The organism is Enterococcus sp. AAFC-DPL-5146, from assembly GCF_058216635.1.
In genome coordinates, this window is sequence record NZ_CM177103.1 from 460,854 (window position 1) to 922,226 (window position 461,373).

The 461,373-nt window shown below is 34.9% G+C and carries 422 protein-coding genes, 3 tRNA genes, 3 rRNA genes, 3 pseudogenes, 1 riboswitch and 2 other annotated features (2 of these 434 running past the window's edge); of the genes and pseudogenes, 344 read left to right on the forward strand and 87 right to left on the reverse strand.

Going from position 1 to position 461,373, the window contains the following annotated elements; all coding sequences use genetic code 11:
• The 10 genes from AC4BB2_RS02030 to AC4BB2_RS02075 form a co-directional block, all read left to right on the forward strand.
• Positions 1-951 carry the 3' portion of a WxLIP family cell surface protein gene (locus tag AC4BB2_RS02030; RefSeq protein ID WP_490473787.1) on the forward strand. The gene continues 153 nt to the left of window position 1, outside the view, so 951 of the gene's 1,104 nt are visible here — the last part of the coding sequence; the start codon falls outside the window, past its left edge; it ends in the stop codon at positions 949-951.
• A gap of 2 nt (positions 952-953) precedes the next feature.
• On the forward strand, positions 954-1,271 hold the full coding sequence (locus AC4BB2_RS02035; protein WP_490473788.1) for a hypothetical protein: 318 nt from the start codon (positions 954-956) through the stop codon (positions 1,269-1,271).
• Positions 1,272-1,280: 9 nt separating this feature from the next.
• On the forward strand, positions 1,281-1,505 hold the full coding sequence (locus tag AC4BB2_RS02040; RefSeq protein ID WP_490473789.1) for a hypothetical protein: 225 nt from the start codon (positions 1,281-1,283) through the stop codon (positions 1,503-1,505).
• Positions 1,506-1,594: 89 nt separating this feature from the next.
• Positions 1,595-2,335: a hypothetical protein gene (locus AC4BB2_RS02045; RefSeq protein WP_490473790.1), complete on the forward strand. Its 741-nt coding sequence runs from the start codon at positions 1,595-1,597 to the stop codon at positions 2,333-2,335.
• Positions 2,336-2,469: 134 nt separating this feature from the next.
• On the forward strand, positions 2,470-3,522 hold the full coding sequence (locus AC4BB2_RS02050; RefSeq protein ID WP_490473791.1) for a WxLIP family cell surface protein: 1,053 nt from the start codon (positions 2,470-2,472) through the stop codon (positions 3,520-3,522).
• A 227-nt stretch (positions 3,523-3,749) separates the two neighbouring features.
• A complete protein-coding gene (locus AC4BB2_RS02055; RefSeq protein WP_490473792.1) occupies positions 3,750-8,609 on the forward strand; it encodes a MucBP domain-containing protein in 4,860 nt (1,619 codons plus the stop codon).
• A 389-nt stretch (positions 8,610-8,998) separates the two neighbouring features.
• Positions 8,999-9,604, forward strand: a complete 606-nt coding sequence (locus AC4BB2_RS02060) for a nitroreductase family protein (protein ID WP_490473793.1) — start codon at positions 8,999-9,001, stop codon at positions 9,602-9,604.
• A gap of 43 nt (positions 9,605-9,647) precedes the next feature.
• Positions 9,648-10,739: a FecCD family ABC transporter permease gene (locus tag AC4BB2_RS02065; RefSeq protein WP_490473794.1), complete on the forward strand. Its 1,092-nt coding sequence runs from the start codon at positions 9,648-9,650 to the stop codon at positions 10,737-10,739.
• Positions 10,740-10,741: 2 nt separating this feature from the next.
• On the forward strand, positions 10,742-11,506 hold the full coding sequence (locus AC4BB2_RS02070; protein ID WP_490473795.1) for an ABC transporter ATP-binding protein: 765 nt from the start codon (positions 10,742-10,744) through the stop codon (positions 11,504-11,506).
• Positions 11,507-11,544: 38 nt separating this feature from the next.
• A complete protein-coding gene (locus AC4BB2_RS02075; protein ID WP_490473796.1) occupies positions 11,545-12,552 on the forward strand; it encodes an ABC transporter substrate-binding protein in 1,008 nt (335 codons plus the stop codon).
• A 133-nt stretch (positions 12,553-12,685) separates the two neighbouring features.
• Here the strand turns inward: AC4BB2_RS02075 and AC4BB2_RS02080 are convergent, their stop codons facing one another.
• On the reverse strand, positions 12,686-13,219 hold the full coding sequence (locus tag AC4BB2_RS02080) for a LysM peptidoglycan-binding domain-containing protein (protein ID WP_490473797.1): 534 nt from the start codon (positions 13,217-13,219) through the stop codon (positions 12,686-12,688).
• Positions 13,220-13,648: 429 nt separating this feature from the next.
• Between AC4BB2_RS02080 and AC4BB2_RS02085 the strand changes: the two genes are divergently transcribed.
• On the forward strand, positions 13,649-14,980 hold the full coding sequence (locus tag AC4BB2_RS02085; RefSeq protein WP_490473798.1) for a dihydrolipoyl dehydrogenase family protein: 1,332 nt from the start codon (positions 13,649-13,651) through the stop codon (positions 14,978-14,980).
• A gap of 275 nt (positions 14,981-15,255) precedes the next feature.
• On the forward strand, positions 15,256-16,500 hold the full coding sequence (locus tag AC4BB2_RS02090) for an MFS transporter (protein ID WP_490473799.1): 1,245 nt from the start codon (positions 15,256-15,258) through the stop codon (positions 16,498-16,500).
• Positions 16,501-16,644: 144 nt separating this feature from the next.
• Here the strand turns inward: AC4BB2_RS02090 and AC4BB2_RS02095 are convergent, their stop codons facing one another.
• From AC4BB2_RS02095 to AC4BB2_RS02105, 3 genes are read right to left on the reverse strand one after another with little or no spacing between them, the layout of a single operon-like run.
• On the reverse strand, positions 16,645-17,790 hold the full coding sequence (locus AC4BB2_RS02095; RefSeq protein ID WP_490473800.1) for an ArgE/DapE family deacylase: 1,146 nt from the start codon (positions 17,788-17,790) through the stop codon (positions 16,645-16,647).
• Entirely contained in the window at positions 17,783-19,201 is a 1,419-nt protein-coding gene (locus AC4BB2_RS02100; protein ID WP_490473801.1) for an MFS transporter, read from the reverse strand. The genes AC4BB2_RS02095 and AC4BB2_RS02100 overlap by 8 nt, the downstream gene beginning before the upstream one ends.
• A gap of 2 nt (positions 19,202-19,203) precedes the next feature.
• Entirely contained in the window at positions 19,204-20,400 is a 1,197-nt protein-coding gene (locus tag AC4BB2_RS02105; RefSeq protein ID WP_490473802.1) for a M20 family metallopeptidase, read from the reverse strand.
• Positions 20,401-20,588: 188 nt separating this feature from the next.
• Between AC4BB2_RS02105 and AC4BB2_RS02110 the strand changes: the two genes are divergently transcribed.
• Positions 20,589-22,925: a helix-turn-helix domain-containing protein gene (locus AC4BB2_RS02110; RefSeq protein ID WP_490473803.1), complete on the forward strand. Its 2,337-nt coding sequence runs from the start codon at positions 20,589-20,591 to the stop codon at positions 22,923-22,925.
• An 84-nt stretch (positions 22,926-23,009) separates the two neighbouring features.
• A complete protein-coding gene (locus AC4BB2_RS02115; protein ID WP_490473804.1) occupies positions 23,010-23,483 on the forward strand; it encodes a glutathione peroxidase in 474 nt (157 codons plus the stop codon).
• Positions 23,484-23,620: 137 nt separating this feature from the next.
• On the opposite strand, the gene AC4BB2_RS02120 is transcribed toward AC4BB2_RS02115, so the two are convergent.
• The gene (locus tag AC4BB2_RS02120; RefSeq protein ID WP_490473805.1) at positions 23,621-23,785 is read right to left on the reverse strand and encodes a type I toxin-antitoxin system Fst family toxin; all 165 of its coding nucleotides are present in this window, start codon (positions 23,783-23,785) and stop codon (positions 23,621-23,623) included.
• Between the two features lie 236 nt (positions 23,786-24,021).
• Between AC4BB2_RS02120 and kdpF the strand changes: the two genes are divergently transcribed.
• The 9 genes from kdpF (at position 24,022) to AC4BB2_RS02165 (ending at position 35,252) form a co-directional block, all read left to right on the forward strand.
• Positions 24,022-24,102, forward strand: coding sequence for a K(+)-transporting ATPase subunit F (kdpF, locus tag AC4BB2_RS02125; RefSeq protein WP_069635352.1), 81 nt, complete (start codon positions 24,022-24,024; stop codon positions 24,100-24,102).
• Positions 24,099-25,781 carry a potassium-transporting ATPase subunit KdpA gene (kdpA, locus tag AC4BB2_RS02130; RefSeq protein WP_490473806.1) on the forward strand — a complete coding sequence of 561 codons (1,683 nt, stop codon included), beginning with the start codon at positions 24,099-24,101 and terminating at the stop codon, positions 25,779-25,781. Before kdpF ends, kdpA begins: the two co-directional genes overlap by 4 nt.
• A 19-nt stretch (positions 25,782-25,800) precedes the next feature.
• Positions 25,801-27,861, forward strand: coding sequence for a potassium-transporting ATPase subunit KdpB (kdpB, locus tag AC4BB2_RS02135; RefSeq protein ID WP_490473807.1), 2,061 nt, complete (start codon positions 25,801-25,803; stop codon positions 27,859-27,861).
• A 133-nt stretch (positions 27,862-27,994) separates the two neighbouring features.
• Positions 27,995-28,525: a potassium-transporting ATPase subunit C gene (locus AC4BB2_RS02140; RefSeq protein ID WP_490473808.1), complete on the forward strand. Its 531-nt coding sequence runs from the start codon at positions 27,995-27,997 to the stop codon at positions 28,523-28,525.
• 44 nt (positions 28,526-28,569) lie between these two features.
• Positions 28,570-31,242 carry a DUF4118 domain-containing protein gene (locus AC4BB2_RS02145; RefSeq protein WP_490473809.1) on the forward strand — a complete coding sequence of 891 codons (2,673 nt, stop codon included), beginning with the start codon at positions 28,570-28,572 and terminating at the stop codon, positions 31,240-31,242.
• Positions 31,242-31,928, forward strand: a complete 687-nt coding sequence (locus tag AC4BB2_RS02150; protein ID WP_490473810.1) for a response regulator transcription factor — start codon at positions 31,242-31,244, stop codon at positions 31,926-31,928. Before AC4BB2_RS02145 ends, AC4BB2_RS02150 begins: the two co-directional genes overlap by 1 nt.
• Before the next feature lie 273 nt (positions 31,929-32,201).
• The gene (locus AC4BB2_RS02155) at positions 32,202-32,882 is read left to right on the forward strand and encodes an ABC transporter ATP-binding protein (protein WP_490473811.1); all 681 of its coding nucleotides are present in this window, start codon (positions 32,202-32,204) and stop codon (positions 32,880-32,882) included.
• Positions 32,883-34,166 (forward strand): ABC transporter permease, encoded by a 1,284-nt coding sequence (locus AC4BB2_RS02160; protein WP_490473812.1) that lies wholly within the window; start codon positions 32,883-32,885, stop codon positions 34,164-34,166. It abuts the gene before it with no gap.
• 144 nt (positions 34,167-34,310) lie between these two features.
• A complete protein-coding gene (locus tag AC4BB2_RS02165) occupies positions 34,311-35,252 on the forward strand; it encodes an NADP-dependent oxidoreductase (RefSeq protein WP_490473813.1) in 942 nt (313 codons plus the stop codon).
• Positions 35,253-35,298: 46 nt separating this feature from the next.
• On the opposite strand, the gene AC4BB2_RS02170 is transcribed toward AC4BB2_RS02165, so the two are convergent.
• Positions 35,299-35,610, reverse strand: coding sequence for an ArsR/SmtB family transcription factor (locus tag AC4BB2_RS02170; protein WP_490473814.1), 312 nt, complete (start codon positions 35,608-35,610; stop codon positions 35,299-35,301).
• 103 nt (positions 35,611-35,713) lie between these two features.
• Here AC4BB2_RS02170 and AC4BB2_RS02175 point away from each other — a divergent pair, with 103 nt between their 5' ends.
• From AC4BB2_RS02175 to AC4BB2_RS02205, 7 genes are all read left to right on the forward strand, one after another.
• Positions 35,714-36,352 carry a nitroreductase family protein gene (locus AC4BB2_RS02175; protein ID WP_490473815.1) on the forward strand — a complete coding sequence of 213 codons (639 nt, stop codon included), beginning with the start codon at positions 35,714-35,716 and terminating at the stop codon, positions 36,350-36,352.
• 11 nt (positions 36,353-36,363) lie between these two features.
• Positions 36,364-36,729, forward strand: a complete 366-nt coding sequence (locus AC4BB2_RS02180) for a DUF1304 domain-containing protein (RefSeq protein WP_490473816.1) — start codon at positions 36,364-36,366, stop codon at positions 36,727-36,729.
• A gap of 163 nt (positions 36,730-36,892) precedes the next feature.
• Positions 36,893-37,489, forward strand: a complete 597-nt coding sequence (locus AC4BB2_RS02185) for a nitroreductase family protein (protein WP_490473817.1) — start codon at positions 36,893-36,895, stop codon at positions 37,487-37,489.
• Positions 37,490-37,513: 24 nt separating this feature from the next.
• Positions 37,514-38,359, forward strand: a complete 846-nt coding sequence (locus AC4BB2_RS02190) for a VOC family protein (RefSeq protein ID WP_490473818.1) — start codon at positions 37,514-37,516, stop codon at positions 38,357-38,359.
• 132 nt (positions 38,360-38,491) lie between these two features.
• Positions 38,492-38,743 (forward strand): hypothetical protein, encoded by a 252-nt coding sequence (locus tag AC4BB2_RS02195; RefSeq protein WP_490473819.1) that lies wholly within the window; start codon positions 38,492-38,494, stop codon positions 38,741-38,743.
• 32 nt (positions 38,744-38,775) lie between these two features.
• Positions 38,776-38,982, forward strand: a complete 207-nt coding sequence (locus AC4BB2_RS02200; protein WP_490473820.1) for a hypothetical protein — start codon at positions 38,776-38,778, stop codon at positions 38,980-38,982.
• 48 nt (positions 38,983-39,030) lie between these two features.
• Positions 39,031-39,342, forward strand: coding sequence for a YosH family protein (locus AC4BB2_RS02205; protein ID WP_490473821.1), 312 nt, complete (start codon positions 39,031-39,033; stop codon positions 39,340-39,342).
• 176 nt (positions 39,343-39,518) lie between these two features.
• Here AC4BB2_RS02205 and AC4BB2_RS02210 read toward each other — a convergent pair whose 3' ends face one another.
• Entirely contained in the window at positions 39,519-40,025 is a 507-nt protein-coding gene (locus AC4BB2_RS02210) for a DUF6568 family protein (protein WP_490473822.1), read from the reverse strand.
• Positions 40,026-40,113: 88 nt separating this feature from the next.
• Here AC4BB2_RS02210 and AC4BB2_RS02215 point away from each other — a divergent pair, with 88 nt between their 5' ends.
• From AC4BB2_RS02215 to AC4BB2_RS02240, 6 genes are all read left to right on the forward strand, one after another.
• Positions 40,114-40,638 (forward strand): hypothetical protein, encoded by a 525-nt coding sequence (locus tag AC4BB2_RS02215; RefSeq protein ID WP_490473823.1) that lies wholly within the window; start codon positions 40,114-40,116, stop codon positions 40,636-40,638.
• A 634-nt stretch (positions 40,639-41,272) separates the two neighbouring features.
• Complete coding sequence (locus AC4BB2_RS02220) at positions 41,273-42,004, forward strand: hypothetical protein (protein ID WP_490473824.1); 732 nt, start codon at positions 41,273-41,275, stop codon at positions 42,002-42,004.
• A gap of 59 nt (positions 42,005-42,063) precedes the next feature.
• Positions 42,064-42,435, forward strand: coding sequence for a hypothetical protein (locus AC4BB2_RS02225; protein WP_490473825.1), 372 nt, complete (start codon positions 42,064-42,066; stop codon positions 42,433-42,435).
• 13 nt (positions 42,436-42,448) lie between these two features.
• On the forward strand, positions 42,449-42,631 hold the full coding sequence (locus AC4BB2_RS02230; protein ID WP_490473826.1) for a glycine zipper domain-containing protein: 183 nt from the start codon (positions 42,449-42,451) through the stop codon (positions 42,629-42,631).
• 597 nt (positions 42,632-43,228) lie between these two features.
• On the forward strand, positions 43,229-43,813 hold the full coding sequence (locus AC4BB2_RS02235; protein WP_490474657.1) for an ABC transporter ATP-binding protein: 585 nt from the start codon (positions 43,229-43,231) through the stop codon (positions 43,811-43,813).
• The gene (locus tag AC4BB2_RS02240) at positions 43,810-44,568 is read left to right on the forward strand and encodes an ABC transporter permease (protein ID WP_490473827.1); all 759 of its coding nucleotides are present in this window, start codon (positions 43,810-43,812) and stop codon (positions 44,566-44,568) included. The genes AC4BB2_RS02235 and AC4BB2_RS02240 overlap by 4 nt, the downstream gene beginning before the upstream one ends.
• Positions 44,569-44,619: 51 nt before the next feature.
• Here AC4BB2_RS02240 and AC4BB2_RS02245 read toward each other — a convergent pair whose 3' ends face one another.
• Both AC4BB2_RS02245 and AC4BB2_RS02250 read right to left on the reverse strand, forming a co-directional pair.
• On the reverse strand, positions 44,620-45,429 hold the full coding sequence (locus tag AC4BB2_RS02245) for a TPM domain-containing protein (protein WP_490473828.1): 810 nt from the start codon (positions 45,427-45,429) through the stop codon (positions 44,620-44,622).
• A 6-nt stretch (positions 45,430-45,435) separates the two neighbouring features.
• Complete coding sequence (locus AC4BB2_RS02250; RefSeq protein ID WP_490473829.1) at positions 45,436-46,035, reverse strand: LemA family protein; 600 nt, start codon at positions 46,033-46,035, stop codon at positions 45,436-45,438.
• Between the two features lie 271 nt (positions 46,036-46,306).
• Between AC4BB2_RS02250 and AC4BB2_RS02255 the strand changes: the two genes are divergently transcribed.
• Genes AC4BB2_RS02255 through AC4BB2_RS02275 form a run of 5 tightly spaced genes read left to right on the forward strand, consistent with a single transcriptional unit; the run spans position 46,307 to position 51,799 of the window.
• On the forward strand, positions 46,307-48,358 hold the full coding sequence (locus tag AC4BB2_RS02255) for a BglG family transcription antiterminator (protein ID WP_490473830.1): 2,052 nt from the start codon (positions 46,307-46,309) through the stop codon (positions 48,356-48,358).
• Complete coding sequence (locus AC4BB2_RS02260) at positions 48,352-48,636, forward strand: PTS sugar transporter subunit IIB (RefSeq protein ID WP_490474658.1); 285 nt, start codon at positions 48,352-48,354, stop codon at positions 48,634-48,636. Before AC4BB2_RS02255 ends, AC4BB2_RS02260 begins: the two co-directional genes overlap by 7 nt.
• 33 nt (positions 48,637-48,669) lie before the next feature.
• On the forward strand, positions 48,670-50,037 hold the full coding sequence (gene ulaA / locus AC4BB2_RS02265) for a PTS ascorbate transporter subunit IIC (protein WP_490473831.1): 1,368 nt from the start codon (positions 48,670-48,672) through the stop codon (positions 50,035-50,037).
• Positions 50,037-50,867 carry a transketolase gene (locus AC4BB2_RS02270; protein ID WP_490473832.1) on the forward strand — a complete coding sequence of 277 codons (831 nt, stop codon included), beginning with the start codon at positions 50,037-50,039 and terminating at the stop codon, positions 50,865-50,867. Before ulaA ends, AC4BB2_RS02270 begins: the two co-directional genes overlap by 1 nt.
• Positions 50,867-51,799, forward strand: a complete 933-nt coding sequence (locus tag AC4BB2_RS02275; RefSeq protein WP_490473833.1) for a transketolase family protein — start codon at positions 50,867-50,869, stop codon at positions 51,797-51,799. Before AC4BB2_RS02270 ends, AC4BB2_RS02275 begins: the two co-directional genes overlap by 1 nt.
• Before the next feature lie 93 nt (positions 51,800-51,892).
• Here the strand turns inward: AC4BB2_RS02275 and AC4BB2_RS02280 are convergent, their stop codons facing one another.
• Positions 51,893-52,093 (reverse strand): helix-turn-helix transcriptional regulator, encoded by a 201-nt coding sequence (locus AC4BB2_RS02280; RefSeq protein ID WP_034860008.1) that lies wholly within the window; start codon positions 52,091-52,093, stop codon positions 51,893-51,895.
• Positions 52,094-52,096: 3 nt separating this feature from the next.
• Positions 52,097-52,498 (reverse strand): hypothetical protein, encoded by a 402-nt coding sequence (locus AC4BB2_RS02285; RefSeq protein WP_490473834.1) that lies wholly within the window; start codon positions 52,496-52,498, stop codon positions 52,097-52,099.
• 156 nt (positions 52,499-52,654) lie between these two features.
• On the opposite strand from AC4BB2_RS02285, the gene AC4BB2_RS02290 reads away from it, so the two are divergent.
• From AC4BB2_RS02290 to AC4BB2_RS02325, 8 genes are all read left to right on the forward strand, one after another.
• Complete coding sequence (locus AC4BB2_RS02290) at positions 52,655-53,185, forward strand: DNA-3-methyladenine glycosylase I (protein ID WP_490473835.1); 531 nt, start codon at positions 52,655-52,657, stop codon at positions 53,183-53,185.
• A gap of 200 nt (positions 53,186-53,385) precedes the next feature.
• Positions 53,386-53,775, forward strand: coding sequence for a hypothetical protein (locus tag AC4BB2_RS02295; RefSeq protein WP_490473836.1), 390 nt, complete (start codon positions 53,386-53,388; stop codon positions 53,773-53,775).
• A 660-nt stretch (positions 53,776-54,435) separates the two neighbouring features.
• The gene (locus AC4BB2_RS02300; RefSeq protein WP_490473837.1) at positions 54,436-54,855 is read left to right on the forward strand and encodes a hypothetical protein; all 420 of its coding nucleotides are present in this window, start codon (positions 54,436-54,438) and stop codon (positions 54,853-54,855) included.
• The gene (locus AC4BB2_RS02305; RefSeq protein ID WP_490473838.1) at positions 54,842-56,098 is read left to right on the forward strand and encodes an alpha/beta hydrolase family protein; all 1,257 of its coding nucleotides are present in this window, start codon (positions 54,842-54,844) and stop codon (positions 56,096-56,098) included. Before AC4BB2_RS02300 ends, AC4BB2_RS02305 begins: the two co-directional genes overlap by 14 nt.
• A 21-nt stretch (positions 56,099-56,119) precedes the next feature.
• The gene (locus AC4BB2_RS02310; protein WP_490473839.1) at positions 56,120-56,428 is read left to right on the forward strand and encodes a hypothetical protein; all 309 of its coding nucleotides are present in this window, start codon (positions 56,120-56,122) and stop codon (positions 56,426-56,428) included.
• A 19-nt stretch (positions 56,429-56,447) separates the two neighbouring features.
• Positions 56,448-56,732 (forward strand): hypothetical protein, encoded by a 285-nt coding sequence (locus AC4BB2_RS02315; RefSeq protein WP_490473840.1) that lies wholly within the window; start codon positions 56,448-56,450, stop codon positions 56,730-56,732.
• A 111-nt stretch (positions 56,733-56,843) separates the two neighbouring features.
• Complete coding sequence (locus AC4BB2_RS02320; protein WP_490473841.1) at positions 56,844-57,116, forward strand: hypothetical protein; 273 nt, start codon at positions 56,844-56,846, stop codon at positions 57,114-57,116.
• Positions 57,097-57,414, forward strand: a complete 318-nt coding sequence (locus AC4BB2_RS02325; protein WP_490473842.1) for a hypothetical protein — start codon at positions 57,097-57,099, stop codon at positions 57,412-57,414. The genes AC4BB2_RS02320 and AC4BB2_RS02325 overlap by 20 nt, the downstream gene beginning before the upstream one ends.
• A 310-nt stretch (positions 57,415-57,724) precedes the next feature.
• Here AC4BB2_RS02325 and AC4BB2_RS02330 read toward each other — a convergent pair whose 3' ends face one another.
• Complete coding sequence (locus tag AC4BB2_RS02330; protein WP_490473843.1) at positions 57,725-58,459, reverse strand: MerR family DNA-binding transcriptional regulator; 735 nt, start codon at positions 58,457-58,459, stop codon at positions 57,725-57,727.
• Positions 58,460-59,316: 857 nt separating this feature from the next.
• Between AC4BB2_RS02330 and AC4BB2_RS02335 the strand changes: the two genes are divergently transcribed.
• The gene (locus AC4BB2_RS02335; RefSeq protein WP_490473844.1) at positions 59,317-61,539 is read left to right on the forward strand and encodes an ATP-binding cassette domain-containing protein; all 2,223 of its coding nucleotides are present in this window, start codon (positions 59,317-59,319) and stop codon (positions 61,537-61,539) included.
• A 62-nt stretch (positions 61,540-61,601) separates the two neighbouring features.
• Here the strand turns inward: AC4BB2_RS02335 and AC4BB2_RS02340 are convergent, their stop codons facing one another.
• A complete protein-coding gene (locus AC4BB2_RS02340) occupies positions 61,602-61,850 on the reverse strand; it encodes a hypothetical protein (protein WP_490473845.1) in 249 nt (82 codons plus the stop codon).
• Positions 61,851-62,850: 1,000 nt separating this feature from the next.
• Here AC4BB2_RS02340 and AC4BB2_RS02345 point away from each other — a divergent pair.
• The 3 genes from AC4BB2_RS02345 (at position 62,851) to AC4BB2_RS02355 (ending at position 66,647) form a co-directional block, all read left to right on the forward strand.
• Entirely contained in the window at positions 62,851-63,579 is a 729-nt protein-coding gene (locus tag AC4BB2_RS02345) for a hypothetical protein (RefSeq protein ID WP_490473846.1), read from the forward strand.
• Between the two features lie 863 nt (positions 63,580-64,442).
• Entirely contained in the window at positions 64,443-65,102 is a 660-nt protein-coding gene (locus tag AC4BB2_RS02350) for a hypothetical protein (protein WP_490473847.1), read from the forward strand.
• 15 nt (positions 65,103-65,117) lie between these two features.
• Entirely contained in the window at positions 65,118-66,647 is a 1,530-nt protein-coding gene (locus AC4BB2_RS02355) for a C47 family peptidase (RefSeq protein ID WP_490473848.1), read from the forward strand.
• Positions 66,648-66,770: 123 nt separating this feature from the next.
• On the opposite strand, the gene AC4BB2_RS02360 is transcribed toward AC4BB2_RS02355, so the two are convergent.
• From AC4BB2_RS02360 to AC4BB2_RS02380, 5 genes are all read right to left on the reverse strand, one after another.
• Entirely contained in the window at positions 66,771-68,201 is a 1,431-nt protein-coding gene (locus AC4BB2_RS02360) for a 6-phospho-beta-glucosidase (RefSeq protein ID WP_490473849.1), read from the reverse strand.
• Between the two features lie 141 nt (positions 68,202-68,342).
• Positions 68,343-69,674 (reverse strand): PTS sugar transporter subunit IIC, encoded by a 1,332-nt coding sequence (locus AC4BB2_RS02365; RefSeq protein ID WP_490473850.1) that lies wholly within the window; start codon positions 69,672-69,674, stop codon positions 68,343-68,345.
• Between the two features lie 241 nt (positions 69,675-69,915).
• Positions 69,916-70,335: an effector binding domain-containing protein gene (locus AC4BB2_RS02370; protein WP_490473851.1), complete on the reverse strand. Its 420-nt coding sequence runs from the start codon at positions 70,333-70,335 to the stop codon at positions 69,916-69,918.
• 121 nt (positions 70,336-70,456) lie between these two features.
• Entirely contained in the window at positions 70,457-71,230 is a 774-nt protein-coding gene (locus tag AC4BB2_RS02375) for a MurR/RpiR family transcriptional regulator (protein WP_490473852.1), read from the reverse strand.
• A 155-nt stretch (positions 71,231-71,385) separates the two neighbouring features.
• A complete protein-coding gene (locus tag AC4BB2_RS02380) occupies positions 71,386-72,891 on the reverse strand; it encodes an amino acid permease (RefSeq protein ID WP_490473853.1) in 1,506 nt (501 codons plus the stop codon).
• Positions 72,892-72,991: 100 nt separating this feature from the next.
• Between AC4BB2_RS02380 and AC4BB2_RS02385 the strand changes: the two genes are divergently transcribed.
• The 14 genes from AC4BB2_RS02385 (at position 72,992) to AC4BB2_RS02450 (ending at position 86,344) form a co-directional block, all read left to right on the forward strand.
• The gene (locus tag AC4BB2_RS02385; protein ID WP_490473854.1) at positions 72,992-73,420 is read left to right on the forward strand and encodes a GAF domain-containing protein; all 429 of its coding nucleotides are present in this window, start codon (positions 72,992-72,994) and stop codon (positions 73,418-73,420) included.
• Positions 73,421-73,443: 23 nt separating this feature from the next.
• Positions 73,444-74,448, forward strand: a complete 1,005-nt coding sequence (locus AC4BB2_RS02390) for a sensor histidine kinase (protein WP_490473855.1) — start codon at positions 73,444-73,446, stop codon at positions 74,446-74,448.
• On the forward strand, positions 74,445-75,092 hold the full coding sequence (locus tag AC4BB2_RS02395; RefSeq protein ID WP_490473856.1) for a response regulator transcription factor: 648 nt from the start codon (positions 74,445-74,447) through the stop codon (positions 75,090-75,092). Before AC4BB2_RS02390 ends, AC4BB2_RS02395 begins: the two co-directional genes overlap by 4 nt.
• A 10-nt stretch (positions 75,093-75,102) precedes the next feature.
• On the forward strand, positions 75,103-75,840 hold the full coding sequence (locus AC4BB2_RS02400; RefSeq protein ID WP_490473857.1) for a sirohydrochlorin chelatase: 738 nt from the start codon (positions 75,103-75,105) through the stop codon (positions 75,838-75,840).
• A complete protein-coding gene (locus tag AC4BB2_RS02405) occupies positions 75,828-76,322 on the forward strand; it encodes a precorrin-2 dehydrogenase/sirohydrochlorin ferrochelatase family protein (protein WP_490473858.1) in 495 nt (164 codons plus the stop codon). The genes AC4BB2_RS02400 and AC4BB2_RS02405 overlap by 13 nt, the downstream gene beginning before the upstream one ends.
• A 100-nt stretch (positions 76,323-76,422) precedes the next feature.
• A complete protein-coding gene (nirB, locus tag AC4BB2_RS02410) occupies positions 76,423-78,825 on the forward strand; it encodes a nitrite reductase large subunit NirB (RefSeq protein WP_490473859.1) in 2,403 nt (800 codons plus the stop codon).
• A 1-nt stretch (position 78,826) separates the two neighbouring features.
• The gene (nirD, locus tag AC4BB2_RS02415; RefSeq protein ID WP_490473860.1) at positions 78,827-79,132 is read left to right on the forward strand and encodes a nitrite reductase small subunit NirD; all 306 of its coding nucleotides are present in this window, start codon (positions 78,827-78,829) and stop codon (positions 79,130-79,132) included.
• Between the two features lie 2 nt (positions 79,133-79,134).
• Positions 79,135-80,115 carry a uroporphyrinogen-III C-methyltransferase gene (cobA, locus tag AC4BB2_RS02420; protein ID WP_490473861.1) on the forward strand — a complete coding sequence of 327 codons (981 nt, stop codon included), beginning with the start codon at positions 79,135-79,137 and terminating at the stop codon, positions 80,113-80,115.
• Positions 80,116-80,853: 738 nt separating this feature from the next.
• A complete protein-coding gene (locus AC4BB2_RS02425; RefSeq protein ID WP_490473862.1) occupies positions 80,854-81,639 on the forward strand; it encodes a formate/nitrite transporter family protein in 786 nt (261 codons plus the stop codon).
• 47 nt (positions 81,640-81,686) lie between these two features.
• Positions 81,687-82,595: a hydroxymethylbilane synthase gene (gene hemC / locus AC4BB2_RS02430; protein ID WP_490473863.1), complete on the forward strand. Its 909-nt coding sequence runs from the start codon at positions 81,687-81,689 to the stop codon at positions 82,593-82,595.
• Positions 82,592-83,287, forward strand: coding sequence for a uroporphyrinogen-III synthase (locus AC4BB2_RS02435; protein WP_490473864.1), 696 nt, complete (start codon positions 82,592-82,594; stop codon positions 83,285-83,287). Before hemC ends, AC4BB2_RS02435 begins: the two co-directional genes overlap by 4 nt.
• A 120-nt stretch (positions 83,288-83,407) precedes the next feature.
• Positions 83,408-83,941 carry a dihydrofolate reductase family protein gene (locus tag AC4BB2_RS02440; protein ID WP_490473865.1) on the forward strand — a complete coding sequence of 178 codons (534 nt, stop codon included), beginning with the start codon at positions 83,408-83,410 and terminating at the stop codon, positions 83,939-83,941.
• 330 nt (positions 83,942-84,271) lie between these two features.
• The gene (locus tag AC4BB2_RS02445) at positions 84,272-84,994 is read left to right on the forward strand and encodes a GntR family transcriptional regulator, LSA1692 subfamily (protein WP_490473866.1); all 723 of its coding nucleotides are present in this window, start codon (positions 84,272-84,274) and stop codon (positions 84,992-84,994) included.
• 30 nt (positions 84,995-85,024) lie between these two features.
• Positions 85,025-86,344, forward strand: coding sequence for a Sapep family Mn(2+)-dependent dipeptidase (locus AC4BB2_RS02450; RefSeq protein ID WP_490473867.1), 1,320 nt, complete (start codon positions 85,025-85,027; stop codon positions 86,342-86,344).
• A 69-nt stretch (positions 86,345-86,413) separates the two neighbouring features.
• On the opposite strand, the gene AC4BB2_RS02455 is transcribed toward AC4BB2_RS02450, so the two are convergent.
• Positions 86,414-87,028: a CPBP family glutamic-type intramembrane protease gene (locus AC4BB2_RS02455; protein ID WP_490473868.1), complete on the reverse strand. Its 615-nt coding sequence runs from the start codon at positions 87,026-87,028 to the stop codon at positions 86,414-86,416.
• A gap of 305 nt (positions 87,029-87,333) precedes the next feature.
• Between AC4BB2_RS02455 and AC4BB2_RS02460 the strand changes: the two genes are divergently transcribed.
• The 6 genes from AC4BB2_RS02460 to AC4BB2_RS02485 all read left to right on the forward strand — a co-directional run bounded on the left by AC4BB2_RS02460 (position 87,334) and on the right by AC4BB2_RS02485 (position 91,484).
• Positions 87,334-88,287, forward strand: a complete 954-nt coding sequence (locus tag AC4BB2_RS02460; protein WP_490473869.1) for a glycosylasparaginase — start codon at positions 87,334-87,336, stop codon at positions 88,285-88,287.
• A gap of 24 nt (positions 88,288-88,311) precedes the next feature.
• Positions 88,312-88,641 (forward strand): PTS sugar transporter subunit IIB, encoded by a 330-nt coding sequence (locus tag AC4BB2_RS02465; protein ID WP_490473870.1) that lies wholly within the window; start codon positions 88,312-88,314, stop codon positions 88,639-88,641.
• A gap of 21 nt (positions 88,642-88,662) precedes the next feature.
• Complete coding sequence (gene celB / locus AC4BB2_RS02470) at positions 88,663-90,021, forward strand: PTS cellobiose transporter subunit IIC (protein ID WP_490473871.1); 1,359 nt, start codon at positions 88,663-88,665, stop codon at positions 90,019-90,021.
• A gap of 15 nt (positions 90,022-90,036) precedes the next feature.
• Positions 90,037-90,555: a GrdB-related putative oxidoreductase gene (locus tag AC4BB2_RS02475; protein WP_490473872.1), complete on the forward strand. Its 519-nt coding sequence runs from the start codon at positions 90,037-90,039 to the stop codon at positions 90,553-90,555.
• A gap of 243 nt (positions 90,556-90,798) precedes the next feature.
• Entirely contained in the window at positions 90,799-91,245 is a 447-nt protein-coding gene (locus AC4BB2_RS02480; protein ID WP_490473873.1) for a CopY/TcrY family copper transport repressor, read from the forward strand.
• A 38-nt stretch (positions 91,246-91,283) separates the two neighbouring features.
• Complete coding sequence (locus AC4BB2_RS02485) at positions 91,284-91,484, forward strand: heavy-metal-associated domain-containing protein (RefSeq protein WP_490473874.1); 201 nt, start codon at positions 91,284-91,286, stop codon at positions 91,482-91,484.
• 63 nt (positions 91,485-91,547) lie between these two features.
• On the opposite strand, the gene AC4BB2_RS02490 is transcribed toward AC4BB2_RS02485, so the two are convergent.
• Entirely contained in the window at positions 91,548-92,048 is a 501-nt protein-coding gene (locus tag AC4BB2_RS02490; protein WP_490473875.1) for a GNAT family N-acetyltransferase, read from the reverse strand.
• Positions 92,049-92,213: 165 nt separating this feature from the next.
• Here AC4BB2_RS02490 and AC4BB2_RS02495 point away from each other — a divergent pair, with 165 nt between their 5' ends.
• The 7 genes from AC4BB2_RS02495 (at position 92,214) to dagF (ending at position 99,879) form a co-directional block, all read left to right on the forward strand.
• A complete protein-coding gene (locus AC4BB2_RS02495; protein WP_490473876.1) occupies positions 92,214-95,021 on the forward strand; it encodes a sigma 54-interacting transcriptional regulator in 2,808 nt (935 codons plus the stop codon).
• 366 nt (positions 95,022-95,387) lie between these two features.
• The gene (locus AC4BB2_RS02500) at positions 95,388-95,795 is read left to right on the forward strand and encodes a PTS sugar transporter subunit IIA (RefSeq protein ID WP_490473877.1); all 408 of its coding nucleotides are present in this window, start codon (positions 95,388-95,390) and stop codon (positions 95,793-95,795) included.
• A gap of 16 nt (positions 95,796-95,811) precedes the next feature.
• Positions 95,812-96,309, forward strand: coding sequence for a PTS sugar transporter subunit IIB (locus AC4BB2_RS02505; protein ID WP_490473878.1), 498 nt, complete (start codon positions 95,812-95,814; stop codon positions 96,307-96,309).
• Positions 96,310-96,327: 18 nt separating this feature from the next.
• Complete coding sequence (locus AC4BB2_RS02510) at positions 96,328-97,077, forward strand: PTS mannose/fructose/sorbose/N-acetylgalactosamine transporter subunit IIC (protein ID WP_490473879.1); 750 nt, start codon at positions 96,328-96,330, stop codon at positions 97,075-97,077.
• A complete protein-coding gene (locus AC4BB2_RS02515; protein WP_490473880.1) occupies positions 97,077-97,913 on the forward strand; it encodes a PTS system mannose/fructose/sorbose family transporter subunit IID in 837 nt (278 codons plus the stop codon). Before AC4BB2_RS02510 ends, AC4BB2_RS02515 begins: the two co-directional genes overlap by 1 nt.
• A gap of 101 nt (positions 97,914-98,014) precedes the next feature.
• Entirely contained in the window at positions 98,015-99,106 is a 1,092-nt protein-coding gene (locus tag AC4BB2_RS02520) for a DgaE family pyridoxal phosphate-dependent ammonia lyase (RefSeq protein ID WP_490473881.1), read from the forward strand.
• Between the two features lie 29 nt (positions 99,107-99,135).
• Positions 99,136-99,879: a 2-dehydro-3-deoxy-phosphogluconate aldolase gene (dagF, locus tag AC4BB2_RS02525; protein ID WP_490473048.1), complete on the forward strand. Its 744-nt coding sequence runs from the start codon at positions 99,136-99,138 to the stop codon at positions 99,877-99,879.
• Between the two features lie 167 nt (positions 99,880-100,046).
• Here the strand turns inward: dagF and AC4BB2_RS02530 are convergent, their stop codons facing one another.
• Complete coding sequence (locus tag AC4BB2_RS02530) at positions 100,047-101,429, reverse strand: hypothetical protein (RefSeq protein ID WP_490473882.1); 1,383 nt, start codon at positions 101,427-101,429, stop codon at positions 100,047-100,049.
• A gap of 14 nt (positions 101,430-101,443) precedes the next feature.
• A complete protein-coding gene (locus tag AC4BB2_RS02535) occupies positions 101,444-101,818 on the reverse strand; it encodes a GntR family transcriptional regulator (protein WP_490473883.1) in 375 nt (124 codons plus the stop codon).
• 143 nt (positions 101,819-101,961) lie between these two features.
• Here AC4BB2_RS02535 and AC4BB2_RS02540 point away from each other — a divergent pair, with 143 nt between their 5' ends.
• From AC4BB2_RS02540 to AC4BB2_RS02550, 3 genes are all read left to right on the forward strand, one after another.
• Entirely contained in the window at positions 101,962-103,290 is a 1,329-nt protein-coding gene (locus AC4BB2_RS02540) for a C1 family peptidase (protein WP_490473884.1), read from the forward strand.
• Between the two features lie 669 nt (positions 103,291-103,959).
• Positions 103,960-104,295, forward strand: coding sequence for a DMT family transporter (locus tag AC4BB2_RS02545; protein ID WP_490473885.1), 336 nt, complete (start codon positions 103,960-103,962; stop codon positions 104,293-104,295).
• Entirely contained in the window at positions 104,292-104,606 is a 315-nt protein-coding gene (locus tag AC4BB2_RS02550; RefSeq protein ID WP_490473886.1) for a DMT family transporter, read from the forward strand. The genes AC4BB2_RS02545 and AC4BB2_RS02550 overlap by 4 nt, the downstream gene beginning before the upstream one ends.
• Positions 104,607-104,706: 100 nt before the next feature.
• Here AC4BB2_RS02550 and AC4BB2_RS02555 read toward each other — a convergent pair whose 3' ends face one another.
• The 3 genes from AC4BB2_RS02555 to AC4BB2_RS02565 all read right to left on the reverse strand — a co-directional run bounded on the left by AC4BB2_RS02555 (position 104,707) and on the right by AC4BB2_RS02565 (position 107,435).
• Positions 104,707-105,756, reverse strand: a complete 1,050-nt coding sequence (locus tag AC4BB2_RS02555; protein ID WP_490473887.1) for a glycosyl hydrolase family 18 protein — start codon at positions 105,754-105,756, stop codon at positions 104,707-104,709.
• Between the two features lie 31 nt (positions 105,757-105,787).
• Positions 105,788-106,372, reverse strand: coding sequence for a lytic polysaccharide monooxygenase (locus AC4BB2_RS02560; protein ID WP_490473888.1), 585 nt, complete (start codon positions 106,370-106,372; stop codon positions 105,788-105,790).
• A 217-nt stretch (positions 106,373-106,589) separates the two neighbouring features.
• A complete protein-coding gene (locus AC4BB2_RS02565; RefSeq protein ID WP_490473889.1) occupies positions 106,590-107,435 on the reverse strand; it encodes a helix-turn-helix domain-containing protein in 846 nt (281 codons plus the stop codon).
• A 443-nt stretch (positions 107,436-107,878) separates the two neighbouring features.
• Between AC4BB2_RS02565 and AC4BB2_RS02570 the strand changes: the two genes are divergently transcribed.
• The 4 genes from AC4BB2_RS02570 to AC4BB2_RS02585 all read left to right on the forward strand — a co-directional run bounded on the left by AC4BB2_RS02570 (position 107,879) and on the right by AC4BB2_RS02585 (position 111,103).
• Positions 107,879-108,619 (forward strand): acyl-ACP thioesterase domain-containing protein, encoded by a 741-nt coding sequence (locus tag AC4BB2_RS02570; RefSeq protein ID WP_490473890.1) that lies wholly within the window; start codon positions 107,879-107,881, stop codon positions 108,617-108,619.
• A gap of 150 nt (positions 108,620-108,769) precedes the next feature.
• Positions 108,770-109,603: a DUF72 domain-containing protein gene (locus tag AC4BB2_RS02575; RefSeq protein ID WP_490473891.1), complete on the forward strand. Its 834-nt coding sequence runs from the start codon at positions 108,770-108,772 to the stop codon at positions 109,601-109,603.
• A 37-nt stretch (positions 109,604-109,640) separates the two neighbouring features.
• Positions 109,641-110,480, forward strand: a complete 840-nt coding sequence (locus tag AC4BB2_RS02580) for a Cof-type HAD-IIB family hydrolase (RefSeq protein WP_490473892.1) — start codon at positions 109,641-109,643, stop codon at positions 110,478-110,480.
• A gap of 101 nt (positions 110,481-110,581) precedes the next feature.
• A complete protein-coding gene (locus tag AC4BB2_RS02585) occupies positions 110,582-111,103 on the forward strand; it encodes a pyrophosphohydrolase domain-containing protein (RefSeq protein WP_490473893.1) in 522 nt (173 codons plus the stop codon).
• A gap of 65 nt (positions 111,104-111,168) precedes the next feature.
• Here AC4BB2_RS02585 and AC4BB2_RS02590 read toward each other — a convergent pair whose 3' ends face one another.
• The 3 genes from AC4BB2_RS02590 to AC4BB2_RS02600 form a co-directional block, all read right to left on the reverse strand.
• Positions 111,169-112,752: an ABC transporter gene (locus tag AC4BB2_RS02590; RefSeq protein WP_490473894.1), complete on the reverse strand. Its 1,584-nt coding sequence runs from the start codon at positions 112,750-112,752 to the stop codon at positions 111,169-111,171.
• A complete protein-coding gene (locus AC4BB2_RS02595; protein WP_490473895.1) occupies positions 112,745-113,509 on the reverse strand; it encodes an ABC transporter ATP-binding protein in 765 nt (254 codons plus the stop codon). Before AC4BB2_RS02595 ends, AC4BB2_RS02590 begins: the two co-directional genes overlap by 8 nt.
• 128 nt (positions 113,510-113,637) lie before the next feature.
• Entirely contained in the window at positions 113,638-114,990 is a 1,353-nt protein-coding gene (locus AC4BB2_RS02600; protein WP_490473896.1) for an aspartate kinase, read from the reverse strand.
• 195 nt (positions 114,991-115,185) lie between these two features.
• On the opposite strand from AC4BB2_RS02600, the gene AC4BB2_RS02605 reads away from it, so the two are divergent.
• The 10 genes and pseudogenes from AC4BB2_RS02605 to AC4BB2_RS02650 all read left to right on the forward strand — a co-directional run bounded on the left by AC4BB2_RS02605 (position 115,186) and on the right by AC4BB2_RS02650 (position 129,915).
• A complete protein-coding gene (locus AC4BB2_RS02605; RefSeq protein ID WP_490473897.1) occupies positions 115,186-115,851 on the forward strand; it encodes an HAD family hydrolase in 666 nt (221 codons plus the stop codon).
• Positions 115,852-116,080: 229 nt separating this feature from the next.
• Positions 116,081-117,802 carry a septation ring formation regulator EzrA gene (gene ezrA / locus AC4BB2_RS02610; protein WP_490473898.1) on the forward strand — a complete coding sequence of 574 codons (1,722 nt, stop codon included), beginning with the start codon at positions 116,081-116,083 and terminating at the stop codon, positions 117,800-117,802.
• 122 nt (positions 117,803-117,924) lie between these two features.
• On the forward strand, positions 117,925-119,076 hold the full coding sequence (locus AC4BB2_RS02615) for a cysteine desulfurase family protein (protein WP_490473899.1): 1,152 nt from the start codon (positions 117,925-117,927) through the stop codon (positions 119,074-119,076).
• An 87-nt stretch (positions 119,077-119,163) separates the two neighbouring features.
• Positions 119,164-119,313: pseudogene (locus AC4BB2_RS02620) on the forward strand (transposase); the annotation flags it as partial.
• Between the two features lie 129 nt (positions 119,314-119,442).
• Complete coding sequence (locus AC4BB2_RS02625) at positions 119,443-123,414, forward strand: MSCRAMM family protein (protein WP_490473900.1); 3,972 nt, start codon at positions 119,443-119,445, stop codon at positions 123,412-123,414.
• A gap of 225 nt (positions 123,415-123,639) precedes the next feature.
• Positions 123,640-124,845: a tRNA uracil 4-sulfurtransferase ThiI gene (gene thiI, locus AC4BB2_RS02630; protein WP_490473901.1), complete on the forward strand. Its 1,206-nt coding sequence runs from the start codon at positions 123,640-123,642 to the stop codon at positions 124,843-124,845.
• 160 nt (positions 124,846-125,005) lie between these two features.
• Complete coding sequence (locus tag AC4BB2_RS02635; protein ID WP_490473902.1) at positions 125,006-125,659, forward strand: redox-sensing transcriptional repressor Rex; 654 nt, start codon at positions 125,006-125,008, stop codon at positions 125,657-125,659.
• A 100-nt stretch (positions 125,660-125,759) separates the two neighbouring features.
• Complete coding sequence (gene tpx, locus AC4BB2_RS02640) at positions 125,760-126,251, forward strand: thiol peroxidase (protein ID WP_490473903.1); 492 nt, start codon at positions 125,760-125,762, stop codon at positions 126,249-126,251.
• Between the two features lie 51 nt (positions 126,252-126,302).
• Positions 126,303-126,521: a binding site (T-box leader), on the forward strand.
• An 82-nt stretch (positions 126,522-126,603) separates the two neighbouring features.
• Entirely contained in the window at positions 126,604-129,249 is a 2,646-nt protein-coding gene (locus tag AC4BB2_RS02645; RefSeq protein ID WP_490473904.1) for a valine--tRNA ligase, read from the forward strand.
• 378 nt (positions 129,250-129,627) lie between these two features.
• Positions 129,628-129,915 (forward strand): hypothetical protein, encoded by a 288-nt coding sequence (locus AC4BB2_RS02650; RefSeq protein WP_490473905.1) that lies wholly within the window; start codon positions 129,628-129,630, stop codon positions 129,913-129,915.
• Between the two features lie 64 nt (positions 129,916-129,979).
• Here the strand turns inward: AC4BB2_RS02650 and AC4BB2_RS02655 are convergent, their stop codons facing one another.
• A complete protein-coding gene (locus tag AC4BB2_RS02655) occupies positions 129,980-130,573 on the reverse strand; it encodes a TVP38/TMEM64 family protein (protein WP_490473906.1) in 594 nt (197 codons plus the stop codon).
• A gap of 21 nt (positions 130,574-130,594) precedes the next feature.
• Positions 130,595-133,162, reverse strand: a complete 2,568-nt coding sequence (locus AC4BB2_RS02660; RefSeq protein WP_490473907.1) for a YfhO family protein — start codon at positions 133,160-133,162, stop codon at positions 130,595-130,597.
• 366 nt (positions 133,163-133,528) lie between these two features.
• On the opposite strand from AC4BB2_RS02660, the gene AC4BB2_RS02665 reads away from it, so the two are divergent.
• The 4 genes from AC4BB2_RS02665 (at position 133,529) to AC4BB2_RS02680 (ending at position 136,690) form a co-directional block, all read left to right on the forward strand.
• Positions 133,529-134,848 carry a bifunctional folylpolyglutamate synthase/dihydrofolate synthase gene (locus AC4BB2_RS02665; protein ID WP_490473908.1) on the forward strand — a complete coding sequence of 440 codons (1,320 nt, stop codon included), beginning with the start codon at positions 133,529-133,531 and terminating at the stop codon, positions 134,846-134,848.
• Positions 134,849-134,924: 76 nt separating this feature from the next.
• Positions 134,925-135,587 carry an HAD family hydrolase gene (locus AC4BB2_RS02670; RefSeq protein ID WP_490473909.1) on the forward strand — a complete coding sequence of 221 codons (663 nt, stop codon included), beginning with the start codon at positions 134,925-134,927 and terminating at the stop codon, positions 135,585-135,587.
• Positions 135,588-135,673: 86 nt separating this feature from the next.
• A complete protein-coding gene (gene radC, locus AC4BB2_RS02675; RefSeq protein ID WP_490474659.1) occupies positions 135,674-136,342 on the forward strand; it encodes a RadC family protein in 669 nt (222 codons plus the stop codon).
• A gap of 147 nt (positions 136,343-136,489) precedes the next feature.
• Positions 136,490-136,690 carry a cold-shock protein gene (locus AC4BB2_RS02680; RefSeq protein WP_069636133.1) on the forward strand — a complete coding sequence of 67 codons (201 nt, stop codon included), beginning with the start codon at positions 136,490-136,492 and terminating at the stop codon, positions 136,688-136,690.
• Positions 136,691-137,183: 493 nt separating this feature from the next.
• Here the strand turns inward: AC4BB2_RS02680 and AC4BB2_RS02685 are convergent, their stop codons facing one another.
• Positions 137,184-137,333, reverse strand: coding sequence for a hypothetical protein (locus AC4BB2_RS02685; protein WP_490473910.1), 150 nt, complete (start codon positions 137,331-137,333; stop codon positions 137,184-137,186).
• Positions 137,334-137,507: 174 nt separating this feature from the next.
• On the opposite strand from AC4BB2_RS02685, the gene AC4BB2_RS02690 reads away from it, so the two are divergent.
• Positions 137,508-137,957, forward strand: a complete 450-nt coding sequence (locus tag AC4BB2_RS02690; RefSeq protein WP_490473911.1) for a universal stress protein — start codon at positions 137,508-137,510, stop codon at positions 137,955-137,957.
• A 56-nt stretch (positions 137,958-138,013) separates the two neighbouring features.
• Here AC4BB2_RS02690 and rnjA read toward each other — a convergent pair whose 3' ends face one another.
• From rnjA to AC4BB2_RS02705, 3 genes are all read right to left on the reverse strand, one after another.
• The gene (gene rnjA / locus AC4BB2_RS02695) at positions 138,014-139,684 is read right to left on the reverse strand and encodes a ribonuclease J1 (protein WP_490473912.1); all 1,671 of its coding nucleotides are present in this window, start codon (positions 139,682-139,684) and stop codon (positions 138,014-138,016) included.
• A 1-nt stretch (position 139,685) separates the two neighbouring features.
• Complete coding sequence (locus tag AC4BB2_RS02700) at positions 139,686-139,898, reverse strand: DNA-directed RNA polymerase subunit epsilon (protein ID WP_010770914.1); 213 nt, start codon at positions 139,896-139,898, stop codon at positions 139,686-139,688.
• Positions 139,899-140,189: 291 nt separating this feature from the next.
• Positions 140,190-140,579 (reverse strand): YbaN family protein, encoded by a 390-nt coding sequence (locus tag AC4BB2_RS02705; RefSeq protein ID WP_490473913.1) that lies wholly within the window; start codon positions 140,577-140,579, stop codon positions 140,190-140,192.
• A gap of 194 nt (positions 140,580-140,773) precedes the next feature.
• Here AC4BB2_RS02705 and AC4BB2_RS02710 point away from each other — a divergent pair, with 194 nt between their 5' ends.
• The 4 genes from AC4BB2_RS02710 to AC4BB2_RS02725 all read left to right on the forward strand — a co-directional run bounded on the left by AC4BB2_RS02710 (position 140,774) and on the right by AC4BB2_RS02725 (position 145,293).
• Positions 140,774-142,504 carry an ABC transporter ATP-binding protein gene (locus AC4BB2_RS02710; protein WP_490473914.1) on the forward strand — a complete coding sequence of 577 codons (1,731 nt, stop codon included), beginning with the start codon at positions 140,774-140,776 and terminating at the stop codon, positions 142,502-142,504.
• A complete protein-coding gene (efrB, locus tag AC4BB2_RS02715; RefSeq protein ID WP_490473915.1) occupies positions 142,501-144,267 on the forward strand; it encodes a multidrug efflux ABC transporter subunit EfrB in 1,767 nt (588 codons plus the stop codon). Before AC4BB2_RS02710 ends, efrB begins: the two co-directional genes overlap by 4 nt.
• 129 nt (positions 144,268-144,396) lie before the next feature.
• Positions 144,397-144,888, forward strand: a complete 492-nt coding sequence (locus AC4BB2_RS02720; protein ID WP_490473916.1) for a gamma carbonic anhydrase family protein — start codon at positions 144,397-144,399, stop codon at positions 144,886-144,888.
• A gap of 42 nt (positions 144,889-144,930) precedes the next feature.
• Positions 144,931-145,293 (forward strand): iron-sulfur cluster biosynthesis family protein, encoded by a 363-nt coding sequence (locus AC4BB2_RS02725; protein ID WP_490473917.1) that lies wholly within the window; start codon positions 144,931-144,933, stop codon positions 145,291-145,293.
• Between the two features lie 42 nt (positions 145,294-145,335).
• Here the strand turns inward: AC4BB2_RS02725 and AC4BB2_RS02730 are convergent, their stop codons facing one another.
• Positions 145,336-145,956: a flavin reductase family protein gene (locus AC4BB2_RS02730; protein ID WP_490473918.1), complete on the reverse strand. Its 621-nt coding sequence runs from the start codon at positions 145,954-145,956 to the stop codon at positions 145,336-145,338.
• A 23-nt stretch (positions 145,957-145,979) separates the two neighbouring features.
• Positions 145,980-146,951 (reverse strand): ring-cleaving dioxygenase, encoded by a 972-nt coding sequence (locus AC4BB2_RS02735; protein WP_490473919.1) that lies wholly within the window; start codon positions 146,949-146,951, stop codon positions 145,980-145,982.
• 170 nt (positions 146,952-147,121) lie between these two features.
• On the opposite strand from AC4BB2_RS02735, the gene AC4BB2_RS02740 reads away from it, so the two are divergent.
• The 9 genes from AC4BB2_RS02740 to AC4BB2_RS02780 all read left to right on the forward strand — a co-directional run bounded on the left by AC4BB2_RS02740 (position 147,122) and on the right by AC4BB2_RS02780 (position 154,986).
• The gene (locus AC4BB2_RS02740; protein ID WP_490473920.1) at positions 147,122-147,991 is read left to right on the forward strand and encodes an SPFH domain-containing protein; all 870 of its coding nucleotides are present in this window, start codon (positions 147,122-147,124) and stop codon (positions 147,989-147,991) included.
• A gap of 98 nt (positions 147,992-148,089) precedes the next feature.
• Complete coding sequence (locus tag AC4BB2_RS02745) at positions 148,090-148,749, forward strand: HAD family hydrolase (protein WP_490473921.1); 660 nt, start codon at positions 148,090-148,092, stop codon at positions 148,747-148,749.
• Between the two features lie 166 nt (positions 148,750-148,915).
• The gene (gene mltG, locus AC4BB2_RS02750) at positions 148,916-150,355 is read left to right on the forward strand and encodes an endolytic transglycosylase MltG (RefSeq protein ID WP_490473922.1); all 1,440 of its coding nucleotides are present in this window, start codon (positions 148,916-148,918) and stop codon (positions 150,353-150,355) included.
• Between the two features lie 248 nt (positions 150,356-150,603).
• Positions 150,604-151,077: a transcription elongation factor GreA gene (gene greA / locus AC4BB2_RS02755; RefSeq protein WP_490473923.1), complete on the forward strand. Its 474-nt coding sequence runs from the start codon at positions 150,604-150,606 to the stop codon at positions 151,075-151,077.
• Between the two features lie 172 nt (positions 151,078-151,249).
• A complete protein-coding gene (gene liaF, locus AC4BB2_RS02760; RefSeq protein ID WP_490473924.1) occupies positions 151,250-151,981 on the forward strand; it encodes a cell wall-active antibiotics response protein LiaF in 732 nt (243 codons plus the stop codon).
• A complete protein-coding gene (locus AC4BB2_RS02765; RefSeq protein ID WP_490473925.1) occupies positions 151,978-153,042 on the forward strand; it encodes a sensor histidine kinase in 1,065 nt (354 codons plus the stop codon). Before liaF ends, AC4BB2_RS02765 begins: the two co-directional genes overlap by 4 nt.
• Positions 153,043-153,085: 43 nt before the next feature.
• Positions 153,086-153,718 (forward strand): response regulator transcription factor, encoded by a 633-nt coding sequence (locus AC4BB2_RS02770; RefSeq protein WP_490473926.1) that lies wholly within the window; start codon positions 153,086-153,088, stop codon positions 153,716-153,718.
• A 182-nt stretch (positions 153,719-153,900) separates the two neighbouring features.
• On the forward strand, positions 153,901-154,566 hold the full coding sequence (locus tag AC4BB2_RS02775; protein ID WP_490473927.1) for a potassium channel family protein: 666 nt from the start codon (positions 153,901-153,903) through the stop codon (positions 154,564-154,566).
• A 108-nt stretch (positions 154,567-154,674) separates the two neighbouring features.
• Complete coding sequence (locus tag AC4BB2_RS02780; RefSeq protein ID WP_490473928.1) at positions 154,675-154,986, forward strand: HesB/YadR/YfhF family protein; 312 nt, start codon at positions 154,675-154,677, stop codon at positions 154,984-154,986.
• Positions 154,987-155,054: 68 nt separating this feature from the next.
• Here the strand turns inward: AC4BB2_RS02780 and AC4BB2_RS02785 are convergent, their stop codons facing one another.
• On the reverse strand, positions 155,055-156,545 hold the full coding sequence (locus AC4BB2_RS02785) for a helix-turn-helix domain-containing protein (RefSeq protein ID WP_490473929.1): 1,491 nt from the start codon (positions 156,543-156,545) through the stop codon (positions 155,055-155,057).
• 297 nt (positions 156,546-156,842) lie between these two features.
• On the opposite strand from AC4BB2_RS02785, the gene AC4BB2_RS02790 reads away from it, so the two are divergent.
• Positions 156,843-157,775 carry a glycosyltransferase family 2 protein gene (locus AC4BB2_RS02790; protein ID WP_490473930.1) on the forward strand — a complete coding sequence of 311 codons (933 nt, stop codon included), beginning with the start codon at positions 156,843-156,845 and terminating at the stop codon, positions 157,773-157,775.
• 65 nt (positions 157,776-157,840) lie between these two features.
• On the opposite strand, the gene AC4BB2_RS02795 is transcribed toward AC4BB2_RS02790, so the two are convergent.
• From AC4BB2_RS02795 to AC4BB2_RS02805, 3 genes are all read right to left on the reverse strand, one after another.
• On the reverse strand, positions 157,841-158,803 hold the full coding sequence (locus AC4BB2_RS02795; protein ID WP_490473931.1) for a phosphoglycerate dehydrogenase: 963 nt from the start codon (positions 158,801-158,803) through the stop codon (positions 157,841-157,843).
• A 94-nt stretch (positions 158,804-158,897) separates the two neighbouring features.
• On the reverse strand, positions 158,898-159,989 hold the full coding sequence (gene ispG / locus AC4BB2_RS02800) for a flavodoxin-dependent (E)-4-hydroxy-3-methylbut-2-enyl-diphosphate synthase (protein WP_490473932.1): 1,092 nt from the start codon (positions 159,987-159,989) through the stop codon (positions 158,898-158,900).
• Between the two features lie 142 nt (positions 159,990-160,131).
• Positions 160,132-160,944, reverse strand: a complete 813-nt coding sequence (locus AC4BB2_RS02805) for a DUF1189 domain-containing protein (protein ID WP_490473933.1) — start codon at positions 160,942-160,944, stop codon at positions 160,132-160,134.
• Positions 160,945-161,111: 167 nt separating this feature from the next.
• On the opposite strand from AC4BB2_RS02805, the gene AC4BB2_RS02810 reads away from it, so the two are divergent.
• From AC4BB2_RS02810 to AC4BB2_RS02905, 20 genes are all read left to right on the forward strand, one after another.
• Positions 161,112-161,720, forward strand: a complete 609-nt coding sequence (locus tag AC4BB2_RS02810; protein ID WP_490473934.1) for a superoxide dismutase — start codon at positions 161,112-161,114, stop codon at positions 161,718-161,720.
• Positions 161,721-161,850: 130 nt separating this feature from the next.
• Positions 161,851-162,822 carry a diaminopimelate epimerase gene (gene dapF / locus AC4BB2_RS02815; RefSeq protein WP_490473935.1) on the forward strand — a complete coding sequence of 324 codons (972 nt, stop codon included), beginning with the start codon at positions 161,851-161,853 and terminating at the stop codon, positions 162,820-162,822.
• 82 nt (positions 162,823-162,904) lie between these two features.
• Positions 162,905-163,711: a hypothetical protein gene (locus tag AC4BB2_RS02820; RefSeq protein ID WP_490473936.1), complete on the forward strand. Its 807-nt coding sequence runs from the start codon at positions 162,905-162,907 to the stop codon at positions 163,709-163,711.
• 151 nt (positions 163,712-163,862) lie between these two features.
• On the forward strand, positions 163,863-164,699 hold the full coding sequence (locus AC4BB2_RS02825) for a YveK family protein (RefSeq protein ID WP_490473937.1): 837 nt from the start codon (positions 163,863-163,865) through the stop codon (positions 164,697-164,699).
• An 11-nt stretch (positions 164,700-164,710) separates the two neighbouring features.
• Entirely contained in the window at positions 164,711-165,412 is a 702-nt protein-coding gene (locus tag AC4BB2_RS02830; RefSeq protein ID WP_490473938.1) for a CpsD/CapB family tyrosine-protein kinase, read from the forward strand.
• A 20-nt stretch (positions 165,413-165,432) separates the two neighbouring features.
• On the forward strand, positions 165,433-166,197 hold the full coding sequence (locus AC4BB2_RS02835) for a tyrosine-protein phosphatase (protein WP_490473939.1): 765 nt from the start codon (positions 165,433-165,435) through the stop codon (positions 166,195-166,197).
• A gap of 18 nt (positions 166,198-166,215) precedes the next feature.
• Complete coding sequence (locus AC4BB2_RS02840; protein ID WP_490473940.1) at positions 166,216-168,024, forward strand: polysaccharide biosynthesis protein; 1,809 nt, start codon at positions 166,216-166,218, stop codon at positions 168,022-168,024.
• Positions 168,025-168,037: 13 nt separating this feature from the next.
• Positions 168,038-168,682, forward strand: coding sequence for a sugar transferase (locus tag AC4BB2_RS02845; RefSeq protein ID WP_490473941.1), 645 nt, complete (start codon positions 168,038-168,040; stop codon positions 168,680-168,682).
• Positions 168,615-169,499 (forward strand): NAD-dependent epimerase/dehydratase family protein, encoded by an 885-nt coding sequence (locus AC4BB2_RS02850; protein WP_490474660.1) that lies wholly within the window; start codon positions 168,615-168,617, stop codon positions 169,497-169,499. The genes AC4BB2_RS02845 and AC4BB2_RS02850 overlap by 68 nt, the downstream gene beginning before the upstream one ends.
• Positions 169,500-169,516: 17 nt before the next feature.
• Positions 169,517-170,398, forward strand: coding sequence for a LicD family protein (locus AC4BB2_RS02855; protein WP_490473942.1), 882 nt, complete (start codon positions 169,517-169,519; stop codon positions 170,396-170,398).
• Between the two features lie 14 nt (positions 170,399-170,412).
• Positions 170,413-171,135 (forward strand): IspD/TarI family cytidylyltransferase, encoded by a 723-nt coding sequence (locus AC4BB2_RS02860; protein WP_490473943.1) that lies wholly within the window; start codon positions 170,413-170,415, stop codon positions 171,133-171,135.
• 17 nt (positions 171,136-171,152) lie between these two features.
• Positions 171,153-172,202, forward strand: coding sequence for an NAD-dependent epimerase/dehydratase family protein (locus tag AC4BB2_RS02865; RefSeq protein WP_490473944.1), 1,050 nt, complete (start codon positions 171,153-171,155; stop codon positions 172,200-172,202).
• Positions 172,203-172,205: 3 nt separating this feature from the next.
• Positions 172,206-173,420 (forward strand): CDP-glycerol glycerophosphotransferase family protein, encoded by a 1,215-nt coding sequence (locus tag AC4BB2_RS02870; RefSeq protein WP_490473945.1) that lies wholly within the window; start codon positions 172,206-172,208, stop codon positions 173,418-173,420.
• 19 nt (positions 173,421-173,439) lie between these two features.
• Positions 173,440-174,309 carry a glycosyltransferase gene (locus AC4BB2_RS02875; RefSeq protein ID WP_490473946.1) on the forward strand — a complete coding sequence of 290 codons (870 nt, stop codon included), beginning with the start codon at positions 173,440-173,442 and terminating at the stop codon, positions 174,307-174,309.
• An 11-nt stretch (positions 174,310-174,320) separates the two neighbouring features.
• Positions 174,321-175,670, forward strand: coding sequence for an O-antigen polymerase (locus AC4BB2_RS02880; protein ID WP_490473947.1), 1,350 nt, complete (start codon positions 174,321-174,323; stop codon positions 175,668-175,670).
• Positions 175,667-177,070: an MATE family efflux transporter gene (locus AC4BB2_RS02885; protein WP_490473948.1), complete on the forward strand. Its 1,404-nt coding sequence runs from the start codon at positions 175,667-175,669 to the stop codon at positions 177,068-177,070. Before AC4BB2_RS02880 ends, AC4BB2_RS02885 begins: the two co-directional genes overlap by 4 nt.
• Positions 177,071-177,337: 267 nt before the next feature.
• Positions 177,338-178,456 carry an LCP family glycopolymer transferase gene (locus tag AC4BB2_RS02890; RefSeq protein WP_490473949.1) on the forward strand — a complete coding sequence of 373 codons (1,119 nt, stop codon included), beginning with the start codon at positions 177,338-177,340 and terminating at the stop codon, positions 178,454-178,456.
• Positions 178,457-178,586: 130 nt separating this feature from the next.
• Positions 178,587-179,288 carry a glucosamine-6-phosphate deaminase gene (nagB, locus tag AC4BB2_RS02895; RefSeq protein ID WP_490473950.1) on the forward strand — a complete coding sequence of 234 codons (702 nt, stop codon included), beginning with the start codon at positions 178,587-178,589 and terminating at the stop codon, positions 179,286-179,288.
• Between the two features lie 107 nt (positions 179,289-179,395).
• Complete coding sequence (locus tag AC4BB2_RS02900) at positions 179,396-180,100, forward strand: MgtC/SapB family protein (protein WP_490473951.1); 705 nt, start codon at positions 179,396-179,398, stop codon at positions 180,098-180,100.
• A gap of 153 nt (positions 180,101-180,253) precedes the next feature.
• Positions 180,254-181,354 (forward strand): AI-2E family transporter, encoded by a 1,101-nt coding sequence (locus tag AC4BB2_RS02905; protein WP_490473952.1) that lies wholly within the window; start codon positions 180,254-180,256, stop codon positions 181,352-181,354.
• A gap of 89 nt (positions 181,355-181,443) precedes the next feature.
• Here the strand turns inward: AC4BB2_RS02905 and nrdF are convergent, their stop codons facing one another.
• The 4 genes from nrdF to nrdH all read right to left on the reverse strand — a co-directional run bounded on the left by nrdF (position 181,444) and on the right by nrdH (position 185,265).
• Complete coding sequence (nrdF, locus tag AC4BB2_RS02910) at positions 181,444-182,406, reverse strand: class 1b ribonucleoside-diphosphate reductase subunit beta (RefSeq protein WP_490473953.1); 963 nt, start codon at positions 182,404-182,406, stop codon at positions 181,444-181,446.
• 115 nt (positions 182,407-182,521) lie between these two features.
• Positions 182,522-184,681 carry a class 1b ribonucleoside-diphosphate reductase subunit alpha gene (gene nrdE, locus AC4BB2_RS02915; RefSeq protein ID WP_490473954.1) on the reverse strand — a complete coding sequence of 720 codons (2,160 nt, stop codon included), beginning with the start codon at positions 184,679-184,681 and terminating at the stop codon, positions 182,522-182,524.
• Positions 184,662-185,039 carry a class Ib ribonucleoside-diphosphate reductase assembly flavoprotein NrdI gene (gene nrdI, locus AC4BB2_RS02920; protein WP_490473955.1) on the reverse strand — a complete coding sequence of 126 codons (378 nt, stop codon included), beginning with the start codon at positions 185,037-185,039 and terminating at the stop codon, positions 184,662-184,664. The genes nrdE and nrdI overlap by 20 nt, the downstream gene beginning before the upstream one ends.
• Position 185,040: 1 nt before the next feature.
• Positions 185,041-185,265, reverse strand: coding sequence for a glutaredoxin-like protein NrdH (nrdH, locus tag AC4BB2_RS02925; protein ID WP_207121171.1), 225 nt, complete (start codon positions 185,263-185,265; stop codon positions 185,041-185,043).
• 551 nt (positions 185,266-185,816) lie between these two features.
• Between nrdH and AC4BB2_RS02930 the strand changes: the two genes are divergently transcribed.
• Together AC4BB2_RS02930 and AC4BB2_RS02935 are read left to right on the forward strand one after the other, a co-directional pair.
• Positions 185,817-185,889: transfer RNA gene (locus AC4BB2_RS02930), tRNA-Lys, on the forward strand.
• A gap of 173 nt (positions 185,890-186,062) precedes the next feature.
• Positions 186,063-186,923 (forward strand): hypothetical protein, encoded by an 861-nt coding sequence (locus tag AC4BB2_RS02935; protein WP_490473956.1) that lies wholly within the window; start codon positions 186,063-186,065, stop codon positions 186,921-186,923.
• A gap of 780 nt (positions 186,924-187,703) precedes the next feature.
• Here AC4BB2_RS02935 and AC4BB2_RS02940 read toward each other — a convergent pair.
• Positions 187,704-188,210, reverse strand: a complete 507-nt coding sequence (locus AC4BB2_RS02940; protein ID WP_490473957.1) for a phosphatidylglycerophosphatase A family protein — start codon at positions 188,208-188,210, stop codon at positions 187,704-187,706.
• 85 nt (positions 188,211-188,295) lie between these two features.
• Between AC4BB2_RS02940 and AC4BB2_RS02945 the strand changes: the two genes are divergently transcribed.
• Entirely contained in the window at positions 188,296-188,538 is a 243-nt protein-coding gene (locus tag AC4BB2_RS02945; protein WP_490473958.1) for a DUF1450 domain-containing protein, read from the forward strand.
• Positions 188,539-188,584: 46 nt separating this feature from the next.
• Here the strand turns inward: AC4BB2_RS02945 and AC4BB2_RS02950 are convergent, their stop codons facing one another.
• Positions 188,585-189,598: an NAD(P)/FAD-dependent oxidoreductase gene (locus tag AC4BB2_RS02950; protein ID WP_490473959.1), complete on the reverse strand. Its 1,014-nt coding sequence runs from the start codon at positions 189,596-189,598 to the stop codon at positions 188,585-188,587.
• Between the two features lie 228 nt (positions 189,599-189,826).
• On the opposite strand from AC4BB2_RS02950, the gene AC4BB2_RS02955 reads away from it, so the two are divergent.
• Positions 189,827-190,414 (forward strand): peptidylprolyl isomerase, encoded by a 588-nt coding sequence (locus AC4BB2_RS02955; RefSeq protein ID WP_490473960.1) that lies wholly within the window; start codon positions 189,827-189,829, stop codon positions 190,412-190,414.
• 66 nt (positions 190,415-190,480) lie between these two features.
• Here AC4BB2_RS02955 and AC4BB2_RS02960 read toward each other — a convergent pair whose 3' ends face one another.
• Positions 190,481-191,647 carry a MalY/PatB family protein gene (locus tag AC4BB2_RS02960; RefSeq protein WP_490473961.1) on the reverse strand — a complete coding sequence of 389 codons (1,167 nt, stop codon included), beginning with the start codon at positions 191,645-191,647 and terminating at the stop codon, positions 190,481-190,483.
• 201 nt (positions 191,648-191,848) lie between these two features.
• Here AC4BB2_RS02960 and AC4BB2_RS02965 point away from each other — a divergent pair, with 201 nt between their 5' ends.
• The 39 genes from AC4BB2_RS02965 (at position 191,849) to AC4BB2_RS03155 (ending at position 235,411) form a co-directional block, all read left to right on the forward strand.
• Positions 191,849-192,217: a CvfD/Ygs/GSP13 family RNA-binding post-transcriptional regulator gene (locus AC4BB2_RS02965; protein ID WP_490473962.1), complete on the forward strand. Its 369-nt coding sequence runs from the start codon at positions 191,849-191,851 to the stop codon at positions 192,215-192,217.
• Between the two features lie 73 nt (positions 192,218-192,290).
• On the forward strand, positions 192,291-192,653 hold the full coding sequence (locus tag AC4BB2_RS02970) for a hypothetical protein (RefSeq protein ID WP_490473963.1): 363 nt from the start codon (positions 192,291-192,293) through the stop codon (positions 192,651-192,653).
• A gap of 135 nt (positions 192,654-192,788) precedes the next feature.
• Positions 192,789-193,295: a GNAT family N-acetyltransferase gene (locus AC4BB2_RS02975; protein WP_490473964.1), complete on the forward strand. Its 507-nt coding sequence runs from the start codon at positions 192,789-192,791 to the stop codon at positions 193,293-193,295.
• A gap of 558 nt (positions 193,296-193,853) precedes the next feature.
• Positions 193,854-195,414 (forward strand): 16S ribosomal RNA (locus AC4BB2_RS02980).
• An 84-nt stretch (positions 195,415-195,498) separates the two neighbouring features.
• Positions 195,499-195,571, forward strand: a tRNA-Ala gene (locus AC4BB2_RS02985).
• Positions 195,572-195,759: 188 nt separating this feature from the next.
• Positions 195,760-198,671, forward strand: a 23S ribosomal RNA gene (locus AC4BB2_RS02990).
• 95 nt (positions 198,672-198,766) lie between these two features.
• A 5S ribosomal RNA gene (gene rrf / locus AC4BB2_RS02995) occupies positions 198,767-198,882 on the forward strand.
• The 16S, 23S and 5S rRNA genes sit together here with 2 tRNA genes alongside, the layout of an rRNA operon.
• 10 nt (positions 198,883-198,892) lie before the next feature.
• Positions 198,893-198,966, forward strand: a tRNA-Asn gene (locus tag AC4BB2_RS03000).
• Between the two features lie 286 nt (positions 198,967-199,252).
• Positions 199,253-200,299: an LTA glycolipid anchor biosynthesis glycosyltransferase, IagA/BgsA family gene (locus AC4BB2_RS03005; RefSeq protein ID WP_490473965.1), complete on the forward strand. Its 1,047-nt coding sequence runs from the start codon at positions 199,253-199,255 to the stop codon at positions 200,297-200,299.
• 20 nt (positions 200,300-200,319) lie between these two features.
• Complete coding sequence (locus AC4BB2_RS03010) at positions 200,320-201,543, forward strand: glycosyltransferase family 4 protein (protein ID WP_490473966.1); 1,224 nt, start codon at positions 200,320-200,322, stop codon at positions 201,541-201,543.
• A 76-nt stretch (positions 201,544-201,619) separates the two neighbouring features.
• The gene (locus tag AC4BB2_RS03015) at positions 201,620-202,510 is read left to right on the forward strand and encodes an NAD(P)-dependent oxidoreductase (protein WP_490473967.1); all 891 of its coding nucleotides are present in this window, start codon (positions 201,620-201,622) and stop codon (positions 202,508-202,510) included.
• 100 nt (positions 202,511-202,610) lie between these two features.
• Complete coding sequence (locus AC4BB2_RS03020) at positions 202,611-202,841, forward strand: YkuJ family protein (RefSeq protein ID WP_069635996.1); 231 nt, start codon at positions 202,611-202,613, stop codon at positions 202,839-202,841.
• A gap of 547 nt (positions 202,842-203,388) precedes the next feature.
• Positions 203,389-203,829, forward strand: a complete 441-nt coding sequence (gene fabT, locus AC4BB2_RS03025) for a fatty acid biosynthesis transcriptional regulator FabT (RefSeq protein WP_490473968.1) — start codon at positions 203,389-203,391, stop codon at positions 203,827-203,829.
• A gap of 15 nt (positions 203,830-203,844) precedes the next feature.
• Entirely contained in the window at positions 203,845-204,804 is a 960-nt protein-coding gene (locus AC4BB2_RS03030; protein ID WP_490473969.1) for a beta-ketoacyl-ACP synthase III, read from the forward strand.
• Between the two features lie 50 nt (positions 204,805-204,854).
• Complete coding sequence (locus AC4BB2_RS03035) at positions 204,855-205,079, forward strand: acyl carrier protein (protein ID WP_010760445.1); 225 nt, start codon at positions 204,855-204,857, stop codon at positions 205,077-205,079.
• Positions 205,080-205,265: 186 nt separating this feature from the next.
• Positions 205,266-206,222, forward strand: a complete 957-nt coding sequence (gene fabK, locus AC4BB2_RS03040) for an enoyl-[acyl-carrier-protein] reductase FabK (protein WP_490473970.1) — start codon at positions 205,266-205,268, stop codon at positions 206,220-206,222.
• 61 nt (positions 206,223-206,283) lie between these two features.
• Positions 206,284-207,213 carry an ACP S-malonyltransferase gene (gene fabD, locus AC4BB2_RS03045; RefSeq protein ID WP_490473971.1) on the forward strand — a complete coding sequence of 310 codons (930 nt, stop codon included), beginning with the start codon at positions 206,284-206,286 and terminating at the stop codon, positions 207,211-207,213.
• A 3-nt stretch (positions 207,214-207,216) separates the two neighbouring features.
• On the forward strand, positions 207,217-207,954 hold the full coding sequence (gene fabG / locus AC4BB2_RS03050) for a 3-oxoacyl-[acyl-carrier-protein] reductase (RefSeq protein ID WP_490473972.1): 738 nt from the start codon (positions 207,217-207,219) through the stop codon (positions 207,952-207,954).
• Positions 207,955-207,981: 27 nt separating this feature from the next.
• Positions 207,982-209,217, forward strand: a complete 1,236-nt coding sequence (gene fabF, locus AC4BB2_RS03055) for a beta-ketoacyl-ACP synthase II (RefSeq protein ID WP_490473973.1) — start codon at positions 207,982-207,984, stop codon at positions 209,215-209,217.
• Position 209,218: 1 nt separating this feature from the next.
• Positions 209,219-209,716 carry an acetyl-CoA carboxylase biotin carboxyl carrier protein gene (accB, locus tag AC4BB2_RS03060; protein ID WP_490473974.1) on the forward strand — a complete coding sequence of 166 codons (498 nt, stop codon included), beginning with the start codon at positions 209,219-209,221 and terminating at the stop codon, positions 209,714-209,716.
• Between the two features lie 2 nt (positions 209,717-209,718).
• Positions 209,719-210,138 (forward strand): 3-hydroxyacyl-ACP dehydratase FabZ, encoded by a 420-nt coding sequence (gene fabZ, locus AC4BB2_RS03065; protein ID WP_490473975.1) that lies wholly within the window; start codon positions 209,719-209,721, stop codon positions 210,136-210,138.
• A 7-nt stretch (positions 210,139-210,145) separates the two neighbouring features.
• Positions 210,146-211,516, forward strand: a complete 1,371-nt coding sequence (locus tag AC4BB2_RS03070) for an acetyl-CoA carboxylase biotin carboxylase subunit (protein ID WP_490473976.1) — start codon at positions 210,146-210,148, stop codon at positions 211,514-211,516.
• A 14-nt stretch (positions 211,517-211,530) separates the two neighbouring features.
• Positions 211,531-212,397: an acetyl-CoA carboxylase, carboxyltransferase subunit beta gene (gene accD, locus AC4BB2_RS03075; protein ID WP_490473977.1), complete on the forward strand. Its 867-nt coding sequence runs from the start codon at positions 211,531-211,533 to the stop codon at positions 212,395-212,397.
• A gap of 2 nt (positions 212,398-212,399) precedes the next feature.
• Positions 212,400-213,185: an acetyl-CoA carboxylase carboxyl transferase subunit alpha gene (locus tag AC4BB2_RS03080; RefSeq protein WP_490473978.1), complete on the forward strand. Its 786-nt coding sequence runs from the start codon at positions 212,400-212,402 to the stop codon at positions 213,183-213,185.
• Positions 213,186-213,509: 324 nt separating this feature from the next.
• The gene (locus AC4BB2_RS03085) at positions 213,510-213,950 is read left to right on the forward strand and encodes a hypothetical protein (protein ID WP_490473979.1); all 441 of its coding nucleotides are present in this window, start codon (positions 213,510-213,512) and stop codon (positions 213,948-213,950) included.
• A 374-nt stretch (positions 213,951-214,324) separates the two neighbouring features.
• On the forward strand, positions 214,325-214,852 hold the full coding sequence (locus AC4BB2_RS03090; RefSeq protein ID WP_490473980.1) for a YqeG family HAD IIIA-type phosphatase: 528 nt from the start codon (positions 214,325-214,327) through the stop codon (positions 214,850-214,852).
• A complete protein-coding gene (yqeH, locus tag AC4BB2_RS03095; protein ID WP_490473981.1) occupies positions 214,849-215,964 on the forward strand; it encodes a ribosome biogenesis GTPase YqeH in 1,116 nt (371 codons plus the stop codon). The genes AC4BB2_RS03090 and yqeH overlap by 4 nt, the downstream gene beginning before the upstream one ends.
• Positions 215,965-215,996: 32 nt before the next feature.
• Positions 215,997-216,308, forward strand: a complete 312-nt coding sequence (gene yhbY / locus AC4BB2_RS03100; protein ID WP_490473982.1) for a ribosome assembly RNA-binding protein YhbY — start codon at positions 215,997-215,999, stop codon at positions 216,306-216,308.
• A gap of 18 nt (positions 216,309-216,326) precedes the next feature.
• Positions 216,327-216,971, forward strand: coding sequence for a nicotinate-nucleotide adenylyltransferase (locus AC4BB2_RS03105; protein ID WP_490473983.1), 645 nt, complete (start codon positions 216,327-216,329; stop codon positions 216,969-216,971).
• Positions 216,955-217,566 carry a bis(5'-nucleosyl)-tetraphosphatase (symmetrical) YqeK gene (yqeK, locus tag AC4BB2_RS03110; RefSeq protein ID WP_490473984.1) on the forward strand — a complete coding sequence of 204 codons (612 nt, stop codon included), beginning with the start codon at positions 216,955-216,957 and terminating at the stop codon, positions 217,564-217,566. The genes AC4BB2_RS03105 and yqeK overlap by 17 nt, the downstream gene beginning before the upstream one ends.
• 7 nt (positions 217,567-217,573) lie before the next feature.
• Entirely contained in the window at positions 217,574-217,912 is a 339-nt protein-coding gene (gene rsfS, locus AC4BB2_RS03115; RefSeq protein WP_490474661.1) for a ribosome silencing factor, read from the forward strand.
• A gap of 1 nt (position 217,913) precedes the next feature.
• A complete protein-coding gene (locus AC4BB2_RS03120) occupies positions 217,914-218,651 on the forward strand; it encodes a class I SAM-dependent DNA methyltransferase (protein ID WP_490473985.1) in 738 nt (245 codons plus the stop codon).
• Between the two features lie 125 nt (positions 218,652-218,776).
• Complete coding sequence (locus AC4BB2_RS03125) at positions 218,777-219,946, forward strand: nucleotidyltransferase (RefSeq protein ID WP_490473986.1); 1,170 nt, start codon at positions 218,777-218,779, stop codon at positions 219,944-219,946.
• A gap of 93 nt (positions 219,947-220,039) precedes the next feature.
• The gene (locus AC4BB2_RS03130) at positions 220,040-220,759 is read left to right on the forward strand and encodes a YebC/PmpR family DNA-binding transcriptional regulator (protein ID WP_490473987.1); all 720 of its coding nucleotides are present in this window, start codon (positions 220,040-220,042) and stop codon (positions 220,757-220,759) included.
• A gap of 1,084 nt (positions 220,760-221,843) precedes the next feature.
• Complete coding sequence (locus AC4BB2_RS03135; protein WP_490473988.1) at positions 221,844-222,023, forward strand: hypothetical protein; 180 nt, start codon at positions 221,844-221,846, stop codon at positions 222,021-222,023.
• Between the two features lie 27 nt (positions 222,024-222,050).
• Positions 222,051-230,819 carry an isopeptide-forming domain-containing fimbrial protein gene (locus tag AC4BB2_RS03140; protein ID WP_490473989.1) on the forward strand — a complete coding sequence of 2,923 codons (8,769 nt, stop codon included), beginning with the start codon at positions 222,051-222,053 and terminating at the stop codon, positions 230,817-230,819.
• Positions 230,820-231,209: 390 nt separating this feature from the next.
• Complete coding sequence (locus AC4BB2_RS03145; RefSeq protein WP_490473990.1) at positions 231,210-233,393, forward strand: hypothetical protein; 2,184 nt, start codon at positions 231,210-231,212, stop codon at positions 233,391-233,393.
• A 60-nt stretch (positions 233,394-233,453) separates the two neighbouring features.
• On the forward strand, positions 233,454-234,191 hold the full coding sequence (locus AC4BB2_RS03150; protein ID WP_490473991.1) for a WxL domain-containing protein: 738 nt from the start codon (positions 233,454-233,456) through the stop codon (positions 234,189-234,191).
• Between the two features lie 128 nt (positions 234,192-234,319).
• Positions 234,320-235,411 (forward strand): WxLIP family cell surface protein, encoded by a 1,092-nt coding sequence (locus AC4BB2_RS03155; protein WP_490473992.1) that lies wholly within the window; start codon positions 234,320-234,322, stop codon positions 235,409-235,411.
• Between the two features lie 117 nt (positions 235,412-235,528).
• On the opposite strand, the gene AC4BB2_RS03160 is transcribed toward AC4BB2_RS03155, so the two are convergent.
• Positions 235,529-236,110 (reverse strand): YdcF family protein, encoded by a 582-nt coding sequence (locus AC4BB2_RS03160; protein ID WP_490473993.1) that lies wholly within the window; start codon positions 236,108-236,110, stop codon positions 235,529-235,531.
• 158 nt (positions 236,111-236,268) lie between these two features.
• Here AC4BB2_RS03160 and AC4BB2_RS03165 point away from each other — a divergent pair, with 158 nt between their 5' ends.
• The 12 genes from AC4BB2_RS03165 to AC4BB2_RS03220 all read left to right on the forward strand — a co-directional run bounded on the left by AC4BB2_RS03165 (position 236,269) and on the right by AC4BB2_RS03220 (position 251,516).
• Entirely contained in the window at positions 236,269-237,120 is an 852-nt protein-coding gene (locus AC4BB2_RS03165; RefSeq protein WP_490473994.1) for an aminoglycoside 6-adenylyltransferase, read from the forward strand.
• Positions 237,121-237,520: 400 nt separating this feature from the next.
• Positions 237,521-238,993 carry a L,D-transpeptidase gene (locus AC4BB2_RS03170; RefSeq protein WP_490473995.1) on the forward strand — a complete coding sequence of 491 codons (1,473 nt, stop codon included), beginning with the start codon at positions 237,521-237,523 and terminating at the stop codon, positions 238,991-238,993.
• Positions 238,994-239,069: 76 nt separating this feature from the next.
• Entirely contained in the window at positions 239,070-239,663 is a 594-nt protein-coding gene (locus AC4BB2_RS03175) for a class I SAM-dependent methyltransferase (protein WP_490473996.1), read from the forward strand.
• Between the two features lie 656 nt (positions 239,664-240,319).
• Entirely contained in the window at positions 240,320-242,257 is a 1,938-nt protein-coding gene (gene thrS, locus AC4BB2_RS03180; RefSeq protein ID WP_490473997.1) for a threonine--tRNA ligase, read from the forward strand.
• Between the two features lie 151 nt (positions 242,258-242,408).
• Positions 242,409-244,529: a peptidoglycan D,D-transpeptidase FtsI family protein gene (locus AC4BB2_RS03185; protein ID WP_490473998.1), complete on the forward strand. Its 2,121-nt coding sequence runs from the start codon at positions 242,409-242,411 to the stop codon at positions 244,527-244,529.
• Between the two features lie 127 nt (positions 244,530-244,656).
• Positions 244,657-244,806, forward strand: coding sequence for a 50S ribosomal protein L33 (rpmG, locus tag AC4BB2_RS03190; protein WP_002296119.1), 150 nt, complete (start codon positions 244,657-244,659; stop codon positions 244,804-244,806).
• A 242-nt stretch (positions 244,807-245,048) separates the two neighbouring features.
• The gene (locus AC4BB2_RS03195) at positions 245,049-245,174 is read left to right on the forward strand and encodes a hypothetical protein (protein ID WP_490473999.1); all 126 of its coding nucleotides are present in this window, start codon (positions 245,049-245,051) and stop codon (positions 245,172-245,174) included.
• Positions 245,175-245,208: 34 nt separating this feature from the next.
• Complete coding sequence (locus tag AC4BB2_RS03200) at positions 245,209-245,964, forward strand: alpha/beta fold hydrolase (protein WP_490474000.1); 756 nt, start codon at positions 245,209-245,211, stop codon at positions 245,962-245,964.
• 704 nt (positions 245,965-246,668) lie between these two features.
• On the forward strand, positions 246,669-249,167 hold the full coding sequence (locus tag AC4BB2_RS03205) for an adhesive domain-containing protein (RefSeq protein WP_490474001.1): 2,499 nt from the start codon (positions 246,669-246,671) through the stop codon (positions 249,165-249,167).
• A 35-nt stretch (positions 249,168-249,202) separates the two neighbouring features.
• On the forward strand, positions 249,203-249,808 hold the full coding sequence (locus tag AC4BB2_RS03210) for a WxL domain-containing protein (protein WP_490474002.1): 606 nt from the start codon (positions 249,203-249,205) through the stop codon (positions 249,806-249,808).
• A gap of 85 nt (positions 249,809-249,893) precedes the next feature.
• Positions 249,894-250,937: a WxLIP family cell surface protein gene (locus AC4BB2_RS03215; RefSeq protein ID WP_490474003.1), complete on the forward strand. Its 1,044-nt coding sequence runs from the start codon at positions 249,894-249,896 to the stop codon at positions 250,935-250,937.
• A 186-nt stretch (positions 250,938-251,123) separates the two neighbouring features.
• Entirely contained in the window at positions 251,124-251,516 is a 393-nt protein-coding gene (locus AC4BB2_RS03220; RefSeq protein WP_490474004.1) for a DUF4809 family protein, read from the forward strand.
• 52 nt (positions 251,517-251,568) lie between these two features.
• Here AC4BB2_RS03220 and AC4BB2_RS03225 read toward each other — a convergent pair whose 3' ends face one another.
• A complete protein-coding gene (locus AC4BB2_RS03225) occupies positions 251,569-252,066 on the reverse strand; it encodes a DUF4303 domain-containing protein (RefSeq protein ID WP_490474005.1) in 498 nt (165 codons plus the stop codon).
• A 283-nt stretch (positions 252,067-252,349) separates the two neighbouring features.
• Positions 252,350-252,518, forward strand: a riboswitch (M-box (ykoK) riboswitch).
• A 130-nt stretch (positions 252,519-252,648) separates the two neighbouring features.
• Here AC4BB2_RS03225 and AC4BB2_RS03230 point away from each other — a divergent pair.
• The 14 genes from AC4BB2_RS03230 (at position 252,649) to AC4BB2_RS03295 (ending at position 269,187) form a co-directional block, all read left to right on the forward strand.
• The gene (locus AC4BB2_RS03230; RefSeq protein WP_490474006.1) at positions 252,649-253,563 is read left to right on the forward strand and encodes an LCP family protein; all 915 of its coding nucleotides are present in this window, start codon (positions 252,649-252,651) and stop codon (positions 253,561-253,563) included.
• Positions 253,564-253,732: 169 nt separating this feature from the next.
• The gene (locus AC4BB2_RS03235) at positions 253,733-255,067 is read left to right on the forward strand and encodes an FAD-dependent oxidoreductase (protein ID WP_490474007.1); all 1,335 of its coding nucleotides are present in this window, start codon (positions 253,733-253,735) and stop codon (positions 255,065-255,067) included.
• Positions 255,057-256,541: an AcpB/EbpR/MafR family transcriptional regulator gene (locus AC4BB2_RS03240; RefSeq protein WP_490474008.1), complete on the forward strand. Its 1,485-nt coding sequence runs from the start codon at positions 255,057-255,059 to the stop codon at positions 256,539-256,541. The genes AC4BB2_RS03235 and AC4BB2_RS03240 overlap by 11 nt, the downstream gene beginning before the upstream one ends.
• A 223-nt stretch (positions 256,542-256,764) precedes the next feature.
• On the forward strand, positions 256,765-258,273 hold the full coding sequence (gene glpK / locus AC4BB2_RS03245; protein WP_490474009.1) for a glycerol kinase GlpK: 1,509 nt from the start codon (positions 256,765-256,767) through the stop codon (positions 258,271-258,273).
• An 18-nt stretch (positions 258,274-258,291) separates the two neighbouring features.
• Positions 258,292-260,127: a type 1 glycerol-3-phosphate oxidase gene (gene glpO / locus AC4BB2_RS03250; RefSeq protein WP_490474010.1), complete on the forward strand. Its 1,836-nt coding sequence runs from the start codon at positions 258,292-258,294 to the stop codon at positions 260,125-260,127.
• A gap of 1 nt (position 260,128) precedes the next feature.
• A complete protein-coding gene (locus tag AC4BB2_RS03255; protein ID WP_490474011.1) occupies positions 260,129-260,848 on the forward strand; it encodes an MIP/aquaporin family protein in 720 nt (239 codons plus the stop codon).
• Between the two features lie 428 nt (positions 260,849-261,276).
• Positions 261,277-263,004, forward strand: a complete 1,728-nt coding sequence (locus tag AC4BB2_RS03260; RefSeq protein WP_490474012.1) for a Na/Pi cotransporter family protein — start codon at positions 261,277-261,279, stop codon at positions 263,002-263,004.
• A 175-nt stretch (positions 263,005-263,179) separates the two neighbouring features.
• Complete coding sequence (locus AC4BB2_RS03265; RefSeq protein ID WP_490474013.1) at positions 263,180-264,112, forward strand: alpha/beta fold hydrolase; 933 nt, start codon at positions 263,180-263,182, stop codon at positions 264,110-264,112.
• 198 nt (positions 264,113-264,310) lie between these two features.
• Positions 264,311-264,850, forward strand: a complete 540-nt coding sequence (locus AC4BB2_RS03270) for a 5-formyltetrahydrofolate cyclo-ligase (protein WP_490474014.1) — start codon at positions 264,311-264,313, stop codon at positions 264,848-264,850.
• A 9-nt stretch (positions 264,851-264,859) separates the two neighbouring features.
• Positions 264,860-265,570 (forward strand): rhomboid family intramembrane serine protease, encoded by a 711-nt coding sequence (locus tag AC4BB2_RS03275; protein ID WP_490474015.1) that lies wholly within the window; start codon positions 264,860-264,862, stop codon positions 265,568-265,570.
• Positions 265,571-265,586: 16 nt separating this feature from the next.
• Entirely contained in the window at positions 265,587-265,805 is a 219-nt protein-coding gene (locus tag AC4BB2_RS03280) for a YqgQ family protein (protein ID WP_490474016.1), read from the forward strand.
• The gene (locus AC4BB2_RS03285) at positions 265,806-266,777 is read left to right on the forward strand and encodes an ROK family glucokinase (RefSeq protein ID WP_490474017.1); all 972 of its coding nucleotides are present in this window, start codon (positions 265,806-265,808) and stop codon (positions 266,775-266,777) included.
• Between the two features lie 15 nt (positions 266,778-266,792).
• The gene (locus AC4BB2_RS03290; RefSeq protein ID WP_490474018.1) at positions 266,793-267,191 is read left to right on the forward strand and encodes a rhodanese-like domain-containing protein; all 399 of its coding nucleotides are present in this window, start codon (positions 266,793-266,795) and stop codon (positions 267,189-267,191) included.
• Positions 267,192-267,339: 148 nt separating this feature from the next.
• Positions 267,340-269,187, forward strand: coding sequence for an FAD/NAD(P)-binding protein (locus AC4BB2_RS03295; RefSeq protein WP_490474019.1), 1,848 nt, complete (start codon positions 267,340-267,342; stop codon positions 269,185-269,187).
• 191 nt (positions 269,188-269,378) lie between these two features.
• On the opposite strand, the gene AC4BB2_RS03300 is transcribed toward AC4BB2_RS03295, so the two are convergent.
• A complete protein-coding gene (locus tag AC4BB2_RS03300) occupies positions 269,379-269,546 on the reverse strand; it encodes a DUF3042 family protein (protein WP_490474020.1) in 168 nt (55 codons plus the stop codon).
• A gap of 392 nt (positions 269,547-269,938) precedes the next feature.
• On the opposite strand from AC4BB2_RS03300, the pseudogene AC4BB2_RS03305 reads away from it, so the two are divergent.
• Both AC4BB2_RS03305 and AC4BB2_RS03310 read left to right on the forward strand, forming a co-directional pair.
• Positions 269,939-270,334 (forward strand): annotated as a pseudogene (locus AC4BB2_RS03305) (UDP-glucose 4-epimerase GalE); the annotation flags it as partial.
• 11 nt (positions 270,335-270,345) lie between these two features.
• On the forward strand, positions 270,346-271,797 hold the full coding sequence (locus tag AC4BB2_RS03310; protein WP_490474021.1) for a UDP-glucose--hexose-1-phosphate uridylyltransferase: 1,452 nt from the start codon (positions 270,346-270,348) through the stop codon (positions 271,795-271,797).
• A 116-nt stretch (positions 271,798-271,913) separates the two neighbouring features.
• Here the strand turns inward: AC4BB2_RS03310 and AC4BB2_RS03315 are convergent, their stop codons facing one another.
• Complete coding sequence (locus AC4BB2_RS03315) at positions 271,914-272,921, reverse strand: immunoglobulin-like domain-containing protein (RefSeq protein ID WP_490474022.1); 1,008 nt, start codon at positions 272,919-272,921, stop codon at positions 271,914-271,916.
• A gap of 242 nt (positions 272,922-273,163) precedes the next feature.
• On the opposite strand from AC4BB2_RS03315, the gene AC4BB2_RS03320 reads away from it, so the two are divergent.
• The 4 genes from AC4BB2_RS03320 (at position 273,164) to AC4BB2_RS03335 (ending at position 277,270) form a co-directional block, all read left to right on the forward strand.
• Positions 273,164-274,657 carry an AcpB/EbpR/MafR family transcriptional regulator gene (locus tag AC4BB2_RS03320; protein WP_490474023.1) on the forward strand — a complete coding sequence of 498 codons (1,494 nt, stop codon included), beginning with the start codon at positions 273,164-273,166 and terminating at the stop codon, positions 274,655-274,657.
• A gap of 119 nt (positions 274,658-274,776) precedes the next feature.
• Positions 274,777-275,055 carry a YiaA/YiaB family inner membrane protein gene (locus AC4BB2_RS03325; protein ID WP_490474024.1) on the forward strand — a complete coding sequence of 93 codons (279 nt, stop codon included), beginning with the start codon at positions 274,777-274,779 and terminating at the stop codon, positions 275,053-275,055.
• Positions 275,056-275,191: 136 nt separating this feature from the next.
• Positions 275,192-276,940, forward strand: a complete 1,749-nt coding sequence (gene dnaX / locus AC4BB2_RS03330; protein WP_490474025.1) for a DNA polymerase III subunit gamma/tau — start codon at positions 275,192-275,194, stop codon at positions 276,938-276,940.
• A 15-nt stretch (positions 276,941-276,955) separates the two neighbouring features.
• Positions 276,956-277,270, forward strand: a complete 315-nt coding sequence (locus AC4BB2_RS03335) for a YbaB/EbfC family nucleoid-associated protein (RefSeq protein ID WP_490474026.1) — start codon at positions 276,956-276,958, stop codon at positions 277,268-277,270.
• A gap of 206 nt (positions 277,271-277,476) precedes the next feature.
• On the opposite strand, the gene AC4BB2_RS03340 is transcribed toward AC4BB2_RS03335, so the two are convergent.
• Entirely contained in the window at positions 277,477-278,616 is a 1,140-nt protein-coding gene (locus AC4BB2_RS03340) for an LPXTG cell wall anchor domain-containing protein (protein WP_490474027.1), read from the reverse strand.
• Between the two features lie 525 nt (positions 278,617-279,141).
• Between AC4BB2_RS03340 and recR the strand changes: the two genes are divergently transcribed.
• The gene (gene recR / locus AC4BB2_RS03345) at positions 279,142-279,738 is read left to right on the forward strand and encodes a recombination mediator RecR (RefSeq protein ID WP_069636060.1); all 597 of its coding nucleotides are present in this window, start codon (positions 279,142-279,144) and stop codon (positions 279,736-279,738) included.
• 49 nt (positions 279,739-279,787) lie between these two features.
• On the opposite strand, the gene AC4BB2_RS03350 is transcribed toward recR, so the two are convergent.
• The gene (locus tag AC4BB2_RS03350) at positions 279,788-280,453 is read right to left on the reverse strand and encodes an O-methyltransferase (RefSeq protein WP_490474028.1); all 666 of its coding nucleotides are present in this window, start codon (positions 280,451-280,453) and stop codon (positions 279,788-279,790) included.
• 211 nt (positions 280,454-280,664) lie between these two features.
• Here AC4BB2_RS03350 and tmk point away from each other — a divergent pair, with 211 nt between their 5' ends.
• The 10 genes from tmk to AC4BB2_RS03400 all read left to right on the forward strand — a co-directional run bounded on the left by tmk (position 280,665) and on the right by AC4BB2_RS03400 (position 289,437).
• The gene (gene tmk / locus AC4BB2_RS03355; protein ID WP_490474029.1) at positions 280,665-281,309 is read left to right on the forward strand and encodes a dTMP kinase; all 645 of its coding nucleotides are present in this window, start codon (positions 280,665-280,667) and stop codon (positions 281,307-281,309) included.
• A gap of 14 nt (positions 281,310-281,323) precedes the next feature.
• Positions 281,324-281,653: a cyclic di-AMP receptor DarA gene (gene darA, locus AC4BB2_RS03360; protein WP_490474030.1), complete on the forward strand. Its 330-nt coding sequence runs from the start codon at positions 281,324-281,326 to the stop codon at positions 281,651-281,653.
• 1 nt (position 281,654) lies between these two features.
• Positions 281,655-282,605, forward strand: a complete 951-nt coding sequence (gene holB, locus AC4BB2_RS03365; RefSeq protein ID WP_490474031.1) for a DNA polymerase III subunit delta' — start codon at positions 281,655-281,657, stop codon at positions 282,603-282,605.
• 14 nt (positions 282,606-282,619) lie between these two features.
• Positions 282,620-283,459 carry a PSP1 domain-containing protein gene (locus AC4BB2_RS03370; protein ID WP_490474032.1) on the forward strand — a complete coding sequence of 280 codons (840 nt, stop codon included), beginning with the start codon at positions 282,620-282,622 and terminating at the stop codon, positions 283,457-283,459.
• Positions 283,452-283,799 carry a DNA replication initiation control protein YabA gene (locus tag AC4BB2_RS03375; RefSeq protein ID WP_010773302.1) on the forward strand — a complete coding sequence of 116 codons (348 nt, stop codon included), beginning with the start codon at positions 283,452-283,454 and terminating at the stop codon, positions 283,797-283,799. Before AC4BB2_RS03370 ends, AC4BB2_RS03375 begins: the two co-directional genes overlap by 8 nt.
• A gap of 97 nt (positions 283,800-283,896) precedes the next feature.
• Entirely contained in the window at positions 283,897-284,763 is an 867-nt protein-coding gene (gene rsmI, locus AC4BB2_RS03380; RefSeq protein WP_490474033.1) for a 16S rRNA (cytidine(1402)-2'-O)-methyltransferase, read from the forward strand.
• Positions 284,764-285,003: 240 nt separating this feature from the next.
• Positions 285,004-286,221 (forward strand): ammonium transporter, encoded by a 1,218-nt coding sequence (locus AC4BB2_RS03385; RefSeq protein WP_490474034.1) that lies wholly within the window; start codon positions 285,004-285,006, stop codon positions 286,219-286,221.
• Between the two features lie 11 nt (positions 286,222-286,232).
• On the forward strand, positions 286,233-286,574 hold the full coding sequence (locus tag AC4BB2_RS03390; protein ID WP_490474035.1) for a P-II family nitrogen regulator: 342 nt from the start codon (positions 286,233-286,235) through the stop codon (positions 286,572-286,574).
• A 198-nt stretch (positions 286,575-286,772) separates the two neighbouring features.
• On the forward strand, positions 286,773-287,906 hold the full coding sequence (dinB, locus tag AC4BB2_RS03395) for a DNA polymerase IV (RefSeq protein WP_490474036.1): 1,134 nt from the start codon (positions 286,773-286,775) through the stop codon (positions 287,904-287,906).
• A 112-nt stretch (positions 287,907-288,018) separates the two neighbouring features.
• Entirely contained in the window at positions 288,019-289,437 is a 1,419-nt protein-coding gene (locus tag AC4BB2_RS03400; RefSeq protein WP_490474037.1) for a cryptochrome/photolyase family protein, read from the forward strand.
• A 61-nt stretch (positions 289,438-289,498) separates the two neighbouring features.
• Here AC4BB2_RS03400 and nrdG read toward each other — a convergent pair whose 3' ends face one another.
• A complete protein-coding gene (gene nrdG, locus AC4BB2_RS03405) occupies positions 289,499-290,101 on the reverse strand; it encodes an anaerobic ribonucleoside-triphosphate reductase activating protein (protein WP_490474038.1) in 603 nt (200 codons plus the stop codon).
• A gap of 234 nt (positions 290,102-290,335) precedes the next feature.
• Here nrdG and AC4BB2_RS03410 point away from each other — a divergent pair, with 234 nt between their 5' ends.
• A complete protein-coding gene (locus AC4BB2_RS03410; protein WP_490474039.1) occupies positions 290,336-291,451 on the forward strand; it encodes an internalin N-terminal domain-containing protein in 1,116 nt (371 codons plus the stop codon).
• 74 nt (positions 291,452-291,525) lie between these two features.
• Here AC4BB2_RS03410 and nrdD read toward each other — a convergent pair whose 3' ends face one another.
• Entirely contained in the window at positions 291,526-293,718 is a 2,193-nt protein-coding gene (nrdD, locus tag AC4BB2_RS03415; protein ID WP_490474040.1) for an anaerobic ribonucleoside-triphosphate reductase, read from the reverse strand.
• A gap of 307 nt (positions 293,719-294,025) precedes the next feature.
• Between nrdD and AC4BB2_RS03420 the strand changes: the two genes are divergently transcribed.
• The 19 genes from AC4BB2_RS03420 to AC4BB2_RS03510 all read left to right on the forward strand — a co-directional run bounded on the left by AC4BB2_RS03420 (position 294,026) and on the right by AC4BB2_RS03510 (position 314,205).
• On the forward strand, positions 294,026-294,793 hold the full coding sequence (locus tag AC4BB2_RS03420; RefSeq protein ID WP_490474041.1) for an ABC transporter ATP-binding protein: 768 nt from the start codon (positions 294,026-294,028) through the stop codon (positions 294,791-294,793).
• Positions 294,783-296,867 (forward strand): ABC transporter permease, encoded by a 2,085-nt coding sequence (locus tag AC4BB2_RS03425; RefSeq protein ID WP_490474042.1) that lies wholly within the window; start codon positions 294,783-294,785, stop codon positions 296,865-296,867. Before AC4BB2_RS03420 ends, AC4BB2_RS03425 begins: the two co-directional genes overlap by 11 nt.
• A gap of 368 nt (positions 296,868-297,235) precedes the next feature.
• Entirely contained in the window at positions 297,236-297,385 is a 150-nt protein-coding gene (locus tag AC4BB2_RS03430; protein ID WP_490474043.1) for a teichoic acid D-Ala incorporation-associated protein DltX, read from the forward strand.
• A gap of 14 nt (positions 297,386-297,399) precedes the next feature.
• The gene (gene dltA, locus AC4BB2_RS03435; RefSeq protein WP_490474044.1) at positions 297,400-298,914 is read left to right on the forward strand and encodes a D-alanine--poly(phosphoribitol) ligase subunit DltA; all 1,515 of its coding nucleotides are present in this window, start codon (positions 297,400-297,402) and stop codon (positions 298,912-298,914) included.
• A complete protein-coding gene (gene dltB / locus AC4BB2_RS03440) occupies positions 298,911-300,116 on the forward strand; it encodes a D-alanyl-lipoteichoic acid biosynthesis protein DltB (protein ID WP_490474045.1) in 1,206 nt (401 codons plus the stop codon). The genes dltA and dltB overlap by 4 nt, the downstream gene beginning before the upstream one ends.
• Positions 300,117-300,161: 45 nt before the next feature.
• Entirely contained in the window at positions 300,162-300,398 is a 237-nt protein-coding gene (gene dltC / locus AC4BB2_RS03445) for a D-alanine--poly(phosphoribitol) ligase subunit DltC (protein ID WP_490474046.1), read from the forward strand.
• A 5-nt stretch (positions 300,399-300,403) separates the two neighbouring features.
• Positions 300,404-301,669, forward strand: a complete 1,266-nt coding sequence (gene dltD, locus AC4BB2_RS03450; protein ID WP_490474662.1) for a D-alanyl-lipoteichoic acid biosynthesis protein DltD — start codon at positions 300,404-300,406, stop codon at positions 301,667-301,669.
• Between the two features lie 222 nt (positions 301,670-301,891).
• Complete coding sequence (locus AC4BB2_RS03455) at positions 301,892-302,974, forward strand: M42 family metallopeptidase (RefSeq protein ID WP_490474047.1); 1,083 nt, start codon at positions 301,892-301,894, stop codon at positions 302,972-302,974.
• Between the two features lie 19 nt (positions 302,975-302,993).
• On the forward strand, positions 302,994-303,791 hold the full coding sequence (locus AC4BB2_RS03460) for a DUF975 family protein (protein ID WP_490474048.1): 798 nt from the start codon (positions 302,994-302,996) through the stop codon (positions 303,789-303,791).
• A gap of 185 nt (positions 303,792-303,976) precedes the next feature.
• Positions 303,977-304,717 (forward strand): MBL fold metallo-hydrolase, encoded by a 741-nt coding sequence (locus AC4BB2_RS03465; RefSeq protein WP_490474049.1) that lies wholly within the window; start codon positions 303,977-303,979, stop codon positions 304,715-304,717.
• A gap of 13 nt (positions 304,718-304,730) precedes the next feature.
• The gene (lplA, locus tag AC4BB2_RS03470) at positions 304,731-305,735 is read left to right on the forward strand and encodes a lipoate--protein ligase (protein ID WP_490474050.1); all 1,005 of its coding nucleotides are present in this window, start codon (positions 304,731-304,733) and stop codon (positions 305,733-305,735) included.
• Between the two features lie 213 nt (positions 305,736-305,948).
• Positions 305,949-306,284 carry a PadR family transcriptional regulator gene (locus tag AC4BB2_RS03475; protein ID WP_490474051.1) on the forward strand — a complete coding sequence of 112 codons (336 nt, stop codon included), beginning with the start codon at positions 305,949-305,951 and terminating at the stop codon, positions 306,282-306,284.
• A complete protein-coding gene (locus AC4BB2_RS03480) occupies positions 306,274-306,636 on the forward strand; it encodes a DUF1048 domain-containing protein (RefSeq protein ID WP_490474052.1) in 363 nt (120 codons plus the stop codon). The genes AC4BB2_RS03475 and AC4BB2_RS03480 overlap by 11 nt, the downstream gene beginning before the upstream one ends.
• 123 nt (positions 306,637-306,759) lie before the next feature.
• Complete coding sequence (locus AC4BB2_RS03485; protein ID WP_490474053.1) at positions 306,760-307,437, forward strand: O-methyltransferase; 678 nt, start codon at positions 306,760-306,762, stop codon at positions 307,435-307,437.
• Positions 307,438-307,719: 282 nt separating this feature from the next.
• On the forward strand, positions 307,720-309,489 hold the full coding sequence (locus AC4BB2_RS03490; RefSeq protein ID WP_490474054.1) for an AAA family ATPase: 1,770 nt from the start codon (positions 307,720-307,722) through the stop codon (positions 309,487-309,489).
• Positions 309,482-310,645, forward strand: a complete 1,164-nt coding sequence (locus tag AC4BB2_RS03495; protein WP_490474055.1) for a hypothetical protein — start codon at positions 309,482-309,484, stop codon at positions 310,643-310,645. The genes AC4BB2_RS03490 and AC4BB2_RS03495 overlap by 8 nt, the downstream gene beginning before the upstream one ends.
• Before the next feature lie 115 nt (positions 310,646-310,760).
• Positions 310,761-311,606 (forward strand): alpha/beta hydrolase, encoded by an 846-nt coding sequence (locus AC4BB2_RS03500; RefSeq protein ID WP_490474056.1) that lies wholly within the window; start codon positions 310,761-310,763, stop codon positions 311,604-311,606.
• Positions 311,607-311,856: 250 nt separating this feature from the next.
• The gene (gene ahpC, locus AC4BB2_RS03505) at positions 311,857-312,420 is read left to right on the forward strand and encodes an alkyl hydroperoxide reductase subunit C (protein WP_490474057.1); all 564 of its coding nucleotides are present in this window, start codon (positions 311,857-311,859) and stop codon (positions 312,418-312,420) included.
• 96 nt (positions 312,421-312,516) lie between these two features.
• A complete protein-coding gene (locus AC4BB2_RS03510; protein ID WP_490474058.1) occupies positions 312,517-314,205 on the forward strand; it encodes an FAD-dependent oxidoreductase in 1,689 nt (562 codons plus the stop codon).
• 61 nt (positions 314,206-314,266) lie between these two features.
• Here the strand turns inward: AC4BB2_RS03510 and AC4BB2_RS03515 are convergent, their stop codons facing one another.
• The 3 genes from AC4BB2_RS03515 to AC4BB2_RS03525 all read right to left on the reverse strand — a co-directional run bounded on the left by AC4BB2_RS03515 (position 314,267) and on the right by AC4BB2_RS03525 (position 316,067).
• Complete coding sequence (locus tag AC4BB2_RS03515; protein WP_490474059.1) at positions 314,267-314,800, reverse strand: 3'-5' exonuclease; 534 nt, start codon at positions 314,798-314,800, stop codon at positions 314,267-314,269.
• Between the two features lie 123 nt (positions 314,801-314,923).
• On the reverse strand, positions 314,924-315,682 hold the full coding sequence (locus AC4BB2_RS03520; protein ID WP_490474060.1) for an exodeoxyribonuclease III: 759 nt from the start codon (positions 315,680-315,682) through the stop codon (positions 314,924-314,926).
• Positions 315,683-315,773: 91 nt separating this feature from the next.
• Entirely contained in the window at positions 315,774-316,067 is a 294-nt protein-coding gene (locus AC4BB2_RS03525; RefSeq protein WP_490474061.1) for a hypothetical protein, read from the reverse strand.
• Between the two features lie 245 nt (positions 316,068-316,312).
• On the opposite strand from AC4BB2_RS03525, the pseudogene AC4BB2_RS03530 reads away from it, so the two are divergent.
• The 7 genes and pseudogenes from AC4BB2_RS03530 to murB form a co-directional block, all read left to right on the forward strand.
• Positions 316,313-316,519, forward strand: a pseudogene (locus AC4BB2_RS03530) (TIGR04197 family type VII secretion effector); the annotation flags it as partial.
• Positions 316,520-316,559: 40 nt separating this feature from the next.
• Positions 316,560-316,910, forward strand: coding sequence for a hypothetical protein (locus tag AC4BB2_RS03535; RefSeq protein WP_490474062.1), 351 nt, complete (start codon positions 316,560-316,562; stop codon positions 316,908-316,910).
• Positions 316,903-318,384, forward strand: a complete 1,482-nt coding sequence (locus AC4BB2_RS03540; protein ID WP_490474063.1) for a polymorphic toxin type 30 domain-containing protein — start codon at positions 316,903-316,905, stop codon at positions 318,382-318,384. The genes AC4BB2_RS03535 and AC4BB2_RS03540 overlap by 8 nt, the downstream gene beginning before the upstream one ends.
• A 17-nt stretch (positions 318,385-318,401) precedes the next feature.
• On the forward strand, positions 318,402-318,824 hold the full coding sequence (locus AC4BB2_RS03545; RefSeq protein WP_490474064.1) for a hypothetical protein: 423 nt from the start codon (positions 318,402-318,404) through the stop codon (positions 318,822-318,824).
• Positions 318,825-318,966: 142 nt separating this feature from the next.
• Positions 318,967-319,272, forward strand: a complete 306-nt coding sequence (locus AC4BB2_RS03550; protein ID WP_490474065.1) for a hypothetical protein — start codon at positions 318,967-318,969, stop codon at positions 319,270-319,272.
• Between the two features lie 34 nt (positions 319,273-319,306).
• Positions 319,307-320,221: a Gfo/Idh/MocA family protein gene (locus AC4BB2_RS03555; protein ID WP_490474066.1), complete on the forward strand. Its 915-nt coding sequence runs from the start codon at positions 319,307-319,309 to the stop codon at positions 320,219-320,221.
• Positions 320,222-320,292: 71 nt separating this feature from the next.
• The gene (gene murB / locus AC4BB2_RS03560; RefSeq protein ID WP_490474067.1) at positions 320,293-321,195 is read left to right on the forward strand and encodes a UDP-N-acetylmuramate dehydrogenase; all 903 of its coding nucleotides are present in this window, start codon (positions 320,293-320,295) and stop codon (positions 321,193-321,195) included.
• Between the two features lie 148 nt (positions 321,196-321,343).
• Here murB and cbpA read toward each other — a convergent pair whose 3' ends face one another.
• Positions 321,344-321,988: a cyclic di-AMP binding protein CbpA gene (gene cbpA, locus AC4BB2_RS03565; RefSeq protein ID WP_490474068.1), complete on the reverse strand. Its 645-nt coding sequence runs from the start codon at positions 321,986-321,988 to the stop codon at positions 321,344-321,346.
• Positions 321,989-322,136: 148 nt separating this feature from the next.
• Here cbpA and rpmG (AC4BB2_RS03570) point away from each other — a divergent pair, with 148 nt between their 5' ends.
• The 4 genes from rpmG (AC4BB2_RS03570) to AC4BB2_RS03585 all read left to right on the forward strand — a co-directional run bounded on the left by rpmG (AC4BB2_RS03570) (position 322,137) and on the right by AC4BB2_RS03585 (position 324,183).
• Entirely contained in the window at positions 322,137-322,289 is a 153-nt protein-coding gene (rpmG, locus tag AC4BB2_RS03570; RefSeq protein ID WP_069633969.1) for a 50S ribosomal protein L33, read from the forward strand.
• Between the two features lie 17 nt (positions 322,290-322,306).
• On the forward strand, positions 322,307-322,477 hold the full coding sequence (secE, locus tag AC4BB2_RS03575; RefSeq protein ID WP_069633968.1) for a preprotein translocase subunit SecE: 171 nt from the start codon (positions 322,307-322,309) through the stop codon (positions 322,475-322,477).
• A gap of 172 nt (positions 322,478-322,649) precedes the next feature.
• Positions 322,650-323,192, forward strand: a complete 543-nt coding sequence (gene nusG / locus AC4BB2_RS03580) for a transcription termination/antitermination protein NusG (RefSeq protein ID WP_490474069.1) — start codon at positions 322,650-322,652, stop codon at positions 323,190-323,192.
• A gap of 130 nt (positions 323,193-323,322) precedes the next feature.
• Complete coding sequence (locus AC4BB2_RS03585; RefSeq protein ID WP_490474070.1) at positions 323,323-324,183, forward strand: alpha/beta fold hydrolase; 861 nt, start codon at positions 323,323-323,325, stop codon at positions 324,181-324,183.
• A 71-nt stretch (positions 324,184-324,254) separates the two neighbouring features.
• On the opposite strand, the gene sdaAA is transcribed toward AC4BB2_RS03585, so the two are convergent.
• Positions 324,255-325,142, reverse strand: a complete 888-nt coding sequence (gene sdaAA, locus AC4BB2_RS03590) for an L-serine ammonia-lyase, iron-sulfur-dependent, subunit alpha (protein WP_490474071.1) — start codon at positions 325,140-325,142, stop codon at positions 324,255-324,257.
• 24 nt (positions 325,143-325,166) lie between these two features.
• Positions 325,167-325,835 carry an L-serine ammonia-lyase, iron-sulfur-dependent subunit beta gene (sdaAB, locus tag AC4BB2_RS03595; protein ID WP_490474072.1) on the reverse strand — a complete coding sequence of 223 codons (669 nt, stop codon included), beginning with the start codon at positions 325,833-325,835 and terminating at the stop codon, positions 325,167-325,169.
• Positions 325,836-326,134: 299 nt separating this feature from the next.
• Here sdaAB and rplK point away from each other — a divergent pair, with 299 nt between their 5' ends.
• From rplK to AC4BB2_RS03640, 9 genes are all read left to right on the forward strand, one after another.
• Positions 326,135-326,557, forward strand: a complete 423-nt coding sequence (gene rplK / locus AC4BB2_RS03600; protein ID WP_490474073.1) for a 50S ribosomal protein L11 — start codon at positions 326,135-326,137, stop codon at positions 326,555-326,557.
• Positions 326,558-326,668: 111 nt separating this feature from the next.
• Positions 326,669-327,358, forward strand: coding sequence for a 50S ribosomal protein L1 (gene rplA, locus AC4BB2_RS03605; protein WP_069654330.1), 690 nt, complete (start codon positions 326,669-326,671; stop codon positions 327,356-327,358).
• Between the two features lie 65 nt (positions 327,359-327,423).
• Positions 327,424-327,551: a sequence feature (ribosomal protein L10 leader region), on the forward strand.
• A 43-nt stretch (positions 327,552-327,594) separates the two neighbouring features.
• Positions 327,595-328,092, forward strand: coding sequence for a 50S ribosomal protein L10 (gene rplJ / locus AC4BB2_RS03610; protein WP_490474074.1), 498 nt, complete (start codon positions 327,595-327,597; stop codon positions 328,090-328,092).
• Positions 328,093-328,153: 61 nt separating this feature from the next.
• Positions 328,154-328,519 (forward strand): 50S ribosomal protein L7/L12, encoded by a 366-nt coding sequence (gene rplL / locus AC4BB2_RS03615; RefSeq protein ID WP_069633962.1) that lies wholly within the window; start codon positions 328,154-328,156, stop codon positions 328,517-328,519.
• A gap of 269 nt (positions 328,520-328,788) precedes the next feature.
• On the forward strand, positions 328,789-329,259 hold the full coding sequence (locus AC4BB2_RS03620) for a hypothetical protein (RefSeq protein WP_490474075.1): 471 nt from the start codon (positions 328,789-328,791) through the stop codon (positions 329,257-329,259).
• A gap of 69 nt (positions 329,260-329,328) precedes the next feature.
• Entirely contained in the window at positions 329,329-329,823 is a 495-nt protein-coding gene (locus tag AC4BB2_RS03625; protein WP_490474076.1) for a hypothetical protein, read from the forward strand.
• 221 nt (positions 329,824-330,044) lie between these two features.
• The gene (locus tag AC4BB2_RS03630) at positions 330,045-330,524 is read left to right on the forward strand and encodes a hypothetical protein (RefSeq protein WP_490474077.1); all 480 of its coding nucleotides are present in this window, start codon (positions 330,045-330,047) and stop codon (positions 330,522-330,524) included.
• 229 nt (positions 330,525-330,753) lie between these two features.
• Positions 330,754-330,996, forward strand: coding sequence for a GlsB/YeaQ/YmgE family stress response membrane protein (locus AC4BB2_RS03635; protein ID WP_010765775.1), 243 nt, complete (start codon positions 330,754-330,756; stop codon positions 330,994-330,996).
• A 454-nt stretch (positions 330,997-331,450) separates the two neighbouring features.
• The gene (locus AC4BB2_RS03640) at positions 331,451-334,348 is read left to right on the forward strand and encodes a hypothetical protein (RefSeq protein WP_490474078.1); all 2,898 of its coding nucleotides are present in this window, start codon (positions 331,451-331,453) and stop codon (positions 334,346-334,348) included.
• Positions 334,349-334,501: 153 nt separating this feature from the next.
• Here the strand turns inward: AC4BB2_RS03640 and rlmD (AC4BB2_RS03645) are convergent, their stop codons facing one another.
• A complete protein-coding gene (gene rlmD, locus AC4BB2_RS03645) occupies positions 334,502-335,872 on the reverse strand; it encodes a 23S rRNA (uracil(1939)-C(5))-methyltransferase RlmD (protein WP_490474079.1) in 1,371 nt (456 codons plus the stop codon).
• Between the two features lie 137 nt (positions 335,873-336,009).
• Here rlmD (AC4BB2_RS03645) and recX point away from each other — a divergent pair, with 137 nt between their 5' ends.
• From recX to bph, 3 genes are all read left to right on the forward strand, one after another.
• Positions 336,010-336,810: a recombination regulator RecX gene (gene recX / locus AC4BB2_RS03650; protein WP_490474080.1), complete on the forward strand. Its 801-nt coding sequence runs from the start codon at positions 336,010-336,012 to the stop codon at positions 336,808-336,810.
• Positions 336,800-337,975, forward strand: coding sequence for an A/G-specific adenine glycosylase (mutY, locus tag AC4BB2_RS03655; RefSeq protein WP_490474081.1), 1,176 nt, complete (start codon positions 336,800-336,802; stop codon positions 337,973-337,975). Before recX ends, mutY begins: the two co-directional genes overlap by 11 nt.
• 470 nt (positions 337,976-338,445) lie before the next feature.
• Positions 338,446-338,979 (forward strand): biofilm phosphatase Bph, encoded by a 534-nt coding sequence (gene bph, locus AC4BB2_RS03660; protein WP_490474082.1) that lies wholly within the window; start codon positions 338,446-338,448, stop codon positions 338,977-338,979.
• A 68-nt stretch (positions 338,980-339,047) separates the two neighbouring features.
• On the opposite strand, the gene AC4BB2_RS03665 is transcribed toward bph, so the two are convergent.
• Positions 339,048-339,482, reverse strand: coding sequence for a GNAT family N-acetyltransferase (locus AC4BB2_RS03665; RefSeq protein ID WP_490474083.1), 435 nt, complete (start codon positions 339,480-339,482; stop codon positions 339,048-339,050).
• Between the two features lie 164 nt (positions 339,483-339,646).
• Here AC4BB2_RS03665 and AC4BB2_RS03670 point away from each other — a divergent pair, with 164 nt between their 5' ends.
• From AC4BB2_RS03670 to AC4BB2_RS03680, 3 genes are all read left to right on the forward strand, one after another.
• Positions 339,647-339,835: a hypothetical protein gene (locus tag AC4BB2_RS03670; protein WP_490474084.1), complete on the forward strand. Its 189-nt coding sequence runs from the start codon at positions 339,647-339,649 to the stop codon at positions 339,833-339,835.
• A gap of 211 nt (positions 339,836-340,046) precedes the next feature.
• The gene (locus tag AC4BB2_RS03675; RefSeq protein ID WP_490474085.1) at positions 340,047-341,183 is read left to right on the forward strand and encodes an AI-2E family transporter; all 1,137 of its coding nucleotides are present in this window, start codon (positions 340,047-340,049) and stop codon (positions 341,181-341,183) included.
• Positions 341,184-341,349: 166 nt separating this feature from the next.
• Positions 341,350-342,726, forward strand: coding sequence for a hemolysin family protein (locus AC4BB2_RS03680; RefSeq protein ID WP_490474086.1), 1,377 nt, complete (start codon positions 341,350-341,352; stop codon positions 342,724-342,726).
• Positions 342,727-342,789: 63 nt separating this feature from the next.
• On the opposite strand, the gene AC4BB2_RS03685 is transcribed toward AC4BB2_RS03680, so the two are convergent.
• The gene (locus tag AC4BB2_RS03685) at positions 342,790-344,274 is read right to left on the reverse strand and encodes a helix-turn-helix domain-containing protein (RefSeq protein ID WP_490474087.1); all 1,485 of its coding nucleotides are present in this window, start codon (positions 344,272-344,274) and stop codon (positions 342,790-342,792) included.
• Positions 344,275-344,799: 525 nt separating this feature from the next.
• Here AC4BB2_RS03685 and AC4BB2_RS03690 point away from each other — a divergent pair.
• Together AC4BB2_RS03690 and AC4BB2_RS03695 are read left to right on the forward strand one after the other, a co-directional pair.
• Entirely contained in the window at positions 344,800-346,377 is a 1,578-nt protein-coding gene (locus AC4BB2_RS03690) for a peptide chain release factor 3 (protein WP_490474088.1), read from the forward strand.
• Positions 346,378-346,588: 211 nt separating this feature from the next.
• Positions 346,589-347,758, forward strand: a complete 1,170-nt coding sequence (locus AC4BB2_RS03695; protein WP_490474089.1) for an MFS transporter — start codon at positions 346,589-346,591, stop codon at positions 347,756-347,758.
• A 110-nt stretch (positions 347,759-347,868) separates the two neighbouring features.
• Here AC4BB2_RS03695 and AC4BB2_RS03700 read toward each other — a convergent pair whose 3' ends face one another.
• Both AC4BB2_RS03700 and AC4BB2_RS03705 read right to left on the reverse strand, forming a co-directional pair.
• Positions 347,869-348,183, reverse strand: coding sequence for a DUF1827 family protein (locus AC4BB2_RS03700; protein WP_490474090.1), 315 nt, complete (start codon positions 348,181-348,183; stop codon positions 347,869-347,871).
• A gap of 205 nt (positions 348,184-348,388) precedes the next feature.
• A complete protein-coding gene (locus AC4BB2_RS03705) occupies positions 348,389-350,641 on the reverse strand; it encodes an ATP-dependent Clp protease ATP-binding subunit (RefSeq protein WP_490474091.1) in 2,253 nt (750 codons plus the stop codon).
• Between the two features lie 330 nt (positions 350,642-350,971).
• On the opposite strand from AC4BB2_RS03705, the gene ykzS reads away from it, so the two are divergent.
• The 3 genes from ykzS (at position 350,972) to ptsP (ending at position 353,330) form a co-directional block, all read left to right on the forward strand.
• Entirely contained in the window at positions 350,972-351,163 is a 192-nt protein-coding gene (gene ykzS, locus AC4BB2_RS03710) for a protein YkzS (RefSeq protein ID WP_490474092.1), read from the forward strand.
• Positions 351,164-351,336: 173 nt separating this feature from the next.
• Entirely contained in the window at positions 351,337-351,603 is a 267-nt protein-coding gene (locus AC4BB2_RS03715) for a phosphocarrier protein HPr (protein WP_010773230.1), read from the forward strand.
• A complete protein-coding gene (gene ptsP / locus AC4BB2_RS03720) occupies positions 351,603-353,330 on the forward strand; it encodes a phosphoenolpyruvate--protein phosphotransferase (RefSeq protein WP_490474093.1) in 1,728 nt (575 codons plus the stop codon). The genes AC4BB2_RS03715 and ptsP overlap by 1 nt, the downstream gene beginning before the upstream one ends.
• A 141-nt stretch (positions 353,331-353,471) precedes the next feature.
• Here ptsP and AC4BB2_RS03725 read toward each other — a convergent pair whose 3' ends face one another.
• Positions 353,472-354,623: an alpha/beta hydrolase gene (locus AC4BB2_RS03725; RefSeq protein ID WP_490474094.1), complete on the reverse strand. Its 1,152-nt coding sequence runs from the start codon at positions 354,621-354,623 to the stop codon at positions 353,472-353,474.
• A gap of 455 nt (positions 354,624-355,078) precedes the next feature.
• On the opposite strand from AC4BB2_RS03725, the gene AC4BB2_RS03730 reads away from it, so the two are divergent.
• The 10 genes from AC4BB2_RS03730 to AC4BB2_RS03775 all read left to right on the forward strand — a co-directional run bounded on the left by AC4BB2_RS03730 (position 355,079) and on the right by AC4BB2_RS03775 (position 367,407).
• Positions 355,079-356,047 carry a DUF1002 domain-containing protein gene (locus AC4BB2_RS03730; protein ID WP_490474095.1) on the forward strand — a complete coding sequence of 323 codons (969 nt, stop codon included), beginning with the start codon at positions 355,079-355,081 and terminating at the stop codon, positions 356,045-356,047.
• A 234-nt stretch (positions 356,048-356,281) separates the two neighbouring features.
• Positions 356,282-356,692: a hypothetical protein gene (locus AC4BB2_RS03735; protein WP_490474096.1), complete on the forward strand. Its 411-nt coding sequence runs from the start codon at positions 356,282-356,284 to the stop codon at positions 356,690-356,692.
• Complete coding sequence (locus AC4BB2_RS03740) at positions 356,689-357,933, forward strand: alpha/beta hydrolase family protein (RefSeq protein WP_490474097.1); 1,245 nt, start codon at positions 356,689-356,691, stop codon at positions 357,931-357,933. The genes AC4BB2_RS03735 and AC4BB2_RS03740 overlap by 4 nt, the downstream gene beginning before the upstream one ends.
• A 14-nt stretch (positions 357,934-357,947) precedes the next feature.
• Complete coding sequence (locus tag AC4BB2_RS03745) at positions 357,948-358,262, forward strand: hypothetical protein (protein ID WP_490474098.1); 315 nt, start codon at positions 357,948-357,950, stop codon at positions 358,260-358,262.
• Between the two features lies 1 nt (position 358,263).
• Positions 358,264-358,527 carry a hypothetical protein gene (locus AC4BB2_RS03750; protein ID WP_490474099.1) on the forward strand — a complete coding sequence of 88 codons (264 nt, stop codon included), beginning with the start codon at positions 358,264-358,266 and terminating at the stop codon, positions 358,525-358,527.
• 63 nt (positions 358,528-358,590) lie between these two features.
• A complete protein-coding gene (locus tag AC4BB2_RS03755) occupies positions 358,591-358,797 on the forward strand; it encodes an AbrB/MazE/SpoVT family DNA-binding domain-containing protein (RefSeq protein WP_490474100.1) in 207 nt (68 codons plus the stop codon).
• 128 nt (positions 358,798-358,925) lie between these two features.
• The gene (locus tag AC4BB2_RS03760; RefSeq protein ID WP_490474101.1) at positions 358,926-360,569 is read left to right on the forward strand and encodes a type I restriction-modification system subunit M; all 1,644 of its coding nucleotides are present in this window, start codon (positions 358,926-358,928) and stop codon (positions 360,567-360,569) included.
• Positions 360,562-361,746: a restriction endonuclease subunit S gene (locus tag AC4BB2_RS03765; RefSeq protein WP_490474102.1), complete on the forward strand. Its 1,185-nt coding sequence runs from the start codon at positions 360,562-360,564 to the stop codon at positions 361,744-361,746. The genes AC4BB2_RS03760 and AC4BB2_RS03765 overlap by 8 nt, the downstream gene beginning before the upstream one ends.
• A gap of 27 nt (positions 361,747-361,773) precedes the next feature.
• Complete coding sequence (locus AC4BB2_RS03770) at positions 361,774-364,839, forward strand: type I restriction endonuclease subunit R, EcoR124 family (RefSeq protein WP_490474103.1); 3,066 nt, start codon at positions 361,774-361,776, stop codon at positions 364,837-364,839.
• A 147-nt stretch (positions 364,840-364,986) separates the two neighbouring features.
• A complete protein-coding gene (locus AC4BB2_RS03775) occupies positions 364,987-367,407 on the forward strand; it encodes an AbiH family protein (protein ID WP_490474104.1) in 2,421 nt (806 codons plus the stop codon).
• A gap of 5 nt (positions 367,408-367,412) precedes the next feature.
• Here the strand turns inward: AC4BB2_RS03775 and AC4BB2_RS03780 are convergent, their stop codons facing one another.
• Positions 367,413-367,709, reverse strand: a complete 297-nt coding sequence (locus AC4BB2_RS03780; protein ID WP_490474105.1) for a hypothetical protein — start codon at positions 367,707-367,709, stop codon at positions 367,413-367,415.
• A 983-nt stretch (positions 367,710-368,692) separates the two neighbouring features.
• Between AC4BB2_RS03780 and AC4BB2_RS03785 the strand changes: the two genes are divergently transcribed.
• From AC4BB2_RS03785 to tig, 4 genes are all read left to right on the forward strand, one after another.
• Positions 368,693-369,514 carry a toll/interleukin-1 receptor domain-containing protein gene (locus tag AC4BB2_RS03785; protein ID WP_490474106.1) on the forward strand — a complete coding sequence of 274 codons (822 nt, stop codon included), beginning with the start codon at positions 368,693-368,695 and terminating at the stop codon, positions 369,512-369,514.
• A gap of 25 nt (positions 369,515-369,539) precedes the next feature.
• Entirely contained in the window at positions 369,540-370,892 is a 1,353-nt protein-coding gene (locus AC4BB2_RS03790; protein ID WP_490474107.1) for a deoxyguanosinetriphosphate triphosphohydrolase, read from the forward strand.
• Between the two features lie 41 nt (positions 370,893-370,933).
• Positions 370,934-371,068 (forward strand): hypothetical protein, encoded by a 135-nt coding sequence (locus AC4BB2_RS03795; RefSeq protein WP_490474108.1) that lies wholly within the window; start codon positions 370,934-370,936, stop codon positions 371,066-371,068.
• A 224-nt stretch (positions 371,069-371,292) separates the two neighbouring features.
• Positions 371,293-372,576, forward strand: coding sequence for a trigger factor (gene tig / locus AC4BB2_RS03800; RefSeq protein WP_490474109.1), 1,284 nt, complete (start codon positions 371,293-371,295; stop codon positions 372,574-372,576).
• Positions 372,577-372,675: 99 nt separating this feature from the next.
• Here the strand turns inward: tig and AC4BB2_RS03805 are convergent, their stop codons facing one another.
• Complete coding sequence (locus tag AC4BB2_RS03805) at positions 372,676-373,539, reverse strand: alpha/beta hydrolase (RefSeq protein ID WP_490474110.1); 864 nt, start codon at positions 373,537-373,539, stop codon at positions 372,676-372,678.
• A gap of 197 nt (positions 373,540-373,736) precedes the next feature.
• Here AC4BB2_RS03805 and allC point away from each other — a divergent pair, with 197 nt between their 5' ends.
• The 8 genes from allC (at position 373,737) to arcC (ending at position 383,071) form a co-directional block, all read left to right on the forward strand.
• Positions 373,737-374,963 (forward strand): allantoate deiminase, encoded by a 1,227-nt coding sequence (allC, locus tag AC4BB2_RS03810; RefSeq protein WP_490474111.1) that lies wholly within the window; start codon positions 373,737-373,739, stop codon positions 374,961-374,963.
• Between the two features lie 21 nt (positions 374,964-374,984).
• Positions 374,985-375,770, forward strand: a complete 786-nt coding sequence (gene allE / locus AC4BB2_RS03815; RefSeq protein ID WP_490474112.1) for a (S)-ureidoglycine aminohydrolase — start codon at positions 374,985-374,987, stop codon at positions 375,768-375,770.
• A 23-nt stretch (positions 375,771-375,793) separates the two neighbouring features.
• Positions 375,794-376,861 (forward strand): ureidoglycolate dehydrogenase, encoded by a 1,068-nt coding sequence (gene allD / locus AC4BB2_RS03820; RefSeq protein ID WP_490474113.1) that lies wholly within the window; start codon positions 375,794-375,796, stop codon positions 376,859-376,861.
• 237 nt (positions 376,862-377,098) lie between these two features.
• Positions 377,099-378,148: an ureidoglycolate dehydrogenase gene (gene allD / locus AC4BB2_RS03825; RefSeq protein WP_490474114.1), complete on the forward strand. Its 1,050-nt coding sequence runs from the start codon at positions 377,099-377,101 to the stop codon at positions 378,146-378,148.
• 72 nt (positions 378,149-378,220) lie between these two features.
• Positions 378,221-379,978, forward strand: coding sequence for an acyl-CoA synthetase FdrA (gene fdrA, locus AC4BB2_RS03830; RefSeq protein WP_490474115.1), 1,758 nt, complete (start codon positions 378,221-378,223; stop codon positions 379,976-379,978).
• Positions 379,979-379,993: 15 nt separating this feature from the next.
• Positions 379,994-381,262 (forward strand): YlbE family protein, encoded by a 1,269-nt coding sequence (locus AC4BB2_RS03835; RefSeq protein ID WP_490474116.1) that lies wholly within the window; start codon positions 379,994-379,996, stop codon positions 381,260-381,262.
• A 33-nt stretch (positions 381,263-381,295) separates the two neighbouring features.
• Complete coding sequence (locus AC4BB2_RS03840; RefSeq protein WP_490474663.1) at positions 381,296-382,120, forward strand: oxamate carbamoyltransferase subunit AllH family protein; 825 nt, start codon at positions 381,296-381,298, stop codon at positions 382,118-382,120.
• A 12-nt stretch (positions 382,121-382,132) separates the two neighbouring features.
• On the forward strand, positions 382,133-383,071 hold the full coding sequence (arcC, locus tag AC4BB2_RS03845; RefSeq protein WP_490474117.1) for a carbamate kinase: 939 nt from the start codon (positions 382,133-382,135) through the stop codon (positions 383,069-383,071).
• 59 nt (positions 383,072-383,130) lie between these two features.
• Here arcC and AC4BB2_RS03850 read toward each other — a convergent pair whose 3' ends face one another.
• A complete protein-coding gene (locus AC4BB2_RS03850) occupies positions 383,131-384,768 on the reverse strand; it encodes a PucR family transcriptional regulator (protein ID WP_490474118.1) in 1,638 nt (545 codons plus the stop codon).
• Between the two features lie 487 nt (positions 384,769-385,255).
• Here AC4BB2_RS03850 and AC4BB2_RS03855 point away from each other — a divergent pair, with 487 nt between their 5' ends.
• The 6 genes from AC4BB2_RS03855 (at position 385,256) to AC4BB2_RS03880 (ending at position 394,077) form a co-directional block, all read left to right on the forward strand.
• Positions 385,256-386,464 (forward strand): pyridoxal-phosphate-dependent aminotransferase family protein, encoded by a 1,209-nt coding sequence (locus AC4BB2_RS03855; RefSeq protein WP_490474119.1) that lies wholly within the window; start codon positions 385,256-385,258, stop codon positions 386,462-386,464.
• Positions 386,465-386,678: 214 nt separating this feature from the next.
• Positions 386,679-387,953 (forward strand): MFS transporter, encoded by a 1,275-nt coding sequence (locus tag AC4BB2_RS03860; RefSeq protein WP_490474120.1) that lies wholly within the window; start codon positions 386,679-386,681, stop codon positions 387,951-387,953.
• A 170-nt stretch (positions 387,954-388,123) separates the two neighbouring features.
• Positions 388,124-389,584: an allantoin permease gene (gene allW, locus AC4BB2_RS03865; RefSeq protein ID WP_490474121.1), complete on the forward strand. Its 1,461-nt coding sequence runs from the start codon at positions 388,124-388,126 to the stop codon at positions 389,582-389,584.
• Between the two features lie 176 nt (positions 389,585-389,760).
• Complete coding sequence (gene allB / locus AC4BB2_RS03870) at positions 389,761-391,128, forward strand: allantoinase AllB (protein WP_490474122.1); 1,368 nt, start codon at positions 389,761-389,763, stop codon at positions 391,126-391,128.
• A gap of 170 nt (positions 391,129-391,298) precedes the next feature.
• The gene (locus AC4BB2_RS03875) at positions 391,299-392,543 is read left to right on the forward strand and encodes an MFS transporter (protein ID WP_490474123.1); all 1,245 of its coding nucleotides are present in this window, start codon (positions 391,299-391,301) and stop codon (positions 392,541-392,543) included.
• 202 nt (positions 392,544-392,745) lie between these two features.
• Complete coding sequence (locus AC4BB2_RS03880) at positions 392,746-394,077, forward strand: hypothetical protein (protein ID WP_490474124.1); 1,332 nt, start codon at positions 392,746-392,748, stop codon at positions 394,075-394,077.
• 54 nt (positions 394,078-394,131) lie between these two features.
• Here the strand turns inward: AC4BB2_RS03880 and AC4BB2_RS03885 are convergent, their stop codons facing one another.
• The 4 genes from AC4BB2_RS03885 to AC4BB2_RS03900 form a co-directional block, all read right to left on the reverse strand.
• Positions 394,132-394,911, reverse strand: coding sequence for an SDR family NAD(P)-dependent oxidoreductase (locus AC4BB2_RS03885; protein WP_490474125.1), 780 nt, complete (start codon positions 394,909-394,911; stop codon positions 394,132-394,134).
• 217 nt (positions 394,912-395,128) lie between these two features.
• On the reverse strand, positions 395,129-397,051 hold the full coding sequence (locus AC4BB2_RS03890; protein WP_490474126.1) for a PTS fructose transporter subunit IIABC: 1,923 nt from the start codon (positions 397,049-397,051) through the stop codon (positions 395,129-395,131).
• 410 nt (positions 397,052-397,461) lie between these two features.
• Positions 397,462-398,376 (reverse strand): 1-phosphofructokinase, encoded by a 915-nt coding sequence (gene pfkB / locus AC4BB2_RS03895; protein ID WP_490474127.1) that lies wholly within the window; start codon positions 398,374-398,376, stop codon positions 397,462-397,464.
• The gene (locus AC4BB2_RS03900; protein ID WP_490474128.1) at positions 398,373-399,125 is read right to left on the reverse strand and encodes a DeoR/GlpR family DNA-binding transcription regulator; all 753 of its coding nucleotides are present in this window, start codon (positions 399,123-399,125) and stop codon (positions 398,373-398,375) included. The genes pfkB and AC4BB2_RS03900 overlap by 4 nt, the downstream gene beginning before the upstream one ends.
• A gap of 184 nt (positions 399,126-399,309) precedes the next feature.
• Here AC4BB2_RS03900 and AC4BB2_RS03905 point away from each other — a divergent pair, with 184 nt between their 5' ends.
• From AC4BB2_RS03905 to AC4BB2_RS03965, 13 genes are all read left to right on the forward strand, one after another.
• Positions 399,310-400,788: an alpha-amylase gene (locus tag AC4BB2_RS03905; protein WP_490474129.1), complete on the forward strand. Its 1,479-nt coding sequence runs from the start codon at positions 399,310-399,312 to the stop codon at positions 400,786-400,788.
• Positions 400,789-401,328: 540 nt separating this feature from the next.
• Positions 401,329-403,569 (forward strand): DNA helicase PcrA, encoded by a 2,241-nt coding sequence (gene pcrA / locus AC4BB2_RS03910; RefSeq protein ID WP_490474130.1) that lies wholly within the window; start codon positions 401,329-401,331, stop codon positions 403,567-403,569.
• Between the two features lie 99 nt (positions 403,570-403,668).
• Positions 403,669-405,714 carry an NAD-dependent DNA ligase LigA gene (ligA, locus tag AC4BB2_RS03915; RefSeq protein ID WP_490474131.1) on the forward strand — a complete coding sequence of 682 codons (2,046 nt, stop codon included), beginning with the start codon at positions 403,669-403,671 and terminating at the stop codon, positions 405,712-405,714.
• Positions 405,715-405,967: 253 nt separating this feature from the next.
• The gene (gene gatC, locus AC4BB2_RS03920) at positions 405,968-406,273 is read left to right on the forward strand and encodes an Asp-tRNA(Asn)/Glu-tRNA(Gln) amidotransferase subunit GatC (protein ID WP_490474132.1); all 306 of its coding nucleotides are present in this window, start codon (positions 405,968-405,970) and stop codon (positions 406,271-406,273) included.
• Positions 406,273-407,742 carry an Asp-tRNA(Asn)/Glu-tRNA(Gln) amidotransferase subunit GatA gene (gene gatA / locus AC4BB2_RS03925; protein WP_490474133.1) on the forward strand — a complete coding sequence of 490 codons (1,470 nt, stop codon included), beginning with the start codon at positions 406,273-406,275 and terminating at the stop codon, positions 407,740-407,742. The genes gatC and gatA overlap by 1 nt, the downstream gene beginning before the upstream one ends.
• Positions 407,742-409,172 (forward strand): Asp-tRNA(Asn)/Glu-tRNA(Gln) amidotransferase subunit GatB, encoded by a 1,431-nt coding sequence (gene gatB, locus AC4BB2_RS03930; RefSeq protein WP_490474134.1) that lies wholly within the window; start codon positions 407,742-407,744, stop codon positions 409,170-409,172. The genes gatA and gatB overlap by 1 nt, the downstream gene beginning before the upstream one ends.
• Before the next feature lie 17 nt (positions 409,173-409,189).
• On the forward strand, positions 409,190-410,269 hold the full coding sequence (locus tag AC4BB2_RS03935; RefSeq protein ID WP_490474135.1) for a diacylglycerol kinase: 1,080 nt from the start codon (positions 409,190-409,192) through the stop codon (positions 410,267-410,269).
• 134 nt (positions 410,270-410,403) lie between these two features.
• Entirely contained in the window at positions 410,404-411,774 is a 1,371-nt protein-coding gene (gene rlmD / locus AC4BB2_RS03940) for a 23S rRNA (uracil(1939)-C(5))-methyltransferase RlmD (protein WP_490474136.1), read from the forward strand.
• Positions 411,775-411,776: 2 nt separating this feature from the next.
• Positions 411,777-411,908 carry a hypothetical protein gene (locus tag AC4BB2_RS03945; protein ID WP_490474137.1) on the forward strand — a complete coding sequence of 44 codons (132 nt, stop codon included), beginning with the start codon at positions 411,777-411,779 and terminating at the stop codon, positions 411,906-411,908.
• Positions 411,909-412,122: 214 nt separating this feature from the next.
• On the forward strand, positions 412,123-413,505 hold the full coding sequence (locus AC4BB2_RS03950) for an ABC transporter permease (RefSeq protein WP_490474138.1): 1,383 nt from the start codon (positions 412,123-412,125) through the stop codon (positions 413,503-413,505).
• Positions 413,506-413,522: 17 nt separating this feature from the next.
• The gene (locus tag AC4BB2_RS03955) at positions 413,523-414,188 is read left to right on the forward strand and encodes an ABC transporter ATP-binding protein (protein WP_490474139.1); all 666 of its coding nucleotides are present in this window, start codon (positions 413,523-413,525) and stop codon (positions 414,186-414,188) included.
• A gap of 127 nt (positions 414,189-414,315) precedes the next feature.
• A complete protein-coding gene (locus AC4BB2_RS03960; protein ID WP_490474140.1) occupies positions 414,316-415,017 on the forward strand; it encodes a response regulator transcription factor in 702 nt (233 codons plus the stop codon).
• Positions 415,017-416,144 carry a sensor histidine kinase gene (locus AC4BB2_RS03965; RefSeq protein WP_490474141.1) on the forward strand — a complete coding sequence of 376 codons (1,128 nt, stop codon included), beginning with the start codon at positions 415,017-415,019 and terminating at the stop codon, positions 416,142-416,144. Before AC4BB2_RS03960 ends, AC4BB2_RS03965 begins: the two co-directional genes overlap by 1 nt.
• Before the next feature lie 64 nt (positions 416,145-416,208).
• On the opposite strand, the gene AC4BB2_RS03970 is transcribed toward AC4BB2_RS03965, so the two are convergent.
• The 3 genes from AC4BB2_RS03970 to AC4BB2_RS03980 all read right to left on the reverse strand — a co-directional run bounded on the left by AC4BB2_RS03970 (position 416,209) and on the right by AC4BB2_RS03980 (position 419,013).
• Entirely contained in the window at positions 416,209-416,580 is a 372-nt protein-coding gene (locus AC4BB2_RS03970; RefSeq protein WP_490474142.1) for a MerR family transcriptional regulator, read from the reverse strand.
• A 1,417-nt stretch (positions 416,581-417,997) separates the two neighbouring features.
• Positions 417,998-418,369, reverse strand: coding sequence for an iron chaperone (locus AC4BB2_RS03975; RefSeq protein ID WP_490474143.1), 372 nt, complete (start codon positions 418,367-418,369; stop codon positions 417,998-418,000).
• A 95-nt stretch (positions 418,370-418,464) separates the two neighbouring features.
• A complete protein-coding gene (locus AC4BB2_RS03980; protein ID WP_490474144.1) occupies positions 418,465-419,013 on the reverse strand; it encodes a cysteine hydrolase family protein in 549 nt (182 codons plus the stop codon).
• Positions 419,014-419,130: 117 nt separating this feature from the next.
• Between AC4BB2_RS03980 and AC4BB2_RS03985 the strand changes: the two genes are divergently transcribed.
• The 4 genes from AC4BB2_RS03985 (at position 419,131) to AC4BB2_RS04000 (ending at position 421,868) form a co-directional block, all read left to right on the forward strand.
• Positions 419,131-419,526 carry an Lrp/AsnC family transcriptional regulator gene (locus tag AC4BB2_RS03985; protein WP_490474145.1) on the forward strand — a complete coding sequence of 132 codons (396 nt, stop codon included), beginning with the start codon at positions 419,131-419,133 and terminating at the stop codon, positions 419,524-419,526.
• 22 nt (positions 419,527-419,548) lie between these two features.
• Positions 419,549-420,097 carry a DUF1697 domain-containing protein gene (locus AC4BB2_RS03990; protein ID WP_490474146.1) on the forward strand — a complete coding sequence of 183 codons (549 nt, stop codon included), beginning with the start codon at positions 419,549-419,551 and terminating at the stop codon, positions 420,095-420,097.
• Positions 420,098-420,296: 199 nt separating this feature from the next.
• Entirely contained in the window at positions 420,297-420,770 is a 474-nt protein-coding gene (locus AC4BB2_RS03995; protein WP_490474147.1) for a hypothetical protein, read from the forward strand.
• Between the two features lie 15 nt (positions 420,771-420,785).
• On the forward strand, positions 420,786-421,868 hold the full coding sequence (locus AC4BB2_RS04000; RefSeq protein ID WP_490474148.1) for an endonuclease/exonuclease/phosphatase family protein: 1,083 nt from the start codon (positions 420,786-420,788) through the stop codon (positions 421,866-421,868).
• 48 nt (positions 421,869-421,916) lie between these two features.
• On the opposite strand, the gene AC4BB2_RS04005 is transcribed toward AC4BB2_RS04000, so the two are convergent.
• The 5 genes from AC4BB2_RS04005 to AC4BB2_RS04025 all read right to left on the reverse strand — a co-directional run bounded on the left by AC4BB2_RS04005 (position 421,917) and on the right by AC4BB2_RS04025 (position 427,759).
• Entirely contained in the window at positions 421,917-424,253 is a 2,337-nt protein-coding gene (locus AC4BB2_RS04005; RefSeq protein ID WP_490474149.1) for a glycoside hydrolase, read from the reverse strand.
• Between the two features lie 205 nt (positions 424,254-424,458).
• Positions 424,459-425,853, reverse strand: coding sequence for a sensor histidine kinase (locus AC4BB2_RS04010; RefSeq protein ID WP_490474150.1), 1,395 nt, complete (start codon positions 425,851-425,853; stop codon positions 424,459-424,461).
• On the reverse strand, positions 425,837-426,481 hold the full coding sequence (locus AC4BB2_RS04015; RefSeq protein ID WP_490474151.1) for a response regulator transcription factor: 645 nt from the start codon (positions 426,479-426,481) through the stop codon (positions 425,837-425,839). Before AC4BB2_RS04015 ends, AC4BB2_RS04010 begins: the two co-directional genes overlap by 17 nt.
• A 15-nt stretch (positions 426,482-426,496) precedes the next feature.
• Positions 426,497-427,123 carry a hypothetical protein gene (locus tag AC4BB2_RS04020; RefSeq protein ID WP_490474152.1) on the reverse strand — a complete coding sequence of 209 codons (627 nt, stop codon included), beginning with the start codon at positions 427,121-427,123 and terminating at the stop codon, positions 426,497-426,499.
• A 66-nt stretch (positions 427,124-427,189) separates the two neighbouring features.
• Entirely contained in the window at positions 427,190-427,759 is a 570-nt protein-coding gene (locus tag AC4BB2_RS04025; protein WP_490474153.1) for a glycoside hydrolase family 73 protein, read from the reverse strand.
• Positions 427,760-428,076: 317 nt separating this feature from the next.
• Here AC4BB2_RS04025 and AC4BB2_RS04030 point away from each other — a divergent pair, with 317 nt between their 5' ends.
• The 18 genes from AC4BB2_RS04030 to trhO all read left to right on the forward strand — a co-directional run bounded on the left by AC4BB2_RS04030 (position 428,077) and on the right by trhO (position 444,508).
• Positions 428,077-428,391 carry a rhodanese-like domain-containing protein gene (locus AC4BB2_RS04030; RefSeq protein WP_490474154.1) on the forward strand — a complete coding sequence of 105 codons (315 nt, stop codon included), beginning with the start codon at positions 428,077-428,079 and terminating at the stop codon, positions 428,389-428,391.
• Complete coding sequence (locus AC4BB2_RS04035) at positions 428,391-430,043, forward strand: FAD-dependent oxidoreductase (RefSeq protein ID WP_490474155.1); 1,653 nt, start codon at positions 428,391-428,393, stop codon at positions 430,041-430,043. The genes AC4BB2_RS04030 and AC4BB2_RS04035 overlap by 1 nt, the downstream gene beginning before the upstream one ends.
• Positions 430,043-430,348: a rhodanese-like domain-containing protein gene (locus AC4BB2_RS04040; protein WP_490474156.1), complete on the forward strand. Its 306-nt coding sequence runs from the start codon at positions 430,043-430,045 to the stop codon at positions 430,346-430,348. The genes AC4BB2_RS04035 and AC4BB2_RS04040 overlap by 1 nt, the downstream gene beginning before the upstream one ends.
• Entirely contained in the window at positions 430,338-430,592 is a 255-nt protein-coding gene (locus AC4BB2_RS04045; RefSeq protein WP_490474157.1) for a metal-sensitive transcriptional regulator, read from the forward strand. The genes AC4BB2_RS04040 and AC4BB2_RS04045 overlap by 11 nt, the downstream gene beginning before the upstream one ends.
• 509 nt (positions 430,593-431,101) lie before the next feature.
• The gene (locus AC4BB2_RS04050) at positions 431,102-431,533 is read left to right on the forward strand and encodes a hypothetical protein (protein WP_490474158.1); all 432 of its coding nucleotides are present in this window, start codon (positions 431,102-431,104) and stop codon (positions 431,531-431,533) included.
• Between the two features lie 725 nt (positions 431,534-432,258).
• Positions 432,259-432,921 carry a hypothetical protein gene (locus tag AC4BB2_RS04055; RefSeq protein WP_490474159.1) on the forward strand — a complete coding sequence of 221 codons (663 nt, stop codon included), beginning with the start codon at positions 432,259-432,261 and terminating at the stop codon, positions 432,919-432,921.
• 20 nt (positions 432,922-432,941) lie between these two features.
• The gene (locus tag AC4BB2_RS04060) at positions 432,942-434,039 is read left to right on the forward strand and encodes a WxLIP family cell surface protein (protein WP_490474160.1); all 1,098 of its coding nucleotides are present in this window, start codon (positions 432,942-432,944) and stop codon (positions 434,037-434,039) included.
• 52 nt (positions 434,040-434,091) lie between these two features.
• Complete coding sequence (locus AC4BB2_RS04065) at positions 434,092-434,364, forward strand: hypothetical protein (RefSeq protein ID WP_490474161.1); 273 nt, start codon at positions 434,092-434,094, stop codon at positions 434,362-434,364.
• 306 nt (positions 434,365-434,670) lie between these two features.
• Positions 434,671-435,375 carry a WxL domain-containing protein gene (locus tag AC4BB2_RS04070; protein WP_490474162.1) on the forward strand — a complete coding sequence of 235 codons (705 nt, stop codon included), beginning with the start codon at positions 434,671-434,673 and terminating at the stop codon, positions 435,373-435,375.
• Positions 435,376-435,481: 106 nt separating this feature from the next.
• Positions 435,482-436,015, forward strand: coding sequence for a hypothetical protein (locus AC4BB2_RS04075; RefSeq protein WP_490474163.1), 534 nt, complete (start codon positions 435,482-435,484; stop codon positions 436,013-436,015).
• Between the two features lie 22 nt (positions 436,016-436,037).
• Positions 436,038-436,559, forward strand: coding sequence for a hypothetical protein (locus AC4BB2_RS04080; RefSeq protein WP_490474164.1), 522 nt, complete (start codon positions 436,038-436,040; stop codon positions 436,557-436,559).
• 2 nt (positions 436,560-436,561) lie between these two features.
• Positions 436,562-438,526 carry a hypothetical protein gene (locus AC4BB2_RS04085; protein ID WP_490474165.1) on the forward strand — a complete coding sequence of 655 codons (1,965 nt, stop codon included), beginning with the start codon at positions 436,562-436,564 and terminating at the stop codon, positions 438,524-438,526.
• A gap of 312 nt (positions 438,527-438,838) precedes the next feature.
• A complete protein-coding gene (locus AC4BB2_RS04090) occupies positions 438,839-439,108 on the forward strand; it encodes an ACT domain-containing protein (RefSeq protein ID WP_490474166.1) in 270 nt (89 codons plus the stop codon).
• A gap of 24 nt (positions 439,109-439,132) precedes the next feature.
• A complete protein-coding gene (locus AC4BB2_RS04095) occupies positions 439,133-440,476 on the forward strand; it encodes a PFL family protein (RefSeq protein ID WP_490474167.1) in 1,344 nt (447 codons plus the stop codon).
• A gap of 136 nt (positions 440,477-440,612) precedes the next feature.
• Positions 440,613-440,999 (forward strand): DUF1149 family protein, encoded by a 387-nt coding sequence (locus AC4BB2_RS04100; RefSeq protein ID WP_490474168.1) that lies wholly within the window; start codon positions 440,613-440,615, stop codon positions 440,997-440,999.
• Between the two features lie 342 nt (positions 441,000-441,341).
• A complete protein-coding gene (locus AC4BB2_RS04105; protein ID WP_490474169.1) occupies positions 441,342-442,733 on the forward strand; it encodes an L-cystine transporter in 1,392 nt (463 codons plus the stop codon).
• A 182-nt stretch (positions 442,734-442,915) separates the two neighbouring features.
• Positions 442,916-443,287 carry a VOC family protein gene (locus AC4BB2_RS04110; RefSeq protein ID WP_490474170.1) on the forward strand — a complete coding sequence of 124 codons (372 nt, stop codon included), beginning with the start codon at positions 442,916-442,918 and terminating at the stop codon, positions 443,285-443,287.
• A 279-nt stretch (positions 443,288-443,566) separates the two neighbouring features.
• Complete coding sequence (gene trhO / locus AC4BB2_RS04115; protein ID WP_490474171.1) at positions 443,567-444,508, forward strand: oxygen-dependent tRNA uridine(34) hydroxylase TrhO; 942 nt, start codon at positions 443,567-443,569, stop codon at positions 444,506-444,508.
• Between the two features lie 63 nt (positions 444,509-444,571).
• On the opposite strand, the gene AC4BB2_RS04120 is transcribed toward trhO, so the two are convergent.
• Both AC4BB2_RS04120 and AC4BB2_RS04125 read right to left on the reverse strand, forming a co-directional pair.
• Complete coding sequence (locus tag AC4BB2_RS04120) at positions 444,572-445,309, reverse strand: amino acid ABC transporter ATP-binding protein (RefSeq protein WP_069633878.1); 738 nt, start codon at positions 445,307-445,309, stop codon at positions 444,572-444,574.
• Between the two features lies 1 nt (position 445,310).
• Positions 445,311-447,464 carry an amino acid ABC transporter substrate-binding protein/permease gene (locus AC4BB2_RS04125; protein ID WP_490474172.1) on the reverse strand — a complete coding sequence of 718 codons (2,154 nt, stop codon included), beginning with the start codon at positions 447,462-447,464 and terminating at the stop codon, positions 445,311-445,313.
• A 668-nt stretch (positions 447,465-448,132) separates the two neighbouring features.
• Between AC4BB2_RS04125 and AC4BB2_RS04130 the strand changes: the two genes are divergently transcribed.
• The 8 genes from AC4BB2_RS04130 (at position 448,133) to whiA (ending at position 458,808) form a co-directional block, all read left to right on the forward strand.
• Positions 448,133-449,062: an alpha/beta fold hydrolase gene (locus tag AC4BB2_RS04130; RefSeq protein WP_490474173.1), complete on the forward strand. Its 930-nt coding sequence runs from the start codon at positions 448,133-448,135 to the stop codon at positions 449,060-449,062.
• The gene (locus tag AC4BB2_RS04135; protein WP_490474174.1) at positions 449,062-449,619 is read left to right on the forward strand and encodes a YdeI/OmpD-associated family protein; all 558 of its coding nucleotides are present in this window, start codon (positions 449,062-449,064) and stop codon (positions 449,617-449,619) included. Before AC4BB2_RS04130 ends, AC4BB2_RS04135 begins: the two co-directional genes overlap by 1 nt.
• A 541-nt stretch (positions 449,620-450,160) precedes the next feature.
• The gene (uvrB, locus tag AC4BB2_RS04140) at positions 450,161-452,155 is read left to right on the forward strand and encodes an excinuclease ABC subunit UvrB (protein ID WP_490474175.1); all 1,995 of its coding nucleotides are present in this window, start codon (positions 450,161-450,163) and stop codon (positions 452,153-452,155) included.
• Between the two features lie 54 nt (positions 452,156-452,209).
• The gene (uvrA, locus tag AC4BB2_RS04145) at positions 452,210-455,026 is read left to right on the forward strand and encodes an excinuclease ABC subunit UvrA (RefSeq protein WP_490474176.1); all 2,817 of its coding nucleotides are present in this window, start codon (positions 452,210-452,212) and stop codon (positions 455,024-455,026) included.
• A 439-nt stretch (positions 455,027-455,465) separates the two neighbouring features.
• Positions 455,466-455,672, forward strand: coding sequence for a hypothetical protein (locus tag AC4BB2_RS04150; RefSeq protein WP_490474177.1), 207 nt, complete (start codon positions 455,466-455,468; stop codon positions 455,670-455,672).
• Between the two features lie 302 nt (positions 455,673-455,974).
• Positions 455,975-456,859, forward strand: coding sequence for an RNase adapter RapZ (gene rapZ, locus AC4BB2_RS04155; RefSeq protein WP_490474178.1), 885 nt, complete (start codon positions 455,975-455,977; stop codon positions 456,857-456,859).
• The gene (locus AC4BB2_RS04160) at positions 456,856-457,848 is read left to right on the forward strand and encodes a gluconeogenesis factor YvcK family protein (protein WP_490474179.1); all 993 of its coding nucleotides are present in this window, start codon (positions 456,856-456,858) and stop codon (positions 457,846-457,848) included. The genes rapZ and AC4BB2_RS04160 overlap by 4 nt, the downstream gene beginning before the upstream one ends.
• Positions 457,849-457,872: 24 nt before the next feature.
• Positions 457,873-458,808 carry a DNA-binding protein WhiA gene (whiA, locus tag AC4BB2_RS04165; RefSeq protein WP_490474180.1) on the forward strand — a complete coding sequence of 312 codons (936 nt, stop codon included), beginning with the start codon at positions 457,873-457,875 and terminating at the stop codon, positions 458,806-458,808.
• A 133-nt stretch (positions 458,809-458,941) separates the two neighbouring features.
• On the opposite strand, the gene AC4BB2_RS04170 is transcribed toward whiA, so the two are convergent.
• The 3 genes from AC4BB2_RS04170 to clpP all read right to left on the reverse strand — a co-directional run.
• The gene (locus tag AC4BB2_RS04170; protein WP_490474181.1) at positions 458,942-460,426 is read right to left on the reverse strand and encodes a glucosyltransferase domain-containing protein; all 1,485 of its coding nucleotides are present in this window, start codon (positions 460,424-460,426) and stop codon (positions 458,942-458,944) included.
• A gap of 188 nt (positions 460,427-460,614) precedes the next feature.
• Complete coding sequence (locus AC4BB2_RS04175) at positions 460,615-461,136, reverse strand: DsbA family protein (RefSeq protein WP_490474182.1); 522 nt, start codon at positions 461,134-461,136, stop codon at positions 460,615-460,617.
• A 92-nt stretch (positions 461,137-461,228) separates the two neighbouring features.
• Positions 461,229-461,373, reverse strand: partial view of an ATP-dependent Clp endopeptidase proteolytic subunit ClpP gene (gene clpP / locus AC4BB2_RS04180; RefSeq protein WP_490474183.1) — the end only. 452 nt of this gene lie beyond the right edge of the window; the window shows 145 of its 597 coding nt (coding positions 453-597); its start codon lies beyond the right edge, outside the window; it ends in the stop codon at positions 461,229-461,231.

The following is a 461,373-nucleotide window of genomic DNA, read 5'->3' on the forward strand; positions in this document are numbered from 1 at the left end:
TATTTTTATGTGAAAACAACACCTGGAGAAGCACAAATGTTGGAAGTAAGGATCAAAAGCACGAAAAAAGAGAGCGTGCGGATCAAGATTTATGGAACCAATGCGATCACAGGAGACGGAGGAACGATCGAATACAGCGATGACAAAACGTATTACGATTCGACCTTAAAAGAGCCAGTAACATCGATGCTCAAATTCCCAACACCAGAAATTACAGTTGGAAACTACGAAGAGAAAACGGTGAAAATCCAATTGACACCGTCAAAAGAAAAGTATGATGGAGTAAAAATGGGGGCGGTCGTCTTCGCTTTAGATCAAGACGAAAAAGCAAAAAGTGGTGTCTCAACAGAATTTTCATATCGAGTAGGCTTGATCACTTCACAATCAGGAGATGAATTCAATAATGCTCAAACGTTAAATTTAAACTCCGTGAAGGCTTCAATCAAACGCGGGAAAAAAATGGTTTTAGCGAACTTACAGAATCCTGAACCTAAAGTTTTAGAAAATTTAAGCATCGTCGGTACTATGACGAAAAAAGGCACCGATGAAGTTGTTAAAAGAAAATCTGTAGAAAACTATAGCATGGCACCAAATAGTTCGTTTGATTTTGAAATGGATTGGGGCATTGCCAATCTGCCATCTGGAACTTATACCTTGAAATTGGATGCATCAAATGATTATCAAGAATGGCAACTTAGTAAAGAATTCACGATTACAAACCAACAAGCAAAAAAAATGAATGAGGAAAGTGCGTTTAAGATTATTACCCCAACTTGGATCAAAGGGACGGCCATTTTCTTACTAGTAGTTACCATATTGATCATGGTAACGATTCTTTTAAGACGAAAAAAATGGGCACAACAGTGGAAAAAAATCAGAATTGCCAAACGAAAAAAACAAGGAAGCAAAAAGAAAAAACGGAAAAAAATCAACAGAAAAGAGGGGGAATAATGATGAAGAAGCCTTACTTTATTTGGTCGATACTTATTGCGATGTGCGTATTTGGCGTCTTGTTTAGCCAAGTACCACATGCTTTAGCCGAGCAAGAAAAAACAGAAACAGGTATTTCCTTCAACCAATTTGTTGAACCGGATAAACCCAAACCACCGATCTATGAGACGAAACCACCAGTTTTTCCAGAAACGGATGGTGCATTGCCACATTTAGGACAAATGATGACGTCTTTTATTCTATTACTGTTAGGTGTCGCTTGTTTGATCGTATTTTTAGGTGTCATTAGTTTACGTAAGGTATATAGCATACATGTATAGGAGTGTAAGATGAAAGATTATTTATGGATTTATATATTGGGAGGTATTGCCTCCGCGTCTTTGATTTTTTTTCTGGTAACACTTTCCAGAGATGTATTTTTAGCAAGGAAACTAAAGAAAAAAAAGCTTGATTTAGCAGTGAATTTTACTTTATTAGTGGTGTCTGTCACAAGTTTAACACTGATTATTTATTTATTCGTTTTACTAAAAGACCAAATCAAACTGATTGGTTAGATCAGTGAGAACAAGCATTACTCTGTGAACAATTTATAACAATAACTGTCGCCAATTTTATTTACGCTAAATAGAAGGGTGATTAAATTTTGAAAAAAATACTATTTACAACATTACTTGCATCATCAGCATTGCTGATTTTTGCAAAACCTGCGAATGCAGAAGAAGTCGGAAATGAGCAAACAGACTTGGGGATTCGTTTTGATACTGATGGACCGAATAAACCTGGACCTGGACCATTTAAAGATAACTTAGCATTGGTTTGGACACCATCTAAATTTGATTTTGGTAGTCAATCAGCAACAGCGAATATTGCTACATACAGCAATACTGTAGCCGGAGATCAATATGTTGTCGTAAATGACGACAGACAAGGGACTGAAACTGGCGGTGAAGGCGGCGAAGGCGGTAAAGGAACAAGAGCTGTAACAACTTCTGCTTGGAAAGTTAGCGCAACATTGTCTAAATTAGTGTCTAAAGATAGCTCTGCTACAGAATTGCCATCTAAATTAACATTTACTTTAGGCGATCCACAATCGTACGATATTGGTGAAGTTGATCCAGATACAAATGACTTCTTACCAAATCCGATTGAAGGAAACTTAGGCACTCTTGCGGATCCTAACAATATCGTTGTAGGTAAAAATGTAACATTAGAAGCTGGCAATACAACTGCAACAAACATCATTGCTAAAACGCAAGCAGATGCTGTTAAAGGCGGTTTTGCTACAAAATTATCAGATACTAAACTAACGGTTACTACAGGTACAGGAGCTGCCGGTAAAGCATTTAAAGGTAGCGTAAACTGGAGCCTTGACAACACATACTAAGAAATAACTTGGCTGTGTGTTGCTGCAAATAAGTAGGTAAGTTGGTTGACAGTTATTGTTATAAGTTGTTCACAGAATAGATAGGCACTAAATATAATCAAGTATTTAATATATATGGAAAGAGGGATCAGCAGATGAAAAAGCAGCGTATCAGCGTATTATTAGTATTGTTTTGCCTAGCATTATTCTTTGATCCCATTAAAGGTTTGGCTAAACAAGATTCAACGAATTTAATCGGTGGACTATCGTACGAAGTTTTATACCCAGAGAATCAGAAAAATAAGAACCTAGGTTACTTTGATCTCCAAATGAAACCGGGACAAGAACAAAAAGTTTCTCTCAAATTATACAATTCACTACCAAAAGAGTTAACCGTGGAAGTTCGGTTAAACACTGCAAAAACCAACAGCATTGGGAAAGTGGAATATGGACCAAACGAGCTAAAAGAAGACACGTCTTTGACAAATGAGTTTATCAACATCGTCAAAGGGCCAAAAAAAGTAGTGATTCCTTCAAAAGGGAGTAAGCAGGTCGACTTAATGATTTCTTTACCTAAAGAGATGCCCGCAGGTTTAATAGCAGGTGGGATTCAATTGCAACCTATGGCTGATAGCAAAACGAAGGACCAAAGTAAAAAAGATGTTGTAGTAAATGAATTTGCCTTTTTAGTCGGAATGTTATTAAGAGTCGGCGATACCGACAGCATAAAACCTGAGCTAAAACTAAATAAAACATACATAGCATTTAAAGAGAGTAAAAGCCATTTTTTCGTCAATATTTCCAATATCCGTCCTGTCTATGTTGAAGGGATGGAGGTAGTCATTCAAGTAAGAAAAGCCAATAAACAGAAAGTGTTGTTTGAGTACCAAAAAAAGGGGATGAGAATGGCACCAAATTCGATGATCGATCTGCCTGTTGATTTAGCAGATAAAGGGATAACCGCAGGGGATTATTCGGCTCAGATTGATGTCACATCAAAAACTGGTGGCAATTGGTCTTGGACAGAAGATTTTAAGATCAATGCGTTAGAAGCGAGTGGTCTTAATAAGCAATTGGTAGAAAATAAAACAAGCAACAATCTGATTTTTTTAGTATTTTTTTTGATTTTATATGTGGGCGTACTTGTCTTTATTTTGAGTTATAAAGCAATAAAACGTAAAAGAGTTAAAGATGGATTGAATAAATAATCATTTTTCAAAAGAAAAATCATAAAGAAGCAACAGCTTAAAATAGACAGGAACAAATCAATTCTAACACTCTTCTTCGGCATCGCCTCTACTCAGCCACGTAAAATACCCCAATCAATGATCTAGTTTGAGTGGTTGAACTAAATAGGTGATAGCGATACAAAGGAGGTGTTGCGATAAGAGTGTAACTGAAAGACGGTCAAAAATAATAAAGAAAGGAGAAGAAAATGGAAAACAAAAAAAAGAGTCCCTCTAAAATGAAAATACTTTGGACGATTATCGGGATAAGCGTATTTAGCATTTTTTCTGTCACCGTTTTGTTCGCCGCAACGAATCCTATATTAGCTAAACCTGAAACGAGCGTGAAAAAAGTAACGAAGCAGACGATCCACAAAGGTTCAGATGCAAGCAACGTTAAATCAGCAACAGTGAAAACACCACAAAATTATGCAGCAAGAGCGCTAGACCCAGTCGAAAATGAGGAAGGGTTGAAAGCAACACCTAAAGTGTTGACGATGAGACAAAATGAAGCTTTTCCAGACCTTAACAGCGAAGCGGGTCTAACGAAACTCTTTTCAGAAAGAATCATTCCGTATCCAGAATATGGTGCGGTGTATGAATATGTGAACGCGGATGGAACACCCGCAAATCCTAGTAGTGAGTTAGCAGGGTTTCAAACAATTTATGTAGAGATTACTGAAAACTATAATCTGACGAGCATTCGTGTTCCTATACCAGTAACGGTTACTGGTTTAGGTACTTCATTTTTATTAGACAGTAAGATTGCCCTTCAAACAGATAATGTAAATGGCAAAATTATTTTGTATCCAAACGAAACAGCGAATAAAACGCCAGAACAGCTACAACAATTAGTAAAAACAAAATCCAACGTCCGCTCTTGGAAAGTGGAAGATGGGTCATCTGTTCCAGTTTATGTGATCAAAACAACGATTGTGACAACTTCTGTAGGAATATATAAGGCTGAATTTGAAATTACTGTAGGGACGGGTGAAGAAGAGCAAAAAGCGTCTGTTCAAAAAGATGTCGTAGTGTTTGGTGCTGATCCACAAGCGTCTGTTTCTGTAGCACAAAATGCAACACTGAATTTAGGAACGAACCCAACCAATTTATTTAAAAAATTTCAAACAGTGAACTATACAACGTCGACGAATGCGTCCTATCAATTTGTTGATGAAAACGGTGAAGGACTGGAAAATTTTGATACAGGAACAGTTGGTTTTCATTGGGCTTATGTTAAGATGACTGAAAATACAAATGAATCTATAACAACGATTATCAAAATTCCAATCAATGTGACAAGCGAAGACACTACAGCTTTATTAACGAATAAAGTTATGGTGAAATCTGACGCAAGAGTGATACTTTATCCCAATGAAACAAAAGGGAAAAGCAAAGAAGAACTGATTACGCTGATCCAATCTAGAGCTCATTTAAGTGCTTGGAATATGAGTACAGGGACTGCTGTGCCTGTATCATTTATAGACACGACAACGCTCAATGATTCTGTAGGCTCATATACTGGTACGATCAAAGTAGAGTTGGACGGAGTTTCAGCGACTACAACACGAAATGTTACCGTGTTTGGTGCTAATCCGCAAGCGTTTGCCTCTGTAGCGCAAAATGCCACATTATCTTTAGGCATCAATCCAACCAATCTATTTACCAAATTCCAAACAGTAAATAATGCGACCTCAACAAATGCGCTTTATCAATTTGTTAGTGAAAGTGGCGAAGTAATAGATAAGTTCGATACGTCGACAGTTGGATTTCACTGGGCTTATATAAAAATGACCGAGAAATCCGATGCAAATGTATCGACGATCATCAAAGTGCCAATCAATGTGACAAGTGGCGATACTACAGCGCTATTAAGCAATAAAGTTATGGTAAAATCCGATGCAAAGATTCTTTTTTACCCAAATGAAATAAAAGGGAAAAGTAAAGAAGAGCTGATTGAGATGATTCAATCCAGAGCTCATTTAAGTGCTTGGAACATGAGTACAGGGGTAGCCGTTCCAGTATCCTTTACTGATACGACAGCAGTCAATAATTCAATTGGCTCATACACTGGAACAATCAAAGTAGAACTAGACGGTACATCCGCGACCACAACACGAAATGTCACGATTTTTGGTGCAGATGTGAAATTTCCTTATTATTTTAAAGTAGATCAAAAACAAGACATGGAAATGGGCACGGATGCTGTTAATATTTTTTCAAAATACCAGTCTTTAGATGACGCAGCAGCTGCTAGTTCCACCTATGAATGGGTTAAAAATCCAGCAGGTGATCCGACTGTACCAGTCAACAAGTTTGATACGAACAAAACGGGATTTCACTGGGGCTATATAAAAATGACGGATAAAAAGGATACGACTGTGTCAACCATTATTCCGGTCCCTATTACAGTCACTTTGGACAATCAAACAGTCATTGTAGGATCAAAAGCAGGGATGAGTTTTAATTATCTGCCGGTTTTGAATGCAAGTGAGATCAAAGGAAAGACCGTTCCGCAAATCATTCAAATACTCACTAAAAAATTAGCGCCTAAAGCTTGGGATCTGACGACAGGACAAGACCTAGATGCACGAATCACTAAATCAATTATTATTAATTCCAGTCGAGGATCCAAAGAAGTGACCATTACAATAACGTCAGGTGAGCAGCTGTTGACTTATACGTTTAATGTTTTGGTTCTTCCAGACCAGGTATTTGGAAATAGTACGATTGAAGGGTGGAACAACATTCCTTTAAATTCTGCTGATGGCGTTATTACAAATCCATTAAATGGTTCCAAAATGGGCTTTCCGGGAAGAGGGATTTCTGTATCAATATATAGAAACGAATTAGGTTTTGTTATCAAAGATAGTGCTGGAAGAGGCTATGTTTATAGTGCTGGTGAAAGTAAAGTAACGGATATCCCGGGAGTGAATAAGAATGTTTTATATGGACCGGCATGGGATAGAGACTATGGAATCGGCCGTGACAAAATTGTTCCTAAAATAACGTCTAAATACTTTTTACGAAAAGGCAACGAGCTAAAGCAAATTCTAATAGATGAACCGAATCAGATATATTATGTATATGACCTTTCTCTGAATCGGAATTTAAATTTTACTGTCCAGTTAGATATGTATAATCTTTCTAATACAACAAAGAATTTTTCTATGTTAGAAAGTGTCGATACGGATTATTATACAGATTCAGTTCCAATCTATGCATTAGGGAATAATAGCGGCTTTTATATGCAGCCTTCGGCGGATAAGAGATTTACCATAAAGTTAAAAGATTCTAGAGGAAATTGGTTGTCAGATTACACCAAATATATAGCGGGTGCTTATGGTAGTATTGGTGTTTCTGGAGCGTTTAATTACTTCGGAAACGATTATATGGGAACTGGTTCTGAAAGCCAAAATTACAGCGCAGGCCAAGTTATCGCGTCCAGTGTCGATTCGGGCTACCAATTAGGTGCACCATGGAAAGATATTTCCCCAGATGAAGCATTGAACACAGGTTACGAGATTTTTGCCGGTGATGAGCTTCCCTATATGCAAATAAAAGCTGACCCAGAAGTCTTCAACATTTATTCAGATTATGTAGATGATTTTAATACTAGTTATAAGCTAAGCGAAATCCCTACAGAGACGGATAATGGGACTGTTTATGTAACCTACCCTACAGGTGTTGAAGTTACAATGCCCTTTATCTCAAATAGTCAAAAAGAATTTAATAGTCCATTGACGATTCCAAGATCAGGATTACCTGAGAAGCTAAATGAAGAACCAGGTACAATCAAAAACTATGACACTTCTTTATTAGCTATTAATGATTCAGAAGGTCCTTATAAAGGATTGCCCTCACAAGATTATTCGGTGAAAATCAATGTCTATAATCTTGGGGCAAAACCGATTCCCCAAATCATCAAAAAAGGAACCGTCTTTAATAAAAAAGCTTCTGAAGTGATTCAGGATGCAGTTATCTTACCTGGACATACGGCTTCATACGAATATGAAGGCGATATGCCGGATACTTCGGTCACAGGGGTAACCAGCGTAATGGTACGAATGACCGATGCAAATCAACCAGATAAGACGACGATGATCAAAGTGCCAGTCCAAGTGATCGATGAAACACCGCCATCTGGAGGGCTCTATATTATAGCGAACGATTTCAAAAGCAGACCAGAACCATTTCAAGATCTAACTGAAAGTGAAATCAATCAATTGATTCTTAAAAAATCAGAAGCGATTGCTTGGGACGTTGCGACAGGTTCAAGTAAAGATATCACGCTTTCAGTAGAGTCAACGACAGTCCCTCTAAATCCTGAACAAGGAAGCTATAAAGCAACATTAAAAGCGGTCAGAGGAACAGAGACGGTCAAGAAAACGATCACCATAGACATTCAAAGTAATCAAAAAGTGAATGTGGAATTTGTTGATGAAACGGGAGCTGCTTTACATGATAAAATTACGTTCGATAAAGTAATCGGAACAACGATCGATTTGACGGAAGAAAAAGACGTCCAAAAAGTACTTGAATCCATTCAGGCTGAGAACTATCAATTAGTGAAAAAGCCAGACAATGAAACGAAGATTCCTGTTACAAGTGAAGAAAGTACCGTTCAATATCAATTTAAAGGAATGCTGTTTGTGCAATCTTCCCCAACTTTCTTGAATTTCGGGCGTAAGACTTTAGGGATTCCATTTATAAAAGTAGAGAAAGCAAAATATGACAAACCATTGATCGTTTGGGATAATCGCAAAAATGGCGGTGCTTGGAATTTAACGGCGATGTTAAAGAAACCATTGACTAGCCAAGATGATCCAAGCAAAATTCTGCCTGCCGCTATTCGTTACAAGGTAAGTGATACTGAAACAGTCATCTTATCTGAAAATACAACACAGCCAATAGCAAAGAGAACGCATGAAACCAAAGGACAGTATAATGTAAGTAATGAGTGGGATAAGAATGAATCCGGCTTGTTGTTAGAAGTTCCTTCTGGAGAAGTGTTGCAAGCAGGTGGCTATCGAGCGACGATTTTATGGCAAGTTGAGCAAACACCTTAAATGAGAGTAAATGAAAAAGTTTTCTAAATTAAAAATCTTTCTTCAATAAATAGTCATCAGATATAAAAATAACAATAAATAATCAGTACACAAACCATATCACTCGTCATATTCAAAGAAGTTCTATAAAATTTGCGTAAAATCAAATAAGTATAAAAAGGAGCTGGAAATCAGCTTCTTTTTTTTGTTAAAAAACTGTCGTAGTTCATCTAATTCGAGTGACAAGCTGGATTTTATTTTACATATATATCTAAATAGACTTGCAAAAAAAATAGTGGAATGGTACTCTTAATTTCTAATTGAGAATGATTTTCATTGTCAATGGATGTGAAGTTTTATTCTACAGCTCTATCAAGTATAAAATGATAAAAGAATAGGAGAAAAAAATGATGGACATTGATTCAATTGAACAAGTCATTAGAGCGCGCCGAACGATTCGGACATTATCGAATCAAGCGATCTCTATGGAAGTTATAGATGAACTATTAACAAGTTCCAGTTATGCCCCCTATCATTCGAAAGAAGAGCCGTGGGAAGTTATTATCGTCAAGACGACGCAAGACCGTCAGTTATTCGTAGAAAAAATCATGGCAAGCTATGACCGATTAGACACATGGGCACGTTACGATCAGCAAAATCTAGAAACAGCTAAAAAAAGAACCCGTGATTATTTTCTGGATGTTCCTTTAACGTTGATTGTCACAGCGCCTAAGCATGAAAGTGAAAAATTGAACTTGGAAGCAATTGGCTCCGTTTCTGCGTTTATCCAAAACTTTCAATTAGTTGCTTGGACAAAACAAATTGGTGTTACTTGGCGTACGATTCCAGTAATATTTGATGAAATATTCAAAGAGGCTGTTGGAGTGGCAACGGATCGACAAATTATTGGGCTACTTGATATCAGCGGAATAGATGAAAAAATGAAAATTCCGACAAGTCGTAGAAAACCGTTGGAACATTGGACAGCTCAACTGTCTGATAAATTGAAAAAATGAGTGAAAGTAATGAGTAGTTCAGATACACAGGAGGCGTATTTTTTTGCAGGCAATCAAGGCAAGTGATGTAAGAACCAAAACTAAAAGTCAGCATGTTTTTCCGTTGATTCTTTTATTATTAGTGGTGCTTATCTTCTTTTCAATCGTTTACTCTTTGATCAATGGGCAAGCGAATATTTCGGTGGAAAATGTATTTCAGATTCTCTTAACTAAAATATCTGGTGGTAGATTGGGATCTCTTGATGAAATCACTAGTAATTCAGCGGTCAATATTATTTGGTTCGTTCGAACGCCAAGAGTAATCTTAGCTGTTTTTGTAGGGATGGGTTTGGCAATAACTGGTGCTGTGATGCAGGCAGTTGTTCAAAATCCTTTAGCTGATCCTTATATTTTAGGGATTTCTTCGGGGGCTTCACTTGGTGCAACCTTTGCGATTTTGGTTGGGTTTGGTACAGGGAGTATTTTTTCTCAATTTGGGTTGGCTTTTGGTGCGTTTGTTGGTGCGATGGCAGCGGCGTTTGGTGTATTGATATTATCGGGGATCGGTGGTCGGATGACGTCGGTTAAATTGGTTTTATCAGGTTCAGTGATCGGTGCTCTTTGCAGTTCGATTTCGAGCTTTATTGTGTATCTTGCCAATAATGCGGAAGGGATGAAGACTGTGACATTTTGGGCGATGGGGAGCTTGGCTTCTGCTAGTTGGAATAAGCTGGCCGTTTTATCGATCACTGTTATTGTGATCACAGGCTTCTTCTTATTTCAACATCGTATCTTGAATGTGATGCTGTTAGGCGATGAAGCGGCTGTGACGTTAGGTGTTCCTTTGAGTAAATATCGCCAATTGTATTTACTTTTGGCTGCTCTTTTAACAGGTGTGATTGTGGCCTATTCTGGCATGATCGGTTTTGTGGGATTGATCATTCCGCATATCGTTCGTGGATTGATTGGGTCAGATCATAAACGTTTGTTACCAATCGTGGCTTTGTCAGGTTCACTTTTTATGATTTGGGCTGATTTGCTTTCAAGAGTCCTAATTCCAAGTGTTGAACTGCCGATAGGGATTATCACATCTGTGATCGGTGCACCGTTATTTATCTATATTATTGTCAAAAAAGGCTACAATTTCGGAGGCTAACAATGGAATTAACTGTAAAAGACTTAGAAATCATGATCGGACAAGAATCGATTGTTAAAAGTATCTCTTTTCAAACACAAAAGAAACAATTTGTGGGGATCATCGGAGCCAATGGCTGTGGAAAATCAACGATGCTCAAAGGGATCTATAAAGGAATCAAACCACAAGCTGGTCGTGTATTTTTAGATGAGTTGGACCTTTTAGCTGTTTCTGAAAAGAAAGTGGCTCAAAAGTTAGGTGTAGTAAATCAATTTAATGAACTGAATTTTGATCTAAGCGTTTTTCAAATGGTTTTATTAGGCCGAACACCTCATAAGAAGTTATTAGAATCAGATACACAAGAAGATATTGAGATTGTAATGGATGCATTGGCTAAGACGAATTTGACTAGCTATTCTGATCGAAGTTTTTTGTCATTATCTGGTGGCGAAAAACAACGGGTGATCTTAGCTCGAACGATTGCGCAACAACCTAGTTATATGATTTTGGATGAGCCAACCAATCATTTGGACATCCGTTATCAACTTGAAATATTGAACTGTGTAAAAAATCTTGGAATCGGTGTTTTAGCGGCCCTTCATGATTTAGAGCTAGCTGCACATTATTGTGATTATATTTATGCGATGAAAGCAGGGGAAATCATCGCTGAAGGGAAACCAGAAGAGTTATTTACAGAAAAAATAATTGAAGAAATTTATGGTGTGAAGTGTACGATTTATCAAAATCCAGTGACGCATCATTTGGGTTTTTCCTATTCGTTAGATTAGTCACTAGATTTAAACTTATATGTAAAGGAAGCGAAAAAATGAAAAAAGCACTTATTATTAGTTTATTGGGTTTAACAATTTTAACAGGCTGTAGCCAAAAAAATCAAAAAACAGTTGAAACAAATCAGAATGGCACTTATCCAGTAACCATCCAAAATTTTTCTAAAGCAGAAGGGGCACAAAACTGGCAAAAGAAAAATCAGACATTTGCTCAATCCCCTAAAAAAGTTTTGGCCAATACACGACCTGCGGCAGAACTATTGTTACACTTAGGTTTAAAAGACAAAATTGTTGGCGTAGGTGCTGTTTTTGGTGCTCCTGATAAATCAGTAGAGAAAGAATTTGATCAGTTGAACCATTTATCAGATGACTATATCGGGAAAGAAACGGCACTTAGTGTTGATCCTGATCTGATATATGGAAGAGGAGGACTGTTTGATAATCAAGACTGGGGCGTTGGCACAGTTGATACATTGAATGAAATGGGGATAAAAACTTTTGTATTAAACTCTTCAATAACAGGGGGAACGTTTGATTCTATATACAATGACATCGATAATTTAGGCAAAGTGTTTGATGTTGCAGATAAAGCGACTGCTTTTAAAGCAGAACTGAAAAAACGTCAAGAAGCAGTGAATAAAAAATTAGCTCCAATCAAAAATAATCAAACCTTTGCTTATCTCCATACAACCGATCCAGAGGAACTATACGTTTATCCAGCGAACAATGAAACGTTTTTCAATGATATTTTCAAAATGGTAAAATTGGACAACGTGTTTAAAGATGAAAAAGGCGACGTCAGCATAGAAAAATTGATTGAAACAGATCCTGACGTTTTGATCGTCGCTGATTGGGAGACTTATAAAAACGGGATTTCTGGAGAAAAAATGATTGATGCAGTGTTACAAAATCCAAAACTTTCAAGTATGAAAGCTGTTAAAAATAAGCAAGTCTATGCAGTTGATTACAATTATATGTTTGGTTATGGCTATCAATCGTTAGACGGAATTGAAAAATTGGCGGATGAAATGCACGCAGAAAAATAGACGAGACGAAGAACACACTGAGAATCAGAGAATAAACTTACCTATTTGATAAGTTTATTCTCTGATCACAGTGTGTTTTTATAAATAACAGGTGTGATTAGCTAGGTAAGACGATATAAAGGGAATTATTCGCTTATTTTAATGTTAGCACTTGTCCAATATAAACGGTCGAATCAGTTAAATTATTTTTTGTCATTAACTCTTGAAGAGACAATTTATTTTTTTCAGCGATTACAGAAAGCGTATCTCCAGATTGCACGGTATAAGTAGTTGCTGAAGGGGCTGATACGGATTCTGTCGAATGCTCAGTTTGTTTTTCAGCATCTTCAGAAGAAGGTGTTGTTTGAGCAGGTTCGTTTGAAGGCTCAATTTCTTTGCTAGACTCTGTTGTTTTGTTTATAGGCGCAGAACTTTCTTTAGTAGGAACATTACGCTCTGTCGTTTCAGAATCTGTCGATTGTTTGCTAGTTCCTTGTTCTAATAGACTTACTTTTCTTTCTATACTATCCAATTGTCTTTCCTGTTTTGAACTTGCTTGTACATTCAAAAAGGCTAATACACTTAATGCGAGTATATTTATGAATAATAATAAAATAACAATTGATAAAGCGATTCTTGATGTTTTTACAGGTCGTTGGTGATTTCGTCGTGAGTATTCTTCTTCCAAAATGTTTTCCTCCTTTTTTTAAAATATATAAGATAAATACTATTAAACAAAGCAATGTTAGTATATCACAATACTATGCTTCTAACCAAGAACAAAATAATTGTTGATTAAATCAGCTATTATTTTGTTTGAGAAAAAACAAAATAAAAAAACAACTAAAGTGAAAAAAAGTTTTTTTAAGCATCAATATAAAAGTATTTAAGTATTTTTGGATGAGTATTATTGATAATAAATTTATTTTTCATTATTTTTTGTGTAAAAAAAATTCTTATGCTACTTGAGAAATTTATATTGGCGGAGTCAAGTATGTAGTTAAAAACCTATCCTATGCGTCATTTTTAAACCTTTGTTATAATAAAAACGTACTGTGTGCATTAGATCCATTATTGAGAAAGCTTAAATAAGTTGAAAATAAAGGAGGATGTTACAATGGAAAGTTTTGATGTAATCATTATCGGCAGTGGTCCTGGAGGTATGGCGGCCGCTTATGATCTAGTGGCGAAAGGTAAACGAATTGCTGTAGTAGAAGCTGATCTTTGGGGTGGAACTTGCCCAAATCGAGGCTGTGACCCTAAAAAAGTTCTCTATGGAGCAGTTGAAGCTAGAGATAATATGATTCAATTGGAAAAACGTGGTTTTGATAAGGTACCTGAAATCAATTGGCCTGATTTAATGGCATTTAAAGAAACCTTTACCCAACCTGTACCGATTGAACAAAAAGAGGGACTAACAAATGCTGGTATCTATACAATTACTGGAAAAGCTGTATTTAAAGATAGACAGACGATTACAGTAGATAATAAGGATTATCAGTCAGACAAATTTATTATAGCAACAGGACAGCGACCAGCCATTCTCGACATCCCTGGAAAAGAAAACTTTAGTACAAGCACTGATTTTCTCAACATGGAAACTTTACCTGAAAAGATTGCTTTTGTCGGTGGTGGATATATTTCTCTTGAACTGGCGAATATTGCAAACAGTTGCGGCAGTGAGGTTCATTTACTTCATCATAATGAACGACCATTAAAGGGATTCGATGAAGAGTTAACAAACGATCTTATCGAAAACCTTAAAGCTCGCGGTGTTCATTTTCATTTTAACGAATCAGCTAAATCAATCACGAGACACAGCAAACAGTTTGAAGTAGCCTTGACTAGTAAAGGAACATTGATGGTGGATCGAGTATTTTGTGCGACAGGGCGGATACCTAACGTTGAAGGTTTAAATTTAGAGGATATAGGTGTCGATTATACTCATAAAGGAATTGTCGTAAATGAGTACTTGCAAACCACTGTAGAAAATATTTACGCATTAGGAGATTGTCTGCAAAAAAACAAACCTAAATTAACGCCTATTTCTAGTTTTGAAGGGAGTTATCTTGCAAAACTTTTTACGGAGAATAAGCAAGAGAAAATTCAATACCCTGCATTGCCAACGATTATTTTTAGCTCGCCAAAACTTGCTCAAGTTGGTTTAACTGACAAAGAAACAGCAGAAAATCAAAAGTATGAAGTAAAAGATCTAGATTTATCTCAATGGTTTACCTACAAACACATCAATGAGCCTTTAGTGAAAGCCAAGCTAATTAGTGAAAAAGCAACAGGACTATTAGTGGGAGCAACAGTTTTAGGTAACGAAGCGGATCAATTAATCAATTTGTTTACCTTGATGCTTAATCAAAAAGTAACGCCTGAAACAGTCAATGAAATGGTTATGCTTTATCCAACTGTCTCAAGTGATTTGAGTTATCTATATTAAAAATAGACTGTAAGCGATGGATTCTAGAGTCGTTTACAGTTTTTTTATTGCTTTATACTATAGGAAAAGTAACTATTGACTTGCTGTCAGGTGTAAGTAATAATAGGATAATTACTTTAAAAACTATAAAGTACTGTCTTACAAATGATACAATCGATAAATAGTATTTATCAATTATATGAAAATAAAGCATTAGAAATTATGAACATTTCTTTTTAAACTATAGATAGTGAAAAACTGAGCAAAGTTAATTTAAAACAGCTAGGAGAATTACGATGGAAATGAAGAAAAAAAACTATACCCCGTTAATCGGCTCACTGTATACAAATTTTATTTTTCAAGGCATGGCAGCAATTATCTTATCTCAAAATCTTCATGCCTTAATGGATAACTGGCAAGCGACTGTTCAGCAAGTGACATTAGTTATTAGCGGCATTGGTTTAGGTCGGGTGTTAATTTTGTATTTTGCTGGTTATTTTTCTGATAAATTTGGACGTAAGAAGACAGTGCAGTTGGGAATCATTAGTTATTTGATCTTTTTCATTGGTATTTTGATTAGTCAAAATTATATACAAGGAATCTTTTTTGCTTTATTTGCTGGATTTAGTAATGCTTTTTTAGATACAAGTACGTATCCGACTTTGATGGAAGCTTATCCAGATGAAAAGGATAATAGCTCACTTAGTGTGTTGAACAAAGCGTTTATTTCTTTAGGGCAGTTTATTTTACCGCTACTTACTCGATTTATGTTAAATCATGGGATTTATTATGGGTTGGTTTTCATTGGCTGTGCATTGGGACTGTTCCTTAATTTACTGTATATTTCTAAACTGGGATTTCCAGAAAGAGCAGAAGTAGATGAGAGAGTATCGCAAATAGTGAAAGAAGAAGTAAACGTCAAGGGAAAACAACCGCTATTTAAAATAGAAGGATTAGCATTGTTAGTGTTTAGTTTTACTTGTGTGTCTACGTTCAATATTTTTATTTTATGGGTACCATCTTTTGCAGAGTCTTTAAATCTTATGAATCATTCGAATAGCTTGGTGTTGGTCAGCGCATATAGTATTGGTTCGTTTGCATCAGTATTTTTAACGTCATTGATCGTAAAACGAGGCGTTGCGCCAACGTTATTAATTGTATGGTGCACGTTGATTTCATTGTTCTTGCTGATTGGAATGACGTTGTTTCCAAGTGTACCGATGTTTTTGCTTGGCTCAATCGGCATCGGTGTTTTTGCAGCAGGAGGAATCTGGCAATTGGGATTAGCAGTGTTGTTGGAGTTGTTTTCAAAAGGCAAAGGACGGATTACTAGTTATTATTCGATTGCAACATCTGTTTCCGTAATGATCGTACCTTATATTACAGGACAACTGGAAAAAATCAATGTTTCGCTGATTTTTGGGTTGAATATTGTATTGACAGCTATTGGTGTTGTTGCAGCAGTGATCATTCGATACCGTTATAAAAAAGTAATGAGTGAGTGGGAAGAAAGTGTTGAGTTAAAACAACTTATTCAGTGATTAAGAGCAAAATAAAAAAAGAAGAGACTGAGAAATAACTCTACGAGTCATATCTCAGTCTCAAGGAATCCCGATAAACGGTGAGGACAGAAGCAAATATTTTTCGGATGTAAACACTTCTGTCCAAACGCTTATCTTTTTTTGTTATTTCAAAAATTCTTTTGCAATGTTTTCATTGATTGTGATCATTTGGTAAAAGTCGTTAATGTTCACGAATTCATTAGGTTGATGCGCATATTTTGTTTCACCAGGACCTAGAATCAAAATAGGGAATTCTTTTTTTACACGTCCAAATTGAGAACCATCTGTATAACCAGTCATACCGAATGTATTCGCTGTTTCGCTTGTAACTTCTGAAACAACTTTTTGTGTTAATACAGTGAAAGGATCGTCAAGTTCAGTTTTCATAGAAGGTAAATCATTGATGAACTCAATCTCTGCTTTAAAATCTGGAACGGTTTCTGTTAATTTAGCTAGCATCTCTTTGAATTGTTGTTTTAACTCTGAATGATCTTGAGCTTTGATTGTGCGAATGTCGATCTCTACTGTACATTTATCAGGAACAACGTTGGTTCCGTTACCGCCGTTGATAATATCTAGGCTGGAAGTTGAGGCGCCGACTAATTCATCTACAGATTGAGAGAAATCAAAGGTTTCTTTAAAAGCATTCAAAACTAAAAGCATATGTTCGATCGCATTTACTCCTTGATCTGGCATTGAGCCATGAGCTGTTTTCCCGTAAGTTGTGATACGAGGCCATAAAGCACCTTTGTGAGCCACGCCGATCTCAACATTTGTAGGTTCACCAATCACTAATGCATCTAAATCATCTGCATAGCCTTTATCAACTAATTGACCAGAGCCGATAGCGCTAGTTTCTTCTCCCACAGTCGCTAAAAGTTTGATGGTTCCTTTAAAGTTTGCGCCTGCTTCTTTTAAACGAATCATCGCAACAACTGCTGCAATCAAGCCTGATTTCATATCACAGGTTCCACGTCCATATAATAAACCGTCTTTTTCAATTGCGGCAAAGGGATCTTCATCCCAAGGAATTTCACCCACAGGAACCACATCCATATGTCCAGAAAAACCTAGCACAGGACCTGCTTCATTGCCTTTTAGAGTCGCAACTAATTGATTACGTCCCTCACTATATTCCACTTGCTCACAAGGAATAGCATATTTTTCAAAAAGCACTTGTAGTTTATCTGCAACTACTTTTTCTTTCCCTAAAATACTTTTAATTTGAACGACTTCTTTTAATAATTGTAATGCTTCTTGATTATTCATGAATGCTCTCTCCTTCTACTTGTTTTTCTTTTGGAATAATAAATACGATTGCCCCTAAGGCTAAAACACAGAAAAGAATATTTGTCAGTAAACCAAATGTTGCGCCTTGTGTATAATTACCACTAGCACTAAAGCCATTGTAAACTGCAGCAGAAATTGCTACTCCTAATGCTCCGCCAAGAGAGCTAGCCATTTTATAAATACCGGAAGCTACTCCTGCTTTTTCATTTGGTACACTGGAAATCGCTGTGTCTGTAGATGGTGTCGCATAAATACCAAGTCCCATTCCGAATAAACTATAGCCAATAAAAACTAATACGAAATAGGCAGTGCCTGTAACCATCGTTAACGCCATCAAACCAACACCCGTTCCAGAAAGAATCGTTCCCCACAACATTGGTTTTTTCGCTCCGATTGTTTGTAATAACTTTTCACCAATTCGAATCGTAATCAAAACCAGACACAAGTAACCAATCGATAACATTCCTGTTTTAGCAGAAGAAAGACCACGTCCTTGTTGAACGTAAGTATTGATAACGATCAACGTGCCGGCCACAGCATTCAATAAGAAATTAGAAATCGTTGCACCAAGATAACCGCGGTTTTCAAATAAAGAAAACTCAACAAAACTATTGTCCATAGCTTGTTCCACTTTATAAAAAGCAATCAACCCTAAGACAACGACTACGGCTAAAATCAGTACGACTGGACTTGTCCAACCTAATTCAGATCCTTTAGAAACAACAATATTTAAAGCAACCATTGAAACGATAAATAAAAGTAACCCAATTGAGTCGAATTTACTATTGCTATTACTTTCGACCTTACTTTCAGGTGTACCAAAAATCAATAACGCACTACCAATCGAAATAATAATCGAAAAAATAAAGACATATCGCCAACCTAAAGAACTAGCAATAGCTCCACCAAAGAACGAACATAATCCAGAACCGCCCCAAGAACCAATCGACCAATAACTTAGCGCTCGTTGACGATCTTTACCTTCATAATATGTTTTGACTAAGGCCATTGTTGCAGGCATGATACAAGCAGCTGATAATCCTTGTAAAATCCGACCACCGATAAATAAAATAGGTCCGTGTGCAAAGACTAAAGCAGCTGAACCGATAACACTTAAAATAAGACCAATATACGTTAATTTCATTCTGCCTAGTTTATCTGCCAATCCACCGGCTACCACGATGAAAATACCAGAGAATAAACCAGTCATGGAGATTCCTATGTTTAAAACGCCAGAAGAAACACCTAAGTCACTTTGTACGGCTGGCGCCATATTTAGTAAAGATTGGGCAAACAGCCAATAAGTCAAAACGCTTAACACGATTCCTATCAGTAATTTGTTTGTCCCTTTATATGTTACAGCCTCTGCTGTATGTGTTGTTGCTTTCATGATTAAACTCCTTCAGATAAATAATGTAAAACAGCTGCACCCATTGATTTTGCAGCAATCAATAAACAATCTTCGTCAATATAAAATTTTGGATGATGATGTGGATACATCGGTGTTCCTTCTTTATGAGCACCAACGAAAAAGAAACAGCTTGGTCGTTCTTTTGCATAATAAGCAAAATCTTCAGACGGAGTTTGTGGTCCGGCTTCGATTAATTGCTTCACTTCTGGAATTTTAGCTTCGTTCAATGCTTTAACAACCATTTCAGTGGTTTTAGCATCATTGACACAAACTGGGTAATCATTGGCGTAATCAAGTTCGTAACTGATGCCGAATGTTTGGCAGATACCATCTAGAATTTGTTTGAATTCTTTTTCCACAATTGCTCGTGTTTCTTCTTTCATGATCCGTACATCGCCTTCTAGCGTAACAGAATCTTTAATGACATTAGCGGAACCTTTGCCGTCAAATGAACCGATTGTGACTGTTGCAGTATCAAATGGATTGATTCTACGACTGACGATTGTTTGGACAGCAGTGACAAATTGAGAAGCCGCTACGATCGTATCATTCGCATCTTGTGGTGTTGAACCATGTCCGCCTTTTCCTTGCATCACGACTTTAAATGTTGCCCGACCAGTATGAACAGGTCCTGAATGATAAAGAACATCGCCAAGAGGCATCAAACTCATCACGTGAATGCCCAAAACATGATCCACACCGTCTAAACAACCAGCTTCGATCATTCCTTTAGCGCCACCTGGTGGTACTTCTTCGGCAGGTTGGTGGATTACACGAATTGTGCCTGCTAATTGATCTTTTAATTCAATCAGTGAATCAGCTAGAATCATCATATAGGCTGTGTGCCCATCATGTCCGCAAGCATGCATGACATTTGGTGTTTTTGAAGCAAAGGGTAACCCAGTATCTTCTTGGATCGGCAACGCATCAAAATCTGCTCGAATCGCTAAGAATGGTCCTTTTTTACCACCATGAATATCGACTAAAATACCATGACCACCGCCCACCTTTGTTTGAACAGTACAGTCTTTGCCAGCGTAAAAATCAGCGATGTATTTTGCTGTTTCTGTCTCATGAAAAGATAATTCTGGATTTTCATGAAAATGTCGGCGAATCTTGATTAGTTCAGCTTCTTTTTGTTGAAGCAATGTGAATAGTTGTGAACTTAAATCGTCCATTTGATTTTCTCCTTTCAAATACACTTCATATTCTATGCTTAATTAATAAATTCACAATGCTAGGAATTTCCAAATTTCAGAAATCCCTTTTAGAAAAGCTATTCCGGAAAATAAAAGACAGTTAAAAGAACGATATTTTCTTGTTTAGGTGTTATAATGAAAAAGAAATAAATAAACGAGGTGAAATAATGATTGTAAATGAAAATTATCACATCAATTATCAACAACTTCTGACAGAACAAGATGTGCTTTATAAAGAAACGACTATTTTGATGGTCTTAAAGGGAAGCATGTTTATTACTATAGAAGAAACAACTAATCGAGTAAGTGCAGGGGAATTATTTGTCATCAATACAGGAGATCGGGTGCTCTTGAGTGGCGATTTAGAACAAAGTTGTACTTATTTGGAATTGGGGATCAATAGTGTTTTCTTTGCGGCTCAATTTCCTGCTTTTTTCTATACGCGCTTTGACTGTACACCAATTCAAAAAGAACATGGAAAAATGCCTGCGATCGCAGCATTAAGAAGACAAGTTGCGGAGTTGTGTTTAACTGAATTTAGCGATGATCCTTCAAAAAGACTCAAGATCACTTTATTTTTAACTCAGATTATATTGTCTTTAGTTCATCATTTTCAAAAAGAAGAGGTCACAGAGTACCATCCTTCAGACAATCAAAAATTAAGAGAGATTTTGGACTACATAGAAGAACATTACCACGAAGGGGTCTTATTATCGAACGCAGCAGAATATTTTTTTATGTCCGAATCCTCTTTATCGAAGTTTTTTAAGAAGGAAACCGGAGATTACTTTTCTCATTATGTGCGGACGATTTGTGTGAAACACAGTTTGTCAGAATTGCTGTATACGAAAAAAAGTATCGAGCAAATTGCCTTAGATAGCGGGTTTAGCAATAGTAAAACGTATCGCCAACACTTTAAAAAAATCTTTAACGATTCGCCAACCAGTTACCGTTCATCTCACTTAGAACAGACGAAGGTGCCACAAAAAATCGAACAAGTCGTTCAAACAACAGAGCTTCAAATCAAAGAAATCTTGGTCCCGTTATACAGTTATATTCAAACGGGTTTGGATGAAGCTCATCCTTCAGAATTATCGCTAAAAACCAAACAGCTCCATATTACAACGGAACAATCTGAAGCCGATTATCTAAAAAAAGATGTGATCATTCATGTCGGTTCGTGGGAAGCGTTAGCTTCTAAGAAAATTCAAAGTGAAATATTGGACATAAAAAAACAGATTGGGATCAAGTATATTAGTATCCAATCGCTATTTACACAAATTCCTTTAACGGTTCAGATTCATCAAGAAGCTGGGATGAATTCGTTTCCCGCATTTGAACAGTGGGACTATATCTTGACGTTTTTAGAAGACGCTCAGCTGGAGCTTTTTTTCCAGTTGTCTCTTGTAGAATTTAACCAGCTAAGTGTTAGAGTGAAAGATATCTATCGTAAATTTTTTCGACATATTCAAAATAAATTTGGTACAAAAATGACTGAGCACTGGAAAATCAATTGTCTATTTAAAGGGCAAAATCTTGCCGACTATTATCCTGATTTTCTAGAAGTGAAAAAAAGCTTATTTGAGCTCTCTTCTAAAATAGAAGTAGGCGCAGAAATTCCTTTACCTGACCCATTCTTTGAGCAAAATGACTCAGAACAAACGCGATTTTTTTGCGAGAAGATCGCAGCAAAGTGTGATTTTTTATCATTTTCTGCTGAGCCTAATTATGTGTTTCAAAATTTAGATAGCACCTTTCCGGATTTGAAAAATTACCATCAATATGTGCTGAATAAAACCCTCCATATCAAGCATGTTTTAAAAGAATACGAAATCAAGCTACCACTTTATCTTACGGAATGGAACACATTGACTGGGATGACAAGAAATAGTAATGGAACCTTCTTTAGAGGCGCGATTATCTTAAAAGATCTTTTGATGCTGGATACGCTAGTATCTGGATTCGGTTTTTGGCTGAACATCGAGTTGTATGAGAAACAAACACAAGAACGTCCATTAAAAAATGATGGGTTGGAATTGTTTCATTTTTACAGTGGGAGAAGACCTGTTTATTTTTGTTTGTGGCTGGCTAGAAGGTTGGAGGGCAAAGTTCTGGCGCAAGGCGAAGAATATCTGCTGACCTATACTGATGGGAAGTATCAGCTGCTATTGTTTAATACGAATTATTTTGATCCACATCTTTCTTCAGAAGAGGCGTTTCTAGAAAGCCAGGCCGTAACGTTTGAGATCGAATTAGCAGCGATTAAATCAGCTCATTATCAGATCAAGCAAATTGACTTCAATCGTCATAATGGCGCGTTATTTTATACCTATGAAGAATTCCGCAATGCCGAAGCACTCGATATAGAGACACAAGAATATGTTGTAGATAGTACTCGACCGAAGATCAAAGTCTTCGATACCCAAATCGATGATACGTTTAATTATTATGTGACACTAGATACAAATGGTATCGTACTGTTGGAATTGACACCTATTTTATGATTGATCAAAGGTCGTTTCCTTGACGAAAATCCCTCTGCTAGCTAGTATTTAATTAAGACAGGTAATTGGAGAGGAAGAAGTAAAATGAGTATCTATGATTATCAAGTAAAAACGACAAAGGATGAGACCGTTTCGTTGGAAGATTATCGAGGTAAAGTACTCCTAATCGTGAATACAGCGACAGGCTGCGGTTTTACACCCCAATATGAAGGACTAGAAGAGTTATATAAAAAATACCGTGAACAAGGGTTAGAAATCTTAGATTTTCCTTGTAATCAATTTGGCCACCAAGCACCTGGTACGAATCAAGAAATTAGTGATTTTTGCCAATTGACCTATCAAACAACATTTCAAACATTTGGAAAAATCGATGTAAATGGTGAAAATGCTGATCCGTTGTATGATTATTTAAAAGGTGAAAAAGGTGGACTTTTAGGTGGCGCAATCAAGTGGAACTTTACTAAATTTTTAGTGGATCGTGACGGCAATGTGATCAAACGCTTTGCACCAACTGTTGAACCAGAAAAAATTGCTGGAGATATTGAAAAATTATTGTAAGAAATACTTTTTTTGTTCTTGATACCGATAATCATCTCATGGTATAATGATTGGGCTAAGTAAGAACATAAAGAGTAAGCCCCTGGAGAATTGGACTCTCTAGGGGCTTTTTGTGGCTAATGTCACCATATCTACTGTTACTTCTTGTACTTATTATTCAGCCAATACTCAAATAACAAGAGTAGGATCCCAACAAGAAGCGGACAGATTAATGCTACGAACATAAAGAGGACACCTCCATTCAGTCGCAAGACTGTTAAATAGGCGACAAAATAAAATACGCTGTATGTAGGGGAATCCATCAATTTAATTACTCGAAATAGTAAATGATTTTATGGTTAACGGTAAGATTGAAGGTAATCTAGGAGAATCAATGATAGTGAAGCTGTCCGGGAGTAGTATTTTTGGAGGGCTTTTTTATGATAAACTGACCTTTTTTCATGTATAAAGATTGTATAAAGAACGAAGCTTAACTTTAACACTATCTTTATATCAAATTTGATATCATACTCCTATCAAATGAAGGAGAGGAATTTTGATGACGATTATTTCTGGAATTATTGCAGCATTACTGCTAATTTATTTATTCTATGAACTATTTTGGGGGGATCAACAGTGAGCGCTATTTTTATTCAACAATCCATCTTTTTTATTGTATTAATCGGTTTAGCGATTCCGCTAGGCTTTTATATTCATAAAGTAATGACTGGTCAAAAAACAATTTTGACAAGAATCTTCAATCCACTTGAAGAAAAAATTTATCGATTTTTAGGCACACCAGCTGAAAAAGAAATGAATGCCAAACAATATACCTTTAGCGTATTATTTTTTAGTTTCTTTTCGCTGATTGTGTTAATGGCAATGATGATGGGGCAACAGTTTTTACCGCTAAATCCGGAAAAACTTCCAGGAACTAGTTTTTCACTAGCCTTTAACACAGCTGCAAGTTTTGTGACCAATACTAACTGGCAAGCTTATGCTGGGGAAAATACAGTATCAATCTTTACTCAAGCTTTTGGTTTGACCGTACAGAACTTTGTGTCAGCGGCAGTGGGAATTGCTGTGCTTTTTGTTTTGTTAAGAGGATTTACCAATCGGACATCCAAATATATTGGTAATTTCTGGCAAGATTTAACAAAGATTACGTTATATATCTTATTGCCTCTTTCGTTTATTGTATCTTTGATCTTGATTTCTCAAGGTGTAGTTCAAACATTTGCTGGTTCAGTTGAAACCACAAGTTTAGAACTAGGACAAAAAATCTTTTTACCTTTAGGAACGGTTGCCAGCCAAGTGGCGATTAAGCAATTAGGAACTAACGGCGGCGGTTTTTATGGTGGAAACTCTACGTATCCATTTGAAAACCCTAATTTAATTAGCAACTTTGTTGAAAATATTTCGATTCTATTGATTCCAGCAGCTTTGATTGTTGCATTTGGATTATTCGTTAAAGACTGGAAACAAGGCAGAACGATCATGATTGTTTCCCTTGGATTTTTAGTCGCTGCAATGATTGGTGTGACTTTAAGTGAATATTACGGACCTGAATTTAGTCATGTGCTTGGTCAAATGAACTTAGAAGGAAAAGAAACTCGTTTTGGTATTGGTTGGTCCAGTCTTTGGGCAGTGAGTACGACGGCTGCGTCCAATGGTTCCATCAATGCGATGTTGGATAGTTTTATGCCTCTTGGGGGACTAATTCCAATGTTCTTAATGCAATTAGGCGAAATTATTTTTGGTGGGACAGGTAGCGGTTTGTATGGGATGATTGCGTTCATCTTATTAGCAATTTTTATTGCTGGTTTACTAGTTGGACGGACACCAGAATATCTAGGGAAAAAAATCGAACCTTTCGATATGAAAATGGTCTGTTTAGTTATTTTAACGCCGCTTCTTTTAACGTTGCTTGGAACGATGCTCTTTATTTTAAATCCACAGGCAATGAGTTGGTTAACAAATTCAGGACCACATGCCTTTTCTGAAGTCCTTTATGGTTTTTCTTCATTAGCCAACAATAATGGTAGTGCTTTTGCAGGATTGACGGCAGATACTACGTTTTTAAATATTTTAGGCGGCATGATCATGATTCTCTCTCGCTTTATTCCCATGTTTGCAATTATTTATCTTGCATCTAACTTAGGGAAAAAGAAAATCGTTGCAACAGGATCAGGTACACTATCAACGACGAATGCGACATTTGTTACAATGCTGATCATTGTTATTTTAGTCATTGGAGCATTAAGCTTCTTACCAGCAATGGCACTGGGACCAATTGCAGAGCATTTCATTACAAAATAAGAAAAAGAAGGGGATTCTTTTGAAAAATACGCAAAACAAGCGCAGTGTTTATACGGATGCATTTAAATCGTCTTTTAAAAAGCTTGCGCCAAACATTCAAGTAAAAAATCCAGTGATGCTGGTGGTATATTTAGGAGCGATCTTAACAACGATCCTTTATGTTTTAACATTTTTTGGATATGCAGATGCTAACCCATTCTTTATCTTAGCAATCGCCATTATCCTATGGTTGACTATCTTATTTGCTAACTTTGCTGAGGCAATTGCCGAAGGGCGTGGGAAAGCACAAGCGGAAAGTTTGAAGCAAGCAAAAAAAGACGTTACCGCGCATAAAGTTCGTTCTTTAGAAGATGTGAAGACGAAGCAATTTATTCAAATTAAATCTTCAGAATTAAAAAAAGGTGACCTTGTTTATGTAGCAGTCAACGAACAAATTCCGATGGATGGTGATGTTGTGGATGGCGCTGCTTCTGTAGATGAAAGTGCCATCACAGGTGAATCTGCTCCAGTGATTCGTGAATCTGGTGGTGACCGCAGTGCTGTAACTGGTGGAACCACAGTTGTTTCAGATTATCTAGTAATCAAAGTCACTGCTGAAAATGGCGAATCTTTCTTAGATAAAATGATTTCTATGGTAGAAGGAACTGAACGTAAGAAAACACCAAATGAAATCGGACTACAGATTATTTTGATCATGTTAACCATCATTTTCTTAGTCGTTTCAGCAACATTATTACCATTCACTAAATTTTCAAGTGAATTAGTAGGCACAGGTTCAGCCTTATCATTAACCGTTATCGTTGCTTTATTGGTTTGTTTAGCTCCAACTACGATTGGTGCATTAGTTTCCTCTATTGGGATTGCTGGAATGAGCCGTTTGAATAAAGAAAATGTGATTGCCATGAGTGGTCGTGCGATTGAAGCAGCTGGTGATGTTGATATTTTGTTATTGGATAAAACAGGAACCATAACATTAGGAAATCGCCGTGCCAGTGAATTTATTCCAGTCACAGGAGTGAAAGAATACGACTTAGCAGACTCAGCCCAACTTTCTTCATTAGCAGATGAAACAGCAGAAGGACGCAGTATCGTTATTCTAGCAAAAGAAAAATTTGATATTCGTGGTCGTGAATTAAATGATGTTGAAGTAGAATTCATCGAATTTACAGCTAAAACTCGTATGAGCGGTATCAATTACCAAGGCGATGAAATCCGTAAAGGTGCTGCTGATACCGTGAAGAAATATGTGGAAGAAAAAGGCAGTGTCTATCCAGAAGAATGTGACATGATCGTCCAACGAGTAGCTAACGAAGGTGGAACACCACTTGTAGTAGTTAAGAATAATCAAGTTTTAGGTGTAATCTACTTAAAAGACATCGTAAAAAATGGAGTTAAAGAAAAATTTGACGATATGCGTAAAATGGGAATTAAAACCATTATGATTACTGGGGATAACCCAATGACGGCAGCAGCAATTGCAGCAGAAGCAGGAGTAGATGATTTCTTAGCAGAAGCAACGCCAGAAAATAAAATGAGCTTGATTCGTGACTACCAAGAAAAAGGACACCTTGTTGCAATGACTGGAGATGGCACCAATGATGCACCAGCTTTAGCGCAAGCAGATGTGGCAGTAGCGATGAATACAGGAACTCAAGCTGCTAAAGAAGCAGGGAATATGATCGATTTAGATTCTAGTCCTACAAAATTAATCAGCATTGTTAAAATCGGTAAACAATTATTGATGACTCGTGGTGCGTTAACAACCTTTAGTATTGCTAACGATATTGCGAAATACTTTGCGATTATCCCAGTACTATTTTTCAGTATTTATCCTGCATTGGATGCATTGAATATTATGAGATTAACTAGCCCAACTACAGCGATATTATCAGCGATAATCTATAATGCGTTTATTATTGTAGCGTTAATTCCATTAGCTTTAAAAGGTGTTTCATATAAAGAAAAACCGGCTAGTCAGATTTTACGTCATAACTTATTAGTTTATGGTTTAGGTGGTGTGGTGGCACCATTTATCGCCATCAAGTTGATTGATATTTTCTTGACACTTATTTTATATTAATTTCTTTACAGGCTAACTCCGACTGAAAAAAGACAAAAATTGAATGTGACTAAAAGCAACACAGTCAATTTTTCCTATTTTTCAGTCAGAACTAAACGAGCCCATTACACTTTTAAAGTAGGAGAGAAAAACAGTGAAAAAAATAATGATTGCATCATTAAAAAGTATTTTGATATTCACTATACTGTGCGGTGTAGTTTATACAGTTGTTGTTACAGCTGTTGGACAACTCGCCTTCTCAGCGCAAGCAAACGGTAGCTTGGTTGAGAAGCAAGAAGCGGGAAAAACTGTAGTGATTGGTTCTAAATTGATTGGTCAAACATTTGAAGGGGAAAAGTATCTTCATGGACGACCTAGTGAAGTAAGTCAATTATCACCTGTTTCAAAAGAACAGAAAAAACGCGTTGAACAGCGAGTAGAAAAAATCAATTCAACCGATATCCCGATTGATTTAGTAACAGCTTCAGCTAGTGGTGTCGATCCTGAAATTTCAGTGGAATCAGCTCTTTTTCAAAGCGAGCGAATTGCTACAGCTAGAAATATGAAAAAAGATGACGTCCATGCTATAATCAAACAAAACATTACTGGTATGAAAATCGGCGGAATCACTTCACAACGTGTGAATGTTTTAGGCGTCAATCAAATGCTGGATAAGTCTGAATAAACGGTGGGATAAGAAGAAGTTCTGTCCCAACCTACGAATAAAGGATGGCACAAAAAGTGGAAGAGGAACGTTTAGATCCAGAACAACTTTTAGCAAAATGGAAGAAGAACGAACAAAGCCTGAGGTCTGGTAGACTGAAGGTTTTCTTCGGTTATGCGGCAGGCGTAGGAAAAACCTATGCAATGTTAAAAGAAGCCCATGAACAACAAGAAGATGGGAAAAATGTGCTGATTGGCTATGTAGAACCACATGCACGTCCAGAAACACAAGCACTGGTAAGCGGGCTACCTGCTTTACCTACGAAGAAATATGAATACAAAGGAATTCAGATCAATGAATTCGATGTAGACGCTGCTTTAAAAGAAAAGCCAGATATTATTTTAGTGGATGAATTGGCTCATACTAATGCTATCGGGGCTAGAAATAGAAAAAGATACCAAGATATTGAAGAACTGTTGAAGGCCGGTATTGATGTTTATACAACCGTTAATGTTCAGCATATCGAAAGCTTGAATGATGTAGTTGAGCAAGTGACAGGTGTTCATATTTCAGAGACTGTCCCGGATACATTTTTTGAAACCAGTGCATTAAAAGTGGTAGATATTGAAACAGAAGAATTGCTGGATCGGCTGAAACAAGGGAAAATTTATCACTCAGAAAATGCTATAAAAGCGATGGCTAACTTTTTTACTTCTGATAATTTAACCTTGTTAAGAGGTTTGGCGATTCGTAAAGCTTCCGATCACATCAATACAACGAATCAACAAGAAACACAAAAAAGTACCGGTATCCACTCAAAATTATTAACAGTCATTGACGAAAAAAATCCAGATATGACTAAAAAATGTCTACGCTGGACGGCTCGTTTAGCCCAAGCTTTGGGAACTGAATGGATTGCTTTAGAAATTTTGGAAGATACATCTGAACATGCTGAATCTGAAAACTCCAAATTAGCAACTAAACTTGGCGGTGAAGTTGTTACTTTAGAAAGTGATAATCAACGAGAAACGATCGTTCAGTATGTAAAAATGCGAGGGGTCACCGACTTAGTAATGGGAAAAATCATTAATCGTTCCCGTTTTCTGCGATTGTATCGACCAGATTTAGAAGATGAATTAGTTGCGTTTATCCCTGATGTAGATATTCATTTAGTTCCTTATCAGTCTACTAAATATTTGTTGAACAATTATGCAACAAAGAAAAAGAATCTACGAAGTATTTTTACTTGGAAAGATTTTTACATGACCATCGGCTTACTGGTCATTGCCACCTTATTTTCAGAATTAGGTTCTTATTTTAACATTGGCGATCAAAACCTGATTTTGATCTTTATTCTTTTCGTTTTGCTAGTAGCTCGTGTGACAACAGGATACCTTTGGGCGGCATTAGCATCAATCGCAAGTGTCTTGATGTTTAACTGGTTCTTTGTGGAGCCTCTTTATTCATTAACCGTCTATAAGCAAGGCTATCCAGTAACCTTGATTTTTATGTTGCTAGTAGCATTATTAGTCAGCAACTTGATGATGCAGATCAAAAAACAAGCATTTTATGCGATGAAACGAGAACATCAATTAGAAATCCTATATGAATTAAACAAAAAATATCTAGTTACCCATGATCAAAAAGAAATCTTAGCGACAACAGCCGAGTATTTATCCAATATGTTAGACCGAGAAGTTGTCCTATATGGCGAAGAAGAATTAAAAAATCCATCTGGGGCACCGATCAAAGGTCCTCTAAGAAGTTTAGAAGAGCTAGCGGTTGCCAACTGGGTTTTTGTTAATCAAAAAGATGCAGGTTTTGGAACAGATACGTTAATGGGAGCAAAAGCACTTTACTTGCCAGTATTATCAAACGGCACAACCTTAGCTGTAATCGGTATTGAAAAAAGTAAAGAAAATCCTATTACAGATGAGATTATCAGCTTTTTAGAATTAATCTCAACTCAACTTGCTTTAGCTATCGAGCAAAATAATTTAACCTCTGAACGGCAGCAAATCTTATTTGAAAATGAGAAAGAACGGATGCGGGGCAATTTATTACGTGCTATTTCTCATGATTTACGTACACCGTTAACGGGCATTTCAGGCTCTGTTGAAGCGATTTTAGCAGATCATGAAACCGTCAAATTACCAGAAGAAACCAAAAGGAAGTTACTTGTTGGAATCAAAGAAGATGCAGACTGGCTGATTCGAATGGTAGAAAATTTATTATCCATCACTCGGATCAACGAGGAAACCATGAAAGTCGCTAAAAGCAAAGAAGCAGTTGAAGAAGTCGTTTCGACAGCCATTCAACGAATCAGAAAAAGCTATCCAGATAGCGAAATCAACGTAACTTTGCCGGATGAATTTATTATGGTTCCAATGGATTCGATTTTAATTGAACAAGTTTTATTCAACTTAATGGAAAATGCAATTCGTCATTCCAATAGTCAGACGCCGATTTCTGTGATAGTTTTTGCTACGGCCAAAGAAGTAACATTTGAGGTTGCTGACGAGGGTAAGGGATTAACCGCAGAACAGCTTAAGCTTTTATTTAGTGGAATGACTAAACAAAGTACACCTGTTGATTCTAAAAGTGGCATGGGCATCGGTTTGTCTATTGTAAAAACGATTATTATGGCTCATGATGGTACACTTTATGCAGGAAATAGACCTCAAGGCGGAGCGATTTTCACCTTCACCTTACCGTTGGAAAGAAAGGAGCAAAAGTGATGGCGACGATTTTGATTATTGAAGATGATGATGTAATCGCAGAATTTATGGGTGCTGTATTAGAAAAAGAAAAGCACACAATTCACTTAGCTCACTCGGCTTTAGAAGGTTTATCCACATTCCGTATGTGGCCAGTGGATCTGATCTTACTTGATTTAGGTTTACCAGATCAAGACGGAATCGAAGTGTTGAAAAAAATTCGTGAAACATCTCCTGTGCCGATCATTATTATTTCAGCCCGTGATCATGAAAACAATAAAGTTGAAGCTCTGGATTTAGGTGCTGACGACTATATTACGAAGCCTTTTGGTACACCTGAATTACTTGCTAGAATTAGAACGTCTTTAAGACATGCAACAAGCGGGAATGAGTCGAAAACAGAAGTGAAAAAAATCATCAATGGTGATTTATGCATTGATATTGAGCATCATACAGTTAGCAAGCAAGGGACAGTGATCCATTTGACGCCAAATGAATATAAGATTATTCAAGTTCTTGGCGAAAATATTGGAAAGGTCCTGACTCATACGTATATTTCCCAAAAGGTTTGGGGACCTTACAGTAATGAAAGCCAGACCTTGAGAGTGAATATGTCAAACATCCGCAAAAAAATCGAAGATAATCCAGTTGAACCCGAATATATTTTGACCGAAATCGGTATTGGTTATCGGATGTTGGAAAAATAGATTTAGTAGTTCTAGTCAACACGAGTGAGTGGGAAATAAGCCCTTGCGTTGTTATTCAAAAAAGAGAAAAACAATACATATTAGCGCTGGCAGCTAATACGTATTGTTTTTTTATCAAACTTAAGTCCCAAAAATATAGGTCCTAAGTACCATGACAATAGTCGTGAATTACCTCAAAATGATAAGAGAAGTAGAAAGGAGTAAGGATGAAAATAGGGTGAACAAACTGTGGGAATAGTTGTCTAATAAATAACGAATCAATGGAGGGGTAAAATGGCTGTCATCGAAGCAAGAAATATAAAGAAAAGTTACGGTCGTAATGAGTCAAAATTTGACGCATTAAAAGGTGTAAATTTAAAAATAGAAGAAGGAGAATCCGTTGCGATTATTGGGAAAAGCGGATCAGGGAAATCCACATTTATGCATATTTTAGCTTTGCTGGATCAACCAACTTCAGGAGAGATTTTACTAAACAATCAAAATGTAACGAGCATCAGTAAAAAAGAACTGGATAAAACTAGAAACAAACAATTCGGTTTTGTATTCCAGCAATTTTTCATGAATCCTAAAGATACGGTTTTAAATAACGTCATGTTACCTTTAAAAATCGGTGGTATTTCAAATGGTAAACGAAAAGAAATGGCACTTGAAGCACTTAAAGCTGTTGAATTGGACGACAAGATTAATAATAAAGCAAACAACTTATCTGGCGGTCAAAAACAGCGAGTATGTATTGCTCGTGCGCTAGTAAATAATCCTAAAATTATTTTTGCAGATGAACCAACAGGAAATTTAGATTCAACAACAGGTGATAAAATCGAACAGTTGCTATTTGATTTAAACAAAGAAAAAGGGATTACATTGATTATTGTAACTCATGATCCAGAGCTTGCAGCACGTTGTGATCGACAAATTCATGTTCGCGATGGACTAATTGTTGGAGGAGATGAGTAGATGAAATTTAGTGATATTTTAAAATCAGCCAGTTCAAATTTGATGCGTAATAAAGGGCGGACCATTTTGACGATCGTCGCAATCTTTATCGGTGCATTCACTATTTCTCTAACCACTGGTGTCAACATCGGTGTTAATGATTACATTGATAAACAAGTAGGCAGTGTAGGCGGCCAAAATCAAATCATGATTCAACCAAAAATTAGTGAAAGTACTGGTGAGGACAATGAACCCTCTAAGTACGATGAGACAAAGAAAACAAGTTCAATGCAGCAACAGGAAACCTTAGATAGTAAAGATCTTGATAAAATCAAAGATATCAAAGGGATTAAAAATGCAGAAGCCATGAAATCTGTATCAACAACATATATTTCAGGTGAAAATAACGAAAAATACGTATTTTCAGCAATGCCGATGTTAGAAGATCTGAATGTAGATCTTGAAGCTGGTAAAACTGTTGACCAAAAAAGTTCTGAGTTTCAAATCAATTTAGCACCGGAATACGTGAAGTCTTTAGGTTATAAATCCAGTGAAAAAGCGATTGGTAAAACAGTAAAAATTGCAGCAAGTTCTTCAGCTACAGGAGAAGAAAAAGTAATCGAAGCTAAAATAGTCGGAGTCCGCAATACTAGTTTAATCCAAGGCGGAATGTCTCTGTTGAATCGTTCTCTTGTTGATGAAATCTCAAAAATCAACGAAGAAGGTTTACCAGTAGCTATGACAGGGCAATATGGCTTAATCATGGGTGAAATGAATAAAGATGTGTCAAAAACAGAGATCGCAGATGTAAAAGAACGTTTGGATAAAGCTGGTTATATGGGACAAACAGTTGAAGACCAAATCGGTATGATCCGTGACGTAATCAACGCTATCACAGGTGTTTTAACGATGTTTGGCGCAATTGCTTTATTAGCAGCAAGTTTCGGTATCATCAATACATTGTACATGTCTGTTCAAGAACGTACGAGAGAAATTGGCTTGATGAAAGCGATGGGGCTTAGCAGTGGAAAAGTCTTTACGATTTTTAGTGTAGAAGCAGCTTTGATCGGATTTTTAGGTTCTCTTCTAGGTATTTTAGGAGCAGTCGGGGCAGGTGCTTTGATTAATCAAGTAGCAGCTGATTCATTCTTGAAATCACTGACAGGATTTACTTTGATTCAATTTTCACCAACTTCATCTGCTGTGATTATTCTTGTAATCATGGGAATTGCTTTCCTAGCTGGAACTTTGCCAGCACGAAGAGCAGCGAAGCTAGATCCAATTGAATCATTGCGATATGAATAAAATTTAAAAATGGCTAGAGTTTGGGACGTCACTCGTAGAGTGATGTCCCAAACTCTATTTTTTATAAGCATATTTTTTACCTAAACGAAAAAGAAGGAGTATACTGAACTCACATTTTATTCAATAAGCGGAGGACTAATAAATATGAGAGCAGTAGTAATCAATCAATACGGCAGTAAAGAAGAACTAACGGAACAAGAGGTCACTTTACCTGAATTAAAAGAAAACCAAGTACTGGTAAAAGAATATGCAACATCAATCAATCCAATCGACTGGAAATTGAGAGAAGGCTATTTAAAACAAATGTTTGACTGGCCGTTTCCGATTATTTTAGGCTGGGATGTTGCAGGTATCATCACAGAAATCGGCAGTAAGGTGACAGATTGGAAAGTGGGAGATAAAGTATTTGCCCGTCCGGAAACGACACGTTTTGGCACCTATGCAGAGGAAACGATTGTTGATGAAAACTTATTAGCGAGAATTCCTGAAAATGTGACATTTGAACAAGCAGCAGCCGTTCCATTAGCTGGATTGACAGCCTTACAAGCACTTTTTGACCATGGCAAACTTCAAAAAGGCGAAAAAGTGTTGATTCATGCGGGAGCTGGTGGCGTGGGAACCTACGCAATCCAATTAGCTAAACAAGCAGGTGCATATGTCATTACAACAGCCAGTGAAAAAAATCATGAGTTACTAGAAAAACTTGGAGCCGATGAAATTATCGATTATCATACAATCAATTTTGATGAAGTACTAACAGATATTGATTTAGTATTTGATACAATGGGTGGAGATATTCAAAAAGCAAGCTTTTCCGTGCTAAAACCAAATACAGGACGTTTGATTTCAATCGTTGGTATTGCAGATGAAACATTAGCAAAAGAAAAAAATATCCAAGCAGAAAGTATTTGGCTTCAAACGAATGGAAAACAATTACAAGAAATTGCTGATCTAATGGCATCTGGTAAAGTAATCTCAGTAATTGGCGAAGTATTTCCATTTTCTAGACAAGGAATCTATGATGCACATGCATTGAGCGAAACCCATCATGCAGTAGGGAAAATTGTCATTTCAATGAAAGATTAAATAGATAAATAACCTGTCATCAACGGTTTGAAGTGTTGATGACAGGTTATTTATTTGTTCCTTGCGCCCGAAAAAGAATCAGTTCTAATAATCCCGGTAATTCTTGCTGGATGTAATCTTGATTTAAAATATACGTTTTAGTGGTGCCAGTTTTGATTTCTTGAATAAGCTGAGCATCCTTAAGCAATTTTATATGGTGAGATAAAGTGGATTTTACAATATTATATTTTTCTGAAGTAATCCGCTTTTCACCATCAAGTAACAAGCAAGTAAGAATATTTAAACGAATCGGATCACTGACTGCTTGAAGCGCGTGTAGGACAGGATCATTGCAGATATCAGTTAATTTATTTTTCATAAACAGATTATAACATAAACGTTCTACTTTACATATTTCTTTGAGAGTGATATATTCTTAATGTTCGAAGAAAATCGAACAAAAGAAGAAAATGGAGGATATTATGAACAACACATATAAAGAAACGAATTTTGAAACAATCATGAAAGGCAGAAGATCGATTCGTAATTACGATCCAAGCGTTAAAATTAGCCGCGAAGAAATGGAGCAAATCATTAATGATACTGTCAAAGCACCGTCTTCTGTGAATATGCAGCCGTGGCGTTTTGCTGTTGTTGCAAGTGATGAAGGGAAAGAAGCGATTGCACCTCTTGTTCATTTTAATAAAGTCCAAAATGAAACATCAGCTGCAATGATTGTGATTTTTGGTGATTTAAATAGTTTTGAACATGCAGAAAGAATCTATGGCACAGCAGTTGAACAAAACCTAATGCCTCAAGAAGTTAAAGAACGTCAATTAGAGATGTTAAGTCCATTATTTGAACAAATGTCGACAGAAGATAAAAAAGAAATGGCGATTATTGATGGCGCCTTAGCAGCGATGAACTTAATGTTGGTTGCTCGTGCATACGGTTATGATACAAATCCTATTGGTGGTTTTGACCGCGAAAAAATTGCAGAAGTATTGGACATGGATAAAGAGCGTTACTATCCAGTAATGATTGTTTCAATCGGTAAAGCTAATGAAGAAGGCTATCCTTCGTATCGTTTACCAGCAGCAGATATTACAACTTGGAAATAGGAGGAACAACTATGCATATCATTCCCTTAGTTTTAGCTGTAATTGTTGCACTTGAACATTATTATATTTTGTATTTAGAAATGTTTCAGACAACATCTCCTGCAGCGCAACGTTCATTCGGATTGGATAAAGAGTTTTTAGAAGATCAACGAGTTCAAACGCTATTTAAAAATCAAGGATTGTATAACGGCTTTTTAGCTACAGGGATTTTATGGGGCGCATTTTTCGCTTCAAATAGTTGGAGTGTAGTGACATTTTTTATCTTATGTGTGATCGTTGCTGCTATTTATGGCGGAGTAACTTCGTCCAAATCAATTCTATTAAAACAAGGGCTCCCTGCAATTATTACATTAATAACACTTTTGATATTTAGATAACTATAGGAAAGTTTGAGGTAAGAATCCCATTATCTCAAGCTTTTTTCATTGTTTAGAAAAAAACTTATAAAAAGTAAGTCAAATCTCTTTACTTACTTTTAGTAAGGGGTTATACTGTGTAAGTAATCTAAAAACTATTTGAAAACGAAAAGGAGCAATTATAATGACAGAATTTATTCAAGCATTAAAAAAACGCCGTTCAATCTACGCTTTAGGAGATAATTTAACTCAATCAAAAGAAGAAATCACAGCTTTAGTTAAAGAAGTTGTTAGAGAAAGTCCATCATCATTTAACTCACAAACACAACGTGTTGTTTTCTTATTTGGTGATGCACATAAAAAATTATGGTCAATGACAGAAGAAGCATTAAAACCTTTGACACCAGCAGAAGCATTCCCTAATACACAAGCAAAATTACAAAGCTTTGCAGCAGGATACGGAACATTGCTTTTCTTTGAAGATATGGATATCGTAAAAAATCTACAAGAACAATTTGAATTATATGCAGATAACTTCCCAGTTTGGTCAGAACAAGCAAGTGGTTTAACACAAGCAAACGTTTGGACTGCATTAGCTCAAGAAAATATTGGTGCAAACTTACAACATTACAATCCAGTAATTGATGAAGCTGTAGCAAAAGAATGGTCAATCCCAAGTCAATGGAAATTAAGAGCACAACTTGTATTTGGTTCAATCGAAGCTCCAGCTGGCGAAAAAGAATACATGGAAGATAGTGCACGTTTCCTAGAATTTAACTAATTAAACGTGTGGGAGGCGAAAAGCATGGTGACTAAATTACCGCAAGAAACGATTGTAAAACAAGTAAAATTGAAAGTACAAAACCTGGAAGTAATGACAGATTTTTATACGAAGATGATTGGACTTGTCTTACTGAAAAAAGAAGGAAATACAACTTTCTTAGGTACACAAGAATCTTCTGAACCTATTTTGATTTTAGAAGAACTTGTTGATCCTGTGGTAAAAAATAATACAACAGGCTTGTATCACACAGCTTTTCTCCTGCCTTCTCGTAAGGATTTAGGTAATAGTTTACTCTGGCTAGTGCAAAACAATGTTGAAATTGGAGCTGCTGACCATGGATACAGCGAAGCAATTTATCTAACGGATCCAGAAGGCAATGGAATCGAAATCTATCGTGATAAACCAATGAGCGAGTGGGATATTCGTACCGATGGACAAATCATCGGTGTTACCGAAGAGCTAGATGGTGACGGAGTGGTTGCAGAAGCTGATGGTCAATGGTTAGGTATGGCGCCAGGTTCAAAAATTGGTCATGTACATTTACAAGTGGCAGATTTAGATGAAACAGAGAAGTTTTATGAACAGCTTGGTTTCTCTCTAAAATCAACTTTTGGCAGACGCGCAAAATTCTTGGCTGCAGGTGAATATCATCATCATATCGGGACAAATACTTGGAATGGTGAACATGTACCACTAATTAGTGAAAATCAGTTAGGTTTGGCTTGGTATACGTTTCAGTTGCCGTCCAGAGAAGCGTTTGAGTTGTTTACGAAACAACTGGCTGAAACGGCTCTTGATTATGTAAGTGAAACTGAACAAGTAACTATTAAAGATCCAAATGGGATGGAAATCAAATTTGGGTATTAACTTAAAAAAGGTCAACTTCTTAATTTGAAGTTGGCTTTTTTTGTTGGGATTTTGATGGTTGATTGATTTTGAGATGGGGATGGAAAATGTGAGCCTAAACGTCGGTTTTTGAGAAAGGAAGGAGAACAAAAGATGAGTAGAACATCGGTTACTAATAGTCTGAGTGACTTGGTTAGAAAAAAACTATCAAATAATTGTACTTTTTGGGCGGAAGAAGTTGAGTTAGATTTTGGTAAAGCAAGAATTGATTTTATAGGATTTCAACCTTTCAATGTTGGTCAAAACGGAATGTGTCCAGCTGCTATTGATAAAGGTATATTCAGCTTTTATGAAGTAAAGTCTTTTAGGCTGATTTTAACTCAGGATATGGGAAAACGTTTTTAGGTGATGAAAACTATCTGGTTTGTGAACGAGATTTGGCGGAGAAATTATATGAAAAAGGAATTTTGCCTAATGGTGTTAAAGTAATCGTTCCTAACAAGCCGAGAAATGCTTTAGTTGTAGCATTTGACAATTCAAATAGCTTTGGAAATTTGTCAAGGCGAATCAAATCGTCAAGCGAACTACTATGGAATATGATAACCGCTAGAAGGAGCAATAAAATTGAAGTATTCAGTGAATAATTTTAGTCTTATTAACGTTTTTTTGGCAAAAAGAAGGAGGAAAGAAGAATGAAATTTTTTAAATTTGAAGATCCATTTGTATTAATTGTTGCTAAAAGTAGCAATGCCACATTTGAAGTTTATGATGATGAAATAGGTGATGCTGAAGAGCTAACCAAACAGCCTGAAGTGATCCATAGGGAAGAAGCCATGCTAGTTTTATCAAAATCAACTGGTGAAGGTGAATATCGTAACAAATTTACAGGTATGGAGGAAGCTACAACGATTATAGAGCAAGCTATTGCAGATATTGATAACGTACAGATTGGAACAGAATTTAATCTAAGGCATGTTTTGGCACAAAGTGCTACTTTGTGTTAAACAATATTTTTTAAGAAAGGATAGGTTAATCCTATTTATTTTATCCTTTTTATGTAAATTTTAAGTATAGTCAAAAGTGATCTTATGCAGTTGCAGAAAGATCACTTTTTTTTGTAAATTATACGTATAAATAATTTGAGAGCTGAAAAAAGCAAGTTAAATCGTTGTTATCAAGGTTAAAATTGATTAGTAGAAAGAAATTCAGATAAATTTCCTGTGTTCATATTAAAGTTTGAATGCCTTCCATTTTCAATCTTTATAAGCCCTGGAACTTGCTCTATACCATATTTATCTCTAACATTTTTAATAGTTTTGTCAATGTCAGTATCTTCAGTGTCAATATAGTATACAGGGATTTTGGTATTCACTTCTTTTTTTAAAGTGGCGACAAAAGTTCTACAATAGGGACAAGTTACTCTTCCAAAATAGATAAATATTTCTTCGTTATCATGTTGAGTAACAATATTTTCTAATTGAGTTGGAGTAATCAGGATCAGATTTTCAGTATTTTTTTTATAAAGTTTTTCAATTTCAGTATTTACGTGAATACGTGTATTACTAGTTTCTTGATTTAAAGTGTTCTTAGTCTTAGAATTAGAATTGTTACATGCTATGCAAGTTAGAGATAAAATAATAGACATAAAGATTAATGAAACTATTTTAATGATTATATTTTTTTTCATTTAGCTCATTCCTTTCTAATGTAAAGGGTTTACATTTCTGTCAACTAATTATATAATATATCATACAATATGAAAAGGAGAGATTTTTATGAAAAAAACATTTGTCTTTTTAGCTAGTTTTGTTATGTTGTGTTCGTCTTTAAGTTTTTTAACTCCGGTTTATGTTAATGCACAGGCACAAGATGAAGTAGTATCAGATCAGGTTCAGGATGAAAGAGAATTTATCGAAGTTGTATCAGGAAATATTAAGCGTACTACGGATGCACAAGGTGAAATAAAAATAGAAATTTTAGATGCCGAAAATTTAGATGCCGAGTTAAAAGCGATCAATGCACCTATTAGCGCTAGTGAACTTCAGAATGTAATTAATAAGTTTAATAGCTATATTGCAGAAGATAATGCTGTATTCAATCAAACAAAAAATGATGTTTTACAAGAATTGCCTAACCCAAGACTGAGAATTTCATGTGGAGATGTTATGGGAGCAATTGGCTTGATTCATTCAGGTGCATACTCTGCGGCAGCCTATCTATTAGGTGTCACTGGTCCAGCAGCTGTAGTGATTCCGTTACTTGTCTCTACAGCGTACTATTTAGGATCATTATTATGTTAACGTTACAAAATTAATTATTATGAGAGGTGAAAATTATGGTGTTCGTGAAAAAAGATAAGCAGTATTTCTTTATCAATCTGATAGTAAGCTTATTATTTGTATTAACAGTTTTTAGAAGAACGACGAACGTATATGTGCCGATTGTTTTCTACCTACTCGTTAATTTGACTTGTTTCTTTAATGAATATTTCTTATTAAAATATAGTAAGAAAAAAGCAAATACTTCCTCTGAAAAAATATTGGTATGGATTCCAATCATACAAGTAGTGTATACACTATTCTTGTTTATCGTTTTTAAAATATTTATCATGAAATAGAATGGGATTGTACTTATCGAGGTACAATTAGCGGATATATTTAATTAGTAACAAAAAGCAACTTTACAAGAGGATTTATATTCTGTAGAGTTGTTTTTTTATATTTTTAAAAAGTAAAATCTGACATAAGCACGTTGAGTCAGATTTTTTAAGTTTAAATGCGTATAGAAACGATTATATTTATGAACAGAATTTTTTAAAAAAATTCGTTCTAAAAAATGCGAAAGTATAGTGAAAAAATCGAGTGGTATTTTTATCTACTACAAAAGATTTAAACGGACAGAATTTATTAAGTTTTTAACGTAAAGGAGTGTATAATGGAAAAATATGTTAACTACCTTTCAAAGAAAAATAGTTATACTTTTAACGAAAATAAGATATCGAAATGGCAAGAGAAAAAACTAAACATAGCTAGTGAATTTAGAGATTTATTCCCTGAATTTACATTGATGTTAGAATCTGCAACGCTATTAGAACTCTTTACGAAAGTTAGAAAAAAAGAAATAAATTATTGGATATTATGCTGGGAAATAAATGGTCATATCTTTGAAATAGTTTGTTTACCACCTAAAAAAGAAAGCTTTATTGAAATGGAGTCATATACAATATTTATAGGTATGTTAGGAGGTATTTTAGAGTTTTACTATGACTATCAATTGACTATAGGCGAAAGTGAGTTTTATTGGCAAAATAAAACTAAGATATTAGGTTTTGATGAGTTAGATAGTAAGGAGTATTTAAAAGATATACTGTATGAGCTAGAGCAGTATGAAAAGGAAGATTTTGGGGTGAATGCTGAATATATTGATTTAGAGGCATTATTTATTGTAGATTTGGAGGCTAATGGTGATGTCACTCTGTGTGATAGAAATACAGAAAAAATCTACCTTTTCGCTCATGATAACTCAAGTGATTATACTCAACAATGTCAAGGTTATCCTGAATATACTTTTTATACACTTAACAAGTGTAGAACTCTAGTCGAGTGGATTGAAACACTGGGTGCTCAATGGTTGAACTTGATCAATTTTGAAAATCAGTCTTCTTAAAAGGATAAGCGGCAGCGTGTGTGATCCAAAAAGAATCAATAACTGAATGAAGTGGAAAAATGGAACAAGATGGTTTAAAGAAAAGAGCGGAAATAATAACTAAGATTTTTCGAGATAAAAAAGATACAGAAGACAGCCCTTTGTTGTTTACTGAATTGATAGATAATGAATTTTTTGACAATAAACTAAATTTTGAAGACTCTTTACAGGTTGTTTCATTTGTTATAGATTTTATCAAAAATCAAAAGCCACGTACTAAACATGAAAAAATGACAGCTATAACTGAACGATCCAATGAGTATCAACGAGACGTCTATTTATCAGATGATTTAACACTGCATAATGGGTATGTAAAATCAATGCTTTCAGACGTTTGCCGAAGCGAAGGCGTAGATTTAAGTGACTTTATAAGCTATCTCGAAAAGGATTAGATAGGAGAAACAGATGAAAAAAGAAAAAAGTGATTCTATAGCTATAGGTATGTGCTTAGGTGTAGCTTTTGGTTTGCTTTTTGATAACTTGACTTTAGGAATAGCACTAGGAGCAGCATTGGGAGCTACGGGGACTTTTGACAGTAAGAAGAAATCAAAGAAAAAAGACCATAAAAATGGTGAATCCGAACAGTGAAAATTCCTACAGCTAAAAATCATTCGGTTTTTAGTATCAACGTGTGGGTAACTGGTACTTTTTTTGGTTATAAAAAAGGATAAAAAGTGAAGGAGAAAATGATGAATCAAGCAATGAAGTTAGACAATATCCTAGAGTTTGTAAAAGATACAGGTACTGAATCAATTGAGGATAAAAATTTTATCTTTAAGTGGTATTGATGTCTAAATGGCAAATGGTTAATTTGAAATACCTGAAAGGAAAAAACTTTTTCTGGAAATAACTTCCCAAAAACAATAGAAAAAGAAAGAATCAGTACAGGATAAATAGTATGATTGAAACATTTTCAGTTATCTTTATTCTACTATTACCTTTTCTAAGTTACATAAATTTAAAGGAAGAATCTAAAAATGAAAACAAACGAACTTAATATTTTTAGAAGATATTATTTGTTATTAGCAGTATTCTTTTGGTATCAATATCTCTTCCAGTTTTGATTTATTTGTATATTAAACGCTAAAAAATACTTTCCAAAAAAATAGCTAAAGGACTGAGGAAACCTTGTTAAAAACAGAATCCATTTCTTTCAAACATGAAAAACAATCAATCATAACTGATATGACAATATCTTTTGAAAAAGGCAGTCATACCACAATTACCGGACCTTCAGGTAGTGGGAAAAGTACATTACTTAAGTTGTTAGCTTCTTTACTAACACCAACAAAAGGCAAAATTCTTTTTAATAACCAAGATATTACACAATTAGCACCGGAAAATTACCGCATGCAAGTATCCTATTGTTTCCAACAACCAGCCTTATTTGGTGAAACAGTTCGCGATAATTTTATGTTCCCATATGAAGTACGTAAGAAGGAATTTCAAGAAAATTATGTACTAGAATTATTAAAAGAAGTAAAATTACCTGAGAGTTATCTAGATAAAAAAATCATTGAGTTATCCGGTGGAGAAAAACAGCGTGTGGCATTGATCCGCAATGTAATTTTTTTACCAAAAGTATTACTTTTAGACGAAGTGACAGCTGGTTTAGATGAAGAAAGTAAGCAAATAGTCAATCAATGGCTGTTGCAATTGAATCAAGATAAAAATGTCACGTTGATTCGTGTGACTCATGATGCACAAGAAATTGCTCAGTCAACAATGGTTAAAACGATTGTAGCAGGCCGATTGGAGGAAGAAAAATGAACTTATCAGTGAACGATCTTTCGCTATTATTTGCTGGAATGCTTGTTATTGTTGCATTGGGAATTAGTTATAAAGAAAAATTAGGATTTACTAAAGATATTATTATCAGCGTATGTCGTGCCATTGTTCAATTGATTATAGTCGGTTATTTACTTAAGTATATTTTTCAAGTCGATAATAAAATATTGACCGTGGTAATGGCTGCAATCATCGTCGTTAATGCGGCGTTAAATGCTAAAAAACGTAGTAATCATTTGCAAAATGGTTTTTGGATTTCTTTTGTTGCGATTGCTTGCAGTACAGGGGTGACGATTGGTGTATTAGTTCTTTCTGGTGCAATTCGGTTTATTCCTTCGCAAATTATTCCCATCAGCGGGATGATCGCCAGTAATTCCATGGTGGCGATTGGATTGTGTTATCGAAACATGGATAGTTTATTTCATGACCAAAGACAGGCTGTTCTTGAAAAATTGGCACTAGGTGCTGATATCAAGTTGGCTTCACGGTCAATTGTTCGAGCAAGTATCCGAACAGGGATGGCGCCAACAATTGATTCTGCTAAAACAGTAGGTATTGTAAGTTTACCTGGAATGATGTCAGGGTTGATTTTTGCAGGGGTTGATCCAGTACATGCGATCAAATATCAAATTATGGTGACATTCATGTTATTGTCTGCCACAAGCATTGGCTCAGTGATTGCGACATATCTTGCTTATAAGAGTTATTATAATGAGCGGAAACAATTGGTTATATAAACAAGTAAAAACGATTGGACTTCTCTTCTAGAGAAAAATCCAATCGTTTTTTTAAATACTAGCGCCTCCGCCTCCAGAAGAGCCACCTCCGCCAGAGAAGCCGCCGCCTCCACCAAAACTTCCGCCACCGCTTGAAGAGCCACCGCCAAAACCGCTGCCTCCCCAATACCAAGGACCGCTGCCGCGACCACCACGACCGCCGCCTCTAAATAGTATAAAAGGAAGAATAACAAAAATCACAACGAAGATGCCAAAAATATCTTCACCACCTGAACTCCCACCAGATGAAACATCTTCTAATTCGTCATCTGACAATGCGTTCTTATCTGTCGGATAGTCATAATGTTTATCAATCAAGGTGGTTACTGCATTAAATGTATATTGCAGTCCTTTATTAATTGCCTCTTCATTACTTGATTTCAAGTCATCTTTGGCTTGTTGCAAAATATTCCCTGCAATACTATCAGTAATGACATCTTCCAAACCGTAACCAACTTCGATCCGGACATTTCGTTCACCGTCATTTACTGCGTAAAGAATCAAAATACCATTATTTTCTTTTGGATTTCCGATTTTCCATTTCTTAAAAAGATCGGGAGCATAACTGTCGATACTGTCACCATCGGTTGAATCAATTACACCTAAAACAACTTGTGGAGCTTCTGATTTCCCTTTATATATTTCCCCTTTTTTATCAACTAACTGTTTAGTCGTTTCATCAAGAATGCCTGGTTGATCTAAATAAAAATGATCTGGCGCTGTTGGTAACGCATCAGCAAATACGGTTGTGTGGAAGCTGACGAAAAAGGCGACAAGGAAAAATAAACTACTAGCTAATAACCCTCGTCTAAAAATTTTCATCTTTTATCACTTCCCGCCAGATGAACTAGTTGAATTGTCAAAATTCACAGAAGGGACAGTACTGGCTGTTGGATCAGCTTTAAAGTAGTCCTTTTTACCTAAGCCCATCATATTTGCAAAAATATTTTTAGGGAATGAAACCACTTGTTCATTGTATTCTCTTACAACATCATTGTAACGTTTACGTTCAACAGAAATGCGGTTTTCAGTACCTTCTAATTGTGTCATCAATGTTTGTACATTATCGTTTGATTTCAGGTCTGGATAATTTTCGTTGATGACGTTAATCAACGTACCGACTGATTGATCTAATTCTTGGCTAGCTTTGATTTTTTCTGAATCATTATTGGCAGAACCGTATGCTTCACGAGCTTTGGCAATGTCACCAAAGACTTTTTGTTCCTGTTGCATACTGCCTTTAACACTGTTGACTAAGTTAGGAACGAGATCGGCTCTACGCTGCATCACATTTTCCACTTGACTCCATTGTGACTCGACAGATTGTTCTTTCTTTGCTAATCCGTTGTATTGACTGACTCCGAATACGCCTAATAAAACAATGACGATCAAAGCAATCAAACCAACTTTTGTTGTGTTGTTTTTCATAAATTTCTCCTCCTAAAATGTAAAAGCTTAATGAGTTTCTTAAACTGAATGTAACAATATTGTAATGCTTATGAAATGTTTCGGCATCCATCTTAAGCCCTATTTTTGATGACTTAATTATAATGAACTTTGTGAGATAAGAGAAAGAAAGAGACTTAATGGGGAGGTTAATAGTTAAGTCCAATCATTTTAAAAAGGTAAAATGAAATTAGACCCAACGTTTCTTTTTTTTACAGCGCTTACATTATATAGTGAATACAGGAGGAACAAAATGATTGATTACCGAATGAGTTATCTTATTAACAGGCCGCACGGAGTGGGTTACTCCATTCAAGAAATCAATGAAATCACAGGATTGACCCCAGAAGAGATTATCGATCAGTTAGGAAAGATTAACGAATGTTTAATGGAATTTTCCTATGAACAGATTTATTGGGAAAAAGATAAAATTTATTTTTCAAAACAATTAGCGGATAAATGGCTGGAAATTCAGCTTGGTAAGCAGGAAACGGAAATCTATTATTCAGAACCAGAAAGGCAAGCGTTGCTGTATCTTTTGACTTTGATTGCAGAGGAAGATTTATCCGTCTATTTTTATCAAGATTTTCTTCAAGTGAGTAAGAATACGATTTTGGCGGATATAAAAAAATTACGTCAAGATTTATCACAGAGACAAATAAAGTTAGAGTATTCCCGAAAAAAAGGCTTTTACTTATTTGGTAATGAGGAGCAGATTCGCCTTCAAGCACATCAAATGATTGCTAAAATGATGCAATCAATTTCAGGGAAATGGGGACTAAAAAAAGGGTTGATGAATTATTCCAAAACAGTTGAAGCCGATGTTCGTTACTCCTTTTTTGAAGCGATCAAAGCAAGTGAGTTAGTAATCGTTCCAAGTAGGATTGAAGAAACTGTTTATTTTATGGCATACATGTTGTATCGGACAAAAGGACATTCTTTGACGGTTGATAGACAAAGGGAAATTGTCTTGGTAGAGTTGAATGCCTTTCAAGCAAGTCAGTTGTTTTTGGAGAAATTTCCAATGGTTATGAATTTGAAAGATGAGCAGTTATATTTCACCTTGGTTTTTATGACAATCATTCAAGGAGAAATAAGAGATACAGCGTTGGAATTTTTGCTGGAATGTGCCAGTCAAATTATTCATGAAATGGAAAGATTGGCAGCGATTGAATTTAGAGCGTATCGGAAGTTATTGTTAGATCTTTTTTATCATTTAGTACCTGCTTTTTTTAGGATTAAGTATAATTTTTTTCTATCTAATGTACTCATCGAAGAAATCAAAGAACAATATGGTGAAATATTCACGTTAACAAAAACGGCATTGCACCCTTTAGAAATATTGGTGGGTAAATCAATTCCTGATGAAGAAATCGGTTATTTTACGATTTTATTTGGTGGAGAGATTGGTAATCAAAGAGCATTAAACCGTGTGATTCGATACAAAGCATTAGTTTTATGTCCTAGTGGAATCAGTTCATCTTTAATCATGCAGTCGGAGTTAAAAGAATTATTTCCAACGATTGATTTTAGTTTAACTACGACAGTCAATCAATTAGAAAGTATTTCAGCATCTGAATATGATGTAATTTTTTCTAGTGTGCCGTTAAATGCACAAAAGAAAACGTATCTTGTTAATCCCATTATGACACAACTGGAGAAGAATAATTTGATGCGCTGTGTGCAAGAAGATCTGCTAATTCCTGGGATTGTTGTCCCTTCTATAGATGAAATTATTGAGACATTATTACCTTATATCGAATTAAAAAAAGACGTTACAAAAGAGAAGATTTATCGTATTTTAAATCGAAAAATGATCAAAAAATTAAAAGAGAAAGAAGATGAGAAGCCAATGCTATCAGAGTTATTGACCTATGACATGATCCGATTAACAGATAAAAAGCTTAAGTGGCAAGAGGCAATTACTTACGCCGCTGAACCGCTTAGAGAAGAAGGGAGAATCACTGATGCTTATATTGAAGCCATGATCCAAAAGGTCAAAGACTATGGTGCTTTTATCCATATCGGAAAAGGAATTGCTTTACCTCATGCCAGACCAGAAGATGGGGTCAAAGAACTAGGCATGTCGCTGCTGAAAGTAGAAGAACCTGTTTTACTTTTAGATGATCCCAAACATGAAATCACTATTTTTATCTGTTTGGCAGCTGTAGATAATGAAATGCATTTAAAAGCGTTGGCTAGTTTAACGAAAATTTTATCCAACAAAGAGAATTTAGAAAAACTATTAGCAGCAAAAGACAAAGAAACAATTATTGAGTTATTAAAGGAAGGAGAATCATTATGAAAATAGCAGCGGTTTGCGGATCTGGATTAGGGTCTAGTTTTATGGTGGAAATGAATATCAATAGTGTGTTGAACGAGTTTGGGGTAACTGGTGTGGAAGTGTCTCATTATGACATGGGGAGTGCAACGCCGGATTTAGCAGATGTCTTTTTTGTTGCAGGAGACTTGGCGGATAGTGCACAGCATTTAGGGAATGTGGTGGTTTTAAATAGCATCATTGATATGGATGAATTGCGTGAAAAAGTGAAGGATGTCTGTGAAAACGAAGGATTGTTATAACGTGAAGTAGAAGATGAAAGTGGGGAAAGTTAAATGAATGGTGTATTAAACATATTAATCGATATTGCAAGTACTCCGGCAATTCTGGTTGCACTGATTGCAGTTCTTGGATTAGGGTTACAGAGAAAGCCGATTTCAGATGTTGTCCGTGGTGGGATTAAAACTTTTGTTGGTTTTTTAGTGGTAACTGCAGGTGCTGGTGTAATCGAAGGATCACTCGCACCATTTGGGGAGATGTTTCAACATGCATTTAATATGCAAGGAGTGGTACCTAATAATGAAGCAATCGTTGCCTTGGCTTTGACAAAATATGGCACGTATACAGCACTTATTATGTTAGCGGGAATGGCGTTTAATATTTTGATCGCCCGCATTACGAAATTTAAATATATTTACTTAACAGGTCACGCAACGCTTTATATGGCTTGTATGATTGCTGTAATCATGAGTGTCACGAAAATGAGTGCGGTGCCGTTAGTTTTAGTTGGTGGTTTGGCATTAGGTCTGGCAAATACAATTTTCCCGGCGATTGCACAGCCGTTTACCAAACAAATTACTAAAAATGATTCAGTGGCGTTGGGGCATACTGGAAACTTTGGTTATGCGCTTAGTGGTTTTATCGGAAAATATGTGGGGGATAAAAAGAAATCAACGGAAGATATCAATTTTCCAAAAGGACTATCTTTTCTGCGTGATTCGACAGTTAGTATTACGTTGACAATGGGGATTGTTTATACGATCGTGGCCTTGTTTGCAGGGAATGACTTTATTTCTAAAAATCTTAGTAATGGAACCAATTATATCATTTATGCGTTACAACAAGCAGGGATGTTTGCGGCAGGTGTGTTTGTGATCTTGGCGGGTGTTCGTTTGATTTTAGCTGAAATTGTACCGGCATTTAAAGGGATTTCTGAAAAATTAGTGCCAAATTCGATTCCAGCTTTAGATTGTCCGATTGTTTTTCCTTATGCACCAAATGCTGTTTTGATTGGCTTTTTAACTAGTTTTGTTGGTGGGATCGTTAGTTTATTTATTATGATTGCAACAGGTACGACCGTGATTATTCCAGGTGTGGTGCCGCATTTCTTCTGTGGTGCGACGGCTGGCGTTTTCGGAAATGCTACAGGTGGCGTTCGAGGTGCCGTGGTGGGTTCGTTTATTCATGGGGTGATTATTAGTTTTATGCCGATTTTACTGATGCCAGTTATGGGTGATTTAGGCTTCCAAGGGTCAACGTTCTCTGATACAGATTATGGTGTGACGGGGATATTCCTTGGTAAGCTAGCGGATATGGGCGGTCAAATTGCTGTTGTTGTTGGCGTTTTAGCGGTATTGGCATTACTGATTGGATTAACTATTTTTGGTAAGAAGAAAGCTTCTGAAACGAAGGAGGCGGCATAATGGATACACAGAAATTTGCGGATCAGATTCGTTATTATACGATGAGAGAATTAGATAATTTAGGTTTTGGGCATTTTGGTGGTAGTTTATCTATTGTTGAAACGTTGGCTGTTTTGTATGGAAAAGTCTTGAATGTTTCGCCAGAGAGAAAAGATGATTCAGACCGTGATTATTTTGTCTTATCTAAAGGACATGCTGGACCTGCGCTATATGCTACATTGTTTTTAAAAGGGTATTTTGACGAAGCATTCCTTTTTAGTTTAAATCAAAATGGGACAAATCTTCCTTCTCATCCAGATCGGATTAAAACACCAGGTGTGGATATGACAACAGGGTCTTTAGGTCAAGGAATCTCAGCGGCAACAGGGATTGCAAAAGGCAATCAGTTGTTAGGCAAAAGTAATTATACTTATGCAATCGTTGGTGACGGGGAATTAAATGAAGGACAATGCTGGGAGGCGTTTCAGTTTGCGGCTCATCAAAAGTTGGATCATTTGATTGTATTGATTGATGATAATAAAAAACAATTAGATGGTTATACAACAGATATTTGCGATCCGTTTGATTTTGTCGAAAAAATGCAGGCCTTTGGGTTTAATAGTTGGCGTGTGGATGGCAGTGATGTTGATGCAATTGAAGTTGCGTTGAATCAAGCGAAACAAATGATCGGTAAACCAACAGCGCTTGTTTTAGATACAGTAAAAGGACAAGGGGTTCCTTACTTTGAAGCATTAGTGGACAATCATCATGTTCGTCCAGATGAAGCAGGAAAAATAGCCATCAAAGAAGCGATTGACGTGTTGGCTGAAAAGATCGAGGTGAATCAATAATGAAAGACTTAGAAATGCGACAAGTCTATACAAAAATAATTTTAGCGTTAGCAGAAAAAGATCCAAAAGTTGTAGCATTAGAAGCGGATCTAGCAAGCTCGATGGGGACGAGTAAGTTAAAGGAACAACTAGGCAAGCGCTACATTAATGTGGGAATCATGGAAGCCGAAGAAATGGGAGCAGCTGCTGGTCTTGCTGTCACTGGTTTTGTCCCGTTTATCCATACCTTTGCGCCATTTGCAACGAGGCGTTCCTTTGATCAAGTCTTTCTATCTCTTGGTTATGCCAAGAATCATGCGGTAATTGTAGGAACTGATCCAGGTGTTACTGCTGAAATGAACGGCGGCACACATATGCCGTTTGAAGATATTGCATTGATGCGGGTCATTCCGGGAAACCATATTTATGAAGTGTCAGATCCATACCAATTTAAAGCGATTTTAGAATATGCCCATACGGCACAAGGACTATTCTATATTCGAACCATTCGCAAACAAGCGAAGTCACTTTATACTGGTAAGGAAGATTTTTCTAAAGGGTATTGTAGGCTTAAAAAAGGAACAGCAGGTACGATTTTTGCAAGCGGAATTATGGTGGAAGAAGCTCTTCAGGCAGCGGAGGATTTAGAGAAACAAGGTATCTCAGTTCAAGTGATTGATTTGTTTAGAATCAAGCCGATGAATGAAGAAATAGTGATTGAAGCAGCTAAACTAGGACCAATTGTAACCGCAGAAAACCATAATGTTATTGGCGGATTGGGTAGTGCTGTAGCGGAAATAGTAGCTGAAAATCATCCTGTGAAAATGAAACGAATCGGTGTCAAAGAACAATTCGGTCAAGTTGGTAAATCAGAATATTTAAAGGGAGTTTATGGATTAAAAGCTATTGATATTTCAAAAGTGATGGTGGATTTATTGGATCATGTATATTGAAGGAACAAAGAAATTAGGAAGTAACACTAAAAAGTCGTGCAAATTTTACGAGACTTTTTTAGTGTTACTAATATAGTAAATTTAAGGTATTCGTTATTTTAATTTGAATAATGTTTCAACAGTTACATCAAATACACGTGCTATTTCTAGCGCTAGCTCTAAGGAGGGATTGTATCTATTGTTTTCTAAATGAAGGATAGTTTCCCGACGAACACCAACTTTTTCTGCAAGTTCTCTTTGGGTCAGACCTTTTTCTTCTCTGTATTGTTTTAAAGTCGTTTCTATTTTACCCATGAGTTATTTACCTGATATTTCTAATGATCTAAAAGTTGAACCATGAAGTATTAAAATCACAGCGAGCATAAATGAAATTATAGCGGGTGAAAGTTTAAGACCCATCGGGATAAAATAAGTGGCTATACCTCCTGCTAGTAAAAATAGTAAAATGAAGAAAAAGGTTATATTACTGGATTTATAAAAATTATTTAAGGCACGTTCATCAAGCTTTTCTGTATTAGTAAGGATAGTTACGACCATTATTATTAACAAGACAAGAATCATTAAACCTATTGCTAGATATTTTGTAATTTCTGGAGTTGTTGGAGGTGTAATGAATAGAATTCCTATGCTGTAGAAAATCATTCCGCTCAAGAGTTCGATTGTATAGATTTTTCCAGTTAGATTCATTTTAGTTTTCATAAGTAGTACATCCTTTCTGGTGATATATTTATAACTTGGTTATAAATATATCACCAGTTGTTTTAATAGTCAATAGAATCTTTTTAGTTATAGTTAGACGATCGTATTTCGTTTTTTATGTTATGATAAGCAAAAAGTTATGTGTAGGAGAAAAATATGAAAAAGAACCAACCATCAAAATTCGACTGGTACCACAAGCAATGGGGCAAACCCACACATGATGATCGTTTACTTTTTATTTTACTAACTGTAGGAACGTTTCAAGCTGGTTTAAGTTGGAAAGCAGTAGCTGGTAAATTAGAGGCATTTTTGAGAAACTTTCATAATATGGAGATTCAGAAAGTTGCGGCTATGATGCCGGACGATGTGGAAAAAATCATGCAAGATCCTGAAATGATTCGTAACCCAAGAAAAATCAACGCAACGATTCAAAATGCTCAAGCGATTTTAGCGGTGCAAGAAGAATACGGAAGTTTCGCTGAGTATATGTGGGATTTTGTTGGTGGTGTTCCACGTTTGAATGTCTATGAAGAATCGTATGAAGTGCCAAATGTCACGCCGTTATCTAAAAATGTGGCAAAGGATATGAAAAAACATGGTTTTACTTTTGTTGGTCCAGTGGTCACGTATATGTTTATGAAAGCTAGTGGGATGATTCAAGATGAAGTGTTGAATCGAGAGTTATGATAACTTGTGGACGCCCAGTCGGTCGCGGCTCATAATTCGCAGAAAATTATCCGACAATTAATTGTAATGAGTGGGTGACTTGAGTTATTTAAGATTATGATAATTGGTAAATTAAGTAACTTTATTTAGGAAGTTTTGCCAGATGATGGTCACTTTTATGTTAAAATAATATTACTATCTATCTGTTGAAGGAGGAAATAATGAATAAACGAATTGCTATAATTGTTGGAATTATTACTATAGTGCTTATTGGATTTGGCGGGAAATTGTATATGGATAAAAAAGCAGAAAAAACACATGACGAACAAATATTACAAGCACAAAAAAGTATAGCATTATTTGTTGTACAAAATTACTCAGGTGCAAAATCAATAAAATTTTCTGAATTTAAGTATAATTCAGAAACTGAATCTTGGCATGTTTCTGCTAAAGTTAATCAGGATAATTTAATAACCTTTTCTCTAGAGCAAATAGATAAAGTAAATGTTGATTCTATAGGTACAAGAATAAATCCTGCTACTTTTAAGTTAGAGAAAGTAGAAAATAGGAACAAAACATTAGACGACATTGATATCTTAAAGGAGAGTTAATATGATTAGTGATCAAGATTATAAGATATTAGCAGATGAAGTTTATGAGGTTGATAAGATCAACCATGGTTAAAAGGAGATATTTTAAGTAATCCTAAATTATCAACAGATTATGAAGTGTTAAAAGTAGAAGATAACACAAAAAACGGAATGCAAGCAATGGCCGTTGCCCCAATAGTTAACGGAAAGGCAGGCACCTCTATTGATATGGAAAAAGACAAAAAGATGGCTGACCGAATTAGTGGCGCTTACTATAAATAACAAATTTATCCGTCAAGAGGTTTATTTTCTATCAGAAATATAGGTCTTTTTTTAATATTTTGATAAAAATAAAAAGCTTATTGTGATAAAATTAAAGATGCTTTATAAAAAGTTCGGGATATTCTAAAAAAATACAATCTGAAAAAGATAAGATTCAAGGTAACTGGAAAGCGGGTGAGTTTAACAGCTTGAACGATCAATTTACTGCTTTTAAACCAAAAGTAAGTGAGTTTTCTGAACTATTAGAACAGATCAACAAATGATTCAACGAAGTTGCAAACAATGTGGAAGAAGCAAATCAAAATAGTTTTTCTGTGATTGGTCGCGGACTATAAGAAATTTAGAGAGATGAAGTGCTTTTTATCAGATATGGCGCTACTGTAGATTGGAGAAAAATAAATGATTAAAAAAAACAAAGTAGTAGTATTTATTTTTGTCATTTTAATTGTATTAGGCATAGGATTTGGAGGGAAATTGTATATGGATAAAAAAGCAGAAGAAACACTTGATGATCAAATATTAAAAACGGAAAAAAATTTAGCTTTGTATTTAGTACATGAGTATGAAGGAATAAAAACTATATCATTTGATGGTGTGTCATTTTTTGAAGGACCAGGAAGTTGGTCGTTCAGTGTCTATTTTAATGGTGATAAGGAGAACTATTTATCATTGTCTTTTTATAATTTAGAAAAACCAACTGAAGATTTAACTGAAGTATATGATGAAAAAAATGAGTTTATAAAGAAAAAAAGAGATTCGAACAGAACTTTGAATGATGTAAAAATTAATTATAAGAGGTTGCAGAATGATAAAGGATAAGGATTATAAAGTTTTAGCCGATGAGGTTTATAAAGTTGATAAAGGTAAAGTAGAACATCCTAGAAGAGAAGGAGAAATTATAAGTAACTCGAATTTAGATAGAGATTATAAAATTCTGAAAGTAGAAGATAACACAAAAAACGGAATGCAAGCAATGGCCGTTGCTCCAATAGTTAACGGAAAAGCAGACACCTCACAAGTAGTAATTGCCTACGCAGGAACGAATGCATCTGATGATTTAGATATAGCGACAGATATACAAACCGTTGGTGCAGGAAGTGAGAAACTGAAATCGTTTGATTGGTTTGGAGCACCTGAAATGGTGGACGCTCAATCTGTCACAGCCCAGCAATTCGCAGAGTCTATTAGAAATCAGTATCCTTTTGCGACAATTACAACGACAGGACATTCTTTAGGAGAAAGTTTAGCTTTTTATATTGCCGCAGAAAACAAATGGCTTAACGTAGGGTTCAATGGTCCTTATGCAGGAAGCATGATGTCAAAAGATGGAAAAAAATGGGCAAAAGACAATCCAGGCATGTTTTATAACTATCGAAATAGGAACGATGCTGTCGGAGGAATTCGAGTTACTGGTCGAGAGTTTGCCATTATTATTGATATGGAAAAAGACAAAAAGATGGCTGATCGATTTGGTGGCGCTTACCATAGTCTTGCTATGTGGGAATTTGACAAGAAAACGGGTAGATTGTTAATTCCTGATAATGAGTTCAATGTAAAAGCAATTAAAAAAAGAGCTGAGAATGATAAACAGCAGTTACTAGGTGTTCTTAGTGGCACCAAAGCATGGATGAAGTTCTTGCGGAATAAGTTAAAGAAAAGTGGTGGCGGTTTATCAGCCAATGAAGCTATTTTCTTAGACAGCGTTGAAGCACTCCTTGTGTTAAATGCACAAATGAGTACGGTCAATGGGACTTTTTTAGAGGCAGAAAGCTTCCTTCGTCGGAAAACAGAAAAAGCAGAACAAGCTTGGCAAAACTCCTTGAAAGCAGGAATAACATTAGGTCATGATTTGAGCGAACCAGAAGTACTGGACGCACTCGAATCTATAGGTGTCAGTAAATCAATCATTTGCGACCAACCTAAAGAAAGAAATGAATCGAAAATTGCTGAATACAGAGAAATCGCAAGTAGCTGTGATACGCTCAAAACAGAAATTCATGGAAGTATTGAAAAACTATTATCTGTGGATCAACAATTAGCGAAACAATTTCAACCAGACTAACTGTAAAGGAATGCGTTAAGAATGGATAAAGAAGAAGAATTAAAGCTAGAGTATATGAAAGAAGTACGAATATATGAGGAAAAAGAAGATCAGTTAGCTTGGAACAAAAGAAAAATAGTTCAAGAAATAGACGACTATGTCAAAGAAACTGAGTATTGGGCTGGAAAACTTCCTTATGGTCGTGAAGCTCTATCTGAAGCGTATCATCATTTCCAAAATGAATCATTGGAGTTAGAGGATCGATTTCATCAAGAAAGAAAAAAAATAATGAACGAGATGGAAGAGTTAGAAGAGAACTATAGAAAAGAATTACGTAATTTAGAGAATTAAAAGGAGGATTTTAGAGGACATGGTAGAGCTATTCACAGATGAAATTCTTGATGAAGCTGGATTAAAGGAGCTTAGAAAAGCGAGACAAAAAAATAATATTCGTTCTTTCGTAGGGACTGCCGCGCTCATGGACCACGCATCAAGAGAACAAGAAGTAAAATCAATTATTGACACGTACATAAATGAATTGAAAAGTTCTTTAGAGAGTTTATCAAGTAATTTAGGCAGCTCTCTAAAAGGACAAGCAGGAAAAAAAGTAAAAGAAGCAATAAAACAGCAGGCCTCAAAAATTCAATCAATATAGAGCTAGAACAATTGCTTTTTTTTCGACTGTTGAACACTTCTAACCTGTTGGATTTTGGTATAATTTTTTATGGTGCTGACTAAACAATTAAATTAAAAAAGAGGTGTTTTTATGGACGAAAAAGAACTTGAACGTGAAAGGGAACGACAAAAAGAGCTTGTTCGAAAAATCGGCGAGGAAGCTGTAGCAAAGCAGCAACAAATACATGCGACTGTTGAAAAAAATACTAGTGAAATAATGGCTCGCATGCTTGAAACCATTCAAGATACACAGAGATTAGTAGAGAAGTGGGAACAACCGGCAAAGAAACCCGACCTTCATCTAGTACCACCCCTTTCCTCAGAAACACCAAAAGAGGTACCTCATGACAGAAAAACGACCTAAAATAAACGTAGAAATGAATCCCGCACAGTACTATCCATATGTTCGTGAAGAATTAAAAAAAGAACTAGAAGGACAGTTTCCTAATAATCCAGAAGCTGTCGCAGAACATTTAAGTTTTGCAGATAATCTTCACACACTAGAACAAGAAATGGAAAAAATCATGACATCTGTTGACGAACGAATGATTGCGGCAGAAAATAATGCATTGACTTTTTTAGAAGCTTCACCCGAACGTATTCCTCTTCATATCAAGCGTTTAGCTACTTTCTGTGAACAGTGGAAACATGAAAATAGCTGAACAGTCAAGTTGAAAAGAAAGACTACATTCTATTCTCCTTGGCTTGTCTTTTCGAGAGTATGGGACGGGAGCATTTATTCAGAAAGGAGTTGCATCAGCACTCATCATTTATCTAGATTCCATGTGAGTGGGATATGACTCGTAGAGTTATGTCCCACTCATTTTTTTACTTAGAATCCTACATATCCTTTGGAAAGTACAGAAAAGGCTATTCAATTTATAGAAATGATTTCTTTTTATGACACGAGTAACCGCAGTAGCTAGGAACAAAGTAACATAATCTACTTTGTTCTTAGCTACTTATTGTATTTTAATAAAAATCAGTGCTAGGAAAATCTTCAAAAAAATCTGGCTGTAAAAATTGAATCAGCGCATAAATATACTTGTTGGCAATCATTTGACGTTTAAGAAGTTCATTCAAAGCACGTAAGGATTGTTCTGCTAATTCAATCATTCGCTTAGGTGAATCTGCTTGAAATTGCGCCAATATTTCTCGGACTTCATTTAATGACCAAGTAGAGGCTCGAATCAAACGAATAAATAATAACTGCTGTAAGGCATGCTCATCAAACATTCGATAGTTACTGTCACTATCCCGTGGGACTTCAAGGAGTCGTTCTTTGGTCCAGTGGCGAATCGTAGTTTCAGGAATCGCTAAACGTTCAGCTGTTTCACCGATCGTCAGCCAACCTCGAGTGGGTAGCAGCGTGATTTCTTGCCATTCCTCTTCGTGGAGGAGGGCTAAGGTTTGATCAGATATATTTTTTCGTTGATTTAGTTTAACTTGTTCTTCATTCAATAACCAAAAAGCAGCTGTAAAGTTATGGCTTTGGATAGCGGCCATGATGTCATTTGTAGCGTGATAGCCATAAGTGAGCGTAGTTGTTCGAATCGCACGAAAGTAATGCAAACTTTCTTCCGTATAAAGTCGATAACCACTGCTGCTTCGCTCAGGTGAGGGGATGAGTTGCTTTTTTTCATAATGCCGTAATAAACTGGTACTGATATTCAATTCTCTGGCAATATCAATGGGTCGAATACTCATGGGATATTCCTCCGGATAACAATGTTTTTGATTATTATAAGCTATTTAACAAACTTTGTAATCTATAACCTTAGAAATTGCACAAATGTGCTACGATAGGGTTAGTCTGTTGGTATCTAGCTGCACAGGCTAACCTTTCGGGAAAAAGATAAAAATAGAATGAGACGAAAAGCACCTCAGTCGATTTTTCCTATTTTCCAGTCAAGGTTGAACGAGCCTGTTCCGCTTTTATTGGTATCTAGCTGCACAGGCTAACCTTTCGGGAAAAAGATAAAAATAGAATGAGACAGAAAGCGTCTCAGTCGATTTTTTTATTTTCCAGTCAAGGTTGAACGAGCCTGTTCCGCTTTTATTGGTATCTAGCTATACAGGCTAATCTTTCGGGAAAAAGATAAAAATAGAATGAGACGAAAAGCGCCTCAGTCGATTTTTCCTATTTTCCAGTCAAGGTTGAACGAGCCTGTTCCGCTTTTATTGGTATCTAGCTATACAGGCTAATCTTTCGGGAAAAAGATAAAAATAGAATGAGACGAAAAGCACCTCAGTCGATTTTTCCTATTTTCCAGTCAAGGTTGAACGAGCCTGTTCTGCTTTTAATTGGTATCTAGCTGCACAGGCTAACCTTTCGGGAAAAAGATAAAAATAGAATGAGACGAAAAGCGCCTCAGTCGATTTTTCCTATTTTCCAGTCAGATCTGGATGAGCCTGTTATGCTTTTAACTGTTATCTAGCTGCACAAATCAATCCTTAGGAAAATAGATAAATTGTCAGTGAAATGAAGGGCATTTCAATGCCAATTTCCTAATTTTCTACAGGATTAACCGATTTGTTCCGCTTTTATTTTAAGGAGGATTTTTATGACAGAATATGTAACAATCAATGGGGCACGAGAAAATAATTTAAAAAATGTCTCAGTAAAAATACCGAAACGAAAAATAACTGTTTTTACAGGTGTTTCGGGTTCAGGAAAATCCTCGATTGTATTTGAAACGATCGCCAATGAATCGCAACGACAATTAAATGAAACCTTTAGTGCGTTCATACAAAATTTTCTACCGAAATATCAGCACCCAGATGTGGACAGTATTGAAAATTTATCGACTTCAGTGGTTATTAATCAAAAGCGTTTAGGTGGCAATTCTCGTTCAACATTAGGAACGATCACAGATATCAATCCTTTGCTGCGCGTGCTTTTTTCAAGATTTGGGAAGCCTAGTATTGGAACAGCCAATTATTTTTCCTTTAATGATCAAGCTGGCATGTGTCCAGAGTGTCAAGGAATTGGGCGAACACTGAGAATCAATGAAGATAAATTTCTAGATCCTTCACAGTCTTTAAACAGTGGAGCGATCCAGTTTTCTGCGTTTAAAAATACAGAATGGCATATGAAAGGCTATTTAGATTCAGGCTTATTTGACAACGATAAGAAAATTTCAGAGTATACAGAGCAAGAATTGGATACACTGCTTTATGGAAAAGATATTAAAGTTAAAATCGAGGATGTTAATTTCACATATGAAGGGTTATTTGCAAAGTTCAATCGCCTCTATTTGCAAAAAGAAGGCGAAATATCACCAAGAACCCAGAAACTGATTAATGAATATACCCATGAAGCAACTTGTCCGCTTTGCCAAGGAAAACGTTTGTCACAAGCTTCGTTAGCTGTAACAGTCGGTGACTATTCAATTGCAGATTTTACTTCTATCGAATTGACTAAAATGCTGGATGTCTTAGAAACGATCAAAATCCCAAATGCTACGCCGATCATTAAAAATCTGAAAGAAAAAATCAGTCACTTAGTTGAAATTGGGTTAGGCTATTTAAGTTTAGATCGAGAAACCGCAACATTATCTGGCGGTGAGTCTCAACGGGTCAAGATGGTCAAGCATTTAAATAATAGTCTGGTGGATTTGATTTACATATTTGATGAACCAAGCATCGGACTGCATCCTAGAGATGTTCACCGTCTAAATGAATTGTTGTTCAAACTAAGAGATAAAGGCAATACTGTGATTGTGATCGAACATGATCCAGATGTGATTAAAATTGCCGACCATGTGATTGAAGTTGGTCCTCAGGCAGGAAAACATGGTGGAAATATTATGTTTGAAGGAACGTATAAGGACTTACTCGAGTCAGACACGCTAACAGGAAACTGCTTGAAAAATCAAACAGAGTTGAAAAAACAGGTTAGACCAGCAGTCGATTTTTATCAAGGGCGTCTTTCAAGTAAGCATAACTTAAAAAAGACAGCTTTACGTATCCCTAAAAAGACCTTAACAATGATTACAGGTGTGGCAGGATCAGGGAAAAGTACTTTGGTCAAAGAATCTTTCTTATCAGAATTTCCTGAAACGATTGTGATCGATCAAGCTGCTGCTCAAACAAATTCACGTTCAAATCCAGCAACGTATATTGGGATCATGGACAACATCAGAAAGCTATTTGGAAAAGCCAACGATGTTTCGCCTTCATTATTTAGCTATAATTCCAAAGGTGGCTGTGAAAATTGTAAAGGGCAAGGATTCATCGAGACAAATTTAGCGTTTATGGAAGCGATAAAAAGCGAATGTGATGTGTGCCATGGCAAACGCTATAAACAAGAAGTGTTAGATTATCAGTTCCAAGGAAAAAACATCACAGAAGTATTAGCATTGACAGTTGAAGAGGCATTGGCATTCTTCAAAGAGCCAGCAATTTTGAAAAAAATACAAGCAATGGAACAAGTTGGTTTGAGCTATTTAACCTTAGGACAACCGATGAATACCTTATCTGGCGGGGAATGTCAGCGGATGAAATTAGCCAGTGAGTTTTACAAAAAAGGCAGTATTTATGTTTTAGATGAACCATCAACGGGACTTCATTTATCGGATATCGAACACTTGACGGAAATCATGAATCATTTGGTAGATCAAGGCAATACAGTTATTGTGATCGAGCATCATGTTGATTTGATCAAGCAGGGGGATTGGATCGTTGATATTGGCCCTGATGGGGGTAATCAAGGTGGGGAAATTGTTTTTGAAGGAAAGCCAGAAGAAATAAAAAATAGTCATTCGATTACAGGACAGTTTATTTAGCGATAATTAAAAAGTCGGAGAGAAATATCTCTTCGACTTTTTCTATTTCTATAAATCATTCGTTATTTTCTGTTTGTAAATTTATTCAAATATTCATCTGTTTCGGTTATTAAAGTATCAAAATTTTGATAAACGACTTCAAACATTTCAGCACAAGCTTTCATTTCTTGCGGATTTCTTCTTACTTTACCTTCAAGAAAGTGAGTCATAAAATGTAAGGTCTCATGCCACTCTTTCAATTCATACAAATAAGTTTTTACATCCAAGATATTTTGATAAGTGATTGTTTTTGATTCCTGTGATTTTCTCATGTCAACATTCTCCTAGTCTAAATTTGATTAAAATCCCAACTAGATAGGTAAATAAAAAACGATCAGAACCAAGCCTCATCGTTTTCAATAGACACACCCACAGAACACTTGTCTACGCAATTCAAAAGAATTTCTCACATAAGGTAGAAATCTACACTGAAATTGGGTACAATAAAACAAGCTGGTACTTTGGTATTGGCTATCGGCAACTTGTATTGGCAGTGGATGCTGTCTTTACAGGGCCTCGCGATTTTGGTTCCCGCCAAAATGTGAGGTGCCGTTTTTTATTTTCTATCAGGTCGTTGTTACGTTAAATGGTATCACGTCCTTGTTTTAGAAATGATAGGATAGAAACAAAAAAAGATATCGGGAAAATTTCCCAATACCTGTTCATCAATAGTATGAACTAACCTTACTATTTCACTTCTCATCAAACAAAATACGACAAAAAAGAAGCAGTCAAATATACTTGATTTTTGTACAATGAAAGAAGCTAGTTGTAATGCTAGCGACTATTGGCGACTTGTTTGGGCAGTGGATGCTGACTTTACAAGGCCTTCAAGTATGAGGTTCCCGCCAGATACTTGAGGTGCCAATGGTTATTTATATGTGATGTAGCTTTGTGAACTTTTCTTAGTTCATAAAGCTTTTTTTCGTTATTATCCTATATCAATAAGTATAAAGAATTTAACATTAATGGTCAATACGAACAAGGGAGAAAATAGTTGATTTTATAGTAAATTTTTCGGTTCTCTATTGTGGGGATGCGTGCTAGTTGATTATGAAGCAAAAATTTGAGTAAAGCTCCCAACTAAAAATTTATAATTCTAAACCTGTAAACAACGGTTATTGGGGACGGATAATTTTTATGATTTCTGAACAAATAAACGAACTGGACAAAAGGTTAATATAATTAATTTTTATGTTTACTTATTATTTCAATTGTGATATTCTGATTTACAGAAAGCGTTTTCTAAAATACTTTATGAGGAGTTGTATTATGAAAAAAATTATTTTAATTACATTAGCACTTTTGGTATCTACGAGTATGCTATCTCCACTTATTACTTCGGCAGAGTCTAATAAACCTACTCAAGTGAGTATACAATTATCTAAAAATGATGCAGAGAAAAATCGTGAAATTGAAAAATTTTCTGATATGCAGGATAAAATCACAGCTGTATTAACGATTGAAGATGGAAAATATGTATATGATGAAAGAGAAGTAAAAGCTATTGTTAGCGAATTTGATTTTGAAGAACTTGCTGTAAAAACTGGGATAGAGTTTACAAATGAGTCATTTTTTAAAGATGCTATAGAGAATATAGAAAATACAAAATTTGAAAATCAAATCCAAGCTCGAAATGCGAATAGATACAACAGGAATTATTATGAAGAAGGTTGGAACTACGGTAGGATGTGGATGGATACAGCTAAGACCAATTGGAAAATTAAAGATTTACAGGATGGAGCTGATTATATCGCTGCAGGTGGATTAGTAATTGATTTATTTTCAGGAGCTGCTGGATTAGCAGGGTTTTTGAGTGGTCCTGGAGCTGGAGCTCTTATGTTAGGCGCTACTGTTGCAGGTGGTGGGGTAGTTCTATACTTTCAAAATATGGCACGTAATTTAGAATATAAAAATAATGGTACAGGGACTGTACTAGAGGTAAATAAATTTATTGCTGTATATTCTTGTTGGTCACAAAATGAATATAAGGGCAAATAACAAAAACAGGGCTGTTAATTTAAATGTATAAGACAATAATAGTTGTTCTTTCTTCTTTTTAATAGCTCTTTAGAAGAACAAATAATAATTTAAGAAAGGTTTTTGCGATAATGGATAAGTTACTTCAACAAAAAAAGTACCTAGCTACAAGTATTTTGTTACTTGTTATGACATTATATTGCTTTTCAAATATTTTGTTTTCAACATTAAACGCTAAAAGTATTATTCTAAAGTATCTTGTTCTTTTCCTTTGTTTTATATTTAGCATAGTATGTACCTTTATATTGAATATAACAATTAACAAATATTTTCTACTCTTTTTTTTATTTCCATTATTAGTACTTATGTCAGATTATTTGGCTAACAAAATATCATTATTTAATTGTACTATTTTAGTGTTAATCTGTTTTATATGTATATTGAAAATTCTATATAAACCAATAACTAAATAAGCTACATGGAATGAAAATAAAAATTATTGATTCCATTTTAGAAGTTGGTTGTCGATGGCCTTTTGCTTGCTTTAGTTTGTGTAAAACTAAAGCATAGGAATGACCACAAGACCTTTTAGTGCATCATTTGCTGCTACTGTTAGATTTGGGGTATTTTAGTATGTTGCTTTAAACTTAGGTAGAATCAAAAATGGGACAGAGATTATTAAACTAAAAAATAAAATATCTGTCTTATTTGGTACAGGAGTGATATTAGTAGCACAGTATCTTTGTGCTACTAATATTTATGGTAAATCATTTATTATACTAGTGATTAATAAAATATAATTAACAATTACTATTTTATTACTGTTAAACTATTTAATTTGTATATTGAAAATTTCACTAAAATAAATACGGGAGGTACAAGGAATGAAAAATAAAAAATTATTGCTTCCACTTTTCATTTTTACAATTACCTTATTTTTGAACATTAATATCCAATCGGTAAGTGCGGAATTTGTTCCACCTGAGGTAGAAATGTCTATTATTAACGACTACAGTAGTTCGTCTAGTAAAACATTTACTATGCAACCAACACCACTTTCAGTAATCGATGTATTAAACTTTATTGAAAAATCAACAAGTAGACAACCAAAGCAATTACTGAAGTATGTTTATCCAACATACAGTGATACGCAATTAAATTCTGTTACGGCAAATCTAGAACAGTCAAATAAATATTTACTTAGTCAAGGGTATAAAACTAAAATCGCTAATGGGGTGTTGGATACTAGTTATTTGAAAGAAGAACTTTCAAATAATCGTCCAGTCATTGCTTTTTTAACTGCGAATGGAAATTATTGGATTGAGCAAGAAACAGCTGTAATTATTTTTGGGTATCAAAAAATTACTTTTCCTGGTAGACCTCCTCAAATACTTTACATGTATAAGAGTTTAATTCATGGAAATGGTGTGATTTTTAGCGGAGGTGAAAATGAAATTCAATTACTATTAAATGAGAGTTCCATTGACCCTTCCGCAAATGTAACCTTCAAATGGGTCTCTACATTATATGGATTTAATAAATAAGGAGGAGGGGAAAACATGAAACGAACAAAACGTTTTTTATTAGGATCATTTTTAGCTGTTATCTTTATGTTGACCGTAGTTACAACCAAAGTAGATGCGGCTTCTTTGTACGTGAAATCAACAGATGTCCCAAATGAAACGACTGTTCTAGCAACGCAAAATTGGCAAGAGTATTTAAATAAAATGATGCTGGCAGATAATGGAAGCAGTACAAACTATTATCTAGGTCAACCTTTTACAATTAGTTATCCTAAAAGTACGACCTTTAATTATCCAATTATAGCGAAAGAAAACAAGCAAATAGCTTATCTTTTACAAGTTGATTCTTCAGATAGTCAAAATCCAGATAGTTTTATTTTATCAAAGGCGTTAGCAAAGAAACTTGAAGAATTAAGTTTGACGATTCCATTTGATGGCAATCAAGCAATAACGTTAGTTGGACTTAACCAAAATATTTTTTATGGGTATCAAGGAATCCAGAATCCGTTACTAACAATTAATGATACAGATGTTCCAGATATATCTTCTGATTCGCAAATATCTGTTAACGTTGATATAACTGAACCAACTGCACAACCTAATTTACGGATGGCAAGAGCTTCAGTAGAATTTGAAACGAATATATTACCTTGGACAGTTTATGAAACTCAAACCGATCAACCTTGGTGTCAAAATTATACTATGGCAGCAACTATTAATCATCAAGCCGGGAAACAAGTTACGTCTGCTAGCGATATCATTCATAAATCGTATCCAAATGCAACGGAATCACAGCTTATGGATATAAATTGGATTACTAAACAAAGCCTAAATGATATTATTAACTATGTAAATAAAGCATATAACTATTCGATTAAATTCGAGGGTAACAAACTCCCGTTCTCGATGATAAAAAAAGAGATTGAAAATAAAGCACCAATTATTACTGATTTAAAATCAAGTACTGCGTACGGTCATTCTATCGTTCTTATGGGCTATACTGCGCCTAAAAATGGAGATATAACTTCATACCCTCCTTATTATTTTTATTGGAATCCTTGGTGGGAAGATACTTTTATTGTATCAAGCAATTCGAAATATATGACACTAGGACAATCAAATTACGAGTGGTATCGAACGTTATATAATTTTAGAAGAGGAAAGTACCAAGAGAAAATTAGTACAGTCGTTACTTTACAATCGTTTGCATCTCAATACCAAACTGGAGAAAATATTCCTACAAACCTAAGAAGCAAAGAGTACAGTATTAAAGATGTGAAAGAAGTCAAACAGTCCAATTCAAAATTAGCTTACTACCTTGATGGTTTAAACAAATGGGTACTAGAACAAGATGTGAAATTATATGCGACTCCTTTATTGAATAAAAATGTATTATTGTTATCCAAAGCTACACATGCCCAAACGGGTGAATTTCTTGATTCTTCTTTAAGGAATAAAAGATACTCGGCAATACAAGTTAAACCTGTGAGACAATCTAATTCAAAATTGGCTTATTATTTAAATGGGTTAAACAGATGGATTTTAGAACAAGATCTTTCCCAATGATAAAAAAACGAGCAGAATGTGTCTTGTCTGCCCGTTTTTTATTTTGGTTCTTTGTCAACTAACATTTGTAAAAAAAAGCCAAAGAATCAAGTTGATTTTTATGAACTTACTAATCTAAAATTCTTACAACTCTTCACCATTACTCTCAATCACTTGCTGATACCAATCAAATGATTTCTTCTTAGAACGCTTCAACGTCCCTTGCCCTTCATTATCTTTATCTACATAGATAAAACCATACCGTTTCTTCATCTCACCAGTCCCCGCAGAAACCAAATCAATAAAGCCCCAAGGCGTATATCCAATCAATGGAATACCGTCAAATTCAACAGCTTCTTTCATCATCTCAATATGAGCTTTCAAATAATCAATCCGATATTGGTCATTGATCGTGCCATCTGGTTCAATTTCATCGATCGCACCAAAGCCATTTTCCACAATAAACAAAGGCAATTCATAGCGCTCATTAAACCAGTTCATCGCATAACGCAAACCAAGTGGATCGATTTGCCAACCCCAATCAGACGCTTCTACATAAGGATTTTTAACTAAATCTTTCGACTCATCGTAATCAAAAGCGGGCCCCTTATCATGATCTTTAATAGCAAATGACATATAATAACTAAAGCCGATATAATCCACGCAACCATGGGCTAAATCAGTCAAATCCTGTTCCGAAATATCCAAATCAAACCCTTTACGAGCTAAATAGTTTTCCATAAAGCTTGGATAATGCCCTCTCACATGAACATCTGTAAACCAGTAACGTTTTTGCATCGCACTGACCGACATCATCATATCTTTGGGATCACATGAATATGGATAAATGGGGCACATCGCGATCATACAACCAATTTGGAAATCCGGGTTGATCTCATGCCCGATTTTAACAGCTTGTGCGCTAGCTACTAACTCATAATGAGCCGCTTGATACATGATTTTTTCACGATCTTCGCCTTCTTGGTATTTGATCCCAGAGTTGGTAAACGGCGCAAAGTCTTCCGCGTAATTCGCTTGATTATTGATTTCATTGAAAGTCATCCAATAAGTGACTTTATCTTTATAACGTTCAAAACAAACACGAGCAAACTTCGCAAAGAAATCGATCATTTTACGATTTCGCCAGCCGCCATATTCAGTGACTAAATGATAAGGCATTTCAAAATGAGACAAGGTAATTACAGGTTCGATCCCATATTTTAAACATTCATCGAATAAATCATCGTAAAACTGCAAACCTTCTTCATTTGGTTCAGCTTCATCCCCATTTGGGAAAATCCGTGTCCAGGCAATCGATGTCCGGAAACAATTTAACCCAAGATCAGCGAATAATTTCACATCTTCTTTGTAATGATGATAAAAATCGATGGCTTCATGGTTAGGGTAATTTTCGCCTTCTAACACGCCGTCTGTGATTCGTCTAGGCACGCCATGAGCGCCAACGGTCATAACATCAGCAACGCTGGTACCTTTACCACCTTGATCCCAACCACCTTCTAATTGATGAGCCGCAACAGCGCCGCCCCAAAGGAAATTTTCTCTTAAAATTGACATATGATCTACTCCTTTTACTTACAAATTTATTCGTTTCTGTTTCTAATTCATGTTTGAACATTAAAATCACCACACAGCTGGGAGGAATTACTTGAACGGATCAGCTGTGCAGTGATGTTTAAGTCAATTTAGAACGGATGTTTAAGCTTCAGCTTCAATTTCTTCTAATACTTCTTCTGTAACAGGTTGATTTGTTTCTTGAGCAATGTTGATGGCATCCATTTTTCTAGCAAATGGTAGGTAAATAAAGAATCCTAACGTTAAAACAAATGCTTGTAGTAACGCTGCTTGCCAACCGCCAACTAATAATCCAGAAATAATCGGAGGTGTTGTCCAAGGTACTTGAACCGCTGTGAATAATGGGACTAAACCAGTATACAAAGCGAAGTAAGTAATAACAGATGACACGACAGGCGTTAAAATAAATGGAATCGCCATGATCGGGTTCATTACGATTGGTGTCGCAAATGTGATTGGTTCGTTAATGTTGAACACGGCAGGTCCGATTGACAAACGACCTAGTTGTTTGAATTGAGCAGATTTTGCAAAGAACACCATATAAACCACTAATCCAAGCGTCATACCAGCACCTGTTACGGTTAAAAATTGATCTAGAAATTGTTGTGTTACGATATGACCACCGTTTGCAACAGTCAATTCTTTACCAGCTTTTAAAATATCAGTATTTTCTAAAGAGTTGGCTTGTAAAATCGGACCCATAATACCACTGACGATTGTTGAACCATGAACGCCGAAGAACCAGAATAAAGGAACCAAGAAACCAAGGACTAAAGCACCGCCCAAGGAATCAGTCACACCTTGAAGTGGAGATTGTAAGACATCATAAATGAAATCAAAGAATGTTGTTTTAAAGACTTTATCAAAGAAAATATAGACAAACATCGCGCCAGTGATCAAAGCCGCAGCAGGAATCAAGGCAGTGAATGAGTTTGCTACGTTTTCAGGAACAGCTTCAGGTAATTTGATCCGAATGTCATGACGTAAGAACCAGCTGTATACCCAACCAACGATCAAACCAACGATAATTGCTGTGATCATTCCCTTACCAGCAGTCCAGTCTTTATTGATAACATTACCAATAGTCACACCGCTATCTAAATCAGTCACATCTGGAGACATAAATAAAATAAAGACAACAAGTGAGATCATACCGGCAGGTAGACCTTCAAAGCCTTCAGTTTTTACATAAGAATAAGCAATCCCGATTACCGCAAAAACTGACATGATGGCAAAAGATGCCCCATAAGCCTGATTGAAGTAAACGACTAAACCGCTGTCAGTAATCCATTTGGCTACTGACTCTATTGGTAAATTGGCCAATAATAGAAAAATCGAACCCACGATTGTAAACGGCATTGTGTACAACATACCATTTCTTAACGCTGTAATCGCTTTAGTATTAACGAACTTTAAAACGGGTGGTAGAACTTTTTCATTGATCCATTCATTCATTCTAAACCTCTCCTTTGGTTAACTAAAGTAACGGAAAATAATTGCGTGTAGTAGTATTTCAATAGAGCGGCCGCTCGAATTTAAAAGTATTGAATACGTTTACATGTATACTATAAAAGAAATGTTGTATATTTAAAATAGTTTGAGCGTGTTCAGAAACATGTACCATGTAAAAAAACAAATCAATTAAAAATACGACCTAGAAATAAATCAAAAAGCAATTTACTTCTAGGCCGTACGTTTATTTACTAACTGCAGGTAGTTTTAGGGTGATTTTTTTATTTTCAAAATCAAGAAGTTGAATATTGTTTGTTCCACCAATCCCATATTCAGGAGATTGATAAAGTTCGCCATAACTTGCGCCGATAAAGTTATCGATATCTGCTAATGTTTCAAAATGGCCTGTAAAGACAGCGTAATCGCCGGTTTGTACCGTAAAAGTTCGATTCCCTTCACTATCTTCAACAAAATATTTGTACGTACCATTACTTTCATCTGAGTCATTGATGATGATCGCTTGGACACTTTTTTTATCAGTAGGCAAAATTTCTAGTTTTTGGTTATTCACTTCAGCAAAATCTTCTGGTGTTCTTGGGATAGCAAATTTGTACTGTTTTCCTGTGATTACTTCGTTGTCCAAATGCTCGATGTTAAAAGACATGAACTGTCACACTCCTCTTTAATAATAGGTTAGATGTACGCTAATTTAGTTATTTCTGGCTCCGAAAATCTGGTACATTATCTCAGAAACCATATCAACTCTTAAGCGTTTTGTTAAAATTTTAGTCGGATAGGTTATTTTTTTTATCCGCTTTTTCAGCATACTCTTTACTTGCTTGGTGGGCAAGCAGTTCAATTAGGGCAATGACTGGGATTTGTGTAGTGATATTAATATATGGATCAGTGTAAATTGATCGTTCATCAGGCATATAATAAGAAATATTGTAATCAGCTAAACGAGCGATTGTTGAATGTTCATCATTGGTAATACTTAATATCTTAGCGCTGGATCGTCTAAAATCAGTTACCTGTTTGATCACTTCAGTGGTTTCTCCTGAAACAGATAGAACGATCGCTAACGTATTTTCAAATCCTCTTTGAGGAATGGGTGTAAACGGATCACGAATACTGTATGCATTGAGACCCATGTTTGCAAAATAGCGACTGCCATATGCGCCTAAAATCCCACTTGTGCCAATACCTGAAAAAACGATATGGCGAGCAGAAACAATCATCTTGATGGCAGGTGTCAATGTTTCGTAATACGTTTGCTGGTTCAGTCGTTTTAAAAAAGAATCAACATGCATAGTGGCAGCGTAGTATTGCTCAAAAGAATGTTCTTGTTGTTCTTCTTTTTTGATAGCATATTTTAATTCAGAAAAACCATCAAATCCCATTTTGGTACAAAAACGTAAAATCGTTGATGTGGACACGTGACAATTTGTAGAAAGCTGACGAATCGTTAACTTTGGAATATTGTTCATATGTTCTAATATATAGTGATAAACAAGCATTTCCAGCTCATTTAACGACTGGACTTTTTCTAAATCAAACAAAAAGATCCCTCCTGCACAAAGATAGTAGCTTCTTCATTTTTTACATAAGAAACAAAAAAAGTATACAACTTATATTGTACAGGAAACGTTGCTATTTCGCTTGTTATTACTATTTTTATCTATATAAATAAAACAGCTGAGGGAAACAAATTCTCTCAACTGTTTTGCGTAATTTCTTTTCTTCTATGGAAACGTTGATAAAGTAAAGAAGCGATCAGTGTAAATAGCAAAGGCCCAATCAACAACGTTAAACTTTGACGTAAATTACCTTGTGAAAGAGGCTGATACAGCTGAAATCCAATCGCTAAAGCGATACAGACAACAACACTGCTGCTAATGAATGTTGCGCTGATGTTTGATTGAATCAGAACAGCTGTCGGATTGTCTGTTAATTGTTTTTTCTTAAATGCAGGATAAGCAAGGGCAACTAACAAATAAGGGATCGCTCTTGATATATTCGTCATTAGAGTTAGCTGATTATATAACAAAACAACATATTGACTGCCAAGGCTAATGCCTAAAATAAACAAGCTGATCAGACCACCTTGAATCAGTAAAGCATAAATCGGCATGTCATGTTTATTTTTTTGTTTCAATCGAGGGTGCCAGTAATGTTTAGGTGTCCCTTCCACCAGTGTTCGAATGGGAAGATAAAAAATAGTAGATAATAAACTGATATAAGAAAGCAACAGAGTCAAAGCAGTAAAACGAGTAAATAGTTGAGCTAGAAATTGAGAGTGAGGGGATGAAAAGGAAAGCGTGTGACCTAAAGCATAGCCCAAATTCTCCATTAATTCGTACATCAAATTCCCTAAATGAACGGTATTATTGGCCTTTAAACTGTTTGAATTTATCCCGCCGCTCCATAAAAGGATGCCTAAAAAATAACAAAGAACAACTAAAAAACTGCTGTAGATCAATAATCTAGGGAACTGCTTTTTTTGTTTGCCTGTCTTATCAACTAAGCTTGCAATCGTATCTAACCCACCAAACGCCGTAATGGCAAAAATCAGAAAAGATAACTGTTCGATCAACGTCTTTCCAGATGAGGAATCGGTTTGAATCCCTTTGAAACTAGTGGCAAGATTCGGTAGAATATCAGCACGATTAGTAATCCATAAGAACAAATTACCACCAAGGCTTGCACTAATCAAAATAGTCATCATAATTCCGCTTAAATATAAAGAAGAAGCAATCCCTTTAAATCCTCTACTAACAAAGAACAACGTTACGATAACGGCTAAAATAGACAAAAGGCCAATTAGAATAGAAGTCGATAAATAGGGAATAGAACTGTTTTTTTTAGTTAAATCTTCACCGAAAAGTAAAATAGATGAAGGAATCCAAATCTTCATAAACAAGCTGATCATCCAAATAAAATAACTGCAATACCATAAAAAAGCGGCAATAAAAGCAATTTTTTCAGACAGGTGACCAGCTAGCCATTGATACAATCCGCCAATATGATTTTTATAAACGCCTGTAAATTCTGCTATAATAATAGCGTAGGGAATAAAATAGAACAATGCGGCTCCGACAAAATACGGGAACGCCTTGATACCCATTAAGAAAAAAGCCGTCGTCATACTAGAAAAAGAAAAAACAGTCATGGTAATGATCATAACTAAATGCTTGGGACTAAAAGTAGTAGTAGTTTTCATAAAAAATCCTTCTAAAATAAGATGATGTTGGCTTAAGAATAAGAGAAGATTTAGTAGAAAACAAGCTTTTTATCAAAAATTAGGGAATAGGAGTAGTCAAATGACGGATCAAATTCAGCAAAGAATCGATCAAATAAAAGAGGAACTTCAAGTCGATTTTGTAGCTTTAGCACTATCCACAGTCAATGAAGTGACAAAAGTTCGAGTGATTCGCTGGAATTATGTGGCTGGAAACACCAATCAACATTATCAACGTATTCGGTTGCAGGTGGGTAAAGGAATTGGCGGTATCGTTTGGCGAACTGGGAGAGCTTACCAAGCGTCAGATTTACAAAAGCAACCGGAAAAATTAGTTGAACTACCGATTACACGGATGGAGAAATTAGCAACCATTGCAGCCTTTCCTGCATTAGAAGGTGGAGAGGTAAAAGGTGTTCTTTTAGTCGGTTATCGACAAGAGACACTTATTACAGAGGATTTTTTGGCAGTTGCAAAAGACAAAACAGATGAACTTCTTGTTTATTTATAGGGGAAAAAATGGAAAATCTTATAATGGAAAAATTATTTGAAGAAGCAAAAGATGCTTTGTTTTTGATTGAAGAAAACAAATGCATCAAGAAAAATAATGCGGCATCTGAATTAGCAACAGATTACCTTTTTACTTTAGAAAAAGTTCTAGAAATTGCTAGAGGAGAAGGATGTATGCTTCATTCTACGATGGAAAAGTGTTTAGATTGTGAAGTGAGAGCCGACTGGGATCAAGCCGCCTTTCCTTTGATTTTAGAAGATCCAAAAGGTAGACAAGAGCAATTCAGCGGCAGTTATACGGTGATCGATCAACAAAATTCCTTGTTGAGTATTCGTCGTCTAGCCCTTCAAGATCGTCTGCAGCAAGTGATCCAAAATAAACGCTTGATCGAATACGTCAATCAAGCACATGAAAATGAGCGTCGAGCACTTTCACAAGAACTGCATGATGGACTAGCGCAAAGCATCTATAGTTTGATGTTGGAAACCAGACAGTTAAAATGGAACGAAGAATCAGAAGACTTATCGACTAAATTACAAAAAATCGACGAAGATTTTGTTGCATTACTTGGTGAGGTGAAACAACTTGCGATTGATTTACGTCCGACCGCTTTAGATGATTTAGGGTTGGTCCCAGCAATCGAAACGCTATTATACCGTTTGACAGAAACAACTGGAGTGGTGATTCATTTTATTCCGATGATCGAAAATAAACGTTTTCCTGACAGTGTAGAAACAATCACCTATCGAGTATTACAAGAAAGTGTGATGAATAGTGTAAAGCATGCGTCTGTGGATGAATTGTGGGTAACATTAAGTGAACAAGCCGCGCGCTTAATACTCACTGTTCGGGATCACGGCAAAGGCTTTGATCTCCAACAAATGAATGAACATAGCCAAGGTTTAGGACTTTTAAATATGCAGGAAAGAGCAGAATCGATCGGTGGGCATCTAATTGTACATTCAGAAAAAGCAGAAGGAACGACAGTAACATTGCAGTTGCCTATTCAATGGGAGGGAGTAAAATGAACATCATAATAGCAGATGACCATGCAGTAGTTAGAAGTGGTCTCCGTTTATTGCTGGAAAGCCAAAAGGAGATCACAGTTGTAGGCGATGCGGCAGATGGCACGGAAGCTTTTCTGCTCATTGAAAAATATCCAGTGGATGTAGTTTTGATGGACATGCGGATGCCTCCTGGAGAAAATGGCTTACAAACAACGCGTCGTATTAAAGAACATTTTCCTGACGTAAAAACGATTATTTTAAGTATGCATGATGAAGAAGAATATGTCCGTACAGCTTTAGAATATGGTGCAAAAGGCTATATTCTTAAGAGTTCACAGGATATTGTGTTATTGGAAGCAATTAAGCAAGTGGCCGCTGGCAATATTACAATCGATCCCCTATTTGGTCCGTATAATAAAGACCATTGGCTAAAAAAAGCCGATAAAGAGGAGAAAGATGAAAAATACGAGCGCCTGTCAAAAAGAGAGCGTGAAGTTTTGCCTCTAGTTTCTTTAGGCTACAGCAACAAAGAAATTGCGGAACGTTTATTTATATCCGTTAAAACAGTTGAAGTACACAAATCTCATGTAATGAAAAAATTAGAATTTGAAACATTTAGCGAATTGTTGCAATATAGTATGAAACATCAATTAATCGACTTATGAGGTGAGTAAAATGATTGGTATTCTGTATGTGTTTCACGGTAGTCAAAAAAACGAAAAAAATCAGGCGGCGAGGGCTTTTATTCAACAACTAGAAAAAAGACTGGATCCCAGTTTGTACCAAGCAACGGCATTTCTAGAAAATCATCCAGATACGATTCCAAGTGTTGCTGAACACATGATCAAAAACGGTGCAACGAAAGTGATAGTTGTTCCTGTATTATTATTTGCAGCGAAGCACGCTTTAGTTGATATCCCAGCTGAACTTGAACAAGTCAAAAGCAACCACCCAGAAATTGAATTTATCCAAACAGAAACATTCGGTAGTAAAAAAGGTAGCCGCCAAGTATTGTTGGAACGATTCCAAGAAGTAGCCGCTTCTTATCCTGACGAGCAATTAGTGGGGATTTTAGTGGCTCATGGAACAAAACAAACGGATGTACCACAAAACGTTTTAACTGAAATTGCAAAAGAAATTCAACAACAAGTGGGCTTCTCAATTATTCCCACAAGTTTAAAAGGGCAAGAAGATTATTTGTCAGATATCAAAAAGCAAGTATCGGAACATCAAAAAATAGTGATCGTGCCGTTCTTTTTATTCGATGGACATTTGATTACAATCATGAAAAATAAATTAGCCGAAGTCTTCCCAACAACAGAGTTTATCATTACTCGGACACTGGAATTTGACCCACGAATCTTAACAGACTTAGAAGAAATTGTGAATGAGGCTATCCAATGTATCCAGTAATGCTTGATTTAACGGGAAAGAAAATCGTCATTGTCGGCGGTGGGAAAATCGCACTACGGAAAACGCTCGGACTTTTAAAAGGGAAAGGTCAAGTAACCGTCGTTGCACCAGATTTTTTACCTGAATTCACTGAGTTAGATGGAGTCGAACGAATTACAGCTACCTATGAAGCTGAATATATTCAAGAAGCACAACTTATTTTTGCCTGTACGGATTCTAAAATAGTTAACCAAAAAATCGTCAATGATGCTACTAAGTATCAATGGGTCAATGATTGTAGCCAAAAAGAGAATAGTGATTTTTATAATATGAGTACGATCGAGCAAGAAGATTACTTGATTGCACTTTCATCTTATGGAAAAAATCCTGCTGCGACTAAGGAAAAGAAATTAGCGTTAATGAATCTATTGAGTAACGATTCCACATTAGGAGAAGATCAAAAGAAAAATCATACGATTGTTGAAAAAGGCTGTGACTATTAGGTAATTCCCTAATAGTCACAGCCTTTCTTTCTTGCTATTCTAAAAAAGACAAAGAATCAATAGGATTGCTCAAAAAATCACAAAGGAGAGTTTACATAAAATGAAAGAAAAGCTTGTTTTAATTGGTAATGGAATGGCTGGTGTTCGTACGATTGAAGAAATCTTAGATCGTGATCCTGAACGCTATCAAATCACGATTATCGGAGAAGAAAAATACCCAAATTACAACCGAATCATGTTGAGTAATGTCTTACAAAAGAAAATGACCGTTTCAGAAATCATCACGAACCCACTAGAATGGTATGAAGAAAATCAAATTGAACTAATTAATCACGATCCAGCAGAAAAAATGGATACAGAAAATAAAAAAATCACTACAAAATCAGGTAAAGAAATCTCCTACGATAAATGTATTCTAGCAACAGGTTCCAGAGCATTTATCTTACCCTTTGAAGGCTTTCAATTAGAAGGTGTTGTTGGTTTTAGAACGATTGATGATACAGAAAATATGCTTGAAACGGCTCAAAAATACCAAAAAGCAGTAGTGATCGGCGGTGGTTTACTTGGTTTAGAAGCAGCAAAAGGCTTGCTTGATCAAGGGATGGACGTAACGGTTGTTCACTTAGAAAAATGGCTAATGGAAACGCAATTGGATGAAAAAGCAGGGAAAATGCTGCAGGCGGATTTAGAAAAACAAGGATTAAAATTCTTGATGGAAAAAGCAACACAAAAAATTCTTGGAAAAACCCGCGTAACAGGTTTAGCTTTTAGTGATGGCACGACAATTGAGACAGATCTGGTCGTGATGTCGATCGGAATACGCTCAGAAACTAAGTTGGCAAAAGCCGCAAATATCGAAGTGAACCGTGGCATTGTTGTTGATGACTTTATGAAAACCAACGTTCCAGATGTTTTTGCAGTGGGCGAATGTGCAGAACATGATGGGAATGTTTATGGTTTGGTTGCGCCACTATTTGAACAAGGAAAAATTCTGGCAGATGTTTTGACGGAAAAAGAAACCAAACCTTATCAAGGCAGTACCACATTTACTTCTTTAAAAGTGTCGGGCTGTGATTTATATTCAGCTGGAAACATCAAAGAGACAGAGGGTATCAACAGTATCGAAGCTTTTGATGGAATCAATTACACCTATAAAAAAATCTTTGTTAGAGACAATCAAGTGATTGGTGTTGTCCTTTACGGTGACACGAGTGAAGGGAATCGCTATTATAATATTTTGAAAAAAAATGAAAGTATTGAAGAGTATACACCAGTTTCTTTACTTCATATGGTTGGTGAAGAAGCTAGTGCTGATGTCAGTGAATGGCCAGATGATGAAGTGATTTGTGGCTGTAATGGAATCGACAAAGCGACGATCATGACTGCCATCAACGAAAAAGAATTGACCTCTGTGGCTGATGTAACCAAACACACAAAAGCAGGTGGTTCTTGTGGGAAATGTAAATCAGTGATCGGCGATGTTTTAGCGTATACCTTAGGCGGTGAAGTGGTTTCTGCGCCAACAGGAATTTGTGCGTGTACTGATTTAACGAGGGATCAAATCGTAACGCAAATCTATGCGAAAAAGCTAACCTCCTCAGAAGAAGTGTATCGTGAATTAAACTTTAGTAATTCAGAAGGCTGTCCTAAATGCCGTCCAGCTGTCAATTTCTATCTAAATGTTGCTTGGCCTAAAGAACACACGGATGAAAAAGAATCCCGCTATGTCAATGAACGCTTATATGCGAATATCCAAAATGATGGGACGTTTTCGGTGATTCCAAGAATGCGCGGTGGGAAAACAAATCCGCAGCAGTTGCTACTGATTGCTAAAGTTGCCGAAAAATATGATGTACCAATGGTCAAAGTGACAGGGAGTCAACGTATCGGGTTATACGGAGTGAAAAAAGAAGACTTGCCTAAAATCTGGGAAGAACTAGACATGAAATCAGCAGGTGCGTATGCTAAAGCCGTTCGTTCTGTCAAAACATGTGTTGGTGCGAACTTCTGCCGTTTTGGTACACAAGATTCAATGGGACTTGGTATTAAATTAGAACAGCGTTACGAATTTATCGATACACCGCATAAATTCAAAATGGGTGTTTCTGCTTGTCCAAGAAGTTGTGTGGAAAGTGGTGTGAAGGATTTCGGAATCATCGGTGTAGAAAATGGGTTCCAAATTTATATTGGCGGAAATGGCGGAACGGAAGTGAAAGAAGCTGTTTTATTAACAACCGTTGAAACAGAACAAGAAGTCATCGAGATTTGCGGTGCAATGTTGCAATACTACCGTGAGACAGGGATTTACGCTGAACGGACTGCGCCATGGATCGAACGTATGGGGTTTGATGTCGTGAAGGAAGTTTTATTAGATCCAGAAAAACGCCGCGTGTTATTGACGGCGTTAGATGAAGCTGTTGCTGGGCGTCGAGGAAATCCGTGGAATGAAGTGTTAGAAGATAATAAAACACGCCAAGAATTATACACAGTGGGGAGAGTCTAAAATGGAAAAAATTTTTGTTGGGCAATTAGATGAGTTAGCGCCGAGAATGGGCAAAGAAGTTATCATTGGAAAACAGAAAATCGCTGTTTTCCGTTTGAGTGATAATCGTGTCAAAGCGATTGAAAATGTTTGTCCGCATAAACAAGGCCCATTAGCTGAAGGAACTGTTTCAGGTGAATATGTTTTTTGTCCGTTGCATGATTATAAAATCAATTTGAATGATGGACAAGTTCAAGAGCCAGATGAAGGTTGTGTTCGTGCATATGAAACAATCGTCGAAGATGACCGCGTTTATGTCATGGTGTAGCAATGGGAAAAGTCTATTTTGTTGGTGCTGGTTCAGGGGATCCAGAACTATTGACACTAAAAGGAAAAAGAGTGCTGGAATCAGCTGATGTCATTATTTATGATCGGCTGGTTCATCCAGTTTTATTATATTTAGCGAAAGATTCAGCGCGTTTTATTTATAGTGGGAAATATCCAAAAAATCATGTGTTAAAGCAAAAGAACATCAACCAATTATTATTAGAGGAAGGGCAAAAAGAACAAATCGTTGTCCGTTTAAAAGGCGGAGATCCTGGTATTTTTGGTCGTGTAGGAGAAGAGATCGCAACACTTCAACAGGGACAGATCCCCTACGAAATTGTGCCAGGGGTCACCGCTGCATCAGCTGCTAGCAGTTACAGCGGTATTCCACTAACGCATCGTGAGCATAGTAGTAAAGTTACTTTGGCAACTGCTCATCGCCAAGTAGGTGAAACAATCGATTTTAAAGGGTTGACGGAAAAGGGCACGATGTGTTTATACATGGGAATAGAACAAGCTGCTAGTACTCAAAAAATACTATTGGAGCAAGGTGTTTCAAAAGAACTACCCGTTGTAATCGTTGAATGGGCAAGCATAGGTCGCCAACGAACAATCACAGCCATGATTCAAACAATGGTCGAAGTAATCGAAGAACATAACATTCAAAATCCTTCGTTGATCATTCTTGGTGAAGTTGCAACGTGTCGTAAGGGGACTGATTGGTTTGAACAATTGCCTTTGTTTGGACATAAAATTTTATTGATTGATACAGAAAAAATCAAGTTTGAAACGATTCTGACTTATACTCAGCAAGGAGCAGATGTTTATGCGATCCAAGTTGGCAAAGATCGTGATCAGCGTTTTGATGAGGTGCATCAGCAATATCTAAGTGATCACTATTTTGATGAGGTAGTGTATTTGAATTCAGAATTGACGACGATGTATAAAAAACAAGAGGATGTTTTGAATAAGCGATTTATCTAGCTTCATGGGCTAATCCTTCGGAAAAAAGATAAATTATAAATAAGGCAAAGAACGCCTTAGTCATAATTTCCTATTTTTCTGTCAGGATTGAACGAGCCCATTCAGCTTTTAAATCTATCTAGCTTCGTGGGCTAGTCTCTCGGAAAAAAGATAAAAATTAAATGTGACAAAGAGCATCACAGTTAATTTTTCCTATTTTTCTGTCGAGACTGAACGAGCCCATTACGCTTTTAAATCTATCTAGCTTCATGGGCTAGTCTCTCGGGAAAAAGATAAATTATGAATAAGGCAAAGAACGCCTCAGTCATAATTTCCTATTTTTCTGTCAGGATTAAACGAGCCCATTCAGCTTTTAAATCTATCTAGCTTCGTGGGCTAGTCTCTCGGAAAAAAGATAAAAATTAAATGTGACAAAGAGCATCACAGTTAATTTTTCCTATTTTTCTGTCGAGACTAAACGAGCCCATTACGCTTTTAAGTCTATCTAGCTTCGTGGGCTAATCCTTCGGAAAAAAGATAAATTATGAATAAGGCAAAGAACGCCTCAGTCATAATTTCCTATTTTTCTGTCAGGATTGAACGAGCCCATTCAGCTTTTAAGTCTATCTAGCTTCGTGGGCTAGTCTCTCGGAAAAAAGATAAAAATTAAATGTGATAAAGAGCATCACAGTCAATTTTTCCTATTTTTCTGTCGAGACTAAACGAGCCCACTACGCTTTTAAATTAAGGAGGTAAAATATGGACTCACTTCAACCACCAGAAATAGTCGATGTTACAATTGAAAAGGGGATTCAAAAAGCTCGGGCTAGTTTTTTGACCTTAGCAGTATTAGGATTTTTAGCAGGTGTTTTTATAGCTGTTGCAGGGATTGCCATGATTCGGGCAATGGGGACGATGCCTAAAGAATGGGGATCACTTGTTAATGTGATCGGTGCGGCAGTCTTTCCATTTGGATTGATTTGTTTGTTATTAGCTGGTGGAGAACTAGTTACTGGTAATATGATGGTTGTTTCTATGGCATTGTTTGCTAGAAAAATCAGTGGGAGGCAATGGCTGAGAAATATTGTGATCGTGACACTTTTTAATTTGATCGGTTCTTTATTTGTTGCCTATTTCTTTGGTTATTTAAGCGGCGCGTTACAAGGTGATTTTGCTGAACGTGCGATTCAGGTTTCCCTTGGTAGAACCAAAGATACTTTTTTACAAGGCTTTCTTTCAGGGATTGCGTGTAATTTCTTAGTTAGCACAGCTGTTTATTTAAATTTTGCAGCGAAGGATTTTATTGGTAAAATCGTCGGGATTTTCTTGCCGATCATGGGATTTGTGATTTGCGGGTTTCAACACGTAGTAGCGAATATGTTTTTGATTCCGATGGGGATTCTTTTAGGAGGCAACACGTGGTCTGCTTTTGGGCAAAACATGGTTAGTGTGTATCTGGGAAATATCATTGGCGGGGGCTTTTTTGTAGCAGGACTTTATTTCTTGGCCTATAAAGTGGGCACTGGTCAGTTGTCAAAAAAATAAAATCTAGTATGATTAGAAGATAAGAAAAGAAAAAGGAAGTAACGTGAATGAAAACCGTCCGTGTCGGCACCAGAAATAGTCCTTTAGCAATGAAACAAACAACAATTGTTTTAAATTTACTGAAAGAAGTTCACGGTGATTTTTCAATTGAAATCGTACCGATGACCACTAAAGGGGATCAGATGCTTTCCGTTAGTTTATCAAAAATTGGTGGAAAGGGTTTGTTTATCAATGAAGTGGAACAGGCTTTATTAGCAGGTTCAATCGATTTTGCCGTACATAGTCTAAAAGATATGCCAGCTAAAGTCGCAGACGGATTGACATTGGCTGCGATACCGGAGAGAAGTGATCCGGCTGATTGCCTGATTTTCAGAGAAGTGACTGCTCTAGAAGCCTTGCCGATTGGTGCAAGGATTGGAACCAGCAGTTTACGTCGGGAATTTCATATGAAAAACTTGCGAGAGGATCTTCAAGTTGAATCAATTCGTGGAAATGTCGGCACTCGTTTGAAACGGATGGAAGAACAAGGGTTAGATGGGATTGTTCTGGCAGTTGCTGGATTAAAGCGGTTGAATTGGTTTGATGCGCCTACTCATCCTTATGTTGTTTTGACAAGCGAGCAATGCATTCCTGCAGTAGGTCAAGGTGCTTTAGCTGTGGAGTGCCGTAGTCAAGATCAGGAGATGAATGAATTTCTAAAACCAATCGATCATTTATTGACAAGAAAACTGGTTACAGAAGAACGTGCTTTTTTGGCGATGTTAAATGGAAATTGTGATATCCCAATTGGTGCGTTTGCCTGTCAAGAGCAAGGAAAGTATCGTTTTTCTGGATTTTTAGGGGATAAAGAATTACAGCAATCGTTCACAGAAACAGTGATTGTTCAAGATTTAGAAGGTATCGGCGAGAAAATAGCCAAAAACTTACTAAACGTAATGAGTCAGGAAACGCTATGAAAAAAGTTCTTTTAACTCGCTTAAGAGAAGACAATCATGACGATCGTTTGTATTTTCAAAGAAAAGGTTTTGAGTCAATTGAGATTCCTTTACTGGCGTTAAAAAAGCGGGAATTAGGGCAGGCATTTGAAACAATGTTAGCAAAAAGTGAATGGGTATTTTTAACAAGCCAGCATGCCGCTGAATTCTTTTTTCAGCAAGTAAAGACAGATAAACGATATATTACGTTGGAAACAAAAAAATTTGCCGTTATTGGAGAAAAAACAGCAGCCATTCTTTTAAGAAATGGGATAAAAGTTGATTTTCTCTCACCTAATCCAACGAAAGCAAGCTTGTTTAAAACTTGGGCTAAAACGTACCCAACTGCAACAACTATTTTTTATCCTAAAAGTAATTTAGCAGATAATACTGGAGAGGCGGACTTAGTACAAACAGGTCACTGTTTATTCACACCGATTCTTTATGATAATTTTTTATTGGAAGAAAGTAGACGACAATTAAAAAATAATTTACTAGATAAAAAAATCGAAGCAGTTTATCTAGCGAGTCCTTCCTTATGGGAGCGATTTTTAGCTATCTTCATTGAGACTGGTTTAAATGAAATGCCAAAATTATATTGTCTTGGCGAAACCACCAAGCAGGCAATTACAAGTAATGGATATGAAGTAATGATTAAAGAAAAGGATAGCTAAAAAGAGTAAGTTCTTTTTAGCTATCCTTTTATAGTGACAAAGTAGTTGACGAAAAGGATAAAACTAGTACAATGAATAGTTCAGAGTATCTATCTTTCTAAAGCTTGAGGAGGTTTTTTTATGAGTAGAGAAGTAATTTTATACATTGCTGCAAGTGTTGATGGTTATATCGCAGAAACAGATGGTAGTATTGACTTTTTAGGCGGTGGAATTGAATTAGTCGAAGAGGATACTAGCTATCAAGAATTGATGAAAAAAATCGATACGGTTGTGATGGGACGTACAACATATGACCAAGTGGTAAATGAGTTAGCACCGGATCAATATCCTTATGAGGAGCAATCATCGTATATTATCACTAGTCACCCAGAGGAAAATACTGAAAAATTGTTCTTTACCAGTCAAGGTCCTGTGGAATTGATTCAAGAACTAAAAAAACAAGACGGAGCAGCAATTTGGGTTGTTGGCGGCGCAAGTATTATCGCTCCACTAGTCGAAGCAAAGTTGATCGATACGTATATTCTTACAACAATACCGACAATTTTAGGTAAAGGAATCCGTTTATTTAACGAATTCAATGGACCTGTAAATTTAAAAGTAGATCAAGTGTATGTGAAAAATGATATGGTGTATACAACGTATTCAAATAAATAAGTGAAAGTAGTGTGAATCGGTTTTATTCGGTTTGCACTTCTTTTTTTGGTATATACAAAAAAGTATATACTTAGTATAATGAAGAAAAATAGATGGGAAAGGAGATTTTTACAACCAAGAAGTTAGTGGTGTACAAACTATTGATAGCGCTAGCATATGCATTATTATTATCGTTGTGGTAGACGATGTGAAAGGCGCATTTGTCAGTATTGCAACCGGCGTTTCAATAAATACTGTTTTTTTATGAATAGTAAATTCTTGTGATGATAGTTCTTGAAACAACTTTCGATTATAATTAAGCTAAGGATAAGATTAGATAGGAGAATAAAAATGGCGAAAAAACAAAGTGTCTTTCAGGAAGTAGCGAAACAAATCCAAGAAAAAATCGATAAAGGTCTTTACATTAGTTCACAACGTCTACCTTCTGAGTATGATTTAGCTAAGGAGTTTGGTGTTAGTCGTTTAACGGTGAGAAAAGCCATCGATGAGCTTATTTCTAGAAATATTTTAGTAAAACAAAAAGGAAAAGGAACCTATGTAATGACCCAGCAAAAAATCCAAAGTGGACGTGCTGGACTACAAGGGTTTACAGAAGCTGCTAAAACTTATGGAAAAACATCAAAAACGGAAGTAATTAGTTTTAAACCAGCGATTGATATACCAGATGAAGTGGCAACAGCCTTGCAACTAGAGGATCAAGAAGACGTTTATCACCTAGTTCGTTTACGCTCATATGACAATGAACCAATGACAGTAGAAGATTTATTTATCCGCTCGATTTATTTGCCGGAAGTCACAGAAAAACAATTAGAAGGATCCCTTTTTACATTGATCGAAAAACAAATTGAGATTGCTTATTCTCATCAAGAAGTCGAAGCTATATTGGTGACAAAAGAACTGAGTCCCTTGCTAAAAGTTGAAGCAGGTGAGCCGCTGTTGATGGTTCATTCAATCACTTATTCTGTTACTGCCACACCGATTTTATACGATACATCATATTATCGTGCGGATCGTTACACCTTTAAAAACACACTCCATCGCACGACAACTTAGCATTAAAACTAAAAAAGTCAGGTGAAGAAAATGGAAACAATCAGAACGCGTATTCAAGAAGCAATCCAAAAAAATCAACACCATTTTTTAAATGATTTAAATAAAATTATGGAAGTACCTAGTGTGAAAGGACAAGCTGAAGTGGGGGCACCTTTCGGGAAAGAACCAAGGCGAGCCTTAGAAACGACGTTGTCTTTAGCTGAAAGTTATGGGTTTAAAACGAGAGTGGTTCAAGATGCAGTTGGTTTTGCGCAATATGGGAATGAAAAGGAATATATCGGGGTTGTTGGACATTTGGATGTGGTTGCGGCAGGTAAAGGCTGGGATTTTCCGCCATTTCATTTAAGTGAAAAAAATGGTCGTTTGTTCGGTAGAGGGGTTTTAGACAATAAAGGCCCCGCTTTCGCTTGTTTGTATGGATTGAAATTATTGAAAGAATTAGACGTTTCTTTGGAAAAAACGATTCGGATTATTTTTGGAACGGATGAAGAAAGTGGTTCCGCTGATCTACCTTATTATTTGGCAGAAGAACAGCCACCGACGTTTGGTTTTACACCCGACTGTAAGTATCCAGTCGTTTATGGTGAGCGGGGAATCGTTAATATTGAACTAATCACTCCGTTCTCTGAAGCCGATTTATCCACCTTTGGTTCAATTGAAGGCGACCAAGCCAAAGATCATGTCCCCGACGAATTAACCGTTGAACTAGAGTCTGGAAAACGAATTGAAGTGACAGGAAAGCGCGCACCAACGAATGCACCAGAATTAGGTGAAAATGCGATTACCTTATTAGCTGAAAAACTGATGAATGAAGCAAGTTTAGCAGAACCACTTAAAAAATATTTTAATTGGGTTTTTGATAGTTTACATGAGTTACATTTCGGGCAAGGATTTAATTTGGCATTGGCTGATGAGGATTCAGGTAAGTTAATACTCACACCATATGAATTGCATAAGAAAGCAGAGGGAATCTCACTATCCATTGCGATTCGCTATCCTGTCACCTTCCAAGAAGAAGAGATCATTGAGCGCGTCAAAGCTATAGTAGTGGAAAATACGGAAGTCGTCATCGTAAGAAGCATGAAAGGAACCAACTTTCCAAAAGATGACCCGAATGTTCTAGCTTTAGCGGATGTTTATGAAAAAGTTACTGGACTTGATGGAACACCTGTTACAACGACTGGTGCAACTTATGCTAGAACAATGCCGAACATCGTTGCTTTCGGGCCTTCATTTCCAGGGCAAAAAGGAATCGCTCATAATAAAAATGAATACATGGATTTAAACGATTTACTGCTCAATCTTGAAATTTATACTTTAGCACTTTACACACTAGCCGAAAAAAAATAAACGCTATAAAAAAGTATCCAACCTCCTTTAAAACGATAGGAAGCTGGATACTTTTGTTTTATAGATTGATTACATGACAGATAAAGCAAGCAAATCAATCAGTACGTGAGCAATCCAAGATCCCCAAATACTCTTACCCATTTTTAAGTAAGCGATATTCAAAATTAAACGGGCAACACCTTGTAAAAGTAAGACATGTGCTACTGTAGAGAACCAAGAGCCATCCCAATAAGCAGGAATGTGCATCAGACCAAAAACAAGTGCGCTTAGTAACGTACTGACAATAAGAGAAAGACCTTTACTTTGCGCTGCTTCTAGTATACCAATTCCTAATAATTCTTCACCCATCAACATAAAAGGCAACATGAGAATAATCGCGCCTAAATGACCAGAAGCAGGATTTGCTGCCCAGTTGAAGCCTAAAGTTTTTGAAAGCAATCCAATAAGTAATCCAATAACAAAATAACTGAGGACAGCCACAGGTATTACCCACAACTTACGTGGTGCACGAAATGCAGATTTACTCTCTTTTCCAAACGCTAACATCCAAGCAAGCGCACCGCCAACAAAAAGACCCCACCAAGCCCAAGAAAAAGTCATCAATGCCCAAAATCCGATAATCATCAATAAGGCTCCGCCAAAAAGTTTTATAGATGAGCTGTGTAATGTTTCTTCTGTATTCATATAAATTCCTCCTACTACATTTCAATACCTATATTTCTTAAATCAAAAAGAATAAACAGTTGAAGCTGCTTTTATTAAGTATACTTTCCATAAGAAATTTAGGGAAAAGATGTGCTTACTAAACCAACAATTCCTTTTGATTCCACGGTTTATCTGGATTCCATAAGACTAGGATATAACTCGCAGAGTTAGGCCTCAGTTTCTTATTTTTTGAATGACGAATTTCAGTATATACTAAAATGTATATATCGTGTATAATGCAAGTATCAAATATTGAAAACGCTATTTTGAAGGAGGGGATACAATTGTCATGGGGAATAATCGCTACTTGGCGAATGGCACACGACGGTGTCGTCCAAGCGAGTGAATCACTGAAAAACAATGGTCAAGCAAAAGATGCAATTGAAGCAACTATTCAAACTGTTGAGGATTATCCGTACTATAAATCTGTTGGGTTCGGTGGGTTGCCCAATGCTGAAGGTATCTTAGAAATGGATGCTGCTTTTATGGATGGTGATACATTTAAAATTGGTGCTGTTGCTGGAATCACAGATACGAAAAATCCAATCTCTGTTGCTAGAAAATTAAGTGATGAAAAATTTAACAGTTTTAGAGTTGGGGATGGTGCAACAAAATATGCTATGCTCAATGGATTTGAGCGGAAAAACATGTTGACCCAAAGAGCTCATCGAATCTGGGAAAAACGAGTAGAAGAAATCGCTAAAAGTAATTTAAGTCCATATGATGGACATGATACGATCGGCGCAATTTCTCTTGATACAAAAGGCAGTATGGCGGCAGGAACTTCTAGTTCTGGTTTGTTTATGAAAAAGCCAGGACGCGTAGGCGATTCGCCATTATCTGGTTCAGGTTTTTATGTGGATAGTGAAATTGGCGGAGCATCAGCTACAGGATTAGGGGAAGATTTGATGAAAGGATGTTTGGCTTATGAAATTGTTCGTCTGATGGGCGAGGGGAAGACACCACAAGAAGCTTGCGATCAAGCAGTTTATACATTTCATGATAAGTTGACCAAACGTTATGGCAAAGCTGGAGCATTCTCTTTAGTTGCGATGAATAATGCAGGGCAATGGGGGGTTGCTACCAATGTCGAGTTTACTTTTAGCGTAGCAAATGATCGAGAAAAGCCAGCAATTTATCTAGCCAATATGGGTGAAAATCATCAAACGATTATTGAACCAATCACACAAGAGTGGCTGGAAGCCTATGAAAAACGAATCAAAGCACCTGTTGATTAATAAAACAATGAAGGAGAGATGATCATGAGTAAAAAAAAGATTTATTTATTTTGTGATGCAGGGATGTCTACAAGTATTATGGTCAATAAAATGATGGAAGTGGTGACCAAACATCAAATGCCGCTAGAAATTACTGCATTTCCAGTTGCTAGAGCGCAAGAAGTAGTCGATCAGGAAAAACCAGTTGCCATTTTGTTAGGTCCTCAAGTCCGCTTTTTACTAGAAAAAACGAAAGAGCAATTTGCTCCACAAGGCATTCCAGTGGCTGCGATTACACCTGAAATTTATGGCATGATGGATGGAGAAAAAGCGTTAAAAGAAGCGTTAAAATTAATTAAATCGAGTAAAAAATAACGAAGATGGGAGCGTCTCTATATGAAAAAATTTTTGGATTGGTTGGAACGCATTTTGACACCAATGGCTAAAGTCATTGGAGAAAACAAATATCTTGTTGCGATTCGTGACGGTTTTTTATTATCCACTCCTTTACTAATCGTAGGATCGATTTTTCTTTTGATTGCAAACTTTCCACTACCTCAATGGGATCAGTGGATGTCAGGAATTTTAGGAACAGATTGGGCGGAGCATATGGCAGTTCCTGCTAATGCAAGTTTTGATGTGATGACGATTTTGGCGGTTGTTGGAATTGCTTACAGTTTGGGGCGTCAATTTAAAGTCGATGCGATGCAAGCGGGGATTATTTCACTGGTGTCATTTTTCATCGTAACACCTTATTACACTGAGTATACACCGGAAGGAACAGAGCAATTATTTGAAGTGGCAAGTTTACCATTAAAATGGATGGGGTCTAACGGATTATTTTTAGGAATGATCGTAGCGTTGATTTCCACACGAATTTTTGTTTGGGTCTTAAGTAAAGGCTGGACGATCAAAATGCCTGATGGTGTGCCGCCAACTGTAGTGAAATCCTTTGAGGCTTTGATTCCAAGTTTTATTGTGGTCATGATTTTCTTTGTTGCAGATTGGTTGGTCAGTTTAACTTCCTATGGGAACTTGCAAGCAATTATTTTTGACTTTTTACAAACGCCATTATTAGCATTAGGCAATACACTTGGAGCGATGATCATTGCGTATGTTTTCTTACATTTTTTCTGGTTCTTTGGTATCAACGGAAGCAGTGTTGTTGGAGCAGTCTTTAATCCTGTTTTAAGAGCATTGTCTGTTGAAAATTTAGATGCGTACAAACATGGTCAAGAAATCCCTAATATTATTACAGGACAGTTTCAAGATATGTTCGCTACATTTGGCGGTGCTGGTTCAACTCTTTCATTGATCGTAGTAATGGTTATTTTCTGTAAAAGCCAACGCATCAAAAAATTATCACAGCTATCTTTAGTACCTGGGATTTTTGGAATTAATGAACCGATTATATTTGGTTTGCCGATTGTATTGAATCCATTGATTTTAATTCCTTTTGCGTTGGTGCCGACGATTAATATTATCATTGCTTATTTTGCAATGAATTGGGGATTAGTTCCTTTGACAAATGGTATTCAGTTGCCATGGACCACACCCATTATATTCTCAGGATTTTTGGTGAGTGGCTGGCAAGGAGCTGTTTTACAAGGTTTATTGTTTATTTTGGGCATGTTCATTTATTATCCATTTATCAAAGTGATGGACGATCAATATTTACGTGAAGAGGCACAGGCGATAGAAACGCAGGAAGAAGAAGAGATCAATTTCGATGATTTTGATTTTGATGATATTTAGAAAGAAGGTTCTTTGATGAAAAGAATTATACTTGTATTAAATCATGTACAGGCTGGAATGGGCAGTGATGAAAATGCACATTTAGCCCCTGGCGGTAAGAAGTCAGCGATGGGACCAGGTCAAACGTTAAGTCCATTCTTTGAAGATAATGATGCACAAATCGTGGCAACTCTGTATTGTGGCGATCAGTACTATTTAGAAAATCCAGAAGAAGTGACAAAAAAATTTGTAGGATTTGCTAAAAAATTTGAAGCAGATGCCGTTCTTTGCGGTCCTGCTATGCAGTATCCTAACTTTGGAGAAATGGCAGCTAAATTAGCGATTTCTTTTAATCAATATGAAATTCCTGCTGTTGCAGCGATGGCGGTTGAAAACTCCGCAACAGAGCTTTATATGAATCAGGTTCCGATTGTTAAAATGCCGAAAAAAGGTGGTATTGGTTTGAACGATTCATTTAAAAATATGGCACTGTTAACGGCGAAAAAAGCACATGGAGAAAACACCGAAGCACTAGAAAAAGCGATTTGTTTTTGATAAATTGGACGTATCAAACCCTTCAAAATAAATCAATTTTTAACTAAATAACGCTCATAAGTAAGGAAAAGACGTAAAAAAGAGCCGCTTTTTACGTCTTTTTTGCATATATAGGGGAGTATAGAAAATGGGAGAGAAAATTTTCCTTTTGACAAATATAAAAAAAAGAGCTAATATTAACTTATCAAATGACTACGTATGTAGTTTTTCTTGTTTGTAAAAATCTTGAAAAGGAGACCTTTTATGACAGAAAAGAAAAAAGCATTAAACATCACTGATGCAGAATGGGAAGTCATGCGTGTTGCTTGGGCGACTAAGGAAACAACGAGTAAAGAAGTGACTGAAATCCTTAATGAAAAGACCGAGTGGAAAAGTACTACAGTGAAGACATTACTGAGCCGCTTAGTTGATAAAGAAATGCTTGGAACAACTCGTAATGGAAACAAATTTACCTATTTTCCTTTAGTAGAAGAACGAAAAAGTATCGAAGCTCTTTCAGAAGAAATGCTAGAAAAAGTTTGTAGTAAAAAAGTCGGAAGGGTTCTTGAGTCAATCATTAATAATAGCCTACTAAGCTTTGATGATATTACTCAACTGGAAAACTTGCTGAAAGAAAAACGAAAAACTGCTGTTAAAGTCGTGCCCTGTAATTGCACACCAGGACAATGTCAGTGTCATTTAGTTAGTTAAATCAATAACAATAAAATAATCACGAGGAGTGTTAATCTATGGAAAAAACAGTAACAATCAATGGAATGAAATGTGATGGCTGCGTAACTATCGTTAAAGAAAATTTTGAAGCGATTGATGGTGTTCAAACAGCAACGGTAAATCTAGAAAACAAGTCTGCGTTAGTAAATAGTAATCGAGAAATATCAAACGATGAGTTACAAAAATCGTTAGCTGAAACAAAATTTACGGTAGCATAAGTTGGGTAAATAAAAAATGGAGGAGCACACTGAATAGTTTTCAGGTGCATCCTCTATTTTTTGTTATCTAAAAAACGGAGCTTTGGGTTTTTCTTCTTTACGAAAAACCATCAAATAGTTCATAAGCAGAACACCGTTGCGATAGTTGATTTTTTGTTCTAATAGCTCAAATCCAAGAGATTCAAAAAATGGTTTTGCTGTGATTGATGAATATACAGTAATTTCTTTTGCTCCTGATTTAAATGCATGATCGATCAATTCTTTTGCTAGCATTTTCCCAACGCCATAGCCTATCCAATCTTTATCTACATATAAGTAATCAAGCTCTCCTGAATCAGAAATATTCCCAAAACCAAGGATTTTAGTTCGGTTTTGTGCAACAATTGTATACGTAGATTCAAATGTTGCATGCCATTTGTCATAATCAGGCGTAAGTTGTACCCACTGTTTGATTTGTTCTTGTGTATAGTCCTTTTTATTGATTGATTGAACCGTTCCATTAAATAAAGCAACAATGTCTTCTACGTCAGATTTTTGATAGTTTCTTAAATTAAATCCAGTCATTTTTTTTGTCCACTCCCATTCATTAAGAATAGTTTAATCACATAGAAGAGATATGTCAAAATATAATTCCTAATATCTGCTTTTTTAGTAAAAACAATGACCTCTGTTAACTTATGAAACTATCAAGTATAATAGTTTTTTAGTAAACAAACGAGGTGATTATGTATGCAGCGGATTGAAAAAGTAAAAAATATTCTCGCTGAGCGAACGAAAGATCAATTAATTGTTAAAGAAATGAAAGGGGTTACAGCTCTAGAAGTCAGTGAATTATTATCTTTAGCGAGAAATACTGTCAGTGAAGATTTGAATAAATTATTGACTAAGCAAGAAGCAATCAGAGTCAAAAGTCGACCTGTTCTTTTTTTCAGTAAGCAGGAATTAGAAAAAAACTATGATTGTTCCTTCAATGATCATGTATCCTTTAAATCATTGGAAGAATTGATAACCTTTTTAAATGAGCCAAAGTTATCTGCAGTAAGTAAATTAGAAGAATTTTCTGAAATTATTGGTTATAACGGCAGTTTAAAAGATAGTATCGAAAAATTAAAAGCAGCTGTTCTTTATCCGCCCGATGGATTGAATGTTTTGCTAGGAGGCGAATCTGGTGTAGGAAAGACAATGTTGGCAGAAGCACTGCATCAATATTATGAATCATTTATTGAAGAAGAAATACCATTTATTTATTTTAATTGTTCTGAATATTTTAACAATCCAGAATTGTTGACAACTCATCTTTTTGGTTATAAAAAAGGAAGTTTCACTGGCGCAATTGACGACAAAGCTGGGTTAGTCGAATATGCTGATCAAGGATTTTTATTTTTAGATGAAGTTCATCGGTTACCAAGTGAAGGTCAGGAAAAATTGTTTACATTGTTGGATAAAGGCTATTTTTCCAGAATGGGTGAAGCCGATATTAAAAGAGAAGTTAAAGTTCGTTTCATTTTTGCAACAACAGAAGACTTTTCTCAAACATTTTTAAAAACTTTTTTACGCAGAATTCCAGTGTCTTTGTTATTGCCATCAATAAAAGAGAAGCCGATTAAAGAAAAAATCGAACTGGTTATCAAATTTTTTCAAAACGAAAGTCGCAAAATCAAAAAAGATATTACTGTTACCTACCAAGTAATTGAACAATTAGTTTTTAAAGCCTATGCAGGGAATGTAGGTGAAATGAAATCCGAAATCCAATTTATCTGCGCACAAGGATACTTAAAACAAATTGAAAAGCAATCCAATGAATTGGTTATCAATCAAACATTGTTGCTAAATGAAGAACCTTTAGAAAAGGATGCGAAAGATCAAATTGCATTAAAAGAGTTATTAGATGGAAAAAATTTGAAAATCAAATCGGATAATCAATCGTCTGCCAGTCATTATTTTATGAAAAGAGACAAAATCAATGATGCTTTTTATGATTTTCTATTAAAAGAATTTTCCAATTTGAAAAACAGTAATATTCCCCAAAAAGAAGTTGCATCTATTTTGCAGAAAAAAATCGATCAATTATTTGATATGCGTTTGTTTGAACCAATGACGAAAAATCAAGGGATACACACAATTGATGAAACCTTCGAACAACGAATCATTGAGTTGACAAATTATATTTCTGAGCTTACTGGTTTTATGATACAAAAAAATCTGATAGATGTTTTGTCTAATCATATTTATTCTACGTTATTGTTTATGGAAATTCCTAATGATGATTTCTATTTATATTCAAGCCAACTGATGCTTGGTCGACTTGAAAATTATGATATCTCCCAAAAGATCGTAGAAAAAGTTTCAACTCTTTTTTCAGTGGAACTACCTAAAACGGAAATCACTTATTTTGGCTTGCTTTTAAGAAAGCTAAAGCAAGCGGATAGTATGTATCAACGCAATGATGAATGCGGCGTGATCGTGGTGGCTCATGGATCAACGACTGCCACTAGCATGGCAGAGTATTCTAATGTCTTATTTTCAAGCAATCTGTTAAAAGCTGTTAATATGCCAATTCATCAAACCGTCGAAGAAACCTTAGAGAAGGTCAAGAATATTATTAAAATCAATAAATATAAACGCTTGATTTTATTAGTAGATATTGGATCGTTGGTTTATTTTGGAAATCTTATCAGTGAAGAATTCGGTATCGACGTTCTCCTTATCAAAAATATCAATTTACTATCTTTACTAGAAGTGTCTAGAGAGGTAATTTATGAATCTACCGACTTTGATTATTTACTTCCGGTATTGAATGAAAAAGGGCACCTTTCATCTGTTTGCAAAAAAGGTCATTTTTTTGACTCGAAAGTACTTATTGTTTCTTGTATGACAGGATTAGGAACAGCATTAAAAATTGAAAAATTGATTATTGACGTTTTTCAAGAAGAGGTGTTGCAAAATATTCGGATCTTAACACTAGATAATAGTGAGATACAAGATATTGAACGCATTCACCAACATATTCGAGCAGATGAAAAACTAGTTGGGATTGTTGGAACGTTTCAAACAGAAGTTCCAGATATTCCTTTCATTCCTTTAGAAGAATTATTTTCGGAAAAAGGGGTAGAACGCCTACTATTATTATTTGGGTATGATATGACAGATAAAAAGAATCGAATCTTAAAGGAAAAAATCGCTAAACGCTATATTCATGGTTTATCTTTAAAAGCAATTATCAATCATATTACGGTATTGAATCCACAACGGTTATCTATAGAAGTGAGTCAAATATACGATGATCTTTGCCGACAATTAAATATAACTGGTGATGAGAAAATCATGTTACGCTTTTTGATCCATACCTGTTGTACAGTAGAACGTTTAGTGATAAACAATGAATACAGCACATCAGATTATAATGTGTCGTACAAAGACATTCCGAATGAAGCATCTGTCATAAAAATGGCCTTCAGACCTTTGGAAGTGTCGTACAATGTCCAATTTTCACCGTTAGAAATAAAATATATTTATGAATTACTGTATGGTAATTGAACCTAGAAGGGAAGCTCGAAACACCGTTAAAGATAAGGTGTTTCGGGCTTTTTTTATTGAAGAATCCTCTCTTATATTAACCTACGCAATTATTGGATAAATTCATTTAATTTTCCATTTTGACTCAGTTTTATTTTGTGACAGATTATTGGCATGGGACTTGCTTTATAGTTAATCGAAAGAAAAAATAAAAAAAGGAGAGTTGGATAGAAGTAGTGAAGAATGGTTGCTAGCTAGTTTTGTAGGCTAGTCTCTTAGAAAAAAGATAACTGATGAATGAGGGAACAGCACCTCAGGCATCATTTCCTATTTTTAAGTCGAATCTGAAAGAGCCCGTTATACTTTTATATTAAGGAGATGAGAAAAATGTCAAAGGAACCGATTATTTTACTGACCCATGGTGGTTGGGGAACAGGACTGTTAAAAAGTATCAAAATGATTGTTGGGGAAACAGAAAATATTTACGAGGTAGTTTTACAGCCGGAAGATAATTTACAAGAGTATATCCAACGTGTCGAAAGTCAATTAAAGTCTGTTACATGGAGTGATAAATTGTTGATTTTAACAGATATCAAAGGTGGTACAACAAGTAATGTAGCATTAAGACTTTCAAGAGATTACGATATTCTAGCCATTTCAGGATTGAATACGGCCATGCTTTTAGATGCAGTCATGAAACAAGCCGCACCATTCACTGAACAAGCAGGAGCAGAAATTTTACAAGCATCATTAGACAACTGTCAGATATTACAACTACCAACAAACAATAATTAGATAGGGGAGTATTAACATGGCAAAAATCGTATTAACAAGAGTAGATAGTCGTTTGATTCACGGACAAGTAGTTACAAAATGGTTACAACAATCAGGAGCCGATGAAATTTTTGTTGTTAGTGATGAATTGGAAAAAGATGAGTTTTTACAAAGTATCTATGTAATGGCAGCACCTCCAGGAGTTGAAGTCAAAATCTATGGCGTAGAATCGGCTAAAAAATATTGGGCAGAAGATGCTGCTGGAAGTAATGCCAAAGTACTTTTCTTAGTACCGGATCTACCTACATTAGAAGCGATGGTTAACGCAAATGTAATCGAAAATGATATTCAGATTGGCGGTTTAGGTGGTGGAGCAGAACGTAAAAATGTACTGAAAAATATCAATCTGTCTGAAAATGATGTAACAGTTCTAAATGGTTTTCTAGAAAAAGGGTTAAACGTCTTCTTTCAAGCAATTCCAGAAGATAATCCAATGGCAATAGAAAAATTGATTGAAAAATATAATTCATTATAAAAAAAGGAAGTGACAAAAATGGGTGTATTAGGTGTTTCGATTACGATGGGCTTGTATTACTGGTTTGCCCGCTTACGCTTTGGTTACACGTTTTCTGGAATGTTGTCTCAGCCATTATGTGCAGCGATGGTTGCTGGACTTGCTACAGGGAAAATCGCTGAAGCCATGACGATTGGTGCTGGAATCCAGTTAGTTTATTTAGGTGTAACCTCAACACCAGGTGGGAATGTGCCAAGTGATCCTGCATTAGCTTCCGCAATTGCTATTCCAATTGCTTTAGGTGTCGGTATGAATGCAGAAGCAGCAATTGCTTTAGCTGTTCCCTTTGGAGTCTTAGGTGTATTTATGGATCAAATCAGAAGAACAGTCAATGCAACATTTGTTCATATGGCAGATAACTATGCAGAAAATTTAAATTACCAAGGCATTTACCGTGCAGCATTTTTATATCCAGCCCTTGTTGGTTTCTTATTACGATTTCCACTGGTTTTTGCTGGGAACTTCTTTGGTCAATCAGTGGTAACGACACTTTTAAATATTATTCCGGAAAAATTGATGCATGGTTTTGAAGTGATGGGTGGTTTACTGCCGGCATTAGGATTTGCTTTAACAATTATGGTTATCGGTAAGAAAACGTTGATTCCTTATTTCTTAATTGGTTTCGTAGCTGTTATGTATTTTGGAGCAGAAGTAATGGCAGTTGCTGTCATTGGTACATGTGTGGCTTTCTTAGTGAGAAATAATGCACTGAAAGAGGGGGAAGCATAGTGGAAAATACAACAGATACAAATAAGAAAAAATTAACGAAAAAAGAAATTAGTAAAACGTTTTGGATTTACCAACTTGGTTGCGAATTATCTAATTCTTATGAGCGACTGCAAAGTTTGATTTTTTGCGCCTCAATGATTCCAGCTGTTAAAAAATTATATGCCGATAATGAAGACGAGCAACGTGAAGCACTGAAACGCCATCTAGCTTTCTTTAATACAGAAGGAACAATTGGTGCGTCGATTCAAGGGATTTCTTTGGCAATGGAAGAAGAACGTGCTAACGGTGCAGATATTGGTGATTCAGCAATTACTTCGATTAAAACAGGTTTGATGGGACCATTAGCTGGTATTGGAGATTCTATTGTTTGGGCTGCGATTATGCCATTGATTATTTCAATTTTCATTCCGATTGCTAAAAACGGCAGCATCATGGGAGGATTAGGCCCTTTAGTGATTTATACCGTTTTAACCATGTATATTAGTTGGGGATTGATTAACAAGTCATACACCTTAGGTCGAAATTCGATTATGGCGCTGTTAAAAGATGGTAAAATCAAGCAAGTAATTTATGGTGCTAATGTTCTTGGAATGATGATGATGGGCGCTTTATCTGCAAGCTACGTGAATATTGCAAGTCCGATGAAATTCCATGTTTCTGGTGGTGCAACGATTGTCGTTCAAGATATCTTAGATCAAATCATGCGAGGGATTTTACCGTTAACAGCCGTATTCTTGATTTATTTCTATATGGTCAAAAAAGGACCTAGATATGGAATAATTATTGGAACTATTGTGGCTGTTAGTATCATTGGTTCATTCTTAGGACTTTTATAAAAATGAAAAAGAGGTTGAGATAAATGAAAATCTCATCCTCTTTCTTCAACTTTACAACTGACTGTATAATGTTATAATGTTTAAAAAGAGGTGAAGGAATAATGGATAGTTATGAAAAATTCAACCTAAAAGAAGTCATCAATGCCTCAGGAAGAATGACGATTTTAGGTGTATCGAAAGTTTCTGAAAATGTCTTAGCCGCACAAAAATTCGGTGGGGAACATTTCTTTGAAATGAGCGAGCTAAGCAAGCAAACAGGCGCCTACTTAGCCAATCTATTAAAGGTGGAAGAGGCTCAAGTCGTTTCTTCTGCTTCTGCCGGCATCGCGCAAAGTGTCGCAGCCTTAATCGGTGAAGGATCCACTTATCACGCCTATCATCCATATACAGAAAAAATCACGAAACGTGAAATCATCCTGCCAAAAGGGCATAATGTAGATTACGGTACACCTGTTGAAGTGATGGTGGAACAAGGCGGCGGACAAGTTGTAGAAGCTGGTTACGCTAATATGTGTTCGCCAGAACACATTGAAATGATGATTACGGATCAAACAGCCGCTATTCTGTATATCAAAAGCCACCATACCGTTCAAAAAAGTATGTTAAGCGTGGAAGAAGCCGCAACGATTGCCAAAAAGTATAACGTTCCGTTGATTGTTGATGCCGCAGCGGAAGAAGAGTTATTTAAATACATCGAAGCAGGCGCTGATTTGGTCATTTACAGCGGAGCTAAAGCAATCGAAGGCCCAAGTGCGGGACTGGTAATTGGTAAAAAAGCCTACATCGAATGGATTCGCCTTCAAGGCAAAGGGATCGGTCGTGCTATGAAGATCGGAAAAGACAACATTCTAGGCTTTACTCAAGCAGTAGAAGATTATGTGAAAAATGGCAGTGAATCAGGAGAGTCCATGAAAGAACGACTAGCCCCATTTATCACAAATCTAAACCAAATCCAAAATATTGAAGCCAAAGTCGTTCAAGATGGCGCCGGAAGAGATATTTACCGAGGAAGTATCAAAGTTAATGGCTCAAAATCAGCGAAAGAAGTGATTAAAGAACTGAAAGCGGAGAGTCCAGCAATTTACACTAGAGAATACCAAGCCAACAATGGGATCATTGAATTTGATATCCGTTCCGTAAACGAAGCAGAAATGAAGAAAATCGTGACACGCTTAACTGCGATCATGAATTAAAAAAAAGAGAAAATAGGAGTGAACCAATCATGTCATTAACACCAAATTATTTAGAAAACCGTATCTGTTTAAATGTTTTAGCCAACTCAGTAGAAAATGCGAAAGACTGTTATGAAGCCGCAGAAGGCCATATCGTACTAGGCGTTCTTTCGAAAAACTATCCAACGGATGAAGCCGCAATCGAAGCGATGAAAAAATACGCCGCTGAAACCAACAATGCCTTATCCGTTGGGCTAGGAGCCGGAGATCCCAATCAAAGCCAAATGGTATCAAGAATCTCAAAAGAATTACAACCGCAACATGTGAACCAAGTCTTCACAGGTGTAGGGACTTCTCGCGCGTTATTAGGACAAAATGACACCATTGTAAACGGATTAGTTTCACCAACAGGAAAAGTAGGCATCGTAAACATCGCAACTGGACCACTAAGCTCACAAACACCAGCAGGAGAAGTGACGATTGAAACAGCAATTCGTTTATTGCAAGATATGGGAGGCAGTTCGATCAAGTTTTTCCCAATGAAAGGCTTAGCTCATATCGAAGAATACAAAGCAGTGGCAAAGGCTTGTGCCAAATATGATTTCTACCTAGAACCAACAGGAGGCATTGATCTAGAAAACTTTGAAGAAATCGTGCAAATCGCAGTGGATGCCGGGGTGAAGAAAATCATTCCACACGTCTACAGCTCAATTATCGATTCAACAACAGGAGATACCAGACCAGAAGATGTGAAAACGTTGCTTGGGATGATGAAAAATACATTGAAAAAATAAAAGCTGAATGAGCTGGTTCAGCACGGACAGAAAAATAGGAAAACTTGACTGTGGCGCTTTCTGCCGCAATCAAGTTTTGTCTTTTTTCCGAAGTACAAGCTCGTGAAGCTAGAGAAAAATAAAGAAAATAAGTTAGGAAAAGCTCAATCACTTTTCCTAACTTATTTTTATTTACTAAGAACCTCTTTGATTTCCTGATAGTACTTTTTAGTTAATCGATTATCTTTATTTGTATAAAAGTAGGTTTTGTCTTTAGTTCTTATTTCCAAAATCGGTTTTCTATTTTCAAATACAAGCAGATAGGCAGGCTCACTATTGACTTGAAATTCTCCTGTTAAATAATTCTCTGTCGCTGTACCGTATACTTTAACTCTATCTTTAGGCAATTTATCTACCAGTTCAGCAGATTCAATCTCGTTCCAATCGATTTTCCTAGGTTGAGTTAACGGCGCAGATAGAGAAATACCATTGCTGGAAGTCGATAATTGAAATGGATTTGCTGAAAAATCACCAATCAATAAAGGAACACTGGCTGCAACCAATGCGATTAAAACCGAAATTCCCGTGATCCCCATGATTATTTTACCAGAAAGCAGGCCTAAATTTATTGTAATATTCATTCCTACACGATCAGGGATAAAAATTCGTTTATCATTTGGGTTTATATAAATTGCATATTTCCAAAATTGATCTTCATCGCTATAACGATATTCTTTTGCCATTGAAATCAGCTGATCTTGTTTTTTTCTAGCCGAGAATAAATAGTAAAATGTAAAAACCACAAATCCAAGAATAATTACGGCATAAACAATTGAGAACACCATCATCTTTTCATAAGGAATCGTAACCGTAATAGCAGGCATAAAGGCTAAGGAACTCATAACTAATCCTAAAGCAGCCATTAGAACGGACCAGTGATGACGCATTTGGTCATTTACTTTTTGATTGATGGTATTATCGCTTGTTAATGGTTTGACTGGAAAACGGGCGATAAAATAATAGAAAAGTAAAAACATGCTAGTTGTTAGAATCGAAACAACGCATAATATCCAAGTACCATTAGCCAAACCAAGTGTTTTAAGAGAATAAATACAACCTGAAAGAGTAAGCAAAATACTTGGTAAAAACCACCAAATAGAGATCAATTTACGGTTTTTATTTGCAACCAGTGTGGTATCTACTAAAATCGGACTTGTAGGCAACAACCAATTATTCTTTACTTTTACTGCGGTCATTTTACGAATATACACGATTTCTAGATAATGAAACGTGCCAATAAAAATAATAAATATCGCCAGAAAATAAATAAGAGTCAAAGAATCATAGGGAATCGCTAAAATCGGTAAAGCGATAATAATAAAGGAAGAGGCCAATTGAAGCAATCTTTTTTTATAGGTTATCCTTACTTTCAGAACTTGTTTGTCTTGAAGTTTGTCTTTGGGTAAAGTCGTTTCTAAAACAACATTTTTATGTGGATTGGCAGGTATTCTTCCTGAAAATGCCATTAAAAAACCAATACCAATTAATAATAAATATAGAAAAAAATTCATTTTCAACACCCCTTTTACTGTTCAAATTTTTTATAAATCAGTCTGACTTTTTCTTGTACTTCTCTTTCTGAAAGTTGATGAATGGAGGCTTCAGCTAATAATAGTTCCAAGTCTTTTGTAAATTTTTCTTGAAATATTGGATTTAGTTCTTGTTCTTCAGCCACTGTTGTCCCATTACGGCGATCGGTTAAAATATAACCATCTTGTTTCAATAATGTATAGGCTTTTGAAACAGTCATCATATTCACCCCAATTTCATCTGCCATTTGTCGAACAGAAGGGAGAATTTCGGCAGGTTTTAGTTTTTTTTCAGCAATTCCAAGAATAAGTTGATTGCAAATCTGTTGATAAATAGGTATTTGACTCTGACTATCTATTTCTAATAACATGAGATCACCTCTTTTGTGCTTTGTATTATATATATTAATACAGGTGATGCAAAATAGCGAATTATATTTGCTAAAAGCTTGAGGGATTGAAAATTCAGGCATATAATGGAAAAGAAATGTTATGAGCGAAAGGATGAATAAATATGTCAATAATTGAACCAACAGTTACCAAAAAATTTCACGATACATTTATGGGAAACAACAAACAAAACGCCCTACAACGAAGCGTTGTCAAAAATGGAATTACGGCATCTGGGCAAAATCAAAGTGCTGAAGTAAACAATGTTCCTGTATTTTCAGTGGATATCACGACTGGAAAAGTAGCCAACCAAAAACAAAGCGGACGTTGTTGGATGTTTGCAGCCTTGAACACATTTAGACACAAAATGATCAACAGCTTTAATTTAAAAGACTTCGAACTTTCTCAAAACTATACATTTTTTTGGGATAAATATGAAAAATCAAACTATTTCTATGAGAATATTATTGCAACAGCTAGTGAAGAATTAGATAGTAGAAAAGTGGCATTCTTACTAGCGACACCTCAACAAGATGGTGGACAATGGGATATGATTGTTTCTATTTTCCAAAAATATGGCGTTGTACCGAAAACAGCTATGCCAGAAAGTAGCAACAGCTCCAATTCTAGAGATTTAAACAATTACTTAAATAAAAAATTAAGAAAAGACGCAACGATTTTACGTGAGTTAGTCGTTAGCGGAAAAACATCTGAAGAAATTCAAACAGCGAAAGAAACAATGCTAGGCGAAATCTATAACTTTTTAGCGATTTCTTTAGGCACACCACCTGAAACATTCGATTTTGAGTATCGTGATGAGGAAAAAAATTACCACTTAGATCAAAACTTAACACCACAAACGTTTTATGAAAAATATGTTGGTGTGGATCTTAATGACTACGTAAGTGTGATTAATGCACCAACAAAAGACAAACCGTATAATCGAACATACACTGTAGAAATGTTAGGCAATGTTGTGGGTGGAAAAGAAGTGAAGTATATCAATGTAGATATGACAACATTCAAAAAATTAGCCATAGCTCAGATGGAACAAGGTGAATCTGTTTGGTTTGGTTGTGATGTTGGTCAATCTTCTACAAGAGACAGCGGGATTATGTCCTTAGACGCATATGATATGAATGATTTATTCGATATCGATTTTACGATGACGAAAGCACAACGTTTAGATTTTGGTGAAAGTTTAATGACACATGCGATGGTTTTAACAGGAGTAGATTTGATTGATGGAGAGTCAACCAAATGGAAAGTAGAAAATAGCTGGGGTGAAAAAGTCGGCGATAAAGGATTTTTTGTGATGAGTGATGCTTGGATGGATGAGTATACGTATCAAATAGTTGTTCGTAAAGAGTTTTTATCATCAGAATTACAAGAAGTGTGGAAACAAGAGCCAACAGTTTTAGCTCCTTGGGATCCAATGGGTGCGTTGGCTTAGAAAAAAACATTATACTACTTGTTTAATAACGTTTATTTTTCTATCTTTTATAAGATGGATGATTTTTACCTGAAGTATATGGTTGTTTTCAAAAAGATTTAGCTCTATTATAATTTGTGTGAAAAAAGAAAGACGCTGACATTACTACCGCCTAAAGTAAGTAATATCAACGTTAACCGATTCACTTGGAATCTTTTTTTGATAAAGTAAGTGTATCATATGTTGATTAGATTTACAAAATCATGATGCGTAAATTTCAGAAATTATTTGGTCAAAATAATCTTTAGTACATAATAAAATAATTTTAATCAAAAATAATGAGAAAAATTAATAGTAAAAAGAGTGAATTGTGAGATATTTAGATTGCTATAAAGTAGTGAATAATCTGATATAGAAGAAGTAATTTTTTTATTAAATTTTATTTAATAAAAAATTTTCTTCTCCTATTGAAAAATAGTTGATTATGGAGTAAGATAAAAATAGCTTATGTAACAAAATAAAATTAAATAAAATAACTTTTGATAGGCAACGCCGGTTGCGTATCTTTATAAGTGTGAATCAACAATTCTTAGGCCGTAGATAGAATTGTTGATTGACACTTTTTTATTTGTTTTGTAACTAGCTTCAAGGGCTAGCACGCTGAGCTTTTAAATTTAAGGAGGATTTTATATGAACAAGGATTGGATAAAATTAATGATTGGTGCATTTTTCGAAGTATTATGGGTTATTGGTATGAAACATAGTACGACTTGGTGGGAAATTTTACTCACAATTATATTTATTTTCATCAGTTTTTACGCTTTGATTCAATCAGGAGAGACGCTACCTGTAGGGACGGCATATGCAGTATTTGTTGGTCTAGGTACAGCAGGGACAGTGATTACAGGGATATTATTCTTTGGCGAAGAATTTAAAATTTCTAAAATCTTATTGATTGCGGTCTTGTTGATTGGCGTTATGGGACTAAAATTTGTGACTGGTGAGAAAGGAGCGAAACAAAAATGAGTTGGTTATTTTTAATTATTGCAGGTGTTTTTGAAATGTTAGGGGTCGGATCAATTAATCGTTTCAATACAAACAAAGATAAAAAATCTTTATTTTTGTTATTTCTTACCTTTGGAAGTAGTTTCATTTTCCTTTATTTAGCAATGAAGGTTTTGCCTATGGGCGTATCTTATGCCATTTGGACCGGTATTGGTGCCGCTGGAGGAGCTATTTTAGGGATGATTTTTTATGGAGAATCTAAAGATTGGCGTAGAATCGTTTTTATTGGAGTAATTTTAGCGTCAGTGATTGGATTGAAACTAATCGGGTAAGACTTAATAATACGTGTAGAAGCGTTATTGATAATCAGCAGGGGATAATAAATGAAAGAAGAGCTGAAATCTTTTAAGATTTCGGCTCTTCTTTCATTATTTATTGTAGAATACGTACATATCTAGTTGCAAATTCATTATTGTAAGAGACACCGCCTGCGTTTGTACCGACATCCCAATTAGCAGACCAAGTCATCAAACCTTTGATTGGATTTCCATCTTTAGCTAACTGATCAAGCGCTTTATAGACAGCGCTTGGATCAATCACATAGCCGCTGCCGGCACCATCAACATTAGCTGGAAGTCCAAGCACTAATTTGTCATTTGGAATCTTCAAGAATGTCCGTGAGCCGTGAATCATTGAATCAGACATATAATAGAGAAACTCATACTTCATAGCATCATTACTTTGAGGGATCCATTTATTGATTTCATCTACCCATACACCATCTCCACCTTGATTATATAATTGCGGTGCAATGTAATCATAATAACCCGCTAAAGAAGTAATGTACTTTTCATATGCACCCCCTGGTTTTAAATAAGGAAATTCAGGAGCCATGGTAATGATGAAATTCTTCCCTTGTGCTTTGTAATAGTCTTTGACCTTTTTTAAAGCAGAAGGAATAACTGTTTGATTATCTCCGGCTGTAATGGCAGACTGTTCTAAGTCAATATCAAGTCCGTCAAATCCATAGGTTTCCACTTGACGAATGATTTCATCAGCAAAGGCTTGTTCATCGCCTTTTTGTAATTGAATATGAGCGTCAGCTCCGCCTAAAGCAAGTAGAACAGCTCGCCCTTGACCATTTAGTAAAGCAACATCTTGGCGGAAAGCGGCATCTGTTTTGTTATATGGAGCAAATGTAGGTATTCGACTCACACCGTCACTTTTCATAAATGACACGGGAACAACATTATAGGCTTTATTAACTTCAGACAATGAAACGTTTGCTGATGTTCCCTGTTTATATCCGTCTTTTCCTTTAGATTCCCAGTTATGCCAATAACCGACAAGAACTTTTTTATTGGCTACACTGACCATCTCACTAGCAGAATCAGCCGCTTCAACAGTTGAAGTTGCAAGGAAAGCTCCGGCAATCACGCCAGAAAGTAATAAAAAGCTAGGAATCAATTGTTTGATTTTCATATATACTGCTCCTTTGAGTTTAAGTTATATGTTATTTTACGTTGACGTCGATTGCTTGATAAAAAGCATTTGTTGTATCGTAAACATTCCAAACAGCGTAAATCACATGATAACCTTTGCGGTCACTTGGAACAGTAATTGTATGACTGACTGATGCTTCAGGAATTGTCGCTTTGTCATCTACTCGACCAATTAAATCAAAATTCTTGATATCTAGTGGTTGATTTGGATTCCAGCCTTGTTTTGTCATATAGTAATCCCATGTTGATGTTCTGTGGCGAGCTGTCAATGTCCAGTTGAGTAAAAGTGGGCCGGTTGTAATATCAGATTTATACCAACGATCTGCTGTCTGAACATCTAATGGGTCAAATCCACTGACACCAGCACTAGCTAATTTTCCTGGAATAAATGTATTTTTAGTTGTTTCGATACTTTGAGGTTCCCACTCTGCACGACCAACGTTTTTATTTATTTTTCCACCTTGGCTACTGCCAAAGTACGCACGACTCCCTGGCGATGAAACATATCCGTGAGCATGTGTAATAGTTGATGAAATCGATAAACCTCCTACTAGTAAACCAAGTGTAAGTACTGTTTTCAGCATTACTTTTTTCATTGTGATTCCTCCTAAAGTATTTTTTTGTAGCGCTTACAACCGTAATGTAACATGCTGTTTTACATTATTCAAATGATATGCAACTATTTTTTAAATAATAATTTTAGAGGGAAGAGTCTGCTAATAAAGATGATTTTTATTCTGCCAAAAGAAGCCATTAATTAGGAAGAGGTGGGTTGGGTTCTCCTAATCAATGACTGCTATAAAAAAATTAATGTTAACGAACCAGTGATTTCTCATCTTTGGCAATCACTTTTAATAAGCTATGATTATTATTAAAGGTTGCAAAAACTTTGGCACTGTTAAAATCAGGTACTGTTAGGTTTGGTGATTTCATAAAATCATTGAAGGCTGCTTCATAGGCTAAAAGATCCAACATATATAATGATTGATAAGATCTATTTAAAGCCATTCCTTCTGAAGCTAAATCAAATGCTGTTGCATAATTTTTAATCAACGAATAAAATTTAGCTGTATTAAAGAAGATTTTGGTCGCTTCAATAGGCATTTTAATAGTCATTTTTTTCAACATATCAATTGATTTTTCATAATAAACTTGTGCTTTATCTAATTCATTGGCCATTTCATAAACAATCCCTAAACTATTGACAGAAAGAATAGCATAAATAGAATTTGAATCTCCAAGTTCATCAGCACGATAAAAGTAAAATAGACTATCTGTTGTATTGTTGAAACCAAGTAAGTTAGTAATTCCCATAAAATAGAACCAGCGAACTTCCAACTCTTTATTTTGGAAGTCAGCAACATCAATTGTGCTTTCTTTCAAAATTGAATGAGCTTCTTTGTGCTTAAATGTATTACATAATTCTTCCACGTGGTTCAATAAAGAAGTTAACTTTTTTTCATCGTTATCATCTAATACACTTTCAAGACTGAGGTTTAATCTTTTGCAAATGGCATCAAGGATCTCAAGGCTATCGCAGACGTTTTTATTCTCGATATTACTAACAGTTCCCTGCGTACAAATTCCGGCGGCTAAAGTGACTTGCGACAATTTTTTTTGTTTTCTTGCTAAACGTATGATGTCTCCTTTGATTTTCATATATTTCCCCTCTATTTTTAAGCGTTATAGTTCTAGTTTTATATAATAGTATGGTATTATCGTTTTAGAATCAACTAATTTTTTGGAGGGATAACGATGGAAACGCTTTTAAATCTATTGAATGAAGTGATTGTCTACGGTAATACTGGGCACGTATAGTGTGAAAAAATTAGTGAATAGAGTTTTTTTTTTAACAAATAGGTGGAGCGGGAAAACTTTTCAAAACCAGAGTTATTTACTCTTTGGACTTGAAAAGTTTTTTTATTATATATGAAAAATGCTAATTTAGATAAGAAAAATATGTAAAAAAAACATTTACATATAAAAAATAGCAATCATATCCTGATTTGTAATAGTATAAAAATGGCTTATTTTTTTCTCATCAATTTAGCATGTTATGGTATAATTTAAACAGTTATGCAAGTCAAAAAGGAGGAGATCCCGTGGCAAAAAAATTTACAACCCCTTACGAAGTAGCCTATTATGATGGCGATATTACCAGAAAAATGACGATTCCATCTATGTTGGCAGTAGTCATTAAAACTTCAGAAGAACAGAGTGATGACTTAGATAGAGGGGCTGATTTTGTTGCTTCGTTTGGTCTGGGCTGGGTCATTACCAATTATGAAATTCATATTACTCGTTTACCCAAGGTTGGAGAAAATATCGCTATAACGACCCAAGCAATGGCTTATAATAAATACTTCTGTTATCGGAACTTTTGGATTCATGACGAACAAGGTAATGAATGTGTATTAATCAAGGCTACATTTGTCTTAATGGATAGAGAGAATCGAAAAATGAGTAGCGTATTGCCTGAAATTATTGAGCCATATGAAAGTGAAAAAATCAATAAAATTTATCGTGGGGAAAAAATCGAAAAAGTTGAAAATGGTGAATTTTTACCGTATCGCGTACGTTATTTTGATATTGACGGAAACCAACATGTCAACAACGCTATCTACTTTAACTGGCTACTGGATGTTTTAGGTTATGATTTTTTAAGCACAAATGAGCCGACATTTATCAATGTAAAATTCGATAAAGAGGTTGAATATGGTCAAGTAGTAGAAAGTCACTATGATATGCTCGACACTGCAGAAGGCAAAGTAACACGTCATGAAATTCGAATTGATGGCCAAATCTATTGTGAAGCAAATATGAAATGGAAAAAAAGCGAGTAACTAATTCGTTTAAAATAGCTTTTATTTTAAGATCGAGACAACTTTTTGTTTTGTCTTGATCTTTTTTATTATAAAATAAAAGTAGAAACTGTCAGTCAAATGCTCCATACATAGATAGTAGTTGGATAAAAATAGAAAGGAAAATATGTGATGATTCGATTAGGTTTAACTTCATTTAACGAGCATGATAAATTAACCGGAAAAAAGCGTTCGACATTATATGAATACGCTGGATATTTACCTCTAGTTGAGATGGACACAGCCTATTACGGGATTCCAAGACAAGATTCTGTGAGAGAATGGGTGAAGGCGGTTCCAGATGGGTTTCGCTTTGTTATGAAGGTTTATAGCGGCATTAGTTGTCAAGGTGAATGGCAGCAGTATTATCAAAACGAGGAAGAAATGGTTGAGGCATTTTTGACCAGCATGCTGCCAATGATCGAAAGTGGCAAACTTTTTACGTTTCTAGTTCAATTTTCTGGAACATTTAGTTGTACAAAAGAAAATGTTCAGTACTTGGAAAAGATTCGCCAGTGGTTTACAGGAGTTCCTGTTGCGATAGAATTGCGAAATGGTTCTTGGTATACAGAAAAATATATCAAGCAAACATTATCATTTATGAAAAACAACGAGTTTGCACTGGTTGTTGTTGATGAACCACAAATCCCAACCAATCCAGTTCCGTTTTTCCCATTTGCAACAAATGACCAATTTACGTTATTCAGATTTCATGGACGAAATGCTGCAGGTTGGATGGCAAATGATAAGGATTGGCGTAAAAAAAGAACCCTCTACCGCTATAATTCAGAAGAAATTGCGGATCTAAGTGAAGCAGTCGAGAAATTAGCTCGTGAAACAAATGAAGTTGGCGTGATCTTTAATAATAACTCCGGGGGTGATGCAGCAGGCAATCTATTGGAAATGAAAGCTGCATTAAACATAGAATATGAGAATTTGAATCCAAAACAAATGGGTTTATTTTAAACATAAAAATAGTAGGTTAAACAAGGAAAGGAATACTATGATAAAAGCAATTTTCTTCGATATCGACGGTACATTGGTGAATAACAATGCTAAGGCTTTGGAATCAACGAAACAAGCAATCGCCAAAGCCCAAGCAAAAGGAATCATCTGCGGTATAGCAACGGGTCGAGGACCAGTTCACTTAAATCAGCAAATTGATGAGATGAATTTTGATGTTTTTGTTACCTACAATGGTCAATTAGTTTATACCAAAGAAACAACGATTAGAAGTGAAGCTTTCGCTGAGGAAACACTGAATAGAATTGTTTCTTTTTCTGATCGTTATCACCGTCAAATTATGTTTGGCAGTAGACGAAGTCTAGAAGGTAGTTCATTAATGCGCTTTGGACAAAACAAATGGGCGAAAAAAATAGTCCGTTTTTTACCGAAACATTTTCCTACAAACATTACCAAAAATTTGATTAGTCGATTTTCTATTCATAGGAAAGAACAACGATATCGTGAACTTGATATTTTAAAAGAGCCGATTTATCAATGTGTACTTTTAAGTCCTACATCAGAGACTGCGTTTTTAAAAGAAAGATTACCAGATTGTCATTTGACACGTTCAAATCCATATACTGTGGATATTATTCCAATAGGTGGGTCAAAGCTTGTAGGCATTCAAAAATGTGCAGATTATTTTGATATTTCTTTACAAGAAGTGATGGCTTTTGGTGATAGTTGGAATGATTTAGAAATGTTAAGCGGTGTTGGTATTGGTGTAGCAATGGGCAATGCGGAGGAAGAAATCAAAAAAGCGGCGAAGTACGTGACGAAAAATAGTGGAGAAGATGGGATTTATCATGCGTTGATGCACTATGGTGTTATTAACTAGTTTCAACCATCGGATTGTGTCAAAAATTGCATGCACATATATTTCTATTTTTCAGTCAAGACGAAAGAGCCTATTTAGCTTTTAAATTTAGGAGGAATCCAATGAAAATTGATAATCCATTTGAAAAAACAGAAGCATTTCACAAGCAATTCGACAACAGGAAACCTCAAATTCCAACACGATTTTCAGCTAAACAAGCAGCTGATCGAGCTGGATTTAAAGCAGAAGAATTAGTAGAATTTTTATATGGAGCAGCGAATAATGATCCAGCTACATTTAAAGAATTAGTAACGCAATTAAAAGAATCTGTTGATCAAGCTGAAGAAAAGGTTCTTAAGAAGCAAAAAGAAGTAACTGATCCTTTGGTTGACCAAGTAGATGCCTTAATTGATTTATTGTATTTTACTTATGGTTCATTTTCTTTATTAGGTGTGGATCCTACAGAAATTTTTTCTATTGTCCATGAAGCAAACATGGGAAAACTCTTTCCAGATGGAACCCCACATTATCATCCAGTGACTCATAAAGTCTTGAAACCAGATAATTGGGAAGCCGATTTTGCACCAGAAACAAAGATTAAAGCAGAGTTGGAACGTCAAAAAAAAGCTGCTGAAACGAATTGAAAATATTAAAAAAGAGCTAACGAGAAATTAACCTCTCATTAGCTCTTTTAAATGCTCTGATATAACTAGTCAAATGACATCCAAAAATTTTTTTGATAATAACGAATCCACACCACACTAATAATCACTATTGTTGATAAAACACTTAAATTAAGTGGCCAAAACGGTAAGTTAATTGCAGCAAAACCATATAACATCAAAACAATCACACTGACAAAAATCGTACCTAACATTGTAACCACCAGTCCCAAGTTTCCTGCACCTCTATTAAAGAGCTGATTGATGTTTGTCCAATCCAATAAAATAAAGCGATAATCTCTAGAAAAAAAACGTATACAAAGCAAATAACTTCCTAAAAGAGACCCAATCAATAAAGTAATAATAAACAAGATTGGAAGATGTAAAAGCAACCCACCAGCTAATGAGATACTTCCAGTTAAAATAAATTGAATTGTAAAGCCGACTAAAAATTTTTGTTTCATATACATATGCATTGAAATAGGAAGTGAGCGTACAAAATTAAAATTTTCCTGATCCAAAGAAATTAGATTACTGATAAATGACGTTTGATTGACTGTCATAAAAGCCAACGCAATACCACTTAAAAAGACCAAACCGATAAAGCGAATGTCTAAGGTGCTTAAGTTCAATGAACCGCTAAATGCAAAAGTCACGATAAAAATCAAAGGCATCAATAAAGAGCCTGACAATACTTGCATAATTAAATTAGGTTCTTTTAGTAATTGTTTATTGTACTCTATAAAAAGTTGTTTTATATTTTGGTTGGGTTTATGTTTCCTACGATTTGAATCCTTAGCAGAAGAAGCATCCGCTAGTTGATTATAAAGTTTAGGTAAAATAAATATTTTGATGGCGCTTAACAATCCCAAAAATAACAAAAGCAAGCCAAGAAAACTGATTAGACCACCAACTGAAAAAGGTGTTGATATAATACGAAAAATCGGCAATAACACATAAATTGGATTCCGGTCAATATCTCCTGCTTCGATACTAGAACTTTCAATATTCATAAACATAATGCCAACAATTGCAATGGTCATTGAAATTCCTAACAGTAAACTTGTAACAACTTTTTTATGTTTTTTGAAAAAATTAGTTCGAGTCAATCCAAAAACAATTAAACAACAAATGGAAAAGACTATTGCTAACATTAAAACAAATAATACTATTGATAAAACAATCGTAATTGGTAGAAAAACTCCCGAACGCCAACCAGTCAACAAGAAAACGACGAGCATTGGAAAAACAAAAGGCGTGACAGTTAGTGCAACAACTAGGATTTTTGCTGAAAAAATAGTACTTTGACGAAAAGGTAAAGGTAAATATGCAGTCAAATCCTGACTTTCAAAAAAAACGTTATAAATGACAGAGATTCCCTGCGAAAAAGCTAAAATACTAAATAACGTCACATAATAAGTAAAATAGCCTGGCATCTTACTAAAATCGATAATAAACATAGTCAAACCATAAATAAATAAAAATAGACCACCAGAAAGTAAATATTGATTGATTAATGATCGTGTCAAAGCTTTGCCGCTTTTGCCTTTTTTTCGTGCTCGATCAGTTACTTGCGGATTAGCATAACGCAAATTTACTCGTGTCAGCTCAAGCAGTTGTTCTTTATTCATAAGAATCACCTTCAACTTGCGCTAATACTTGCGAATCTGATTGACGTCCAGTCATTTTTAAATAAATGGATTCTAAAGATTCATTTGGAGACTGTGCTAATAATTCATCAACAGAGCCATTATAGATTAGCTCTCCTTTTTTCAAAATAGCTAACTCATCACATAATTGTTGTGCGGTATCTAGCGCATGAGTGGAAAAAATAACCGTTTTCCCTTTGGCTGCATGAGTTTTCATCATTTCTTTTAGATCAAATGCAGCTTGTGGATCTAATCCTTGTAGCGGTTCATCCAAAATCCAGATATCAGGATCAGGCAATAATGCACCGATAATAATTGTTTTTTGGCGCATCCCATGAGAAAAGCTAGCTAACGTTTCATCTTGATGACTAAGCATATCAAATACAGAAGCCAGGTCATTCAAACGCGTTTGTTTTTGTTGGGCATCAAGTTCATAAGCAGCCCCTATTAAATCCCAATATTCACCTGCTGTTAACTGCAGAAAAATGTCTGGTGTATCTGGAACGTAAGCAATTTTTTTCTTGATAGCCTGACGATTTTTTGATAATTCTAAACCATCAACTGTGATTGAACCGCTAGATGGCTGAATAATGCTTACCAAACTCTTGATTGTCGTCGACTTCCCAGCACCGTTATGTCCAAGAAAACCAAAAATCCCTCCTTGTTTGATTGTTAAATTTAACTCTTTTAATGCTTGTTTTGTGCCATAATTTTTACTAACCTGTACCAACTCAATCATATTTTCCCCACCTTTTCATAATGTATATTACTTATATTGTACTCTAGTCATTTCAAGAAGAAAATGCTTTCTACTAAAAAACGCAGCAAATCCCTATAATGAGAATTACTGCGCTTTTACATTATTGACTATCCTTCAAAAAAAGTCTGATACAATGCCTGAATCGCTTTTTTCTCCTGATCTTCACGAATGCCGAACATAATACTAACCTCAGAAGAGCCTTGGTTAATCATTTCTAAGTTGATTTTGTTGAGAGCTAAAGCAGCTGTACTATCTGCCATGACCCCGATTCGTTGGCGCATACCTTCACCAACCACCATAAGCATTGACAAGCCATGTGTGATCCGCAGTTCATCTGGTTCAAGTTCACGTTCTAGTCGTTGCATCAATTTTTCTTCAATATCAATTGTTAATTGACGTTCTCTTAAAATAATCGAAATATCATCAATTCCAGAAGGCATATGCTCATAACTTAGGCCTAATTCCTCAAGAATTTGTAATAAACGACGGCCAAATCCCAACTCTCTATTCATTAAATATTTACTGATATAAATACTGGCAAACCCTTGATCGCTAGCGATTCCAACCACTGGATCATGTGCGATTGTTCTGGAAGTTGTAATCAATGTTCCAGGATGCTCTGGATTATTGGTATTTTTGATAACGACTGGAATACTTGCTCGATAAGCTGGCATCAAGGCTTCATCATGAAGTACAGCAAATCCGGCATAAGCTAGCTCACGCATTTCACGGTAAGTTAGCTCTTTAATTGTTTTTGGTTCTTGAACGATTCCAGGATGAGCAACAAAAATACCGTCAACATCGGTGAAATTTTCATAGATATCCGCTTGTACTCCTGCTGCAACGATTGATCCTGTGATATCTGATCCACCTCTGGAAAATGTACAAATCTCGCCTGATTCTGTGAAACCAAAAAAACCAGGGATCACTAAAATCTCTTCTGTATCTTTAAATTGATTGATTTTACTAGAAGATGACGGTAAAATACGAGCATTGCCAGGTTCATCTGAAACAATAATGCCAAGATCTAAAGGATTTTTATAACAGGCATTTAGTCCACGTTGCTGGAAAAAAGATGCAACTAGTTTAGCGTTGTTATCCTCACCACTAGCTAAAAAAGCATCCAAAAGATGGGGATTATCTTCTTTTGGTAAGGTTGCTAACTGTTGAATTGCCGATTGAATATCATTCAACACGTCTTTACTGATACCAAGTTCATCTAAAATCGCTTCATAACGATCAACAATCTTTTCGATGAGTTCATTGGTATGTTCATTATTTAAATAAGCATTATAGTAAGCAATCAGTAAATCAGTTACTTTAATATCTTCTGAAGAACGTTTGCCAGGAGCTGAAACAACCACGAACTTTCGTGAAACGTCTTCTTTTACGATTTGTAAAACTTTCTCTAATTGTGTAGCAGAGGCTAGAGAGCTGCCTCCAAATTTTATGACTTTCACTTTTTTCACTCCTAATTTTAATAGATTTTTCATTATAATAGTAAAAGAATACCGAAATATTGTATGAAAAGCAATAACCAAATAGACAAATAATCTTTAATTTTCGTTATTTCACAACAAATTTCTTCATTTTTTTTAAAACTTTTGTTAGACTAGTAAAGTTGAGTAAGAACAGGTAAAAAAAGGAGCACCAAAATGATGCAAAAATATAAAGGCATTATTTTCGATATGGATGGCGTGCTAGTCGATAGTGAAGAGTTTTATTATCAACGCAGAAAAGCTTTTCTTAAAGAATATGACCTATCTATTGAACATATTCCAATCCCATTATTTGTTGGAGCGGATATGCGAAGTTTATGGGAGACGATTTTTGAAGTTAATGATACAATCTATAGTGAAGCATTCTTAAGTGAGAAGTATCATCAATATAAAATCGAACATCCAATTGATTATAGTGACGCAATTGATCCAAATGCGAAAAGAGTTCTGCAATTCCTTAAAAGAAAAGGCTACAAAATAGGTTTGGCATCATCATCAATGATGGACGCGATTCAAGAAGTGCTAAATGTCGGTCAACTAACCAGTTATTTTGATGTGATTGTAAGTGGCTCACAATTTAAAAAAAGCAAACCAGCACCGGAAATTTATGAGTATGCTGCACAAGAATTAGGTCTTGAAGCTAAGGAGTGCTTAGCAATCGAAGATTCTGAAAAAGGAATCCAATCTGCTCATGATGCAGGCATAACTGTATGGGCATTGGAAGATAGGCACTTTGGAATGAACCAGCAATTAGCCGATGCGCGGTTAGAGACATTAAGTGATGTGTGCAAAAAGTTGCAAGAGTTAGAGGAAATCGGTTAAACTAACTAATGATTGGGATGGATTTGTTCCAATGTTACAAAGTCAAAACATTTCGCGGAAAATTACAAATTGTTAGTGCTTGATGGCATGATTTGTGATATAATTTTCTGTAGGTGTTTTTAAGGAAATTTAAGTAGATAAGAGAATATTGTGACAGCAGATAGAAGGTTTTTCGTTATATATCGGCTGTTGCATATCATATATGGACTAATAAACGGAGGAACCATGAATGAAGAATAATCTGATCATTATCGTAGTTTTAGCTATAATAATCATCGCAGCTGTCTTGTATCTAGTTGGTTATTTTATGAGAAAGAAAAATCAAATGAAACTCGATGATCTCGAAAAGAGGAAAGAAGAACTATTCGACTTGCCGGTGATCGAAGAGGTCGACGATGTCAAAAAAATGCACATGGTCGGGCAAAGTCAGAATACATTTAGAGAATGGAATCAGCGTTGGACCGAGATTTCTACTCGCTCTTTTGCAGAGTTAGAAAGTCAGATTTTTGAAGTTGAAAACTTAAATGAAACCTTCCGTTTTATGAAAGCAAAAAAAGCAGTTGCTGAGGCTGATCAGACAATGTCTGAAATGGAATCAGAAGTTGAAATCATTCGTAATGGTTTAAAAGAACTGCGTGAAAGTGAAGAACGTAATTCATTAGAAGTGCAAAAGGCATTAGATGTTTATGAAGAAATCAGTAAATTACTTCATGATGAAAAAGCAGAATTCGGTTCAGCTTATCCTGAATTGCAAAAGCAAATCAAAAATATCGAAATTGAATTTACTCAGTTTGTGACATTGAATACCTCTGGGGATCCAATTGAAGCTCGTGAAGTATTGGAAAATGCTGAACGTCACACATATGAATTAGACGATGTGATGAAACGTATCCCACCGCTTTATGATGAATTGAACCGTACATTCCCAGATCAATTGAAAGAGATTGAAGAAGGATATAAACGTTTGCTTGCAGATCATTATGTCTTTCCTGAAAAGAACTTTGAAGATGAATTGAGACGTGTACAAAAACGTGTGAAAAATTCAACAGTCGATTTAGAGAAGACCGAAGTAGATGCGGTAGAAGTTGCGAATCGTGATACAGCTAATGCAATCGATGCGTTATACGAAATCATGGAACGTGAAATCAATGCGAAGAAATATGTCCGTACAAATCACAAAGTTGTAGGTGACTATATCGCTCATGCATTGAAAAATAATAGACAATTGATGATCGAATTAGATCATACGTCACAAAGTTATACCTTGAATCATAATGAGTTAGGCCGTTCAAGAGGTTTCCAAACAGAAATCGAAGAACTAATCCGCCGCTATGAAGATTTTGAACCAAAATTAAAAGAACATACTATTCCATTTTCAGAAGTTCAAGCATTCTTTAAAGACTGCTATAAAATATTAGATGACATCGAGAACCAACAAGTTGAAATCGATGATTCATTAAAAGAATTACGTAAAGGTGAAAAAGTAGCTCAAGAAAAAGTGGATCAATATGATTTCCGTTTACGCAATATCAAGCGACATGTTGAAAAACAACGATTACCTGGATTGCCTGCTGATTACTTAGAATTCTTTTTTGTAGCAACAGATCGTATTGAAGAATTAAGCAAAGCATTAAATAGAATTCGAATCAATATGGAAGAGATTAAAAAACTATCTGATCTTTGTAACGAAGATTTAGACTTACTAGATAAGAAAACCAACGATTTAGTAAACTCTGCAGCATTAACAGAACAAATGATGCAATATGCAAATCGTTACCGTCACACTCACGAAGCAATTCGTATGGCGATGGAAAAGAGTTTAGAACTATTTTCAAAAGAATACAGATATCAAGATGCTTTGGATGAGATTGGAACAGCACTTGAACGAGTAGAGCCAGGGGCATTTAGAAGAATCGAAGACTTTTACTTCAATAATCTTGATGCAATTTAACTAATCAAGGGCGAGACAATTGTCTCGCTCTTTTTATTTGAGTTATTCTGAGTGATTGGTTGATCCATAAAAATAGAAAGTATATAAATAGGAAAGAATTTCAAAAGAAGAAGGTTTTTAAGATGATATATTTTGATAACAGTGCAACAACACCGATTTATCCTCAAGCTTTAGATGCATATGTAAAAACGAGTCAGCGGATTATTGGAAATCCATCAAGTTTACACAATTTGGGAATCCAAGCAAACCGTCTGTTAGAACAAGCACGCAAACAAATTGCTGATTTAACTCAAGTTGAGCCAAGTGAAATTTATTTTACTAGTGGTGGAACAGAAGGTGATAACTGGGTATTAAAAGGGACAGCCTTAGAAAAAAAAGAATTTGGCCGTCACATCATTATCTCCAGTATTGAGCATCCCGCTGTTTCAGAAACGGCAAGACAGTTAGAAGAAAATGGATTTGAACTATCAATCGCGCCCGTTGATGGACGTGGATTCGTATTAGTTGAGGAATTAGTTAAATTGATCCGAAAAGATACGATTCTTGTTTCAATCATGGCTGTTAATAATGAAGTAGGATCGATTCAACCGATTCAAGCAATCAGCGACTGTTTAGCAGAGTATCCGAAAATCCATTTTCATGTAGACGCTGTACAGGCAATTAGTAAAGTTCCTCAAGAACAATGGTTAACACCACGTGTAGATTTTGCTACGTTTTCTGCTCACAAATTTCATGGACCTAGAGGCGTTGGATTTATCTATTGGAAACAAGGACGTAAATTAGCGCCATTATTAAATGGTGGGGGACAAGAAAATAGTCAACGAAGTGGGACAGAAAATATTCCAGCAATCGTTTCAATGGCTAAAGCACTACGCTTATATACAGATAAGAAAAGCGAAAAACCAGAACATACTGGCATGATTCGCCGATATTTAATCGAAGCGTTGCAAGAATATACAAATGTTACGATATTTTCAAAGGAAACAGCTGATTTTGCTCCTCATATTTTATGTTTTGCGTTAAAAGGAGTTCGCGGGGAAGTTCTAGTTCATGCATTGGAAGAAAAGCAAATTTATACATCAACAACCAGTGCTTGTTCCAGTCGGAAAAAATTAGCAAGCAGTACGTTACATGCAATGAAGGTGCCGGATTCCTTAGCAACATCAGCTATTCGTGTCAGCTTAGATGAAAGCAATACAATTGCTGAAGCAGAACAGTTTATGATTATCTTTAACCAGCTATATAAAAAATTCTCGGTTCTAATAGGAAATTAAATGTAAAAAAGAGTGAGTTAGCATTTGCTAACTCACTCTTTTTTCTATGTTCTAAAAACCAACTGCACAACTGGTAGTTTCATAGAACTAGTAAGTATTTCATCAAAATTAAGTGTTTCGCAATGTGTTAGTTATTTAAAAGGAAAAAGTAGTCCAAAGATATTTCGTAGGTATACAAGCTTCAAATATCATTGTGGAAACAGAAAGTTGTGGTGTTGCGGCTGTTATCTGGACACAGAAAAAAACATATAAATGGGTATTTTTATTATTAATATAATATTTATATCGTTATTAAATTTATAATATATATAAATTATATTACTTTGTGATATAATTAAGTTAAAATAAGGTGAAGGAGATATATATATGCAAAAGAAAATGATTAAGTTTTTGGTATTGTTACTTGTGTTGGTTCAGGTGATAGATGTTGTTGGAATGTTTAGGCATTTATCTGTCGCTTATGCCCAGGAAACAACAGAACAAAATATAACGGCTCCTGTGATGGAAAGTACACAAGGGTCAACTGCGGACTTAAAAAACAGTTCAAGCGATCAAACAAAATCTGTTGTTGAAGATTCTCATGTAAGTACGGACACTGAGGAGAGTATAGAGAACGTAAAAGAAATTCAGGAAGCAAATGTTGCTGATGAAGTAGTATTTAAAGAGCAAGAATATGAAATGAAAACAGATTTTTTCCCTCAACAAAACAACACTGATGGTACGCCAAAATTGGATTATTTGGTTGGAGAAGAAATTACACTATATTCACATATAATGATTTCAGGAGGTAATTTTCAAAGTGATCTGCTTAGATTCAGAATTACTTTATCTAAACAATATTTTAAAAAGTACGGAGTCGTTTCAGGTGGAGTGAATATAGAAAAAAGTGAACTTTCAGAAGATGATGAAAATTTCTACCTAGACATTTATTTAAAAGGAATAAAAACAGGTACTGAGATTTCAATCCCCTTTAAAGTGAAATTTGAAACGGATAGACTATATCATGGTACAAAGGTACCAGTCACACAACAACTATCTAATGAAGATGGAGAAACACTATCAGAAAATTCACTTGAATTAGAGGCTGCTACATTAGGTAGAAGTATACTATTTGCTTACAATTATAGGTCTGTTTCCCTGCCTAAAAAATATGTTACTGAGGATAACTTAGTACATTCAGATTATATTGAAGAGGTGAGTTATAGTCTTCAATCTGAACATAGAAATAGTACTGGGATGGCAATATGTGATTCACTCGTTGAAATTAAATTGACAGAGAATACGATCTTTAACTTGTCTGATAATGATTCTAAGTGGAGTTATAACGCGGAAAAACACTCAATAAGTCGAAAGATAACTAAAAGTGAAGTACCCAAATCACATAAGTTTAAGGTTCGATACAAAAACGTTTCATTAAATACAAGTGATTATCCAGTTGTATTTAAAGCAACTACGAATTTATTAAATAGCGAAGGTGAAATCGAATCTAGAGTCATCCCGAGGCAAGCGAATGGATATCGTCAGTTTGTAGAATACGTAGAACCACCAGGGATTAGTACTCAAAAGTCAATGAGTTGGTCGACTTCAAATGCTATGTACTATCTTGATGAAAATAAAGATGTGCTATTTAACGGTATTATATATGCTAACTATAACAAAACAGAAGGAAGTACATTTTTAAAAAAAATTGAAGATGTCCCACTGAAAGTAAATGGCTCAGTTCCGTTTAGTATTACTTCTGCTCAAATTTTTGTTCTTGGAGGTATAGAGGTTAAAGGCAAGGCGAGGTTAATTGGTGCATATTCTAAAGATGGACAAGAACAAAAAGTAGTACTGTCTGAGAATGCAATGGAAAAGGTTGATCTTCAAAATAATAAAACTGTCTATGACTATTTTTATGTAGAGTTTGATAATCCTGTTGAATTGACCAAATCAAGTCAGCGAGTTGAACTTAGATTTACAGCTAAAAGGACTTCGGATTACTGGGAGTATTTGGCAAATCCTTCAATAAATTTACATTATATTTATAATAAAGGGATTGCTCATTTTGATGATACTGTGGCTGAATATGGGGCGTACATTGCAACCATGAAAGTTAATCATAATTTTGGTTTACTCCAATATCAAACGAGAGACAAAGTTTTCATTGATGAGGTTTTTGATTTAACATTTTTTAGTTCTATTGAAAAACCAACAGATAAAAAGCTATTGAATCCGAAATTTTACATGATTTTACCTAAAGGGGCTGAAGTAAAGAATATAGCCGATCAATTACAAACGACAGAAAATATTTCGTACACAGTTGAGGAGAATTTTTCTGGAACAAGAAAAACAGCAATCATTATCACTCCTAAAAAGGAATGGACATTGTCAGATGTTGGAAAAATATTTGGCAATTATGGTCTAAAATTTTCACTTAGTTTTAATGAGAGCACAAGTTTTGGAGACCAGACTATTGATTGTTATTTTACCTATGAAAATAATGGTTCTACGGGAATTGCGATGAAAGAATATAGTAATTCTAATAGTTATAAACTAGATAGAAAAGATTCTTATAAGTTAATCAGTGAAGCAACTGAGGAAAAAGAGTTGTTAAACTATAAAGTACCAATCACTATTATTCCACCGCTTAGTCTACATGTGGATACAGCAGCTGCTATCGATAATCAAGAAGGTTTTGTCAATGGCAGAACAGAGCATATTGATCAAGGAGCGACATTTAAACAACAGATATCTATAGGAAATTACAGTAGTAAGGACATTAATCAATTAGTCGGAGTAAATGTTCTTCCTCATGTTGGAGACTTAAGCACAGTAGTGGGAGCAGATGGTTCCTATCATCCAAGAGGTTCAGAGCTAGGTTATTCATTGGAAGGTCCTGTAGAAGGCGAAGAAGGCTATATCGTTTACTATTCCTATGACAAGCCTTCCAGTAACATGACGGAAAATTCCGAGAATAAAACTTGGATAACCAGTGATGTTGATTATAGTAAGGTAACGATGATTAAAGTTGTTTTAGACAAGGATAATGGAGCAATTTTAAAGAGAAATGAAACAGCTACATTTACATTCACTGCCAAGGTTCCAGTTGATTCTACAATTAAGAATAGTCAAAAAATTGTAAACTCCTTCACTGTTTCAAAAGATGGTAAAAACTGGATTGAGTCTCGGGTTTCGGAAATTCCAGTAACAGCTTATCAAGTTCAAGGGTTGGTTTACCAAGATACGAATAAAAATAGTTTGAAAGATCCAGGTGAATCAGCACTTAAAGAGTATGAGGTAGAGTTGCTGAACAAAGAGTCACTGATTAAAGGCTCAGCAGTTGCAGTAACAACAACTAATAATGAAGGGAAATATGAATTTGCTAATGTAACTGCTAGAGGGGAATATACAGTACGAATTAAAACAAAAGATGGAGATGTTATTTCTGAGCATTTACAAAGTACTAGTGATGTGGCTGCTACAGATGTAAAACCAGATCAGTTAAACGCTGGGGTTGCTGATGTATTGTTAGCGCCAGATACTGCGTCCCATACAATTAATATGGGAATTTACCAAAGTCAACCAATTATTGCAGGTTCAGTAGAATTAACAAAAATTGACAGTGTCACTAAAAAGGTTTTATCAGGAGCTAAATTTCAGCTAGCAACAGCTGATGGCAGTATTCTTGAAAAAGAATTGATTACAAATATAGATGGGAAAATAATCATAGAAAATTTACCATTAGGAAAGTATCAATTTTTAGAAACGCTTGCACCAGCTGGTTATGAATTGGATAGTACGCCAGTGAACTTTGAGCTTGTTGATGGAACAATTGTAAAAGTAGCAAAGGAAAATACACGAACTATCGTTCCAGAAAGCACTCTAGGTTCAGTAGAATTAACTAAAATCGATAGTATAACTAAACAAATTTTGCAAGGAGCCGAATTCCGATTAGAGACAGCCGATGGGATTATCGTTCATAAAGATCTGATTACAAATTCAGCAGGAAAAATAGCTATAAAAGATCTACCACTCGGAAGGTATCAATTTATAGAAACAAAAGCACCTGATGGATACAAGCTAGATGAAATCCCTGTTTCTTTTGAAATCAGTAATTCTTCAAGAATTGCTCAAGTCACAAAAGAAAATGTCAGAAGCACAGATCTGAGCTTACAGTCACAAATAACTAAAAGAAACAGAGTAAGTGATAACAAGACTGGACGATTACCGAAAACCGGAAATCAAGAACTAATGGAACTTGTCCACGCAGGATACTTGATGTTATTATCGTTTCTTATTATGCTATTTTTAAAAGAAAAACGTATGCGCAACGATAAAAATAATCTGAACTACTAATTTATATAAGGAGTGCGAAGAAAACGTACAAATAGTTTTCTTCGCACTCCATTTGTGTAAAATAGACGTTAATGAAAATTCTTAATTAAAGGTTTAAAAAAGTTAAATACTATGTTATATTGATTCACGTTAATAGTTATTGTAGACGATTTGGAAATAAGTTTACCTTATGTAGTAGGAAAAATAACATCATTGAAAGTCTTTATAGAGAAGGATTGAAAAATTGTGAAATATACAGAAATTATGGTTCGTTACGGCGAACTTTCAACTAAAGGAAAAAATAGAAAAATATTTATTTCCCAACTAGCACAAAATGTTAAACGAACACTGGGAGAATTTCCAGCAGTAAAAATTCACGCTGATCGTGATCGTATGCATTTATTGCTAAATGGAGAAGACAGCGAGCAAATCATGCCGAAATTGGAAAAAGTATTTGGTATTCAAAACTTTTCTCCAAGTATTCGTGTTGAAAAAACAATGTCGGCTATTCGTGAAATGGTCCAAATAATCATTAAGGATGTTTACCAACCTGGTCAAACTTTTAAAATCACCTCTAAACGTTCTGATCATGACTTTGAATTGGATTCAAATGAATTGAACCGAGAACTTGGCGGAGCAGTGTTTGAAGTTTTTCCTGATATTTCCGTTCAAATGAAAAAACCAGATATTGATATTCGTATAGAAATCCGTAAAGAAGGCGCCTACCTTTCTTATGAAACGATTCGTGGTGCAGGAGGATTACCTGTTGGAACAGGTGGACGTGGTATGTTGATGCTTTCTGGCGGAATTGATTCGCCTGTGGCAGGCTACTTGTCTATGAAACGAGGAGTCGAAGTTGAAGCTGTTCATTTTGCCAGTCCCCCATACACAAGTGAGCAATCACTGCAAAAAGCCAAAGATTTAGCAGCAAAAATTGCGCCTTATGCAGGTAGTATTCAATTCATTGAAGTACCATTTACGGAGATCCAAGAAGAAATCAAACGAGTTGTACCAGAAGGCTATCTAATGACAGTGACTCGTCGTCTGATGTTACGTTTGACAGATGCTATCCGAGAACAAAGAAAAGGTCTAGTAATTATCAACGGAGAATCACTAGGTCAAGTAGCATCCCAAACATTACAAAGTATGGTGGCAATCAATGAGGTCACTACCACACCAATCATTCGTCCTGTCGTGTCAATGGATAAAGGTGAAATCATTGAAATCGCAGAAAAAATTGATACCTTCGAATTAGCGATTCAACCATTTGAAGATTGCTGTACGATTTTTGCTCCGCCTCAACCAAAGACCAGACCGAAACTAGACAAAGCGCAAGCTTATGAAGCACGTTTAGATGTGGAAGGACTAATGGCTCGATCGATGGCTGGTTTGAAAGTTAGTGAAATAACTGGAACAATAGAACAAGACGAAGAATTTTCTGATTTACTATAGATGCTGAAAGAACAGATGTGATACAGCTATCGCATCTGTTCTTTTTATTTGACTGTTTTCTTCTGATATCTACTATTTCTTTCACAAACAAGTTGCTACTAGACCCAGAGAATGATAAACTAGATGTATATGTGAAATAAGTAACAAGGAGGGGTGGAAAATGAAGGAATTACATAAAGATAAAACCATGCCAAAAGCAACTGCTAAACGACTGCCGCTGTACTTACGCTATTTAAAAATGTTAGGAGATTCTGGTGTAACAAGAATCAAGTCAAAGGAATTTAGTGAAGTAATCCAAGTACCATCGGCAACAATACGTCGTGATTTTTCCCAATTAGGCGAGTTGGGGCGCAGTGGTTACGGCTATGATGTACCTTATTTAATTGATGTTTTTAGCCATATTTTAAATACACAAGAAGAAAAACGAATTGCTTTGATTGGTTGCGGCAATTTAGGAAAAGCACTAGTCAAAAATAATTTTCGAAGAAATGAAAACTTGAATATTGTTTGCGCATTTGATGCAGAAGAAAAGCTTGTCGGACTTTCAATTGATGATATCATCATACAACCAATGGAAAATTTGGCTGAAGAAATCCAAAAAACAGGTGTGACAGTTGCGATATCGACGGTACCAAGTCAATTTGCACAAGAAGCAATTGATAAAATCGTAGATGCAGGGATTACAGCAATTTTGAATTTTGCCCCAGATCGTGTAACTGTGCCTCATAATGTAAATGTTCAGTATATTGATTTGACGACAGAACTACAGACGTTGATTTACTTTGACGAGACCTTCCCAAATAAAAAAACATAGAAAGCAAGAACTTTGTCTTCTGTGGTTCCATCCTCTATACTAATAGAGACAGAGAAATGAAACTTAGGTAGTTTTATAAGTATAGAGGAGGAAAAAAAAGATGAAAGTAACCAGAAAAGGTGAAGAAGTAGAAATCGTCGGTGTACAACCGAAAGTAGGAGAGGCTGCACCAGCTTTTTCATTGAAAAATTTAAATGATGAGACAGTTAACTTATCTGAATTTATAGGTAAACCTGTTTTAATCAGTGTAGTGCCGGATATCGATACTAGAATTTGTTCGCTACAAACAAAACGTTTCAACGAAGAAGCAGCTAATGTTGATGGCGTAAAATTTATGACAATTTCCAATAACACAAAAGAAGAACAAGCGAATTGGTGTGCAGCAGAAGGCGTTGATATGGAAATTCTCCATGATACCGAGGGAACATTTGGTGAAGCATATGGTTTATTTATTCCAGAAATGGGACGTTTAGCTCGTGGGATTTTTGTGATAGATAAAGAAGGTAAGATTATTTACGAAGCGATTTCTACAGAAATTGCAGAAGAACCTGATTATACTACTGCGTTAGAAAAAGTAAAGACAGCCCGCTAATTTTTTCAAATTCAAATTGACTTATTTTGGACTTCAATGTAAAATAATGGAACAAAGACCGTGAACAAGAAGAGTACTACTGGCATCGTTATAGAGAGGAAATCACTTGGTGGAAGATTTTCACATAACCAGTAAGAAGGTAGCTTGGGAGTCAATGATTTGAAATTAGTAGAATGATTCGAGTAGTGATCGTTACCTCACCAATGAAGTGGTGTTTGGATAATCAAGCACAATTTAGGTGGTACCGCGTACAGAATTTACGCCCTAAAATACGAAAGTATTTTAGGGCTTTTTGCATGCTCATTACAGATTAAGAAGGAATGCTAAACGAATATAGAAAGAAGGAATCTACATGTCAGAAGAAAAAAATCTACCGACAAAATACCAACCCACAGAAGTAGAACAAGGACGTTATCAAAAATGGCTAGATCAAGATTTATTTAAACCAAACGGCGATAAAGAAGCAAAACCATACTCAATCGTGATTCCACCGCCAAACGTTACAGGAAAACTACACTTAGGTCATGCGTGGGATACAACCTTACAAGATATGATTATCCGCCAAAAAAGAATGCAAGGGTTTGATACGCTGTGGTTGCCTGGGATGGATCACGCAGGTATTGCAACACAAGCAAAAGTAGAAGAAAAATTAGCAGAACAAGATATTTCTCGTTATGATTTAGGTCGTGAAAAATTTGTAGAACAAGTCTGGGATTGGAAAGAAGAATACGCTTCTCATATCCGTGAACAATGGGCAAAAATGGGCTTGTCTCTAGATTACAGCCGTGAACGTTTTACTTTAGATGACGGCTTATCTCAAGCAGTTCGAAAAGTCTTTGTTTCTTTATACGAAAAAAATCTAATTTATCGTGGCGAATATATCATCAACTGGGATCCTAAAGCGAAAACTGCCTTATCTGATATAGAAGTTATCCACAAAGATATCGAAGGTGCTTTTTACCATATGAGTTATCCACTGACAGATGGAACAGGAGTGGTTGAAATTGCCACAACTCGTCCTGAAACAATGCTGGGAGATACAGCGATTGCTGTTCATCCTGATGATGAACGTTATCAAGCGTTGATTGGTAAAACAGTTAGATTACCATTAGTAGATAAAGAAATCCCAATTATTGCCGATGAGTATGTAGATATGGAATTTGGAACAGGTGTGGTGAAAATTACTCCAGCCCATGATCCAAATGACTTTGAAGTTGGTAACCGTCACGATTTACCTCGCGTAAACGTAATGAATGAAGATGGTTCTATGAACGATTTAGCTGGCAAGTATGCAGGTATGGATCGTTTTGCTGCACGTAAATTGATCGTATCTGATCTTAAAGAAATGGGTCGTTTGATTAAAATCGAAACAATGAACCACAGCGTTGGACATTCAGAGCGGACAGGTGTTGTAGTTGAACCTCGTTTATCTACACAATGGTTCGTAAAAATGGCGCCATTAGCTGAAAAAGCAATCAAAAATCAAGAGACAGATGATGCAGTAGAATTTTATCCACCACGTTTTAACCAAACGTTCTTACGTTGGATGGAAAATGTTCATGACTGGGTAATCTCACGTCAATTATGGTGGGGTCATCAAATTCCAGCTTGGTACCACAAAGAAACTGGCGAAATGTATGTTGGTATGGATGCACCAACAGATGCTGAAAATTGGACACAAGATTCTGATGTATTAGATACATGGTTCAGTTCAGCGTTATGGCCATTTTCAACAATGGGTTGGCCAGATGAAGAAGCAGCTGATTATCAACGCTATTTCCCGACAAGCACATTAGTGACAGGTTACGATATTATCTTCTTCTGGGTTAGCCGTATGATGTTCCAAAGTTTAGAGTTTACTGAAAAAGCGCCATTTAAAAATGTCTTGATGCATGGTCTAATCAGAGCAGAAGACGGACGTAAAATGAGTAAATCACTAGGTAACGGAATCGATCCAATGGAAGTCATTGATAAATATGGAGCAGATGCTTTACGTTGGTTTATGTCAAATGGCTCAACACCAGGTCAAGATATGCGTTTCAGCTATGAAAAAATGGATGCTTCTTGGAACTTTATCAATAAAATTTGGAATGCCAGCCGTTTTGTAATCATGAACGTTGAAGGCATGTCTTATGAAAATATTGACTTTAGTGGTGAAAAAACCGTAGCAGATCGATGGATATTAACGCGTCTAAATGAAACAGTTGCTCGTGTTACTGATTTATTTGACCGTTTTGAATTTGGTGAAGCTGGTCGTCAGTTATACAATTTCATCTGGGATGATTTCTGTGACTGGTATATTGAGATGAGTAAAGAAATTCTTTACGGCGAAAATGAAGGGGCAAAACAAACAACACGTAGTATTTTAGTGTATACATTAGACCAAATTTTACGCCTATTACACCCAATCATGCCATTTGTGACAGAAGAAATCTGGGAAAACATTCCTCACGAAGGCGTCTCTCTTGTTGTGGCTGACTACCCAGTCGTTCACGAAGAGTTTTCAGATGAAACAGCTGCTCGTGGTATGGAAGTCTTAAAAGAAGTGATTCGTGCAGTGCGTAATATCCGTGCAGAAGTGAATACACCATTATCTAAACCAATTACATTGTTGATTAAAACAAACGATACAGCAATTGATAAATTCTTGATCGAAAACACAAATTATATCGAACGTTTTTGTAATCCAGAAGAGTTGACAATCGCAAGTGATATCATTGCGCCAGAATTAGCGATGTCAGCTGTTTTAACAGGAGCAGAGTTATACTTGCCGCTAGCAGGTTTAATCAACGTTGAAGAAGAAATTGCCCGTTTAGAGAAAGAATTAGACAAATGGACGCAAGAAGTTAAACGTGTACAAGGAAAATTAGCAAACGAACGCTTTGTTTCTAACGCACCAGATGATGTTGTAGAAGCTGAAAAAGCAAAAGAGAAAGATTATTTAGAAAAACAAGTGGTTGTGAAAGAACGAATTGCACAACTTCGTACAGTGAATTAAGAATAAAAAAAATGAGAGACACGATATTGGGTGATGTTGCCTGATATCGTTTTTTCTATTCTACAAATCTAGAAAAAGGAGATTCAAGTTCAAGGTAGCAACAACTGTTTTACAGTTCTTGTACTTTTCATCATCAAATTACTAGTTTCTTTATGATTCAAAGCAACTTTTTCTCACTAATCACTCCGATAGCGTTTTTTGTTTTACTTTGAAAAGAAAGTGGTATGAACATCACGAGGCTTAGAAAAATCATACACAAGTCGTTTATATCGCTGGTTTATTACTTGCCAAAGTCAATGCGTAGATAAATGAGTTACGGACATGGAGCGTTGAATAATGCTGTTCAACGCTTCAAACTTAAAAGGAGGAAAACGGATAATGAAAAAAGAAGATCAGACGTTAAAGGTGATTCCCTATCAGGACATTACAGATTTACAGCATACATTGGACCGCCTGCAGTCTTGGGAGGAGCCATTGGCAATACTAGATCATTTTTTCCAGTTTCGCAAAGGTCCAATCAATAAGAAAAAGGTTGTGAAGGAATACTATGCTTGCGGACATTTGTTCCACGCATTTTTTGAGGAATTTATTCGGTTGATGGAGATCGAGGAAAAGAAGGTGCTAAAGTTAGATCGGGAGGAGAAAATAAAGGGGTCTCTTACTTAGACGAAAACAAGTACGATTTCGATGACAGTCATCAAAATCGTACTTGCTTTTCTTTTAAGTGGGTTTAACTAATCAAAAAACGATTAAACAAGAACAATAACGCATAGCCATAAGTAGCGACAGACCAGAATTTAAAGATAATCAAGATTTTCATGTATTCTTTAAATGGAAGATCCGCTAAACCAGCAACCAAACAAGCTAAATCATCTGGTGCAAAAGGAACCAGCAACGTAAAAATCATTATTTTTTTGACTCCAGATTCAGGTCGATCCAACATCTTTTCAAACTGTAAATAGCGTTTTTTTGATAAAATCAATCGAACGAACGGTTTGCCGTAATAACGAGCAAGCCAGTAAACAATGATCTCTCCGATAATCAATCCAATGTAACTATAAATCAATCCTTGAATGCTTCCAAACATCAACATCCCAACCACCGTCGAGATTCCACCAGGTAAAATAGGCACGATTACTTGGATCAATTGTAACAAAATAAAAATTAATACGGCATACTCGCCAAATTGTTTGATAAAAGTTTGTAACGTCTGAACAGAATGAAAAATGCCTTTGGAATAACCGTAAATGACTAAGCCGGTAAAACCAATAATTCCTAAAATTGGCAATACATAAATAATTCTTTTAAGAATATTTTTTCCCATGCAGATAAATTCCTCTCACACTTACTTGATGTTTCGCTGTAAAATTCGTTTAAATATCTGATAAAATAATACGCCCAAAAGGACAGAAATGCTAATTAAAATACCTATAAAGAAATTCCTTTGGTGATAATTCAGGATAATTTCATGTTTTCCGGTAGTAAGTTCCAGACCTGTGAAATTCCCTAAGATTCGTTTAGCTTTGATTTTTTTGCCATCAACAGTGATTTGCCAATTTTTATCATATGGAATGGCTAAATAGAGTAAGGACTTTTTTGCATCCGTTACTGTGATTTCTCCAGTTAGTGTACCTGATACTTCTTCTTTTAGCTGGATTGCTTTTGATTGTTGTGCAGTAACGAGTGAAGAAAAAGCTTCTTGTTGCAGTGTTTTTACTTCGATCGACTCGTCTTCAAGTTCGCTTTCTGATTCCAAATCTAATTGCACGACTGCGTCTTTTTTGAAATAGCCAAGATTAAATAGTTGATTCGTTGCAATATAAACAGCAGGTTGAATCTTCTTGCCGTTGACTTTAAATGAAGTAATCTTCTCCCAATCAATGTCTGGTGCATAAAGATAGACCTCACCATTAGCTGCTGTTTTTGTTTTAAGGGTATAGTTGTTATCAGGGTGAGTTGTCCAATCTATTTTTTTTGCTTCTTTGAAATAGTCATCTGGATTCTCTTGAATCTGTTGTAAAATCATTTCTTGATTTTTTAATGGCTGATTTTTGGTTAATTCAATAGTACCAAACGTTTGAGGAACTAAAAAGCCCATACCAATTGCTTCAAAATTTTCATAAACGTTTGTTGAAGGAGCTGTTGACCTGTTTTTTTGATGTGATTTATTTTCTGGAGTCAGTTGATAATTCACATTTAAAAGCAAATTAATTACTTTAGATTCATCTACATAGGAAATTCTACGGTCATTTTTTTGATACAAACCTAAAGCGGTCAATGTATCTTGGGTCTTGGCATCTAAGGTAGAAGTATAGCTGGAAACCCCAGCATAACCGTATAAAATCGGATTATTGTAGCCATTATTTTTTTCATTATAACCAGCAACATCAGAATCGATTGTTTGTTTTATGCGGAATAAATTCGGGTTTTCGTTTTGTAATCCTGAGATGATCGTCTCTTGAATTTGATAGGTTTGCGCAAATTTTTCTTGATTACCAAAAGGAATATCTTTAAAGCTGATCCAAAAATTAAAAACCAATTCAGTACAAACCACCAAGAAAAGTAAGCTGTAAATACCCCAATGTTGTAGACCACGAGTTTTTTGACTTAAGAAGACGAGACCATAAATCAACCAAATACTTAAGAGGCTGAGGATGAAATAATAATCTGATAACAGAAAGATATGTTCTTTTGAAAATTTTAAAGCGATATATCCCACAATCAATAGCCCAGAAAAAATACTCGGCGCAATAATACTAAGCGTAGCTCCTTGTTTCAACTTAAGAAAGGCTTCATAAGCAAACTTTATCATCAAAAAGCTAAAGATAAACGTATTTCTATAGGGAAATCCTGCAGGACTTTGGAACATATGCCAAATTGTGTTCATTAATTCCAGCCAAAAACTTAAGAAAATAAATCCAATTAAAAAGGCAGCGGCTTTCTTTTCCTTTTTAGAAATAGCAGGGAGCTGGAAATAGGCAATAAAAAGCAAGACCATCAAAATACCAGAAAAAACAGTGGGTAAATGCTCTAAACGCCATTCAAAATTTACACTGCCAATTCCAAATTGAGATAGAAAGTTTAAGCCGAAATTTGGTGTAGGTAAAAATGTTTCCCAGTCAAAGCTTGTTTTTTTCGTCGCTAACATGCCTTCTATTGCCGGAATTAAAATAAAGCTCGTGCTAATCCCTGTCAAAAAAGAAGTAACAAAAAATAGTCGGCCGTCTTTAATAAATTGTTTAAAGGATTTCTTTTTTGATGCATCTGTTTTTTTTGAATACCAATATAAGCTGTAACATACAGCGAAAATGCAAAGCATATATCCCATATAATAATTAGTCACTATAGAAAGAAACAACACGACCGAGTAAAGCACATATTTTTTATGATCCCATAGCCGTTGAATTCCCAATACTAATAAAGGAAGGGAAACCAACGCATCCAACCACATAAAATTCAAAGAATAAACAGTCACAAAGCCGCATAAGCTATAAGATGTTGAAAAAAGTAATGTGGAAAAGCTAGATTGTTGATAGGTTTTTTGAAGATAATAAAACATTGAAGTACCCATAAGAGAAATTTTTAGCGTGATAATCAGCAAAATCGCAATAGGCAGTTGTTCATAAGAAAACAACAACACTAAAAAATTGAAAGGACTTAATAAATAGTACGCACTTAATGGTAAAATCGTTCCTCCAAGGGCATCGGAAAATGAATAGAGAGAATATGTTTCACCTTGGAAAAATTGTTTAAATGAACTTAAAAATGGCATATACTGTGTGCCTAAATCGCTGACTAAGAGATTGTTATTCCCTAACGGGGCTAAACCTAAAATGAACCAGAGTATCATCAACAATAGAAAAGGTAATAAAAAACTACCGCCAATCAATACTCTTTTTTTTATTTTTGTCATATTTTATACTGCTCCTGTATTTAAAGAATGTGTAACGGGTTTAAGAGAATCCTATGCAATTAAATAAACCACCTGTAATAATAGTTATTTTATTGATAAAAAGAACGATGAAAGTCAATTTCTTCTAAGGTTCTAGTCTATCACGGGACTTGGTAAAGATGCAAAAAAATCTGTTTTTACTTTATACATATAGACTTATTTATTTTATCATAACTAATTTCATTTAAAAGAAGGGAACCATATTTTTACTCTTTTTTATGAAAGCCTCTTTTTTTTGCCGTGAAATAATCATTTATACAATTAAAGTCTTTAATTAGTGAAAAGCATTCCCGCTTTAGATATAATAGGTAGTGAGGAGTTGATAAGATGTCATTAACGATAGAAGAAGCAATTGAGTGGATTCACAGTAGATTGCCATTTGGCTCTAGACCAGGACTTGATCGGGTGGAAGAATTATTAAAACGAGTCGATAATCCAGAAGATAAGGTACCGACGATTCACATTGCTGGTACGAATGGTAAAGGCTCAACAGTCACGTATTTAAGATGTATGTTGGAAGAATTAGGATTAAAGGTAGGGACATTTACCTCTCCATATATTGAGCAATTCAATGAACGAATTGCAATCAATGGTCATGGAATTTCAGACAATCATATCATCCAGTATGTAGAAAAATACCAAGATCTAATTAAAGAGATGGATCAGCAACCTGAAAGTGCTGGTATCACTGAATTTGAAACATTGACGGTTATGGCCTTGGACTATTTTCTAGATGAACAAGTTGATGTAGCTATCGTTGAAGTTGGACTTGGAGGACTATTAGACAGCACGAATGTAGTCAAACCGCTATTGACAGCTATTACAACAATTGGCAAAGACCATACTGAAATCTTAGGCGACACGCTTGAGAAGATTGCCTTCCAAAAAGCGGGCATCATTAAAGAAGCAATTCCTGTTGTAACTGGAAATATTGAAGAAGAAGCATTTGTGGTGATTGATGAGATTGCTAAAGAAAAACATAGCAGGGTTTATCGTTACGAAAAGGACTATAAAGCTGAATACTTACATCCAGATAAACAGTGGGGAGAAGTCTTTCATTTTTATGGAGAATCTGGGAAACTGCCCAATGTAAAAGTCCCTTTATTAGGACGTCATCAAGTGGAAAATGCAGCAGTTGCTATCCAGTTATTTTATCTGTATTGTCACATGCAGCAAATCCAATTTAAAGATCGCGATGTTTATCAAGGATTAGCTCAAGCACAATGGCCGGCACGAATGGAAAAAATCAGTGACGAACCGCTGATTATTTTAGACGGTGCCCACAACGATCATGCAGTGCGCCGTTTAGCTGAAAATTTAAAAAAGGAATTTCCAAACCGAGAAATCCATATTTTGTTTTCAGCATTGGCAACCAAAAATATTGATCAAATGATTGGGCTACTGAGAAAAGTACCGAACGTTCATTTGTATTTAACGACGTTTGAGTATCCTAAAGCAATCGAATTAAAAAAAATGGCTCATTTTGAAGATGAGAAAACCGAGATTGTTTCGTTATGGCAATTTGGTTTAGGCGAAATTTTAGAAAAAATGTCAGGGGACGATCTGATGTTAGTTACAGGTTCTCTTTATTTTGTTTCCCAAGTACGTGAATTATTGTTAAATATAGGATCTAGCGAGGTAGACTAGTCCAACTATACTATCTAGCTCTTTGGAAAAAAGATAAAAACTGAGCGAGCCCACTATGCTTTAAATTCAGGAGGAAATGATGAAGAAAATTGATGGAATAATTTTTGATATGGATGGTTTATTGTTTGATACAGAACTGATCTATTATCAATCGACACAAAAAATTGCGGATGCAATGAACTTCCCTTACAGTAAAGAGCTTTATTTACAATTTTTAGGTGTTTCTGATGAAGAGGTGCAAGAAAATTATCATAGGATCTACAAAGATTTTGGAAAAGAAAGAGTTGAGGAGTTCATTCAGCGTTCATATGAAGACACGTATAAAGTCTTTGAATCAGGTGAAGTGCCTCTGAAAGAAGGCGTTCTTGAATTACTAGATTTTCTTGATCAACAAGAGATTCCAAGAATTGTTGCTTCAAGTAATGTCCGCCCAGCAATTGAATTACTATTAGAAGGTGCGGGGATCAAGGAGCGCTTTTCTGGAATCGTTTCAGCAGAAGATGTGACGCGAGCAAAACCAGATCCAGAAATATTCAAAAAAGCACTAGCTAATCTTGGAACAAAAGCAGAAAATACCTTGATCTTTGAAGACTCATTTCATGGGGTTAGCGCAGCAGATGCCGCGGGAATTCCTGTAATCATGGTACCAGATCTATTAGCGCCAACAAATGAAATTAAAGAAAAGACATTAGAGATTTTTGACAGTTTGACACAGGCTCCAGCTTATTTAGAAAAATAATTTTAGCACTCCTTTGCGTATCTTTTAATAGAAGAGCATAAAGGAGTGATTTTTTGCTAAAAGAGGAAAAACTATTTATTAGAGAAATGCCTGAAAACTGTTTGCCACGAGAGCGGCTAGAAGAAGTAGGTGAAAAAGTTTTATCTAATCAAGAACTGTTAGCGATTTTGTTACGAACAGGCTCAAAAAACGTAAATGTCATGAATGTTGCTTCTATGTTTTTGAACCATTTTAATCATCTATATGAGTTGAAAAATGCAACACTCACCGAAATGATGGAGATCAAAGGAATAGGACGAATCAAAGCAATCGAACTTAGAGCTGCAATCGAGTTTGGTTACCGCATTCAGCAAAGTACTCAGATGAAGTTAGGAAAGGTTTCTTCCAGTTACCAGATTGCTCAAAATTTAATGTACGAATTACAAGATTTTCAACAAGAACATTTAGTTTGTTTATACTTGAATACGAAAAATGAAGTCATCAAACAAGAAACAGTTTTTAAAGGTACGTTGAATCAATCTGTTGCCCATCCGAGAGAAGTCTTTCGCAGTGCTGTAAAGTATTCTGCAGCACGTTTGATTCTCGCTCATAATCATCCATCTGGCAACCCAACGCCATCGGAGAGTGATATCCATTTTACCCAAAGAATGCAAGAATGTGGGAAGATGATGGGGATCGAATTGCTTGATCATATTATCATCGGAGAACAAGTTTACATCAGTATGAGAGAAGAAAATTTTTTTACTTTAGACTAGCTTGAATTCTTGCAAAAATAAGGGTTCACATGTACAATGTAAGGGTAATCTTGTTTGGGACAATATAGAAGTTTTAATTTTAAAACCCTCTATCGTACACGGGCAATGTTACAATATTTAGTGCTTAAGCACGAGGAGGAACAAAGAATGGAACAAGGAACAGTAAAATGGTTTAACGCAGAAAAAGGATTCGGATTTATCTCTCGCGAAGATGGTAGCGATGTATTCGTACATTTCTCAGCTATTCAAGGAGACGGATTCAAAACTTTAGAAGAAGGTCAATCAGTAAGCTTCGATGTTGAAGATTCAGATCGTGGACCTCAAGCAGTAAACGTAGAAAAAAACTAATTTATCCATTCCAAAACACCTAGCATTTTGCTAGGTGTTTTTTTGCATGCTATTCTTACATTTTTGTTACTATCTTTTTTTCAGTTAAGATGTAAACTACTCTTAAGAGGTGATAAACATGTTGAATTTTTCGTTAGTTATTTTCTTTATAGCCATAGCTTTTATTGGATTAGCAGGTGCTCTCTATCGCTGGCGTGCATTTACCAATAAAAAAGCGTGGAACGGTATGGTAGTCCCATTAGCTCTGGTAGGTTTAGGCCTATTAGTAATAGGCCTAATAATGATTTATTTTAATTATCCCAAATAACTTTTAATGACAGTTTCTGTCTAAATTTCTAAAGATAGCTAAATACGGGGGAAAATAAAATTGGATAGTAGGCGTATTTATATATTTAAAAATCAAGGCAACAAAAAAGGCATCCGTGATTGTACATTCACTAGATGCCTTTAAATCGTATTAGAACTTGAATCGCTCATTTAGGTTGATAACTCCTTAAATAGATTTTTTCAATTCTTTTACTGCTTGTGTAATCGTGATACCATAAGCGATATTTGCTTGGTTATTTGCATCGATAGCCATAAACAAATTTCTCTGTGTATCAAGTGCTACACGGTATTTTAATACTTTATTACCAAATGTCATAATAATTCTCCTCTCTTGATTCTTATGAAAGGCAACGATATCTGATAACGAAATTCCAAGATTACTATAACATGGCTTTATAAAAGTGTAAAGCACAAAGTTTTTAATACATCAGTATTTTTGTAGAAAGCCCTTCCAAGTAGTATAATGGAGAAAAGAAGGAGGTTTTTTATTATGGGAGAATCGTATAAAAATATTTTAGTGGCTGTAGATGGTTCTGATCAGTCAGAAAAAGCATTTCAAGAAGCAATTAAAATTGCCAAACGTAACAATGCTGCGTTACATGTTTTGTATGTAATTGAAGAAATGGCTAATTACTTTGGTGAATTAACAATGTCAATGGGAACAGTAATGGAAGAACTTCGCACAAAGGAAGAAGCAGAAATGAAAAATCGTGAGTCAAAAGCTCTTGACGCTGGAGTATCTCAAGTTTTCACATACGTTATGTATGGCTATCCTAAAACATTGATTGCTGACTTTACAGAGTCAAAAGAGCCAATCGATCTAATTGTCATTGGCAGAACTGGTTTGAACGGATTTGAAAGATTGATGGTCGGTTCAACGACATCTTATGTTGTAAATCATACACAAGCAAACGTTTTGGTTGTTAATAAAGTAGTATAGACATCAAAAAGCAGCTGATGGATTTTTATCCATCAACTGCTTTTTTACTTATAAACTCATGAAGTCATAATCATTGGTAAAATCATTGGATGACGTTCAGTTTTTTCAAATAAGAAAGGTTGTAATGCGGCTGTTATCGCATCACATAATTTAGCTTCTGTACAATTATCATCTCGTAAAGCCTCACGTATCGCATTGAATAACAAACGTTGACCTTCATGAATCATCTCACCAGATTCTCTCATATAGACAAAACCACGAGATAAAATATCTGGACCTGCTAAAATTTCTTTATTTTTAATATCCACAGTGGCTACTGCTAAAACTAGACCTTCTTCTGAAAGAATACGACGATCGCGTAAGACAACATTACCAATATCACCAACACCATTTCCGTCTACATAAACATCATTTGCATTAAAGTGTCCAGCAATGTGAGCTTCATCAGCTGTTAAAGCTAGAACATCCCCATTTTCCATGATGAAACAATTTTCTTCAGGAACCCCGACGTCTTGAGCGAGTGATGCATGGATTTTCAACATTCTAAATTCACCGTGAACGGGAACAAAATATTTAGGTTTCATCAAGCGCAACATTAATTTTTGTTCTTCTTGACCACCATGACCAGAAGTGTGAATGTTATTGATCTTACCGTGAATAACTTCAGCACCTGCTTCTGAAAGCAGATTAATCAAACGGTTGACGCTTGTTGTATTTCCAGGAATCGGTGAACTTGAAAAGATAACTGTATCACCTGGTTGTACTGAAATCTGACGATGAGTACCATTGGCAATACGGCTTAACGCAGCCATTGGTTCACCTTGGGAACCTGTACATAAGATCATTGTTTCATTTGCAGGTAGTTGATTTAGTTCAGAAGCATCTACGAATGTGCCTTTAGGTACATTGATATAGCCAAGTCTTTCACCATTTACAATGGCATTTTCCATGCTGCGTCCGAATACAGCAATTTTACGTCCAGTTTTAACGGCAGCATCGGCTGCTTGTTGTAGACGGAAAATATTTGAAGCAAAACTGGCAAAAATGATTCGTCCGTCGATTTTTTCGAAAATCTTTAAGATAGAAGAACCAATTGTTTTTTCTGATTTTGTAAAAGTTGGAATTTCTGCATTGGTACTATCGGAAAGGAGACATAAAACGCCTTCTTCACCTAATCTTGCCATGCGATGTAAGTTAGCTGGTTCACCAACTGGTGTAAAGTCAAATTTAAAATCCCCAGTTGCCACGATATTACCTGATGGTGTCTTAACAACGACCCCTAAGGCATCAGGAATACTATGTGTTGTTCGGAAAAAGCTAACCGCTGTTTTACGGAAACGGATGACTGTATCCTCATTGATTTCATGTAGCTCAGCATCTCGCAGTAAGCCGTGTTCATCTAATTTATTGGTGATTAAAGCCAATGCTAGAGGTCCTGCGTAAATTGGGATGTTAGCCTGACGTAATAGAAAAGGTACACCACCAATGTGGTCTTCGTGACCATGAGTGATAACTAAGGCTTTTACTTTGTGCAGATTTTGAACGATATAACTATAATCTGGAATAACATAGTCAATCCCAAGCAAATCATCTTCTGGAAATTTGATTCCAGCATCAATAATGATAATCTCGTCTTGAAATTGAACCCCATAAGTGTTTTTTCCAATCTCGCCCAAACCGCCTATAGCAAAAACGCCAGTTTCGTTGTTTTTAATATTTACCTTCATATTAAAACTCCGTTAAAGAGAATTCCGCGTGCTCTTGTTCGTAAGCTAAATGATTTTCATCAAGCGCTTGAATGTATTCAATATTATATGGGGTATTTTCTTCTACTTGTTGGCGAACGATTACATCATTTTCAGCCTCAACATAAATAGACTTTGTATCTTCTCTTTTCGGGTTTCTTGTTTTTGTTTCTTGGTAATAAACTTTATAAATCATCGTTTTTTCTCCTTTATCTGCCAAAGCAGTTGGTTATTTATTTTTAATAAATTCTTACTGTAATTTTGAACACAACAAAATGAGGTGATTGAACACCTAAAAAACAATTGTCATCAAAAACATCGGTTAATGATGAAATAGAGCCTCGACTTTGCTCCACTGTCCTTGTTTTATGGAAAATCAACTATTTTCAACCGTCCCTTGTGTTGTGCGGTACAACAATTAAACGTATTTTATCATAAATCAGCAAATAAGTATAGAAACAGACTTATTACTTTAAAGAAAAGCTTATTATTCATTTGGTTCATCTGAAGTAGAGGATTTCTTTTGATTAAAATACAAATTTAGACCAATGAAATGCACCAGATAAACAATAACCAAGGTCGTTGTCATAAACGAATTACGTACAATCAAACAAGGAATAGCAAAAACAACAAATAATGTTACAAACAATTTTACTCGACCTAGAGGTGTGATTTTCTTTTCCACAATAGACTCTTGAATGTATTTTTGATAGTAAGTTGATTCAATAAACCTTGTATACAAATAATCAGAGCTGCGCATCCAGAAAAATGCGGTTAAAAGATAAAAAATTGTTGTAGGTAAAATGGGTAGAAAAATACCGATAGTTCCTAGTCCAAATGTAAGACAACCTAAAGCAATATAAAGTATTTTTTTCATTGATTTTCTTCCGTCACTTTCATCATATATTTAACGTGAAAATTAAAGTAACTATCATTATAACATAGTAAAAAGGTTCAGTTCATCCTTCTATTTAAGACGGTCAAACTCTCACTCAAATATAATTTACCTGACTATTGATTTTGTGCTATAGTGGGAGTACTGAATTAAAAATTAGTATAGGAGATGATTGATTGAAATTGATGTGGCGTTACACAATGAGATATAAGAAATTGTTGTTTCTGGACTTCATTTGTGTATTTGGATTTATATTGATAGAACTAGGCTTACCGACGATTCTTGCAAAAATGATTGATGTTGGGATTAAAAACAATGACTATGATTATGTAAAACAGCAGGGAATCGTAATGATTGTAATCACTGTTATAGGTGTGATAATGAATATCATGTTGGGATATTTCGGCGCACGAATGACAACAAATATTGTACGGGACATTCGAGATGATCTATTTGAAAAGGTACAGACTTTTTCTCATCGTGAATATGAAACAATAGGCGTATCTTCATTGATTACAAGAACAACGAATGATGCGTATCAAATTATGTTGTTTATGGGGAATATCTTACGAATAGGATTCATGACACCCATGATGTTTTTTGTCAGTTTATATATGGTTATGCGTACGAGTCCATCATTAGGTTGGTTTGTTTTAGGTTCATTGCCGTTTCTTTTAATAGCGGTTGTGCTGATTGCCAAAATATCTGAGCCGTTATCAAACAAACAACAAAAAAATCTGGATGGAATCAATGGGATTTTAAGAGAAAATCTTTCGGGCTTGAGAGTGATTCGCGCATTTGTTAACGAAAAGTTTGAAGAGAGCCGTTTTAGCAAAGTGAACGAAGAGTATACAAAAAGTTCTAAGAGCCTGTTTCGTTTGATGGCTGCAGCGCAACCAGGATTTTTCTTCCTATTTAATATCGTGATGGTGTTGATTATTTGGAATGGTGCCCTTCAAATTGATCAAGGGAGTTTACTTGTTGGAGATCTGATTGCCTTTATTGAATATATCTTTCATGCACTATTTTCATTTATGTTATTTGCAAGTGTGTTCATGATGTATCCTCGTGCAGCAGTTTCAGCACGTCGGATTCAAGAAGCGTTTGATATGGAACCAGTGATTCGTGAAAATGAACAAGGCGTAACAGAGACAAAAACAAAAGGTTACTTAGAGTTTAAGAATGTAACATTTGCTTATCCTGGTCATTCAGAAAGTCCTGTGATTCGTAATGTTAGTTTTACAGCTTCGCCAGGAGAAACAGTTGCATTTATTGGTAGTACTGGGAGTGGTAAATCTACCTTGATCCAGTTGATCCCACGTTTTTATGATGTGTCAGAAGGAGAAGTATTACTTGATGGCATTGATGTTCGGGACTATAAATTAAGTACATTACGTAATAAAATCGGTTATATCCCGCAAAAAGCACTGTTATTTACCGGAACAATTGCAGAAAATATGCGCTATGGTAAGGAAGACGCAACATTAGAAGAAATGGAATTAGCTGCAGATATTGCGCAGGCAACTGAGTTTATTTCACAAAAACCTGACGGGTATGATGAACTGCTTTCAGAAGGCGGAACAAACTTTTCAGGCGGTCAAAAACAACGTCTAGCGATTGCTAGAGCTGTGATTCGTCGTCCTGAGGTCTATATTTTTGATGATAGTTTTTCAGCCCTAGATTATCAAACAGATGCTAATTTAAGAGCACGCTTGAAAAAAGAGACAACAGAATCAACTGTTTTGATTGTCGCTCAACGTGTTGGGACTATCATGCATGCAGACAAGATCGTTGTATTAAATGAAGGAGATGTCGTTGGCATCGGTACCCACCGTGAATTACTTGAGAATTGTCCTATCTATTATGATATTGCAGCTTCTCAATTGTCAGAGGAGGAATTAGCATGAAAAACGCACTTTCTTCTATCCGACGCTTAGGTAGATATATTCGACCTTACAAAGGTACATTTATATTAGTTATCATCTTTACCATTTTGACGGTAGCCTTTAATGCGGCATTGCCTTATGTATCTGGTTTGCCAATTACTGAGATTAGTAAAAACATTGCGGCTGGAGATGGGTTAAACTACTCATACATCATCCAATGTTTGATTTGGATATTGATTGTTGGCCTAGGTTATTGTGCGGCCCAATTTTTATCAGGTTATTTGATGGCAGCAGTTGTTCAACACTCTATGCGAGATTTACGTCGAGATATTGATGAGAAAATCAATCGTCTACCTGTTTCTTATTTTGATAAAAATCAACAAGGAAATATCTTGTCTCGTGTGACAAATGATGTGGATGCTGTTAGTAATGCTATGCAGCAAAGTTTCATCAATATTGTTTCGGCTATTCTTGGGATTGTTATGGCCGTTGTAATGATGTTTTATATTAACTGGTTGATGGCGCTGATTTCGATTGTGATGATACCTTTATCACTATTTATTTCAAAAACAATCGTGGGCATCTCACAAAAATATTTCCAAGGAATGCAAAATGCGCTTGGTGATTTAAATGGATATGTTCAAGAAAATATGACTGGTTTTAGTGTTTTGAAGTTGTATGGACGTGAAAAAGAAACGTTAGAAGGCTTTAAAAAAGTCAATCATAACCTCAATAATTTTGGTTTTAAAGCAGCCTTTATTTCTGGATTGATGCTTCCACTCGTACAGATGACAGCTTATAGTGCGTACATTGGTATGGCAGTTTTAGGTAGTTACTATGTGATTACTGGTGTTATCGTAGTTGGACAATTACAAGCATTTATTCAATACATTTGGCAGATTAGTCAGCCGATGGGAAATATTACTCAGTTGTCAGCAGCTTTACAAAGTGCCTCGGCTGCAACAACACGTGTCTTTGAAATCTTAGATGAACCAGAAGAAGAATTAAACGAACACAATATTCCGTTACCACAAAAAATTCATGGTTCAGTTCAGTTTGAAAATGTCAGCTTTAGTTATGATCCTGCCAAACCATTAATCAAAAACTTGAACTTTGAAGTAAAAGCAGGTCAGACGGTTGCTATTGTTGGTCCAACAGGGGCTGGGAAAACAACGTTGATTAACTTATTGATGCGTTTTTATGATGTTAATGAAGGAGCTATCAAAGTCGACGGTATCGATACGAAGAAAATGGATCGAAGTGATGTACGTTCAGTCTTTGGTATGGTCTTGCAAGATGCTTGGCTATATGAGGGGACAATTGCTGACAACATTCGCTTTGGTAAATTAGATGCGACTGATTATGAAGTAGTTGATGCTGCAAAAACAGCTAACGTTGACCACTTTATTCGGACAATGCCTGATGGGTACGAGATGGAAATCAATTCAGAAGGAGACAACGTTTCTCTTGGACAAAAACAATTACTGACCATTGCTAGAGCAGTAATTTCTGATCCAAGAATCTTGATATTGGATGAAGCTACCAGCTCTGTTGATACCCGTTTAGAAGCATTGATTCAAAAAGCGATGGATCGAGTAATGGAAGGGCGCACTAGCTTTGTGATTGCTCATCGTTTGTCAACTATTCGTGAAGCAGATTTGATTCTTGTAATGAACCAAGGTGAAATTATTGAAAAAGGAACACATAATGAGCTATTAGAGCAGGGTGGTTTCTATGAAAAATTATACAACAGCCAATTTGCTGAAGATGGCGACTACGATTAATAGATAGAAAGAAAAGATACCAATTTAGGTATCTTTTCTTTTTTTGAAGAATTTCTAAAAAGAAAGCGTATCTATCCGAGTATGTTCTCAAGTTTGATATACTTATAGATAATAGAAGAGGTGAAACAAATGACAAAAGATTATTTTATTGCTCCAAGCGCAGATGTTTACGGTAATGTGACACTGGCTAAAGATACAAGTATTTGGTTTCAGTCTGTACTGAGAGGAGATAATAATTCAATCACTATCAATGCAGGCAGTAACATCCAAGATGGTACTGTAATCCATGTCGATCAGGATGCACCTGTCATTATTGGTGAAAATGTAACAATCGGCCATCAGTGTATGCTTCATGGTTGCACAGTAGAAGATGGCGCTTTGGTGGGTATGGGTTCAACGATTTTAAATCATGCAATAATTGGGAAAAATAGTTTGATCGGTGCGGGTTCTTTAGTCACTGAAGGGACAGAAATTCCACCCAATGTTCTAGCCTTTGGACGACCAGCTAGAGTGATTCGTCCGTTAACCAGAGAAGAAATTCGTAAAAACAAAGAAAATGCAGAGCATTATATTGAGCGATCAAAAGAATTTACAGCGGGGAATTATCCACGTTTAGATTAAATAGAAGGTTTATTAAGCGAGAGAAGAAAGGGGAAACGGGCGATGTATGTAACGGTTAGTGATGAAGCTCAGGTCAAATTGACACCATATATTGAAAGCGAAGCAGTGATTATATTGGATTTGGATGACGGTGTGGGAAAGTATTCCAAAATGGGTGTTTGCTCACTGGATACTAGTTTCCGTTTATTGATATTAAACCAATTACAAGATAAATCTGATTTTGATTTAACAGTAGATTCAACTATTGGAGCAATCTATATCAAGGACTATTCTAAAAGATATTTAGATGAAGAGATGTCATTAGAAGTTGATCCCCGATTACAAGTATTCAAGTTGAAAGGTCCAAGCGGTGTCTTAGATGGGAATGTACCTATTGTGGATTTAAGACTAGAAAAAAACGAATAAAGCATAAAAAACGAGAAGGATTACTACTCCTTCTCGTTTTTTTTATTCAGGTCTTTTTAAATTAAATAAGTTATCGATATGCGCATAAGTGTTACCAGCTAATCGAGCAATCGGTTTGAATACTTCTGGTAAAATATACTCATTTTCTTTATCAAAAACAGCTTCATCGAAATAAAAATCTGTTATCTCCACAATAAATAAATCAGTAATAATTTGGTTTTCATGGTCTTTAACTGGGACATATTGATGAAGGCGCCCTTCCATTCTAATCGGTGCGGCATCGATTCCTGGAACAGCGACAGAGCTACTTGCAGTTGTTCCGATTTGATTAAGGGTGATCTCACTTTGATCAGGATCTAAAGAAGCCGCTGTTTGATTCATAGATTCAACAACCTGATCATTGACCAAGTGGATCACAAGTTCCTTAGTGTCTAAAATATTTCTAGCCGTATCTTTTATTTCGCCATTCCGCCTGAGAATAGACAATGTTACTAATGGAATATCAGCTGCGGCAGCATTGAAAAAACTAAAAGGCGCAGCATTTACAACCTGCTTATCTTTATCCAACGTTGTCACCCAAGCAATAGGACGAGGAATGATACTGCCAGATAGAAACTTATAAGCCTGTTTCGATGATAAATATTTTGTAGGATAATGCAGCATTAAACTTCTCCAATCCTTAGTTATTAACGTGGTTTATTTGCATCAGAAGTATCAAAAGGTCGAACAAACTCTTCGATTTCTTTTCGTTTGCCTTCTAAAAATGGCGGCAAAGAAATTTTCTCTCCAGCATTTTCATAGGTTTCATCTTCTAAGAAACCTGGTCCGTCAGTTGCTAATTCAAATAAAATATGCGGAGCAGCTCTGAAATATTCAGATTTAAAATAAAAACGTTCAACAAAACCAGAACTAGGGAATTGTAATTGATTGATTTTATCAATCCAAAAGCGTAATGCTTCTTGATCTGCTACACGAAGTGCTAGATGATGAACATTACCAAAACCTTCTTGAGCTTCTGGAATATCGTCACGATGTTCAACAATAATACTTGCTCCATTACCGCCTTCACCAATTTCAAACAAATGGAAACTTCCTTGCGCATCTACTAAGTGGAATCCTAAAACTTCAATTAAAACACGTTGCATATGTTCAAAATTTGATACTGTTACAAAGACTGGACCTAATCCAACCAATGCATGTTCAGCAGGAACATTTGCGTTTTTCCAAGGAATTCCACTAGGCACACCTTGATTGTTTTCATCTGAGATCAATTGATATCTTTGGTTATCAAAATCTTCAAATTCTATATATTTTTTACCAAAACGTTCTTGGATCTCGCCGTGATCAATGTTATGTTCATTGAAGCGCTCAATCCAGTAATCCAAAGAGGCATCGCTTTTAACTCGAAATGACGTACGAGAAATTGAATTTGTTCCTTTAGTGCCTTTAGGTATACCTGGGAAATCGAAAAATGTCATGTCAGTTCCTGCTGATCCAAGATCATCGGTAAAATAAAGATGATAGGTTTCAATGTCATCTTGATTGACTGTTTTTTTAATTAAACGTAACCCTAAAACATCTGTAAAAAGACGATAAATTTTTTCTGCACTTGATGTTATTGCTGTAACGTGGTGAATTCCTCTAATTTGTGTATCCATAATATAAACCCTCCAAATTGATAATTATTTAATAGTTAACTTACTAAAAGTAAGTATAAACTGAAACAACTAAATATGCAACTACTTTGTTTTTTTCTTAACTATTGATAGAAGGAATAAAGAATAGTAAGATAAGGATACTAAGTTGGTGAAGAAAGTAGGAGAAATAAATGGAAGAGAAAAAAACGTTTCATGTTAACGGCTATATCGCTTTAGTCGTGTTGGTTATCTTGATTGTTATTGGCGGATACAGCTTTTATTTTGGAGTGACAGATGAAAGTTTTGTAATGATCACGATTAGTTTGATTTTATGGGTGATTTCAGCTTTGTTTTTAAGCTCATTAACAATCGTTAGCCCAAATCAAGCGAAAGCAATTTTATTTTTTGGCCAATATTTAGGTACAATCAAGGATAATGGTCTTTTTATAACAACGCCTTTGACTCAAAAAATCAATGTTTCATTGAAGGTCCGTAACTTTAACAGCTCATTACTCAAAGTGAATGATTCAGACGGAAATCCGGTTGAAATTTCTGCAGTTGTTGTCTTTAAAGTCGTTGATACTGCTAAAGCTTTGTTTGATGTCGATCGCTATCAAGATTTTATAGAAATCCAAAGTGAAACAGCTATTCGTCATATTGCGACACAATATCCATATGATACCTTTAATGAAGATGATCTAACTTTACGAGGAAATACAACCGAAGTTTCAGAAGAAATGGCAAAAGAACTACAAGAACGTTTAGCCGTTGCTGGAGTTGAAGTCATCGAAACTCGTTTAAATCATTTAGCCTATGCAACCGAAATTGCTAGTGCAATGCTACAAAGACAACAAGCTAAAGCGATTCTTTCTGCAAGACAAATCATTGTTGAAGGTGCAGTATCCATGACACAAATGGCTTTGGAACAAATTGAAGATGGACAGGAAATCAACTTCACCGATGATCGCAAAGTTCAATTAATCAACAACCTTCTGGTATCAATCATTACTGATAAAGGAACACAGCCAGTAATCAATACAGGAGACGTTCACGAACGATAGAAATAAATAAAAAAGACAGAAGCTCGAGATTACCGACTTCTGTCTTTAATTTTAGTATAAATACCGAACTTAATCGGACAAAAGAAAGTGAGCTTCTTATGCAGTATAAAACGATTTTATTTGATTTAGACGGAACAATCACTGATTCAGGTGAAGGAATCATTCATTCAGTGAGTTATGCGTTAAAAAAAATGAATTTAAATAGACCAAAACAAACAGATTTGTATTCTTTTATTGGCCCGCCCTTGAATGAATCATTTAAAAAATTGTATCATTTAGATGCGCAGTCAATAGAACAAGCTGTAGGATATTACCGTGACTATTATCAGGAAAAAGGGATGTATGAAAATCATGTATACCAAGGTATTCCTAAATTGCTGAATACTTTAAAAAAAGCTGGTTGCCACTTGTATATTGCGACCTCTAAGCCGGAAATCTATGCAAAACAAATCCTAGATCACTTTGATTTAGTCAATTATTTTGAAGGTATCTATGGTGCTAGTTTAGATGGAGGGCGCTCAAAAAAAGGTGATGTTATTAACTATGCATTAAAAGAAGCTAAAATCACCAATTTAAAAGAGACAGTCATGATTGGTGACCGCAGCCACGATATAATAGGAGCCAGAGAAAATAACTTAAGCAGTATTGGCGTATTATATGGTTTTGGAGATGCTGCTGAACTAAAAGCAGCAGGAGCCTCTTTTGTTGTTACAACACCCGAGGAACTAGAAAAAAGAATAACTAATAGTTCATTGTGAGGAAGAAACTGACTTTTTCAGACTGTTTATTCAGATTTTCTATGATATTGCTAGAATCAAATCTTACAAGTTAGTTACTTTTCTCTAAAAAAGTTTAAATTTAAAAAGCTTTCATGTATAATGGTTAAAGTTAAAGAAGAGATATAGAAAGTAAGGAGGATTTGTTTTGGCAGACGATAACCAAAATAAACAAGATCATTCCACATCTTCATTTAAAGATCAGGTCTTGCGTTCTTTGCGTGGAGAAGACATTGGAAATGATAGTTCAGCTTCCTCTGAACACAACGCTCAGAACTCATCACAGCAAAATGAAGAAGCATATAATAGAATAGACAGTTCACTATACAATAATCAAAACGAGTCAGTAAAACCCGATGAGACGGAATCAGTTGGATCACGTAGCTCAGAGCATCATTCAAGACGAGCAGAGCAACCGAATCCAAATGAGCTAGAGGAATTCAAAAATTCGTTGAAACCTGATAAAGAAAATGAGGATAAACGGACAAGAAAAAGAGAAGATCGAATTGTTAGCCGAATTGTTGTAATTGTTGCATCCGTATTATTATTAGTGATTGCAATTTTTGGCTTTACTTTTTATAAGTATGTCAACACAGGATTACAGCCGCTAGACAAAAAAGATACTAAATTAGTTCAAGTGCATATTCCAGAAGATTCATCTAATAAGAAAATCTCCAACATTTTAGAAGAAAGTAAAGTTATCAAAAGTGGTATGGTCTTCAACTACTATGCAAAATTTAAAAATTTGACTGATTTTCAGGCCGGCTATTATCAAATGTCGCCAAACATGACATTAGACGAAATTGGTGCACTTTTGAGAGAAGGCGGTACAGCAGAACCAACTCAGATTGCAGATGGAAAAGTAACGATTCCAGAAGGGTTTGATATTGACAAGATCGGTGATGCAGTTGAAAAGAATACTGATTTTAAGAAAAAACAATTTATCGAATTGATGAAGAACCAAGAATTTTTCGATACAATGAAACAAAAATATCCAGAACTATTAGCAAGTGCTGCTGAGGCGAAAGATGTTCGCTATCGCTTAGAAGGATACTTATTCCCAGCAACATATGACTATTACAAAGAGCTGACATTAGAAGATCTTGTAGATAAAATGGTTGCTAAAACCAATAGTGTGATTGAACCGTTTATTCCAATGGTTCATTCTAAAGGAATGACGATTCAACAAGTATTGACATTGGCTTCATTAGTTGAAAAAGAAGGTGTGAAAGAAGAAGATCGTAAGAAAATTGCTCAAGTCTTCTTTAATCGAATTGCAGCAAACATGCCTTTACAGTCAGATATTTCCATCCTGTATGCTTTAGGTGAGCATAAAGAAATAGTATCTTACTCTGATTTAGAAGTAGATTCACCTTATAACCTATATAAAAACACGGGTTATGGGCCAGGACCTTTAGATAGTCCTAGTGAACAAGCAATTAACGCAGTTTTGAATCCCATAGCAAATAATTACCTATATTTTGTTGCTGATATCTCAACTGGAGATGTTTATTTTGCTGAGACGTATGAACAGCATCAAGAATTTGTGGATAAATATGTAAATAAAGAAACTGAAAAAAGTGAATAAAGATTAAGTTTGCGTACTATATTACGAGCCAACCTATTTGATGGGCGGCTCGTTTCGCTTTATTTTTCTCTAGAGTATTGAATATAAAAGATACCTCGATTCTATTAACTTTTTATCAGAATTATAAAAATTGAGGGAATATTATTTACAATTTGCTTAAAGCATGGTACTCTTTTCTGGATTGAAAGCGGAATTTTTCAACGAAAATAAAATAAGACATTGTAGTAAGTTAAGAAGGAGAAAATAACATGGTAGAAAAAGTATTTCCTATGACACTTGAAGGAAAAGAAAAATTAGAACAAGAGTTAGAACAATTAAAAACAGTTAAACGAAAAGAAATCGTTGAACGTATAAAAATTGCGAGAAGTTTTGGTGATCTGTCAGAAAACTCTGAATATGAATCAGCTAAAGATGAGCAAGCTTTTGTAGAAGGCCGAATCACAATATTAGAAAATATGCTTCGTTTTGCGCAAATCATTGATAATGGCGGTGTAGACTCAGATGAAGTTTCCCTTGGGAAAACAGTAACGTTTATTGAATTACCTGACGGTGAAGAAGAAGAATATACAATTGTTGGAAGTGCAGAAGCAGATCCGTTTTCTGGTAAAATCTCAAATGATTCACCTATTGCTCAAGCATTAATCGGCAAACGTTTAGATGATCAAGTGGCTATTGCTACTCCTGGTGGAGACATGCAAGTGAAAATCACAAAAGTCAGCTAATTAATAGCAGCTAAATTTTTTTAACTGAAGAATTTTACGAGGATAGGACGCTATGTCCCATCCTCGTTTTGCTGAAAAATTAGGGCTAAAGTCCTATAGTAAAATGGGCCCTCAGCAACTAATATTAATATGGGAAACAAGGTATACTAATTTCATAGGAAGGGGGATTATTATGAATAACCCATGGCGTTTTTTTATTGTAGTAGAAGCATTACTTTTTATTTTGGCATTATGGCAAATTTTACATAACCCAGGTCTGGTAGTTTTATTAGTATTAGGTATCTTAAGTCTTGTTTATGCAATGAAAAAAGTTCATCGTAGTCATTTCAATAATTTTCAATTAGTATTGGGAGTTATCTTGATTTTAATTGGAGTAATGAACAGTCCTGCATTTTGGTTAATGTTAGTATTTGGTGTTTTATTTATTGGTTTAAAAGGAGTAGAAATTGCTGGTGTTGATATTACTCAGCGAGCTCCTTGGAGAAAAAAACAAATGATTATGGTGGAAACAACAAATGTTGAACCAAAAAGTGGGCGACGATTCAAACGTCCCTGGTTTGCAAATGAACGTATTGGTAGTAACGTCTACGAGTGGGACGATATTAATATCGACATTCTTTCAGGTGATACTATTGTTGATTTAGGTAACACCTTATTACCTAAAGATGACAATACTATTATTATCCGTAAAGGATTTGGTCGTACAAGAATTTTAGTTCCTTTAGGAGTTGCTGTGACATTGGAACATTCAACTTTCTATGGAAATGTTAACTTTGAAGAAGAAAAATATCATCTGAAAAATGAATCATTAAAAATTTATAGCAATGATTTTGATACAAATAATCGTCGTTTAAAAATTATCACTAATGCATTAGTGGGTGATGTAGAGGTGATTCGTGTATGATGGGTAAGATTTCTCGACAGATGCTTTCTTTATATGCTGCTTGCAGCACGTTTATTGTTGTTTTACTTACCCTATTCTCATACTTTCATTCGATTAAGCAGAAAAATTGGATGTTGGAATTAATTCAAAGGAAGGTATTTTACATTCCTTTGATTTTTCATCTGATTTTGATCTCTCTTTTGGTAGGATTATCTACTTTTTTACTCGTATCAATTGTACAAAAAGCACAATATGGTAGAATTGAAGAAAAACTACGCTTGCTTGCGAGAGGAAGCTATGAAAATACTAGCATAACTAAGGCTGTACCCCATGCTAGCAATGATCAGTATATTAATGAAGTGGATCAAGATATCCTGAAAATCAGAACCAAATTACTAGATATGTCTAAGGAACTACAATTATTGAATAGTCGTCCACAAATAATGGATGGAGAAACCAAAGAAGAAATTTTAGAAGCAGAGCGTCATAGACTTGCTCGAGAGCTCCATGATTCTGTCAGTCAGCAATTGTTTGCAGCAATGATGATGATGTCTGCTTTAAATGAACAAGCCCAACGAAGTGAAACACCAGAGCTGTTTCGTCAACAATTAGTGACGGTAACCGACATCATTAATGCTTCACAATCAGAGATGCGTGCCCTATTATTACATTTACGTCCAGTAAGTTTAGAAGGAAAAAGCTTACGTAAAGGAATCGAACAATTATTAAAAGAACTACAAACAAAAATCAAAATTGAGCTAACTTGGGATGTTGAAGATGTTCATTTGAATAATAGTATTGAGGATCACCTATTTAGAATTGTTCAAGAATTACTATCTAATACATTGCGTCATGCTAAAGCAAAAGAACTTGAAGTCTATCTGCATCAAGTGGATAAAAATGTTTTACTGCGTTTAGTGGATGATGGTGTTGGTTTTGATATGAATGAAAACGATAATAAAGCAGGCAGTTATGGGTTGAAAAATATTCGTGAGCGTGTAGCTGGTATGGGTGGTATTGTTAAGATAATCAGTTTCAAAGGTCAAGGAACAAGTGTTGAGATTCAAGTTCCTGTAGTCTAGCTTCATGAGCTCGTTTAGCTTTATATTTAAGGAGGAAATACAAGTGATCAAAGTAATGTTAGTGGATGACCATGAAATGGTAAGGCTAGGAGTATCCTCTTATTTATCAATTCAAGAAGATATTGAAGTGATTGGAGAAGCGGAAAATGGTCGAATTGGGTATGAAAAAGCATTAGAATTACGACCAGATGTGATTTTGATGGATCTAGTTATGGACGAAATGGATGGCATCGAATCAACAAAAGCGATTTTAAAAGATTGGCCGCAAGCACGAATCATTATTGTCACTAGTTTTATTGATGATGAAAAGGTTTATCCAGCAATTGAAGCAGGAGCTGCAGGATATCTTTTGAAAACCTCAACCGCTCATGAGATTGCCAATGCAATTCGGGCTATTTCAAGAGGTGAACGTGTACTAGAGCCAGAAGTGACGACTAAAATGATGGAACGTCTCACAAAAAAACAAGAACCTGTTCTTCACGAAGACTTAACAAACAGAGAGCACGAGATTTTGATGCTGATTGCTAAAGGACGTAGTAATCAAGAAATTGCAGATGAATTGTTTATTACGCTAAAAACAGTTAAAACCCACGTTTCAAATATCTTGGCTAAATTAGATGTAGAAGACCGCACACAAGCTACTATTTATGCGTTTCAACATGGTTTAGCAAAATAAAAATAGAATTTTAATCCCTACTTTAAAGTGAATTAGCCTGACTTATTCACTTTTTTTGTTTTAAAAAAATGAGAAGAAGATAAATTATCACAATAGGTTAAAGATTTCTCAACCGCTGTTTCTGTTCAATTGTTAGTGTGTTTGTTATACTTAAATCAAATATAATGCTAGGAGAAATAAAAATGAAGCAAAATTATGCAATTATTGGCTTAGGAAGATTTGGCGGCAGCATTTGTCAAACCTTGATAGAATCTGGTCAAGAAGTATTAGCTATTGATAGTAACGAAGATCGAGTAAATGAATATATGAATATAGCAACACACGCGGTTGTGGCAAATGCTCAAGATGAGACAACACTACGTTCTTTAGGAATTCGCAATTTTGATCATGTAGTTGTTGCCATAGGTGAGGATATCCAAGCAAGTATTTTAGTTACCTTAATGGTTAAAGAAATGGGCGTACCAAACGTTTTAGCCAAAGCCGTAAATGAATATCATGCAAGAGTGTTGGAAAAAATTGGTGCTGATTTAGTTGTTCATCCAGAACGTGATATGGGAATTAGAGTGGCACATAAATTAGTTTCTAAAAATATTTTAGATTATATTGAACTATCAAATGAAGTCTCGTTAGCAGAAATTCATGTATCTAACCCCAAGTTTTATGGTAAAACATTAGCTGAATTAAATTTTCGTCAACGTTTTGGTTTGACAGTAGTTGCTATCCGTCGTTCAAAATCTGAAGTTATTACATCTCCAGCGGCACAAGAGATGGTTAGAGAGAACGACAATTTATTAGTAGTTGGTGAAACGGATGATGTTGATTTATTAGATGAAAAAATGAATGAATAGCCCTAAGCAATTTATTCTCTGAAAACCAGACTCTGTGCTAAAATGACAAGTGTGATATCTAGCTATGTAGGCTAGTCTGGCATGCTTTATACTGGGAGGAAACTGAAGATGAAATTAACAATTACACCACGTGCACAACAATGGTTCAAAGAAGAAGTAGGAGTCACCTCTGATAGTGGTATTCGCTTTTATGGGAAAATCTATGGAAAAACGGATGTACATGAAGGTTTTTCAATTGCTATGTCAGTAGAAGCACCTGAGCAACCGTTAGTTAAAGAAGTAATTGATGGGATTACTTACTTTATTGAAGAAACCGATGATTGGTTTTTCAAAGGCTATGACTTACTAGTGGATTACGATGAAGAAAAAGATGAACCCAAATATGTATTCTCTGGAAACAAGGAAGATTTAAAGCAATAAATCGAATAGAAGATAGATATAAAAAAAGAAAGAAACAAAAGCGCGTTTAACTTTTGTTTCTTTCTTTTTTATAAAATAATTAAAGAAGACGATTTTTCTGTATACCTTTTATGTAACAGATCAATAAGGCTAACTTGATAATCTAAAGCAGGTGATAATGGAATGATTTTGAAATTTCCATCCTGCTTGATTTTATCTGATAATAACAGTTTAGATGTAGCTATGTAAAAATCGTAATTCTCATTGGAAGAGGAAGTAACAAATGAGACAGAAATAAACGAAATTTGTTCTAAAAAATCAAAGAGTGATTGAAGAAAAATAGCATTAGGCGATAAAATGATTCCCACATTCAACTGATATTTTTTATTACTCCGCTCATAAAAAGGAAGTAATAAAAAGGAACAAGTATAAACTAAATCTTCCAAACAATTGCTTATCCAAGCAAATTCAGGTTTTGAAATAATCTCTCGTAAAAAAGTTCTAACCTTTTCAGAAAGATGTTCATATAAGGGATTTTGCTCTTTGATGTAGCTATCCATAAAATTAATAGCTAATGGGAATGAATCATCTAACACCGAGTGATTCAAGAAGGTTGTAAAAAGATTGATATTTAGTAAATCTTTTTCACCAGTAGATAACTTTTTTTCTGAGAATAAAGGAAGATAAAATGTTTCAAATCTTTCAATCAAATCGCCTAAAGGCTGTTGAGTACTGTTCATATATTCTTGTACAAAGCTAATTCTTGGATCATCAGCATAAAAGTAAACACTCCAATAAAACATCATAAACGAAAGGAACGTAGATTCCCTCTCTATGTATTCTTGAGATAATTTTGAGTGTTCTAGTTCTCTAACAAATTTAGCATTAGTTTTAGGGAAAATTAACGATTTAAACGGAGGTTCCATAATAAAATGCTTTTTTTTGATTCGTAATTTTGAGATAGTTGTTAATAAGTACCATTCTCTGGGTTCAGTATAAGTCATCCACTGATGATCTTCTTGATCGAACAAGTCAATTCCTCTTTTTGTTTCATTCAAAGCTAAAAAAAGGTCTTCTCCGTATGATGCTATCCAAAAGAAATTTAAATAAACAATTCGAATTAAGTTTTCTTTTCCAGTAAGTCGAAGTTGTGAACAGTTCAGCTGAATATCAAAAGTCTTTAAGTAATTGACTAGTGGTTGAAGTTTCCTATTGATAGAGGCACGGCTGATGAAATGGTCCATACAAAAATGTTCTATTGTGTAATTTCTTTCTAGAATCGTTGCCAGTAAAAATTTGTAAGGTAAACTTTTTCGGAATAAAAATTGGAGATAAGGAATATCGCGTAATTTCGCGGTATCAATTTGTACTTTTCCCTGGTCATTTAATAACTCAAAACCTTGTTTTTCTTTAAGGTCTTCATGGATTTCAGCGAATAAAGAGTTCAAACGAGCATAGGAAAAATCTGTGAATTGTTCGAAATAGTGAATGCTATATGTACCATCAGTAGCTGTCAATAATTGATTAAAAGCGCTGATTTTACGTTGAGCAACATCATCTAATAATATGTCTTCTAGCATATTTAGTCTCCTTTCGATGATAAATGTATCATAAAAAAATAATCGCTCTTCCTATAATAGCTATTTGATTAAGTTATTTCAATTTTAAAACAAATAGATAAGTATTATTTAAGTATTTGTTAACAATGATTGTATGTTTTGTTAAAATTTTTCTTATCATTAATTTTATAAAGAAATTTTATTTATTTATATGAAATCATTTTACGGAGTAATATAAAAATTATGCGTAATTTCTTTATTATTATGTAATAGATGTATGCTATAATTAAAAAAGAATATTTTTTTGGAGGAAATTTTATGTTATCGATTATTGTCCCTTGTTACAATGAAGAGGAGTCAATTCCGTTGTTTTTTGAAGAAGTGGAAAAAGTAAGTACAAAAATTCAACACGATATTGAATATATATTTATTAATGATGGATCGAAAGACCATACGTTGGATGCGTTAAGAAAACTATATAAAGAACATCCTGAAAAAGTTCGTTATCTTTCTTTTTCTAGAAATTTTGGAAAAGAAGCTGGCTTGTACGCAGGTCTCAAAGAAGCACGCGGCAGCTTAGTAACAGTTATGGATGTTGATTTACAAGATCCTCCTGAACTATTACCGAAAATGATCAAAATGCTTGAAGAAAATAAAGAGCTGGATTGTATTGGGACAAGACGCGGCGACCGTGAAGGGGAGCCGGCTATCCGTAGTTTCTTTGCTAAGATGTTTTATCGATTAGTGAATCGGATTGGTGAAACCGAAATGGTTGATGGTGCCAGAGATTTTCGTCTGATGACACGTCAAATGGTTGATGGAATCTTAGAATTAACAGAGTATAATAGATTCTCAAAAGGAATTTTCAGTTGGGTTGGATTTAATACTGAATATCTTTCTTATGAAAATCGCGAACGAGTAGCGGGTGCTACCTCATGGTCTTTTTGGAGTTTATTGAGTTACTCGATTGATGGGATTGTTAATTTCTCGGAAATGCCACTAAATTTGGCGTCATATGTTGGTGCATTTTCATGTATAGGCTCAGTTTTGACAATGTTTGTTATCTTCTTTAGAACAATCATCAAAGGTGATCCTACAAGTGGTTGGCCATCCATGGTTTGTATTGTTTTATTTGTGGGTGGACTACAGCTTCTGTGCCTAGGAATCATTGGGAAATATATTGGTAAAATCTTTTTGGAGACGAAAAAACGTCCGATTTATCTAGTAAAAGAAACAGAAAAAGATAGATAACGATAAAAAATACAGCTTTGAAACTTTTTATTGAGTTTCAAAGCTGTATTTTTCATTAGCCTAGATTAATAGCCTTGACGTAAGGCTATTTTATTTTTTGATAAAGTTTGATCTATCATAAATTGTTTAAGATTTTCCATAAATATATTGAACAATAGCGTCTTGAATTCAGGGGTCAAACCTGAAATGTGAGGAGTAATCAAAACATTATCCATTGTCCATAAAGGGCTATCTTCAGGTAAAGGCTCCTCTTCAAAAACATCTAAAGCAGCGAAACTTATCTGTCCATTGTGTATTGCTTGGATCAAGTCGTGAGTGTTAACGGAAGGACCTCTCCCGACATTAACAAAAACAGTTCCAGCTTTCATTGCAATAAACAATTGCTCATTGTACATTTGATAAGTATTATCGGTCAAAGGTAGGATATTGACAACGATATCCATTTCATTAACGATACGGCTCATATTTTTGTGTGAATAGCATTCGATAAAACCTTCTGTTGCGTGACCAGACGTATTTACTCCGTAGGTTTGGATACCCAAACCTCTTGCAAAGATAGCAAGTTGTTGCCCAATATGTCCAGTTCCAACAATCAGCATCTTCTGTGTGGACAATTGGCGGTAAGAAATATTATTTCTTGTCCATTTCTGATTTTCTTGATTAATAATACTAGTACGGATTCCTCGAAATTCAGACAATAACACACCCAAAACATGTTCTGAAATAGAAATACCGTGAATTCCGCTAGCGTTGGATAACAAAATTCCTTTTTCCCCAAAACGGTTTAAATCATACATATCAACACCAGCAGAAACCGACTGAACCCATTTTAACCGACTTGAGTCTGATGCTAATAAACGTTGACCTAATTCATCATTCCAGCCTAACATGATTTCAATATCGTCTTCAATTATCTGAGATGATTCTCGTGTAGAATCAATAATAATGTAACCAAGAGCAGCTTGTCTGATTGATTCAACTTGTTCTTCTTTCATTTCTTCATAAAGGTAGATTATTGGTTTTCCCATATTGATCCCTCCTTGCTCATCTATTGTAACAAAAAAGATCGTCAAACAAAAAAAGATTGAACTATTGATAGCTCCAATCCTTATGTCTATTTACTTAGATTTTTTCACCACGAGCGTATGCTGCAGCAAGAATATCAACTTCTTTTTTCAATTCATCAACCATAATCTCTTCTGGGACAGTACGGATAATTTTTCCTTTTTTAAACAGCATGCCTTTGCCATTACCACCAGCAATACCAATGTCAGCTTCTCTTGCTTCACCAGGACCATTAACGGCACAACCTAAAACAGCGACCTTGATTGGGGCTTTAATTTTTTCTATATACGCTTCGATTTCATTAGCAATTGGAATTAGATCAATCTCGATACGTCCGCAAGTTGGACAAGAAATCAATGTAGCAGCATTACTCGCTAGTCCAAAAGCTTTTAGTACTTCTTTTGCTACTTTGATTTCTTCTACAGGATCAGCTGACAGTGAAACTCGACATGTATTTCCAATGCCTCGGGAAAGTAATGCGCCAAGACCGGCAGCAGACTTCATACCACCAGAAAATTTTGTTCCGGCTTCGGTGATTCCTAGATGCAGAGGATAATCAAATGTTTGTGCAGCTAAAGTATATGCTTCAATTGCTAAATTCACATCGCTGGCTTTTAATGAAACAATAATATCGTAAAATTCTAAATCTTCAAGAATTTTAATATGCTCTACAGCGCTAGCAACCATAGCTTCAGCAGTTGGATAACCGTATTGCTGCAAGAATTTTTTTTCTAATGAGCCGGCATTGACACCGATTCGGATTGGAATTCCTTTTTCTTTACATGCTGTAACGACTTTTTCCACACGGTCTTTGCGTCCAATATTACCTGGATTAATCCGAATTTTATCAACGCCTTGCTCGATTGCTTTTAGCGCTAAGCGATAGTCGAAATGAATATCAGCAACTAAAGGAATCGAAATCTGCTTTTTAATAGACCCTAATGCAGCAGCAGCTTCTTCATCCGGCACAGCAACGCGAACGATTTGGCAACCAGCTTCTTCTAAGCGTTTGATTTGAGCAACAGTTCCTTCAACATCATGTGTTTTGGTTGTACACATACTTTGAATAAATAATTCATCATTTCCGCCAATGGTTAAGTCACCGACTTTAACTTGACGTGTATTTTTACGATGGGTTAATTCTCCCATAATGATTCTCTCCTTATTCTTGTACTGTTTATTTTGCTGACCGGTTTGCAACAAGTATAATTCATGATTTATCTTAACACATAATAATAAACATGAGAATGTAAGAAATGTTTAAGATTCAATCAAGAAAGTTATGGCACCTTTAAACTAAAGGCGGTTCTTGTCGTTCTTCCTTGCGAATAGCAAAGAAAAAAATTAACAAAGAAACAAAAACAATCAAAAAACTATCATCAAAAGAACGATTGATAAAATGTAGAAAACTACTGATAATCACTGGTAATGTAGTGCAATACGTTGCAATTTTTAAACAATCCAAGAATCGAAGCTTATACATCCGAAGTTTACTATAGAGATTTGCACCAATTGCAATTAAAAATAAATTAATGATTAAATTAATGAACGTTGGATACAATGTAAAAATAAAAACGATTAATTTAACCCAAAAAGGAATACTAGCTTCATCTAGCGCTTGTTTTAAATCTTGACTGTTTAAACCATCCAATGTGCCTTTAGAATAAGGTACGTCAAATTGATTAGTGCCTAACAATGAGTCAGCAGCTCCCGAATCAGGTAAAGCAACAACAAATTTATCTTGTAAAAAACCTAAACTAATAGCATTCCCAACTGAATCAGCGGCAACATCATTGAGTGTTCGCTTTCCTTCTGGGTCAAAAGTGAAAATAATCGAGTTTGTTTGATAAATAAAGCCTGGCGCATTTGTTGAGGTTTGAAGTTTTCCATCTATAACTTTAAAATCCGGCAACTTTTCGGCAATTTTTTGTCCGTCATCTGTAATATCATGAAGAATATCAAACACTTGTTTTGTTATTGGCAGTGTAAGAATAATACTTAAAAAAATAACATATAAGATAACTTTCCAAAACGGCATTTTCTTAGCCTGATAGAGATCAGAAAACTGAAATAGTGACTGTTTAAAAAGTGAAAATGTGTTCATAAGTTCTCTCCTGACTTGAAATTGATTATACACGTCATTTTAAATGAGATAGCCTAGAAAAACAAGTTTAGCAAAAGAATTGTAAGCAATTACTTTGAAGGTTGCCATAAAATCTGTTATGCTATAATTGTATGAAACGTTACACTCAATTAATGGAGGGATTTTTTATGACTTACACTGTACCAGATTTACCATATGCTTATGATGCATTAGAACCTTATATTGATGTAGAAACCATGCATCTACACCACGACAAACACCACAACACTTATGTGACGAACTTAAATGCAGCAATTGAAAAACATCCTGAACTTGGAACTAAATCAGTTGAAGACTTAATTGCTGATATGAATAGCATTCCTGAAGATATTCGTACAGCTGTACGTAATAACGGTGGCGGACATGCTAATCACTCATTCTTCTGGGAAATTTTGGCACCAAATGCAGGTGGCGTACCAACAGGGGATATCAAAGACGCTATCGATGCAACATTTGGCAGTTTCGATAAATTAAAAGAAGAATTCAAAACAGCAGCAACTGGACGTTTTGGTTCAGGTTGGGCATGGTTAGTTTTAAATAACGGAAAATTAGAAATTACTTCAACACCAAATCAAGATTCACCTTTAATGGATGGAAAAACACCTGTTTTAGGTTTAGATGTTTGGGAACATGCTTACTATCTAAAATACAAAAATGTTCGTCCAGATTACATTGAAGCATTTTGGAATCTTGTAAACTGGGATGAAGTAAATAAACGCTTTGCAGCTGCTAAATAAGCGAGGAAAATGAAAATTTTATAACTTTTTTTGAGGAAAACAGTAAATTACACTGTTTTCCTCTTTTTGTTTGTGGCATACTAATAGTATAGGACAGAAAAACAAGTAGAAAAGTAAAGGGGGGTTAACAATGAACATAACTATCCAAAAAGTCCATGGTTCAGAAAATGATTTCTTTTTAATAGACGAAACTCAATTAGAACGCCCTTTTATAGATCAAGAAATCGATAAGTTACGTATTTGTTTGTGTGATAGAGAACAAGGTTTTCTTGGAGGGGCTGATGGTCTTTTACTTGTTGAAGGAGCTAAAGGTGAATCATTGGCTAAGATGCGTGTGATCAATAGCGATGGTAGCGAAGCAAGTATGTGTGGTAATGGGTTACGCACAGTTGCAAGGTATCTAGCTGAGAAATATGCTAAAAAGTCCTTTTCTGTAGAGACGATGTTTGCTGATTTAAAAGTACAGCAAGCAGATGCTATTGCTGAAAATGTAGCGACTTATCAAGTAGAAATTTCACCTGTGCATTTTGAAACAAACGCAATTCCAATGAACAGTAAAAAAAATAGGATTATGGATGAAATCATTCCTGAACTGTCTAGTACGTTGAAATTTTCAGCAGTAGCTGTTCCTAATCCTCATTTAATTACTTTTGTTGACCATGAAACGCTTATGAGTGAAGAGTTTGAGCGGATTGCAACTTATGTCAATGAAGAAAATCCAATTTTTCCAGATGGGGTCAATGTGAGTTTTGTCGAAATTTTAGGGGAAAGTCAGCTATTTGTGCGTACATTTGAACGTGGTGTCGGCTTCACCAATGCTTGCGGCACAGCGATGTGTGCGAGCAGTTTAATGTATGCTTTATTATATAACGGTGAGTTTGGGGAAACAATCACTGTCAAAAATACCGGAGGGATGGTGCGAACCATTGTACACAAAGAAAGTGGGGATGATTATTGGATGGAGTTGATTGGTAATGCGACAATTACTCATCGATTGACAGGGACCCTATCTGACTTTGTTGAAGGTCGATTTGATAAGCTTATTATTGAAGAGACAACTGAACAAGCAGATTATATTGCTTTTTTAGATACTATCAAATAATAACTGATTGGTTCACCATGAACTTGTTGTATAAAGAATAGGTTGGTTAAAAAATGTAGGTATGTTTAAAAGGAGTGAAAAAGTGATAAAAAGTTGGTTGGTAGATCGTAATAAAATCAAAATAATTATTTATTTAATTGTCATTAGTTGCTCAATTGGTATTTGTCTTTTTGGATTAAGATTAAATACGAGACAGCAGCACCAACAAAAAGTTGAATATGCTGAAGAGACAATAAAAAATGAAGCTCTGAAAATCAAGCAGTTAAATGCTCAGGTTCGAAAACTATATCAAAATGATCAGGAAGAATTTTTAATAGATTCATTAGAAGATTCTTCAATAATGGAAGTTGAAGTACATATAGAAGCTTTGAAGACTAAAGCAGAAGATTTTGGTTTGAAAAGTAAAGATTTTTCTACGGATACTTCTGCAGTTACTCAAAGTAAACAAGAATTAGTTAATAAGATAAGAGAAATAAAAAATAAAAGCAATATTCAAAATCAGATCATTGCTTTACTTGTTAATACACCAGCAGATTGGGGAACAAATGCTGATGCAGTCATTATCAATGAAAAAGCAACTGAAAAAAAAATTGCGGAGATACGAGATGAAGTTTCTGGAGATGCAGGTGTATGGCACAATGCAATCACAGCTATATTGAACGAAATGGATACTCAGGTGAAGCAATATAATGAGCTAAAGCAATCGATTGATCGGATGATTGATGGAGAAAAATTGACGAGCGATGCAACAGTTGAACATTTTATTCTCAGTTTCAATGAGCTCGATTCAATTAAAAGTCCTATTTTGAGAAAAGAATTAGCTGACAAGTTGGAGCTGGTTGATAAACAGCTAGAAAGTGGTTCAGTTGGTACAGTGTCAAGTGAATAACTAGTTGTTCAGGTGTTTTTTATGAAAAAAATTGTCTTATATATTGTGTGTTAATTGATCGTTATATGTGCACTCATATTTTAGAAATAGTCTTGCACTTGTTTTAGCTGGAGTTTATATTTATTTGTATGTAGTTAAATTGGAGGAAAAAATGGAAGAGACAATCAGTTTACAAGAATTAATTGGAGTATTAAAGAAACGTGTTGGTTTAATTATTGTGAGTATGTTTTTAGGTTTAGGGATTGCTGGAATATTGACTTACTTTGTGATTACCCCTAAGTATAGTTCGCAAGCACAACTGATTGTGCGGTTGCCACAAAATGAAACAACCAATGTCAATGACATCAACGGAAATCTACAAATGATTAATACCTACAAGGACTTAATCAAAAGCGACATTGTAATGAGCGAAGTGCAGAAAAAAATGCAGACCGAGTATGAAAATGATCTTTCCGTAGAGGAGTTAGGTGCAAGTGTTTCTGTGAATCAGTCACAAAATTCACAAATGTTTTCGATTGTTTCGAAAGTGACGGACCCAATTCTTGCTCAAAATATCGCTAACCAGACAGCTTTAGTTTTCCAAGAGAAAGCTAAAGATATGCTGAATGTAGATAAAATAACGATTATATCAGCAGCTACTGCCAATGTTAGACCAGTTTCGCCAAACGATAAATTGAATTTAGTAATCGGATTGGCTTTGGGTGTGATGTGCGGAATAGCAGCAGCCTTTATTTTAGAATTATTTGATAAAACGATTAAAGATGACCGTTTTGTTGCAGAGGAACTTGGGTTTACTATTTTAGGTGTGGTACCTAATATGACAGCAAAAGAACTGAGTGCAAAAGTCATTAGAACACCGTCCACTTCACCAGTAATCGAACCAAGAATGTCCAAAAATGTAAGTACAGAAACAACAAAAAATATCTCACAAGAAAAAGCTGAGTCAGATGAGTCTACGCCGGCACGTAGAAGTCGTCCGCGAGTATAAAGGAGTAAAAAATGACAAATAAAATGAGACAACAAAAGAAACAAACAACAAGAGCAGTCAGTTTGATTACTTTAGCGGACAAATCTTCACCGATTTCAGAACAGTATCGAACGATTCGAACCAATATTCAATATGCCATGGTAGATCGAGATCTAAAGACATTAGTCATTACATCTTCTGGACCAAGTGAAGGAAAGTCTACTACTTCGGCTAATTTAGCTGTCGTTTTTGCTAATTCTGGTAAACGTGTATTGTTGGTTGATGCAGATATGCGCAAACCAACAGTCGCAAAAACGTTTTCGCTAGACAATATTCGTGGGCTTAGTACTTTGCTGGGTAGTCGTGAAACCGTACTGCATCAAGTGGTTCAATCATCTGGAGTAGATAATTTGTTCTTAATGACCAGTGGACCTAAACCGCCAAATCCGTCTGAATTATTGGATTCTAGAAGAATGGGAGAATTATTGCAAGAACTTAAACAGCAATATGACTTGATTATCTTTGATATGCCACCAGTCGTGGCTGTGACAGATGCACAAATTGTTTCTTCAAAAACAGACGGGACGATTTTAGTTGTTCGGGAAAATGTCTCAAAAAAAGACTCCCTTTTAAAAGCAAAAAACTTATTAGATATGGTGGATGCAAACATTCTGGGTGTTGTGTATAATGGCTCTAAAAACATATCAGATCAAGGTTATTACTACGGTTCATAGCAGTTAGGAAGGAAAAAACAATGATTGATTTACATTGCCATATATTACCTGGAATCGATGACGGAGCACAAACAATTGATGACTCCCTTGAAATGGCCAGAATGGCTGTCAAGCAAGGTATTACCCATATTTTATGTACGCCTCATCACAACAATGGTAAATATGATAATCCTGCAGGAAAAGTGATCTCTTGTGTAGCAGCACTTCAAGAAGAGTTGGATCAACGGCAGATTCCACTTACGTTATTTGAAAGTCAAGAGGTACGTATCGGGGGTGATCTGTCAGAACAGATAAGAAACAATGATATTTTATTTGCGGATCTTAATAATCGCTATCTCTTGATTGAGTTTCCAACTAATGAGATTCCAGCGTACGCAAAACAATTATTTATTGAATTGTTAGAGGCAGGTCACATTCCAATCATTGTTCATCCAGAAAGAAATAGTAGGTTTATTGAAGATCCAAATGAGTTAGTACCCTTTTTAGAAATGGGTGTGCTGACACAATTAACAGCTCCTAGTTACGTTGGTATTTTTGGAAACAAAATTGAAAAAACAGCAAAACAGATGGTTGCTCATAATATGGTATATATGATGGCATCTGATGCTCACAATGTTGGTAAACGTGGTTTTTTTATGAAAAAAGCATATGAAGCGATTGCTAAAGATATGGGGGAGGAACACGTTTTAGAGATGCAACAAATGGCTAGGGATATCTTAAATGGAGATGATATTCAAAGGCCAGATTTTAAGGAGATTAAAAAGAAAAAATTCGGCTTGTTTTAGAAAGAGTGGGTTAAAGGGATGACAAGAAGAACAAAGGTGTTGGTACTACTGTTGGTAGATTCGCTAATTATGTTATTAGCAAATATTTTTTCGTATTTTTATTTATTACCATACGTTGAAATTACATATGCTTTTTTGATTAAGGCTTGTATTATGCAGTTAGTTCTATATATTTTTTGGGGTTTTATTTTAAAGGTTTTTACTCGAATCAATCGCTATACAAATATTAGCGAGATGAGTGCTATTTTTTGTGCAACGAGCATGGCAACGTTGATTAGTTTTATATTTTTGTCTATGACAGATGCTTTTTATAGTCGACATTTTATTTTATTAACTTATTTGGTAGTTACTTTTTTCATTATTGTCAGTCGTTTAGGTTGGCGTTTGATTATAGAATATCGAAATAAAAAGACTACATTAAATGTTGATGCAAAGAAAACGTTAATAATTGGTGCGGGCGAAGCTGGTAGAATATTATTAAATAGTTTAGTTAACTCTACAACTAGTAGAGACATTGAGGTTGTTGGTTTTATTGATGATGCTGAGGATAAGTTACATACCTATCTTTCTGGTGTTCGTGTTCTAGGAACAATCAATCAAATTCGAAAGATTGTTGAAAATTATGAAGTAGAGATGATTACTATCGCTATTCCTTCTTTGCTCCCAAATGAGTTACAAAGAATACTAGAATTAATTACGCCATTAGGGCTACCAATTAATTCTATGCCGGCTTTGGAAGAAGTTGCCTCAGGTAATATTACAATTTCTAGATTGAAAAAAATCGATGTTGTTGATTTATTAGGTCGTGAAGAAGTTCAATTAGATATGATTCAATTGGCTGACCAATTAACTGATAAAGTAATATTAGTTACTGGTGCAGGTGGCTCAATTGGCTCAGAAATTTGTCGTCAAATAATGAAATTTGCGCCAAAAAGATTATTGCTTTTAGGGCATGGGGAGAATTCGATTTATCATATTGAAAAAGAACTAAGCCGTCTTTTTTGTGCACAAAATACTGATGTTATTCCTATCATTGCAGATATTCAAGATAGAAAAAGAATTTTTGGAATTATCGAACAATATCAGCCTGATACTATTTATCATGCAGCAGCACATAAACATGTTCCTCTAATGGAGATTAATCCAATAGAAGCAGTTAAAAATAATGTTTTTGGTACAAAAAATGTGGCTGAAGCTGCAAAACAGTTTAATGTAAAGAATTTTGTGATGATTTCTACTGATAAAGCTGTAAATCCACCAAATGTTATGGGAGCGACTAAACGTATAGCAGAAATGATTGTTACTGGTTTAAACGAATCTGGGAAGACCAAGTTTTGTGCTGTTCGTTTTGGAAATGTACTAGGTAGCCGAGGAAGTGTGATTCCTTTCTTTGAAGAACAAATCAAAGCAGGCGGACCGGTTACTGTAACAGATTTTCGGATGACTAGATATTTTATGACAATTCCTGAAGCAAGTAGGTTGGTTATACAAGCAGGAGCATTAGCGAATGGTGGAGAAATTTTTATTTTGGATATGGGTGAACCTGTAAAAATATATGATTTGGCTAAGAATATGATCCAGCTAAGTGGATATCAAGATGATCAAATTGAAATTGTAGAAACAGGCATTCGACCTGGAGAAAAGTTGTTTGAAGAGTTGTTGGTAAGTAAAGAAAAAAATTCTAAACAAGTATTTGATAAGATATTTATTGGTAATATCAATGGTTTTGATATAGAAACGATTGAGTCATTTATTACTAATTTGTTGTTTGATGATAAATCACTAGCGGATAAATTAGTGAATTTTGCTAATGACTCGAGTAAATAAAAGGGGAAAAATAGTGTATAAACAATATGTTAAACGAATAATAGATATTATATTATCAACAGGGGGACTAATTGTCTTATCACCTTTGTTTTTAGCCATTGCTATTGCTATAAAGATTGATTCAAAAGGGAATGTATTTTTTAAACAGAAAAGAGTAGGAGTAAATAAAAGTTATTTTACTATATATAAGTTCCGGACAATGAGGATAGATACACCTGATGAAATGCCAACACATTTATTGGATAATCCTAGTTATTATATAACAAAGGTTGGGAAGGTTTTAAGAAAGACGAGTTTGGATGAATTACCCCAAATTATCAATATTTTAAAAGGTGATATGGCAGTGATTGGACCTAGACCAGCACTTTGGAATCAGTACGACTTAATTGAAGAGAGAGAGAAATATGGAGCAAATGGAATTCGTCCTGGACTTACTGGTTGGGCTCAGATTAATGGTAGGGATGAATTAGAGGTGTGTGTAAAGGCAAATCTTGATGGCGAATATGTAAAAAAAATATCATTGTTAATGGATTTCCAATGCTTTTTTTGTACATTTTTATCTGTATTTAAAGCGGAAGGAGTTGTTGAAGGTGGTACAGGATTTCACAATAAAAGTAGAGAGCGTAATAAAAAGAGTGCTGATAACGGGAGCAAATAGTTATATTGGAAGGAATTTAGTAAACTATTCTTCAAGTCATATATGTTTTGAATGCATAAGTGTAAGAACAAATGCCTGGAAATCAATAGATTTTTCTCAGTTTGACTGTATTATACATTTAGCCTCAATTGTGCATAAAAATAAAAAAATAGATGAGAAAACTATCTTTGAAGTTAATACTAATTTAGCCATTGAAATTGCTAAAAAAGCTATAGAAGACAAAGTACCTCATTTTATATTATTTAGTAGTATTGCAGTCTATGGAGATAATGATCTACGTAATAATTTTATTACTAAGAATACTGAATTAAATCCTAGTTCTTTATATGGCAAAAGCAAAATGTGTGCAGAGATAGCAATAAAAAACTTATCTTCGAAGTCTTTTAAAGTAGCTATAATCAGACCTCCAATGGTTTATGGAAAAAGTTCACCAGGGAATTTTTCACTATTGGAAAAACTGGCGCTTTATTGGGGAGTTTTTCCGAAAATTAGTAATAGACGAAGTATGATTTATATTGAGAATCTTTGTCATTTAATTTACATAATTATATTTAATGGGTTAGACGGAATTTATCATCCTCAAAATAAGGAATATGTTGATACAAACGATTTAATTAGCTCAATTAGAAATGAACATAGAAAAAATAGTTTTTTTATTTTAGGAAAATTGAGTAGATTTATTTTCCCATTCTGTTCTTTAACTATTATAAGAAAAGTGTATGGAGATTTAATGATTGATAAATCGTTAAGTAATTTTGAATTAGACTATAATCGGGTTTCCTTTCAAAGGAGTATTGAAGTTACTCAAAAAAAATAAATATGGGGTAAATAGAAATGGAATTTTTTTCGTTTGATGATATAAACAACGATGAACTGCGTGCTCTGCAGCTAAAGGAATTTGAAATATTAAGTTATTTAAAGCGAATATGTTTAGAAAATAAACTGAACTTTTTTTTAGCAGGAGGAACTTTAATAGGAGCTAAAAGGGGTGCTGGTTTTATACCTTGGGATGATGATATTGATTGTTTTATGCTTAGAGAAGATTATGAAAATTTGACTGAAAAATGGAATGAAATTGCTGATACTAATTCATACACATTATGTAGAACAAATAAAGACGAAAATTATCATCATACAGCAATGTCTATAAAGGCTAACGATACTACATTTATAAATAGTCATAGTAAAGATGCTGATATTAACCATGGCGTATCAATTGATATAATTCCAATTGATGCTGTACCTAAGTATAAGTTTGGGAGAGTAAAACAGATAGTCAGCGCCTTTATTTTCTCGGTTTATAATGCACAAAGACTACCTAATAATAAAGGAACGATCTTAAAGTTATTAACGGGCATAGCACTAGCAGTTGTCCCAAATAAAAAATTAAGATATTTAATATGGAGTAAAGCTGAAAAAGAAATGAGTAAATGGACTATGAAAGATAGTGATTATTTAGTTGAGCTAGTAACAGGCCCAAAAGCTATATTTCGATTATTAGATAAAAAGTGGTTTATGGATGTTATCATGGTACCATTTGAAACAGAATTGATGCCGATAGCTATCGGGAATGAGGAGTATCTGTCGTTAATTTTTGGTGATTACATGGCTTTACCACCTGAAAAAGAAAGATTTCCTAAACACGATATTATATATGTAAATCTTGATGAGCCATACAAAAAGTTTGAAGGAGTATACTACAACACAAAAAAATAATGGAGGGGAAAAATATGAATGTTGGTTTAATATTTGCTGGAGGAGTAGGTTCTCGTATGAAAAGTGATTCCACCCCAAAGCAATTTTTAGAGTTGGATGGAAAGCCTATAATTATATATACTTTAGAAATTTTTGAAAATAATAAAAACATTGATAAAATTGTCGTTGTTTGCAAGGAAGAATGGATAGAATATTTAAAAAGTTTGCTATTCAAATTCGATATAAAAAAAGTAATAAGTGTTATTTCTGGTGGGAAAACTGCTCAAGAATCTCAGTACAAAGGTCTCTTAGAAATTGAAAAAAAAATAACAAAATTGAAGGATTGTATTATTTTAATTCATGACGGTGTAAGACCTATTATTAATGACGAAGTTATTAATAATAATATTGATTCTGTGAAAAATTATGGTGCTACTGTAACAGTTAGTCCAGCTATAGAAACTGTAGTCTATATTGATGATAATGGGAAAATAAATGATGTTCTAGATAGATCTAATTGTAGAATGGCAAAAGCTCCTCAAAGCTTTTGGTTTGAAGAAATAATGTCATCACATAAAAAAGCCCTAGATGATAATAAAAAAGCTTTCATTGATTCTGCATCTTTAATGCAATACTATGGATTTTCGCTGTCGACTGTGGAAGGAAAGCCAGAGAATATAAAAATAACAACGCCTTCTGATTATTTTATGTTTAAAGCGTTGATTGAAGCAGAAAATAATGAAAAGATTTTTGGTTAGAAAGGTAAGATAATAGAATGGATTCAATATTTCACCAAGATTTAGTTGATTCAATATCTACTTCGAGTAAGGAGCTAGAATTTTTTTCTGAAAAAACTTTTTTTATTTCAGGTATTACAGGATTGGTAGGATACCAATTTGCAATGACTATTATTTATATGAATAAATATTTGGGTACAAAGTGTAAAATAATTGGTTTAGCTAGAAATCAAAAAAAATTTGAGAACTTATATAAACAGTATGAAGGCTTAGGCATTGAAGGGATTTTTCAAGATATTGTTGAACCAGTAAGATGTAATCAAAAAATAGATTATTTTCTCCATGCCGCAGCCAATACAAAATCGTCATCTATAGTTGAAAATCCTACTAAAACACTCTTCGATATGATAGATGGTACCAAAAATTTATTAGCATTAGCGAGTAAGAATAAAGAGTCTAAAACAATATATTTATCTTCTATGGAAGTTTATGGTAAATTCGAGAATTATACCGTTGTTAATGAAAAGGATCTTGGGTACCTAGATTTAACTAATATTCGCAATGTATATCCTGAAGGAAAAAGAGCTTGTGAATTACTTTGTTTATCTTATTTTAAAGAGTTTGGACTAGAAATTATGATTGCAAGGCTTGCTCAAACGTTTGGTTCAGGTATAGATTTAAATGATAGTCGTTTCTTTTCTCAAGTAGCAAAAAGTGTAATAAATAAAGAAGATATTATTTTAAATACAGAAGGGAATTCAATAGCTAATTATTGTAATTCAAGAGATGTAGTTGCAGCATTATTATTGCTTTTTAAGTCTGGAAAAAGTCCAAATATTTATAATGTATCTAATCCAGATTCAACTGATATAATAAGAAATGTTGCAAGTATGGTATGCAGAGAAATAGCTCGAGACCAGATAACCTTGAAATTTCAGATATCAAAAGAACAAAATTCAAAATATGCAGAAGATAGCAAAATTAAATTAGATATAGAAAAAATGCTTAACTTGGGATGGGAGCCAAAAGTTTCATTACAAGAATCCTTTGAAAAATTGATTTGTAGTATGGCTGAGAGGATGGAATAGATTGTGAATTTCAAAAAATTGATTCAGCAAATCTTAAAAGTTAAGAGAAGAGATATTTTTCCATTAAGTAAGCTTATTTTGACTTATATACCAGGTAAACTGTATAGGCTTATTAATCCTGATGTTTGGGTGATTTCAGAATATGAGAATGATGCAAGAGATAATGGTTACTGGCTGTTTAAGTATATAAGAGAGGAATATCCAGATAAAAAAGTTTTTTATCCAATAAACTATGATTGTAGTGACTTTAGCAAAATCAAAAATCTAGGAAACTATATTAAGTTTGGAGGAATAAAACACTATATTCTTTTTTGGGGATGTTCAAAATTTATAGGAACAACCAAATATTATGGGTTTCCATATGGTAGAATTTGTGAAGATTTAGTACAGTGGAATATCCATGATTTTAAAAATGTATTTTTGAATCATGGTTTTGCTAGAGGCTATTCTTCAATAGTAGATGCTGAAAATACAAACTATGATATGATCATATCAATGTCTGAAAAAGAAAAGGAAATTTTAATCCAAGAAAATTTTCAATCAAGTGAAAAGATTAAAGTAGTAGGGTTTTGTCGATATGATAGTTTAAAGAATATCAAAACAAATAAAAAAAAGATTTTAATTATGCCTACATGGAGGAATTGGTTAGATTTTAGATTAGAAAAAGATGATAAAAAAAAAGAAGAAATAACCAAAAAGTTTTTGGATTCAAAATATTATAAGTGTTTTTTCAGTCTATTAAATAATAAATCATTGCTTGAGTTTCTTGAAGAAAATGATATTGAGTTTATTTTTTATTTGCATAGCTATGCACAAGTATACAGTGAATATTTTTATTCTAGTAGTAGTAGATTATTGATTGCTTCTAAGGAAAGTTATTTTGTGCAAGATTTGTTAAAAGAATCTGATTTATTAATCACTGATTATTCTAGCGTGACATATGATTTTTGTTATATGAAGAAACCAATGATTTATTATCAGTTTGATAAAGATGAATTCGAAAAAAAACAATATGCTGAAAGTGAATACTTCACCTATGAAGAGGACGGTTTTGGTCCTGTTATTGAAACAGAAGAAAAATTAATAAATATAATAAAAGAAATGTATAATAAAAATTTTGAACTTGAAGAGAAATATGATATCCGTATAAATGATTTTTTTGAATATTGTGATGATGAAAATTGCGGACGGAATTATTTGGAAATCTTGAATTTGTGAAATTACTAAAAGGAGCTATATGGAAAAAATATGTGCGGGGATTGTAACTTACAATCCAGAAATAAAACTGCTAAAAAAAAATATTGAGTTAATAACAAAGCAAGTGGAAAAAATATATATTTTTGATAATGGAAGTTCAAACATTCAATTTATAAAAGAGATTGATGATAATCTTGAAATTATATCATCTACAAAAAATGTTGGTATAGCAAAAGCTCTAAATATTATCATGCAACGAGCACTCGACGAGAAATATGATTGGGTATTATCTATGGATCAGGATACATTACTGGGTAAAAACGTTATAGAAAAATATTCTGAATATTTGAATGATGAATCACTAGGAATCTTAACCCTAAAAGTTATTAGAAAATCAACGGAACAACACATTATTTATGAGACACGTTCAAATAATTTAGTTGACATGGTTGATAGATGTCCAACCTCGGGAATGTTGTTAAAAACTTCTTTGTGGGAATTAGCAGGCAAATATGATGAGTGGATGTTTATTGATTATGTTGATTATGATATGTGTCAGAAGATATTGCTTTTAAATAAAAAAATTCTACGGGTCAATGAAGTCTACATGATACAAAATTTAGGTGATGTTAAAGAAAGTTCATTTGTGGGTAAAATCTTTTCCGAAAGTAAATTCTTAACTTTAAATAGATGGGCAATAACATTCAATCATAGTGTTAGTAGAAATTATTATTTTGTTAGGAACTCAGTTTATTTCATAAGGAAATATAAAAAAAGTATTAAAGTTAAACATGAAATTAGAAGTATATTGGTTTGGGAATTAAAAAAATTATTATTTGAAAAAAATAAATTGTCTCAGTTTCTAGCAATTATTAATGGGATAAAAGATGGAATAATGGCCAAAATTTAGGAGGTTTTGCTTTGTACTACTTAATTTTATTAATAATTATGTTGAGTTTTTTAGGAGTTGTGGCATACCTACTTAATAACAAAGATGTTGTTTCTGCTTGGATAATTGGGATAGGTATGTTTTGTTTTTCTTTAGTAATATATTTATTGAATATAGATAAATGGAATATTGAAATAGTACCTATTACCATAATTGTTGTTTTTATTGCCTTTATATTTTGGGGACTGGGGGATATTTTAGCAAAGAGTATGTATAAATTGTTAAATAATCCCAGTTTAAAAACAATTGAATCAACTAAATTTAAAGCTATACATATTCGTAAGTCAGTCTCATTGTTTTTTAGTCTATTAATGTTTTTAACGTTAGTGTACTACTTCAAATATATTTATCAGATTTCTCTGGTTGCTGGAAATACTGGTGGATATAATGATATGTTTAAATATGCTAGATTTGCTGTTATTAATACTAAATATAATATAGACATGCCATTTATTTTATCACATTCATTATTAATATCTAAATGTACAGCATATATTTATATTTTTGTATTATGCTATAATAAACTTTATTTTAATCTTGTGAGTTTTTCAACATTCTTGCCTATTGTGATATATATTATCCAAATTTCAATATCAACAGCTAGAATAGATTTTATTAGGTTGATGACATATGGATTGATGCTTGTTTTTATATTATGGAAAAAGAATAATTCTTGGAGTAATAGGCTAGACTGGAAAATAGTTTTTTATGGTATCACAGGTATAATGCTTTTCTTATTAATATTTCGCTTATTAGGTTTCTTAACTGCAAAAACAGATTCTAGAGAATTGTGGGACGATATTTCGATTTATATAGGTAGTTCAATTGTAGGATTAAATCAATATCTGGATTCTCCCCCTAGTAATAACGAATTTTTTGGAAAAGAGACATTATATAATATATACAAAATTTTAAGGAAAGTTAATTTGGTTTCTATACCCGAATATAATACACCGTTGGAATTTATATATTTTAATGGGAATAGAACTAATATTTATACTAGTTTTCGACGATATATCCAAGATTTTAATTATATGGGACTTTATTTCATCCTCGTTTGTCAAGGTTTTTTCTATAGTTTTTGGATTGAAAAAATTAAACGAAAAAAAGTTAGCGGATTTTATATAATATTACTGTGTAGTATATTTTATCCAGTTGTAGAAATTTCCTTGGATGAGCAATTTATAAGCAATATTTTTAGTCTGTCAACTTTATACCAGTCAATTTATTTGGCAGTGTTATATTATTTTATTATAGGAAAAGAAGTTTGTTTTTCTTCTTACAAAATAGATTTCTATGAAGCGAGAGGTAAAAATTTTTGAATCGAATATTGATGAATTTTTCATATACCTTTTTCTCAAATATAATTTCTACTTTAATTTCCATGTTGGTAACATTAATAGTGCCTAAATTAATTGGGATAGAATCATACGGCTACTTTCAATTATATATTCTATGTATTACTTTTTTAGGGATATTCCATCTTGGTTGGGTAGATGGGATGTATTTAAAATTAGGTGGTAAAAGTTATGATTCGTTAGATTCTAAATTATTTTCAGGTCAATTTAGAATATTTGTGTTGGCAGAGTTCATTGTATCTGTTTTTTCGTGTATTCTATTTATTGTTACTTGTGAAAATAAGGATAAAATGATGGTTTTATTAGCTGCAAGTATTTGTTTGTTATTGTATAATTCCAATATATTTATCCAATTTATACTGTTAGCGACTAATCAAATAAAACAGTATGCTACCATCATAATACTAGATAGGATACTTTATCTAGTATTTGTTATGATATTTTTATTTAGTAAAGAGGGTTCTTACAAAGGACTTATAATAGCAGACTTACTTTCCAGAAGTATCAGTTTGATATATGCAATATTGCAAAATAAAAAAATATTAGTATCAGGATCGTATAAATTATCTGTCAACCTTATTGAAATTAAAGAAAATATTTTAATTGGCTATAAAGTAACCTTTGGTGGAATAGCAGGAATATTTATTACTGGAATGATTAGATTTATGATGGAAGCAAAATGGGGAATAGTTTTTTTCGGGAAAATATCATTGGCTCTTACATTATCAAATTTAATGATGGTTTTTGTTAATGCAGTATCTATGGTTGTATTTCCAGTATTAAAAAAAGTACAAGAAGAGGATTTGAGTTTTTTTTATAGAAAAATGAGAGATATACTTATGTTAAGTGTTTTTACGTCAATGCTTTTTTATTATCCAGCTAAGTATATTTTATCTATTTGGTTACCAGCATATTCTGAAAGCTTACATTACATGTCATTAATGTTTCCTATAATAGTCTTTAATAGTAAAACAGCTATGTTGATAAATACATATTTAAAGGTAATTAGAAAGGAAAGCATTATTTTAATATCAAATCTTTTATCCTTAGTTATAAGTCTAGTCTTGGGGTATATAACAATTTTCATTATTTCCAGTCCAAATTTAGCAGTTTTGTCAATAGTAGCTTCTCTAGCATGTAGATCAATTATTGCTGAAAAGAAATTATGTGATTATTTAAATATTGACATAGGCAAGGATACGTTTTTGGAGATAGCTGTAACTATTTCTTTTATGATAATAAATTGGCATGTTGAATCTGTTCTGTCTGTTTTATTTTATGGTCTGGTGTTGTTAACCTACTTCGTTTTGAAAAGTCAGGATATAAACTCAACTTTTCGTTTTATTGCTAAAAAAGTTAAATAAAGTTAATTTGAATATATATAAAATGATAAAGAAAGAGTGAGAGTGTGCTATTTAAATAATGTGAGCAAAAAAAATAGTTTAAGATAGTTTAGCTTAACTAGCTATTAAAATTTATTGGAATCAATTACAATCATCTTTATTTATCCACTATTATTTTACAAATACATTAAGATATCATTCCAATTCCTCAAATATGTTGCGACACGTTTCAAACTATGAGAAAATAGACATCATGAATTATTCTTGCAAAAAATGAGGAAGTGTCTTATGAAACTATGGAAAAAAGCAATACTGACCGGGTTAGGATTAGTTCTTGTTTCGGTTGCAGGTTTTTGTGCATATGGAATTAAAATGTACTCTGATGCATCATACACAGTTAAAGGAGTATATGAATCTATTGATCGGACATCTAAAAGAAGAGACCAAGTGGTGAATATCGACGCTCAAGAGCCCTTTTCTGTTTTATTGATGGGAATTGATACTGGAGATTTAGGTCGTACGGAACAAGGACGATCTGATACAACGATGGTTGTTACTGTTAATCCTAAAGAAAAAAAATCTACAATGATCAGTTTGGATAGAGATATTCTGACAGAGATTGTTGGAAATGGTACAGAAGATAAGTTAAATCATGCATACGCATTTGGTGGGGCTAAGATGGCCATCGATACAGTCTCGGAGTTGTTAGATATTCCAATAGATAATTATGTATCCATCAATATGAAGGGCATGAAAGATTTAATTGATGCTGTTGGAGGAATCGAAGTTAATAATACTCTAGGTGAGTTCACACTAGATGGTATTGTTGTTCCTGCTGGGAAAACTAAATTGAATGGTGAAACTGGACTAGCATACGCTCGTATGCGTAAGGAAGATCCAGAAGGCGATATCGGTCGTCAACGTCGTCAAAGAGAAGTTGTTGAAAAAATCGTCAATAAAGTCATCAGTTTAGATGGTGTGACAAAATATAGAAAAATTTTAGATGCTGTAAAAGATAATGTTAAAACAGATTTGACTTGGGATAATATGGTAGACATTCAAAAGAAATATATGCCTGCTTTTAAAGATATTGATTCATTACAATTAGATGGTGAAGGTACAGAAATCAATAGTATCTATTATCAGCTAGTGGATCCAACGAAATTATATGAAGTACAAACCGAGTTACGTGCTCAATTAGGCCTTGCTAAGAATGAAGAGATGCAGGCAAAAGATAATAGTAACTATAACAACTATGTTGGTAATGGTGGAACTTCTGGCGATACTACTAGCTATGGTTACGATCAAAATGCTTATGCTGATCCTAACACAAATACTAATGGTTCTGCTTACAACAATCAAAATGCGGTAGCGGACGAAAGTCCCTATCAAACTAACGGCTATTAAATATGGACTTCTATTCTTGATGATGAGAATAGAAGTTTTTTTAGTTTCTGCTCAGTTTAGACTAGAAATCTGTTTTATAGGGTGTTATAATTGGACTATACCAAATCTAGACATAAGGGAGCAATTTTTAATGGAAATTATTAAAGTAGCAAACGCTGAAGAAGGCGGAAAAAAAGCATTTGAATTGATTAAAGAAGGTATGAATAATGGAGCAAAAGTTTTAGGTCTTGCTACAGGAAGCACACCAGAAACATTATATAAAGAAATGACTGCAAGTGATTTAGATTTTACAGATATGACGTCAGTAAACTTGGATGAATATGTTGGTTTAGGTGGCAATGATGACCAAAGTTACCGTTATTTTATGAACGATCAATTATTCAATAAAAAACCATTCAAAAACACATATGTGCCAAATGGAAAAGCAGAAGATTTAGCTGCTGAATGTAAGCACTATGAAAGCATTATCGACAGCAACCCAATTGATATTCAAATTCTAGGTATTGGGCAAAATGGACATATTGGTTTTAATGAGCCAGGTACTCCTTTAGATAGCCTAACTCATGTAGTTGAATTAACAGAATCTACAATAAACGCTAACAAACGTAATTTTGAAAAAGTAGAAGATGTACCAACAAGAGCTGTTTCTATGGGGATTGGTTCAATCATGAAAGGTAAAAAAATGATTTTAATGGCTTATGGTGAAGCAAAAGCAGATGCGATCAAAGGAATGATCAATGGACCTGTTTCTGTTGAGTTACCAGCGAGTGCTTTACAAAATCATTCAGATGTTGTTGTTATCCTTGATGAAGCAGCAGCAAGTAAATTATAAGAATTGTCATGAACCTGTCTTTTTAAAGATGGGTTTTTTTATATTGTCTCCGTCATTCTTAATTAGTGCTATAATAAAATAGAAAAGTAACAGGAGGAGAGAGTAGAATGAATATAGATTTAACAATTCCTGAGATTATTGTACGCTTGTGCTTGGCAATGCTGATTGGTGGAGTAATCGGTTTTGAACGGCAATATAAAAATCGCCCAGCCGGTATGCGGACACATATTCTTGTTTGTATGGGGGCTACAATTATCGCTTTGATCCAGGTTGAAATAGCTGCTAACGCTTTGCGGGATGCGATAAATCATCCAGAATTAACTGGTGTGATTCGATCTGATCAAGCACGTTTGATTGCTCAAGTAGTCAGTGGGATAGGATTTTTAGGTGCAGGTACGATCATTGTAACGAAGCAATCAGTAACAGGATTGACGACTGCTGCTTCATTATGGGCTGTCGCAGGATTAGGAATTGCGATTGGTATGGGGTATTATGCAATTGCCATCACTAGTTTCATTGGTGTTTTCGTTGCTCTAACGGTAGTGAGAAAAGTTATTCATGTACCGACAACAAAGAAATTAGAAATTCGCTACATACACAAGCAAGAAACAAAAGAGTTTATCAATCAGTATTTTGAAGAACATAAAATAGAAATTGAGGACGTAAACTTTAATGTAATACTAGTTGATGATACACAAATTTATACGAATATTTATACCATTGATTTGCCTAGAGGAATGACTTATGCTGAAGTGATAGAAGATTTATCGATTTACAAAAATATTACTAAACTACGCTTAGTTAGTATTTAAACCAGTTATGATATTAACAAGAAGTAGCTTATTAAAATAGCCGCTAAACGCTAATATAAACTCGTTCATAAAATAACAGCTTAGTTGAAAAAATCATTTTTTTATACTAAAAAAGAATGGTAGAATGAAAGTATCATATATTGGAGGTTTTGCATGGGATCTTTATTTAAACAATCAAAATTGTTATTTTGGACAGTAGAAATTGTATTGACGATTATCGGTGTCTTCTTTTTATTAAAGATGCCTAATATCTTTAGCCCAATCTTAGGAATGGTGTCAGCTGTTTTTATGCCGTTATTGATTGCGGGCTTTTTATACTATATGTTTGATCCAATCGTAGTTTTTCTGGAAAAACGTGGTTTACCTAGAATTGCGGGTTTTTTACTTTCTTTTGCCTGCTTGATTGTTTTAATTGCGTTGGTAGCTATGAATGTCGTTCCACAATTGGTGAATCAGTCCTTGGAGTTAAGTCAATCGCTTCCTAGTTATGCGGAAGAAATGAATCAATGGTTGAAAGATTTAGGTAATTTAGAAGAATTGAAGGGTTTTAATATTCAGGAACAATTAGACAAAATGAACCTTACAATTAGCAATATCTTGAATTTCGCGATTGTGGGTGTAACTAGCAGTCTTTCCAAAATTATGGGTGTTTTGATGAGATTCTTTATTTTACTTTTCACAGTGCCGTTTATCTTATTTTTCATGTTTAAAGATGGACACAAATTTTTAGATGCACTGTCTCATTTTTTTCCAAAGAGTATTCGCGGCGAGTTACGTCAAACGGTCAAAGAAATGAATCAAACCTTATCAGCGTACATTAGTAGTACAGTGTTAGATGCGTTAATTATTGGTATATTAAGTTTTATAGCTATGACTATTTTTAAACAACCCTATGGTTTATTGTTAGCTGTCTTTTGTGGTTTGACGAATATTATTCCTTATGTTGGTCCTTTCATTGGTGCAGTCCCAGCAGTTTTAGTTGGACTATTTATTTCGCCATGGCAGGCACTTTATATGGCAATATCTATTTTAGTTATTCAACAATTGGATGGTAATTTGATCAAACCTTTATTAATGGGAAAATCTTTAAACATTCATCCACTAACGATTATCTTAGTATTGATTGCTGCAGGTAGCGTTGGGGGGATTATCGGTATGCTGATCTGTATTCCTGTCTATGCAGTGATAAAAACTTTGGTTGTGAACATTCGTAAAATGTATATAATACGTAAAGAAGATAAAACGATAATTTAGTAAAAAAGTTTCTGTTTATTCAAAAAGCAGCAATGAATTTGATGTAATTATCAAATTCATTGCTGCTTTTTGTTTTCCAATTGAGGTGATTACTCCATACCAATCAAATAATCGTCATCTTTCATTGCCTCAACAGTTCCTAATAAGTAACCATTACCAACTTGAGAGAAGAAATCATGATTACTTGTACCAGTAGAGATACCATTCATAACGATTGGATTAACGTCATTTGCTGTATCAGCAAATAATGGATCCATACCTAGATTCATCAAAGCCTTGTTGGCATTGTAACGTAAGAATGTTTTCACTTCTTCTGTCCAACCTAATTCATCATATAATTCTTCGGTGTAACGTTCTTCATTTTCGTATAACTCATAAAGAAGATTATACATCCAGTCTTTCATTTCATTTTGCTCTTCTTCAGATAGTTCATTAAAGCCTAATTGGAATTTGTAGCCGATATAGGTGCCATGAACAGATTCATCACGAATGATTAATTTAATGATTTCAGCAACGTTGGCTAGTTTGTTATTCCCTAAATAGTAAAGAGGAGTATAAAAACCAGAGTAGAATAAGAATGTTTCTAAGAAAACGCTAGCGACTTTCTTTTCTAATGGTGTACCATTTTTATAGATTTCATTGATTTTTTCGGCTTTTCTTTGTAGATAAACATTTGTATTCGTCCATTCAAAAATTTCATCGATCTCTTTTTTAGTATTCAATGTACTAAAGATTGAAGAATAACTTTTCGCGTGAACAGATTCCATAAATTGAATATTATTTAAAACGGCTTCTTCATGTGGTGTCCGAACGTCATTTCTTAACTGTTCCATACCACTTTCAGATTGAACAGTATCCAATAATGTCAATCCGCCAAAAACATAACCTACAGTTGTTTTTTCCAAGTCTGATAGAGTTCTCCAGTCATCTAAATCATTAGATAAAGGGATACGAGTATCTAACCAAAATTGTTCAGTTAGTTTTTCCCAAGTTGATTTATCGATTACATCTTCAATTGCGTTCCAATTGATTGCTTCATAATAAGTTGCCATGTATTTTCCTCCTCATTACCTTTACGTTAAAATACAGTAAATCATAGAACAAGGCGACCTAAGGACGCCTTGTTTTTTAGAGTTCATTTAAATTTCTGTAGAGCTAAACACGTCGTTAAATAACGCAACTTTCACATTGGTTGCTGCCGATTTCTTCTGCATCATCAGTGAATGTTCTTACGTAATAAATTGATTTTACCCCTTTATGGAAAGCATAGTGACGTAAAATATTTAAATCACGAGTTGTTTGTTTTGGTGAATCTTTCCATTCATAAATGCCCATCGGAATTTCTGAACGCATGAATAAAGTTAAACTCATACCTTGATCCACATGTTGTTGTGCTGTCGCATAAACATCAATGACTTTACGCATGTCCATATCATAAGCAGATGTGTAATATGGAATTGTGTCATTTGCTAGATGAGGAGCAGGGTAATAAATTTTACCAATTTTCTTTTCTTGACGTTCTTCAATCATACGAGTGATAGGGTGAATACTAGCACTTGTATCATTGATATAAGAAATAGAGCCATTAGGTGCTACTGCAAGACGATTTTGGTGATATAAGCCATCTTTTTTCACTGCATCACGTAAGTTTGACCAGTCCTCGGCACTTGGTATAAAGATATCTTTGAAGATTTCTTTGACCTTATCTGATTGAGGAGTGAAATCACCGTCAATATATTTATCAAAATATGAACCATTGGCATAATCTGATTTTTCGAAATTGTGGAATGTTTCATTGTATTGTTTAGCGATGTTATTGCTTTCTACTAAAGTCCAATAATTTAATAAAGTAAAGTATACGTTTGTAAAATCTAGAGAATCTTTAGAGCCGTATGTCATATGGTTTTTAGCAAAGAAGGTATGAAGACCCATTGCACCAAGACCAATTGTATGACTTAATCTATTACCATTTTGAATAGAAGGAACTACATCAATATCAGAAGCGTCAGTAACAAATGTTAACGCACGAGTCATTGCACGAACAGATTTACCAAAATCAGGACTATCCATCAAATTGACGATATTTGTAGAACCTAAGTTACAGCTAATATCTGTACCAAGTGTTTCGTATTCTTGTTTTCCGTTTAAAACAGAAGGTGTTTGAACTTGTAATATTTCTGAACATAGGTTACTCATGATGATTTTTCCATAAGCTGGATTGCTTCTATTAGCTGTATCAATATTAATAATGTATGGGTAGCCAGACTCTTGTTGTAATTTAGAAATTTCATTTTCTAAATCACGAGCTTTGATTTTACGTTTACGAATTTTTGGATTAGCTACTAGATTATCATATTCTTTTGTAATATCAATGTATGAGAAAGGAACACCGTATTCACGCTCCACACTATATGGGCTGAATAAATACATATCTTCGTTATTGCGAGCCAATTCATAAAATTTATCAGGAACAACGATTCCTAAAGATAATGTCTTCACACGAACTTTTTCATCCGCATTTTCTTTTTTAGTTGAAAGAAACATTTCGATATCTGGATGGAAAACGTTTAGATAAACAACTCCAGCACCTTGACGTTGACCCAATTGATTTGAATAACTAAAGCTATCTTCGAATAATTTCATAACTGGAACGACACCGCTAGCAGCACCTTCATATCCTTTGATTGGTGCTCCCGCTTCCCGTAAGTTAGCTAATGTGATACCTACACCGCCACCAATTCTTGATAACTGTAAAGCTGAGTTGATTGAACGGCCGATGCTGTTCATATCATCTGTGACTTGAATCAAGAAACAAGAAACAAGTTCACCACGACGTTTACGTCCTGCATTTAAGAATGAAGGAGTTGCCGGTTGGTAGCGTTGGTGGATCATTTCATCTGCTAAAACTAAAGCTAATTCTTCATTGCCATCAGCGAAGTATAAAGCGTTGAAAGCAACTCGATCGTCATAACTTTCTAGGTATTCAGTTCCTGCATTATTTTTCAACGCATATTGTGAATAAAACTTATAAGCTGCCATAAATGATTTGAATTCAAAGTTTTGTTCATCTAAAAATGTATATAGTTTTTCAATGAAAGCCATAGAATATTTTTGAATAAATGCTGTTTCTAGATAATCATTGTCGATTAGATAGTTGATTTTTTCTTCTACTGTATTGAAGGTTCTTGTATTAGGAATGACATTTTCTTTGAAAAATGCTTCCAATGCTTCTTTATCTTTATGCAAAGGAATTTGTCCATCAACGGGACGGTTGATCTCGTTATTTAACTTAAAATAGCTAACATCTTTAATTTCTTTTAGACTCAAGTTCATTCACTACTTTCTTAAAGGATTCTACGTCTTCGTTCGTACCGCTAAACTCAAAAGCAAAAAGCATCGGAACTTTGTAATCACGTGCTATGTCTTTGGCTGTATACACAAATAATTCTGCAAAATTAAGGTTGCCGCCTCCAGCAACACCTTTTAATTGTTCACGATTGCTTTTATAATCAAGAAAATCATTCACCACTTCGGTTATTTCTTGATCGTAAGTAGGAACGACTAGGATAAATGGTTCATTTATCTCAAAAAAAGGATTCGCAGGCTCAATTTCGTAAGCTGGCAAATCCAATTTTTTAATGAAGCGTCTAGTTTGTCCGGTAACTGTAAAATAGACAATTTTCATTTTAGCTAGCCAATTGTTTTAATTGATCAGGACGGAAACCTACAACTGTTGCAGCGTCAGAAGTAATAACTGGAACACTTTGGAATCCTTGTTCTTTTAACCAGTCAATCGCATCTGGTTGGATGTCGATATTTACTTCTTCAAATGCTATATTATTCTCGCTTAAAAAACGTTTTGCCATCTTACATTGGATACAATTATTTTTAGAAAAGATTTTTACGTTCATTTTTAATTCCCCCTCAATTAGTTTACTTCACTAGTATAAATCTCTCAGGGAAAAAGTCAACACTTAGGCACTACATATTGTGGTCGTTTTTTTGTTGAATACCATGTTTTGTGTTTTTGAAAGAAATATGAAAGCATGTATTCTCTAGATTTGAGAGACTATTATTGTAAAATTCGTGTTTAAAAAAGAAATTTATTAAATTTTGAGTTGGAATTTTTAATCTGGAAAACACAAGATATAGTGGTGTAATATTTAAGGAGACACTAACAGAATGTATACAATTTTGATCGTTAATTATTTTCTTACTATAGGTAAAAGAACGGATTTATGAATTAGAAAGGAACATTCCTATCATTGATTATGTGAATAGAATTTTTTTGAAAGTTTTGTCTGATTGTCATGCTAGACATTCCGTAAAGAAATGACAAAAAGAGTAGGGCGTACTGATGACAACGAGATAAATATAGTTGCTATTTATTTTTGTTGTACCATATGTTTCCTCTTGAATAAACCACTTTCGAGTGCTACAATATTTAAGTACTAAACAATTTGGGTCGTTAGCTCAGTTGGTAGAGCAGCTGACTCTTAATCAGCGGGTCATGGGTTCGAGCCCCTTACGACCCATTGGGTGCCAAACCCACGAGAATGGTATTCTATCGGCGTCTTCGGACGTTTCGAAGATGGAATATGCGTTCTCTTTTTTTGTTCCATTAGTAACTAAAAAAATAGAATCATATGAAGTGAGTATTCTGTTATTTGATGATAAACTAAAAGAACCATCTAGGAGGGGGAAAAATATGAAAAAGAAGATCATTTTTTCATTTATATTACTTGCAGGACTATCGCTTAGCGCTTGTGGGGGCAAAGGCAAAACAGTTGAAAGTTCAGTTCCGCCAAAAAGTAGTCAAACAAGTACATCAACTAGCAAAACTACAACGAAGCAAAGTACCACCGAGCAAAGTTCAACAAAATCTTCATCTGAAACAAAAACAAGTGAAAGTCAATCTACTGTAAAATCAGATACAGACTCGCCAGCAAAACAAGCGGAGGTCGTTTTAAGTCAGCTTAATACGGCATTTCCAAACGATCGTTTACCTCAAGCGATATTGACAAGTCAAACAGCTAAATATTTAACAGCAGCAACGACGAGAACTGTCGATCAAAATAACTTTAGAATTTTGTACTATGCAGAAGATCGTCCGATTTCTGTTAATGATATTTCTGTTAATGATTTACAACCAATCTCCTCATTTGAGAAAAAAACGTATGAGTCAAATGAAGCGGCTACCAATGCAGTGGGACAAATCATCGATAATGGTGGTAGCAAGATTGATCTGGGGTATGGAATCACAGGATATCAGCAAGGTGCCGCAGGTTCAACTTACCTATCGTGGCAAGAAGGCAACTGGAGTTTAGTTGTCAGAGCTTCAAATATAGGAGGTGAAATAGCTGAGCCGCTAGCTAAACAAGTCGTTACTTATTTAGAAACAGCCATGCTGCCAGCTCCTCAAAATGTTGGACAGATTTCTTTAACAGCTAGTACAAGTGATAGTTATCAAACCAACTCAGTGGTTTGGCAAAAAGGAACGATCGTTTACACAATTCAGCATTTTGATGCGTTACAAGCAGTTAAAATGACTGTATCAACAAATCAATGATTACTTAGCTAGATGTTAGCGACGGGGAATATTAGTTTATTAATAAGATTCACTAATAACAAAAAAATAATAAACTAATGGTTCTATCTGTTATTTTTATAAAGAAATAAAGAAGAACAATTGATTTTTAATGAAAAAATAAAGCGGAATCAGCATTGACGAAACATTCACTCATCTTGTACAATGAGTACATGATAGAAGTGAAATAATAAAATAAAAAAAGGCACTTCATAGTTTGGCGGCCACCAAACTACGAAGCCCTGATAAGTCAGCAGACACTGACCAATCAAGTTGCCCTCGTCAATGCAAATGCACTGACATGATTCATTGTACTCAATTTTTAGGAAAATATCTACCCCTAAAAATACTCAAGATGATGAACATGCTAGCGTTTACTTATTGAACGATACAACGGTATTGGAAGGAATTCTGATACCGTTTTTTTATTTTTTCCTTCTATCTTTATCCTTGTTCTTGTACCTAGATAAAGGAGTTAGGTATGAGTTAACAGTTTTGGGTATATGGGATAAAGCTTTACCACTATAGGTGCTTGATCTGTCTTTTGGGGAAGAAAATCAACGATTGAAAAATAGGTTCACTTAAATTTAGAAGGAACTTTTTATTACCTATAGTGGTAGCTTTATACCTAAGTATAATGGATGTCATATACTTTGAACTTATTATAATATAAGATTTACTATAGAAGCAATTGAAAAGCCTATGAAAAATAAACAAAAAATACTTTTTAAGAATCCTAAATTTTGTATCAGCAAGAAATATCTATTGTGTAATCATACTTTTATCTGGTTGTGAGTGAGCTAAACGACTAGCAGCAGCTGCTGCTATGGCACCAACAATATCATCTAAAAATGTATGAACATGTGGTCCTTCATGAGAATTTAACTTGGTTAAAATTCCTGGTTTCACTTTATCGATATATCCGTAATTAGTAAAACCAATCGAACCATACACGTTAACAATCGAAAGAGCCAAAATTTCATCAATCCCATAAAGACCTTCATCTTCTTCTAAAATTTCTTGCAGAGGATGCAATAATTTCTTTTCTTCAGCCAAAATATCTAGCTGAATCCCAGTGATGATTGCGTTATGCACTTCCCGTTTCGATAAGACACTATCAATATTTTCAATACATGTTGCTAAATCAAGATCTTCAATATAAGGCTTTTGTAAAAATAAAACTAATTCTGCCAAATCTTCCATCTCAACACCACGATCTTTTAATAATTGTCGTGCTTTACTTTCTAATGTTTCTCCATTTATAACCAAAATAAAAACCTCCAATGCATCATTATTAAAATTAGAATACATCAATGGTATACTATCTTAAGAGAAAAATGCAAGGAGAAGATAGATGAATCCACTTATAGAATGTTGTGAACAAAATTTAGCTAATGGCGGAGAACTGTTGCTTAGTGACCCATTTATTGAAGAAAATGGAGATGTAATCACTTATTCTTGCATGAATGAATGTGTTCTTTGTGCCCAAACGTACTTTGTTCTTTTTGAAGGAGAACGGATTATAGGTGATACACCAGAAGAATTGGTTGAGAATATAAAGAAAGCAATTTTACTTTGGCAAGAAGAAATGGGATAGCAAAAAAATTGGAAGTTGTCTATTATATGACAGCTTCCAATTTTTATTAAAGCATTTTAGCTTCTTTTCCTTCAAACAAACTAGTACTGTGCATTGGTTGAGTTCTAGTGTCAGGTTTGATAAAGTGCAGCGCATTATTAACGGCTGTTGGAGCTTCACCAAATCCTGTTGCAATTAATTTTACTTTTCCATCATAGTTACAAATATCACCAACAGCATAAACGCCTGGAATATTTGTAGACATATCTGAATTTACTTCAATTGCATTTCGACTAACATCTAAACCCCAGTCTTTTAAATGGCTCAAAGATGAAGTGAAGCCGTAATTAATAATCAAAGAATCCAGATCAAGCTTTTCAAAATTATCAGCTTTTGTTTCTTTCAACTGAATGCCTTTGAATGAATCATCTTCGACTAATAGTTGATCAATGACGTAAGGCGTGTAAATAGCAACTTCAGAGTTCTTTAAATTATCTACGCTATGCTCATGTCCACGAAACTCAGGACGACGGTGAATGATAGAAACTTCTTCTGCGATTGGTTCCAACATTAACGCCCAATCAATGGCAGAATCACCACCTCCGGCTATGGCAACTTTTTTACCAGAAAACTTGCTCATATCCGTTACATAATAATGGACATGGTTTCCTTCAAGCTCTGCTGCGCCATCAATAGTTAAGCGTCTAGGTTGGAATGAACCATTTCCAATAGCGAATATAACTGCTTTAGAGTAGTGGACACCTTTTGATGTTTCAATACGAAGGTAACCATCCTCTTGAACTAAATTTCTGACTTCTTCTTCTAAACAAGTCTCATGAGCAAATGGAGCGATTTGTTTTTCTAGATTTTCAATGAGTTCACTAGCTTTGATTGCGGGAAAGCCGGGAACATCATAAATATATTTTTCAGGGTAAAGCGTGGATAGTTGTCCACCAAGTTGAGGCAGACTATCAATAATTTTAGTTTTAGCTTTACGAATCCCTGCATAAAAAGCAGCGAAAAGACCAACAGGCCCTGCGCCAACGATGGTTAGATCATAAATGTTTTTTGAATCGGACATCAAAATTTCCTCCAGTTTCTATAATAAAAAAGTTTTCATCTGTATCAAATGAAATCTAAAAAATGCAGTATATCGTTTTTCACAAAATATCACTTGTAACAGAAAAAAGCAAGTGGAAGTTTGTGAAAAATAAGGTTCTTTTAAGAGATTGTCAAAGATAATGGAATTTTCAAGTGAAGTTCGATATGATATTATAAGTAAGTAAAAATTAACTAGGAGGAAATAACTATGTCAGAGTTTCCACAATTAGATTTAGCAAATGTTAAAGGCCCTAAAGCTGTAATAAAAACAAACCGCGGAGATATTACTGTTCAGCTTTTCCCAGAACAAGCACCTAAAACAGTTGAAAACTTCGTTCAATTAGCAAAGAAAGGCTATTATGATGGTGTGATTTTTCACCGTGTAATCCCTGATTTCATGATTCAAGGTGGAGATCCCACTGGAACAGGCATGGGTGGCGAAAGTATTTACGGCGAAAAATTTGAAGATGAATTCTCCAAAGACGTTTTTAACTTACGCGGTGCCTTATCAATGGCAAACGCAGGGCCAAATACAAATGGCAGTCAATTCTTCATTGTTAATAACCAAAATGTTCCAGCAAACATGATGGGACAATTAGAAGGTGCTGGTTTTCCTACAGAAGTAATTGAAGCATATAAAAAGGGCGGAACACCTTGGTTAGATTTCCGTCATACTGTTTTTGGTCATGTAGTGGAAGGTATGGATGTGGTTGACGAAATTGGAGGCGTTCAAAGAGATTCACAAGATCGTCCAGCATTTGATGTAGTGATTGATAAAGTAGAAATCAGTGAATAAGAGCTAAGTAGCTTAATAAAAAAAGTGAAGCAGAAACTGTAACGGTTTCTACTTCACTTTTTTATTTTATTCAAAAGAATGTTTGATTCTACGTAAACCTTCTATTAATGTTTCTTTTGGACAAGCAACATTTAAACGCATATGTTGTGTTCCTTGTGGCCCAAAGCTAATTCCGGGATTTAAGACGACGTTTCCTTTATGAATCAATTGTTTTTGCAATTGAGCATCGCTCAGACCGTAAGCTGAAAAATCTAACCAAATCAAGTAAGTTCCTTCTGGGCGCATCATTTTGACTAGAGGAAGCTCGTTTTTTAAAAATTCATTTACAGTATTGATGTTTTTAGTTAAATAATCTAGTAGCTCCTCTAACCAAGCGTCACCATTTTCATAAGCAGCTTCAGTCCCGACATAGCCAAATATATTGATTTCATTTTGAAAATTTTGTTCTTGTGCTTCAATGAATTTTTTTCGTAAATCAGAGTTTTCAATAAAAATCATTGAGTTTTTGATACCAGCTAAATTGAATGTTTTTGTTGCAGCTGTCAAAGTAATCGAAAAATCCTTAAATGTTGGATGGACATTAGCGAACGTTGTAAATGCATGAGGCGCAAAAATCAAATCTTGGTGAATCTCATCGCTAATGACCAGTACATCGTATTTAGCACATAATTTACCAAAAGCTTCTAACTCACTTCTTGTCCAGACACGTCCACCAGGATTGTGAGGATTACACAGAATAAAGAGACGTACATTTTCAGCAACGATTTGTTTTTCCATTTCGTCTAGGTTCATTACAAAATGATCTTGTTCTACTAGTAACGGACTACGAACGAGCTTTCGCTTGTTTTGTTCGACAACTTTAGCAAATGGAGGATAAACTGGATCATGGATCAAGACGCCATCACCTGGATTAGTATATGCTTGGATTGCTATAGAGAGACTTGGAACGACTCCGCTGTTGAAAAGAATCGCTTCTTTATCAATCGAATAATCATGGCGACGTTTCTGCCAACTCTGAATGGCTTCATACAATGAAGCAGGCGCAGGAGAGTAACCGAGGATACCTTGATCCACAGTTTTCTTTAATGCTTCTAAAACAGGTGGGTTTGCTTTAAAATCCATATCAGCTATCCATAATGGTAAAAGATCTTCTTCTCCGTATGTCTCTTTAATGGAATCCCACTTAGAACAATTTGAATTGCGTCGATTATATACTGTGTCAAATTCTGTCATTCAATCCATCCTTTCTATAATCAAAAGCATTTTTTCGTTAAATAAGATTTAAGTATAGTATAATAGACTTTAAACAAAATATGAACAAAAAGAATTAATAATACAATAGTAGAAATAAAGTCATGCACTTTTGAATAGAAAGTGATATTATTTTAAATGATAAAATCATTTTGATTGGATTAACGAAAAGAGGATAACATTATGGAATATAAAATAGGGATGATTCTTAGCGGAACAATTACAGGGTTGCAACCATATGGGGCTTTTGTTTCATTAAGCGATACACTTCAAGGGTTAATTCATGTTTCAGAAGTGCAAGCTGGTTATACCAAGAATATTCACAGCTTATTGGCAGTGGGACAAAAAGTAAAAGTTCAGGTTATTGATATTGATGAGTATTCTCAGAAAATCAGTTTATCATTAAGAACTTTAGAACCCCAAGCACAGCAGTTGAACCATCGACGGAAAAAATATTTTACCAATAAAAATAAAAAAATTGGCTTTGATACTTTAGAAAAAGAGCTTCCGGTATGGACTGATGAAGCAATGGAAAAACTACTTGCGAAATAATTCTGTTTTTTTTCAGAAAATATGGTACAATTCTTCTAGTTTCTGAAAACAAAAATTAATTGAGGTGGATGTTTTGTCTAACAAAAAAGTCGCTGGTACTATTATGCTGAATCTAAATGATGGTTCAAAAAAGTTTCTTGTTCATCCAGTTGGTAATTCGATGGAGTTTGTCACAACAAAAGTTTCTGAAGATATGACAGGTTTAGCAAGTATGTTGCAGCTTTTCAAAGAAGAGATTCAACTAGATGTTACTTCAATTAGTTTAGTCGAGTTAACAAATGCACATACAGATGCTGAAAATATGCCTTTATTTGTTTTTGAAATGAACGAAGATCATATTGTTTCTGAAATAAATGACAATTATGTCTGGGAGAAACCAACAGAATTAAAAAATTTATTAGCTTCTTATGAAATCGAAGGAGTACCGATGTTTTAATATCAAGATACATAACATAAGAAGGAGTAGTAATACAGACTCTTTATCTCGGATTTAAAGGCATAGCAAAACTAACTATTAGTTTTGCTATGCTTTCTTTTTTACAGCAAGAACTTATATTAGGAGGAAATCAATATGGAATTAAGACGGGTAGCAGCGACTGAAACTCAAGTTGTTATGTCAATATTAAAAGAAACAGCTGAATGGTTGAAAGAAGTAGGCAGTAACCAGTGGTCAGAAGTTTTGCAAGGGGAAGACAAACATGAATTAGCTAAAGCGGTGGAAAGAGGGAAAGTATTTTTCTTCTATAATAATGATAAACAGTTAGTCGGAATGGTCGCAGCGTGGGAAACACCAACAGCATGGGACAAGTTACTTTGGGAAAAATATGGACTTCATCAAAAGTCGTACTATATCCATCGTGTAATCATCCGTCCTATATATAGAAGAAAAGGATATGGGGAAGAATTACTTAGTGCATTAAAAGTAAAGTTTAAAGAGGAGGTAAATGAGTTACGTTTAGATTGTTTAGCTAGTAATCATAAGCTAGTGCAGTTTTATAAAGAAAATAAATTTACTAATATAGGAAGCTCAACGGATTCTAGCGGAATGAAATTCGAACTATTTTCATATTGTTTTTAAAATCAATCGGAATTTATAAGGTTTTGAATGGAATTTACAATGGGAAATCTTAGATAACACTTAAAGACGAAAGTCGTATTATTTACAATAGGAATCAAGAAAAAACTTTTTAATTTTTTTTAAAATAATGGTTGACCAAAGCGCTGAAACTTGGTATATTATATCTTGTCGCAAGGCACTGATGAAAAACGCCAAACGACAAAAATAGAATAACATTTCGAGTTTTAAAAAAACTTGAAAAATCAGGAAGAAAGTTGTTGACAAATAACAAACAACCTGATAAACTAATGAAGTTGTCAAGAAAGACTCGACAACAACAAGCAGAAAAAAACTTTGAAACTTTTGAAAAAAAGTGTTGACATCAAATCGTCGATTTGATATGATATAAAAGTTGCTGCGAGGTAACAAAGTAGACCTTTGAAAACTGAACAAAGTAAGACGAACCAAATGTGTAGGTTGTTTTTACAACGGTAAAAACAAACAACAATTTTTAACAAAAGCGAAGCAATATGCTAGCAACCAAATGAGCTTAACAATCTTCGGATTGTGTTCAACTTTTATTATGAGAGTTTGATCCTGGCTCAGGACGAACGCTGGCGGCGTGCCTAATACATGCAAGTCGAACGCTTCTTTTCTACCGAGTGCTTGCACTCATTTGAAAAGAGGAGTGGCGGACGGGTGAGTAACACGTGGGTAACCTACCCATCAGAGGGGGATAACACTTGGAAACAGGTGCTAATACCGCATAATAGTCGACACCGCATGGTGTTGATTTGAAAGACGCTTTCGGGTGTCACTGATGGATGGACCCGCGGTGCATTAGCTAGTTGGTGAGGTAACGGCTCACCAAGGCCATGATGCATAGCCGACCTGAGAGGGTGATCGGCCACACTGGGACTGAGACACGGCCCAGACTCCTACGGGAGGCAGCAGTAGGGAATCTTCGGCAATGGACGAAAGTCTGACCGAGCAACGCCGCGTGAGTGAAGAAGGTTTTCGGATCGTAAAACTCTGTTGTTAGAGAAGAACAAGTAGGAGAGTAACTGCTCTTACCTTGACGGTATCTAACCAGAAAGCCACGGCTAACTACGTGCCAGCAGCCGCGGTAATACGTAGGTGGCAAGCGTTGTCCGGATTTATTGGGCGTAAAGCGAGCGCAGGCGGTTTCTTAAGTCTGATGTGAAAGCCCCCGGCTCAACCGGGGAGGGTCATTGGAAACTGGGAGACTTGAGTGCAGAAGAGGAGAGTGGAATTCCATGTGTAGCGGTGAAATGCGTAGATATATGGAGGAACACCAGTGGCGAAGGCGACTCTCTGGTCTGTAACTGACGCTGAGGCTCGAAAGCGTGGGGAGCAAACAGGATTAGATACCCTGGTAGTCCACGCCGTAAACGATGAGTGCTAAGTGTTGGAGGGTTTCCGCCCTTCAGTGCTGCAGCTAACGCATTAAGCACTCCGCCTGGGGAGTACGACCGCAAGGTTGAAACTCAAAGGAATTGACGGGGGCCCGCACAAGCGGTGGAGCATGTGGTTTAATTCGAAGCAACGCGAAGAACCTTACCAGGTCTTGACATCCTTTGACCACTCTAGAGATAGAGCTTTCCCTTCGGGGACAAAGTGACAGGTGGTGCATGGTTGTCGTCAGCTCGTGTCGTGAGATGTTGGGTTAAGTCCCGCAACGAGCGCAACCCTTATTGTTAGTTGCCATCATTCAGTTGGGCACTCTAGCGAGACTGCCGGTGACAAACCGGAGGAAGGTGGGGATGACGTCAAATCATCATGCCCCTTATGACCTGGGCTACACACGTGCTACAATGGGAAGTACAACGAGTCGCTAGGCCGCGAGGTCATGCAAATCTCTTAAAGCTTCTCTCAGTTCGGATTGTAGGCTGCAACTCGCCTACATGAAGCCGGAATCGCTAGTAATCGCGGATCAGCACGCCGCGGTGAATACGTTCCCGGGCCTTGTACACACCGCCCGTCACACCACGAAAGTTTGTAACACCCGAAGTCGGTGAGGTAACCCTTGTGGAGCCAGCCGCCTAAGGTGGGATAGATGATTGGGGTGAAGTCGTAACAAGGTAGCCGTATCGGAAGGTGCGGCTGGATCACCTCCTTTCTAAGGAATATTACGGAAACTTACACATTCGTCGATACTTTGTTCAGTTTTGAGAGGTTTACTCTCAATTTTAATACGTAATACGGGGCCTTAGCTCAGCTGGGAGAGCGCCTGCTTTGCACGCAGGAGGTCAGCGGTTCGATCCCGCTAGGCTCCATTAGTAACCATTGGTTACTAAAATATTGTTCATTGAAAACTGGATATTGAAGTAAAAAAGTAATCAAAACAAACCGAGAACACCGCGTTGAATGAGTTTTTTAATTAAAATTGTTCGAAGCTTATTTTATTGGTGACGCCTCTATCGCTAGAGAAACGAACCAAACAAAACCGATCGTAAGATCGTAAGGTTAAGTGAATAAGGGCGCACGGTGGATGCCTTGGCATTAGGAGCCGATGAAGGACGGGACTAACACCGATATGCTTTGGGGAGCTGTAAGTGAGCTATGATCCAGAGATTTCCGAATGGGGAAACCCAGCATCTTTTATAGGATGTTACTTTCCAGTGAATACATAGCTGGTTAGAGGTAGACGCAGAGAACTGAAACATCTAAGTACCTGCAGGAAGAGAAAGAAAATTCGATTCCCTGAGTAGCGGCGAGCGAAACGGGAAGAGCCCAAACCAACAAGCTTGCTTGTTGGGGTTGTAGGACTCCGTTGTGGTAGTCTGTCAAGATAGTCGAAGGACTTGGAAAGGTCCGCTAAAGAGGGTAATAGCCCCGTAGACGAAATGTTGGCAACACCTAGGAGGATCCTGAGTACGGCGGAACACGAGAAATTCCGTCGGAATCCGCGGGGACCATCCCGCAAGGCTAAATACTCCCTAATGACCGATAGTGAACCAGTACCGTGAGGGAAAGGTGAAAAGCACCCCGGAAGGGGAGTGAAATAGATCCTGAAACCGTGTGCCTACAACAAGTCAAAGCCCGTTAATGGGTGATGGCGTGCCTTTTGTAGAATGAACCGGCGAGTTACGATTGCATGCGAGGTTAAGTTGAAGAGACGGAGCCGCAGCGAAAGCGAGTCTGAATAGGGCGAATGAGTATGTAGTCGTAGACCCGAAACCATGTGATCTACCCATGGCCAGGTTGAAGGTGTGGTAAAACGCACTGGAGGACCGAACCCACGTACGTTGAAAAGTGCGGGGATGAGCTGTGGGTAGCGGAGAAATTCCAAACGAACTTGGAGATAGCTGGTTCTCTCCGAAATAGCTTTAGGGCTAGCCTCGGAATTAAGAATGATGGAGGTAGAGCACTGTTTGGACTAGGGGCCCATCTCGGGTTACCGAATTCAGATAAACTCCGAATGCCATTCATTTATATCCGGGAGTCAGACTGCGAGTGATAAGATCCGTAGTCGAAAGGGAAACAGCCCAGACCACCAGCTAAGGTCCCAAAATAACTATTAAGTGGAAAAGGATGTGGGGTTGCACAGACAACTAGGATGTTGGCTCAGAAGCAGCCACCATTTAAAGAGTGCGTAATAGCTCACTAGTCGAGTGACCCTGCGCCGAAAATGTACCGGGGCTAAATAGTTTACCGAAGCTGTGGATTACACCTCTGGTGTAATGGTAGGAGAGCGTTCTAAGGGCGTTGAAGGTCGATCGTGAGGACGGCTGGAGCGCTTAGAAGTGAGAATGCCGGTATGAGTAGCGAAAGACGGGTGAGAATCCCGTCCACCGTATGACTAAGGTTTCCTGGGGAAGGCTCGTCCGCCCAGGGTTAGTCGGGACCTAAGCCGAGGCCGATAGGCGTAGGCGATGGACAACAGGTTGATATTCCTGTACCAGTTGTTTTTGTTTGAGCAATGGAGGGACGCAGGAGGCTAAGGAATGCATGCGACTGGAAGTGCATGTCCAAGCAGTAAGTCTTGAGTAGAGTCAAATGCTTTACTCTGTACGGACAAGCTGTGATGGGGAGGGAAATAATAGTACCGAAGTTCCTGATGTCACACTGTCAAGAAAAGCTTCTAGTGAGAAAACAACTGCCCGTACCGTAAACCGACACAGGTAGTCGAGGAGAGTATCCTAAGGTGAGCGAGCGAACTCTCGTTAAGGAACTCGGCAAAATGACCCCGTAACTTCGGGAGAAGGGGTGCTGACTTCGGTCAGCCGCAGTGAATAGGCCCAAGCGACTGTTTATCAAAAACACAGGTCTCTGCAAAATCGAAAGATGACGTATAGGGGCTGACGCCTGCCCGGTGCTGGAAGGTTAAGAGGATGGGTTAGCTTCGGCGAAGCTCAGAATTGAAGCCCCAGTAAACGGCGGCCGTAACTATAACGGTCCTAAGGTAGCGAAATTCCTTGTCGGGTAAGTTCCGACCCGCACGAAAGGCGTAACGATTTGGGCACTGTCTCAACGAGAGACTCGGTGAAATTTTAGTACCTGTGAAGATGCAGGTTACCCGCGACAGGACGGAAAGACCCCATGGAGCTTTACTGTAGCTTGATATTGAGTGTTTGTACCACATGTACAGGATAGGTAGGAGCCGATGAACCCGGAACGCTAGTTTCGGTGGAGGCGCTGGTGGGATACTACCCTTGTGTTATGAACCCTCTAACCCGCACCGCTTATCGCGGTGGGAGACAGTGTCAGGTGGGCAGTTTGACTGGGGCGGTCGCCTCCTAAAAGGTAACGGAGGCGCCCAAAGGTTCCCTCAGAATGGTTGGAAATCATTCGCAGAGTGTAAAGGCAGAAGGGAGCTTGACTGCGAGACTTACAAGTCGAGCAGGGACGAAAGTCGGGCTTAGTGATCCGGTGGTTCCGCATGGAAGGGCCATCGCTCAACGGATAAAAGCTACCCTGGGGATAACAGGCTTATCTCCCCCAAGAGTCCACATCGACGGGGAGGTTTGGCACCTCGATGTCGGCTCGTCGCATCCTGGGGCTGTAGTCGGTCCCAAGGGTTGGGCTGTTCGCCCATTAAAGCGGCACGCGAGCTGGGTTCAGAACGTCGTGAGACAGTTCGGTCCCTATCCGTCGCGGGCGTTGGAAATTTGAGAGGAGCTGTCCTTAGTACGAGAGGACCGGGATGGACTTACCGCTGGTGTACCAGTTGTTCTGCCAAGGGCATTGCTGGGTAGCTATGTAGGGAAGGGATAAACGCTGAAAGCATCTAAGTGTGAAGCCCACCTCAAGATGAGATTTCCCATTTCTTTAAGAAAGTAAGACCCCTGAGAGATGATCAGGTAGATAGGTTGGAAGTGGAAGTGCAGTGATGTACGGAGCGGACCAATACTAATCGGTCGAGGACTTAACCAAAGAAACGAAATAAAAAAGTTTTTCGGAAGCTTTGATTACTACTTCAATCCAGTTTTGAGTGAATAATCACTCAACTTAATAGTAACAACACCCAGTGTGGTGGCGATAGCGAGAAGGATACACCTGTTCCCATGCCGAACACAGAAGTTAAGCTTCTTAGCGCCGATTGTAGTGAAGGGTTTCCCTTTGTGAGAGTAGGACGTCGCCACGCTAGTTGTTATTCCGGCATAGCTCAGTTGGTAGTAGCGCATGACTGTTAATCATGATGTCGTAGGTTCGAGTCCTACTGCCGGAGTAAAAGAACGAAGACTAAATAAGTTTTCGTTCTTTTTTTATTTTATAAGTAATAAAAACTTTATTATTTGATAGAATGGATAAAAGATGGAATAATAGTGTAAGTGCCAAAATTAATTATTTCTATCTAACAATTTTGTCATGTAAAGAATCTATTTTATGGAATAATGGCTTTCCTGGGCTATTTTTTGATATAATATTTGTAAGTTTATTAAACTAGGTCTTTAGATTGAGTATGGATTCTTTAACCTATGTTATAATAACTTAAAGAAGTTAGGAGGGTCTACGTGAAGGTTTTATTATATTTTGAAGGTGAAAAAATATTAGCGAAGTCTGGAATAGGACGAGCATTAGACCATCAGAAGCGGGCACTCTTTGAAGTTGGAATTGAGTATACACTAGATGCTAATTGTACAGATTATGATATTTTACATATTAATACTTATGGAATAAACAGCCATAATATGGTCAATAAAGCAAGAAGAATGGGAAAAAAAGTTATTTATCACGCACATTCAACAGAGGAAGATTTTAGAAATTCATTTATTGGATCAAATCAAATTTCTCCTTTAGTGAAGAAGTATTTAGTTAGCTTATATTCTAAAGCTGATTATTTAATTACGCCTACTCCATATTCAAAAGGTCTATTAGAAGGTTATGGTATAAAAGTTCCAATTGCTTCAATTTCAAATGGAATTGATTTGGAGAGATTTGAACATTCAGAAAAAAAAGAAAAATCATTTAGAGAATATTTTAAGATAAAAGAAAATCAAAAAATAATCGTTTGTGTAGGCTTATATTTTGAAAGAAAAGGAATCATTGATTTTGTTGAACTTGCAAAAAAATTTCCGGAATATCGTTTTATTTGGTTTGGTCATACACCCATGTATTCAATTCCTAGAGCGATTCGGACGATTGTTAAGGAAGATCATCCTATAAATGTGGAATTTCCTGGTTATATTAAAGGAGATATTATTGAAGGAGCCTATTCAGCAGCGGATCTCTTTTTCTTTCCTTCTTATGAAGAAACAGAAGGGATTGTAATACTAGAAGCTTTGGCTAGTAAACAACAAGTTTTGGTTAGAGATATTCCAGTATATAAAGGTTGGCTTGAAGATAAAGTAAATTGTTATATGGGGAAAACAAATGAAGAATTTACTTATTTAATCGAATCGCTTGTTGAAAAGAAACTTCCAAATACCCGACAAGCAGGTTATGAGGTTGCAAAAGCAAAAAGCATTGAAAGAATTGGACATGAGCTCAAAGAGGTTTATGATAAGGTTTTGAGCGGTGGAGCTAGTGAACAAAATGAACGGGTATATCAGGAAAATTAGAAATGATGGAGGGGAACATCGTGAAATTTGGTTTCTTTACAGATACATATTTCCCCCAAGTGAGTGGGGTTGCAACATCTATTAAAACACTTAAAGAAGAATTAGAACAAAAAGGGCATCAAGTATATATCTTTACAACAACTGATCCAAATGCAAAAGAATTTGAAGAAGATGTTATTCGGATGCCAAGTGTTCCTTTTGTATCATTTAAAGATAGGCGAATTGTGGTACGGGGGATGTGGTATGCTTATTTAATTGCGAAAGAATTGGAATTAGATTTGATTCATACCCATACAGAATTTGGAGCAGGATTATTAGGTAAAATGGTAGGGAAAAAACTTAAAATTCCTGTTATCCATACATATCATACGATGTATGAGGATTATTTGCATTATATTGCAAAGGGGAAAGTTTTACGTCCTACACATGTGAAATATTTTTCTCGTTTTTTTGCAAATCATACAACTGGAGTTGTTTGTCCTAGCGAACGAGTAATTGAGAAATTAAAAGAATATGGTGTAACAGCACCGATGAGAATTATTCCTACTGGAATCGATATTAAAAAATTTGAAAGACCTGATATTACAGATGAGATGAAAAAAAATCTACGTCAAGAATTAGGTTTAACAGATGATAATGTGATGTTGTTATCATTAAGTCGGATTTCATACGAAAAGAATATTCAAGCAATTATTAATGGATTACCGACTATTATTGAACGCTTTCCAAATGCCCGTCTTGTCATTGTAGGGGATGGACCCTATGTTGAAAAACTTCGTTGTTTAGGGGCAGAATTAGGTATAGGTGATAATATTCAATTTATTGGTGAAGTTCCTAATGATCAAGTGGCTATTTACTATAAGGCTGCTGATTACTTTGTTAGTGCTTCTACTTCTGAAACGCAGGGCTTAACTTATACTGAAGCAATGGCTTCTGGTGTTCCTTGTGTTATTGAAGGAAATGCTTATTTAAATAATTTATTTGATCATGAAAGTTTGGGACGAACATTTAAAACAGATTCTGATTTTGCGCCAACATTCATTGATTATGTTGAATCAGGAATTAAACCAGATGAAACTATTTTAAAAGAGAAGCTTTATGAAATATCCGCGACTCGTTTTGGAAATGTCATGTTAGAGTTTTATCAAGATATGATCAAATACTATGATCAACTCACTATAGAAAAAGAGGCAGCAGCTTCTATTGAACGTATCAAAGTCAAGCTCACTTCCTTAAGAAAATAAATGTAAAACTTCTACTCTTGGTTTATACTAAGAACAGAAGTTTTTTCATTTCAGAAAAAGTAGGAGGGTTATAGCTATGCCGAAAATTGGATTCATTGGAACAGGTGTTATGGGTGCTGCAATCATTAAAAATATGATGAAACAAGGATTGAATGTGAACGTCTATAATCGAACAAAGGCTAAAACAGATGAACTAGTAAAAGAAGGTGCTGTATGGAAAGATACACCAGCTCAAATCACGAAAAACAGTGATGTTATTTTTACAATGGTCGGCTTTCCAAATGATGTAGAGGCAATCTATTTTGGTGAGAATGGAATTTTCACAGAAGATATTACGGATAAAATAATTGTTGATTTAACTACAAGTACGCCCACATTGGCTGAAAAAATAGCTATAAAAGCAAAAGAATTAGGTGGGGGTGCATTAGATGCCCCTGTATCCGGAGGCGACTTAGGAGCTAAAAATGGGACATTGACGATTATGATTGGTGGTGAAGAAGGGGATTATGAACAAGTTCTGCCTATTTTTAAGACATTTGGAAAAACATTTACATTGCATGGATCAGCTGGTAAAGGGCAGCATACTAAACTTGCGAACCAAATCATGATTGCCAGTACTATGACTGGAATGACTGAGATGATGGTTTACGGGAATAAAGCTGGATTAGATTTGAACAAAGTCATTGAAACCTTGTCTGGCGGAAGTGCTGCTAACTGGTCATTAAGCAACTACAGCCCAAGGATTTTAAAAGAAGATTATTCTCCTGGCTTCTTTGTAAAACATTTTATAAAAGATTTAAAAATTGCGTTAGATGAGGCTGAGAAAATGGAGCTTAATATACCATCCACTAAATTAGCTGCAGAACTCTATGAAAAGCTTGCTAATAAGGGCTTTGAGAACGATGGGACTCAAGCGCTGATCAAACTATGGTGGAAAGATGGAGAACAGCCAACTGTAAAAAATTAAAGAACAGCAAAAAAATTAAAAAAAATGACGAAATATCATGCAAGAAAGGCAATGTTTTGATACAATGGTACAGAACTAGTTTGTAAAGGGAGGCCCAATTATGAAACATTCACAACTTGTGGCGATTATTAAGAGACTTGAAGCAATGACTGAAGCAACAGATAACGAAATTCAAGTTCGTCGTTTTGAACGCGAAGGTGTAGAAAAATGCATCGTAAACTATGATAAATCAACTGAAACATTTGAATTGACAGAATCAGATTCTCAACAAAGCTATCAATTTGATAACATTGATATTGTAGCAATGGAAATTTATGATTTAATTCAATAATTAGAAAATTTCAGTAAGTAGTTAACTAAATCAATGACAATAATCAAAACTCCTGTGGCGTACAATTTTGTACGCCACAGGAGTTTTTTGTTAGAAACATATTTTCTATGCTAATGAAAGAAGTATCAGGTTAACACTGGTCTTCACTTTGATCTTTAGAGTCCTCTCCTAATGAGCTAAACTAAAACGAATGTTCATTCTTTTCTAGTATTAGAGCAAATTATTATTACGAAATTATCAATTAGTAGCGATCCTAAAGTGATAATTTCACTTTTTTTATATAGTTAGCATCGGTAAAATACTTTGATGTTCAAACTAAAAACAGATGATAGTAAACCTAATATAAACTGTTGGATGTTTCTTGATAGAATAGAGTAAAATCAACATGTATTCAGTTTTTTTATTAAAATAAAGCAGTCAATAGTGTTCGCTTTTTTCTTTAACAAAAATTAAAAATTAAATATTTTACTTGCAATCTTTTTTCATATGCGATATAGTTTGGACATCAAATGATTTGATAATCAAAGTATATGGATGGTGCACATACATGGAACCTAATTTAGAAACAGTCAACGATTATCTTGTCAGTGTCTTCAATGATATTTTGACAATTGAAGAATCTGAATTAAAGAAATCACAATTTAATGACTTATCCATTACTGAAATGCACACAATTGAAGCAATTGGGATGTATAAAAAAAAGACTTCTTCTGAAGTTGCCAAAGAATTGTCAATCACTGTAGGGACACTAACAGTAGCAATCAACAATCTTGTAAAAAAAGCATATGTTGAGCGTATACGAAGTGAAGATGATCGTCGAGTAGTTAAATTGGGATTGACCAAAAAAGGAAAATTACTTTTTCGTGTCCACCAGCATTTTCATCGAGAAATGGTTAAAAGAATTTTAACCGGAATGGATAAAGTAGAAGAACAAGCTTTATTAAAAGCACTGAAAAATCTTCATGATTTTTTAAAGGAGTATAAATAAAAAGTGAGGACCAAGATGAACCAATATGCAAAGATAACTTGTACGAGCAGATATGTCCCTGAAAATGCAGTATCGAACCAGCAACTATCAACAATGATGGATACTTCAGATGAATGGATTTCTAGTCGAACAGGTATCAGATCGAGAAATATTGTCACCAATGAAAATACTTCGGATTTATGCATCAAAGTTGCTGAAAAGTTGTTGGAAAAATCAGGTATAAACGCAGAAGATCTAGATTTTATCCTTGTAGCAACGATGACACCAGATTATGGAACACCTTCAGTTGCCTGTCTTGTACAAGGCAGTATTTCAGCTACTAATGCTTTTGCTTTTGATATTAGTGCAGCTTGTACTGGTTTTGTTTATGCATTGAGTATGGGTGAGAAAATGATTCGTACTGGAAAAAAATTTGGTATGGTCATTGGTGGTGAGACACTTTCCAAAGTTCTTGATTGGAGTGACCGCAGTACAGCCGTATTATTTGGTGATGGAGCTGCCGGGGTCTTACTGGAAGCCAGCGATGAAGAACATTTTATAAAAGAAAAATTGCAGGCGGATGGTCAAAGAGCTAGATCACTAACTTCTGGTTATTTAGAAAATAAAAATCCTTTTTATACTGGAACATCAGAAAGTTCTGTTTATCTACAAATGGTTGGCAGAGATATTTATGATTTTTCATTGAATGATGTGACAAATAATATTCGAGAAATTGTAGAAGATGATGTGGATTATTTATTATTGCATCAAGCAAATAAGCGGATTATTGAAAAAATAGCGAAAAAGCTCAAAGTTCCAAGAGAAAAATTTTTAACAAATATGGAACATAACGGCAACACATCGGCTGCAAGTATCCCGTTATTATTGGATGAGTCAGTAGAAAATGGAGTACTTCAATTAGGCTCCAAACAAAAAATTGTGTTAACAGGCTATGGCGGCGGTTTAACGTGGGGGTCAATACTCTTAACGCTGTAAGAACTGTAACTATATAAATTAAAAAAGAAAATTATTGGAGGAATATACACATGGTATTCGAAAAAATTCAAGCAATTATTGTAGAAGAATTAGGTAAAGAACCTGAGGAAGTAAAATTAACAACAAACATTCAAGAAGAGTTAGATGCAGATAGCTTAGATTTATTCCAAATCATCAATGAAATCGAAGATGCTTTTGATATTAAAATCGAATCTGAAGATGGTATCACTACAGTCCAAGACTTAGTGACATATGTTGAAAAACAAAAAGCGTAATAATTAAAACGATTAGGTAAAATATAAAGTTGGATGAGCAAGGCTCTATGCGATTCTCAACGATTGCTGAAGGGTCTGGCTTTTTCACACCTTTCATTGGAATTAGAAAGGCTGGTACTAAACTTATAGAGTTTTGTTCCAGCTCTTTTTTAATTAATTATTCTATTTATTTGAAGGATGTCATTTATGCAATCAAAAATATGCACATTATTGGGAATTGAGTACCCTATTTTTCAAGGCGGAATGGCTTGGATTGCAGATGCTTCTTTAGCTGGAGCAGTCTCAGAAGCTGGTGGTCTTGGAATTATTGCTGGCGGCAATGCGCCACGAGAAGTTGTTCAGGCTGAAATAAAAAAAATCAAAGAAATCACAGATAAGCCATTTGGGGTCAATATTATGCTATTGTCGCCATTTGCACAAGATATCGTTGATTTAGTTTGCGAAGAAAATGTTCCAATTGTCACAACTGGAGCAGGGAATCCAAGTAAACATATGGCTAGATTTAAAGAACATAATATTAAAGTGATTCCAGTGATACCTTCTATTGCATTAGGCACCCGTATGGAAAAAATAGGGGCAGATGCTGTAATTGTTGAAGGAATGGAAGCTGGAGGACATATCGGTAAGCTAACGACCATGAGTATTGTACCACAAGCGGTAGATGCACTTTCAATTCCGGTGATTGCTGCAGGTGGTATTGGTGATGGTAGAGGAATGGCTGCTGCATTGATGTTAGGAGCAGATGCTATTCAAGTTGGTACACGATTTTTAGTTGCAAAAGAATGTACAGTACATCAAAACTACAAAGCTAGAATTATTCAAGCAAGAGATATTGATACGACTGTTACATGTCAGCATTTTGGGCATCCTGTACGAGCAATCAAAAATAAATTGACCAAAGAATACGATAGGTTAGAACAAGTCGAAATGAGAAATGATGTACCTGATCTTGAAAAATTTGATAAATTAGGACAAGGTGCATTGCGCAAAGCTGTAGTTGAAGGTGATGTAAATCATGGATCTATTATGGCAGGCCAAATAGCGGGACTTATAAAAAAAGAAGAAACAGCAAAAGAAATTATTGAATCTTATATTATTGAAACAAAAGAAATTATGGCAGCCAGATGTAGTCAGTGGGTATAGGGGAAATTTTATACTTATAGGCTTATAAATATATTCAGCTTTTAAAGTAAGGAGTAAAGAAATGAAGACAGCTTTTGTATTTAGTGGACAAGGTGCTCAGTACTTTGGTATGGGCAAAGAATTATTTGATCAAGAGGAAATTGTTCGAGAGACTTTTCAAGAAGCCAGTGATGTTTTAGGCTATGATGTGGCTGAGCTTTGTTTTACTGAAAACGACCGATTAAATGAAACGATGTACACACAACCGGCTATTTTAACAGTTAGCATTGCATTTTATCGCCTTTTACAACAAAAAGGTTATCACCCAGATGTAGTAGCTGGGCTTAGTTTAGGAGAATACAGTGCACTTGTCGCTAGTGGCGCGATTTCATTCGAAAAAGCTATTCAGTTAGTTACTAAAAGAGGTAAATTCATGGCTGAAGCTGCACCAACAGGAACAGGAAAAATGGTTGCAGTGATGAATGCTGAACGTTCCTTAATTGAGAATTGTTGTAAAGAAGCGAGTGTACTTGGAATTGTTTCACCTGCAAACTATAACACACCACAGCAAATTGTGATTGGCGGAGAAACACCTGCAGTTGATAAAGCGGTAGAGCTATTAACAGAGGCTGGTGTGAAGCGAATGATTCCATTAAATGTCAGTGGTCCTTTCCATACGGAATTGTTAAAGCCTGCTTCTGAAAAATTATCAGCTGAACTAGAGAAAATAAATTTTACAGAAATGACGATTCCTGTAATTAGTAACACGACAGCACAAGTAATGGAACAAGCAGAAATCAAGGAGCTTTTAGAAAAACAAGTGATGTCTGCGGTTCGTTTTGCTGATAGTATTGAAACAATCAAAAAAATGGATGTTGATGTAATTATAGAAGTTGGCCCAGGTAAAACATTGACTGGTTTTATTAAGAAGATCGATAAAGAAATCAAAACAGCTCGTGTGGAAGATGAAAAAACATTATCCGAAACTGAAGCATTGTTAAATGGGAGGTAAAGAATGGATTTAAAAGGAAAAAACGTATTTGTCACGGGAAGCACACGAGGAATAGGGAAAGCTGTTGCATTAGCTTTTGCTAAAGCAGGAGCTAATATTGCTCTAAACGGACGTAGTGAAATTACTGCTGAACAAATCGCGGAAATAGAATCTTTCGGTGTAAAATGTATTGGTGTATCTGGAGATATTTCCAGTTTTGATTCTGCTGAAGATATGATTAAGTCAGTCGTTGAAGGTTTAGGCTCAATTGATGTCTTAGTGAACAATGCTGGAATTACCAATGATAAGTTGTTATTGAGAATGACAGAAGAAGATTTTACTCGCTGTATTCAAATCAATTTAACTGGAACATTCAATATGACACAACATGCAATCAAACGAATGATGAAACAACGTAGTGGAAGCATTATCAATATGTCTAGTGTTGTTGGTTTGATGGGGAATATCGGTCAAGCCAATTATGCTGCAAGTAAAGCTGGAGTCATTGGTTTAACAAAATCTGTGGCAAGAGAAGTTGCTGCACGAGGAATCACATGTAACGCCATTGCACCAGGATTTATTGAAACTGAAATGACAGATGTTTTATCAGATAAAGTGAAAGAACAAATGAGCCAACAAATTCCATTACAAAGATTTGGTCAAGTGGATGACGTTGCCGACGCAGCTATCTTTTTGGCAAAAAGTCCATATATTACAGGACAAGTCTTAAATGTAGATGGCGGTTTAGTAATGCAAGGCTAATCAACAAGCTTGAAAGGAGCAACAGGAATGAATCGCGTAGTTATTACTGGTTATGGTGTAGCATCTCCAATTGGGAATGATGCAGAAACATTTTTAGAAAGTTTACAAACAGGAAAAAATGGGATTGAATCAATTACTAAGTTTGATGCAAGTGAGACAGGTATCACACTTGCTGCGGAAGTAAAGGATTTTCCTTTTGATAAGTACTTTGTAAAAAAAGATGCCAAACGAATGGATTTATTTTCTCTTTTTGGCATTTATGCAGCACTAGAAGCCATGGAGATGAGTCACTTAGATATAGAACAAATCGACGTTGATCGGTTTGGTGTTATGGTTGGTTCTGGTATTGGTGGACTCGAAACAATTCAAGATCAAGTAATTCGGATGCATGAAAAAGGACCTCAAAGAGTGGCTCCTTTATTTATACCTATGGCAATTGGTAATATGGCAGCTGGAAATATTGCTTTACGTGTGGGCGCAAGAGGGATTTGTTCTGCGACAGTAACAGCCTGTGCTACAGCGAATAATTCAATCGGCGAAGCATTTAGAAATATTAAGCATGGTTATTCAGATGTGTTACTAGCTGGGGGAACAGAGGCTTCGGTTACTGAAATAGGTATAGCAGGCTTTGCTTCTTTGACAGCCGTTACATCAGCTAAAAATCCAAACAGAGGATCAATTCCTTTTGACAAAGACCGTAGCGGATTTGTCATGGGAGAAGGAGCTGGTATTCTAGTTTTGGAATCTTTAGAGCATGCTCAAAAAAGAGGTGCTAAGATTTTAGGAGAAATCGTTGGTTATGGTTCTAATTGTGATGCTTATCATATGACATCACCGAGACCTGATGGAAGTGGAGCCGCTAAAGCCATGAAACTAGCCATTGAAGAAGCCGAAATTGATCCATCTAAAGTAGGATATATTAATGCACATGGGACAAGCACACCATCCAATGATGTTGCAGAGACTAAAGCCATTCAAACGGCTTTAGGAGAAGCTGCTAAAGATGTTCGTGTAAGTAGTACGAAAAGTATGACTGGACACGCACTAGGAGCAACTGGTGGAATCGAAGCAATTGCTACATTAAATGCTTTACAACACCAATTTATTCCACCAACTATCAATATTGAACAGCTTGATGAAGCAATTGAAATAGATATTGTCACAAATAAAAGTCAAAAACATGAATTTGATTATGCGTTAACAAATTCTTTCGGCTTTGGTGGTCATAACGCAGTACTTTGTTTAAAACGCTGGGAGGATTAAGATGAATATCAATGAAGTGAAGGATTTATTAACACAATTCGATCAATCAACACTAACAGAATTTGACCTTAAAGAAGGTTCGTTTGGTCTTTATATGAACAAAAATAAAGTAACACAAAAAACAATAGCCAATGAATCAAAACAAACAGCGGATAAGATTGTAACCGTCCAAGAATCACCAAAAGAAACGGTTCAAACTGCTACTGATAAAAACACGGTAAATGATACTGCAAAAGTTGAAACAAAACCAGAAAATACAGAAGAGATTATTTCTCCAATCGTCGGTGTTGTTTATTTAAAACCAGCACCTGATAAAGAAGACTTTAAACAAGTTGGCGACTCAGTGAAAAAAGGAGATGTTGTTTGTATTGTTGAAGCGATGAAACTGATGAATGAAATTACTTCAACTGTCGACGGTGTCATCACTGAAATATTGATACAAAATGAAGATGTTGTTGAATATAATCAACCGCTATTCCGTGTATCAAAAGGAGTGTAAAGATGAATATTCAAGAAATTAAAGAAATTATTCCTCATCGTTATCCTTTTTTATTGCTAGATACAGTAGAAGAGATCGTTGTTGGAGAAAAAGTTATCGCAAAGAAAAACGTTACGATTAATGAACCTTTTTTTCAAGGACACTTTCCAGGAGAACCTGTCATGCCTGGTGTTTTAATCCTTGAAGCTTTGGCTCAAGCAGGAGCGGTAGCATTATTATCTATGCCTGATTTTAAAGGTAAAACAGCTTATTTTGGTGGAATTGATAAAGCTAAATTTAGACAAAAAGTTGTTCCAGGTGATACTTTGATGTTAGAAGTAGAAATTATGAAAGTAAAATCAATAGCCGGTATCGGCAGAGGAACTGCAACTGTGAATGGGAAAAAAGTAGCGGAAGCAGAATTGACCTTTATGATTGGATAGGTGAGCTATGTTTTCAAAAGTTTTAATTGCAAATAGAGGAGAAATCGCAGTTCGGATTATTCGAGCATGTCGTGAATTAGGTGTGCAGACCGTTGCGGTATATTCCGAAGCAGATAAAGAAGCATTACACACACAGCTTGCAGATGAGGCTATTTGTATTGGGCCGGCGAAAGCTGCAGATTCATATTTAAATGTACAGAGTGTACTAAGTGCAGCAATCGTAACCAATGCTGAAGCGATCCATCCTGGTTTTGGATTTTTATCAGAAAATAGCCAATTTGCTGCAATGTGTGAAGAGTGTAATATCACATTCATTGGCCCAAAAGCTGCAACGATTGATGCTATGGGAAATAAAATTAATGCTCGTGAGTTGATGCAAACAGCGAATGTGCCGGTTATTCCAGGAAGTACTGGTGTCATTGGAACGGTTGAAGAAGCATTGGCAATCGCTGATACAATCGGTTATCCAGTTATGTTAAAAGCAGCAGCTGGCGGTGGCGGTAAAGGAATCCGTAAAGTATTGAGCAAAGATGAATTGCCTCAACATTTTACCTCAGCTCAACAAGAGGCAAAAGCAGCATTTGGTAATGATGATATGTATTTAGAAAAAATTATCTACCCAGCACGTCATATTGAAGTACAGATTTTAGGTGATCAGTATGGTCATGTAATTCACTTAGGTGAGCGAGATTGTTCACTGCAAAGAAATAATCAAAAAGTTCTTGAAGAATCTCCATCAATTGCTATTACCCCAGAGAAACGTCAGTTATTAGGGGAGACAGCAGTACGTGCAGCTAAAGCTGTTAATTATGAAAATGCTGGAACGATCGAATTTTTAATGGATCAATCAGGCGAATTTTATTTCATGGAAATGAATACTCGAATTCAAGTAGAACATCCTGTTACAGAAATGGTGACAGGGATTGATCTTGTAAAAGCACAGTTAAAGATTGCTTCAGGAGAAGAGCTTGCTTATACGCAGGAGGATATCACGATTACAGGACATTCAATCGAATGTCGGATCAATGCAGAGAATCCTGCATTTAATTTTGCCCCTTCGCCAGGTAAAATCAATAACCTACTGCTTCCAAGTGGAGGTATGGGACTAAGAGTGGATAGCGGAATGTATTCAGGCTATACGATCCCACCTTACTATGATTCTATGATAGCCAAAGTAATTGTTCATGGAAATGACCGTATGGACGCATTAATGAAGATGCAGCGGGCGTTAAATGAAATCGTGACTGATGGAATTGTCACGAATGCAGAATTTCAGTTGGATTTGATTACGCATGAAAATGTCCTAGCTGGCGATTATGATACAAGTTTTCTACAAGAAACGTTTTTACCAAATTGGGAACCAGATAGCGATAATTAAAAAGGAGCAGGAGTATGGCTTTATTTAAAAAGAAAAACTACATTCGAATTAATCCGAATCGCTCAGGCGACCAATCTTCTGTAAAAAAACCTGCTGTTCCTGATAACATGTGGGCAAAATGTCCTTGTTGCAAACGTACACTTTATACAAAAGATATGGGGGCAGAAAAAGTTTGTCCGTATTGTGGTTATAGTTTTAGAGTTGGTGCTTGGGAACGCCTCGCACTGACGGTGGACGAGAAGAGTTTTGAAGAATGGGATACAGATATAGTTACGAAAGATCCATTAGATTTTCCAGATTATCTGGATAAAATCGCTAAAATGCAAGAAAAAACAGAATTGCATGAAGCCGTGTTGACTGGAAAAGCTAAAATTAATGGTCAAGATATCGGTATTGGTGTGATGGATGCTAACTTTATTATGGGGAGTATGGGAACGGTTGTTGGTGAGAAAATCACTCGTTTATTTGAGCGAGCAACAGAACAGCACTTGCCTGTGATTATTTTTACTGCATCAGGAGGAGCTAGAATGCAGGAAGGGATTTTTTCTCTAATGCAGATGGCTAAAATCTCTGGTGCGCTTAAACGTCATAGTAAAGCTGGTTTGCTTTATGTAACAGTATTAACTGATCCAACAACTGGTGGTGTTACTGCAAGTTTTGCAATGGATGGTGATGTTATTTTAGCAGAACCGCAAAGTTTGATTGGTTTTGCTGGACGTCGAGTGATTGAACAAACGATTCGCCAAGAATTACCAGATGATTTCCAAAAAGCTGAGTTTTTACTGGATCATGGTTTTGTGGATAAAATTGTTCCTAGAAATCAGTTACGGGAAACACTTAGTAAATTAGTAAAGATTCATACTATGAAAGGGTGGGAATAGATATGGAAAAAACAGCCAATGATATTGTCACTCTCGCTAGGGCACAGGATCGATATACTACTTTGGAATATATAGATGCTATATTTGATAATTTTATGGAGTTTCATGGGGATCGTTATTTTGGGGATGATTTAGCGATTGTTGGCGGTATTGCAACGTTAGAAGATAAACCTGTGACTGTTGTAGGTATTCAAAAAGGGCGTAACTTGCCTGAAAATATTGAACGTAATTTTGGAGCTCCTCATCCTGAAGGGTATCGTAAAGCCTTACGTTTGATGAAGCAGGCGGAAAAATTTGGTCGTCCAGTTATTACATTTATCAATACAGCAGGTGCTTATTGCGGGATTGAAGCGGAAGAACGCGGTGAGGGAGAAGCAATTGCTAGAAATCTGCTGGAAATGTCTGACTTACGTGTACCGATTATTGCAATTATTATTGGTGAAGGCGGAAGCGGTGGTGCATTAGCACTTGCAGTAGCAGATGAAGTTTGGATGTTGGAGCATACTATTTATGCTGTGCTCTCACCAGAAGGATTTGCCTCGATATTGTGGAAAGATGGTAGTCGTGCAAAAGAAGCCGCTGAATTAATGAAAATAACTGCAACAGAATTAAAAGAGCTGACGATTATTGATCGGGTAATTCCAGAAGAAATGAATGGCGAAGTTTTAGAACAACCTAAAATCAATCGAATGATTCAAAAAGCACTTGTCAGTCAGTTGTCTGAACTCTCAAAGTTGGACACTGAAAAGTTATTAGACGAACGTTATCAGAGATTCCGAAAATTTTAAAGCTAGTTAAAATAAATATAGAATAAATGGAAATAGAGAACAGGCAGAGCTTTGCTTCGTTCCTATTTTTTTTCCTAAATAAAATAAAGAATTAAGTAGAACTATGGAAATCTTTATATATTTATAAAGATAATAAAAAAGATATGTCCAAAAATACAACAAAACTAAAGTGAGAAAAGTTATAAATTTCATACATTTCTGAACGTTTAAACTACTGTTACAAAGAGTTCATAGCTCTTTTTTTTTAGAGTATATTTGTTACTATAGGTAGTGAGTTTGGTGCGATTATCCAAACTTTAATAAATTAATTGGAGGAAGTAAGATATGAAAAAAATGGCTATTTTAGGAAGTTTAATGGGAGTATTATTGTTTGGTGCTGTTAGCGAATCGACATCTGCGGAAGCGACAACTGTAAAACAATCAACGAAAAGTGAAGTAGTTTTTCCTGAGTCTGATATTTCTGGATTTAAGAAAGAAGACATTCAGCAGACTCATGCATTGAAAAACTATAAAGGTGATTTAATAATTTTGACTTCCATCAATCCAAATGGAAAGTATGAATTGAGGATTGGTGAAGTAGATTTAAATGGTACGGGAGTTCACAACGTACAGCCAGTAACACTAAATAAGATTGCCCCTGAACTTTTCTTGATTAATGTATCAAAAACATTAGATGAAAGTGCTTTTATCATGTTTTATGTAGAAAAATCAAATCCTAATGTTGCAGTGGATTATTTCTTTGTTAATGGAAGTGATATTAAATAGTTAAAGAAAATCGTAAATTTAATTGATTTTTATACTTAAAGATGACTGTCGTAAGAAAGTTGGGCTGTATAGTTTTTTAGCAGGATTGATTAAAACTATCTGACTATTGTTAAACCTTTAAGTCTCCAAATTTACGATCAATATTACTATAATTTTAAATAAGAAAATAGAGGAGAAGGTTATCAATAGATGATTTTCTTCTCTATTTTTGTCTTTTTTTAAGTTCTTAATTCAGCGGAAAAAGTCTTTAGTCCTGATTATAAGTGCTAAACAAATAAATAGATGAAATTTTATCAAAAATAGCGTATAATCAAGAAGCAAATAATACATTGGAGGACTTTTTAGTGCTCCTATTTTGTTAGTAAGGAGAAAACATGTTTTTAAAATTTAAACCAACTTGGATGGTGGATGCAATTTATAAAATTACACCTACCCAATTAAAAAAATTAGGAATCAAAGCTGTGTTGACCGATTTGGACAATACCTTGATTGCTTGGGATAATCCAGATGGGACCGAGGAATTATTGACATGGATTTTGGAGATGAAAAACGCCGGAATCCCAGTTATAGTCGTTTCAAATAATAAATCTAGCCGTATTAAACGTGCAGTAGAAAAATTTGATTTAGAGTATGTGTCTAGAGCTTTAAAACCATCAACTAGAGGCTTTAGAGAAGCTGAAAAGAAACTAAATATGAAACCAGAAGAATTGGTAATGGTGGGAGATCAGATCATGACCGACATTCGTGGAGCGAATGCTGCTGGAATCAGAAATATTTTAGTTCGTCCAATTATCGATACAGATGGATGGAACACAAGAATTAATCGTTTTTTTGAACGGAAAATTATGAAACATTTAGCGAAGAAGCATCCAGATATGATATGGAAAGGCGGACTAGAATGAGTGAGAATGAAGTAATTCATTGTATAGGCTGTGGCGCGGTTATTCAAACGGAGCAACCCAATGAGCTAGGCTATACACCAAAAGCTGCTTTTGAAAGAGGTATGGAGACAGGAGAAGTTTATTGCCAACGCTGTTTTCGTTTAAGACATTACAATGATATTCAAGACGTCCATTTAACAGATGATGATTTTTTACGTTTATTGAATGAACTAGGTCGTGAGGATGCTTTAATCGTAAATGTTATTGATATTTTTGATTTTAATGGGTCACTGATTCCTGGTCTACATCGTTTTATTGGGGATAATCCTGTTTTAATGGTGGGAAATAAAGTCGATATTCTGCCGAAATCATTAAAGAAACCAAAAATGATTCAGTGGATGAGAGAGCGTGCTCATGAAGAAGGTTTGCGCCCAGTTGATGTTTTGCTGACAAGTGCTAAGAAGCCTCAGGAAATGGAAAACTTACTTGAGACAATTGAAAAATATCGTGAAGGTAAGGATGTTTATGTTGTTGGAGTGACAAATGTTGGTAAATCAACATTAATCAATCAAATCATTAAACAGACAGCTGGTGTTCAAGATGTTATTACAACCTCTCAGTTTCCAGGAACGACACTTGATAAAATAGAAATTCCATTAGATGACGGTCATTTCTTGATTGATACGCCTGGTATTATTCATCGTCACCAGATGGCCCATTATCTTGGTAAAAAAGACTTGAAGATTATTGCACCGCAAAAGGAAATTAAACCAAAAGTTTATCAGTTGAATCCAGAACAAACGCTGTTTTTAGGTGGTTTAGCTCGTTTTGATTTTATTCAAGGAGAACGTAGTTCGTTTATTGCCTATGTTTCAAATGATTTATCTATTCATCGGACCAAATTAGCGACAGCAGATGCATTTTATGAAAAACATGTTGGTGGTTTATTACAACCGCCTCGTCCAGATGAAGTAGCAGAGTTTCCAGAATTAGTTCGGTTTGAATTTTCAATCAAAGAAAAAACGGACATTGTGTTTGCAGGACTTGGATGGATCACTATAACTGAGCCTTGTGTAGTTGCTGGTTGGGCACCTAAAGGCGTGGATGTATTAAGAAGGAAAGCCTTGATTTAATTACAAGTGAGAATAGAGAGAAGGAAAAATTAGTGGATTTAAGAGGAAAACAAAAGCGTTTTTTACGTAGTCAAGCTCACCATTTACAACCGATTTTTCAAATTGGTAAAGGCGGCTTAAACTCTGCCATGATCGTACAGATCAATGAAGCATTGGAAAAACGTGAATTAATCAAAGTTACTTTACTACAAAATACCGATGAAATTGCTGAAGACGTAGCTAGTGCGTTGAAAACAGATATCCATTGTGATATTGTTCAAATTATCGGTCGTGTATTAGTTTTATTCAAACCATCATCTAACGAAAAGTATCAAAAAATCTCTAAAGAAGTTAAAGCAATTTAAAACTTGGAGGTAAGGAAAATGGGGACAAATACGAATGCAGCACTAAAAGCAGAAGTAATTGTAGAAGAAGCAGAGCTTTTTCAAAAGCGTAAACAGGTAGGAATTTTAGGCGGGAATTTTAATCCGGTTCATTTGGCTCATTTAGTGATTGCCGACCAGGTACAGCAGCAACTTGGCTTGGACAAAGTCTATTTGATGCCTACTTATTTGCCGCCTCATGTAGATGAAAAAAAAACCATCAATAGTAAAGATCGTTTAGCAATGCTTGAATTAGCAATTGCAGGTAATCGGAATTTAGCTGTGGAACCAATTGAATTATTCCGTAAAGGTAAAAGTTATACGTACGATACGATGAAAGCACTAACTCAAAATAATCCAGATACAGATTATTATTTTATCATCGGCGGAGACATGGTAGAATACTTACCAAAGTGGTACAAAGTCGATGAGTTACTTACTTTAACCAATTTTGTTGGTATTCGTCGTCCAAATTACGGAACGGTTACACCTTATCCAATTATTTGGGTAGATGTTCCGCAAATGGACATTAGTTCAACGTTAATTCGGGAAAAAACAAAAAATGGTTGTTCTACTCGCTATTTACTGCCTGATAGTGTGATACACTATATAGAAGAAAAGGGGCTGTATGTGGATGGACTTTAGCGGAAAATATACATCGTTTAAACGAGAAGAATTGATGCAGGAAGTCCAGATGCATATGAGTGAACGACGATTTGTCCATGTGCTAGGTGTAGAAGAAACGGCGATAGCACTTGCTGCGAGATATGGTGCATCAGAAGAAAAAGCAAGCATTGCGGCATTGACCCATGATTATGCTAAAGAGCGGCCTGATGAAGAATTTGAGTTCATCATCAAGCGAGATGGCTATGATCCGGACTTACTGAATTATGGTAATGCAATTTGGCATGGTCTTGTTGGTGCCAGTATGGTTCAAAGAGAACTTGGCATAGAAGATGAAGAAATTTTAGAAGCGATTCGTCTGCATACCACTGGTGCTGCAAAAATGAGTTTGCTTGATAAAATTATTTATGTTGCTGATTATATCGAACCAGGTAGAAATTTTCCAGGAGTCAAAGAAGCACGAGAACTTGCATTAGTTGATTTAGATGAAGCAGTTGCATACGAAACAAAACATACACTGCAACATTTGATTGAGCAAGAACAAAAAATTTATCCCAAAACAATTGAGACATATAATTATTGGGTAATTAAGAAAAGAGGAAACGATCATAGATAGTCAACAGATTTTAGAAATTGCTGTAAAAGCAGCGGATTCCAAACGAGCAGAAGAAATTGTCGCTTTAGATGTGCATGAAATATCACTTTTAGCAGATTACTTTATGATTTGCCAAGCAACTAGTGAACGTCAAATCAATGCCATCGTGGAAGAAATTATTGAAAAAGAAGAAGAAGCAAACGTAGAAGTGAAACGCATTGAAGGAAAAGACGCAGGCAAATGGGTATTGATCGATTTAGGTGATATCATTGTCCACGTATTCCAGTCATCTGAGCGTTCATTCTACAACTTAGAAAAACTTTGGTCAGATGCTCCAATGGTCGATTTACATGCCTGGGTCGAGTAATATGGCTTACGAAACATTTGCTTTTGTTTATGATGAAGTAATGGATGATAGTTTGTATGATCAATGGCTAAAATTTTCAAAACGTCATTTACCAGAAGGGAAAAAAGATGTTTTAGAAATGGCTTGTGGTACTGGCGCTTTAGCTGTAAATTTTGCAAAAGCGGGATTTACTGTTACAGCTTTAGATTTATCAGAAGAAATGCTGATGATGGCTAGCAAGCGAGCGGCTGAAGAGGATGTTCATGTTCAATTTGTCCAAGGAAATATGATGGATTTGTCTGAAATGGGACAATATCATGCGATTACTTGTTTTTCTGATTCACTTTGTTATATGGCAAATCGTCAGGAAGTGCAGCAAGTATTTGATGATGTTTATCAAGCACTAGAAGATGACGGTGTTTTTATCTTTGATGTTCATTCAATCTATCAAATAGACAAAGTATTTCCAGAGTATAGTTATCATTATCAAACAGAAGAATTTGCTTTTTTGTGGGATAGCTATCCTGGTGAAAAAGAGCATAGTATTGAGCATTTTTTGACTTTTTTTGTGAAGGAACAGGAAAGTGATGAAGTATTTATTCGTCAAGATGAATTACATCAAGAACGAACTTATACAATGGAAAACTATTTAATGATGCTTGAAAGTGCTGGTTTTATGGATGTAAAAGTTTATGCAGATTTTACGGATGAAGCCCCTACTGAAAAAAGTAATCGCTGGTTTTTCGTTTGTAAAAAATAGTAAAAAAAAGTGAGTGGAGCGAAACTATTTAGAGTTTATGCCACTCATTTTTATTTTGTTTTGATAATAAAATAAAAATGGTATGATAGATGATAATAGAAATGTTTCAGACAAGGAGAATATATATGAAAAGCTGCGGCATTATTGTCGAATATAATCCTTTCCATAATGGACATCAATATCACGCTAAAATGGCTCGTGAAATGAGTGGAGCAGATGTTGTAATTGCTGTAATGAGCGGGAATTTTTTGCAAAGAGGAGAGCCAGCAATTATTGATAAATGGATACGTGCTAAGGAAGCTTTGAATCATGGGGTAGATTTGGTGATTGAACTACCATTTGCCTATGCGGTTCAATCCGCTGATTATTTTGCTAAAGGCGGAATCAAGTTGCTTCATGCAATGCAATGTGATTCATTATGTTTTGGCACCGATAATCAAGGGGGTATGTCCTATGAAAAATTCGGTTCTTACGTTAAGGAAAATCAGCCAGAAATTAATCAAGCTTATCAGAAAATCAAAAACAATGGAATGAGTTATCCACAGCAAATGACTGAAGTTTTTCGTCAAATATATCCAGAAACTACTTTAGATTTTTCTTCGCCAAACCATATTCTAGGGTTGAGTTACGCTAAAGAGAATGCTATCTATGATAAACCAATGACAATATATCCTTTAAAAAGAGAGCAAGCAGGTTATCATGATCTAAAAATACATAAAGAATTCGCTAGTGCTACTGCAATAAGGAAAGCTGTTTTTTCAGGGAAAATGGATCAAACTAAACAGGTGCTACCTGAACAAGTGACTGCAGATTTAATGAATTCACCAACAGTATCATGGGAAGACTATTGGCCCTTATTAAAATATAAATTAATCAGTAGTTCAATAACTGAGTTGCAGGAGATTTATCAAATGAAAGAAGGCATCGAATATCGTCTACAAGAAGCTGCCAAAATATCAGACTCTTTCCTAACATTTATGGAACAAGCGAAAACAAAACGGTATACTTGGACACGTCTGCAGCGACTGGCAACTTATATTTTAAATAATGTGAAACAAGAAGAAATAGAGAAATTTTGGAATCACAGTCATCTACAAATTTTGGGTTTTACTGAACAAGGACAACAGTTTTTACGAGAGAAGAAAAAGTCGATTGAACTCCCGCTGATCACAAAAATATCGAAGAGCATAAATACTCAATTAGCCTTAGATATTCGCAGCAATCAAATCTATCAGTTAGGAAATAAAGATATTTTAGAACAAAGTTTTGGGCGATTTCCGATTCGAGTACCTTAAAAGCAAAAAACACTTAACAAAAATGCATTTGCCAAGTATAATGAGAAAGGCACTATAAACAAAAATAATAATGAATGAAAGCGAAGTGAGAATATGGGTCGTAAGTGGGCAAATATTAAAGAGAAAAAAGCTGCCAAAGACGCAAATAACAGCCGAGTTTATGCAAAATTTGGAATTGAAATTTACGTAGCAGCGAAATCGGGTGATCCTGACCCTCAAGCAAATCAAAAATTAAGATTTGTTATCGAGCGCGCAAAAACATATAATGTACCAAAACATATCATTGATCGAGCGATTGAAAAAGCAAAAGGTTCTGGCGATGAACAATATTCAGAACTACGTTATGAAGGATTTGGACCAAATGGATCAATGGTAATTGTTGATGCATTGACTAATAACGTAAACCGTACAGCTTCTGATGTTCGTGCTGCTTTTGGTAAAAATGGTGGGAACATGGGAGTTAGTGGAGCGGTAGCTTATATGTTCGATCATACAGGGGTTATCGGTTTTGCTGGCGATGATGCAGATGATACTCTTGAATATTTAATGGAAAAAGACATTGATGTTCGTGATGTTACTGAAGAAGAGGGACAAATCATTGTTTATACAGAACCCGAAGACTTACATGCAGTTCAAGAAGCGCTGAAAGAAAAAGGCATTGAAGAATTTTCAGTAGCCGAGTTAGAAATGATTGCTCAAAATGACGTTGAGTTAGACGGCGAAGATTTAGAGAAATTTGAAAAAATGATCGATGTTTTAGAAGAGCTTGATGATGTTCAAAAAGTGTATCATAACGTTGATTTAGGTGAATAAGTAAGTTTGAGAACCCTTTATGTTAAGGGTTCTTTTTTTATCTATAAAACCTTCCGATTCGGTTATTAATTAAGCACATATTTGCGCCTATAGTCCTATTGATAACACATTTTATTATTTGTACTTGAGAGAAAAATAGAACCATAGATTCAAAAGTTCTTCGAGGTTGATATAAATATCTAAAAGTAATATAATTATTATAGGTTATTTTTTTAATAATTATAAAATAATTACATTATGCTAAGCGAATATTTGGAGTAGAAGTATCGATAACTTAGAAGGTAGTAACAGTTATTTGTAAGAGAATCAGGAGTGATTGAATAGGATGGCTATTTAGATTTAATATAGACTAATTAAGTGTGGGAATAAAAAAACCCTTCATACACACACTATATGAAGGGAAACACAATATGAAAAAACTAAGAACAAATGTATAATAGCATTTTTTTTGTAAATTCTCAAATATTTCGGTTTATATATAAAATTTTGAGAATTTCAATCGGACAGTTACGAATAAGAAAGTGGTTAAGGGATGAATAACTTAAAAGATTCCGATTTTATGTTTCTGTTTCTATAGATTAATTTTATTCGTTTGTTATCTATAATGTATAATATATTTTACTTTTTTTTGTCTAGATGATCATTTGGTCATTGTATTGTTATCATAGTAGGAAGTATCTATTTATCAGTATAAAAGTTCAGCTTCATTGGATAGTTATTTATATAAAGGGTTGTTGTTATTAAAATGAAGAAGAGTGAGTAAATAAAAAGAACGGTAGAGCGTTATTCTTGTATTGATTTACTATTAGAACTTTATTCTTATCTGTATGATATTATTTTTTTTCAATTTTTTTATAAAAAGTGTAAAAAAGTGAAAAATATATTCGGTTGATATAGTGTAAAATGATATTCGTGCGAATAGGTCTATTTTCGAAAATACATTCATTGTGTGGCTCAAAGCTAGAAGTAATTACATATATTAGATAATGAGTGTTAGTTTGAGAATGTGCATTTTATTTGCCAAGTACATTTATTTGTCTTGCTTTTTTGTTAAGCAATAAGTTTGTAGGAGGTGTTTGGGTGAATGAATAAGCAACTTTTTTTTAAACAAGTAGGAGTGGCAATTCTTCTGTTTATGTTAGTGGTTGTGTTGGGTGCATGCCAAAGTAAAAAAAATAAGTCAGAGGAAGTAACAACAATAGAAACTACGATTGAGACGAAATCTAATGCAGCTACGATTATCGTCGAAGATTCGTCAAATTAAAAGTAGCAGGAAAGAAGGATATATGAGTTGGAGCAAAAACAAAATTATAAATTAATAGAAAAAATAGCAACTTGGTTTATGTTACTAATTTTAGTATCTCAAGTGATTACTTCTGGTTTATTTGGAGTGATCGCACACGCTGAATCGTCAGTCGGTGATTTACAATTAATAGATGAACAAGGTGCACCAGTTAATAACCTTACTTTGGAAAAAGGTGAAGTAAAAGTTATTGGTGTAAAAACAACGAATAAAGAGGATAGTTCTGTTCAGGTAAATCTTGGAGGCTTACATTTAAAACAAGATCAAACCAATGAAAAAAATTCAGGCAATCCAGTTTCTATCGCTTATAGTGAAGAAGCATCGAATGTAATTGCCAATTGGCAGACAAACACACCTGCTGTGACACAAGAGAAGTCGGCAGAAGAAGAGGCAACTACAGAAAACAGCCAGATCAAACCGATAATTGAAGATCCAGTAACTCAGTTTGTAAATAATCAAGCATGGTTAGTAGTAGAAGGAACTGAAGCAGGAACTTATCAAGTTCAGGCAAGTTCATCTAGATCAATTGGTGTTGGGATGTCGGAGCCGCTTGTGGTTACGGTGAAAGAAAAAGAGTTGGAATCTGATGACGGAATAACTGAAGAATTAACAGGAAACAAACTAGTAAAAGAACGTAAGGAATTAGAAAAAAACACAGCATCTTCACGTAGAAATACTAAAGCTGTTTCTAATGTAACCTCTCAAGTATGGGATTTAAGTACAAATAATTGGGTAACAAGTAACAAAATTACTGATTTCAGACAATATAATTATGGAATAAAATATAATATTCAGTTGACGGTTAATGAGGAAGAAGCGAAAGATGAAATACTGATTAATCCAAATATGATTAATCCTACAAATAATGTTGGGTGGGCTAAGGTAATTGAATCTTCTGTCTCTGGGAAGGATTCTGAAGGTTCTCCTGCCAATGTTGAATGGGATGAATGGAGTGGTGTAGTTTTAACACCTAACGGGACAGGTACCTATCAAGTATCTTTTGTTGTAGAATTCTCAGAGGATATAGATGCTTTTAAAGGGTTGGAGGTTGAAGGTTCATTTAATGAGTTTACGTTAACATTGGATAGTGGAAATCAAATACAAGAAGTTAAAACTAAGGCTGTTTTTCCTCAACCATATTATCTCATTTTTAAAGACAGTAAGAATCCATCTTCACCAATTATTCAAAAAAAGATTCAATTTAAGCTAATTCGTAAATCGGATGGAACTACTCAGACATATACTACAGAGGGAGACACGGGAAATCCTGATAGATCGTTCGGTACTTGGATTAATATTATTGATGGCGATTATGATGTTGAGGTTGAGAAAATAGAAGATGATATGTACCTTCCCAAAATGGATGCCGTAGTGGGATCTATAAATAAATTTACTCCAAATTGGACTGGCTTACTAATAACAATTAACTTAGTAAGGGTAGAACCTGCAATCAAAACTAAAATAAGTTTTGATAAGGAAAATGATAACTATTATTACGACATCGTAAAATCAACGCAAGAAATATCTAACGACATTGAAAAAAATGGAACTGATCCTATTCGATTTGTTTTTCGTTCCGAAAATACTGGAACAAATATGTTACCTCAAGGTGATGTGAAAATATATAGGGTTTCTAATGGTTCTGAAATAGATGTTGTAACAGTTCCTTGGAATCAGGTCTGGAAGCCCGGAAAAGATATTAGTGGCGCAGATATTTATAAATTATCATACGAGTATGAATTATCCAGTCCGTTACTAAATGGTGAGAAAATATTTATGGAGACTGACTGGAAATTACTTGAAAAAGATCCTGAAAAGGCGATAATTACTAGTAATTATCAACTTAGTGTAACGATTCGAGGTTTTGATAAGAATAATGTTGGATCCAATCAAGATGGAATTACAGCAACGACAAATGCTTATGCACGAACGGTCATTGAGTCAGGAGCTAAGAAAGAGGTATTCAAAGAAGGAAAAGATATTGATGGACAAACTTTAGTTGTTGGAGATACGATTACTTATAGAATGACGTTGCAGGCTGTTTCTGGTGAAGAAACTGCTCAATTGAAAGTCGGACAATGGTTTGAAGATCAACTGCCGGAAGGATTCAGTTGGAATCAAAATGATCTCATTGTGACAATGACTACATCCACTGGAAAAAAAGTACTCAGGAAGTCCAATTATAGTCTGAGTAGTTCTGGATTATTAAGTATTGATATGAATAAAATAACGTTTACTCCAAATAATCTACTTTACATTTCCAGAGATAATCCAGAGGCTAGTAAACTAAGTTTTGAAATTACAGGTAAAGTAATCAATTTAGCTAGTGGTATACTTGAAAATCAAGCAACATTTAACACACAAAGAAGAACAGATGATTTTAAAGTAAACAGTTGGGAACAAGATCCCCCTACGAAAACAAATAAAGTATCTAATACAGTCGAACCTGAAGTGAAACTAGAAAAACACGTTTATGCTGAAGATCCACGCATAAAAGCCAATCAAGAAGACGCAAAAGTATTATACGCAGATAAATCATTCTTCTATTCAATCGATGCAAATTTAACACCAGAATCTGGTGCTATGTATAATGGTGTGATTGAAGATACCATACCAGAAAAATTAGCGATTCAAGGGACCTATCTTGTAATCAATGACGAAAAGGTCGATATACCTGAAGAGGCTCTTGAAGTTGTCGGTCAAAATATCAAGCTTGATTTTTCTAAAATTCCTGAACTAAATCCAATGATAAACACTCAGAAAGTACGGTTAATTATTGAAGTTAAGGCTGATACTTCTCTAGTGAATACTGGTATAGATACAATAAATGAAGCAGATATCAAAGGAACAGATAAACAAGGATCAGCCCCGACTGATGATAATGCTCAAGTAGGTGTACGTTTCGTTTATCCACCAGGGGATTTATCAATTGAAAAAAGTGTCGGAACAACAGTAAATAACGAGTTTGTACCGCTAAAAGATAAAAGTCCAGTAAAAGTTGGAGATAGAATCACATATAAATTGGTTGTAGAAAATACTAAAGAAGTTGGAACCATTGTCAGAGCTGTCCATGCTAAAGACGATGTACCAAAGGGTTTAGAAATAGTATCTGATTCAATCAAGGTAAAAGTCATTAAAGGCACTCAGGAAGAGTTAAGTACAGGAACTAATCTAGGCAGTGGGCAAAGTATCGATGTATTAATTGGTGATTTGATGGGGAAAGAAAAAGCTGAGGTTACATTCGACGTAATTGTAACGAAAGATGCTTCCGGAGAGTTAAAAAATATCGCCTCTGCATCTGGAAAAATCGACGAAGTCCCAAATGGTCCAGACATTGATAAAGATGCAGATCAAAATCCATCTACAGAGTTAGGAATTGTACCAAATCCTAAGTTGACGAAAACAGTTAGTCAGAAAAAAGCATACAAAGGTCAAAGACTTACGTATACAATTGTTGCGACTAATGAAAATGGTGCAGCAATCATCAATGGGAAAATCAGTGATGCTCTTCCGGATGAAGTAACTTATGTTTCTGGTACAACAGCGGTTGACAAAGAAGCAATCGATGATACGTTGTTTGGTTGGGCAAATGATAAACGTTCCTTTGAATACAGTGGACTAACTATCGACGCTAAAAAAACAATTACCATTACATTTGATGTAGAAGTAATAACAGATGAAATAAAAACAACTATTTTAAATACAGCCAAACTTAATGGTGACTATCAAGTTAATAAAGATAACACAGAAGCGATTAAAGAATTACCAGCTTCAGACGACTTTGAAACTGTTCGACAAAATGGGGAGTTAACAATTAAAAAAGAAGTTTCTCAAAATTCAGTGGATCAGCATAACAAAGTAGTAAAAGTCGGCGATATTATTGAATATAAGCTCATTGTTGAAAATACTACAAAAAATCCTTCAATCATTCACAATGTTGAGGTGACAGATACGATTCCTGTAGGGTTAGTCTATCAAGATAAGTCGTTGAAAGTTAATGGGAAAGAGCCCGCTGAAGGAAGTAAAGTGGAGAAGAATTCATTGTTGGTAATTATCGGTGATATTACCGAAGAAACAAAACCAATAGAAATTACTTTTAATGTCAAAGTAACAAACGAAGCTTTAGCAGTTACTAAAAATATGGCAATGGGGTTAGGAGAAACATTGGAAGATCCAACTGATCCTAATTCAGAGATAATTCCACAGACGCCTATCTCAAATGAAGTTATTGTACACAAACAACCTGATCCGCTCATTAAAAAAGAAATTCTGGATCCATCGAATGGAAAAGTGTTCAATGGTGACGAAATCACTTATCAAATCAGCATCGCTAATGGAACCATAAAAAATAAAGAGACCCTTGGCGATTTGATTAATGCTAACGTGACAGATGAATTAGACGCTGATCTTAAATATGTTCCTGAATCAACAACTGTTGGGGGAACTAAAATTTCCGATGCTGGGGTATGGACCAATAATAAGAACTTCTCGTATACATTTGATGAAGTCATACCAGCTGGTGAATCAAGAGTGATTACATTCAGAGTAACAGTAAGCGAACAAGCAAAAGGGAAAATCAATAATAGCGCCACAGTTATCGGATCAGACCAAGACAAAAACGAACTACCAAAAGTTGATGACAACATTGATGTTTCTGTATATCCTAAACCAGGAAAACTGGGAATCGATAAATTAGTTTTTGACAAAGATAATAAGGATATAAAAGACGGAATTGTCACTAAAGATAGTATTGTCACATATCAACTAGTTATTAAAAATACGGTAGCTGGTACTTCTGAAGTACTCAATGCAACAATCGAAGATAAAATACCAGTAGGATTAGAGTATCAAAAAGATAGTTTACGTGTTGTAGAAAAACCAGCCACTGTTACAGTCAAGGAATTAACAGTATCCAATTCACCTGATACAGTGAAAGCTGTTGTAGATAAGCTGTCAGGCGAAGAAAAAGTTATTATAGAGTTTAAAGCAAAAGTAACTGCAGAATCTGGATCTGAAATTACAAACAAAGGAGTTGCTAACGGACAAGTAACACAAACTCCAGGTGGCGAACCAACTAACTTGGATCCAGTTGATAATACCGTGATTGTCCACAAGGCACCAGATCCAAAAATCACGAAAAAAGTAATCGAACCTGCAAGCAAAGAAGTAATCAACGGTAGTCAAGTAACATATGAATTAGTGATTACAAATGGCGATACAAACACAGGAGAATTATTGAATGGTAAAGTAACAGACGTATTGCCAGACGGATTGAAATATGTTTCAGGGACGACTAAAATCAATGGTCAAAAAGCTACACCAGAACAAGAAAATAGTTGGTCAGCAGATCATAAAACCTTTGAATATAACCTGCCATCACCTTATCAAGGCGGAACTGAAACCAAAATTACCTTTACCGTTGAGGTAACAACAGGTGACAAACCAGAAGATATCGGCAAAAAAATTACTAATGAGGCAAGTGTCACTGGTGAGGATAAAGAAGGAAAAACTTATACACCAGATAAAGGCACCGATGTAATTACGCCGATTCGCAAAGATGGGAAGCTATCCATAAAAAAATCTGTTTTCAAAGATGACAAGAATATTCATGATAAAGTGGTTGCCGTCAATGACATTATCGAATATAAGCTCGTTGTAGAAAATACAGAAAAACTACCATCAGAAGTCCATAAAGTAATAGTGACTGACAACATCCCTGTTGGCTTAGAATATCAAAGTGGGACGTTAGAAATCAAAGGTGCAGATGCTTCGGCTAAAGGACAAGTTACAGGTAATGTTTTAACGGCAGAGTTAAATACGTTAACAGAAGGTCAAACGGTAACAATCAGTTTCAAAGTAAAAGTAACAGAAAAAGCTAAAGGTGTAATAGATAATGTTGCGTTAGCTACAGGGAACGTTACACCAGTTGACGGTAGTTCATCAGTTGAGGTTAAAAGTGATGATGATGTAACAGTTAATAGAACGCCAGATCCAAAAATTGAAAAATCAATTGTTACTCCAACGAATAACATTGTAACAAAAGGGGATCAAATAAAATATCGTCTAGTCGTAACAAACGGAGATAAGAATACAGGGGTATTGAAAAATGGAACAGTTACGGATACATTAGTATCCGGACTAAAACACGTAGCAAATACCACTACAATGAATGGTCAATTGGTTGATGAGTCTAGTTGGACAGCAGAAACCTTAACGGTCGATTTACCAACTTCTTATGAAGGTGGAAGCGACGCAATAACTATTGAATTTATAGCTGTTGTACAGACGGATGAGTTAGGAAGCATTTCAAATACAGCTAAAGTTTCTGGGCAAGATATTACTGATACAGGTAATTATGATGCTTCAGATGATGTGGATATTAAAGTAGTTCCAAAAGCAGGAGAGTTAAATTTAAAGAAAACTGTTGCTAAGGATGATAAAGATGTTCATGATAAAATCATCCGTGTAGGAGATATTGTCACGTATACGGTTGTTGTTGAAAACCCAGTAACTGATCCTTCCGCAGTCAGAGAAGTAATCCTTAAAGACGTGATCCCAGAAGGATTAGACTATCAACCAACAACGCTAAAAGTAAATAACGAGCTAAAATCAGATAGTCATATAACGGGTCAAAATTTAACAATCAATCTTGGTACATTGAAAGAAAAAGAGAAAGTAACGGTAACTTTTGATGTAAAAGTAACAGCGGCAGCAAAAGGTAAAATTACAAATATTGCCACTGTATCAGGTACAGTGACACCTCCTGGACAAGAGGACTTAACGTTACCAGAGCTTACAGAAAAAGTAGAAAATAGTAAAATTCCAGAACCAAATATTCAAAAAACAGTAATTAATGGTTCTAACAAAGAAGTAACTGATCCAAAAGTCATTAAAGGACAAGAAGTCACGTACCAACTAGTTGTTACTAATGGAACGGAAACAACAGGTATTTTATACGATGGAGTTGTGACAGATACCTTAGATTCAGACTTAGAGTATGTTGCTGGAACAACCAAGGTAAATGGTGAAAAAGTAACAGATGAAGTTGCTGGATGGTCAGGAAATGAATTAAATTATCACTTACCAAAAGAATTCGCTGGTGGAGAGAAACTTATCATTACATTTACTGTTAAAGTAACAAGGTCTGAATTAGGTTCAATTACTAATACTGGCTATATAACAGGGAAAGATAGTGAAAAATCTCCAGATACTGATTATGATCGTTCTGATCCAGTCGATATTGAAGTGATTCGTGGAACGGCTGATCCAACAATTTCAAAAGAAGTTTGGTCAGAAGATGAGAGTCAAGAACTGAATAATCAAGTGGTTAAACCAGGAAGTACCATTCAATACAAATTAATTGTTGAAAACAAAAATCAAGAACCATCAGAAATCAGGAATACAATCGTTACAGATATTATTCCAGCAGGTTTGACCTATGTAAAAGGAACATTGACATTGGACAATACACTTGTCAGTGATGGGAATATTGTTGGACAACAGCTAACTCTTGATGTAGGAACTCTTATAGAGGGACAGAAAAAGGTTGTTAGTTTCAATGTGATTGTCACTGATGACGCTAAAGGTGTTAGTAAAAATATTGCATATGTCGCTGGAAAAACAACAGATACGACAGGCTCAGACAAAGAAATACCAAAAATCCCTTCAAACCCAGTAAACATTCATAAACCAGCCGACCCAGAGATTAAAAAATCAATTGTAGGTGCGACAGAAGTGACTGTTGGTAGTGATATCGTTTATCAACTTGAAGTAAGTAATGGTACAACTGAAAACGGAGCATTTTTAGAAGGAGTAGTATCAGATGAACTTCCAGAAGGGTTAGTTTACAAAGCTAAAACAACTAAAGTAGACAAAAAACCAGTAAATGATGAACAGATTTGGAATGGGAATACCTTAAGCTACCATTTGTCTTCGGAATTCAAAGGTGGAGAACTAACAATTATTGAATTTACTGCTACGGTAAATAAATTAGGAGCGATCAATAACACGGCGTTTGTAAGAGGAACAGATTTTAGTAAATCTTCTTATGATGAACAAGGGACGGCACTTGTCTCGGTCGTGGCAAAACCAGACCCTTCAATTGAAAAAAGTGTTAAGAAGCTGAACGATAAAGATTTTACTTCAGTATCTGACACAATCGAAGTCAAAGCAAATGATCATTTAATTTATAGGTTAGTTGTGAAAAACGGAACGACAGATTCTGGCACTTTATTTAATGCAAAAGTAGAGGATAAATTACCAGCAGGTTTAACCTATGTGCCGAATTCAACAACGATTAATGGTAATACAGTATCATCCGATTCTGAACATTGGAAAGATAATACTTTCACCTATGTTCAATCAAGTATGGCACCGGGAGAAGTTTGGGACATTCAATTTGAAGTGAAAGTAAACGAAATAACGAGTGCTCAACAGATAAAAAATATTGCAACACTTAGCGGAAAAGATATAGGAACAAAGGAATATAATGGTCAGTCTGATGTTTCTGTAGTAGTTAAAGTTGACTCACCGATTGAAGATCCAAGTAATGATTCAATAGAAGAGCTTATAGATACACCTATTGGACAAATGCTGCCAAATACGTCAACCAAATCTAAATCTAAAAGTGCTGCAAGGAGCTTTCCTAACACAGGGGAACTTAAAGATCAGCTCTCTTGGTTAGGGTATATGTTGATTATTAATTTATCTATACTTTATCTTTTTAAAAGAAAAGAGAAAAATGATCGAGTGTTGTAAGGTGAATTATTTTATTAGATAAAAAATATTATAGGAAAAACACACAATTCTCAAATTGGATTGTGTGTTTTCTTTTATTTGTAATTGAATCATTAAGTACATTACTATCCAATTGGTATAGAATATATATGGAAAAGAAATAGCTAAAAAACAGACTTATTTTAGGTTCAATAGTAAAAGGTTTATTTTGAAAATATTTTGTAAAATCAAATGACAGCTATCAATTTTTTTTGCTTTATAAAACGATTGCAAATATTTTACTTTATTATAACCACAGTATAGAATTGATGTAACAATACACAGAAATACACCTTTTTTAGTTTGTAATATTTTTTAAATTATATATATTTATTATTTTGGAATAAGTGTTGGATATAGGGGGGATCATAGTTGAAGGGAAAATGGCTGTTTGTATGTTTAGTAGTATTAATGATAAGTGTACTTAAGATTGATGACTATCAAGCTTTTGCAGAAGAGGAGATAGTGGAGCAACAAGCTGTGACTATGGATGTTCCTCAGCCACGTTTGGTTACTGCTGGAACAGGTACACTCAGTGGAACTTATGCAACTGGAGGTTCTGGACAATCTATTATTACAATGACGTATACGTATGCGCCAGCATTAGATCTCTCCTTAGGCGGGAAGCCAATGATTGTACTTCAATTACCCGCAGAAATAGCGAATCAAATTAATGGCAGTACAGCAAAACAACAAACGTTTTTATCTTTACTTAACGGGACAGTAACACTTCCCAACGGGCTGATTGGAAATAAATCCTATGATATTCATGATACTGCTCATGAAATTATACTAGCATATAGTAGTGCATATAATTCAGTGTATGTAACCTTTCCTTCAAATTTCGCAAGTTTGTTAGGACTTAGCCGCTGGGCAGTTACTTTCAATTTTGATGTCTCGGCATTGTATTTGAATGGAATAACGATTCCGCCAGCAAGTAATGGTCTGAACTATCCTATCAAAGGAACATTTGGTTCATCAACGGATGGATTGAATATTATAAACTTGGTTTTGGGTAATGTTTCCCAGTCTGGTTTCATTAATATGCCTTCAATGTCTATTGGTACGGGGGTACCCAATGTCACCGCTCCAGTTATAAACAGCCCATTACTAAATTTACAGACAACTGTGAGTGGGACAATTCAGCAAACACAAAATAGTAGTTATAATTATAGTGTTCAATTAACGATAACTCATTCTGATGGGACGCCGTCACCTATCGTTGTTAGCGGGATACCAGTTGATAGCTCTGGCAACTTTAGTACAGTTTTAGCATCGGCTTTGCAGTATGGTGATACTGTTTCAGCACTTGTTATCGCTCAGTCGAAGACCACTAGTAATTATATTCAAAGTCTGCCTTCTATATCGCAATCAGTCAATTGGCCCATACAAGCAGTAACATCTATTTCAGCGATGGGAGGAGCCACTCAGCTTTCAGGAACAGCAGCGCAAACCAATGCTGGAACATACCAAGTAACGCTACAAGTAAATGGAGGAACAATATATACAACGCCTTTAAATGCAAATGGTAGTTTCCAGTTTTCAAATTTGCCGATGTTTACAGGAGGAGAAACAGTTACTTTACTCGTTCAGGGATTAAGTAATCGAACTGGATCTGTTTTGGTAACGAGTAACAGCTATACCAGAATGATTCCTTATTTAACACCGAATATTTCTGTTGTAGCAACAATTGAGAGGCTGAATGCTCAAGGAAATTGGGAGGCAGCACCTTCTGTTGTTACTGGGCAAACTATTCGATATACATTGACAACAACCTTAACTAACCAACCGACAACTTGGGGAAATCAGTCATTAAAAGCATACATTCCAAATGGTTTGACACAGTTAAGTGGGGTAACTTTGATTCGAAAATCAAGTTCAGGGACACAAACCCCTGTCCTTGGAACACAACTTTTAACAGATTCTAATACAAATACGCAATATTGGTATTATCAAAATACACTTTCCACAAATAATTTTACGCAACCTAACACTAGTTTTAGTCTGCAATATACAGGTGTGGTTGCTCAAAATATGACTGGTCAGTCATTAGCTTTTTCTAATGTAATTGGAGGGACTGATGGTGGAGGGACAGCTATTACGCCACAAAATAGTTCAAGTTCAGTGCCAGTTGGAGATGGGACCTTACACTTTGTTCAATCGCCTAACAAAATCTCATTTAAAAATATTTTGGTACCAGCGCAGACCACAACGTATAGTCCTAGTGGAGTAGATACATCTTTGATTATTGCTGATGGCCGTGTCAGCAAAAGTCAATGGCATTTATATGTTAGAGAAAACCAAGCAATGCAATCCACCACTACAAATAAAAAGATTGATCAAGCGTTTGTTTATCGAATAAATGGACAAGATAATACGATTAACACATTTGCCTCACAAGTCTATACCTATACTTCTCCCGATAACAACAATGTAGTTATTTCATGGAATCAGCAAAACGGTGTATTTTTAAAACTTAGTCCTAGTGTGAATATTAATGTAAACGAATCTTACACAGCACAATTACAGTGGATTTTATCGGATGCTCCATTATAACTTAGCTTTAGCTTCTAAAAAAATGAGAAGTTAAAATAAAAAAAGAAAGAAGGAAGTAAAATGAAGAAGATTTTAGGTTCTTTATCTGCAGCAACTGTAATTATTGCATTTGTTTTTGTTGGCGGAACTATTGGGGAAGCTGTTAGCGTGGGCTCTTTGAACTCTAATGCTGACATCACATTTTCTCAAGATACAACAATAACATCACCAGTCAATCCGCTTGATCCCACTGAGCCAGTTTCACCTAATCCAGATGATCCTCATCAACAAGGAACAGGTGGAGCCTTGAGTTTGGATTATATATCTAATTTTCACTTTGGGACTAAAGTGATTCAAACCGATGATGTGACATACTATGCTCAAATGGACCAAGTTAAAAATTCACTTTCAACATTGATTAGCGTCCCTAACTATGTACAAGTAACAGATAAACGTGGGTTAAACCTTGGCTGGAAACTAACAGTGAAGCAAAATGGTCAGTTTCAAACAGCTGATACAACACCTTCTGTGTTAACTAATGCTCAGATGAGTTTTGTAGCGGCAACACCAAATTCTACTGAATTGATCTCACTTGCACCAACAACTCTACCTGTGACTTTAGATCCTACAGGAACAGCTTCTTCACCTGTAGCTACAGCTCTTGTGTCTACAGGGATGGGGACATGGACACTAGCTTTTGGATCAGGAGCTGGGGCTGCTCAAGGTGTTCAATTGACTGTACCAAATGCAACTACAAAAGTAGCAAATAATCAATACAAAACTACGCTTACGTGGACTTTGAATGATAGTCCATTATAAAAGATAAGCAGATTGAACTTTTTATTTAATAACAAGTAATTATAATTTATTGACTGGAAAGAGCCTAATTTAATAGTGCTCTTTTCAGTGTAAATAGGATAAAAATGAGTTGAAAAGGGGGTTGAAGGATGAAAAAGAGTATACCTAAAATATTATTAGCCATTATTTTTTTAATGTTATCATTGGTTACAGGATTAGTTACTGAGGCGAGTGAGATTGACTTTACTGTCAAAGCTATTTTACCAGAGAATCAACGTAGTAAGGAAATCAGCTATTTTGATTTAAGGGTAGTTCCTGATAAGACGCAAGTACTAAGTGTGGAATTAGTGAATGATACGGAAGAAGATATCACAGTCTATGCTTCAGCAAATTCAGCAATCACAAACGATAATGGAGTTGTTGATTACTCCTATAAAGATACAAAAAAAGATTCTTCAGCTACGTTTACATTTAGTGAAATTGCATCGATTCCTAAAGATATCAGCTTACCTAAAAAATCAAAAAAAATAGTTGAATGTGTAATAAATGTTCCGAAAGTTAGTTTTGATGGGTATGTTTTAGGTGGACTTTATTTTGAGCAAAAAGAAGATGATAAAGCAAAAGAAAAAAGTCAGGGAGCTTTAGCTGTAGGTAATCGCTTTTCGTATGTTGTTGGAGTTTTACTAAGCGAAACGGATAAAGAAGTTAGACCTGAATTAGCATTAAATGAAGTAAAAGCAACACAAATAAATGGAAATAATGCTGTTATTATGAATATCCAAAATAAAAGAGCAGCGATGATCAAAAAATTACAAATGGATGCCAAACTATACTATGAAAATGAAACAAAGCCGCGTTATGAAAATCATCAAGAATCGTTGACGATGGCACCAAATACGAATTTTAATTACAAAATAAACTTAAAAGACCAACCTTTTGTCGCAGGTAATTATACGGTTAAGATCAAAGCAAATGATGGTTTTAGAGACTGGACATGGGAAAGGAAATTTAAAATAAAAGAAAAAGAGGCGGAAAAATACAATGCAACGGCAGTCAATTTGCCACCAGAGCAAAAAAATCAATGGCCTTGGCTCTTGATTATTGGCATAGGATTGGTAATTATAGCTGTGATTATAGGCATTATTTTCTATTTTAAACGAAAAATAAACAAAGAGAAGAAGGAACAACAAGAAAAATACGAAGAATTAAAAAAAAGTATTGATCAGTCGGAAAAAGAATAACGTATATCAGGAAAAGTGCTTATTTAAGGTTGAAGGGAAGAGCAAAACGAATTTTAAGTTTTGTTCCTCCCTGATTTTTAATGTTCAATACTATTTTATAAATCCCAATTAAAGGATTCAGTGATCAAAAAGTAACCCATAACCTAAAGCGGCTATTTCTCTAACATAGGCTTTAAAGGTAGCGGAAGATTTAGAAACAGCGGGAAGGCCGCTAACACTATTGATTCCTAAACGCTTTGCTAATAACGTTGAGCGATACATATGAAAATCACTTGTGACGATTACAGTATTACCTAGATCTTGTTTTTTTAATGCATTTTGAATATTTTCTTTAGTTCGAGTAGAGGTATCTTCTATCAAAAGTTGTTTTTCTGAAATACCATTTACCCTTAAGTATTCAGCCATCACATTTGCTTCAGTATCTGGTTCGTCAGAGCCTTGACCACCGCAAACAACAGCAATTGCCTTGGGATGTTCTTTTAGATAAGGAATAGCAGTATCCAGTCGTTCTTTCAAAACAGTACTAGGATAAGCGTTGTCTGTTGAAGTCCCTTTTACTTGTGCACCTAAGATAAGCACGGTATCAGGTGTAGCTGTTGGCTGGTCTTTTGTTCCGCTTAAAATAAAGAAAAGAACAAGACCTGCGTAAATAATTCCTAAACCCATAACAATAAACATAATTCGTTTCACCCATTTCATAACACCACAACCTTTCTTGTCTAGTGTAGTAAACAATCAGGATAAATAGTGTGTAAATGTCATTTTTTAAAGTTTTTTTAACGTTTTTAAGAGAAAGTACAAATAATGTTCTAACTTACCTTATAATTTATAGAAAGTAAAAAAACTGGAGGTGCAATTTGAGAACAGAGCAGGAAATGTTTCAGTTGATTTTAGAGATAGCTAGAAATGATTCTAGAGTATTGGCTGTTGGGATGAATGGGTCAAGGGTAAATAAAAAAGTGCCAAAGGATTTTTTTCAAGATTATGATATTGTTTATATTGTGGAGTCTGTTGACGCATTTATTAAGGATCAGTCATGGATCGATAGATTTGGGACTCGATTAATTATGCAGACACCTGAAAGTATGACATTGTTTCCTCCGACAAGTAATGGGAGATTTACTTATTTAATGTTATTTGATGACGGCAATCGAATTGACTTAACGCTATGTCCAAAAGAGCAGGCGGATAACTGGAACGAAGGCGACCGTTTAGCAGAAGTTTTGTTAGATAAAGAGCAGTTATTGTCTGCAACGCTTGAGGCTACAGATCAAGATTATTGGGTCAAACAGCCTACTCAGGCAGAGTTTTCAGATTGTTGCAATGAATTTTGGTGGGTCAGTACATATGTTGTTAAAGGATTGTGTCGCAAGGAGTTGTTTTATGCAGCGGATCATTTATATGAAAACTGTCGAAAAGAACTTTTACGCTTGTTGTCTTGGCAAGTAGGAGCAGACAATAGCTACCAAATCAGTGTGGGAAAAAATGACAAATATTTACCCTATTTTATAGGGAAGGCAGAATACGAAAATATTTTAAAAACAATGGACCTATCCAGCATTACTTCAACGTGGTCAGCTTTAATTTTATTGCAGGAACAATTTGATCACTATGCCCAAGTATTTTCGCAAAAGAATCATTTTTTATATGATCAACAGACAGCTAAAAAAGTTATGATATATACTACAAATCAAAAGTTAAAACATTAAAATAATCAAATCTGTGTTCTATTTTAAAATTAATTGTAAATAAATAATAATTTAGTCCAATATATTGTCAAATAGTCTTTTTTCCTATGCCTAATGTGTGGTAGAATGGTAGGTATATTGTATCGAAACATTGATAGCCACAACTTCCTGTACATCAGAAAAAAGTCGAATCTAGCATTTATACATAAAAACATGAATTTTTTCTCATATGTAAGCAAATTAATTGAAGATTGAGGGGAATTTAACTAAACTAACTTTAATTGTAGTGACCAAAATAGGCTCTGATAAAGAACAGGTCGAGGAGAAAAGGAAGAATTATAATAACTCCCTTAGTTTCTAGCACAGGAAAAAGTATTGAATCAACGTAGATATATAAATCTTAAAAAAGGAAGATCGCTTAATGGAAAATGAAGAATCAGTTAGTCGCTCGGCAAAAAACACACGAGTACCCCAAAATAATAATCAACCAAATAAGAAAAAGAAAAGATGGTTAGTCCCAGTCGTTGGTTTATTGATTTGTTTATCATTAGTATTTACTGGCGGCCTAGTCTATTTTCAATCTCATTTCTTTATAACAGCTAAGGCAAATGGCGTTGATATTAGCTTATTGAACGTAAAAGATGCGAAAAATAAGCTAGAAGAGCTGAATAAAGCTGAAAATGTCGTTATTAAAGTGAATGATAAAGAAGAAAAAATCGAGTTACCTGAAAAATATGAAATCACAGAAGACCATTTGAAACAAAGTATTGGTGATCGTTCAATCAAGTTGCCGATTAATGAAGATTATAAAGCAGAGTTAAAAAATAAATTAAATGCCCTCACTTTTGAAGCTGGAACACCAAGCCAAGATGCTCGTATCGAAAAAGTTGATGGAAACTATCAAATTGTTCCGGAGCAAATGGGAACAGCAGTTGATAAAGAAGCATTGATGAATCAAGTTTTAAAAGATGTTGACGCAAATAAAGGCGGCTACGTTTACGATGTAAAAGAATTTTATCAAAAGCCAGCAGTGACTAAAGAAGACAAAGGTCTGCAAGAAAAGTTAACGCTGTTGTCGAAAAAAGAAAATAAAGCAATCACATTGGATATCAATGGTGAAAAGCTAACGGTAACAAAAGAAGAATTGCAATCATTTATGGATACAGCTGGTAATGTTGATCCAAATAAAGTTTATGCTTGGGTAGAACAAACCAACCAAAAATATGGTTCAATTTACAAACCAATTATTTTTAAAAATGTACACGGTGTGACAACGAAGTATAAAAATAACGGCAGCTATGGCTGGGATATCAATATGCCGCAAACAAGAGATTTACTCGTTCAAGCAATCAATAGTGATAAAGATAGTGAGACGATTACTGTTCCAATCGATGGTGATGTGACTCAATCATCTACAGTCGATAAAGATTATGTAGAAATTGATTTAAATGATCAAAAAATGTATTTCTTTAAAGGCGGAGTAAAAGTAGTCGAAACAGATGTTATTACAGGTCGCTACAATAAAGGAACGGCAACGGTTCCTGGTTTCCATACAATTTTGTATAAGGATACAGATACGAAATTAGAAGGTGAAATGTTGGACGGTTCAAAATATAGTGTGCCAGTAAAATATTGGATGCCATTGAAGAGTTTTGGTGGTGTGGTTACACAAATCGGAATACATGATGCTGACTATAAAGCAGAATACTTTGGAAACAAAGAAGCTTATAAAACAAACTTTGGAAGTAATGGTTGTATCAATACTCCAGGAGCAGCTGTTGCTCAAATCTTTAACGGTGCTTATGCAGGAATGCCGGTAATTGTTTACGGACATATCTATGACGATGCACCTGGCGAATTCGATAAACCAGTTGATTATGGTGAACCAGCTTAAAGTAAAAATAAAAAAGAAGTCCAGATGGGCTTCTTTTTTTTATCAGATAAGAATATATAAAAGGAGAAAAAATAAAATGAATATTTTTGATCAAATCGCACCACGTTATGATTCACGCAAACAATTGAAACTCGCAGAAATTATTACAAAAGAAATTAAGCAAGGATTAGGTGATACTGCAGGTGAAATCGGATTGGATTATGGTTGTGGGACGGGATTGATCGGATTAGAACTTCTGGATGAATTTGCTGAAATAATATTTGTCGACCCGTCTAAAGAAATGATTCGAATTGTTGACCAAAAAATCGAACAAATGAAAATTACTAATACAAAAACTATCGTTGGTTGTTTTTATGAAGGGCATTCAATAGATACAAAAGCTGATACAATCATTGTTTCTTTAGTTTTATTACATGTACCAGATACGAAAACGCTTCTGAAATTTCTATATGATGCATTGAATCCAAATGGGCAAATTCTAATCGTTGATTTTGATAAAAATGAAAAGGTCCATCATGAAAAAGTCCATAATGGTTTTTTACAGGAGGAACTTAAAAAACAATTTGCACAGGTTGGTTTTAAAGATGTAACGAGTAGGACTTTTTATCATGGAGATCAATTATTTATGAATCAGGATGCATCCATGTTTATTTTAAATGCTGAAAAATAAAAGCTTTTAATCCATTGCTTCATGCTAGAATAGAATGGAAAAAGTAATCATTTTTAAATAATGCTTGCTTTTTATTTAGAGAAGTGTTTAAATTAATTCATAAATGATTGATGAGAAAGACAACTGAACTTGCAAGCAGTCTTATAGAGAGGAAAATCTCGGCTGAAAATTTTCCAGACCTGCACGAGGAATGACCACTTTTTCAAACCTTTGTTGAAACAAAGGCGGCCGTACCGTTAACACGCTTGAGGAACATAGTTATTTACTGTGTTTAAAAATAGGTGGAACCACGAACTTTTCGTCCTAGTATCTGATGAATATCAGATGCTGGGACTTTTTGCTGTGAATCACTGCGACTGGCTTGCCAGAGCAGATGATGAACAGTACTTGGCGAGCGTAGTCGAGCGAAGTATCCGTACTAGAGAATCGCCACCAAGCCAAAACCAAAAAAGTGTGAAGATTCTCTAATTTCAATGGTAAAAGTCGTTGAAGAGAAATCCGACTGGCTTGCCAGAGCAGATGATGAACAGTACTTGGCGAGCGTAGTCGAGCGAAGTATCCGTACTAGAGAATCACCATCAAGCCAAAACGGAAAATTAAAAAAAGTGAACGAAGAAATCTTTTCAATCATAAACTTACTTAAGGAGGAAATAAAAATGTCAATTAAAATCACCTTTCCAGATGGTGCAGTCAAAGAATTTGAGGCTGGCTCATCAACATTAGACATCGCTAAAAGCATCAGCAATAGTTTAGCTAAGAAAGCATTAGCAGGTAAATTAAACGGAACATTAATAGATTTAGATCGTCCAATTGAAGAAGATGGTAACATCGAAATCGTAACACCAGATCATGAGGATGCATTAGGTATTTTGCGCCATTCGGCTGCCCACTTAATGGCAAATGCTTTACGCCGTTTATTCCCGAATATAAAATTTGGAGTAGGTCCAGCTATTGATTCAGGTTTTTATTACGATACTGATAATGGCGAAAATCCTGTAACAGCAGAAGATTTACCAGCAATCGAAGCTGAAATGATGAAAATTGTAAAAGAAAATAATCCGATCGTTCGCAAAGTGGTTTCTAAAAGTGAAGCACTAGAATTATTTGCAGATGATCCTTATAAAGTAGAATTGATTTCAGAGCTACCAGAGGATGAAGTGATTACAGTTTATGATCAAGGAGACTTTGTTGATTTGTGCCGTGGGGTCCATGTTCCGTCAACGGGTCGTATCCAAGTGTTCCAATTATTATCAGTAGCAGGGGCTTATTGGAGAGGAAATTCTAACAATCAAATGATGCAGCGAATTTATGGAACTGCCTTTTTTGATAAGAAAGATTTGAAAGAATTTATCAAGATGCGGGAAGAAGCCAAAGAGCGTGACCATCGTAAATTAGGGAAAGAGCTTGATTTATTCATGTTAAATCCGGATGTTGGTTCAGGATTACCGTTTTGGTTACCAAAAGGAGCGACAATTCGTCGTACAATTGAACGTTATATTACAGATAAAGAAATCAGTCTAGGTTATCAACATGTGTATACACCAATTATGGCGAATGTTGAATTTTATAAGAGATCTGGTCACTGGGATCATTATCATGAAGATATGTTCCCGCCAATGGATATGGGAGATGGCGAAATGCTAGTGCTTCGTCCAATGAACTGTCCACATCACATGATGGTTTATAAAAATGATATCCACAGCTATCGTGAATTACCAATTAGAATCGCTGAACTTGGCATGATGCACCGTTATGAAAAATCAGGCGCGTTATCTGGATTACAGCGTGTGCGTGAAATGACATTGAATGATGGACATACATTCGTTCGTCCAGATCAAATCAAAGAAGAATTCCTACGCACACTGAAATTAATGGTAGAAGTTTACGCTGATTTTGATATAACTGATTATCGTTTCCGTTTAAGTCTAAGAGATCCAAACAACAAAGAGAAATACTTTGATGATGATGCAATGTGGGAACGTTCTGAAACAATGATCAAAGAAGCGGCAGAAGAAGCTGGTATTGATTACTTTGAAGCAACAGGTGAAGCAGCCTTTTACGGACCAAAATTAGACGTTCAAGTAAAAACTGCTTTAGGAATGGAAGAAACGTTATCAACAATCCAAATTGATGCTTTATTACCAGAACGTTTTGATTTAACTTATGTAGGTGAGGATGGAGAAAATACACATCGTCCATTGGTTATCCACAGAGGAATTGTTTCAACGATGGAACGTTTTGTGGCTTACTTGACTGAAGTTTACAAAGGCGCTTTCCCAACTTGGTTAGCACCAATCCAAGCAACAATTATTCCAGTATCCGTTGAAGCTCATTCAGATTATGCGTATGAAGTGAAAAAACGTCTGCAAGAACAAGGTTTGCGTATTGAAGTAGATGATCGCAATGAAAAAATGGGATACAAGATCCGTGCCTCTCAAACACAAAAAATTCCTTACCAAATTGTTGTAGGAGATAAAGAGATGGATGAAGCAACAGTTAATATCCGTCGTTATGGTAGCAAAGAAACAGATGTCATTGATTTGAACATCTTTGTAGAAAGTATGGTAGCTGACGTATCAAATTATAGTAGATAGTCATAGAAAATGGACAAGGCAATGTGGCTTTGTCCATTTTTTTGAATAAAAATTAAATATTTTCTTAGTAAGAGGATTACCTCTATTTTTTTTTGCATTTTTTCGTTACAATAGAGGAGCGAGACTTTTCTCATATGGAGGATAACGATAAATGAAAAAAATGAGCTTTTTAGATAAATTAAAAAAAGATAATGAAGAACCAATGACACAACAAAGCAAAAAATCCCACATTCCATTTCGATTGAACTTATTGTTTTTTGTGATTTTCGGTTTATTTGTGGCTTTGATTGTACGGCTAGGTTATTTACAGATTGCCGAAGGACAGCAATATACACAAAAAGTAGACGAGAATTCGACGCTGAAAATCAAAAGTAGCGCGCCTAGGGGACAAATTTATGATGCCAAAGGAAATCTACTAGTTGGGAACAAAGCCAATTTAGCGATTACTTATACCCGTGGGAAAAAGGTTCAGGCAAAAGACCTAATACCGATTGCATACAGAGTGAGTGAATTGATTAATGTACCGGCAGATGAATTAACAGAGCGGGACAAAAAAGACTTCTGGCTAGCAAAGCCTGAAAATTTAAAAGCTGCGCAAAAGAGATTGACTGATGCAGACAAAGTAGATAAAAAAGGTAATGCTATTACAGACCAAGGGACTTTGTATAGCTTGACTGTAGAAAAAGTAACACCAGAAGAAATCAATTTTGATGAGCAGACGATGCAAGCTGCAACGGTCTTTAAGCGAATGAACTCTGTACAAGAGTTGAATACAGCCTTTATCAAAAATGAAGGGGTAACGCAAGATGAAATTGCGGTAATTGGTGAACATTCATCAGAAATCGCAGGTGTTTCTACTGGTATGGACTGGGATAGAGATTACCCAAATGATTCGGATATTCGGAGTATTTTAGGTCAAGTTTCTTCTGAAAAATCTGGTTTACCAGCAGAAGAAGTTGATGAATATTTAGCGAAAGGCTATGATTTAAATGACCGTGTAGGAACTAGTTATTTAGAAAAACAATATGAAGATGTTCTTCAAGGTCATAAAGCAATATCAGAAGTAACGTTAGATAGTAATGGGAAAATCGTCACCAAGAAACCTGTATCAGAAGGTAAAAAAGGTGAAAACTTAAAATTAACGATTGATTTAGAATTTCAAAAGAAAATTGAAGAAGTCGTACGGGCACAGTATCAACAGCTCCTAGCAACTGGCAATGCAACGTACTCTGATGGTGCATATGTCGTTGTCATGAATCCTAAAACGGGTGCTGTAATGGCTATGGTGGCTCTGGATCGTGATCCGGCAACAAATGAGTTAACATCCAATCCACTAGCTACAATCAATAAGGCCTTTGAACCGGGATCAGTAGTCAAAGGAGCAACGATTTCAGCTGGCTATGAACAAGGTGTGATTTCTGGAAATGATGTATTGATTGATGAACCATTACAAATTTATGGAAGTAAACAAAAATCTTCGGTATTTAATAAGATTCTAGGAAATCAAATTCCTCTGAGCGCAGAACAAGCACTAGAATATTCTTCAAATGCTTATATGATGCAACTAGTATTAAAAATGATGAAAACAGAATACCAATATAATATGAAGCTTCCTTACCAAACGGGTGATCCAACCTTATTTGAAGTGTTGCGTAAAACATTTGGTGAATATGGGATGGGCGTTCCTACAGGAATAGATTTACCGGGAGAATCAACTGGTTTATCTAATAAAGCTTTTGATGATCCTGATTTTGCCCCAATGCCAGGACACTTACTTGATTTATCTTTTGGTCAGTATGATACCTATACAGCAATGCAATTGGCGCAATATGTTTCAACTGTAGCCAATGGAGGAACTCGTGTGGCTCCTCGTTTAGTTGAGGGGATTTATAACAACAAGTCTGACGGCTCATTGGGTGATTTGAAAGAGGAATTAAAACCAAAAGATCTCAATAAAGTTGATATTACTCCAGAACAAATGAACATTATTCAACAGGGTTTTTATGATGTTGTTCATGGAACAGGAGTCTTTACGACGGGACGTGATATGCAAGGAGCAAAACTTGATATCTCTGCCAAAACCGGTACAGCGGAAACCAACGTGGGTGAACATATCACTGTTAACAGTAATGTTGTGGCGTATGCACCAGTAAAAGATCCGGAGGTTGCAGTAAGTGTGGTTTTACCTCACCTAACAAGCGAAATTACTAGACCGAACCAATCTATGGTTACGGCAATTGTCAATGCCTATGTGGATTATAAACAACAATAAGATTTGTAAAGTAGTTTTCCTTTACAAATTTCATCAAAAGGGTAGAAATTCCTGAATAAACATGATATGATATTTGAGGCTAAGAAATATCTTAGAAATTCGAATTTAGATATAGGAGGGAAAACACATGCGCGTAAACATTACTTTAGAATGTACTTCTTGTAAAGAACGTAACTACCTAACAAGCAAAAATAAACGTAACAATCCTGATCGTTTGGAAAAGCAAAAATATTGCCCACGTGAAAGAAAAGTTACTTTACACCGTGAAACAAAATAAGCTTTTAAATTATAGCGCTAGACCCTTGTCGTATAAGGGTTTAGTGTTTTTTTATTCTCAAAAAGTTAAAGTGAATCCGTTTTTGACTTCGTTAATAAAAAATAGTTTGTTGTATGAAATTTAAATAGATAAAATATGTTTAAAGGATTATTGTTTTTATTCGCTAATGGTTCATAATATAGATATACTGTGATTTAAGAAGTGAGTCATTATGAGCTCTATTTATCAGGAGAAGTACATTTATGAATCTCAAAACCAAAGGAATCCATAAAGACTCTACTAGTTACTTAGCAAATGCAACGGATTACCAACTGCATAAATTTTCTAAAGCTTCATTTAAAACCTATTTTGTTTTAAGCATGAATTGATTTTATTTGTCAGTATTGTTAAGGAGAGAATGAAATGAAAATCAGTATTCGCCATCGGTATATTAAAAAAATTCCAGTATTGGAAGTTGTTTCAGAGGAAAATAAAAATAATTCTTTGCCATTAGTCATTTACTACCATGGTTGGCAATCAGCTAAAGAGTTATCCTTGACTCAAGCTAGAAAATTAGCGAAAAAAGGGATGCGCGTGATTTTGCCAGATGCTATGAATCATGGGGAACGTAAAACAGGACCGATTTCTCCTATCCCTTCAGTCACATTTTGGGCTAGTATTCAATACAATATTATTGAATTTACGCAGTTAGTGCGTCATTTTGGGAAACAAGGACTAATAACAGAGGGAAAAATTGGGGTTGGCGGTGTTTCAATGGGAGGAATCACCACATGTGCGTTGTTGACACAACATCCGGAAATCAAAGCTGCTGTTTGTATGATGGGAACGCCAATGCCATTGCGCTATATTGAGCGAGTCATGGAACGATCAGCTGAAATGGATTTTTATGTCCCCAAAGATTTGCCGCTGTTACTTAGTTGGGTAGAAAAGTATGATCTTTCAAAGGCGCCAGAAAAGTTAGCGCAGCGTCCAGTTTTATTTTGGCACGGAACGAAAGACTCTAAAATTCCTTACGAAGATATGGCAGATTTTTTTCAGGAAATTGAAGGTAAGCCTTATGCTGAAAGTAGCCAGTTTATCACAGGTGTTGATGAGGAGCATCTGGTTAAAGGTGAGATGATGGATGTTGTGGCTGAATTTTTTGGAAACGAGTTATAGATGATATTAATAAGAGTTTGGGGGAATAATCAATTTTTTATGATTATTCCCCCAAACTCTTTGTTAATTATTAATGATTTAGAATGCATTATGGACCTGTATCTAAATTAAATGTATTCCGTAAAAATTGATGTAATACACTGTTTTTTTATTAAACGTCCTTGTACCGTTTTTAACAAATGTATTAGATATAAAGAAATGAGGAATATTAAACTTTGTATATAAAGTTATAGTTATTTTTAGTCGTTAAAAATTCTTTTTTAGAGAAATAAATAAAGTCAGGTTTATCTATTTCAAATATAGGAGTTTAGATAAAGTACTGTTTTTTAAAGTGAATACTGCTGTATTTATGACTAGGTATTCCAAATAAAAAAACAATCGTTATAAATCTGTCTTTTTTTCCCTTATAAACTGTTGTAATTTTAATAGTTCAACTATGTTTATATCTTAATTTTATAATCCAATTATTTGAAAAAATATTATATAAATAGTATTCTTTACAATGCAATCACGTATTGTTTAATAATCAGGTTGTTAAGCTTGGATAGTCAAGCTTAAAGTTATATAACTAGCTATACGAACTAACCGTTCAGAAAAAGGATACAATCTGTCTGTGGTAAAAATGTAGAATGTCTATTTTCTTATTTTACTGTCAACATTGGGCAAGTAAGTTCGTTCAGCTTTTAAATTTTAAGGAGGAAATCATGAAACGTTTTAACAGCTCTAAAATTAAGTTAGCAGGTGCATTGGTATTATTAACTGCTGCTCTGACGCCAAGTTCACTTGTATTTTTTGGGGATAATACAAGTTATGAAGTGAAGGCCGATGAGTTGACAAGTACGACAAATTTAGCGGATGTGAGTATTTTAAAGGACACGCAACTTTCATCAAAGAATGGGACAATTGTTAATGATGGAGTCAAACTGAACAAAAATGAAGACTCAACCTATGATTTAGAACTTTCTTTTGAGGGAACAGGGCTTGCAGATGTTGGTTTAGCATCGCCTAAAGTGATTGTTTTTGCAATTCCAGAAGAGTTACGTGGAAAGATTGATGGGCCAATACTAATTAATGCTAATGCAAAATTGTTGCCGATTGTTCCTAGCGACGTTCCGGGAGTGAAAGATCTAATTTTAAATGTTGGCACTTTAGTGACTAAACTACTTGGTTTAGCGAAACCTTTAGGCTTACAACTTGATTCACTGGAAAATGCGTTTAAAGGTCTTAATTCTCTTCAAGAATTAGGGAGTTATCACGCAACAGTTGAGGGGAAATTATCAGCAGATGGTAAATATGTGATGGTAGATTTCACTGATGGATTAGGACAATATGTTCGCTCAACATATGCCAATTTATTCAATCCATTGAAAGAAGCAGTTGACGGTTTAAAATTTACTGGACTTTTAGCAATATTAAACCCAGTTTTAAATTTATTAAAACCTGTTGTTAATTCGTTACTTAATCTTGTTTCAGATATAGCTAACGGAACATCGGATGTGCTGACAAAAGCGCTACAAGCGAATGTTTTAGGGAAAGTTGATTTTGATTTTTCTACGAAAGTTTCTAATGTAACAGCTGAGAAAGCGAAAGTTACTGCAATGGCCGTAAATAAGCCGATTATTGATTTAGAATTACTTAACACGATTCATGCGAATGGGAATGCAATCAATCTTTATTTCGATAAAGTAGAAGAAGATCCCCTAGCTAATTATCCAGTAACAAAACCTGTAATTGAAGATATCGTGGAAGGTGCCACAAGTCTTAACGGAAGAGTAAGTCTTACACAGCCCGTTCCCGATGGTGCGATATTTAAAGCCAAAGTTGAGTTGCCGGATGGAACGAGTTTAACTGAGGATGTTAATCCCGACGGTACATTTACGATTCCTTTTGGTAAGTACCAGCCTCAAGGCAATGATCAACTGAAAATAGTGATTGAAGCAAGCGTAGGGAAATATACCAAAGTTAGTGATCCAGAGATTAAACAGGTTATTACGGATCCATTTATTCATTACACTGTAGCAAAACCTGTTGTCGCAGATATTGTAGAGGGTATGACAAGTCTTAACGGCACTGTAAACCTTATACAACCAGTACCTAACGGAGTCACTTTTTCAGCAAAAGTCCAGTTACCTGATGGCTCAAACCTAACTGGGTCTGTGGATGAAGATGGTCATTTTACGATTCCTTTTGGTACCTATCAACCTCAAGGTAATGATCAGTTAAAGGTAGTGATTGAAGCCAGTGACGGTAAACGAACAAAAGCTAGTGACCCAGAAATTAAACAAGTCATTGAAGATCCATTTATTCACTACACAGTGACGAAGCCTATTGTCGGAGATATTTTAGAAGGAATGCCTAGTTTAAATGGTAGTGTTTCAATCAATCAACCGGTTCCTATGGGTGTGACTTTTACTGCGAAAGTTGAATTACCTGATGGTACGAATATAACAGGATTAGTTAATTCAGATGGTAGCTTTACAATTCCTTTTGGTAAATATCAACCGCAGGGCAATGATCAATTAAAAGTAGTAATTGAAGCCAGTGATGGTAAACGAACGAAGGTCAGTGAACCAGAAATCAAACAAGTGATTGTTGATCCTTTGAAAAATTATCAAGTTCCGAAACCTTTAGTCAATGCTGTGAATGAAGGAAGTAAAGTTGTTACAGGTTCTATTAGCTTAGCTAATGTTCCAGCAGGTACTAATTTATTTGTACAACTTCAATTTCCTGATGGGACATTGAGAAAAGTGGCAGTGGGAAATGACGGTACTTTTTCAATTCCTGTGTCAGACAAAAACTTAAAAGAAGGAAACCCGCTGAGGCTGACTACTATTGCAGAACATGTGCAATCTTTTAATGGTAAAAATAGTGAAAGTGTCGTTTTTGCAGTTGGTAAGTTGCCATCTTTAGAAGGATATGCCGTTCCAACACCAATTGTAGCACCTATTTTCGTAGGGGATAAAGCGATATCCGGAACGCTTAAACTTAACAATGCACCAGAAGGGACACAATTTAAGGTCAGAGTTCGATTCCCAGGAAATGTTTATGAAGAAGTCCCTGTTAATGCAGATGGTACGTTTTCATTAGATATTTCAGGTCGTCAATTGACACAGGGGACATCGATTACCTTTAACACAGTAGCAACACTTGGCATGGAAACAGCCTCAAGTGGCAGAATCATTGTTTCTGTAGGTGCCAAATAATTATAGGATTTACCAATCAAGAGAGGGTGTATAAAATGAAGAATGCAACATTTGTTACTACGAGTTCCGCAATGTTACTATTATCTGTTGTTTTTGGCACATTATTTATCGGACAATCAGCAGAAGCTGCTCCTGATGTTACTAAGTCAACAAATTTGGATGTTACTTTTACGCCAGGTGCCTTAACCTTACAGGCTGTTTCTACGATCAGCTATTCTTCACAGACAATTTCGGTAGATGATGCTTCTTATATTCCAACAAACCCTGAGGCAATCAATGTTGTAGTTTCAGATGCTCGTGGAACTAACGCTGGCTGGAAATTGAGCGGGAAATTAAATAGCTTTAAAGATTCCACCACGGCAGCTTCATTGCCAAATGCTAGTATGAACTTTAAAAATACACAAGCACAAACTAACAGTGATGCAGATGCCCCCACACCTGTAAATACAGTTAATTTAACCAGTGGCGCATCAACTGCGACCCCCTTTGCATCAGCCGCATCTGGAGCTGGGGCAGGAACATGGACCTTTACTTGGCCAGATGCTGAAAGTAAAGGCGTGACCTTAAATGTACCGGCTGCTATGGCAACGCTAGGTAAACATACTTCTACGATCGATTGGACATTGGCTGATGCGCCATAAATAGAAATGTGATTTAAAGAGAGTGGAATGAGAACTATTATATTCCACTCTTTTTTATGTGAGTATATTGAAAGGAGTGACTTAAATGAGTGGTTGTTTTAGGCCAAACATTCGTTTTATATTTGTTTCGATTGGACTTATTTTTTTATTTAGCTTATGGGATATAACGTCAGTTTCAGCGCAAGAAAAAAGTGAAGAAACAAATAGTTTTTATGTACAAGCAGTCATTCCGACTAATCAAGTGGATATCAATAAATCCTATTTTGATTTGCGGATGATACCAGATGCAGAACAAGAATTACAAGTGAAGCTGGTAAATCCAGAAGATGCTCCCATCTCAGTTTCAGTGAATGCATTAAATGCAACGACGACAGAAGAGGGGATGATTGACTATACGTTAAGAGGCGTCAAAGATAAAAGTTTAAAATATCCCTTTGAATCATTGATTAAAGTAATTGAAACGAATATTTCTTTACAGCCATATGAAACGAAAATTGCTCGTTTTCATTTGAAGATGCCAAAGGAGAAGTATAACGGGGTGATTGTAGGAGGATTACGTTTTACAAAAAATATACCTGAGAGTGAAATGAAGAATAAAGAGGTTACGGTTCAGCAGCGATTTCATTATGTTGTTGGTGTTGTTTTGAATGAGACGGATCTATCGGTTCATCCAGAGTATGAAATGGATTCTGTAAAAGTAGCGAAATCCAAACAAGGGAAGAAAATATCTGTGATCCATTCAATTCGAAATAAGAACGCTGCGATTTCTAAAAAAATGGATTTAAATGTCACGATTCGAAAAAAAGGGAATGATGCCCCAGTAATTAAGCTGAAGAAAGAATCATTAGAAATGGCACCCAATTCTGTGATGGATTTTCCTGTACCTATAACAAGACAGTTGCAGCCTGGAAAATATATAAGTACAACCTTAGTTACGCAAGAGGGGAAAAAATGGACATTTGAGAATGAATTTGAGATCACGAGAGAGCAATCAAAGTTGATTAATGAAGAGAATAAAGGAACTCAAGTTGAAAGTAGGATTCCTTTTTGGTTGATTTTGGTGATTGTGTTGTTGATTTTATTGGTGTTGGTTCAGACTTATGTTTTGTGGAGGAAGAATAGGAAATAGATTGTTTAGCATTTGTATTATCTAGAATAAAATTATAGCCCGTTACTGAATCTTGATTAAGAGGAAGTAAGGGTTTTTTTGATATTATCCACATATTTGATTGAAAAAACTATTTTTTAATAATAATGATTGCATTAATCCGTTTTGATATAATATATATAGAACTAGTGGAAGGGATCTGTAATAATGAAAACTGCAATAATTACTAAAACCGTCAATTTATTAGACGGAGGCTGCAACGCATGTGGAATTATAGAAGATGAGAATTTCACATTAACGATAGATGAACAAGTGCTACCTCTAGATGAGCTGACAGTCAATTCTTTAGTCACAACGATTGTTTTAAAAAATGGATATAAACGAGAATATGAAACAGATGTTTTGGATGACTACATTATTTATAAAAAAGAGGACCACCAAGTAATCCTTAAAGAAGAATACGATTATCTGATCTATTCAAATGATTCATCAAAAATTGAAACTAAAAATCAAATCATTGATACAACAGTATTGTTAAAAAAAGTGAATGAAATATTGACGATTCTTTTTGATGTAGAAGAATTAGCTTTTATTTTATAGTCAGATGAATAGAAATAGAGAGAGGCAAATTTACCTCTCTTTATTTCTTTAATTATTCTATTTGAAAAATCTCAGACATAGTTATTTTTTCAAATCGTTCTTGTGAGTCAGAAATATCTTCGTCATGATCATAAACGAACAACTTGAAATCCTCTGTTTTAGGAATGCGTTGAAAGGTTTCACTATCTAAAAAGAGAATCATTTGCTGACAAAGCCATTCTAAGACCGTTTCGATATCTTGTTCATCCTCCACCCAATCATCAAATAGATGCAAAGAGGTAAACCGTTGATTTTCATCCCAATCACCAGAATTGTATTTCATTTCGTTTATTTGCTGTTCATTGTACCCTTTATCCGTATAATAATTTGTTGTTTCTTGCCAAAGTTCTACGGTATTGAAGCAGAGATTTATTTCACCTTCTTCATAAATATTGCAGTCTAAAGCAAATGTGTAGAATGTTTCATCAGAATGATCTAGTAAAAAGTTATCAATACTGTCAGTTAAAAAATTGAAAAAGAATTCCTGTTGTTTTTCTAAAAAATTTTCCATGTACTGCCTCCAAAATTAAGACCTTTTAAACATTGAAACAGATATTTTTGAAAATGTCTATCTAAATTGTAAAGAATAAGAATGATACAATCGATAACAGAAGTGAAAATGGTTAAGAAAAAGTAAAGATTATTTGTAATTTTATTGCTGGAAACAAGACTATTAAGCTTACTATATCCAGTTTATAATAAGAAATCTGGATTTATTATGGCTACTTTGTGAGGTTGTTTTATCCATTTTTAATTTGACTTTGGGATGCTTACAGATTATAGTTTAAAATGAATTAAATACTTGTTAGGTGAGGCTCCTATATAAACACAGGCTGCTGCTCAGAAATGTCGAAAGACAGGCACGGGTAGGACAAAAGTTGTCGAATTAAGGCGATTTTCAAAGTAGCTAAAAGCAATGCTTTTTACGTTATATAGTGCTAAAACTCAACGAAGAGAAGATCTAGGTAATTTGTAAATAAGTGACTGTTGTCATGTGTTTTTACCCAGTAATCTAATCCCTTCGCTGATTGATGTTAGTGAAGGGATTTTCTTGTATACAAGTAAATATACGAGGTTTGGAAAGGAATTCAAAATGAAAAAATCTGTAAAAATAGGTATTATTACTTTGTTATCTATTCTTCTTGTGGTGATTGGTTCAGCCTGTTATGCTGCCATATCATTTCAAGTAGCGAAAGAAAAAAGCGAGTCACAACTTTCCAGTAAAAACCATAATTTTACTGGTGATCAGCAATCAAGTAATAAAGAATTAACTGTTATGGTTGTTGGGAATGACTCTAGAGATGACGATGAGGATCAAGGGAGATCAGATACATTGATGGTGGCTCATTATGATGGTAAGACGAAACAGCCTAAATTAATTTCAATCATGAGAGACAGTTATGTAGATATTCCTAATCGTGGTATGGATAAAATAAATGCAGCGTATGCATATGGCGGCGCTCAATTAACTAAAGAAGTGTTGAATCAAGATTTTGGTTTACCAATCAATTATTATGTTGTAATGGATTTTAAAGAGTTTAGTGATATTATCGATGAACTTTATCCAAAAGGAGTCACGATTGACGCTGAAAAAGATATTAATTTAGACGGAGTAGATATTGTCAAAGGTAAGCAAACTCTACATGGGAATAGTCTATTGCAATATGCTCGTTTTAGAATGGATGAAGAAGGGGATTTCGGACGAATCAGACGTCAGCAACAAGTAATGGATGCATTGATTAATCAGTCAAAAGACTTGATTCCAATCTGGGAATTGCCTCAAGTTGCTGGGAAATTAGTTGGGAAAATTGATACAAATGTTTCCACTAGTTTATTGATTGATTTAGCCAAAGATTTTCTTTCTGGAAAAGTAAAACCATTAAAATCACTTTCAGTTCCGGTACAAGGAACATGGGACTTTAATGACTATACAGAGTCTGGCAGCGTGATTGAACTAGATGCACAGAAGAATGCTGACGCAATTCAAGCGTTTATGAAAAATAATTAGAATCTAATTGAATAACTGAATCGATCTGCTTGTTCAACTATATGTTGAGTAAGCAGATCGTTTTTTTTATTAAAATAATAAAACAAGTTAACTTAATTCTATGCGTTTCAATCAAGCTTGTGCTATCCTTTAAGAAAACGTTTTAGTCATTTAGAAAGAAGGTTTTACTGTGAAGGTCGTGATTATTGGAGCTTCTTTTGCTGGTTTGTCAGCTGCTTTGGCGATAAGAAAAAGGCATCCTAATGCAGAAATACATATTATTGAGAAACAACAAACGATTGGTTATTTATCAGGTGGACTTAATCTTTATTTTAATGAATCAATTGAACCAGCCGAAGAAGCTCGATTTATTTCGGAAAAACAAGTAACAGATAGAAACATTCATTTACTATTAAATGCAACTGTAATCAGCATGGATTCAATTGAGCATATCCTTAAATATGAACAACAAGGATCTGAGCTTTTCATGTCCTTTGATAAATTAATCTTAGCAACAGGCTCAAGTCAATGGTCACAGAAGATTCTTGGCAGTGAATCTGAAAAAGTATTAAAATATAAATTTTTACCAGGAGTTCTAAAGGCTATTGAACGATTGGAAGCGAGCGAAAAGGTCGCTTTGATTGGCGGTGGTCAAATTGGTGCAGAAGCCGCAGATACACTACTAAAGAAGGGGAAAGAAGTTCATCTTTTTGAGCGGATGGATTATTTATTATTTAAGTATTTCGATAAAGAAATGATTCAGCCTGTACAAGATGAAATGGAAGCTAAAGGGGTAGTTTTTCATTTTGATGAGATGGTCGAGACGATCACTGATACCGATGAAGGTCTTTTGATTGCAACGAAAAAAATCGATTGCTTATGTGACAGTGCTATTTTTGCGATGAATGTGCGTCCAGATTTACGTTATTTAGACAAACATATCCAAATCCACACAGATCAGACCATTCTCGTAAATGAGTACCTACAAACTTCCCAAAAAGATATTTTTGCTGTAGGTGACTGTATTCAAATGCCTTATAGTTTGTCTGATGAATCATTTTATATTCCTTTAGTGAACAATGCTGTTAGGACGGGATTAGTTGTTGCTGAAAATCTTCTTAAAGCCACCACGCCATTTGTTGGATCAATTCGCACGATTGGTACGAAACTTGTGGATTATTATGTTGCAAGTACTGGTTTGACGGAAGAAGAAGGCTTGTTTCACGATCAACCGATAGCTGTTTCTCATGTGGAGCAAAAAAGTTCCTTTTTTTCGGGTAGTGAAAAAATCGTCGGAAAAATTATTTTTGAAAAGTCCAGTCACAAAATTTTAGGGGCACAATTAGTATCAAAAGCTAATATCCTTGAAAAAATCAATACCCTTGCATTAGGAATTCAAATGGAACAAACCCTGGAACAACTTTATCAAAAAGACTTTTTATACCATCCGTACTTTTCTAATGTCCTAGATGTCACCAACCAATTGGGACTTGAAGGTTTGTGGAGTGAAGCAAATGAAAATTGAAAAGTTACTTGATAAAAAAGAGGCAAGAGAAATTGGTATCTTGAAAAAAGTTATTTTAGCTGGAGGGCGTATAGCAGATACGGAACTACTGGATTATTTAAGTATCTCAAAAGCCTCTTTAGAAAGTGATTTAAAAGAACTGGGCTACTATTTAAAGCCTTACGATAAAGAGTGTTCACTGTTTTATGATGGTCAATGGGTCGTATTGCACATGTCGGATCAGTTCTCCCTTAATAAAATTTTGGATGATTATATTCGGGCATCTATCAAGTTTCAGTTGATTGATTACTTGTTTCATTATCGTGAGTTTACGATTGCACAATTGACGACTAAATTCATGATTAGTGAGTCGTCGTTGTTTCGAAAAATCAAGGAGCTAAATCAGCTGTTAAAAGAATTTGACCTTAAAATTCGTAATGGTCAGATAAAAGGCGAGGAATTGCAAATTCGCTATTTTTACTTTCAGTTATACTGGTTTTTAACCCCTTATGAGATTCATCAAGAAAAAACATTAACGATTCAAAATATCAGAATCATTGAAGCCTTGGAAAAAGCCTTAGCTCTCTCTTTTGAGGAGCATAGCAAATTGAAAATCAGTTTATGGCTGACCATCAGTAAAAAAAGAATTACCATTCAACCAAAAATTTTTACAGAATTATACAGTAAAAGCCGTAGTTATGAACAAGACCCATTTTTTAAAACCTTACGTTCATTTGTTTTACGCTTTTTTAGTCGTTATCCTCTTGAAATAGACGATGAGGAAAGTTTACTGCATTTTATTTTTTTAACGAGCATGTCGGTTTTGACAGAATCAGATTTTCAACAATACAGTTTGATTCGAGGACGACGAACACCAACTTCTTTGGCGGATACTTTTGTATTGGAGCATGTGATTTTATACTATCGTCCACAAAAGTTTTTTCCAGAACTGGAGAAAAAGATCTTTTATTATTTCTCTCAAATTCATAGCCGATTATACTTTTTTAAAGGAGAACTGGAATTATTTGACCGAGAGAATGTTTGGCAAAAAGAGCAACATCTTTCTAGTCATCAGTTAAGAGATTTTTCTCATGTTCTTTTAGGGAAAAGCTTGGAATGTTTTGATGAAAGCTATGAACAAGGCAATAGTTTGCATGAATGGTCATTAGTGAAGTATTTAAGTGTATTGGCGATTATTGATTTTGAAATTGTTGGTGAGACACGCATCGGCATTGATTTGGAAATGGATCATTTATATAAAGAGGTAATGACTCAAGTATTGATTTTAAGCTTGAAAAATTTGAATGGTTTGACGATTGAACCTTATGATTCAAAACAGTCTTATGATTTGATGATCACAAACGTTATAAAACCAGCTTCTTATCGGTCGTCAAAAGAAGTATATGTTTTATCGGAACTTGGCTCTACATATGATATCAATCAGATTAGAAAAAAAATCCGAGAATTACATGGTAAAAGAAGAGATAGTGAATAAAAAAGAAGGGAAAACAAGCCTGTTTTTGGTTTTGTTTTTCCTTCTTTTTATTGATACGACAAGGTTTTATGTGAAAACTTTCAATTATTTTTAAAATAAAAAAAAAGATGACGTTTTTTCGAAATGATTTGCGATTATTATAAACACATAGAAAATAAAGCGTTTTCAAGAAAAGGTGGAAAAATCAAATTGTTACGCTTTTAAATTTAAGGAGGAAACCACAATGACAGAACAAAAGTACATCATGGCGATCGATCAAGGAACAACTAGTTCAAGAGCAATTATTTTTGATAAAAAAGGCAACAAAATAGGTAGTTCGCAAAAAGAATTTACACAAATATTTCCTAAAGCAGGCTGGGTAGAGCATAATGCAAATGAAATCTGGAACTCAGTTCAATCTGTAATCGCTGGTGCTTTGATCGAGTCTGGTGTTAAACCTTCTGATATTGTTGGTATCGGAATTACGAATCAACGTGAAACGACTGTTGTCTGGGATAAACATACAGGGCTACCAATCTATAATGCAGTTGTGTGGCAATCTCGTCAGTCATCACCAATTGCAGATCAATTAAAAGAAGATGGACATGATGACATGATTCATGAAAAAACTGGATTGATTGTAGATGCGTACTTTTCAGCAACGAAAATTCGCTGGATTTTAGATAATGTTGAAGGTGCGCAAGAAAGAGCTGAAAAAGGGGATTTATTATTTGGAACGATTGATTCTTGGTTAGTTTGGAAATTAACTGGTGGAGAAACCCATGTAACTGATTATTCAAATGCTAGTAGAACCATGTTGTTCAATATCCATGAGTTAGATTGGGATCAAGATATTTTAGATATTTTAAATATTCCTCGGGTGATGTTGCCAAAAGCAACATCCAATTCAGAAGTTTATGGCTTGACGAAAAATTATCATTTTTACGGTAGTGAAATTCCAATTTCAGGTATGGCTGGTGACCAACAGGCAGCATTATTCGGCCAAATGGCTTTTGACCCTGGAATGGTTAAAAATACGTATGGTACAGGTTCATTTATTGTGATGAATACAGGAGAAAAACCACAGCTTTCAGATAATAATTTACTGACAACGATTGGTTATGGTATCAATGGAAAAGTTTACTATGCCCTAGAAGGAAGTATTTTTGTTGCTGGTTCAGCTATTCAATGGTTACGTGATGGGTTGAAAATGATCCAAACAGCTGCTGAGTCTGAGGCCGTAGCAAAAGAATCTCACAATCGTAATGAAGTCTACGTTGTTCCAGCCTTTACAGGATTGGGTGCTCCTTATTGGGATTCAGATGCAAGAGGTGCAGTTTTCGGTATAACAAGAGGAACAACGAGAGAAGATTTTGTGAAAGCAACATTGCAAGCGGTGGCTTATCAAGTTCGTGACATTATTGATACGATGAAAAATGATACAGGAATTGATATTCCAATCTTAAAAGTTGATGGTGGCGCGGCTAATAACGATTTATTGATGCAATTTCAAGCAGATATTTTAAATACATCCGTTCAACGGGCTCAAAATTTAGAAACAACAGCACTAGGTGCAGCCTTTTTAGCTGGATTAGCGGTTGGATTTTGGAAAGATCTAGATGAACTGAAAGAATTTTATGAAGAAGGACAAATTTTTGAAGCTAAAATGCCTGATGAAGAACGAGATGATCTATACGAAGGGTGGCAACAAGCCGTTGCTGCGACTCAAATGTTCAAACATAAATCAAAATAAAGGAAGAAGTGAAAGGTTATGACATTCTCAATCAAAACGCGTAAAGAATCGATTGAAAAAATGAAACAGGAAGAATTGGATTTATTGATTATTGGCGGTGGTATTACAGGTGCAGGTGTTGCATTGCAATCAAGTGCTGCTGGTATGAAAACAGGACTGATCGAAATGCAGGATTTTGCAGAAGGAACATCTTCTCGTTCGACTAAATTAGTTCATGGCGGGATTCGTTATTTGAAAAATTTTGATGTAGAAGTGGTTGCAGATACGGTTCAAGAACGAGCTGTTGTTCAAGCGATTGCTCCTCATATTCCTAAACCAGATCCGATGCTTTTACCGATTTACGATGAACCGAAAGCAACCTTTAATATGTTTTCTGTTAAAGTTGCTATGGATTTATATGATCGTTTAGCAAATGTAATCGGAACGAAGTATGAAAATTACACTTTAACAAAAGAAGAAGTATTAGAAAGAGAGCCGCAATTAAAAAGTAAAGGATTGCAAGGCGGCGGTGTTTATCTAGATTTTAGAAATAACGATGCTAGACTTGTAATCGAAAATATTAAACAAGCTGGGCAAGATGGCGGTTTGATGGTGAGTAAAGTCAAAGCGATAGGTTTCATTTTCAGTAATCAAGGTAAAATTACCGGTGTTAAGGCGAAAGATTTATTAACAGATGAAATTTTTGAAATCAAAGCGAAAGTAATCATCAATACAACAGGTCCATGGTCTGATAAAGTTCGTGGGTTAGACACAGCAAAAAAACTAATTCCGCAAATGCGTCCGACCAAAGGTGTTCATTTGGTTGTGGACAGTAGTAAATTATTTGTGCCTCAACCAACATATTTTGATACTGGAAAACATGATGGTCGGATGGTCTTTGTTGTTCCAAGAGAAAAGAAAACCTACTTTGGTACAACAGATACGGATTATACAGGTGATTATGAACACCCTACTGTTACTCAAGAAGACGTTGATTATTTACTAGAAATTGTTAATAATCGATATCCACAAGCGAATGTGACCATAGATGATATTGAAGCAAGCTGGGCTGGATTACGCCCGTTGATTTCTGAAAATGGCGGTTCTGATTATAACGGCGGCAATAATGGTAAAGTTTCAGATAAAAGTTTCGATCAAGTGATTGATATCGTAGCCAAGTATCAAAAACAAGAAGTTTCTCGTTATGATGTAGAAAATGTCTTAAATCATTTGGAGGACTCTTTAGCTGAAAGCAAAGAAAACCCGTCAGCTGTTTCCAGAGGTAGTTTATTAGAACGCTCAGAGGATGGCTTATTGACCTTATCTGGTGGGAAAATCACAGATTATAGGAAGATGGCTGAAGGCGCATTAAAAGAAATTCAACGAATTTTAAAAGAAGAATTCAATTGTGAGTTCCAATTGATTGATTCCAAAACATATTCTGTTTCTGGAGGGAATATTGATCCGGCAAATGTGGAGATAGAATTGGAGGAACTTGCAAAAAGTGGAATCGAAAAAGGACTATCGAAAGAAGAAGCGGAATACCTTGCTCATTTATATGGTTCTAATGTAACGAAAGTTTTTGAAAAAATTGATGAGACTAAACCTGTAACTGGTTTAAGTTTAGCTGAAACCATTGCGCTGCATTATGCTTTAGAAAATGAAATGGCATTAACTCCTGCAGATTATCTAGTCCGCAGAACGAACCATTTATTATTTATGAGAGATACGCTAGATGAAGTGAAACAAGGCGTCATTGCTGAGATGACTAATTATTACAACTGGTCTGATGGGCAAAAAGAACAATATACAAATGAATTGAATCAATTGATTGCAGAGTCTGATTTAAGCCTATTAAAAGAAGGAGCGAAGTAAAATGGATACTTCCAATATGACACAGATTTTCAGTGAGTTTTTAGGAACGATGATTTTGATTCTTTTAGGTGATGGTGTGTGTGCTGCTGTTAATTTAAAGAAGAGTAAAGCAGAAGCTTCTGGCTGGATCGTGATTGCTTTTGGTTGGGCGATGGCTGTAACAATGGCGGTTTATATTGCTGGCTTTATGGGACCAGCTCACTTGAATCCGGCTGTAACAATTGCGATGGCAATGACTGGTAGTTTTAGTTGGGGAATGGTGATACCGTTTATTATTGCCCAAGTACTTGGTGCGGTAGTTGGAGCATTCTTAGTCTGGGCAGCTTATTTACCACATTGGAAAGTGACAGAAGATCAAGGGGCGATTTTAGGAACTTTTGCTACAGGACCTGCAATTCGTAATTACCCAGCGAATATGATAACTGAAATTATTGGTACATTCATTTTAGTTTTAGGTTTACTTTCATTTTCGCAACATGCATTTACAGATGGGTTAAATCCATTGGTAGTAGGGGCGTTGATTTTATCAATTGGCTTATCTTTAGGAGGACCTACAGGCTATGCAATTAATCCGGCTCGTGATTTTGGTCCCCGTTTAGCGCACCAAATATTACCAATTCCAACAAAAGGAGCTTCTGATTGGAGTTATTCTTGGGTTCCTATCGTAGGACCTGTGATTGGCGCTTTAGTAGCTTCTGGGGTGTATATGTTGATGATTTGATTAATAATGTAAACTTGAGAGTTGAAAGACGAGATTCTTTCAACTCTTTTTTGTCTGCATAAATTATAGATTAATTAGCTATAAATCATTTTTTCGTGAAAAAGTGTCAGTATTTTATTTACAAGGAGCGTATTTTTCTGTACTCTTAAAAGGAGTTGAGTTTTTAACTGTATTTGTAGAGTTTAAATTTAGTTTCATGTGTTAGTCATTTGGAAAAAAGATAAAAACTGGATGAGGTAAAAAGCACCTCAGCCGTATTTTTCAGTCGAGACTAAACGAAGCTCGCCATGCTTTTATCTATCTAGCTTCGCAGGCTAACCTTTCGGGAAAAGGATAAAAACTGAATGAGGAAAAGAGCACCTTAATCATATTTTCCATTTGAGGTTAATCGAGCCTGCTACGCTTTTAAATTAAGGAGGATCATAATAATGTCCTATCAAGAAATATTGTTTCCTTTTCTGGGAGGCTTAGGAATTTTTTTGTTTGGTATGAAGTATATGGGGGATGGTTTGCAGAAGTCTGCAGGTGATTCTTTGCGGGAAATTTTAAATACGTTTACATCTACACCTTTAAGATCTGTTTTAGCAGGATTAATTGTGACCGCAATCATTCAAAGCAGTTCTGGAACAACGGTTTTAACTGTAGGTTTAGTTAGTGTGGGCTTTATGTCTTTACGTCAGGCAATTGGTGTCATTATGGGTGCCAATGTGGGAACAACGGTAACCGCTTTTATTATTGGATTTAATCTGAGTTCCTACGCATTGCCGATTATTGGTGTAGGTTCAATTTTATTATTTTTCTCAAAAAGGGAAACTGTCAACAATATAGGGCAGATCATTTTTGGTTTTGGTTGTTTATTTTACGGGTTAAAATTGATGGGTGAAGGCATGGCGCCGCTGAGCACGTTGCCGCAGTTTGCTGATTTAATGGTAGACGTTTCGCATCATCCTATTTTAGGAGTTGGGATAGGAACATTGCTTACAATGGTTTTGCAAAGTTCCAGTGCAACAATTGGGATTTTACAGCAATTGTATAGTCAAGGAAGTTTAGCGATAGGATCGGTATTACCGATTTTATTTGGAGATAATATTGGTACGACGATTACAGCAGTAATTGCGGCATTAGGTGTCAGCGTTGCTGCTAAGCGTACAGCAGCTTCTCACGTGATTTTTAACTTAGTCGGAGCGATAATATTCACGACATTGTTAACGCCCTTTACAGCGGTTGTAGTAGCCATTTCTAATGCTTTACATTTAAAACCGGCGATGCAAATTGCTGTAGCACATGGCTTATTCAATGTTTCTAATTTGCTGATCCAGTTTTGGTTTATCGATAAAATTGAGCTGATCGTCCGGAAAATCATTCCAGGGAAAGATCGGAATATTGAGTTTAAACCATCTAACTTAAACGAATCAATTATTCAAAATTCCGCTACGTTAGCATTGAATCAAGCGAAAATCGAATTGCTACAAATGGGCGATTATGTATTAGGAGCGTTTGAAGCAACTAAGGCTTATTATGAAAGACAAGATACGATCGATAAAGAAAATGCTGACCAATATGAAACGGCGATTAATGATATGGATAATCGTTTAACGGAATATCTAGTTCAGCTTTCAGCAACGGAATTATCCCTTTCTGAAAGTCATGAGCAGACAATGATGTTAGAGATGACCAAAGATTTGGAACGGATCGGTGATCATTGCCGTAATATTATCCAAAACCTAACTGAAGCGATTCGTCTTGAGAAGAAGCAACAATCTAAAGATAAAAAAGCTGGTAAAATTTCTGGTCGAGATACTTTGATTTTAAATGACGAAGACTTGATTGATTTATTCAAAAAAGTATTGAAAAATATTCGTGATTCTTTGGTTGCTTTTGAAAATGATGACAAAGAAATGGCTGCCCATATGTTGGATCGAGAAGAACAAATCGATCAGATGGTCAAATTACTGCGTAAAAAGTACATTTCTATTATGAATAGTGGTAAAGGGCGAGCGGCTGATGGTGTGTTGTTTATTGATACAGCATCTAATTTGGAACGGATGAGTGATCGAACGATTCATATAGCGAAATATGTTTTAGGTGAGCGTTATGGAACAGAAGAAATTGCAGTAGATCAATCGGTGAATCCTGTGATAACAGTACAATCATAATAATGAAAAACCTGCTAAGATATAGCTTTATGTATATCTCAGCAGGTTTTTAATGATTTTCGGATGGTTGACTCATTTTTTTATACAAACTTATTTAAAAGAAAGTGACTATTTCACTATTCATTGACCCAAAATCGTTTATAATAAAACTATCAATTAAGAAGAGGGACATAATATGAAACATAATACTTTTTTGTCATCTAATCAAAAAATAGCAAGCCATTTTATCTGTTGGGAACCAGAAAAAGAAGCGATAGGAACGCTTCAAATTATCCACGGAATGGCTGAATATATAGAACGTTATCATGATTTTGCTAACTATTTAAATGGACTGGGATATGTTGTTGTGGGGCACGATCATTTAGGACATGGAGAATCTGTGGAAACTGTTGATCCAAAACATGGGTATTTTGGCAAAGGAGAATCTGTATCATTTGTATTGGAAGATATTCATCAGGTCAAAACATGGATAGAAGATAATTATCCTAATCTCCCTCATTTTATGTTAGGCCACAGTATGGGATCGTTTGCGCTACGTAATTATCTACAGGGGAATGTCACTGAAATAAGCGGGGCTATTTTTATGGGAACAGGGAAAAAACCAGCAATGTTACCATTAGCTCTTTCTGTAACGAATGCATTGAATCGAACTGCGCCTAAAAAACAAAATAAATGGCTGGATCAACTAGCCTTTGGTTCTTTCAGTAAGCAATTTCCCGAATCTGGGGGATTTAATTGGTTAAGTAAAAATCAGGAGAATGTTCGATGCTATGAAAGTGATCCATTAACAGGTTTCATTTTTACAAATAATGGTTTTTACACGTTATTTCGTTTAGTTGATGGAGCGAATAATCAGGGGTGGGCAAATGATATCCAACAGGAGTTACCTATTTTAATTATCAGCGGTGAACAAGATCCTGTCGGTGATTTTGGTAAAGGACCTAGAAAAGTTGCGAAGGAACTTGCTACGGCAGGAGTAAAAGATGTATCTTTGGTTTTATTTGCAGAATTACGTCATGAAATTTTGCTAGAAGATGAAAAAATTGAGGTATATAAAGCTATCAGTAACTGGCTGGAAAAAAGAAGAAATTTTACATCTGAAAGCTAGAAATCCGTTTGCTATTTCTAGGATTTTTCTATAAACTACAAGGTAAGTGTTAAACGAAACAAGATTTGTAAATTAAAGTGATATATCTTGGGAAAAAGGTAAAATATAATTGTGGAAAAATACCGCTCTGATAGTTACCTATTCTTCAGTTGATACGGATAGAGTTTATTCAATTTTTAAATTTGGGAGGGTTTGACTGTGGAGAAAAACCGTTTAAGAAAATTGGGATTGAGAAACTTAAAATGGCTGCACGAACATCCTATGTTAAAAGAACAAAAAGAACAAGAAATTAGTCAAGCCTTATTCGCTGATTCTTGCTGGAAAAGTGCGCAAACGATCGCTATTACAAAACCACTGGATTTTGAGTTTGATACCCATATTTTGTTGGATAAAGGCTGGAAGTCAGGTAAACAAATGTTGATGCCCATAGCAGGCAAAGACCGAAGATTGACTTTCCATATAGTCGAACCAGATACAATTTTTGAAAAAACAGCTTTTGGTGTTGAAGAACCCATTGATGCACTTGAAGTACCTGCTAAAATAATCAATTTATTAGTTGTACCAGGTATTGTATTTACTCATGAGGGATATCGAATTGGTTTTGGTGGGGGTTATTATGATCGATTTCTTCAAGATTATCAAGGTGAAACATGTAGTTTGGTATTCAGTGAACAGATTCAAGAAAGTTGGCAGGTTGAAGCATTTGATTTGCCTGTAAAACGATTATTTATCAGCTAGGAGGAACATATGAATTATCAAACACAAATGAAAATAAAAAGAGTACTAAAACAGCCCCTAATTACTTATATTCTACTTGGAATCACAACGATTGTCTTTCTAGGCATGGAACTTTCAGGTGGCTCAGAAAATAGTATGGTCCTGATTCGGTGGGGAGCTATGTCAAGAAGAGAGATTCTTTACTTACATGAATACTGGCGCTTTTTCACTCCAATGTTTTTACATATTGGGTGGTTGCATTTTGCAGTAAATATGGTGACACTTTATTATGTCGGTTCTCAGGTTGAGAATATTTATGGTCACTGGCGATATCTGCTAATTTATTTGTTAAGCGGAATTGCTGGAAATATCGTTAGTTTTACTTTTGGATCACCTCTTAGTATTTCGGCAGGAGCAAGTACGTCTTTATTTGGATTATTTGGCGCCTTCGTTATTTTAGGACGTCATTTTAGAAATAATCCAGCGATTTCCTTTATGGTTCAACGCTATACGACATTTATTGTCATTAATTTAATTTTTAATCTGTTTAGCAGTTCTGTAGATATTATGGGACATATTGGCGGCTTGATTGGTGGCTTACTAGTTGCTTCGTCATTGGCTGTGCCAGATCGTTCAGAAGAATTTAATATTCATGAACGTATTATTTCGGGGATTATTTTTTTATTTCTGTTGGCGGTTTGCTTAGTCTTGGGTTTTAAAAAATTCGGTTTACTTGTATAATAAAGGAAGTGCATTAATGGAAACGTTATATGATGTACAACAGTTATTTAAACAATTCGGCATTTATATTTATGTAGGTGCTAGAATTTATGATATTGAGTTGATGATGATTGAATTGAAAAATATTTATGAAGGTCACTTAATTGATAGAGACACCTATCTCCACGCAAGAAGTATTCTGCAAAGGGAACATCGGATTGAAGAAAGCAGAGGGACTGAGAAAGGAACAGAGTAAATGGATAAGAAATTGATTGGGATTGATTTAGGCGGGACAACGATTAAGTTTGCGATTTTGAACACCGATGGAGATGTTCAGCAAAAATGGAGTATTGAGACTAATGTTCTAGACGATGGCAGCCATATTGTGCCAGATATCATCGAATCAATCAATCATCGAATCTCTCTTTATGGAATGAAACACGATGATTTTATCGGAATCGGTATGGGTACTCCCGGTAGTGTCGATATAAAAAAAGGCACAGTGGTTGGCGCATATAATCTCAACTGGACAAAAAAACAAAAGGTCAAAGCACAAATTGAAGAAGCAACAGGCATTTCATTTGTCTTGGATAATGATGCTAATGTGGCTGCTTTAGGTGAACGATGGAAAGGTGCGGGAGAAAACAATCCCGATGTCGTTTTCATCACATTGGGGACAGGCGTTGGCGGCGGAATTATTGCAGAAGGTAACTTATTACATGGTGTGAATGGATGTGCTGGTGAAATTGGTCATGTGACCGTTGATCCTGGTGGTTTTGAATGTACTTGCGGTAAACGTGGGTGTTTAGAAACAGTTTCCAGTGCAACTGGTGTGGTTCGAGTTGCTCGTCATATGTCAGAAGAATATGCAGGCGATTCCCAATTGAAACAAGCTATTGATGATGGACAAGACGTGTCTAGTAAAGATGTCTTTGACTATGCACAAGCAGATGACCCATTCGCCTTGATGGTTGTTGACCGTGTCTGCTATTTCTTAGGTCTTGCGATTGGAAATGTCGGAAATACCTTGAATCCATCTAGTATCGTCATTGGCGGCGGAGTTTCTGCTGCGGGAGAGTTTCTACGTAGTCGTGTTCAAAAATATTTTGAAGAATTTACTTTCCCAGAAGTTCGTAATAGCACGCAAGTTAAGCTGGCTCAGTTAGGCAATGAGGCTGGGGTTATCGGAGCTGCATCATTAGCGTTACAATTTATGGAGAAAGAGTAAGAAAGGGATTTTAGAATGAACGTTTTGTGGATTATCAATATTATTTTATTAACAATTTTATTAGCAATGGGAGCAAATGAACTATATCTTCGAATTATGACGAAGCGTTCAGCTAAAATGATTACAGAAGAAGAATTTAAAGAAGGCATGAGAAAAGCTCAAATCATTGATGTTCGTGAAAAAGACTCCTTTGATGCAGGCCATATTCTTGGTGCCCGCAATATGCCGTATACAACGATTAAAACGACACTGAATTCAATTCGTAAAGACCAACCAGTTTATCTTTATGATCAGAAAAAATCACTGAGTATTCGTACTGCGAATCAATTACGCAAAAATGGCTTTAAAGATCTTTATATTTTAAAAGGCGGCTATGATGGTTGGACTGGAAAAACTAAGAAGAAAAATGCTTAATTAATCAAACACAGAGACTAGCGGAAGTTCAAAGAATGAACAACGTTTACTTCTCTGTGTTTTTTGTTTCTTGATTAACAGCGTAAATCGTTTCTTTTTTGAGTAATTAAGATAAAATAAAGGAAAGTAATGTGAAAGGAGGGGCAATATGAAAATAGCAATTGTTGGTGGTGGCCCTCGTGGTCTTTCAGCTTTAGAACGCATTGTTGAGTGGTCAAGAGGAGAACAAGTTATTCAAATTACAATGTTTGATCCTTTTGGACCAGGAGGTAAAATATGGCGGGAAGACCAACCGTTATCTTTATTAATGAATTCGGTAACCTCTCACGTTACGCTGTTTACAGACGAAACGTTAAGTACTAAAGGCCCCGTTGCTAAAGGGCCGAACTTATATGAGTGGATAAAAATAGAAGCTGCAACTTTTATCAAAAAATATAATTTTGAAAATAAATCGATGTTATTAGAAGAATGTGAACAAGTAGGACCAAACGATCATTGTTCGCGGGTTTTATATGGATTGTATCAAAAATGGTTCTACGAATTTGTGCAAACGCGAATGACCGAACAAACATCAGTTAAGTTTTTTAAAGACGCCGTTCGAGCAGTGAAAGTAGCAGAGGATAAATTTCTAGTATATACAAAAGCAGTTGAAACGACTGTGGATAAAGTTATTTTGGCTTTAGGCCATCAAGAAAATGAACTAGTTGGAAATGAGAAGGAACTAGCGGCGTATGCCAGTGAGCATCGTTTATTCTACTCCACGCCTAAAAACGCAGCAGATGCGTATCTTGAAGCAATCACCGAAAACAAATCTATCTTGATTCGGGGGTTAGGGCTAGTTTTCTTTGATTACCTAGCTCTTTTAACAAGTGAGCGTGGTGGATTTTTTGAAGAGGTTGATGGAAAATTGATCTATCATCCTTCAGGTAAAGAACCTAAAATTTTTGCTGGTTCTGGTAGGGGCATTCCTTATCATGCCAGAGGGATGAATCAAAAAGGTTATGGTGAAGAGTATCAGCCACGTTTCTTAAAAGAAAAAAGTTTAAATAAGTTTAAACGTAAAGGAACATTTTCGGCAGAGCAGTTTTTCACACTGTTAAAAAAAGAAGTTGAATTTGCTTATTATTCGGCGTTAATCCAAAGCAATTATCCTAAAATTAATCAGTCGCGTTTTAATGAAGAGTATATCCGCACAAAAGGCGCTGAATCAGTACTAGAAAAATATGGAATCAAGGAAAAAGATTATTGGGATTGGTCAATTATTGAACATCCTGATCAAGGTGGAGGAGAAGGAGATTCTTTCCAAGGATTTATCCTTGATTATTTGAACTGGGACTTTTTTGAGGCAAAGAAAGGGACGATAACAGGGCCATTTAGTGCTGCTTTAGATTGTTTAAAAGATCTAAGAGACGAAATACGTTTTATGATTGATAACGAGTTATTTTCAAATGATGAATACAAAAAATGGTTGTGGGATTGGTTTACGCCATTGAATGCCTTTCTTTCAATCGGTCCGCCGCTTGAAAGAATAGCGGAATTAAAAGCTTTGATTGAAGCGGGAATCATTACATTGATTGGTCCAGAAATGATGATAGAAACAGGAGCTGGTTATTTTGTTGGGGTTTCCAAAAGATATCCGAATAAAAAATATAAAACTCATTTTCTAATTGAGGCTAGATTGCCAAAAATAGCAAATCAGTGTAGCTTAAATCCATTAGTGCAACAGCTTTTAAGAGACCAAATGGTAGGTTTACATCAATTAGAATTATCATCGGGTGAATTCTTTCAAACAGGAGCACTTTTAGTAGATCGGCATACGAATCAATTGCAGTCACCGCAAGGAGAAACGCTTACTGGGGTATTTTGTTACGGAATTCCAACAGAGGGTATTCATTGGCTAACCGCAACAACGTCTAGACCAGGAACTGATCCATGGATTCTACGAGAGGCTGATTTGATTGCAGGGAATATTTTTAAGGAGAAAATAACCTTCTAGGAAAATAGACAACTTACATATGAAACAGAGACGGTTTCACATTCAGGATTCTAATTTTCAAGAGGGTTAAACACTTTGTTTCACTAGCTACATGAACCAACTCTTCAAAAAAAGAAGAATCTTATTCATGACAACAACGTCATAAACAAGATTCTCTCTTTTTTCATTGCTAAACGGTTCATTTCACTTTTTTATCTAGAAACGCGTTTACGCATTGCTTTTTTACGATTTTCCTCGATCATATCTTCTTTTTCTTCAATTGGATCAAGTACAGTTTTTTTGATAGTAGCTGCAAATCCTACAACAGCAGCACATGTAACCGCTGTACCTACAAGCATTCCTGAAATGAATTTTTTCATATAAGTTTCTCCTCTCAGTTATTTACACATATCTATTATGAACTAAAAGTAGAAAAAAATCCAATAGATTGAAAGGATTTAAACATTTTGTATTAAAATTGCTAAAGTAGATAAAGAGATGGAAATCGTGGGAATTAACTTGAAAATATTCAATCGATTACTAAAATTTTTAAGAAAAAAACTCTGAAGTGTAGATAAATAGTTGAGTTTGTTGTAATAGAAACCAAGGTGACATGGGTTAAGTTTGGCCAATTTATCAAAAGAAAATAAGTTATCTACTAATTTTTTTATAGATTAGACGTTGATGATGGAGGCAGAAAGCAGTAAAATAGAGAATACACTAAAAATAAACGAATGAGTATTTGGAATATATAAACATTTGATTCCATGTGTTAGACCAAAGAGAATATTTAGGTATTTATGGTGATGATTATGATACACTATATGAGACTTATATTCGTTACTAAGTTTACATTGAAGATTTGATTGCAGCTCATATTGCAGCTTTGGATTATTTACAAAAAGGGAACGAGAGTAATATTTTTAATCTTGGAAGCAACAATGGTTATTCAGTTAAAGAAATGTTAGAAGCTGCTAGAGAAGTGACAGGTAAAGAGATTCCAGCGAAAGTTTTACCTCGTCGTGCTGGAGATCCTAGTAAGTTAGTTGCCTCAAGTGAAAAAGCGAAACGTATTTTAAGGTGGGAACCAAAAGTGACTGATATCCAACAAATCATAAAAACCGCTTGGAATTGGCATGTCAGTCATCCTAAGGGATACAAAGATTAGGAGGAATTAGTGTGTCAACAAGCCAGACTATTACAGATTTTGTTACATTAGCCATCCAAGCAGGTGGCTGGATGGAACTGGATCGTCTTTACTTACAAAATCGTGTACTAACAGTGATTGGTGAAGAATCATTTGAAACAGCGTCCACAAGAGAAGTTAGTAAGTCATCGCTAGAGTTACTAGATGAGTTGGTAGCGAAAGCTGTGGAAAATGGCAGCGTAAAAGATAGTATCACCGAATTAGAAATGCTGGAAGCACAATTGATGGATTTTTTAACACCGCCACCTTCTGTTGTGAATGCTTTTTTTGCCCAACATTATGAAAATGATCCAGCTGATGCGACAGATTATTTCTATAATTTAAACAAAAAAAATGACTACATTAAAACTAGAGCAATGGCTAAGAATATCATTTTTCCAGTAGAAACAGAATATGGTGAACTAGAAATCACCATTGATTTATCAAGACCAGAAAAAGAACCAATGCAACTTGGAACAACTCAAACAGATTATCCAAAGTGTGTTTTATGCATGGAAAATGAAGGATACCAAGGTCGTAAAGATTATCCAGCTAGAACCAATCATCGGGTTATTCGAATGAATTTAAATGGAGAAAGTTGGGGATTTCAGTATTCACCGTATGCTTATTATAATGAGCATTCGATTATCTTGTCTGAGGAACATCGCCCGTTGGTTATTTCAAAAGAAACATTTGAGAGATTGATTAGAATCGTTGAAGTGTTGCCTCATTACTTTGTTGGTTCTGACGCTGATTTTCCACTTGTAGCACATGATCATTATCAGGCTGGCCGTCATGTGTTTCCTTTAGAAACAGCAGAGATTGACAGTTATTTTGAATTACACGATTTTCCACTTATGAATGCTGGGATCGTTAAATGGCCAATGTCTGTTATTCGTCTACAAAGCCCTAATTCAGAAGATTTAATTGAAGCTGCTACTCTGATTTTAGAAAAGTGGCGAAAATATTCGGATGAAAGTGTATCAGTCAATGCTTTTTCAGCAGACGGAACGCCAAATCATACAATAACATCCGTTGCTCGCCGAAAAGGGCAACTCTTTGAATTGGATTTAGTTTTACGTGATAATAATATTTCTAATGAATATTCAGATGGAATTTTCTATCCTTATAAAGACAGTCAGCACATCAAAAATAATATTAGATTAATTGAAGTTATGGGGTTAGCTGTGTTGCCTCCATGCTTAAGAGAAGAACTCAAAGAAGTAGAAAATTATGTCTTGGATAAGAAAAATAAACTCGCTGGTCATCATAAAAAATGGGCAGATCAGATGAAAGAAGCCTACTCGTTTAATGAAGCGAATGCAAAAGAGATTATTCGAAAAGAAGTAGGAAAGAGCTTTGCTAGTTTTTTAGCTGGTGCAAGTGTTTATAAACGAACAACAGAAGGTCAAAGAGCTTTTAAACGTTTTATTGACAGTTTATAAAAAAGCAGATCTTTTACTATTTATTCGGATTTTAAGAATTTGAGAAAAAAAGAAGTGACCTCTAAAAATTGTCGTGTTTACGCACAATTTTGGAGGTCACTTCTTTTTAGTACTCTCTATTTATAAGCAATAACAAACAAGTTAATATCATCATTGATACAGCTTTGAAGCGTAATTCGTTCTCCGCCACCGGTGCCTACAGAAAGATCCCAATAATTCGTTCCTGTACCTACCTCGTTTCCATAATCATCTAATTGTAGTAATGTACGTACAGTATAAGTTGTAGGTGTACCATTAGCATCTGTTACGACAATCTGACTACCAGCACCTAGTGAGAATATTGTAGAAAAAGCACCAGGATTATGACCGATGAAATGAGTGTTTTGACCGTCGTTGCCAGATTGAACAGCTGCTCCGCCCCATGTGGAAGCGACACCGCTAGGATTTGAATCAATGATACTTTGACCGCTGCCTTGTCCTCCATTTTGATAAGGAATAGTTTGTCCGTTCATAGTGATTGTCATTGGTGCAAACGCTGGTTCAACAGGAACTTCAGGTGCCGCTTGAGTGGCTTCAGCTGGTGTAGCAACTGTTTCTACTGGTGTTTGTACTGCTTGTGGAGTAGCTACAGGCTCACTTTTTGGAACAACGTGAAATACTCTTTCTATGACACCTACGTTGCCACTAGTATCCTTTACAGAATAATGAATAGTTTGTGTTCCTACCACAGATGTATCCAATGTTTCATCTGTGGATACCTTAGCAGTAATATCTCCATCTTTATTATCAGTAGCAGCGATATCTTCATAAATGTTGACTTGTGTGTTTTGTTCGACTGTTTCTTCTGGTGCGCTAATTTTAGGTGCTGTGGTATCTTTAGTAACATTTACAGCAACTATTTTTGCTTTGTCTTGTTTTTTCTTGGTAGTAGTGGATAAAGTAATTAAATCTTTGTCTGTAGGAACATTTTTTATTAAGCTAACTTTTTCTTTTTTAGAAGTAGCGTTCAAGTTATTTGCTTTGCTGAAAGTATCAGTGAAAATGTATCCGCCAATAAATAAAGCTACACCTAAAATACTGATGACGCCAATGACAATGGTTTGTTTGATTGTGTTTTTTTTCATGTAGAATCCCTCCAATAAGTGTGGTGAGATTTTCCATTTATCGATAAATTTTAAATCCGCGTTTTTATATTTTTATAATAAGAGCAGTTTTTAAATAAACCAATTGAGTTGCGCTTTTGATTAATACAAAAAAATGAAATATGATGCTATAATTATTGTTAAATAAGGGTTTCTTCAAAATATTCATAACAAATGGAAATTTATGAAGAATATTTATATAAAAAGTGAAAAGAGGAGATAAAATGGAGAGACTATTGTCACCATCAATGCATCGAAGAGTGTTGTTGCTAAATTTATTGAATGGACCAAATGGCTGGATCACTTCTGATTATTTAGCGGATAGTATTGACTGCTCAAAAAAAACGATTATGCAAGATTGCCAGTATCTGGAAGATCGCTGGTCAGATTATTTAACGATAGAGACATCTAGAAAATACGGTATTCGGCTCATTGCTTCGCCTCATCGTTCAATCCATGAAATTTATATAGAAATTATCCAAGAATCAAATGCTTTTTCTTTATTAGAGTCGATTTTTTTTGAGCCAATGAAATCTGCCGTTTATTGGGAAAAAAAATTATTTTTAAGTAACTCTAGTTTATATCGACTCTCTAATTTAATTGGTTCAGCTTTAAAAGACCGAAATATTCAAATGAGTCGCTCTCCTTATTTTGTTCATGGAAAAGATGAAAGACAAATCCGCTATTTCTTTACTTGCTATTTTATAGAGGTATATGGTATTCGTGACTGGCCGTTTCATTTAGACAAAGAAAAAATATTCCAGTTATCTAATAGGATAAATGAGAAATTTAAGTTGGAATTAAATGATAGTCAGGCAGTTCATCTGGCATATTCTATTGCAGTAACAGTTATTAGAGAACAGCAAGGATTCTTAATACAATCTAGAAAAGACCCTATCAATAGCTTTGTCAAAAAGACAATTGATATAAGAGAATTTAAGGCTGATATAGAGAAAATTGCGGACCCTATCGATGTGGTAATGCCAGATGATTGGTATGAAGATTTTTGTTATTCTATTTTTTGGTGGGATTTCGGTTGGGATAATGAACAAGAGAAAGCCAATGTTATTCATCAAGCAGAAGAATTAGTGAACACAATCAAAAATGCTCTATTTATCTCAATCTCGGATCAAAGTAGAGTAAGCATTGTTCGTTTGATTGAATATATTTATGCGAAGCATAAGATGTTTCCTTACAAAAAGTTTATGGTTTATGATCGTTACTTATATTCAAGCAAAGCAATTAAACAAAATTTTATTGTCTTTACCGCAGTTGTCAATAAAGCATTAGGTGTTCTTGAAGCTAAAATGAAATTCCCTTGGAAGACAATGTATTTGGATGGAATCCTTCACGAAATGGCGATTCGTTGGGAAAACCTTAGTAAGATTACAGATGAAATGAGGCATCAATTATCGGTGTTGGTTTTGAGTGATTTAGGAAAAGAACACGCCAAACTGCTTAGTTCAATTTTAAAAGAGAACTTTCAAAATAAGATTGCTCTTTCTGTCCAAGAGAACCATTTTTATGAAGAATCAATCAATACGGTTAGTCCAAAATATGATCTTTACGTATCAAATTATGCTGTTGAAGCGGTTGATGAAAAAGTTAATATGATCGTAGAAGATATTCCTTCCTTCAAAAATTTAACTGATTTACGTAAATACATTGATAAGAGGCGACTTGTTTTGCCAAAAGACATTGCTTATTTAAATGTGTAGTCTGTTATTTTAATTAATTGTTCTAATTTACTATTCTTTTGAGATTAAAATAAAGGCTGTCATTTAATAAATGGTAATGATATAATAAAAAGGCACTATTATATTTAAAGGAGAAAGATATGAAAAAGAAAGCATACAGAAATACGCCTGCATTTGTCTTTCTAAGTTGGGGATCATTTGCCTTTTTTGTGGCATTGATGTTGATTGGTTTATACACATTAAAAGAACCATTGATGGTTAAAGGGTACTATTTAATGGGATCAGTTGGATTGATTTCTTCATCCTTCACCCTTTCAAAGGTGATTAGAGACAATCAAGAAGACGAAGAACGTTACAATCAAATGTTCCGTGCGATGGACGGACCAGCTAAAAATGAAAGCACAGATACACATATTTAATGTGTTTAAAAGGTTCTGACGAGAGTCAGGGCTTTTTTTTGTGAAAAAAATTTTAATGAGTTAGCTTTTTTTAATGCCTTATCCATAAAAATCACGTATAATAGTAGATAGTGAAATTTCGAGGGAGGGGTAAATCATGGCTTATCAAGCTTTGTATCGTGTGTGGCGTTCACAGCGCTTTGATGATGTTGTCGGACAAAAAGCAATTACTCAGACATTAAAAAATGCTATCATACAAAAGAAAACCTCGCATGCCTATTTATTTACCGGCCCAAGAGGAACAGGAAAGACCAGTGCAGCGAAAATTTTTGCTAAAGCAATTAACTGTAAACATAGTGTAGACGGGGAACCTTGTAATGAATGTGAAACGTGTATAGCAATCACAGAAGGTCGTTTAAATGACGTTATCGAGATTGATGCTGCTAGTAATAATGGTGTAGAAGAAATTCGTGACATTCGTGATAAAGCAAAATATGCACCAACGCAAGCAGAGTATAAAGTCTATATCATAGATGAAGTGCATATGTTATCGACAGGTGCCTTCAATGCATTACTAAAAACGTTAGAAGAACCGCCACAAAATGTTATTTTTATTCTAGCTACAACAGAACCCCATAAGATTCCGTTAACGATTATTTCAAGAACACAACGTTTTGATTTTAAACGGATCAGCACCCAAGACATTGTCGATCATATGGGCTATATTTTAAAAGAAATCAATGTTGATTTTGAAGAGCAAGCTTTGTATGTTATCGGTCGAGCAGCAGAAGGTGGAATGCGGGATGCCTTGAGTATTCTGGATCAAACGATTTCGTTCAGTGATCAAAAAGTGATGTTGCAAGATGCGATGCAAGTGACCGGTAGCTTGACGTACGAGATGATGGATCAATATATTTCCAGCTGTGTAACAGGTGATGTGGAGCAAGCGTTAGAGACCTTAGAGAATATTCTTAGTTCTGGTAAAGAAGCAAGAAGATTTTTAGAAGATTTGTTATTATATTGCCGTGATTTACTCATGTTTCAACAAGCACCAAAATTGTTGGCTGAAAAAGTCGGAAATCTGACAGATAATTTCAAAGAACTAGCAGGTAAGACAAATGCTGAAAAAATTTATCAAATGATCCAAATCTTAAGTGATACTCAAAATGATATTCGCTTTACCAATAATGCCAATATTTATCTTGAAGTAGCCACTGTTAAATTAGCAAAATCTGTAAAAAAATCAGCGGTGATTTCTGAAGAAGCTCAACCTGTAGAGAGCGCAGAAATAGCGACTTTGCAACAACAAATCGAGCATCTACAAAAAGAATTAACAGAATTAAAGAAAAATGGTGTAACAACTAAAGAAGCTGAACCTGTGAAGACAACACGAGTAACCAGCAGTAAAAATGCACTACGTATTCCAACTGAACTTGTATATAAAGTACTGAATGAAGCCACAAAAGACCATTTATTGAATGTGAAAAATGTTTGGGATGATTTATTACAGATGATGTCTGTGACTCAAAGAGCTATGTTAAAAGCCAGTGAGCCTGTGGCAGCAAGTCCTAATGGATTAGTGATTGCATTTGATTATGAGATTGTATGTGGTCGGGCGATGGATGATGATGAATTACAATTAGCAGTTCATAATAATTTAAGCCGTCTAGTAAATTATGCGCCTGACATGGTGTGTATTACAAAGGAAAGCTGGCCGAAGTTGCGCCAATCATTTATTAGTCAAAATAAAGAAACATCAGGCGATCAAATAAATGACGATCCATCTGTTAATGAAGATATTCATCTATTAGCAGAAGAAGAACCAGCAGTAGAAGTAAATAATCAAGTAGTAGACGAAGCGATCGCTATGTTTGGTGATGAGCTCGTTGAAGTAATAAACGACTAAGAGGAGACGATAATTATGATGCGTGGCATGGGAAATATGCAAGGGATGATGAAACAAGTCCAAAAAATGCAAAAAGATATGGAAAAAGCACAAGCTGAATTAAATGTAAGAGAATTCGTAGGTGCTTCAAGCAATGAGTTAGTGACAGCAACATTTACTGGTGATCGTAAAATGAAAGATATTTCAATTAAAGAAGAGATTGTTGATCCAGAAGATGTAGAAATGTTGCAAGATCTAGTAATCATGGCTGTTAATGATGCATTGACTAAGGTAGAAAAAGAAACAGAAGCGACAATGGGGAAATATGCTAAAGGTATGCCTGGATTTTAATTTAAAAGAATTGTAAATCATCAATAGACAATCAGCAGTAAAAAAACTGATGATTGTCTATTTTTATAACGCCTTTAAAATAGTTATAAATAAACAATAAATGAATCTCTACTGACTTATTCAAATGCATAGAAAAAACTAGAGGAAATCCCTCTAGTTTTTCTATGTGCATTCTTCATCCACCATAGTTGGTTGATAAAAAATGTTTATTTGTTTAATTGTTTTTTTCTAAAGATATAAGCTCCTGCGATTAATAATACCCCAGATGAAGCGATCATCATGCTATTGCTTGTTTCGCCTGTTGAAGGTAATTGTTTAGCAGTTGTTTTTCCTGAACTAATTTCTTTTTTAGCTGTAGTAGAATTAGATACAGGAGAGGCTACTTGAGAAACAAGATTTGTAGCTGTAGAAGATTTATCAGTTTCTTCCCCTGGTAAAGCTGGATTCAATGGGTTATCACTTTCTGGAAGAACATTTAAGGTAATCTCTTTTTCTGCAACAACATTATTTACACTACGTTGTTGAGTTGGATTACTGACAAAGAATCTTATTGTATGAGTTCCAGTTTCTACTAACTTATTTCCAAGAGAAGTTACTTGGATTGGATCACCAATTACTTCAAAGCCAACCATAAGTCCTTCGGCATTTTTAAAGGTTGCCCAACTTAAAATGATATCTTCTGTTAGTGTTTGACCAACATAAGCAGTTACAGTTTGAGAACCAACCTCAATAGATGGAGCAGCTACTTCAGAAGAACTAGATTCGGTAGAACCAGATTCAGAAGAGCTAGATTCGGTAGAACCAGATTCAGAAGAGCTAGATTCGGTAGAACCAGATTCAATAGAACTAGATTCGGTAGAACCAGATTCAATAGAACTAGATTCGGTAGAACCAGACTCAGAAGAACTAGATTCGGTAGAACCAGATTCAGAAGAGCTAGATTCGGTAGAACCAGATTCAGAAGAGCTAGATTCGGTAGAACCAGACTCAGAAGAACTAGATTCTGGAACCTCAGTTGAAACTAGGTAAACTCGTGCATTTCGTAGGTCTGAATAAGAAACAGAATAATCATTTTCTAAATTATTATCTAAGACATTCTGAGCGTCAGCTAATGCAGCTTCTAGTCTTGCAATAGAATCTGCAGTGTACATGTCATGTAAGCCAGGAGTGGCTAATACTTCCTTAGCAACTTCTACTTCGTCTTCTAACATCTTACGACGACCAGCGACTTCATCGTTATAAACTGCTGATTCCTCAGCGTTAACAACAGAATTTACAAATTGCGTCGAACCAACAACAGAGCTGATTAATAATAATGCAGCCATAATCTTTAAACTTTTTTTCATATAAAAATCTCCTTTTTTGTAAAAAATTGTTTTTCCAACCATTAATAAATATACGATATACAAAATAAAAGTCAAGGTTTTTTTAGAGATAAATTAGAAATATAATGATAGTTATGGAATTTTTTTTGTTATTCTAAAATTGATTTATTTTATTTTAAGCTATATTTGTAAACGTATTTAAGATTATGAATACTGTTTTGAAGTTTTTTTATTTTCGTTTATCTTGAGATGGGAAAAGAAATCAGAAGAGGGGAAATGTGTTTTATACTTATATTATAATTTTTTTATATTTTCGGTTATTGTGTAACGGAATATGAAAAAGAGATAATTTGGATGAGGTTTTTGAAAGGTTGCAAATCGGTTGAATATTGATTTATATGATATTCAAAACTTGCTATAAGTAGAGAAAAATCATTATCCTACAAAATCATCAAGAAAAAATGTTATAATGTACATTAGTCTTATAAGGAATACATAGTTTACAACCAATCGTGAATCGTTTGTGTTTGAAAGGATTTGTTGAAAATGCATTACCCAGAACCCATCGCTAAATTAGTCGAAAGTTATATGAAATTACCTGGCATCGGACAAAAAACAGCTGTACGCTTGGCTTTTTATACACTTGATATGAAAGAAGAAGATGTTAATGCTTTTGCCAAAGCATTAATCAGTGTGAAACGTGATTTACATTTTTGCAGTATTTGCGGCAATATCACAGAAGAAGATCCTTGTGAAATTTGTCAGGATAAAACGAGAGACCGCAGTATTATTTTAGTTGTAGAAGAACCTAAAGATGTCATGGCGATGGAAAAGATGCGTGAATATCATGGTCTGTATCATGTACTGCACGGTGTCTTATCGCCAATGGAAGGGACTGGTCCAGAAGATATCAATATTGCTTCTTTGATTCAGCGGTTGCACGATGATGAAGTTAAAGAAGTGATTATTGCAACCAATGCCACTACAGAAGGAGAAGCCACAGCAATGTATCTTTCTCGTTTGATTAAACCAGCTGGCATCAAAGTGACTCGCTTAGCTCATGGGTTATCTGTCGGCAGTGATATCGAATACGCAGATGAAGTAACGTTATTGAAAGCTGTGGAAGGGCGACGTGAACTTTAAAATAAATAAAAATCAGCTATCTATTACATTGATAGCTGATTTTTATTCTTTATTTTTCAACAATGCTGATTGTAAATCCGTCATATCCTTTTATGCCAACTGTTTCAATAGCAGTTGAAGTTAAGTGTGGAGAGCTAGATAGCTCCTCCACAAAAGAACGTACACCTAAAACTCTTCCATCAGAACTGGAGGAATCAATGACAGCACCATCACGCACCACGTTATCGCCAATAATAATAGTTCCTGGTTGAGCGAGTTGTAACGCGTAATTTAAATAAACTGAGTTATTCTCTTTATCGGCATCAATAAAGATTAAATCAAAAGGTTTGGTTTGAGTGAGTACCATTTGTTCTAAACTATCAGAAGCAGCACCAACTATAATCGTTGTTTTTTCAGAAACTCCTGCGAGAACTAAATTTTCTTCAGCAACTTCAGCATGTTTTTTATCATATTCAAGAGAGATGACTTTGCCCTCATTATCTATTGCTTTAGCGAACCAAAGCGTACTATATCCGCCAAGTGTTCCAATTTCTAAAATTCGTTTAGCACCTTTTATTTTTGCAAGAAGGTAAAGAAATTTCCCTTGAGAAGGTGAAACATCATGTGGAGGTAATTGGTGTTTTTGGTTATTAACAAGAACTTGATCAAAAATAGGATCATTTTCCACTAACTTTTCAATAAAGTAATTATCAACTGATGCAAATAAATTTTCCAAATAACTCACTCCCAGTTTTTTTATAATGTTACTTAACTAAGTTGATTGTATCACTTTTTTTAATAAATAACTGATGGAATAACCCAACTTAAAAGAAATTTCACGGGGATGTTTAAATTTCTTTTCAGAGTTAAGGAATTCAATTAGACTGATTGTGATAGATAAAGTATAATAGGTAGAAGGAATCAAAGTAAGTTAGGGGATTAGTACAGTGCAAGGTATTTTTATAACAATTGAAGGTCCAGATGGCGCAGGAAAAACAAGTGTATTAAATGAGCTATATCCAAGATTGGATTTAGCTGCAGAAAAAAGTATCATTAAAACGAGAGAACCTGGCGGTATTCCAATTTCTGAGAAGATTCGTCAAATCATTTTAGATCCAAAGAATCAAGAGATGGACGAACGGACAGAAGCACTGCTTTATGCAGCTGCTAGACGTCAGCACTTGATGGAGAAAGTATTGCCTGCATTAGAAGAAGGTAAGATTGTTTTATGTGATCGTTTTGTAGATAGTTCTTTAGCCTATCAAGGAGCGGGGCGACGGATTGGTGTTGAAGCAATCGCGTCAATCAATGAATTTGCAATTGAAGGAACCGTACCAGATTTTACAATTTACCTTGATGTCGATTCAGATACAGGACTTAACCGTATTAAAAATCATCGTCATCAACAGATTGATCGATTAGATTCAGAAGGTCTTGAATTTCATCAACGAGTTCGCCATGAATATTTAAAACTGGTGGAAGAAAATCCAGAAAGAATCACTAAAATCGATGCCAGAATGAGTTTGGAAGATGTTGTTGAAGCGACTTTCCAAGCAATCGTAAACCGTTATCCAGAATATTTTAGAAACTAGGAAGGTGACCGAATATGAAAATTATTTTAGCGATTGTCCAAGATAAAGATAGCAACCGATTAGCAAATGAATTTATTGATGCCAATATCCGTGCGACTAAACTATCATCAACTGGCGGTTTTTTAAAAGCTGGAAACAGTACGTTTATTGTTGGTATTGATGATGACCGTGTTGAAGAAGCATTGGAACTAATCAAGAAAACCTGTCAATCTCGTAAACAATATGTGTCAACTCCTGTAACACTAGATCTTACGATGGATGGACAAGTACCTTATCCTGTAGAGGTCGAAGTTGGAGGCGCAACTGTGTTTGTTCTTCCGGTAGAAGGATTCCATCAATATTAAGATGAACGAAGCGCAAGTTTTAAAGGAGCAACAACCGCTCCTTTACCAGCAACTTCAAAAAAGTTTTGAGCATGGTCGTCTTGCCCATGCTTATCTTTTTGAAGGCGATACAGGAACTGGTAAAAAAGAGTTTGGGTTGTGGATGGCAAAGCACGTTTTTTGTTTGAATTTGACAGATAATAATCCCTGTAATCAGTGTAATAATTGTTTGCGGATCAATGAAAATGAACATCCGGATGTACTGCGGATTGCGCCTGATGGTCAAACAATCAAAGTCGATCAAATCAGAGCACTAAAAGCCGAGTTCAGCAAAAGTGGCGTGGAGACAGCGCAAAAAGTTTTTCTGATTGAACAAGCAGATAAGATGAGTGTTGGTGCAGCCAACAGTTTATTAAAATTTTTAGAAGAGCCGGAAGGTAAAGTCTTAGCAATCTTAGAGACGACATCTTTAACTAAAATTTTACCGACGATTCAATCACGTTGTCAGGTTCTTCATTTTCAACCTTTAGTTAAGGATAAATTAGTACAAGCTTTAACAGAGTCAGGAATCAATAAAAATACGGCGAGTCTTTTAGCAGAACTGACAAATAGTTTTGACAAAGCAGTTGAAATCTCTCAAGATGAATGGTTTAATGAAGCTAGGGAAATTACTCAACAATGGTTTGATTACTTGATAAAAGATGATCTTCAAGCTTTTGTCTATGTCCAAAAAAAGATGATTAAGGTCTTTAAAGACAAAGATCAGCAAGCGTTGAGTTTTGATTTATTACTTGCTTATTATCGCAAACAACTCACTGAAAGTGTCGTGACTGAGCAGCTTAAACGTGTAGTAGAACAACATGCACAACGAGTTGAACTGATTTTAAAAGCACGACAAAAATGGGAAGCTAATGTCAGTTTTCAAAGTGTCTGCGAACAATTAGTGATACGAATGATTCACCCTAAAACATAAATAGGAGGATGAAAATGGTAGAAGTAGTAGGAGTTCGCTTCCGTGAAGCAGGTCATATCTATTATTTTGCTCCTGGAAAATCAGAGTATTTTTACAATGAGAAAGTTCTTGTGGAATCACAGCAATCTAAACAGCTGGCCACAGTTGCCATACCAAAAAAGTCCATTGAGCCAGAAGATTTGCCTGAGGAATTAAAACCAATTTTAAATAAAGCATCTGAATCGGATTTACAAAAAGAACAAAAGAATGTAGATGATGCACAAGCCGCGTTAAGTGTTGCTAAAGAAAAAATCCGAGCACACGAATTAGAGATGAAGTTGATTCGGGTGGAGTATACATTTGACCGCAGCAAAATGGTCTTTTATTTTACAGCAGATGGACGAATTGACTTTCGTGAGCTAGTTAAAGATTTAGCTGCGATTTTCCGGACAAGAATCGAATTACGTCAAATCGGTGTCAGAGATGAAGCGAAGATTTTAGGCGGAATCGGTCCGTGCGGAAGACAACTTTGCTGTTCGACTTTTTTAGGTGACTTTATGCCAGTATCAATCAAGATGGCAAAAGATCAAGGCTTATCATTGAATCCTGTAAAAATTTCTGGTTTATGCGGGCGCTTGATGTGTTGTTTAAAATACGAGAATGATGAATACGAAGAAGCAAAAAAAGAATTGCCAGATTATGGTAAAGATGTAATCACCCCAGACGGAAAAGGTCGGGTTGTGGGATTGAACTTATTGAGTCGAATTATCAAAGTCCGGTTAGTTGGACGTGAAATAGCTGTTGAATACGATTATGAAGAAATCAAAGAAGCAACAGAAAAAGCTCAAGCCGAAAAAGGTGATCACAATGGATAAACGCTCTTTATATGATGGTCTGAGTTCTTTAGAGACTGATTTACAAGGAACGTTAGGGCAATTATCAGAGATTAAAGAAGCATTGCATGAATTAGTTGAAAAAAATACAACTCTTGAAATCGAAAATCAGCGCTTGCGGGAACATTTGCAGGAGCTGACGAAATTAGCTAGTGACCCTAATGATCCAGCAAAACAAGAGCTATCTAAATCACGTATGAATTTAGAAAAACTTTACGAAGAAGGATTTCATGTCTGCAATATTTTATATGGTTCACGCCGTGAAAATGATGAAGAATGTGCGTTTTGTTTAGATGTTATTTATGGTGAAAGATACAAGTAAATATAGGTTTTTATTTATTCAAATTAAGAGGCTGTGACAAAACTTGTCTCAGCCTCTTTTTCAATGAATGAACCCAAAGGCTGAAAAAGGAGCGACTATGCAAAAACAAAAAAGTTTCGATTCATCCAGTAATGGACAGTTATATTTGGTGCCAACACCAATAGGAAACTTAGAAGATATGAGCTTCCGCTGCGTCAATAGTTTAAAAGAAGCAACAATCATTGCCAGTGAAGATACTCGCAATACCCAAAAGTTACTGAATCATTTTGAAATTTCAACACCACAAATCAGTTTTCATGAACACAATTATAAAGAACGAATTCCACAATTTATCGAACGTTTAGAGTTAGGTGAGATCATTGCTCAGGTTAGTGATGCCGGTATGCCGTCCATCAGCGATCCAGGTCATGAATTGGTGGAAGCTTGCATTGAAGCTGGAATCAAAGTCATTGCGCTACCTGGGCCAACAGCCGGTATTACAGCTTTAATTGCTTCTGGTTTATCACCGCAACCCTTTACTTTTTATGGATTTTTACCTAGAAAGAAAAAAGAACAAGTGGAAGTATTGGAGAAGCTAAAAATAGCACAACCTACTCAGATTTTTTATGAATCTCCTCATCGAATTGCTGCTACAATAAAGAATTTTTCAGAGGTATTTGGTGATGAACGTAAAGCTGTTATCTGTCGGGAATTAACGAAGCTTCATGAGGAATATCTTCGTGGAACCTTGGCTGAATTAAGAGACTATTTAGCGGAGCATACTTTAAAAGGTGAGTGTTGTCTTTTAGTTGAGGGATTTACAGGGGATGAAACAGCTGATAACGAAGATTTGGCACTTCCCATCAATGAACACATTGAACTATTGATAAATTCTGGTAGTTCTTCTAAAGAGGCAATCAAAGAAGTTGCTAAGTTGCGAGGATTAAAAAAACAAGAAGTGTATAAAGAATATCATGTAGATTGAAGTTGCTTAATTGAATAACTTTAAAATAAACTGACGTTGAATGGTCAGTTTATTTTTTGTTTACAACATAATGAAAACGTTCTATTGGTATAGATGTCATTTTTTGTAACTTTAATTGTCAGAAAATTTAAATTATTTTTCCGAATCCAACTATTTTTGATGTAATTTATTAAATAATGATGATAGAATAACTGACAAAGCTAAATGAAGGTTGGCTTAATTTGAAGTAGGAGGGGTTTTATGGAAACAGGAAATATTGCTTTTATTCTCATTTGTTCAGCAATGGTATTTTTAATGACACCTGCCTTGGCATTCTTTTATGGTGGATTGGAAAGAAGAAAAAATATTCTCAATACTATGATGATGGTGATTTGTGTGATGGGACTTTCTTCCGTCTTGTGGATAATCGTCGGGTATTCAATGTCTTTTAGTGGAGATCATTCATTTGTTGGGAATTTGAATAAAGTGTTTTTTAATCATGTTTCAATGACTGAAGGAAAAATGATTCCAGAAGGGCTTTTTGCTGGTTTCCAAATGATGTTTGCCCTAATCACTACAGCGATTATCACTGGAGCTGTTGTTGGACGGATGCGATTTTCTGCAATTTTTTTGTTTATTGGTATTTGGTCTTTAGTGGTTTATTATCCAATGGCGCATATGGTATGGGGCGGTGGTTTCCTAGAACAAATTGGATCAGTCGATTTTGCTGGGGGAAATGTTGTTCATATTAGTTCAGGTATTTCAGGTTTGGTTTTGGCGATCGTCTTGGGTCATCGTAGAGAATATAAACAAACAGAATATCGTCCGCATAATATTCCATTTGTTGTATTAGGCGCAGGGCTGCTATGGTTTGGCTGGTTTGGATTTAATGCAGGATCTGCTTTAGCAGCTGACGGGGTAGCGATACATGCTATGTTGACGACAAATACTGCAGCAGCAAGTGGGATGCTTTCGTGGATGTTAATTGAAAAACTAGCGATTGGTAAACCTACAATTGTCGGAGCTTGTACAGGAGCAATCGTTGGTTTAGTGGCTATTACGCCAGGAGCAGGCTTTGTGTCACTTTGGAGTTCATTTGTTCTGGGAGCGTTAGTTAGCCCGTTTTGTTATTATTTTATTTCATTCGTTAAACATAAATTAGGTTATGATGATGCACTGGATGCGTTTGGCTGTCATGGGGTTGGTGGGATTTTTGGCGGTATTATGACAGGTGTTTTCGCAGATCCATCAATAGGTGGAAAAACAGGATTGATTTATGGTGGAACAGAGCTATTCATTGCACAAGTCGCTAGTATTGCTTTTACGATTGTATTTGCAGGAGTCGCTAGTTTTATCATTATTAAAGGGATTCAACTGTTCATGCCAATTCGGGTTTCAGCGAAAGAAGAGGCTCTAGGATTAGATAGAATCGAACATGATGAAACAGCTTATCCAACATTTATGGGCTTAGATTCTTAGGAGGAAAACAGATGAAAAAAGTAGAAGCAATCATTCAACAGGAAAAACTAGAAGAATTGAAAGTGAAAATAGACGACAGCTTTGAAGCAACAGGAATGACTGTAAGCCAAGTCTTAGGTTTTGGAAATCAAAAAGGGTTAAAGGAATATGTTCGTGGTCAGGAAATCATCACTACCTTGCTGCCTAAAGTAAAAGTCAGTTTTGTTGTTTTAGACAAAGATGTTGAAACGATTATTTCTTTGATTTTGGCTATTTGTCAGACAGAAGAAGTTGGTGATGGGAAGATATTTGTTTACAATGTGGAAGAAGCGATTCGCATTAGAACGGGTGAACGAGGAGCAGATGCGATTTAATAAAGAAATCTATAGAAGGAGTAAAGCTTAAAATGGCTTTACTTCTTTTTTTAGGTAAAATAAGTTGTGAACGAACAAAAGTTCGTATATAATGGATGTGATAGATGCTAGAAAATTAATTTTTGATCAAGAATTAAAAAATGGTTTATAAGAGGTTTAAAAGATACGTCAGATCTATTTTAAAGGAGGATGACGACTATGATTAGTGAATTGCGTTTCCCTTTAAAAAAGGATACTTCTCGCAAGATTATCCATATTGATATGGATGCATTTTTTGCTTCTGTAGAAGAAAGAGATCATCCAGAGCTTGCAGGGCATCCTTTGGTGATTGCACGTCACCCAAGCGATACAGGAGGCAAAGGTGTGGTGACTACAGCAAATTATGAAGCGAGAAAGTTCGGTATTCATTCTGCTATGAGTGCACAAAAAGCCTATGAGTTATGTCCCGAGGCAATTTTTAAAGCTGGAGACTATCAAAAATATGCTGACATCTCTCAGCAAATTCGAGAAATTTTTCACCGCTATACAGATATTATTGAGCCTGTTTCAATAGATGAAGCCTATTTAGATGTGACAACAAATAAAATCAATAGTAAATCAGCTATTAAAATCGCTAAGCTGATTCAATACGATATATGGAATGAGCTGCACTTAACTTGTTCAGCAGGCGTTAGTTATAACAAATTTTTGGCAAAATTAGCTTCTGATTTTCAAAAACCAAAGGGATTAACGGTTGTGATGCCGGATGAAGCAGAAGATTTTCTGAAAGCTTTACCTATTGAGAAATTTCATGGTGTTGGTAAGAAGACGGTCCCTAAAATGCATGACTTAGGTATTTTTACAGGTGAGGATCTATATAAAGTAGACGAGATGGAACTAATCCGTAATTTTGGCAAAATGGGTTATTCTCTTTATCGAAAGGTTAGAGGAATCCATGATTCTCCTGTAAATATCACAAGAGATCGTAAATCAGTAGGTAAAGAACATACATATGGCACACCATTAACAACTGAAGCCCAAGTCACTGCTCAATTAAGACAACTGGCAGAGCGTGTGGAAGAATCTTTGAATCGAGTCCAAAAACATGGAAAGACAGTTGTTTTGAAAGTTCGTTATGCAGATTATACAACAGTAACTAAACGTCAGACGCTACCAGAATATATTTCTAAAAAAGAGGAATTATATTATCAAGCAAACTTAATTTGGGAAGAAATTCTAGGTCTGGAACAAGGCATCCGTTTATTAGGAATAACCTTAACAAATCTTGATCCGATGTCTTATGAGAATATAGTATTGCCTTTATGGGAAAAACAAAATGAAAAAGAGCTATAAAGTAATCCAAAGGTACCGGTTTGTTTGCAACTTTAAATTTTAGTTATAAAAGATTATCTGTGCTACCATCAACATAGAGTGTACTAGTATTCATAATAAGAGGAGAATATGAATGAGTAAGACAATTATGTGGTTTCGTAAAGATTTACGTATAGATGATAATACTGCTTTCAATAAGATGCTTGAACATAGTCAACCTGAAGATGAACTTATCTGTATATTTCAGTTAAACCCAACACAATTTTTAGAAAAGAGTTATAATCATGCTTCTTTTTTTTCTAGTTTAAATACTTTTTATGAGACAGTGAAAGCTAAGGGGATAGTAATTCACTTTTTATATGGAGAAACGGAAGAAAATTTTGCAGCATTAAAAAAAACTTATCCAGATTGGAATAAAATTTACTTTAATAAAGATGAGCGAGGTTTTGGTAGAGAACGAGATCAAAAAATAGCTGTCTTTCTAAAAAACAATCATATTCAAGAATACTCTTTTCAAGATAGTCACATACATGGTGTTGAAGAAATTAAGAAGCCGACAGGTGAAAACTACAAAGTATTTACGCCTTATTTCAGAAATTGGCTAATAAAACCTAAAAGATCATATGAAAGATTGGTGACTGTTGAAAGACAGTTTAATCAAATAGTACATCCATTATTTAGTGAAGGTGAAAAACAATTTCAAAAAATTACTAAAAAAATAGCTTTACCATTTGAGTATGAGTGTGGTGAGGTTGCTGCTGAAATTTACCTAAAAGATTTTATAGTGAATCATCTCCACGATTATCAAAAGACTAGGGATTATCCTAACCTAGATCAGACAAGCAAACTATCAAGATTTTTAAGAACGGGAGAATTATCCATCCGTAAAGTTTGGTATGCAGTCAATGCTGAACCAGATTCAGATGGTCGTCAAACATTCATCTCGGAACTTTGTTGGAGAGATTTTTACAATATGATTTATTATGAGAATCCCAAACAGAAAGCGCAAGAAATCAAAGAGCACTATCGAAATTTAAACTGGAATTATAATCAAAAATCTTTTGAACGATGGAAGAATGGACAGACAGGTTTTCCAATCGTAGACGCTGGAATGAGACAACTTAACCAAACTGGCTGGATGCACAATCGTTTGCGAATGATCGTTGCTTCATTTTTGACAAAAGATTTAATGATTGATTGGCGTATGGGAGAAAAATACTTTCAACAAAAATTAATTGACTACGATTCAGCAAGTAATATCTGTGGGTGGCAATGGGCAGCATCAACAGGCACGGATGCAGTTCCTTATTTTCGAATTTTTAATCCAACAACACAAAGTGAAAAATTTGATCATCACGGCGATTTTATCCGTTACTTTATTCCAGAACTAAAAAATGTTCCGAACAAGTATATCCATGAACCCAATAAGATGCCGATAGATATTCAAAAATCTATTGATGTAACAATTGGCAAAGACTATCCCAATCCTATCGTTGATCATGGTAAAATTCGTGGAGAGATACTATCTTTTTTCAAAGAGAAAAATAATTAATTTAAAAGGAGTTATAACACTATTAAATCATTAGTGTCATAACTCCTCAAATATTGCAGACTTAAATTAGTTCTGCTTTTTTTATTTGTTCATACGCCTGCTCACCATCATGGCATTTATCCCAAATCACTGCTTGTCCAATGAGTAAAGATTTTTTGACATCGATGATCCGTTGATTACTGCTGCCTCTGAATTGTAGATTCAAGTTTCTTTTTGATAATTCAAAACGACCATCAACTAAAATATCTATTTTATTTAATAGTTCAAGCTTGTCATCAGAATCTAACAGCAGTTCTTCAAAAGTATACCCACTCCAAGACCAGATATCTTTTTTATTTCCAAATTCTTCATGAATCCGATCAACTACTTTTAAACAAACCTCAGTATTTAAAAAAGGTTCTCCACCTAGTAACGTCAGACCCTGTACATAATCGTGAGATAAATCTTCGATGATTTTGTCTTCCAATTTGGCTGTAAAAGGCTGACCATAACGGAAACTTTGAACTGCTTGATTGAAACAACCTTCACAAGCGAAGAGACACCCACTTACATATAAACTATTTCGAACACCCTCACCGTCGACAAAGTTGAATGCTTTATAATCGGCGACATAATTTTGGCTAAGCTCCTTAGCTAACCATTCGTGTGGTTTAGGATTTCTCATCCCAATTCCTTCTTTCTAAAATAAGATAGTTTATAAAATCTAGTTGTTAGTTTTCATCTATCTAAGAATATCACAAACACCATAATAACACAACATATGGTGTTATTTTTATTCGTTACGCTATATGTTGTGTTATTTTTATTTAGTAAGTAAAATGATAATAAAGTTTGAAAAACTTTACTTTATGTGTTATTTTAATTGTAAGGGATAGAAAAATGAAGAAGGAGTGTTAGTATGATAAAGAAAAAAGTGTATTTGAGTCTGGTGTTTGTGTTAGTTACAGTATTTACATTCGTTGCGTTTGGTGATTCTGCAGAGGCATATGTTTATTTAGATAAACCAACAAAAGTGAACGAAGTGTTTCCTGATCCAGCTTTTGCTGGTTACATGGCGCAACAGTTAAAAAAGAGCCCAAATGATTTAGTTACTCAAGAAAATTTGGACAAGATAACATATATAAATATTACTGGACTAGGTGTTAAAAGTATTGAAGGAATCAAATATATGCACTATAATTGGGCCTTTCACTTTTTTAATAATGAGGTGAAAAGTATTGAACCATTCAGAGATTGGGAAAATCATGAACTGAAAAATTTACAATTTTACTACAACCCAATTTCAGATATTTCTCCGTTATTAGATACAAAACTACCTAAGCTGTGGATATTACACATTCATTTTTTAGAATTAGATAACTCGGCATTCGATGTGTTGACTAAGTACAATACATCGCCAAAGCTTGGAACATTGGCTTTAAAGGCAAATCATATGGATGATTTTCATAAATTGACTAAAGTGCCTTTTGCAAATGCGTTATGGTCTGCTTTAAGATATCAAGGCCAAACGATCAAGCGACCAACAGCTACAGTTGGAAAAGATCCATTAGTGATAGAAAATACAAGTACCGATCTTCTTCAAACAGTAAAAAAAATGCCAATTACGAATCCCAATGGTGGTGTGCGAAATGGTGATCTTAGTGTTTCTTGGGATGAGAATGACATTGATTATGGGACCGAAAGTTTGATAATGAATGTAGAATCAGCAACGACTTCCACTGAAAACTACAACAAACCAACAGTTGAGTATACATTACCATTGAAATGGCAACCATTGATGATGAATTGCGATAGTATACTAAAATTAGGCTCAAAATTTGATCCTTTAAGCAAGGCTTCAGCTTATGATGCAGAAGATGGAGATATTAGCCATAAAGTCTTTATAAAACAAAGCAATGTGCCAGTAGATGAGAATAATATGGTCACGAAAAAAGGAACCTATACAGTCACATATTCTGTCATAGACAGTGATGGTAATGAAAAAGAACAAAAAGTAAAAGTAATAGTAATTTAATTATAAATGAAGTAGAGCCTTACCCCTATCCCTTTTAAATCAAAAAAGAGACGTAAATGCGTCTCTTTTTTCGATTATTTCACATGTTTCACTCGAGATGAGATCTCCTTATGACGACCATGCACCATTGGTCTAGCTTGGGGATTACCTAGATATCCGCAAGTTCGTTTAACAACATCACAGGATTTCGGATCATGGTTACCACATTGTGGACATTCAAAACCTCGTTCAGTTGGATGGAAATCTCCTTCAAATCCACATTCATAACAATGGTCGATTGGTGTATTTGTTCCGAGATACCCCACACGATCATAAGCATAATCCCAAACAGCTTCTAAAGCTTTTGGATTTTGTTGTAAAACTGGATACTCACAATAATGAATGAAACCACCAGAACAATATTGTGGATAATCTTTTTCAAAATCTAGCTTTTCAAATGGTGTAGGATCCTTACGAACATCATAATGGAAACTATTCGTATAATATTCTTTGTCTGTGATATTTTCGATTACGCCAAATTTTTCAGTATCTAAACGGCAAAAACGATCAGTTAAACTTTCACTTGGGGTTGAATAAACACTAAAATGATAGCCATAATCATTTCCCCATTCATCAGCATGAGCTTTTAAGTCTTTTAAAATAGCAATCGTAAAATCTTTCGCTTCAGGATTTTTTTCCCATTCTCCACCATAAAAAGCGGACGCCACTTCATATAAACCGATATAACCTAATGAAACAGTTGCACGTTTATTTTTAAATAATTCATTAACAGAATCTTTTTTAGACAAACGTTTACCAAAAGCTCCGTACATATAAAGGATCGGTGCATTTGCTGGAATTGCTTCTTTACAACGTTCAACACGATAGAGCAAAGCATCTTTCATTGTTTCTAGACGTTCTGCTAAAAGAGTCCAGAATTTATCCTGATCGCCTTGAGCTTCCATTGCAATTCTTGGTAGGTTTAATGTAACAACACCTAAATTCATACGACCGACATTGATTTCTTCACCATTCTCATCTTTCCAACCTTGTAAGAAAGAGCGGCATCCCATAGGCACTTTAAAACTACCTGTCAAATCAACTAATTTATCATAATTTAAAATATCTGGATACATCCGTTTAGTCGCACATTCTAATGCAAGTTGCTTCACGTCATAGTTTGGGTCTGTTTCATTTAAGTTTACACCACGCTTTAAAGTGAAAATCAACTTAGGGAAGATAGCTGTTCTTTTTTCACTACCCAATCCATTGATGCGGATTTGTAAAATTGCTCGTTGAATCTCACGTTCAAACCAGCTTAGCCCTAAACCAAAGCCTAATGAAGTAAATGGCGTTTGTCCATTTGAAGTGAATAAGGTATTGATTTCATATTCTAAACTTTGCATTGCATCGTAAATATCTTTTTGAGTTTTAGCTTTTGCGTACTCTTCCTGACGTTTAGAACCATCGATCCATTCCTTTGCATCAGCGAGATGTTTTTGATAATTTAATTCAGCAAATGGTGCTAATAATTCGTCCACACGGTCAGCAGAACAGCCACCATATTGACTAGAAGCTACATTAGCGATGATTTGAGAAATTTGAGCGGTAGCTGTTTGAATCGATTTTGGTGATTCAACATCTGCATTACCGATTTTGAATCCATTGTTCAACATCCCTTTAAAATCAATCAGACAGCAATTAGTCATTGGTGTATATGGATGGTAATCTAAATCATGATAATGGATATCTCCTTTTTGATGGGCGTTAGCTACATGAGAAGGCAGCATCTTCAAGCCAATCGATTTCCCAACAATCCCAGCAGTTAAGTCTCGTTGTGTATTGAAAACATCACTATCTTTATTAGCATTTTCATTTACGACAGATTGATCTTTATTAATTAATTTACTGATTGTAAAGTTGATGTCGGTTGCCTTGCTCCGTTCAAAATCACGACGTGTGCGATAGTTGATATATTCCTCAGCTAGCTCGTATTCATTTTTCGCCAACAAAATATGTTCGACAATATTTTGAATCTCATAAATTTTTACATTTTCAGTGAAACGGTCTGAAATTTCCTGATCGATTCTTTCCACAATTTCTTGAATTCGCTCATGAACAAGGGGGTCTAAAGAACCTCGGATTTTTTGTTCAGCTTTGATCAAAGCGTCATAAATTTTTTGATCATTAAAATCAACTAATCTTCCATCTCTTTTAACGATTTTGATCTTCCTTAAGGCTGAATTCATAGAGGTTTCTTCATTATTCACTTGTTTAATTTCCATCATTTGCTACCCATCTCCTCGTAGATTTATTCCTTTCCTATCATAAAACAATTCGTTGAATCTTTCAACTATATATAGTGCTTAAATGGAAAATATTTTCCTTCTAATAACTATATATAGTGTTTTTTTGAAATGGAAAAATAATGAAAACAAGCTGTTAAAAGGTTTGTGGGAATTGTCACAACATTCTTGCTGAGAAAAATAAATAATTAAAAAAAGCTTCAACATTACTTAATTGTAAGAGGAAACGATGTTCAGTTACGCAGAATATTGGTAGAATAAGGATAATGAATAAACTGGAGCGAAATCTATGAAAAAAATTTTAGAAGTGAATCACTTAAGTAAATCATATGGATATAGAAGTAATAAGGTACAAGTCTTAAATAATATTTCTTTCTCTGTTGATCAAGGTGAATTTGTTGGAATTATGGGCCCCAGTGGTGCCGGGAAATCAACGTTATTGAATACCATATCAACGATTACATTACCAACAACTGGAACTGTCCAAATTGATGGTCAAGATATTTTAAAAATGCGAGATAATCAAATCAGTGATTTTCGTCGTAAAAAGTTAGGTTTTATTTTTCAAAATTTTAATTTAATGGAAACATTGAATGTACAAGATAATATCTTGTTGCCTTTAGCAGTAGAGAGAGTTCCCGTAGATGAAATGGAGGAACGTTTAATACATGTCGCGAAGGTTTTAGGGATCGAGGAACTATTGATGACCTATCCTAATATGATCTCGGTTGGACAAAAACAGCGTGTAGCGGCGGCACGCGCATTGATAACTAAACCTAAAATTATTTTTGCGGATGAACCTACAGGCTCGTTGGATTCTAAATCAGCAGCTGAATTACTTCAGTATATGACGAATATGAATCTACAAGATGATGCAACAATTATGATGGTCACCCATGATCCTTATACGGCAAGCTATTGCAATCGTATTTTATTTATTAAAGATGGTGTCATTTTTTCAGAAGTTGTTCGTCAAGGTTCTAGAAAAGATTTTTTCAATCAAGTAATTGATATGCAAGCAACAATCGGCGGAGGTGGCCGTGCTAATGATTTTTAAACTGTCTTGGAAAAATTTTAAAGGCCAATTTCTCAATTATCTGGTCTATTTTGTTAGTATGACCTTTGCGGTTGTTGTTTATTATTGTTTTAATGCTATTACTTATAATCGGTCATTTGCAAGTAGAGCGGGACAAGACGTCCATATCAATGGTGCGATGAATTTTGGCGGTATTCTTGTTGTTATTATGATTTTAGGATTTATGTTTGCTGCGAATTATTTCTTTCTCTTAAAACGAGAGAAAGAAATTGGTCTCTATCACTTGATTGGTTTGAGAAAAGGGCAAATATCTTTTTTATTTTTTGTAGAGACACTAATGTTAGGAGCAGTATCTTTAGTTTCAGGAATTTTCTTAGGAATTATTTTTTCAAAGCTATTCTTGATGATTCTTGCAAAAGCAATGTTTTTACAGGTAGAGAGTCTGTTTTTTATTTCGTTTCCATCAATGATTCAAACCAGTCTAGTATTTTTATTCATGTTATTGGCAGTGTCTATACGAAGTAGCTGGTTGATTTATCGTTATCAAGTCATGAATTTGGTGAAACCAACTAAAAAAAATAAGCTTAATTCAAATAAAATGTCTGTAGTAAGTATTTCTTTAGGCGTTCTAGGAGTACTGTTTATTGGTACAGGATATTGGTTATCGTATAATGTTATCCATTTTGCAACTTTTTTGATGCGTACGAAGGTTGGTTTCGCTGGCTTTTTGATAGCACCTTTACTAATCATGCTCACCTGTATGATTGGGACGTACTTGTTTTTTAAATATACGATGTATTTAATTGTGTATCTATCTGGGATAAATAAATTTAATTATTACCGAAAGCTGAATATGTTGGCTTTAGGAAATGCTAAGTTTCATATTAAAAGAGGTGGGAATACATTATCATATGTGACTATTTTTATTGCAATTGCTCTAGGAATGATTGGTGGAGCCGCTTCATTTTATACAATCGGAATGAATTCAGTGAACGTGACAGCTCCAACCGATTTTATTGTGTCAGAAGAAAAATTCAAGGAAATTACAGGAGTAATTGAAAAAGAACCAGACACAAAGATCGATTCACTAGTCAAATTAAATTATAAGTTGACGGGTAGTCAATTTCATCTTAAAATTGGACAGGAAGAAAAACAAAATACATTGAGTCCGGTAAATCTACTAGCACTTTCAAATTATCGAGAATTTCAAAAAGTAAACCCTTATTTGAAAAATATTAAGTTAGATAATGAGGGGGAAGGCGTTGTTTTAGACAGTATTCAAAATATTCTTAGTGGTTTTATTCAGTACGATTCCAATTTTACCTTGTCAAAAGGAATTAAGCTTAGTATTTCTGATGTACGACCTGATTACTTAGGTCAAAGTTTATTGAGGTACACTTTTCCAACGGTCGTAGTTTCAGATGAACAATTCAATAAGATAAATTCAGGTATCAGCTACACAATGATGGCTTTTGATGTTCAAACAAAGAATGAAGAAGTACTGGCGAATAGGATGTCTGAAACAATAAAACCCCAATGGATATCTCCTATTTATTACAATTATCAGTGGATAAACAATCAATTGGAAGGTTATATCTCCAAAAAAAGTCGACAGCCTGAGAAAGAGAAATCACAAGAGGTTTCTGAGACAGATGAACAAGAATATTGGCAATTGAACTATACAAGCCGTTACTTAGAGTTAAGATACCAAAGACGAGTGATGGGATTATTTATTTACGTAGCAATGTTTTTAGGTATATTGGCGTTGATTATCACAGGCAGTATTTTGATGCTTCAGCAATTTTCTGAGGCAGAGCGAGAAAAAGAAAGCTACGACTTGTTAAAGAAAATTGGGATTCCTAAAAAAGAAATTACCAGACTAGTTTATCAACAAAATAGTATTATTTTTTTCCCGCCGATGATTTTGGGTGTTTTACATGCAACCTTTGCGGTATATGTTTTCAGTAAATTTATTACAAGCTCTGGTTATTGGTTAGCCTATCTTTCTTGTGGACTGTTGATTTTGATTTATTTAGCTTATTATTTGTTAACTTCAGCTATTTATTCACGTATGATTCACGGAAATGATCGGTAATAACTTAAGTTTTATTTAAGAGCACATTCCGAAGACAATTGGGAATAAACCTGTAAAAAAATTGTTTTTTTTTCTCATGCCTTGGTTTTGGAAGAAAAGGGTAATAAGGCACAAAAAGCATCCCCGTTTAGGCGTTTAAACAGTAACTGTATTCGGAAAATCTAATTTTTCTTGTATTTTCTTTATTATTAAAGAAGGTGGAACAAAAATTTTGTCTTTTGTCTCACCTTTTTTTATATACAAGTGACAAAACTGTTAGCGGGAAATAGTATTATACTTATAGGTTTTGATTTATTTTCCAGCTTGTTTTGATTACAATAACAATATGAAAATTATGACTATGTGAAATTCGGAGGCGTAAAAATAGAATGAAAGAATTTTTCAAACAACCCAATGTACAATACTGGGGAAGATTTGTTGGAAAGACCATTTTTTATTTTGGGGTACTTTTAATGTTAATTTATTTGTATCATTACAAAAATATTGATGGCGGCACATTTATTTATAATGAGTTTTAGGAAGGATGTACTTCATGACGATTTTAAATATTATTGAAGCAATCGATCGTTGGGGAATTGAGGAGCCAAACCGCCCTGTTTATATTGAAACCAATCGAACGTATACTTATGGAGAGTTGAAAAAAGACTCAGATGCAATTGCTGCATACTTGCAGGAAAACATAGAGAGGGCTCACCCAGTGGTTGTTTACGGAGAACTCGAATTTGAAATGCTGGCGTGTTTTTTAGGTGCATCAAAAGCAGGTCATGCCTACATACCAATTGAAGCGCACACGCCGAAAGAACGGGTTGAAATGATTTTAGAAGTAGCCAATCCAGCAGTGATTTTCTCTGTCAAAGAATGGTCGGGAATAAAAACCGCTGCTGAACTGGTTTCACTGGAAAAGCTGAAGGAAATTTGTACAGAGGCAAAGATTTCAACTACGCTGAAACCAGTAGTAGGATCAGAAACATATTATATTATTTTCACCTCTGGAACAACAGGTGTGCCAAAAGGTGTTCAAATCAGCCATGTAAATCTCTTAAGCTTTGTTAATTGGGAGTTGGCTGATTTTGGGATTACCGAAGGCATGCGTTTTTTATCCCAAGCTCCCTATTCATTTGATTTATCAGTAATGGATTTATACCCTGCATTAACGTCAGGAGGTTCTTTGACACCGTTGCGTAAAGATGTCATCACAGACTTTAAACAGTTATTTACCGTGTTGCCGACATTAGAAATAGAAGTTTGGGTTTCAACGCCATCCTTTATGGATATTTGTTTGATGGAACCAACATTTGATGGTGAACATGTCAGTAATTTGAAAATTTTCTTATTCTGTGGGGAAGAATTACCTAAAGCTACGGCTCAAAAATTATTGGAACGTTTTCCAAAAGCACATATATTCAATACGTATGGGCCTACAGAAGCGACTGTGGCTATTTCAGGTGTCGAGGTAACGCAAAACTTATTAAATGAATATAACCGTATTCCAATTGGCTATGTAAAATCCGATACCAACCTATACATTATGGATGATGACAAAGAGGTTTCATCTGGAGAAGTTGGTGAGATAGTGATAGCAGGTCCAAGTGTCTCAAAAGGTTATCTAAATAATTCTGAAAAAACAGAAGCCGCCTTTTTTGAGTACAAAGGTCAACCAGCCTATCGTACGGGAGATGCTGGTAAGCTAAAAGACGGACTATTGATATATGATGGACGAATTGATTTTCAAGTAAAGCTTCACGGCTACCGTATCGAACTCGAAGATATTGACCATCATTTAGCTGCTGTTTCCTACGTGAAACAAGCAACTGTTGTTCCTAAGTACCAAAATTATAAAGTTCATCAATTAATAGCTTATGTTGTTGCTGAGGAAAATGAATTCGATAAAGAATTTAAATTAACGAAAGCAATAAAAACTGAGCTAGGACAAACGGTGATGGATTATATGATTCCGCAAAAATTTATTTATGTGGATCAATTGCCGCTTACTGCTAATGGAAAGATCGACCGTAAAGGCTTGATAGATGAGGTAAATGCAACGTGATTAATTTTCCATATATGATTCCTTATGCGAATCCAATCTATTTTTTATATCTATTGATTGCTTTAGTACCGATGATACTGACTTTATTGATTAAAGGGAAACGTTGGTCGTGGTATCAAGTATTGATTACACTGTTTTTCTTGTATATGAGTTTTGGTGGTGAGGAGTGGAAACAAGGTGTAGCATTGATTGTTTATGTATGTTGGCAAACGATTCTAGTCTGGATTTATTTTCACTATCGTCAAAAGAAAAATGCTAGCTTAGTATTTTATCTAGCTGTATTTTTAGCCTTGTTGCCATTGATATTAGTAAAAGTAGTTCCTTTTACTTCAGGACATGCTTCTATTTTAGGTTTTTTGGGTATTTCTTATTTAACATTTAAGTCTGTACAAATCATTATGGAAATGCGTGATGGATCGATTAAAGAATACAATATTTTCCGTTATATTGAATTTCTTTTATTCTTCCCGACCATTTCTTCTGGACCGATTGATCGTTATCGTCGTTTTGAAAAAGATGTGGAAAATCCACCAACACCAGAAAAATATGTTGATTTTCTGGCAAAAGGAATTCATAATTTCTTTTTAGGATTTTTATACAAATTTATTATTGGTTATTACTTTGGTCAAGTGATGTTACCAATCGTTTCAAAAGCAGCAGAAAAAACAGGCGGTATTTCTTGGGAACTAGTTGCTTATATGTATGTCTATAGTATGTACCTATTCTTTGATTTTGCTGGATATAGTTTATTTGCTGTAGGAACCAGCTACTTGATGGGATATGATACGCCAATTAACTTTAATAAGCCGTTCTTAAGCTGGAACATCAAAGAATTCTGGAATCGTTGGCACATGACACTCTCTTTTTGGTTCCGTGATTATGTATATATGAGATTAATGTTTACTTTGATCAAAAAGAAAGTATTCAAAAGTAGGATTGTTGCTTCAAACGTTGGTTACTTTGCTTTATTCTTACTTATGGGAATCTGGCATGGACTGACTTGGTACTATATTGCATATGGTCTATATCATGCGACATTAATTTGTGTAACCGATGCATGGTTAAGATTTAAGAAGAAACATAAGGAAAAAATTCCATCAAATAAATTCACCCATGCATTTGCAATATTTTTAACATTTAATGCGGTATGTTTAAGTTTCTTGATTTTTTCCGGCTTTTTAGATACTCTATTCTTTAAATAAAAAATAAAAAACAGCTAATGCTGTGATTTAAGGGAGACAACAATAATGAACGTAGAAGAAACAGTTTTAGATATTTTAGAAGAAATCACAGGCACTGATGAAGTAAAGGAAAATAAAGACGTTGATTTGTTTGAAGAAGGATTAATGGATTCATTGGCTACTGTTCAATTATTAGTGGAAATCGAAGGACAATTAGGCGTACAAGTCCCAGTTTCAGATTTTGATCGTGAATTATGGAAAACACCTAATAAAGTAATCGAACAAGTGAAAGCATTACAATAATGAGTATGAAGAAAAAAATCTTTGGGATTTTTGGCCCAATTGTTATTTCAGTTGTTCTTTTAGCTATCTTTTTCTTTGCCCCATTTCAAATAGATTTAGACAGTAAACGAGTTCTAGAAGATGCATCTACTTCTATGGCAACGAATGTTCTAAGAGGAAATGCAATTAAAAATAAAGCAACTGGTTCAAAAGAATACGTGCCATTTTTTGGCTCTTCTGAATTAAGCCGTATCAGTGCGTTCCATCCTTCTGCATTGGCAGAAAAGTATGATCGAAACTATCGACCATTTTTATTAGGAGCACCAGGCACGCAATCTTTGACTCAGGCAATGATGATGCAGTCGATGGGAGAGAAACTTTCTCATAAAAAAGTAATATTTATTCTTTCACCTCAATGGTTTGTTAGAAATGGTGTGACAAATGATTATTTCAATGCCTATTTTTCTGATCTGCAAACATATCAGTGGGTTAACAATCTGGAAAAAGTAACAGAAGATGATAGATATTTGGCCCAACGTTTGATGGATTTTCCCAAAGTAAAAAAAGACAAACGTTTAAGTCGTGCACTTGATAGTATCAAAGAAGGCAATTTGCCAAATTCTTCTGATAAAAATTATATCAGCTTGATGTTTAACATGTTCTCAAGAGAAGATGAACTTTTCGGAAAAATTGGTATGGTGAGTAAAGAACAAGCCCTTAAAAAGGCAGAAAAGCGCCTGCCTGGAATATATAATGATGCTGAGTTGGATAAATTAGCCGTTGAGATTGGTGAAAAATCAACAAATAATAACAAGTTTGAAATTTCTAATTCATTTTACAATAAGCGTGTGAAAAAGCATTTAAATGATTTAGAAGGGTCACAAAAAAATTGGGACTATCGTTTTTCACCTGAATTTTCTGATTTGCAATTGGTCTTAAGTCAACTGGCTCAGGATAATGCAGAAGTGTTGTTTGTTATTCCTCCTGTAAATAAACATTGGACTGACTTTACAGGACTTTCCCAAGAAATGCTCCAAGGCTTTGCTAAAAAAGTTAAATATCAATTGGAAAGTCAAGGGTTTAACAATATTGCCGATTTTACCAAAGAGTCTGGCACACAATATTTTATGGCAGATACGATTCATTTGGGATGGCGAGGTTGGCTAGCTGCGGATCAAAGAATTCAGCCGTTTCTTGAAAACAGTTCTGCTAAAGAGCCCAATTATAAGCTTGAAGAATCATTTTATTCAAAAGAATGGCAGCAAAAAAATCCGGACGATATAAAAGAGTAACTGATTATGTTTAACAGAAGGAGTTCTTTTTATTCCGGATGTTTATCCAGATTTTATGTGATTAGGATATGACTCAAAGAGTTATTTCCCAATCACTTTTTTTGAAGGAAAAGCTAGCTCCGATGGATTGTGTGTGAAGTATACTAAAAGTTAAAGAGCAAATTAAAACCAGATGAATGGTATAATACAATTGAATATAAAAAGAGAAGGGAGTTTTATAATTTGGATCAAAAAGAAGAAAACATGTTGATTGAATTAACAAGTGCTAAAGGAGTTCCAGGAAATGAAGGGGAAGTCAGAGACTTGTTTAAAAAATATGCGGAACCTTATGCAGATAAAATCATGTATGATGGTTTAGGTAGTATTATCGCCAAACGAGTGGGTGAAAAAGAAGGCCCAAAAATCTTTTTCTCAGGTCACATGGATGAAGTTGGCTTTATGGTTACACAAATAACAGAAAAAGGTTTTATCAAATTCCAGACACTTGGCGGCTGGTGGGGTCAAGTTATGTTGGCGCAACAAGTGCAAATCAAAACGAGTAAAGGCAAGTTGATTCATGGTGTGATTGGTTCAAAACCGCCTCATGTTTTAACTTTAGAAGCTAGAAAACAGCCTTATGATGTAGCTGAAATGTTTATTGATATTGGTGCATCCAGTGATAAACAAGTAGCTGAATGGGGTATAAAACCCGGAGACATGATTACACCATATATTGAATACCGTCGTATGAATGATACGAAATTTATGTTGGCTAAAGCTTGGGATAACAGAATTGGTACGGCTGTATCATTAAAAGTTCTGGAAAACCTTGCTAAAGAAGGACATCCTAACATCTTGTTTGCAGGAAGTGATGTACAAGAAGAAGTTGGGTTACGAGGAGCGCAAACAAGCACGCATTTAGTTAATCCAGATATTGCTTTTGCACTAGATACTGGAACAGCTGGTGATACTCCTGGAATGACGCCAAAAGAAGCAGATTCTGAATTAGGCAAAGGACCGCAAATTTTGATTTTCGATGCATCTATGATTCCTCACAAAAAATTGCGTGATTTTGTAATACAAGTTGCTGAAGAAAATAATATTCCGTTTCAATATACAGTCATCACAGGTGGTGGAACAGACGCAGGCAGAATGCACTTATCTAGAAATGGTGTACCATCATTAGCAATCACTGTTCCTGTTCGTTACCTCCATTCACATACATCAATGATTCATGAAGATGATTACTTAAACACAGTTAAATTAGTTACAGAAGTAGTAAAACGCTTAGATCAAGAAGCAGTTGACAAAATTCGTGAATATTAAATTATAAAGGATGGTTCAAATGAAAAGTCAAATTACGAATGCAATGCATAGAGAACAAGCTCGTATATCATTAAAAACACAATGGGGAACGATGGCTTGGATCACATTTTTAGCCGTATTTATGCGTTTTATTATTGGTTCAGTCGTCAGCAGCTTTGCTAACTTACCGCAAGATAGTGCAGGAAGCAATGTTATTTCCTTTTTATTGAATAACTTCATTTTCTTTGCAATTACTTACGGCACTTATTATTGTGCGTTACAAGTATTACGAGGAAGAAAAGTCAAAGCAGGCATGTTAACAACAATTTTTCAAGGGAAATTTTATGTTCCAATGTTAGTGATTAATTTCATTCAATACCTTGTTGAATTAGTGTTAAACTTTGTTGTTTTATTACCAGTACTTCTTTCTTATGGAACAGTTATGTATTTTGGATTAATGTTTAACACTGTTTCAGTTGAGCAATTTCAATCAGAAATGGCTGGGAATATCTTATTAGGAGGACTATTACTAATTTTCGCATTTTTAATGATTCTAGTTGGTGTGTTTATTAGTGGCGTTTTCCAATTTGCTGTTTGGGTAAAACTTGATGATCCTGAATTATCCGTAGGTGATGCAATCAAATATGCCTTGTTCTTAATGAAAGGACGCTTTGGTCAATATTTGTTGCTACAAATTTCATTTATTGGTTGGTTTATTATTGGTGCTTTAGTTTTAGGTATCGGTTTATTATGGGTGATACCTTATCATGATGTAGCGATTGCAAGTTTCTACGATACAGCGCGTGAGGAAAAAGGGGCTCCAGCAATAGTTGAATAAAAATAGAAAAGCAGAACGATCTTTTATTAGATTGTTCTGCTTTTTGACTATGAATTAGAAGAAGCGGCGTAGCAACAAGGTGAGAGAAAACATCATTTACTTTGATTCAGAAGTATAAATAATTGTCTCTATTTTCCTTTTTTATGTTACCATTAAGTAGAAAATAACTAAGGAGGGCGATGAAGTTGAAAATAACTGTTTTAGGCTGTTTAGGTGCATATCCTTATAAAGGAGAAGGAACCAGTTCTTACTTGTTAGAATCAGATGGTTTTAAGCTATTGTTAGATGCTGGAAGTACAACGTTAGTCAACTTAGAAGAACATCTCGATCCGCTAGCATTAGACGCTGTGATCTTATCCCATTATCATTACGATCATATTGCTGATTTAGGTGTATTGCAGTATTATCGTCAATTATATCCAGTGTTGGAGCCAACACCTGTTTTGCCTATTTATGGACACACAGATGACGCCATTCATTTTGAAGCACTTAATATGCCTGGTGTATCTGAGGCAATTCCCTATTTTGAAGCAGAAGAGTTAAAATTAGGTCCATTTCTTGTGACATTTATGAAAACAATCCATCCTGTACCTTGTTACGCAATGCGATTTGTAGAAGAAAAAACAGGAAACGTATTTGTTTATACTGGGGACTCTGGTTATTTAGAAAGCTTTGTGGAATTTGCAAAAGATGCAGATGTCTTTTTAGCGGATACTTACTTATTTGAAGGAAATGAAAAGCATCATGCACATTTTACCTCAAAAGAATCAGGTGAAATTGCTAAGGCTGCCCATGTTAAAAAATTAATTTTGACTCATTTGCCTCAACACGGTTCATTAGAAGAGCTAAAACAACAAGCAGAGAAAGCTTCTGGAAATCAAGTTTCTGTCTGTTTAGCAGAGAAAAATTTAGTTATCGAAATTTAAGGAGTGGTGAACAGTGATTTTTGTACCAAATGAAAACAATGACCCTAGAGTCAACTTAGCGATCGAAACGTATTTATTGAAAGAAAAACCTCTAGATGAACCGCTTCTATTATTTTATATCAATGACCCATCAATTATTATTGGGCGTAACCAAAATACGATTGAAGAAATCAATAAAGAATATGTAGATGAACATGGTATTCATGTAGTTCGTCGATTAAGTGGCGGTGGTGCTGTCTATCACGATCACGGGAATCTAAACTTTAGTTTTATTATGCCTGATGACGGGAACTCTTTCCGTGATTTTGCCAAAGTCACGCAACCTATCATTCAAGCATTGCATGATCTAGGTGTTTCTGGTGCGGAATTAAAAGGCCGTAATGATTTAGTTATCAATGACATGAAGTTTTCCGGAAATGCGATGTATGCAACAACTGGTAGAATGTTTGCTCACGGCACATTGATGTTTGACAGCGACATTGATGAAGTAGTGAATACCTTAAAAGTCCGCAAAGATAAAATTGAATCAAAAGGCATCAAATCAGTTCGATCACGGGTAACCAACATCAAACCATTTTTACCAGCAGATAAGCAAGAGATGACGACAGAAGAATTTCGTGAAGATATTTTATTGAAAATCTTTGGTGTTGATTCAGTTGACCAAGTGAAAACTTACCAGTTGACGGATGAGGACTGGGAAAAAATCAATAAAATCTCTGATGAATATTACCGTAATTGGGATTGGAACTACGGTAAATCACCAGCCTTTAACTTAGAACGCCACCAACGCTTTCCAATAGGTTCTATCGATGCTCAAATGAATGTTGAAGACGGAGAAATCAAAGAAATAAAAATCTTTGGAGATTTCTTCGGATTAGGTGAAATCAAAGATGTAGAAGATATTTTGACTGGTACTAAATATGAAAAATCAGCAATCCAAACAGCTGTTGATAAGATCGACATTAAAAAATATTTTGGTAATATTGAAAAAGAAGATTTAGTTACATTACTTTATTAAAAATAAAAGAATATACGTAGATTATAGAGAGAGACATTCATTTGTTTCTCTCTATAGTTTTTTTCAGTACTCTAAAAATGCTAGTTAGTAAAACAATGTAGTTGACAATTCTCCTACTTAATTATACTATATACCTGTACTTTATATTACTAAGTAGCGTGAGGATACAATACTCGTAATTTTGTATAAAAGAAAGTAAAGGTGATAAATACTATGAACGGGATTACAGAAATGCTCAAGGGTGTGTTAGAAGGCGTTATTCTAGAAATTATCAATCGACGTGAAACATATGGTTACGAAATAACGAACAACCTACAAGAATATGGATTTGAAGATATCGTAGAAGGGACGGTTTACACCATTCTGTTGCGCTTAGAAAAAAAGAACCTAGTTACTGTTACGAAAAAAAAATCAACGATTGGTCCAATGCGTAAATTTTATTCATTAAACGAGAACGGACAAAAAGAACGTGAGCTATTCTGGCAACGTTGGTCATTTATTTCAGGTCAAATAGAAAAACTAAAGGAGGGAAAAGACAATGAAAAATAAAAATATTTTTCAGTATCTTAAACAAGTACACGCAGAGAAGATCAAATACAATGAAGAGATGGCACGCTTAAAAAAGCTTCCGGCAGAATATCAAATTGTTTATAAAGAAATTCAAAAATTTTTATGGGAGTTTACAGCAGGTGATGGCATGGAAATGTTGCCGGCAATGTTAGATTTGCTTGATTTCTTTGAAGAAGGTGCGACAAATAATATTCCAGTCTTAGACTTAGTTGGGGAAGATGTAGGATCTTTTGCAGAAAATACGCTATCTGAAATGCAAGGAAGAACTAGAATAAACGAATTAAAAAGAAAAATGAATGAAAGAATTGCAAAAAAACTAAGGAATGAATAGAGCTTCTTTTTGCCTAACTGGCTTCAATTATTTTAAGGTGTTGAGATTGCTAGTTGCTTCATTTTCTTTTTGACATCAATTGTATCTATTCGTATAATAAAGAAGCGAAAAGGAGCGAATAGTATGCGAAACGAAATGATGCATCGACCAGTTGTTAAACAAGAACTTGTTGATTTTATGCGAAATAAACAAAAAATGATCCAAGGCGAATTAGGTGTGATTGAAGAAGAAGCACATGAAGCAGGAATTCCCATCATTCCACATGAAACGGTTGTATTTCTACAGTTTTTCTTAGATCAAATCAAACCTAAAAATATTCTGGAAATTGGTACAGCGATTGGCTTTTCTTCTAGCTTGATGGCGCAATATGTTGGTGAAGATGGACATGTGACGACTATCGATCGTTTTGATGTGATGATCAGAAAAGCCAAGGCAACTTACGAACGTTTAGGTTTGACTGACAAAATTACTCTATTGGAAGGTCAGGCAGCAGAAATCTTGCCAACATTGACAGGACCATATGATTTTATTTTTATGGACAGTGCAAAATCAAAATATATTGAATTTTTGCCAGAATGTTTACGTTTATTACGAGTGGGCGGCGTGTTGATGGTTGACGATGTTTTCCAAGCTGGAACAATTTTAGATCCAATTGAAGAAATTCCTCGAAGTCAAAGAACGATTCATCGCAAATTGAACCAATTTTTAGATACAGTTATGACTCATCCAGATTTAACATCAACATTGTTGCCGTTAGGTGATGGAGTGATTATGATTACGAAAGAAAAAGAGAGTGTTTAAATAATAAAAAACTTAGATCAAAAGGAAGTTCTTTTGATTTAAGTTTTTTTATTTAACAGTAACAAATTACATGAATGACGGTATAGTTTCGCGTACTACTTAACCTCAATCAACACAGACAGAATTCAATTGACCTAGAAGAAGTTAATAATTATAATAGCTTTATATGTCATGTTTATATGTATATTTGTAAAGGATAGTATTGGAATCGTTTTTAGAATTAATAACCTAGAAGATAATTTCGCTATCCAAATATCGTAAATAAATTGAGGGAGCTATTATATGTCTGAGTTAGTATATGTCTATGTCGAACAAATTTACAGTCGAATAAAAAGGCAATCAATAAATTTTTCAAATAAGTATGCTGTGTCATATGACGGTGAAAAATTGCAAATAGAAGAAAAAGTAAGGACGTTACCCAAAAATTTTTGGGGAAGGAACATTTCCAATATTTCACTAATAATAGGTAAAAATGGTATTGGGAAAAGCAGTTTATTAGATTTAATTTCTTTTGGACAAAAAAATAGACCCAAATTTATTCCACGTGTTCAATTCTTTCAAATTTTTCATGTGGAGGATAATCTATTTTATTTTGAGGGAAGCAGTGCGCTTAAAAATAACCTGTTTGGTCAGCAAGCCCCAAATGCAAATGAGTTTTTCTTTGAGGTCACTCACAAGAATGAATTCATTGTTTATTCAACTGCAAATAGATTTGTAATGGATATCAATTATCAAAAATTGAGTCCTAGAATTGAATGGATTGATAAAAATAGTATAACGAATGAGTCGAATAAAAAAGTAAACCGTTATCTGAATAACTCTGTAGAAACAATTGATATTTTGAATTTTTTATCTGAGCAACAAAATGTATTCAAAAGTGAAAATGTTGTGGTGAAGATAAAGCAAAGAAAAAACTATAATAGATCAAGTGCAGACACGCTTTACTTCCTTTACCAAGGTTCAAAAAAAGATTTGGAACACAATGGAGAAGGATTTTCGCTTAATTCTGAAAATATTAATCGTCGACTAGGTGGAGGGCAGAACCAAACCTATTACAACAGAAACATTCAAGATTCAATATATGGCGAGTATAAAAAAGAGTATTTTATCTTAAGATTATTGGAAAAAGAAGTAATAGGTAGAATACAAGAAGCAGTCAACAAAAATAAATTATCGTTAGTAGAAGAAGTCCTTCATAGAAGGAGAGACCAATTTTATATTAAGTCTAGTCATAGTGAGGAATTGGTCTCTTTTGAAGAACAGTCAAAAATAAACTATAGGGATGAATTATCCATTAGAACGAAATACATGTTAGATATTTTATTTTTTTTACAACAACAACAAATTAGTAGAAAAAAAATAAAATCGACCTATTACTCTGAATTAGTCGACTTACTTTATGATTTTGACGATTCTTTTTTTGATACCATAAATATCCTTTCATTTAAGTTGATGGATTCTCATAATGTCAACACAAGATTGATTGCTGAACTATCTGAAGAGTATCGTGATGTGCTTCTTATGAAATTTAGAAATCTTAGTGATGGGGAAATGGTTTATCTCAATACCTTTGTGCAAATAAAAACAGCAGTTCACGAAAGTCGTAATTTACTATTAGTGCTAGATGAACCAGATTTAAATTTGCATCCAGAATGGTCAAGAAGGTTTATTCAGGATTTAGTATCGATTATAGATAATTATTCTAAAGGAAGCGTTCAAGTAGTAATGTCCTCTCATTCTCCATTTTTAGTCACTGATTTTCCAAAAGAAAATGTTTTTATGATTAGTGAAAATAAAAAAAAGAATGAAAAAATAATTCGACCAGCACACAAAAGTTTTGCTGGAAATCTTTATGATGTTGCGTTAGACAGCTTTTTCCTCGATTTTCCCATGGGAGAATTTGTAAGAAACAAACTGAATCATCTTGATAAACATAATCGACAAGAACAAGCAGAAATTATTAATTTAATTGATGATTCTATGTTACAAAATATTTTGATAGATTCTTATGAATTAAAAAGAGTAGAAAAGAAGGTTGATGGCAATGATTAAAATTGGCAGTCATCATTTTGAAAAAGACTCTATTAAAAAGATCTTGGAAGAAATAGAAAAAAATCTAGTCAATAATTACAAGAAAAAACATGAGAGCATATTAAAACTCTTCCTAAAAAATAATCATAAGACGGAAGAACAATTAATCCATGATTTGGTTTTTGTTGAGCTAACGGACCTTCTTAATAATTCTGACTATTATATTAATGAATACTGTCAATTTGTTTTGTGGAAAAGTGCTGCTAAGATTAACAAGGAAGATAACCGAAAAAATACCATGAACGAGTTAGAGTGTATTTTAGGTACAGATAACACATTAAAAAATAATTTTTTTCCAAATTTTTTACCCTATACTCTAGAAGAATATAGCTCAGCAAAAAAATTTAAACCTTATTTTGACCGTATTTGCTCAGACTTTGAAGCGATTCAGTTAAAACTTTCCGAGCTATTTTCCTACACCCAATTTCTTTTTCCTCATAGAATAAATTTACTGACGGATATGGAAGTAGAGCTATGTCCATATTGTAATAACCATACGATTATGACTGATGACCAAAAGAAAGTTTCCGAGGCTGATATGGATCATTTCTTGATTAAAGCAAAGTTCTCTTTATTTGGTGCATCCTTTGGGAATATATTACCTAGTTGTAAATCATGTAATAGTACGCACAAAAATATTAGTTTAATAGGAATCATAAACCCAAGAGTTGAAGGTTTTGGTAAAGGTGCAGTGTTTACCGTTAGTTATAAAGGAGTCGATGATTTACACACAAAAAAGGAAGATAAAATAGAGTCTGAGAATATTAAAGTGAAGTTTGCCATAAACGAAACAGATCCTAGTAAAAAGGAACGTATCAACAATTCGATTACTTTATTTAATTTAGAAAAACAATACAATACATCACCTATAAAAAAGGAAGTACGTAAATTATTCATAAATGTGAGAGATTGGAACAGTGTGTTTTATAAACAGGTTGTAGATGAATTTGTAGATAATAAAGACTATACTCAGTATATGTTCGAGAAAATAATGTGTTTTGAAAGTGGTTCATATGATACAGAGGATTTAGTTAACGTCTCTCGTATAAAACTAAAATATGACTTGTTGGAGAGATACATTGAAAATACCTATAAAGGTAAAAGCAGAAGGAGCTAAGTTCGTAATTTTTATTTGTAGCTAGTTTAATGATTCATTCATTATGAGTTTCTGGTATTTAATTTTCATTTAAGTTTCAAGGTGTACTCTTTCTCTATCAAAGGAGGAGAACATCATGAAATTTAGCCACAACACACAAAAATGGTTTTCCAAAATACTTTCGATTGTAGGTGTTGGTCTATTGATCTTTCTGTTATTTCAAAAAAGTTTAACCGCATTTGCTGATAAATTTACTTCATCAAATGAACCTGTGGAGATTCAAACTCCGACGATTTTTGTCCCTGGAACAAATGGCACGGTGAATCGATTTAATGGTTTAATTAAATCCTTAGATCCAAAAGCAGATGTCTTGAAAGTAATTGTAGCTACCGATGGAAGTGTGTCTTCTAAAGGGAAGTTAAGACGTTCAACTGAGCATCCAATCATCGTGATTGCCTTTAAAGACAGTAGTAATGAAACATTACCAGTCCAAGGGAAATGGTATCAATTAGCACTAAACTATATTCAAGAAAAGTACTCATTTGATGCTTACAATTACTTAGGACATTCCAATGGAGGATTAGTAATCACTTCTTATCTAGAAAATTTTCAACAAGCAGACGATCCTAAACTAGCTAAACTGATAACATTAGGAACACCATTCAATGACACTGGAAAAGCATATAATGATGCTGTTACCACGTTTACACAAGTAAAAGAAACTAGTGACTTACTTAAGAGTTACTTAGTAAATCGTGAAAACATTCCAAACACGATCAAAATGCTGAATATTGCAGGAGAAGTTGAAGAAACAGCTTCTGACAATACAGTGCCAGTCCAAAGTGTTTTTTCTGGAAGATATATTTATCAGGATCAAATAGCCGATTATCAGGAATTATTGATTCAAGGTAATAAGACCAGTCACAGCGAATTAGTAGAAAATCAGGAAGTTATTCGATTGTTAACAAATTTTTTCTGGTAGAATAAAGAGAACTAATCTTGTATTATTAGTTCAATGTGTAAAATGAAATAAGTAAACAATCACTTTTGATTTATCCGCGTTATTGAGAATGAAAGAGCTATTTTCTCAAAGAGAATACAAAAACAGCAAAAATAAAATACCTAAATTGGAATAATTATATTGACAGAATAATTTTAAATTGATACGCTAAGAGTATAGAAAAAAGAACTAGCTGTAAGGGCTAGTTTTTAAAATTAGGAGGAATATATAAATGAACTTAATCAACACAAAACTATTAGACTTTGAATGTGACGCTTACCAAGACGGTGAATTTATCAAAGTGTCAACAGCAGACATATTAGGTAAATGGAGTATTTTCTTCTTCTATCCAGCTGACTTTTCATTTGTTTGTCCAACAGAATTAGGGGACATGCAAGATCATTACGATCACTTAAAAGAGTTGAATTGTGAAGTTTACTCAGTATCAGAAGACAGCCACTTTGTGCATAAAGCGTGGGCGGATGCGACTGATACAATTGGTAAAATCAAATACCCAATGTTAGCTGATCCAAATGGAAAAATTGCTCGCTTTTTCGGCGTTCTAAACGAAGAGTTAGGTCAAGCTTACCGTGGTACATTTATCGTGAGTCCAGAAGGCGAGATCAAATCATACGAAATCAACGATATGGGAATCGGCCGTAATGCAGAAGAATTAGTTCGTAAATTAGAAGCATCTCAATTTGTTGCAAAACATGGTGATAAAGTTTGTCCTGCAAACTGGAAACCGGGCGAAGAAACAATTGCACCAAGTTTAGACTTAGTTGGTAAAATCTAAATAGATTAATAAACAGATGTAAGACTTCCTTTTTTAGGGGAGTCTTTCTTAAAATTTATAGATCAAAATAACGAGATGTACAAAAGGAGAACATATATGAGTCAAGAAATTTATGATTTGATCGTGATCGGCGGCGGTTCAGCAGCTTTATCAGCGGGGATTTATGCAGGTCGTGCAATGTTAGACACATTAATTATTGAAAAAGATAAAATCGGCGGACAAGTAACAACAACTTCTGAAATCGTGAACTACCCAGCAATTAGGGCAACAACTGGACCTGAATTGATGGAAGATATGCGTTTACAAGCTTTAGATTTTGGTGTTGAGTTTACCACAGATGAGATTGTTGACGTTGATTTAAGCCAAACAGTCAAAACAGTAAAATCAGCTACAAAAACTTATCAAGCTTACGCTGTAATCATTGCAACAGGGGCTTCCGCACGTAAAATTGGTTTCCCCGGTGAAGTTGAATTTACAGGACGTGGAATTGCTTATTGTTCAACATGTGACGGTGAATTCTTCCAAGGTCTAGATATCTTTGTACTTGGTGGTGGCTATGCTGCAGCTGAAGAAGCGGTTTATTTAACTCGTTATGGTAAATCAGTAACCATGATTATTCGTGAACCTGATTTCACTTGTGCCAAATTAACAGCGGAAGCAGCCAAACAACATCCAGATATCAAAATCGTCTATAATACTGAAGTGAAAGAAATAACAGGGGATGATTTTGTTCGTAAAGCTGTTTTTGTCAACAACGAAACAGGGGAAGAAACAACTTATGAAGCACCAGAAGGTAGTACTTTTGGTATGTTTGTTTTCGCTGGAAACAAGCCGAGCACAGAAATTTTTGAAGGCAAAGTCGAATTAGACCGCGGTTATGTGCCAACAAATGAAAATATGGAAACAAACGTCCCTGGTGTTTATGCAGCAGGAGATTTACGAATCAAAGAATTACGCCAAATCGTTACTGCTGTAGCAGATGGTGCAATCGCTGCAACGAATGCACAAAAATATATCACAGAAGAAAAAACAAAAGCAGGCTTGCCAATCGTCAATGAACGCATGGAGAAACGATTAGCTGAGCAACATGCTGCAAGTAAAAAAGAACAACCGAAAACAGAGAAGAAAGCAGCTAAAGCTACAAGTGGCAATAATACTTGGTTCCCTGATGCAATGAGAGAACAATTAGGTGGTATTTTTGGAAAGCTAACGAAGAACGTTACATTACTTCAAGTGATGGATAGTAGTGAAGAAAAATCACTAGAACTGAACTCATTCTTAACTGAATTTGCTTCACTAAGCGATAAGATCTTGTTAGAGTCAATCCAAAAAGGTGAGAAACCTGACTTAGAAATAAAATATGGGGTTGATAAATTGCCAAGTGTTGTTGTCTTAAACGATCAAGGAGACTACACTGGAATCAAATTTAGCGGTATTCCAAGCGGACATGAGGTCAATTCAATCGTTTTAGCTGTTTACAACGTGGGAAGCGCAGGACAACCAATTGAAGAACCTGTAGTCAATAAAATCAAAGAATTACCTAAAAAGAAAGTACAAATATTTGTATCACTGACCTGCCATTATTGCCCAGATGTTGTGGCTGCGTGTCAAAGAATTGCTTCTATCAATCATAACGTTGAAGCAGAAATGATCGATATCGGTGTTTTCCCAGAATTGAAAACAGAAAAGAAAATCATGAGTGTCCCTGCGATGATCATTGATGATAAGGATATTGTTTTTGGTTCTAAAAATATGGATGAGATTGTTGAGATTTTAGAAAAATAGATCCTTTATAACAAAGAAAAGCCAAATCAAAAGAACAATCTGTTCTTGATTCGGCTTTTCTTTATTTTATCGTCACTAGTTTTTTTAACGGTTCTACACCAAAATGTTTTTCTTGATACAACAAAATTTCAGCGCATGCTCGGCTATCTTCCAACGCATCGTGGTGATTATTCAATTGGATATCTAGATTCTCACAAATCGTGTTCAGCTTGTGATTTTCCATCTCTGGAAATAACTTACGACTCGTTTTCACTGTACATAGTGAAAGATAATTTGGTTGGTCAATCCCATAATAATCTAAACATCCAGTTAAAACACCCGTGTCAAAAGGAGCATTGTGAGCGACAACTAGGCTGTTGGGTTTAAAGCAACCTTGAATTTGCTTCCAAACATCTGGAAACTTAGGAGCATCCGCTACATCTTCTGGTTTAATCCCGTGAACTTGAATGTTTTTCCAGAAAAAATCCGTTTCCGGTTTGATTAGGGAATAATATTCATCAACGATTTTACTATTTTCTACTTTTACTAACGCGACAGAACAGGCACTATGCTTGGCATAACTGGCTGTTTCAAAGTCTATGGAATAAAAATTCATGTTCATTATCCCTTTCGATAAAATTAATTCATACATGCAGTATAACAAAATAAAAGACCTATAGTAAGTCTAATTCAAAAATATTAACAGAAACTAAATAAAAAACGAGAGAAAAATCTCTCGTTAAACGATAGTCAAATCAACTTCCACTGGACAATGGTCACTACCAGTAATTTCTGTATGAATCTTAGCACTAGTCAGAGCCTCTTTCAAACCATCAGAAACGACAAAATAGTCAATTCTCCATCCAGCATTATTTTTCCGAGCATTGAAACGATAACTCCACCAAGAATAAACGCCTTCTTGATCTGGATAGAAGTGACGGTATGTATCAATAAAACCGCTATCCAATAAGTCTGTAAATTTTTGACGTTCCTCTGGTGTAAAACCAGCATTTTTTTGATTGGTTTTCCAGTTTTTTAAATCAATATTTTGATGAGCTACATTTAAATCACCACAAAGAATCACTGGTTTTTCTTTACTTAGCTCATTTAAATATTCACGAAAAGCATCTTCCCAAGTCATACGGTAATCCAAACGTTTCAGCTCATTTTGAGAATTAGGCGTATAACAAGTAATCATAAAGAAGTTTGGATATTCTAATGTGATTAAACGCCCTTCTTGGTCATGCTCTTCAAGTCCCATGCCATAACGCACACTTAGCGCTTCCTCTTTTGCAAAAATCGCTGTACCTGAATAGCCTTTTTTCTCAGCGTAATTCCAGTATTGATAATAACCAGGTAGGTCTAAATCAATTTGCCCTTCTTGTAATTTTGTTTCTTGCAAGCAGAAAAAATCTGCATCTAATTCATTAAAAACCTCCATAAAGTTCTTCTTAACAACAGCACGCAGGCCGTTGACATTCCATGATATACATTTCATGTTCATTACTCCCCTCTACAAAAGCTACTTATTTATTTTCGTCTATCTTAGTTTAACATAAGCAGTATTGAATGTATGGAAAGTTGTTTAGTTACTTTTTAGTTAAATGAGCCATTACTTTTCCCTCCTGATCCAGCTTTTCAATTTTAGCTTGTTCAGCTTCCATCAATCGGAGAAATTCTCCAAAAAACGCATGAAACAAGTGAGCGCATGCATAATATTCATTTACGACACGTTTTTTATTGATTGGACCTGTACGAAATTGGAAGAAATGATCCAAAATAGCTAAAGGTTCTTGCCAAGACTGCAAGCGATCCAGTAAATCTTGTAAATCAGTAATATCTTGATAGGGAATTGCTTTGAGATGTTGACCTTCATTTTTCATTTCCAAACAGCTCCTTTTTTGAATGAACAAAAAATAGAAAATTGTCAGATGTTTAGGGGATATTTTTTTATTTTACAGAGAAAAAATATAATTTTTATTGTTGGATATCTAATTTACTTACGTTTTTCAATAAGATATACTATACATTAAGGCGGAAAAATAAAAGAGGTATGTATACGATGATTGATGTTAATGAAGGAGAAATCCAAAATCAAGCGACCAAAATTGGTTAAGCCAACGACAAATTAGCCATTTCCAAAACAGTGACCTTTTCCTCTGGAACAACTGTGCGGGGAAATGCCTTAGCAAATAGTACATTTGAGCAGTTAAAAGCCTCCTCCTCAACGATTCAGCAACTCTTAAATCGTGATACTGCAAATATCCAAAGCGCAGTATCCGCATTTAAACGGGCAGATTCACAAGTTCAACAACTATTTAAAACAACGTTTTAATCATTTTTTAGCTGAACGAGGATTATAAGAGGAGGAACCAATGAAAGAAAAAGAAATTAGAAAAAAGCGAATAGAGAACGAAGAAAAACAAGAAGAAAACACCCAAATAGCTACCTTGTTGGAGCGCAAAATGGAAGATTGCGGACAGTTATACGCAAGAGAACGCCAACAGAATGAACGACTGATGACCTATTTTTATCGCCAAGAAGAAGGTTCTTTTTTTGAAGACGTTATTGAAGATACACGGGTAGAAGAACGTCGTTTTTTTGATGAAATGAACGAGGGACAAGACACCCTAACAAAAGAAAAACGACAATTAGAGGATCAATCAGAGACCTTGTTTGAAGCAGAACTACACGCCCACAGACAGGAGGAAGATGCCAATGGTTAAAATGGTGATTGGTGAAGTAACAGCCCAAACCGAGCAAATCAAAGCCTTTGGGCAAGAGTACAGTCAGGCATTAGAAGCTGTCTCAAGCGCTACACAAGGAATCCAGTTGGTCGTTGGCATGAGTGGACAAGGGATGGACAGCATAAAAAACTACATTTCAAGCGTGTATCCAACCTTGTGCAAAGCCGCAATCATGCATAGTGAAGCGACAGTACAAGCCAACGAGAAGTATGTCAATGATTATATCGCACAGTGCGGTGGTGAAGACCTAGACTCAGAAGAACTAGAAGACCAGATTCGTGAAGCGGATCAAATGATTCAAGGATTTCAATCCTCTAAAGATAGCTTTGCTCAAGCCAAACGAAATTTATCCGATGATAATGAGCGAATGATGGGCAGGATATTCCAAGCCGCAATCAATCATATGGATGCGGGAATCACACGGAACCAAGCCAAGAAAGCGAAAATAGAAGAAAAGCTACGCAAATTTCTGGCATTCTGTGATAAGTCCACCAGTTATTTTGAAGGACTGAAAGGTTCGGAAGAGCTATTGTCTAAGGGGATGCAGGCGCTAGGAGTGGACGGTTCAGGCAATGTTGGTGCAGGCAGTTGGAATGGTAAAGGCTTTTCACTGAAAGACGCCTCTTGGATGAAAGATGTGAATAAGAATTGGAATGATCGTGTTGAGAGACGGGATAAGCAGTTATTAGAAGGTTGTCAAATTATTCGTGTATTTGACGAAAAATATAGAACGGATATGTACATCATCGAAAAAGATGGATATCGTTATAGGTTGAACGAGAATGAGTTATCCGCAGATTTAAAGAGTTTGATCAAAAAATATGGCTTAGATGTGTTAGAATTAAGTCCAACAGAAATGACGAAACGAGCGAATGATTTTCAGAAGAGTGGACGAAATTACTTTGGCGGTGATAAAGTCGGCATGCCAGGGTTTGGTGGTTTCTCACATGGACAGGATTTAGCAGGAAAAGTGCAGGAATCAGGACTGTGGGATGCGATGTGGGCAGTTGGGTTAACGGGAGCTGCGGTGAGGAATGCGCAGGTTTATGGTAAGAAAGCTAGTGGGGCTGGTGGTTTAGGTTCGGGGAATGTTGGGGACTTTACTAATTTACAAGGTTCTAGTGTAGACGATATTTTGTCTAGGATTCCTAAAGATGCTAATAAACGAGTTTTAACAGCTCAGCCAGGAAAAGTAACAGAAGGATTTGAATATACATGGAAAGCTTCTGATGGAACAAAAATGACTGTTAGAGTTCATGGACCAGATGCATCAGCACCAGCAGGAAGTAATGCTGCAAATGGTTGGGTTGCGAGAGTACAAAAAGGGAAGAAATATTTAGATCCTGTATCTGGAGAATTTCAACCGCCCGGGATATCGAGACCTAATAGTGAGTTTTATAATGAAGATCTTATAAATAGTACTCATATTCCGATTCAACCACCAAAAAAATAGAAGCAGGAGGAATCTAAATGGATTGGTTAAGTATTTTAAAAGATTCAGAAAAAAATAAGAATGATAAATTAGAAGCAGTAGGTTATATAAGAGATGTTTTAGATTATGGTGATGAACCAGATGATAAGGCTATAGAAATCATTGATAATTTAGCTGTTCAAGCTACATTACAAGATGATAATGATGTTAAAGAATCAATACTAGATGCAATGTTAGAAGGTTCGAAGGCTCCAGATGTTGAAAAATCAATTAATTTAAACCCAATCATTAACCACTTAAATGAATTTAATGATGAATGTTTGAGTTATATATTAAGTATGCTTGGGAATTCAGGGAATTTGAAATACAAAACAATTATTGAATCGTACAAAGATAACGCTAAGTTAGAAGAAGATGTTGAAGAAGCATTATCAGAACTGGATTATAGAATAAAAAAATAAAAAAGGCCCTCTATTACTCGACGGGAATCGAGAAAATAGAACCTTGACTAGTAACTCGCTAATCAAGTTGCCCATAGCTAACAGAAGCTAGCTGTATTTATTGTACTAAGATTCATAAATAAACAAAGAATACGGCTTAGATGTGTTAGAATTAAGTCCAACAGAAATAACGAAACGAGCGAATGAGTTTCAAAAGAGCGAACGAAATTACTTTGGCGGTGATAAGGTCGACATGCCAGGATTTGGTGGTTTCGCAAATGGACAGGATTTAGCAGAAAAAGTGCAGGAATCAGGCCTGTGGGATGCGATGTGGGCAGTTGGATTAACTGGAGCTGCGGTGAGGAATGTGCAGGTTTATGGTAAGATAGCTAGTGGGGTTGGAACAGAGATTGGAAAATATTTTGTAGAAACTTCAAATAGAGACCATTCCCCCAAAAATATAGTATGATAGACCTATCAACTATAGACTGCGAGGAAATTACATGAAAATCGGAATCATCGGCTTAGGAAATATCGCTCAAAAAGCATACCTACCTATATATGCCCAACTAAGAAACAAAGCAACCTTTGTACTGTCCACAAGAAATGAACAAACACGCAAAGAAATCAGTGGAAAATACGGCTTCAACGAAATGGTCTCATCTACAGAAGAATTGATTCAAAGTGGTATTTCAGCTTGTTTTATCCATGCAGCAACCAATGTTCATGGTCAATTAGTAAAGCAGTTATTAGAAGCTGGCATTCACGTGTTTGTAGATAAACCATTAAGCGAAAATCTAGCAGAAGTCAAAGAAATCCAAAGCTTAGCTACAGAAAAAAATCTATTATTAATGGTTGGTTTCAATCGTCGTTTCGCTCCTTTGGTTGAAGAACTGAAATCAGTGGAAAATAAAAATATGCTTTTGATTCAAAAAAATCGAATAGCATCAGAGCAGACAGCAAATTTTGTGACTTATGATTTATTTTTACATGTAGCCGATATTGCCGTATATCTTCTTGATGATGATATTAGACAAATTCAAACAAAAATCATCGAGGAAAATGGACTATTAAAAAGGGCCTTCCTTCATCTAGAAACTGAAACAACAACTGCAATTGTTTCAATGAATCTCTTTGCCGGCGCTAATACTGAAACGTATCAACTAACAAGTCCAGAAGGAACCTTTGTATTAGAAAATTTAACTGACTTAACACTCAAAACGCCACAAGGAATCCAACAAAAAGGTTTTACAGATTGGACGACAACGTTAGAAAAACGAGGATTCCAACAAATGGTGGAAGAATTTATCGAAGCAGTTAAAACAAATGACGGTACTCTTTTAAAACAAGAAAAAGTAGTCACTAGCCATGAGTTATGCGCACAAATGATTCGCCAACATCAGCAACATATTTTATAGACTCAGACTAGAAAGTTTCTCTTTAGCGTGCTAGAATAGATAGGATGTTTGAAAGAAAGGAACGACTTTCGATGAATAAAATTGAAATGAAAAATGAATTAACGGATATAACACTACTTTTTGATGAACCATTGATGAACTTTACCTTTACTAAAACTGGCGGACCAGTGGATGTATTAGCTTTTCCCAAGTCTAAAGATGAAGTGATTACTTTAGTTGAATACTGCCGAAACCATGAGATTCCTTGGCTTGTTTTAGGCAATGCTAGTAATTTAATCGTACGTGATGGTGGTATTCGCGGAATGGTGATCATGTTAGAAAATATGAAACAAGTTTCTGTTTCAGGAAATCAGATCATCGTTGAAGCTGGCGCAAAATTGATTGATACAACTTATGTTGCCTTAGATAAGAATCTGACAGGCTTTGAATTTGCATGTGGTATTCCTGGTAGTGTAGGTGGAGCTGTTTATATGAATGCTGGAGCTTATGGAGGAGAAATCACAGATGTGTTCACTTCTGTAGATGTTTTATTAGCGGATGGAACAGTCAAAACGTTGTCAAATGAAGAGATGCAATTCTCTTATCGCCATAGTGCTATTCAGGAAATGCATTGTATCGTTCTTGAAGCGACCTTTACCTTAGTTGAAGGCAATCATGAAAAAATCAAAGAGAAAATGGTTGAATTAACAGAACTAAGAGAATCCAAACAACCCTTAGAATATCCTTCTTGCGGCAGTGTTTTTAAACGACCAGAGGGACATTTTACAGGTAAATTGATTCAAGATGCAGGCTTACAAGGATTGAAATGGGGCGGTGCTCAAATTTCAGAAAAGCATGCGGGTTTTATCGTAAATATCGATCACGCAACAGCTACAGATTATGTGGAATTGATTGCCCATATCCAAGAAATGATTAAAGAAAAATTCGATGTTGTATTAGAAACAGAAGTACACATTATTGGTGAAGAAGGTTAAAAATATTATCTAGCTTCAAGAGCTAGTTTTTTGAGAAAAAGATAAAAAGTACATGAGTCAAAAACTACTCAGTTATTCATATCAAGGCTAAAAGAACTCTATCAGCTAAAAAAAGAAGCTTTTCATTTGAAAGGCTTCTTTTACTTACTTATTCAACATTTGCTTGTAAATCTTCAATCTCAACGACTTTGAGATTCTTACGTTCTAAGTTCTCAACGATTACTGCACACGTTTCTTCAGTTGTTTCTGCTGGTAACGTAATCAAAGTACGGCGGATAAATTCATCTTCACCGATGTCCAATGTAATACAGCTAGCGATACTACTGTGTTTTGCAATGATTTTCGTTATTGCTGCAAGGTCACCTTGTTTCCCTGTTGTAGCGATTGTCAATACATAACTACCACGTTGAACATTCCAAGATTGAGCAAGGATATTCAATAACGTACTATGTGTTAAAATACCATAGAAATAATTATTTTCATCCAATACAGCAATATAAGGAAGTTCCTTAATTGTAAAGAAAACTTTGAAAAATGAAGTATTCACAAAAATAAATTTCGTTGCATTTTTTAATAAATAAGTGACTGGTAAAGTCATATCTCCGCCATTTGCTTTGTGGCGATAGATGTGCATTTTATAGATATTTCCTCTAAAAATCTTTTCTGACTCATCTAAGATCGGCACACATCGGTAACCTGAATCTTCGAGGATTTTTAATGCTTCTTCCAATGTACAAGATTCATTTACAGTTGTAAGATTTTTCTTTTTGATAACAACGGATTTTAATAACATATTTTGACCTCCCGTAGGTTAAATTCAACTAACAAGCTAATGATAACATAATTTGAAAGAAAACCATAGTTTATTGAGTATCCATTGACATCTTACTAAAAGAATGATAATGTTATTGAGTAAATTTGTGAATAGAGGAGGTCGAACAATGGCAACAAAGAAATCAGCACTTGCTTGTTCAGTTTGTGGCTCTCGAAACTATTCTAAAGCCGTCAGTGAAGGAAAACGTGGAGAACGGTTAGAAATCAAAAAATTCTGTAAATACTGTCAAAAATACACGTTACATAAAGAGACGAAATAGATAATGGAGGGGTTCAAATGAAATTTTTACGTAGTGTTAAAGACGAAATGAAACAAGTAACATGGCCATCAAAAAAACAATTGCGCAAAGATACATTAGTAGTTATCGAAACATCAGTAATTTTTGCTGCCTTATTCTTTGTGATGGACACAGCAATCCAAACCGTTTTTGGTTGGATTCTTAAGTAATTCAAACTAGTAATTCATAGCGAATGGTGCTATAATTATTTTTGAGGAAAAAACTTCGGGGAACTGAGGTTTTTTTATTTTCACAAAAAAGAAAATGAGTCACAAGGATCTGCTTGTTACTTTTGATTTATTATTTTTATCAACTATAAAACTTAAAGGAGCCAAATCAAAAATGGAATCATTTGAAAAGAATTGGTATGTATTACATACATACTCAGGCTATGAAAACAAAGTAAAAGCAAATATCGAATCACGAGCACAAAGCATGGGCATGGGAGATTTTATTTTTCGTGTTGTTGTTCCAGAAGAAACAGAGACAGAAGTAAAAAATGGAAAATCAAAAGAGATCGTGCATAAAACATTTCCTGGTTATGTATTAGTAGAAATGACGATGACAGATGATTCTTGGTATGTTGTCCGTAATACACCAGGGGTTACTGGATTTGTAGGGTCACATGGTGCAGGAAGTAAGCCAGCTCCGTTATTACAAGAAGAGATCAACCATATCTTACGTTCAATCGGTATGAGCACACGCCAATCTGATTTGGATGTTGCTATAGGTGATACAGTTCGTATTATTGAAGGAGCATTTTCTGGTCTTGAAGGTGAAGTTATGGAAGTTGATGAAGAGCGTCAAAAATTAAAAGTTAATATCGATATGTTCGGTCGTGAAACAAGTACAGAATTAGATTTTGAACAAGTAGATTCAATATAAAAATAGAAGCTGGAATCGAAGTAGAAGGTAATGTCTGCTTTTGTTTCGCTGTTTAAAGAGTGGAGCAAAACTAAATCATAGTTTTGACTCGCTCTTTTTTATTATAGTAACGAATGAAAAGGTGATAGCAATGAAAAAAATGAAGTGGTCTTTACTAATAGTTACAGGTATCGTATTCTTTTTAGCTGGATGTACGGCTAAAAATACAGATAAGAATAAGCAAGTTTCCAAAACACCATTGTCTAGCGAAGCTGTAGAGAAATCCGCAATTCCTACACTTTTTCTCCACGGATATAGTGGAGGAAATAATTCTTTTGGTCGTATGATTAAACGCATGGAAGGTGATGGACTTACTGAAAAAGAGTTGGTTCTAACTGTTAACTCTGAAGGTGAAGTTCATGCAAAAGGAAAATTATCTGGAAAAGAAAATAATCCAAGTATTCAAGTTCTTTTTAAAGATAATAAGAGCAACGAATGGAATCAAGCAGAGTGGATCAAAAATTGTTTGCTATACGTTCGTGATACTTATAGTGTAAAAAAGATCAATCTTGTGGGGCATTCCATGGGAGGCGCAAGTTCTTTACGTTATTTGACGACATTTGGTGATGATGAAAGTCTACCTAAGATCAACAAATTTGTCGGAATAGCCGCACCATTTAATAATTTTGTGGAATTATCTAATGGGGAGACGATTGATGATGTGATTAATAATGGGCCAGCTGTTCAAAGCGAACGTTATGCAGATTATGTTAATGGCATTGGGAAAGTTTCCAAAGATATGAAGGTACTGGTCATTGCAGGTGATGTGGAAGATGGCAGCTTAAGTGATGAAGCCGTTCCTGTTGCTGATGCATTAAGCGTAGTTTCATTATTTAAAACACATGGTAATGAGGTGCAGGAGAAAATATTCTATGGGAAATCAGCGCAGCATAGCCAGTTACATGAAAATACAGAAGTAGATCAACTTGTTGCGAATTTTTTATGGAAATAGATAGGTTTTAATTAAAATAAAAGATGGGATAATAATCAGAATTAGTCTGATTATTATCCCATCTTTGTTTATTAGCTATTTGGAGATTCCGTTTGATTATCCAAAATTTCTTTTGCTAACCGTTGAGCTGTTGGTGTAACAGCCAAACCACCCTCAGCTGTTTCTTTAAAAATCTGCGGCATTTGTCGGCCTACTTGATACATAGCAGCAACAACTTCATCTGGTGGAATCACACTACGAATACCAGCCAAAGCCATATCAGCAGAAATAAAGGCTTGTGAAGATCCTAAGGCATTTCGTTTTACACAAGGTACTTCAACTAATCCAGCAACAGGATCACAAATCAGACCCATCATATTTTTTAAAGTAATTGCAATAGCTTGTGCTGCTTGATCAGCACTACCGCCAGCGGCACAAACTAAAGCTGCACTAGCCATTGCGCTAGCTGAACCAACTTCTGCCTGACAACCGCCTTCTGCACCACTGATGGATGAATTATTGGCAATCACAAGACCAAAAGCACCAGCGGTAAACAAAAAGTCTAACTGTTGTTCATGAGTTAGTTGCAGCCGTTCGATCGCTGCCATCAAGACACCAGGAACAACTCCAGCACTTCCAGCAGTAGGCGTTGCACAAATCAAGCCCATATTTGCATTGACCTCATTAACAGCAACTGCATTTCTAACCGCAGTTAAAATAGTTTCACCACTTAAAAAATTTCCAGCTTGAATATAGTCATTTAAACGCGTTGCATCTCCGCCAGTAATACCAGTTACAGAGGTCACACCATCAACACCCTCTTCGATGGATTGTTTCATAACAGATAGATTACGTTCCATTGTTTCGATGATCCGTTCACGACTATGACCATGGTTTTCAATCTCTATGGCAATCATCAATTCAGCAACAGATGGAAAATCTGCTGCTTGTTTCACTAACTCTTCTATAGATAGAAACATAATTATTTACTCCTTTAATTTAAATTAATCAAAATAATTCACACTATAAATATGAGGGATGTGGTTTAATTTCATTGTAATATCACCAATATCCGCATGGTCGATCTCAATGATCATAATGGCTTTTTCACCTTTTGATTCACGAGTAACAGTCATTGTTCCAATATTAATGTTTGTTTCTGAAAGCATATTGGTAACTTTTGCAATCATTCCTGGGACATCTTGGTGAACGATAATAAACGTTGGGGTTCCCATTGTCAGAGAAATTTTAAAACCGTTTAACTCTGAAATTTGAATATTACCTCCGCCAATTGATATGCCTGTTACTGAGAGTTTTCGATCACCTTTAGAGACAAGTAACTTGACTGAATTCGGGTGTTCAGCTTTTTCTTTTAATGGAACAAATAGCACTTCCATGTCGTTCTCATGCGCAATTTTTAAAGAATCTGCTAATCGCTCATCATCAGGTTCCATATTAAGCAAACCGCCGACTAACGCAATGTCTGTCCCATGACCACGATATGTTTTGGCAAAGGATTCATATAAGTAAATATCAACCGTGTCTGGTTGTTCACCAAAGATACTACGAACGATTTTACCAATCCTAGCAGCTCCAGCTGTATGCGAACTACTAGGCCCAATCATCACAGGGCCAATAATATCAAACACACTTTTGTAGCGTAAATTTTCCATACTATATCCACCTATCTTCATAATTAATCTGGATTTTTCTAACGAAAGTCTATCACAATTAAACAGAAGAAACTAGAACAGTAATAAAAATGCGAGAAAAACTTATCTTTTTCTCATTTCTTAAATAATAGACAGGGAGGAAAAAAGTAGAAAAGTATTGAAATTTAATCGGAAGCGGAGTATACTATTTGAGTGTGCATTTTTGCATATATCATTTCTTTGATTTATCAAAGGAAGACGTGGGAGGAGAAATCTTCATCTCCAATTAACCACATCACGGACCCAAGGAGGTATGTCTCGTGGCAAAAAAAGTAGAAAAATTAGTTAAATTGCAAATTCCTGCAGGTAAAGCAACACCAGCTCCGCCAGTAGGTCCAGCATTAGGTCAAGCGGGTATCAACATTATGGGATTCACTAAAGAATTCAACGCTCGTACAGCTGATCAAGCTGGTTTAATCATTCCAGTTGTAATTTCTGTATATGAAGACCGTTCATTTACATTCATTACAAAAACACCACCAGCTGCAGTATTACTTAAAAAAGCTGCAAAAATCGAAAAAGGTTCTGGTGAGCCAAACAAAACTAAAGTAGCGAATGTCTCTAAAGATCAAGTTAAAGAAATCGCTGAACTTAAAATGGCAGACCTAAACGCAGCAGATATTGAAGCTGCTATGCGCATGGTTGAAGGAACTGCAAGAAGCATGGGAATCACTGTAGGATAATTTTTTATTCTAGGTACCCCAAAGAAGTAGCTTCTCAGTTTATTTCATATTCAAAGATATGAATTACGTGGGAGGTTCGACCGTTATAACCACAATCAAGGAGGAAACAAAATGGCTAAAAAAAGCAAAAAAATGCAAGATGCATTAAAAAAAGTTGAAGCAACAAAAGTTTACCCTGTAGCAGAAGCAATCGCTTTGGCTAAAGAAACAAATATTGCAAAATTTGACGCAACTGTTGAAGTTGCTTACCGTTTAAATGTAGACCCTAAAAAAGCAGACCAACAAATCCGTGGTGCTGTAGTATTACCTAACGGAACTGGTAAAACACAAAGCGTTTTAGTTTTCGCTAAAGGCGACAAAGCTAAAGAAGCTGAAGCAGCTGGTGCTGATTACGTAGGCGATGCTGACATGGTTCAAAAAATCCAAGGTGGATGGTTTGGATTTGACGTAGTTGTAGCAACTCCAGACATGATGGCTGAAGTTGGTAAATTAGGTCGTGTCTTAGGTCCTAAAGGCCTTATGCCTAACCCTAAAACTGGTACTGTAACAATGGACGTAACAAAAGCTGTTAACGAAGTAAAAGCTGGTAAAGTAACTTACCGTGTTGACAAAGCTGGAAACATCCACGTACCAATCGGTAAAGTTTCATTTGATAATGAAAAATTACTAGAAAACTTCAATACAATCAACGATGTATTGTTGAAAGCTAAACCATCAGCAGCAAAAGGTCAATATATCAAAAACATTTCAGTAACAACTACATTTGGACCTGGAATCCATGTTGATCAAGCTTCTTTCTAATTAGAAAAGCTGAATAAGTAAAAAAATTATTGACTCAACTACCTGTCTCATGGTAAGGTAGTTGAGGTTAATAATTAACTGTACCGAAGACAGTAGGTGACGCAAGTCTTAATTTCCTACCGAGGACAATTGTTGATACATACAATTACGTCCCTCTATGTCAACGGTGGCATGGAGTTTATTTTGTTTTAATTACAAATTAAGCTTCTCCATCAATAATCAGGAGGTGAAAATAAATGAGTGAAGCAACAATCGCTAAAAAAGAAACCCTAGTCGAAGAAGCAACAGCTAAGTTTCAAGCAGCAGCTTCTGTAGTTATTGTTGACTACCGTGGTTTAACTGTAGAAGAAGTGACTAACTTACGTAAACAATTGCGTGATGCAAATGTTGAAATGAAAGTTATCAAAAACTCTATCCTTTCACGTGCAGCTAAAAAAGCTGGACTAGAAGGCATGGACGAAGTCTTTACAGGACCAACAGCAGTCGCTTTCAGTAACGACGATGTAGTAGCACCTGCTAAAATCATCGACGAATTTGCAAGTACTGCCAAAGCATTGGAAATTAAAGGTGGCGTTATTGAAGGTAAAGTATCTTCAGTAGAAGAAATGACATCTTTAGCAAAACTTCCAAGTCGCGATGGACTACTTTCTATGCTATTATCTGTATTACAAGCGCCAGTCAGACAAGTGGCTTACGCTGTCAAAGCAGTGGCAGAAAAAGAAGACGCAGCATAATTGCAGCTTAGCAATAAACTAAATTAAAAAATAATGAATTATTAAAACGGAGGAAACCATAATGGCATTGAACATTGAAAACATTGTTGCAGAATTAGAAGGCGCAACTATTTTAGAATTAAACGACTTAGTAAAAGCTATTGAAGAAAAATTTGACGTATCTGCAGCAGCTCCTGTAGCAGCAGCAGCAGGACCAGCAGCAGCTGGCGAAGAACAAACTGAATTTACTGTAGAATTAACTTCTGCAGGCGATCAAAAAGTTAAAGTTATCAAAGCAGTTCGTGAAGCAACTGGTCTTGGCTTGAAAGAAGCTAAAGCTGTAGTTGATGGCGCTCCTGCACCAGTTAAAGAAGGCGTTTCTAAAGACGAAGCTGAAGCATTAAAAGCTGCTTTAGAAGAAGTTGGCGCTGCAGTAACAGTAAAATAATTCTTTACTTTGTAAAGATTGGCTGTATCCCTTGTATAAGGGGTACAGTTTTTTTTATTTGACTATGTTTTGTTAACTGATAGCCAATATTTGATACTGCATAAAAGAGAAGATAAGATACCAATCTCTATAGACAATACATAGAAAAATCTTTTTAAAATATATAACGCTGTCTCTAAGTCTTTTTGTGTTTACTTATAGTAATATATATATTATAATTATTTTGATATTATTTAATTTTTAAACAAGTCAAAATTAGGAGGAAAGAGATGAAACAATTAAAGTGGATATTATTAGTTTCAACAATGTTTAGTTTAACAACAACGATTCTAAGCTCAAAAGAAGTTCATGCAGAGAATCTTAGAGTAGCAGCTCCACCAGAGGATATGCAAAAATCGGAAGCCGAAAGAAAAATTGTTGTTTTACAGCACGGAGAATCCTATACTTTTGTAAGAAAAATATTTTCTAGTGGTAAATACATGTTTAAAGCAGCAACTTATTTTCAGAATAAAGAGATTTTTGGACTCAAACATGGCGAAGTTGAAAATGGACAAATAAATTATGTTGCCCCCGAGAAGTTTGTTTACGCTGAAAATGCAGAATATAGAGGACAAGTTGGTAGAGCTGCTGGCTTAGCCGAATATGGTTTTACAATTACAAATTATTCTAGTAAAATAGCTTTTTTTTATATTGGTATCAGAACTACTGTTTATAGTGGTATGCCAGATTTTATTTTGTAAAATAAGTAAACGAGAGCGTAGTATATTCATAATGTTAGCTTATATAAAAAAACTTGGAGTGATGTAAGGATGAAAAAATTTTGTAGAATGTTAATTTTCTTTACTTTGATAGGATTGTGTCATACGTTTTTAACTGATGTACTCTATGTTGACGCCGAAGAAGCAAAAAACATGATATCATCTTACGCTGCATCTGACCCCGAGGAGCCTTCAACAATTGTTCCAACAAAAAAAATAGTAAAGTTAAAACATGGTGAATCGTTCAGTATTACTAAAAATTATTATTCATATGATAAGTTTACATTCAAAGTTAGATCATTCTCACGAGAATTACAAAGATTTGGTGTTAGACATGGCTACGTATTAAATGGGAAGCAGTATTATAATTCAGAAGTAAATAGTAGAAGAAAAAATTTTGAGATCGTTGAAGAAGAGTTGGGTTACATTGTCAGGGGCAAAGGAGAGCATGTTTTCACGGTAACTAATTACTCAAATGAGGCAGCCTATTACCAAATTGGGGTAAATATAACTCCCCAAGGTATTTCCTCGGATTTTTCTTTTTAAAGATAATTCATTGTGTAAGCAACTTAGGGATATGTTTACATAAGCTTATGTGCAAATTAAATGGAATAAAAACCAATAAATTAACTTCTGTAAAATATAATAATTATATATAATTTATTTAGCGATTAATTTAAATTAAATTCGCATATAGTATTTACAAAACATTTAAATTATGATAATATACTTTATGTAATATATAAATTATAAAAGGTGGTATTTTAATGAAAAAAAGGTATCAATTATTAATGTTAGGTACATTGCTTAGTTTGAGTTTTGGTGTTGCACAGAAAGCGAATGCTGAAGAATTAGAAAGTAAAAATAATGTAGCATCTACTTTTTCATTGAAAGGTCTAGGAGTTGCGACTAAAGAAATTGTAGCTTTAGAACATAATGAATCTTTTACTATTAGAAAAAATTATTTTAGCGAGGACAAATTTACTTTTAGAGTTCGTACCGTATTTGGTGGGAACGAGACTTTTGGTTTGAAGTATGGAAATGTAATAAATGGCAAGGAATATTATAATAAAGAACTTTATTACACACATTTCAATATTGGACTTTTGAATTATGGATTAGGAAAAATTGTTACAGGCAGAGGAGAGCAGGCATTCACTATAACAAACTACTCAAATGGAGTAGCCTTTTATGAAGTTGGAGTAAATGTAACTCCGTGGAATTATAATTCTGACTTTTCTTTTTAAGTTAAACGTGGAATAGGTCTTTTTATATTTGAAATAGGTTCGGGAAAAATTGTGCTAGAGCAATGTCCCGAACCATTTTTATGGAGAAAAAGTTAGTTGTCTCTGATTAGTAAGAAAATCTCATGAGAATATAGTGGTTTTAGTAAGCGTTTCTTTCGCAATAAAACAAATAATTTGATAGCATAAACAAGTAATTATCATTAAATTTATTCACAAAGGGGGTCATATTATGCATTGGTTATGGGTTTTAATCGTAGGTGGCGTTATCGGAGCAATTGCTGGAGCAATCACAAGTAAAGGAAAATCAATGGGCTGGATTTTCAATATTATTGCAGGTCTTGTAGGTTCATCAATCGGTCAATCACTTCTAGGAAGTTGGGGACCTCAAGTTGCCGGTATGGCATTGTTCCCATCAATTATTGGTGCTGTGATTTTAGTAGCAGTTGTATCATTTTTTGTAGGTAAAAACTAAGTAATGTGCAAAGAAAAATATTTGAGTAGACATAAGTTGAGACAAATATAAAAAACACCTCCGTTGAATTCATGTAAAATGAAGAAAATCGAAGGTGTTTTTATTATTGTCTTTTTTAGATGTTCAGTCTCCAAGATGTTCAAGTCTTTTTTTATTGTTCAAATGTTGTTCATTAAGTAAAGAGTCATCAATCTATATGAGATTAGGGAATGGTTTTCTCAAATATACTAGCATAAATGGACTTTTGAGTTATTTGTTTTAAAAAATATATGTTTGAATAAACTTTTTTTTTTGAAAATAATTTAATTTATAAAAGAGGAAAAAAACTCTTTTGCTGGATTATTCTATAGTGATCGGAAAATCGTTTCAAATTGGATTATTCTTTTTTGGGGTAAGTGATAATATTAGAAGCGTATAATAAAACTAAAATTGAATTTGTAAAGGATAATGGGAAATGATACAGGGTAAAAAAATTAAAAATATATTTCTATTTATACTTAGCGTTGCTATATTCATAATAATAAGTGGTGTATTAACAACTACTAAAATTTCAGGAAAAGAACTTAACTCCTCAAAGAACCTTATTGAAACCAGTGAAACTCCCTTAAAGGATATAAAGCTACCTCAAAAAAGAGCTGTTGGTAAATCAATAAATAAACACCCCAAATGGAAAGAAACCTCTGCAATGTCGTTAACAGAAGCTGCTTCGTTCACTTTAAAATATTCTACACAAATAGAGATTAAAAATAATGTGAATTTTGTAAAAGGTGACTCACATTTGACCTTTACACCTACAGGAAAAGGAGATAAGGCAGAAGTGTTATTAACAAATGTTGGTGAATATGGGACAACTATCGTTAATATGAAAGTCAGTGTAGAATCAATTAATGGTTTACCTATAAAATTAGGAATAGTTTCTCGCAATTTCATGAGTTGGTCATTAGAAGGAAATACAGCTGCTAAGATTAAATATGAATATTTTGATATAAAAGGGAACTCGATCATTGTATCAGGAATCAATTTCTTTAAAGGATTAAATTCAGCAAAAGATGTTCTTTATAAAGAGAGTGACTTAGCATATATTTTTTCTGATCAAGGAAGCAATGTTTTGTATGGAGATTCTGATTTAGCTGGATTTACACGATTCTATTCAAATACAGCTGGTTGGACTGATGCTCAAAAAATGGGAATGGTTTTTGAAAATAAATCAATCTTAGAATTTGCTTTAAATAATAATGATCCAGACGAATCGTTAGTTGCTTATTCTTCAGAGGCTGCAATAAAGATAAGTGATTCTCCTATTATTAAGGAACACCCAAAGTGGCAAGATTCATCAACGGCAGTTATTCCTAAACAAAATTATTTTACTATGTACTATAATGACAAAATAAAAGTAAGTAAAAAATCAGGGGATGTTACAATAAATAATGACCCAGAAAAAGGATATACGGTTAATTTTACCAGTCCCAGTTTAGCTACTATATTAATTGAGAATGTTGGTATCTATGAAGGGCAATGGGTCTCTCTCTCTGTTACAGCATCAGGGAAAACTTCTAATACTGATAGTATGTCAGCAAAATTAGAAATCAAAAATAATACTTTTTTAAGATGGGCACTTCAAGGAAATGTTATGCTAAATACAGAGTATCAGTTTCTCAATAGCAAGGGAGAGCCGATTTCAATTTCGGGTTATTGGACATTTAAAAATCTGAATAGTGCAAAAAACCTTGCGCTTTCCAGCGACTTTATAAAAAATATTTATTCACCTTCAGCAACAGACATTCGTTATAATACATTTGGAAAATCAACTGAATTTAGTTCTAAACTTGAAGGTGGTGGGGCTAACAAGGAAATGACCGTTACATTTGACAATATTTCTAATTTTAAATTTTCGATTAGGAACAATGATCCTGATGAATCTGCAGTAGGATATGGGACAACTTCATTATCTGCTATAGATATACCTGATTTTGTTTCAGGAAATAAAAAATATGAAAGTATCAATAATGAAACAAATCTATTTACTTCATTTTATCAAAAAATTCCTTACGAGCCGGAACGTGGGAGAAAAACTAATTTGAAATGGAAAATAAAACTCCCCGATTATATTCAGAAAAATAATACGGTTAGCATACTTAATGAGGAAGGGGATGATAGTTCTAGTTTGTTTACTGTCAACAAAAATGGTGAAAATCTTACGATAGAAGCCAATACAACAAGTTTAGACAGTCCAGATTTTTATAATCATTTATATGAATTTCGAGTAAATTGGCAAATCGAATATGCTGAACCTATAAATGTAGAGTTATTGGATAGTCAAGGCTATTTATTATTGAACAGTCCAATGGAATTACAAGTTGAGCAAAACGATATAAGGCAAAATGAAGATAAAACAGCTGTCAATTTTAATAGTGATACAGAAGTTGTGTTTCAAGATATGGATGGAAAAGAATTACAACGTAAACATTTAAAATCTTTTATTACTTTGAAACCGAATGATTTGGAAAAACAATTAAAAGAAAAAATTACTGGCTATAAATTTATGCAAACAACAATAGATATAAATAACTACCAATCTAAATATACAAATAATGCGATTGAAACAGTATCTTTAAAAAAAATAGCTGCGCCAATCATTAGTGTGAAAGATCCAGAAAAAATCAGGTATATAAAATTAGAAGATAAGCATTTTGATTTAGATGGTAAGATTAAGCTTGATGGAGAATCTTCGTATGAAGTCCATTTATTAATAAATGGAAAAGATGAAATAATCCAATCACCTTTAATGAAACCAGAAGGTAGCTTTACTTGGAAAACAGATGCAGGGTACGTGTTGAGCAACTTACCGCTAGGGGAAATCTATGATGCACAAGTTTATGCTAAAGATGAATTTGGGAATCGATCAAGTAAAGTCCCTCTTAAGATTTTTATGAGTGGATATTTGGAATTTAAAGAAGTACCAACATCAATTGATTTTGGTGAACACATATTAACATCTAAGGCAAAAGTAATGAGTAGAGCGAAGCCGTACACACTTAAAATAAGTGATTTAAGAGGTCCAAATGAAACATTCAAATTAGAACTGAGATTGGATGAATATTTAACTGGAAAAGAGCATAATCAAGTAATCAAAGATGGTATTGTTTTTAAAGATACTAATGGAGATATAAATTACTTGGATAAAGGAGAGACAGTATTTGTAGCTTCTGGAAATACTGGGAATGAAAACAAAAAGACCGAAACGGTTATTGAACATGATGTAAATTCAGGTGTTTTAGTTAATTTCGCACCAGGAACAAAAGAAGATATTTATACCACAAAATTAACATGGACTTTAGTATATGGACCATAAATAAAAACTAGAGTGCCAATTATTAATATAATCAAGTAGACGAATAAAAGACCGCTATATATATCAGTTAAGACTGCTATATATAGCGGTTTTTAAATATTTTAAGAATTCTAAAATAAACCTACTCTGTTCTACTCTCTTTTTCTCATCAACTTATCTTTTAGTCAATTTTACGACAACTTCACATCGCGCTGTTTGTGGAAACATATCCACTGATTGTAAATACTTCACGTCAAATACTTTAGCCAAATCAACTAAATCTTTTGCAAGTGTCGATACATTACAAGAAATATAAACCATCTTTTTAGGAGGCTGTTTTAAAATGGCTTTCAGAAGCTTTTGATCTAATCCGGTTCTAGGAGGGTCAACAATGATTGCATCGGGTTTAAAACCGCTCTGGAGCCATTTAGGAAGCAATTCTTCAGCTGTTCCCACTTCATAATGGGTATTCGTAACACCTAAGCGCTCAGCATTCATCTTAGCATCTTCAATCGCAGCGGGAATAATATCCATTCCTCGAACTTCTTTTGCTTGTTTAGCAATGCTTAATCCAATTGTTCCTACACCACAGTATGCATCTACAACGGTTTCGTTTGGTTGTAAATCTAAAGCTTTCAGTGCTTCATTATATAAAACTTCCGTTTGTTCTGGATTTAATTGGAAAAAGGCTCTAGGAGATAAATCAAAGGTTACTTCGTTGATTTGCTCTTCAATACTTTCTTTCCCCCAAACATGGATCGTTTCATCGCCCATAACGATGGATGTTCTTTTATTTTGAACATTTTGCATAATCGAAACAACTTCTGGAAGATGTTGTGTGATTTCTTCAATCAAAGCTTTTTTCTGTGGAAATTTTACAGATTGTGTAATGAAAACAACTTGGACTTCATTTGTTTTGACACCGACACGCACCATTAAAGTTCGGAAGATACCGCTGTTTTTTCGTTCATTATAAATTGGTAATTGATATTTGTTCAATAACTCTACTAAAGCGTTCATGACTTTAGTTGTCGCGGGCTGTTGAACGAGGCAATCATCAATAGGAACTAAACGATGAGAATCCGCTTGATAAAGTCCAGCTTCAACTTCTCCTTCGATTTTCCGTAATTGGAATTGTGCTTTATTACGATAATTCCAAGGATTTTTCATTCCGATTGTTTTAGGTAGCTGATAATTTTCATAGTTTCTTGGTCTGAACTTATTTAGCGATTGCTTTAATAAATCCTTTTTAAAGAGTAGTTGTGCTGGATAAGCTAAATGCTGTAGCTGACAGCCACCGCATGCTTCGTAAACAGGGCATGGTGGCACGACACGTTCAGGTGCTGCTTTTACAATTTTCTTTAGTTGCCCTTCAACGAAGCGGGGGGCAATTTTTGTGACTTCTACAGAGACATCTTCTTTTGGTAAAGCACCAGGTACGAAAACAATTGTTTTTTTATAATAGCCGATCCCTTCACCATTGATGCCTAAACGTTTTATTTTTAAAGGAATCGTTTGTCCTTCTTTTAATAGTTGTGTGGTCATAATTCCATCCTTTTGATCCGTAGATTTGTTAATCAAATATATCGATAGTTCTTATTTTAGCACAATTTACCTAGTTTAGCTTCTGCCAAATATATGTTATAGTAGAATATATGTTCTCACTAGAAAGGCGGAGAAAGATGGAAACAATCACGAAAATTACAAAAGACAAAGGTCAGTTTTATCTTATCTGGCTGTCTTCAGGAGAAAAATTACGTGTATCCGAGGATACCTTGGTACGCCAACGTCTATTAAAAGGACAAGAACTAGCAGAAGATGAGATCGAAAAAATCAAAAAAGCTGGCTCTTATGATGTTGGTTTACAAATGTCTTTAAACTATTTAAGTTATCAATTGCGCTCAAAAAAAGAAATTTTAGATTATTTGAAAGAAAAGGAAATTTTACCAGAAGATCGAAAAAGCATCGTGATCCGCTTAGAAGAAATGAACCTTTTAGACGATAAAATATTTAGTGAAAGTTATGTCCGTACCTTGATGCGAACAAGTGATAAAGGACCCAAAATGATCGAACAACAACTAAAACGAAAAGGTTTGAATGACGAAGACATTCAACATGGGTTAACTTTTTATACTATGGATGAACAAGTAGAAGTAGCAAAAGCAACGGCTGAAAAAGCGATGAGACGTTACCGAACAAAGAGTTTCAAAGATGCACTGCAAAAAGTTCAAATGCACTTGATGCAAAAAGGTTTTAATCGTGAAGTCATCGATTTGGCCCTTGAAGAATTATCTTTTGAAAAAGATGAAGATCAAGAATTGGATGTTATTAGAAAAGAAGGCGATAAGTTATGGGAAAAACATCGCAAATTAGACACGTACAAACGCTTGATGAAAGTCAAACAAGGACTTTTTCAAAAGCGATTTGATTCAGATTTGATTCAGCAATATTTTGATGAAAAGGAATTAGAGAATGAAGAATGAAAAATATTGGGAGACGTGGAGTGATGAAACCCTCAAGTCTTTTCAAGAAGCGTTTATCGCTTGGTACGAAAAAGAAAAAAGAAATTTACCTTGGCGGGTTAATTTAGACCCTTATCGTATTTGGATCTCAGAAATCATGCTTCAGCAGACTCGTGTGGATACGGTGATTGATTATTACTACCGTTTTATGGAGTGGTTTCCAACGATCCAGGATTTGGCTGAAGCACCAGATGACAAATTATTAAAAGCGTGGGAAGGTTTAGGCTATTATTCTAGAGCGAGAAACTTAAAAATTGCAGCTCAGCAGATTGTTACCGAATTTAATGGTGAGATGCCTAAAACAATCGAAGAGATTCGTCAACTAAAAGGAATCGGTCCATATACTGCTGGCGCAATTGGTAGTATTGCTTTTCAATTACCAGAACCTGCTGTTGATGGAAATGTGATGCGGGTGGTCAGTCGTTTGTTTGAAATTAGTAATGATATTGCTAAAGCTAGTAGTCGTAAGGTTTTTGAAGAAGCGATGTATAAAATTATCGATCAGAAAAGACCCGGGGATTTTAACCAAGCAATGATGGATCTGGGTTCATCAATTTGCACACCAACATCGCCAAAGTGTGAAGAATGCCCCATTCAAACCTATTGTTTAAGTTATAAAAACAATGTTATGACCAACTTTCCAGTGAAAACAAAAAAATTAAAACCAAAAGATGTTTATTATATTGGTGGAATCATTGAGAATAAAGCACAAGAATTTTTGTTAAATCAAAGAGACCAAAAAGGTTTATTAGCGAATATGTGGTTATTTCCAATTACTGAGGTAACGAAAGAGCGATTTAATTTTTTACAAAAAAACTGGGCGAAAGAAGATCAGCAGATGTCCTTAGATTTTGAAGAACAGGTCATGGTTGCTGAAGACAATTCAGATATTTTTGAAGAATTTCCTCAAGTAGTTTGGCAAAAACGTACATTAGGAGAAGTCACCCACATTTTTAGTCATTTAAAATGGCATATATTGGTCTTCTATGGACGTCAAACAGGTCTGATGTCTATAGATAAAAATCAAACTTGGGCGACGAAACAAGAATTTTCAAATTATGTTTTTCCAAAACCTCAACAAAAAATGCTAGAACTTTATAATCAAGAATTTAGAACAAAAGAATAACTTTTTGGTGCGAACCCTAAGTGCACATAAAATCTCTAGGAGATTCGCACCAGAATCTTGATGATTTTAGCGGAAAAAATAGGCTTTTTCTCATTTTTATGTAATGTTATGCTAGTTATGCTGGTGAAATGGTGAAGATATGTCATGTATTTCAACTAATTTCACAGTCTAGTTCTGTTTAGAGCTAGACAATTGAAATTTGGGTGTATAACCCTTTTATTCCTTTTTATTTTGTCTAGTTATCTCTAGACTTAAAACTTCTCCAAAATCGCTCTAATTTCAACACAAAATTAGTAAAATAAACTAGTTATCTCCATAGATATTTCTCATTACAATAAGAAACCAAACTCCTTAGTATGCAAAGTTGAAAATTATGATATAATTATATTGATATCGGTGTAATGAACACCCAAACGAAGAGTAATCAGCTTTTATAAGCGATTTTTCGTACTAGGGAAAGTTGGGGGACTATGGCAATTCCAAAAGAAGGTGAATTTGTAACGATTCAAAGTTACAAACACGATGGGCATTTGCATCGAACATGGCGAGATACCATGGTATTAAAAACAAGCGAGTATTCTCTAATTGGCGTAAACGATCATACTTTGGTGACAGAGTCTGATGGAAGACGTTGGGTTACTCGAGAACCAGCTATTGTTTATTTTCATAAAAAATACTGGTTCAACATAATAGCGATGATTAGAGAAAAGGGGGTTTCTTATTATTGCAATCTGGCGTCACCTTATCTTTTAGATGATGAAGCATTGAAGTATATTGATTATGATTTGGATATCAAAGTTTTTCCTGATGGCGAAAAACGTTTATTGGATGTGGATGAATACGAATTCCACAGTAAAATCATGGACTATCCAGAAGATATTGATTTTATTCTAAAAGAAAATGTGAAGACGTTAGTAGATTGGATTAATAATGAAAAAGGCCCATTCTCTGAAGCTTATGTAGATATCTGGTATCAGCGCTATTTAGAGCTATCAAAGAAATAGCCGTTGTAAGATGTTAAATGAAAAAGAAACTGAAACAAGACTTAATCAAGTTTTGTTTCAGTTTTTTATTATAATTTTTTATTCATTTGATAATGCTCGATATTAGCATCAAGAAACATTTCGCCTTCTTTGACATAGCCGATTCTTTCGTAAAATCCTAAAGCTGTTGTTTGAGCACCTAAAGTGATGGTATCGTATCCTTGTTTTTTAGAAAATAATTCAGCATTTTCAACGATTAAACGACCATAATCTTTTCCTCGATACTCTTTTTGAACAGCCATACGCTGTAATTTTATCATACCATTTTCAAGTGGCAACAATCGACAAGTAGCAATCGCTTTATTGTCATCACCGTACAAAACAAAGTGAATACAAGCAGCCTCATACTTATCAATTTCAATTTCGCTAGGAACACCTTGCTCCAACATAAACACTTGATTGCGGATAGAAAGAGCATCTAGATAGATATCACTCATAGTATCTTTAGTTTTAACGATTTTCATTTAGCACCTCTGTCATAGTTATTTAATTTATTATACATCAAATAATTGTTCAACAGAAGTTTTCTACTTTATTAGAATTTAAAAAAGATGGATGTATATTATTTGTAAAAATATTACTAGCAGTGTACATTATAAATAACAAAAAAAGAAAGGCTGTGACATGAATGAATACAGATGAGATTGTACAAAAAGTAAAAGATTTAATTGGTGAAGGAAACTTTGAAAAAGCTAAGCAATTCCTTGAAGAACACAAGGATGAGATTGGTGAGCAGTATGAAAAACTAAAAGTAATGATTCCTGATATTGATGCTGGCGGATTGGCTGATAAAATAAAAGGTTTTTTTAAAAAATAAAAAATATTAATCATATTTAAACATTCGTCTATTTAATTAGACGGATGTTTTTTAGTATAATGCAAGAAAATGTTATTCTATAAAATAGGTACAAAGAAGTATTGCTATCTTAATTAAGAAAAGTTATGCTAAAATCTACTAACAAGCAATTATTGTTTTTATGAATGGAATAAAAAATACAGATTATTTGTTATAAGGAGGAGGAGCATTTTTGTTTGAAAAATTAAGACAATCAAAATTATTTTTTTGGTCAGCGGAATTGTTAGTTATCGCTACCTTGATTTTTGTTTCAACGAAAATTAATTTTCTATTTACACCAATCGGGACCTTTTTCTCGACATTGTTTGCACCTGTTTTAGTGGCAGGATTTCTTTATTATATTTTAAATCCAATTGTCAATTTATTTATGAAGGCTAAAATGAAGCGGACATATGCTGTACTTTTAGTGTTATTGATTTTAGTGGTAGCTATTGTTTTGATTCTTGTCAGCGTCATTCCTAAGTTAGCTTCTCAATTAGCTAGTTTAGCTTCTAGTATGCCGACCGTTTTCAATAATGTGGAAGCGTGGATCTATAAAATGGCTGAACTTCCTCTATTTAAAGAGGTTGATTTAACTAGTTATATTGAGAAATTGGATATTTCTTATGGAAATATTATTCAGCAGTTCTTAAGTGGTTTGTCTAATAGTTTAGGATCGGTTGTTTCAACTGTTGCTTCTACGACTATTGTCATTTTTACGGCTCCATTTATCTTGTTCTACATGTTAAAAGATGGCGATCGATTAGTTCCTGGGATTAAACGATTTTTACCTGAGAATCGTCAAGAAAGTATTGCTGAATTGTTGGAGAAAATCAACAAAACCTTGGCCAACTACATCAGTGGACAAGCAATTGAGTGCTTATTCGTAGGTACATTTACTGCAATCGGTTATTCTTTGATTGGTGTACGTTATGCCTTTTTATTCGGAGTAATCGCAGGTTTCACGAACTTGATTCCATACTTGGGACCTTATCTAGGGTTAGCACCAGCTGTTTTTGTAACTGTATTCGATGAGCCAATCAAAGCCGTCTTTTGTTGTATCGTTGTTTTAGTTGTACAGCAAATTGATGGAAATATCATTTATCCAAACGTAATTGGAAAATCATTACAGATTCACCCGTTGACAATCATTATTGTTTTACTTGTTGCTGGTAATATTGCTGGACTTCTAGGTATTTTCTTGGGCGTTCCATTTTATGCAATTGCTAAAACTGTCGTTATTCATGTGATAGGAATGATTAGGGAAAGTAAAAGTGAAAAAATTGTATTGACTGGTGAAGGAAATGACTTGTCAATGAAGGGAAAATGATAATCGAATATTGAAATTATTTATTGTTTGTGATACGATTTTAACGTGGCTACTTAAAGTGGTCACGTTTTTTATCAAATTGATTAGTAAACAGTTTATTACTAAATGAAAATGGAAAACAGGATATAGTGTTTTCTGAATAATTTAAGAGGAGAGAGTGTACATTATGAATGCTGACCCCGAGAGTCAGTCGCTTATCGCGCAAATTTTATTATTGATCGTATTAACCTTGATAAATGCGTTTCTTGCTGCATCAGAGATTGCAGTAGTTTCTGTAAATAAGAATCGAGTTGAACAAAAAGCAGAAGAAGGGGATGCAAAAGCGAAGAAGCTATTAAAAATTTTGCAAGATCCTACAAGCTTTCTATCAACAATCCAAGTAGGTATCACTTTAGTTAATATTTTATCTGGAGCGTCCTTAGCTGATTCACTATCAGCAAGATTGGCACCTGTTCTTGGAGGCGGAGCCGCTGCAAAAAATATTGCTAACATTATCATATTAGCTTTATTGACATATGTATCGATCGTTTTTGGTGAGCTGTATCCAAAACGAATTGCGATGAATAAATCAGAAGAAGTAGCTCAAGCTACTTCAGGATTTGTACGTATCATAGGAGTTGTTGCCCGTCCATTTGTATGGTTGCTATCAGCTTCAACGGATTTGCTTTCAAGGCTTACACCAATGAAATTTGATGATGCTGATTCGAAAATGACACGTGACGAAATGCGTTATATGTTAGAATCAGAGGGTGTTTTAGACAATGATGAATTAGAAATGCTTCAAGGTGTCTTTTCTTTAGATACAAAAGTTGCCCGTGAAGTAATGGTTCCCCGTACTGATGCTTTTATGATTGATATTGAAGATGACATTCATGAAAATATCGATGCAGTTTTATCAGAAAACTTTTCGAGAATTCCAGTTTATAACGAAGATAAAGATAAAATTGTCGGTGTTCTTCATACTAAAAATTTGCTGAAAGCAGCACATAAATTAGGTTTTGATAATATCCAATTAAAAAATATTATCCAAGAACCATTGTTTGTTCCAGAAACGATTTTCATTGATGATCTACTATATGAATTAAAAAGAACCCAAAATCAAATGGCTATTTTGCTAGATGAATATGGCGGTGTCGTCGGTTTAGCTACGTTAGAAGATTTGTTAGAAGAAATTGTTGGTGAGATCGATGATGAGACAGATGAAGTAGAAAACTTATATTCTAAGATTAGTGAGCATGAATATTTGATTCAAGGAAGAATGCTAATTGATGAATTCAATGAAGCATTCGGAACAGATTTGCATATGAGTGATGTGGATACGATGGCAGGTTATTTAATCACGGCATTAGGTACGATACCTGATGAAGGAGAAAAACTGTCATTTGATGTCGGTAATATCACACTGACTTCTGAGGAAATGGAAGGAACCCGAGTTTTAGCGTTAAAAGTTGTGTTCCATGATGAAGAATCAGTTGATGAAGAGCCAGAAGAAAACCGTCGTTTTTTCCGAAAAGAGATGGAAGATGACGAACCGAGACGATAAACAATAAAGTAAAGAGATAGAAGCGAACTTAGTTGCTTTTATCTCTTTACTTTTTAGTTTAAATCAATCATTAATCTTTTTATTATGGATAGCTTTGATTGCTTGATAAAGACCAATGTATTGTTCATCGTTATCTGCAGAAAAACGAAAAACAAAAGATGGTAAATCATATTCCTCTGGGATTAAATAAGAAGACGTAGCTACAAGAAAATCAAATGAAGAAAAATCGTCAGATCTATACGCGACTAACTCAACAAAAGACAATTCTTCTAAAAATTTTGTTAAAGGCTGAACGAGTAAGTAATTAGATTCAGCAATCAATGCAATGCGAATTAAATTATTTGTTTGGAACGATTCATAAAGTGGAACGAGCAAAGCCGCTAATGTATCTGATAGCTGGTCAATAATATTTTTAAGCCAACCAAAATTCTTTCTTTTTGAAATTTTTTGAAATAAAGATTTGAAATGTGTAAATAAATGGTAATGGTATTCATTTTTCAAATAAAGTGAATGATTGATTGAATGAAATAAGGTTGGAAAAGGTTTTTTAATGATCGCTTTAGAGAAAATAATATTCCCAATATTTCCAAAGAGAACAGGATGTTCTTCCCAAGAAAAATCTTCTGGCATAAATTGTTTGCTGAAAAACGTACAAAATTCTTCTAATAATTTTGTTGCCGAATTTTTATGACTCGCTAAATAAGTATTTAATAATATTAACCGTTGTTCATTTTCTCTGAAAAAATTGGGTGTAGCAATTAATAGATAGGAAGCAAATTGTCCCTCAGCTTCTTGTATCTTTCTTTCTGTAATCAAGTGTTCAAAAACTGATTTTACACAAGTTTCATTAACTGGAATGTATGGATCAATTTCCGTTTTTTCAGTTAATAGGTTACCCGCTTTGATTCGCAGATAAATGATATCAAGCATCAGTGTGATCTGTTTATATGCAGCGTAACTGTAAGTATCTGGAAAATAAGGACTGATAATTTTGATGATTTCCTCGTAATTGATTGGATTATCTGGGATTTTTGGCAGATTCGTTCCTTGAGAAGCCAGCCATATTAATGTGTATAATGTTATTCGTATCACACGTTCATCACCATAGAGGGTCAGTTGAGAAGTGTTCATTTTAATATCAAATTTTTTAAAATAGCTACTCAGTAATTTTGATTTACGAACGACCGTTGTTCTGCTATGATAATTTTTCTCGCAAAATTTGGCCAAATCATCGTTTGGATAGAACAGGATTGAAACTAATAATTGATAAGGAATGCTTTGGGTAATCAAATACTGGTAGTATCTATCATATGAAATATCCTGCTTATAATGTACGCCATCTGTTTGAAGTATCTCTGTTTTTTTTCCAGTCATTTTGGTTAGGTCTTGCTGAATCAATTCTAGGAGATAGACCACCCGACTGTATGAATAGTCAAGTCTGTTTTCAAAAAAATTGAGACTATGTTGTTTATTAGAAAAGGTGGTCAATAGTTTAAACAATGTTAATTTACGTTTGGCAGTGTCTTCTAACATCATTGTTTCTAGCATTTTTTTGCCCCCTTTAAGGTACATTTCTCAATAAAGTAAAAAGTATGGTCCTTTTTTGAATAATTCATAGAAAAGCGGATTGTTTAATAACGTTTGTAATTTGTTTTTATTTTATTTATAAGGTTTTGAAGATTGATAAATAACAGATTGGATAGAATTGTAAATGAATTGGTCAAGAATATCAAACATTTGCACAAATAAAGAGCGGACTTTATACTGGACTTAGTTAACTATTGATCAATTCTTAATGGTTATGCTAGTTTTTTAGCATATAAACTCTTAAGAACTAACTCTTCCCCAAATGAATAGAGATCAGGACAAATTTCGGTGATTTTTGTTTTGGTCTCTTTTATTTTTTTGCTAACTTGACTAAAGACTTTGAAAATCAAGGTAATTCCATGATATACTAGTTTAGTTGAATAATAAAGAATAGGGAGAATTTTCCGATGTAAACATTCCTTTAAATAGATCATAAAAAATAAATAAAATTTTTTCAAGAAAAAAACGAATAGATTGGAGCAACAAATGAATAATCCGCATTTAAAAGAACAAGTAGATAGCCGCAGAACGTTTGCTATTATTTCCCATCCGGATGCCGGAAAAACGACAATTACAGAACAGCTTTTATTATTCGGAGGAGCAATCCGTCAAGCCGGAACTGTAAAAGGAAAGAAAACTGGAAACTTTGCAAAATCTGACTGGATGGAAATCGAAAAACAAAGAGGAATTTCTGTAACTAGTTCGGTGATGCAGTTTGACTATGATGGAAAACGCGTAAATATTTTGGATACGCCAGGACATGAGGACTTTTCAGAAGATACGTATCGAACATTGATGGCTGTAGATAGTGCAGTCATGGTAATAGATAGTGCTAAAGGGATTGAAGCACAAACTAAAAAATTATTCCAAGTTGTCAAAAAACGTGGCATTCCAATTTTTACATTTATCAATAAATTAGATAGAGATGGCCGTGAGCCACTAGAGTTACTTGAAGAATTGGAAGAGTTATTAGATATCGAATCTTACCCAATGAACTGGCCAATCGGCATGGGGAAAGGGCTAGAAGGGTTATATGATATCTACAACAAACGTGTAGAAGTTTATCGACCTGAAAATAATAATGGCGAACGCTTCATTCCATTAGTGGATGGCGATATACCAAATGATTTGCCACTGCATAAAGATAGTGTTTACCAACAAGTTTTAGAAGAAGTTGAATTGCTAGTAGAAGCAGGAGATGAATTTGATACAGAGAAAATTTCTCGTGGCGATCAAACGCCAGTTTTCTTTGGATCAGCTTTAACGAATTTTGGTGTGCAAACAATGTTAGAAACCTTTTTACAATTTGCCCCATCTCCATATGCTCATAAGACAGAAGATGGACAAGAAGTGAGTCCTTATGAAGAAGAGTTTTCTGGTTTTGTATTTAAGATTCAAGCAAATATGAATCCAGCTCATCGCGATCGAATTGCATTTGTTCGAATTTGTTCAGGAACATTTGAACGTGGTATGGATGTGATTTTAGGAAGAACAGGCAAAAAAATTAAATTAAGTAATGTAACACAGTTCATGGCTGATTCTAGAGAAAATGTGGAAGAAGCTGTAGCTGGTGATATTATTGGAATTTACGATACAGGGAACTATCAAATTGGAGATACTTTATTTGAAGGTAAATTAAAAGTGCAATATGAAGAGTTACCTTCATTTACACCAGAGTTATTTATGAAGGTCAGCGCTAAAAATGTAATGAAACAAAAATCATTCCACAAGGGAATTTACCAACTGGTTCAAGAAGGTGCCATCCAGTTATACAAAACCTATCTAACTGAAGAGTATATCATCGGTGCAGTGGGACAATTGCAGTTTGAAGTATTCCAACATCGTATGCTAAATGAATATAATGCTGAAGTTGTTATGACACCAATGGGATCGAAAATCGCTCGTTGGATCGATCCAGCTGATTTAGATGAACGAATGAGTTCTAGTCGAAATATTTTAGCGAGAGACCGTTTCGATCAACCGCTATTCTTATTTGAAAATCAGTTTGCTATGCGTTGGTTTGCAGACAAATATCCTGATGTTGAATTGAAGAGTTTGATGTAAAAAATATGTTGAAATGAATGTTTTACGGCAAATTGATTAGTTGATATTTGCTAATTATTTGTTAGGATATATTATTTTTATAGAAGTCTCTTTTTATTGCGAAGGATAAAAAGAGGCTTTTTGCTGAATACTTAGTACTGCAAAACTTTGTTGTCTATAAGATATAATTGTAAGTGTCATCTATAAATGAAAATTAATGGGGTGTGAAATCATGAATAGTAAAAAAAGTATGATGTATTTGGCAATTTCTAATTTATTTTTAGTGTTTTTAGGTGTGGGTTTGGTTATTCCTGTTATCCCACAATTAAAAGAAGAAATGCATTTTTCTGGTGCAACAATGGGCATGATGATGTCTATTTTTGCTATAACACAATTAATTATCTCGCCTATTGCAGGGGTATTGTCAGATAAAATTGGGCGTAAAAAAATGATTGCTACTGGAATGATTATTTTTTCACTTTCCGAGTTATTATTTGGACTAGCCCAGGCGAAAAGTGGCTTTTTTATTTCCAGAGGTTTGGGAGGAGTTGCAGCTGCATTGCTTATGCCATCTGTCACTGCATTTGTAGCTGATATGACAACGATTTCGGAACGTTCTAAAGCAATGGGGCTAGTTTCTGCGGCTATTAGTGGTGGATTTATTATTGGTCCTGGTGTGGGTGGTTTTATTGCCTATCTGGGTATTCGTGCTCCTTTTTATGGTGCGGCAATCTTAGCCTTCATTGGCTTTATCTTAACGTTAACAGTATTGAAAGAGCCAGAGAAACGGATTCAAGCAGCGGTTGGAGCAAAAAAAGGTTCATTTATGGATATCTTGAAAAATCCGATGTTCACTTCATTGTTCATAATCATTTTGATTTCTTCATTTGGCTTACAAGCATTTGAGTCGATTTATAGTATTATGGCAACGATTAACTTTGGCTTTACAACAGGTGAAATTGCTATGGTTATAACGGTTAGTGGAATTTTAGCACTTATTTGTCAATTATTTTTCTTTGATGCAATTGTGCAAAAGTTAAGTGAACTAGGACTGATTCAATTAACTTTCTTTGCAAGTGCAATATTCATAGCGGTAATCGCATTTACAAATAATAATCTTGTTGTTGTATTTTCCACGTTTGTCGTATTCTTAGCTTTTGATTTGTTTAGGCCAGCAGTAACAACTTACTTATCTAAACATGCTGGAGATCAACAAGGGACGATAAATGGATTGAATTCAACGTTTACAAGTTTTGGTAATATTTTAGGGCCGATTGCGTCAGGTTATATGTTCGATGTTAATCATTTTTTCCCATACTATGTCTCAGCTGCGATTCTTTTGGGAACTGGATTTTTATCTCTTTTTTTAAGTACAAATAAAAATAAGGGAAAGAAAATCTAGCAAATTAGAATGATTCATCTTGTATTTTTTTACTTATAATGAATAAAAAAAGGGTGTGAAACTCCTTATGAAGACAATTGCTTCAAGGAGTCCAACATCCTTCTTTTTATCTACTTCTCAATGTAACTGTGAGTTAATGGTATAGAGATTTCAGTAACATCTTTTAATGAAATAATCGAAACATTTTCACGATCATATCGATCTTTTGGTAAACGCTTTAAAAAGTACGTTAAAACTTCATTTATTTCTGTATTTCGAACAGCACGCTGTTTATTAATAATCAATATTTCAGCATGTTGAGCAGCTTCTGTATAAACAACGGTTGTATTACCCGCTGAATAAACTTTGACAAAGTATGCATCGGTATTTTCTAGTTGTTTATTGACTAACTGTTTGTAGCTATTAGTTACATTGACTAGTTTCATTTTTATCACCTCGATTTAATTCTTTATTTTTTGACTGTAATAATAAAAATTAGAGTATCTAAAGATCGAGAAGAACTAGAATAGTGTTTCTAAAAATTTGTTGTAAAATCTATACACTTTGATTATAGATTTTTTTAGCTTAAATAAAAAGGAATTTGTCTTAAAAGATAAAAAAGTCAATCAGGTATCTGATTGACTTTTTGTGTTATTCTTCTTCAGTTGTTTCTTCGATATTGTCATTAGGTACAGAAATTGTGTTCCCGGTAACTATGATTTTTCCATCACCATCTAGTTTGGCAATCAATTGATGCTCTTCTGGGTGATCTAGGAAATATTCAGCAATACCATCCTCGATTTGTTCTTGGATAGTTCGACGTAATGGACGAGCGCCCATTGCAGGATCATAGCCCAAATCAACTAACTTTTCTTTCACATCAGTTGGTACTTCAATGTGAATTTTTTGATGAGCAAGTAAGCTATTGACTTCATCTAACATCAAGCTGACAATATTCATCAAGTTTTCTTTGCTTAAGGCTTTGAATTCAATAATCCCATCAAAACGGTTTAAGAATTCAGGTGTGAAGAAATTGTTTAATTGTCCTAAAACGGATTTAGTCACTCCATCACGTGCGGCACCAAAGCCAACATTTGCTTCTACATTACCAGTACCTGCATTACTTGTCATGATAATGATTGTATCTTTGAAGCTGACGGTTCTGCCTTGGGCATCTGTTAAACGGCCGTCATCAAGAATTTGCAAGAACATATGCAATACATCTGGATGTGCTTTTTCGATTTCATCTAATAGAATCAAGCTGTATGGATTACGACGAACTTTTTCAGTTAACTGTCCAGCTTCATCATATCCTACGTAACCTGGAGGTGAACCAATCAATTTAGATACGCTGTGTTTTTCCATGTATTCACTCATATCAAAACGAATCATGGAATCTTCTGAACCGAATAATTCGTATGCTAATTGTTTGGCTAGTTCTGTTTTACCCACACCAGTTGGTCCAACAAATAAGAAAGAGCCGATTGGACGATTTTTTTTGCCTAAACCAACACGGTTACGGCGAATGGCTTTTGATACTTTATCAACAGCATCATCTTGTCCAACAACATTAGTTTTTAAATCAACAGCTAGATTTTTTAATTGTGTTTGTTCTTTTTCTTTCAAGTCACCGACAGGGATACCTGTTTTTTGTTCAACGATAGCTTCGATATTTTGTTCGCCAATTACAGGAGTTTCTTCATCACTGATTTGTTTTTCCTTCATTGATTGCAGTTTATTGATTTGATCACGGTAATAAGCCGCTTTTTCAAAATCTTCTTCTGCTGAAGCTTGTTGTTTCTGTTCTTCAGCGTCTGCTAGTTTCTTTTCGATTGTTTTAGGATCTACGATTTGAATCGTTAAATTCATTTTAGAACCAGATTCGTCTAATAAATCAATTGCTTTGTCTGGTAAGAAGCGGTCTTGAATGTAACGATTGGATAATGTTGCAGCAGCAACGATCGCTTCATCTGTGTATTTTACATGATGATAATCTTCATAACGCTTTTGCAGACCTTTCAGGATAGCAATTGTTTCATCAACTGTTGGTTCATCAACGCGAACAGGTTGCATCCGCCGTTCCAACGCAGCATCTTTTTCAATGATACGGTATTCATTAAGCGTAGTTGCTCCAACCATTTGTAACTCGCCACGAGCTAATGCTGGTTTTAAAATATTTCCCGCATCCATGTTGCCGTCACCAGCCGAACCAGCGCCGACGATTTCATGAACCTCATCTATAAAGAGGATGATATTTTCTGCTTGTTTGATTTCTTCAATCAATTTTTGCATGCGTTCTTCAAATTGGCCACGGATTCCTGTTCCTTGAACTAATGAAACCACGTCTAAACGAATGACTTCTTTGTCCAATAATTTTTGTGGCACATCACCATCGACAATTTTTTGTGCTAATCCTTCGACAACAGCTGTTTTACCAACACCAGGTTCACCGATTAAGACCGGATTATTCTTAGTCCGCCGATTTAAAATTTCAATCACACGTTTGATTTCTTCATCACGACCGACAACAGGATCAATATCACCATTTCTAGCAGCTTGAGTAATATTAATGCCGTATTCACCTAATAATCCATTTCCTTGGCCAGCACCTCTAGGAGGCTGCCCGCCATTAAAGCCGTTGCCGTCACCAAATTGAGTAGGCGGAATTTGAGCATTAGGATTTCCTTGTTGTTCTTGCATTTGACGAGATAAAGAGCGATATAGGTCATCTAAACTTCCAAAACCAAAAGGATCTTGTTGAGACATTGTTGGTTGATTATCGTTTGCTTGTGCTTTTAATTTTTGATAGCAACTTTGGCAATAATCTAATTGCTTTCTTTGACCATTAACATTTGCATATAAATGAATCGTTGCTGGATTTTGTTGACAATTTTGACAGATCATAGGATAAAACACGTCCTTTCAAAATAAGACTAATCATGTATCAAAGTCAGTTTTATAAAGTCAAATAGATCGCTGACCATTTTTGACCTTTGACATTATTATAGCATCTTTTTAGTAAGAATCAAGCAATTGAACTCTGATTTGTTTCAATAAAGAAATTACAAAATCATAGTAATCAGACATTTATTTTATATACAAGAGAATTTATTATATTTTTGTAAAATTAATAGGGATTATTTATATGAACAATAGTCATAATTTAGACAAAAATCTCTTTTTGTCATACAATAACGTCAGTTGGAAAATAAAAGTGAAAGCTGTGATCAATCGATGCATGAAAATCCATTTGAAGAACAAATCAATGCCTTAAAGGAAGGGGAAATCTCTGAACTTATCGTAGAACCAAAAGATTTTACGGTCTTTAGAGAGGTTTGGAAAAATTTACCGGATCGAATGTCAATTGTCGGAGAAGCCGGATTAAATGGACGAATTATATATCACTATATGAAGGAAGAGAAATAATTGATTATTTTATTAGATAAAAATTAGGTGAAAAGTGTTGTAACTACTCAAAAAAAATGGTAATCTTAAAAATTGAAAGGGTATTATCCAGCTTGTAGTTTCATTTGAAACGTACCAAGAAAGGAAAACCCTAACATAAAAAATTATTTTACTTACGAAGGAGACCGATTCATATGGAAAAGAAAGAATTTCACATTGTAGCAGAAACAGGGATTCACGCTCGTCCAGCTACTTTATTAGTACAAACTGCAAGTAAATTTAACTCAGATATCAACTTAGAATACAAAGGTAAATCTGTTAACCTTAAATCAATCATGGGTGTTATGTCTCTTGGTGTTGGTCAAGGTTCAGACGTAACTATTTCAGTTGATGGTGTAGACGAAGCAGACGCATTAGCTGCAATCGTGGACACAATGAAAAAAGAAGGATTGTCTGAATAATGTCTGAAATGCTAAAAGGAATTGCCGCAAGTGATGGTGTTGCTATTGCTAAAGCTTACCTGTTAGTTCAACCTGATTTGTCTTTCGACAAAAAATCTGTAGATGATGTATCTGCTGAAGAGAGCCGTTTAGATGATGCCTTAGCAAAATCAACGACTGAGTTGCAAGCAATCAGAGAAAAAGCAGCGCAAAGCCTTGGTGAAGAAGAAGCTCAAGTATTTGATGCACATTTAATGGTTTTGTCTGACCCAGAAATGATTGGTCAAATCAAACAAAACATTCAAGATAATAAAGTAAATGCTGAATCAGCATTAAAAGAAGTAACTGATATGTATATCGGTATGTTTGAAGCAATGGATGATAATGCTTACATGCAAGAACGTGCTGCAGATATACGTGACGTTGCTAAACGTATTTTAGCTCACTTATTAGGTGTAACTCTTCCTAATCCTTCAATGATTAACGAAGAAGTAGTTGTGGTTGCCCATGACTTAACACCAAGTGATACTGCTCAATTAGATCGTACTTATGTAAAGGCATTCGTAACGGATATTGGTGGACGTACTTCTCACTCAGCTATCATGGCTCGTTCTCTTGAAATTCCTGCAATCGTAGGAACAAAAGAAATCACTGCCAAAGTCAAAGAAGGCGATATTTTAGCAGTTAATGGGATTGATGGCGATGTTATCGTTCATCCGTCTGACGCTGAAAAAGCTGACTTTGAAGCTAAAGGTAAAGCTTATGCTGATCTTAAAGCTGAATGGGATAAATTAAAACATGCTGAAACAATAACTGCTGATGGCAAACATATTGAGCTTGCTGCAAATATTGGTACTCCTAAAGATTTAGAAGGCGTACGCAATAACGGTGGAGAAGCTGTTGGTTTATATCGTACAGAATTCTTATATATGGATTCTCCAGATTTCCCAACAGAAGATGATCAATATAAAGCATACACAGCAGTGCTTGAAGGAATGAACGGCAAACCTGTCGTGGTTCGTACAATGGATATTGGTGGAGATAAAGAATTACCTTATCTTCAATTACCTCATGAAATGAACCCATTCTTAGGTTACCGAGCTTTACGTATCAGCTTGTCTGAACGTGGGGATGACATGTTCCGTACGCAAATGCGTGCATTATTACGTGCATCTGTTCATGGTAACTTACGTATCATGTTCCCAATGGTTGCTACATTGAAAGAATTCAGAGCAGCGAAGAAAATCTTTGATGAAGAAAAAGCAAAATTAGTTTCTGAAGGAACTAAAGTTTCTGATACGATTCAAGTTGGTATCATGATCGAAATTCCTGCAGCAGCTGTAATTGCTGATAAATTTGCCAAAGAAGTAGATTTCTTTAGTATTGGTACCAATGATTTGATCCAATACACAATGGCAGCAGACCGTATGAACGAACGTGTTTCTTACCTTTACCAACCATATAACCCATCAATTTTACGTTTGATCAAAAACGTGATTGACGCATCTCATGCTGAAGGTAAATGGACTGGTATGTGTGGAGAAATGGCGGGCGACCAAACTGCAGTGCCTCTATTAGTAGGTATGGGCTTAGATGAGTTCTCAATGAGTGCAACATCTATCCTTAAAACTCGCAGCTTAATGAAACGTCTAGATACTAAGAAAATGACTGAACTTGCGGATCGTGCATTGAATGACTGCGATACAATGGAAGAAGTTATGGAATTAGTTAAAGAGTATACGAAATAAAATGAATAATGAAACGAAGGTAAAGGATTAGTGATAATTCTTACCTTCGTTTTTTTATTATAGATAATAAAGCATTATCAAATGGAAAAAACCTTTGTGGTAGAAACCACAAAGGAAAAAGTTTACTCTCAATAGTTACTTTTAGTTGGTAGTAAGAAAATTCTTAATTTCATTTTTATAGGTAGGTAAGTCATAGACAATAGAAGTAGGATGACCGGCACCTTCAATTAGTACTAGTTTTTTCTTAGATGCAATCGAAGCATTAAAAATATCTTCTGCCATAGATGTTGGAACAGCAAAGTCTGCATCACCATGAATGATTAATAATGGGATAGTCGACGATGCAGCATCCTTGATGGGAGAGATGTCATCTAATGAAACACCTTGTCTTTTAACTGAAAGATTATTCAATTCTTTTATGATAGGTTCTTTTAAAAAGCCTAATTTTTGTAACATATGTCTGAATAGTTCTGTTAAATCAGAATAACCGCAATCTTCAATTATAGCTGTAACATTTTTCGGTAAATCCTTCATACTGCCCATCATTAAAGAAAGTGAAGCGCCCATTGAATCGCCAGATATTACAATTTCGGACTCAGCTCCATTAGTATCATTTACTTTGTTTATCCATTCCAAAATATCGTACTTATCTTTTGCACCAAACGAACGAGATTTTATTGTACTTTTACCATGTCCTTGAAGTTCAGGTGCTAATACATTATAGCCAAGGTCGTAAAATACTTTAGCCCAAGCGCCCATGTATAAAGGTTGACTGCTAAACCCATGAATTAATACAACCGTTTTAGTTGTTTTTACTTTGTTTTTTAAATAGTAGGAGCGCAGATCTCCATCATCTTTTTTTATGATCCATTCTTCTTTAGGTATTTCTTGGAACCATTTCAGCCCTTCTTTGAATTCTTTTTCATAGGGTCCTTTCATTTCGCCACTGTTATCATTTATGTTATTTTCAAAAATATATGGATATAAAATATGTGCAATGGCTTTACCAATGATTCTTGGTGATTTTTCTTTGCTGGACATTAATTTTTTTAACTCAGCTTTATCATTTTCTGAAAGTGAGTTAAAAAAGCTAGTGTCTGTTAGAGAATCTTTGTTACTATTCATGTTTAGTTGAGAATCCATGGTATCAAGTGCTGATTCGCGGACAATGCTAGCTTGATCCCTTTGTTTATAGATAGTATCATTTTCTGCTGCTAGTCCAATAGAACTAGAATGAGAGAGAAAAACAGCACCTACTCCTAGACTTAATAAAAAAAATATTCTTTTTCTCAAAAAAAACAACTCCTTATCTTAATGTACTTACTTGTCTATATCACATAAAAAATGTTTAATTATGATTTAATGACAAGTAGTTATTATATAATATACACTATTGTGTTTAATAAGTTAGTATTATGTATGTTATTTAATCCTATTTGACTTCAAGTTTTATCTAAATCATATCGTGTTTTTAGAATAGTATATCATTCTTAAGGTTTAAAATGAAACGTATGTTATTTTGTTATAAGAATTAAATGTATACTAAAATCATTCGGAATAGATATCTAAATTATTATATCTATTCTCTACTTAAGAAGTTATCTCTATCTTTTTTGAAAGTAAGACCTACGCTATTAACAAATAAGAAAAAACTGAACTGTAAAAATTTATTAAATGGAATCATTTTTAAGGAATATCTAAAAAGAATGTTGTATAGTAATGGACAAGTAAATATTTAGGAGGTTCCTATGAAGCATAAACAAAAAAAGATGGCTGTAGTGATGAGTTTACTTTTGATTTCTACAGGATTATACACTGGAAAAACAGCATTTGCGACGCAAGGAAGTACGATAGAAAATACATCAGCAAGTACTAGTAGTACTGAAACTACTCAAAGTTCTGAGGAAGTACTACAAATCAATGCAGTTGCTTTAGGTAATGCACTGACACAAGAGCAAAAAGACTTTACGTTGAAAGAACTGGGTATTAAAGGCGAAACACCACAGTATACAACGACAGGGCAAGATTTGATGAATTTTATCCCTGATGGTGGTTTTACTAAAGAGTGGGCAGTCTATAGTTCTGTTCGAATGGAAACACAGAAAAAAGGTTCAGGAATTTCTGTAGATATTGCAACACCTAAGAATATTACTAAAATTACAGAAGCTCAGTACAAAAATGCCGCTTTGACTGCTGGTATAACAGATGCTAAGTTAACCGTTGCTTCAGCCGTGCCAATCGATGGGTCTGGTGCACTAGCAGGGGTATATAAAATCGTTGAAGAATCTGGCGGGATTATTAATAAAGATCGTGTAGAAGTCGCCCAAGATGAAATGGGTGTACTATCTAAAATCACAGAAGAAAACAAAGAAAAAGATGGTTATTCTGATAAAGCTTTAAATGCGGCGCAAGAGCAAGCTAAAAAAGAATTAGCAGCAAAGACCGCAGATGGAAAAAAACTGACTCAAGAAGATATTCAGCAAACGGTTGAAAGTGCGTTAAGTAGTCAAGGAATCAAAGATGTTATGACTTCAGATCAGGTAAAGGAGTTAACAACATTAATGAGTAATATGAAAGATAAAAATATTTTTGAAGACTTTGTTGGAGAATTAGATCTATCTAAAGCAAAAGAGCAAATTCAAGAGAAATCTAAAGGTCTTTGGGAGAATATTAAAGGATTTTTCAGTGGACTTTGGGATTCGATTACTGGGAAGTAAGTTAGGTATAGAATATAAATAAAAAAATGGTCGAATTAAAACTATATATTAGTTTTAATTCGACCATTTTTTTACATTATTGAACATAAGTATGAAAAATAATGATATTAAAAAATCCTATAAAATATCATAATTTATGGAATAAATAAATTTCGTAAAATGAATTTAAACTATTAAGTTGTTAATGTATGTGATAATATTTTGTTACAATTAGTTTTTTCGAGAGGAAATAATATGTGGAAATCCAAAAAGAGTCGTTTTTTAGTGATAATTCTTTTAATAATTGGTTGCTCGGGAATTGTGGGCATAGGAGGAAAGTTATACATGGATAAAATAGAAGAGCAAAAGGAAATGGATTTATTAGTAGTAGAAAAGCAATCGGTAAAGGTGTTAAAAAATACGTTTGCGGACATTGCAGAAGTAGATATTGAACGAACAGGATATAATAGTATGACAGGTTCGTATAATATGATTATTACTATGAAAAATATACAAGGAAAATCTGTTTATTTTTCATATGGTTTTGTGAAGGATAGTAATGAGATAAGTGATTATGGAATAGAAGATAGAAGTATACAGGTTAAAGGAGTTACACAAAATAAAGTTAGAATTATTTATTCAAATGGTGAGGAGGAAGAAATTTGAGTATTACAGATAAAAATTGTAATAAGATAAGTGATAGAACCTATTGGTTAGACCCTAATGACAAAGATAAATATGACCCTACTTTGAAAGAAGACACTGTTCGTGAACTTGGTGGAACAGAATTTAAAATATTAAAAATTCAAGAAAATTCCAAAACAGATGGAATGCAAGCAATGGCTGTTGCTCCGATAGATAAAAAAGGTAATGTGGATACCTCTCAAATTGTGATTTCTTATGCAGGAACAAATCCAAAAGATTTAAAGGATTTAGAAACAGACTTACGAACAGTTGGTGGTTTCTTTGATAAAACAGTTAGTCCAGGGTTTTCAAGTTCACCGAGTGAACAGCGATTAGAAGGGCAACTAAATTCTGCTATTGATTTTGCTGATGTGATTAGAAGAGATTATAAAGGAGCAATAATTACAACAACTGGTCATTCATTAGGAGAGTTTTTAGCATTATACATTGCTGCGGAAAACAAGTGGAAAAATATAGGGTTTAATGGCCCAGACCCATATGAATTGTTGTCACCTGAGGCAAAAAAATGGATTAAAAACAATCCCGGAATGTTAACGAATTATCGAAATCGGGCAGACGTTATTGGCAATTTAAGGGGTAATGGGACTGGAGCAGAAATAAAAATCAGTATGGAAATGGGACTTCACTCGCCTGGAGTCTATCATGATTTAGTAAAATGGGGATTTGATGGTAAAGGAAATCTTATTATTCAAAAAAATGATTACAATAAAGAAGCAATAAAAGAACAGGCAGAACGTCAATTAAAAAATCAATTTATTCTAGGGATGTATACACTAGAATTATTGAAGAAAAAATTTAAGTCCAGTGGTGGTGGACTTTCAACGAATGAACAAATTTATTTAGATAGCAGCCAAGCACTAGCAGTTGTTCAATATGCCTCTTCTGAATTTCAAGTAGTTATGACTAATACGGTTAAAATTTATCAAGATGGGATAACAGAATTAGAAGAATTGTGGCAGAAAATGTATTCAAAAGCATTTAGTGATGTTCCTGATTTGAGCCATGGAGAAGTAATGGAAGTATTGGAATCAACAGGTAGCTCAGAACGTAGTATTGTAAAAGAGCCGAGTGAATTATTTAGAGAAAAGATAGCTAAAGCAAAAAAAATGAATGAACAATTTAATCAGTTAGCTTCTGAAATTAGGGGCAAAATAGCTGAATTAGTTCAGAGAGACCAAGAATTAGCTCGACAATTGAGATAATGGAGAGTGATCAGATGGATAAAGAACAACAATTATCGAAGGACTACCAAAATAATAGACGGAAACGGGAAAAACAAGAAGATGATATCAAACATTTCCAGAGACAAGGACAACAACTTGCAGAAGAAGCCTATTCAGAAATTCGTTATCTATTATCTGATATTTCTGAAAGTGATGAACCTTTAAATAATGCTCAAATGGAATTATCTTGTTTGGAAGAAGAGCTGATGATGACACTAGACAAGGAAAAGAAAAAAATATTGAATCGTCAAGAAAAATTAGAACAAGGCTATCGGAAAGAGTTACATAAGTTAAAAGAAGAGGATTAATATGTTAGAAGCATTAGAAAAAATAATGAAAGAATATAGGAAAAATGTCCAAAAAACAAAAGTAAGAGCAATTGGTCGTTCTGGGTCTCAGAGCAAAGAATTGAAGAAAGAGAAAATAAAACGATTAGGTGAACAAGAAAGTAAAACTGCTCAAAAAGCTATTTCAAAAGCAACATCAGGATTACAAGAAACAGTAAAAGGTCAATTTGGTAAGAAAGTAACACAAGTATTTGATAAACAAAAACAAACATTGGATAACTTTTGATTCTTTTTAAATAGTAATAAATTTTATGCTTTATAAAAATTTGAAATAAAAGTAGAAATACAAATGACTAATACTATAAAAAAATCAAGAAAAATAAGAAAGCAAAGGAATACATATATGGTATCGTTACCTAAAGAAGTCATTCAAGCATTATTTTTAAATGAAGGCGATACACTAGATTTTATTATTCGTGATGGACAAGTGTCACTAGAAAAACCTTTAGCAATCAAATCAGACAATGTTCCCAATGAGTTTTATGAGTCATTTTAAATTAGCAGGAATAACCAAAAGCTTTCTCGTTCTTTAGGGAGGGCTTTTCGTAAATTGGATTTTTCTATTGAATCCTCATGTTTTGGGGTATAATACAAGATAGGTCAAATGAGTAGGAGAGAATATGAATGACAGAACTTAATGAAAAAAAATCGACAAAATTATCAGATGCTTTATGGAATTCCGCACATATTTTACGATCAAAAATGGATGCGAATGAATACAAAAGTTATTTGTTAGGATTAGTTTTTTATAAATTTTTATCAGATAAAATGCTTTTTTATGTGGCTGAACTTTTGGAGCAACCAACAACAGATTTACAACTTGCTCAAAAGCTGTATGAAGAAGCTTTTGAAGATGAAGATACTAAATCAGCTTTATTAGAAGAATTACAAGATGAATTTTCATATACCATTGAGCCAAAGTTAACATTTATTTACCTTGTCAATGAAATCAATGGTAAAACAGAAGCTCCTTTTGAACTAGATCATTTAAATCAAGGGTTTAGTGATATTGAGCGTTCTAGTGAAATTTTTGCCAATATGTTTGAAGATGTGGATTTATATTCTAAAAAATTAGGAGCTACCTTATCAAAACAAAATCAGACAATTTCAGAAGTAATGAAAGAATTAGCTGAACTAGATTTGGCTGGAGAAGCTGCACATGATGGTGATGTTCTAGGAGATGCCTATGAATATCTAATCGGCAAGTTTGCATCTGATTCAGGGAAAAAAGCTGGTGAATTCTATACACCTCAACCTGTAGCACGTTTGATGACGCAAATTGTTTTGCAAGGAAAAGAAAATAAAAAAGGGTTTACTATTTATGATCCAACTATGGGTTCAGGTTCCTTACTTTTAAATGCAAAGAAATTTTCAAATGAACCAGGGACGATTTCCTATTTTGGACAAGAATTAAATACGTCTACCTATAATCTAGCTCGTATGAATATGATTTTACATGGTGTAGCAAATGCCAATCAGCATTTAAGTAATGGAGATACATTGGATGAAGACTGGCCGAAGGAAGAACCAACCAACTTTGATGGTGTCATGATGAATCCGCCATACTCTGCAAAATGGACAGCGAATAAAGGGTTTTTAGAAGATTCTCGTTTTTCTGATTATGGTGGAGTATTAGCACCAAAATCCAAAGCAGACTTTGCTTTTTTATTGCATGGCTATTATCATTTGAAGGAAAATGGTGTAATGGCAATTGTTTTACCTCATGGCGTTTTATTCCGTGGCAATGCAGAAGGAAAGATTCGTCAAGTACTATTAGATAACGGGGCAATTGATACGGTGATTGGCTTACCAGCGAATATCTTCTATAATACGTCCATTCCGACAACAGTTATTGTCTTGAAAAAAGGGCGTAAAGAAAAAGATGTTCTATTTATTGATGCATCCCAAGGATTTGAAAAAGGGAAAAACCAAAATATATTAACAGATAAACATATTCAAGAGATTTTAGATACCTATATGACTCGTGAAACCAAAGGTAAATATGCTTATTTAGCTAGTTATGACAGAATCAAAGAAGAAGAATATAATTTAAATATTCCACGATATGTTGATACATTTGAAGAAGAAGAAGAAATTCCATTAGATACTATTTCAAAAAATATAAAAGAGACAGAGCAGAAATTAGCAACTGCAGAAAAAGAATTGTTTAATATGTTAGGTGAATTACACGGGACGACAGACGAAGCAGATAAGGAATTGAAGGAATTTATTACTATGTTTATGAACAATGGTGGTGCTGATGAGTAAGAAAAAAATACAACCTAAAATAAGATTTAAAGAATTTGATAATAGTTGGAAAAAGCCAAAGTTTAAATTATTTATCTCAAAAGCTGGAAAGAAAAATTCTGCAAATAATGACTTTCCTGCTTATTCAGTTAGTAATAAAGTTGGGTTAATTCCTCAAAATGAACAATTTGAGGGGAGTAGACTTGATTTTTTAGAAAAAATTGCATATAAGATCGTAAATCCAAAAGAGTTTGCTTATAACCCTGCTAGAATTAACGTTGGATCAATCGGATTTAATGATTTAGGCTTTCCAGTTTTGGTTAGTTCATTATATGTTGTAATTAAGATAAATGAAAAGTTAAATAATGACTATGTACTTCAATATATTAAATCCCCAGAGTTTATAAAAGAAGTTAAAAGGAATACGGAAGGTAGCGTCAGAGAGTATTTATTTTTTGAAAGTTTAAAAAATGTTAAACTCCCTTATACTGAATTAATAGCGGAACAAATACAAATAGCTTCTTTTTTCAAGAAATTGGATGAAATGATTCATCTTCAACAACAATACCTTGATAATTATAAACAATTAAAAAAAGTAATGTTACAGAGGATGTTTCCGAAAAATAATGATAAAATACCGAAAATTCGTTTTAATGAGTATATTAACGCTTGGGAACAGTGCAAGTTGGGAGATATTGTAAAAATCACAATGGGTCAATCACCAAACTCTGAGAACTACACAGAAACTCCAACTGATTATATACTAGTCCAAGGCAATGCTGATATGAAAAATAATAGAGTTGTACCTCGCGTTTGGACTACACAAGTCACTAAAATGGCAGATAAAGGAGATTTAATTTTAAGTGTCAGAGCTCCTGTTGGAGATATTGGGAAGACTGATTATGATGTTGTTCTCGGGAGAGGAGTTGCATCAATCAGAGGGAATGAGTTTATCTTTCAAACGTTAAGAAGAATGAAAGAAAATCGTTTTTGGACTAAACTAAGTACAGGTTCGACTTTTGAAAGTATTAATTCTTCTGATATTAAAGATGCTTCTATTTTATTACCAATTGAAGATGAACAAAATAAAATAGGTACCTTTTTTAGACAATTCGATAACACTATCAATCTTCATCAAAGTAAATTAGACTCATACAAAGAATTAAAAAAAGCCATGCTTCAACGCATGTTCATCTAACAATAACAACCGAAATGAGGTGGAAAAATGGCAAGTATTCAATTAACCCCAGAACTTGAACTAGAAGAAAATCTAATCAACCAATTAATCAGTGGAGATTCTAAATGGGAGTATCGTCCAGAGCTAAACACTGAAGAAAAGTTGTGGGAAAATTTCAAAGATAAGCTAGAATATAATAACCAAGATGTGCTAAACGGCGTTCCTATAACGGAAAAAGAATTTCAACAAATCAAAACCAAACTAGACTTTTCAAATTTTTATGAAGCGGCGAAATGGCTCTCAGGCGAAAATGGCGTAGCAAAAATAGAAGTGCAACGAGAAGATGCTAGTTTAAAAACGATGTATTTACGAGTAATTAAACGAGAAGACATTGCAGCGGGTATGTCTTCTTATGAAGTAATCAATCAATTTCAAAGCCGTAAAAAAGATGAAACAGATCGTAGCCGTCGTTTTGATATAACGTTGTTGATTAATGGTTTACCAATGGTTCATATTGAACTCAAAAATCGGGCGCATCCTTATATGGATGCTTTTCGTCAGATAAAAAAATATCTCGTTCAGGGAAAGTTTACGGGCATTTTTTCCGCCGTTCAAATGTTTGTTGTATCTAATGCTAGTGAGACAAGATATATTGCTGCTGCAACAGATACAAAATTAAATGAACAGTTTTTAACTACTTGGGTAGATGAAAATAATCAACCTGTTGTAGACTATTTGGCATTTGCTGAGGCTGTTCTATCCATTCCACAAGCACATAAAATGGTCACGCAATATACTGTCATTGATAGCAAACGAAAGTCTTTGATCTTACTACGCCCGTATCAAATTCATGCGATTGAAGCGATTAAAGCAGCCTCAAAAAATCAAGAATCGGGTTTTGTTTGGCATACAACGGGTTCGGGTAAAACACTAACGTCCTATAAAGTAGCACGTAATCTATTGCAAATTCCAAGTATTCATAAAACCATCTTTATCGTAGATCGAGTAGACTTGGATCAACAAACATCTGCTTCTTTTAGTTCCTATGCAGATAATGACATCATCGACATAGACGAAACAGATGATGTCACTGATTTAATTGGAAAATTAGTCTCAAATGATCGCAATAAAGTGATTGTCACGACTATTCAAAAGCTCAATTATTTAATGGATCGCTTTAAAGGAAAAGAACATAAGAAAAACTATCAAAAATTAAGACAACTTAAGTTAGCATTTATTGTAGATGAATGTCATCGTGCTATATCAGCCAAAAAGAAGAAAGAGATTGAACAGTTCTTTCAAAAATCGTTATGGTACGGCTTTACAGGAACACCGATTTTTAAAGAGAATGCGAAAGCTCAAGTGGGGAATCTTGCCCGAACAACAAAACAATTATATGGCAGATGCTTGCACGATTATACGGTAAAAGATGCGATTCATGATAAAGCAGTATTAGGCTTTCAAGTAGAATATCAAAGAACATTCGACGAAGAAGAATTAAATGACTATCTAGTCAAAAAGGATTCTGATCTTGAAATTGATGACCTGTCAATGATTGAAAAAGAATCCTATATTGGCAGAGATGTATTCGAAAATGAGAAGCACATGCTGGAAGTCATTCATTCGATTATTAATAAATCTCGTTTGAAATTTGGGTTCGATAAAGGGCCAGGGAAAACCTATAATGCGATTTTAACTACTTCATCAATTAATCAAGCACAAAAATATTATCAGCTATTTAAAAAGGTTATGGCAGGCGAAACCACTGTCAAGATAAGTGAGAAAACCAAAAGAGTTTTGCCAGACTTTCCAAAAATCGCAATTACTTATTCTATTTCTGAAAATGAAGAAGCTTCTGAATTTAATCAAGAGCAGATGAAAGAATCCATTCAAGACTATAACAAAATGTACGGTACTAGATATTCATTAGAAAGTATTCGTGCGTATAATCGTAATGTCAATGATCGTTTAGCAAGGAAACAAGAGAAGTATTTATTTAGAGAGGAACAACTTGATTTAGTGATTGTCGTTGATCGCTTATTAACGGGGTTTGATGCTCCTTGTTTGTCGACTTTGTTCATTGATCGTTCGCCAATGCAACCCCATGAATTGATTCAAGCTTTTTCAAGAACCAATCGTTTATTTGATGCGAAAAAACATTATGGGCAAGTCGTTACGTTTCAACTGCCAGAAACATACAATGAAAAAGTAACAGAGGCATTGATTTTGTACTCAAATGGTGGGGAAGATGATGTGTTGGCACCTACATGGGAAGAAGCACAAGAAGCCTTAAGGCTAGCAATAGCAGACCTTAGAGAAATTGCCGAGACACCAGAAATGGTCAATGAATTAAATAAAGCAGAAAAGAAAAAATTTGCAAAAGCGTATCAAAAATTAGATCGAACCTTTTCCGCAGTCCAAGTGTATACAGAATTTGACATTGAAAAGCTTGAACAAAATTACCAAATTAACGTGGAAGAAATTGAAGAATATCATGGGAAATATGTAAATGTGATTGAAGAATTAAAACCAGATCCAATTGATCCAGAAAAAGCAATTGATATTGATATTGAATATGAATTAGAATCGGTTAATACAGATGAAATCAATTATGAATACATTCTGTTACTGATTCAAGCTTTTGTGCCAAAATCATCGAAAGAAGAACAACAAGAGGAACAAGATACAGAGCCAACGGTTATGGATTCGAAAGAAATCACTAAATATTTAGATGACTTAGAACGAGGGAATCCTAAATTGGCAGTTCTCATGAAGGATTTGTGGTTTGCTATTCAAAATAATCCAGAAAATTATCGCGGAAAGCAAGTATCAACATTGTTAGAGGAAATGATTCAACGCACTATTCAATCTTTGGTAAAAGAATTTTCAAAAAAATGGTTTGTGAATCCAGCAGAATTGTCTTTTGTTATTCGGAATTACAATCCAGTCAAAGAAAAGCAAATTGGTGAAGCTGAATTAAAACATACCAGCAACTACGAAGCCTATAAAGAACATACAGAGCAGCCAGTAAGAAAGCTTGAGTATTGGAAAGAAGTAAAACAAGCCTATTCAGAAATGATTCTTAGAGATGTTTTACCGTTACAAAAGAGATAAAATTCGAGATGCTACATGATAAACAGTGTGGTGTCTCGTCTTTTACTTGTTAATAATCAAAATAATTATGACATGAATTGTATTTTGTGTTGCTTCAAAAAAGAAATAATACGTTGGTTGAAACGGATGGTAAGGAGTAGCAATAAGATGGAAACAGATAAAATTGAAAAATCAGATACGGAATGTTCAAAAGAACGTATTGTTGTTATTGGAAATGGATTTGACTTAAGTTTAGGAATCAAAAGTTCATATGTCGACTTCTTAAATTATGTTACCAATCAGAAAGAATTGAAATCGAGTGAGGATATCTATAATTTTAACCGAATTTTTGTGCAAGAATTCAATGGTACATCATTAAATTGGTGTGACTTTGAAACAATGTTTGAAAATCAAATGCGAGAAATCAATGAAGAAAGTAATAGGAATGAGTTTAAACAAACCAAAAAGTTTCATGTAAATCAACTAAATAAAGATTTACGAGCATTGGAAAAGTCTTTTTTTGATTATCTAAAACGAGAATATGAACGTTGGGAAAGTAAAAGTAATACGAAAAAAATGAGAATAAACTCTTTTTACAAAAGACTTCTTGAAAGTGAAAAGACGAAAGTAATAAGCTTTAATTTTACAAATTCTATTGAAAAAATACAAGAAGTTATCGGAGCAGAAAATAAACATCTGGGTGTGCCAACGAAAAAAGCTAATAAAATTTTTCAACTGCACGGTTCGTTAGATAAGAATAATATTATTTTTGGCGGAGGTTTTACAGGCAGTGAATTCGCTTCTAAAATGTCTGTGGAAAGTTCTGTAGAAAATGATAAATTAGTCCGAGTAAAAAAAGATTCAACGTTGTTTTCTGATAGAGAAAAATTATTAGAAGAATTAGATGCTACTGCAGAAAATAAACTTGATTTATTTATTTTAGGGCATTCTATCGCTGGAAGTGATTTTGTTTTTTTGAAGCCATTTTTTGAAAAAGCGGAGAAAATTTACTTATTTTATTACGATCAGGATTACTCTTACAAATTACAGTTTATCATTCAAACGTTAGGAAAAGAATACGCAGAAAAAATATACTTAGTTCCTTTTTTCGATGTATTTATGGAAGTGAATGAAAAAAATCGTGTCCTAAAAAGCTTAGAAGATTATGAAGTAATAAAAAATATGTTTAATTTTCCCATGCCACAAAATGACTATTTCGGAGAATTTGATATGTTAGCTAATAACTTTGTATTTCGGCAGATAAAACAAATTAAAATCGAACGAACAGTAGATGTTGAAAAAATTCTAGAGATTTTCGAAAAACTAAATGTAGAAAAATTGAGTATTGAGGAAGATTTTTCTATTACGTTACAAGGAATTAGGGACGAAGAACTTTTTGATCGATTATTAGAGAATAAAGTATTTCAAAAAGCACTTAAACAAGTCACTGTCATAGAAATTAAAGAATGTAATTTAAACTTTGATAAATTAGTTTCGCTGCTAGATGATAAGACGTCTATCATGTCTATCCAACATTTAACATTAACCAAAAACATAATTAGCTATGAAAATGATTCTTTAGATATTTCAATTTTTGAAGAGTTAGACAATTTAGAATTAATCGGAAATGAGTTTATTTCACTTCAAGAAAAAAATCTTGGTTTGGTTATCAGCTCAATGAGAAAAAATAAGTTGTTAAATCTTGAAGTTCGTGAAAATACAAAATTAATTGTAGCTGAATCATTATGCAACAACTCGCCAATAGCAAAAGAGATGATCCTTACCATTACAATGAATGATGGTAATTTTACCATTCCTAAAGTTGAATGGTTAGAGTTGGTTGGGTATGGGGGAGATCAAGATGAAGAAAGTTTCTCAGACTTACCTGAACTACCAGAATTAGCAATTTCGGAGTCAGTCAAAGGGATTCGATTGTCAGATTTTAAGATAGATTCACTTAAATTATCAACACTATTTGAATCAAACAATCAAATGCCAAAGCTACCCAATTTAGAATATATTGAATTAGAGAATATTAGTATTAGCTGGGAGCAACTTACAGTAGATGTTTTATGCAATGTTTTTCTCGAGAATACAGATCCTTATATTAGTTTAAATGGTGACCAACAATCATTTTCAGATTTATTATGTAATGGGAAACAAGAAATCAACCTTCAAGAAGAAAATCAGGCTGCTATACTTCTTGAAACGGAAGCAGATTTTAAAAATGAGCCGCTATTGGATGTTCAAGAGATTAATGAAAATCCCAATGTAAGTGATTCTATAGAAGAATATCAAAGTGATAAGCAACCATTCTTGACTATTGATGAAAAACCTGCAATAGAGAAGCTTCTAAATGATTTTGCTAATAAATGGTGTTTAGATCTTAGTAGTTTAAAATTTTCAGTAAAAAATTATCAGGCAGGGACTCAGCAGCAAATTGGAGAAGCAGATTTAAAAAAATCTGCTAATTATGACGCTTATAAAGCTAAAACTAGTAACCCAGTTTCTAGGCTGAACTATTGGTTAGTCATCAAGAAAGAGTATAAAAAATTAATTGATCAAATGTATTCGGAACTATCTATTTGATAAAACTATCTTACTGAATTTCCTGTAACTGTTATTTTTTCTAATCTATTCATAGTTAGAACTTGTTTGTTCACTTGTTCGGTGAGTGAGTCATAATTATTTTTAAAGAGTTGAAACAATTGAGAACAAGCGTAATACTGTTTCACAACCTGTTTCTTATTAATCGGCGTATTTGGATTCGTAAAATACTTCTCCAAAACCACCAATGGTTCTTGCCATGATTGCAAGCGTTCAACCGTATCTCTAAGATCAATAATTTCATGATAAGGAACAGCTTTAATACAAAGTGCAGAATTTTTCATAAGTAAGTTCTCCTTTTTATTGTTTATTTAAGCAACAATCAACAATTGAGAAAAAGAAAAAACGATAGAGATTGCCGTCTCTATCGTTGGGATGACTAACAGACTATAGCGCATTTCTTAGCCCAACTTGAAGAAATTTCAAAAACTGTCTAGAAATTCTTACAAAAATTAGGTACAATAAAGAAGCTAGTGCTACGGTACTAGTAATCAGGCAACTTGGATAGATAGGTTGTGATGTCTATTCCGGGCTTCATTTACAGGGTGGTACCAGTAAATGAAGTGCCTATTTTTTTATTCTTTTTCTCAAAGTCTATAGGATAGCAACAAAAAAACGACTACAGTTACACCTGCAATCGTTGACAATAGGCACGTCAAAAAACGGTTATTTTTACTCGTTTGTACTTGGAAGGAGAAAATCTGCGGTCTTCTGGTAGACAAAAGTATGTAAAAATAAGAATATGACTTACACTATTGGCGATTTGCTTAAGCAGGTTGCACTGTTCAATCAAAACTTCTCTAGTTTGGTTGGTAGCCAGGTCAGGAAGTGCCAATTATTTATTTTTATCGTTAGGAGCAACAACCACAAATCCACTCATTTCTGGCTAAGTGAATTGTTGCTATTCTTCCTTGTTAATTATTTCTATCCTATGGCTATTAGTATACCTAAATAAACAGCTGTTCGCAATAAAAAATCTTATATTTCTTGATTAAATAACACTAAAAACAGCGCTCCTTATATATAAGGGAAAATAACAAATTTTTTTCTATTTCTTGTCAAATAGTCAACTGTTTTTAAGTCCATTCAGTAAAGCATTTTAAATCGGAATGAGAATGCCAAATCAAACGAATAATATTTTTATCCTATAAATAATACTATTTTATTATGTATTATATAAAAAAATATTATTTGATTTATAAAAATGATGACTATTTATAATATATTTGTTATTATGTGGGTGAAACTATTACTTGGAGGGATAAAAATGGGTAGAAAAGTGTTTGTCAGTCATTGTTATAAAGATCGACGTTATGGTGATGTATTTGTACAGTTGTTAAAAAAATTTGGTTTTCGTGAAGAAGATATTTTTTACAGTTCCAGCCCTGAAACAGGTGTAAAACCAGGTGAACAAATTTTTGATCGTTTGAAAAAAGAATTAGAAGATAGTCCGATTGTTCTTTATTTTTTATCCGATCATTATTACCAAAGCGTTCCTTGCCTGAATGAAATGGGCGCTTCTTGGATTACGACAGATACACATTATCCAATAGCTTTACCACATTTTTCACCTAGTAAGATCAAAGGAGCAATTGGTTCAGATCGTTTAGCTCTATTGTTAAATAAAGAGTTAGATGCAATACAAGTGTGTGATTTAATAAGTGCTATTCGAGAAAAAGCAGGCGTTGTTTTACCAGATGAGTTGAAGTACCGAGAAATAGAAAGCGTTAAACCAAGTTTTGATAAGCTGAAGCATTATATTCAGATGGAAGATTATTTGATTCCAGATGAGGAAGGTGTATTTGAAACGATGCTTTGTGAAGAGCGTATGATAAAAAGTGAAAAAAAAGATCAGTATGCTTGTTTTAAATTAAGTAAACCAATTGCTAAAACGTTTATTGATGTAGAAAAAATGTCAAAAAAAGACAATCACTGGTTATTTTTCAACAAGAGCTGGGGAAATTTTGAATCTGGAGATACCGTTCAATTTAAGCTAAATGAAGAAGCTCCTTATTTTGGTGAGAGATTTTTTAAAGATATAGGAAAATGCAAAAATATCTACGTTTCTCATTTGGAAAAAATAGAGTAACTGCTAAAAAATGGAGGCTGTCTAAATGATGGAATGGAATCGATTAGTAGGAACATTCAGAATTTCTTTGAAAAGTGATAAAGTTTGGCCTAATGATAAATTAACACATAAAAATTACCTTCTAGAATTAAATATGGCTTTTAACAGTGATTATCGTCGGGTAATTAAGAGTGACTCTTTTAGACGGCTACAGGATAAGACACAAGTTTTTCCTTTAGAGAGAAATGATTTTGTTCGTACTCGTTTGACTCATAGTTTGGAAGTTGCGATGCACACAAGAGATCTATTAACAGGTGTCATTAGTAAATTGAATAAAAAAGGAATGAAAAGCGACGAACTAAACGAAAGCTTCCGTTTGTTGGAAACAGCCGCTCTGATTCATGACATTGGAAATCCTCCTTTCGGTCATTTTGGCGAAGAAGCGATTCGGATTTGGTTTAGCAAAAAAGGTGAATTCCTTCCTTGTTGGTCTTCTTTTACAAAGCAGCAAAAAGAAGATTTTTTGAGATTTGAAGGGAATGCCCAAACGATACGTTTACTCACTAAACTTCATAATGATAATGGTTCTTCAGAAACTGGGATGAATCTCACTGCATCAACATTAGATGCAGTCATAAAGTATACTGCTAGTGCAGATGAGGTAGATAAGAAGGACTTACTGACAAAGAAAGTTGGTTACTTTTATTCGGAAGAAAAGGTATTTAAAAATATCAAATTTGTAACGGGCACGACTGGCAATCGACATCCATTGGTATTTTTACTTGAAGCAGCAGATGATATCGCTTATACCTTTTCAGACATTGAAGATGCTTATAACTATGGTTTGTATAGTTATAGAAAATTAAAGTCATTTATTGATGAAAAAACTGGAACCGATAAATTTTTAGTTAATGTTGGCTCAGAAGCTGCAACCATTCAAGATTTTTTACGGGAAACGCAAAAAAAAGTTTATCAAAGTGCTAGTAAAACCTTTGTGGATCACTACGATGAAATAATGTCTGGCACCTTTCATGAAGAAATTATTAATGAAGAATGTGACGAAGTGAAATGTTTTCATGCGTTAAAAGAGTTCTCTTATACGTATATTTTTCAAACAAAGACTATACTAGATCAAGAAGTTCTTGGATTTAATATTATTAATCGTCTATTAGATGAATTTATTCCTGTTGTCTTGAAATATGATAAAGAACCGATGAACAAATATGAGGAACGGTTATTCAACAACTTACCTAGAAGTGCTGAAGATTTATATGCGAGAGAAGCAGATGGTTGTTGTGAATCAGACAAAGATTATTATCGTTTGAAAATGGCAGTGGATTTCGTATGTAGCATGACGGATGGGTATGCTAAGAAACTGCATGATACGTTGTTTAATTAGTATAGTTTGCCTTTTTTATGTAACAGAAGAAGATAGGATTGATGAGAAAAATAATGTTATTAATAAAAGAAGTGAAATACAATTTTTGTTATGATAGTTCACTTCTTCTTTTACTATTAGTAATCAAAAAAATTCTGTCTGTCCATCATTTTATTGGCTACAAAAATGGTGATTAAAGATAGAAAATTATTCTAAAAAAGAAATAGCTTGAATTATAAGGTACTATATGTAGCTAGAAAACTAGCTGAAATAATCATTTTCAAAACATATCACAGAAAACTTTACTTTCTTCGCATTGTTCTCACCTAAAATGTTTACATTTACCAAGCTATAGTGTACTATTTAAAGGTATGCATAACATAAATTCATGTATAAAATTAAGTTATTCGGAGGGAAACAAATGTCTGCGAAATGGGAAAAAAAAGGCACCAATGATGGTGTGTTAACTTTTTCAGTTGATCAAACTCTAATTGAAAAAGGCTTGAAACAAGCATTCGATAAAGTCAAAAAAAATCTTAACGTACCAGGATTCCGTAAAGGAAAAGTGTCACGTCAAGTATTCAACCGTATGTACGGCGAAGAAGCATTATATGAAGATGCTTTGAACGCAGTTTTACCAGAAGTATATGAAGCGGCTGTGAAAGAAGCTGGAATCGATCCTGTAGCTCAACCTAAAATTGATGTTGAAAGCATGAATAAGGGTGAAGATTGGGTGGTAACTGCTGAAGTAACTGTAAAACCTGAAGTAAAATTAGGCGAATACAAAAACTTAACAGTTGAAAAACAAGACCGTGAAGTAACAGACGAAGACGTAGATGCACGCATCCAACGTGAATTAGAATCACAAGCTGAACTAGTAATCAAAGAAGATGAAGCAGCTGTTGATGGCGACACTGTGGTCATTGATTTTGAAGGATTCAAAGATGGCGTTGCTTTTGAAGGTGGAAAAGGCGAGAACTATTCTCTTGAATTAGGTTCTAACTCTTTCATTCCAGGTTTTGAAGAACAATTAGTTGGTAAAAAAGCTGGAGAAGAAGTTGAAGTAAAAGTAACATTCCCAGAAGATTACCAAGCAGAAGATTTAGCTGGTAAAGAAGCTGTTTTCCAAGTGAAAGTTCACGAAGTGAAAGCAAAAGAATTACCAACATTAGATGATGAATTTGCTAAAGACGTTGATGATTCAGTAGAATCATTAGACGAATTAAAAGAAAAATACCGTAAAGAATTAACAGAATCTAAAGAAGCTGCTGCAACAGAAGCAAAAGACGAAGCAGCAATCCGTCAAGCTGTTGATAATTCTGAAATCGTTGATCTTCCACATGTTATGGTACATGATGAAGTTCACCGTTCAATGGATGAATTCTTAAACAATATGCAACGTCAAGGCATCGCTCCAGATATGTACTATCAATTAACTGGAACAACTGAAGCTGACTTGCACAAACAATTTGAAGCGGAAGCAGAAGTTCGTACGAAAACAAACCTTGTAATCGAAGCGATTGCTAAAGCTGAAAATATCGAAGTATCACAAGAAGATATGGACAATGAAATCAAAGAATTATCTGAACAATACAACATGCCTATCGATCAAGTGAAAAAAGTTTTAACAGAAGATATGTTAAAACATGATATTCGCATGAAACGTGCAGTAGAAGTAATTACTGAAACTGCAACTGAAAAATAAAACGAATTTAAAAGACATTCCTGAGTGATTAGGAATGTCTTTTTTTAAGATTATTTAACATTGGTTTAATAGATTACTTAAACAGTTTCTATGTTAAAATTAAGTAGTTGATAGTGTTTGGTTTAACCAGTTAACTAAAGCATGATAAACAAGAAGGCCTTCTTCTTTTGTTAAATCACTGTCAAAATCATGAGGAAGATGTTCAATTTCTTCATAAGTAACATTTGGGATTATACTTTCCGCCATTCGAGATGCGTCAACAGGCACATCTTCGTCAGCCGAACTGTGAGTCAAAAAAGTAGCTGGTAATTTAACTAATTCAGTATTTGTAAGACTATAGGTTTCTTTCTCATTAGGTTTACTGACCAAATAGCTTAGCCAATTACCAAATTGACGGCCGGATAAGTAAAGAGAAAAGCGTTCATTAATAGAAGCATTTGTAACTGGTTTAGAATGAATCATTGTTTGAGCAGCCATTGGAGCTACCTTAGGAAACTGATTGTAGTAGCTGTTAGGTTGACTGAAGGCTGGGTTAGTCAACTCATAATACCCATAAAAACTGATTAATCCTTTTTGTTCTGGCAGAGGATGACGGGCAGATAAAAGATATGCCAGAAATCCTCCAGCAGAACGTCCGAATAAGAAATAATCCGGTTTTTCCAATCCTAGAGTAGTTTGATAATTTTTCAAAAACCAATCAATGCTTTCTTGCAAGCAACTATAAATAGTCGAAAGTTTAACTTCCGGCGCTAATGGATAATCAATGGTAAGTAAGTTATAACCATTTTTCGTTAAAAGCTGACAGTACGCTTCGGGTAAATCATCACGATTTCCATAAAGTAAGCCGCCTCCGTGGAAATAAAGTAATGTAGCTTTGGCAGAAGTTGCATCGGGATCAGAATAAAAAGTCATGGATAAATCTAAATCATTCAGTTGGCTATAGCAAAATTGTTGTTTTATCATGGAAAGTCCTCCTAATGTAAAAATTGGCATATGAAACTTGATAGTTTCACTAACTTATTTCTATTTTAACCCAAATAACCCCAGTCTTTATGTTTAATGCGCACAAAGATAGGAGTTAATTTGTGAAGTGTGGATAGTGTATGAAAACCGGCAACCGCTTACAATAGTTATGATAATAAAAGAGGGAGATGTATCGAATGGATTTAAAAAAAGTTTTACAACAAAATATTGATCAAATATCTAATATTGGTAACGATCCAACAGGTGGAATGACACGTTTATTGTATTCAGATTCTTGGTTGGAAGCACAAAAAGCTGTAAAAGAAAATTTGGAAACTATTGGTATGACTGCTACATTTGATGAAATCGGTAATCTCTTTGGTAGAGTAGAAGGAACAGAACATCCAGAAGAAACAATTTTATCTGGTTCTCACATTGACACGGTTGTAAATGGTGGGAACTTAGACGGACAATTTGGTGTTATTGCAGCTTATGTTGCGATTCAGTATTTACTAGAAACACATGGTAAACCAAAACGTTCATTAGAAATTATTTCAATGGCTGAAGAAGAAGGAAGCCGATTCCCAACGGTTTTCTGGGGTAGTAAAAACTTTGTAGGTGAAGCGAAAAAAGAAGATGTTATTGAAATCGCTGACTTTGAAGGATTGAAATTCGTTGATGAAATGAAGCGTCATGGTTTTGACTTTAGAGATGAAAGTAAACCAGCTAGAGACGATATTAAAGCATTTGTAGAAATCCATATTGAACAAGGAACAGTTCTTGAGAAAGAACATTTACAAATTGGCGTTGTTAATAATATTGCAGGTCAAAGACGTTATACAATCGTATTAAAAGGTGAAGCCAATCATGCTGGTACAACTCCAATGGGGTATCGTAAAGATGCTGTTTATGGTTTTGCAAAGATTTGTTCACAAGCTATTGATCGTGCGTTAGAAGTGGGTGATCCATTAGTATTAACTTTTGGTAAAGTTGAACCTAAACCTAATACAGTTAATGTTGTTCCAGGTGAAGTACTGTTTACAATGGACTGCCGTCATACTGACAGCGGAGAACTTCATGCCTTCACAAAAGAGATTGAAGAACTAATGAAAAAAATTGCAGCTGAGCATGGCTTAGAAATTGATATTGATTTATGGATGGACGAAGCTCCAGTACCAATGAATGAAGAAATTGTTTCCGCTATTGAAACTGCAGCTAAATCTGAAAACATGAAATATAAAGTAATGCATAGTGGTGCTGGACATGATTCTCAAATCATCGCACCACACTTCCCAACAGCTATGATTTTTGTTCCAAGTATTAATGGCATCAGCCACAATCCAGCAGAAGCCACTGATATTGATGATTTAGTTAATGGTGTGAAAGTATTAGCTAGTACCTTATATGAATTAGCTTATAAATAAGAGAAAGTAGGAAAGTCTAAAATGGGTTATAAAAATAATCAAACAGGTTATCTTGATGGCTTATTGTCATCAAGAGCTGTGATCAAAAAAAATAATTATGCGTTGATTCCTCATGACGGATTAGTAAACAACGTGATTCCTGGTTTTGAGAACTGTGATTGTTCGATTTTAGGTTCTAAACAATTAGGAGCAAATTTTGTAGACTATATTATTACGATGCATAAAGATGGTAAAAATCAACGAGGCTTCGGCGGAGAAGGTGTTGAAACGATCGTTTATGTTATTGATGGTGTTTTAAAAGTCAACGATGGAAAAGAAACTCATGAACTAACAAAAGGTGGATATGCTTATCTTCCAGCTAGCACGTTGATGTATTTAGAAAATGGTCAAGATTCTGATACAGAGATCTTTTTATACAAAAAACGCTATCAACCATTAGAAGGCTATGAAGCTCACAAAGTAGTTGGAAATGTCAATGATATGGAGCCAATCGAATATGAAGGAATGAAAGATGTTCTTTTATGGGACTTCTTACCGAAAGATTTAGGATTTGATATGAACTTCCATATTCTTTCATTTGAACCAGGAGCGAGCCATGGTTATATTGAGACCCATTATCAAGAACATGGCGCATACCTGCTTTCTGGAAAAGGAATGTATAACTTAGATAACGAATGGATGCCAGTAGAAAAAGGGGATTACATCTTCATGAGTTCGTATGTACAACAAGCTGCTTACGCTGCAGGACGTGACGAACCATTAATGTACGTGTATTCAAAAGATTGTAACCGTGATCCAGAAATCTAATTCTATGAAGAGGAAGTTTGAGTATGAATGAAACTGTTTTAGTGAAACCAGAGGAATTGCATGATTTAATCGAAAAAAAATTAGAAACAGCTGGTTTAAAACCAGAGCATGCAAATGAAGTGGCGACACATTTGGTATTTGCAGATGCAAGTGGTATCCACTCCCATGGAGCCGTTAGGGTAGAGTATTATGCAGAACAAATTGCTAAAGGTGGCGTAACGCTTGATCCTAAAATCGAGTTTGAAGAAACTGGACCAAGTTCAGGAATCGTTCATGGTAAAAATGGTGCTGGACAATTTGTTGCAGATGTTGGACTAGGTTATGCAATCGATATGGCAAAAAAATCCGGTGTAGCAGCTGTTGGGATTTCTAAAATTAGTCACAGTGGAGCGTTGTCGTACTATGTAAAAAAAGCAGCGCAGCAGGATTTAATTGCTATTGCAATGTGTCAATCAGACCCTATGGTTGTACCATTTGGCGGTAAAGAGAATTATTTTGGTACAAACCCAATTGCCTTTGCGGCTCCAAGAAAAGGACATGAACCAGTCGTCTTTGATATGGCAACGACCGTTCAAGCTTGGGGGAAAGTACTGGATGCTCGTTCTAAAAATATAGATATCCCAGATACATGGGCAGTTGATAAAGATGGAAAACCCACAACAAATCCCCATAAAGTAAATGGTTTATTACCAATTGCGGGACCAAAAGGTTATGGTTTGATGATGATGGTCGATATTTTATCTGGAATGCTTTTGGGCTTGCCGTTTGGTAAACATGTTTCATCGATGTATGATGATATATCTAAAGGGCGTAATGTAGGTCAAATGTATATTTTGATTGATCCAAAACGTTTCACTGATTTAGAGATGTTCAAAGAATCAGTAAATGGAATGGTAGAAGAACTACATGCGATTCCAGCAGCAGATGGGTTTAAACAAGTCTATTATCCTGGAGAAATCAATCAAATCAATTATGAAAAATCAATGACAGAGGGTATTGAAATTGTCAAAGATATTTATGATTATTTAAAGAGTGATACGCTTCATTTTGATCGTTATGAGAACACAAATGCTTTTGGCGAAAAAAAATAAAATGTACTGTGTTCAGCTTTGAAATATGCCAAGAAACGTAATAATGGTAGACGTTTATATTTCTTGGTAAAAAGTGGACAAAAGTTTAACGTAAGTATGTTATCTAGCTATGCAGGCTAGTCTCTTGGAAAAATGGTGAAAATTAAATGTGACAAAAAGCGCCACTGTTATTTTTCTCTATTTTTCAGTTAAGACTAACAAGCCTGTTTCGCTTTTAAATTAAGGAGGTGCTCTACTGTGAGAGTAAAAAAAGCAGAGTTACATCAGCTGATTAAAAATAAAATACAAAAAGCCGGTTTGTCAGAGGATCATGCAGAAATTGTAAGCGATGTTTTGACCTTTGCAGATGCCAGAGGAATTCATTCCCACGGAGCAATGCGTGTGGAGTACTACTCTGAGAGAATTGCTAAAGGTGGTATTACAAATAATCCTAATTTCTCTTTTGAGCAAACAGCGCCGAGTTGTGGTATGTTTGAAGGAGATAATGGTTCTGGCTTTGTTGGTGCCAAGCTTGGAATGGATCATGCTATTGAGATGGCCAAGAAAAATGGTGTAGCAGTTGTCGGCGTTCGTAATATTTCTCATAGTGGAGCGCTTGCTTATTATGTAGAAATGGCAGCAAAACAAAACATGGTTGCCCTTTCTGTTTGTCAATCAGATCCAATGGTTGTGCCTTTTGGTGGAAGTGAACCTTATTTTGGCACGAACCCAATTGCTTTTGCAGCACCAAGCAATGATGATCGGATAATCACTTTCGATATGGCAACTACGGTGCAAGCTTGGGGAAAAATTCTTCATGCGCGCTCTAAGAAAGAAGCCATCCCAGATTCATGGGCAGTAGACTCTCAAGGGAATCCAACTACAGATTCCACTGCTGTTAACGCTCTATTACCTATTGCGGGACCAAAAGGATACGGTCTAATGATGATGGTGGATGTTTTATCTGGTATTTTATTAGGTGTACCATTTGGTAAACATGTTTCTTCTATGTATCATGACTTATCCAAAGGTCGTGAATTAGGACAACTTCATATTGTTATTAACCCAGAATTTTTCATTGGGTTAGACGTTTTCAAAAAAAATATTTCAACAATGTTGGATGAATTAAAAGAAATTAGTCCGAGTCCAGGATTTAAAGAAGTTAATTACCCAGGAGAACGAGGACGAGAACGTGAAAAAAATTATGAAGAAAATGGAATTGAAATCGTAGATGATATCTACGAATATCTAATCAGTGACGACATTCATTATGATCGTTACGATCATAAAAATAAGTTTGCGGAATAATTTTTTTACAAAATAAATTACCTAGCTAAGCGGGTTAACTCGCTACACTTTCAAACAAATGGAGGAATTTCAATGCTGCATACAATTATTAAAGCGAATAGCTATCAAGATTCTATTGTATTGATGCTATTAACAAACAAATTAAATACAATCGATGGCGTTCATAATGTTTCTGTAATGATGGGTACACCAGCCAATAAAGATATCTTTAAAACTGGTGGTTTGTATACAGATGAGCTAGAAAAAGCATCTTCTAACGATATGGTAATTGTTTTAGATATTGAAGATGATTCACTGATCGATCAAGTATTATCAGAAATCGATGTATTTTTAGAAGAGCAAACTAAAGGCGGCGGTGACACAGCTGGTGAAGAAGTTGTAAAAACTTGGGATAAAGCCTTTGAACTAGGTAAAGATGCCGGTGTTGTTGTTTTCTCTATCCCTGGTACACATGCAGCACTTGAAATTGAAAAAGCTTTAGATGAAGGAAAACATGTTTTCTGTTTCAGCGATAATGTAGCAATTGAAGATGAAAAACGCTTGAAAGAAAAAGCACATGATGCAGGTCTTTTATTAATGGGACCAGACTGTGGTACTGGTATCATTAATGGTATTCCAGTTGCGTTTACTAATGCTGTTCGTAAAGGCAAAATTGGTGTTGTTGGGGCATCTGGAACTGGTATTCAAGAAGTGACAACAATCATCCATAAATTAGGCGGCGGTGTGACAAATGCTATTGGAACTGGCGGACGTGATTTAAAAGCTGAAATTGGCGGAATTACATTAAAAGACAGCATTATGACATTAGAGAAAGATCCAAATACAGAAGTGGTCGTTGTTATTTCAAAACCACCTGCACCAGAAGTTCGTGATGAAGTATTGAACTTGTTGAGAAGTATTTCTAAGCCAGCAGTAACAATTTTCTTAGGCGAAAAACCAACATCTCATGAAGAAAATCTTTATCGTGCCTATACATTGGAAGAAGCAGCACAAATTGCCGTTCAGCTATTAAATAAAGAAAATGTGCAAGCTGTTAAAGAAACCCTAACAGTTCCAGCTCATTCTTTCAAACCTGAACAAAAATATGTTAAAGGCTTATACTCAGGTGGAACACTTGCTTATGAAGCAGCAATGTTGATTAAAGAAGGTTTGGCATTAACTGGTGATGAACATGCACCAGAAGGCTTTATCTTAAAAAATCAAGGACATGAAATCATTGATTTAGGTGACGATGTATACACACAAGGAAAACCTCATCCAATGATCGATCCGACAAAACGTAAAGAAATGCTGGAAGAAGCTGGCAAAGATCCTGAAACAGCAATCATTCTTTTAGATGTCGTTTTAGGCTATGGCTCTCATGCTAATATGGCACAAGAATTGGCACCAACGATTAAAGAGATCAAAGCAAAAGCTGCTTCTGAAGGAAGAGAGTTATTTGTAATTAGTACAATTGTTGGAACAGATGAAGATCCTCAAAATATTCATGAACAAGAAACAATCATGAAAGATGCTGGCGTAATTCTTTGCGAAAGCAATGCTCAAGCTGTTCGTCTAGCTTTAGCTATTTTAGATCATCCATTAACTCAAACGGATAAATCAATCGAAGCACAACCAGCAGTGACACCAGTTGCAATTGAACCAACAGATGAAATGTTGGCATTATTGACGAATCAAGGATTCATCAACGTTGGTTTGCGTAGTTTTTCTGAAGCAATCATCAATCATGGTGGTAAAGTTGTTCAATATGACTGGCAACCTGTTGCAGGTGGAAATATCACCTTGCAAAAAGCATTACAATTTTTAAATAAAGTGGAATTAGGTAAATAAGAAAGGATGACAAACATGGTATACAAAACAATTGATGAAGCAAACCAAGCAGTAGCAGCAAAAATCGTTGCTGGATCACCTTTCTTATTAGACGTAGTTCCAGCAAAAACAGTAATCAAAGAATTAAATGAAGGTAAAGTTCTTCTTCATGCAGGTCCTCCAATCACTTACGATAAAATGGTTGACCCAATTCAAGGTGCGTGTGTAGGTGCAGCATTATTTGAAGAATGGTGTGAAACAGAAGAAGAAGCAAGAAAAATGTTAGAGTCAGGCGAAGTAAAATTAATTCCATGTCACCATGTAAATGCAGTTGGACCAATGGGTGGAATCACTTCTGCTAACATGGCAGTCTTAGTTGTTGAAAATAAAACAGATGGCAACCGTGCTTTTTGTACTATGAATGAAGGAATCGGCGCAGTTTTACGTTTTGGTGCGTATTCAGATGAAGTAATCAACCGTTTAAGATGGATGAGAGACACGTTAGCTCCTGTTTTGAGTGCGGCATTGAAAACAAAAGAAGACGGTTTAAATGTGAATGTCTTAGTAGCAAAAGCAATTGCTATGGGTGACGAGTTTCACCAACGTAATATCGCTGCATCATTAGCTTTCTTAAAAGAAATGGCGCCAATCATCGTTGGTTTAACTGAAATTGATCAAACGAAACGCGAAGAAGTCGTTCAATTCTTAGCTGATACAGATCAGTTTTTCCTAAATATTATGATGGCTTCTGCTAAATCCGTAATGGATGGGGCAAGATTAATTCAAGAAGGAACGATCGTTACAGCTATGTGTAGAAATGGATATGAGTTTGGTATCCGCATCGCTGGAATGGGTGATGAGTGGTTTACAGGGCCGGTTAATACACCTCAAGGTTTATACTTCTCTGGGTTTAGTGAAGCAGATGCAGCACCTGATATGGGAGATAGCGCAATCACTGAAACATTTGGTGTTGGTGGTATGGCTATGATTGCAGCACCAGCGGTTACTCGTTTTGTTGGTTCAGGTGGATTCTATGATGCCTTGAATACAAGTAATGAGATGACAGAAATTTGTATCGACAGCAACCCGAATTTCCCAGTTCCAACATGGGACTTTAAAGGGATTTGTTTAGGGATCGATGCCAGAAAAGTTGTAGAAACTGGGATTTTACCTGTTATCAATACAGGGATTGCTAATAAAAAAGCTGGCTTAGGTCAAATTGGTGCAGGAACAGTAACACCGCCGATTGATTGTTTTGAAAAGGCTGTATTAGCATATGCTAAAAAATTAGGTTTTACAGAATAAAAGGTGAAGATATTGTTTGTTAATGCTTGTTTTATGGATCAAACCCTTTTGACTAAAAACATTGAAACACAGAAATGGCATGTTCATAGCAAATATAAAAATAGTTTTAATATTCAAGATGAAAGGAAGCAACAGTTAGTGGTCATTACGACCACTAACTATCCTTTTATGCCGAATGGTATTTATTTGCAAGTGAACGATTTTTCCCGAGTATTGTCAACTATTGAAATTGGTGAACAAATTAATTGGGAAGAAAAGTGTCTGCATTTTTCTGAGAACCATCTATTACTGACACATGGAAAAACCTATTCATCGGTAATAGAAACAATGGGAGAAATGTCCGAAATTAATCAAAAAAGACTGTTTTCATATTCAAACACATTGTCTAAAGAAACCGGTAGTCAACATTCTTTAGCTCAATTTTTAAAAGGTGAAAATTTATTTAAAGAAGCGATTACTCAATTATGTTCCGAAGATGAGGTTCAACAAAAATTAGCACTAGATTTTCTTTTAGGTAGAGGACTGGGATTAACACCATCTGGAGATGACATGGTTGTCGGACATCTAGCAGCAAGACTTTTATTAAATAAAAAAAGCCATATATTAAATCATCTATTACTTACTGAACTGTTATCAGAACGGTCTGTGACAACAGATATCAGCAAGCATTATTTGTTATGCGCACTGTCTAGTCGTTTTAGTGAACCAGTTATCAAATTAGTTGATGCATTACTGTCAGATAATAAACAAGAACAAATTGAATCATTCGTTGATGCAATAGTTAGAGTAGGGCATACATCAGGTGTGGATCTATTAGCAGGATTTTTAACAACAATCAAATTTTTCAACAGTAAATGAAGGAGGATTTTTATGGCAAATCGTGTCGTGATCGCATTGGGAGGCAATGCAATTTTAAAACCAAACCAAGAAGCAACACTTGAGGTACAATTAGATAACGTAAAAGTTAGTGCAGAGCTTGTTGCAAAAATCGAAGAATTAAATTATGAGATCGTCTTAACTCATGGGAATGGTCCACAAGTTGGAAATATTTTAAGACAAAATGAAGAAGCAAAAGACGTCGTTCCGCCATTTCCTTTAGATGTTTGTAATGCGGAGTCGCAAGGTTTTATTGGATATATGTTAGAGCAAAGCTTAAAAAATTCATTGGAAACAAAAGGTTTAACAAGTAATGTCATTACATTACTTACTCAAACAGAAGTTTCAGCTGAAGATGAAGCATTTAATCATCCGAATAAACCAATCGGTGTTTTCTATTCAGAAGAAGAAGCAAAACAAATGGAGCAAGAGAAAAATTGGGTGATGATGGAAGATGCAGGACGTGGATATCGTCGTGTAGTGCCTTCACCACAACCAAAAGCAATCCATGGTGTAGATGCAATTGTTAACTTATTAAATCAAAATACCATCGTAATTGCTGGCGGAGGCGGGGGAATTCCTGTTGTTCGTAACAAAGATGGTTTACTAAATGGCATCGAAGCTGTTATTGATAAAGACCGCACTGGTAAAAAATTAGCGGAACAAATCGATGCAAGTGTCTTTATGATGTTAACAGATGTGAGTAATGTTTATATCAATTATGGTAAAGAAAATCAAGAAAAATTAGAAACGATTTCAGTGAAACAAGCACAGCAGTATATGGATGCAGGTCATTTTGCAGATGGTAGCATGGGACCAAAAATGGAAGCTGCTATTGGATTTGCTGCACAAGGAAAAACGGCAATCATTTGTTCTTTAGAGGAAGCTGACCAAGCATTATTAGGTAGAGCTGGAACAAGAATTACAGGTTAAAAACTAAAAATAGAAGTTGAAAGAAATTTTACATTTTCTTTCAACTTCTATTTTAGTTATCAATGTTTATTCGAGCGCTCAGACAACTCTAAAGCTAAACGTAAGTTCAAACTATTCGTTGGATCTTGGATGCTTTTTCCAAGTAGTTTGGCACAATGATCGATTCTATATTTGATAGTATTTCGGTGTAAATACATTTCTTTCGCTGTTTTTGAAATTTCACATTGGAAGCTCAAATAACATTGCAATGTTTTGCGAAGCTCGATAAAGGAATCTTCCACAGGATAAGCAAGTTCCTTTAGTGTAGTTTCGCAGAAGTAGTGTATATCTTCAAGATTCATTCTTTCAAACAGACTTTTCATTCCCTTAGGATGGTAACGATGAGTCAATGGAATGCTTGTCATAGTCAGTATTTCTTCATAAGCTGTTTTCGCTTCAATATAAGAGTTTGCTATTTGCTCAGCAGTTTCATACAAATTTCCTATTGCAAAAGTCAATCTAATTGGTAATTTTTCAGACAATCCTATAGAAATTTCACTTAATATTGTATCTAAATCTTCCACTTTATTTTGAATCAAAATAGCGAGATGATTTGTATTTTTTACTTTAAAGATGCTAATATGTTTGATTTTGAGAGGTAATGTTTCCTGTAGCCACTGAAAGGCAACATCACTTTCTTCTTTTTGGTATTTAATTTTCGTTTCAGTAGTCGTTGTTTGACTGCAAACGGCATAAACAATTTGATATTGTGTACTTTTCTTTAACCCATAGTTTGCCCCTAAATCAAGCCAATCACGTCTAGATTGATTAGGCGTTTGCTGGTACTCAATCAATTGACTTAAGAAGTCACTTTTAAGAAAATCAAGAGATTCTTGTATTTTTTGATTTTTATACAACATGAAAGATAAAACTAGGCAAGCTTGCTCAACAGCAAATTCTGACATTGGATAAGGAACTTGTTCTGGATTTAAGATCAATAAATGATGTGGGAAATAGCTATTTACAGTTACTGAAAATCCAGCAATTTGTAGTGGTGCTTGGTTTAAATCTTTGATCATGAATGATGCATGATTATCTTCGATCCAATTATCATATTTATTAACTAGTTGTTCAACATAGTATTCAGCAGGCTTTGAGGTCTGAGTAAAATGTTTCGAGTGAGCGATTACTTTGCGATAAGGGCTTACTAAAATGACTGGAGTATTGATCATTTTACCAAAATCAGCAATAAAACGTGCAATACTTACATCATGAATCAATAGATTAGAAAAGCGTTTTTGGATATCTAGAGCATAACTTAACTGTTCTGTTTTAGTATCCCATAAATAATTTAGCAATTGGTGCAATAAGGCACCTAGAGGCCGAGTGCTAGGAACTTGAATGATAGGGAAATTAATTTTGTCTGCATATGCCACTACATCCGGATCAATGGTCTCAATAAAACGACCAACTTTTATACCAATACCAGCAGCTTCCTGCTCTTTTAAAGAATCGATTAATGCAATCAAGTCTTTTGGATTATCTTTATAAACCATTGCCGTTGTTAAAAGGAAAATCTTCTTAGGAATAAAATTTGCCACATCAGGTGTTTCAGAAATTTCTATACTTTCAACAATTGTTTTAGCCTTGGTAGGATTCGTTAATAATTTTAAATCGGAAAATCTTGGAATTTTTAATAAATCTTCTAATAAAGTCAATTGATTTCCTCCTAAACTTAAAAGCGTAGTGGGCTCGTTCAGCCTCGACAGAAAAATAGGAAAATATGGATGTGACGTTTTTAGTCACAGGCATATTTTATCTTTTTACCGAGAGGCTAGGGCACGAAGCTAGATAAAGAAAAGCGTAGTGGGCTCGTTCAGCCTCGACAGAAAAATAGGAAAATATGAATGTGACGTTTTTAGTCACAGGCATATTTTATCTTTTTACCGAGAAAATAGTTTTTCCACCTTAATTTGCCGTGTATTTATGCTCATTCTTTTTTTACAATTCATATCAATTCTTGACATATTTAATGGTAACATCTAGCATATGGATATAGACACTTCTATTCTAAATGATAGCGCATGCAGATACAAGAGTGTTTTGTGCCAAATAACCGAAAATTCAATTTTTTTATTCAAAAGTGACAATGATTTTTTTTGATATAAGGGTAGGATGAAATTAAAACGGAAATGAGGAATAGTTATGTTTTCAGAATTAACGATACCAAGTAGAACAATCATGACTCCTGGACCAGTAGAAGCTCATCCAGTAGCGTTGAGAGCAATGTCCGCATCAATTTTAGGGCAATTTGATCCAGCTTTTTTAACTATTATGGACGAAGTAAAAGAAATGATCAAAATTCCTTTCGGTACGAAAAATAAGCAAGCGTTTGCGGTTGATGGAACGTCACGTTCTGGGTTAGAAGCAGCGCTGATTGCATTGATTGAACCAGGCGATAAAGTTTTGATTCCAGTTTATGGTCGTTTCGCTTATCTTTTAGGGGAAATTTGCGAACGTGCAAAAGCAGATATTCATTATCTTGAAAAAGAATGGGATGCTCCATTTGAACAAGAAACAATAATTGAAGAAATCAAAAAAGTCCAACCAAAAATTGTAGCAATGGTTCATGGTGAAACAGCGAATGGCCAAATGCAATCAATGGAAAAAATTGGTGCGCATTGTAAGACAAATGATATCTTCTTTGTAGTTGATATGGTAGCAACTTACGGTGGAGTACCGCTTGAAGTAGATGCTTGGGGCGTAGATATTGCTATCGCTGGAACACAAAAATGTGTAAGTGTTCCTTCTGGACTATCATTGATTACTTACAATGACAGGGTGGAAAAAGTTTTAACTTCTCGTTACCAAAAAGAACTAGGGTTAAGTAAAGACATCCGCAATGCCAATCATATTAGCAGTAATTATCTTGATTTAAGCCAACTTCAACGCTATTGGAGTGAAGAACGAATTAATCATCATACCGAAGCAACAAGCATGATTTACGGACTGCATGAAGGATTAAGAATGCTGATCAAAGAAGGCATGGATAATGTTTATGCCCGTCATGATCAAAATGACCAAGCAATTGTTTCTGGGATAAAAGCAATGGGGTTAGGTTTTTATGGTGATTTGACTACAAAAATGCCTACAGTTACACCAATTATGATTCCTAAAGGTATTGATGGTGAAAAAGTTCGTGCACTGATGCTGGATGAATTTGGCGTAGAAATTGCTTCTTCATTTGGTGCGTTGCAAGGAAAAGTTTGGCGTATTGGAAATATGGGATATAGTAGTAGAAAATCAAATGTTCTCCATGTGTTATCTGCATTAGAAGGTGCTCTTAATTACTATGATGCGGACATTGTTAAAGGTGAAGCGGTTAAAGCCGCATTAGCTATCTATAAAAAATAAGAATACAGTCAAAATATTTGTGTGAAGGGACATGTGATTGTTCGCTTTGCACAAATTTTTTGATAAGTTTGTGAAAAATAATGATGCGTGAAAGTTTGCTAACGCTTACAATTAAGGCGAATAATGAAGTTGTTTGCTTATATGATAGGACGTAAATTACACAAACCGTTCTTACGTTTTCCCATGTAAAAAAATAACATTTGGAGGAAAAAACATGGATGCAAAAGTTAAGAGTTCAGGAATGGATTATTGGAAAAAAATTGTCATTTTGTTATGTGCTGGTTGGGTAACGATCTGGGTATATCGTTCAGCTCTATCACCTGCCTATCCGCAAATCAATGCGTCCCTTGGGGGAAATATCTCTGATACAGCGTTAGGCTTTATTTCTACTTGTTATTTCTTTGGTTATGTTGCAATGCAGATTCCTGCAGGCTTTTTAGTCGATAAAATTGGAAAGAAAAAAGTATTGATTCCAGGTTTTATTGTTTTTGGGATTGCAGCTTTCTTAATTTCTCAAGCAACAAGTATTTCTATGATTTATTTTGGTAGTGTTTTAGCAGGTTTAGGTTGTGGATCTTTCTATGGTTCAGCATATTCTCTAACATCTCAAAACATTCCTCAAGAAAAAAGAAGTTTTTCTACTGCTATCGTAAATAGTGGATCAGCAGTTGGATCAGGTTTAGGTTTGATTTTATCTAGTTTCTTAGTTGTTCAATTACAGTTCCCATGGCAAACAATGATGTATATTTCAGTAGTATTAATCGTTGTGATGTTGATCGCATTTACTGCAATTATTCGTAATAATAAAGAAGATGCTGAATTTTTAGCACAATCAGAAGCTGAAGAAGCGGCTGAAGCTGTCGAAAATGAAGCACCTGTAGTAGAAAAAGAACATGTTTCAGTGAAAAAATTATTTGCACCAAAAATGTTATTTGCTTATATTTTATACTTTGCTACTTGTTATGCATACTATATGACGGTTACTTGGTTGCCTAACTTCCTTGGAACTGAAAGAGGATTTGAAGGAGCAGCAATTGGATTTTCAGCTTCTCTAGTAGCATTCGCTTCCATTCCAGGTGCGTTATTCTTTAGCCGTTTAGCAGATAAATTTATGCATAAAAAAGTACAATTTATTGTGATTTTAGAATTCTTAGCAGCTGTAATGCTATTGTTGACTGTTCAAGCAACAAACTCAACTATTCTATTAATTGGATTGATTTTATATGGGTTTTTAGGTAAACTAGCTGTAGAGCCTATTATTATTTCATGGCTTGGCGAAAATGCACCTAAAGTTGGTATCGGTACAACACTTGGTGTATTCAACTTTTTCGGAATGATGTCTTCAGTTATTGCACCAACATTGACAGGTTCAATTTCTGATGCAACAGGCTCGAAAGAAATGGGCTTTTATATTTCAGTGATTTTATTAGTAGTAGGAACTTCTTTGTTCTTACTTGCAAATTTGAAAAAAAAGAAAGCTGCTGAGTAATTTCAAGTAGCTGAGAAGTAAATAATGATGTGTTTAGCTTCTGAAACTAAATATAGTGGACAGAGACTAAACACATCTTTTTTTATTTAATTTTAGAAATAGGCATACATAAAAAAGATTTCTATTTGGAATCTCAAGGTATGTAAGCGCTTAAATAAGGAGGCGAACTAATGGAAAACCAAGATTATCAAATCACAGATGAAGAACTTCAACGTTATCGACAGCGTGGATATAATGAAGATCTTCTTCCAAAGCCATTATCAAAAAGAATGATGGGTAAATTGAATTATTTTACACTGTGGATGGGTTCAGTTCATAATATCCCAAACTACACAGCAGTCGGAGGATTTTTATTTTTAGGTCTTTCGCCAATCAATATCATGTTAGCTTTGATACTAAGTGCATTAGCAGTTGCACTGTTTATGACCTTTAATGGTCGGGCAGGTTCAAAGTACGGGATACCCTTTGCTATTCATTTACGCTCAACCTATGGAGATATTGGTGCAAAACTCCCGGGATTTCTGAGAGGGTGTGTTGCTGCAATTGCTTGGTTTGGATTGCAAAATTATACAGGTTCATTGGCACTATTAATTTTGATTGGTAAAATTTGGCCTGGCTTCTTAAACCTTGGTGGGGATACGATGTTTCTAGGGATTTCTATTCCAGGTTTACTTGCTTTTACTCTTTTTTGGCTAGTAAATATGCTGATTGGTCTTGGTGGAGGAAATATTCTTAATAAATTTACAGCTATTTTGAGCCCGCTTATATACATTGTTTTTGGTGGTATGGCGATTTGGGCGATTGTGGCAGCTGGCGGATTGGGTCCGATTTTATCTTATGATGTCTCAGGAGCAGCACATAATATTTCACCAGTATTTGTTTATTTAATGATTATTAATTCGGTTTTAGCTGTCTGGGCGGCTCCTGGTGCAAGTGTTTCGGACTTTACTCAAAATGCAAAATCAACGAAAGATCAAACAATTGGTCAAACAGCTAGCTTTTTAGTTGGTTACGGAATTTTTGCTTTTTCGAGTGTAGTGATTTTAATTGGTGGTTCGATTCGTTATGGTATTCAAGAATGGAATATTCTAAACATAGTTGATCGTTGGGACAATTCATTTGCAATTATTGTTGCGATGCTAGTATTCTTATTAACAACAGTTTCAACAAATGCAACGGGGAATATTATTCCGGCTGCGTATCAGTTGTGCGCATTATTCCCTAAAAAGATCGACTATAGAAAAGGTGTCTTAATTGCTAGTGTTATTAGTTTTCTTATCATGCCGTGGAAGTTAATGGAAAATGCAGACAGTATTTTTATTTTCTTGAATACGATTGGTGCTGTATTAGGACCAGTGGCTGGAACGATGATTGCCAATTACTATTTTGTTCAGAAACAAAAAATCGACTTAAATCAGCTATATATGGATCAAGAAGCAGATAATAGTCATAATATTTATAAAGGATTGAATAAACCAGCCTATGTTGCGACAGTTGTTGCATTGGTAATTTGCTTAAGCGGTAATTTCATCCCAGCATTAAAAGTGATTTCAGATATTTCTTGGATTGCTGGTTTTATATCAGCCTTCGGTTTATATTTAGTGTTAAGAAATTTTTTGGATAAAAAATAATGAAATTTATTACATGTTTGTTTTGAAAGATGCCAAGAAATACAATGAAGAGATGAGTTGTTATTGATTGGTATAAAGTGGAATGTTGTTAATGTATATTATTTAGCTGCACAGGCTAGTCTATCGGAAAAAGACAGGACGAGTCTGTTACGCTTTTAAATTTAGGAGGAGAGAAAATGAGTTATGATTTAGTAATCAAAAATGGATTGGTGATTCTGGAGTCAGGAGAGGTTAAAACAGATATTGCTGTAAAAGATGGTGTGATTGCAGCGATTGGTAATGACTTAGGAGCAGCAGAAAAAGTAATTGATGCCGTTGGTTTAGTAGTTAGCCCTGGTATGGTAGATGCTCATGTTCATATCACTGATCCAGGTGGAGGTTATCGGGATCAATGGGAAGGGTATATCACCGGAACAGCTTCTTGTGCTAAAGGCGGTGTAACATCATTTATGGAGATGCCATTAAACCAAGTTCCAGCAACTGTTGATGGTGAGTCATTAGAAATAAAATATCATGCAGGACAAGGGAAACTTAAATCAGATGTTGCTTCATTTGGAGGTTTGGTACCCTTTAATCTGAAGGGGGGTATTCAAGAGTTAAATGATGGCGGAGTAGCCGCGTATAAATGCTTTATGGCAACTTGTGGTGACCGCAGTATAGATGGCGATTTTATGAATGTGGATGATTATTCTCTTTACGAAGGAATGAAGCAAGTTGCTAAAACTGGTAAAGTTTTAGCTATTCACGCAGAAAACGCAGCAATTACTGATAAATTAGGAGAAATTGCCTATAAAAATGGTGAAACAACTTTAAAAGCATATGTTGAAAGTCGTCCAGTTTTTACAGAAGTAGAGCCGATTCGTAGAGCAATTTTGTTTGCTAAAGAAACAGGCTGCCGCATCCATATTTGTCATGTTGCCTGTCCAGAAGGTGTTGAAGAAGTAACTAAAGCAAGAGAAGCTGGTGTTGATGTTACGTGTGAAACTTGTACTCACTACCTTTACTTTGATACAGATGAATTGGATGCAATTGGGCCAGTTGTTAAGTGTTCGCCACCCATTCGTGACAAAGAAAATCAAAATGGCATGTGGGAAAAAGTCTTATCTGGTGAAATTGATTTTGTAACATCTGATCATTCACCATGTACACCTGATTTAAAAGATAAAACTAATGCTTTTGAAGCGTGGGGCGGTATTTCTGGCGTTCAAAATAACGTTGATGTTCTTTTTGATGAAGGTGTTCAAAAAAGAGGGATGTCATTGAAAAAATTTGCTGATATTATTGCGGCAAATCCAGCTGATCGTTATGATTTAGAGCAAAAAGGTCGTATCAGTATTGGCAAAGACGCTGACTTTGTTTTAATCAAGCCGAATGCACCATACACATTAAAAGCAGAAGATTTAGAGTATCGTAATAAGATCAGTCCTTACATTGGTCGAACAATTGGTGCTCAAGTGATTCAGACAATTTTAAGAGGTCATGTGATCTATAATAAGGAAGCTGGTGTGACAACGGATTTTGTTGGCGCATTTATAAAGAAATAAACAAGTTAATAAAACTGTGAAGGAACAATCAGACATGAAAATATCTATTTTTATTGTCTGGTTGTTTTTAATTTTGAAAATAATTCAGTAGATTCTCACGTTATTCTTGGAAAAAAATTAAAGGAGATACTCATTTAGTTGATCTAACTTGATAAAGGAGAACATAAAATATGAATGAAATCAAAAGGAAAAATAAAGGTACTCCTTATTGGAAGCAAATTATTTATATATTAACGATTGGCTGGATTGTTATTTGGATATATCGAACGATATTGACACCTATTTATCCAATCATTAGTGATTATTTTGGTGGTGCAAGTGATGCTCAGTTAGGTCATATTTCAAGTTTTTATTTCCTCGGCTATGTTTGTATGCAAATTCCTTCAGGGGTGTTGGTAGATAAGTTAGGGAAAAAACAAATTTTGATTCCTGGTTTTTTATTATTTGGATTAGGTGCGTTAATTGTTGGTTTGGCTCAAAATATTGGTATTGTTTTTGTTGGAAGTATTTTAGCTGGATTGGGTTGTGGGACATATTATGGGGTTGCTTATTCTTTGACGGCAGAATATGTACCAGTATCTAAAAGAAGTTTAGCGACAGCAGTTGTCAATAGTGGAACCGCAATTGGAAGCGGATTAGGTTTAATTTCGTCCAGTTATCTGGTAGGGACAGGGATTTTACCGTGGCAAACATTGATCTTTGCAACGATTGTGTTGATCCTTTTAGCGATTCTTATGTTTTTACGTTATATTCGATTGGAAAAACCAAAAAATGCAATGACTAGTCATAAGGAAACTGAGCTAAAAAAACGTACCTCTGTCAAAGCACTATTCAAGCCTCGGATGATTTCAGCTTATATTCTGTATTTTTCAACATTATACACTTATTACTTGATCGATACATGGTTACCTAATTTTTTAGAAACAGAAAAAGGTTTTTCGGGAACTTCAGTAGGTTTAGCTTCATCGCTGGTCTTTTTTACTGCGATACCAGGTGCACTTATTTTTAGCCGTATTGCAGATGGAATACCTCATAAAAAAGTTCAGCTGATTATTTTTCTTGAGATACTAGCAGCTAGTGTGTTGTTTTTAACTGTAACAACTAGCAATCAAATGATTTTAGTAATCGGTATTATGGCGTATGGTTTTTTTGGGAAGTTAGCTGTTGAACCTCTCATCATTTCTTGGCTAGGGGAATCGGCACCTAAAGGTAGCATTGCAACGATGTATGGCGTATTTAATTTTTTTGGTATGTCTGCTTCTGTGATCGTACCATCGGTGACTGGGAAAATTTCTGACATCACTGGATCAAAGATTTATGCGTTTTATTTAGCGATTCTGATTATAGGAATTGGCACATTGTTGTTTTATCTGATTAATCGATTTATTGGGAAAACCAATGTCAATCAACAATGATCATATATATATTAAAATACTTTATTTTTTTCAAATTGGTTTAGATTGAAAAAATAGAGTGTTTTTTTAGTTTATATGGATTTGAGTAGCTTGTTCTATCGAAAAAAACTCGAATCTCAATAGTTTTTTTGTTCTGAAAGTATATTAGATGAAGTCTGTCTTTTTTTTCGTTATACTTATCTTAAGGAATGAGGTGGGTTAAATGAAAAAGACAGAAAAAATATATATGGTCACTCAACGGGTTGTTATTTCCTTAGAAGAATTGAAGCAGGAGATTTTTGATTGGTTAAGTTTTATACGGATTTTAACAATACCAGAAAGTTGTAGTTTTGGTGAGGAAGAAGTTCAAAAGTTTGATTTGAAGACATTGACTCATCGAATTCAAAAACTTACAGCTGAAGAAAATCTATGGATCAAAGTGAACAGCGAAGGTGGAGAATTTCAACTTCATATTTCTAAGCTGAATCTTTATGAACGGACGATTCTAGATGGTGCTATTTTCTTGGCTTACCAAACGATGATTGAAGACTATTGTGAAACAAAAATGATTAAAAATGGTATTTATAGTTATATTCGTTCCTTAGATGAGTATTTGTATAATAATGTTGAATGCATTGATAAGAGAACCTTCGAAACAGAGGCTGAAATCAATGAATTACCTAAACAATATAATAGTAAAAAATCGGTGATTGTAGATTGTAATCAATTGGCTGGTTATGCTATTTATTTCAAAGGTTTGTGTTTAACCTCATGTTGGAAAATGTATTACTCTAGCTTATACTTTCAACATATTCCTAAGTCAATTTTTGTAGAGGTTCAACAAGTACAGTCAGTAACTACATTAGATAATGAAGTGATTAAAGTGACATTATTTAATAACCCATTTAACTGGGATTTGCCCGTCAATAAAAAATATCAACGTCTGTTTAGAGATCAGATGGGGTATGATCAATTGGCTTGGAATAATGGAACTGGCGTGTTACGTCCACCATACATTGAATATGCTTTTACTGAAGGTGTAATACAAACAGTTCAATACCAAAATGATTATTATCAACCTGTTGAAAAAAAGAACGCAACTTACTTTATTACTAGAAGTTATGATAATATCCAACATAAATATGTGGAAAACCGTACTAAAGGCATATTAAATGCTCAAGCTTATTTTCCTTGGATTGACGAAAAGAGTCGCAAAATGATGAATTATCGCATTTTAAATCCGGAAATGACTATTGACGGTGGTCTTTCTGCATATGAATTTTATATACGTCAGTTTTTAGAAATCGATGTTTTGGATAAGAAGTATGATGATTTTGTTTCTGTATTACGGTTTTATTTGCCAAAAGAAGCGATCAAAGAAGTTCCTTTAGATGCATTGTGGGATAAATTGTTTGATGTCAACATTAGTAATCTGAAGCAAAAAGAATTATCTACACGTTTTGACCTAAGAAAAGCGAAGAATCATTTGCATGTCGTATTCTTAGATCATAGTTATTTAGAATCAATTAATCAGACAAACGATATCGGTGAATAGCAGAGAGAGTAGATAAAGGCTAGAACAAAAGTAGTAACACTTTTGTTCTAGCCTTTATTCTATAGTTGTTCGATCTCCATCAATCACTAGTTTAGCCCCTGTAACAAAGCTAGCTTCATCACAAGCTAAATAAATAATACCATTAGCGATATCTTCTGGTTTTCCCAAGTAAGGGAATCGAACCGTTTTTTTATAATGAGGCCTGATATTTGGGAAAAAAGTTTCAATTACAGGTGTTTCAATTGTACCTGGGCAGATTGAGTTTACTCGAATATTGTCTTTTGCGTATTCAAAAGATGCGTCAAGTATCATTGAACGAATCACATCTTTCGCTGCAATATAAGGACTGCTATCAGCTGAATCAACTAAACCTTCAAGAGATGAGACATTTATAATTGATCCACCTCCATTTTTTATCATAACTGGAAGGATTTCCTTCAAACCATAAGTCAGACTGTTTAAATCAATTCCCTGTATTTTCTTCCAATCGTCAGTAGCTAATTCCAAAATCATTTTAGGCGAGGAAATTCCTGCGTTGTTAACTAAAACATCAATTTTTCCATAAGTTTTGATTGTATGACTAATTACTTTTTTCCAACTATGGATGGAACTAACATCATGCTGAATTGCTGATCCGATACCACCAACTTGTTTTATTTCTGAAATGAGAGTGGTGATGTTAGTTAAATTTTGACCTGCACAAACAACAACGGCACCCTCTTTGGAAGCCAAATTAGCAGTCACAGTGCCAATAGAACTTTCGCTTTCTGTAATTAACATTACTTTACCTGATAATCTGTTCATATTAAAAAAACCGCTATAATGAACTCTCATTATAGTTATCCTTTCTGAGTATTCAAAAAAAATATTTTACCAACAAAATTTTTTTATCTTGTAAAGAATGTACATTTCTTATGTATAATTTTAATATAGAATTTTTTTAAATGCTAATGATATAATCATGAAATATTTGTTTTTTATCAAAAAAAACCTCAAATGAAAGAAAAACTAGATTCTAACATTTGAGGCGCTATGTTTATTTATAAAGCGTTTATTTTGAAACTGGTTTTTTTACAATTCCTAAAATAACTGCGGAAACGACCGCACCTATTGCAATAAACACCAAGTACAAGAGTGGGTGACTTAATAAAAGCGCTACAAAGACACCGCCATGAGGAGCTAATAGACGAATACCGAATCCACCGACTAACCCGCCAGCTAATGCAGAACCTACGACGAAACTTGGAATTACACGTAATGGATCTGCTGCTGCAAATGGAATTGCGCCTTCTGTAACAAAAGATAGTCCCATTACTAAGTTTGTTAACCCAGCATCTTTTTGATCTTGAGTAAATTTATTTTTAAAGATCAATGTTGCAATAAAAATAGCTAAAGGAGGAACCATACCTCCGGCCATAACAGAAGCCATAATAATACTTCCACCTTCTGTAACAGTTGCGGCGATAGAAGCTGTACCAAATACATACGCAGCTTTGTTGATTGGACCACCTAAGTCAATAGCCATCATACCGCCAAGTAAAGCACCTAAAAGGGCAGCGTTTGTTCCATCAAGTCCTAATAAGAAATTGTTTAATCCATCATTGATGACTTTCATTGGAATATTGACTAAAAGCATCAAACCACCAGTAATCAGTAAACCGAAGACTGGATAAAATAGAATAGTTTTGATTCCATCTAGCGATTTTGGCAAGCCTTTGAATAGTTTCTTTAAGAACAGAATGACATATCCAGCTAAGAAACCACCAATCAATGCGCCTAGGAATCCTGCACCACCTGTATTAGCTAAAGCACCTGCAGCAAATCCGGCAATTAATCCAGGTCGATCCGCAATACTAGATGCAATAAATCCAGCTAAAACTGGTAACATAAATCCAAAGGCAGCTCCACCAATTTGATTAAACCAAGAGGCCGCTTCATTGTAAGAGCCAAGACTACTTAGCTGGTCTTGAGGAACTCCAATAAATTGGTCGATCATAAATGATAGTGCAATAGCAATACCACCACCAATAACAAATGGAAGCATATGTGATACACCATTCATCAAGTCTTTATAGATTCTTGAACCAATAGAACCTTCTGCTGATCCGTCATCTTCGCTAGTTTCAGATTCAGAGCCATGGAAGATGGGAGCTGTTCCGCTAGTTGCTAGTGTGATTAATTCTTCAGTTTTACGAATACCGTCACTTACAGGACGATTGACTAATTCCTTACCATCAAAGCGATTCATTTCTACTTTTTTATCAGCAGCAACAATCACACCATCCGCACGAGCAATGTCTTCGGCTGTTAAGCGATTTTTGATTCCTTCTGAACCGTTTGTTTCAACTTTGATATCAACGCCCATTTCTTTTGCTTTCTTTTTCAAGGAATCCTCAGCCATATAAGTATGAGCGATTCCTGTGGGACAAGCTGTAACGGCCACGATAAATTTTCTATTTGTATCTTGGGTGTTTTTCGTTATTTCTTGTTGTTGTTCTCGTTTTTCTTCTGCTTCTTTCGCTTCTTCTGCTGATTGAAAAAGAGCTTGAACTTCTTCAGGAGTAGTTGTTTCTTTTAATTTTGCCACAAAGTCGGGATCAATCAGTAAGCGTGATAAAGCGGCTAACGCTTGTAAATGAGTATCATTTGCACCTTCTGGAGCAGCAATCATAAAGAATAAATAAGTTGGCTGTCCATCAAGAGCTTCGTAATCAACTCCATTGTTGCTTTTTGCGAATAAAACAGTTGCCTCTTTAACCGCACTATTCTTTGCATGGGGCATGGCAATACCATCCCCGAGACCCGTTGAAGTTTGAGCTTCACGTGCAAGAATTCCTTTTTTATAAGTATCAATATCAGAAATTCTAGCACTGTCATACATTTTTTGGACCATTTCATCAATAGCACCTTTTTTATCAGTTGCTTGTAAATCCATGATCATCACATCTTTGACAAGTAAGTCTTTGATATCCATTGTTTTTCCTCCTAAATTTAAAAGCGTAGCGGGCTCGTTTAACCTCGACAGAAAAATAGGAAAAATTAACTGTGACGTTTTTTGTCACATTTAATTTTTATCTTTTTTCCGAGAGGTTAGCCCGCGAAGCTAGATAATATAAAGCGTAGAAAGCTCGTTTGTCTCGACAGAAAAATAGGAAAAATTAACTGTGACGTTTTTTGTCACATTTAATTTTTATCTTTTTTCCGAGAGGTTAGCCCGCGAAGCTAGATAATATAAAGCGTAGAAAGCTCGTTTGTCTCGACAGAAAAATAGGGAAAATTAACTGTGACGTTTTTTGTCACATTTAATTTTTATCTTTTTTCCGAGAGGTTAGCCCGCGAAGCTAGATAATATAAAGCGTAGAAAGCTCGTTTCATTCTGACAAACTAGCTGATTTTTTCAATTTCTACTTCTGAAATCAATTCATGGATTAAATCGACAGATGCTAAATCATCTGAAAATGCAGTTGCGCTGCCACAGGCAATACCCCATTTGAAAGCTTCTACAGGGTCATTGTTTTTAGAAAATGTACCAACAAAACCGGCAATCATTGAATCTCCAGCGCCAACAGAATTTTTTAGCGGACGTTTTAATACGTTTGAACGATAGGTTCCATCTTTTGTGAAAAGTAAAGCACCGTCACCAGCCATGGAGATAATTACATGTTGCGCACCATCTTCTAATAAGCGCTCTCCAAAAGGTAAAATGTCCTCTACAGAATTAAATGAAACATCAAATAATTCCGCTAATTCGTGGTTATTTGGTTTGATAAGTAATGGCTTTTGCGGCAAAGCATTTAGTAAATCTTTACCAGTTGTATCAATAACAAATTCAGCCTCTTTGTCTTTAATAATCTGAATTAACTCTTCATAAAAACCTTTGCGCAGTGTTGCAGGAGTGCTTCCAGATAAAACGACAATGTCACCAGCAGAAATCATACTTAGTGATTGTTTTAATTCTTGCATCTCTTCATTACTGATGGCAGGTCCTAAACCATTGATTTCTGTTTCAGTTTCAGATTTTAGTTTGATATTGATACGAGTATCTTCACGAACAGGTGTAAATTTTGTTTGGATTTCCTCTTTTTTCAACCAGTCAGAAATAAAATTTCCTGTAAAACCGCCTAAAAAACCTAGAGCAGTTGATTCAGTTTGGATTCTTTTTAAAATTCGAGAAACATTAATTCCTTTTCCTCCAGGCAATTTCAAATCATTTGTCATTCGATTCAAATCACCTAATTTAAGTCCTTCTACATGAACGATATAGTCAATTGAAGGATTTAATGTCACTGTGTAAATCATTGCACGGCCTCCTTGATAGTAGTTTTTTTCTGAAATTGTTTCAATAGTTCTGTTGAACAATGATTCGTCAAAAGTGTCACTTCTTCAAGATCAGTCACTTTTGTGAAAGTTACTTTATTTAGTTTTGTTTGATCAATCAGTACATATGCTTCTTGCGCCTGAGCAATAGCCAAACGTTTTAAAGCAGCTTCTTCAGGATCTGGTGTAGTCAAACCAAATTCAAGATGGGCACCGTTCATTCCCATAAATACTTTATTGAAACGAAAATGGCTAAGTTGTTCCATCCCTGTTGAACCGATAATAGCTTTGGTAGATAGTTTTAATGAACCACCAAGAATAATCGTACTGATATTTAGGTCGCCAAGCTTAGCTGCATGATGTACTGAATTTGTGACAGCTGTGATATTTTTACCTGCTAGAAAAGGTAACATTTCTAAAGTGGTGGAACCTGCATCTAAATAAATAACATCACCATCATGGACAAATTGAGAAGCCAGTTGAGCAATCGCTTTTTTCTCATGCGTGTTTTTGACTGATTTTTCAGTCATATCTTGTTCAAAGCCTAAATTTAAAATTCGCTTTGCTCCGCCATGAATACGTTCTAATAATTCAGCATCTTCTAATTCTTGTAAATCTCGACGGATTGTTGACTCAGAAGCGTTGAGTAAGGAAGCTAATTCTTGTGATTTAACTACTGATTTTTGGTCTAATAAACGTAAAATAGCTTGATGTCTTTCTTCTGTAAGCATTTTCACACCTCGTTTCATTGAATATAATAGCACATTAAAATCACTGGTGCAATCAAAAACGGTCAAAAACAATCATTTTTGATTTAAAACGATCATTAGTGCTGGAAAAAGGTACAATTATATCAGTTGACAAAGATGTTTGTTCTTTGGCTTAATGGGTATAGGATAAATCGGAGGGATAAGTATGAACAATCGTACAATATTGCAAGGATTTGAATGGTATCTGCCAGCAGATGGTCAACATTGGAAACAACTGACTGAACTAGCAGAAGAATTACATAAAAAAGGCATCAATGGGATTTGGCTTCCTCCAGCCTATAAAGGTGCGGAAGGTCTAGAAGATGTGGGCTATGCGCCTTATGATCTGTACGATTTAGGTGAATTTGATCAAAAAGGAAGCGTTCCAACTAAGTACGGGACGATAGAAGAATATTTAACTTGTATCAAGGCGTTAAAAGAAGCCGGAATTGAAGTTTACGGGGATATTGTTTTTGATCATTTTATGGGAGCGGATGAGGAAGAAAGTGTTGCCGCAGTAAAGTATCGTCCAGATAATCGGAATGAAGCACTAAGTGGTGAAGAAGAAATTTTGGCATGGACAAAATTTACATTTCCAGGAAGAAATCGTAAATATAATGACTATACTTGGACCTGGAGAAATTTTTCTGGTGTTGATTTTGATGATCGACGAAAAGATCATGGCATTTTTAACTTTGAAGGAAAAGGCTGGGAAAAAGAAGTTGATAGTGAGAATGGCAACTATGATTATTTAATGGGTTGTAATTTAGATATGGAATATCCTGAAACTGTCGATCAGCTAAATAAATGGGGGCAATGGTATCAATCATTGACGGATATTGATGGTTATCGTTTGGATGCGGTAAAGCATATTCAGTTTAATTACTTTGTCGATTGGTTATTAAATAGAAGGAAAGAAAAAGGCCGTGATTTATTTGTTGTGGGGGAATACTGGAATGGTGAACTTGAGAAATTGACTAATTATATCGATAGTTCAGGAACGCTGATTTCTTTATTTGATGTTCCGCTACATTATCATTTTTATGAAGCAGCTCACTCAGATGGACAATACGACATGCGAAATATTTTTGAAGGAACGCTAGCAAAAGAACGACCTGAATGGGCGGTGACGTTTGTTGATAATCATGATACGCAAAAGGGACAAAGCTTGGAGTCTTGGGTAGATGGCTGGTTTAAAGTTCATTCCTATGCACTGATTTTGTTAAGAAAAGCAGGAACGCCTGTTGTATTTTGGGGAGATATGTTCGGTATTCCTTCTCAAGAGGTGGATGCTGTCGGGAAAGATTTAGAATTGTTGTTAAAAATCCGTGAGCGTTTAGCTTATGGTAATGAAATGGACTATTTTGATGATCCGAATGTGATTGGCTGGGTGAGAACTGGAACGTTTGATCGAGAAAAATCTGGTTATGCAGTAATCATGACGAATGCTCAAGCTAGCGAAAAGACAATGACAATTAGTGCGATACATGCAGGTAAAGTGTTTGTTGATATCTTAGGGAACAACCCGACAAAAGTCATATTGGATGAAACTGGTGCCGGAATATTTCCTGTAAATGGCGGAGAAGTTTCGGTTTATGTAAATGAAGAAATCGTAGGTAAATTGAATGGTGTGTCGGGTGAGTAGTTTATAAAGAGACTTGATTAACAACAGTGTTTTCTGTGAGATTTTTTACAATTAGTACGTGACTTCTACTGGAAGACTAATTATACTAAGAATAATAGAGATGAAGCTGGGAAGTTTATAGAATTTTGGTGCGAATCTCAAGTGCATATGAAATTACTGGGAGATTCGCACCCTATTTTAGAGTAAAATGGATGACAAACCTTTGTTTTTCTCATTTTAGAAAGATTTAACGTGTAGAAATGACAAATATATTGATAATTTGTTACTTTTTTACGGTCTCACTCTTTATTGAGTGAGTGGATTGAAATAAGATTTAATATATATATTCGTCAGCCTTAAGTCTCACTCTTTATTGAGTGAGACTTTTTTATTTTTCCGCATAATCTATTCAGAAAAAATCAAATCCACTCAAACTGCAACCTAAAATACCAACTTAACAACAACGAAATTATCGTTTCACAAATTCCATCATTATTAAAGAATTTTCTTTCCATTTTTGGTATAATAGATAAGATTGAAAAAAGAGAGAGGACGTTGATGATGGCACAAGAAAACGCCTTGATCCAAGGTATGAATCCAAGACAAAAAGAAGCCGTTCTACATACAGAAGGGCCTTTATTAGTTATGGCAGGTGCAGGTAGTGGGAAAACAAGAGTCTTGACCCACCGTATTGCTTATTTAATTGAAGAAAAAGATGTTAATCCATGGAATATTTTAGCAATCACTTTTACCAATAAAGCCGCAAAAGAAATGAGAGAACGTGTTGGGAAATTACTGAAAGCTGGTGGGAACGACGTCTGGGTTTCTACATTTCACTCTATGTGTGTTCGTATTTTACGACGTGATGTGGATCATATCGGTTATAACCGTAACTTCACAATCATTGATACTTCTGAACAGCGGACATTGATGAAACGAATCTTAAATGAACTGAATATTGATGTGAAAAAATACGATCCTCGTTCGATTTTAGGAACAATCAGCAACGCTAAAAACGAGCTGCAGACACCAGAAAAAGTGGCAGAATTACAAGGGACACCTTACGAGGAAGTCGTAGCAAAATGCTATAAAATGTATCAAAAAGAATTAAGAAACAACCAATGTATGGACTTTGATGACTTGATTATGAATACCATTCGTTTATTTAATGATCATCCAGATTCATTAGCTTATTACCAGAATAAGTTCCATTACATTCACGTGGATGAGTACCAAGATACGAACCACGCTCAGTACACTTTAGTAAACATGCTGGCGGCACGTTTCAAAAACCTATGTGTCGTAGGAGATGCTGACCAAAGTATTTATGGTTGGCGTGGCGCTGACATGCAGAATATTTTGGATTTTGAAAAAGATTACCCAAATGCTTCTGTAATTATGCTAGAACAAAATTACCGCTCAACTAAAAAAATTCTAGATGCAGCCAATAATGTAATTAAAAACAACAGCAATCGTCGGGATAAAGAACTATGGACTGAAAATACTGACGGAGAAAAAATTGTTTATTATCGTGGAGATAACGAAAGAGATGAGACACAATATATTGTTGGTCAGATCCAAAAAGAAATACGTGAAAAAGACCGAATCTATGGCGATTTCGCCGTTTTATACCGTACGAACGCGCAATCTCGTGTTATGGAAGAAATGCTGTTGAAATCAAATATTCCATATACGATGGTTGGCGGACATAAATTCTATGATCGCAAAGAAATCAAAGATATCTTAGGCTACTTAAATATTATTTCTAATTCAATGGACTCACTTAGCTTTGAACGAGTAGTAAACGAGCCGAAACGGGGCATTGGTAAAAGCTCTGTCGAAAAATTAAGAAGTTTTTCTCAGATGCATGGTTGGTCATTGTTAGAAGCTGCCCAAAATGTGGATCTAGCAAATATTTCAGGAAAAGCTGGCAAAGAGTTAGGCAGTTTCGGTATGATGATTCAAGACTTAACTCAAATGATACCGTATTTAACAATTACAGAATTAGTAAAAGAAGTCTTAGAACGCAGTGGTTACCGTGAAGAATTAGTTAGACAAAATAATTTAGAATCTCAAGCACGCCTAGAAAACTTAGATGAATTCTTAACAGTTACGCAAGAATTTGATAAGCGTTATGAGCGTCAGGATCTAGAAGATGCGGATGCACCAGATGAAAAATTAGCTGTTTTCTTAAATGATTTAGCGCTAGTTTCTGATTTGGACAACTTAGAAGAAAGTACGTCTCAAGTAACGTTGATGACACTTCATGCAGCCAAAGGTCTAGAATTTCCAGTCGTATTCCTGATTGGAATGGAGGAAGGCGTGTTTCCTTTATCTCGTGCGATGTTGGAAGAAAGTGAGTTGGAAGAAGAGCGTCGTTTGGCTTATGTTGGGATTACTAGAGCGGAAGAGATTCTATATATATCGAATGCTTTTTCTCGGACATTATATGGAAGAACGCAATACAATCGTCCAAGTCGTTTCTTAGATGAGATTGATGAAGAATTATTAGACTTGCAAGGTTCGATTGCTACACCAAAAGCACCAGCTAGAACCTTTGAACCAAAAGTATTTAAACCAGCTTATGCTCAGCCAACCAAGCAGCCTGTGACAGATAAAGTTGCCAGTGGAGGCGAATCAATGGCATGGCAAGCTGGAGATAAAGTCAGACATAAAGCGTGGGGAACAGGAACCGTGGTTCGTGTTGGCGGAACAGCCAAAGATTTAGAACTAGACGTAGCCTTCCCAGAAAAAGGCATCAAGCGCTTATTAGCAGCATTTGCTCCAATTGAAAAAATATAAAATATGTGTGAGGTAAGAAGAGCAACAAGCACATTTTTCTATTTTTCTTTCAGAGCTTAAAAAAGCCCGCTACACGTTTAAATTTAGGAGGGGTTACTTATGGCAGAATTGCCATTAACATTAGCAGAAGCGACAGATAAAGCAAAAGAACTACGAGCTCAGTTAAATCAATATTCTCATGAATATTATGTAGCGGATAAACCTACCGTAGAAGATTATGTATATGATCGGCTTTATAAAGAATTGTCTGACATAGAAACCGAATATCCAGACTTGATTACTTCGGATTCACCGACACAACGTGTGGGGGGCAAGATTTTACAGGGATTTGAGAAAGTTACTCATGATGTTCAAATGTATAGTTTGAATGATGGTTTCAGTAAAGAAGACATTTACGATTTTGATGAACGTGTCCAAAAATTAGCAGGGAAACCCGTTAGTTATTGTTGTGAGTTAAAAATTGACGGACTAGCGATTTCATTGAAATATGAAAAAGGGAAATTTGTTCAAGGTGCAACACGTGGTGATGGAACCGTTGGAGAAAATATCACTGAAAATTTGAAGACAGTGAAATCAATTCCTTTAGAGTTGAAAAAGCCGATTTCTGTTGAAGTTCGTGGTGAATGTTATATGCCAAAACAATCATTTGTCAATTTGAACAAAGAACGAGAAGAAGCAGGACAAGATGTTTTTGCCAACCCTAGAAATGCAGCAGCAGGCAGCTTACGTCAGTTAGATACGAGTATGGTTGCTAAACGTAATCTCAATACCTTTCTATATACAGTAGCCGATTTTGGACCAATGACTGCACAGACTCAGTTTGATGCATTGAATGAATTATCAGAAATTGGTTTTAGAACCAATCCTGAAAAGAAATTATGTCAAGATATTGATGAAGTGTGGGCATATATAGAAGAGTATCATGAAAAACGAACAGAATTGCCTTATGAAATCGATGGAATTGTAATCAAAACTAATGAATTTACAATTCAAGATGAATTAGGTTTTACAGTTAAAGCGCCTCGTTGGGCAATTGCTTATAAATTTCCACCAGAAGAAGCACAGACGGTTGTGGAAGAAATTGAATGGACGATTGGTCGCACAGGTGTCGTTACACCAACAGCTGTGATGCAGCCAGTTCGCGTAGCAGGTTCGACTGTTAGTCGAGCGAGTTTGCATAATGCTGATTTTATAGCAATGAAAGACATTCGTTTGAATGATACGGTAATTATTTATAAAGCTGGGGATATCATTCCAGAAGTTGCTCAAGTATTGACAGAAAAACGGAATGAAAATAGCCAACCCTATGAGATCCCAACCCATTGTCCTGTTTGTAACAGTGAATTGGTTCATTTAGATGAAGAAGTTGCTTTACGTTGTATCAATCCAAAATGTCCCGCTCAAATCAAAGAAGGACTGAATCACTATGTCTCCAGAAATGCCATGAATATTGATGGCTTAGGTCCTCGTGTTTTGGAACAGATGTATGATAAAGAGCTAGTTGCTGATGTTGCTGATTTGTACTTTTTAACAGAAGAACAATTGATGACGTTAGATAAAATCAAAGAAAAATCAGCCAATAATATCTACCAAGCAGTTGCTGCAAGTCGTGATAATTCCGTTGAACGTTTGATTTTTGGTTTAGGAATTCGTCATGTTGGAGCAAAAGCTGCAAAAGTTTTGGCAGAACATTTTGGTGATCTAAGAACTATTAGCAAAGCAACGAAAGAAGAGGTTGTGGTACTTGATTCTATTGGTGAGATCATCGCTGATAGTTTAGTGACGTATTTTGAAAATGAAGAAGTCCATGAATTGATGGATGAACTGACAAAAGCGGGTGTTAATTTTGAATACAAAGGCATTCGGACAGCACAGTTAGAAGCTGTTGAGTCACCATTCAAAGATAAGACAGTCGTTTTAACAGGGAAATTAACACACTATAATCGAGAAGAAGCCAAAGAGAAAATTGAAAATCTAGGTGGAAAAGTAACCGGCAGTGTGTCTAAAAAAACAGATATCGTTGTTGCCGGTGAAGATGCCGGCAGTAAATTAACAAAAGCTCAGAATCTGGGGGTTGAGGTTTGGGATGAGGCGCAGATGGTTGCAGCACTTGATAATAGTACGACCATTGAACTGCCTGAATAAGTAAAAAAATGAATGAAAAAGATGTCTAGCATTATTTTTTACATCTAATTAGACTATTTTCTTTCATCTCTATCATAATTTCTTAGAATTTTATGATAGAATAAGAAAAAAGCTGTTTTCTTAACGTGAATATTCGTTTAACAGTATAAAAAATGAACTAGTGAACTCATAAGAGTTGTCTTTCAGATACGGGCTAATCATTATCTGAACATAACAACTTGACTGAGTTTTTCTAAAAGAAAGAAGGGTATACATGGCAATCAGTGAAGAACAAGCAAAACATGTAGCAAAATTGTCTAAATTGTCTTTTTCCGATGAGGAATTAAAAGACTTTACTAACCAATTAGGCAAAATTATCGATATGGTAGAACTATTAGAAGACATAGATACAGAGGGTGTTCCGTTTACATCTAATGTTGCACAATCAATCAATGTTATGAGAGAAGACGTAGCAACGCCAGGTATGAATCGCGATGAATTAATGAAAAACGTACCTGAATCAGAAAATGGCTACATCAAAGTGCCAGCGATTATCGACAATGGGGAGGCTGGTGCATAATGGAAAAATTATACGATAAGTCACTAACAGAATTGCATGATTTACTTGTATCAAAAGAAATCACAGCAACTGATTTAACAAATGCAACATTAAATCGCATCAATGAAACAGAAAAAGAGGTTGATTCATTTATTACGATAAATGACGAGAAAGCTTTAGAATTAGCGAAAGCAATCGATCTTAAAGGTATTACTGAATCAAATCCATTAGCTGGTATTCCAATCGGGATCAAAGATAACATCGTAACAAAAGATATTTTAACAACAGCTGCTTCAAAAATGTTGTATAATTTCAACCCAGTCTATGATGCAACTGTTATGGATAAAATCTATCAATCAGATATGATTCCTGTTGGGAAACTAAATATGGATGAATTTGCAATGGGCGGAAGTACAGAGACATCATACTTTAAGAAAACGAAGAATGCTTGGGATCATTCTAAAGTTCCAGGTGGATCATCAGGTGGTTCTGCTGTGGCTGTTGCTGCAGGACAAGTCCCTGTTTCTTTAGGAACTGATACAGGTGGAAGTATTCGTCAACCTGCTTCATTTAATGGAATCGTGGGAATGAAACCAACATATGGACGTGTTTCTCGCTTTGGTTTAATCGCATTTTCTTCTAGTTTGGATCAAATTGGTCCGTTGACAAGAAACGTCAAAGACAATGCATTAGCATTAAATGCAATCAGTGGATATGACGAAAAAGACGGAACATCTGCTGGCGTTTCAGTACCCGATTTTACAACTGGGTTAACTGGAGACATCAAAGGTATGAAAGTTGCTTTACCAAAAGAATATCTTGGTGAAGGCGTGGATGCTGGTGTTCGTGAAGCTGTTCTTAAAGCTGCAGAAACATTTAAAGCATTAGGTGCAACAGTTGAAGAAGTTAGCTTGCCACATTCAAAATATGGTGTAGCAGTTTATTATATCATTGCTTCATCTGAAGCAAGTTCAAACCTACAACGTTTTGACGGAATTCGTTATGGTTACCGTTCTGAAAATGTGAAGGATCTAGAAGACGTTTATGTGAATTCTCGTTCTGAAGGATTTGGTATAGAAGTAAAACGCCGTATTATGCTTGGTACGTTCTCATTAAGTGCTGGTTATTACGATGCATACTTCAAAAAAGCTGGACAAGTAAGAACGTTAATCAAGCAAGACTTTGATAATGTTTTTGAAAAATACGATATCATCATTGGTCCGTCTTCACCAACAGTTGCATTTGGATTAGGTGAAAATATCAATGACCCAATTACAATGTATATGAACGACTTACTAACGATTCCTGTAAACTTAGCTGGCTTACCAGGTATGTCAATACCAGCAGGATTCTCAGAAGGTTTACCTGTCGGCTTACAAATTATTGGGAAAGCATTTGATGAAAGTACAATGTATAAAGCTGCATTTGCGTTTGAACAAGCAACAGATTTCCATACGAAAAAACCTGTGATCTTAGGGGGGAATGACTAATGAATTTTGAAACTGTCATCGGACTTGAGGTCCATGTAGAACTAAAAACAAACTCTAAAATCTTTTCACCAGCACCAGCTCACTTTGGTGCAGAACCAAATAGCAATACGAATGTAATCGACTGGAGTTACCCAGGTGTGTTACCTGTAATGAATAAACAAGCTCTTGAATTTGGAATGAAAGCAGCTCTTGCTTTAAATTGTGAGATCTCTAAAGATACACATTTTGACCGCAAAAACTATTTCTATCCAGATAATCCCAAAGCTTACCAAATTTCTCAATTCGATCAACCAATCGGACATGATGGCTGGATTGACATTGAAGTTGAAGGGAAAACAAAACGTATCCGTATTGAGCGCGTACATTTAGAAGAAGATGCTGGGAAAAATATCCACGGCGACGGCGGTTATTCTTATGTTGATTTAAACCGTCAAGGTACGCCTTTGATCGAAATCGTTTCAGAAGCAGATATGCGTTCACCAGAAGAAGCTTATGCTTATTTAGAAGCTATCCGTTCAATCATTCTATTTACAGGTGTTTCAGATGTAAAAATGGAAGAAGGTTCAATGCGTTGTGATGCCAATATTTCTTTACGTCCTTATGGCCAAGAAGAATTTGGAACAAAAGCTGAACTTAAGAACTTGAACTCAATGAGTTTTGTAAAAAAAGGACTTGCTTTTGAAGAAAAACGTCAAGCGAAAGTATTACTATCAGGTGGAGAAATTCAACAAGAAACACGCCGTTTCGATGAGACAACGAATAAAACATTATTGATGCGTGTTAAAGAAGGTTCAAGTGATTATCGTTACTTCCCAGAACCTGATGTTCCACGTTTTGACATCGATGATGAGTGGATTGAGCGTATTCGCCACAGCTTACCAGAAATGCCGGCTTCTCGTCGTACTCGTTACATTAAAGAATTAGGGTTACCTGAATATGATGCGATGGTTCTAACGCTGACAAAAGAAATGTCTGATTTCTTTGAAGAAGCTTTAAATGAAGGCGCAGATGCCAAACAAGTTTCTAACTGGTTAATGGGTGAAGTTTCAGCTTACTTAAACAGTGAAAAAGTAGAATTGCCTGATACAAAATTAACACCTGCAAACTTAGCTGGTATGATCACATTGATTGCAGATGGTACGATCAGTTCTAAAATTGCGAAAAAAGTCTTCAAAGAATTGATCGAAAACGGCGGCGACGCTAAAGAAGTCGTTGAAGCAAAAGGCTTGGTTCAATTATCTGATCCATCACAATTGTTGCCAATCATCAATGATGTGCTAGACAATAACCAACAATCTGTTGATGATTTCAAAAATGGGAAAGACCGTGCAGTTGGCTTTTTAGTTGGTCAAATCATGAAAGCAACGAAAGGACAAGCCAACCCAGGTATTGTAAATAAATTGCTACAAGAAGAATTGACAAAACGATAGAAAGCAGCAGATGACCTATGAAAAAAGCAAGAGTGATTTATAATCCAACTTCAGGTAAAGAGCTAGTCAAGAAAAACCTAGCTGACATTCTTTCTATCTTGGAAGAATGCGGATATGAAGCTAGTGCTTTTGCCACAACGCCTGATGAGAATTCCGCTAAAAATGAAGCACACCGAGTTGCTAAACTAGGTTTCGACCTAATTGTCGCAGCGGGTGGCGACGGAACAATCAATGAAGTCGTGAATGGCATTGCTCCATTAGAAAATCGACCGTCTATGGCGATCATTCCTGCTGGAACAACCAATGATTACGCCAGAGCATTGAAAATTCCTAGAGACAATATTGTTAAAGCCGCAGAAGTCATCAAAAAAAATCAAACCGTCAAAATGGACATCGGAAAAGCCAAAGATAATTATTTTATCAATATTGCAGCCGGTGGGCATTTGACTGAACTAACTTATGAAGTTCCTTCAGAACTAAAAAGTATTTTTGGTTATTTAGCTTACTTAGCTAAAGGCGCTGAGATGCTGCCTCGTGTGAAACCAATCAAGATGCGGATGGAATATGATGAAGGTGTTTATGAAGGCAATGCTTCAATGTTTTTCTTAGGATTGACTAATTCAGTTGGTGGATTTGAACAGATTGCACCTGATGCGAAACTTGACGATGGAAAGTTCTCTTTGATTATTGTAAAAACAGCTAATGTTTTCGAAATTTTACATTTAGCGGCGTTGATGCTAAATGGAGGTAAACATATAGAAGATCATCGGTTGATTTACACAAAAACTAGCCGTTTATATGCTGAAACGCTAGAATCCAATAGTCGTATGATGATTAATTTAGATGGTGAATATGGCGGTGATGCACCGATGGAATTTGTCAATTTGCACCAGCATATTGAAATGTTTGCCAATGCTGATGCAATTCCATCAAATGCAATCATGGGTTCAGTCTTAGAAGATTATGACGGTAAGTCAGGTGAAGATGATGATGAGTATCTAGAGACAAGCAAAGAATTCGTCAGAGAAGTCGAACGCCTGACAGAAGAAGATATCGACGGTGATGGCAAGATTGCCGGAAAAGATAACGAGAAGTAAAAAAAAGCAGCTTTCTGTGTTTTGTTTTGCAGAGAGCTGTTTTTTTACAATGAAGTGATAAAAAGAAAGTCTTTGTTGCTTTTCTAGCATTTTTTCATTAGAATGAGTGAAGCGCATAAAAGAAGGAGCGACTTATGAATAATTTTCCAGTGAACAAAAACGAAACAATTGAAGTTGATATTATTGATTTAACACATGAAGGAATGGGTGTTGCCAAAATTGACGGCTACCCGCTTTTTATAGAAAATGCTTTGCCAGGTGAAAAAATCGAAATTAAAGTGCTAAAAGTCGGCAAAAGTTTTGGTTACGGTAAAGTGTTAAATATCTTAAAATCAAGTGAAGACCGTGTACCAGTCAAAGATGCGAACTTTACGAAGGTAGGCATCAGTCCTTTACAACATCTAGCTTATGGTGCTCAATTAGCTTTTAAAACCGATCAAGTGAAAAATGTAATGCAACGTGTAGCGAAATTACCAGATGTTCCTGTAATGGATACAATTGGTATGAACAATCCTTGGGGCTACCGTAATAAAGCACAAATTCCAGTTAGAAAAATCGACGACAAACTACAAACAGGTTTCTTCAGAAAAAATAGTCATGATCTGATTCCGTTAGAACATTTCTATATTCAAGACCCTAAAATCGACGAAGCAGTAATCAAAATTCGTGATATTATGAGACGTTACAGTATCAAACCATATAATGAATCAGATAATACAGGTAACTTACGTCATATTGTCGTTCGTCGTGGTTACCATACAGGACAAATGATGGTTGTCTTGATTACAAGAACACCTAAACTATTTCCGAGTAGTAAAATCATTCCTGACATTTTAGAAGCCTTGCCTGAGGTTGTCAGCATAGTTCAAAATGTCAATTCTAAAAAGACCAACGTAATTTTTGGTGATGAAACGATTCTTTTACATGGAGAAGACCAAATGATCGATACGATTTTTGATTTGAAATTTGAAATTTCTTCTCGTTCATTCTATCAAGTAAATCCACAACAAACAGAAGTGATGTATAATAAAGTTAAAGAATATGCAGCATTGACTGGTAAAGAAGTGGTTGTTGACGCTTATTGTGGAATTGGCACGATTGGTTTGACTTTAGCTAAAGATGCAAAACATGTTTATGGTGTGGAAGTCATTGAAGAAGCTGCTAAAAATGCTGAAAGCAATGCAAAATTGAACAATATTACCAATGCGACATTCACAGCTGGTTTAGCAGAAGAAGCGTTACCAAGATTAATTGAAAATGACATCAAACCAGATGTTGTGATTGTTGATCCGCCACGCAAAGGATTAGAAACGAGTTTAGTAGAAACATTGATCGAAACAAAACCTGAACGCATTGTTTATGTGAGCTGTAATCCAGCAACATTAGCACGTGATCTTGCATTGTTAGTTGACGGCGGTTTTGAGGTCAAAGAAGTCCAACCAGTGGATAATTTCCCACAAACAACTCATATTGAGTCAGTTACTTTGTTAACAAGGACGGTGTAAAGATGGATGATACAAAGAAAAAAATGTTAGAATTAATCAAAAAGAAACAAGGTGGAGGCAGATCTGAAAAAATGGAGAAGCCTAAGAATGATCGTAAAAATATGCGAAAAGGGCCAAAAATTTATAATAAATAGATTGATGCTCCTTGATTGAAAGAGGGGAACAAAACGAATATTTCGTTTAGTTCCCCTCTTTTTTTGCACTGCTTTAAATAGCTCATTTCTATATACAAGGCAGATGATATAGATAATTTTTCTTCTTTCCAAATTATCTAACCAAAATCTGACCATGGAATTGTTATGATAGATATGCTTCGTAACAAACAGAGTATAAATTGGAGGAAACAATATGAGTTTTTTTAAGAGATCATTAATCAGTATTTGGCAACGGAAAGGGCGAACAGCTTTATTTTTAGGCCTGTTTCTTATTGTCTTTTTATTGATTTTATCAGGATTTGCCATCCAACAATCGGCAGAGCAAAGTAAAGTAGATGCACGGAAACAATTAGGGGCAGAAGTTCGTTTGAAACGAGACAACGACAAAATCAGAGAAGCCTTGTTCAGCGGACGGTCAAGTATAAAGCCACTTTCAAAAGAAACAGTAGATCAAATCGGCAGTTTGCCTCAAGTAAAAAGTGTATTAATGACAGGAGAAACTGGGGCGGCTAAAAGCAACTTAAAATCAGTTGAGCCAAAATCCGATAGTGGAGACGAATCAATGACTTCTAGTATGCCTAAAATGAATTCTGGGCAAGAAGTACCTGCTTTTAAACTGATTGGTACGAATGATTTATTAAAAACAGCTGATTTTAAAAATCACGATGCTAATCTAATCGAAGGAGAAGGTATAACAGCTAAAACATCAGAAAATTCCGCAGTTGTTGAAGAAACATTTGCAAAAAATAATCAATTAAAATTAGGCGATAAATTTAAAATCCGAGCTTCTTCACTAGATGGAGAACAGGAAGAACAAGAATATAAAGTAACTGGGATTTATAAGAGCGAAAAAGAAGTTTCCGCTTTAGAACAAATGTATGAAATGTCTCAACCAGAGAATCAAATTTATGTGGATATGGATTCCTTTTTAAAATCAAGCAAAAGTGCCAATATCGACGATGCAACCTTTTATTTGAAAGATCCACTGCAAGTGGACGACTTTGTAAAAGATGCTGAAACGAAAATGCCAAGTGAAAATAACTTCTTTAAACTAGATGCTTACACTGAACAATACGAGCAAATGATTGGACCTCTCGAAAAAATGGCAGCCTTTAGTTCAATTATGATTAAAGTAATTGTAGTAGCTGGTGGATTAATTTTAACGTTCTTATCGTTACTATCTATTCGTGATCGCAAAAAAGAAGTAGGTATCTTACTTTCCTTAGGAGAAACAAAAGTGAAAGTGATTCTGCAATTAGTGGTAGAAATTTTACTGATAGGTCTCCTTTCATTTGGTCTATCCTTAGCAATCGTTAAGACATCCGGAGAGTCAATTTCAAATATGATGTTATCCAAACAAGTGGAGAATGCTGGACCTGTCGTACAAGAAACAGATGACTATGGTGAAGAGACGAAAGAGATAGAACCTGTAGATAAAATGAAGCTACAAGTAAATACAACGGTTATTTCACAAGCAGCAGGTTTAGGATTTTTACTAATTATTATTACAACTCTTGTACCAAGTATCATTATTGCTAGAACAGATCCAAAAGACCTGTTTGCCCAAAAAGACTAGAGGGAGAAATAGACATTATGAATTTAGAACTTAAAGATATCACCTACTCATATAAAGATGGAATCCAAGAGTATAAAGTTTTGGATAATATCAACTATACATTTGAAGCAGGAAATTTTTACACAATTATGGGACCATCAGGTGCGGGCAAAACGACATTATTATCTATTGCTTCTGGACTAACAAAGCCTATTGAAGGTAGCATTAGCTATAGAGGAGAAAATGTCTATGACATGGGAATCACAAAATACAGAAAGAATTTTACATCTATAATTTTTCAAGCGTACAATCTGATTCCTTATATGACTGCTTTTCAAAACGTTAAAGTAGGAATGGAAATTAAAAGCCAGCACATCAAAAATATCAATGAGTATGTAAAAAATAAACTAAAAGCAGTCGGTATTACTGAAGAGCTGATGCACAAAAATGTAATGAAATTAAGTGGTGGACAGCAACAAAGGGTTGCCGTTGCTAGAGCATTATCAGCAGATTCACCATTAATTTTTGCAGATGAACCAACAGGGAATTTGGATCAAGTGACTTCTAAAGGCATTATCGATATGTTAAAAGAGCTTGCTTTGCTTGAAAAAAAATGTGTTATTATGGTTACCCATGATTTAGAAATTGCTAAACAAGCAGATATTAGTCTAGTATTGAAAGATAATACCCTTAGACCACTTTAACAAAAGTCTCTCACTAAATATGGTTCAAACGAAAAAAGTTATACATTATTCATAAACCTCTCAATCATTCATAAAAAAAGTATGTTAATGTTATTGTAAGTGAGACTTTTTTAGGAGGTTTATGATAATGCGTTTACTTGTTGTTGAAGACGATATTCTATTAGGCGAAGGCTTGTGTATGGGATTAAGGAAAAAAGGTTATGCTGTTGATAAAGCAATGGATGGATTTCAGGCAATTGAAATGATAGAAGTAACGGAATACGATTTAATCATATTAGATTTATCCTTGCCTAATATGAGTGGTTGGGAAATTTTAGAGAAGGTTCGTACCTATGATTTAGAAATCCGAATTCTGATTTTATCTGCGAAAAGTTTTGTTGAAGATAAAATCAAGGGGTTGGATATGGGCGCAAATGATTACTTAACGAAACCATTCGACTTTTTTGAGTTAGAAGCCAGAGTAAGAAACTTACTAAGACAAAAAATTAGTTTAGAAGAGTCAGTTATTATGTATGGTGCAATTAGTCTAGATTCTACAAAGCGAATCGTTAAAGTAGGAGACGCGCCAATTAAACTAACAAGGAAAGAATTTGGGATTCTAGAGTATCTGATAAAAAATCCAGAGAAGGTTTTTTCTGCTGAAAAACTAATGGAACATGTATGGGATGGCGATGTGGATTTATTCTCCAATACGTTTAAATACCATATGTATTCATTAAGAAAAAAAGTAGCAGATCTTGATACAACAGCTGCTGAAATGATTCAAACTATTCGAGGTGTAGGATATTGTTTATCTGACAAACGTGTAGAGAGAAGGGAACAAGAATAATGAGTTTACAAAAGCAAATCACTTTGTTAGTTAGTGGGCTTTTAATTAGTATGTCATTGATTATGTTATTATTTTCTGTAACAGGTGCAAATAAAAACTTCTCTGTTGAACGTTTAGCACGACTTGATTCTGGAGTAGTTGCTTCAAAAGCTGAAAAGACTGGAACCACTCTGGATATTAAAGAACGTAGCCAATTGAGTGAAACCTTGGCTAAAGCTAGAACGTCATTTTCATCAAGTATTATTTTTGTATGGTTCGTCTTGATTGTTATGGGGACTTTTATTACCTATAAATTAGTTGGAAAAAGCTTAGGATCGCTTGTAGCGCTCCAGAAGACAATGAGTAACTTAGACACTGAGAATATCGGAAAACAAATTAAAATCGATCAGAGGCAGCCTCAAGAAGTTCAAGAACTAAGCATGAGCTATAATGAGATGACCGCAAGATTAGACGAATCATTTCTCAAACAAAAAAACTTCGTTAATAATGCTGCTCATGAATTAAAAACGCCTTTAGCTGTAATCATTACGTACACGCAACTGCTACAAATGAACTCTGATGAGTCAGACGAAGAAAACAAACAAATAACAGACGCAATCTTATCAAGTTGTGATAAATTATCCATTACTTTAGAGCAGTTACTATTACTAGCAAATGATAATCTACTTCAGCTAACAGATACTATCCGTACAGACTACTTAATTAATGAAGTCTTTACTGTACTAGACCCAAAAGCTGTAGACAAAGGAATTATATTAGAAAATAAAAGCCAAAATAATATCCACTTCAAAGGGAACAAAATTATGTTAGGTGTAGCACTAAAAAATTTAGTTGAAAATGCAGTCAAGTACGGAGATGAAGGATCTGCAGTAATTGTTACAACAACATCTTCAAAAGAAAACTTGACCTTTGAAGTGAGAAATCACGGGCAAGAAATCATGGAAGAAGAAGTAGAACGTATCTTTGAACCATTTTATCGAGGTCAGAAGACGAGTAATCAAATTATTGGTAATGGTTTAGGATTAGCGTTAGTGAAAAAAATCATTGAAAACCATGCTGGAGAAGTGTCTTGCAGGATAGAGGGCAAAGAAATATATTTTCGTTTTTCAATTCCAATCCATAATTAATTATGGATCAGGACTGAAAAACAATAAAAGTAAGGCGCTTCCTGATAAAGGAGCGCTTTTTTATTTAATGTTGATTTTTTTGCGCTACTCTTTGCGTATAAACCACTATTTTATGATCTAATACATCAATTCCTTGTTGAATCTGCTTCATTTCTTCTAAAGCAAGTCGTTTTTGCTTCTGTAGTAAATCTAAACGATTTTGATTCGTTGAATTTCCTTGATACCACCAAGTTAGATATTGTTTTAAATCTTCGATCGACATGCCAGTTTTTTTCAGGTGCAAGAAAAAATCGATCCATTCCTTATTGCGATCATCATAAATTCGAATATTATTTTGATCTCGTTTTACTGTAATCAAACCTTCTTTTTCGTAAAAACGTAAAGTATAAGGTGTTAAACCAGTCATTTTTGAAAATTCATGAATTTTATAGGCCATCAAAGTTTCCTCCTAGTTAAATATGTATCTTTATTTTACCACTTAGAGCTGAGTTTAAGTCAAACAAAATAAAACGGAGTGTATTGTCTAATGATATCGTCATTGATTTTGTTTCAGATACATTTAAATAAAGATTAGTAATAAAAAAACAAACAGCTGCGTATCCTGGGGTTAGAGAAATGGTTGGTTGTTTTATTTAATAAAGGAATATGTTAGGATAAACAGCTGTTTGAAATAGTAGATTCTGCAAAAACTACTACTTTTTGTTAGAAAGTAAGAATTAGTCTTCGGCTAACTAGATTCTTACCTAATACTGGATTATAAGGAATCGCTCGCTACTTTTTGGTATTCAGGTGGATAGATTTAGGGAAAGCTGTGTTGGTATTACTGGTTTATTTTATTACGCATTGACATAGTACACTTTTTTTGACTGAATAGGTAAAGTATGGTGATTGATTGATTCCAATAATGCCAGCTCGTAAACACCAAGATCTGAATTTAGAAAGTATGTTCGAAAAAAGAGATGTTGGTGTTTACTATTTATAAAAAGAGCGAAAAAAACGGCATTGGTCACCAACCAATACCGTGCAAAAGTACAATGAATAATCATTAAATTATCCAGAAACTTAAAAAATGTAAAAAAACACTAGTATTTCTTACAAATTTTAGGTAAAATGAATAAGTCAATGCGCATTGACTTGGGCAACTTGTATGATCAGTTCTGGCTGATGATACAGGGCTCTGTGATTGGATTTGCTGTCCTTTCGCAGAGTGCCTATTTTTATTTTGTTTTTCGCTCTAATTATCTAATAATATAATCAAAACACAAAAAAATGATATTAGTCAGATACTAATACCATGAAGCGTTCTGTAAATAAGTATTAACTAATTTCAAAGAATAAGCAAAAAGACTGGAAATCTTTTCTTACTTTTAGTACAATGGAAGTAGTCAATGAACTATTGACGGAGGCAACTTGTATTATTAGTTCTGGCTGATAATACAGGGCTCTGCGGGATGATTTGCTGTCTCCTGCAGGGCGCCTTTTTTTATTTTGTTTTGTAATATTATCTTAACTTAAAGACAGGAGTATAGTCAATACAAATTTTCAAAATAGTCAAAATATGGTGAAAGGAACAAAAAAATGAAGGATAATTACAAGTATAGCTACATTTGTTTCTAAATAAAAACTTAACTTTTTGTTCGGTATATTAAAAAATAGTTTTTCTTCTAGAAAGAACAGTATGTATAGAAAAAAATTCCATCTCAATTGAGATGGAATCAATTTTTATTTTATCTTTGGGGAAGATAAATACATGTTACTCTATGTATAGATAATAATATATTTATACTAGAATTGCCACTTCAATATCTTCTTATCGATAATACTTTTTTGAAATGACTAAGGCTCCTTATAAACTACTCTCTCCAAAACTTTGTGTAGTGCATTTTCTCATGTATATTATAATCAATAATTTTTTTTAATAGTGAAAAATCAGTTTCCTGATCCCAAGCTATTTTGATAATATTCTCCGTATGTTGATAACCTGCTTTTTCAATTTCTTCTTTAAATGCTGCAATAGTCACAGTCTCAGGTGCAACTGAAATATGTTTTTTTGATGTGCTATAAGCGATAATAAACGTATCATGATCTGTAAACATAGGCTGATTCCACTTTATCACGACTTTGAGTTGAGGATAATTTTCCTTCATCCAGTCAAAAAGTTCTTCTAGACGTGTACGTTGTTCGGGTTCACTGATATTTGTAATAAATTCATCGATATTTTTCATTTTTCTCCCTCATTTCTTCCTTCTAACATTCATATTATAATATGAATGTTAGAAGGAAGAAAGAATTTGCTTTATGATTGTTGTAAAGTATTCTGTTATTTCGTCAAATTTAAATAGTCTGAGACCGTCATTGTAGTTGAAAATCTGCTCAATGCAGATAGATAGGCTAGTTGAACAAATTCAGCTTTCACTGTTTTTCCGTTAAATGTAAGATCTCTTGTAGCTGTAGCATCAGTTATCAATAGTGGATGTAATCCTAATTCAGCGGCAGCTCGTGTAGTTGAGTCTACACACATATGAGTCATCATACCAGTGATAACTAATTGCTCAATGTGATGTTTATTTAGTAAGTTACTTAGCTCTGTTTTAAAAAAACTGTTTGGAAATTGCTTTTCGATAATAAATGAGTTGTCCTTGACTTTAAAATCTGGATGTAACTTGACTCCTTGAGTTTCTGCTTCAAAGAAGTCTGCACTTTTTTGATGATTGACGTGTTGAATATAGATAATCGGTAATTTTTGTTCAATAAAATGAGCTTCTAAAAGTTGGATTCTTTGCAAAGCTTCAGTAGGTAAGTAGAGCTCCATTTTCCCACCTTTAAAATAATCATTCTGTACATCAATAATCAATAATGCTTGTTTCATTTTATCATCTCCTCGATTTAGTTTACAAAATAAATTATAATAGCAATAAGAAAATTGAAACAGAACATGATGAAAAAATAATCAGTAAAAGACTTTCAATGTGAAAGGAAATAGAAGATGGATTGGTTGGATCAAAAGATTTTAACGTTATTGAAAAAAAATTCTAAGTTATCAAATAAAGAAATTGGTGAAAAAATCCATTTAACAGGACAAGCTGTGGGACAACGAATCATTCGTTTAAAAGAAATAGGAATCATTAAAAATTATACAATCAATTTGAATTACAATGAAAAACAGTTCATTCGTATTTATATGAATAATAATCAGTTTTCTGCATTGGAAAAAGCGGTGAATGGATTTGAAGAAGTTGATGAATTCTATAAGGTAAGTGGTCAAGCGTGCTATCTTGTTGTGGCTCATTTTGATTCTCATGGATTATCTGAGTTTATCGAAAAGGTGTCAAAATGGGCACGATATAGTGTGGAAACGGTAATCGGTGATAGAAAATCTTAAACGTAGCAGGAGGGAACAAACTATGGAAACATACATTGCTTTATTGCGTGGTGTCAATGTTGGTGGAAAAAATCGAGTGGTGATGGCAACATTGAAAGAGCGGTTTGAACAACATGGATTTACAAATGTTGTGACGTATTTAAACAGTGGGAATGTGATTTTTGATAGTGAAGAAACCGATGTTCTACAATTAACACAGGATTGTGAATCGCTGATTGAATCTGAATTTGGATTTAAAATCACAGTGACGATTGTTTCAGGTACTGATTTGTTGGCAGCACTAGAGCGCATGCCAGAATGGTGGAATACAGATAAAGAATCAAAACATAATGTTATTTTTGTGATCCCACCAACGACAACGGAAGAAGTAATCGCATCTGTTGGTGAAGCTAAAGCAGAATATGAAAAGGTTGCACATCATGAACGTGTTATTTTCTGGTCTGCACCAATCAAAACATTTTCTAGAAGTCGCTGGTCAAAAATTGTTGGAACGAAGATGTATAGTCGAATTACGATCCGAAATGCCAATACTGTAAATAAGCTTGCGGAACTAGTGCGAAAAAGTAATTAAAAAAAGCTTGTCTTGGAGGTAACTCGATATAGCTAGTAGTACAGAAAGTTAGTTTAATAGAAATCACAAAATAGCTGGAAAATCATTTGTGTATGGAATGATCTTCTAGCTAATTTTATGTGATATTGAATCTTAGGGACTTTATGCTTATAATGAATATTGGGTTAAAAAGATGGAAACTTGTTGGGAGAAAATAAAAATGTGGCAGTTTATTAAAAATAATTTATTTATGATTAAAAGAGCAGGTTTATTATATAATCTGAAACCTAGAAATACTTTTTTTATTACTTTAGTACTTGGTGCAACTGGGATTCCTAGACTATTAAATAGAAATTTTGTTTCCGGTGGTATTTTACTGTTCATGTTTGTTATTTCTAGTGATTGGGATAATGATATACTTATTTGGATCGGTGTTTTTGATGCTATCACAAGCATTTTTTATAGAGAGCCAGAACAAAAAGAGAAATCTTTTGAGGATAAAAATAAAGTAACTAGGAGTGCAGTAACAAAGGATGTTCAAAAAGAAAAGCCTAAAGAAACGAAAAATGAGAATACTAATGTAATACAAGAAGAAACGGTCAAAATAGGAAATAAAATCTGTCATTTTTGTGGAGCACCAATCCCTTCAAATGAAACAGTTTGTTCGTATTGTAGAATGGAAAGTACACAATAGAAAGTTGAGAAAATAATGAATTTAAAAAAAAGTATTAAAATCTTTTTCGGCATTCTAGCCATTTTTATCATAATCATTCTAGCTTATGTCGGCTATGTCTATTTTAGCTATTCCAGAATTGCGGATGATGTACCAGTCGAAATCAGTCAAAAAGCCAAAGGAAAACAAGCATTAACGAATCAAGAATACAAAATCACAACTTTTAATATCGGCTATGGTTCTTATACACCAGATTACACATTTTTCATGGATGGTGGCAAGCAGTCAAAAGCGGTGAGTAAAGAAAGTGTTGTCGAAAATATCTCTGGAGTGATCGATACGACCAAAAAAATCAATCCAGATTTCGCTTTATTCCAAGAAGTCGATGAAAAAGCTACTCGTAGTCGCAGTGTGGATGAGGTAGCTCAAATCAATCAGCAATTTAATGACTATTCTAGTGTATTTGCAACTAATTATGATTCAGCATTTCTAATGTATCCAATTCTAGATCCAATCGGAAAATCGAAATCGGGTATTCTCACGTTGAGTAATACAGCAATTGAAGAGAGTACTCGTTACAGCTTACCAATCGAAACAAATTTCAATAAATTTTTTGATTTAGATCGCGCGTTTACTGTCTCAAAAATTCCAGTTGAAAACGGCAAATACCTAATGATATATAACGTTCATTTATCTGCATATATCAAAGATCAAAAAATCCAAAAAGAGCAAGTCCATAAATTGTTTGATCATATGGAAAATGAATATAAAAAAGGAAACTATGTAGTTGGCGGTGGAGATTTCAATCATGATCTACTAGACTCTTCGACAGAGACATTTAAGAATGATACAACAGAAGAATATACCTGGCTACAGCCTTTTCCTAAAAAAGAACTACCAGAAAATTTACAAGTTGCAGCTTTTAGGGAAACGAAAAAACCAGTACCGTCAGTTCGTAATCTAGATAAACCTTATCAAGAAGGGGAGTCATTCGTAGCTTTGATTGATGGGTTTATCCTTTCAGATAATGTAGAAAATATCAGTGGGAAAGTGATTAATGCCGAATTTAAACATTCAGATCATAACCCAGTTGAGTTAACATTTAAGTTGAAAAAATAGTAAAAAGAAACGAAGCTAACATTAACAGCTTCGTTTCTTTTTTATTATTTATCCTTCAGTTTTTACAATCGTTTCTTTTCCATCATTTACAATTAATGCTGTGTGACTGGCAACTTTAACACCATCAGCTTCGTAATCTGATCCTGAGAAATTGGCGATTACGGATAACTTATCACCAAATTCAGTTTTCTGAACTAAACGATCTTCAGTAAGTATTTTAAAATCAGTCATTTCATGTTGTAAGGCTGATTTTTGGAAGGGACTCCAAATCTTAGCATTTTCAGAAATATCTTGTTTACGTTCTTCCCAAGCAGCTTTGTCAATGTGCATCATTGGCGGTGTGTTATATAGATACTCTCTCATACGACGCTCATTGGCTTGTCCTTTGATTTTGTAACTATCCCACTCCCATTGATGTGAAGTGATGACAGAACGGTTGTAAACAAGTTTGTAAAGAGGTAAAGAATAAACTGGATCAGTGTACATTGCTTTGTATTCCTCTTTGATTGGTACAACTTTCTTATATTTAGTTGGAATACCGCCATCTAATGCTGCATAGCTTCCTACATAGTATTCACTTTCTTTATTTTCACGCATATCAGGATCTGACCACATGATGACTGGCGTTTCGATTCCATGAGCAAAGACCATATCTTTAGAAGCAAAGTCATTCCCACCTTCAGAACCGACAACTAGACCGTTTTGGTTAAAATAATCCATCCGTTTTAAACGTCCAGCGACATCTTCACTTTGAGAAGTTAAATGTTCAGGGCTATAGTCGTTATAAATTTCACCAGCTGCATCGGTATCTAAGAACCACGAATTAAAAGGAATTTTATTTTGCATGATTCCTGTAAAACGTTCTTCTACATCTGGGAAAATTAGCGTTGGATTTAATTTACGACCTTTACCTAAGAAACCTGCAACTTTTTCACCATTTTTCTTGGCTACCGTGGCATTTTCATAGAGGTCTTTGTTAGGGAAAGAGGCTGTATTCCAGTCGATACTAGCATTTTCTTGAATCGATTGATAAGAATCATAAGGGCCAATTAAATAGCCTTCATCAGCGGCTGTTTTAACCATTTCTGGATTCATTAATCCATTAGCCCAGTTTGGTAAGCCAATCCATGCATTTTCTACGCCGGATTTTTTCATGTCTTTGAAGACATCAGAAGAACTTGCTTGTCCCCATTGCTCAAGAGGTGGTGTTAAATCGCCAATAACACCTGCTAGTAGATGTTTATTAAGAGTGTAACGGTCCTGTTCACTTAGTTTATCGATGCCTTTATCAATTAATTTTTGAGCTTGTGCATCGGGGTTTTTAAATATATCTTTATTATAAAATTGCGGATAAAGTAAAACATAGTTGATAGATGTTAAGAATGTATTCTTTTCAAATTTATAGCCTTCGTTATTTCTAAATGCTTCTATGGCTTTAAGATATTCCTCAGAACCATCTTCACCATATTGTTCTAATAATTCACCAATCCATTGGAAAATAGGTTCGTCTATCATTTGTGGAAGTTTGCCCCACTTGATATCTTCCAGTGTTAAAATACGGCTGTTCCAATAATAAACTTGGAGAGCGCCACGCATTTTTTTGATTTCTGGATTTTCTTTTTCTTTTTCATCTAATGTTTTGAATTCACCTAAATTGATGCGATCCATTTGATATGTTTTAGCGATAGCGACAGGATCATTATCCGTCACGTATAGTCGGTAATTCAACGTTTTATTTTTGTCGAATCCGATAAAATTATGACTTGCTTCTAGAGTAAGGTGAGGTTCTGTATTTGTTAACATGTCACTATTGAATGTATTATCCATGACAAAAGTTGTCGCAAATGTTTTTTGATTTGTTGTGAAAAAGCTCATTGAAAAAGCTTCACTCATGGACAATTCTTCATTTTGCTTAAAGTAAGCTAACCATTCTTTTTGATCGTTGGGAATTGTTTTACCTTCGGCTATAGGTAAAATATAGTTTTTTGCGTCTAATTTTGGCCATGCAAATGTTGTATCTTCATCAGATAAACTTGTAAGAGACACTGCCAGATGATTGTTTTCTTTTTTTAAATGAACGCTGATTTGTTCAGTAGGATACGTCCAACTGATTTCTTTTTTACTTTGTTTTAAATCAGTGATTTCTTTTGATTCTTGAGGTTGCGCAATTGTTTCTTTTTCCCCATTTTCAGTAATAGAAATAGCAAAAGTTTGAGGATCAACCTCGAAAGAAAAATCGGTTTTTGCATAAGTCTTATTTTTTTCCATTTCTTTGTTAGCTATTAAACTCTCTGATTCGCTTGTTGCTTTTGTCTGAGTAAAGCTGCAAGCGGATAAAGAAAGTACAACAGCAGCCAAACTTAAGTAAGTAGTAAATTTTTTCATGATTCCCTCCTAATTTAAAAGCTAGATAATACAAAAGCGTAGTGGATTGCTTAGCTCCAATAAAAAAATAAATGATGCGCTTTTTATCACTATTTTAGTTTCTAGAAGCAACCCATACAACTAATGAATACAAGTTGATCTTAACAAGCTTTTGTTACAGAAAAATGTCAAAATAAAAAAACAAGCGCAAATGCGCGCTTGTTTATTAGGCTTTATAAAAATGTAAAATAAAGATCAACGTTTTATGAACCAATCGTGCTTCAATCGTAAAACCATGTTCATCCATAATCGATTGAACGATAGATAAACCTAAACCAGTTCCTGATAAATTTTTATTTCGCGATTTTTCATGAACATAAAAAGCTTCCCAAAGTTTATTCACATCAAAATCTGATGCTAAGGAGGTTTGATTACTAATAGAAAATTCAATGAATTCATTAGTTTCCCGCCAACTGACTTGAATTTCTTTGTCAGTGGTATATTTAAGTCCATTGGTCAATAAATTCTCAAAAACCCTTCTGATCAAAATAGGATCAGCTTCAATCAGTGAAAGAGGTTTGTCTGCATCTGCCTCTAATAATAAAATGTCTTCTTTTTCCATTGTTGGTGTAAGCTCAATGACTGTTTGATGCCAAGAATCAGATAATTGGATAGGAACTCTATTAATGGGCTGTTGTTGTTCTAATTTCGCATAATCTAACATTTGGTCTACGATATCATTTAATCGCTGGGTTTGCTGTAAAATAACCTCTAGATATGTCCCATCATCTAAGCCATCTTCAATTCCAGAACTATAAGCTTTAATCAAGGCAATGGGGGTTTTTAATTCGTGAGTCAAATCTGCTGTAAATTGTTTGAGTTGCTCATTTTTAGCGAGCAAGTTTTTTTGATAAGCTGCCAAGGCATAGCTCATTTTATTAATGCTAAGAGCCAATTCACCAATTTCATTAGCTGGAATATCATCTGTTGTCACAAATGTCAGTGCTGTGATTTCTTCAGCAACTTTTTTTAAATTAACTAAAGGATCGGTGATTTTTCGAACGGAGATGTAAATCAAAATGATAATCAACAATAAAGTAATACTTAGAGAAATAAAATTAAACGTATTGATCAAATTAGCTGTTTCTGAAAAGTTCACAGTAGAGACACCAATTAAATAAAAAGTATTATCAATTATTTGCATTTTAACTAAGAAACTGGATTTTTGCTTTCCTTGATCAAAGTTTCGTTGAACCGATTGAGAACTATTTTGTAATTGGTTCAGCGTTTCCTGAGTGATCCAAAAACGATTTAATGCCACTTTTTTTCGATTTAATTCTACATTCAGAGCTTCATTGAAGTCATCAAGTGATGTCTCATCTAGATTTCGTGTGACAATAGTGACTTGATTGTTCTCTTCTAGTTCCGCTAGTTGTGTTTCAGAATGATCAGATTGTTGAATGTCCATCATAACGGAGGAAACCTTATGCTCCATTTTTGAAAAATAGTATTGTGGGACTATCAGACTATTTAACACAAACATGACAACAAAGCTGCCAATAATGATTAATGAAAAGGTTAAGGTAAGTGTTGTACTGATTTTTCTAGTTTTCTTTTTCAATGAGATAGCCCACTCCTCTTTTTGTTGTGATGATCTCATCGCCAACTTTTTCACGAAGTCTTCTAATATGTGTATCCACTGTTCGAGCGACTCCATCATAGTCCATACCCCAAACACCAATCAAAAGTTGTTCTCTTGTCAAAATATTGCCGCGATTGTTCACCAACATCATGAGCAAATCAAATTCTTTTTTCGTGAGATCTAACATTTGTTCCTCTTTCCAGACTTTTAAATTACTGGGATCAACCAGCAAGCTCTTTACGTAAAAAGAATGAGTTAAGCCAAGCAATTTTTTGACACGTAATAATAGTACTTGCGGATGAAACGGCTTAGTAATATAGTCATCTGCACCACTGGATAAGGAAAGAAACTCATCTTCACCAGTTGTTTTAGCTGTAAGCATCAAGATTTTTAGAGAACTTTCAGCTTTAATTGTTTTGATAACTTCGATGCCATCAACGTTTGGCATCATCCAGTCAATGATGGCTAAGTCTAACTTTTCTTGATAAAAAACATCCAAGGCTTGCTCACCATCTAGAGCAGTGAAGACAGTAAAACCAGCTTTTTTTAAATACGCACTAACAATTTGCACCATTTCTGGACTGTCATCGGCAACTAAAATGTTCAATGTTAAAAACTCCTTTTAAAGATTTGATATTTTGTGTTTTAGATAAAGAAATAGGCAACCAAATAGAAGTGAAAATAGCCCAATCAAAGGTATATCTACGTGTAAAAAAAGATAACTTGGCTGATTTAAAATAGTTTTCAGCCAAGAGTTAGAAGAGTAGAAAAATTTTGTATAAAGACAGCTAGCTGTGATTATTCCTAGAATAATTCCTGGGACAATTAGTAAAACTGAGTCAAAAAACAGTTCACTAGTTACCCCTATGGTTGAGCTTCCTAACATTTTTTTCGTAATTAATTCTTTTTTCTCCAATAATAAAATATTCTGAAAATGGATAAAGAGATAAGCGATGCCAAATAAAAATAGACCAACACTAAAAATAATGAAGCCGATTTTTAAACTGACCACTAAGGTAATTAAATGATCACTGGAATTTGTTTGAACAATTGATTCCAGTGAAGTTTTCTGCTCTATCGCTTTTTGTTTTTCTACAGCTTCAAACTTTACTGAAAAAATCCAGGCATGAAGAAAAGTTCTTAAGGTAAGGGTATATAGCAAAGCGAAAATACTTCTTAAAAAGAAGGTAGTCTTATTTCTAAGCAGGTAAACGCCACTATCTTTTAAAATATAATATAACTTATACATAAGAATAAGCCTTTCTAGATTTAAGAATAACAGGTTAATATGAGAAAGTCTTTCGATTTGTTTTTACTAATTATCATATCTGTCTAGTTTAAATTCTTCAATCAATTCAATCAGTTTTGTTGCATAATCTGGATCGGTTGCATAACCGCCATTCTGTAGGGCAATGGCTGCTTCTCGATAATTTTTACTAGTTTTAATAGCGTCATAGGTTCCACCTTTTAAAAACTCCATATGATCAATCATAGATTCTTGAATCGTATTATATTTTTTAAAGGAATCATCTATTGTAATTCGTTCACCGTTGATAAATTCATCTGTTGGCATAATGCTTGACTGATCATTATAAGCACCTTTAATACCAAATAAATTTTTTGCTTCCACTGCTAAATCACTGCGTCCCCAGTCAGATTCCAAGATTGCTTGAGCAATGGTGATACTTGCAAATAAGCTCGTTTGTTTTTGTAAAAGTTTAGCTTCAGATGCTATGTCATCAATAAAATTTTGTTGGTATGCAATTGTTTCATCTTGGATTGGTTGCTCTTCTTTATTAAACATAAGAAGAATGCTAGCAAATGAAAGAATCAGAATTAATAAAATGGGGAAGATATTTTGTTTTTTAAGGACTGCTTGATTCATAATAATAACCTCTTTTCTTATTGGTGAGCTACATATAAATCAGCTCTTTTCTCCTTTATTACCCAAGAGCTGACGAAATTCGTCTAGCGTTCTATTTAAGTAACTAAATTCAGTATAGAGGTCTAATGTTACAAAAATATGCCAACTAAGTTAATATTTATTGGGTTTTAGTAAGAAATGATTCATTTTGATTAAAAACAAACAAAAATAATCTTTTTTTTTGAAATAAAAAAAGTGAAACAAACTTCTTTACAACTCGGAAAAAATCATTTATGATTATTTTTGAAGATACCCCTATGGGTATAAAGGAGGATGTTATGTTTTCGTTTTTTAAAGGAAATTCTATTAATACAAGTGAACTTCAGAAAAAGTTAGTATCAAAACCAGAAGTTATTGATGTTCGAGAAAAAGTCGAATTTTCATCAGGTCATATACCTGGAGCAAAGAATATACCCCTAAGTAAAGTGGTTTCTTATACCACAAAAGACAAAGGTTCTGTATATGTGATTTGTCAATCAGGTATGAGAAGTCGTCAAGCAGTCAAACAATTAAAAAATAAAGGGATCGATGCAATTAATGTCAAGGGTGGAATGAATGCTTGGCGTGGAGATATCAGAGGAGGAAAACTATAATGCGTGTAGTAATTATTGGTGGTGTAGCAGGAGGAATGTCAGCTGCTACAAGATTAAGAAGATTATCTGAAGAGATTGAAATCATTGTTTTAGAAAAAGGACCCTATGTTTCTTTTGCAAATTGCGGGTTACCCTACTATGTATCTGGAGAAATCAGCGAACGCTCAGAATTGATTTTACAAACACCAGAACAATTGAAAAAAAGATTTAATATCAATGTTTATCCAGAAACAGAAGCAATCAAAATTGATCGACAAAATAAAACTGTTTTGACACATTCAAAAGGTAAAGAAGAAGAAATCAGTTATGATAAATTGATTCTTTCTCCAGGAGCAGAACCAGTTGTTCCAGCAATTGAAGGTTTAGCCGAAGCAACAAATGTTTATACGTTAAGAAATGTTCCAGATGTTGACAAAATTGTCGATGCAGTGAAAAAGGAACAACCTAAAAAAGCAGTCGTGATTGGTGCAGGATTTATCGGTTTGGAAATGGCGGAAAACTTACAACATCTAGACATTGATGTCACTCTAGTTGAAGCAGCACCACAAATTTTACCACCTTTAGATGAGGAGATGGCCGCTTTTGTTGAAAAAGAATTGAAGCAAAAGGGAATCACTGTTTACACAGGTGCAGGAGCAACTGCTTTTAAAGAATCAGGTAAAAAAATCGAATTAAGCTCTGGAGAAACAATTACAAGTGATTTTACAATCTTATCAATAGGAGTTAAGCCGTCAAGTAATCTAGCGGTCGATGCAGGGATAGAAACTGGTTTGCGAGAGGGTATCTTAGTCAATCAATCCTACCAAACCAATGATCCTGACGTATATGCTGTTGGAGATGCTATTGTTGTAAAACAGCAAATCACCGGAGAGGATGCTATGATTTCACTTGCATCACCAGCGAATCGTCAAGGAAGACAAGTAGCAGATGTGATTGCAGGTGTTTCTAGAAAAAATCAAGGTAGCATTGGAACCGCAATCGTTCGAGTATTTGATCTTGCTGCAGCCAGCACAGGGTTGAGTGAACGCCAGTTGCGTAATAGTAATCTAGAATATAAAGCTGTTCATACAACGTCTAAGAGCCATGCAGGGTATTTTCCAGGAAGTCATCCTATCATAATGAAACTTCTATTTCATCCTACAACTGGTAAAATTTATGGAGCGCAAGCAATTGGAGCTGATGGCGTAGACAAACGAATCGATATTATTGCTACTTCAATCAAAGCAGGGCTGACAGTTATGGATTTACCTGAACTAGAATTTACTTATGCACCACCTTTTGGTTCAGCGAAAGATCCTGTTAATATGATTGGCTATGCTGCTGCAAATATTATTGAAGGTTTTTCTGATAATATTCAATATTATGAATTGAAAGATGCTTTGGAAAAAGGTGCTTATCTACTTGATGTAAGAAATCCAGGTGAGTTAAAGAACAATGGCGCATTACCTCATGCTGAGAATATTCCGTTGGATGAATTAAGAGCTCGCTTGACGGAATTACCAACAGATAAAGAAATCATTGTTAGTTGTCAAAGTGGGCAACGTAGCTACTTAGCTGAACGGATTTTGAAAAACAATGGGTTTACCGTTAAAAATTTAGATGGTGCTTTTCAAATATATAGTACAATTTACCCTCAGGAGGTTATTAAATAATGTATAAATCAACCATGATCGATGAATTTGAACAATTAGAAAAAAGAAATGACTTAGCAATTATAGATGTACGTGAAGATGACGAATATCGTTCTGGACATATCAAAGGGGCGAAAAGCATGCCTTTGAGTACGCTACAGGAGACAGCAGAGTCGCTTGATAAGGGACAACATTATTATATTATTTGTCTTTCTGGCGGACGCTCACAAATGGCTAGTGAATATTTTGCCTCATTAGGTTATGATGTAACTAATGTGATGGGCGGCATGTCCGCTTGGAGAGGAGAGGTTGTTGATGGCTTGTGATCCTAAATTAGCCAATCGATTAAAACGTTCTGAAGGGCAAATTCGTGGGATTTTAAAAATGATGGAAGACGGTAAAGACTGTCGGGAAGTCGTTACTCAATTAATGGCAGTTCGTTCTAGTATTGATAAAGTCATCGGTCTTGTAGTGACTGAAAATCTGAAACAGTGTATGGAAGATAAAGATGTCGATCTCGCAGGTGAAGACATGGCAAAAGCACTAGAAATGATTGTAAAGACAAGATAATATAAAATAAGAGATAATTAGAGATAACGTCTATCTGTGAGGTTATCTCTTATTTTATATACTGAATAACAGTTGTCTATTCTTCAAATATAGTACCATTTAAAATATCAATAATGTGTTCAGTGTTGATATTTTTAACGGTTTTTTCCAAATCCTTGGAATTCAGCAAAATTAGCGAGCAATAACTCATAATAAACAGGTTTATCGTTTAATATTTTTAAAAACAACTCCTTAGGAATACTAAAAATTGTTGCTTTTTCACTGATAACTCGAATTATTAAAAGCGATGGAGAGTTACAAAACTTAAATGGTTCCTATCACTATGATTTTGTTGGTGAATATAGTAAATTAGTGTTGGATTTTAAAGACAATGGGTAGTCTATCCAGATTGTTTTACATTATACATTATCTTAGTTTGCATAATAAGGCTAAAGCGACTATATTTTTTTACTAAACCTATTGAAACAATGACTATTGATTGAGATAATAGCAAAGAAAAGAGGGATCATATGGGACAAATTTGGCTTGAACGATTACTTCGCTGGAATGCAAAGGTTCAAAAATTATTGGTAGGAAGATATGCGCAAATGGATCAATTAAACAATACTTTGATGAAGGTAAGTCTGATCTTATTATTGCTAAATCTATTTTTACCGACATCGATTGCGTTTTGGCTTGCGGCGTTACTTTTACTATGGATGAATTATCGTTTTTTCTCTAAAAGAATTTATCCACGTTCCAATGAAAATACACGCTATATAGTCAAGACACAGCAGTTGAAAAAGAAATTTCACACTGTAAAAGAAAGAGTCAAAGCACGTAAAATCTATACCTTTTTTAAATGTCCAAATTGTAAACAACAATTGCGGGCACCTAAAGGAAAAGGCAAAATAAAAGTGACCTGTTCAACTTGTAAAGAACAATTCAATAAATCAGTTTAAGGAACAACGGTTCTTATCAAATAATGTTGGTGGAATTCAAGTATTTAAAGTGAATAGTATTTACCCTAGAGGAAATCCTCTAGGTTTTTTTTATTTGGTTGAAAAAGCAACATGCTGAAACATAGTTTTATCCTCAACTTAACATTGTATAACTTTAGAAAGTCATAAGCTGTGTTCTTCAGTGTTCTTAATATAGATATTTAAACATCTCAAATGTTTATTAGAATAAGGCGATGCTAGTATGTTGTAACATTAATAAAAGATAAGCTTATTCTTTGTATTTTTCTTAATTTTAATTAATGCTATCTTTCTGAAAAAATCAGACTAGAATACTTTTTGTGATAAAAAGAAATATTTAAATATATCAACAATATATTATTTTTATTTTTTTGTTTAATTTCACTTAAATATAGATTACACACATCTGTAAGTAGATTTAAATTAAATAAAAATATAAATTAAATTTAAATGTGAATAAAATGAAATAAAACGTTGACATAAGATTGAAATGAAAGTATCATTGGTAGATGACAATCAATAATTTTAAAAAAAGGAGAAATATAAATTAAAACATATAGATAACAAAATTAAAAAAATAAGCAGTTTTATATTTTGGGAAATTGTAATAAAAGGTAGCATACAGAAAGTATTCTGGACGAGAGAGCTGAGAAACGAATACAGAGTATGTTTACTATAAAAGGAAAAGGATGATAGGCAATTTGTTTATGAATAATGTAAAAAAAGTACTTGTAAAGTACAAATCAATTTATTTGAGTGAACTGGCGATTTTGTGTGGATGGGTTATTTATCTTAATAGATTCCTAGTATTCTATGATGAAGCATTATTTTTTGTAGATAAGAAAGCACGTTTGATAATACAGCTCATTTTTATTACAAACTATTATTTAAAAGAGCTACTGTTTTATTTATCAACAGGTTTTATCTTAATCGTGCTAAATTTATTTTTAATGCTATTTTTTTATCTAAAAACGAAAAAAGAAATCAAAATGAAGAAAATTTGTAAATACAGTTTGATGGTATTCGCCAGTATATATATTAGTACCTTAGTAATAGTCTTGTCGACTAAATTATGGGCATATTTCCTGGTGATTACCATATTTGCGTTCACGATAGTTTATGTGACTTATGCTATTACTAATAGAAAGTATATAGAAGAAGACGAAGATGTATATAAGGATGGGGATATTATTAAGACTTTAGGACCTTATAAGACGGAAAAAGAAATATCGAAATATGTACAGAAATTTTCAGAATATTGGAGTGAACAATTTGAAGTAAAAGGATTTCGTTTAATAATAGATCAATGCCAAAAGAATCAACACTATTACGTCAATATTACGATTAAATCTAAAGATAAAAAAAATTAATAAGGAGTGTTAGGTTTTTGATGAAAAAGATAAGTATTCGTCTATCTATGTTCTGTATCTTATTTTTTGTAACAATAACTGTTTTTTCTGAAGTTAGCTTAGCAGCTAATGATGATAATAATCTAGGGTATCTGGTATCAACTGTTAAACCGAATTCTCAGATTGATCCAGAAAAAAGCTATTTTTATTTACAAACAGTACCAGGGCAAGAGCAAACGTTGGAAGTGAAAGTGAAAAGTACTCGAAAAGAACCAGTTAAGTTAAACATCTTTTCGACTGATGCTATTACAGGGGAAGGGGGAACTATTGAATACGCAGATAGTGATGCTAAAAAAGATGAGTCTTTGCATGACCCTGTCTCTTCGCTAATACAAATTGAAACGCCTACCCTAACGATAGAAAATTTTGAGGAAAAAATTGTTAAGTTTCGATTAACTCCACCTAAAAAAACATATGATGGGGTAAAAATGGGTGCCCTTGTTTTTGCTATAAACGACAATAAAAATAAATCTGGGGTTTCAACACAATTTTCTTATCGAATTGGTGTGATCTTGTCCGAATCAGGAGATGAATTCAATAATTCACAAAAACTATTTTTAAAAGATGTGAAAGCTTCAATAAAACGGGGGAAGAAAATGGTTTTAGCAAATCTTCAAAATTCAGAACCCAAAATTATGGAAAACCTAGAAATTATTGCTACTGTAAAAAAAAGTGGCAGTGATGAAGTCGTTAAGAAAAAAAGTGTTAATAACTATTCTATGGCACCAAACAGCAATTTTGATTTTGAAATGGATTGGGGAATCGAACAATTGCCTTCAGGAGTATACACATTGTCCATGGATGCTAAAAATGATTTTTATGACTGGCACTTTTCCAAAGAATTCAAAATTAGTAACGCACAAGCAAAAAAGATCAACAATGAAAGTGAATTTAAGCTTGTTACCCCTACCTGGGTAAAGATAATTACCATTGTATTATTTATAGTAACAGGGACAATTATTATGATCTTACTCGTTAGAAGAAGACGCTGGGAAAATAGATGGAAAGATTTAAAAATTATGAAAAGAAAAAATAAAAAGAGAAAGCAATCGAGAAACGCACGGATGGAAAGTTGGTGACAATTTGAAACAAATATTCTGTGTATTATTTATAATAAGTACCTTACTTATAATGATGAATGTATTTTTCAAAAGAGTCGAAGCATCATCAAATAAAAAAACAGATGCAGGTATTTCTTTTCAACAAAACACGCAACAATCAACTAATCCAAAAGACTTAATTTATCAACCAGTTGAAGCTTTGAAGATGGATTCAAGATTGCTACCGCAGACAGGAGAAATGTTGTTATCGTTTATCCTACTTTTATCAGGAGTGTCGGTATTGATTGTTTTTATTGGGGTTATTAATTTAAAAAAAATATATGACTTAAACTTATTGGAGTGAATTATGACAAATTATTTATGGATATATTTATTAGGAAGTATTAGCTTTATAACATTAGTCTTTTTTCTTGTGACATTTTCACGAGACCTATTTTTAACAAGAAAACTAAAAATAAATAAAGTATCTTTTATTTTGAATTTTTCGTTACTTCTTATAACGCTAAGCAGTATTGGATTAATCATTTATGTTTTTGCGTTATTAAAAGAGCAAATTCAATTATTGGGTTAGTTTTAAAGTGAACGATTTTCAACAGTGACTGGCACCTACTAATATTTATAATGATAGTTTTAGAAGGGTGATTATTAAATGAAAAAAATAGCAATAGCAACATTGTTGTTTTCAGTATCATTGGTACTGATGACAGAACAGGCATATGCAGTAGAAGTAGGGAATGAGCAAACTGATGTAGGGATCAGCTATAAAACTGATGGAGCGAATAAACCAGGTCAAGGGCCATATAAAGATAACTTGGCTATTGCTTGGGTACCATCAAATTTTAATTTTGGTAGTCAAAAAGCTATTGCAAATGTTGCAACTTATAATAATGCAGTTGAAGGCGATCAATATATGGTGGTTAATGACGACCGTCCAGATAAAACGTTATCTGGTTGGAAAGTTAGTGCGACATTATCTGACTTAGTATCTGCAGACGATTCCAAAGTCAAATTACCTGCAAAACTTACGTTTAATTTAGAAAAACCAAAGGCATATGATATTGGTAAAGAGGATCCACTAAAAAATGATTATGCTCCAAATCCTGTTGAAGGAAATCTAAAAGAACTGCCAGCAGAAACAAACATTATTATTGGTGATGGTACAAGTACTGCAATTTCTTTAGAGGCTGGGAAACAAACGGGAACACAAGTTATTTCTAAAAAAGTAGCAGACACTTATAAAGGTGGTGCGGCAACTAAACTTTCAAGTACAAAATTAGTTGTTACTTCTAGTGATGTTGCAGCTGGAAAAGCTTTTAATGGTACTGTTACTTGGAGTTTAGATAATACGTATTAATAAAATAGTAAACTAAAAAAAGAATTACATTGAAAATATAAGTTGATGACAGTCACTGTTGAAAATCGTTCAATAGTCATTACATACAAAGAAAGAGGAGACGCTAGTGAAAAGAAGAAAAAAACAAAAAGTACTAGTACTATTAATTTTCTTAACTCTAATTAGCTCACCACAAACTTTATTTGCAGAAAAAATAACAAAAGAAACGAATATTTTTTATAATAATACAAAAACAATTACAGATCCAGAAACACCCCAAAAACCAGAATATATGATTTCTGTCCCAGCAGAATTAGTTTTTGATAAAGAACACACAAGGATAGATGCCTCGGTTTCTATGAATGATTTACAAGGAAATCATTATAAAGGAGAAAAAAAATCAAAAGTTAGTGTGGCTTCTAAAAATGGTTATCTACTGAAAGAAGAGGATTCTCCCTTTACAATCCGATATACAATGGTTAAATATGATAATTCTGGAAAAGGAAGCATTCTAACTAATACAAGTCACGAAATTGGTATATTAGATAAAAATCATTCATTGGTCGAAGTTAAAGCAATTATAGGTTCAACTTCGATAGCAGACAAAAATGTCGGATTTTATTCAGATATATTAACATACAATGTCGAAAAAATAGAGTAAGTAAAGAAGGGAGGTTGAAATGATGGGTAAAAAAAAGAGAATGCGCAACAAAAAGAAGCGTGTATTTAATAAAATAAGCATACCTATAGTGATAGCTATAGTAGCGATAATGGGTCTTTTATTACTATTTCTATTAAAACAAGAAAAGAACGATGAAGCTTTAGCAACAGAAACATCAGTGACTAATTATAAAGTTGAATCGCCCAAAGATTTACCAGCAAATCATATAACGTTTCCTGTCTATTCAGACATGACTGTAATACAAGGTGCTAATCATTTGAATTTAACATTAGTAAACCCTGAATTTAATCAAGCAGACATCCAGTTTATTGTCTCTATTGATCAAGAAAAATCTCCTCTTCTGACTACTAAACTAGTTGAACCTGGTAAAGCAGTAACGAGTTTGCCTCTACCAAAAAAACTATCTGTCGGTAATCATAAAATTTATTTGAAAATGATTGGGTATTCTAAAAATAAAGAGCAGACTAAACTTTCGGGTACAGATACTTTCTTCATATTAAATGTGGTTAAGGGGGACGAATAAATTTGAAAGGGAAGGTTCTATCAACAGCTAGTAAACGAAAAATATTTTTTTTAATAGTAGTGATATATGTTTTTGCTAGTCTGAGTTTTAATGTCAAAATAGCTGATGCGGTCCCACTTTATGAATTCAAATTAACTACATACGTAGATGAAAATGGGGTTTATAAATCTGGGAAGCTTTTGGCTGACACCTCAAAGGCGGTGGTTATAAAGTATAAAGGTAAAGATATAAAAGCAGATACCCTTTTAAATAGTGATCCTAACAAAAGCGAACCCAACGGTCTGGATAAAGGGGACCATGCATTGGTGAAAAAAGTAGGCTATTATAAAGGAAGACAAATCAATGCAAAAGTGGTGACTACCTATACTTCTTTTCAAACGGGGTTTGAGTATTTCAGAAATTCACTGAGCATTTCTGCGCGTATAGGGAATAACACATCAAGGATTCAGCTTAAGGTAACGCTTATTATGGACGATGATGGTACAAATCTTCCAGAAGATGTTCCGCTTATTATTCCATCACCATTTGTTGCGGGAGGAGGTTCTGATAATGTATCGACATACAATGTTACTAGTAATAATCTCCAAAATATTATTGTAAATAGTAGAGAGTTTGATGGAGTCGACACCGTAGCGATGGCAACAGTTATTGATATAAAAACATCAAACAACAAATTAAGAGGTAGGCAACTGAAAGCCAATTTATTTTATACAGGGTTAAAAGACTCATCGTTTACTATTGGAGTACAAACGAATCAGAACGCTATTATAGATCTTTTTCCTGCGGATGAAAAAACAATAGTTGAAACAGAAGATGGGAAACCAGGAGAAGAAGGGAAACCAGGAGAAGAAGGGAAACCAGGAGGAGAAGGCAACCCAGGAGAAGAAGGCAACCCAGGAGGAGGAGATCCTGGTGAAGAAGGGACACCTGGAACAGAAAAAATTCAACCACCAATAGTTTTTGGAGATAAAAATAATAGTGATTCCAACTTAAAAGGGACAATTCTCCAAAACTTAAGAGAAGCAACTTCATCAGTGTTTATTGACTTTAGAGTATATGGAAACAAGAGTGATATAACTAAAAAAAATCTGACTATTACAAATTTAATAGATAATAAAGACTATACCAATGATTCTGACATCATTGGCCCAATTCTACTTGGAAATGGAAAATATCGCCTATTAGTAGCTACATCGTTTATGATCAGGATACCAGAAGCAGTATTGTGGATTGATTTTAATTATCCTTTGAATACTAGTGATAAAAGTATCATGAACTTTTATGACAAAGATACGCAAGAATTTAGTTTACCAATAGTTGCTGAAAATAAGGTTGTAGGAAACAATCCAACTAGTGATTCAAGTGTTGATTTCTCACAAGTTGCAATGCATCCCCCAAAAGCAACACCAGTGAATCAAACGATAAATAAGGGGACTTCCACGGATAAGCTAGACCCTAAGTCTTTTGTTTCAAACATCATTAGTATGCTTAGCTTTGATACAATAGAGATTTCCTTTTCTTCTTCTAAAGTTTTTGATGTACCTGGACAAACGAGTGTATCTATATTGTTAAAAAGTCAATTAACAGCTGTATCGAGCAAAATAGATGTTCCAGTTACCGTTGTAGACAATACGTTAGATTTTATAACGATTCCTGAAAAAATAGAATTACAAGATAATGGGAAAATGGTTTTAGGAAAAGGAACGATTAAATATACCGGTACTACGAACAATTCTATTTTAGTCTATACAAATAATGAGATAATTTTGACAAATAATAATCAGAAAACGGTCAACCTAGATGTCTATAAACAAGATAACTCTAAATTAAAACCAACAGAAATGTTGACAAAATTAGATCAAAAAAATAATACTTATAACTATTTTCTTAAAACAGAGAAAAAAAATTTTAGTCAGATTGCTATATATAAAGGTGCAATGCAAGTATCCTTTGAAGTTCAAAAATAAAAGTATTAGCATACCTATGAACAAAGTGGTGTACTCATATTTCAGTAAAATGAAATAAGAAGGAGTTGCTGGTATTCCGGCATTCCTATCGTTTAACTGAATTCCATAAGACTGGATGTAACTCAAAGAGTTATACCCCAGTCTTATTTTTTTCTCTTAAGATAATATCTTCTTTGAAGGAAAATAAACAAATCATCGTATTTTTTTACCAATCCATTGCGTTTTTGTTAATAGGCGAATAAATTATGCTATAATAAAAAAACTATTTAGGCTTGTCAAGATTGTTTAACTTTTAAATTAGGAGGAAAGTATATGCGTGCAGTACTAACAGTTATAGGAAAAGATAAAGTGGGGATTATTGCAGGAGTTAGTCAAAAATTAACCGAGCTAGATATGAATATCCTTGATGTTTCTCAAACAATTATGGACAGCTATTTTACAATGATGATGGTATTAGAAATTTCAAAAGAAAAAAATGATTTTGAAGTAATTCGTTCACAACTAAATACTTTAAGTGAAAAACTAGGTGTGAGCATCAGCATTCAAAATGAAGAAATCTTTAATGCTATGCATAAACTATAATAATCCCTTCAAGGAGGAATCAGCTTGGAAACAAATCAAATTTTAGAAACAATTCGTATGATTGAAGAAGAGAATTTAGATATTAGGACAATTACGATGGGGATTTCCTTATTAGATTGTATTGATAGCGATAGTAATAGAGCTTGTCAAAAAATCTATGAAAAAATTACTCGCTTAGCTAAAAATTTAGTTAAAGTTGGTGAAGATATTGAATCTGAGTATGGAATTCCAATCATTAATAAACGAATTTCAGTGACACCAATTGGCATTGTCGCCGCAGCTAGTTCAGATAAAGACTATGTGAAATATGCTAAAGTGTTGGATCAAGCCGCTCAAGCAGTTGGCGTAAATTTTATTGGCGGATTCAGTGCTTTAGTTGAGAAAGGATATCATCATGGGGATGATATTTTGATTAATTCGATTCCCCAAGCTTTAGCCGAAACGGATTTTGTCTGTTCGTCAGTGAATGTTGGTTCAACCAAAGCTGGAATCAATATGGATGCTGTTCGTCACATGGGTCATATAATCAAAGAAACGGCTGAAAAGTCAGATATGGGTTGTGCGAAACTAGTTGTTTTTGCTAATGCAGTAGAAGATAATCCATTTATGGCTGGAGCTTTTCATGGTGTTGGTGAGGCAGATTGCGTGATTAATGTAGGTGTCAGCGGTCCAGGTGTAGTGAAAAGAGCATTGGAAAAAGTTAAAGGCGAACCTTTTGATGTTGTTTCAGAAGTAGTGAAGCAAACGGCATTTAAGATCACTCGTATGGGTCAATTAGTTGGAAAAATTGCTTCAGAACGTTTGAATGTTCCTTTTGGAATTGTTGATTTATCTTTAGCTCCAACTCCAGCTGTAGGGGATAGTGTTGCGTATATTTTAGAAGAAATGGGTCTAGAAAGTGTAGGGACACACGGTACTACAGCTGCTTTAGCATTATTGAATGATGCGGTAAAAAAAGGTGGCGTAATGGCTTGTAATCATGTTGGCGGTCTATCTGGTGCATTTATTCCGGTTTCAGAAGATGCTGGAATGATTGATGCCGTTAATAATGGTGCATTGAATCTAGAAAAATTAGAAGCAATGACTGCTATTTGCTCAGTTGGTTTAGACATGGTTGCTATACCAGGAGAAACATCAGCTGAAACTATTGCCGCAATGATTGCAGATGAGGCGGCGATTGGTGTGATTAATCATAAAACTACCGCTGTACGCATCATACCAGCTAAAGGTACAAAAGTTGGTGATATGGTAGAATTTGGTGGGTTATTGGGAAGAGCGCCAGTTATGAAAGTGAATGAATATGCCTCAACAGATTTCATCTTACGCGGTGGACGAATTCCAGCACCAATCCATTCGTTTAAAAATTAGATTAAAAAATATTTTCTTAGTATTTGTGAGAAAAAGAAGTATGTTATAATATATACGAATGATAACTATTATTTTACAAGTTTAGTTCATTGAAGATAGTGACTATCGGACTTAAAAGAAAAAGGAGAATACAATCGTGGAAATCAAACGTCAACAAGAAGTTGTAGAGGCTTTTCATTATGATATGCGTACACAAGACATGGAAGAGGTAGAAACGGATCTTAGAGTAGGTTTTTCGCCAATTGAATCAACAGATGAAAACTATCCTAAAGAAAATTCAATCATTGCAGCTCGTTTAGAGTTTCGTCTAGTTTTTGAAGAGTACATCTTATCAGGTTCAGTTAGCCAAATCAACCATGTAATCAATCACAAAATTGAAAACCAAGAAGATATCAGCCAAGAAGAAGTGGATGAATTAGTTAGCCCGTTGTTTAGTATTGTTCAACGTATGGCTTATGAAGTCACTGAAATTGCATTAGACAAACCTGGTATTCAATTGAATTTCCAATCATCAGAAGCCTAACAGAGGTAAATTAAAGAGTTTGCGATAGTTTTTGACTATCACAAACTCTTTTTTCTATCATTATAGAAACAAAATAATACCCTTCTTCCTCTCAAATCAGTTACAATGAATTTATCACTGAAAATGAATTGATTCATTTTTAGGGCGGATTATTGAAGAATGATCCCCGGGAACCTTTACTTCCTTTGATGGACTTGTCATTTGTATTATCTAGCTTCACGAGCTAGCACCTCGGAAAAAAGATAAAGTATGAATGAGGGAAAAACACCTCAGTCATATTTTCCTATTTTTCAGCCGGTGCTGGACGAGCTCGTTCAGCTTTTAAATTTAGGAGGGAAAAAAATGACAACACTCATCACTGTTTTAGTGGTCCTTGCTTTTCTTGCAGTATTATACGTTTTTTATCGTATGCAGGCAAAACACTATAAATTTTCAACCCGTGTTTTTGCAGCATTAGGTGTCGGTATTGTATTAGGTGGAATTATTCAATTCGCATTCGGTACCCAAGATAAAGTCACAACGCAAGCAATGGAATGGATCGGTATTGTAGGTAATGGATATGTAGCGTTTTTACAAATGCTCGTAATCCCCTTGGTTTTTGTTTCTATCGTAGGAGCATTTACTAAGATGAAAGAATCCAAACAATTAGGCAAAATCAGTTTTAATGTACTGGCAACGTTATTGGGCACAACAGCTGTTGCTGCATTGATTGGAATTGGAACAACATTATTATTTGGACTACAAGGTGCACAATTTACACAAGGAACGGCAGAAACGGCACGAATTGCAGAACTTGCAACGAGACAGGAAACCGTTGAAAATCTATCGATTCCTCAACAAATTTTAGCCTTTATTCCTAAAAATGTCTTTGCAGATTTTGCTGGCACTCGTCCAACAAGTACAATTGGTGTCGTGATTTTTGCAGCCTTCGTTGGTGTAGCATACTTAGGTGTGAAACGAAAAGCACCGAAAGAGGCAGAGTTTTTTGCTAACTTGATTGATAGCCTTTATAAAATCACAATGCGTATTGTAACATTGGTCTTACGCTTAACACCTTATGGGGTTTTAGCACTGATGACAAACGTTGTAGCGACAAGTGATTTTGATGCGATTCTAAACTTAGGAAAATTTGTTTTAGCTTCATATACTGCGTTGATTATTGTGATGCTTGTTCATCTATTGATCTTAGTCACAGTTAAAGTAAATCCTGTGAATTATTTGAAAAAATCATTCCCAGTATTAAGTTTTGCTTTCACCTCAAGATCAAGTGCAGGAGCATTGCCTTTAAATATTGAAACACAAACAAAAGCTTTAGGTGTTGACGATGCAACAGCAAACTTTGCGGCAAGCTTTGGCCTATCGATTGGTCAAAACGGCTGTGCCGGAGTTTACCCAGCTATGTTAGCAACAATTGTTGCTCCAACTGTGGGTATCAACGTCTTTAGTTTAGAATTCATTTTAATGTTAGTAGCAATCGTAACGATCAGTTCATTTGGTGTTGCTGGTGTCGGTGGTGGAGCAACATTTGCTTCATTAATAGTTTTAGGTTCTATGAATTTACCAGTAGCGATTGTAGGGCTAGTTATCTCAGTGGAACCATTGATTGATATGGCTAGAACAGCTGTTAACGTTAGTGATAGTATGGTAGCTGGTATTGTTACTAGTTCAAGAATCAATGAATTAGATCGAGATGTTTTGAATGATAGTAATTTAGTTATTGAAGAAAATGCTTAGGGATTTACCCACTTTTCTTCCCCAAGAGAATTAACAGAAAAAGAGACAAGATCGTTCGACAATCTTGTCTCTTTTTTTTATACAATGCTAAAAGCATAATTATTTTCATAACCTATATCATAAGTTATGATAGAAAGTATAGAATAGAAAATAAGTAATACTATGAATAGAGGAGAGAAAATATGTTTACTAATCAAATCAAAATAATGTTATACGTAACAAATGTAGAGGAATCAAGCAAATTTTGGCAAAAAATTGGTTTTGTAGAAAAAGAAAGAGATGCAGTAGATGGCACGCTTGTTGTAGAAATTGCACCAAGTGAAAATGCAGATACAAGCATTGTTTTATACGATTTAGAATTTATTCAAAAACATTCCCCAGAGGTTGCTGGGAATACACCATCATTGATGTTTTTTGCTGACGATGTGATGGAATTATATAAAAAAATGAAAGATGCTGGCGTGCGAGTAGGAGAATTAGTTCAATTACCGACTGGATTAGTTTTCAACTTTGCTGATAATGATGAGAATTATTTTGCAGTATCAGGGCAATAAAGCAGTCAAATTTGATGAACTGTTCAAGTGTTTATAAAGCTTGAATAGTTCTTTTTTATGGATTTAAGAACTCTAATCGACGTTGTCTTGATTTTCATTGATTTAACTTTGTGAGATAGCTCTATTGGTGTTTCATTTATGTGTATTATTACACAAGCAAATAGCTCGCTTTTCCTATTTATTTTTTTATATAATCAATACGTATGAATAGAAAATGAGAAATGTAGGACTATTAAGGGAATAGTTTAGCAATTTCTGAAGAAAAAGGAGAAAGATAAAATGGATTACCGCGTATTACTTTATTATAAATATACGACAATTGAAAACCCAGAACAATTTGCAAAGGAACATTTAGCTTTTTGTAAATCACTGAATTTAAAAGGTAGAATTTTAGTTGCTACAGAAGGAATTAATGGCACACTTTCAGGTACGATAGCTGATACTGATGCCTACATGGAAGCAATGCTAGCGGATGAACGCTTTAAAGATACCTATTTCAAAATCGATGAAGTGCCAGAAAATGCATTCCATAAAATGTTTGTCCGTCCTAGAAAAGAACTAGTATCTTTAAGTTTAGAAGAAGATGTTAATCCATTAGAAATAACAGGAAAATATTTAGAACCTGCTGAATTTAAAGAAGCATTACTTGACGAAAATACAGTTGTGATTGATGCGAGAAACGATTATGAATATGACTTAGGACATTTTAGAGGAGCAGTTCGTCCAGAAATTCGTAATTTTAGAGAATTGCCACAGTGGATTAGAGACAACAAAGAACAGTTTATGGATAAAAAAGTTGTCACATACTGTACTGGTGGTATTCGTTGTGAGAAGTTTTCAGGCTGGTTATTAAAAGAAGGCTTTGAAGATGTTTCTCAACTTCACGGTGGTATCGCTGTTTATGGAAAAGATCCAGAGACAAGAGGCGAGCTGTGGGATGGTAAAATGTATGTGTTTGACGAGCGAATTAGTGTTGAAATCAATCATGTAGATAAAAAGGTTATCGGAAAAGATTGGTTTGACGGAACACCTTGTGAACGCTACATCAACTGTGCCAACCCATTCTGTAATAAACAAATTTTAGCATCAGAAGAAAACGAAGCAAAATATCTTGGCAGCTGCTCAGACGAATGTCGTCATCATCCAGCTAACCGCTATGTTGTGAAACATGAATTATCAGAGCAAGATGTAAAAGTAAGACTTGAAGCTATTGCTAACTAAATATTCAAATTAAATCAAAAAACAGTACTAAACATCGATGTGTTTAGTACTGTTTTTTATTGTTTAAATATTTAAAACTTTATCTAAGAAATCTTTTGTCCGTTCATTTTGAGGATTTTCAAAGATTTGTTGTGGTGAGCCATCTTCCAAGAAATTACCACCATCGATAAACATCACACGGTTTGCTACTTCTTTAGCAAAGCCCATTTCATGAGTAACAATCACCATGGTCATTCCTTGCTTGGCTAATTTTTTCATAACATTCAGCACATCTCCCACCATTTCGGGATCAAGTGCTGAAGTTGGTTCATCAAACAACATGATGTCTGGATTCATTGCCAAAGCACGAGCGATGGCTACACGTTGTTTTTGTCCGCCAGATAATGATTCAGGATAGCTATCTTTTTTATCTGCTAAACCAACTGTATCTAAAAGCTGAATCGCTTTTTCTTCTGCTTCTTTTTTTGAGAGTCGTCCTAAATCGGTTGGAGCCAAGGTAATATTTTCCAAGATTGACAGATGCGGGAACAGATTAAAATGTTGGAAAACCATTCCGATATGCTGACGAACTTTGTTAATATTTGTATTTTTATCCGTTAAATTGGCACCATCAATTATGATATCTCCGCTAGTTGCTTCTTCTAATTGGTTTAAACAACGAAGAAAAGTACTTTTCCCAGAACCAGAAGGGCCGATTACGCAAACAACATCGCCTTCTTGAATCGATACATTGATATCATTAAGGACAGTATTATCACCGTATTTTTTTACTAAATGTTCTACTAGAATTTTTTCAGCCATGTTATTTCACCTTCTTTTCTAAAACTTTAGCTAATTTCGTCAATGCTGTAATTAAGATTAGATACATCATTGCAATTACAAAGTAAACCATTGTACTTTGCAAGTTTCTAGCAACGATGATTTTTCCTGTTTGTAATAGCTCAATTAAACCGATTGCTGAAAGAATCGTTGTATCTTTTAGAGAGATAACAAATTGATTGACGAAAGATGGAATCATGATTTTAATTGCTTGTGGTAAGATAATTTTTTGCATTGTACGGTTATAAGAAAGACCTAAACTTCGTGATGCTTCCATTTGACCGACAGGTACGGCATTGATTCCTCCTCGAACAATCTCAGAGATATAAGCACTAGCGTTTAATGTTAGTGTAATGATTCCGGCAAGGAAAACTGGAATATTGAATCCCAAAATACCAGGTAAGCCGAAGTAAATAAAGAAGGCTAAAACCATCAAAGGAATACCGCGAATGATGTCAACATAAATCGTAGAAATCACACGTAACGCTCTTGTTGGAGAAGCGCTGAATAATCCGAAAATTACACCAACGATTAAAGCTAAAATAAATGAAATCAATGTTAGTTGAATAGTCATCCATAAACCACTTAGTAGACGTTTCCAGTTGTTTTGGATCATGCCAACAAATGTTGATTCATCAACTTTATTTTCTGAAGCACCATCTTTTACATATTTTCCGATGATTTCATCATACTCGCCTGTTCGTTTTAATTCAGTTAAACCTTCATTGAACATTTCAATCAACTCTGGGTTTTTACCTTTTTTAACAGCGAAACCGTATTTTCCACCTTCTTCACGAGGGATAGGTGTTGTTAAAGGTTGTTTTTGAGCAACGCCATAACCGATTACAGGATAATCGTCCATCATTGCATCAATCTCACCGATTTCAAGAGCGCTGTATAGAGCGTCAGTTGTATCTAAATACTTGATTGAGTAATCATATTTACTTTTGTTTGCTTCAAGGAAATCAGCACTTTCTGTTCCGATTTTAGCGCCAACTTTTTTGCCTTTTAAGTCATCATATGATTTGATTGAATCATTTCCTTTTTTGACAGCGATTTGAATGCCGCTGTTGAAATAAGGCGTAGAAAAGTCAAATGATTTTTCACGTTCATCTGTAATCGTCATTCCCGCGATCATGGCATCAGCTTGACCAGATTCTACAGCTTGAACAGCTGAACTGAAACCAATAAACTTGAATTCGATATTAAAATCTTGCAATTCAGCGATTCGTTTAACTAAATCAACATCGATTCCTTCATATTTACCATCTGCATTTTGAAATTCAAATGGCGCAAAAGTAGAATCACTAGCAATCACATAAGTATCTTTTTTAGGTTGAACTTTTTTCATTTTGCTATCATTGTCAGGTTCAGTTCCAGTAGAAATATATTTATTTACAATCTCATCATATTTACCAGAGCTTTTCAACTCTTTCAAGCCAGCATTGAATTTTTCAAGTAATTCTTTATTTTGTCCTTTTTTAACAGCAAAACCATATGAACTGCCAGTTTCTTTTTTACCAACTAATTGTAGTTTTTGCCCATTTGTTATGGCATAACCTAAAACAGGGTAATCATCAAAAATAGCATCGGCCTCACCATTTTCAAGTGCTTGATAAAGACCTGTAGCATCGTCAAAATTTTTGATTGTATAACCATATTTGTCTTGATTTTTTTCTAAGAAAGTTGCACTTTCTGTGCCAACTTTAGCTGCTACGGTTTTTCCTTTTAAATCTTCATAGTTTTTGATTGTATCGTTACCTTTTTTGACAGCCATTTGCAGACCACTATCAAAGTATGGATCAGAGAAGTCAAATGATTTTTTCCGTTCATCTGTAATACTCATACCAGCGATCATACCATCTACTTGATTTGATTGAACGGCTTGGATAGCACTATCAAAGCCTAATGGTTTTTGATTTACTTTAAAGCCTTGATCTTTCGCGATAGCATTTAGTAAATCAATATCTATCCCAATATATTCTCCTTTAGAGTCTTGAAATTCAAAGGGAGCAAAAGTCAAATCTGTTCCTATATTATATGTTTTTTCCTCAGCCTGAACAGACTGTCCAAGTGTAAATGTTAGTAGACTTGCCATCATTACAATGAATGAAAGTAAAAAGTGTTTCCTTTTCATAAAATACCTCCTATATTTGCATATTGGATAATTATATAGTAAAAAAAGGCAAAAGCACAAGTCATTCAATAGGATAAAATTAAAAAAAAATCATTTCCTAACATTCTATGTAAGAAAACATCACATTTTGAAGGTGGAATATGATTAAAGCTCATCATAATTAATTTTATTTCTGTAATAAAGTGTAAATTAATAGAAATTGCGTATATGCAAGCTATTCTACTAGAATTGTCAAATCTAGTGCAACATTTCCGTAAAATTTTTTTCTAAGAACAGTATGAGTTAAGATAATCTCCTTCATATTTATTTTTGGAGAACATATAGAGATCTTAGCTCCAGAAGAAATACGCCAAACAATAGCTTCCAAAATCAGATTGATGACTGAAAAAGACCGTTAAGTGAGTTTCTTAAAGCTGACAGACTGTTGTCAAACCTCCATGATAATATTGTTCTTGTAAGACATTTTTATTTTAATTATCTAGCTGCGCAGGTTAGCGCTACACTCTGATACGATCTCATCAATTCCTAGGAGCTAAAGCTCCGATGATTGAAGGCCTTTTTGAAAAAGTTGAAATCCGGTTGTGACAAAAAGTTATCCTAAGATTTCCCTGTTTATCTGTCAGAATGAAGCAATCCTGCTTAGCTTTTAAAAATTAGGAGGATATTAAATGACAAACAATTATGAATTCCCAACATCAACACTTATTTCAGTTAACGGTGTGGAGCTAGAGGTTTTTGAAGCAGGACAAAAAAATGGAAGACGACCTATCGTTCTCTGTCACGGATGGCCAGAACATGCCTATTCTTGGAGATATCAAGTGACTCCTCTTGTAAAAGCAGGCTATCACGTTATTATTCCTAATCAACGAGGTTACGGGGAATCTTCCTGTCCAAAAGAAGTCACAACATATGATATTGAACATTTAACAGGTGATCTTGTAGCTTTATTGGATCACTATGAATACAAAGATGCTATTTTTATAGGCCATGATTGGGGGGCAAGTGTTGTTTGGAGCATGGCTTTACTGCATCCAGAACGTGTTTGTAAAATGATTAACTTATGTTTGCCTTACCAAATTCGAGGTGAGAAACCTTGGCTTGATTTTATGGAAGAAGTGTTTGGAGATGAGTACTATTTTGTTCATTTTAACAAACAACCAGGTGTTGCAGATGCAATATTAGACGAAAATGTGTCACAATTTCTCCATAACTTATATCGAAAGAATGTGCCATCACAAGGTCTTAGTGAGGGAATGGAAATGATTAATCTCGCCAAAGCAACCAAGCCTTTAGGTGAAGCTGTTATGAGTGATGAGGATCTTTCTGTTTATATCTCAGGTTTCAATAAAACAGGTTTCACTCCAAGCATCAATTGGTACAGAAACCTAAATCGTAATTGGCATTTATTAGCTGATGTCTCTCCTATTCTTCATCAGCCAACATTGATGGTTTATGGGGAGAAAGATAGTATCCCGCCACTTCCAAACATAAAAGACTTTGTACCTAACATAGACATTAAGAGTTTAAACACTGGCCATTGGATCCAAGAAGAAAGACCTGCTGAGCTTAATCAAATGATTTTGGAATGGTTGGAATAATGAGTGAAGTCCTATTTTTTAGTAATCAAACAGAATTTATTGATTGGTTGGCTATTCATCATCAAACAACTAGTGAAATTTGGGTAGTTTTTTTTAAGAAAAAGACCAATAAAGCAAGTCTTACTTGGTCTGAATCAGTAGATTGTGCGCTGTCATTTGGTTGGATTGATGGGATACGAAAAACAGTTGATGAAGCTAGCTATAAAATTCGCTTTACTCCACGTAAGTCTAATAGTCTCTGGAGTAGAATTAATGTGCAAAAGGTATATAAACTGATAGAACTCAATCAAATGAGACCGGAAGGATTGGCTGTTTTCAATCAAAGAAATGATCAAGTAGGGTATTCATCAGCCCATAGAAACGTTATTCTAATGAAAGAATATGAGGATAAAATCAGAAAAAATCCAAGTGCTTGGGAATTTTTCAATCAACTTTCGCCTTCTTACAAAAGAGATTCTATTTGGTGGGTAATGAGTGCAAAAAAAGAAGAGACCAGACTAAGAAGACTGAATCGATTAATTGATTCATGGGAAGAGGGAAAGATGTTAAGATTCTAGTTTGTTCACTTTGCTTTATTTCCGCTGAGACGGTCGTAAATAAGAGATTATGTCGTTCGTTACATCAATCAAAAAAAGAAATAAACGTTGTTAAATGAATAGACATTAAATAAAAGCTTAAGAGGCATGGACCCTAAAATTCTTTTGAGAGCATGTCTTTTAGTTTTCTTTGAGGCGTATCTTTGTTGTATTAATTGATATAATCTTCGACTTATTCTATCTATACTTGCTTATTCGCTGCTTGTTTAAGAGAAGCTGTTCTAATTCTAGATGAGAAATAGCAACACTTAGTTTCTCTAATGAGTTTTTTATAGAGTAAGGATTTTTCTTATATTTTTTTATCCATACATTTATTTTTTTGTGCATAAATTGCTATCCACTGTAGAACTAGCGAAAATATGTTCGGTATGGTAAAATATTTTTAGATACTTTTTCTATATTTGATAGAAGAAGTTTCCTATTAAATAGATCAAATGATTAAAACAAAATAATAATTATTTTGCCAAATCAACAATCAAATAGACTAAGAGGAGGATGTTGGATGATAGAAAGAGAGACCTCCAATACATTTGACTTAGTATCAAAATACAAGCCAGATGGAGATCAGCCAGAAGCAATCAAAAAGTTAGTTGAAGGTGTCGAAGGTGGAGAAAAAGCGCAAATTTTGCTTGGTGCTACAGGAACTGGGAAAACATTTACAATTTCCAATGTGATAACAGAAGTGAACAAACCAACATTGGTCATTGCCCATAATAAGACTTTAGCTGGACAGCTTTATGGAGAATTTAAAGAATTCTTTCCAAATAATGCGGTCGAGTATTTTGTTAGTTACTATGACTATTATCAACCTGAAGCCTATGTACCCTCTAGTGATACATATATAGAAAAAGATGCCAGTATTAATGATGAAATCGATAAATTACGACATTCAGCAACAAGTTCATTATTAGAACGAAATGATGTTATAGTTGTTGCTTCTGTATCATGTATATTTGGATTAGGTGATCCTAAAGAATATAGTGAACAAGTCGTTTCTATTCGTGTAGGAATGGAGATGGATCGTAATCAGTTATTGACAAGTCTGGTGAATATTCAATTTGAACGAAACGACATTGACTTTCAACGAGGCCGTTTCCGTGTACGTGGTGACGTGGTAGAAATCTTCCCGGCATCAAGGGATGAACATGCCTTAAGAGTTGAATTTTTTGGAGATGAAATTGAACGAATCAGAGAAGTGGATGCTTTAACAGGTGAAATCATTGGTGAGACAGAACATGTGGCTATTTTCCCGGCGACTCACTTTGTGACAAATGAAGACCATATGGAACAGGCGATTTCGCAAATTCAAGAAGAATTGGAAGGTCGTTTAAAAGTTCTTCGTAATGAGAATAAATTATTAGAAGCTCAGCGTTTAGAACAGCGAACAAATTATGATATTGAAATGATGAGGGAAATGGGTTATACGTCAGGAATTGAAAATTATTCTCGTCATATGGATGGTCGCTCAGAAGGTGAACCTCCATATACATTGATTGACTTCTTTCCAGATGATTTTCTATTAGTAATCGATGAATCCCATGTTACGATGCCTCAAGTTCGAGGGATGTATAATGGTGATCGAGCTAGAAAACAAATGTTGGTGGATTACGGTTTCCGTTTACCGAGTGCACTGGATAACCGACCATTACGTTTAGAAGAATTTGAAAAGCATGTTCATCAAGTTGTTTATGTTTCAGCAACCCCTGGCCCCTATGAATATGAACAAACGGACACTGTTATTCCACAAATCATTCGACCAACGGGATTATTAGATCCATTGATTGAAGTTCGACCAATTATGGGACAAATCGACGATCTAGTTGGTGAAATCCATGAGCGGGTGGAAAAGGATCAACGTGTATTTATTACAACGCTAACGAAGAAAATGTCTGAAGATTTAACAGACTACCTTAAAGAGCTTGGAATCAAAGTGAAGTATCTTCATAGTGATATCAAGACATTAGAACGAACTGAAATCATTCGTGATTTACGTTTAGGTGAATTTGATGTATTAATTGGGATCAACTTACTTCGTGAAGGTTTGGATGTACCAGAAGTATCATTGATTGCGATTTTGGATGCAGATAAAGAAGGCTTCTTGAGAAGTGAGCGTTCATTAATCCAAACAATCGGACGTGCCGCTCGTAACTCAGACGGAAGAGTCATTATGTATGCAGATAAAATGACGGATTCCATGCAAAAGGCAATTGATGAAACTGCGCGCCGTCGCTCGATTCAAGAAAAATATAATGAAGAACATGGCATTACACCTAAAACAATCATCAAAGAAATCCGTGAGTTGATTTCTATTACTAAGACGAATGAAAAAGGTGAACCATTCAAAATCGATAAATCTTATCATGAACTAACTCGTCAGGAAAAAGCTGATTTATTAATGAAATTAGAACAAGAAATGAGAGAAGCTGCTAAAGCATTAGATTTTGAAACTGCAGCAACCTTAAGAGATACGATTTTGGAATTGAAAGCTGGAGATTAGAAGTAAGAGATATGACACTTCGTCTCAATGACAACAAGCAAAAGGAGAGAAGCAATGGCAAATGATAAAATCGTCATTCATGGCGCACGCGCACATAATTTAAAAAATATAGATGTTACGATTCCTCGTGACAAAATGGTCGTAGTTACTGGTTTATCTGGTTCAGGAAAAAGTTCATTGGCCTTTGATACATTATATGCCGAAGGTCAGCGCCGTTATGTAGAAAGTCTGTCTGCGTATGCAAGACAATTTTTAGGTCAGATGGATAAGCCAGATGTGGATAGCATCGATGGTTTGAGTCCAGCGATTTCAATCGATCAAAAAACGACTAGTAAAAATCCACGATCAACAGTTGGGACAGTGACGGAAATCAATGATTACCTAAGGTTATTATTTGCTCGTGTTGGGCATCCAATTTGTCCTAATGACGGGACTGAAATTACTAGTCAATCTGTTGAACAAATGGTGGATAAAGTACTAGAACTTTCTGAAAAGACTAAAATTCAAGTACTAGCACCTGTGATCGTAAAGAAAAAAGGCCAACATAAAAAAATCTTTGAGATGATTCAACGTGAAGGATACGTTCGTATGCGTGTAGATGGTGAAACTTATGATGTAAGTGAAGCACCTGAATTGGAGAAAAATAAAAAACATGATATCGCAATCGTTATTGATCGTATTGTTGTCAAAGAAGGCATAAGATCTCGTTTGTTTGATTCTTTTGAAGCTGCATTGCGTTTAGCTGATGGGTATGCGTTAGTAGATGTGATTGATGGAGAAGAGATGCTCTTTAGTGAACACTATGCTTGTCCATATTGCGGGTTTACTGTTGGTGAGTTAGAGCCAAGATTATTTTCTTTCAATGCACCTTTTGGAGCATGTCCTGGTTGTGATGGTTTAGGTATAAAGTTAGAAGTCGATCGTGATTTGGTGATTCCGGATCCATCTAAAACTTTACGCGAAGGAGCAATTGCTCCTTGGAATCCAATTAGTTCCCAATACTATCCGCAAATGCTCGAACAAGCAGCTGATAGTTTTAATATTGATATGGATACTCCTTTCAATGAATTGCCGGAAGAACATCAAGAGATTATTTTAAATGGATCAAATGGTGAACTCTTCCATTTCCATTATGAAAATGATTTCGGTGGTGTTCGTGATGTCGAAGTACCTTTTGAAGGAGTATTGACGAATATTAAACGCCGTTATCATGAAACAAATAGTGATTTCACCCGTGATCAAATGCGTTTATATATGACTGAATTAACGTGTCAAACATGTAAAGGTTATCGATTAAATCCACAAGCATTGTCTGTTAAAATTGATAACACAAATATCGGCCAAGTCAGCGAATTGGCAATAAAGAACGCTGTAAAGTTTTTTGAAACAGTAACATTATCTGAACAAGAACAAGTGATTGCTAAACCAATCCTAAAAGAAGTAGAAGATCGTTTAAACTTTTTGAAAAATGTTGGACTAGATTATTTGACTCTTAGTCGGGCAGCTGGAACATTATCTGGTGGAGAAGCACAGCGGATTCGTTTAGCAACACAGATTGGTTCAAACTTATCTGGGGTATTATATATTTTAGATGAGCCATCAATTGGATTGCATCAGCGGGATAATGATCGCTTGATTGAATCACTTAAGAAAATGCGTGATTTAGGGAATACATTAATAGTTGTTGAACATGATGAAGACACGATGAGAGCTTCTGATTACTTAATTGATGTTGGACCAGGGGCTGGACATCTAGGTGGAGAAATCGTTGCTTCTGGGACACCTGATGAGGTAGCTAAAAATCCTAAATCATTAACAGGACAATACCTTTCAGGAAAAAAAGTTATACCAGTACCTAAAGAACGTCGTAAAGGCAACGGCAAAAAAGTTAAAGTGACAGGTGCCACGGAAAATAATTTAAAAAATGTAACAGTTGAATTTCCTTTAGGTGAGTTTGTTGCAGTGACTGGTGTTTCCGGATCAGGCAAAAGTACACTAGTTAATCAAATTTTGAAAAAAGCTTTAGCACAAAAAATCAATCGTAATTCCAATAAACCAGGAAAACATAAAAGTATCACAGGTTATGATACTATCGAAAAGATTATTGATATTGACCAAAGCCCTATTGGACGAACACCAAGAAGTAATCCAGCAACGTATACAAGTGTGTTTGATGACGTTCGTGATCTATTTGCGAAAACAAACGAAGCAAAAGTTCGCGGGTACAAAAAAGGACGATTTAGTTTTAATGTTAAAGGTGGACGTTGTGAAGCTTGTCGTGGAGATGGAATTATTAAGATTGAAATGCATTTTTTACCAGATGTCTATGTTCCTTGTGAAGTTTGTCATGGTAAACGTTACAATTCAGAAACCTTGGAAGTTCATTATAAAGGCAAGAATATTTCCGATATTTTGGATTTAACAGTGGAGGATGCGGTAGAATTCTTCAAACATATTCCAAAGATTCATCGTAAGCTAAAAACAATAGTTGATGTTGGATTAGGTTATGTTACGCTAGGTCAGCCAGCAACTACGTTATCGGGTGGAGAAGCACAACGTATGAAACTTGCCAGTGAACTTCATAAAAATTCAAATGGTAAAAATTTCTATATTCTTGATGAACCAACAACTGGCTTACACACAGATGATATTGCTCGTTTGTTACTTGTATTGGAAAGACTTGTTGAAGCAGGTAATACCGTACTTGTAATCGAGCATAATTTAGATGTAATCAAGTCTGCTGATCATGTCATTGATTTAGGACCAGAAGGTGGAGATGGAGGCGGAACAATCGTTGCGACAGGAACTCCAGAAGAAATAGCAAAAGTTAAAGCAAGCTATACAGGGAAATATTTAAAACGAGTTTTATAAATTGGTATACTATATTTTGGAAGTATAAGTCTCATTTTTAAAAAAAGGATGAAATTTGTGGGGAAATTGTTTATAGCTATTGATTTCTTTAATTTATTGAAGTAAAATCACAGTCAGAAAGATATATTGTTCAACCTAATTGGTATATATCTTTCTTCCTATAAGTAATCCGTTCAAAAAAGAAAAGTGCAGCCTCTGTTATTTGATGGTTGCCTTTTTTTTATCCAAAGGGTGATGATTTAGTAATAGAAATTGAGGTATAAAAATTTAGAAACAAAAATGAGAATAAAATAATAAAGATAGTTAAATAATATGTTTTTTAATTATTCTAATTTAAAAAAAGTCAAAAAAAGAAAATACATGAACGAAAGTTGAATGATTTTTTTTTTAAAATCATGATATTCTATACATACGAACAGTATGGAAGGATGATTTTGTCTTGGAAAAAAGAGAAGTTAAGATTGGCGCCCAGTATGTTTGTCACGGATCAAATTTTTCTTGGTTTTTTGTAGGGGAGGCCATCTCTAAAAAAGAAGATGATCTACAAGTCAGAGTCGTTAAATGTCACCCTGCCGATCGCCCAATCATAAATGGTGATGATCCTATTTTGAATTTAGATTACTTTAATGTAATTGAAGACGCTTAGTGTTATTAATTTTATTTGATGGTTAATGAATATTTACTTTACTTAATATTAATATATTAAATGTATTTGTGAATTGTCAGTAAAAAGCTATATGTTAATGAAATTTATTGGCGTTTCTTTTGTATTCGATATTTTAGAAGGTTAAGATTGTTGTCTTAGTCTTCTTTTTTTACGTCAGAAATGTTAATAAAATGCTCAATGTCTAAGAAAATAAGAATTAGGGACAAGAATTGGTTGAAAAGCTTCCTTTGATACGCCCGGGATGCTATAATTAGTAAAATGTTTCTAAAGGAGCGCTAAAAATGGCTGATAATTTGCAATTAGTTATAATTACTGGAATGAGCGGAGCAGGAAAGACTGTTGCCATTCAAAGTTTTGAAGATATGGGTTATTTTTGTATCGATAATATGCCACCGAGCTTGATTCCAAAATTTTGGGAATTGATCAAGGAATCTGGAAAAGTAACAAAAATAGCATTAGTGATTGATTTACGATCAAGAAATTTCTTTAGAGAGATTCAGGATATGTTAGTAGAACTAGAAAACACCAATCTCATTGACACGACGATTATGTTTTTAGATGCCACTGATGAGGAGCTTGTTTCTCGTTATAAAGAAACTCGTCGCGCTCACCCACTAGCAATGGACGGTTTGGTTACAGAGGGAATCAGAAAAGAGCGTGCAATTCTTGAGGAAATAAGAGGAGATGCACAAGTTGTTATTGATACGACTGATTTATCTCCTAGACAATTACGCGAGAGAATCAATGATGAATTTAAATCTAGAGACACACATGAGTTTCGCGTTGAATTAGTTTCTTTTGGTTTTAAATATGGGTTGCCGATAGATGCAGATATAGTAATGGATGTCCGTTTTTTACCGAATCCACACTATATTCCAGAGCTAAGACCATTGACAGGACAAGATCAGCCTGTTTACGATTATGTGATGAGTTTTCCTGCAACAGAAAGCTTTTATGTTCGTTTTATCGATTTATTGAAACATGTAATGCCTGGTTATGAAAAAGAAGGTAAATCAAGTATTACGATTGCAATTGGTTGTACGGGTGGACAACATCGTTCTGTTGCTTTGACAGAACGTGTCGGTAAAGAGCTTGCTAAAGATTACCATGTCAACATTACTCATCGTGATAAAGGCAAACGCAAAGAGACGGTGAACCGCTCATGAAAACGTACCGTATTAGAAAACCAAAAATTGTGGTGGTCGGTGGAGGAACTGGTTTACCAGTAATTCTAAAAAGCTTACGTAACCAGAGTGCAGATATTACAGCAGTTGTAACGGTTGCTGACGATGGGGGAAGCAGTGGTGAAATACGTGATTCAATGAATATGACGCCGCCAGGAGATTTAAGAAATGTACTAGTTGCTCTATCAGATATGCCACAACTTTATGAAGATATATTTCAATATCGTTTTGATAAGTCGGATAAATATTTTGCTAATCATGCGATTGGGAATTTGATTATTGCTGCTGTGTCAGAAATGCGCAACAGTACTTATGAAGCAATTCAGTTACTTTCAAAAATGATGCATGTAGATGGACACATTTATCCATCCTCAGAAAGACCGTTAACACTTCATGCTATTTTTAAAGATGGCACAGTTGCGGTTGGAGAATCTAGTATCGCTGTTGATCGAAAAACAATAGATCACGTATTTGTGACTAACACATATGATGATGAACAACCGAAAGCTGCTAGGAAAGTAGTTAAAGCAATTGAGGAAGCAGACATGATTGTTTTAGGACCCGGTAGCATGTTTACGAGTATTTTACCAAACTTGGTTATCAATGAAATCGGTGAAGCAATCATCCATGCAAAAGGAGAAGTTGTTTATATCTGTAATATCATGACTCAAAAAGGTGAGACAGAACATTTCACTGATGCGGATCATGTTTGTGTACTACATGAACATCTAAAAAGTAAATTTGTTGATACCGTCTTGGTAAATACTGAAAAAGTACCAGATGGCTATATGGATCCGGAAGTTTATGACGAATATTTAGTTCAAGTAGAGCATGACTTCCAAACCTTACGAGATGAGGGGTGTCGTGTGATATCTACCGACTTCTTGAAGTTAAGAGATGGCGGTGTTTTCCACGATGGAGATAAAGTTGTGGATGAACTATTCCGTATTGTTTTTGGCGCAAAATATTAAAGAATAAGAGAGGAGGAAGGGAGATTGTCTTTTGCGGCAGATGTAAAAAAAGAGCTGACAACCTTAGAAGTTCATCGAGAGCACGCTAAAGCTGAGTTAGCCGCCTTGATTCGAATGAACGGTTCCTTAAGTATTGTAAATCAGCAGTTTGTTTTAAATGTTCAAACGGAAAATGCAGCGATTGCTAGACGTATTTATTCTCTTTTAAAAGACCATTATGATGTTCGTTCAGAATTATTAGTTCGAAAAAAAATGAAATTAAAAAAGAATAATGTCTATATTGTACGTTTAAAACAAGATACTAAAAATGTTCTTGCTGATTTAGATATTCTGGATGGGATGATGTTTAATACTCATGTATCAGATGAAATTATGGGTAATGCACAAAAAATGAGATCCTACTTAAGAGGGGCTTTTATGGCTTCAGGATCTGTCAATAATCCAGAAACGAGCCGCTATCATTTGGAAATATTTTCGATTTATGAAGAACATAATGATGATATTTGTCAGATGTTGAACTACTATGACTTAAATGCACGAACATTGGAACGTCGGAATGGTTATATTTCTTATTTAAAAGGCGCAGAGCGAATCGCTGACTTTTTGACTTTGATTGGTGCAACAAATTCAATGTTGAAATTTGAAGATGTCCGAATCGTTCGTGATATGCGTAACTCAGTAAACCGCTTAGTCAACTGTGAAACAGCAAATCTTAATAAAACAATCGATGCAGCTTCTAAACAAATCGAAAATATTCAATACATTGAAAGTGTTGTCGGGTTAACGGCTTTGCCTGATAAACTACAAGAAATTGCTGAATTACGTTTGGAATATCCAGAAGTTAGTTTAAAAGAATTAGGAGAGATGATTCCTTCCGGCGCTATTTCAAAATCAGGAATTAACCATCGAATTCGTAAAATTAATGAGTTCGCTGATAAACTGAGAGAAAAAAGTGTGTGATTTATGAATCATTTATTATGTTTATCTAATAATTTTGATGAATATGATGGATTAAACGTTCGGTATCTCATAAAATGAAGTAATGGCAAGTCAAATTAAAAGGAATTGAACCTTAACTTGACTTGCCATTACTTTATTTTGGAAAAATATATAAATCATTGTTTCTCTCGTAGATGTCATAATAATAATCAGTAAATTTCAATTCACTAGGATTTTTTTTGAAGGTTTTAGGATTAAGTTGATTAATAGTAATCTCCATTCCTGTGTAGGTTTTAAACCATAACTGATTTGGCCAATAGACCTCTGCATTTGATGGAACTATTTCTTTAAGAATAGGGAAATTCCTCACTGAATTGATCAGAATAGGAGAGTCTTTAAAGAGTGATTTAGAATAAATAGCCATTGTATCAGGTGTTATTAAATTTTTTAAATCTCCAGCCAAGATAAGACTTTGTTTTTCAAATGCTTCTTTTTGATAATGAAGTGTAGACGCGTAAACAAAAGGAAAAGAAAGTATATAATAACAAAAGAAACAAACAAATATTTTTGTTGTTAAACGTATCCAATTTGATGATAATTTCAATTTATTTAGAAGTAAAATAATTGTTATTGAAGAAAATACACCAAATCCATAAGCATACCGCGGCGCCACCAATGCTAATTTTTCAGGAAAAATCAAAAATACACCGTAGCTTAATACAGATGCTAAAATTAAATACAATGCAACAAAACTTATGCTTTTGATGAAATGTAGTTTTGAATTTAGAATACTAGTTATCACAAATAAAAGCATTAAAATGATAAAAAGAGCTAGCCAAAGTTTTGTACTTTGGTCTAATATTTGATTCAAGTACATTTGACTATTAGTTAAAATAGTTTTAGGAATATCTTTTATATGGGCGATTACAACATGTTCTCCTCGACTAGATAATTGAGGATTAAGTTTTGTTTCGAAAACATAAATAACCATAGCAATAATATATGCCAATGCGGATAAAAATACTTTTTGGTATGTTTTATGGTGTTTTTCATTAGACAGAATTTCGTTTAAAGAAAGCGCTAATACCATAATAATGTAAATACCAGAAGAAGCTTGGTAAGTATTACACATGAAAAAAATACTTATAATAGATAATACAAAGAAAGTTTTTGATTTTTTTTCCCACCAAAGAAATGGAATAACAGAGAACAAAATACTTAATGCCATATATGGACTATCAAACCTAAAACTCACACTTTGTAAAAACCAAGGATTTAAACCGATGATTGTTGAAACAATCAGGGGAAATACCTCTAGTTTTTTGTTATTTAAACAATAGACGACAATGATACTAGCCGCAGATAAAATAAGTCCTGTAATAATATGAGTAGTTAATCCAAGATCTGTTAAGTGTCTGCTTCCTTGAACGAACCAAGAAGCAATTTCACTGCCCAAACGGGAATAACTTCTTGCAAAGTCAGTAGCTCCAGTAATTTGTCTGGCAGTATCATCAAGATAAGGGAAATTTATTATTCCTATAGATAAAATAGCCATTTGATAAATAAAAATTGTCATAAGCAGTAAGTATCTATTTTCTATTGCCCATTTTTTTGTCAATAACATGTATTTGTTTAACATATTTTTCTCCTGTTTTTTATTTTTGTATGATTTAAGGTGAGTAATCATATCTAATACAATTATAACTTAATCATATCAGATTTAAAACAATCTTATTTTTAAGGAAAGTTAAAATTTTAGGTAATATGTGAAAAAGTTAAATGAAAATAAAAAATGAGACAAAGCTAATTAAGCCTCATCTCATTTATTTATTTTACGTTTAAATAAGAGATTAACTCTTCTTTAGTTACAGACTCATCAAAGATATGCTCACCAATCACAATCGTTGGTACAAACTTAATATTTGCTGCTTCAGCTTCTGTGATAACAGATGTCACGACTGCAGGTTCTTCCTTTTTAGCTAACTGTAAATTATCTTCTGCAAAAACTGCCACATCTTCTAAAGAAAGATTTCCCCATTGATCTTGAGTCTCATACATTTGTTTTAGATTCATCAATCCTTTTTCAGGTAAATCATAGTCAATATGATGATGCATCACATTCCCACGTTGTAGACTTTCTTTTTCTTTATCAAAAAGTTTGATGATTCGTTGTACTTTACCATCGTTGACATAGGTATTCAATAAGTCAAACGATTCTTCAAACCATTTTTTGCAGTATGGGCACCGAACATTCATAAATTCAACCATTTTTACAGGAGCGGTGTCTTTCCCAATAATTAGACCATTTTTAGTAGTAACTTTTGTAGCATCGATAATTGAAATATCCATTTTAATACCATCCTTTCATTGCTTCTATCCTAAGTGTAGCGTTTTTTGTCTCCAGTATAAATAAAAATGCCTAAAATTTTAGGCATTTTCTATTATTTACTTAAAGAGCTGCTGTTTTCCATTACTTCATCAATCAAACCATATTCTTTCGCTTGTTGAGCTGTCATAAAGTTGTCACGATCTGTGTCTCGTTCGATGACTTCAAGTGGTTGACCAGTGCGTTTTGCTAAAATTTTA

Coding starts and splice junctions, on each gene's coding strand:
- AC4BB2_RS02035 (WP_490473788.1), top strand. CDS start 954: ATGAAGAAGCCTTACTTTATTTGGTCGATACTTATTGCGATGTGCGTA.
- AC4BB2_RS02040 (WP_490473789.1), top strand. CDS start 1,281: ATGAAAGATTATTTATGGATTTATATATTGGGAGGTATTGCCTCCGCG.
- AC4BB2_RS02050 (WP_490473791.1), top strand. CDS start 2,470: ATGAAAAAGCAGCGTATCAGCGTATTATTAGTATTGTTTTGCCTAGCA.
- AC4BB2_RS02055 (WP_490473792.1), top strand. CDS start 3,750: ATGGAAAACAAAAAAAAGAGTCCCTCTAAAATGAAAATACTTTGGACG.
- AC4BB2_RS02060 (WP_490473793.1), top strand. CDS start 8,999: ATGGACATTGATTCAATTGAACAAGTCATTAGAGCGCGCCGAACGATT.
- AC4BB2_RS02070 (WP_490473795.1), top strand. CDS start 10,742: ATGGAATTAACTGTAAAAGACTTAGAAATCATGATCGGACAAGAATCG.
- AC4BB2_RS02075 (WP_490473796.1), top strand. CDS start 11,545: ATGAAAAAAGCACTTATTATTAGTTTATTGGGTTTAACAATTTTAACA.
- AC4BB2_RS02085 (WP_490473798.1), top strand. CDS start 13,649: ATGGAAAGTTTTGATGTAATCATTATCGGCAGTGGTCCTGGAGGTATG.
- AC4BB2_RS02090 (WP_490473799.1), top strand. CDS start 15,256: ATGGAAATGAAGAAAAAAAACTATACCCCGTTAATCGGCTCACTGTAT.
- AC4BB2_RS02095 (WP_490473800.1), bottom strand. CDS start 17,790: ATGAATAATCAAGAAGCATTACAATTATTAAAAGAAGTCGTTCAAATT.
- AC4BB2_RS02100 (WP_490473801.1), bottom strand. CDS start 19,201: ATGAAAGCAACAACACATACAGCAGAGGCTGTAACATATAAAGGGACA.
- AC4BB2_RS02105 (WP_490473802.1), bottom strand. CDS start 20,400: ATGGACGATTTAAGTTCACAACTATTCACATTGCTTCAACAAAAAGAA.
- AC4BB2_RS02110 (WP_490473803.1), top strand. CDS start 20,589: ATGATTGTAAATGAAAATTATCACATCAATTATCAACAACTTCTGACA.
- AC4BB2_RS02115 (WP_490473804.1), top strand. CDS start 23,010: ATGAGTATCTATGATTATCAAGTAAAAACGACAAAGGATGAGACCGTT.
- AC4BB2_RS02120 (WP_490473805.1), bottom strand. CDS start 23,785: ATGGATTCCCCTACATACAGCGTATTTTATTTTGTCGCCTATTTAACA.
- kdpF (WP_069635352.1), top strand. CDS start 24,022: ATGACGATTATTTCTGGAATTATTGCAGCATTACTGCTAATTTATTTA.
- AC4BB2_RS02145 (WP_490473809.1), top strand. CDS start 28,570: ATGGCACAAAAAGTGGAAGAGGAACGTTTAGATCCAGAACAACTTTTA.
- AC4BB2_RS02150 (WP_490473810.1), top strand. CDS start 31,242: ATGGCGACGATTTTGATTATTGAAGATGATGATGTAATCGCAGAATTT.
- AC4BB2_RS02155 (WP_490473811.1), top strand. CDS start 32,202: ATGGCTGTCATCGAAGCAAGAAATATAAAGAAAAGTTACGGTCGTAAT.
- AC4BB2_RS02160 (WP_490473812.1), top strand. CDS start 32,883: ATGAAATTTAGTGATATTTTAAAATCAGCCAGTTCAAATTTGATGCGT.
- AC4BB2_RS02165 (WP_490473813.1), top strand. CDS start 34,311: ATGAGAGCAGTAGTAATCAATCAATACGGCAGTAAAGAAGAACTAACG.
- AC4BB2_RS02170 (WP_490473814.1), bottom strand. CDS start 35,610: ATGAAAAATAAATTAACTGATATCTGCAATGATCCTGTCCTACACGCG.
- AC4BB2_RS02175 (WP_490473815.1), top strand. CDS start 35,714: ATGAACAACACATATAAAGAAACGAATTTTGAAACAATCATGAAAGGC.
- AC4BB2_RS02180 (WP_490473816.1), top strand. CDS start 36,364: ATGCATATCATTCCCTTAGTTTTAGCTGTAATTGTTGCACTTGAACAT.
- AC4BB2_RS02185 (WP_490473817.1), top strand. CDS start 36,893: ATGACAGAATTTATTCAAGCATTAAAAAAACGCCGTTCAATCTACGCT.
- AC4BB2_RS02190 (WP_490473818.1), top strand. CDS start 37,514: ATGGTGACTAAATTACCGCAAGAAACGATTGTAAAACAAGTAAAATTG.
- AC4BB2_RS02195 (WP_490473819.1), top strand. CDS start 38,492: ATGAGTAGAACATCGGTTACTAATAGTCTGAGTGACTTGGTTAGAAAA.
- AC4BB2_RS02205 (WP_490473821.1), top strand. CDS start 39,031: ATGAAATTTTTTAAATTTGAAGATCCATTTGTATTAATTGTTGCTAAA.
- AC4BB2_RS02210 (WP_490473822.1), bottom strand. CDS start 40,025: ATGAAAAAAAATATAATCATTAAAATAGTTTCATTAATCTTTATGTCT.
- AC4BB2_RS02215 (WP_490473823.1), top strand. CDS start 40,114: ATGAAAAAAACATTTGTCTTTTTAGCTAGTTTTGTTATGTTGTGTTCG.
- AC4BB2_RS02220 (WP_490473824.1), top strand. CDS start 41,273: ATGGAAAAATATGTTAACTACCTTTCAAAGAAAAATAGTTATACTTTT.
- AC4BB2_RS02225 (WP_490473825.1), top strand. CDS start 42,064: ATGGAACAAGATGGTTTAAAGAAAAGAGCGGAAATAATAACTAAGATT.
- AC4BB2_RS02230 (WP_490473826.1), top strand. CDS start 42,449: ATGAAAAAAGAAAAAAGTGATTCTATAGCTATAGGTATGTGCTTAGGT.
- AC4BB2_RS02235 (WP_490474657.1), top strand. CDS start 43,229: ATGACAATATCTTTTGAAAAAGGCAGTCATACCACAATTACCGGACCT.
- AC4BB2_RS02240 (WP_490473827.1), top strand. CDS start 43,810: ATGAACTTATCAGTGAACGATCTTTCGCTATTATTTGCTGGAATGCTT.
- AC4BB2_RS02245 (WP_490473828.1), bottom strand. CDS start 45,429: ATGAAAATTTTTAGACGAGGGTTATTAGCTAGTAGTTTATTTTTCCTT.
- AC4BB2_RS02250 (WP_490473829.1), bottom strand. CDS start 46,035: ATGAAAAACAACACAACAAAAGTTGGTTTGATTGCTTTGATCGTCATT.
- AC4BB2_RS02255 (WP_490473830.1), top strand. CDS start 46,307: ATGATTGATTACCGAATGAGTTATCTTATTAACAGGCCGCACGGAGTG.
- ulaA (WP_490473831.1), top strand. CDS start 48,670: ATGAATGGTGTATTAAACATATTAATCGATATTGCAAGTACTCCGGCA.
- AC4BB2_RS02270 (WP_490473832.1), top strand. CDS start 50,037: ATGGATACACAGAAATTTGCGGATCAGATTCGTTATTATACGATGAGA.
- AC4BB2_RS02275 (WP_490473833.1), top strand. CDS start 50,867: ATGAAAGACTTAGAAATGCGACAAGTCTATACAAAAATAATTTTAGCG.
- AC4BB2_RS02280 (WP_034860008.1), bottom strand. CDS start 52,093: ATGGGTAAAATAGAAACGACTTTAAAACAATACAGAGAAGAAAAAGGT.
- AC4BB2_RS02285 (WP_490473834.1), bottom strand. CDS start 52,498: ATGAAAACTAAAATGAATCTAACTGGAAAAATCTATACAATCGAACTC.
- AC4BB2_RS02290 (WP_490473835.1), top strand. CDS start 52,655: ATGAAAAAGAACCAACCATCAAAATTCGACTGGTACCACAAGCAATGG.
- AC4BB2_RS02295 (WP_490473836.1), top strand. CDS start 53,386: ATGAATAAACGAATTGCTATAATTGTTGGAATTATTACTATAGTGCTT.
- AC4BB2_RS02300 (WP_490473837.1), top strand. CDS start 54,436: ATGATTAAAAAAAACAAAGTAGTAGTATTTATTTTTGTCATTTTAATT.
- AC4BB2_RS02305 (WP_490473838.1), top strand. CDS start 54,842: ATGATAAAGGATAAGGATTATAAAGTTTTAGCCGATGAGGTTTATAAA.
- AC4BB2_RS02310 (WP_490473839.1), top strand. CDS start 56,120: ATGGATAAAGAAGAAGAATTAAAGCTAGAGTATATGAAAGAAGTACGA.
- AC4BB2_RS02315 (WP_490473840.1), top strand. CDS start 56,448: ATGGTAGAGCTATTCACAGATGAAATTCTTGATGAAGCTGGATTAAAG.
- AC4BB2_RS02320 (WP_490473841.1), top strand. CDS start 56,844: ATGGACGAAAAAGAACTTGAACGTGAAAGGGAACGACAAAAAGAGCTT.
- AC4BB2_RS02325 (WP_490473842.1), top strand. CDS start 57,097: ATGACAGAAAAACGACCTAAAATAAACGTAGAAATGAATCCCGCACAG.
- AC4BB2_RS02330 (WP_490473843.1), bottom strand. CDS start 58,459: ATGAGTATTCGACCCATTGATATTGCCAGAGAATTGAATATCAGTACC.
- AC4BB2_RS02335 (WP_490473844.1), top strand. CDS start 59,317: ATGACAGAATATGTAACAATCAATGGGGCACGAGAAAATAATTTAAAA.
- AC4BB2_RS02340 (WP_490473845.1), bottom strand. CDS start 61,850: ATGAGAAAATCACAGGAATCAAAAACAATCACTTATCAAAATATCTTG.
- AC4BB2_RS02345 (WP_490473846.1), top strand. CDS start 62,851: ATGAAAAAAATTATTTTAATTACATTAGCACTTTTGGTATCTACGAGT.
- AC4BB2_RS02350 (WP_490473847.1), top strand. CDS start 64,443: ATGAAAAATAAAAAATTATTGCTTCCACTTTTCATTTTTACAATTACC.
- AC4BB2_RS02355 (WP_490473848.1), top strand. CDS start 65,118: ATGAAACGAACAAAACGTTTTTTATTAGGATCATTTTTAGCTGTTATC.
- AC4BB2_RS02360 (WP_490473849.1), bottom strand. CDS start 68,201: ATGTCAATTTTAAGAGAAAATTTCCTTTGGGGCGGCGCTGTTGCGGCT.
- AC4BB2_RS02365 (WP_490473850.1), bottom strand. CDS start 69,674: ATGAATGAATGGATCAATGAAAAAGTTCTACCACCCGTTTTAAAGTTC.
- AC4BB2_RS02370 (WP_490473851.1), bottom strand. CDS start 70,335: ATGTCTTTTAACATCGAGCATTTGGACAACGAAGTAATCACAGGAAAA.
- AC4BB2_RS02380 (WP_490473853.1), bottom strand. CDS start 72,891: ATGAAAACTACTACTACTTTTAGTCCCAAGCATTTAGTTATGATCATT.
- AC4BB2_RS02385 (WP_490473854.1), top strand. CDS start 72,992: ATGACGGATCAAATTCAGCAAAGAATCGATCAAATAAAAGAGGAACTT.
- AC4BB2_RS02390 (WP_490473855.1), top strand. CDS start 73,444: ATGGAAAAATTATTTGAAGAAGCAAAAGATGCTTTGTTTTTGATTGAA.
- AC4BB2_RS02395 (WP_490473856.1), top strand. CDS start 74,445: ATGAACATCATAATAGCAGATGACCATGCAGTAGTTAGAAGTGGTCTC.
- AC4BB2_RS02400 (WP_490473857.1), top strand. CDS start 75,103: ATGATTGGTATTCTGTATGTGTTTCACGGTAGTCAAAAAAACGAAAAA.
- AC4BB2_RS02405 (WP_490473858.1), top strand. CDS start 75,828: ATGTATCCAGTAATGCTTGATTTAACGGGAAAGAAAATCGTCATTGTC.
- nirB (WP_490473859.1), top strand. CDS start 76,423: ATGAAAGAAAAGCTTGTTTTAATTGGTAATGGAATGGCTGGTGTTCGT.
- nirD (WP_490473860.1), top strand. CDS start 78,827: ATGGAAAAAATTTTTGTTGGGCAATTAGATGAGTTAGCGCCGAGAATG.
- cobA (WP_490473861.1), top strand. CDS start 79,135: ATGGGAAAAGTCTATTTTGTTGGTGCTGGTTCAGGGGATCCAGAACTA.
- AC4BB2_RS02425 (WP_490473862.1), top strand. CDS start 80,854: ATGGACTCACTTCAACCACCAGAAATAGTCGATGTTACAATTGAAAAG.
- hemC (WP_490473863.1), top strand. CDS start 81,687: ATGAAAACCGTCCGTGTCGGCACCAGAAATAGTCCTTTAGCAATGAAA.
- AC4BB2_RS02435 (WP_490473864.1), top strand. CDS start 82,592: ATGAAAAAAGTTCTTTTAACTCGCTTAAGAGAAGACAATCATGACGAT.
- AC4BB2_RS02440 (WP_490473865.1), top strand. CDS start 83,408: ATGAGTAGAGAAGTAATTTTATACATTGCTGCAAGTGTTGATGGTTAT.
- AC4BB2_RS02445 (WP_490473866.1), top strand. CDS start 84,272: ATGGCGAAAAAACAAAGTGTCTTTCAGGAAGTAGCGAAACAAATCCAA.
- AC4BB2_RS02450 (WP_490473867.1), top strand. CDS start 85,025: ATGGAAACAATCAGAACGCGTATTCAAGAAGCAATCCAAAAAAATCAA.
- AC4BB2_RS02455 (WP_490473868.1), bottom strand. CDS start 87,028: ATGAATACAGAAGAAACATTACACAGCTCATCTATAAAACTTTTTGGC.
- AC4BB2_RS02465 (WP_490473870.1), top strand. CDS start 88,312: ATGAGTAAAAAAAAGATTTATTTATTTTGTGATGCAGGGATGTCTACA.
- celB (WP_490473871.1), top strand. CDS start 88,663: ATGAAAAAATTTTTGGATTGGTTGGAACGCATTTTGACACCAATGGCT.
- AC4BB2_RS02475 (WP_490473872.1), top strand. CDS start 90,037: ATGAAAAGAATTATACTTGTATTAAATCATGTACAGGCTGGAATGGGC.
- AC4BB2_RS02480 (WP_490473873.1), top strand. CDS start 90,799: ATGACAGAAAAGAAAAAAGCATTAAACATCACTGATGCAGAATGGGAA.
- AC4BB2_RS02485 (WP_490473874.1), top strand. CDS start 91,284: ATGGAAAAAACAGTAACAATCAATGGAATGAAATGTGATGGCTGCGTA.
- AC4BB2_RS02490 (WP_490473875.1), bottom strand. CDS start 92,048: ATGACTGGATTTAATTTAAGAAACTATCAAAAATCTGACGTAGAAGAC.
- AC4BB2_RS02495 (WP_490473876.1), top strand. CDS start 92,214: ATGCAGCGGATTGAAAAAGTAAAAAATATTCTCGCTGAGCGAACGAAA.
- AC4BB2_RS02500 (WP_490473877.1), top strand. CDS start 95,388: ATGTCAAAGGAACCGATTATTTTACTGACCCATGGTGGTTGGGGAACA.
- AC4BB2_RS02505 (WP_490473878.1), top strand. CDS start 95,812: ATGGCAAAAATCGTATTAACAAGAGTAGATAGTCGTTTGATTCACGGA.
- AC4BB2_RS02510 (WP_490473879.1), top strand. CDS start 96,328: ATGGGTGTATTAGGTGTTTCGATTACGATGGGCTTGTATTACTGGTTT.
- AC4BB2_RS02520 (WP_490473881.1), top strand. CDS start 98,015: ATGGATAGTTATGAAAAATTCAACCTAAAAGAAGTCATCAATGCCTCA.
- dagF (WP_490473048.1), top strand. CDS start 99,136: ATGTCATTAACACCAAATTATTTAGAAAACCGTATCTGTTTAAATGTT.
- AC4BB2_RS02530 (WP_490473882.1), bottom strand. CDS start 101,429: ATGAATTTTTTTCTATATTTATTATTAATTGGTATTGGTTTTTTAATG.
- AC4BB2_RS02535 (WP_490473883.1), bottom strand. CDS start 101,818: ATGTTATTAGAAATAGATAGTCAGAGTCAAATACCTATTTATCAACAG.
- AC4BB2_RS02540 (WP_490473884.1), top strand. CDS start 101,962: ATGTCAATAATTGAACCAACAGTTACCAAAAAATTTCACGATACATTT.
- AC4BB2_RS02545 (WP_490473885.1), top strand. CDS start 103,960: ATGAACAAGGATTGGATAAAATTAATGATTGGTGCATTTTTCGAAGTA.
- AC4BB2_RS02550 (WP_490473886.1), top strand. CDS start 104,292: ATGAGTTGGTTATTTTTAATTATTGCAGGTGTTTTTGAAATGTTAGGG.
- AC4BB2_RS02555 (WP_490473887.1), bottom strand. CDS start 105,756: ATGAAAATCAAACAATTGATTCCTAGCTTTTTATTACTTTCTGGCGTG.
- AC4BB2_RS02560 (WP_490473888.1), bottom strand. CDS start 106,372: ATGAAAAAAGTAATGCTGAAAACAGTACTTACACTTGGTTTACTAGTA.
- AC4BB2_RS02565 (WP_490473889.1), bottom strand. CDS start 107,435: ATGAAAATCAAAGGAGACATCATACGTTTAGCAAGAAAACAAAAAAAA.
- AC4BB2_RS02575 (WP_490473891.1), top strand. CDS start 108,770: ATGATTCGATTAGGTTTAACTTCATTTAACGAGCATGATAAATTAACC.
- AC4BB2_RS02580 (WP_490473892.1), top strand. CDS start 109,641: ATGATAAAAGCAATTTTCTTCGATATCGACGGTACATTGGTGAATAAC.
- AC4BB2_RS02585 (WP_490473893.1), top strand. CDS start 110,582: ATGAAAATTGATAATCCATTTGAAAAAACAGAAGCATTTCACAAGCAA.
- AC4BB2_RS02590 (WP_490473894.1), bottom strand. CDS start 112,752: ATGAATAAAGAACAACTGCTTGAGCTGACACGAGTAAATTTGCGTTAT.
- AC4BB2_RS02595 (WP_490473895.1), bottom strand. CDS start 113,509: ATGATTGAGTTGGTACAGGTTAGTAAAAATTATGGCACAAAACAAGCA.
- AC4BB2_RS02605 (WP_490473897.1), top strand. CDS start 115,186: ATGATGCAAAAATATAAAGGCATTATTTTCGATATGGATGGCGTGCTA.
- ezrA (WP_490473898.1), top strand. CDS start 116,081: ATGAAGAATAATCTGATCATTATCGTAGTTTTAGCTATAATAATCATC.
- AC4BB2_RS02615 (WP_490473899.1), top strand. CDS start 117,925: ATGATATATTTTGATAACAGTGCAACAACACCGATTTATCCTCAAGCT.
- AC4BB2_RS02625 (WP_490473900.1), top strand. CDS start 119,443: ATGCAAAAGAAAATGATTAAGTTTTTGGTATTGTTACTTGTGTTGGTT.
- AC4BB2_RS02635 (WP_490473902.1), top strand. CDS start 125,006: ATGAAGGAATTACATAAAGATAAAACCATGCCAAAAGCAACTGCTAAA.
- tpx (WP_490473903.1), top strand. CDS start 125,760: ATGAAAGTAACCAGAAAAGGTGAAGAAGTAGAAATCGTCGGTGTACAA.
- AC4BB2_RS02645 (WP_490473904.1), top strand. CDS start 126,604: ATGTCAGAAGAAAAAAATCTACCGACAAAATACCAACCCACAGAAGTA.
- AC4BB2_RS02650 (WP_490473905.1), top strand. CDS start 129,628: ATGAAAAAAGAAGATCAGACGTTAAAGGTGATTCCCTATCAGGACATT.
- AC4BB2_RS02655 (WP_490473906.1), bottom strand. CDS start 130,573: ATGGGAAAAAATATTCTTAAAAGAATTATTTATGTATTGCCAATTTTA.
- AC4BB2_RS02660 (WP_490473907.1), bottom strand. CDS start 133,162: ATGACAAAAATAAAAAAAAGAGTATTGATTGGCGGTAGTTTTTTATTA.
- AC4BB2_RS02665 (WP_490473908.1), top strand. CDS start 133,529: ATGTCATTAACGATAGAAGAAGCAATTGAGTGGATTCACAGTAGATTG.
- AC4BB2_RS02670 (WP_490473909.1), top strand. CDS start 134,925: ATGATGAAGAAAATTGATGGAATAATTTTTGATATGGATGGTTTATTG.
- radC (WP_490474659.1), top strand. CDS start 135,674: ATGCCTGAAAACTGTTTGCCACGAGAGCGGCTAGAAGAAGTAGGTGAA.
- AC4BB2_RS02680 (WP_069636133.1), top strand. CDS start 136,490: ATGGAACAAGGAACAGTAAAATGGTTTAACGCAGAAAAAGGATTCGGA.
- AC4BB2_RS02685 (WP_490473910.1), bottom strand. CDS start 137,333: ATGACATTTGGTAATAAAGTATTAAAATACCGTGTAGCACTTGATACA.
- AC4BB2_RS02690 (WP_490473911.1), top strand. CDS start 137,508: ATGGGAGAATCGTATAAAAATATTTTAGTGGCTGTAGATGGTTCTGAT.
- rnjA (WP_490473912.1), bottom strand. CDS start 139,684: ATGAAGGTAAATATTAAAAACAACGAAACTGGCGTTTTTGCTATAGGC.
- AC4BB2_RS02700 (WP_010770914.1), bottom strand. CDS start 139,898: ATGATTTATAAAGTTTATTACCAAGAAACAAAAACAAGAAACCCGAAA.
- AC4BB2_RS02705 (WP_490473913.1), bottom strand. CDS start 140,579: ATGAAAAAAATACTTTATATTGCTTTAGGTTGTCTTACATTTGGACTA.
- efrB (WP_490473915.1), top strand. CDS start 142,501: ATGAAAAACGCACTTTCTTCTATCCGACGCTTAGGTAGATATATTCGA.
- AC4BB2_RS02720 (WP_490473916.1), top strand. CDS start 144,397: ATGACAAAAGATTATTTTATTGCTCCAAGCGCAGATGTTTACGGTAAT.
- AC4BB2_RS02725 (WP_490473917.1), top strand. CDS start 144,931: ATGTATGTAACGGTTAGTGATGAAGCTCAGGTCAAATTGACACCATAT.
- AC4BB2_RS02730 (WP_490473918.1), bottom strand. CDS start 145,956: ATGCTGCATTATCCTACAAAATATTTATCATCGAAACAGGCTTATAAG.
- AC4BB2_RS02735 (WP_490473919.1), bottom strand. CDS start 146,951: ATGGATACACAAATTAGAGGAATTCACCACGTTACAGCAATAACATCA.
- AC4BB2_RS02740 (WP_490473920.1), top strand. CDS start 147,122: ATGGAAGAGAAAAAAACGTTTCATGTTAACGGCTATATCGCTTTAGTC.
- AC4BB2_RS02745 (WP_490473921.1), top strand. CDS start 148,090: ATGCAGTATAAAACGATTTTATTTGATTTAGACGGAACAATCACTGAT.
- greA (WP_490473923.1), top strand. CDS start 150,604: ATGGTAGAAAAAGTATTTCCTATGACACTTGAAGGAAAAGAAAAATTA.
- liaF (WP_490473924.1), top strand. CDS start 151,250: ATGAATAACCCATGGCGTTTTTTTATTGTAGTAGAAGCATTACTTTTT.
- AC4BB2_RS02765 (WP_490473925.1), top strand. CDS start 151,978: ATGATGGGTAAGATTTCTCGACAGATGCTTTCTTTATATGCTGCTTGC.
- AC4BB2_RS02775 (WP_490473927.1), top strand. CDS start 153,901: ATGAAGCAAAATTATGCAATTATTGGCTTAGGAAGATTTGGCGGCAGC.
- AC4BB2_RS02780 (WP_490473928.1), top strand. CDS start 154,675: ATGAAATTAACAATTACACCACGTGCACAACAATGGTTCAAAGAAGAA.
- AC4BB2_RS02785 (WP_490473929.1), bottom strand. CDS start 156,545: ATGCTAGAAGACATATTATTAGATGATGTTGCTCAACGTAAAATCAGC.
- AC4BB2_RS02790 (WP_490473930.1), top strand. CDS start 156,843: ATGTTATCGATTATTGTCCCTTGTTACAATGAAGAGGAGTCAATTCCG.
- AC4BB2_RS02795 (WP_490473931.1), bottom strand. CDS start 158,803: ATGGGAAAACCAATAATCTACCTTTATGAAGAAATGAAAGAAGAACAA.
- ispG (WP_490473932.1), bottom strand. CDS start 159,989: ATGGGAGAATTAACCCATCGTAAAAATACACGTCAAGTTAAAGTCGGT.
- AC4BB2_RS02805 (WP_490473933.1), bottom strand. CDS start 160,944: ATGAACACATTTTCACTTTTTAAACAGTCACTATTTCAGTTTTCTGAT.
- AC4BB2_RS02810 (WP_490473934.1), top strand. CDS start 161,112: ATGACTTACACTGTACCAGATTTACCATATGCTTATGATGCATTAGAA.
- dapF (WP_490473935.1), top strand. CDS start 161,851: ATGAACATAACTATCCAAAAAGTCCATGGTTCAGAAAATGATTTCTTT.
- AC4BB2_RS02825 (WP_490473937.1), top strand. CDS start 163,863: ATGGAAGAGACAATCAGTTTACAAGAATTAATTGGAGTATTAAAGAAA.
- AC4BB2_RS02830 (WP_490473938.1), top strand. CDS start 164,711: ATGACAAATAAAATGAGACAACAAAAGAAACAAACAACAAGAGCAGTC.
- AC4BB2_RS02835 (WP_490473939.1), top strand. CDS start 165,433: ATGATTGATTTACATTGCCATATATTACCTGGAATCGATGACGGAGCA.
- AC4BB2_RS02840 (WP_490473940.1), top strand. CDS start 166,216: ATGACAAGAAGAACAAAGGTGTTGGTACTACTGTTGGTAGATTCGCTA.
- AC4BB2_RS02855 (WP_490473942.1), top strand. CDS start 169,517: ATGGAATTTTTTTCGTTTGATGATATAAACAACGATGAACTGCGTGCT.
- AC4BB2_RS02860 (WP_490473943.1), top strand. CDS start 170,413: ATGAATGTTGGTTTAATATTTGCTGGAGGAGTAGGTTCTCGTATGAAA.
- AC4BB2_RS02865 (WP_490473944.1), top strand. CDS start 171,153: ATGGATTCAATATTTCACCAAGATTTAGTTGATTCAATATCTACTTCG.
- AC4BB2_RS02875 (WP_490473946.1), top strand. CDS start 173,440: ATGGAAAAAATATGTGCGGGGATTGTAACTTACAATCCAGAAATAAAA.
- AC4BB2_RS02890 (WP_490473949.1), top strand. CDS start 177,338: ATGAAACTATGGAAAAAAGCAATACTGACCGGGTTAGGATTAGTTCTT.
- nagB (WP_490473950.1), top strand. CDS start 178,587: ATGGAAATTATTAAAGTAGCAAACGCTGAAGAAGGCGGAAAAAAAGCA.
- AC4BB2_RS02900 (WP_490473951.1), top strand. CDS start 179,396: ATGAATATAGATTTAACAATTCCTGAGATTATTGTACGCTTGTGCTTG.
- AC4BB2_RS02905 (WP_490473952.1), top strand. CDS start 180,254: ATGGGATCTTTATTTAAACAATCAAAATTGTTATTTTGGACAGTAGAA.
- nrdF (WP_490473953.1), bottom strand. CDS start 182,406: ATGGCAACTTATTATGAAGCAATCAATTGGAACGCAATTGAAGATGTA.
- nrdI (WP_490473955.1), bottom strand. CDS start 185,039: ATGAAAATTGTCTATTTTACAGTTACCGGACAAACTAGACGCTTCATT.
- nrdH (WP_207121171.1), bottom strand. CDS start 185,265: ATGAACGTAAAAATCTTTTCTAAAAATAATTGTATCCAATGTAAGATG.
- AC4BB2_RS02935 (WP_490473956.1), top strand. CDS start 186,063: ATGAAAAAGAAGATCATTTTTTCATTTATATTACTTGCAGGACTATCG.
- AC4BB2_RS02945 (WP_490473958.1), top strand. CDS start 188,296: ATGAATCCACTTATAGAATGTTGTGAACAAAATTTAGCTAATGGCGGA.
- AC4BB2_RS02950 (WP_490473959.1), bottom strand. CDS start 189,598: ATGTCCGATTCAAAAAACATTTATGATCTAACCATCGTTGGCGCAGGG.
- AC4BB2_RS02955 (WP_490473960.1), top strand. CDS start 189,827: ATGTCAGAGTTTCCACAATTAGATTTAGCAAATGTTAAAGGCCCTAAA.
- AC4BB2_RS02960 (WP_490473961.1), bottom strand. CDS start 191,647: ATGACAGAATTTGACACAGTATATAATCGACGCAATTCAAATTGTTCT.
- AC4BB2_RS02965 (WP_490473962.1), top strand. CDS start 191,849: ATGGAATATAAAATAGGGATGATTCTTAGCGGAACAATTACAGGGTTG.
- AC4BB2_RS02975 (WP_490473964.1), top strand. CDS start 192,789: ATGGAATTAAGACGGGTAGCAGCGACTGAAACTCAAGTTGTTATGTCA.
- AC4BB2_RS03015 (WP_490473967.1), top strand. CDS start 201,620: ATGCCGAAAATTGGATTCATTGGAACAGGTGTTATGGGTGCTGCAATC.
- AC4BB2_RS03020 (WP_069635996.1), top strand. CDS start 202,611: ATGAAACATTCACAACTTGTGGCGATTATTAAGAGACTTGAAGCAATG.
- fabT (WP_490473968.1), top strand. CDS start 203,389: ATGGAACCTAATTTAGAAACAGTCAACGATTATCTTGTCAGTGTCTTC.
- AC4BB2_RS03030 (WP_490473969.1), top strand. CDS start 203,845: ATGAACCAATATGCAAAGATAACTTGTACGAGCAGATATGTCCCTGAA.
- AC4BB2_RS03035 (WP_010760445.1), top strand. CDS start 204,855: ATGGTATTCGAAAAAATTCAAGCAATTATTGTAGAAGAATTAGGTAAA.
- fabK (WP_490473970.1), top strand. CDS start 205,266: ATGCAATCAAAAATATGCACATTATTGGGAATTGAGTACCCTATTTTT.
- fabD (WP_490473971.1), top strand. CDS start 206,284: ATGAAGACAGCTTTTGTATTTAGTGGACAAGGTGCTCAGTACTTTGGT.
- fabG (WP_490473972.1), top strand. CDS start 207,217: ATGGATTTAAAAGGAAAAAACGTATTTGTCACGGGAAGCACACGAGGA.
- fabF (WP_490473973.1), top strand. CDS start 207,982: ATGAATCGCGTAGTTATTACTGGTTATGGTGTAGCATCTCCAATTGGG.
- accB (WP_490473974.1), top strand. CDS start 209,219: ATGAATATCAATGAAGTGAAGGATTTATTAACACAATTCGATCAATCA.
- fabZ (WP_490473975.1), top strand. CDS start 209,719: ATGAATATTCAAGAAATTAAAGAAATTATTCCTCATCGTTATCCTTTT.
- AC4BB2_RS03070 (WP_490473976.1), top strand. CDS start 210,146: ATGTTTTCAAAAGTTTTAATTGCAAATAGAGGAGAAATCGCAGTTCGG.
- accD (WP_490473977.1), top strand. CDS start 211,531: ATGGCTTTATTTAAAAAGAAAAACTACATTCGAATTAATCCGAATCGC.
- AC4BB2_RS03080 (WP_490473978.1), top strand. CDS start 212,400: ATGGAAAAAACAGCCAATGATATTGTCACTCTCGCTAGGGCACAGGAT.
- AC4BB2_RS03085 (WP_490473979.1), top strand. CDS start 213,510: ATGAAAAAAATGGCTATTTTAGGAAGTTTAATGGGAGTATTATTGTTT.
- AC4BB2_RS03090 (WP_490473980.1), top strand. CDS start 214,325: ATGTTTTTAAAATTTAAACCAACTTGGATGGTGGATGCAATTTATAAA.
- yqeH (WP_490473981.1), top strand. CDS start 214,849: ATGAGTGAGAATGAAGTAATTCATTGTATAGGCTGTGGCGCGGTTATT.
- AC4BB2_RS03105 (WP_490473983.1), top strand. CDS start 216,327: ATGGGGACAAATACGAATGCAGCACTAAAAGCAGAAGTAATTGTAGAA.
- yqeK (WP_490473984.1), top strand. CDS start 216,955: ATGTGGATGGACTTTAGCGGAAAATATACATCGTTTAAACGAGAAGAA.
- AC4BB2_RS03120 (WP_490473985.1), top strand. CDS start 217,914: ATGGCTTACGAAACATTTGCTTTTGTTTATGATGAAGTAATGGATGAT.
- AC4BB2_RS03125 (WP_490473986.1), top strand. CDS start 218,777: ATGAAAAGCTGCGGCATTATTGTCGAATATAATCCTTTCCATAATGGA.
- AC4BB2_RS03130 (WP_490473987.1), top strand. CDS start 220,040: ATGGGTCGTAAGTGGGCAAATATTAAAGAGAAAAAAGCTGCCAAAGAC.
- AC4BB2_RS03135 (WP_490473988.1), top strand. CDS start 221,844: ATGAATAAGCAACTTTTTTTTAAACAAGTAGGAGTGGCAATTCTTCTG.
- AC4BB2_RS03150 (WP_490473991.1), top strand. CDS start 233,454: ATGAAGAAGATTTTAGGTTCTTTATCTGCAGCAACTGTAATTATTGCA.
- AC4BB2_RS03155 (WP_490473992.1), top strand. CDS start 234,320: ATGAAAAAGAGTATACCTAAAATATTATTAGCCATTATTTTTTTAATG.
- AC4BB2_RS03160 (WP_490473993.1), bottom strand. CDS start 236,110: ATGAAATGGGTGAAACGAATTATGTTTATTGTTATGGGTTTAGGAATT.
- AC4BB2_RS03170 (WP_490473995.1), top strand. CDS start 237,521: ATGGAAAATGAAGAATCAGTTAGTCGCTCGGCAAAAAACACACGAGTA.
- AC4BB2_RS03175 (WP_490473996.1), top strand. CDS start 239,070: ATGAATATTTTTGATCAAATCGCACCACGTTATGATTCACGCAAACAA.
- thrS (WP_490473997.1), top strand. CDS start 240,320: ATGTCAATTAAAATCACCTTTCCAGATGGTGCAGTCAAAGAATTTGAG.
- AC4BB2_RS03185 (WP_490473998.1), top strand. CDS start 242,409: ATGAAAAAAATGAGCTTTTTAGATAAATTAAAAAAAGATAATGAAGAA.
- rpmG (WP_002296119.1), top strand. CDS start 244,657: ATGCGCGTAAACATTACTTTAGAATGTACTTCTTGTAAAGAACGTAAC.
- AC4BB2_RS03195 (WP_490473999.1), top strand. CDS start 245,049: ATGAATCTCAAAACCAAAGGAATCCATAAAGACTCTACTAGTTACTTA.
- AC4BB2_RS03200 (WP_490474000.1), top strand. CDS start 245,209: ATGAAAATCAGTATTCGCCATCGGTATATTAAAAAAATTCCAGTATTG.
- AC4BB2_RS03205 (WP_490474001.1), top strand. CDS start 246,669: ATGAAACGTTTTAACAGCTCTAAAATTAAGTTAGCAGGTGCATTGGTA.
- AC4BB2_RS03210 (WP_490474002.1), top strand. CDS start 249,203: ATGAAGAATGCAACATTTGTTACTACGAGTTCCGCAATGTTACTATTA.
- AC4BB2_RS03215 (WP_490474003.1), top strand. CDS start 249,894: ATGAGTGGTTGTTTTAGGCCAAACATTCGTTTTATATTTGTTTCGATT.
- AC4BB2_RS03220 (WP_490474004.1), top strand. CDS start 251,124: ATGAAAACTGCAATAATTACTAAAACCGTCAATTTATTAGACGGAGGC.
- AC4BB2_RS03225 (WP_490474005.1), bottom strand. CDS start 252,066: ATGGAAAATTTTTTAGAAAAACAACAGGAATTCTTTTTCAATTTTTTA.
- AC4BB2_RS03230 (WP_490474006.1), top strand. CDS start 252,649: ATGAAAAAATCTGTAAAAATAGGTATTATTACTTTGTTATCTATTCTT.
- AC4BB2_RS03240 (WP_490474008.1), top strand. CDS start 255,057: ATGAAAATTGAAAAGTTACTTGATAAAAAAGAGGCAAGAGAAATTGGT.
- glpK (WP_490474009.1), top strand. CDS start 256,765: ATGACAGAACAAAAGTACATCATGGCGATCGATCAAGGAACAACTAGT.
- glpO (WP_490474010.1), top strand. CDS start 258,292: ATGACATTCTCAATCAAAACGCGTAAAGAATCGATTGAAAAAATGAAA.
- AC4BB2_RS03255 (WP_490474011.1), top strand. CDS start 260,129: ATGGATACTTCCAATATGACACAGATTTTCAGTGAGTTTTTAGGAACG.
- AC4BB2_RS03260 (WP_490474012.1), top strand. CDS start 261,277: ATGTCCTATCAAGAAATATTGTTTCCTTTTCTGGGAGGCTTAGGAATT.
- AC4BB2_RS03265 (WP_490474013.1), top strand. CDS start 263,180: ATGAAACATAATACTTTTTTGTCATCTAATCAAAAAATAGCAAGCCAT.
- AC4BB2_RS03275 (WP_490474015.1), top strand. CDS start 264,860: ATGAATTATCAAACACAAATGAAAATAAAAAGAGTACTAAAACAGCCC.
- AC4BB2_RS03280 (WP_490474016.1), top strand. CDS start 265,587: ATGGAAACGTTATATGATGTACAACAGTTATTTAAACAATTCGGCATT.
- AC4BB2_RS03285 (WP_490474017.1), top strand. CDS start 265,806: ATGGATAAGAAATTGATTGGGATTGATTTAGGCGGGACAACGATTAAG.
- AC4BB2_RS03290 (WP_490474018.1), top strand. CDS start 266,793: ATGAACGTTTTGTGGATTATCAATATTATTTTATTAACAATTTTATTA.
- AC4BB2_RS03295 (WP_490474019.1), top strand. CDS start 267,340: ATGAAAATAGCAATTGTTGGTGGTGGCCCTCGTGGTCTTTCAGCTTTA.
- AC4BB2_RS03300 (WP_490474020.1), bottom strand. CDS start 269,546: ATGAAAAAATTCATTTCAGGAATGCTTGTAGGTACAGCGGTTACATGT.
- AC4BB2_RS03315 (WP_490474022.1), bottom strand. CDS start 272,921: ATGAAAAAAAACACAATCAAACAAACCATTGTCATTGGCGTCATCAGT.
- AC4BB2_RS03320 (WP_490474023.1), top strand. CDS start 273,164: ATGGAGAGACTATTGTCACCATCAATGCATCGAAGAGTGTTGTTGCTA.
- AC4BB2_RS03325 (WP_490474024.1), top strand. CDS start 274,777: ATGAAAAAGAAAGCATACAGAAATACGCCTGCATTTGTCTTTCTAAGT.
- dnaX (WP_490474025.1), top strand. CDS start 275,192: ATGGCTTATCAAGCTTTGTATCGTGTGTGGCGTTCACAGCGCTTTGAT.
- AC4BB2_RS03335 (WP_490474026.1), top strand. CDS start 276,956: ATGATGCGTGGCATGGGAAATATGCAAGGGATGATGAAACAAGTCCAA.
- AC4BB2_RS03340 (WP_490474027.1), bottom strand. CDS start 278,616: ATGAAAAAAAGTTTAAAGATTATGGCTGCATTATTATTAATCAGCTCT.
- recR (WP_069636060.1), top strand. CDS start 279,142: ATGCATTACCCAGAACCCATCGCTAAATTAGTCGAAAGTTATATGAAA.
- darA (WP_490474030.1), top strand. CDS start 281,324: ATGAAAATTATTTTAGCGATTGTCCAAGATAAAGATAGCAACCGATTA.
- holB (WP_490474031.1), top strand. CDS start 281,655: ATGAACGAAGCGCAAGTTTTAAAGGAGCAACAACCGCTCCTTTACCAG.
- AC4BB2_RS03370 (WP_490474032.1), top strand. CDS start 282,620: ATGGTAGAAGTAGTAGGAGTTCGCTTCCGTGAAGCAGGTCATATCTAT.
- AC4BB2_RS03375 (WP_010773302.1), top strand. CDS start 283,452: ATGGATAAACGCTCTTTATATGATGGTCTGAGTTCTTTAGAGACTGAT.
- rsmI (WP_490474033.1), top strand. CDS start 283,897: ATGCAAAAACAAAAAAGTTTCGATTCATCCAGTAATGGACAGTTATAT.
- AC4BB2_RS03385 (WP_490474034.1), top strand. CDS start 285,004: ATGGAAACAGGAAATATTGCTTTTATTCTCATTTGTTCAGCAATGGTA.
- AC4BB2_RS03390 (WP_490474035.1), top strand. CDS start 286,233: ATGAAAAAAGTAGAAGCAATCATTCAACAGGAAAAACTAGAAGAATTG.
- dinB (WP_490474036.1), top strand. CDS start 286,773: ATGATTAGTGAATTGCGTTTCCCTTTAAAAAAGGATACTTCTCGCAAG.
- AC4BB2_RS03400 (WP_490474037.1), top strand. CDS start 288,019: ATGAGTAAGACAATTATGTGGTTTCGTAAAGATTTACGTATAGATGAT.
- nrdG (WP_490474038.1), bottom strand. CDS start 290,101: ATGAGAAATCCTAAACCACACGAATGGTTAGCTAAGGAGCTTAGCCAA.
- AC4BB2_RS03410 (WP_490474039.1), top strand. CDS start 290,336: ATGATAAAGAAAAAAGTGTATTTGAGTCTGGTGTTTGTGTTAGTTACA.
- nrdD (WP_490474040.1), bottom strand. CDS start 293,718: ATGATGGAAATTAAACAAGTGAATAATGAAGAAACCTCTATGAATTCA.
- AC4BB2_RS03420 (WP_490474041.1), top strand. CDS start 294,026: ATGAAAAAAATTTTAGAAGTGAATCACTTAAGTAAATCATATGGATAT.
- AC4BB2_RS03425 (WP_490474042.1), top strand. CDS start 294,783: ATGATTTTTAAACTGTCTTGGAAAAATTTTAAAGGCCAATTTCTCAAT.
- AC4BB2_RS03430 (WP_490474043.1), top strand. CDS start 297,236: ATGAAAGAATTTTTCAAACAACCCAATGTACAATACTGGGGAAGATTT.
- dltA (WP_490474044.1), top strand. CDS start 297,400: ATGACGATTTTAAATATTATTGAAGCAATCGATCGTTGGGGAATTGAG.
- dltC (WP_490474046.1), top strand. CDS start 300,162: ATGAACGTAGAAGAAACAGTTTTAGATATTTTAGAAGAAATCACAGGC.
- dltD (WP_490474662.1), top strand. CDS start 300,404: ATGAAGAAAAAAATCTTTGGGATTTTTGGCCCAATTGTTATTTCAGTT.
- AC4BB2_RS03460 (WP_490474048.1), top strand. CDS start 302,994: ATGAAAAGTCAAATTACGAATGCAATGCATAGAGAACAAGCTCGTATA.
- AC4BB2_RS03475 (WP_490474051.1), top strand. CDS start 305,949: ATGAACGGGATTACAGAAATGCTCAAGGGTGTGTTAGAAGGCGTTATT.
- AC4BB2_RS03480 (WP_490474052.1), top strand. CDS start 306,274: ATGAAAAATAAAAATATTTTTCAGTATCTTAAACAAGTACACGCAGAG.
- AC4BB2_RS03485 (WP_490474053.1), top strand. CDS start 306,760: ATGCGAAACGAAATGATGCATCGACCAGTTGTTAAACAAGAACTTGTT.
- AC4BB2_RS03490 (WP_490474054.1), top strand. CDS start 307,720: ATGTCTGAGTTAGTATATGTCTATGTCGAACAAATTTACAGTCGAATA.
- AC4BB2_RS03495 (WP_490474055.1), top strand. CDS start 309,482: ATGATTAAAATTGGCAGTCATCATTTTGAAAAAGACTCTATTAAAAAG.
- AC4BB2_RS03500 (WP_490474056.1), top strand. CDS start 310,761: ATGAAATTTAGCCACAACACACAAAAATGGTTTTCCAAAATACTTTCG.
- ahpC (WP_490474057.1), top strand. CDS start 311,857: ATGAACTTAATCAACACAAAACTATTAGACTTTGAATGTGACGCTTAC.
- AC4BB2_RS03510 (WP_490474058.1), top strand. CDS start 312,517: ATGAGTCAAGAAATTTATGATTTGATCGTGATCGGCGGCGGTTCAGCA.
- AC4BB2_RS03515 (WP_490474059.1), bottom strand. CDS start 314,800: ATGAATTTTTATTCCATAGACTTTGAAACAGCCAGTTATGCCAAGCAT.
- AC4BB2_RS03520 (WP_490474060.1), bottom strand. CDS start 315,682: ATGAAATGTATATCATGGAATGTCAACGGCCTGCGTGCTGTTGTTAAG.
- AC4BB2_RS03525 (WP_490474061.1), bottom strand. CDS start 316,067: ATGAAAAATGAAGGTCAACATCTCAAAGCAATTCCCTATCAAGATATT.
- AC4BB2_RS03535 (WP_490474062.1), top strand. CDS start 316,560: ATGAAAGAAAAAGAAATTAGAAAAAAGCGAATAGAGAACGAAGAAAAA.
- AC4BB2_RS03540 (WP_490474063.1), top strand. CDS start 316,903: ATGGTTAAAATGGTGATTGGTGAAGTAACAGCCCAAACCGAGCAAATC.
- AC4BB2_RS03545 (WP_490474064.1), top strand. CDS start 318,402: ATGGATTGGTTAAGTATTTTAAAAGATTCAGAAAAAAATAAGAATGAT.
- AC4BB2_RS03555 (WP_490474066.1), top strand. CDS start 319,307: ATGAAAATCGGAATCATCGGCTTAGGAAATATCGCTCAAAAAGCATAC.
- murB (WP_490474067.1), top strand. CDS start 320,293: ATGAATAAAATTGAAATGAAAAATGAATTAACGGATATAACACTACTT.
- cbpA (WP_490474068.1), bottom strand. CDS start 321,988: ATGTTATTAAAATCCGTTGTTATCAAAAAGAAAAATCTTACAACTGTA.
- rpmG (WP_069633969.1), top strand. CDS start 322,137: ATGGCAACAAAGAAATCAGCACTTGCTTGTTCAGTTTGTGGCTCTCGA.
- secE (WP_069633968.1), top strand. CDS start 322,307: ATGAAATTTTTACGTAGTGTTAAAGACGAAATGAAACAAGTAACATGG.
- nusG (WP_490474069.1), top strand. CDS start 322,650: ATGGAATCATTTGAAAAGAATTGGTATGTATTACATACATACTCAGGC.
- AC4BB2_RS03585 (WP_490474070.1), top strand. CDS start 323,323: ATGAAAAAAATGAAGTGGTCTTTACTAATAGTTACAGGTATCGTATTC.
- sdaAA (WP_490474071.1), bottom strand. CDS start 325,142: ATGTTTCTATCTATAGAAGAGTTAGTGAAACAAGCAGCAGATTTTCCA.
- sdaAB (WP_490474072.1), bottom strand. CDS start 325,835: ATGGAAAATTTACGCTACAAAAGTGTGTTTGATATTATTGGCCCTGTG.
- rplA (WP_069654330.1), top strand. CDS start 326,669: ATGGCTAAAAAAAGCAAAAAAATGCAAGATGCATTAAAAAAAGTTGAA.
- rplJ (WP_490474074.1), top strand. CDS start 327,595: ATGAGTGAAGCAACAATCGCTAAAAAAGAAACCCTAGTCGAAGAAGCA.
- rplL (WP_069633962.1), top strand. CDS start 328,154: ATGGCATTGAACATTGAAAACATTGTTGCAGAATTAGAAGGCGCAACT.
- AC4BB2_RS03620 (WP_490474075.1), top strand. CDS start 328,789: ATGAAACAATTAAAGTGGATATTATTAGTTTCAACAATGTTTAGTTTA.
- AC4BB2_RS03625 (WP_490474076.1), top strand. CDS start 329,329: ATGAAAAAATTTTGTAGAATGTTAATTTTCTTTACTTTGATAGGATTG.
- AC4BB2_RS03630 (WP_490474077.1), top strand. CDS start 330,045: ATGAAAAAAAGGTATCAATTATTAATGTTAGGTACATTGCTTAGTTTG.
- AC4BB2_RS03635 (WP_010765775.1), top strand. CDS start 330,754: ATGCATTGGTTATGGGTTTTAATCGTAGGTGGCGTTATCGGAGCAATT.
- AC4BB2_RS03640 (WP_490474078.1), top strand. CDS start 331,451: ATGATACAGGGTAAAAAAATTAAAAATATATTTCTATTTATACTTAGC.
- rlmD (WP_490474079.1), bottom strand. CDS start 335,872: ATGACCACACAACTATTAAAAGAAGGACAAACGATTCCTTTAAAAATA.
- recX (WP_490474080.1), top strand. CDS start 336,010: ATGGAAACAATCACGAAAATTACAAAAGACAAAGGTCAGTTTTATCTT.
- mutY (WP_490474081.1), top strand. CDS start 336,800: ATGAAGAATGAAAAATATTGGGAGACGTGGAGTGATGAAACCCTCAAG.
- bph (WP_490474082.1), top strand. CDS start 338,446: ATGGCAATTCCAAAAGAAGGTGAATTTGTAACGATTCAAAGTTACAAA.
- AC4BB2_RS03665 (WP_490474083.1), bottom strand. CDS start 339,482: ATGAAAATCGTTAAAACTAAAGATACTATGAGTGATATCTATCTAGAT.
- AC4BB2_RS03670 (WP_490474084.1), top strand. CDS start 339,647: ATGAATACAGATGAGATTGTACAAAAAGTAAAAGATTTAATTGGTGAA.
- AC4BB2_RS03680 (WP_490474086.1), top strand. CDS start 341,350: ATGAATGCTGACCCCGAGAGTCAGTCGCTTATCGCGCAAATTTTATTA.
- AC4BB2_RS03685 (WP_490474087.1), bottom strand. CDS start 344,274: ATGCTAGAAACAATGATGTTAGAAGACACTGCCAAACGTAAATTAACA.
- AC4BB2_RS03690 (WP_490474088.1), top strand. CDS start 344,800: ATGAATAATCCGCATTTAAAAGAACAAGTAGATAGCCGCAGAACGTTT.
- AC4BB2_RS03695 (WP_490474089.1), top strand. CDS start 346,589: ATGAATAGTAAAAAAAGTATGATGTATTTGGCAATTTCTAATTTATTT.
- AC4BB2_RS03700 (WP_490474090.1), bottom strand. CDS start 348,183: ATGAAACTAGTCAATGTAACTAATAGCTACAAACAGTTAGTCAATAAA.
- AC4BB2_RS03705 (WP_490474091.1), bottom strand. CDS start 350,641: ATGATCTGTCAAAATTGTCAACAAAATCCAGCAACGATTCATTTATAT.
- ykzS (WP_490474092.1), top strand. CDS start 350,972: ATGCATGAAAATCCATTTGAAGAACAAATCAATGCCTTAAAGGAAGGG.
- AC4BB2_RS03715 (WP_010773230.1), top strand. CDS start 351,337: ATGGAAAAGAAAGAATTTCACATTGTAGCAGAAACAGGGATTCACGCT.
- ptsP (WP_490474093.1), top strand. CDS start 351,603: ATGTCTGAAATGCTAAAAGGAATTGCCGCAAGTGATGGTGTTGCTATT.
- AC4BB2_RS03730 (WP_490474095.1), top strand. CDS start 355,079: ATGAAGCATAAACAAAAAAAGATGGCTGTAGTGATGAGTTTACTTTTG.
- AC4BB2_RS03735 (WP_490474096.1), top strand. CDS start 356,282: ATGTGGAAATCCAAAAAGAGTCGTTTTTTAGTGATAATTCTTTTAATA.
- AC4BB2_RS03745 (WP_490474098.1), top strand. CDS start 357,948: ATGGATAAAGAACAACAATTATCGAAGGACTACCAAAATAATAGACGG.
- AC4BB2_RS03750 (WP_490474099.1), top strand. CDS start 358,264: ATGTTAGAAGCATTAGAAAAAATAATGAAAGAATATAGGAAAAATGTC.
- AC4BB2_RS03755 (WP_490474100.1), top strand. CDS start 358,591: ATGACTAATACTATAAAAAAATCAAGAAAAATAAGAAAGCAAAGGAAT.
- AC4BB2_RS03760 (WP_490474101.1), top strand. CDS start 358,926: ATGACAGAACTTAATGAAAAAAAATCGACAAAATTATCAGATGCTTTA.
- AC4BB2_RS03765 (WP_490474102.1), top strand. CDS start 360,562: ATGAGTAAGAAAAAAATACAACCTAAAATAAGATTTAAAGAATTTGAT.
- AC4BB2_RS03770 (WP_490474103.1), top strand. CDS start 361,774: ATGGCAAGTATTCAATTAACCCCAGAACTTGAACTAGAAGAAAATCTA.
- AC4BB2_RS03775 (WP_490474104.1), top strand. CDS start 364,987: ATGGAAACAGATAAAATTGAAAAATCAGATACGGAATGTTCAAAAGAA.
- AC4BB2_RS03780 (WP_490474105.1), bottom strand. CDS start 367,709: ATGAAAAATTCTGCACTTTGTATTAAAGCTGTTCCTTATCATGAAATT.
- AC4BB2_RS03785 (WP_490474106.1), top strand. CDS start 368,693: ATGGGTAGAAAAGTGTTTGTCAGTCATTGTTATAAAGATCGACGTTAT.
- AC4BB2_RS03790 (WP_490474107.1), top strand. CDS start 369,540: ATGATGGAATGGAATCGATTAGTAGGAACATTCAGAATTTCTTTGAAA.
- AC4BB2_RS03795 (WP_490474108.1), top strand. CDS start 370,934: ATGAGAAAAATAATGTTATTAATAAAAGAAGTGAAATACAATTTTTGT.
- tig (WP_490474109.1), top strand. CDS start 371,293: ATGTCTGCGAAATGGGAAAAAAAAGGCACCAATGATGGTGTGTTAACT.
- AC4BB2_RS03805 (WP_490474110.1), bottom strand. CDS start 373,539: ATGATAAAACAACAATTTTGCTATAGCCAACTGAATGATTTAGATTTA.
- allC (WP_490474111.1), top strand. CDS start 373,737: ATGGATTTAAAAAAAGTTTTACAACAAAATATTGATCAAATATCTAAT.
- allE (WP_490474112.1), top strand. CDS start 374,985: ATGGGTTATAAAAATAATCAAACAGGTTATCTTGATGGCTTATTGTCA.
- allD (WP_490474113.1), top strand. CDS start 375,794: ATGAATGAAACTGTTTTAGTGAAACCAGAGGAATTGCATGATTTAATC.
- fdrA (WP_490474115.1), top strand. CDS start 378,221: ATGCTGCATACAATTATTAAAGCGAATAGCTATCAAGATTCTATTGTA.
- AC4BB2_RS03835 (WP_490474116.1), top strand. CDS start 379,994: ATGGTATACAAAACAATTGATGAAGCAAACCAAGCAGTAGCAGCAAAA.
- AC4BB2_RS03840 (WP_490474663.1), top strand. CDS start 381,296: ATGGATCAAACCCTTTTGACTAAAAACATTGAAACACAGAAATGGCAT.
- arcC (WP_490474117.1), top strand. CDS start 382,133: ATGGCAAATCGTGTCGTGATCGCATTGGGAGGCAATGCAATTTTAAAA.
- AC4BB2_RS03855 (WP_490474119.1), top strand. CDS start 385,256: ATGTTTTCAGAATTAACGATACCAAGTAGAACAATCATGACTCCTGGA.
- AC4BB2_RS03860 (WP_490474120.1), top strand. CDS start 386,679: ATGGATGCAAAAGTTAAGAGTTCAGGAATGGATTATTGGAAAAAAATT.
- allW (WP_490474121.1), top strand. CDS start 388,124: ATGGAAAACCAAGATTATCAAATCACAGATGAAGAACTTCAACGTTAT.
- allB (WP_490474122.1), top strand. CDS start 389,761: ATGAGTTATGATTTAGTAATCAAAAATGGATTGGTGATTCTGGAGTCA.
- AC4BB2_RS03875 (WP_490474123.1), top strand. CDS start 391,299: ATGAATGAAATCAAAAGGAAAAATAAAGGTACTCCTTATTGGAAGCAA.
- AC4BB2_RS03880 (WP_490474124.1), top strand. CDS start 392,746: ATGAAAAAGACAGAAAAAATATATATGGTCACTCAACGGGTTGTTATT.
- AC4BB2_RS03885 (WP_490474125.1), bottom strand. CDS start 394,911: ATGAGAGTTCATTATAGCGGTTTTTTTAATATGAACAGATTATCAGGT.
- AC4BB2_RS03890 (WP_490474126.1), bottom strand. CDS start 397,051: ATGGATATCAAAGACTTACTTGTCAAAGATGTGATGATCATGGATTTA.
- pfkB (WP_490474127.1), bottom strand. CDS start 398,376: ATGATTTACACAGTGACATTAAATCCTTCAATTGACTATATCGTTCAT.
- AC4BB2_RS03900 (WP_490474128.1), bottom strand. CDS start 399,125: ATGCTTACAGAAGAAAGACATCAAGCTATTTTACGTTTATTAGACCAA.
- AC4BB2_RS03905 (WP_490474129.1), top strand. CDS start 399,310: ATGAACAATCGTACAATATTGCAAGGATTTGAATGGTATCTGCCAGCA.
- pcrA (WP_490474130.1), top strand. CDS start 401,329: ATGGCACAAGAAAACGCCTTGATCCAAGGTATGAATCCAAGACAAAAA.
- ligA (WP_490474131.1), top strand. CDS start 403,669: ATGGCAGAATTGCCATTAACATTAGCAGAAGCGACAGATAAAGCAAAA.
- gatC (WP_490474132.1), top strand. CDS start 405,968: ATGGCAATCAGTGAAGAACAAGCAAAACATGTAGCAAAATTGTCTAAA.
- gatA (WP_490474133.1), top strand. CDS start 406,273: ATGGAAAAATTATACGATAAGTCACTAACAGAATTGCATGATTTACTT.
- gatB (WP_490474134.1), top strand. CDS start 407,742: ATGAATTTTGAAACTGTCATCGGACTTGAGGTCCATGTAGAACTAAAA.
- AC4BB2_RS03935 (WP_490474135.1), top strand. CDS start 409,190: ATGAAAAAAGCAAGAGTGATTTATAATCCAACTTCAGGTAAAGAGCTA.
- rlmD (WP_490474136.1), top strand. CDS start 410,404: ATGAATAATTTTCCAGTGAACAAAAACGAAACAATTGAAGTTGATATT.
- AC4BB2_RS03945 (WP_490474137.1), top strand. CDS start 411,777: ATGGATGATACAAAGAAAAAAATGTTAGAATTAATCAAAAAGAAACAA.
- AC4BB2_RS03950 (WP_490474138.1), top strand. CDS start 412,123: ATGAGTTTTTTTAAGAGATCATTAATCAGTATTTGGCAACGGAAAGGG.
- AC4BB2_RS03955 (WP_490474139.1), top strand. CDS start 413,523: ATGAATTTAGAACTTAAAGATATCACCTACTCATATAAAGATGGAATC.
- AC4BB2_RS03960 (WP_490474140.1), top strand. CDS start 414,316: ATGCGTTTACTTGTTGTTGAAGACGATATTCTATTAGGCGAAGGCTTG.
- AC4BB2_RS03965 (WP_490474141.1), top strand. CDS start 415,017: ATGAGTTTACAAAAGCAAATCACTTTGTTAGTTAGTGGGCTTTTAATT.
- AC4BB2_RS03970 (WP_490474142.1), bottom strand. CDS start 416,580: ATGGCCTATAAAATTCATGAATTTTCAAAAATGACTGGTTTAACACCT.
- AC4BB2_RS03975 (WP_490474143.1), bottom strand. CDS start 418,369: ATGAAAAATATCGATGAATTTATTACAAATATCAGTGAACCCGAACAA.
- AC4BB2_RS03980 (WP_490474144.1), bottom strand. CDS start 419,013: ATGAAACAAGCATTATTGATTATTGATGTACAGAATGATTATTTTAAA.
- AC4BB2_RS03985 (WP_490474145.1), top strand. CDS start 419,131: ATGGATTGGTTGGATCAAAAGATTTTAACGTTATTGAAAAAAAATTCT.
- AC4BB2_RS03990 (WP_490474146.1), top strand. CDS start 419,549: ATGGAAACATACATTGCTTTATTGCGTGGTGTCAATGTTGGTGGAAAA.
- AC4BB2_RS03995 (WP_490474147.1), top strand. CDS start 420,297: ATGTGGCAGTTTATTAAAAATAATTTATTTATGATTAAAAGAGCAGGT.
- AC4BB2_RS04000 (WP_490474148.1), top strand. CDS start 420,786: ATGAATTTAAAAAAAAGTATTAAAATCTTTTTCGGCATTCTAGCCATT.
- AC4BB2_RS04005 (WP_490474149.1), bottom strand. CDS start 424,253: ATGAAAAAATTTACTACTTACTTAAGTTTGGCTGCTGTTGTACTTTCT.
- AC4BB2_RS04020 (WP_490474152.1), bottom strand. CDS start 427,123: ATGTATAAGTTATATTATATTTTAAAAGATAGTGGCGTTTACCTGCTT.
- AC4BB2_RS04025 (WP_490474153.1), bottom strand. CDS start 427,759: ATGAATCAAGCAGTCCTTAAAAAACAAAATATCTTCCCCATTTTATTA.
- AC4BB2_RS04030 (WP_490474154.1), top strand. CDS start 428,077: ATGTTTTCGTTTTTTAAAGGAAATTCTATTAATACAAGTGAACTTCAG.
- AC4BB2_RS04035 (WP_490474155.1), top strand. CDS start 428,391: ATGCGTGTAGTAATTATTGGTGGTGTAGCAGGAGGAATGTCAGCTGCT.
- AC4BB2_RS04040 (WP_490474156.1), top strand. CDS start 430,043: ATGTATAAATCAACCATGATCGATGAATTTGAACAATTAGAAAAAAGA.
- AC4BB2_RS04045 (WP_490474157.1), top strand. CDS start 430,338: ATGGCTTGTGATCCTAAATTAGCCAATCGATTAAAACGTTCTGAAGGG.
- AC4BB2_RS04050 (WP_490474158.1), top strand. CDS start 431,102: ATGGGACAAATTTGGCTTGAACGATTACTTCGCTGGAATGCAAAGGTT.
- AC4BB2_RS04055 (WP_490474159.1), top strand. CDS start 432,259: ATGAATAATGTAAAAAAAGTACTTGTAAAGTACAAATCAATTTATTTG.
- AC4BB2_RS04060 (WP_490474160.1), top strand. CDS start 432,942: ATGAAAAAGATAAGTATTCGTCTATCTATGTTCTGTATCTTATTTTTT.
- AC4BB2_RS04065 (WP_490474161.1), top strand. CDS start 434,092: ATGATGAATGTATTTTTCAAAAGAGTCGAAGCATCATCAAATAAAAAA.
- AC4BB2_RS04070 (WP_490474162.1), top strand. CDS start 434,671: ATGAAAAAAATAGCAATAGCAACATTGTTGTTTTCAGTATCATTGGTA.
- AC4BB2_RS04080 (WP_490474164.1), top strand. CDS start 436,038: ATGGGTAAAAAAAAGAGAATGCGCAACAAAAAGAAGCGTGTATTTAAT.
- AC4BB2_RS04090 (WP_490474166.1), top strand. CDS start 438,839: ATGCGTGCAGTACTAACAGTTATAGGAAAAGATAAAGTGGGGATTATT.
- AC4BB2_RS04105 (WP_490474169.1), top strand. CDS start 441,342: ATGACAACACTCATCACTGTTTTAGTGGTCCTTGCTTTTCTTGCAGTA.
- AC4BB2_RS04110 (WP_490474170.1), top strand. CDS start 442,916: ATGTTTACTAATCAAATCAAAATAATGTTATACGTAACAAATGTAGAG.
- trhO (WP_490474171.1), top strand. CDS start 443,567: ATGGATTACCGCGTATTACTTTATTATAAATATACGACAATTGAAAAC.
- AC4BB2_RS04120 (WP_069633878.1), bottom strand. CDS start 445,309: ATGGCTGAAAAAATTCTAGTAGAACATTTAGTAAAAAAATACGGTGAT.
- AC4BB2_RS04125 (WP_490474172.1), bottom strand. CDS start 447,464: ATGAAAAGGAAACACTTTTTACTTTCATTCATTGTAATGATGGCAAGT.
- AC4BB2_RS04130 (WP_490474173.1), top strand. CDS start 448,133: ATGACAAACAATTATGAATTCCCAACATCAACACTTATTTCAGTTAAC.
- AC4BB2_RS04135 (WP_490474174.1), top strand. CDS start 449,062: ATGAGTGAAGTCCTATTTTTTAGTAATCAAACAGAATTTATTGATTGG.
- uvrB (WP_490474175.1), top strand. CDS start 450,161: ATGATAGAAAGAGAGACCTCCAATACATTTGACTTAGTATCAAAATAC.
- uvrA (WP_490474176.1), top strand. CDS start 452,210: ATGGCAAATGATAAAATCGTCATTCATGGCGCACGCGCACATAATTTA.
- rapZ (WP_490474178.1), top strand. CDS start 455,975: ATGGCTGATAATTTGCAATTAGTTATAATTACTGGAATGAGCGGAGCA.
- AC4BB2_RS04160 (WP_490474179.1), top strand. CDS start 456,856: ATGAAAACGTACCGTATTAGAAAACCAAAAATTGTGGTGGTCGGTGGA.
- AC4BB2_RS04170 (WP_490474181.1), bottom strand. CDS start 460,426: ATGTTAAACAAATACATGTTATTGACAAAAAAATGGGCAATAGAAAAT.
- AC4BB2_RS04175 (WP_490474182.1), bottom strand. CDS start 461,136: ATGGATATTTCAATTATCGATGCTACAAAAGTTACTACTAAAAATGGT.